This is a genomic window from Prodigiosinella aquatilis (assembly GCA_030388725.1).
GTDB lineage: Bacteria > Pseudomonadota > Gammaproteobacteria > Enterobacterales > Enterobacteriaceae > Prodigiosinella > Prodigiosinella aquatilis.
The window spans coordinates 57,672-519,044 of record CP128857.1 but is presented as its reverse complement, the minus strand read 5'-3'; the positions used below and the strand labels follow the sequence as shown (position 1 = coordinate 519,044).

The window sequence follows — 461,373 nt, the reverse complement described above, 5'->3', positions numbered from 1 at the left end:
GCGGCTGTCGTGTTTGTCGCCGGGATCCTGGAGCCGCACGGTGTCAGTTACCTGATGCTGTTGGGCATTTGTATTCCCACCACGCTGGCCGCCGTCTTGCTGACCGCCATCGTCACCAACTTTTTGGGTAAAGAGCTGAAAGATGATGAGGTTTATCTGGAACGGTTGAAAAAGCACGAAGTGACGCTACGCAGCACAAGCACGCAGGAGATACAACCTGGGGCAAAACTGTCTGTACTGTTATTCTTGCTCGGCATTGTCGCCGTTGTGTTTTATGCCACGGCGATCAGCGATACCGTCAAGCTGATTGCTCATCCTGTATTACCACGGAATGAAGCAATCGTAGTGTTCATGCTGACGATCGCCACGCTTATCTGCATCACCTGTAAAATTGATACCAGCAGAGTGCTGTCAGCCAGTACATTCAAATCAGGGATGAGTGCGTGTGTCTGCGTGATGGGTGTAGCCTGGTTGGGTGATACCTTCGTCAAAGCGCATATCACCGACATTCAGGAAACAGCGGGAACGCTCTTGCAAAGCTACCCGTGGATGCTGGCTATTGTATTGTTCTTTGCCTCCATGCTGCTCTATTCACAGGCTGCAACAGCCAAAGCATTGATGCCTGCCGCATTGTTGCTCGGCGTCTCTCCTGTAACAGCGGTCGCGTCATTCGCTGCGGTATCTGCTCTGTTCGTCTTACCAACCTACCCGACCTTGCTGGCCGCCGTAGAAATGGATGACACAGGATCAACCCGCATCGGGAAATATGTGTTTAATCACTCGTTCATTATTCCGGGCGTGCTGACAATTACGCTCTCTGTCATCTTTGGGTTTATTCTCGGCAATATTCTGCTGTAGCCCGTGGAGGAATAATCACTAGATACCTGTTGCATTGATTAAGTTCGCTTTCAACGCGCTAAAGACGTCGCATGAAAAGCCAGAAAATAAACTGGCTTTTCATGTCGACAGAAAACATTAAGACAAGCTTTCTGCTCCGCTCAGTTGCCAATTACACCCCCTAAAACCAAGACAATCACAGCTTTAGTAAATAAATTTAATCACGGTAAAATAGATTCAAAATAATCCGCCCAATGACATCCGGCCGGATAACCAATGGCCAATATCGTGCATAAAGCGCCACACCTCAGTAATAAAAAATAGTACGTCTGACAAAGTATCCGGACCATCCATTTTCACGTGTCAAACGCTATTGAATAGTTACGTTTCTCATTATATTCATAATAAGATATAGGAGTTTTTAATTATTATATTGCTTACTATATTCATAGTAATTATCTGAAATTATTATATTTAATATTATGTCACCCTGAAAGGATCTGCCATTACTTAAGCCATTATCTTGATAATATTATGATTATTTATAGTATTTACTCTGACTGTGATTATACAGACTGAACAGGATCTCATATGCCAACATAACTCATTAACCTAACCAAGACTGATGGTTTATTTAACGGTATTAAATTAAAAAACAGAACAATATTCCATAATATCAAAAAAACAGGTTCAGGTTAAAAAAATAGACATTTTTATATAAACAAACCTAGAATCCAAAACAAACATAAACTATAAATAAACTTGCCATTAAAGAAGTAACAAATAGACCACGTGAATTTATTTCAGCGCTTATACGACAGAGTGTATAGAGAGACAGATAATCTATCTATGTCGAAAACAATCCATTAAATTAAGGAATAAACACTATGAAAAGAAATATAGGGCGATGGAATCGCCGCTTGTGTTATACCGCGACCTTATTTCTAGCCATGGCTGGGGCTGCTCATGCAAGTACCGTAAATATTAATACCGATGTCGGATATCAAGTTGTTCGAGGCTTTGGCGGTATGAATGGATCGGGTTGGATTAATGACCTAACAACAGCACAAGTTAACACTGCATTCGGTAATAATTCCGGCCAAATGGGATTATCCATTATGCGGATGCGAATTGATCCAGACTCCAGCCACTGGAACTTACAGGTTGCTAGTGCAAGTAAAGCTTACGCTCTTGGTGCAACGCTGATGGCAACGCCCTGGAGCCCGCCAGCCTATATGAAAAGTAATAACAGTCTGATCAATGGAGGAACGTTACTTCCTTCCTATTATTATGGTTACACCACTCATCTACTCAATTTTGCAAGTTATATGAAAACCAATGGTGCGCCACTATATGCCATTTCAATACAGAATGAGCCTGACTGGCAACCAGCTTATGAATCCTGTGAATGGAGCGGTGGTGATTTTAAAAATTATATCAAATCACAAGGTTCAAGATTTGGCTCTCTCAAAGTCATTATTGCGGAATCGCTAAATTTTAATCATTCACTAACCGATCCAGTATTAAACGATAGTACGGCGTCTCAGTATGTGTCGATTATAGGGGGACATCTCTATGGTACGACGCCAACAGCCTATCCCTTAGCTCGTAACGCCGGTAAACAAGTGTGGATGACTGAGCATTTGATTGACGAAAAGCAATCTGGCAATGACTGGACATCTGCACTAAATGTCGCAAACGAACTGCATAACAGTATGGTTGCCAACTTTAATGCTTATGTTTGGTGGTACATTCGCCGTTCTTATGGTCTGATGACTGAAGATGGCAATATAAGTAAACGTGGTTATGTCATGTCACAATATGCCAAGTTTGTTCGTCCTGGATTTCAGCGTATTCAGGCGACCGAAAATCCACAATCCAATATTCATTTGACAGCTTATAAGGGAGCATCTAACGATAAATTGGTTATCGTTGCTGTCAACACCAACGACTCAAACCAAAGCCTAACGCTGAATATTACAAACTCAAATGTAAGTGCGCTCAAAAAATATAGCACTTCAGCAACACTCAATGTCGGCTATGGCGGTAATACCCAGTTAAGTAGCGGTAAAGCCACATTATGGTTGAACCCCAAAAGCGTCACAACGTTTGTCAGTGATTAACATGTTGGCGTTAACGTGAAGACGCGAAAAGTGGGCTGTTGATAGGCGTTCACCAACATGGTCAACACTGAGCAAGCGTTTCAGGTAACACAACGCTTTTGCAAATTACCGACATTTCAAACATTGCCGCCGATATGATGATTGACTGGCGGCACATAAATTAAGGATTCAGTAGCGAACGGCTCATGCGGGAAATGCGCGGGCCACTAACTACGGCCGCCAGCGCAGCAAAGGTACCTGCGGCAATCAGCGAAATGTGAGTGCCTTGCCCGCCAAACTGGTTGAACATTAACGCCACCAGAGCCGCCCCCATCGTTTGTCCGACCAGCCGTGCGGTGCCCAACATGCCGCTGGCACCGCCGCTACGATGGCGGGGAGCGGCACTGATAATAGTGTGGTTATTCGGCGACTGAAACAATCCGAAGCCAACGCCGCACAATATCATACGCAAACAGATATCCAGATAACCTGGTGCGGCAGGCAACCAAGCCAGCGAAAAGAGCCCCAGCGAGAACAACGTCAGGCCGATGGTACACAATATTCCAGCATTGACACGCTCCAGCAACCTGCCCGCCAACGGCGCCGTCACCATAATCGCCAGTGGCCAGGGCGTCAGCAATAAACCGGTTTCAATTTCACTCAGTCCCAGCGTATTCTGAAAATAGAATGGAATCGACACCATCGCCAGCATCTGCGCACAAAAAGAGCTGATTGAGGTACCCATCGACAGCGCAAACACCGGGATCCGTAGCAGGTCCACCGGCAACAGCGGGTACGTCTGGCTCAACTGACGTCGGAAGAAATAAAGCCCGACCAACAGTGTCAGCATCAGTTCTCCCAGCACCAACCACAGATTCTGATTATGAGCAAAGCCCCCCAACGCGATAAAGAATAGGCCAAAAGTCAACGCGTTAAGCAGTGCGCTCGGTGTGTCGAAACGCGACGATCGCCGCCCTTCATTGCACGGCAGAAAACGCCACCCTAATATCAGAGCTACGATGCCGAACGGCACGTTAATAGCAAACAGCCACTGCCACGACGCCATGCCCAAAATACCTGCCGCAATGGTCGGCCCAGCAGCACTGGCCACCGCCACCACCAGAGAATTGATCGCGATGCCTCGCCCTAAGCGGTCCTTGGGGTAAATCAGCCGGACCAGCGCGATATTGACACTCATCAGTGCCGCCGCCGCCAGACCTTGCAGGATTCGCGCCAGCGTCAGCGTCGTCAGTGAATCCGACAGTGAACACACCAGCGACATCAGGGTAAACAACACCAGCCCTACCATATAGATACGGCGATAACCAATGATATCGCCGAGCGATGAAAACGGCAGCAACGTCATGGTGATTGCCAGTTGATAGGCATTAATCACCCAGATCGAAGACGCTGGGCTGGCATTAAAATCAGCGGCGATGGTGGGCAACGCTACGTTGACGATCGCCCCGTCCAGCACCGCCATGGTGATACCGAAAGCAATAGTGAGAATGGCGCCAATCCGCATTGGCATCGGTAATCCGTCGCCGACGGACACCGTCACCTGACTGGAAAAAACAGATTTCAAGATAAGATCCGAATACGAAAGGAGTGAAGTACGAGCCCGGTTATTCGCCGTGCGTTTTTATCTTTGTTACCCTACTGTGTTTAACTGGGAAGCGCAATCATCCGCATGTGGGGGATAATCAATAAGCACGCAGGGCTAATCATACGGTTGGTGCCAGTTAACCATCCACCAGTGTCGTACTGTGACTTCATCAGTGATCAATCCGCACAACATCCTACTGGCTAGCCCGGCGCGAGACCTTCCGGCATAATGACCGAGGTTTAGCGTTCTTCGGAATCTTAGCTCCGGTTATGCGTCGCCCCGTTAAAACTGCCTATATTCTATTTTCTACTTAAAACTCATTGAAATACTCTTATCGCTTTCTTTATGCCCCGCTGAATAACAATTACTGGCCGCTGAGTAGAATGGAATAAGCGTTACCGCCTTGATCTTTTTTTTGCGGGAACAGCCCCAGGAATTGCTGATGTTGTATTCACACATATAGCGCTTATGTGCCAACACAGTTTTTTGACCTGATCATACACACTACATCAGCCTCGGCGATATGTCTGAAATGTGGTGGATTAAGGGCCTATTGCTTGTTTAAGTAACGTGTTGTGGAGGGGAATATGAGGAAAAATACCGGACTTGCTATTTTCGCTGCCGGAGCGCTGTTTGCAGCAGGATTCAGTGCATCAGCTTTCGCCGGGCCACCTGGCCCAGGCCCTGGTCCGTGGCTAGGGCCTGGTTGGTGGGGACCGATGTGGTATCCGGGACCTGTCGTCGTCGTCAGGCCGGACCCAAGGCCGAGAGTGATTTATGCTCCGCCGCCGCAACCTCAGGTATGGGTTGAAAAAACACCGACGTACCATTATTACTGTCGCCACCCAACCGGGTATTACCCAAAAATCGCTCGTTGCCCCAGTGGGTGGATGAAAGTGGTGTCTGATAAACCGTAATACCAATGAAGTCTCATCAGGAAGGGGGAAGGACTAGCGAATGAAAAAGAATTGTGCAGTAGTCGGCATCGTGCTACTTGCGAGCGCCGAACTAACGGGGTGCGTATCCACACCTACAGCACCAACAGTGATATCCCTGCCCGGTAATGGTAAAAGTTATGAGCAATTCCAGGCCGACGACGCCGTCTGTAAGAATACGGCCTATCGTTCGCTCAATGGTGAGGCAAACACCGCCAACAATCAAAGTATAGGCACTGCCGCCGCTGGCGCAGCTATTGGTACTGCAGCAGGAACGCTATTGGGAGCAGCAAGCGGAGCACCGAGAGGTACAGCCAATGGTGTGGCAGTAGGCGCAGCCAGTGGCTTGCTGATAGGATCAGCGATCGCCAGTGGTAACGGTGAGCGTACCCAAAGCACCTTGCAAGACCAGTTTGATGCTATCTATATGCAATGTATGTACGCGAAGGGAGAAAAAATTCCGCAAGCGTATTCCTGGGATCAACCTTCCAACACATCAGACGTGCCACCAGACTATAACAGTAGTGGGTATGACAATAACGCCTCAGCGGTACCGCCAGATTATCCTCCACAGTAGTATTCACGTATGAACGCAGCTAAGAACATGGGCGTATTCTCATCTCATTCAGGGGTATGACGCGATTAAAGCAGCAACACAGGCCACCGGCTGATTATTCATCATTCTGGCAAAGGTCAGGACAAAGGGACCCGGGGCTCCAGCGTCTTCCGTGCCTCGCTGGACGTGGAATTTAACGTCAGACGTGAAGGTGATGGCGGCGCGTTGATCCTCAGTCGCACCAAGATGAAGGAAGTGGAATAACTGCCGCGTCGCGCCTATGACCTGAATGCTGCCGATCTGTACGTGGACGATGATGACGACCAAATCACTTCGCTGGCGCTGAACGATGAAGGCCGTGAAGTCAGAGAGGATGAGGCTGCCAGCGATCCCGATTTAGCCGGTATCCCTCGGCTGACGGAAAACCATTTTGCCCTCTGGCAGGCTATTCGCTCACGCACGGCCAACGGCGAAGGCTGTACTCGTTCATTGGTGCGTGACGACATGCGGGCAATGGGCTTTGATGTGAACAAGAAGTTCACCCGCTGGCTGGACAAACTGGAAAAAGATGGCCTGATCGCCTTTGAGGGGGAACGGATCACGCCGTTATCGCAACGGAATAAGATGGGGGATTAAACGGGGGAAAGTGGGGGCGAACGGATAACGTGTCCCTCTATCTGGCATTTTCCCCCACTTCCCACGCATATATAGACGCGAAGTGGGGGAATAACTTAACTCAATAATAAATAAACATTTTTAACAGAGTCATAAAAATCAGGTGGGGGAAGCCGTGATCCCTGAGTAAGTGGGGGAAAGGTGGGAGATGGTTTGCTAATGTTTTACTCTGCCGACACACTCTAAATATAACATTTGAGTTATTATAACCTATGAGTTATATTCCCCATTAAGAAGGGGACTGACATGTATGAATTGATTTTTCACCCCGAAGCTGCAAACGAAATTTATGGCCTCGAACCTGTTATGCAGGCAAAAGCGCTTAAAGGGCTTGAAAAACTTGAAGCTAAAGGGCCCGAGCTAAGATATCCAGACACGGATATCATTGAAGCTGGATTATTTGAGCTACGGGTTGGTAGAAAAGACATAAGCAGAACGTTTTTTGCTTACGCAAAAGGACGTAAGATCTATATTTTAAGGACATTCGTAAAGAAAACCCCTAAGACCCCGAAAGCTGAAATAGCGCTAGCAAAGTCAAGATGGGAGGAACTGAAAGATGGCAGTTAAAGGTATCAACTTCTCTGAAGTTAAAGCGAAAGCGCTTTCTAATCATGAAGTTAAAAAAGCGTATGAGGACGAAACTCAAGAAGAAGCGCTTCGCGCTGTTCTGATCGAAATGAAGTCCAAATCAGGTCTAACAAGTACAGAGATCGCAGCTCGCATGGGTGTAAGCCAACCGGCGGTGAGCCGCCTTGAGAGAAATGTTTCCAGTGCCAGTATCTCAACCTTACAACGATATGCCGCTGCTTGCGGGATGCAACTTAAGCTGTCACTGGGTTAAGATTAGCGCGGTATCCACACGCCGGATTTTGAGCAGGCCTGCCGGTTAGCATCGGTGCTACACGTTCCGACTTGCTACTTCTTCTATACATTGGAAAACGATCTGGTAAAAATGATACTTGGGTATGATGAGTAGCTGGAAAATCATCCACATAAGAAAGATGAGCGCCAGCCCCTCCCAAAAAAGGGGCTGGCGCGGCGCTTAATGCATAGGCTTTAGATACAGGATACGCCCCCGTATTTCTATCGATTATGCTTGCTTCAGTCTGGCGATAAACACCTGCATATCAAAGTGATTAACAACACGCCCAGCATCAACATCGGCAAGTCCCTGTAAGACCCTCTGATGACGCTGTTCTTCTTTAATCAGAGAAGTGAGCGCTACTGTTGGTTTTTCCGTTTTTTTCATAGCTAACCCCCTAATGAATCAGATATTTTTAAACTCATACGGCACCACATACTCATCCCGATTGGCATCCAGATAGTCCGCCCACCATTGCAGCATTAGCCTACGCTCATCCAGATGTTCCGCCTTGTGGATGTAAGCCGCACGTACCGAGTTACGTTCCATATGGCTCATCTGCCGCTCTACCGCATCCCTAGACCACAATCCTGATTCAATCAAAGAGCTACAAGCCATAGTACGAAAACCGTGGCCGCAGACTTCAACCTTAGTATCATACCCCATTACCCGCAGCGCGTTATTCACCGTGTTTCCGCTCATGGGCTTACGCGGATTGTGATCGCCAATAAAGATCAGTTCATGGTCACCGCTAACTTGCTGTATTTGCTTGAGGATAACCAACGCCTGCCGGGAAAGTGGCACCAAGTGCGGAGTACGCATTTTAGAACCGCGATGGGAATGTTTCACACCTTCGATGGGTTCACGCTCAGGGGGAATGGTCCACATTGAAGTTTCAAAATCGATCTCCGACCAACGAGCAAAACGCAGTTCGCTGGAGCGGATAAAAACGCACAGCGTAAGTTTTAAGGCCAGTCTGATTAACGCTCGCCCTTTGTAGCGTTCAATCCGTGCTAGAAAGTCAGGCAGTTTATCAAGCTTCAAGGCTGGCCGATATGTCGCCTTTGGCGCGGCTATCGCGCCGAAGAGGTCTTGCGCGGGGTTGCGCTCTATCAGGTCGTTCTGCACCGCGTAACGCATGATATCGGTGACGCGCTGGCGCAGCCGTGACGCCAAATCAAGATGACCGTTCTGTTCGACGATTTTCAGCGGTTCAAGCAGGTCTTTAGTTTTCAGGTCAGCAATGTGGCGCTGGCCTATGGCAGGCAGAATATTACGCTCCATATCACGCCATACCCGTCCGGCGTGCGTTTCTGACCAGCGGTTTTGGCTAATGTTCCGGTGCCAATCCTTTGCCACCTTTTCAAAGGTGTTCAGCGCATCCTGTGCCTGTTCTTTCTCTTCTTCCCGCTTTTCCGTTGGGTGGATGCCTTCTGACAGCAGTAATCGCACCTCGTCGCGTTTCTCCCTAGCCTTCGCCAGCGAGACCAGCGGATAGGCACCGAACGCAATCCGGCTTTCCTTACCTTCAAAGCGATATTTGAGATACCAGCGCTTAGAGCCGTTAGGACTCACCAAAAGATACAGGCCATGCACGTCCGCTAGTTTATAGGCTTTCTCGCGTGGCCTGGCGGTACGGGCAACGACGTCAGTCAGGGCCATAATTGGGGGTCAACTCATAATCGAAGCGAATTGACCCTTATCTTGACCCCCAAATAATCTGGATTACAACGGATGCAAAAAGACTGCTGTGGAAAAAACACACAATCCGCCCAGACAATAAAATCAGATTAAATCGTTATTTAACAATGATGTATGGAAGTCAGTGGACGATAGCGGACATGAAAAAAGCCCCCTAAGGTGACTTAATTTTCATACGATGGTGCGAAGGCCGGACTCGAACATCGCAACTATCCTTATGATTTAAAATGTGTAATGTAAAACATAATATCAATGATACCATCACTGATACCATCAGTCCCGATTGGTGATAATCGAACATTGCTAATTAAGGGCTTATCCTTATATGAAAGATGTAGCAGATTTCAATCTAATCCTAAACCCAACTTGTTGTGTTAGCTCTCACGACGTACTAACAAACCTATTATGGGCAAAAACCACCTCTCTTACCAACTGATAATCGTCAAAAGTCTAATAACATAATCAACTGATAATAAATAATTTTATGCTCTGTCTTGATTCTATGGCACACCTACATATATTTGATCTAAATCATATTTTTATTCGTATTAAAGAGCTTTCCATTGATTCTTGGAGTTATGTAGCCATAAAGAGATAAGAACTGGAGGCGACAAGTTCCACTTATGGGAACATTGTATTGACATTCAGAATCACCACACTTATTCTGGTTCCCAAATGGAGAACATCAATGCGACTAATCGGCAAGCAAAGGCTTCAAGTGCTAAGTGGTACTAACCCTGAAACGGATGTTTGGCTTTCCGCTTGGGTTGCAGAGCTCACTAACGCTTACTGGAAAGATGCTAAGGGAGTTTTAGATGCTTTCCCCAGAGCACAACAGATTGATAATTTGTGCTATGTGTTCTTTGTTCGAGGCATTAAATCGCAGGGCATAAAAGTAACATTTCAGTTTGAAAGGAGCATTGCGGTGATTAACCAGGTGGTATCTAAATGAGTAAACTTACTGAAGTTCGGGTTATTCGAACTGAAGAACAATATCATGCGGCCCTTTCAGAAGTTGAGAGATTACTCAGATTGGATCTTCCTGCAGGATCTGAAGAATCAGAACGTCTTGATTTACTTACAGTTGTTATTGAAAATTATGAAAATGCTAACTATCCAGTAACACCGGTAGATCCAATCGAGGCAATCAAATTCCGAATGGACGAACAGGGCTTACGCCAAGCGGATCTGACCCCATATTTTGGAACAAAAAGTCGTGTATCAGAGGTGTTATCGGGAAAACGTCCTTTAACCGTTGCTATGATCAAAGCCTTATCAATAGGTTTAGGTATGTCTTCTCAAACGTTATTGGGCTTAGAAACAGAAACTGGATATGCAAATCGTTCTCCAGTTGAGGAGGTTAATTGGTCAAAATTTCCTATAAAGGAAATGCTTTCCAAAGGTTGGATAGAAAATGTTGTCTCGCAAACAAAGACGACAACAGAAGAAAAAGTCAAAAATTTCATTGAGGGTTTGGGAGCGAATTTTTCTACAGCAGCCTTCAAGCGAACACTTAACGGAGAGTCTTACTCACCTACAACTGTTTATAAATTACATGCATGGATTGCAAGAGTTGTCCAGAAAGCCAGGGAAAAAAACCTCGCGACTAAATTTAAGCATAATTGCATAACTAAAGATTTTTTAAAAGAGATCGCACATTTAAGTTGGTCCGAATATGGGCCTCTATTAGCGGTGGAGTTCTTAGAAAAAAATGGGATTTGTGTGATCATTGAACCTTGTCTGACTGGTACTGCTGTTGATGGGGCTGCTCTGAGGGATATTGACGGTAGACCAATTATTGCACTCACTTTAAGACAAGATCGTTTGGATAATTTCTGGTTTACACTTTTACATGAGTTAGTCCATATCTGGAAACATGCAGATTCTACTAACACATTTATCGATGACATTGAAACACTCAAGAATAGTACAGACAAAATGGAAGCAGAGGCTAATCGGATAGCCAGAGATACTCTCATTCCTCGCGTCATTTGGAAACGGAGTTCAGCTTACTTAAATCCCAGCACAATCACGATAGATGAGCTTTCAAGAGAATTAAGAATTCATCCTGCAATAATAGCAGGAAGAATTAGAAGAGAAACTGGAAAATACAATCAATTTTCTGATTTAGTTGGTCAAGGTGAAGTAAGAAAGCATTTCCCTAATCATATTTGGTAGACGAGGTGTCTATATGTACCCTAAATATATGCCGATTTTAAAAGCAAAGAAAGGTGAGTTAGATGCCATTAAGTCTATGCTTCCTTATCCCCACGTTATGAGGGACATGCTTCCGATTTTTGAAATCCCATATCTGTCGAAAAAACAGAGGACAAATAAAAAATATTCTAATATAGGTAATCCAGTTGAGTTTTTTCTAAACAATACAATTAAAACATTATCCGATAGGATGCAAAAGTTCCCTATGGGGATTGATATAAGCAGATGGCCTCCAAACTCTTCTCTTGAAACAGGAGAGCATATTTTGAGTCATCTCACCAGTGCCTTAAGAAATGCTGGGTGCAATATCATTCCTGTCGTCGGTTACGACCGATGGGAAGATGATGAGTATGCAACTACTTTGCAACAATTAGGTACAAGCTATACTAACTTTGTAATTCGGTTAAACTCCTTTGCTTTTGAAGATATGATCGAAGAGGAACCTTTTATTGAAACAATAGAAGGCATTTTAACCTCGCTGGGTGCAATGCCAGAAAATTGCTCGGTAATGATAGATTTAGAAGATATAACTAAAACATCAATAGTTGATCTAAATGAAACAGTACAGAGAGCACTGGATTCATTATACAAGTATAATTTTAAATTTATTTCAATTGCGGGAAGTTCAATAACAAGTGATATTAATGGAATGGTTCCTACCCACAATTCAGAAGGTATAGTTATCCGTAAAGAGGCTAAGGTATGGAAAGCATTTAAAAAATTCCAACCTGATTTAAATTTAGTATTTGGAGATTATGGTATCGTTAATCCCTCTATCGGAGATGACATCATTGCACCTGATGCTAACGGTAAGATTAGATACACTATAGACGATAGCCTTTTCGTTGTAAGAGGCTATTCTCGTGCTACCGGTAAAAAGGGAGCACAAATGCAAGATTTGTGTAAGGTACTGGTTTCATCTCCACATTATAAAGGTGAGAAATTTAGCTGGGGTGATAAAAAGATTTATGAATGTGCCAATGAAGAATTTGTTGGTAATACTACGAATTGGGTATCAATAGATACTACACATCATGTAACTCATGTAGTTGCAGAAGTTAGAGAATTCGAATTGATTCTTCAACATCAAAGAGACTACCAAAAGCAAAAACAGAACTAACTGCAAAGCAAATTTTCAATCATAATTAATTCACTGAAGTAATTTTAGCAGCAAAAATTCAGTGAATTAATTTATGATTCTAGGATTTCTTAGAAATACATACTGTTCCATTAAGGATATGCTTTCATTATTTACAGTAATAGAACTGAAGAACATTTTCAACTTTCGAAAAGCTGAGTCCAGAAAGCACTATCAATTAAATATATTACAATTTAATTGTCTTATACCTAATTAGGCAAGAGAATAGATATTATCTAACAATAGGAAAAAAATATGTCATACACTATCAATAACACTATTTATACTACTAAGAAAGATATAATCAGTCAGGCACAAAGCATTCTAAACAAAACCAAAGACAATCAAGAAGTGAGCATCAGTGATTATAATTTTCTGATCGAATTATTTAAAAATCACGATGAGTGGGAAGAAAAAAGTAAGAATGAATGTATAGGAATCACAGCAGGTAGATCACTACATGGCACCAGATGTTTTTATTTGAGAACAAAAGCAGGCTTAGAGGATATTTCTTTTCATTATGCGATTAAATGCCTCAAAAAATAACCAATATGTACATTTTTGGTCAGATCAGTCGTAGTCCACCAAAAGCTGATCATTTGATATACTTCTTTGCATTATTAGCAATGCGAATGTCTTTCGTTGAGTTCCTAAGATGAATTTCCACCTCTTCTTTTGAAGAAAGATGTTCTGGCATAATCATTATGTCATTAAATTGCAAATTTAGTTGTGGCATACAAAAGAAGAAATGAAATAAAAACTCTGGAATTAAAAATATATAATGGTAACAATTATCAGAATCAATTTTGAATGGAGTTGTTGCAATGGGAAAAAAATCACTGTCGTTGACATGAATGATTAATGGCACAGAATAATCAGATTCGCGTAGAAGATATTTTCTAATCTTAATTAACTCTTTTCTTACTATGCGAGGCACTCTCTCGCACACTATATTCCTAAATAAATTTAACATAGCAAAATATTTAATTACAGAGACTCTTTCATCTGTAAAATAAAGAATGTCTTGACCATTTAATTTGCTACAAAATTCCTTTTGGTATGCTAATACCTTTTTCTGCCTCACATCTGTTCTTTGCAGTTCACGAATAATTCTCGCCATCGCAGTTTCTTTTTCAGAAAATAACTCTTCACATGCAGAACAAAGGAGAATTTGTTTTTCTTGACGTGTTGATTTCTGTAGAAGACCTAAACGGCTATCAACAATCATTGGAGAACAATCGTTTATTTTCTCATATGGCTGACATTCGCGAATAATTTTATAAACAAACTTAGAAATCAAATGGCTCTGGACAAGTTCTTTATTTTTACGGCAAAGTGGACATTTGTTAATTTTTAACATTAATTACACCAAACGGATAATAAAAAATCTAATACATGTTAGTATGCACATGTACTACGGACAAAGCGCGATCAGACAACTTTCTGGCTTAAAGAGTTATGACTATATGCTAGGCAACTGACATAAAGAAGAATAATAATGTATGTTAGATATACTGTAATACGTCAACAGTAACACATTAAAGCACATAAAATCAACAATTTATGGTGAGATATGGAGATTAATGAATTCATAGCAAAGTATCGAAATCATCCAGTGCTCTTCATCGGAACTGGGTTTAGCTTGCGATATCTCTCTAATTCCTATGATTGGAATGGTTTACTCTCACATATTTGTTTCGAACTCACTGGTGATAAAGAAACATATCTTGATATTGTCCACTCCCCGTTATCTGAGGCACTCCTGATTAGAGTTTTCTAACTGTTTCCGGTATACGGTAAATGTCAAGGTAGTTGTCACCCCTGGTTAATTTAAGCTACCTGTTTTTCCCGCTCCGGATTCAGTGTTACCGGACCTTCCGGCTGCCAGTTTCTCGTTCTGCCTGACCAGCGCTCAGGATGGGCTTTCTGTGCCATCCGGTACAGGTCATCACGCTGCTTCAGCAGGGCATTATCTTCGCCACGGTGACGCTGCCCCGGCGTCACATACCGTATCCCGCTGTGACGGTGCTCTTCGTTGTACCAGCGGGTAAATTTCTCCACCCACTGACGGGCCTCACCCAGCGTTCTGAACCCCGACGACGGCCACTGTGGCACATATTTCAGCGTACGGAACAGCGACTCTGCATACGCGTTATCGTTACTCACCCGTGGCCTGCTGTGGGACGGCGTGATATTCAGTTCATACAGTTCACCCAGTGTCAGCTACCGTGTTAAGTCAAGAAAAAATAGATTCAACTTTTGGTGAATCGCACCCTGTGCACTGAGGGACCGTCAGCAAACTGCCTGCGCTATCTTTTGATTTATCGTAGGCACCTATCTAATCGGCTACCACTGATTTACGTTAATGAATCCAGTGCCACATGGAACCATCGCATCATGTCACTTTGCATGCATCGTGCTCATCAGAAAAGCGGTATTCTGCATCGAACGGTTTTTGTGTTTTCAGTACACCATAGCACCAGTGAACAAGTTTTCGCATCAGGGCACCAATGGCACACATTTTTGCCTTACCACGCTGGCATAATCGCTCATACATTGCCTTCATCGCCGGGTTAAATCTCATGCCGCACAACGAAGCCAGATAGAGTTTTGCACGGATCTCCGGCGGCCCGATTTTTGACAACCGTCCCCGTCCTCTGACTGAAGTACCTGAGTTCTTTTCAACAGGCACTACACCGAGAAAGGCAGCGACCTGTTGCGCTGTTTCGAAGTGATGGCTACCCAGGATAACCAGCATATTCAGACCCAACAGAAAACCTACGGATTTTATTGATGTCAGCAGGTCAAAATTCTTTTTTAATTCAGGATCCTGATCGAGATGACTTTGTATGAGAGCGTCCAGGTGCTTCAGTTCTGCACCTAAACTTCGGAGCATGTTTTCTATAGATACAGTAATAACAGCGGGGGTATCAGTTGCCCTTGCATTTTCCAGCCTGTTTTTTTCGCGGATACTGTCTGCGACAAGAGCATCGCGACGATGCAAAAGCGCACTGAGATGGAGGATGTTGTCCGGCGGCGGGCTCCACGCTTCAGGTGCTTTAAGCGCGCCGTAACAGGCAAGCATATAAGCATCAACCCTGTCATTTTTCGTCAGGATCCCCATACCACGGGCAAATTCTCTACTGCGGTATGGATTGGCAAGCGATATCATCGCACCGGCCTTGTGAAGGCCATATGCTAATGATTCGTGATAAACGCCCGTGGCTTCCATAATGATATGAACATTTTTCAACCCGACGTTCTGTTTGCAGAGCCAACTAATTACAGCAATGACCGCATTAAAATCGTTTTTAAGCTTGCGCGTTTTCACCTTGCCTTTTACGCCATCACACAGCAGACACAAATCCAGGGTTTTCTTGCTGACGTCAACACCTAACTGAAACATAGCCGTTTCTCCTTTCACAGAACCATCACGCCTATTACCCTTGTACATGCAGAGTCATCGCTCTTGGCAACCGTTCAATGTTAATGCTGGCGTGAAAGGTGAAGCGGAGGGTTTTAGCTGACACCGAAGGTCGTAGCCTTAAGGATAGTTACTGACTCACTCCGCCTCATGTGCTGGTAGCTAACCACCACATTGTTATTACATACAAGGATAGTTGTCACCCCCTCTGAAAAATAATTCTGAGGATAACGGAGTGACAAATGAAACGAATTTCCCCTGAGCGTAAAGCGTCAGTGCTGGCAAAACTGCTGCCCCCTTACAACATGACCGTGGCCGCTGTTGCACAGATGGATGGAATATCTGAAGCTACTCTGTATAACTGGCGAAATCAGGCTAAAGCAGAGGGGAAACCGGTGCCCGGTGCAGACAAAAACGGTGAACAGTGGTCAGCAGAAGCGCGCTTTGCCACCATCGTGGAAACCGCCACGCTTTCTGAGGCTGAAGTCGCAGAGTACTGCCGTAAAAAAGGCCTTTATCCGGAACAACTGACGCAGTGGAAGCAGGCCTTTTTACAGACCTCTGCGCCGGATGATAAAGCCGCGCTGAAACAGAGCCAGAAAGAGAATAAACAGCTGAAGAGAGAGCTGGCCCGTAAGGAGAAGGCACTGGCGGAGGCGGCTGCGATACTGGTACTACGAAAAAAGCTCAGGGATTATTACGGGGAAACGGACGGGGAAGACTGACGCCTGAAGATGAGCGCCGGCAGTTCATCCTGTGGATTAATGAAGCCGTGGCATCCGGAGCCCGACGTGTTATCGCCTGCCGGGAAGTCAGTCTGAGTCTGCGTACCTGGCGGCGGTGGCAAAAGTGTCGGGAGGATGGTCGTCCGGGGGCCGTAAGGCCCACCCCGGGAAATCGCCTCAGCACAGAGGAAGAGCAACAGATACGGGATATCTGCCACCGGCCGGAGTATGCGAGCCTGCCTCCGACCCAAATTGTGCCACGACTGGCAGATAAAGGTATTTATCTGGCGAGCGAATCAACCTTTTATCGGGTGCTGCGCCGTTATGGAGAAGTTCATCGGCGGGGACGTCAGTTACGGCCACAGCGGGTGCCGGTGCCGACAACCTTCACCGCCAGTGAGCCCTGCCAGGTGTGGTCATGGGACATCACCTGGTTACCCTCAGTGGTGCGCGGTCGCTGGTTTTACCTGTATATGATAATCGACCTGTACAGCCGGAAAATCACGGGTTACGAAGTGCATGAAACGGAAAGTGGCGAACAGGCCGCGGCCTTAATGCAGCGCAGTGTGATGCGTGAGGGATGCTGGCGTCAGCCCCTGGTGCTGCATGCGGATAACGGGGCCGCAATGAAATCACAGACCCTGCAGATGAAACTCGGTAGCTGTCAACGAAGTTGACACCCTTATTCGTTTTTACGCTGCAGATTTTAGCCCGGTTTCTGGCTTGTCTGGATTCAACATTACTACATCTACCCGCTGCCACTGACGGCATGAGGCTGACCACCGTTCCGGTCGGGCTTTTTTAGCCATGTCATACAAGGCTTTTCGTTTTGCCAGCAGGCTTATATCTTCTCCCTGATGCCGTTGTTCTGGTGTGACATAACTGATCGCGCCATGCCGATGCTCCTTGTTATACCACCGGCTAAAGCCCTCCACCCAACGCCGGGCTTCAGCCAGATCCAGGAAGCCTGATGACGGCCACGACGGAGCATATTTTAGCGTTCTGAACAGCGACTCCACATACGGATTATCGTTGCTGACTCGTGGTCGGCTGTGCGAACCCGTGATGTTCAGTTCTTCCAGTTTCGCTTTCAGCGTCTGGGATTTCATCGGCGCACCATTGTCGGCATGTAACACTAACGGATGGCGGTAACACCGTTCACGTAACACGGTGCGGTGCAGCAGCGCGGCCGCTCGCTCGCCGCTTTCCTCTTCGTGAACCTCGTAACCGACGATTTTACGGCTAAAAATATCTTCTATCAGATACAGATAAAAATAGCGGCCGCGAACCCTGGAGGCCAGCCAGGTGACGTCCCACGTCCACACTTGGCATGGCCCAACAGCCTGATAGCGGGTCGGTTTATTCACCTTCAGCGGTGCGCGGCTACGGCCACGGTGATGTACTTGACCCTGCCGCCGCAGTACCCGGTAAAACGTCGATTCACTGGCCAGATAGAGGCCCTTGTCCGCCAGCCGTGGCACGATCTGCGCCGGCGGCAGGCTGGCATATTCCGGCTCATTACATACCGTGACTATCTGATGCTCTTCTTCGGCGGTCAGTTTATTGGCTGGTACCGGACGCTCTGCCGTGGGACGACGGTCTTCAGCCTGGTGATTCCAGCGCCGCCAGGTGCTCAGGCTTAACCCTGCTTCCCGACAAGCGGGGATCAGACGTGCACCGGCGCTCATGGCTTCACGTATCCATCGGATCAGTCGCACGCATTCGTGAGCGGGGGTCAGTCGTCCTCGTCCGCCTCGCCGTAATACTGATTCAGCTTTTTTCTCAGGACCAGCAGGGCTGCCGCCTCCGCCAGGGCCTTTTCTTTGCGCGCCAATTCACGCTCCAGCCCTTTGATTTTCTTTTGGGCCTGTTTTTGCGACTGCCGGGTATCGACTTGTGGCGTCTGGAGAAAATCCTGTTTCCACTGCGCTATTTGTTCAGGATAAAGCCCTTTGCGACGGCAGTATTCGCTCAGTTCGGCTTCACTGAGTGTGGCGGTTTCAACGATGACGGCAAAACGGGCTTCTGTCGACCAAAGGTCTGTGGTTTTGTTGGCACCGGGCACTGGTTTTCCCTCCAGTTTGGCTTGGACCCGCCAATTATAAAGGGTAGCTTCCGATATCCCTTCCTGTTGTGCAAGTGCGGTGACGGTCATGTTGTAAGGAGGAAGTAATTTAGCTAATACAGCGGCCTTACGCTCTGGTGAATAACGTTTCATAACAGGCTCCGTTGCCCCATAGAGATTTTCAGTTTGGGGTGTCAACTATCCTGCCAGAGGGGGAGAGCACGACACTCAAGACTCAGATCGGCAAACATCTGTTTGAGACGACGATTTTCGTCCTCCAGATCTTTCATCTTTTTGATATCCGAAGCTTCCATACCGCCAAACTTCGCTTTCCAGTTAATGGGATGGACTACCTCCCCCCTCTGCGGTTAACTGTACGAAATATGCTCAGCAGGAGAGTCACCATGAATATCGTATTTCTGGGTATTGATCTGGCTAAAAATGTTTTCCAGCTTTGTGGATTAAACCAGGCTGGCAAACCGGTTTATACAAAACGTACCGGTCGAAAAGAATTACTCCAGACGGTGGCAAATATTCCTGCCTGTCTGATTGGTGTCGAAGCATCCACAGGCGCATTTTACTGGCAGCGTGAGTTTGAGAAATTGGGTCATAACGTAAAAGTCATCAGCCCACAGCATGTAAAACCTTTTGTCCGTGGGCAAAAAAATGACGGTAACGATGCGCAGGCGATAGCTGTGGCTCTGATGCAACCTACGATGCAGTTTGTTCCACCGAAAAGCTCTGAACAGCAGGATATTCAGGCTCTACACCGTGCAAGACAGCGTATTGTCAATCATCGTACTGCTACAGTCTGTCAAATCCGAGGGCTACTGCTTGATCGGGGAATAACAATCGGTGCGGCAGTCTCAAGAGTTCGTCGTGCCGTTCCGCTTATCCTTGAAGATGCAGAAAATGGTCTCAGTACCCGAATGCGCAGAACGATTGCAGAGCTCTATGATCTTTTTAACGATCTCGGACGGCGTATTAGCTTTTTTGATAAAGAAATAGACGTAGTATTCAGGCCATCCGAAGCTTGTCAGCGAATTGCCAAAGTTAAGGGCATAGGGCCAAAAACTGCCACTGCTGTAGTTGCTGCGATAGGTAAAGGAACAGAATTTAAGAATGGCCGTCATTTTGCTGCATGGCTTGGTTTAGTCCCTCGACAGCACTCAAGCGGCGACAGACAGGTACTGATGAATATGACAAAAAAAGGCGACAAGCATCTGCGGACCCTGTTTATTCATGGTGCCCGCGCTGTCGTCAGAGTTGCCACGAATAACAATGATGGTAGCCTGCATCAGTGGGTTAACCAGTTAAAGGAACGGCGCGGGTTTAATAAAACGACCGTGGCGGTCGCTAACAAGAACGCGAGAATAATCTGGTCGATGCTGAGAAACGATACCGAGTATCAGGCAGTTGGAAGTTAGTACCCAGCCAGACGAGTTGCAGTGTACTGAAAAATGGTGACAGGTTGCACCTGCACAATCGGAACCTGACTATTATATTGGCCTCAGAGGCCGTCCAGTTGTTGAGGCGATTGTGTGCGGATTACCCATTTGGGCACAGGTTAGTTTTCCTGATGCCGGATAGATGTAAGCAACAACCCAAAACCAGATTCTGTACTTGCAAAACGGAGGTAGTCCATAGATGTAGTACGAGGCCTCGGATATCCCCGCTTCGCGACAGACATCTTTGACGGTACGTCCAGCTTCGACGGACTTCAGCACGGCGATAATCTGGTGTTCGGTGAATCGGGCTTTGCGCATGGCGATCTCTTTAAAGGACATAAACAGTATGCCGGAAGATCTCTAAAAATGAATGGGCCGTTTTGCAGGGATACTCACATAGACACCTAATGCCAGAACCTTTTGTTTGCCATCAAAACGGTATTGCAATCGCCAATACTTAGCGCCGTTTGGATTGATTAGCAGGTGCATACCCTGCCCATCCGTGAGTTTGAAGGGTTTATCTGAGGGTTTGGTTGTTCGAACTTTGATATCAGTGAGCGCCATCAGTTGATACCTCCATTGTTGGTATCAAAATCAATCGAACCGAAGATACCACCAGTTATACCATCATTTGTTGGTATATGTGGATAGATGTGAGTGGACGTCAAGAGACATAGAACAGAGGGGAAACAGCGTAACTGCTGGATTTTAGAGACAAAAAAAGACGTCAATAGACGTCGATTTTGTACTATTTGGTGCCGAAGGCCGGACTCGAACCGGCACACCTTGCGGCGGTTGATTTTGAATCAACTGCGTCTACCGATTTCGCCACTTCGGCACTGAAGTAGTATGCGGAAAACGTCGTGGATTATACCGTGGCATTACGCTTGCGCAACCCTAATCCATAAATATCTGACTTGAATGCTGAAAAAATCGTCTCTTTGTACATTATCTCGCAATTATGATGTGTCGCATCAGGTGGTTGCTGATGCATCAGCGGCTTTATCGACGCTTGAGCAATAACAAAATGCTGATAACCAGGAATAGCATACTTGGCAGTAATGCCCCCAGGATCGGCGGAATGTGATACACCAGACTCAACGGTCCGAAGATCTGATCCAGCACATAAAACAGGAAACCGAAGCTAATACCAATCACTATCCTCATACCTGCCGATACACTGCGCAGTGGGCCGAAAATAAAGGATAGTGCCATTAGCATCATCACCGCTACAGAAAAGGGTGAAAACAGCTTGCTCCACATGTTGAGCTGATAGCGATTAGATTCCTGCCCGCTCTGTTTAAGATATTTAATATAATTGTACAAACCATGAATAGAGAGCGCACTGGGGTCAAGGGCTACCGCACTCAATTTGTCTGGTGTCAGATTGGTTTTCCACACGCCACTGAGCATTTGGCTACCACCAATCTGTTTGCTGTTTTGGAGATCAGACTCTTCAACCTGAGACAGCTTCCAGACACCATCATCGAAATTGGCGGAAGCGGCATAACGGACAAAAAGCAATTTATCATTTTTGTCGAAATGGTAAATGTTCACTCCGGCAAGCTCAGTGTCACTCACGACCCGCTGAATATACACAAAATCGGTGCCATCTTTGGCCCACAATCCATTCTGGGAGGAAAGCATGGAACCACCGTACATCATCTGGGAACGATAATCACGCGCCAACTGCTCGCCTTGTGGCGCGCCCCACTCACCGATCATCATCGTCAGCAGTACCAGCGGAATGGCGGTTTTCATTACCGAACCAGCAATTTGTAGACGGGTAAAACCAGAGGCCTGCATCACCACTAATTCACTACGGGTAGCCAGTGTTCCCAGCCCTAACAACGCCCCCAGTAAAGCCGCCATCGGGAAAAATATTTCAATGTCTTTCGGCACACTGAGCAGTGTGTATATACCAGCACCCATCACCGAATAACTGCCCTGCCCTACCTTACGTAACTGATCAACAAACTTGATGATGCCAGACAACGAAACCAACATGAACAAAGTCATCATGATGGTATTAAAAATGGTTTTACCGATATAACGATCTAATACACCAAACATCAGGCCGCCCCTCTCAGATTCAGACGGGCCCGTATTTTACGCGCAGGAACGCTATCCCACAGGTTGAGTCCCACTCCAATAGCGAAATAGACCAGGTTGGTAAACCACATCCATATCATCGGGTCGAGCTTACCTTTGCCAGCATTGGAACGTAACGAGCTCTGTAACAAAAAGAAAATCAGGTAGAGCAACATTGCCGGGAGCATACTCAACACACGCCCCTGACGCGGGTTAACCACACTGAGTGGCACCACCATTATGGCCATCACCAAAACAGAAACGATCAACGTCAAACGCCAATGAAACTCAGCTCTGGCATTAATATCTTTGGAGTGCCACAGCGTTTTCATGCTCATCTGTTCTACATTACTGGGATCAACGGTCACTGCCTGATGACCCACGATAGCCTTATAGTCTTTAAAATCCGTGATGCGAAAATCGCGCAGCATAGCCGTACCTTCATAGCGGGTACCCTTATTCAGCGTGACAATCTGGGAACCATCACTGTTCTGTGAAACATGACCACGGTCTGCCACCACCACAGATGGACGGCTATTATCGCGGGGGCGCAACTGTGCCAAAAATACATGTTCGAACTCCTGGCCGTTGACATTGCTGACAAACAGCACAGAGTTACCATCCTGAGTCGATTGAAACTGCCCTTCCGCCAACGTTGCCATTCCGGGGTTGGCTTTCGCCTCCGCCAACACTTCATCCTGATGACGCGAGGACCAGGGGCTCAGCCATAAGACATTCACCGTCGCCAGTACAACAGTGAATATAGACAACAATAACGCCGCCTTCAGCAGGACATTCTTCCCCATCCCGCAGGCATGCATGACTGTGATTTCACTTTCAGAGTATAAACGGCCATAGGCCATCAATAATCCGAGGAACAGGCTCAACGGCAGAATAAGTTGCGCCATCTCCGGGATACCCAGCCCCAGCAAGGATAAAACCAAATTTGTCGGAATATCGCCATCAACCGCAGCGCCTAATATTCGTACTAATTTTTGACAGAAAAAAATCAGCAGCAGAATAAAAAGAATGGCTACTTGGCTCTTGAAAGTTTCCCGTACCAGATATCGAATGATGATCACGTTCAATTACGCCTGTGAAAACTTGTCTTTTTGCAGGAAAGTCGATAGTTTTTTCGCTAACTCGCCATTTATACTCATTTGTGGCAACCTTCATAGCTACAATAGTATTACGACATCCTGCATTCGGGGTGTTCTATCAGAACCTGCTCATAATCGCCAAAACAGATTCGCTATGTCGTTTAGATTAACACAGGTTATGTTAACGCAACGACGGGAAGTATTACGGAGTATCACATTCTAGCCGTAGTTCCCGTTTTTGTCTTTAAGATTCAGGAGAGTACATGGAGTTCAGCGTAAAAAGCGGTAGCCCGGAAAAACAACGCAGTGCTTGCATTGTCGTCGGCGTGTTTGAACCGCGTCGTCTGTCCCCTATCGCTGAACAACTCGATAAAATCAGTGACGGCTACATCAGCGCGTTACTTCGCCGCGGCGAGCTTGAGGGCAAGGTAGGACAATCATTGCTCCTGCACCATGTACCGAATATTCTTTCCGAACGCATCTTGCTGATCGGTTGCGGAAAAGAACGCGAGCTTGACGAACGCCAATACAAACAGGTAATTCAGAAAACCATCAATGCACTCAACGATACCGGCTCAATGGAAGCCGTATGTTTTCTGACCGAGTTACATGTAAAAAGCCGCAACACTTACTGGAAAGTACGTCAGGCCATCGAAACCGCCAAAGAAACGCTTTATACCTTCGATCAGTTAAAAACCAACAAAGTCGAACCTCGCCGCCCACTGCGTAAAATGGTGTTTAACGTTCCCACTCGCCGTGAACTGACTTCCGGCGAACGCGCCATTCAGCACGGTTTGGCAATTGCTGCTGGTATCAAAGCCGCAAAAGATCTAGGCAACATGCCGCCTAATATCTGTAATGCCGCTTATCTGGCGTCTCAGGCACGTCAGTTGGCTGATACCTACGACCATATCACCACCCGCGTGATTGGCGAACAGCAGATGAAAGAACTGGGAATGAACGCCTATCTGGCTGTTGGCCAGGGCTCACAGCACGAATCACTGATGTCCGTCATCGAATATAAGGGCGATCCGTCAGTTGATACTAAGCCTATCGTGCTAGTGGGCAAAGGATTGACATTCGACTCCGGTGGCATTTCCATCAAACCCGCCGATAGCATGGACGAAATGAAATACGATATGTGCGGCGCTGCTGCGGTCTATGGCGTAATGCGCATGGCCGCTGAACTGTCTTTGCCACTGAATATCATTGGCGTGCTGGCCGGCTGTGAAAACATGGTGGACGGTCGTGCTTACCGTCCTGGCGACGTACTAACCACGATGTCTGGGCAAACGGTGGAAGTGCTCAACACCGACGCCGAAGGCCGTTTGGTATTATGTGATGCTCTTACCTATGTAGAGCGCTTCGATCCTGACGTCGTCATTGATGTCGCCACGCTGACCGGCGCGTGCGTGATAGCACTTGGCCACCATATCACCGGACTGATGTCGAACCACAATCCGCTGGCACATGAATTGCTGGGTGCATCGGAACAGGCAGGCGATCGCGCCTGGCGGTTACCATTAGCAGATGAGTATCAGGAACAACTGGAATCCAACTTTGCCGATATGGCCAATATCGGTGGACGTCCAGGCGGTGCTATTACCGCAGGCTGCTTTCTGTCGCGCTTTACCCGCAAATACAGCTGGGCGCATCTGGATGTTGCCGGGACAGCCTGGCGCTCCGGCAAAGCCAAAGGAGCGACTGGTCGGCCGGTGGCGCTATTGTCGCAGTTTCTGCTTAGTCGCGCAGGTTTCAACGACGCAGAATAAACTGACGGGCGGTATCAGCTAAGGCAGTACGTTACAATGGTTATGTGTCCCTATGAATGTCTGCCCATTTACGGCAATCCCCGCGCAAGCGGGGATTCATCATTACTATTAATGTATTTATTTTAAATGGATTGATTCCTGCGTAAGACATCGTCACCGCCCGGAGAAAATAGAAGCGCGCGACAGTCTTCGATGGAAACACACAGGAAACTATGAAAAACACAACGTTCTATCTTCTTGAACACGACAGTAAAAGCGGCGAACTGAGCGCCTGCGAGGCACTGGCTTGTGAACTGGCAGCGGAACGTTGGCGTGCGGGAAAGCGCATACTGATTGCCTGTGAAGATGAACAGCAGGCCATACGACTGGACGAAGCATTGTGGCAACGAGATCCTCACGCCTTTGTACCGCATAACCTGGCGGGAGAAGGCCCACGACAAGGCGCACCAGTAGAACTTTCCTGGCCTCAGCGCCGTGGTAATGCACCACGTGATCTGCTGATTAATTTGCAAGGGCAATTCGCAGATTTTGCCACCGCTTTCCATGAAGTGATAGACTTCGTCCCTTATGAAGAATCTCTGAAACAGTTGGCGCGCGATCGCTACAAAGCCTATCGCAGCGTCGGCTTCCAATTGACCACGGCAACACCGCCAACCCACTGAATTTTGAGCATAATGGAAACGAAATACAACCCGCAAGATATCGAGCAGCCACTCTACGAACACTGGGAAAAACAAGGGTACTTCAAGCCTAACGGCGATACCGGCACAGAAAGCTTCAGCATTATGATTCCGCCGCCCAATGTCACCGGCAGCCTGCATATGGGTCATGCTTTCCAGCAAACCATCATGGACACCATGATCCGCTATCAGCGGATGCAAGGTAAAAACACCTTGTGGCAGGCAGGAACAGATCATGCTGGTATCGCAACTCAGATGGTGGTCGAGCGTAAAATCGCCGCAGAAGAGGGCAAAACCCGTCATGATTATGGTCGTGAAGCTTTTATCGACAAAATCTGGCAGTGGAAATCCGAATCCGGCGGTACCATCACTCGCCAGATGCGTCGTCTGGGTAACTCTGTGGATTGGGAGCGTGAACGTTTCACAATGGATGACGGCCTTTCCAATGCGGTGAAAGAGGTGTTCGTCCGTTTATATAAAGAAGACCTGATTTACCGGGGCAAACGCCTGGTGAACTGGGACCCGAAACTGCGTACCGCCATTTCTGATCTGGAAGTGGAAAACCGCGATGTGAAAGGTTCCATGTGGCATTTGCGCTATCCGCTGGCCGACGGTGTGAAAACCGCTGATGGCAAAGATTACCTGGTCGTAGCCACAACCCGACCGGAAACCGTGCTCGGCGATACCGGCGTGGCGGTTAATCCAGAGGATCCTCGCTATAACGATCTGATTGGCAAAGAAGTAATCTTACCGCTGATTGGCCGCCGTATTCCAATTCTTGGCGATGAACACGCCGACATGGAAAAAGGAACCGGCTGTGTGAAAATCACCCCGGCGCATGATTTCAACGACTATGAAGTCGGCAAACGTCATGCACTGCCAATGATCAACGTCCTGACATTTGATGGCGATATCCGTCAGGAAGCTGAAATTTTTGATACCAACGGTGAAAGCAGCACGGTTTACAGTGATGAAATTCCGGCGCAGTTGCGAGGGTTAGAGCGTTTTGCCGCCCGCAAAGCCGTCGTTGCGGCCTTTGATGAACTCGGATTGTTGGAAGAGATCAAAATACACGACTACACCGTTCCTTATGGCGATCGCGGTGGTGTGGTGATTGAACCCATGCTGACTGACCAATGGTACGTGCGCACAGCACCACTGGCAAAAGTCGCCGTAGAAGCAGTTGAAGACGGCCAGATTCAGTTTGTACCGAAGCAATACGAAAATATGTACTTCGGTTGGATGCGCGATATCCAGGACTGGTGTATTTCCCGCCAACTGTGGTGGGGTCACCGTATTCCCGCCTGGTACGATGCCGAAGGCAAAATTTATGTAGGCCGTGATGAAGCGGAAGTGCGCCGTGAAAACCACATCACCGATGACACGGTACTGAGGCAGGATGAAGACGTACTGGACACCTGGTTCTCCTCCGGATTGTGGACATTCTCCACCCTCGGTTGGCCGGAACAGACGCCAGAACTGAAAGCCTTCCACCCCAGCAGTGTGATGGTGAGCGGCTTTGATATTATTTTCTTCTGGATTGCCCGCATGATCATGCTGACCATGCACTTCATCAAAGATGAGAATGGCAAACCACAGGTTCCGTTCCATACTGTTTATATGACCGGTCTGATTCGTGATGAAGAAGGCCAGAAAATGTCCAAATCCAAAGGTAACGTCATTGACCCGTTGGATATGGTGGACGGTATTTCACTGGCAGCATTGCTGGAAAAACGTACCGGTAACATGATGCAGCCACAGTTGGCAGAGAAAATCCGGAAACGTACCGAGAAACAGTTCCCGAATGGTATTGAACCCCACGGTACTGATGCCTTGCGGTTCACGCTGGCGGCGTTGGCGTCCACCGGCCGCGATATCAACTGGGACATGAAGCGTCTGGAAGGATATCGAAACTTCTGTAACAAACTGTGGAACGCCAGCCGTTTTGTACTGATGAACACAGAAGGTCAGGATTGTGGTGCGCAGGGCGGCGATAAAGTGTTGTCGCTGGCAGATCGCTGGATTCTGGCGGAATTCAACCGCACGGTGAAAGCCTACCGTGAAGCACTGGATAGCTATCGCTTTGATCTGGCTGCCAATGTGTTGTACGAATTTACCTGGAACCAGTTCTGTGACTGGTATCTGGAACTGACCAAACCGGTGATGAATGGTGGCAGTGATGCTGAACTGCGCGGCACCCGTCATACATTGGTACAGGTACTGGAAGCATTGTTGCGTCTGGCGCATCCGATTATTCCGTTCATCACAGAAACCATCTGGCAGAGAGTGAAAGTGTTGAAGGGAATTACGGCCGACACAATTATGCTACAGCCGTTCCCGACATTTGATGCCGCACAGGAAGATACTCAGGCACTGAACGATCTGGAATGGATCAAGCAGGCCATCATCGCGATACGTAACATTCGCGCTGAAATGAACATCGCACCCGGCAAGCCATTGGATGTGCTATTGCGTGATACCAGTGCTGAAGCCCGGCGTCGTGTGGAACAGAACCGTAGCTTCCTGCAAACGCTGGCTCGTCTGGAGAGCATCACTATTCTGCCAGCCGGAGATAAAGGTCCGGTGTCTGTCACCAAACTGGTGGACGGTACGGAACTGCTGATACCAATGGCGGGTTTGATCGATAAAGCCGCAGAACTGGATCGTCTGGTGAAAGAAGTTGCCAGAATCGACGCTGAAATCGGCCGTATCGAAAGCAAGCTGTCCAATGAAGGCTTTGTGGCTCGTGCGCCGGCGGCTGTCGTCGCTAAAGAACGTGAAAAACTGGATAGTTATGCCGCAGACAAGGCTAAACTACAGGAACAACAGGCGATCATTGCTGCGCTGTAAATGCTATAAGCCCCGCGATGCGGGGCTTATTACGCCGGCCGGATAAGTACCTCTTCCATCATCGCCTCTGATACTCGATTTTCTTGACTGAACGGCATAACACCATAATGACGGACATTTTGCCGGTTCAGTATCAATAACGTCGTTTAAGCGCAGATGACTGCGATTAAACCATCGGAAAAGGAGAGTGACATGACGATGCACCCGATGATCAAGCTGGCCGACGGAAACCTTATGCCGCAATTGGGGCTAGGTGTCTGGCGGGCCAGTAATGAAGAGGCCATCACTGCGGTTACTGAAGCCCTGAAAACCGGTTATCGGGCGATTGATACCGCCGCCATCTACAAGAATGAAGAGGGTGTCGGTCAGGCCTTAAAGGCGGCAAATCTCCCCCGGGAACAGGTGTTTATTACCACCAAACTGTGGAATGCTGATCAGAAACATACACAGAAAGCGTTGGAAGAGAGTCTGCGCAAACTACAGCTGGATTACGTCGATCTTTATCTGATTCACTGGCCGTTACCTCAGCAGGATAGCTACGCTGACGCCTGGCGAGGGCTCATCAAACTACAAGAACAGGGACTGACCAAAAGCATTGGCGTCAGTAACTTCCATCCCCACCACTTGCAACGACTGAAAGATGAAACAGGCATTTTTCCGGTTATCAACCAGATAGAATTGCACCCGCTGATGCAACAACGCCCCCTCAATACCTGGAATGCCACTCATCATATCCAGACCGAATCCTGGAGTCCGCTGGCTCAGGGTGGTGAAGGGGTTTTTGATCAGCCGATTATTCGTGCGCTGGCCATAAAATATGGCAAAACACCAGCGCAGATTGTCATCCGCTGGCACCTGGATAATGGCTTTGTCGTTATTCCAAAATCAGTCACACCTACCCGTATCCAGGAAAATTTCGATGTATTCGATTTCCGTCTGGATAAAGAGGAGCTGAGTGAAATTGCCAAGCTGGACTGCGGTAAACGATTAGGCCCTGATCCTGATGCACCACGTCAATAACATCTGCTATCAAAACCAGACATCCACCGGCCATGTCGCTGGTGGATGGAGTTTATTCTGACACCTGAAACTCGTAGATATCACTACGGCAATAAATTTCACAGTATTCCAACAGATCACCATGAGCGTTATAAGTATGCTGACGGCTTAACAGCAGTGGCGTGCCTGCCAAAACGCCCAGGTGTTCGGCAATCTCGGGCATGCAGCTCACTGCTCGCAGCCGATAGCGTTTGTTTTGTGGGAAAATATTGCGATCCGCCCAATATTGATACAGTGAAAGTTCCACTTCCTCGGGGTGCGGTAACCACTCTTGCGGGATCCATACCGTCTCTAACGATATGGGTTCGTCATTGAGCAGACGCACCCGGCGTAGCTTGGTTACCATCGCACCAGCCGACAGTTTCATTTCTGCTATCAACGCTGAAGGGATGGGCAATTGGGTACGCTCCAGCCAGATATTACCGGCGATACCACCGCGTTGCTGTATCTGCGCAGTAAATCCCACGTCCTCTTTATTCAGTGCATAATCTAATTGCTGAGTAATACGAGTGCCCACTCCCTGCTGCCGCACAATCAGCCCTTTTTCTTCCAGTAGTGCCAGCGAACGGGAAACCGTTACACGTGAAAGCCCCAGTGACTGGACAATCTGTCGCTCCGGCGGCAAAAACTGCCCGGAAAGATTATTGTATTGGCCAATGCATAGCTCCAGAGCAGCAGCCAACTGCATATAACGGGGAGCCGACGATGGCTGCTCCAATATTCCCCGTACTTTGGTCAAAAGCGCTTGCATAGTTGCCTTATAGTTATCGTAGTAAATCCGACATCATTATTTATTGTGAATCACAACCCATCGAATGTGCCAGTAGACAATAACAAAGCCCTTAGGCTTTATATTGGCATTATAAAGGCATTAAATTGGACTTGCTATTGTCGAGTGCTTTTTGTACATTTAAAAATAGGAATCAGGTATCAGAGCCAACACCAGGTGTCATTTCATGACCGCAAAGAGAAATCCTCACGACGCCATCCTCGGCTGCTTGTATGGGCAAGCTGTGGGTGACGCGATGGGGATGCCATCAGAACTATGGCCGCAGGAAAAGGTCCGCCACTATTTTGGCTGGATTAGCGATTTCTTGCCCGGTCCTGATGAAAACATCGCCGCGAAGGGATTTATTGCCGGCGAATATACAGACGATACACAGCAAGCCATTGCGTTATTAAATGCTGTTATTGAAGCCAATGGTGAAGTTGAGCCCGAGCGTATTGCCAAACATATTTTGTCTTGGGCCGACCACATCAATGCGTTTGAAAAAAATGTGCTGGGTCCCAGCTCCAAGGCCGCATTAAACGCTATCCGAACGGGTATTTCCGTTCATGACATCGTTGCCAATGGTGTAACCAATGGTGCGGCCATGCGTATCGCGCCAGTAGGCTGCCTGATGGCAACCACCGATAAAATGGCATTTATTGACGCGGTACGGCAGGCATCCAGCCCTACCCATAAATCAGATATCGCTGTTGCAGGTGCTTTTGCCATTGCCTGGGCAATCAGCCGCGCTATTGAAGGTGCCAGTTGGGAAGAGATAAAGGCTGAATTACCTGTACTCACGGAAGAAGTTCAGCAGCAACATATCACCACTTTTTGCCCGCAATTGGGCCGCCGAATTATGCAGGCACTCACGTTTGTAGAGAACCTTCGAGACTTACCCGATCCCCTGGCACTATCAGAGCTTTATGATACGCTGGGTGCAGGTATGGATACTCTGGAATCAGTGCCAATGGCACTGGCCATTGTCGAACTCGCCGCAACCATCCCCCAGCGCTGTGCCATATTAGCCGCCAATCTTGGTGGTGATACGGATACGATAGGTGCCATGGCAACCGCTATTTGTGGCGCGTTGCACGGTATCAGTGCTTTTCCTGCGGCATGGATCTCTACAATCAATCAGGCCAACTCGGTTGATTTCATCCCCCTTGCCGCTATTCTCTCTGAGCTCAGGCTGAAAAGGAGTACGCCGACATGGGTGAAATCCAGCAACAAGATACATACCAGCAAAACAAAACATGGAAAGTAGAAAATACCGGTATTGACCTGGTGCCGGAAGCAGAACGCACCGGCAACCCAATGCAACTTTTCTGGATCTGGTGCGCGGCTAACATCGGCATCCTCGGTATTGTTTATGGTGCTATTATCGTCTCGTTTGGCTTGTCCTTTATTCAATCAGTACTGGCGGCAGTGGTCGGCGTTGCCAGTTTTTCCCTGGTGGGTTACACCTCTTTTGCCGGCCAAACCGGTCGTACTTCTACCCTGACGCTCTCACGAACCATTTTTGGTCTGCAAGGCAACATCGCTCCCACCGCCTTTAGCTGGTTTAACCTTATCGGTTGGGAAGCGGTGAATGTCATTACCGGTACCATGACACTGGCGGCACTCTTTGAAGCGTTAGGATTTAGCGCCAGTACGACGCTGACTGCCGTATGCCTGCTGCTGTTTGCCGGTCTGACGATTATCGTCAGCCTGCTAGGCCAGAATACGCTGTTCATGATGCAAAGCTGGTTCAGCAAGATCTTTGGCACCATGACCTTGATTGTGGCGGTTTATATTTTATTCGATACCCCCTGGGCTCAGGTGTTGAGTATGCCTTCCGGCAATTGGCTGACCGGTTTTTTACCAGCAGTTTCGGTGATTGCCGCTGGCACAGGTATAGGTTGGACCATCGCTGGTGCCGACTACAGCCGCTATCAAAGTCCCACTACCTCACGCAATCACCTCTTTTATGCCGTGGTAGGTGGGGCCTGTCTGCCACTGGTAGTTCTGATGCTGGCCGGTATCCTGTTGTCCTCACAGTTGCCGGATCTGGCCAGTTCTGCGAATCCCATCGCGTTGATTGGTACCGTGCTGCCACCCTGGATGTCCGTTCCCTATCTGCTGGCTGCCACAGCCGGGATTGTGACCATTGCGGTACTGAGCCTTTACTCCGCCAGTCTCAACCTGCTGACGATTGGTATCAAAGTACCTCAGTCCATCGCCGTAGCAATAGACGCCATCCTGATGTTGGGTGTGTCTATTTACGTCCTGTTTGTTTCCGGCGACTTTCTGACACCATTCATCTCGTTTCTGATTTTTTGCGGCGTCTTTCTGGCAGCCTGGGCGGCGATGTTCATTCTGGATTACCTCTGGTTGCGTCAGCACCACGGCTATAACACTGCGGCACTGTTCGGTTTGGACGGTAAAAATCAGGGCGTCCGCTGGGTACCGCTGTTCTGCTGGGCGTTAGGCGCCCTGAGCGGATTAATGGTCACCAAAACCGGATTCATTGATGGCCCACTGGCAAAAGGCATTTTTGCCAGCTCCAGTCTCGGCATTTTTATCTCTTTTGGTATCAGCCTGGTGACTTACGCGTTATTTCTGATGATTAAGCCACAGGAAAAACAGCTATGAGTATTTTTCATGCCAAAGTGCCCGTGGTGGCTATCGGTGGTGCCGTATGCGACATGGTGTTATCGGTGGAACGTCTGCCGTTCAGTGGCGAGGATATTGAAGCCGAAGATGGTGGACGACAAGTCGGTGGCTGTGCGTTTAACGTTGCCAGAGCTCTCTGTCAGTTACAGGTTCCCGTGATTAACGGTATGCCTGTCGGCAACGGCCACTGGGGACAGATGGTCGAGCAGGCCATGACTAAACTCGGCCTTCCCGTTTTATTACGCAATCAGGAAAGAGACAACGGCTGGTGCCTGGCACTGGCGGAGCGGGATGGTAATGACCGCACGTTTGTGTCCATTACCGGTTGCGAGTCCATCTGGACACCAGAATTATTGCAACGGCTCTCACCGCCAGAAAATGCGCTGATCTATGCCAGCGGCTATGAACTTGCCGGAGAAACTGGTGCTGCCCTGCGTGAATGGCTGTTGAACCAACCGCAACGCAAACTGCTCGATCCTGGCCCACGGATTGCGGATATTCCGGCCACATTCTTTCAGGCATTACCCGGCACAAATACGATGTTGACGTTAAACCGGGATGAAACTCGCTACCTGTGTGGCGGGGGTGATACTGTCGCACAGGCATCCCATTATGCGAAACAAAACGGACTATGGCTGATTTGCCGGTTGGATAAGGCCGGAGCCTGGATTTGTCCTCCCGACGCTGCCGCGCAGGAAGTGCCAGCCTATAAAGTTGATGTAGTCGATACCATTGGTGCAGGCGATGCCCACTGTGGTGGCTTGCTCGCTGGCCTGGCAGCCGACTGGTCATTACATGATGCGGTTGATTTGGCAAATCGTGTCGCGGCCTGTGTGGTTGCCAGCCAGGGGGCCGCAGGAGCGCCAGATTGGAAAGAATTACAGCAGCGTTTCCCTGACGTTCACACTAACCCTGGCAGATAACAACGGATCGCGATGACTCTCCCCGCGAAAACGAGGAGAGTCATCCCCCACTTATGCAGGGATGACGTCAGCCTGCCTCTCGGGTACAGCGGCAATAAACGCCGGTAGCACGGTGCAGTGCTGATAAATCCGCTGGCAGTACGAATAAGCAGACAGGTCGCATCCCATGCGTTTGGCATTGGCCCACTGTGGAATCAGGCAACAGTCAGCCAGTGTAACGCGCCCACCAACGCAGTAGTCGCCAGCATCTCCCCGCTCCAGTAAGCGTTCCACCGCTCCGAGCCCTTGTTTGACCCAGTGGGCATACCAACGTTTTTTCTCCGTTTCAGACACATCCAGCTCGTCGCCCAGGTAGTGCAGGATGCGCATGTTGTTGACCGGATGGATATCGCAAGCAATGGCGAAGGCAATCTCCAACACCTGCGCCCGTTGCTGTTCATCATCCGGTATCAAACGCGGCTCCGGATAACGGCGATCGAGGTAGTCAATGATAGCCAGTGACTGGCCTATCTGCTGCCCGCTATCGGTAATCAAGACTGGCACAACGCCCATTGGATTTAGCGCCAGATAATCATCATGATACTGTTCGCCATTACGGATGTTAACACCCACAGCATCGTAGCGAATGCCTTTTAACGCCAGCGCAATGCGGACGCGGTAAGATGCCGAGCTGTTGAAAAAGGTGAATAACTTCATGATTTCATCCTTTTATGTGCCTTTAGCGAATAGCCACAGTCAGTTCGGTCAACCCTTCAACGCCACAAGTGATTGTGTCGCCTTTGACCACCGGCCCTACACCTTCCGGCGTGCCGGTGTAAATCAAGTCACCTGGTTGCAGTTCAAAAAAAGCAGACAGATAGCTGATGGTTTCCGCTACCGACCAGATCAGGAAGTTCACACCGCTGCGTTGCCGATCTTCGCCATTGACTTGCAACCAGATCGCCGCCTGCTCGATGTTTGGGCAACCCGCCACCGGATGCACCGGCCCGATGGGAGCGGAACGGTCAAATGCTTTGCCAATTTCCCAAGGGCGGCCCATCTTGCGCATATCCATCTGACGATCGCGACGGGTCATGTCCAGCCCAGTGGCGTAGCCGTAAACATGGCTCAGCGCTTCTGTTATCGGGATGTCTTTTCCACCTTTACCAATGGCTACCACCAGCTCGATTTCGTAGTGGTAATTGTCGGTCTGCGCCGGGTAATCCAGCATCAGCGTTTCGCCCTCCAAGACCGGGACGACCGCATCGGACGGTTTGCAGAAAAAGAATGGCGGTTCACGATCAGGATCGAACCCCATCTCCCGGGCATGTGCGGCGTAGTTACGCCCGACGCAGTAGACCCTGTGCACTGGAAACAGGGTATTGCTGCCGACAACGGGGATAGCAACCTGTGGAGCAGGCGGAAAAACATACTGACTCATAACGAACTCCTTAAAAAAATATCAATTATTCAAATAAATGCACGTAAATAGCGCATCAGCCACGTTTTTCACGAAATAGCCCCAGGGCTTCCTGTACCGGGCGATCGGAAAAACTGAACAGCACGGTATCCGCCAGACTTTCAATACTGAGGGGTATCCAGGAAGGCACCACGAAGATATCTTTCGGCGCGAAAATGAATTGCTCCTGGCCGATGGTGACCCGGCCTTCCCCCTCCACCACGTGATAAATGGTGCTATCGGTGGCGCGGATAGGCTGTGTCGTCAGCCCGTGCGGCAACAGTTGCATAAAGGTCGCCATAGTCGGCATCGGATGGCCGCCGTTGGCGGGGTTGATATAACGTAGCTTAAAACCTTCGCATTCGTCCGGGTCTCCATTGCGGCTGAGTTGCTCCAGCACATCGCGGCTGCGGTCATAGCGATAGTTGAAAATGGGTGATGAATTTCCTGACTGATAGCGTACCGGCAACATGTTGGCGGCATAGCGCGGTAGGTAGTCCCCCATCGGGCGGATTACCGGCTGCTGGTCTTCTGGATAATTTTCGGCGAAACCGCAACCCAGGAAATTGACCAGCGGCAAATCGAGACCATCGAGCCACACCACCGGTTCGTTGCCGGGATTACCATGGTCGTGCCAACACCACTGCGGGGTCAGGATAAAATCACCTGGATGCATCATGGTGCGCTCACCGTCCACGGCGGTAAAAGCCCCTTGGCCTTCCACGATAAAACGCAGTGCAGACTGGGTATGGCGGTGACTCGGCGCGACTTCGCCCGGCATAATCAACTGCAACCCGGCGTACAAGGATGAGGTGATCGATGACTTGCCTCGCAGCGCCGGGTTTTCCAGAACCAGCACTCGGCGAACCGCTTCTTTCGCGCCAATGAGCTCGCCGCTTTTCATCAGGAAAGGACGTACCTGCTGATAGTTCCACAAAGCAGGCACCGAGGATGTATGTGGCGTTTGCGGTACCAGTCGATGCAGCGATTCCCAGAGCGGTGACAGGTTCAGCCCGGAGATTCCCTGATAAAAATGTTCCCGACGATCAGTGGCTGTAGTATTAATTTCGTACATGTCAGACTCCTTATGATTTACTGAGCGCGGAGACTTGCGCGGTGTTAACAGCGAACGCTGTGCGTCGTCCGTACATCCACAACATGATCAGGGCGATAGCGGCCGTTAGGGCTGGTAGGGCCATCACCAAGAGCATCACGTGGAAAGAAATCTGCCAGGCCAGCAACATTCCACCGCTGAGCGATCCAATGATGGCACCACAACGTCCCATAGCGTTCGACCAACTCACACCAGTAGCGCGGCAGTGAGTGGGGTACAGCGACGCGGATAACGCGTTCAGCCCAACCTGCGATCCACTGATGCCGATACCGGTGCCCAGTACCGCCAGAGACATTGCCCACAGCGATCCTTCACTGGTGCTGATCAGGACAATGAATCCCGCTCCCAGGGCGTAACTGATCGCCAGTGTCCAGTAAGGATTGAAGCGATCCATTAGCTGGCCGATCAACAAAGCGCCTGCGGTGCCGCCAATCTGAAATGCAGTGGTCACCCAGGCTGCATGCTGGAGATCAATACCGCCGCTATTCAGCATGGTCGGTAGCCAGCTCGACAGGGAGTAAATGATCAGCATGCTCATAAAAAACACACACCACAGCAAGAGCGTGACTGGGAGAATGCCCAGCGCGAACAGCGCGGTGACGGCGTTTTTTCCGCTGTGTGTTACGGCCTTGTTTTCGTCCAGCCGAAATGTCACGTCGTGGTAGTCTTTTCCCGTGATGTTATGTAGCACCTCAGCCACTTTCTCCGGCTGTTTGCCGCGTAACACGCGATAACGCGGCGACTCCGGAAGGAGCCACAGCAACACCAGGCTCAGCGCCAGCGGTAAGGCGCCGCCGAGAATCAAAATACCCTGCCAGCCAAGCACCGGGATCCACTGGGCGCTAACCACGCCGCCGAGTGCCGAACCAAGCGTAAAACCGCAGAACATGAGCGTAACCAACCCGGCACGACGGCGGGCAGGCACAAATTCCGAGGTCAACGTAATGGCGTTGGGCATGGCGCCCCCCAGTCCAAGCCCGGTGAGAAAGCGCAGCAACGTTAGTGTGGTCATGTCTGGCGCAAAGGCGGAAAGCACACCCATCAGGCCAAAAAACGCCACACTCAGCCACATGACGTTCTTGCGGCCAAAGCGGTCCGCCAATGGCCCGAACAGTAGTGCGCCCAACATCAGGCCGAATAGCCCTGCACCGAAGAGTGGCGCCAGGCGCGCCGCATCAAGCTGCCATTCCTGCCGAATGGCTGGTGCGATAAAACCGATGGCTGCGGTGTCGAATCCGTCCAGAGTGACAACCAGAAAGCAACAGACCAGTACCCGCCACTGAAAGGCGGACACAGGTGCCGCATCAATGACTTCCTGAATTGTCATGCTACGCGGTTTATTCATCTTTTAGCCTCGCGATTGTAGGGTTGAGGATGTGTTTATTGTTGTTTTTGTGAGTTATGTTGCGAAATTGTGAATAGTATGCTGCGTGGTGATGTGAAAAGATAATGGTATTTCAGCCCGACCTATAACCTGGAGGTTATATCTGTGAGTGACTGGACCCAAAAGTTGAAAGTGCACCATCTGCGGCTGCTGGTGTGCATCGGCGATCAAGGCAACCTCTCGCAGGTCGCCACGATGATGAATATCACTCAGCCGGCCTTATCAAAATGGCTCAGCGCATTAGAGGAGGAGATCGGCCTGACATTGTTCGAACGCCACAGTAAAGGGCTGCGCCCCTCCTCAGGCGGGCGGCTGATGCTGGAACACGCGCGGCGTATCCTCAATGATCTGGAACGCTCTCGTGTCGATATTGAGCAGTTTAAACAGGGGTCGCAGGGCAGCCTGATCGTCGGTTGCTCCCCAGTGGCGACAGATTGCGTCGCCATGGCGCTTTTGCCACTAACGGCTGACTACCCGACGTTACGGCTACATGTAGTGGAGAACGTGATGACACCGCTGCTGCAAAGTCTGCTTTCCGGCAAGATCGATGTTGCAGTGGGACGTGTTGGCGGCCGGGCACTGGAGTTGCCGCTGAATTATCGGGTGCTGTATACCGAACCCATCTGCTTCGTCAGTGGGCGGAATCATCCGTTGGTGCAGCGAAGCAGCATCAGTTGGCACGAATTACTTAACTATCGATGGATTGTCTGGCCGACGGGTACGCCTATCCGGGTGAGTATCGACAATGCGTTGGTGGAGCATGGCGCCATGTTGCCGGATGATTACCTGGAGTGTTCATCCATGAGCGTCACCCTCAACATGGTACAGGCCAGTGAAATGGTATCGATCCTCTCCTGGCGGCTGGCACGACGTTACGAGGCACAAGGGCAACTGGCGATTTTACCTCTGCCACGCATTGAGCAGAAAGGCAGCGTCGGAGTGTTCTGGCGCAAACGCGAAACGCCTTCCGGCGTGCTGCAACGATTTCTGACACACCTGCTCGCCACCGCTGGTGATGACCGTAATTAAGACAGTTAACTTCAGCCTAATGTCCCCGGTGCTCATGACGATACGATGAGGAAACCATGTTGGAGCCAGAACCACCATATCCACGAACAGACCGGAATCCTGGCGATTAGGCTGTTGATTTAAAAACCGGCCTCATTTCCCAAACGAGGCCGGCCGGGTATGTCAGTTATCCCGTACCACCAGTTGTCCGGTGGAACCACGATCAGCCATTTCAAGTATCTGGCTGTAATAGAGAAACGGGAATTGCGCTGATGAATCCTGGTTGAAATAGACCAGCAGTTCGACATCCGTATCCACCCACACTGTATCCTTCCAGCCATTGTCTTCCGGCGGAACTCTGCCGCCATTAACACTGCGGACCTGAAACATAACACCTTGAATATGAAACGGCTGCGGTTTGTCGGCATGGACCAGCCAGCGTTCACATAGCCCTACTTGAGTCTGAACATCCACACGAGTCATATCCCACATGGCACCATTGATGCCCGGTAGGGTGTCACCTAAACTGAACTCACGGGTACGACTGATATTCCCTTCAACCAAATTATCAGCTATCAGATGCAATGGCAGGTTATCTGCCACCAACGACAGTAGCCCCGTCGGTTTCAATGTTAAAATCTGATTGGAAATCAAAATATTGGATGGTTCAAACAATCCATGCAAGCGATCCATAATCCCGGCGGATTCTCCGGTAATCAGTGTCACTTCCTCACCTTGAGACAGATCAATCAGGATTTCCCGCCGTTCGCCAGGAGCCAATGAGATCTGGTTTAACGTGACAGGTATGGGTAAAAACCCCTGATCATTAGCGACAAGGTGCATTGGACGACCATCGCTCATACGCATCACATAGCGACGAGCATTCGACGCATTCAGCAGTCGCAAACGCACCCAACCACGGGAAACCTCGATAAACGGATTCTGAACCCCATTGACGAGCAAAATATCACCGAGAAATCCGCCATGACGGGGTGAGTCATAAATCGGCGCACCAAAGTTATCCAGCCGCTTATCCTGAATAATCAGCGGGAAATCATCCAGGCCGTAATGATTGGGAATCGGCAACGCCTTGCTGTAGCGGTCTTCCACCAGCCAGAGTCCCGCCAGACCGTTGTAAACATGCGGAGCCATCCGATTCGGTGTGTCGGCGTGATACCAGCAGCTTGACGCTGCCTGACGAATGGGCATCACCGGGTACCAATTCATACCAGGCGGAATGATACGCGCTGCTCCGCCCATCAGTGAACCGGGTACCTGTAAACCACTGACGGTCATGGCTACCGGTTCTGGCAGATGGTTAGTGTATATCAGCTTCACATCGTCATTACTGAATACCCGGACTGTTGGCCCCAGATATCTGCCATTGATTCCCCATACCAAGGCTTTCCTGCCGCCGCTAAATGACCAGTGCGCCTGCTGCAGCGTCAAAAATACTGGTTGTCCTCGCCGGGATTCAATCAATGGCGGAATAGGTAATGCGTTTTGTGTACTATTGGCTCTGGCCGCTAATGACACGGTCCCAGCGCAAAATGCGATACCTGAAGCCTGCAAAAATCGACGCCGGCTCAATGACATAGTGACTCCGAAAACCTATTAACCGTATGCAAATGCATCACTTCCCTAAGGAAGAAAATAGTGACAACACTACCTCCATGACATAACAAATGTCATGGCTAAAAAAGTGACAATATTATTCAGATTTAACGTTTCTCTGCTGCTTCTCGTTCTGCCACTTCGGCATCCAGTTGTACCAGTTTCGCTGCCATCAAATCATGGCAATAGACTGCCAGTTTGCGCGCTTGATCTTTAGTATAAGTGCTAGTATCAACCGGTGGCAGTATTTCAACGATCACATGGCCATTGTTCCAGCGATTGAGTTTGATCTTATTGCTGGTAGTGGAAATACAAATCGGCACCACTGGCACCCCGGCGGCAATTGCCGCATGAAAAGCGCCGGTTTTAAACGGCAGCAAACCACGACCTCGGCTGCGAGTACCTTCCGGGAACATCCAGATAGAAATATTGTGCTCTTTGATATGTTTGACCACCTGGGTGATCGTGCCGTGGGCTTTAGTCCGGTTTTCCCGTTCAATTAACAGGTTACCGGACAGCCAGTAAAGCGGCCCAAAAAAAGGTATCCACAGTAGACTTTTCTTACCAACGGTTACAGTACGTGGCTGCACCACACTCGCCGCCGTGACCATATCGTAATTATTCTGATGATTGGCAATGTAAATGCATTTACCATAATGCGCTGCCGCTTCTGGCACCCTCAGTTCCACTTTCAGGCCTAAAACCACAGACAATCGCCCGAAAAGACGGCCGAATGTTGATACATGACGGGGATTTCTAGGGCTGAACAGGCAGTAAACAGAACCAAAAACACTGACCAATATGGAAAAAACCATCACCACCAGGAACCGGAAAATGAATAACATAACAACCTCATTAGCCAACTGCCACCGCTAATACAGCGGTTTCACGATAAAAAACACAGTGATCCTTCGACCTAAAACACCTTATCTTCCAGCCGGAAAATCAGGAGAAAGACACCAAAGGAAGAAACCGAAGAGGTGATAAAACACGACTTTATTTCACCCACCTGACTCCGTGTTGACGGTACAATCACTCTTCACTGTTGCCGTCACTGGGCGTTTCAGGCGTATCGACGTCTATCCGATCCACCCGCTGCAATCCACGTGGTAACAGCGTTCCCTTGCAACCCCGGCTGGCGTGATATTTCTGCAAATCTTCCGGATGCAGGTTGAGCTTACGTTTACCGACATACATTGTAACGGATGACTGCGGTGTAAGGATAAACAACCAGTTGATTTTATCCACACCACTGGCCGCCTGCGCGGCCGGGATAGCAATGATCTTGTTGCCCTTTCCTTTCGACAATTGCGGCAAATCAGATACCGGGAACAATAACATCCGTCCTGCTTCAGTAATGGTCAGCAGCAGATCATCATCACGATGAGTTTCCAACGGTGACAATACCTTCGCGTTTTCCGGCAGCGCCAACACCGCTTTACCCACACGATTACGCGCGACCAGATCATTAAAGGTACAAACAAAACCATAGCCGGCATCCGAAGCCAATAACATCCGCTGATCGTCAGCCGCCATCAATACCTGTTCGATGGAGGCACCTGGTGGCAACATCAGCTTGCCAGTCAGCGGTTCGCCTTGTCCACGTGCCGATGGCATCGTCAGTGGGTCGAGAGCATAACTGCGCCCGGTGGAATCAATAAAGACCACCGGCTGGTTGCTCTTGCCGCGCGCGGCGGCACGGAAACTGTCTCCAGCCTTGTAGCTCAGCCCGGAAGGATCGATATCATGTCCTTTGGCGCTGCGTACCCACCCCATTTCGGAAAGCACAATCGTTACCGGCTCTGAAGGGGTCAGGTCATGCTCGCTCATCGCCTTGGCTTCACCGCGCTTACACAGTGGTGAACGGCGTTCGTCGCCATAAGCCAGAGCATCAGACTGAATCTCTTTTTTCAGCAGGTTATTCAATTTCCGTTCAGACGCCAGTAGCGCCTGTAGATGATCGCGTTCCTTGGCCAGATCGCTTTGTTCACCACGGATTTTCATCTCTTCCAGCTTGGCCAGGTGACGCAATTTCAATTCCAGTATCGCTTCAGCCTGTATTTCACTCAGACTGAACTGGCGCATCAATACCGGCTTCGGTTCATCTTCAGTACGGACGATATGAATAACATCATCAATATTTAAGAACGCAATCAGCAAACCTTCCAGAATATGCAGGCGCTTCAGCACCTTTTCCAGCCGGTAATCAAGACGACGGCGCACAGTTTCACGACGGAAAGTCAACCACTCGGTCAGGATTTCCAGCAGCCCTTTCACACTGGGCCGGCTATCCAGACCAATCATATTCATATTGATACGGTAGCTTTTTTCCAAATCGGTGGTAGCGAACAGATGATTCATCACCTGTTCCAGGTCGACACGGTTGGAACGCGGCACCAGCACCAGACGCGTCGGGTTTTCATGGTCAGATTCATCGCGCAAATCGTCGACCATCGGCAACTTTTTAGCCCGCATCTGGCTGGCGATCTGCTCTAGCACCTTGGCCCCGGACACCTGATGCGGTAAGGCAGTAATGACTACACTGTTGTCCTCTTGTTTCCAGACCGCACGCATCCGTACCGAACCACGCCCGGTTTCATACATTTTGCACAGTTCGTCACGTGGCGTAATGATTTCCGCCTCAGTCGGGAAATCCGGCCCCTGGACATGCTGCAACAGTACATCCAGCGTGGCGTGCGGATTATCAATCAACGCTACGGAGGCAGCGGCAATCTCGCGGATGTTATGCGGGGGAATATCAGTTGCCATACCCACCGCAATACCCGTCGTGCCATTCAGCAGAATATTCGGCAGACGAGCCGGTAACATTCTGGGCTCCTGCAGGGTGCCGTCAAAGTTCGGGGAATAATCGACGGTGCCTTGTCCCAGCTCGCCCAGTAGCACTTCGGCATATTTGGACAACCGGGATTCGGTATAACGCATGGCGGCAAAAGACTTTGGATCGTCCGGCGCACCCCAGTTTCCCTGCCCATCCACTAACGGATAACGGTAAGAGAACGGTTGAGCCATTAATACCATCGCCTCATAACAGGCGCTGTCGCCATGCGGATGGTATTTACCCAATACATCCCCCACCGTACGGGCGGACTTTTTGAATTTGGCACTGGCATTCAGGCCCAGTTCCGACATAGCGTAGACGATACGGCGCTGTACAGGTTTCAAACCATCGCCGATAAAGGGTAATGCCCGGTCCATGATGACGTACATGGAGTAGTTCAGATACGCATTTTCAGTAAACGTATGCAGCGCAAGGCTTTCTACGCCGTCATGAGTTATCTCACTCATTTATCTTATTTTCCTCACATCGCGGCGTGATTATTGAACTTTCCGACACGCCACACAGCGGTATGTTTGGAGAGGATAGTACCTTATCTGGTGATGTTGTGTCACAGGGAACAGGACACTGGCGATGGAAAACAAGTCTGTCATTCGCTCAATAGCAGCAACATGCCTATTTACTCGTCATTATGTAAGTAATAATTAATATGTGGATAAGGTCACAATTATTTATTTTGGCGAATAATGTGATCACGTTCTCAATTAATGGATGCTGGAAGCAATGTTTTAATTTTGTCTCATCTTATGGACAGCATTTAGTATTGTCGTGATTTACTATCGCAACTAGATTAATCATTACAGAATTACCTGAAATAATACCGACTAAAAATAATCGTAAAGGAAATAAGTTAAAGAAACTAATCGACTATAAGCATCAGAAAATCTGAAACTCAACATAAGGGTAATATGATGCAGCCACTTACCTCGCGCCAGAACCGATTATTGAAATATCTGTTACAGCATCAAGAGTATGTAACAGTTAAAAATATTGCACATTACCTGGATGTGTCAGAAAAGACTGTCTATCGTGATATGCAATTTGTTGAAACCTTCCTTTCTGCCTGGAATATTCATCCAGACAAAAAGGTCGGTGCAGGAATAATGCTGACTTCCGATGATGATCGGGGTTTAACATTGCTGGAACAGCAGATTGTTGTAGATGATGGCGATACCGACGCGTTGATTAACAACGCCAGACGGATAAAAATCGCATCACAACTGCTGAGCGACACCCCCCATGAGACGTCGATCAATAAACTCTCAGAACGTTATTTTATCAGCAGTGCGTCGATCGTTAACGATCTCAAAATCATCGAAAGCTGGTTACAACCGTTAGGATTAACACTGGTTCGCAGTCAGAGCGGCACGCATATTGAAGGCAGTGAAAGCAGTGTGCGACAAGCGATGGTCTCGTTAATCAACGATGTCATGCAGCACAAAGAACCCGGCCACCTTAACCATTCTCGCCTCGATCCCGGCAGCTATAAAGCACTGACAAACTATTTCGGTGAAGACGATGTCGGTTTTGTGCAAGCACTATTGCAGGAAATGGAGCAACAGCTTTCCTATACGCTTGGTGAACCTTATTACATCAATATCTTCACCCATACCTTGATCATGATGCACCGTATCGCGCAGGGAAAAGCGTTAATGATGGATGAAGATAATATTCATCAGCAGGTTGACAATCGTATATTTTCTATTGCAAAAGAAATGGTGAGCAAGATAGAACAGCGCGTCAATAACCGTTTACCTTCCGATGAAGTCTGGTTTATTTATCAATATATCATTTCTTCCGGCATTGTTATGGAAGAGCGGGAGGATAATCAGCTTTTTCGTTACCAATTCTCCAACGAAGAATCACGTCAGATAACTGGCACACTTATTCATGAATTTTCTAACCTGGTCCACTTTGATTTACGTGACGACAATATATTGCATGAAGGGCTGCTTATTCATATTAAGCCGTTACTTAACCGATTAAAATATCACATTCATATCCGAAACCCTTTATTAGACGATATCAAAAATGAATTTCAGGATATTTACCAAATTACTCGTCAAGCGATGAATGAAGTTTGTAATAAATTCCAGTTGGCACCCATTACCGAAGATGAAATTGGTTATCTGACAATCCACTTTCAGGCTACGTTAGAACAGAAAATTGCCCATAAGCGTATCCTGGTGGTCTGTTCCAGCGGAGTCGGCACATCGCATCTGCTGAAGAGCCGTATTCTAAGAGCATTTCCTGACTGGATTATTGTCGGTGTTGTTTCGGCCAGTAATATGGTGACCTTTTGCCAGCAGGAAAATATTGAACTGATTATTTCCACCATTCACCTGGAAGAACAGCAGATACCCATTGTCTATGTATCCGCCTTTTTTAATGACGATGATATTAAACGTGTAACAAAAAAAGTCATCGCCAATAAATTGCATCAGACCGTTCATCAATCTCCCACGGCCGATCATTCATTTTCTTAATTTTATTTATGAGGTGTGATTAATGGATATCAACAAAATACTCAATGCCAATCGTGTAAAGTTGGCCATGACCGCAACGAATAAAGATGAAGTTATTAATGAATTAACTGATCTGTTATATGCCGATGGCGCCATAAGCAGTAAACAGGATTTTATTCATGATGTCTGGTTACGTGAGGCTGAAGGTTCCACTGGTTTTGAAAATCATATTGCTATTCCGCATGGAAAATCAGCGGCGGTGAAACAAACCACGTTAGCCATTGGTCGTACACTTCAGGATATTCCCTGGGAAACACTGGATGGCAGCCACGTCCGCTGCATCATCCTCTTCGCCGTGCGTCTGGAAGATCAGAACACGACACACATTCGCCTGCTGTCTCAGGTTGCCAGTGCGCTGGCCGACGATGAGGTGATTGCTCAACTGTTAGACGAGTCCGATCCCCATAAAATTATCCAACTGTTCAGTCAGTATGCAGAAACAGACCTTGTAAACCCTACATAAGACGAGGCTCAAAATGAATATTGTTTGTGTTGCCGCTTGTACGGCAGGTATCGCGCATACCTATATCGCGCGTGAGAAACTTATTAAAGGCGCCAAAGCCTTGAATTACGCTATCAGAGTAGAAACACAAGGCACTATTGGTACAGAAAATGAATTAACGCCGGATGAAATAGCCGCAGCCGATGTCGTTATTCTGGCTGTTGATATCAAAATAAAAGGGGAAGAAAGATTTAAAGGGAAACCTATCGTCCGGGTAAAAACGGAAATTGTCATTAAATCTCCAGTCAAGTTTCTGGAAAAAGTCGCCGGCTCTTTAGCACGTGCCTGAATAACCATTTTTCGGGGAAAATATTATGAACGGCAAAAATAATACACTTGGCCAGGAAATAAAACGGCATCTCCTTACTGGTATTTCCTGGATGATTCCACTGATTGTCGCCGCCGGAATCTGCATCGCCCTCGGGCAGGTGATTGGCGGCCCCAGTGTCGCAGAGAAAACAGGCAGCATTGCCTGGATGTTAAACCAGATTGGCGGCTGGGGTATGGGTTTGATCGTTCCGCTGATAAGCGCTGCGATTGCCTATTCGATCGCTGACCGACCAGGCTTCGCTCCCGGCCTGATTGTGGGTTTCATCTGCGGTCAGATTCAAACTGGCTTTATTGGCGGTATTCTCGGCGGTTTTTTGGTCGGTTACGTGGTGCTGCTACTGCGTCGCTATATCAAACTTCCAGCCTCTATGCAGGGGCTGATGCCCATCATGATCCTGCCGCTGCTCAGTACCATTATCGCGGGCTTACTGATGATGACATTTATCGGTCAACCTATCGTCTGGCTACAGAAAGCGCTGATTCATTTGCTTGAATCTATGCAAGGCGGCTCGAAGTTCCTGATGGGGGCTATTCTGGGAGCCATGGCGACTTTCGACTTCGGTGGGCCGGTGAACAAAACCATGTCACTGTTCGCCGACGGCATGCTGGTGGATGGTGTTTATGGCCCGGAAGCCGTCAAGTTTGTCGGTTCCATTATCCCGCCATTTGGCATCACGCTCTCCTTCCTGCTGACCCGTTATAAATACACCCGAGCAGAGAAAGAGGCGCTAAAAGCCGCGTTCCCCATGGGTATCTGCATGATCACTGAAGGCGTGATCCCGATTGCTGCCCGCGATTTGTTCCGGGTCGTTGCCAGTTGCGTGGTTGCTTCGGCGGTTGCTGGTGGGCTGATCATGGTCTGGGGCGTAGAAGCGCCGGTGCCGCACGGCGGTATGTTCGTCGTCCCGCTATTTACCAAACCGCTGATGTTTTGCCTGGCATTAGGCATCGGTACGGTCATTTGCGGCGTGATGCTATCCCTGCTCAAGAAACGCGTCACTCAGGAAGATGAAGAGTTCGACGATGTTGAAGATACCAGCGTCCGTGATGAAGACATTAAATTCACCCTCGAGTAAACAGGAGCCGCCATGTATGCCCCAATGAAAGCCATCATTGATGACGCGTATCAACGGCAGTATGCCGTGCTCGCCATCAACTGTTTCAACTTTGAGACCGCCCGGGCCGCTATTGCTGCCGCCGAACAGCAACAGGCTCCGCTGATTCTCAATGTCTACCAAGGACACTGCCAGCATTTCCCACCGCATCTTGCCGTGCCGCTGGTTCGTGCACTGGCGCAGCAAGCTGCCGTTCCGATCGCGCTGAGTCTGGATCACGGTACAGCGTTCGATCTGATCGGCCAGTCATTTCGAGCCGGGTTTACTGGCCTGATGATCGATGCATCCAGCCATCCGCTGGCGGAAAATATTCGTCAGACGCATCAGGTCGTGCAAATGGCGATTACCGCCGGGGTCTGCGTAGAAGGGGAACTCGGACATATCGCCGACGCACCAGTGTATGACCGGGATGATGCCGCCGTGAAGATGACGCAGGTGGAAGATGTCATCCCCTTTATCCGTCAGACCGGCATTGATCTGCTCGCCGTATCGGTAGGCACCGCCCATGGAATTTATCCCCCCGGCGTGACACCACAGATTGACTTTGAACGCCTTGAAGCCCTGCATCAGGCATCGACAGTGCCACTGGCGTTGCACGGCGGCAGCGGCACCAAGGCGGATGATATCCGCCGGGTGAGTCGCCATGGCGTTGCCAAAATCAATGTTGGTGCGGCGGTCTTTGAAGCAGGGAAAACGATGCTACAGCAGACATTACAACAGCATCCTGAAACCGAACTGGTTGATGTGCTGACCAGGATGGAATCCGCCTGCCGAGACGTGGTTTGTGAGTATCTCAGTTGGTCCGGCGCTTCGAATAAAGCATAACGCCTGACCATACCCGTTTTATGTAAGACACATCAGTGATGCCTCACTGATGCGGAAAAGCTTTACCTATCATCCAACACAGGGAGACAAAACATGTTGATTTCTATGCACGAAATATTGAAACCCACCCGCGAACATCGCTTTGCCATTGGCGCATTCAACGTCGCCGATAGCTGCTTTATCCGTGCCGTGGTGGAAGAAGCCGAATCAACCAATACACCCGCCATTATTTCCATTCATCCCAGTGAACTGGAATTTGTTACCGATGCGTTCTTCGCCTATGTACGGGAAAGAACCTTACGCAGCCCAGTGCCTTTTGTGATTCACCTCGACCACGGTGCCTCCATTGCGCATGTACAGCGGGCTATTCAGTGTGGGTTTACCTCCGTCATGATCGACGGTTCGCTACTGCCTTATGAAGAGAACGTGGCGCTGACCACCGAAGTGGTCAAACTGGCGCATGCCGTCGGCGTTTCCGTTGAGGGAGAGTTGGGGACGATTGGCGATACCGGCACCACAATAGAAGGCGGCGTCAGTAAAGTCATCTATACCGAACCTGAACAGGCGGAGGATTTCGTCAACCGAACAGGTGTTGATACGCTGGCAGTGGCGATCGGCACGGCGCACGGCATTTACCCGAAAGACCTGAAGCCAGAGCTACAAATGCACATCCTGCGGGATATTTCGCAACGCGTGTCAATCCCGCTGGTATTACATGGCGGCTCCGCCAATCCGGATGAGGAGATCGCTGAAGCCGTGACACTCGGCGTGGGTAAGATAAACATCTCCAGCGATATGAAATATGCCTATTTTAAAAAAGCGCGTGAAATCCTCAGCCGTGAAACCTGGTGGGATCCCAATGCCATTTATCCGGAACCCATCAAGGCGGCCAAAGAGGTCATTCGCTATAAAATGGCGCTGTTCGGTTCTACCGGTAAAGCCAGTTTATATTGATACGACAAACAGATAGTCACAATACAGACAGGGAGTGACAACACTCCCTGTCACTATAATCCAACTGACATACATCGACGCTGAAAGCTTACTATTTGATTAGTCAGCAGTTTGTATAACTGGCGCGTTTATCCGTTTTTACATTATTGTCATTTAGTCAACAGTGTTGTGCGCAATCGCACATTTTTCTCACCTATCATGTTAAGTAGACTACGCCCATCTTCAATATCAACCTTGATTACCGGCGAGATAATCTGTCATGCATAACATTCTATTGATTAACGCGGGCAAAGCGTTTGCCCACTCCAAAGGCGCACTCAATAATACCCTGACCGATACGGCGGCAACGTTCCTGCGCGACAGAGGTCATAACGTTCGGATCACAACCGTCGATAACGGTTACGATATTCAACAGGAAGTTCAGAATTACCTGTGGGCTAATACCGTGATTTATCAGATGCCAGCCTGGTGGATGGGCGAGCCCTGGATCATGAAAAAATATATTGATGAAGTCTTCACGGCAGGCCACGGTTCGCTCTACGCCAGCGATGGACGAACCCGCTCCGACGATGGCAAAAAGTACGGTTCTGGGGGGTTGTTACAGGGGAAACACTACATGCTTTCCCTGACCTGGAATGCCCCGTTGGAAGCGTTTACCGACCCAGATCAGTTCTTTCACGGTGTAGGGGTTGACGGCGTTTACTTACCGTTCCATAAAGCCAATCAGTTCATCGGCATGTCACCACTGCCCACCTTTATCTGTAATGATGTGATGAAACAGCCTGATGTTGCTGGCGATGTCATCCGTTACCGTCAACACCTCGGACAGATTCTGGCCTAACGCTCCGCGCGCAACCCTGCCCTGTGTCTATAGTGGGTGTTGCGCGATTTTTTCACTGAGGAAATCCAGAAAGCAGGCGATCCGCACCGCCAACTGGGTATTACGGTAATACACGGCATTCACCGGCAAACGCATATCCACCGTTTCATCCTCAAGGATCTGAACCAGATGTCCCGCAGCGATATCCTCCCGCGTCATAAAATCCGAGAGCCGCACGATACCTTCACCACGCAGCGCCAGCAGGCGCAGCATCTCACCACTGGACGCAGCCAGTGCAGGTCTGATCGGGTAAACATCACCAGAAGCGCTACGTAACGGCCAGTGATTGAGCGATTCAATTTGTGTAAACCCCAACAGAGTATGGCTAGCCAACGCATCCACACTCATTGGCACACCACAGCGACGCAGATATTCAGGGCTTGCCAGCACTCGCAACCGACTGGCACCCAACGCGCGCGCATGAATGCTGGAGTCTCGCAGCGTACCAATGCGAATAGCGATATCGGTGTGCTGTTCCAGCAGATCGATAATCACATCATCGGTATTCAGTTCCAGCACAATTTGGGGGTAACGGCGACGAAACTCAGGAATCAACGGCACAATGACATGCTGCATAAACGAGGAGGCCGCATTAATTCGCAGCCGCCCACTGGGTTGTTCACGACGCAGTGCCATTTGTTCTTCGGCATATTCTACCGCCTGGATAACATCACGGGCCTGCTGTAAAAACAATTGCCCCTCTTCAGACAGAGAAAGCCGCCGGGTGGTACGGTGGATCAATGTGATATCCAGTTTGTGTTCCAGACGGCTCAAGGCACGGCTGATGCCGGACGTCGTTTGCCCTAACTGTTCAGCCCCCGCCGTGATGGAACCACTATCCACCACCACGACAAAAGCCTGCATCTCTTCCAGCGTGATTTTCATCATAGGGTTACACCTCGATGTCGACCTTATCGCCTTTCTCCTGCAACCAGTTACGGCGATCTTCAGAGCGTTTTTTCGCCAGCAACATATCCATCATCGCCAGGGTTTGTTCTATATCACCTGCGTTAATCGTGAGCTGCACCAGACGCCGGGTATTAGGAGCGAGAGTCGTTTCACGCAATTGTAGAGGATTCATTTCCCCCAACCCTTTGAACCGTTGTACATTTGGTTTGCCTTTTTTACGCTTCAGTTGTTCCAGAATGCCCGCTTTTTCTTCTTCATCCAGCGCGTAATAGACTTCTTTACCCAGATCAATACGATACAACGGCGGCATCGCCACATAGACATGGCCGTCCTGAACCAAAGCGCGGAAATGGCGGACAAACAGTGCGCACAACAACGTGGCGATGTGCAGCCCATCAGAGTCCGCATCTGCCAGAATACAAATCTTGCCATAACGGAGCTGACTCAGGTCGTCACTGTCTGGATCGATACCTATTGCTACCGAAATATCATGTACTTCCTGTGATGCCAGCACTTCATCCGAGGACACTTCCCAGGTATTGAGGATTTTTCCCTTCAACGGCATGATAGCCTGAAACTCACGCTCACGTGCCTGTTTAGCGGAGCCGCCAGCAGAATCCCCTTCCACCAGAAACAATTCAGTGCGATTCAGATCCTGTGAGGTGCAATCCGCCAACTTACCGGGTAATGCAGGACCACTGGTAAGTTTCTTACGCACCACTTTCTTGGCGGCACGCATACGCCGCTGAGCACTGGAAATCGCCAATTCAGCCAGTTGTTCCGCTTCCTGGACGTTCTGGTTCAGCCACAAACTGAAGGCATCTTTCACCACGCCGGATACAAATGCGGCGCATTGACGGGAAGAAAGGCGTTCTTTGGTCTGTCCGGCAAACTGGGGGTCCTGCATTTTTACTGACAGCACATAGGCACAGCGATCCCATAGGTCTTCTGCGCTGAGTTTTACCCCGCGTGGCAGAATATTGCGGAATTCACAAAACTCCCGCATCGCATCCAGCAGCCCTTGACGCAGACCGTTAACATGCGTACCACCTTGCATAGTCGGAATCAGGTTGACATAACTTTCAGTCAACAGCTCGCCACCTTCCGGCAGCCAGAGCAGCGCCCATTCCACCGCTTCGGTATCACCGAGAATGGAACCAGTGAACGGTTTTTCCGGTAGCGTGGGCAGGCCGTTAACCGCTTCGCACAGGTAGTCGTTCAAGCCATCCTGATAACACCAGCGTTGTTCGGTATTGTTAATCAGATCTTTGAAGACCATTTCCACACCGGGGCACAACACGGCTTTGGCTTTCAGCAGATGCGTCAGGCGTGATATTGAAAAGCGCGGGCTATCAAAGAATTTTTCATCCGGCCAGAAACGCAGCCGAGTACCTGTGTTGCGACGACCGCAAGTACCCGACACCGTCAGGTCCTGTACTTTGTCGCCGTTTTCAAATGCAATGTCATAGACTTGTCCATTCCGGCGTACTGAGACTTCAACCCGGAGAGACAATGCGTTGACGACTGAAATCCCGACGCCATGCAGGCCACCGGAAAACTGATAGTTTTTATTGGAGAATTTGCCGCCGGCATGCAGACGACACATGATAAGTTCAATAGCCGGAACACCCTCTTCAGGGTGGATATCCACCGGCATACCGCGACCGTCATCAATCACCTCCAGTGATTGATCGGGGTGCAGAATGACATCGATACGATGGGCATATCCTGCCAATGCTTCATCGACGCTATTATCAATAACCTCTTGTCCCATATGGTTGGGACGCGTGGTATCCGTGTACATTCCCGGGCGACGGCGAACCGGCTCCAGTCCACTGAGTACTTCAATCGCATCAGCGTTATAACTTGATTGAGTCATGATTTGAATGAGTTAAGTCGTTGTTTGAAATGTAATGACGGCGTGTAACTTACACATGGATGACAGGCAAATTTTCGTTTTTACTCTGACACTATCACCGCAGTCTACGCCATGATGGTCAATTAGTCGTTAGCCCCAGAAAATCGATAATGGGTGCAAAAAAATGCTCAAACCCCATAAAGGCATGGTTGCCACCCGATTCTACTGTCTGACGACATGCTGTGTAATAGGCCACTGCCTGCCGGTAATCTAACACCTCATCGCCACTCTGTAGCAGACACCACAATAAATCCGGAGACTCCAGCGGTTCCACTTGCATGACCTTGAGATCATAAATGTGCCGAGACTCTAGCACATATTGCTCTCCGGTGTAGGGGTTCCGCTGTTCACCCAGATGACCGAGCAGTAGTTCAAACGGTCTCACCGCCGGATTAACCACCACCGCCGGTAACATAAAACACTGGGAAAGCCAGGTAGCATAATACCCACCCAACGAGGAACCAACAATGCCAAGCGGACGACCGGCCCGCTCCATCACCAGGTTCTCCATCATTTCAGCAGCATCTGCTGAATAAGGCGGTAATTGAGGTATCAACATCTCGATTTCAGGATGCTGCTGCGCAAGCCACGCCTTGAATGCTGTGGCTTTAGCCGAGAGGGGGGAACTGTTAAAACCGTGAAGATAAAGCAAGGTAGGCATCAGTAACCATCCGAATCCATATCAGGCCGGAATTCATCACCTTCCAAGCGGAACACCTGGGTTTCCATCCTTCCATCCGGCAATAACTCAAGATAACGCCAGCCAGGGGACACATTGTCAATGGTAAAGCTGGTGCAATGCGGTTTGAACTGCACACAGGTAGACGGCGTTGCCAGCAGACGCCGACCATTCCAGTCAAGATCCAGCTCTTGATGGATATGTCCACATAATACGGTATTAACCTGTGGATAGCGCACTAGCACAGCATTCAAACTATGAGCATTACGCAGGCTGTGCTGATCCAACCATGAGCAACCAGAAGGTAGCGGATGATGATGTAACATCAGCAGAGTAAAACGATGTGGGCCGGCAGCAAGACAACGCTCCAGCCATTCGATCTGATAGTCGCTCAATTCACCATAAGGTACGCCAAACACCTGGCTATCCAGCAGGATCACCTGCCAGTCATCGCCAAGTAAGACGTGTTTGGACGGTGCAATACCCGCGTCAGCCAGCGCATCCACCATCGCAGGCTGAAAATCGTGATTGCCCGGTAACCACACACAGGGAACAGCAAAACGGCGTATACCACAGGCAAAATGCTGATACGCTTCCAGTGAATGATCCTGCGCCAAATCGCCAGTCGCCGTAATCAGATCAAATTCATATCCCTGTGCCTCAATAGCATCCAGCACCGCGCGGTAGCTGCGGTAAGTATTAACGCCAAGCAATGTTTCCTTCTCGCTGAGAAACAAGTGGGTATCTGTTATTTGTAAAATCCTGACTTTGGCCCCACGCGCCACAGGAAGTGTTAACAGGCTTTCCAAATAATGTCCTTTGTCTCTGAAATCTGTCTAACAAACCGGAACCGACATCGAACCATACGCCAAACAATATTTTAGCCAATCAGCAAGGAACTGATTAATTTGATGCTTTTCGTCACGTTGATGTAACTTCTTGTTCGGATAATCATAACGTGCTTTAAAGCGGAAGATCTGCTGACTGGCACACACTTCCGCAACCATCGCATCATGGTATAGCCGAACCACGAGTGTTGGCAGGCTCCAGTAACTTACCGCCGGGGCAATTTGCTGAATTTTCACCAGCGAAGTGTAGCGTGTAGACTCAAGAATAGTTAAACGATAGCTGGCATTATGGATGTGATAAACCACCCTTTCGCCAACCTCATCATTACGGGGCAACAAACGGCGTAATTGTGCAAAATTGGTATCACACAGCCGCATCATTTCCGGGAAATCCGGGGTATAACGCCTCATAAATTCAGTCCACCCACTCGTTTCTCAGTGTTTCATGGTGCAACGCCAACCATTGCAAGGCAATGACAGAAGCTGCGTTATCAATAATCCCTTCTTCTACCCATTGGTAACTCTGCTCACGGCTCACCACATGGACGCGAATGTCCTCATGTTCTTCCGCCAGCCCATGGATCCCGTCCGCAGTACGGCTATCCACTTCCCCCACCATAATATCCAGACGTTCGCTGGTACCGCCAGGGCTGGAGAGATAACTTAACACTGGGTTACATCGCCCCACCACCAAACCGGCTTCTTCTCGTGTTTCACGTCGTGCTACATCTTCCATACTTTCGCCAGGTTCAATCATGCCAGCAACCAGTTCAAACAACCACGGGGAAGGACTGGTATCGTAGGCGGCTATACGAATCTGTTCAATCAGAACGACCTCATCACGCACCGGATCATAAGGCAGCAAGACAACAGCGTTGCCACGCTCGAAAATTTCACGGCTCACTTCACCACTCATTTCCCCATTGAACATGCGATGGCGGAAACGATAGCGTTCTAATGAGAAAAACCCCTTATAAAGCGTTTCACGTGCAATAATTTCTACATCGTCTTTGTTAAAAGTCGCCAGATTCCTGTCTGAGGACGCCATAATTCAACTCCCGTTAACAAATAGCTGTGAAGCCAGTATTGAGTGATAAGAAATGATGGATGATACTCACTGTGTCTGTATGATATTGACGTGAACTTAGTCGTCCATTTTGCAGGCATAATGATTACAGGCAGTCTGCATGTGAACAACGTGTAAACCCCGGAACGTACACGGATGATATACGGCACGGAAGTGCGCCCAACATGTCATAAGCTGTCAGAATGGCAAAATACCATCGCCGTTCTGAAATAGCACTGGAATACGATGGCACATTCGGCTACCTAATCCTATTGGCTGATTCTGATAGAATTCGCCACTAATCGTCTCTAGATGGCGCTACCATAGCAACTTTGCGGCACAACAAGGAATGCAAATGAAGAAATTGCTCTCTCTTCTTATCGGTCTGAGCCTAAGCGGCTTTAGCGTTGTAAGCCAGGCAGAAGATTTATTACAAGTTTACCAGCAAGCCAGAGAAACCAACCCTGACTTGCGCAGCGCAGCGGCAACCCGTGATTCCGCCTTTGAGAAAATCAATGAAGCGCGTTCTTCATTGCTACCTCAGTTAGGCCTAGGTGCGGATTATACTTACACCAACGGTTTCCGTGATCGTAATGACGTTAACAGTAATGTGAAGAGTGCTTCATTGCAGTTAACTCAAACACTGTTTGATATGTCAAAATGGCGGGCATTAACCCTACAGGAAAAGCAGGCTGGTATCTCAGATGTAACTTACCAAACTGCCCAGCAGACTCTGCTTCTCAATACCGCGACGGCCTATTTTAACGTACTGCGCGCCATTGACTCTCTGTCTTACTATAATGCGCAAAAACAATCCATTTATCGTGAACTGGATCAGACCACGCAACGTTTCAATGTAGGATTGGTTGCCATTACCGACGTTCAGAACGCTCGGGCACAATATGACAGTGTGCTGGCAAGTGAAGTTTCCGCACGTAATGCATTGGATAATGCGCTTGAAAGTCTGCGTCAAATTACTGGCAATTTTTATCCACAATTATCTGGTCTGAATATCAGCAATTTTAATACTCAGCAACCTGAACCGATTAATGTTCTGTTGAAAAAAGCTGAGAATCACAACCTTACCTTGCTCTCTGCCCGTCTAAATCAGGATCTTTCTCGCGAGCAGATTCGTTACGCGGAAAGTGGCCATTTACCAACACTTAATCTGACTGCATCTACCGGATTGAGTAATACTAAATATTCTGGTTCCAGGGCCACAGGCAGCAGTTATGTTGATAACAATATAGGTCAGAACCAAATAGGCTTGAACTTCAATCTGCCGTTATACAGTGGTGGATCGACCAGTTCTCAAGTTAAGCAAGCCCAGGATAACTATGTGGCCAGTAGCGAAGATCTGGAAAGTTCTCATCGCACTGTTATTCAGACAGTACGTTCTTCCTATAACAACGTTTCTGCATCCATCAGCAGTATCAATGCCTACAAACAGTCTGTGATTTCTGCTCAAAGTTCGCTAGATGCGATGGAAGCTGGTTATCAGGTAGGGACACGTACCATTGTCGATGTATTGGATGCCACTACCACGTTGTATAATGCCAAACAGCAGTTATCCAGCGCGCGTTATAATTATTTGATTAACCAACTGAATATTAAAGACGCGCTAGGGACCCTGAACGAAAACGACCTGCGAATACTAAACGCGACACTGGGGAAACCTGTGTCCACAACACCAGTATTCGTTGATAATAAGCCCATTGTTGCCATTTCACCGACAACGGCCAGTAAATCCCGCCCGTAATGTTTATACCCAATAGATTCCAAGATGCAGGAAGGCGGCAAGAGAGAGTCCCGATGAGCTTACTCAGGTAAGTGATTCGGGTAAACGAACGCAGCCAACACACCTGCAACTTGAAAGATGACGGGTATAGTAGTGGGGAGCAACACTGGCTCCCCCACCATTCCTTCACAATTCTGTTTCCCGATCTTGTCCTCAACTAATTGTATAGCTGCGTAAATAGCCTTTCGGGACAGTTCACATTACTTTAAATCTTTTTGGTGTTCCCTTATTCTTACAACTGCTTACAATCATTAGATTAATGTTGGGCAAGGAGCCCTTTCTCTGGGACAACATAATGAAAAGAACACAAAATATCAGTCACAACCACTTCCGCAAAGAGTGGCGAAACTATCATATAGCACCGATCGCCCTGGCGGTGAGCTCGGTTTTTCTGCTGGTCGGATGTGAAAAAGCTGACGAAACCGTCTCGCTGTACCAAAATGCCGACGACTGTACGCGTGCTAATCCATCGATGAAAGAGCAGTGTTCGGCGTCTTATAACAACGCGCTGAAAGAAGCAGAAAAAACCGCGCCCAAATATGCCACAAGAGAAGATTGTGTCGCTGAATTTGGCGAAGCGCAGTGTACCCAGGTTCCTGCTCAGGCCGGAATGGCAGCACAGTCGCAGCAAAGCGGTAGTTTCTGGATGCCGCTAATGGCAGGTTATATGATGGGTCGATTAATGGGTGGAGGGAGTTACGCACAACAACCTTTGTTTACATCCAGGGCACCGAACAGTCCCGCCAATGGCAAATTTTTTGACGCTTCCGGTAAAGATTACGGTAAAGCAACAACCGGTAGAACAATAACGGTACCTAAAACCGCACTGGCTCCTAAACTCCCTACCACCACAACCATCACCCGTGGCGGATTCGGCGAGCGGATTACTAAACAAAACACGCTGCGACGCACTAGCAGCAGCACTAAAATGTACCGCTCTATGGGTGGCTGAGGTTCATAAACATGAAACGGATTGCCATCACAGAACGGCCTGACTGGCGCGAAAAAGCAGCGGAATTCGGCTTCCAGTTTCACACTATGTACGGTGAACCTTACTGGTGTGAAGATGCCTATTACCAGTTTACACTGCCCCAGATCGAAGAGTTGGAGGATACCACGGCCGAACTACACCAAATGTGCCTTCAACTGGTCGATAAAGTGGTGAACAGTGAGGAACTGCTGACCAAATTCCACATTCCCAAACATACTTGGGAGTTTGTACGACACTCATGGTTGACCCATCAACCGTCGCTCTACTCGCGTCTTGATTTGGCTTACGACGGAAAAAGCCCGGCAAAATTATTGGAAAATAATGCCGACACGCCAACGTCGTTATATGAATCTGCATTCTTCCAATGGATTTGGCTTGAGGATCAGATGAATGCGGGGAAACTGCCGAAGAGTGCCGATCAGTACAACAGTATTCAGGAAAAACTGATTGCGCGGTTTGAAAATTTTCATATCAATCATGGTTTTAACTTGTTGCATTTTACTTGTTGTCAAGACTCGCAAGAGGATCGGGGAACGGTACAATATCTACAGGACTGTGCATTAGAAGCCGGACTGGCTAATGACTTCCTGTTTGTTGAAGAGATAGGTCTGGGTGAAAAAGGGCAATTTACTGACCTACAGGATCACGTCATCAGCAATCTCTTCAAGCTATACCCATGGGAGTTTATGTTGCGTGAAACCTTTTCCACCAAGCTGGCAGATGCCGGAGTACGCTGGCTGGAGCCCGGTTGGAAAAGCATCATATCCAACAAAGCGTTATTACCACTACTATGGGAAATGTTCCCCAATCATCCCAATCTGCTGCCTGCCTACTTTGCACAGGACAATCACCCGGCAATGGAAAACTATGTCATTAAACCGTTGTTTTCCCGTGAAGGAGCAAATATACAGATCATCCAAAATGGTCAACAGATTGCGTCAGTGGATGGCCCCTACGGTGAAGAGGGCAAGATTGTGCAACAATATCATCCGCTGCCCAAATTCAATGACAGCTATACACTCATCGGCAGTTGGCTGGTGGATGATGTCCCTTGCGGCATCGGTTTACGTGAAGATCGTGAGCTGATCACTCAGGATCTGTCACGGTTTTACCCACATATTATTCTGGACTGAACAAAAGACACCGCTTCAGGTGTCTTTTGTTTGTATAGCTAGCCGATCTGCGCCGACAACATGCTTAGTGATCCCATCTCAATACCATCCACCAGCACTGAAATCGGCTCTTCACCATCCCAACTTCCCAGCACATATAGCAATGGCAGGAAATGTTCCGGCGTCGGGTTGGAAAACGCCGCATCCTCATGCTGTGTAAAATTCACCAGTGGATGTTGTTTGCCTCGATAGGTCAGGTTTTCACGCACAAAAGCATTAAATGCCACCGCCCAAGAATAAGGAGCCATATCTCCCTGCCACTTTACCATTCGCAAATTATGTACAACATTGCCACTGGCAACGATCATAACTCCTTGATTTCGCAGCGTAGCCAGCTTGCGGCCCAATTCATAATGATATTCTGCCGTCTGCGATCCATCCACACTCAGTTGTACAACCGGGATATTCGCGTCGGGGTACATTTTTATCAATACGCCCCAGGTCCCGTGATCCAACCCCCAGTCACCGTGATCGGCGGATACCGCAATCGGTGCCAATAATTGTTGGATTTTATAAGCCAATTCTGGTGCACCAGGAGCAGGATATTGAGTATCGAATAGCGCCTGTGGAAAACCGCCAAAATCATGGATAGTACGTGGTTTTTCCATCGCGGTGACAGCTGTACCACGGGTATACCAGTGTGCGGATATTGCCAGAATCGCCTTTGGCCGTGGTAGTGTTTCTCCCAGCCGACTCCAGACACGGGTATAGTTATTGTCTTCCAGCACGTTCATCGGACTACCATGTCCGAGGAACAGTGCGGGCATCCGGGAAGTGCTCATAAGCGTATCCTTAATTAACATTGGTAACGATATGGACACTACTTTACGCACATGTTTTTCAAAATGCTGTCAGATAAACGTGATAAAGACAGTCAATAAATTTGACGGTAACTTGTTATCAATTATGAAAAATGAAGGTTGGCACTTTGAGGAGTGGCAGTCATTGCATTGTGTCTACATAAAAAAGCGGCACATAGTCTATTACTATGTGCCGCTTTAAAAGATGGTGGAGTTGACCGGTAAGCCGGGTTCTGTCGTGGACAGCCATTCATCTAGGCCAGCACTCGCGTACTGGCTCAAGCAGCCTACCCGGGTTCAGTACGGGCCGTACCATGTGAACCCCTATTTGGCCTTGCTCCGGGTGGAGTTTACCGTGCCACGAACTGTTACCAGTCGCGCGGTGCGCTCTTACCGCACCCTTTCACCCTTACCTGATCCCGCTTGCACGGGCCATCGGCGGTTTACTCTCTGTTGCACTGGTCGTAGACTTTCGTCTCCCAGGCGTTACCTGGCACCCTGCCCTATGGAGCCCGGACTTTCCTCCCCTCCATCTGTCTCCCCCGAAAGGGACGGCAATGAAGCGGCGACTGTCTGGTCAACTCCGGCGCGGATGATAGGGCATATTGACGCTATTGTCATCCTTGTTTATTCGCTTTTTCCATCTTGTTCCAAAGCATACCGGTACAAAGCATTTTTCTTCACACTGTGAATTTCCGCCGCCAACGCCGCCGCCTTTTTCAAAGGCAACGCTTCCCGCAGCAACGCCATCGTCCTTAACGCTTCAGCTGGCAACGCATCTTCATCCGGCTGATGACCCTCAACAATCAGCACCATCTCACCTTTACGCCGGTTTTCATCTTCCAGTACCCAGTTCAGCAGCTCACCTACCGGCGCACCATGGATTGACTCCCAGGTTTTGGTCAGCTCACGCGCCAACACGATATAACGCTGTGGCCCCAAAACCTCACAGATATCCTGCAGGCTCTCCAATAATCGATGTGTTGATTCGTAAAAAATCAGCGTTCTCGGTTCTTCCTGCAGCTCACGTAATGTGTCTTTACGCGCTTTGGTTTTGGCAGGCAAAAAACCTTCATAACAGAAACGATTCGATGCGATACCTGCTGCAGAAAGCGCAGTGATAGCCGCGCAGGGGCCAGGCAAGGGCACGATACGGATCCCGGCTTCACGGCAACGTCTGACCAAGTGATAACCAGGATCGTTAATCAGCGGCGTTCCGGCATCCGATACCAACGCGATGCTCATCCCTTCCTGTAAGCGGGTTAGCAATTGTTCTGTTTTCTGCTGCTCATTATGGTCATGCAGTGCGAACAGTCGCGCATTAATTGCGAAATGTTGTAACAATAAACCAGTATGCCGGGTATCCTCTGCCGCAATAAGATCGACATGTTTTAATACGGCCAGTGCCCGTTGGGTAATATCGCCAAGATTACCAATGGGTGTCGGCACAATGTACAGGGTGGAGACAGAAATCTCTGCTTGTTGGTCTTGATTCATTGTTTCATCCGGGTTGCCGATTTAATATTGAGCATCTCTAAAACATTACTGGATACAGTATGCTTCCCTTAAATTATTTTCATACCCATACAGGCCGTTTAATACCTGTCATGTTAGCGGTACTGTTTCTCGCAGGTTGCCCAAGCCAGGTGCCACAGGGTCCGTCTACCCAACAGGTAGAGGGTAAAGCCGGGGCGACATCTGATTATTATCTGCAACAAATGCAGCAAAGCAGTGATAATAACAAGGCTGCCTGGCAATTACTTGCTATTCGTTCCCTGTTCCAGGAAGGCAAGCTGCCTCAGGCCAGTGCCCAGTTGAACGCACTGCCAACCCAATTAAGTGATAGCCAGCGCCAAGAACAACACCTGTTAACCGCAGAAATCACCGCTGCTCAGAACGATGCGGCAGTGGCCAACACCGCACTGGGGCAACTAAATGTAGCGTCACTCTCCAAGTCGCAATTAGCGCGTTATTATCAAGTACAAATCAGCATCAATCAGGGGCATCCATCCCTGACGCTGATTCGTGCCTATATCGCTCAAGAGCCGCTTCTGCAAGGAGATGCCCATCAGAAAAATATCGATCTCACCTGGAGCGCATTGACAAAACTCAGTGCTCAGGACCTGATGTCGATAGCCATTAAAGCTGACGAAAACACCTTGCAAGGCTGGCTTGATTTACTGACTGCCTACCAAGGCGCGATAAAATCACCGGCAGATTTAAAAACGGCGATTGAGTATTGGCAGAAACGCTATCCACACCACCCAGCGGCCAAGACCCTGCCAACCGCACTAATCCAGGCACAGAGTCTACAGCCATCCGCGGTTAACAACATTGCTTTACTGCTACCGTTAAACGGACAGGCACAGGTATTTGCCAATGCCATCCAACAGGGCTTTAATGCAGCCAGAAGCGGCCAGGTCAGCATCAACACTCCAGTAGTACCTACGCCGTCGGCACCAGCATTGACCACACCAGATCAGACCACAACCACACCACAGACGCAGACACAGACACAGACACAGACACAGACACAGACACAGACACAGACACAGAATGATACTCTGTCGACGCCACCTTCATCTGCCGAATACAGCGCCGCTTCAGCGCCTACTCCGTCACCAACGGCTTTGCCAGCCAATACGGTGAAAGTTTACGATACGTCTACCCAACCGCTGGCCAATGTCATCGCTCAGGCCCAGCAAGATGGCGCTTCACTTATTGTTGGTCCACTACTGAAAAACGAAGTGGACCAGTTGCCAGGCATGAACTCAACACTGAATATCCTCGCGCTTAACCAACCCGAGCACATTCAAAACCGTCCGAACATCTGTTATTTCGCGCTGTCGCCAGAAGATGAAGCACGCGATGCAGCGCAGTTCATTCACAGTCAGGGTAAACAGCATCCGTTAATCCTGGCACCTCGCGGCAATCTGGGTGATCGCGTCGTAATGGCATTTGCCAATGCCTGGCAGCAGTTGGGAGGCACAACAGCGCTGCAACAACGTATTGGTGGTGTTGATGAGTTAAAGCAGGCGATGAACAGGGGAGCCGGTTTGACACTCACCGGTCAACCAGTTATGACATCTACCGCTCAGAGCTTACCGTCAACCACCGGGGCTGGGTTGACTATTCCAGCGCAAGTGCAACCAGTAGCCAGTGTGTCAACGAACGGAAATGTAGATGCGGTTTACATCATTGCCACACCAGACGAATTGTCATTGATTAAACCGATGATCGACATGCGAACTCAGTCGCAGAACCGCCCGGCACTGTATGCCAGTTCACGCAGCTACCAGGCAGACCTGGGACCAGACTTCCGCTTAGAGATGGAGGGATTACAATTCAGTGATATTCCTCTATTGGCTGGTAGTAATCCGACGCTGCTGCAGCAGGTTAGTCATCAGTTTAAAAATGACTATTCTCTGGTACGCCTGTATGCCATGGGAATGGACGCCTGGTCGTTAGCCAGCCATTTCACACAGATGCGACAACTGCCCGGCTATCAGATTGCAGGTGCGACAGGTACACTTAGTGCGACACCAGACTGCGTAATTAACCGCAAATTGACCTGGCTACAATTCCGTCAGGGACAGCTGGTACCGGCATCCTGAACCCGCGTGCCACCGGAACTCAATTTGAGCAACAGGCCCGGCGTTATCTGGAACATGCCGGGTTGGTTTTCGTGGCAGCCAATGTGACATTGCGTGGTGGCGAGCTGGATTTAATCATGCAAGACCGTCAGACTCTGGTCTTTGTCGAGGTTCGTTACCGGCGTAATGCCAATTTTGGTGATGCTGCTGCTAGCGTTACCTGGCAGAAACAGCGACGGTTACTTCATGCGGCAGCGGTCTGGTTATCTCGCCAGGGGGGCAGTCTGGATACTATTGACTGCCGCTTTGATGTGCTGGCAATTACCGGCAATCAGATAGACTGGATTCCCAATGCGTTTGCCGCACACACATAATTTTTCTGATTTCTAACCCTGAAAAGTAGGTTAACCAAACGTGCTGGATAGAATTAAAGTCTGTTTTACCGAGAGTATTCAAACTCAGATTGCTGCTGCAGAAGCACTGCCTGACGCCATTTCTCGAGCAGCGGTCGCCATGGTTCAATCATTACTTAATGGTAACAAAATTCTGTGCTGTGGTAATGGTACGTCAGCTGCCAACGCACAGCATTTTGCCGCCAGTATGATTAATCGTTTTGAGACAGAACGGCCCAGCTTACCGGCTATTGCACTTAGTGCAGATAATGTGGTCTTAACAGCGATTGCCAATGATCGATTACACGAGGAAGTCTATGCCAAACAGGTTCGCGCATTAGGACAGACCGGGGACGTGTTGCTGGCAATCTCAACCCGCGGAAACAGCCGTGATATTGTGAAAGCGGTCGAAGCAGCAGTGACAAGGGATATGACCATTGTGGCATTAACCGGTTATGATGGCGGCGAGTTGGCGGGTCTGCTTGGTCAACAAGACGTGGAAATCCGCATCCCTTCCCACCGTAGTGCCCGTATACAAGAAATGCACATGCTGACAGTCAACTGTCTGTGCGATTTAATTGATAACACGCTTTTTCCACACCAAAACGACTAAGGAGCACCTCATGAGGATATATTCTTGCATTGCCGTGCTATCTGCAGCCCTGCTGCTACAAGGCTGTCTCGGGGTTGTGGCTGTCGGCAGCGCCGTTGCAACAAAGTCCGCGACTGATCCGCGAACAATAGGAACCCAGGTAGATGACGGAACGCTGGAATTGCGCGTATCCAATGCATTAAGCAAAGATGCTCAAATAAGTAAAGAAGCACGTGTGGTGGCTACTGCCTATCAAGGCAAAGTGCTGCTGACCGGCCAGTCTCCAAATACGGAACTGTCTAATCGGGCGAAACAGATCGCTATGGGCGTGGAAGGGGCTACGGAAGTTTATAACGAAATCCGTAAAGGTAAACCGATATCATTAGGCACTGCCTCCATGGATACCTGGCTCACAACCAAGATACGCTCTCAGTTACTGGCTAGTGACACAGTGAAATCATCCGATGTCAAAGTTACCACGGAAAACAGCGAAGTATTCCTGCTCGGAATAGTAACTCATCGTGAAGGTGCGGCGGCGGCAGAAATCGCCAGTAAAGTCAGTGGTGTAAAACATGTAACTACCGCTTTCACCTATCTGGATTAGACCCACTGTTATGGCAAAACCGTCAGGCTGCTGACAAACTTGCATGAGCACCAATGGCCCATTCTTGAACAAGCAAGACTGGGCCATTTTGAATCAAACCGTTAAATATCATCGTAGCGTTTCATTACCAAGAATGCCGATGTCAGCAAGCTATTTTCTGGCCGGCGGTGATAACAACCAAATATTCCGCCTGGTTTCGACACTGATGTTTTTGGCACTTTTATCTGCGTCAGAGTCCTCTGCTCCCGTTAGTAACGAGGCATATCCTGCACGAATAATCTGCTGTTGGTAACGGGGTTGGGCAAGGGCCGTATCTGCCTGCAGCATTAATGGAATCAACCGACTGCTTTGGCGGTCCAGCGTTTTATGCGGCCATAGCTTGTTCTCGTCCAGATAAGGAGCCATAAAATCCAGCATCGCTATCAGTCCGCTCCCTTTTGCTGTTCGATACTTCCAGAGATTTTCACCGACTTTATCTGCCAGAATAGCCATGGACGTCACCGCTTGCAGATTAAAATAGCTATAGTGAAAAGAGCGAGTGCGAACCAGCTCTTCTGGCTGTGAGCCATCTGCCGCAAGCTGGTGATCAAGCTTCTGGCGCTGGAGTTCTACCATCGCTTTTACCAGTGCAGGTTGCTTCAGATACCAGGCAATACCTGCAACCTGAACCGCATACCAACTGCCATGATTATTCTTCGCTGTAGCCTCTTTCTTACCATTCCTGCTAGTTTGCAGCCAGGTGAGATACTCATTCATCCACTGATGCATCTTTTGCTCATCCTGCGCGGTCCATTTCGGGGACTGACGCAGCATAACCAATGAATCAACAATACGAGTCGAAAAGTAACGGCCATCAAGAACGCCAGCGCCACGTCCGGCATCAATACCCGGAATCCCTTGCGCGTAATTGAGGTTTGGATTCATACGGGTAGCTGGTTCAATAAACCAGGTACGGATCATTGAAATAGCTTTATTGGCGTATTCAGGCTTGTCCGAAAAATACCAGGCCAATGTCAGCGCCTGAACATGTTCTGTGAAAGCCGCCAGCCGAACACCATCACTTTGCTCATTTTTACTGGCAGGATTGACCTGTCCATCTCGCCGAATCCAGGGGAGTCCATCTTCCTTTTCCGGGTCAGGCCACCAATAGGCGCTCAGACTCATATAATCGTGGCGGGAACCGCTGGGAGGTGTTGAAAGTTTTTGAGTAACCGAGGGGTTAGGAGCCTGAAGTACTTTGTTCGCTTCCGATAAAAGTTGGCGATAGGCCAACCGGGTTTGAGGTGTTGCTACCTGTTGCTTAAGCTGCTGTTTAACCGTTTGTAGCTGGGTTGGATCCCAAAATACATAAGCATGCCTGTTGTTTTCAGCACTTGCGCTTCCTATTATACTAAAGCCGCTCCATAACGAGAGCGCCAACAGCAGCAAATAACTCGGGTACATATTCGCCCTTTAGAATAAATCATCTATCACAACTTACTTATATTAATACTCTTTTTACTATAATCCATTCGTTTTCAGAAATGCCTCTCCGCCAATCTGGTGCATCTGTCTCAAAATCCATTGCTGTCTACGTATGACATAGACTGATGGGGCATTGGCATGGTAGTGAATAGGGTTAGGTAATACAGCAGCCAACATTGCCGCCTCGCTGGCAGTCAGACGGCTGGCTGGCTTCTTGAAATAATATCTGGCCGCACGCTCGACGCCAAACACGCCTGGTCCAAATTCAGCGATATTAAGATATACCGTCAGAATACGGCGTTTGGTCCAGACTAGCTCGATGGCGACCGTTAACCCGGCCTCCAGACCTTTGCGAAACCAACTACGGCTATCCCACAACATCAAATTTTTCACTGTTTGTTGTGACAAGGTCGATGCGCCTCGAATACGTCCTTCGTAGCGTTCATTGTGTCTGAGAGCCGCATTGATCGCTGCAAAATCAAACCCCCAATGATATGGGAACTTCTGATCCTCTGCCGCAATGACAGCTAATGGCATCGTCGGTGCGATCTCATCCATCGAGACCCAATCGGAGTGGGCCACATAAGAAAAATTCCCATTAAACCAAGCCGTTAGTTGTCTATCAACCATCACAGTCGAAAAAGGTACTGGCAAGAAAGCAAACAATAATATTTCCAGCAGCCAGAACCCCAACACCACCAGTATCGCCCGGGAAATCCAACGTTTTGTCGTCACGAAAAGACGAGTGCGGTAACGCCCCGGCCTCATTCAGTCAAAGCCAGTACACGAGAAACCAACTTCTCAATACCTGTAGCAGCTTCACTAATGGAATTCGCTAACATATAGGCTGGCGTAGTCACAATCTTGTTATCAATGTCGACCACAATATCATTCACTGGACAAACGACATGGGTACCGCCCATCTCCTCAATGGTTTCTGCTGTTTCAATATCATTGCCAATGGTAAGGCGGACAGGAGTTTTAAGCAGTTTTGGTAAAATGGCTGGAGAGATGCAAATAAAACCAATTGGTTTGTTCTGCTTATAAATTTCATTTGTTAGTATTTTCAGGTCTTCATCAACTTGGCACGCTGCACCACGGATGGCAAAATCACTCAAATTTTTTGCAGCACCAAACCCACCAGGAACAATGAGTGCGTCAATCTGCCGTGCGTCCGCCGCAGACAAAGGCTGGATTTTCCCCCTGGCGATACGTGCGGACTCCGCTAAAACATTGCGTTTCTCGCTGGTTACTTCCCCGGTCAGATGATTCACTACATGCAGTTGCTCCTTATCTGGAGCGAAGCAAACAGCTTGAGCACCGGCCCGATCAATTGCAAGCAGAGTCAAGACAGCTTCGTGAATCTCTGAACCATCAAAAACTCCACACCCACTAAGTACGACGCCGACTTTTTTCATCATATAAACCTCATTTCATTACATCAACTAATTGATTTTTTGATTGACAAACACTAATCTACATCACACATTTTAATGATTCTTGTAACAAACGGCGCTATATTTGCTATGGTGTTTGTTGCCAGAAGATGTAATTCCACACACACCTGCGAACTAACAACTTTGAGAGCAGATTGCAGGTGTACAAGTTTCCCTGGTGTTGGCGCATAATTCGCGCACCCCGGCTTCGGTCGGGGTCATTTTTTTTCAGCTTCCGAAACCCAATCCTTCAGCATTTGAACATCATGACGCCAATCATGCTTTAATTCGTCAATCCACTCCTGAACGTTATCCCACCAAGCCGGCAATGTTGTGGTCTGAATCTGCTGGGCTACCTGCTGCAAATGCCGTAACCCTACCGTTCCGGCCGCACCTTTGATTTTGTGTCCTTCTTCCGCGATACCTTTCTGATCACGTGCCGTCATATTGGAATCCAGTATTGCCAGATAGCCCGGCATCATTTGCTCGAACATCGCCAGACTTTGATGAATCAGTTTCGGACCAATCAAATCGAGATATTGTTCCAGCATGGCGATATCCAACGTGTTTTCCTGAACCGACTCAGGAATATCTTCCGACACGACAGGAACGTCGCCTTCATGATGATCCCAGTACTGTTTGATGACGGCAGTCAGTGCCGGCACGGAGAGTGGTTTGCTCAGCACATCGTCCATACCTGCATCCAGATATTCTTTTTTGTCCTTGAGTACATTGGCCGTCAACGCAACCAGCGGCGGCAGATCTCGATGGACATAACGCTCACGCAGCTTACGAGCCACATCCAAACCCGTCATATCCGGCAACTGGATATCCAGCAGCACCAGGTCAAACTCGTCAGGATCAAACATATCCAGCGCCGCCTGACCGGTCATTGCCACATCGACGCTACTGCCCAGTTTTTCCAGTACCGAGCGGGCCACCACCACATTCAGCTCAATATCTTCCACCAGCAAGACATTCAGTGCCGGCAATGGCATTCCTTCCTCATCTTCGGCATCTGCGCTCTCTCCTTCCACCGCTGGTGCCACGACTGTCAAAGTGAAACAAGAACCTTTACCCAGTTCACTGGTAACAAGAATGTCGCCTCCCATGTTCTGCGCCAAACGTTTCGATACTGCCAGACCGATGCCGGTTCCGGTGGCCGGTTTGCCGCCATTCTGATCCTTCACCTGATAGTACATGGAGAAGATTTTTTCTAACTCATCAACTGGAATGCCCATACCGGAGTCTTCAACTTCAAAGCGCAGCTGATCACCTGGTCCATACTCCACTCGCACCACAATATTTCCCTGCTGGGTAAACTTCACAGCATTACTCAGCAGGTTCCACAGAATTTGACGTAACCGGGTACCATCCGTAATGACGCTCTTCGGCAAGGGTTGATGCAGTTCCATTTTTAATCGCAGCCCTTTCGGTTGCGCCAGCAATCCACCCAGGTTTTCCAGATCGGCTACAAAGCCCTCAAAATCTATCGGCTGATTATCCAGTTGAACCTTGCGACGTTCCTGCTTATCCATTTCAATGACATCGTTGAAAATATTGCCCAGCGTGATAGCGCTGACATGGATGGTCTTCAGGTATTTCTGCTGTTCCGTATCCAGATGTGTATCGAGCAGAATACGGCTTAAACCGACAATGCCATTAAGCGGCGTACGAAGCTCGTGGCTGATTGTTGAGATGAAAGTAGTCTTTTCCCTACTCGCATTCTCTAACGCGTCCTGGTAACGCTTACGCTCCGTTATATCGCGTCCAAACCCCATCAACCCATGTCGTTTTCCCATTCGGTCATAAAACGGTACTTTTCGTAGTTCAAAACAGGCCTTGCGCCCATCGGGGTATACCAGCCACTGCTCATAGGTCAGGGAAACGTTATGACGGAAAACTTTTTCATCAGTTTCCATCACTTTTTCTGCAATTTCTGGCGTGTAAACATCAATTGGTGTCAGACCAATCAGCTGCTTCTGGCTTTTGCCAAGCAACAATTCCATCGCGCGGTTGCAACCAGAGAACTCTTTATTTTCATTACGGTAATAAACCAGGTCTGGTGAAGCATCGAGAAAGGAACGCAACAAGGCTGATTGTTGCTCTAGCTCAACCTGCGCCTGTTCCCGACGAGACATCTCCTCTCGCAATTTACTCACCATCAGCAGACGAGCGTCTTCGGCTTTGATACGATCCGCAATTTCCTGATTAAGTTGAACAATATTATCTTGTAATTGTTCATTCAGTTGCTGGTCGCGATGACGCATTTCCTCTAACTTGGCTACCAGCTTGGCAAGCCGCTGACGCGACTCTTCCAGTTGTTCCACCACGACAGAAAGGAAATAAACCGCCCAGGGAGTGATCACCAGGCCAAAAAAGATGGATCGCACAACATCAATACTGGTGACTTCACCACTGAGCAATAGTGTTACCGCCATCTGCACCACCAGTGCCAACAACACCAGCACCGAAGCCAGTAGCAGAGAAAAACGGACCAGACCCAGCTTTACCATTAAATCAACGTAATACTGGGCCAATAGCCGGATTTGCTTCATAGTGTTTTTCCTTAGTCGTGGACCCGCAAATCATACTGTAAAATAATAATGAGCGCGGTAAATGTGCCGTTAATTTGCGAACCGCCACAAATATCGGTCTTCAGGCAGGATGATACTGATAGGGGTGGCCTAATGCAGAGCCTTGCACACCATGTTCCAGCAAATAGTTGTTGAGTCCAACCATGCCGGTCCAGCGATTTTCACACCACAGTGGGGCCAGTAATGTGGGTCGGCGGGCACTGGCAGAAATCCGGTGAAAAACAATTTCCGGTGGCGTATACCGAATCATTTCCCCGGCGATTGCTACATAATTTTCCAGTGTCAGTTCCGACAACCGCCCGGCTCGCCATGCTTTAGCCATAATACTGCCATCCACAATGTGTAGCGGGTGTAGCTTTATCCCCTCAACACCTGTATCAACAACCTGTTGCAGCGTTGACAGACAACATTTGGCATCTTCTCCAGGCAGACCGACAATAAGATGACAGCAAACCTTTAGGCCACGAATATGGGCACGATAAACCGTTTCCTGGTAGCAGGAAAAATCATGCCCACGGTTAATGCGATGCAACGTTTTATCACTCGCGCTTTGCAATCCCAGTTCCAACCATACCTCATAACCTTGATCCCGATACCCGGCCAGTAAATCCAACACAGCGTCCGGGACGCAATCAGGCCGGGTTCCCACACATAATCCAACCATCTCCGCCTGTTTCAGTGCCTGGCAATACATGGACTCCAATACCTGAACTTCGGCGTAAGTACTAGTATAAGCTTGAAAGTAAGCCAGATAGCGCTTAGCACGATTTACCTTTACTGCCTGCGCCTCCAGCTGCTGGGTGATACTAATCTGTTGCATGTGCTCATCCGCAAATGACGCCACATTACAAAACGTACAACCGCCACGACCCAGCGTGCCGTCCCGGTTTGGGCAATTAAACCCACCGTGCAGCGTAAGCTTATGGATCTTTTCTCCATAACGACGCTGAAGGTCTCCACCAAACATATTGATTATTTTTTGTAATTGCATATTCTGTTCTTCCCCCCGCAAGAACAGCAGCCTACTCTTTCATCTGTTTTACCGCGATGACTACGATCAATCCCGCTCCGGCGCATTAAAGTGCATGGTTATTCATTTTTATTGAAAATAAAATCATATCTTAGCCGATTAATTTTTCTTATCCTCCCAGCCGATTTCATTAAAAGATGACGTGAAGATAAAAAACAGTGACATAAAGTAAAAAATTAGATTCAAACAGAATAAGATGCCGATAAGAGAAGATATAGCAGCATGTCGCGGTCATAATTCGTCATTAGCATAGTGATACAGCTCACATTTAAATGACTCCCCGCATCTTGCCAACACCTTCTTTTAATTGTAAAAATGCTTATCTTTCATATAAATAAGTAAATATTATCCCTAAAAGTCAGGTTTGATATTGATATTTGACCTGAACAGGGTTTCTCGCTAATTTGGGAATCCGCTGGAAGCTTTCCTGACGAGATGATGTCTCGTCATATTTATGCAGTAAGAAGAAGACTCCCTCATCAAGCAAGTTATTACCACTTGTGAGATCGTCACGATAGACCGGAAAAGAGAGCGGCAAAACCCACTGACGCTATATTTACGTCAGTTGGATATCGCTCGCGCAAAGGTGCCCGCTGACTGGTGGGAGAGAGTCATATAGAGCCTGGGGAGGTTCACTGAATATGTTGTACGATGCATCCCAAGAGAGAGACAACTGTGGTTTCGGATTAATCGCCCATATAGAAGGTGAGCCGAGCCATAAAGTAGTGCGTACTGCCATTCACGCGCTTGCCCGTATGCAGCACCGTGGCGCGATTCTTGCTGACGGCAAGACCGGTGACGGCTGTGGTTTATTGCTTCAGAAACCTGACCGCTTCTTCCGCTTGGTCGCCGAAGAGCATGGTTGGAGGCTGGCGAAAAATTATGCCGTCGGCATGATGTTCCTTAATAAGGATGAAGAGAAGGCCCGTGCCGCCCGCAAGATTGTAGAAGAAGAGTTGCAGAATGAAACCCTTTCTGTGGTTGGTTGGCGCGAAGTGCCCACCAATCCGGATGTCTTGGGTGAAATCGCGTTGTCCTCACTGCCGCGTATTGAACAGATCTTTGTGAATGCTCCGGCAGGTTGGCGTCAACGTGATATGGAACGCCGCTTATTCATGGCACGCCGCCGTATTGAAAAACGCGTACAAGATAACGATTTCTACGTGTGCAGCTTCTCCAATGTAGTGAACATCTACAAGGGCCTGTGTATGCCGACGGATCTGCCGCGCTTTTATCTGGATCTGGCAGACCTGCGTATGGAATCAGCCATTTGTCTGTTCCACCAACGCTTTTCCACCAATACCGTACCACGCTGGCGTCTGGCCCAGCCGTTCCGCTATCTGGCGCACAACGGTGAGATCAACACCATTACGGGGAACCGTCAGTGGGCCCGCGCTCGTGCCTACAAATTCAAAACGCCGCTGATCCCGGATCTGCAAGATGCGGCCCCATTTGTCGACGAAACTGGCTCGGACTCCACCTCGCTGGATAATATGCTGGAACTGTTTCTGGCTGGTGGGATGGATATCGTGCGCGCCATGCGACTGCTAGTACCACCGGCATGGCAGAACAACCCGGATATGGATCCGGAACTACGTGCTTTCTTCGACTTTAACTCTATGCACATGGAGCCATGGGATGGTCCGGCAGGTCTGGTACTGTCTGATGGGCGTTATGCTGCCTGTAACCTGGACCGTAACGGTCTGCGTCCAGCACGTTATGTCATCACTAAAGACAAACTGATTACTTGTGCGTCTGAAATTGGCATCTGGGATTATCAACCGGACGAAGTGATCGAAAAAGGGCGCGTCGGTCCAGGTGAACTGATGGTTATCGATACCCGTAACGGCCGCATCCTGCACTCAGCAGAAACCGATGATGATCTGAAAAGCCGCCATCCCTACAAAGAGTGGATGGAAAAGAACGTTAAGCGTCTCGTGCCGTTTGAAGAGTTACCTGATGAACAAGTGGGTAGCCGCGAGCTGGACGATACAATGCTGGAAACCTATCAGAAGCAATTTGGTTATAGCAAAGAAGAACTGGATCAAATCCTGCGCGTGCTGGGTGAGAACGGTCAGGAAGCCACGGGTTCCATGGGTGATGACACACCTTTTGCCGTGCTCTCCAGTCGCCCGCGTATTATTTATGACTATTTCCGCCAACAGTTTGCTCAGGTAACGAATCCGCCTATCGACCCACTGCGCGAAGCACATGTTATGTCGCTATCAACCTGTATCGGTCGGGAAATGAACGTATTCTGTGAAGCGGAAGGTCAGGCCCATCGTCTGAGCTTTAAATCACCGATTTTGCTCTACTCCGATTTCAACCAGTTGATCAATCAGGATCAGCAATATTACCGTGCAGACAGGATCGATCTGACGTTCGACCCAAAACAGCAAACACTACAGGAGACGGTTGAAAAACTGTGCGACGAAGCGGAAAACAAAGTCCGCGACGGCGCAGTATTACTGGTACTTTCCGACCGGAGCATCACGCAGGATCACCTGCCAGTACCGGCACCAATGGCGGTAGGCGCTATTCAGCGCCGTCTGGTGGAAAAGAGCCTGCGTTGCGATGCCAACATCATCGTTGAAACCGCCAGCGCCCGTGATCCACACCATTTTGCGGTACTGCTAGGCTTTGGTGCTACTGCCATTTACCCTTATCTGGCCTATGAAACACTGGCCCGGATGGTAGATAATCGCACCATCGAGAAACCATACCGTACCGTGATGCTGAACTACCGTAACGGCATCAACAAAGGTCTGTACAAGATCATGTCAAAGATGGGCATTTCAACGGTGGCGTCCTACCGCTGTTCCAAACTGTTTGAAGCCGTCGGTTTGCACCAGGACATTTCATCCCTCTGTTTTCAGGGTGTAGTCAGTCGGATCAGCGGGGCCAACTTCAGTGATTTTGAGCAAGATCTGCTTAATTTGTCAAAACGTGCCTGGTTGAAACGTCATACATTGGACCAGGGAGGTTTGCTGAAATTCGTTTACGATGGTGAATACCACACCTACAACCCGGACGTAGTAAAAACGCTACAGGCAGCAGTTCACAGTGGTAAATACAGTGACTATTTGCAATATGCCAACCTGGTAAACCACCGTCCGGTGGCAACGCTGCGCGATCTCCTGGCGCTACAACCACAGGAAGGAACGGCCATCGCGCTGGACCAGGTGGAACCAGCGACAGAGCTGTTCAAACGTTTTGATACGGCTGCCATGTCTATCGGTGCGCTCAGCCCAGAAGCCCATGAATCACTGGCTGAAGCCATGAATAGTCTGGGTGGTTTTTCCAATTCCGGTGAAGGTGGCGAAGACCCAGCGCGTTATGGCACCAATAAAGTATCCCGCATCAAGCAGGTTGCCTCCGGTCGATTTGGCGTTACACCCGCTTATCTGGTCAATGCTGATGTTATCCAGATCAAGGTCGCACAGGGAGCCAAACCAGGTGAAGGCGGCCAGTTACCGGGGGATAAAGTAACCCCATATATTGCCAGACTGCGCTATTCAGTGCCCGGCGTTACTCTGATTTCACCACCGCCACATCATGATATTTACTCTATCGAAGATTTGGCTCAGTTGATTTTCGACCTGAAACAGATCAACCCAAAAGCCATGATTTCGGTCAAACTGGTTTCTGAACCGGGTGTAGGTACTATCGCCACTGGTGTGGCTAAAGCTTATGCCGATCTGATCACTATTGCCGGCTATGATGGCGGCACCGGCGCCAGCCCGTTAACATCAGTGAAATATGCTGGTTGTCCGTGGGAGCTTGGTCTGGCAGAAACCCAGCAGGCACTGGTGTCTAACGGTTTACGTCACAAAATCCGTCTGCAGGTGGATGGTGGTCTGAAAACCGGTCTGGATATTATCAAAGCGACCATTCTGGGTGCGGAAAGCTTCGGCTTTGGTACTGGCCCAATGGTAGCTCTCGGCTGTAAATACCTGCGTATCTGTCACCTGAATAACTGTGCTACAGGTGTTGCCACCCAGGATGAAAAACTGCGTCGCGATCACTATCACGGTCTGCCAGAACGCGTAGTTAACTACTTCAATTTTATCGCACAGGAAACCCGTCTGCTGATGGCCGAGCTAGGTGTAAGTCGTCTGGTCGATTTGATAGGCCGCACTGACCTGCTACTTGAACTGGATGGTTTCACTGCCAAACAAAACAAGCTGGATCTGTCACCATTACTGCATACTGCACAACCTCATCCAGGTAAGGCGCTGTACTGTACCGAGAATAATCCGTCATTCGACAAAGGATTACTCAACAAAGCGCTGGTGGAGCAGGCTCAGTCACATGTCGAATCCAGGCAAGGCAAAGCACTCTATTTCGATATTCGTAATACCGACCGCTCTGTAGGCGCCACCTTGTCCGGTGTGATTGCTGCACGGCATGGCGACCAGGGACTGGCGAGTGACCCGATCAAAGCTTACTTTAACGGTACAGCCGGGCAAAGCTTTGGTGTCTGGAACGCTGGTGGTGTTGAGCTGGCTCTGACCGGTGACGCCAACGACTACGTAGGTAAAGGCATGGCGGGCGGTATTATCTCTGTGCGCCCGCCCGTCGGCTCCGCGTTTCGCAGTCATGAAGCCAGCATTGTCGGCAATACCTGTCTGTATGGTGCCACTGGCGGTAAGCTGTTTGCCGCAGGTCGTGCCGGAGAACGCTTTGCCGTACGTAACTCCGGTGCGATTACCGTAGTGGAAGGTATCGGCGATAACGGCTGTGAATACATGACTGGAGGCATTGTCTGTATTCTGGGCCGCACCGGCGTCAACTTCGGTGCAGGTATGACTGGCGGTTTCTCGTATGTTCTGGACGAAGACGGTGAGTTTCGTAAACGCGTCAACCCAGAACTTGTGGAAGTGCTGGACGTAGAGAATCTGGCGATTCATGAAGAGCACCTGCGTGGACTAATTACCGAGCATGTTCATCATACCGGATCCCAGCATGGCGAAGAGATTCTGGCCAACTGGCCGGTATGGGTATCAAAATTTGCTCTGGTTAAGCCAAAGTCAAGTGATGTGAAAGCGTTGTTGGGTCATCGTAGTCGTTCCGCAGCTGAGCTGCGGGTACAGGCGCAGTAAGAGGTCATCATGAGTCAGAATGTTTATCAATTTATCGACTTACAGCGCGTTGATCCGCCCAAAAAACCGCTGAAAATTCGTAAAATTGAATTTGTTGAGATTTACGAGCCGTTCTCGGAAGGCCAGTCAAAAGCCCAGGCAGATCGCTGCCTGGCATGCGGTAACCCTTATTGTGAATGGAAATGCCCGGTGCATAACTACATTCCGAACTGGCTGAAACTGGCTAACGAAGGGCGCATTATTGAAGCGGCAGAGCTGTCACATCAAACCAATAGCCTGCCAGAAGTTTGTGGCCGCGTCTGCCCTCAGGATCGGTTATGTGAAGGTTCCTGTACACTGAATGATGAATTCGGTGCGGTTACCATCGGAAACATAGAACGATATATCAATGATAAAGCCATAGAAATGGGCTGGAAGCCGAACGTAGCCGACATTCAACCTACCGGCAAGCGTGTGGCGATTATTGGTGCCGGGCCCGCAGGACTGGGCTGTGCCGATGTGCTAACCCGTAACGGCGTGAAAGCCGTAGTGTATGATCGCCATCCTGAAATCGGTGGGCTGCTGACTTTTGGTATTCCATCGTTCAAGCTGGGAAAAGAAGTGATGATTAAGCGCCGCGAAATCTTCACCGAAATGGGTATCGAATTCCAGTTAAATACCGAAGTGGGTAAAGACATCCAATTAAGCGACCTGCTGGAAGAATATGATTCCGTATTCCTGGGTGTCGGGACTTATCAATCCATGCGTGGTGGGTTGGAAAATGAGGATGCGCTGGGCGTTTATGATGCACTGCCATACCTGATTGCCAATACCAAGCAACTGATGGGGTTTGCCACCACAGAAGATGAGCCTTATGTTTCCATGCAAGGTAAACGTGTGGTCGTTCTAGGTGGTGGTGATACCGCAATGGACTGCGTACGGACGTCAATCCGTCAAGGCGCTACGCATGTCACTTGCGCCTACCGCCGTGATGAAGAAAACATGCCTGGATCCAAGCGTGAAGTGAAAAATGCACGAGAAGAAGGTGTAGAATTCAAATTCAACCTGCAACCGATGAGTGTGGAAATCAACGACTCGGGTAAAGTGTGTGGGGTGCGTATGGTGCGCACTGAGCTCGGTGCACCGGATGACAATGGACGCCGCCGTCCGGAGATTGTCGAAGGTTCAGAGCATGTACTGGAAGCAGATACCATTATCATGGCATTCGGCTTCCGCCCGCATAAAATGGACTGGCTGGCCAAACATGATGTGAAACTGGATAGCCAGGGCCGCATTATTGCGCCAGAAAACAGTAACAGTGCATTCCAGACCAGTAATCCAAAAATCTTTGCCGGTGGTGATGCTGTCCGAGGTTCGGACCTGGTTGTTACTGCCATTGCTGAAGGCCGTAAAGCCGCAGAGGGTATCCTCAACTTCCTTGAAGTGTAACCACGACAATCCAGACAAAAGGCAGCTCAAGCAGTTGCCTTTTACTTTTTTTGTACACCCGCAACATGTCCTTCATTCAGATTTTCACGATGCGGACTGCTCAATGACATCCTGTTCTGTCAGCATCGGTGTTTGCTGTACAAAATCGTAATAATCGGGTTTGTTATCAATATAGATTTGAGAAATCATCTGCTTTTCCCCGTCAGGGAACAGGCCAGCAGAGAACTCATAAGTTTCTGGTTCAAGCAGCTTATAAAACAAATGTGTTCCACACTTACTACAGAAGGCGCGCTCAGCCCAGTCAGAAGAATGATAGGATGTAATATTCTCTTCTCCCTCAATCGTCACGCCATCTGGACACTCAATCGCCATCAGTGGCCCGCTGCCCCACTTTCGGCATACGCCACAATGACAAACACTGACCTCGTGAGTGTATTGCTCAGGAATAGTTATCGTCACTGCGCCACATAAACAGCTACCTTTGCTGGTTTGCATCACATGTACCTCTAGCAATGTTAGTAATGGATAAAATTTTACCAACCAGTGTATTTCTTTTATTTTTCAATTCACTGGATAATAAAAAAGGGCACTATCGTGTGCCCTGTTTTATCATTAGAGACTGTTATTTGACAACCCGCAATGCCGGCCTTCCGCCCCGAGGGGGCTGTGGTGGGTCATCATTGGGATTACCATCGTCATCTGTTGCTGACGGTTCGTTATCCACCACAGATATCAAAGCCGTTTTATTCTCATCCTGATCTTCAAGCTCATCAGTAATAGCTTCATAGGCAGGTTCCGGTTCAAACATGGTACCCGCCCCATTTTCGCGGGCATAAACCGCCATGACCGCCGCCATCGGGACAAAAACCTGACGTGGCACACCACCAAAACGTGCGTTGAAGTGAACGCTATCATCAGCCAGTTCGAGATTACCTACAGCACGAGGGGCGATATTCAAAACAATCTGCCCATCGCGGGCAAACTCCATCGGCACCTCTACACCCGGGATGCTGACATCTACGACCAGATGTGGTGTCAGTTGGTTATCCAGCAGCCAGTCATAAAAAGCCCGCAGTAAATACGGACGACGTGGAGATAACTGAGACAACGCCATGTAGTTTAACCTCTGGTTTGTAAACGGATTTCACGTTCAGCTTCTGTGAGGGAAGCCAGAAACGCATCACGTTCAAAAACACGCGTCATGTAGCCTTTCAGCTCTTTCGCACCAGACCCTACCAGTTCAATGCCCAACAGTGGCAAACGCCATAACAGTGGAGCCAGATAACAGTCAACCAGACTGAACTCTTCGCTCATAAAATAAGGTGTTTCATTAAATACCGGAGCAATGGCCAGTAGCTCTTCACGAAGCTGTTTACGCGCTACATCCGCTTCCTGTGCGTTACCCTTCATAACCGTGTTCATCAGGGAATACCAGTCAAGCTCAATACGGTGCATCATTAGACGACTGTGGCCACGTGCTACCGGATATACCGGCATTAAAGGTGGGTGTGGGAAACGCTCATCAAGATATTCCATGATAATGCGCGATTCATATAATGTGAGCTCACGGTCAACCAGTGTTGGCACTGAACCGTAAGGATTGAGGTCAATAAGATCCTGCGGCAGATTGTCCATGTCTACCTGCTCAATTTCGACACTAACCCCTTTTTCTGCCAGCACAATGCGAACCTGATGGCTAAAAATGTCGGATGGACCGGAAAACAGCGTCATTACCGAACGTTTGTTGGCAGCGACAGCCATGAAAACCTCCAAGTTTATCGAAAAAATACGGCGAAGAACCGATCGAATATTATCCTGCAGGCCTTGTCGCGTTTAAATTTCCTACGGACTGCGGGAAACCGCTGACGACATCTGTCATTTTCTCAAAAATCACCAGCTGGCAAACAGGCACAAAATCGGCAAATAGTGTATCAGATTTTGTTCGTTTTGTGGGGATATAAGCACGCTTTCATAGTTAACCCCTAATAAATAAAGGTTATTTTTTAGACATTACATATATCAGGTGAAAAAAACCCGGTGACCAGCACCGGGTTCTTGGCATTAATTCCGCTGCAAAGCAGCCAAAAATTAACGCTTGGAGAACTGAGGACGACGGCGTGCTTTACGCAGACCGACTTTCTTACGTTCAACCTTACGAGCATCACGAGTGACAAAGCCAGCTTTACGCAGCTCAGCACGCAGAGACTCATCATATACCATCAACGCACGGGTAATCCCGTGGCGAATTGCGCCTGCTTGACCAGAGATACCACCACCTTTAACGGTGATGAACAGGTCAAATTTTCCAACCATGTCGACCAGTTCCAGCGGTTGGCGAACTACCATACGTGCAGTTTCGCGACCGAAGTACTGTTCCAGACTACGCTGGTTGATAACGATGTTGCCACTGCCCGGTTTGATGAATACACGAGCGGCAGAACTTTTGCGGCGACCAGTGCCGTAATATTGATTTTCAGCCATTGCCATTAATCCCGATTAAATGTCCAGAACTTGCGGTTGCTGTGCCGCGTGATTGTGCTCATTACCCGCGTAAACTTTCAGTTTACGGTACATAGCACGACCCAGCGGACCCTTCGGCAGCATGCCTTTAACCGCGATTTCAATCACACGCTCAGGATGGCGGGCAATCATCTCTTCAAAGGTCGCTTCTTTAATACCACCGATGTAACCGGTGTGATGATAATACATTTTGTCAGAACGTTTGTTGCCAGTTACAGCAACTTTCTCAGCGTTCAGAACAATAATGTAATCGCCAGTATCAACGTGCGGAGTGTATTCCGCTTTATGCTTGCCGCGCAGACGACGAGCCAGTTCAGTAGCGAGGCGACCTAAAGTCTTACCGCTCGCATCAACAACATACCAGTCGCGTTTTACGGTTTCTGGTTTAGCTGTAAAAGTTTTCATTAAAAGCTTACCCAATTTAAGTTACACGTTGGCGAACACCCAAACGCTTCAATAAATAGTGTTGAGGTTCACACGGCTATCTAGTCCAGCAAACCTACCCCTTCGAATAGCTATTGCCAGCACGATAAAGTTTCGGGAAAAAAACTTTGTTGTAACGTGGGGTCGCAAGATTATAGAGAAGTCGGTATCAAAGGTCGACCCTTTTTCTATCGTTTTCCGTAGAAAAAGGGATCTATTTCTATGCAAGGTGGAGCTGGTTCTATGCAAGGTGGGGCTGGCGCAAATACTCCTCGCTTTGCATCTCCTGCAGACGGGACAAACAGCGTTGATATTCAAACTTCAGATGTTCGCCCTGATAGAGGTCAAACATCGGTACCTGGGCAGAAATGATGAGCTTCACCCGTCGCTCATAAAACTCATCCACCAGCGCCAGAAAACGTCTGGCAGTATTTTCTTCTTTTGTTCCCATCACCGTGACGTTATGCAACAACACACTATGATACAAGCGGGAAAGCGCAATATAGTCATTCTGGCTACGAGCCTCGATACACAGTGTAGAGAAATCCACCGCCACTACACCGTCTCCGGCGCTCAGCGTTGCCAACGGACGATGATTGATTTCCAGTACCGGTCCGGCAGTTGTAATTTTCTGCCCGGACAGTCGGCTGAATATCTGGCGCATCGTCGTTTCCGTCGAGGCATTCAATGGTGTCAAATACAGATGCGCCTGGGTCAACGTGCGTAGACGATAATCAATCCCCGCATCCACATTTAATATGTCACAGTGTTGCTTAATCAGGTCAATTGCAGGTAAAAAACGTGAGCGCTGTAACCCGTTACGATAAAGCTCATCCGGCGGGATGTTGGATGTTGCAACCAGTGTAATCCCCCGTAAAAACAAGGCGCTAAGTAATTCTGCCAACAGCATTGCGTCAGTAATATCCGATACAAAAAATTCGTCAAAACAGAGCACATCCGTTTCGGACTTAAAGCCATCAGCAACTTTTTCCAGCGGATTCTCCTGCCCTTGCAATTGGTTCAGTTCCTCATGCACGCGCAGCATAAAACGATGAAAATGCAGACGTAATTTTCGTTTTGACGGCAAACCATGGAAAAACAGATCCATCAACCAGGTTTTCCCTCGGCCTACACCACCCCACATGTAAAGCCCTTGTACCGGTGTCGTTGTTTCTTCCCGTCCCCCCAACCATGAACGCCACTTCCCCAGCAGCCCTGTGGGTGGAGTCTGAATGTCCTGCACATGTTTAACCAATTCCTGATGAATATTATCCAGCCGAATCACTGTCTGGTATTGTACTTCATCCGGCTGATACTCCTGCGCTGACAAAGCCTGCTGATAAAGCGTCAAAGGGGTTACTCTCTGCATAGCTCCAAAATCCCTGAGAAAAAAGTTAGTTATATTTTATCGCGTGTTAACGTCGATTTGGCCCGTAATCGTAGCAGTTAACCACCTTGCAGCCGTAAGCAATATCATAATACCTTACGACATCGCGCTTCGGGGCTCCACTCAGGCAAGGTTAGCGGTTATAGTGGCTATTATTAAGTGGAAAAACCCTACGGGACAACTAAGTCAAAATAGGAGTCATTATGACCTGGGAGTACGCGCTGATTGGACTAGTTATCGGTGTCATAATTGGTGCTGTCGCTATGCGTTTTGGCAATCGTAAACTGCGTCAGCAACAGGTATTGCAAAATGAACTGGAGAAAAGCAAAACGGAATTGGAACAATATCGCCAGGAGTTGGTTGGGCATTTTGCCCGTAGCGCAGAGCTACTGGACAACATGGCAAATGATTATCGTCAGTTGTACCAGCATATGGCGAAAAGCTCCAACAACCTATTACCCAATTTACCCACGCAGGATAATCCGTTCAGATATAGCCTGACGGAAGCCGAAGCGGATAACGATCAGGCACCAGTAGGCATGCCACCCCGTGATTATTCTGACGGCGCTTCAGGTTTACTGCGCGGCGAACGCCCTGCCAGCAAGTAAACACAAGATACCACTCTCTACCTGTGAGGCCTCTTCGGCCTCATCATGTTCTTTTGTCTTCAACTGTAAATTTACATGAATTATGGTTACATTCTACTGAAGAAAGGTCAGTGAACTTTACGTCATAATCCCCGGTCTGACTCTTCATCATGGGTTTGGGTTTATATATCATCGTTTTATTCATACGCAGGTCGTGAGAGAGTTAACAATCAATGAAAAAAACATCGTTGTTATGTAGCGCATTGGCAATAAGCATAGCTTTATCCTTATCATCTCTACCTGCGGCATACGCTGCGTTACCAGCAGTGGTACAAGGTCAGCAACTCCCCAGCCTGGCGCCTATGCTGGAAAAAGTCTTACCTGCTGTGGTCAGCGTACATGTTGAGGGTACGCGAATTCAGCGTCAGCAGATTCCTGAAGAGTTTAAGTTTTTCTTCGGACCTAACACACCATCTGAAGAACAGAGCTCTCGTCCATTTGAAGGCTTGGGATCCGGCGTAATCATTAATGCAGCCAAAGGATATGTGTTAACCAACAACCATGTCATCAACAATGCTGACAAAATCCGTGTACAACTTAATGATGGCCGTGAATATGACGCAAAATTGATTGGTCGCGATGAGCAGACCGATATTGCGCTGTTGCAGTTAAACGATGCCAAAAACCTGACTGAAATTAAAATAGCGGACTCAGACCAGCTTCGCGTCGGTGATTTTGCCGTAGCAGTGGGCAACCCTTTTGGCCTGGGGCAAACTGCCACATCCGGGATTATTTCCGCTCTGGGCCGTAGTGGCCTGAATCTGGAAGGGCTGGAAAACTTCATTCAAACTGACGCGTCAATCAACCGCGGTAACTCTGGTGGCGCACTGGTTAATCTTAACGGTGAACTTATTGGGATTAACACCGCCATTCTGGCTCCAGGGGGCGGAAATATCGGCATCGGCTTTGCCATCCCCAGCAATATGGCTCAGACCTTGTCTCAACAATTGATAGAATTTGGTGAGGTAAAACGCGGGTTGCTGGGTATCAGAGGCAGTGAAATGACCTCTGAAATAGCTAAAGCTTTCAAAGTAGATGTACAACGCGGTGCATTTGTTAGTGAAGTATTACCAAAATCAGCTGCGGCAAAAGCAGGGATTAAAGCAGGTGATGTACTAACTTCACTGAATGGTAAAACCATCAGTAGCTTTGCCGAATTGAGAGCGAAGATTGGCACTACGGCACCAGGTAAAATCATTCGAGTCGGTCTGTGGCGTGATGGCAAACAACAGGAAGTTTCTGTAATCCTGGGCAATAGCGCCAACACTGCCACCAGAGCTGAGTCTCTATCGCCGGCTCTGCAGGGAGCATCACTAAGCGATGGTCAGTTGAAGGATGGTAGCAAAGGTGTAATTATCGATAGCGTGACCAAGGATACACCGGCCGCCAAGATTGGATTACAAAAAGGCGATATTATTGTCGGTATCAACCGGGAGCGTGTGGAAAACATCTCCCAACTGGGTAAAATTCTGAAAAGTAAACCTTCGGTTATAGCGCTGAACATAATGCGTGGTGACCAAAGCATTTATTTGTTGTTACGCTAAGCCAGTAAAAATTAGACACCACGCGGTGTGGTGTCTAACTATCTCATGATATTCTGCAGTTAATCTTCTACTTATACCAGATGCTTATGCTAACCAAACTTATACGTTCGGCGCTGATTGGTGTCATCGTTTCAGGTATTCTGTTACTGGCACTTCCCATGCTGCGTTCAAACAACGGGCTATTCAAACCAGACGATAGCGCCGAAAGCGAAACACCTGTCAGCTATTATCAAGGGGTACGACGCGCCGCGCCCGCAGTCGTCAACGTATATAACCGGGCATCCAACCCAAATGAGAAGGATCAACTCAATATTCGCACCCTGGGTTCCGGCGTTATCATGAACAGCAAAGGTTATATCCTCACCAATAAGCACGTTATCAATAATGCAGACCAAATTATAGTAACCCTACAGGACGGACGTGTGTTTGAGGCTCTGCTGGTCGGTTCCGACAGCCTTACCGATCTGGCAGTGTTGAAAATTGAGGGAACCAATTTGCCGGAAATACCCATCAATACCAAACGAGTAGCTCATGTGGGTGATGTGGTGATGGCTATCGGGAATCCTTACAATCTGGGGCAAACCATTACTCAAGGTATTATCAGTGCCACGGGGCGAGTTGGTTTAAGTCCATCAGGGCGCCAGAACTTCCTGCAGACCGATGCGTCTATCAATCGTGGTAATTCAGGCGGAGCATTGGTTAACACGTTGGGAGAACTGGTTGGCATCAATACGTTATCCTTTGACAAAAGCAATGATGGAGCTACCCCAGAAGGTTTAAGCTTTGCCATTCCTGTGGCACTGGCTATCAAAGTGATGGGCAAACTGATTCGCGATGGTCGGGTTATCCGCGGTTACATTGGCATCAATGGGGCACAAATTGAAAATCAGGACCAGAATATATCGATAGATAACAGATTACGGGGCGTATTTGTCAAAAAGGTGGAACCAGGCGGACCTGCGGATAAAGCCGGTATCAAAGAAGGGGATCGGTTGTTAAAAGTGAATAATAAACCCGTTCGATCCGTAATTGAAACCATGGATCAGGTAGCTGAAATCCGTCCTGGCTCAGTCATCCCAGTTGTGATTTCCCGGAACAATAAAGAAATAACGCTGAATGTAACCATTCAGGAATTTCCAGCTAGCTGACTGCTTTATTTATAAAAAAGATTTATAAAAAGATGGAAAATCGGGTGGGTTAACCCACCCGATTCAGAGCGGGACGTTATTCGCCTTCCTTGACTCTTTCAATATTTGCACCAAGTGCCCGTAACTTATGCTCAATACGCTCATAACCGCGATCAATGTGATAGATACGATCCACCATAGTGACACCTTCTGCAATACAACCAGCCAGTACCAGACTTGCTGAAGCGCGTAAGTCCGTTGCCATCACCTGAGCGCCAGATAATGTCTCTACGCCATGGCAGATAACAGTATTACTCTCAATCTCTGCCTGCGCGCCCATGCGGATCAATTCCGGAATATGCATAAAGCGGTTTTCAAAAATAGTCTCAGTAATGACCCCTGCACCTTCAGCGACCAGATTTAGCAAACTAAACTGAGCCTGCATATCAGTAGGGAATCCGGGATGTGGAGCAGTACGCAGGTTAACCGCTTTAGGACGGCAGCCATGCATATCCAGGCTGACCCAATCTTCACCGATCGCAATATCCGCACCCGCTTCACGCAGTTTGGCCAATACGGCATCCAATGTATCTGGGCGTGTATTACGACACATCACTTTACCGCCAGACACAGCGGCAGCCACAAGAAAAGTCCCCGTTTCAATGCGATCTGGCAGAACACGGTAAACCCCGCCACCCAACCGGGCTACACCTTCAATAACAATCTTATCGCTACCAGCACCACTGATCCTGGCACCTAGCGTGTTGAGGAAATTGGCCGTATCCACAATTTCCGGCTCACGGGCCGCATTTTCTATAATGGTTTTACCTTCAGCCAATGTCGCCGCACTCATGATAGTTACCGTGGCACCTACGCTAACTTTATCCATCACAATATGAGCGCCTTTTAGGCGGCCATCGACCGTTGCCTTCACATACCCCTCTTCCAGGGTAATTTCTGCGCCTAATTGCTCCAACCCATTGATATGTAAATCAACCGGACGAGCACCAATGGCACAACCGCCAGGCAAAGAAACCTGGCCTTGACCAAAACGGGCTACCAGCGGCCCCAGTGCCCAAATAGAGGCACGCATGGTTTTTACCAGTTCGTACGGTGCGCAAAAGACATTTACCGAGCTGGCATCAACGTGTACGGAACCATTTCGCTCGACACGGGCCCCTAACTGGCTCAGCAGTTTCATGGTTGTGTCGATATCCCGAAGTTTGGGAACATTCTGAATCTCTACCGGCTCTTCAGCGAGTAAAGCGGCAAACAGGATAGGCAGGGCCGCATTTTTAGCCCCGGAGATAGTAACTTCACCAGTGAGCCGAGTAGGCCCCTGCACACGAAATTTATCCATAGTAACGATTTCTCAATATTCAAATTCAATAGTGCGGCATCAAGTCCAATCACTCAAAAACCGTTGAGTTTACGATCGCGCTGCCACTCATCTGGCGTATAAGCCTTAATGGATAGCGCATGAATACGGTTATCGGCAATATACTCCATCAACGGGGCATACACCGTCTGCTGTTGTTTTACGCGGCTCATACCACTAAACAACTCACCCACAACAATCACCTGAAAGTAACTGCCATCGCCGGATACATGGACGTCCTGTAGTGCCAATGCATTCATCAGCACATCTTTAATTTCGTTATTTTCCATCGCTCTCGATTCTGCGTCAGGGGGATGATAAACAGCTTGGTATCTTAGATGAATCTACCTTCATCTTAAACAAAAGAAATCCCCCTTTGCATAAAAGCAAAAGGGGATTTAGAGATAGCATGAAGGTTTTTTCAGCTAATCAGCTGGATGGGTATAATCTTGTCCAGGCTATAGAGCTCAATCAATGTTTTGAGTCGGTCACTGACGCCCGTAATTTGCAACGCCACACCGTTCTGCTGTTGCTGATGATAAAAATGAACCAGCAATGCCAGTCCAGAAGAATCCACCCGATTTACCTGACTCATATCCAGCACAGTCGTTCCTTGCAGCAGAGTTTCACGCTGCTGCCACAGCGGCAATAGTGTTTCACGATCTAAATCGCCGTCCAACACCAGAGTGGATGCATCAGACTTCCAGTTAAGCGTTGTACTAACCATTTCGTTGCTGATCCAACGTGATTGGCTGTTGTGCGGCAATACGAAGTTGCTGAGTCAAACCATCAATCCCTTTTTGACGCAACGTTGCAGCCCATTCATTCTGTTTGGTCGTGATCATGCTCACGCCCTCCGCGATCATGTCATACGCTTGCCAGTGGCCCGTTATACTGTTCTTACGCCACTGAAAATCCAGACGAACTGGCGGGCGCCCGCCGTTATCAATGATAGTCACGCGGATTGAAACAATAGTGGCATCACCAAGTGGTTGTTCAGGCGCAATTTGGTAAGTCTGGTCATGATACAGCGCCAGAGCCTGACCATATGCCTGCTCCAGATAAGCAGTAAATGCTTTGAAATAGGTTTCACGTTGTGCTGGTGTGGCGTTTTTGTAGTACGGCCCCAACACTAATGCTCCAGCGTATTTCACCTGAATATAAGGTAATAGTTCTTCCCGCACCACAACACGCAGATAGTTGGGATCTTTCATGATTTGGGGCTGATCATCCTTAAGACGGGTAAAAACTTTCTTCGCCGCATCATTCATCAGACTATACGGATTAGTCTGATCCGCTGCACTGGCAAACGACGACACTGCCAGTAACGCTACCACCAATAAACGTTTTAACATGCAAGAGCCCTCTTATGGATGCGGTGTAACAGAATTGGACTGGGGCTCTGGAGCCGCTACCGAATCAGTGCTGTTTTGGCTGGTATTCTGAGTGTTGCCACTACCACCCTTATATAGGAATTGACCGATAAGATCCTCCAATATCATGGCTGATTTAGTATCTTGAATAACGCCGCCATTTTTCAGAATTGAGGTTCCCATGGACGGATCTTCAAACCCTATATTCAACGCCAGATATTGCTCTCCCAGCAGACCAGAAGTTCTCACCGACAATGAACTGGTATCAGGAATATGGTTATAACGCTGTTCGATATCCATCGCGACACGCGGCAGGTAGGTTTTTTGATCTAACGAAATATCTTCCACTCGCCCAATCACGACTCCGCCTACTTTTACTGGTGAACGTACTTTCAGGCCGCCAATATTGTCAAAAGTCGCATACAAACGGTAAGTCTGTTGATGACCAAGTGATTTCAAGTCCGCCACTTTCAGACATAGAAAGATAATGGCGCCCAGCGCAATCAGCATAAATATGCCAACCCAGATTTCATATTTCTTAGTTTGCATCGACTCATTTCCCAAACATCAGTGCTGTCAGCACAAAATCCAATCCCAACACCGCCAGCGATGAATGCACTACGGTACGGGTCGTCGCACGGCTTATCCCTTCTGACGTCGGAATCGCGTCATAGCCATTAAATAACGCAATCCAGGTGATGGTAATGGAAAACACTACGCTTTTTATTACACAGTTAAGCAAATCGTGCCGCCATTCCACCGCGCCTTGCATGGCCGACCAGAAAAAACCAGAATCGATTCCTTTCCAGTCAACCCCTACTAACGCACCACCCCAAATGCCCACCGCCACAAAGATGACAGTCAGCAATGGCATACTGACCAAGCCAGCCCAGAAACGGGGAGCCACAACACGCCGTAACGGATCAACCGCCATCATCTCCATACTGGAAAGTTGTTCAGTGGCTTTCATCAGACCAATCTCTGCCGTCAGCGCCGAACCGGCACGTCCGGCAAACAACAGCGCCGTCACCACAGGCCCTAGTTCACGCAGTAACGACAAAGCGACCATCATACCCAGACTGGCTTCCGCACCGTAAGTTGTCAGGACAAGATAACCCTGCAACCCCAGTACCATGCCGATGAATATGCCGGATACAATGATAATCAGCAGTGACTGAACCCCTACACTGTAGAGTTGTTTGCAGAACAACGGCCACTGTTTCGCCAGCTCGGGTTTCCCCACTAGCGCATTGAAAAGCACCAGCCCCGCGCGACCAAAAGAAGCGCATACGCTGATACCGAGGCGTCCTAACGACGCTACTGCCTGAAGTAGCATGAATTATTTAACTCCCAGAGCCTAGTAACTCAAGTTGGTAATCACCAGCCGGGTAACGGAACGGTACCGGCCCGTCAGCGATGCCATCCAAGAACTGGCGCACACGAGGATCTGTATTTACTTGCAACTCCTCCGGTGTGCCTTTAGCGATTACGCGCTGGTCGGCGATAATATAAGCGTAATCAGCAATACTCAGTACCTCATGGACATCGTGAGATACCACGATAAAGGTCGCACCTAGCGCATGGTTTAACTCACTAATGAGCTTGACTAAAACCCCCATGGTTATAGGGTCCTGACCACCAAAAGGCTCATCAAACATGATCAGTTGAGGATCCAGGGCAATTGAGCGTGCTAACGCAGCACGTCGCGCCATCCCCCCGGAAAGCTCCGAAGGCATAAGTTGTGCGGCACCACGCAATCCCACCGCTTCCAACTTCATCATTACCGTACTGTGAAGCAATGGTTCCGGTAACCGGCTGTGCTCACGCAACGGCCAGGCAACATTATCAAACACGTTCAGATCGGTAAACAATGCCCCAGACTGAAATAACATGCTCATTTTCTTACGGGATTCATATAATCCAGAACGAGAAAGCGTCGGAATATTTTCCCCATCAAACCAGATGTCCCCGCTGTCTGGCTGAAGTTGACCACCAATCAACCGCAGCAACGTCGTTTTCCCAATCCCCGACGGCCCCATAATGGCCGTCACTTTTCTTTTCGGTACATCCAGCGAGATGTCAGTAAATATCGAACGCTCTCCACGTCGGAAATTGAGCCCGCGAATTTCAACCAGGTTAATCGCCTCATGGTTCATTATTTATTTCCTTCCCGACCGCCAGTAAGGGCGTTGTCATTAATATTAACGTGTACTTATGCCATTTTGTTCGCACTTAAGGTAAGCACAAATGACAATCTCGGTACTGTGACAAAAACACGTCGTCAATTCGTGACCAAAGTTGCCATTGGTTTTACTTTTTCGCCCTACACAGTCAGAATTAGCACCAATGGTAAAAACACGATTTTCTGTTCACTATTCGTCCAAAAATACTGGTTTGTCTATCAATGAACCAGTGATTATACCTGAATAAAGGACGCTGCATGCTTTTTGCAACAGTACTCTTGATCATTGGTTTGATTTTACTGGTTTATGGTGCCGACCGCCTGGTATACGGAGCTGCCGTTCTGGCCCGCTCTTTTGGCATCCCCCCCATAATAATTGGGATAGTCATTGTCGGTATGGGGACATCGCTACCGGAACTCACGGTTTCGGTGACTGCGGCTTTGAATAATCAAATAGATATGGCAGTGGGGAATGTACTGGGCTCCAATATCACCAATATCTTGCTAATTCTGGGCAGCGCGGCACTTATCCGGCCGCTGACGTTTCAATCTGTTCTATCGCGTCGTGAGATCCCTCTAATGCTGTTGGTCACGCTGCTTTGTGGTTTTCTGTTGCATGATAGCTTTCTGAGTCGGATGGATGGAATAATCCTGCTGCTGATTGCTGTTCTGTGCATTCTGCTGATGCTGAAAATGGCCCATAACACCCAGCGACAAGAAATGGATAGCTTCACTCGTGAACAGATAGCCGAATTACCCCAAGAGAGTAATTACACTGTGGCACTGCTATGGTTGATACTGGGGTTGATTATCCTGCCGATGGCGGCCCGGATGGTGATTGATAATGCCACAGTCATCGCCCGCTATTATAACATCAGTGAACTTACCATCGGCCTGACGGTATTGGCTATCGGTACCAGCCTGCCAGAACTGGCGACGGCTATCGTCGGAACATTAAAAAAAGAAGATGACATCGCATTGGGTAACCTGATCGGCTCCAATATCTTTAATATTGTGATTGTCCTGGGGGTACCCGCGTTACTTTCACCTGGTGCACTTAACCCGCTCGCGTTTGAGCGCGACTACTGGATCATGTTAGGGGTCAGTGTATTACTGGCGGCGCTCTGTCTCCGCCGGAAACAGTGCATCGGTCAAGGCGCGGGGGCACTCTTGCTGTGTGCCTTCATCGCTTATATCTCGGTGCTGTTCTTTCTTCCATAATCAGAGTATCAGCAACGCAGGATTTTTACCGCATGTTACATTATGAGCTACAACCCGGTTTCGATTTCCAAAAAGCAGGCAAGCAGGTTCTGAACATTGAACGAGAAAGTCTGGCCCAGTTAGGTCAATACATTGATGACAACTTTTCCCGTGCCTGTGAGAGGATTTTTCATTGCCAAGGCAAAGTTGTGGTGATGGGTATGGGCAAGTCCGGACATATCGGTTGTAAAATGGCAGCGACCTTTGCCAGCACCGGTACGCCCGCATTCTTTGTCCATCCCGGTGAAGCCAGCCACGGTGATTTGGGGATGATTACCACGCAGGATGTAATAGTCGCCATCTCCAACTCCGGTGAATCCCATGAAATTCTGTCACTGATTCCAGTGCTGAAGCGCCTACAGATCTGCCTTATATGTATGACGGGCAACCCGGAAAGCACAATGGGCAAGGCCGCCGATATTCATCTGTGTGTACACGTTCCACAAGAGGCCTGTCCGCTTGGCCTGGCACCGACGTCCAGCACGACTGCGACACTGGTTATGGGGGATGCGATAGCCGTAGCGTTATTACAGGCCCGTGGTTTCACCGCCGAAGATTTTGCCTTGTCACACCCGGGAGGGGCTCTGGGCCGCAAACTTTTACTGCGTGTTAACGATATTATGCATTCTGGTGATGAAGTGCCGTGTGTGAACCGTGATGCTTCCCTACGAGATGCGCTATTGGAAATTACCCGTAAAAATCTTGGCATGACAGTAATTTGCAGCGATGGCTGGAAAATTGAAGGGATCTTTACTGATGGTGACCTGCGCCGTATTTTTGATATGAACATTGATTTGAACAGTGCTCGTATCGCGGATGTCATGACTCGTGGCGGAATACGGGTCACGCCCCAAATGCTGGCCGTAGATGCCCTTAACCTGATGCAATCACGCCATATAACTTCACTACTGGTGGCAGATGATGACCGTCTGCTCGGAATCGTTCATATGCACGACATGCTGCGGGCTGGTGTGGTTTAATCTGTCGACACTGCGGTCATGATATTGCATAACCATAAGCCTCTGCTAAAACCAAGGATAAGCGTGAATGAGTGAAACCGGGACGCAAACCGACACTTGCTACGGGCCTGTCGACTCGCGGGTACTGGCCAAGGCCCGAGATATTCGTTTGTTAATCTGCGATGTCGACGGTGTACTCTCCGATGGCCTGATCTACATGGGGAACCAGGGAGAAGAACTTAAGGCATTTCATGTGAGAGATGGCTATGGCATCCGCTGTCTGCTGACTTCCGGCATAGATATTGCGATTATTACAGGTCGTTCAGCACAACTACTGGTAGATCGCTGTATAACATTAGGGATTACTCACCTTTATCAGGGCCAGTCTGATAAGCTTTTAGCCTTCCAAAAGCTGTTGGATGAGCTGTCTTTGACAGCGGACCAGGTTGCTTATATCGGCGATGATTTAATCGACTGGCCGGTGATGGCCCAAGTAGGGCTGAGTGTAGCCGTTGCAGACGCCCATCCATTATTGCTGCCAATGGCGGATTACATTACACGTATTTCTGGAGGCCATGGTGCTGTGCGTGAAATTTGCGATCTTATTCTGTTGGCTCAAGATAAGCTGGAGCATGCCAAAGGGCTGTCGATATGAGTAAAACGAAAGGTTGGCTGACTATTCTGCTGGCATTGATCGCACTGATCCTGATCGGTTTGAATTTAACCAATAACAAGACAACATCGAACCCAGTGGTCACAACAAGTAACGCCCCCGATTATACGACCAAAGAAACAGTGACCGTAGTTTATGACCCAGCAGGGAAATTAAATTACAAACTGGTAGCAAGTGAAGCCGAATTTTTCAATACCGATCAGGTGAGTTGGTTTACCCTGCCCGTTGCCACCTTGTTTAATGAGCAGGGCGTGGCCACCTGGTCAGTGCGCTCTGATCGCGCCAAACTGACAAAAGATAAAATGCTCTATTTGTATGGTCATGTTGAAGTAAACAGCCTTACCGCAGAGTCGCAACTGAAGCGCATTAAAACGGACAATGCCCAGATAAACCTGATAACTCAAGATGTCTCATCAGATGATGAAGTCACACTGTACGGTACCGGCTTTACTTCCAACGGATTAAGAATGCGCGGCAATCTGCGCGACAAAACTGCCGAGTTGATCGAAAAGGTAAAAACCTCCTATGAAATCCCACAAAACAAATAATCTGATACGTAGTACCTTGCTCGCCAGCTCTCTGTTTGCCGTTAGCATTCCGGCACTGGCATTAACCAGCGATACCGAGCAACCAATACATATCGATTCAGACCAGCAATCCCTTGATATGCAGAGTAATGTTGCCACTTTTACTGGCAACGTTATCGTCACCCAAGGCTCCATCATAGTTCATGCAGATAAAGTCGTGGTTACCCGCCCTCAGGGGAAACAAGGCCATGAAATTATTGAAGGCTATGGTAATCCCGCCACATTTTATCAGATGCAGGACAATGGCAAACCTGTAAAAGGTCATGCGCAGAAATTGCGCTATGAGCTGGATAAGGATTTTGTCATCCTGACGGGCAACGCCTATCTGGAACAGTTGGACAGCAACATAAAAGGCGACCGTATTACCTATCTGGTAAAACAACAACAGATGGAAGCGTTCAGTGACAAAGGAAAACGAGTAACTACGGTATTGGTGCCCTCTCAACTTCAGGATAAAGGCGACCAAAGTAAATCGCAGAGCAAGTCACCCAAAACGCAACAGCGAGTGGCACAGTAACCTATGGCTACATTAATTGCAGAAAATCTGGCCAAAGCATACAAAGGCCGCAAAGTAGTGGAAGATGTCAGTCTCACCGTCAACTCCGGTGAAATTGTTGGTCTGCTCGGTCCCAATGGCGCAGGTAAAACTACGACGTTTTATATGGTGGTAGGAATAGTGCAGTGCGACGAAGGCCGTATCATTATTGATGATAATGACATCACTTTACTGCCTTTGCATGACCGTGCGCACCGCGGTATTGGTTACCTGCCTCAGGAAGCATCCATTTTTCGTCGTTTGAGTGTCTATGACAACCTGATGGCTGTGCTGCAAATCCGCAAGGATCTGACGACAGAACAGCAGGAAGATCGCGCAAATGAGCTAATGGAGGAGTTTCATATTGTTCACTTGCGCGATAGTCTGGGACAATCGCTCTCGGGTGGTGAACGTCGACGGGTAGAGATAGCCCGGGCGCTGGCTGCCAACCCGAAGTTCATCCTGCTGGATGAACCTTTCGCCGGGGTAGATCCTATTTCGGTGATTGATATTAAAAAGATCATTGAACACCTGCGCGACAGTGGCTTAGGCGTACTGATCACCGATCATAACGTTCGTGAAACGTTAGACGTTTGTGAACGCGCTTACATCGTTAGCCAGGGTCACCTTATTGCCCACGGCTCACCGATGGATATACTGGCCAACGAGCAAGTAAAACGAGTCTATTTGGGTGAAGGATTTCGACTCTAATAACGTCGTTTTTTAATTATATAAGGAAGTTAGCGCTATTTATGAAGCAAGGTTTGCAACTCAGGCTTAGCCAACAATTGGCCATGACACCACAACTGCAACAGGCAATTCGTCTGCTGCAGTTGTCCACGCTTGAACTCCAGCAAGAGATCCAACAGGCGCTGGAAAGCAATCCATTGTTAGAACAGGCTGATACGCATGAAGAAGTAGACACCATAGAAAACACCGACAGCGAAGCATTAGATACACGGGAAGCGCTGGAACAGAAAGATATGCCAGATGAACTGCCGCTGGATGCCGCCTGGGATGAAATTTATACTGCCGGAACCCCTTCAGGTACCAGCACCGACTACCGCGATGACGAACTGCCAGTCTACCAGGGAGAAACCACCCAAACCTTGCAGGACTACCTGATGTGGCAAGTGGAATTGACACCGTTTTCTGATACTGATGCGGCTATTGCCACATCAATAGTGGATGCGGTTGACAACACCGGCTATCTGACCGTATCGCTGGATGAAATCCGTGAGGGCATCGGTGACGATAATGTCACGATGGAAGAAGTGGAAGCAGTACTCAAGCGGGTACAGCATTTTGACCCGATTGGTGTTGCCGCTCGCGATCTGCGAGACTGTCTGCTAGTACAACTGTCTCAATTTGCGCCGGATACGCCCTGGCTGTCAGAAGCTAAACTGATTGTCAGTGAGTTTCTGGATCTGCTGGCAAACCATGATTTCCGTGCCTTGATTCGTTCCAGTCGTCTGAAAGAAGATGTACTGAAAGAAGCTCTGGCATTAATTCAATCCCTTGACCCGCGCCCTGGTCAATCAATTAACACTGGTGAATCAGAATATGTGATTCCCGATGTTCTGACTCATAAGGTACAAGATCGCTGGATAGTAGAACTGAACACAGACAGTGTTCCCAGGTTACAGATCAACCAGCAATATGCGGCGATGAGCAACAGTGTGCGTAGTGACAGTGACGGCCAGTTTATCCGTAGTCACCTGCAGGAAGCCCGCTGGCTAATCAAAAGTCTGGAGAGTCGCAACGAAACCTTGTTAAAGGTCACTCGCTGTATCGTCGAGCAGCAACTGGCATTTTTTGAACAGGGCGAAGAGTTTATGAAACCCATGGTGCTGGCGGATATCGCCCAGGCTGTGGATATGCATGAGTCCACTATTTCCCGCGTGACTACGCAAAAATTTCTGCATAGCCCACGAGGTATTTTCGAACTGAAATATTTCTTCTCCAGCCACGTGAATACAGACAGTGGTGGTGAAGCGTCATCCACCGCTATTCGGGCGTTGGTCAAGAAACTGATCGCTGCGGAAAACCCCGCGAAACCACTGAGTGACAGTAAACTAACCACTTTGCTCTCTGAACAGGGAATCATTGTGGCTCGGAGAACTGTTGCAAAGTACCGAGAGTCTCTATCTATCCCGCCGTCAAATCAGCGTAAGCAGCTGGTCTGACCCTAATTGAGAAGGAAGACGATATGCAGCTCAACATTACCGGACACCACGTCGAAATAACCGATGCCTTGCGCGATTTTGTCAATACAAAATTCGCAAAACTTGAACAATACTTTGATCGTATAAATCAGGTGTACGTGGTACTTAAAGTGGAAAAGATCCAGCAGATTGCGGATGCTACAATCCACGTTAACGGCGGTGAGCTGCACGCTACATCAGAAGCGGATGATATGTATGCTGCCATCGATCTTTTGATCGATAAACTGGCGCGACAGTTAAACAAACATAAGGATAAACTGAAACAACACTGATTTTTTCATCGCCTTCAGGCGCAGGGACAGCAATCAGCCTGCTGTTAAACAGTAGGCTGATTATCTGAGGCACAAGTGTCGTTAAGTGAAAACGAAATGAACAACGATCCCGTTATGCAACTCAGCGCAGTGCTCCGTAAAGAGTGCACCCGTAGTGCTGTCCACTGTCAGAGTAAGAAACGTGCCCTGGAAATCATCAGTGAACTGGCGGCTCAACAGCTCAATTTGCCCTCGCAGATTATCTTCGAAGCGATCCTGACACGGGAGCGCATGGGCAGTACGGGTATCGGCAACGGCATTGCAATTCCCCACGGGAAACTGGAAGATGAAAATACACTGGGTGCAGTTGGTGTATTTATCCAGCTAGAGCAGCCCATTGCCTTTGATGCCATAGATAACCAACCTGTAGATTTACTTTTTGCCTTGCTGGTTCCCGCAGAACAATGTAAAACCCATTTACATACGTTATCCCTCATTGCCAAACGGCTCGCCGATAAAACAATATGTCGGCGTCTGCGTGCGGCACAAAGTGATGATGAGCTGTACCAGATTATGACCGAGGCCGAATAATGTGGCACAGTTACTGGCAACACCGTGGCGCAAATCGATAGACATACCATAAAAATTCAACGGTGTCAGACCCTTGCCTGACAACAGCCCGGGGTTGCGAAATTAACCATAGATTCCGGCGTCGCCGGGCTACTAACGGAAACTAACTGTGGCGGTGGATCTTCATCATCTGCTGCCAAGGGGGAATCTTCAGATGGTGCTGATGATTGTCAGTGGTCGGTCAGGTTCGGGAAAATCTGTAGCCCTGCGTGCACTGGAAGACATGGGCTTCTACTGCGTAGATAACCTACCGGTGGTTCTACTACCGGACCTCGCCAACACGTTGGCAGAGCGTAACATCTCTGCTGCCGTCAGCATTGATGTGCGCAACATGCCTGAATCGCCGGAAGTACTGGAACAAGCCATCACGCAGTTGCCAAAAAGTTTTTCGCCTCAATTACTGTTTCTGGATGCTGATCGCAACACGCTGATCCGCCGTTACAGTGATACTCGTCGTCTTCATCCACTCTCCAGCAAGAATCTGTCCCTGGAAAGCGCCATTGATGAGGAAAACGATTTGCTCGAACCTCTGCGTTCCCGCGCCGACCTTATCATTGACACGTCAGAAATGTCGGTACATGAACTGGCCGAGATGTTACGTACCCGTTTGCTGGGTAAACGGGAACGTGAGCTGACAATGGTATTTGAATCATTCGGTTATAAACACGGTATTCCTATTGATGCCGACTATGTTTTTGACGTTCGTTTTTTGCCTAATCCCCACTGGGATCCAAAACTACGCCCAATGACCGGGTTAGATAAACCGGTAGCCGCATTTTTGGATCGTCATACTGAAGTTCATAACTTCATCTATCAAACCCGTAGCTACCTGGAGTTATGGTTGCCGATGCTGGAGACCAATAATCGTAGCTATCTAACTGTGGCGATTGGTTGTACGGGTGGTAAGCATCGCTCTGTCTACATTGCGGAACAATTGGCAGACTATTTTCGTTCCCGTGGTAAAAATGTACAGTCACGTCATCGTACGTTGGAAAAACGAAAATCATGACCGTAAAACAAACCGTTGAAGTCAAAAATCGTCTTGGAATGCATGCTCGACCAGCCATGAAATTATTTGAACTGGTACAAAGCTTTGAGGCTGAAGTTCTTTTACGTAATGATAGTGGTGTAGAGGCTGAAGCCAGCAGCGTCATTGCCATGCTGATGTTGGATTCAGCCAAAGGACGCTATATTGAGATTGAAGTCAGCGGTTCGGATGAAGAACAGGCTTTGGCATCGGTTATTGAGCTGTTTGAAGCCGGATTTGACGAGGATTAATTTATCCTCCATCAGGATCATCATCCATCGCTATCTTCGTGATCCCGATCTCTTCCTTTCACTACCATAAGAACCTACTATCATTTAAAGCATGCCTTTTTTATACACCCCCGCCCCTCTTGGCGCGGGGGTGTTGCTTTTATGTTGTAATCATATGAAAACCGGAGAGGAGTATGACAAAACCAAACCTGACAATCAGCGAACTGGATGCCGAACGCCTCGACACATTGCTGGAGAACCCCGCTTTCGCGAACACAGCTACGGCTCTGGCACTGAACGAAGAGTTAGATCGTGCGGAAATCCTGCCGCAAACAGAGATACCCGCAGATGTGGTAACCATGAATAGCCGGATCCGATTTCGCGATCTGAAGACACAAGAAGAACATATACGGACATTGGTTTATCCGTCAGCAGTAAAAGATAGTCAAGAGCAGCTTTCCGTCATGGCACCACTAGGCGCAGCCTTACTCGGCATGCATGTGGGCAGCACCATAGACTGGAAATTGCCAAATGGAGAAGAGGCGCACATTACCGTGCTGGAACTGTTGTATCAACCAGAAGCGGCTAGCGAATATCATCGCTAACAATTCAAGTTAGTATTGGATGGACGATCCCCGCACTATGGGGATCGTCAGGCGTCGTCGTTTATGCTCCGGCAATTTTCATGGCGGGCAACAACACTGAGCCACATTGGATATTACTGCGGTTTTCTATATCATCACCCGTAGTAACGATGTTACGCAGCATATCTTTCAGGTTCCCGGCAATAGTAATTTCACTCACCGGATACTGGATTTCTCCATTTTCGATCCAGAAACCTGCCGCACCACGGGAATAGTCGCCAGTGACCGCACTGACGCCATGTCCCATCAACTCAGTCACCAACAGACCTTTACCCATTTGTTTGAGCATACCGTTGAAATCCAGCCCTTGTCCGGCAATATGCCAGTTATGAATACCACCAGCGTGTCCGGTACTCTTCATACCCAGTTTACGAGCGGAATAACTGGTTAACAGCCAGGTCTGCAGGACGCCATCCTTCACAATTTCCCGTTGCTGGGTACGAACACCTTCACCATCAAACGGTGAAGACGCCAGCCCCTTACGCAGGTGTGGGAACTCTTCGATAGTCAGCCACTCAGGCAGAATTTGCTGCCCAAGTTTATCCAGCAGGAAGGTTGACTTACGGTATACACTGCCACCGCTGATAGCCCCCACCAAATGACCAAATAGTCCGGTAGCCACCTCGGCGGCAAACATCACTGGTGCTTCCATGGTTGGTAATTTATGCGGATCCAACCGCGCCAATGTGCGTCTGGCGCACTCTTCACCCACCCACTCAGGTGTCTTTAAATCATCCAGAGAACGCCCAATGGTATAAGCGTAATCACGCTCCATATCACCATTATGCTCAGCAATGACACAGCTGGACATCGAATGCCGGCTTGAGCAGTAACTTTGCAACATACCGTGGCTGTTGCCGAACACCTTGATACCATAATGGCTGTTGAAGCTACCGCCTTCCGTATTCGTGATACGTTTGTCGGCTTTCAGTGCCACCTGCTCAGCACGAGCTGCCAGCTCAATACCACGCTCAGCATCCAATTCTGCCGGGTGAAACAAATCCAGATCCGGAGCATCAAACGCCAACAAATCTTTATCCGCCGGGCCAGTGCAGGGATCGACCGAGGTATAACGGGCAATATCCAACGCCGCTTTTACTGTGCGAGCGATAGCATCCAGACTAAGATCCGTGGATGAGGCACTGCCTTTACGCTGCTGGTAATACACGGTAATACCCAATGCTCCATCGCTGTTGAATTCGACATTTTCAACTTCACCATAACGGGTACTAACACCGATTCCTGTTGTTTTTGTCACCGCGACTTCTGCCGCATCAGAGCCAACACACGCCAACTCCAACGCCTGTGCCACCGCTTGTTCCAACGTTTTCCGTTGTTCTGCAACCTGAGTGATTATTGTCATCGATCTGCCATAATGAGTGAGAAAATATTCAGATAAATGATGCTACGAATTCCGTGTGAACGCTATTCGTCACCACACATCCGCATAAAAAGATGTAGCATAATGCTTTTGAGTCTAACAGGATCTGCAGACAATTTCGCAGAAAGCCCATAACCTGATAGGATCAGCCTCTTTTTTAGGGAGTCAACCATGAACAAACATCCCGAAGACTGGCTGGATGACGTTCCAGACAACAGCCAAGACGACGATGATGATGAAATTATCTGGGTCAGTAAAAGCGAAATAAAGCGTGATGCCGAAGCCTTGAAAGATCTGGGTGCCGAATTGGTAGAACTGGGTAAAAACGCGCTGGACCGCATTCCGCTTGATGAAGATCTGCGAGCAGCGATTGAACTCGCGCAACGGATAAAAAAAGAAGGCCGCCGTCGCCAGCTCCAGTTGATCGGTAAAATGCTGCGTGCCCGTGATCCAGAGCCGATCAAAGCCGCCCTGGATAAACTGAAAAACCGTCATAATCAGCAGATTGTGCTATTTCATAAGCTGGAACAACTACGTGATAGACTAATAGAGAATGGAGACGATGCTATTCCAGATATTCTGACACGCTATCCACAAGCCGACCGTCAGCAATTACGTTCTCTGGCAAGGAACGCGCAAAAAGAGAAAACTGATAACAAGCCGCCAAAATCAGCCCGCCAGATTTTTCAGTACCTGCGTGAACTGGCTGAATCAAACGAATAACAATGCCAGTAATGAGAAAATTATTCCTGATATAGCTGACTCAGCCCCGAAACCGGGGCTGTTGTCCGACATCAATCTGGCCAACCAGCATTACGGACGAGCAACGAACCCAACAGCTTCGTATACCTTCGTCAGCGTTTCCTGTGCACGGATACTCGCTTTTTGCGCACCGTCACGCATTACCTGTTGCAGAAAAACCTCATCATTGCGAAAACGATGATAGCGTTCCTGTAATTCACTTAACATTCCTGAGACAGCATCAGCTACAGCACCTTTCAGGTGGCCATACATCTGGCCTTCAAATTCCGTCTCCAGTTCAGGGAGCGATTTACCCGTTACCGCAGACAGAATATCCAGCAGATTGGAAACCCCAGGTTTGTTCTCCAGATCGTAGCGCACCACTGGCGGCTCGTCGGAATCAGTCACCGCTCGTTTGATTTTCTTCACCACTGATTTTGGATCTTCCAGCAGTCCAATCACATTATTGCGGTTCTCATCCGACTTAGACATCTTCCTGGTCGGCTCCAGCAGTGACATCACGCGGGCACCAGATTTAGGGATGAATGGCTCCGGTACGCTAAAGATATCGCCATACAGCGTATTAAACCGCTGGGCAATATCGCGACTCAGTTCCAGATGCTGTTTCTGGTCTTCCCCAACGGGTACCTGATTGGTTTGATACAGGAGAATATCCGCCGCCATTAGTACCGGATAGTCAAACAGGCCGGCATTAATGTTTTCAGCATAACGGGCAGATTTATCCTTAAACTGCGTCATCCGGCTCAACTCACCAAAATAGGTATAACAGTTGAGCACCCAGCTTAACTGAGTATGTTCCGGTACATGAGACTGAACAAAAATGGTGCTCTTCTGTGGGTCAATACCGCAGGCCAGATAAAGTGCCAGTGTATCCAGCGTTGCTTTCCTCAGTTGCTGTGTATCCTGTCGTACCGTAATGGCGTGCAGATCCACAATGCAGTAAACGCAGTCAAAATCATCTTGCATGTTGACCCACTGGCGTAACGCACCCATGTAGTTACCAATGGTCAACTCACCAGACGGCTGTGCGCCGCTAAATACAATGGGCTTACTCATGCTAATGCTTCCTGATTTTTTAAAGATGACGGCCCGACAAGGGTCAATAAATCAGCAAAACGATCCAGAACCACATCAGGGTGGCTAAGTGCTATCGCTTCACCATAGTTATATCCATAGGTCATACCGACACACGGGCAACCGGCAGCCTGGGATGCTTGTATATCATTGCGTGAATCACCGACAAACAACAACTCATTTACCCGTAACCCCAATTTCCCCAATACCAGATATAACGGTGCAGGATGCGGTTTCTTCTGTACCACATCATCACCACCGATAATCAATGGGAAATAGTCACCAATACCGAGAGAATCCAACAGCGGGGCCACAAAAGGCGTAGGTTTATTCGTGACTACCGCCATCGGGAAACCTCGCGCCACCAACTGGGCCAATGTCTCTTTGACGTGTGGGAATAGCGTACTGCCGCTGTCTATCGTTTGGGCATAATACTTATCGAATAACATCCGTGTGTCACGAATCTGTTGCGGTAACGGCGCGACACCAGCCCAACGTAGTGCACGTTCAACAAGGACATCCGCACCATTGCCAATCCAGGTGGACACACGTGTTTCACCCGCCACAGGTAATGATTGTTCCTGCAATGCCAGATCAATGGCCTGAGCCAGTCCCGGAGCACTGTTTACCAACGTACCATCAAGATCAAACGCCAGCCCGCGGATAGAGGTAAGCTCAATCATGCGCGACCTTTGCCAGTTCCTTACGCATCTGATCAATAACCACACGGTAGTCAGGCTGATTGAATATTGCCGAACCAGCAACAAACATATCTGCGCCCGCTGCTGCAATTTCACCAATCTTGTCCGCTTTGACGCCGCCATCGACCTCCAGGCGAATATCATAGCCACTGTCATCGATCAGTTTGCGTACCTGACGCAATTTATCCAGTGTCGCAGGGATGAACGACTGGCCGCCAAAACCGGGGTTAACGGACATCAGCAGGATGACATCCAGCTTATCCATTACATAATCCAGGTAGCTAAGTGACGTAGCAGGATTAAAAACCAGACCGGCTTTACAGCCATGCTCCTTAATCAATTGCAGGGTACGATCGATATGTTCAGAAGCTTCAGGATGGAAAGTGATAAAACTGGCCCCCGCTTCGGCAAAGTCCGGAATCAGCCGATCAACGGGCTTTACCATTAGATGAACATCAATCGGTGCGGTAATCCCGTAACTACGCAGCGATTTAAGCACCATCGGGCCAATCGTCAGATTGGGAACATAGTGGTTATCCATCACATCAAAGTGAACCACATCTGCTCCTGCCGACAGTACCTTCGCAGTATCTTCACCTAGCCTGGCAAAGTCAGCCGATAATATAGACGGGGCGATTAAAAACGGTTTCATTCGCTTCTCCAAACCATCAAGTCTGTATTCTACTGCCGGGACTAATCACGTAACGATCTTTCCGGTCAGCTACTGTGCGGAAACAAGACTCTTTTCCGGTCAATCACATCTTCAATACTACTACGACCGACTCAGCGATATAAAGCCAGTAACTCGTTAACCTTGCTGCGTCCTGAAATATTGCGGCTGATAGTACGACGAGCCATAACCACATACAACGATGATGCCCCTTGATACCATTCTCGTGTAAGTAATGTGTCATGGTTGGATATCAGCACTGGTATATTGTTTTCCACAGATAGTTGATAAGCCAACTGCGCCAGATTCTGCTGATCATTATTATTAAAATTACTGGTGTGGTAGGCCGTGAAATTTGCCGTTGCCGACAAAGGTGCATAAGGTGGATCGCAATATACAACCGAACCACGCTCAGCTTGAGTCAAGGTCTGATGATAATGTTCACAGACAAAGATGGCATTTTTTGCCTTTTGTGCAAACCAGTGTAATTCTTCTTCTGGGAAATAAGGCTTTTTATAACGGCCAAACGGCACGTTAAATTCACCACGCATGTTGTAACGGCATAACCCGTTGTAACAATGACGATTAAGATAGAGAAACAATAATGCTCGTCGATAGGCATCCGTACAGAGATTGAACTCACTTCGCAGTACGTAAAATACCTCGGAAGTATTCATTTCATCAGTAAATAATTTGCGAGAATCTCGGATAAAATCATCAGTATTGGTTTTAACGATATTATAGAGATTAATGAGATCACTATTAATATCTGCCAGTATATAATTATCGTACTCCGTATTGAGAAATACCGAACCTGCACCAACAAAAGGCTCAATTAAGCGATCTCCCGCTGGTAGATATCGGCGAATTTCCTCTACCAGCGGATATTTCCCACCAGCCCATTTTAAGAAAGCGCGGTTTTTCTTCATGCCGTCGTTAGCTACTCATACGTTACAGAGCCACGGATTGTACTCTGTTTCAGACCGCACATCAGGGCTTAATTAGTATTACTTACTCAAGTCTTGCTTCACCTGACGGATCGGCTTAACCCATGGTTTTTTTGCCTGGACATCTGCTGGCAAAGACACAACAGCACGCCTGGCATCGCCAGAAGATGCATAAACACCATTGACCAACACATACCAAGGCTGTCCATCACGCTTGGTTTTATACACCCAATAGTTAGTCAACTTCTGCGCTCTGGCGTAGGCTTTCAACGAATTCTCGTGGGAAGCGCCACTCAGTTGCAGTGTAAAATAACTAGCTGGTGCATTTTTGATGGCGACGCCCAGACTGCCGACAGTCGAAGCGGAACCTCTGGAACTTGTTGCCACTTTACTGGAAGGCGCCGGTGCCACTGCCGTCGTCGGTGTTTTTGGCCTACTGTACGTACTTTTTACCGGTACCTGATGCTCCGGTGAAACCCTCTTCGACGAAGAGTTCGACATTTTTTCACTCGGAGAACGAGTTCCGGGCGGCGGCGTCACGGTCGCTGGAGTAGTAGGTAACGTTGATAAACCTGCATGATTACCCATGTCCTCCTGAGTAAATGCATTAATTCGATCCTGTTTCTGTGGTTGAGAAAGCGTATCAGCAATATTACCCGGCAATTCAATTCGTTGTTGATTTGCATTCTGCGGTTGCAACGGCGCCTGCGTTGGTGTGTCGGAAATCGGAGGAGCACTCAACGTCTGTGGCGTAATAGCATTGACATTATTCCCGACGACAGGTGCCGGAGTACCTTGTGCTGTAGAAGATGACGACGACAGATCAATATTCTTCGCTATGGTTGCTGGCTGCTGGGAGGCCTGTTGAGGCGGTGGCGCCTGTAGTGCGGAACCAATACCTATGATCAATAGCAGTAGTACCAGAATACCAATGCCAATCATCACGTATTGTCTGGACAACGCCACGCTGGAAATGGCAAACCCATTACGTTTTTTTTGCTGGCGTGGTGGCCGATGATCGCTGGCATCCGGCTTAAGGTCATCTTCCGGATTGAACTCACCCATTTAAACCCCTCCCCCTACTGAAAGGCTAATGTCTGCGGATATCGGCTACCCGCGCGTCACTAAATTACAATGCCTTGTATTTTAACAAAGTATCGGGAACTCGCCAGTTCTGGTTAACCAGAAAAATGCCTTCCTCAGGGAAGACAATCTGCAATTGACGCCAGAACAAGCTCATGGGGAACACCGCTGCACACTTCAGATTGACCAATAGCGGTTGGCAACACCAAACGCAGTTCCCCCGCCAGTACTTTTTTATCCCGCATCATATGTGGCAAATAAGATTCAGGGGCCATTTGCTGAGGGCCATGAACCGGCAACCCGGCACGTGACAATAACAATTTGACACGCTCTACGTCAGAGGAAGAAAACTGCCCAAGACGTCTGGCAGTATGAGCTGCCATCATGATTCCTGCCGCGACTGCCTCACCATGCAGCCAGTTGCCATAACCCATTTCCGCTTCAATGGCATGTCCATAAGTATGGCCTAAATTCAATAAGGCACGCAGACCTGTTTCACGTTCATCTGCAGCTACCACTTCTGCCTTCAGCTCACAGCAGCGACGAATACAATAAGCCAGTGATGCATCCTGAAGCTTGCACACTGTCTCAATATTCAGCTCCAGCCACTCAAAGAACGCATAATCAAGGATAATGCCATATTTGATCACTTCGGCCAGACCGGAAGAAAGCTCCCGCGCAGGTAACGTTTTCAGACAGTTGAGGTCTATCACCACCGAAGCTGGCTGATAAAAGGCCCCGATCATATTCTTCCCCAGCGGGTGATTAACAGCTGTTTTACCGCCCACAGAAGAGTCAACCTGAGATAGTAATGTGGTAGGGACCTGGATAAAGCGTACGCCACGTTGATAGCTGGCAGCGGCAAAACCGGTAAGGTCACCAATTACGCCGCCACCCAGTGCGATCAACGTAGTATCCCGGCCATGAGGTTTAGCCAGTAGCGCTGAGAAAACCTGGTCCAGTATCGCCAGTGATTTGTACTGCTCACCGTCTGGCAAAATAACCTGGTCAACCCGTATACTATTCTTTACCAACACATCACGCACAGTATCAAGGTATAACGGTGCCAACGTTTCATTGGTCACCAACATTACTTGATCGCCCGCTTTCAGCGGCAGAAAAGAAGCAGGGTCATTAAACAACCCAGCGGCTATCGTAATCGGGTAGCTACGCTCCCCCAGCGTTACGGTAATTCTTTCCATGCGTGTACTATTGACCTGTCAGAAACCTGCGTTATGCAAGCAATGTTCAAACTCAGTTGTTTTCCAGCATACTAATAATCTGGTTAGCAACTACCTTAGCGCTTTGTTCATCGGTGCGAATAGTGACATCAGCGATTTCTTCATACAAAGGATTACGTTCTTTCGCCAACATTTCCAACACTTCTCGCGGTTGTGTCTCGACATGAAGCAACGGCCGTTTTTTATCGCGCTGTGTGCGAGCCAGTTGCTTCTCAATGGTTGTTTCTAGATAAACGACGACGCCCCGCGCAGAAAGCCGATTGCGAGTCTCGCGCGACTTTATTGAGCCCCCGCCTGTCGCCAGGACGATCCCTTGCTTTTCCGTCAATTCATTAATGACTTTCTCTTCACGATCACGGAAGCCTTCTTCGCCTTCCAAATCGAATACCCAACCCACATCAGCCCCAGTGCGTCGCTCAATTTCTTGATCGGAGTCGAAGAACTCCATATTGAGTTGCTGAGCTAACTGACGGCCAATAGTGCTTTTGCCGGCACCCATAGGCCCAACCAGAAAGATATTGCGTTTCTCTGCCATGTTTTTTGGTATTACTAAGACAATTCGTTAATGATAACCCGCCCCGCCAATGGAACCTGCGGCGGAACCTAAACTGAAACCTCATGAGCGATAGTGCGAGAATCAGACAAAAAATTATCTCAATACTCAGGGTAGTTTGGCAACCGAATAAACGCGAGACTTACCGCATAAGGGTAAATAGTACGTTTTATCGACATCTCCGGTGGAACAACACTTTAGTGCTCAATTCGCTAATCCTTGTATGCTAAAACCGTCGCAGCGTCAAACTGAGAACACAATAATTGACGAAAATAGTGACTCATTGTTAAAAATTCATCTTATTTTTATTATTAATTGCAACCTTCGCTACTTGTTGCATCGACTGAATGAGGGTCGGTGTGATAAAAATAACCAATTCCCGTCTGGTGTTCTGCAGGTTACTACTTTTAAACAGATTACCTACCCAAGGCAACCCCCCCCAGACCCGGTATCTGGTTACTATCCTTATTTTTTTGTTGTTGAAAAATCCCCCCCCAGCACAATGGTTTCGCCATCAGCTACTGTTACCTGTGTTTGAATCTCCTGTTTATCAATAGCTAATGCCTCACCTTCCCCCTGCTTGATTGTCCTTCCTGGCATGTTTTGACTGATTAGCAAATTGAGTGTAATTAACCCGCCATGCAGAATTTTCGGCGTAACCTGCATACCCAGTACTGCCTCCTTGAATTCGATAGAGGTGGAGCCACTAGCTCCGCTGGAAACCTGATAAGGAATTTCAGTCCCTTGCTTAATGCTCGCAGTCTGTTGATGAGCGGTAATCAGACGAGGACTGGCAATGATTTCCACTTCATTTTCCTGTTCCAGCGCCATCAACTCCAAATCCAGCAACCTTCCATTAAGACGTGCCAAATGGAATCCTGCATTGATTGTCGGTGTTTCCACCGGTAGGTTGATGTTAAAATTATTCAGACGCAGAGCCTGACTGGTCGCGCCCTCCTCCCCCAACCCCCAATTGACACCCAATGCCTGTAAATTCTCACTACTGATAGTAACAATGTGCGCGGCCAGTTGGACCTGTGCCAATGGCTTATCCAGCGCCTTAATCCAGGGTTCCATCTGGGCCAGAGCATGAGCAGTATCTCTCACTAATAGTGTATTGGTCCTTTTGTCCACAGTTACTCTGCCTCGTTCAGTAAGTAACGTACCTCGCTGTCCCTGGAGACTGGATACCACCTCCGTGGCATCAGCATACTGCAATGCTACTGACAGGCTGTGCAAGGGTTGTTGCTGCTGTTGCTGTGCCTCTCGCTCTTTCTGTTGTTGTTGTACCTCTTTAAGATGATCCGCCGGGTAAACCATCAGCACATTTCCTTCCCGTTCCAAGGTCAGCTTTCCCAAACGTAGAATGATGTCTAGCGCCTGTTGCCAAGGGACGCCATTCAGATTCACGCTGATCGATCCCTCAACCCCTGGAGCGACCACCAGATTCAACTGCCGATGTTCAGCCAATACCTGCAAAACCTTTTGTACCGGTGAATTATCAAATGCCAGTGAAACTGGACTGTCTTTCGTTCCAGCTACAGCAGACAAGCTGAAAAACAGTAGTGCTAACATCATTACTATCTGGTATCCCATCGCTTTTCGATGGGTACTCACCCTCGTGTCACCCATGCTTCGATTCCTTGTTAGCAAAGGGTGAAGCCAGCATGATTTCAGTCTCTCCACAATGCGCCTGCGCTTCGTTGACACGGAATACCACACCTGTTTTATCTAACCTTACAACCTGGAGACCTTCTGGCTGGATAAGGTCTCCATACTTGATACGCAACCACGGTTTTTCTGGTCGCTCCAGCCATCCCACCCATTGTGTTGCATCGCCAACAAGCCCTCTCAACGTCCATAAAGACGATGGACTTACCTCATTACAGCTGACTTTGACTGCTGGCAAGAAAGGATCTCGCCCACTGATATCTGACGCATTGCCATTCCCCATGCCAAGCCATGCGACCATCACTACCCACCGCGTATATCCGTTCATGACGAGCTCCCTTGTTGAAAGGGCAGAGACAGGGAAAGCTCTACCCGTAACCCGTTAATCTCTTTTTTGATCACGAGTTGACTAATACGCAGCACAGCAGGTAACGCATTGAAACTTTTCAAAAAAGACATCAGACCTGAATAATCGGTATTAAGCATCAATCGCCAGTTAGGGGAAAACGGTTCCGCAGCCTCAGTCGACGAGGGCTGCCAGGAAATCAGCCTGGCATCAGACTGATTTAACGGTATTGCCAGTAATGTCGCGATGTTGTCAGAAGATAAGGTTGTATCAGGCAACCGGCGAGCTGCCAGTTGTTGTTGCAGTTGGGAAAGCGTAGGTAGCCTGGCTAACTGCTGTATGAGTTGCCCAGTATATTGCCGACTTTCAATTAGCTGTTGTCGTGTCTGATCCAGATACTGACGTTTATTGATGATAACACTCCCGCCAACCAGCGCGGTAAGGCTCACCACCACACCAAATTGTGCAGCAAGCAATACCCGGAAAGGCGTATTCATCCATATTGCCGCATACTTCACTGGCGCTCTCCTTTCTGCTTATCGTGGCTACGCCATTCAAGCCGCAATATAAAACTGAGCAGCGTATCGTCCTGTGCTGAACGCTGAGTCTGATGTAACACAACCTGCTGGATAAACGGCTCACGAGCCAGTGCATCCGTAAAATCGATAATAGCGTCATACTGACTGCTGACACCTGAAAGATGTAACGCATTACCGGTATCACTCAATGCGGTCAACCATAGGGAATCCGGCATGAAAGTAGGCAGACGCATCAATAATTCCTCATAACGCTGATTGCTACGGCGCCCCTGTTCCTCGTTGGCTAACCGAGCCTGATATTTCTCCATCTCACGCCACGCCTGTCGTGTTTGTCGGTATAGCGTTTCATACGCTGCCTGCTTTACTTGCACTTCTCTGAGTGTGGTGCCTATTGCATCCTGCTGCCGTTGTTGGATAAGGACAACGACTGTCATTACCAGAAGCGCGATGGCAATCTGCAGTAAAAGTAATATCAGCCATTGCCATATACGCCATTTGATATGTCGTTTACGCCAAGGTAAAAGATTAACCTGCAACATCAGTAAGTATCTCCAGGCCGTAATGCCAGCCCGCCCGCGATGACAAATGCTGAAGGCATTGGGGGTAACGGAGGATGCTGCTGGTGAAATGCGACTAGCGGCGACCAGGAGATCAGCATTTCTGACATACCGGATAAATCATCAGCAATGGATGAACTGCAATAAATGGGCTCTTCAGTAGCCATTTGATAGCAGGTACTCAGATGTGAAATTAACGCTTGTTTATCAGTTATATCTTCAGGTTGAAATGTGCCGAAATGCAGGGGATGATCCAGCGGCGAGGTCCAGAGCCAGTGATCGTCGAAACGATGCAACAGCAGGCGTTCAGATAACAGCCCAGCTTGCTGCGCCATACAACGTAACGCACAGGGTGTAATATCCATCACTTCAGGCTTCAGACCAGACTGGCTGAAACAGTCCTGCCAAGCGACCAGCTCTGCGTTTCTAGCTGCAGTTACCAATAACGTATCCGCTATTTGTGGATCAGTACGATAATCAAGTGCCAGCATGTCACGGCTAACCGGAAGTTTCCGTAGCGCCATTTTTTCAATATATTCGCCACGCGCCGGCTCACGCAGACGTTTGTCTGGTTGGGGTAGACGTTGTTGCAATATCTGTGATGCAGGAAATCCGACCCGCAGCGAAATGAAACGAGGCAGTTCTCTGCGCCACTGACGCAAAATTTCACAAAGCCCGTCAGCATGGTATAGGCTCCCTGAACGTAACGTATCGCCCGGCAAAGGAAATTGCCACCAATGGCGGAGCTGCCAGCCATGACGGCAGCGCTGAACGGCCAAAGCGCGCATGCAGCCATTTTGTATATCTACGCCAACCTGCCAGATGTGGTAAGCCATATTCAATTGATCTCCCTATCGTCCGTTAAAAGAACGTATCCACCGTGATGGCTTACCTTTATACTAGCGTGCGAATGTTTATCGACTCTTAAACCGCTACCGAATGGAAAATCCCAGGTGAAGTTCGTAAAGTATTTTTTCATCCTTGCAGTGACTTGCATCCTGTTGGGAGCTGCCTCGCTATATGGTCTTTATCGCTATATCGAGCCACAATTACCCGATGTCACCACACTGAAAGATATCCGGTTGCAGACACCAATGCAGGTTTACAGTGCTGACGGAGAACTGATTGCCCAGTTCGGTGAAAAACGCCGTCTTCCCCTGAAGCTGGACCAGATACCGCCTATGCTGATCCACGCATTTATTGCCACTGAAGACAGTCGGTTCTACGAACACCATGGTGTAGACCCTCAAGGTATTATCCGGGCCGCATCGGTTGCCCTGATATCTGGCCATGCTTCGCAAGGGGCCAGTACCATTACCCAACAGTTGGCCCGTAACTTCTTCCTGAGCCCGGAACGCACACTGCTGCGTAAAATCAAAGAAGCGTTTCTGGCTATCCGCATCGAGCAATTGCTGAGCAAGGATGAAATCCTTGAGCTATATCTCAACAAAATTTATCTCGGTTATCGCGCCTATGGTGTCGGGGCTGCGGCACAGGTTTATTTCGGCCGCCCCGTAGACCAGCTGACGCTGGGAGAAATGGCGATGATTGCCGGTCTACCTAAAGCGCCTTCTACTTTCAATCCGCTTTACTCTTATGACCGTGCCGTCGCCCGTCGAAATGTGGTTCTGTCTCGCATGCTGGATGAAAACTACATCACTCAGGCACAGTATGATCAGGCTCGTAACGAAAAACCGATTGCGGATTACCACGCACCGAAGATTTCGTTTTCTGCTTCTTACATAGCGGAGATGGTGCGTCAGGAAATGGTCAAACGCTATGGTGAAGATGCATACAGCGATGGCTATAAGGTCTACACCACCATTACAAAAAAACTCCAGCTGGCTGCGGAAGAGTCATTACGTAACAACGTGCTAGCCTATGATATGCGTCACGGTTATCGTGGTGCGAGCCAGAGGTTATGGTCAGCAGGAATGCCAGCCTGGTCGCAAGAAAAAATCGTCGATGCACTAAAAAAACTGCCGGTCTACGGCCCATTATTTCCTGCCGTCGTGACCGAAGCCCAGGCAGATAAGGCCTTGACCCTGATGGCCGATGGGAACCAGATCGAATTACCGATGGCCGGTATACGCTGGGCTCGGGCCTATAGATCTGATCTCTCTCAAGGCGCGACGCCGAAGCGAGTCACCGATGTGATCCAGGCAGGTCAGCAGATTTGGGTAAGAAAAGTGGATAACGACTGGTGGCTGGCACAGATACCGGAAGTAAACTCAGCACTGGTTTCACTCAATCCGAATAATGGCGCTATTCTGGCATTGGTGGGTGGTTTTGACTTTAACCTGAGCAAATTCAACCGTGCCACTCAGGCACTGCGCCAAGTTGGCTCAAACATCAAACCGTTCTTATACACGGCCGCGATGGATAAAGGGTTGACGCTGGCTACCATCCTGAACGACGCTCCCGTCACCCGTTGGGATCCTGGCGCAGGTTCAGACTGGAGCCCCAAAAACTCGCCACCGGTTTATCAAGGCCCTATTCGATTACGTCAGGGACTTGGTCAATCTAAAAACGTTGTCATGGTGCGAGCCATGCGTGCCATGGGTGTCGATTATGCAGCGAAGTACCTGCAACGTTTCGGCTTCCCAGCACAGAACATCATCCATACCGAATCGCTGGCATTGGGTGCCGCGTCCTTCACACCATTGCAAGTTGTCAGAGGTTACGCCGTGATGGACAACGGTGGCTATCTGGTTGACCCTTACTTTATCAGTAAGATAGAAAATGAAACCGGAAATACATTATACAAAGCTACACCGAAGATAGTGTGTAATAGCTGCGACCTACCGGTGATTTATGGTGATACTCCGCGTTCGGCCATATTGTCTGATGACAATATGGAGAATATAGCAACATCGAAGGAACCCCCCGTTCCCGGGAGTTCACCCGTTTTGCAGCCGGATCCCATTACACCACCGGAAGCTGCCATGCAAGAAGCCAATGATTATGCGCCCCATGTTATCAGTACACCGCTAGCGTTTTTGATTAAAGACGCATTGAACAGTAACATTTTTGGCGGGCCAGGCTGGATGGGAACGGGGTGGCGTGCCGGCAAGGTTCTGAAACGCCATGATATTGGAGGCAAAACGGGTACGACCAATAGCTCGAAAGATGCCTGGTTCTCCGGCTATGGTCCGAATATTGTTGCTTCAGTCTGGATAGGGTTTGACGACCATCGTCGCGACCTCGGCCGAAGTACCTTTTCCGGTGCCATCCACGATCAAATTTCCGGTTATGAAGGTGGTGCCAAGAGCGCACAACCAGCGTGGGATGATTTTATGAAAGCCGCACTGGCAGGCGTCCCTGAACAGAAGACACCCGTACCACCGGGGATTGTCAGCGTGCTCATTGATCGTAGCAGCGGCAAGTTGTCAAACGGTGGCAGTAACAGTCGACTGGAATACTTCATTGATGGTACCCAACCATTGGATTATGGCGTTCATGAAGCAGGGACGACATTAATGGACAATGGCCAATCAAAAGAACTGTTTTAGGTGACATAGCCGTTTCAATAGCCGACAAAAAGGCGCGATTCCCGCGCCTTTTCTCTATTCTGCACAACTGTTATTGCTGATTTAACCAATTCTGAGCAAGAAACAGAGCACTAACGTTACGTGCCTCACGGAAATCCGGTTCGTTAAGCAATGCCATCATATTTTGCAATGGCCAGCGAACTTGCGGCATCGGTTCAGGTTCATCACCTGGAAGACTTTTTAGATAAAGGCCATGGGCAATCACAATGCTCATTTGACTGGAAAAATAAGACGGCGCCATCGTCAATGTTGCCAGCAAATCGATACGCTCTGCACCAAACCCCACTTCTTCCATCAACTCTCTATTTGCCGCTTCAAAGACAGTTTCGCCAGGATCAATCAATCCTTTTGGGAAGCCCAGTTCATACTGTTCAATACCGACAGCGTATTCATGAATCAGCAGCAAATTATCGTCAATGACGGGCACAATCATGACCGCTTCCCGACCGGAGGGGCGCATACGTTCATAAACACGACGTGCGCCATTGCTGAACTCCAAATCCACCGATTCCACATCAAACAGACGTGAGCGGGCAACGGTCTCAACCTTAAGGATTTTGGGTTTTTGCAGGTTACTATTCATCATGGCCCCATAAGGAACGGACTACCGAAACGACGCTTTGATCTACAATCAGAAAAGGCAACCGATGCCCTAGCCAAAAGAGATGTGTCGCCGAACGAAAAACATTCATTCAAAATAAGTTTGGTGTATCACGTTTTGCCTTAACAGTGACACTGCCCACAATTTTACCATAGTGTTTTTACGTTTTCACAACATGCAACACACATTACTTTTGTTAAAGTAAAAAATAAAAGTCAATAGGTTAGATAAAATTCAGATTATCCTCATTTAAGCTACTCATCTTGATTGTTAACATAATCTATTACATAAGTAATATTGGGTAACTTCAATTAATAAAGGCAGCTAACGAAATAACATGGGTTAACATTATCGATGTAATTTTGTTAGTATCCGAAAAAACAAAGAGAACCCTAGGCTGTTAGATGGAGATAATATGAGCGCAATACTCATCATATTGGCTGTATTGTTTACCAGTCTGATCACCGTCGGGGGTTTCATTGGCTATCATATGTATCGTCGTTTTCTTTTTGTCAAACACTTGCCGGTCGTGCCTTCAGGACATCGTCATCTGACATCGTCAGAGCGTGTCGCTGTGGAACACTACCTGACGCTGAACGCCCTTGATAAAACGATACTCCTGCCGCTGACGATGTCCTTACCTTTGCTTCCACAACTGCTGCCCGGTAGCCGGGTTTATCCCATTACACATAGCATTACCCGCTACGGCATCAGTACCGATGCACCCAATAAATGGCGTTACTACATTGATACCCAGGAAATTCATCTCCCCGCGATTTGGGAACAATACATAACGCAGAATAATGAAATCGAGCTGATCAAGACTCGTTCCATTCCACTGGTTATCTCCTTCAACGGCCACTCCCTGACGGAGTTTGTTAACAACCCGGAGACCCTGTCAGGAACAGAAATCCCCATCGAAAAAGCTTTTATACGAAAAGAAGAAAACGAACCTACCGAACTGGTGACAATTCGCAAGGAAACTCGTGAAGAGCATGCCATTCATCGCTCCCGTGGGATCAAAGAAGCCGGGCTCCTCAGTCTGGCTTTTTTCATGCTGGTATTCAGTCTGAACAGCCCACTGGCGCTACTACCTTGGCTAGCTGGTATTGCGTGTCTGATAGCATTATGGTGCTGTTGGGAATGGTTCCGTCCCGCAAGCGAGAAAGAACGGCTGGAAGTCCATTGTCTGAATGGAACACCACAGTGTCTGGGATTGTTTGGTGAGTCCAATCAAGGTCAGTTCGGTAATATTTCACTCGGTAATATCGACCTCATCTATCCTTCCCACTGGCAACCTTACGTCAATTATGATCTGGGTAGAAAAACCGATATTGATATTTATTTAAATCGGCAGGTTATCCGGCAAGGACAGTACCTGTCATTACACAATGAGGTGAAATACTTTCCGCTACAACGCTGGGGGAGAAATCTGTTACTGGCCTGTGGTTCGTTAGTCAGCCTGGTGCTATTAGTCAGTTCTGTTCCGCTGGATTTGCCACTCAAACTCAGCATGGCCTGGATGCAAGGGGTGGAAAATATCAAAGTGACTCAAGTCGGTGAGCTTGAAAACAAGTCGCTGCACATCGGTGATACTCTAGAAGTTAAAGGTACGGGTATGTGCTACGTCCCACCTATCAATTCAAATGATACTGCGCCCAAAAAGAACCCTTTCACACCATTTGACTGCTCAGCTATCTACTGGAATAAAGCAGAACCACTACCGGCTCCCGAATCAGACATTGTTGAGAAAGCCTCAGCACTGTTAAAAACCGTGAATGAACAGTTGCATCCGCAAGACACCAATGACGGTAGGCTCAGTTCGCCGTTAGCCAGCACTATTCAAAAGTCAGGCATGATTTTACTGAGCAATTTTTCCGACATCATACTGAAAACCGAAGATCTGTGTGAAAAAGATGACAACTGTGTCCGACTGAAAAACGCCTTAACCAACCTGGGTAATGCAAAAAGTTGGAACCTGCTGGTCAAACGTGCCCGTTCTGGCGCATTGAACGGGATGAACGTTGTATTACGGCCTGTCAGTGCCGAAACACTGGAATCTCTGGTGAACAACGCCGCTGACTACTTCTATTATCAGGAAATCACCAACGCCGCCAACTCGTTGAATAGCCCACCGCCCGGCGGTTTTCTGATTCGCAGCGACGAAGGTCAGCAGTTTGTCTCATATCCGTTGCCCGCCACACCGATACAGAATTATCCTCCGGCAGAACAATGGCTGGAGCTTCAGCGCCTATCGTCCATGCTGCTGCATACACCGTTTAAGGCCAGCGGCGTCATTACCCAGATCAGCATTGATGCCAACGGTACCCGCCATATCTCACTACATAGCGAACCCGATGCCGTCACATTGTGGCGTTATCTTGGTTCCTGTCTGCTATTCTTGCTGTTCTCCGTCATTCTGGTGGTGAATATCGTGTTATTCGCTGTCAAACACCGCCACAGTCGACAGAGAATTGCCAATATCCAGCAATACTATGACCGTCATCTGGTGCCATCAACACCCACTTTTCCTCTCATCCGCTAATGTTTTCCATCGGTAAACAGCGCTGGATCCGTCGGTAGGTATGCTACGCTGATAGCATCTTTTGACGCGATATCCACCACCAGATATCACGGTGTTTCATCTGGAGCGTTTATGAGTCCCACATTTAACTGGAATGAGATTGATACCGTCTTGCTGGATATGGACGGCACCCTGCTTGATCTGGCCTTTGACAGTTACTTTTGGCTGCAACTGGTGCCGCAGTCCCTAAGTGCCCAACGCGGGATAAGCCTTGAACAGGCAAAACAGCTCATCACCACGGAATACCGGGCTGTACAGCATACGCTTGACTGGTACTGTTTCGACTACTGGAGTGAACGGCTGAGGTTGGATATTCGCCAAATGACCAGTGATATCGGCCCGCGGGCTCGTTTGCGTGACGATACCGCGCCATTCCTGGCAGCACTGAGAGAAAGCGGCCGGAGAACTATCCTGCTGACCAATGCGCATCCCCACAGTCTGGCGATAAAAGTCACCCATACCGGCCTTGATCAGCACCTTGATTTATTACTTTCTACCCATACTTATGGGTATCCAAAGGAAGATCAACGTTTATGGCATGCGGTGCAGGCGCATACGGGATTCAACCCGACCAGAACCTTGTTTGTGGACGACAGCGAACCCATTCTGGATGCGGCCAAAGCATTTGGTATCCGCTACTGTCTCGGGGTCAGTAATCCTGACTCCGGCCAGCAGGAAAAAAGTTTCACGCAACACCCAGCCATGAACAATTATCTGTCGCTATTACCGGCTATCTATCAATCGGATTCCAACCACCATCAGGAGCACTCATGAGCAAAGAAACCCAACGTGATGATGATGATAGCGTTCGGCTGGATAAATGGCTTTGGGCTGCCCGGTTTTATAAAACCCGAGCCATCGCGCGGGAAATGGTGGAAGGCGGCAAGATTCATTATAACGGCCAGCGTAGTAAACCAAGCAAGTTGGTGGAACTTAATGCCGAAATCAAACTGCGCCAGGGAAACGACGAGCGCGTCGTTGTCGTTTGTGCGCTTAGTGCTCAACGGCGCTCTGCGACACAAGCACAGGCCATGTATCAGGAAACGCCGGAAAGCATCGAAAAACGTGAAAAACTGGCACAAGCCAGAAAAATGAACACCCTGTCCATGCCACATCCGGATCGGCGCCCGGATAAAAAAGAGCGACGGGATTTGATTAAATTTAAATACAGTGACACGGAATAATCCGCAGTCATCAAGAGAGACAATTATGGCCCATCATGACCAACTACATCGCTATCTGTTTGAAAATCACGCCGTTCGTGGCGAGTTAGTAACGGTAAGCGACACATTTCAGCGCATGCTGGCAAATTATGACTATCCAGTGCCGGTCCAGAGACTGCTGGGTGAAATGCTGGTTGCTACCAGTTTGCTAACCGCCACACTAAAATTCAGCGGCGATATTACCGTACAGTTGCAAGGTGATGGCCCATTAAAACTAGCGGTGATTAATGGCAATCATCAGCAGAAAATGCGTGGTGTCGCCCGTCTGCAGGGAGAAATTGCCGAAGGCAGCACACTGCGGGAAATGGTCGGCAACGGTTATCTGGTGATTACCATTACACCAACCGAAGGTGAACGTTATCAGGGTGTCGTGGGGCTTGATGGAGAAGATGTCGCCGCCTGCCTGGAAAACTACTTCCTGCAGTCCGAACAGTTGCCGACTCGTCTGTTTATCCGCACCGGAAAACATGAAAACAACATGTCTGCTGCTGGTATGTTACTGCAAGTACTACCCACTCAGGGCGGCAACCGTGATGATTTCGAGCATCTGTCTCAGTTGACCGACACCGTAAAAAGTGAAGAATTGTTCTCTCTGCCAGCCAACGATGTACTTTACCGCCTGTATCATCAGGAAAACGTCACGCTGTATGAACCACAACCTATCACTTTTAGTTGCCAATGCTCCCGCGAGCGTTGTGCTGATGCACTAATGACGCTGCCAGAAACTGAAGTCGACGACATGCTGGCGCAGGATGGTGAAATTGACATGCACTGTGACTACTGTGGTAGCCATTACATTTTCAGCGCTGCCGATATACAAGACATTCGGCACGCCTCTGTTGGTAACACGCTACACTAACCCTTGCATTCTCATGATGGGCACGCTAGTGCCCTTTTCTCTGCTTTTTCACTAAAAAATACCTCATCTGCCTGATTTCCCTACGAATGTACAAGCAAAGTTATTAATAAATTTATTTAATTTTATGATTGTTATCGCTGTTAAAATACACTTTTTCTCTACAATTCATTAATAGTATGACTATAACAATTGAGGAGTAGCAAGATGCAGATAAAAGGTATTACACCAGAAGCTCTAGCGGCATATGGTATCCGTGATGTCAGCGAAATTGTCTACAATCCGAGCTATGATTTACTGTTCCAAGAAGAGATATCTCCTACCCTGCAAGGCTATGAACGTGGCATCGAAACCCAACTGGGTGCTGTTTCAGTTGACACGGGCATTTTTACCGGGCGCTCTCCCAAGGATAAATACATCGTTCGCGATGATGTAACTCGAGATACCGTCTGGTGGTCCGATCAAGGAAAGGGCAAAAACGATAACCATCCGCTTAGTCAGGAACTCTGGCAGCATCTGAAACAGTTAGTTGCCCAGCAGTTATCCGACAAACGCTTGTTCATTGTAGATTCCTTCTGTGGTGCCAATGCTGATAGCCGGCTGAAAGTCCGATTCATCACCGAAGTGGCCTGGCAGGCGCACTTTGTGAAGAACATGTTTATCCGTCCCAGTGATGAAGATCTACAGGATTTCGAACCTGACTTTGTGGTAATGAATGGCGCAAAATGCACCAATCCACAATGGAAGGAGCAGGGATTAAACTCTGAAAATTTCGTTGCCTTCAACCTCACTGAACGTATCCAGTTGATTGGCGGTACCTGGTATGGTGGCGAAATGAAGAAAGGCATCTTCTCCATCATGAACTACCTGTTGCCACTGAAAGGTATTGCCGCCATGCACTGTTCGGCCAACGTGGGCGAAAAAGGTGATGTTGCGATATTTTTCGGCCTCTCCGGTACGGGGAAAACCACCTTGTCTACTGATCCCAAACGTCAGTTGATTGGTGATGACGAACATGGCTGGGATGATGACGGCGTTTTCAACTTTGAAGGTGGCTGCTACGCGAAAACCATCAAACTATCCAAAGAAGCTGAGCCAGATATCTATGGTGCCATCAAACGCGATGCGCTGTTGGAAAACGTCACAGTATTGGCGGACGGTAAGGTCGATTTCAATGATAATTCAAAGACCGAAAATACCCGCGTCTCCTACCCTATCTACCACATCCACAACATTGTGAAGCCTGTGTCCAAAGCCGGACACGCCACCAAGGTGATCTTTCTAACGGCAGATGCATTTGGCGTATTACCGCCGGTATCAATGCTGACATCCGATCAGACACAGTATCACTTCTTATCTGGCTTCACCGCCAAACTGGCTGGCACCGAGCGTGGCGTAACGGAACCGATCCCTACCTTCTCGGCCTGTTTTGGCGCTGCATTCCTGACACTGCACCCAACACAATACGCCGAAGTGCTGGTAAAACGCATGAAAGCGGCAGGAGCACGGGCCTATCTGGTTAATACCGGTTGGAACGGATCGGGTAAACGTATTTCTATCAAAGATACCCGTGGCATTATTGATGCCATTCTGAGTGGCAGTATTGATGATGCAGATATGCAGACATTGCCTATCTTCGATCTGGCCATCCCGAAAACCTTGCCAGGCGTGGATCCATCTATTCTCGATCCGCGGGATACCTATGCAAACAAGGCTCAATGGCAGGAGAAAGCCGAAGATCTGGCTCGGCGCTTTATGACTAACTTTGATAAGTACACCGATACACCCGCCGGTGCTGCATTGGTCAAAGCCGGACCGACGCTGTAATCAGGTAATGTAAAAAAACGAGATACTCAAGACGATCACCACGTTTGACGTCCCTACAGGAACCAAACGTGGTGATTTCCCCGAAAACTTGCAGACACGATAATCAGGAAACCAGGCGTTTTAATCTGAATCCCGAGTCAACGCCAATGGATGATCCGTCTTCGGCGGCTCAAAGGTCAATGGCAAATAGGCTCGTACACTCAATCCACCACGGTCACTGGTACCGACATCCAGTCCTCCGTTATGGGCGTCTATAATCCGCTGAACAATCGCCAATCCCAGTCCAGTACCACTCGTACTACGGGCGCTGTCACCACGAACAAACGGCTGAAATAGATGCTTTAGCTGCGCGGGTTCAATACCAGGGCCATCATCTTCTACCTGGAACCATGCGCGCTGTAATTCACGCCCGCTGCTGACCCGAATCCAGCCATTGCCATAACGAGCGGCATTCACCACCAGATTCAGCGCTGCACGCTTAATGGATAAAGGACTGGCTCTGACCAACAATTCCCCTTCTGAGAAATGGCTGTCAATTTCACGCTCGTAACCACTTTCAGACGCAACCACTTCACCCAGAATAGTGTTCAGATCGGCAACCTCCATCTGCATTTCCTGGCCAGTACGCAGATAGTCGATAAACTGCTCAATAATGGCATTACACTCTTCAATGTCTTTATTAATCGACTCCGCCAGGTAATCGTCATCCTTGCTCATCATTTCCGTCGCCAGACGAATACGCGTCAACGGCGTGCGTAAATCATGACTCACCCCGGCCATCAGCAAGGTGCGATCATCAGCCAACAATTTCACCCCAGAAGCCATCTGATTAAAAGCACGGGTAACCGAACGCACCTCGGACGCGCCATATTCTCGCAAAGGGGGGGGAATAATGCCTTTACCTACCTGGATGGCAGCGTGTTCCAGCTCCACCAGCGGACGGTTCTGCACCCGGATAAACAGCCAGGCGCCACCTATCACCAACAACATAATGGCCAACGTATAACGGAACAGAGGGGAGAAATCGCCTTGATGAATTTCCGTGAGTGGCACCCGCACCCAGATATCCGGTGAAAGCCAGGTTTTCAGCCATACTACCGGCGTATTTTTACTGACCTCCACCCGCACATCGGTTGGCCCGCCCAACTGTTGTGCCATCTGATCACTCAAGAATTTGTAGTGCTGAGCCCAGCGCAGGCCGCTGTCCTCCGCCGCTGCGTTGGTATACAGAGAAATGCCCAGTTCCCGATAAATCTCACGTCGGAACGCCGGAGGCACTTCCAGCGACGTCCCATCTTCCAATTGCAATTTATCGGTCATCAACATTCTGACTTCATAAGCCAACACTTTATTAAACTGCTGAAGGCTGGGAAGAATCGCAAAGTTGAGCACCACCAAATAGGTGGTGACCAGACTGACAAACAATAGGGTAACTATTAGCAACAGCGTTCGTGCAAAGGAGCTACGTGGAGAAAAATACCATCGCCTCATGCTTTACTGCCATCCGGAACAAAGACGTAACCTAACCCCCATACTGTCTGGATGTAGCGTGGATGTGCCGGATCTTCCTCCACCATACGGCGCAGGCGTGAAATCTGAACGTCGATTGAACGCTCCATCGCACTGTATTCACGACCACGGGCCAGATTCATCAGTTTGTCACGCGACAGCGGTTCCCGAGGATGGCTGACCAATGCTTTCAACACAGCGAATTCCCCACTGGTCAACGGCATAGGCTCATCATCACGGAACATTTCACGCGTTCCCAGATTCAGCTTGAACTTGCCGAATGCGATGACCGCCTCTTCCTGAGACGGCGCGCCCGGCAGTTCGTTAGCCTGACGGCGCAGTACCGCCCGGATACGAGCCAGCAGTTCACGCGGGTTGAAAGGTTTAGGAATATAATCATCCGCGCCGATTTCCAACCCGACGATGCGATCCACTTCTTCCCCCTTTGCCGTCACCATGATGATAGGCATAGGATTACTTTGGCTACGTAGACGACGGCAGATAGACAAACCATCTTCACCCGGTAGCATCAGGTCCAGCACCATCAAGTGAAAGGACTCGCGCGTCAACAAACGATCCATCTGTTCAGCATTGGCTACACTACGTACCTGAAAACCCTGTTCGGTCAGATAACGCTCTAACAGCGCTCGCAAGCGCATGTCGTCATCCACTACCAGAATTTTATAATTTTCTTGCATTCTAATTCTCCAAAGACGTAATAGCCGCCGGGCTCAATATTGTTCAAAAACGTACACCATACTGACAATTGTTTCTGGTATACATTCTAAGCGAAATTGTTACAAGGAATATAAAAATACGTTGTAATCAAACGTTTCCTTTGTCTGCGTGCGCTAACCATGCCATAAATAACAACTTATTCGCGATTAACGTCATCGCAAGCGTCCATACACCACAGATTTCAACATGCAGACAACAACTGAATGAATCCCAGACACTGACGCAAGCCAAAAACTGGAGGTCGAAAACAGACAGCGCATCTACAGCTTGAAAGATGATGGGTATATAACACTATAGTAATAATTTTTACATTCCAGCGAAGCATATGAAAACCGATCTTATCACCCGAGAAGGCTATGAAGCTCTACAGCAGGAGCTGAACTATCTGTGGAAAGAACGTCGCCCGGAAATTACGGAAAAAGTAGCCTGGGCGGCCAGCCTGGGTGATCGCAGTGAAAACGCAGACTACCAATACAATAAACGCTTGTTGCGTGAGATAGATCGACGTGTACGTTATTTACGTAAACGCCTACAGGTAGTACGGGTGGTAGATTACTCTCCCCAACAAGATGGCAAAGTCTTTTTCGGTGCCTGGGTCGAGGTGGAGAATGAAACCGGTGAAATCAAGCGCTTTCGTATTGTCGGTCCAGATGAAATCTATGGCCGCAAAGATTATATTTCCATCGATTCACCGATGGCCCGAGCTTTGTTGAAAAAATCGGTAGATGAAGAAGCGTCGGTTACCACGCCAACCGGTAATAAAATCTGGTATATCAATAAAATAGAATATAAAAATCCAATTTGTTGAGCCCAAAAACGAACAACTGTCATATTTTTCTGAATTCGAGATGTTTTACCCGGACTTTCCCTGCCGAAGTAGCGTAGCATCTTTCCCCTTGTCTACATTTAACACAATGGAAAATACATGTATCAACAGCGTTCACGTGTTCTGCTCAAAACGCTTTGGCTGCAACTTGTTCTACTTACTCTGCTCTTGCTTGCTGCCCGTTTTATCATGTTCCACACGTTTGCGGATCAACAGCAGTTGGCAGGGCACGGCAATGCCATTAGCCGAATGTGGCTGACCGGGTTACGCTATGATTTACGCGCCGTCTCTATTTTACTGTCACCTTTACTAGTATTCGGTCTACTGATGAGTTTACACGCCACCAGCTGGCGTTGGCTGAGCCGTCTGGCCCCGATTTATCTTGGGCTGATCACCGTCATCACCATCACTATCGCCATCAGTAACTACTTCTATTACCAGACCTATCACACCTATATTGATATTTTCGCTTTCGGGCTGATTGACGATGATACCGACGCTATATTAGTGAATATCTGGCAGGATTATCCCGTCGTCATCGCACTCCTGACGATTGTGCTGTTTTGTCTGCTGTCGGTGCGGTTGGGCAAGAGAGCATTCGCTCCAGAGGCGCGCGCCCCACAGCCTTTTTCCCGACTCGTATTTATCGGCTATCTACTGATCAGCCTGATGCTGTTTTTTGCCATGATTCGTGGCAGCATGAATACCTTCCCACTACGTCGTAATGACTCACAAATTTCCTCTATTACCATTCTCAACAAACTGGTTCCCAATGGGTTAATGGCATCAGCCTGGGCGATGGGCGACCGTGATGAGGATGTCAGCTTCAACGCTGTCTCGCATCAGGACGGCGCAGCGTTGCTGCGACAGACTGGGCTGGCGTCGCTGGATGCACGTACCCCAGCCAATCCCTGGCTGGTGCAACACAAGCCTAATGTGGTCGTTGCTTTGATGGAGAGCATGGGAAGCAACATGCTGGCCTTCGACCATTTACCGGATAACGACATGCTGGGAGCCTTGCGCCCACACTTCACCAGCGATTTTGTTTTCCGCCGTTTCGTTTCCGAAGGGAACGGCACCGCACCGTCTTTCGCGGGGCTGTTTTTCCACAGTCCGGTGCAGAATATCAGTCACTCATCCGCCCAGTATGTGGCGTTGAATGACACACCGTATGCCACATACAAAAAAGCGGGCTACAAGATTATTTTCATCACGTCCGGCAGCCGGATGTGGCGCAATTTTGGTAACTATCTGCCGCGCCTGGGCGTTGATCAGATCTATGATCAAAGCTCACTGATGGAAACTTATCCTGAATCCGCTAAGTCTTTAACCGACTGGGGCGTACCAGACGAATATGCCTTCCGCATGGCGGAGAAACTGCTATCTGAGGCCAAACAACCGTTATTTATCAGCATACTGACTATCACCAACCATCCCCCGTACAAAGTGCCGACGACATATCGCCCGAATCCAGTACATGCTGGGCCGGACATGATGGCCCATGCCGAAGTCAGCCAGGAGGAACAGGAGGAAATCAGCCGGACTTACCAGTATGCGACTAATGCGCTGGGTGAATTTGTTTCGGCAGTAAAAGCCTCAGGCTGCGGTGAGAATACGCTGATTGCGGCCAGCGGCGATCATCAGATGCGTCGGTTAAAAGCACTCTCTCCGCACGAACTCTTTCTGGATCGCGCGGTTCCCTTTTATCTTTATATTCCCAAGACAATACTGGAGCACAGCGCCTGGCGTTTTGATCCCACCCGTCCCGGATCACATAAGGACATTATGCCGACACTGTATGCCTACAGCTTGTCCGACACGCCTTATCAGGCACTGGGTGGCCGTAATATGCTCGCTCCGCAAGACGACCCTGGCCGGGCGTTTGGTTACAATCAGGTACTGTGGATCGATGCACAGGGCGCGATGCCTATTGGCAGTACAGTTCGTTACCCCTGGAGTGCAACCAACCCAATGATGGTAGAAAGTGAAAGTCGGACCACGCCCCCGGAAATTCGACAAAAGAGCACAGCTTACCCTGCACTACTACGCTGGCAAATTAATGCTCAGGAGAAAGGCTTTACGGATTGAATGTCCGGTCTGTGTAGTTTCTCCTAGCCAGACATGCTGTTGATATTATTTCCACGCCAACAGCGTTCCATTCTGAGCTTACTCTCTGATTAACAAGGCTTCTCTTCCCTGCCGGGAAGAGCGGCGTTGTTAATTGCTTACTATCGGTAAAAATTATTTGTACTTTGACATAAAGATGTCATTTCCATCACTTAGCGTGTCGTCAGTCGGTTATGGAGAGCTATTTATGTTCAGTCTAGATGCCATACTGCAAGACGTCGCACCTCATCGCCACACGCCACCTTGGCAACGCTCGGTTTTACGCACACTGTTATTCGAAAATGAAATGCAAGAGTTTGCCCAACGTTATCCACATCTGAAAGGATTGGATCTGGTTGAGCAGATACTGGATCACTTACATCTTGATTGCGAGATGATCGATGGTGATCTGGAAAACATCCCCAGTCAGGGCCCTGTGGTACTGGTCGCCAACCATCCAATCGGATCACTCGACGGTCTGGCGCTACTGCGCACCGTCGCCAGTGTCCGACCGGATGTGCGTATTGTTGCCAGCCAACTATTATCTTATGTAGAAGCGCTGAAACAGTTGTTTTTCTCGGTGGATAACTTTAGCAACCGTACTAAACGCCATCAAATTGCCGCAATTCAGGAGCACCTGAGCAACGACGGTGCCATCATTTTGTTCCCGGCTGGCGAAGTTTCCCGTATCAGTCTGAAAGGGATCCGTGACGGTCACTGGCACAGCGGCTTTATTCGCATGGCTGCCAAAGCGCGGGCGCCAATAGTGCCGGTTCATATTAGCGGTCGCAATAGTGGCCTGTTCTATCTCTCCTCGCTGATATATCGACCACTGTCCACGCTGCTGTTGGTGCGGGAAATGTTTCTCCAGCAGGGTAATAAACTGCGGATCAAGATTGGCGCCCGTATTCCTTACACCATCTGGAGTCAGGGCGACTTTCAACCTAACGATCTGGCCGCCCGTTTTCGACGTCATGTTTACCGTCTGGGGCAGGGAAAGCCAGGTTGTTTTTCTGGTGAGAAGCCCATCGCGCTGGCAGAAGATCGCATATTGCTCAAGCGAGCGCTGGCGAATTGCGAAACATTGGGTACCACACCGGATGGCAAAACTGTCTATCTGTACCGGCGTGGTAATGAAGATTATGTCCCACTCCTGAGAGAACTGGGCCGACTGCGCGAAATCGCCTTTCGGGCCGTGGGTGAAGGCTCCGGTAAACGACGAGATCTGGATAGTTTTGACGATGACTATCTGCACCTGATTTTGTGGGATGAAAGTGATCTGGAAATTGTTGGCGCTTATCGTTTTACACCTACGGCACAGTTAATTGCCGAAAAAGGCGAAAACGGTCTCTATAGCCATAGTTTGTTCCATTATGGCGAAGAGATGAATCCGGTACTTGCTAGTGGCATAGAGCTCGGTCGCAGCTTCATCCAACCTAAATACTGGGGTAAACGCGGTCTGGAGTACCTATGGCTGGGTATTGGTGCTTATTTGGCCCACTATCCTCAGTATCGTTATCTGTTTGGCCCGGTTTCGCTGTCTAGCACATTACCGCCGCCCGCCCGAGATTTGCTAATTGCCTTTTACCGACTACATTTTGCACCAGACCAGTTGCTGGCCCGGTCACGGCGACCCTATCCAGCATCATTACCCGATGTGCTGAAACAATTTGAAGGTATTGATTATCAACAGGATCTGGCCCGCCTGAAAAATATTCTCGGTAATATGGGCTGTTCTATCCCTACTCTCTATAAGCAATATTCCGAATTGTGTGAACCTGGTGGCGTTCGATTTATCGATTTTGGTGTTGATCCCGACTTCAACAACTGCATTGATGGACTGGTGCTGGTGGATCTTCAGAAACTCAAAGAGTCTCGCTATCAACGTTATATTGCGCCATTTTGTACGCCATAACCCATACCTGATAATCATTCCGGCCCTGCAATAACGCAGGGCGCTTCTTTGATCGTTCACAAAAAACCACCTCGCCATACAACTGGCATTTTGTGCCATCAATACGTATAACTGTCCCCCAGCGTTTTATCCTTAAATCAACGACTCACTACCCGACAACATTATGAATAACGTATTAAACAAGATTATTGCTGGCGAATTGCAGGCACGTACCGAACAGGTCAGCGCGGCCATTCAGTTGCTGGATGAAGGCAACACCGTTCCCTTTATCGCCCGCTACCGTAAAGAAGTTACCGGTGGACTGGACGATACTCAACTACGTCAGTTAGAAACTCGTCTCGTCTATCTGCGCGAGCTGGAAGAACGCCGGCAAACCATCCTGAAGTCGATTGATGAACAAGGCAAATTGACCGAACCACTGGCAGCCGCCATCAAGACGACGCTTAACAAAACGGAACTGGAAGATCTCTATCTCCCATATAAACCCAAACGCCGCACCCGGGGGCAGATTGCCCTTGAAGCCGGACTGGAACCACTAGCTGACAGCCTGTGGAATGACCCGAGCCAGACACCGGAACAGATCGCCGAAGCCTACATTAATGTCGACAACGGTGTGGCGGATGTCAAAGCGGCGCTGGACGGCGCACGCTACATCCTGATGGAACGCTTTGCCGAAGATGCGGCCTTGTTAGCCAAAGTGCGTAACTACCTATGGAAAAACGCGCATCTGGTTTCCGGTGTGGTGGAAGGCAAAGAGGAATCCGGTGCCAAATTCCGCGACTATTTCTCACACCACGAACCGATTGCCCAGGTTCCTTCTCACCGAGCGCTGGCCATGTTCCGTGGTCGTAATGAAGGCGTGTTGCAATTATCACTGAATGCCGATCCACAATTTGATGAACCGCCCCGTGAAAGCCATTGCGAACAGATAATCATCGACCACCTGGGATTGCGTCTCAATAACGCCCCGGCAGATGATTGGCGGCGTGCGGTAGTGAACTGGACCTGGCGTATTAAAGTGCTACTCCATCTGGAAACTGAATTGATGAGCAGCGTGCGTGAAAAAGCGGAAGATGAAGCCATTAACGTCTTCGCCCGTAATATGCACGATTTGCTGATGGCGGCACCAGCCGGGATGCGAGCCACTATGGGACTGGATCCCGGTCTGCGTACTGGTGTAAAAGTGGCGGTGGTGGATGCCACTGGCAAATTGGTCGCCACCGACACTATTTATCCGCACACCGGTCAGACTGCCAAAGCCGCATCCTCCGTCGCCGCATTGTGCATCAAGCATCAGGTTGAGTTGGTAGCGATTGGTAACGGCACCGCCTCGCGTGAAACCGAACGTTTCTTTCTGGATACCCAAAAACAGTTCCCGGATATCAAGGCACAGAAAGTGATCGTCAGTGAAGCAGGTGCGTCAGTCTATTCGGCTTCTGAACTAGCGGCGCTGGAATTCCCCGATTTGGATGTTTCCTTGCGTGGGGCGGTATCTATCGCCCGTCGCTTGCAAGACCCGCTCGCCGAACTGGTCAAAATCGATCCGAAATCCATCGGTGTCGGCCAGTATCAGCATGATGTCAGCCAAAGCCTGTTGGCGAAAAAACTGGATGCTGTGGTAGAGGACTGCGTAAATGCTGTCGGTGTCGATCTGAATACCGCGTCAGTACCACTACTGACCCGTGTAGCCGGGCTCACCCGCATGATGGCGCAAAATGTGGTGGCCTGGCGTGATGAAAATGGGCGCTTCCGCAATCGCGATCAACTGTTAAAGGTCAGCCGCTTGGGCCCGAAAGCCTTTGAACAGTGCGCGGGGTTCCTGCGCATCAACCACGGTGACAACCCACTGGATGCCTCTACCGTTCATCCGGAAGCCTATCCGCTGGTAGAGCGTATTCTGGCGGCAACCGAGCAAAAATTGCAGGCTATCATGGGTAACGCCAATGCATTGCGCAGCCTTAAACCGACGAATTTCACTGACGAACGTTTCGGCCTGCCAACCGTTACCGATATTCTGAAAGAACTGGAAAAACCAGGGCGCGACCCACGGCCCGAGTTCAAGACCGCCAGCTTCGCCGAAGGCGTGGAAACGATGAATGATCTGATGCCGGGCATGATTCTGGAAGGTGCGGTCACTAACGTGACCAATTTCGGCGCTTTCGTAGATATTGGGGTGCATCAGGACGGCTTGGTACATATTTCGTCGCTAGCCGACCGTTATGTGGACGACCCGCACAAAGTCGTGAAGGCCGGTGACATCGTGAAAGTAAAAGTGCTGGAAGTGGATCTGCAACGTAAGCGCATCGCGCTCACCATGCGCCTGGATGAGCAGCCGGGAGAAGCCACCAGCCGTCGGAGCAGTGAGGCTCGGGACAATACACCACCGCGACAGCCTGGCAGTAAAAACCGGCCCCGCAGTGGGGACAACCCACCGGCAGGTAACAGCGTCATGGGTGACGCACTGGCCGCTGCATTTAAGAAACGCTGATAACCAAACGGGAATGGCACCACCATTCCCGTTGTTTCGATTGCAAGCCAGATATAACCACATCCAGAGGATCAGTGAAACCTGCACCCACTAGCGTCTAACATAACGAATGGGTAAACGACAACAACTGCTCAATAAAGATGTCTGGGTGCGAAATAAATGGCGCATGGGCGGCTTTAGGTATCACAACTGATGTCGATTGTGGTAACTGTGCATCCAGCAAACCCGCCACTTTCCGCGGCACTAATCCGTCCAACCCGCCATAAACACGCAAAAAAGGCCGTTGCAGCGCGGCCAGAGGCTGACGTAAATCCACATGGCGTAGCATCTCCAGTCCGCCAATCAGCACCTCAGCACTGGGAGCCGGTTGTCCGGTTACCACTGATTTCAACAACCGGGCATCTTGTTTCGCGCTATCAGTACCTAGCGTTTGCAACGCCAGAAAACGTTCTATCGTGTGCTGGAAATCGTCGCTGAGCTGCTGTTGAAAACCCGCCAACACTTCCGGTTTGATACCCGGCCAGTCCGTCCCGGCACTGAAGCAAGGAGATGATGCCAACGTAATCAACGCGCTAACCCGCTCCGGTGCCATCAAAGCGATTTGACTGGCGACCAATCCTCCCAGTGACCACCCCAACCACACGGCTCGCTGCGGTGCCTGCGCCAAGACATGCGCGGCCATCTCCGCTAACGGCATCGGGCCATATCCCTGACTTTGTCCATATCCCGGCAGATCCACCTGATGCAGGCGAAAATGCGGCGACAATCGCGTTACTATGCCATTCCATACCTGGGCATTCAGTCCCCATCCGTGCAGCAGCACAAGTTCGCAATCTCCCGAACCTTCCGTATTCCAATACAATGTCTCCATGCGTTATTGTCCACTCCGAAAATGTTGTGCGATGTTATCTTCATCAAGGAAGAGGTTATGTTCACTTTCATGGCGCGATGCTGGTTGTGTCAGCAACCGATCTATCATAGCCATCATGGTATTTGCAGTCACTGTCTGCGTCACCTGCCAACACCACCGACCTGTTGCCCACGCTGCGGTCTGCCGGCCAGTTCTTCATCTCTTGTTTGTGGTCGTTGTCTGCAAAAACCCCCCCCATGGCATGCCCTGCTGTTCGTCAGCGACTATCAGCCACCCGTGAACACGCTACTCAAGCAGTTCAAGTTCCAGCGACGTATCGAGCTGGCGCCTGCACTGGCCAGGCTGATCCTGCTACAGTGGCAGAAGCGTTACCGGCACGACTTTCTGAGCATGCCAGACACTTTTTTCAGGCCGGATATGTTGTTTACCGTACCGCTACACAAGCAACGCCACTGGTGGCGAGGATTTAATCAGACAGAACTGCTCGCGACGACGTTAGCCCACTGGCTAGGCTGTGATTATTCCCCCCATGCCTTGACGCGCACCCGCAAAACGCGACCACAGCAAGAGCTGGATGCCACCACCCGGCGCAGGAATTTACGCAATGCGTTTGACTGTAACGTATCACTGGTGGGGAAGCGGGTTGTTTTGCTGGATGATGTGGTTACGACCGGCAGTACCGCCGCCGAAATCAGCCGAGTATTGCTGACTCAAGGTGCGTCCTGCGTGCAGATTTGGTGTTTATGCCGCACCTTGTAGTTCCGGGCAGGATGGGCGTATTATAACCCACTAGCATAGTCAACTATTGAGTTAATATTATGATCCATATTACTGACGCAGCTCAGGAGCATTTTGTCAAACTGTTGGCAAAACAAGAAGAAGGCTCGCAGATTCGTGTCTTCGTTATCAATCCCGGCACACCCAATGCGGAATGCGGTGTGTCCTACTGCCCACCCGATGCCGTTGAAGCTAGTGATACCGAGCTGAAATTCGAAAAACTGTCCGCCTATGTGGATGAACTCAGTGCGCCTTATCTGGAAGATGCCGAGATCGATTTTGTTACCGACCAACTGGGTTCCCAACTGACGCTAAAGGCGCCTAACGCCAAAATGCGTAAAGTGGGCGATGATGCCCCACTGATGGAGCGCGTAGAATACGTGCTGCAATCTCAGATTAACCCGCAATTGGCCGGTCATGGTGGTCGCGTTACACTGATGGAAATTACCGATGACAATTTGGCCATCCTGCAATTCGGCGGCGGCTGTAACGGCTGTTCCATGGTGGATTACACGCTGAAAGAAGGTATTGAGAAAGAGTTACTACAGAAATTCCCAGAGCTGAAAGGCGTCCGGGATCTCACTGAACACCAGCGCGGCGAACACTCCTACTACTGATTTTTTTGTATAAATGTTCCCGCTCAGCAATCTGTCCTTAACCTGGGACAGATTGCTGCTGGTAATATCGGGATTATTATCCTGGCGAAAAGGTATCTTTCTAAACTACAACATATTGATTAACATTATTTTTTAGTTCATCGGCTGTAGCGGCAATGTAATATTCGCAGGATTGACGCTAGCCAATTACCGATTCACTGGCTTTCTGATTTCTTTTTACGTTTATTCGCTGATCGGGGCATAGATTCACCGCGACGCAGATCAATATCGCGGATCAAACGTTCCAGATAGCGGTCATCAAACACAGAATCCAGCGTCCTGCTCAGCTTACGCCGCCAGTTCGGATATTCCCCTCGCCCGGTTCCCGGTACGTTCACCGGGGTTGCCATATCCAGCCAGTCTTCAATTTGCAGACCCAATAACGCACTATTGCTGTCAGCCAGATAACGCTGTACACCACGATTAAGCTGAGCGCTCATGGTTGTTAGCGAGGCATTGCGCCCTACCCGTTGCGGCAACAATCCATGTGCGTGCAAGGCATCCAATAGCCCTTGTTTCGCTTTTTCACGCGCCTTTATCTGTTCCTGCAAGATCTCGGGGCTCGGGTACAAACCGAGATCTTTGCCAAGTGTCAAATCCACACCCTGCCAGTAACCACGCAGTGTCGCCAGATCGTGAGTAGTAATGGTGGCCATCGCCCGGCGGGGATAGTCCTCCGGCGCACGAAAACGATTCTGCTTATCTTTTTCAAAAAACAGCACTTTATAGGAGTAGATCTTGCTGTCATGCAGCTTGCCAACAATCTCGTCTGGAACCGTACCCAGATCCTCACCAATCACCAGACAGCGTTGCCGCTGACTCTCCAGTGCCAATACGGCCAGCAAATCATCAACCGGATAAAAGACATAAGCGCCATTCACAGCCGGTTCTGAATGCGGAATCCACCATAAACGCAGCAGCGCCATGACGTGATCGATACGCAATGCGCCACTATGGGCCATGTTGCTGCGAATCACATCAATAAAGGGCTGGTAACCATATCGCTGTAACTGTTGTGGACTCATCGGCGTAAGTTGCCAATTCTGACCCATCGGGCCCAGCGCATCCGGTGGTGCACCGATACTGGCCTCCAGACAGTAAGTTTGCCGGTCATGCCAGGTATCGACTCCGCCCCGCGCGACACCGACAGCCAGGTCTCGATACAGACCGATAGGCATCCCCAGTTGCTTGCTATGAGCAAAACATTCCGCCAGTTGTTCATGCGCCAACCACTGTAGCCAACTATAAAAGGCAATATCGTCAGCATGCTTTAGCCGAAACGCGCTAACCGCCGCCCCTTGTACATCCCGATAACCTTCAGGCCAGTGCAACCAGTCAATAAAGTTTTCACCCTGATGATTCAAATAAGCTTGCAGTACATCATAGGTCGCTTGCTGCTCCAGGCTTTTACCACCATCTTTCACAAACTGCTGGAATGCAATAATGTGCGGATCCAGCTGGCTACGATGATTAAAATGCTGAAATGACAGACGCAGTGCGGTGAGTTTCAATGTGGTCACAACATCATAATCGACCCAGCGGTTGGCACGAGCAGCAGACAGCGTGCGTTGTGTTTCTTCTTCCTGCCACCATTGTTGAGCACTCACGCTCTGATGGAAATCATCAACCTGATTCACATCGATATAGACGATATTCAGCCAGTTACGGGATGAAGGGCTATAAGGACTGGCCGCCTCTGGATCTGCCGGATAGAGTGAATGCAGAGGATTAAGTCCCACAAAGGCCCCGCCCCGCCTGGCGATCTGTTCTACCAAAACTTTCAGATCGCCAAAATCACCAATACCCCAGTTATTCTGAGAACGCAGGGTGTAAAGCTGGATGGTTACCCCCCACCAGCGTTTCCCCTGCGCCAGGGGTTCAGGCTCATAACAACATAGCGGAGCGATAATCAAGCGGCATGACCATTGCTGATTATTCTGCATCAATGTCAGTTGGTGATATCCCAGAGGAAGATTGTCAGGCAGTACCAACTTTGTACCACCGGTGATCTGACCTTCGATCATGCCGCCTTTTTCATAACTGAACGCCCAATGGTATTCGCCTTGACCTGCCAGCGGCACCACTGTCTGCTCCCCCTGCCGAAACACTTTCACTGGCGGCACCGGTGCCTGCTTATCGTTACTATCACCCAGTATTTGCAGTAGTTTTTCTTTAATCTCTCTGGCTATCACCTGTTCATTGCCGTAAGCATCGGTATAAGTCTCCGCAATTCCCACTTGCTGGGATACGGCCTTTTTCGCCTTTAGTACCATTTTATTTATTCCTTAACAACGCATTTGCCAAATGCGTTTCTGGTAATCATGAATCGCCCGATCAGCACTGAATATCCCCATTCTGGCGGTATTCAGTACACAACGATGCGTCCATTCATCCGGTTCACGATAGAGCGTATCCACACGCTGCTGTATTTGACAGTAAGGAGCGAAATCAGCCAGGACAAGGTAGGGATCGCCATTCTCCAGCAAGCTATTCAGCAAAGGCGCAAAGGCGTCTTTATTGCCCTGGCTGAAAGCACCACTGGCAAGCTCATCTAGTATGTCTTTTAACAATGCATTATCGGCGATGTAACGTGACGGTTCATACCCCTGATTTACCAATGCTTTAACCTGATCAACGGTATGGCCGAAAATAAATAGATTTTCTTCTCCTATCTGCTGCGACATTTCCACATTGGCCCCATCAAGAGTACCAACCGTCAGTGCTCCATTGAGCGCCAACTTCATATTCCCAGTACCTGAGGCTTCTTTGCCTGCCGTCGAAATCTGTTCAGATACATCAGCGGCAGGAATAATACGTTCTGCCATCGATACTCGATAATCTGGTAGAAATACGACTTTCAGACGGTCATTACACCGTGTGTCACGATTGATTTTATCTGCCACACAATTGATGGCATAGATGATATTTTTCGCCAATACATAGCCCGGTGCCGCCTTGGCGCCGAACAGAAAAAGGCGCGGCACGATATCCAGTTGTGGATTATCTCTTAATTGTCGGTACAGACCGAGAATGTGCAATAAATTCAAATGCTGACGTTTATATTCATGTAAACGTTTAATCTGCACATCGAACAGCGCATTCGGATCAATAATCAGCCCCTGTTCCCGGGTCAGAAACGTCGCCAGTCGCAACTTGTTATCCTGTTTTATCTGCCGGTAACGCTGACGAAACCCTGCATCATCCGCAAAGGGAACCAAGCCCTCCAGTGCTGGTAAATGATTCACCCATTCGGCGCCCAGCGTTTCATCAATCAGCGCCGACAACGACGGGTTACACTGTTTAAGCCAGCGGCGCGGCGTGATCCCGTTAGTCACATTATGGAATTTCCCCGGCCAGAGCTGATGGTATTCGGGAAAGAGGTCTTTTATCACCAGTTCGGAGTGCAGTTCCGCCACGCCATTAACCGCAAAACAAGCCACCACACACAGATTTGCCATGCGGATCTGGCGGTGATGCAACACCGCCAGGCGCGCCCAGACGTTTCGATCTCCCGGCCAGCGCTGATCAACCAGGATCTTAAAGCGCACGTTGATTTCCCTGATGATAGCGAAATGACGTGGCAGCAGCCGACGAAACAGCCTTTCGTCCCAGTGCTCCAGCGCTTCCGGCATCAACGTGTGGTTAGTATAAGCGAACAAACGACAGGTAATCTGCCAGGCGTCATCCCAGCACATCTGGTGGTCATCCATCAACAGACGCATGGTTTCCGGGATCGCCAGTGTCGGATGGGTATCGTTTAGTTGCACGACTTCATAGTCAGGCAGCGACGTCAATTCCAGACCGGCTTGCACATGTCGGCGCAGGATATCCGCCATTGCACAAGCACACTGAAAATATTGCTGCATAAGACGCAAACGTTTACCTGCCTGATGATTGTCATTCGGGTATAACACCTTGGTCAGACTGGCGGCTGCGATCCCTTTTTGCTCGGCTTTCAAATAATGACCAGCATTGAACAAGGAGAGATCAAACGGATCCGGATCAGTCGCCTGCCATAGCCGCAACGGCTGTACGATACCATTACGATACCCAATAACCGGAATATCCCAGGCTTCTCCTGTTAGCCTCAGCGCTGGCAACCAACACTCACTGCCATCGGGCTGCCGTTCCACATGGCCGCCGAAACCGACTGCCGTGGACAGTTCCGGACGCGGGTGTGCCCACGGATAATCGTTTCGCTGCCAGTCATCCGGTGTTTCACACTGAAATCCATCTTCAAAGTGCTGGCGAAACAGGCCATATTGATAATTCAAGCCATAACCGATGGCGGGTTGCTCAACCGTCGCCATCGCATCCAGATAACAGGACGCCAAACGCCCCAACCCGCCATTACCCAACGCCGGATCGATTTCTTGTTCCAGAACATCGCTTAATACCAATTGATGCTCTGTCAGTGCATTAGCGACATCGTCATACCAGCCAAGGCTTAACAGATTATTCCCGGTCAGACGCCCAGGCAAAAACTCCATTGACAGATAATTGACATGACGCAGCACCGGTTTATCGATAGAGGATACCGTCTTGCCAGAAGCTGATGGCAGCGGTTTAGGAGAAAACGTCAACGCCATCAGTTGCTCTGAAAGTGCAGCACTTATCACCCGCCAGCACAGGCGAGGAGATAACTCGCCAAGGGCTGAAACACCGTAAGCCTGCTGCTGGCGCAACAGGGTGGACGCGAACTGTAACGGATTAAATGAAGACGAAGACATCGCGCCTCTCTCCTCTGTCTGTGTGATGGAAAAAGGCACGTCGGGATTAGCACAACTCCAACTGTACCTTATGCTGCTCGATAATTTTCAGCACACTGGATGGTGGTAATTGATCGGTAAAAAGGTAGTCGATCAAGTCCATATTACCCAAATTGACCATAGCATTTCGGCCAAACTTAGAGTGGTCGGTCACCAGCATCACACAACGGGAGTTTTCGATAATCGCCCGTTTGGTGCGGACTTCGTGGTAATCAAACTCTAGCAATGACCCATCCATGTCAATGCCGCTAATTCCCAAAATGCCGAAATCCAGCCGGAACTGGGAAATAAAATCCAGCGTGGCTTCCCCCATAATTCCGCCATCACGACTACGGACCTCTCCGCCAGCCAGGATAAGACGAAAATCCTCTTTGGCCGTCAGCAACGTTGCCACATTCAAGTTGTTGGTAACCACACGCAAGTCATTATGATTCATGAGCGCATGGGCAACCGCTTCCGGCGTGGTACCGATATCAATAAAAAGTGTGGCGCCATCGGGAATCTGACTGGCAACCTTCCTGGCAATACGGTTTTTTTCATCCGACCACATCATTTTACGATCATGATAAGCGGTATTTACTGAACTGGAAGGCAACGCCGCGCCACCGTGATGGCGATGAATTTTATTCTGTTCAGCCAAATCATTAAGATCACGGCGAATAGTTTGCGGACTGACAGCGAAATGTTCCACCAACTCTTCGGTACTGACGTACCCTTGCCGACGCACCAGTTCAATAATCTCATCATGCCGTTGTGTTTGCTTCACATTCATCCCTCTCAAACATTTGATTTTACCGCTGCCTGTTACGTGTATCCCAAAAAGCCATCAGTAGCCCGATGACCAGACCCGCTACGTGTGCCCCATTGGCAATGGACATGCCTAAGATATTGAAATACCCGGCAACCAACCACAATAGCGCAAATACCATCAAACCACGCTGCAAATGCAAGTGACCATGTGGTTCTCGCTCACCCCTCAGCCAGACATAACCCATCAGGGCATAAACCACTCCAGACAAGCCACCAAAATAAATACCACTGAACCATGATTGTACCCAGCCGCTGGCGACCGACGACAGTAACAGGATGACAAACAACTTACGGGTACCCAGCGTTTTCTCTACTGGACCGCCCAGATACCACCACCACAACAGATTAAACAGAATGTGCAGCGGTGAGAAATGCAACAGGATATGGCTAAACCAACGCCAAAGCTGGAACCCCTGTCCTGGGCCAGGGAAGGACAGCAGAGGCATAATGCGGTTCACACCATAGATTTGCATCAATAGATAAACGGCGATGGTCACCACCATCACAGACAATGTAAGCAAACCGGCGCCTTGACACACGATTTGCAGATAAGAAAACGACTGATAACGGAGTCCTGATTTGGTAGAGCCGGTTTCCCAACTGGCCGCCTGATAGCGCTTGTGGTGAGGTTCACGTAAAAATTGTTCCAATTCCTGTTGTACCCGCACCAGTTGCTTTTCATCAGGCAATAACAACTCGGCCTCGTTCCCGTTCATATGCATCACAAGTTTGACTTTCTGCGTATGCATATAATCAACAAACGCCTGAGCCAAGCGGGGATTCGATAACGCAATAATTCGGATCATAGCTGCTGCAACATCCTCGTTTATCGATCTCAATAAAACTGACATTAAAACACGTATACCCACTAAATTTCAGATGCAGGAAAGCAGCAACCGAATGAATCCCCAGGAGCTTACGCAAGTCTGGAACCGGGTGGCAAGCCTGCCAGGAATATATTTGAACGTGGCTTGTCGTGGCCCTAAAAGTGCGAGATTCAGGGATGGACCGAGCAACTGAGGGCAGGCGAAGCACCGACAATGTGAAAGATGGCGGGTATATCACTATCAATTCAGCATAATGGTCAACTATAGCTATTACACTTTACCCTGTATGCGTGATGCTCGTCACATCTCTCCATCCTTCTATTTTATTTCCCATAACAACCTGTTCACGCATTGACATATTTTGTGCTGATTTTTGTTTACTTCCGTTTAGTCCGACAACCTATGATCACAGTCACTTTTTAGCCAATACCGCTCACTTAATCTCAATAGGGAGGCGTGAATATTATGTTTCTTGAAGAACGGCGAAATAAGATTCTAGAATATCTGGATAAATATGATCGTGCCAGTGTGAAATATTTAGCACACCTTTTTGACGTTACTAAAGAAACCATACGCAGTGATTTAAATGTGTTAGCTAGCCGGAATTTAATTCAACGTTGCCATGGCGGCGCCATGGTTATACGACGGCACTTGCAATCAGAACTAATTACTGAGACCGGGAAAGATTTTGAAGTTTTATTAAAAAGCATAAAAACTCGGAAAGAAATACTGCCATAAAAAATAAAGGAAATACGATGAATGGTAAAGTTTGTATTCTTGGTTCTTTTAATGTGGATATCATTGCCAGAGTCGAACGATTCCCCAAAGGAGGGGAATCACTATTGGCTCAGGGAAGCGCATTAGGACCGGGAGGTAAAGGCGCTAATCAAGCGATAGCTGCCAGTCGTGCTGGTGCAAAAGTGCATTTCGTCTCAAAAGTAGGAAAAGATCAATTCAGTCATTTTGCTTATGAACATCTTTCCAAATCGGAAATACATTCCTTTAAACTTTATCAGTCTGATACCGAGCCCACAGGGAACGCCATTATTTATGTTTCCCAACAGAATGGCGAAAATATGATTGCCATCTATCCCGGCGCAAATAAAACCATTACCGACGAAGAAATTGCAGAGATCATGCCTGAGCTTGAAAACTCAGACGTATTGCTACTGCAACTGGAGAATAATTTTTCATCCCTATTAAGTGTCATGAAATTAGCCAAGGCGCTAAATACAAAAATCATTCTCAATCCAGCACCTTATTCAAGTGATGTACTTTCCTGCCTGGATTACGTTGATGTCATCACGCCTAATGAAACAGAAGCGTCGTTACTCTCCAACATTGAAGTCAACGATTTAAGCAGTGCCAAAGCGGCCGCACAGAAAATCCATGCTCTCGGAGTTCCCCGCGTCATCATTACCATGGGTTCACAGGGAGCATTAATTTTCGACGGACAGCAATTTCAGCATATTCCAGCTTTCCCTGCCGTCAGCATTGATACCACTGGTGCCGGAGATGCCTTTAACGGTGCCTTTGCCGCCGCGTTGTCTGCTGGCCAAAGCGTTGTACAAGCCGCCACTTACGCCAACGCTTTTGCTTCATTATCCGTTGAACGAGAAGGCGCATCCAACATGCCGACCCATCAACAGGTCGCGGCCCGTCTTTCCCAGCACTGAGTATATGTTGTCCTTAAATTTCCCATTCTGAATCTGTTAGCCGTAAGGAGTAAAAATGAACGTTATCGAAGGTATTGTCCCCGTCATGCTGACCCCATTTAACGCGGGCAACGGTATTGATTATCCCGGTTTGGAAAGACTTATCGAGTGGTATCTGGAAAAGGACGTCGATGCCTTGTTTGCCGTATGCCAATCCAGTGAAATGCTGTTTCTGAGCTTGCAAGAACGAGTAGATCTGGCACGTTTTGTGGTTGAAAAAGTCGCGGGGCGCTGTCCGGTTATCGCCTCTGGTCACATCAGCGATAACATCAACGACCAGATAAACGAACTGACCGCCATGGCAGAAACCGGTATTGACGCACTAGTGCTGGTTACTAACCATCTTGACCCCATGCATCAGGGCAGTGATACCTTTTTCAGCACATTGCACACGCTACTGGAAGCGCTACCAGCAACGCTGCCGCTTGGTCTGTATGAATGCCCAGCGCCTTATCGTCGCTTGCTGACCGACGAAGAGCTAGTCCATTGCGCGCAAACCGGTCGCTTTGTGGTATTGAAGGATGTCAGTTGCGATCTGCCAACCGTGGCGCGCCGGGTAAAACTGACAGCTGACACCCCACTGAATATTATTAACGCCAACGCCGCCATTGCTTTTCCTGCCATGCAGGCCGGGTCGAAAGGATTCAGCGGCGTATTTACCAATTTCCATCCCGAGCTCTATAAATGGCTCTATTCCCATCGTCAGGATTCATCGCCATTCACCCAAGAGTTAGCAACATTCTTATCCCTCGCCGCGGTGACAGAGACATTGGGTTATCCCAAGAATGCCAAAATTTATCACCAGCGTTTAGGTACATTTCATCATGAATTCTGCCGTTCGAATAAAGATGACGTGCTGGAAAAATATTGGGCACTGAGCGTTATCCTCGACCAGATACATCAAGGTACAGCGCATTATCAGGAAAAGATTCGCCAGGGAATGAACAATTGAATCCTTAATATATGGCACATCTTTTATTCGCAGAATAGTAACTGAAACTCACAGAATCCTTTTTATGGATGGCTGACCATCATGAATAACGCGACCTCTACTACCCTTGAAAATAGTACCATAGTAAAAAATTCCCCAGTGACACGCTTACGCTGGGGAATTATATTTATCCTTCTCATGTCCGCCGTGATTAATTATCTCGATAGAGCCAATTTAAGTATTGCAAATACCACTATTGCTAAAGAATTTGGTTTCAGTGCAACACAAATGGGCATGCTGCTATCTGCATTTCTGTGGCCATATGCCATCGCTAATCTTCCTGCCGGCTGGCTGGTAGATAAATTTGGGCCCAGAAAAATGTTTTCCTGGGCTGCAGGGTTATGGTCCGCTGTTACTATCATGGCCGGGGTTATTAATGGTTATTCCATGTTTTATGGATTACGCATGTTACTAGGAGTATCCGAATCACCTTTTTTTACATCCGGTATAAAAATTACCCATCGCTGGTTTTCAGATCAGGAACGCGGGCTACCCACCGCGATTATTAATACCGGTTCACAGATCGCCAATGCTGTCGCCCCCCCTATATTGACCATATTGCTATTAACCCTAGGATGGCGCGGCATGTTTATCGCCATTGGCTTGACGGGAATTCCCTTGTTGTTGTCCTGGTTGAAGTTTTACCGTGAACCTACCCCGGCAGAAGAGAAAGAGATTCATACTCCATCCAACACCTTTATTCAGGCAACAGAGGAACCACAGGACAATAAACGCAGTTGGAGTAACTTGTTCAGGCACAAAACCACTTGGTTTATGATTCTGGGCAACTTCTCAATCATGTTTACCATTTGGGTCTATCTAACCTGGTTGCCCAGCTACCTGGAAAAATCGCTGGGTTTCAGCCTGAAACAGACTGGCTGGATTGCGTCAATCCCCTTCTTTGCTGGCATCGTCGGCGTCTTGTGTGGTGGTGTAATCTCGGATCGCTTGATACGGCACGGCATAAGTGCCATTACTTCTCGCAAAATCCCCATCGTGCTGGGAGCGGCCCTGGCTGCCTGTTTTGTCGCACCAATCCCGTTTGTGCACAACAACACGTTCACCATTTTACTGCTCTCTCTAGGGTATTTTTGCTCTCAACTGCCCTCTGGCGTAATTTGGACACTGGCAACCGATATCGCACCCAAAGACCAGGTGGCATCGTTAGGAGCGATTCAGAATTTTGGTGGTTTCCTGGGGGCTGCCAGTGCGCCGATCATCACCGGTATCATTCTTGATACCACCGGTATGTTTACCGACGTTTTTTTCCTCGGCGCGGGACTACTCATGCTGGGGGCATTAAGCTACGGTTTGTTTGTCAGAAAACCGATTCAGGAATAAGTACGTGACGGACGGGTATGGCGTGGCTGACACGCCATACCTAGGTGATTATCAGGCTCCCACCACGTCCTGTGGGAAGCGGCGCTGCCAGGCATCAAACCCACCGTCAATGCTATACACAGATTCAAACCCCAGGCTCAGCAGATACTGCGCGGTGTTACGACTGCTGATACCGTGATAGCACATCACCATGACGGGTTGCTCAATATCGGCCTGACGAACAAAATCGGCCAGCGTTTCATTGGTCAGGTGAGTTGCACCAGGCACATGGGCAGCACCAAAACTTTGTGGATCACGAATGTCTACCAACACGTCCCCTTGCTGCCAACGCTGATAGGCTCGTTCTATATCGATCGCTTCAAATTGTTCCATCACCCAACCTCATTGTTACCAGACTGTGACCATTCTAACTCACCTACCGTGGCAGGAAACCCAGTTGAATGCGAGGTTATACCAAAATGACGTCAACTTTCTGGTCACGCAGTTGCTGCACGATGTTCGGATTCGCCTGTTTGCCCGTGATAACCACGTCAATCTGGTCGGCACGACTGAACAGCATACCCGCTCGTTCGCCGACCTTGCTGCTGTCCACCACCACTACCAGTTTGCCGACAAAATTCAACATCTTTTGCTCAGCCATTGCCGTCAGCATATCGGTTTTATACAACCCTTCGGCCGTCAGCCCTTTACCACTGGTAAACATCCAGTGTCCGGCATAAAGGCTGGCGTCTCCGTCCTGCGGGGCAAGGGTGATGGACTGACTTTTATTATACTGCCCGCCCATGATCACCACACTGTCGTGTTCCTGGTCAATCAGGTAATTTGCCAGGGGCAGATAATTCGTGATGACCTGAATATCCTTGCCACAAATCTCCTGCCCCAGCAGAAAAGCGGTGGAGCCACAGTTAATCACCACGCTTTGCCCTGGGCGGCAAAGTTCGGCCGCCGCTCTGGCGATACGCATTTTTTCATCTACATTCTGCGCCTGATAAATATTCAGTGGCGTCCATGTCGGGCGCGGCAGGCTTACGGCTTCTGCACCATTACGTACCTTGCGCAATTTACCTAACTCGTTGAGCTTGTTGATATCCCGTCTCGCCGTGGCCGGAGAAATAGCGAACTGTTCAATAATATCGGCAACGGTGAACTGCCCTTGCCGCTGCAAAAAATCAATAATGGCATTATGACGCTGTGATTCAGTCATGCTGGCTCCGCCCAAATTATGCTTATCTGCCAATTATAATGAGCACTTGCGATAATTTGAATCATAACTTGTCAAAACATACGCATTGGGTTGTCGTAAAATGAAAAAGCCATCTTATGGATTAATGCCCACCCGTTAAAAAACCGGGATACCGGGGCGACCACCACGTTCGGCTTTTCCGCCGGGAACCCAACGTGATGATGCCCCTAAAACAGGCCGAAGTGGACAGCCTCAAGCCTTATGGCTACACCCATTACAGGAATGACGTGAAGGGAAGATCCGGCTCTATAGTAAAACAATCATCAAACCCTCGTGGGTAGTGATACTCCAGCTTGTCCTTGTCCAGTGGCCAGGTAAATTTACCGCCAACCTGCCAGATGAAAGGTTTAAAACCGTATTGCAGACGATCTTTTTTCATCTCCCACAGCACGCGAATTTCCCGTGGATCGGCCTGAAAATTCGACCAGATATCATGGTGAAACGGTATCACGACTTGGGTATGTAACGCTTCGGCCATCCGCAGAATATCGGCGCTAGTCATCTTGTCCGTAATGCCACGGGGGTTTTCACCATAGGAACCCAGCGCAACATCGACCTGATACTCATTACCATGTTTGGCGTAGTAGTTGGAGTAATGTGAATCACCGCTGTGATACAGATTTCCGCCGGGGGTTTTGAAGAGGTAGTTGATGGCACGCTTGTTCATGCCATCCGGCAATACACCCTGTGCTTTCTGCTCAGCGGGCAACGTGATCAGTGCCGTCCGGTCGAAAGCATCTAGCGCATGTATTTCAATATCTTTGATTTTTATCACGTCCAAAGGTTTCATCACAATACAGCGATCCCGTGGAACACCCCATTCGACCCACAGATTGACGCAGGTTTCCGGCCCGATAAACGGCACGCTGCTGTCACAGTTTTTCATCACCGCTGCCGCTACGTTCACATCAATATGGTCATTGTGATCATGGGTAGAAACCACTGCATCAATCTGCCGGATAGCGAAGGGATCGAGCACGAAAGGCGTGGTGCGCAAGTTCGGCTGAAGCTTCTTCACACCTGCCATGCGCTGCATCTGATGGCCATTTTTCATCAATGGGTTACCGTGACTCTGCTTACCGGTACCACACCATAAATCCACACAGATATGGGTATCCCCTTCAGATTTAAGCCAGATGCCGGTACACCCCAGCCACCACATAGCAAAGGTGCCTGGCGCAACTTGTTCCTGTTCAATTTCCTCGTTCAGCCAGGTTCCCCATTCAGGAAACGTATTCAAAATCCATGAATCACGGGTGATGCTTTCGATCTTACTCATAGTCTGAACCTCATCGTTACTCGGCTTGATGTGCTTGCACAGTGATTATAAATCACAGTAAATCATTAAAAGATTACTTATGATTGGATAATTAAAATCTATCACTGTTTAATCATGCTGACAATTCACAGACTACACACAAAAAATGCAATATCTGCTCCTTTAAATTTGTGATCCAAGCAACAAATAAAGTTTAACTAAATGATATTTATCAAAATAAAAATAAAGCAATGCAATAAATAAGAATCAATTTTATCTTGAATAATAATTTGCGATGTTTCTCACAAATAATCACCAATAGCCTTTTTGTGATTATTTGTGATTGCTACAGTACGTCTGTCCCAACAAAAAAATGCCTGACCGCGCCAGAGTGAAGCAGGTGTGCCCAATAAATTTCAAGATGACGGGTATATGACGCGTAACAGGATTACCAAAAGCCGAACGGAGTGCTTATGGAAACCCTCTACAATATCTTTACTGTTTTTTTTAATCAGGTCATGACCAATGCCCCGCTACTGTTGGGGATCGTCACACTTATTGGTTATCTGCTGTTGCGCAAAAGCGCCACGGTTATCATTAAAGGCACCATCAAAACCATTATCGGTTTTATGCTGCTACAGGCAGGTTCTGGCATTCTGACCAGCACCTTTAAACCTGTCGTCGCGAAAATGTCGACTGTTTTTGGTATCAATGGTGCGATTTCAGACACATACGCCGCCATGATGGCAACGGTTGAACGTATGGGGGACGCCTACAGTTGGGTCGGTTATGCCGTATTACTGGCACTGGCGCTGAATATTCTCTATGTCTTGATGCGCCGGGTGACCGGAATTCGCACCATCATGTTGACCGGGCACATCATGTTCCAGCAAGCAGGCTTGCTGGCCGTATTCTTCTATATTCTAGGTTACCCAATGTGGACCACTATTCTCTGCACTGCGGTGCTGGTGTCGCTCTATTGGGGTATCACCTCCAACATGATGTATAAACCCACGCAGGAAGTGACGGATGGCTGTGGATTCTCCATCGGCCACCAGCAGCAGTTCGCTTCTTGGCTCGCTTACAAACTGGCCCCTTACCTGGGTAACAAAGAAGAAAGTGTTGAAGACCTGAAATTACCAGGTTGGCTGAATATTTTTCACGATAACATCGTCTCGACCGCGCTTGTGATGACGGTATTTTTTGGCGCCATTCTACTTTCTTTCGGTTTAGACACTCTGCAAAAGATGGCAGGCAAAACCCACTGGACCATCTATATCCTGCAAACCGGCTTCCAGTTTGCCGTAGCGATTTTCATCATCGTACAGGGTGTACGCATGTTCGTGGCCGAGTTGTCCGAAGCATTCAATGGTATCTCCCAACGCTTGATTCCAGGCGCGGTGCTGGCCATTGACTGCGCTGCCATCTACAGCTTTGCCCCCAACGCTGTGGTGTGGGGTTTTATGTGGGGAACCGTCGGTCAGTTAATTGCCGTCGCCACTCTGATTGGCATTGGTTCTCCCATCCTGATCATCCCCGGCTTCATTCCCATGTTCTTCTCCAATGCCACCATCGGTGTATTTGCCAACCATTTTGGCGGTTGGCGCGCTGCGCTGAAGATCTGCCTGGTGATGGGAATGATTGAAATCTTCGGCTGTGTCTGGGCCGTCAAACTTACTTCTCTCAGTGCCTGGATGGGTATGGCCGACTGGTCGATTCTGGCCCCACCGCTTATGCAGGGCTTAACACTCGGTCTATGGTTTATGTCCGTCGTGATTGTCATTGCACTGATCTATATGTTCTTCGCCAGCCGCTCACTGCGTGCTGAAGAAGATGCTGAAAAGAAACTCGCTGAATCAACAGCGAACTAATTCTGGAGACATCATCATGACAGTTCGAATTCTGGCGGTATGTGGCTGTGGTCAAGGCAGCTCCATGATTATGAAAATGAAAGTCGGACAGTTTCTGACCCAGCAAGGCGTCAACCACACGATGAACAGTTGCGCAGTGGGAGAATACAAAGCTGAACTCAGCGGCGCAGATATCATCATCGCCTCTACACAGATGGCGGACGAAATTACGGTCAGTGGGAACAAATATGTGGTCGGTGTACGCAACATGCTTTCCGCTACAGAATTTGGCCCCAAGCTGATGGACGTGATAAGCGCCCATTTCCCTGCCGATCTCAAACAGTAGGAGACGCCATGAAATTACGAGACTCACTGGTTGAGAACCGCTCAATACGTCTGCAAGTAGAAGCGGCAACCTGGCAGGAGGCCGTGAAGGTCGGCGTAGATCTGCTGGTGGATGCCGATGTGGTAGAACCGCGCTATTACCAGGCCATTCTGGACGGCGTGAAGCGTTTCGGCCCTTATTTCGTTATTGCTCCCGGTCTGGCCATGCCGCATGGCCGCCCGGAAGAGGGAGTAAAAAAAACCGGTTTTGCTCTGGTAACACTGAAAACACCGCTAATTTTCAATCATGAAGACAATGACCCGGTCGACATTCTGATTACGCTGGCAGCGGTTGATGCCAATACCCATCAAGAAGTGGGCATCATGCAAATCGTCAATCTATTTGAAGATGAAGCTAATTTTGACCGCCTGCGCGCCTGCCGTACCGAGCAGGACGTGCTGGATTTAATTGATCAAACCGCTGCGGCGGCAACCTGTTAAGGATAGAACCATGTCTCAGTTACCGATGTTACAGGTGGCGCTGGATAACCAGACGCTGGCTCACGCTTACCAGACTACCCGGCTGATTGCCGAAGAAGTGGATATTATCGAAGTCGGCACCATCCTGTGTGTTGCCGAAGGTGTCCGTGCCGTACGGGATCTAAAAGCACTCTACCCGCACAAAATTGTGCTGGCAGACGCCAAAATCGCCGATGCGGGAAAGATACTCGCCCGGATGTGTTTTGAAGCCAATGCGGATTGGGTCACGGTGATCTGCTGTGCAGACATCAATACAGCAACTGGCGCACTGGAAGTGGCCCGCGAGTTCAAAGGGGATGTACAGATTGAACTGACAGGTTTCTGGACCTGGGAACAGGCACAAGCCTGGCGTTCAGCCGGTATCCAGCAAGTGGTTTATCACCGTAGCCGAGACGCGCAAGCGGCGGGTATCGCCTGGAGCGATACCGACATCACAGCCATCCGGCGGCTGGCGGATATGGGCTTCAAAGTGACCGTTACCGGTGGGCTGGCGCTGACAGACTTACCATTATTCCGCGGTATCCCGATTCATGTATTTATTGCCGGACGAAGTATCCGCGATGCCGCCGATCCAGTGCAGGCTGCGCGCGAATTCAAACGCAGTATTGCCCAGCTCTGGGGTTAAGGGGAAAACCATGCTCACGAAAACCGTACCGCTCGGAATCTACGAAAAGGCATTGCCACCCGGTGAAGACTGGTTGGCCCGGTTACAGTTGGTCGGCGAACTGGGCTTCGATTTTGTTGAAATGTCCGTGGATGAAAGTGATAGTCGATTGGCACGACTTGACTGGAATCGTGAGCAGCGCCTGCAACTGGTCAACGCTATTGCAGCGACTGGTATACGAGTGCCATCCATGTGCCTGAGCGCGCACCGCCGTTTTCCCTTGGGGTCCGAAGATAACGCTACTCGCAATCATGGGCTGGAGATTATGAGCAAAGCTATTGCTCTTGCACAGGATGTGGGTATCCGCGTCATTCAATTGGCAGGATATGATGTGTATTACCATCAAGCCAACAACATCACCCGTGAACGTTTCCGCGACGGACTGCAACAGGCGGTAGGAATGGCCAGCCGGGCTCAGGTTACTCTGGCCATGGAAATTATGGACTACCCGCTGATGAACTCCATCAGTAAGGCTTTGGGATACGCCAACTATCTGAATAATCCGTGGTTTCAGCTCTATCCGGATATCGGCAATCTGTCTGCCTGGGATAACGATGTGCAAATGGAGTTGCAGGCGGGTAAAGGTCATATTGTTGCGGTACATGTCAAAGACACCCGTCCCGGCATATTTAAAAATGTCCCATTCGGTAGCGGTGTGGTGGATTTCGAACGTTGCTTCAGAACGCTAAGGGAATCCGGTTACTGTGGCCCTTACCTGATTGAAATGTGGAGCGAAATAGCATCGGATCCCATCAAAGAGATAAAAGCGGCCCGTGATTGGGTAAAACAGCAGATGAGCCAGGCTGGTCTGTTAGTAGAGGAGACCGCCTGATGGAGAAACATGTTAGCCTCAAGCATGGTCCCTAGGCATAACGGGCAATGTTAACCTCTGACCTCCCCCTGCCTCAGATAACTCGCCGCTATCACATTGAGTGACTGCGGCTTTTCATATCGTACCCACTGAAATATCCCTGAGATTTATAAAGGAATAGCTAACAAATTGTTATTCCCATCACGCTTAAATGTTTTTATCTGGTTAACGCTTGGCTATCATGTTTGTTTTCGATTACTATCATGAGCGAAAACGAACATTTATTATTACGGCGGAGGAAACAACGTGGAAACCAAAGATCTGATCGTGATCGGCGGAGGAATTAACGGTGCAGGCATTGCAGCAGACGCCGCCGGACGCGGGCTGTCTGTTCTGCTGCTGGAAGCGCAAGATCTAGCCAGCGCTACCTCATCCGCCAGTTCCAAACTGATTCATGGTGGCTTGCGCTATCTGGAACATTACGAGTTCCGCCTGGTAGGAGAAGCCCTTTCTGAACGTGAAGTATTACTGAAAATGGCACCACACATCATCTTTCCGATGCGTTTTCGCCTGCCTCATCAACCACATCTGCGCCCGGCCTGGATGATTCGTGCCGGCTTGTTTATGTATGACCATTTAGGTAAACGTGTCAGTTTGCCTTCCAGTAACAGCCTGCGTTTTGGCCCAGAGTCAGTTCTGAAACCTGAACTGACGCGCGGTTTCGAATATTCAGATTGCTGGGTGGATGATGCCCGACTGGTCGTGCTGAACGCTCAGGAAACAGTACGTCACGGTGGTGAAGTCCGTAATCACATGAAAGTCACTCGCGCCCGCCGTGAACAAGGGCTATGGATAGTCGATGCCATCGATACCCTTAATGGCGAAACTCATCACTGGCAAACAAAAGGGTTGGTTAACGCCACTGGTCCCTGGGTCAGACAATTCTTTGACGAAGGGCTGGAATTGCCTTCCCCGTATGGTATCCGTCTGATTAAAGGCAGCCATATTGTCGTGCCCCGGGTTCATGATGGGGAACAGGCTTACATTCTGCAAAATAAAGATCACCGTATCGTTTTCGTGATCCCGTGGCAGGATGAATTCTCAATTATTGGTACTACCGATGTGGAATACCACGGTGATCCCCGGCAGGTTCATATTGATGACCATGAAATCAACTACTTGTTGGATGTTTATAATGATCACTTCAAGAAACCGCTGACACGTGAAGACATAGTATGGAGCTACTCCGGTGTGCGTCCTCTGTGTGACGATGAATCCGACTCACCGCAAGCCATAACCCGTGACTATACATTGTCCGTGTCGGACGATCATGGACAGGCACCGCTGCTGTCGGTCTTCGGTGGTAAACTCACCACCTACCGCAAGCTGGCAGAACATGCGATGGACAAACTGGCAAAATATTATCCACATGCCGCCAGCGCCTGGACGAAAAATGCCACACTGCCGGGCGGTGATATCAACGGTAGCCGTGATGAATATGCGGCTAAACTGCGCCGTCGCCACAATCTGCCGGAAAGTCTGGCACGCCGCTACAGCCGAACTTACGGCAGCAATAGCGAAAAAATCCTGGGCAATGCCAGCAGCCTTGGTGAATTAGGTGAACATTTCGGTCATAACCTGTATGAAGCCGAACTGCGCTATCTGGTAGATAATGAATGGGTTATTACGATGGAGGATGCGTTATGGCGGCGTACCAAACTGGGCATGTGGCTGGATGAATCCCAGCGACAACGCGTTAGCGCCTGGCTGGAGTCTTATCGAAGCCAGATCGCACAAGCTAGTTGACTAGCCCAACGATGACTGTCTGCCATCACACGATGGTGGACCGTTATCCACATCAGGATTCAACCGCTCAGAGCATGTTTATAACGATGTAGCATAGCGGTAAGACGCCCTACCGATAATGTCACATTTTCGTCCACCTGATGTTCACGCAACATTTGCTGATAGTCGGCCATTTCGTCCAGTAACTGCGAGAAATAGCGACTGCGCAAAGTATCGCGGGAAGAATCCATCACCCGTTCCGCCGTGGCCCGCATCTGGCGATGACTGGCAGATAGCCTTTCACTGACCGGGATGTCCAGTTTCCGAAATCGCTGGTGCATAATGATCAACGACAACGCTAAACGATATTTGGCAATATCGCCAGGAAACATATTCAGCAACAAAAGCAAATACTGGTACAACGCTGGCAGATAGTTTTCTTTGCGTCGGGTTTTGTTGGTTGTTAGCGCCAGAACCGCACCATAAACAAAACGGTTAAGCAACATTCGTCCGGTGCGTATCTGGGTATTATCACGGATCAGCAGAATCACCATCCATGCTAGAAAACAGCCAATGATTTGGCCGATGGCATTATCCAGAAACTGAGAAAGATTAAAGGTCATCGGATTGTCGAGCACCAGAATATTGATCGTGCTGGCCAGCGCCCCCAATGATCCCAATCGCCGTTTCTGTACTTCAATGCCAATGATAAATGCCATACCGCCAAGACTGAGACACAGCAGGAACAGGCTCTGCTGGGTGGATGGCAGCACCAACATAAACATTAGCGCCCCCAGAGGGAGAGCAAACAACGTGCCAAACATAAAGTCCTTCGCCACCATCCGGGGATTCGGCAATCGCATCGCCAATGACGTCACCACAGCAATCATCACCATACAAACACTACCGGACGTCCAACCGGTGCTCAGCCAGAACAGACAGCCCAGGGCCGTTGCCACACTGGTACGCAAACCATTAATCATTGCGTGGTGAGTCTCTGCCGAGGTCACCTTAATCGCAGCGTCCTCTTCCAGCAACTCGGCTTCCACCCGACTGATACGCGTATTAGCCTGTACTCCCTTTGCCAGTAGTTGATAACGGGTCGCCGCCCCCACCCACCCCGCCAGTGTTGACGGTAGGCTGTCACTATGACTGGCGACCACCAGATGACGGAGCTGCTTGAGATATTTATGAACATCAGCCGGAGACGACGCTGATTGTTCCAGTATTATAGTAAGGCCGCCTTTCACTGGCATTGTGCTATCTTGCAAAACCACATAGGTTTCACAAGCATGGGTGATCATCATCCAGGATTGGGTCAGCATCGTTTTAAGACGGCGGTTACTGCTTTGCCAGCGAGAGGACTCTAGCATCAGATGGCTGCGCATCCCGTTCAGGGTATGGGTTTTACGCACCAGCGCGCTCCAGTCGGCATCCAGATCTTCTTTAGACACGCCATTAACGCAGCGCTGCATCAATCGATATTGATCCACTAACAAATCACCCACCACACGATCAAGATCTTGCTTGATGGATCGCGGAGAAAACAGCAGATCCGCCAGAATTGCACAGACAATCCCCAGCACGATCTCACTACAACGTTCCACGGCAAACTGCGGTGTTTCCAACGGGATATTTTGTGTCGTGACAATGATAATCAGCGCGGTATAACCCGCCAGTCCGTACACATAGGCGTTTCCCACCTTGACCAACGAAGAGATCCAAACACAGACACCGGTCCACAAACAACAGAGTATCAGCATCACCAGCGGGGCACGAACAGTAGCAATAATGATGACAACTGCGGCAATACAACCGAGAAATGTGCCGAGAATACGCAATATTCCACGATGACGAATCGAACCGGAGAAAGGCTCGCCCCCGGCGGCAAATGCCGGGCCAGCCGCCACGATAGCCGCAGTAAGCACTGCCCAGCGTGGCGTTTCCAACTGCAAATAAAAACCGAGCAGCAGCGATAGCACAATGGAAAAGCTAAGTTTAAAGGCAAAGCGAAATCGGGGGAAAACGGGACTTTTCATTATCATATCGCTTAACCGAATTCACGTAGTCGATGCATCAGCTTCAGCAAAGGTGACATTGATTTAGTATTTCGTGTTTGGTCACCGGTCACCACCACCGTGGCAGTCGTCCCCGCCGGATAAAGATTGCCCATTTGTTGGTCAAGTTTGATTCTTACCGGTACGCGCTGTGCCAGACGAACCCATTCCAGATTGGAATCCACCGTCGCCAGACCTTTTGTATCGATATTACTGCTACTGCTGTTGACCCCCGCCGCCACACTGTCTACCGTACCGTAGAGAATACGGTTACTCCCCAGCGGGGTAATTTCTACCCGAAAACCGGGACGAACCCCTTCCAGCTTGGTTTCTTCCAGATAGGCCAGCAAATAGAAAGAATTCTTTTTCACCAACGCTACTGCAGTCGACCCACGGGTAATATATTCTCCCTCCTGCACATTGAGATTGGTTACCCAACCATCTGCCGGGGCACGCACGACAGCCCGGTCCAGATCGAGCTTTGCCAGCGCCAGCTCCGCTTCTGACTTCGCCAATTGATGCGTGACGGTTTCCAATTCATTAGAAGATTGGTCGATCGCTTCCTGTGACATCGCTTGCACGCCAAGATGCAGACGCCGGTTCGCCTCCCGTTTTTTCTCTGCCACCAATGCCTGATAGTAAGCGACATCCGCATCAGCCTCTGCCACCGCCTCTTGATAACGGAGCGGATCGATGACAAACAGTACATCACCTCGCTTCACTAGCTGATTATCGTGAACCTTCACTTCTTTCAGTAACCCGCTGACATCAGGCGCAATTGCCACAACATCAGCAGTGAATTTTGCATCACGCGTCCAGGGTGATTCCGTATAGAACGCCCACAGACGAACCAGCGCGACTACCGCAAGTAGCACGAAAGCCAGCGTTATCGCCACGCGACCGAATTTTTTGATAATGATGGTTATAGCGGGTGTTTTCACAGCGACCTCAAAGACCGAAACGGCATAACAGATAGAACAGACAGCAAAACAGGGCGGTATTGAATAGTGCGGGATGCCAGACAACGTCATAGATACCGGTAGGCTGCAACAACCGAATGCTGACAAAGAACAATGCCAGTGATACCAGAAGTACAAAAAAAACCGGCGGAAAAGACAAACCAAACAGCACCATGACCGGGAGTGAACCCATCCTCTTTTTCCTTATTTATTCTGCTGATCAATGCACTCTGTCGGCTAAAACAAAGAGCGATCCTCCGCAGGCATGACAACCCACAGACCCGGTGCGGAGTAAACCAACAATGGTGATTACAGGTGCCGACTTAATGAATATTCCCATCATTTCTTCAAGTTGCAGTTACGCTAAATTACTCGCCCTATCCTTGAGCCTAGCGCCTTTGGGGCCGCGGCAAGCCGCGTCCCTGCAACGCGAAATATATCGGGTATACTTAATGCGATGTTAAATCAGCGTTTAGTCTATCGAGATAACAACAGTCGGGAGGAAGTCTGTTAATACCGGCTCATCATTGTTAGACAATCCATATTATGGAGACTTATTATTGTCTTATCTACGTAGTGTGATCTAAATCACTTTTAAGCCAGGGTTAACAATGGAACGACTAAAAAGCATGTCGGTGTTCGCCAAGGTAGTGGAGTTCGGCTCTTTTACCGCCGCCGCCCGCCAGTTGGAAATGAGTGTTTCAGCCGTGAGCCAGGCAGTGACCAAACTGGAAGATGAGCTACAGATCAAACTATTGAATCGCAGCACGCGGAGTATCGGGCTGACGGAAGGAGGAAAGATTTACTATCATGGATGCCGCAAGATGCTGCACGAAGCGCGTGAAGTGCACGAACAACTTTATGCCTTTAACAACACCCCCATCGGTACACTGCGTATTGGCAGCTCTTCCACCATGGCACAAAATGTATTGGCCACGATGACGGCGGAAATGTTGAAAGAATATCCAGGGCTCTCCGTTAATTTGGTCACCGGTATTCCCGCTCCCGACCTGATTGCCGATGGTCTGGATATCGTCATTCGTGTCGGTGCCCTACAGGACTCGAGCCTGTTTTCCACTCGGCTGGGTACCATGCCGATGGTAGTTTGTGCCGCCAGAAGCTATCTGGCGCAACATGGTATACCGGAAAAACCTGCCGACATCGCTAACTTTTCCTGGTTGGAATACAGTGTGCGACCAGACAGCGAATTTGAGCTGATTGCGCCGGAAGGCATTACTACCCGGTTGGCGCCGCAGGGGCGTTTCGTCACCAATGACTCCCAAACCTTGATCCGCTGGCTGAAAACCGGCGCAGGTATCGCCTATACGCCTCTGATGTGGGTCCTTGACGATATTAAACGGGGGGACGTGGAAATTCTGTTTACCCGTTATCATTCCGATCCGCGTCCGGTATATGCACTGTATACACGCAAAGACAATCTGCCACTTAAGGTGCAGGTATGTATTAACTATCTGACGGAATACTTCAAGAAAGTCGCCCTGGTATATCAGGGCTATCGGCAGAAGAACCCGCTATCTGATCAACCAGCGAAATAACTGTTGGCATGCTCTGCCCAGTAAAAAAGCCGCGTTAAGCGGCTTTTAACATCTTTCTGTCATGGCGGTTAACGCCAATCAGGCCGTGCCGCCGACGGTCAGGCTATCCAGTTTCAGCGTCGGTTGTCCAACCCCGACTGGCAAGCTCTGCCCCTCTTTACCACACACGCCGACACCGTTATCCAGCGCCAAATCGTTACCGACCATAGAAACCTGCTGCATGGCCTCAATACCAGAGCCAATCAGCGTCGCACCTTTTACCGGTTTGGTAATACGGCCTTTTTCTATCAGATAAGCTTCTGAGGTAGAGAACACAAATTTGCCGGATGTGATATCCACCTGACCGCCGCCAAAGTTCGGTGCATACAGGCCATATTCCACACTGGAGATAATATCTTCCGCTGTGGATTTGCCCGCCAGCATGTACGTATTGGTCATCCGCGGCATTGGTAGATGAGCATAAGACTCACGACGCCCGTTACCGGTTGGCGTTACGCCCATCAACCGGGCATTCAGCTTGTCCTGCATATAACCTTTCAGTACACCGTTCTCAATCAGTACATTGTACTGGCCGGGAACACCTTCATCATCCATCGCTAATGAACCACGACGCCCATCCATCGTGCCATCATCCACGATCGTACAGAGTTCTGAAGCCACCAGATTCCCCATCTGACCGCTAAATACCGAAGTACCCCGACGGTTAAAGTCACCTTCCAGACCATGACCGACGGCCTCATGCAACAGCACACCCGGCCAGCCGGCACCCAGTACCACCGGCATTGACCCCGCTGGTGCCGCCACGGCGGAAAGATTAACCAACGCCATGCGCACCGCTTCTTTCGCCCAGGCTTCCACCCGGATCTCGCCATCCGTCTGTTGCCAGAAATAATCATACCCGGTACGGGCACCACCACCACTGGCACCGCGTTCACGCTTACCATTTTCCTCAACCAATACACTGACTGACAAACGCACCAGCGGGCGGACATCCGCCGCCAGCGTACCGTCCGTCGCCGCCACCAGCACTAACTCATACACACCGGTTAAACTGGCACTGACTTCTTGTACGCGTGGGTCCGCCGCACGAGCCGTTGCATCTGCCCGGTGCAACAAGGTAATCTTCTCTTCCCGTGTCAGACTGTCCAGCGGGTTCATGTCGGAATAAAGCCCGCGATGCGGCACATCGCCCAAGGTACGGACAGTGCCGGTACCCTGCTCTCGAACAATACTGCGAGCCGCCTGTGCGCTCTGTTGCAAGGCATTAAGAGTGATCTGGTCGGCATAGGCAAACCCAGTTTTCTCTCCGCTTACCGCGCGAATACCGACCCCTTGATCGATATGGTAAGACCCTTCTTTAATAATACGGTCCTCTAATACCCAGGATTCATGGTAACTCGACTGGAAATAGAGGTCGGCATAATCCAGACGACGTTCATTTAACGATGCCAGAATCGTGCTTAAATCGTGATAACTCAACTTGTTGGTTGTGAGTAATTGCTCACTGACAAACGTCAGACTCATAGGATGTCACTCTTATTGTCGATGTAATCGGATGAACATACCGCAGTTAGCGGACCGCTGCTTCAGCAGGCTTTGTTTTTTGCGGCTCGCGCAGTACTTCCTGAATCTTCGGCTGATCAAGGCTACCGGAAATCTGGTAACGAATCAGAGAAATTTTATTCCATAGTGGCGCCAACGCTTTACTGGCAGCAAAAACAGCAGCACCGATTAGCGGATTAACCGCAAAGGCGGTTGCAACGCCAACAGTTGCAGAAATTTCTGGCGCGACCACCGCCTCCATGGCAATTTGGTGTTTTACCAGATCGACATCGCCCTTCATGGCGATATCCGCTGCCAGACCATCCACCAGCAGATTGTCCGTATGCAGTACACCCTCTTTTATCCATGCAGTGCTATTAATGGAATCAAAGTAGAAACCTTCGCTGAACGTATCACGGAAATCAAACTGTAGCTTACGCAGCAACGCGTCAAAACTGACCAAACGTAATAACTGCCCCGCCTGACCGGTGCTCACATTGGTAATTTCCCCTTTGCCAATATGCGTTTTCAGGATCCCGCTCAAGCTGGGAATATCCGGTTCCCAGGGTGCGCCACGCCAGTACAGATCATAATCCACGCTGAATTCGCCAGCGCGCAAAGGCGTTTTCACACCGAACCAAGCGGTATTTTTTGTAAGACTGTCACCAGATAAACGACCTTTCACCGCCGTCCGCACACCTTCACTGCTTTCCTGCCAACTACCATTAATCGTCAAACGGGATTTACCCGTATCAATCACACCGTCACTAAGCAACAGTTTATTCCGTTCCGGCTGTAGTGCTCCCTGGATTCGGCCCATGTTCTGCCCAAGTATCCAACATTCCCGGCAGTTCACCTGGATGGCTGGCCAGTCTTCAAGTTTGATGGCTGGATCATTCAACGGGGACTTTTTCTCCGCCAGCGCTATCGGGTTGGTAGCGTCGTCGCTTTTCCATTGAGGATTATAATAAAGATAACGAATATCGCTCTGCCACGCGCCGCGATTGGGAATATCTATTTTGCCGTCAATTTCCTGCCCTTTTATCCCGACTTCCTCACTACTAATTCGGTTTTCTTTGGTAAGTACCAGATCGTGCCACCTCTGACCAAGGATGTTCAATTCCGGGGTTTTCAGAATCACTAATGCCGGCCAATGGAAATTGCTGCTATTACTGGTGCCACTGAGCGATGCATGAATGGCAGGCAACAATCTCAACCAACTCTCACCATCCAGCGCTGGTACATCCAGCATCAGTGACGCCTCTTTCGGTAACCGTGGAACGACTTTAGCGTTACTCAGCCAGGCTCCCCGCATCAGTGTCAGCGCACTGTCATGCAACTGCCATTGACTGATAAAGCGTTGCGCCTTACCTAGGCTACCGTTGAACATAAACCCGCTGACATCACCTTTGGCCGTGACATGAAGCGGTAGAGCCGTTCCAGCAGTCTTATTCAGAGGTGGTGGTAAGTGACTACTTACTCCATTAAGATTCGCATTTAAATCAACATCATAACTAGCCTCACCCTTGTAAGGCAGGCTAACAGCTACCGTACTTTGCCAATGGGCACTACCTGCCAACGCTGACACCAACGGCGTGGGCATCCCCGATAAACGGGAAGCCTGCCAGTCACCTTGCAAACCCACGTTAATCTGAAAAGCCTTTGCCTGCTCCTCAGTAGTGAAATTCACTGATATAGGTTGTCCCAGCCAGTTGGCCTGCAAATTATTACTGTCAAGAGCACCGTTGTTATAGTGGAACCGTCCGGTCAAATTCTCCAATGTGGTATCTAATGGCTTAATCAATAACGTATTGTCATTCAATACCACATCACCACTAGCCTGAACATCTCCAACATCTAACGGAATATCCAGATGTAGAGAACCATTAACCATACCGCCAATCTGTAGTTCGTCCAGTGCCGAACCCAATGAGGACTTCAGCGGCGTCTGGTTGAAGTAATGCCTCACTTCTTCCCCTGGCCCATGAAGATCGCCATTAATCAATAATTGCTCTTTAGCGTAATCGGGAATAATAGCGCTTATATTCTTCCCTTCTACCTTGCCCAACCAGGCATGCGGCGCGGACATCCATAGGCCATTATTGAGAAAGTTCAGCGTAATATCCTGCTCGGTAAGTGCAGGCCAGCCCGGTTGAAATTCAAAGATGGCGTTTTTTACCGGAACCCAGACCTGGAACTGTCCTTCATGATGTTCAAATGGGAAATCCTGGGGATTACCAGCAAAAATCAGCGTACCGTTATCCACCCGCCCAGCTTTCAGAGCACTGCTCAAATAATCCACCAGCGATTTCCCCATAAAGGGTTCGGGATAATAACGCCAGGCGTCGGCAGCGTCGGTCAGGCGCAACCCAGACAGAATATCCAGACGAGGTTTACCCTTTGCTGGATGACGATAGTGAAAATCGCCGTTAGCCCATAGTGATTTAGCCCGCACATCCAGCGCTTGGGCCCACAGCTCCCAGCCCTGATCATCATCGCGCCAGTTGATGGTGCCACTAGCCTGATCAATTTCCAGCGGAGCGCGGAACATATTGGGATAAGGAAGTACACTTTGTTTAAGTGATAGCCCCACTTGCCCACGCGCAACGCTACCGCTGGCTGAACCGGAGAAATGATTCACGCCGGGGATCAATTGCCAGTTCTGCCAGCTAACATCCTGCCATTTCACCTGAAAACGGGTTTTTTCCGGTTGCAGCAGCGGAATATCCAACGCCAACGCGGTCAACCGACCCTTTGGCTGTAATGCCAGCCAACGTTGTTCCAGCGTTGGTGTGGCGGTTGCGAGCAGTGGCAAAAGAGGCGAAAACCGTTCCAGATCAAGATTGCTGGCCCGGATACGCAGTTCCGACTGATGATCAGGCCCCAGCGTAGCATCGCTCTTCGGTAACCACAGCGCGGAAAGTCTCCCCTTCGGCCAAAGCATCCCATCAGTGGACATCGTCAAGACAGGGACTTCAACCTGCCAACCGTTTTCACGGCGACTGGCATGTACCGTCATATTATCGATACTCAGGCGATGAGCATTTTCCCCTTCTCGCCAACTGGCTGTCCCTTTATTCAGAAGTAGATCTCCAGAATAAATACTCCCTTCCCGCACATTCAACCAGGCTGCCAGGCTGAAATCCGCGCTTTCCAGACCAGTATTACTGCGTATCCAGCGACCAAGCCAAGGTTTCATATCAATATTGTCGGCTTGCAGATAAACTGTACCGTTATCCAACCACCCTTGATTGTCACGCAGATCCATACGCATCTGCACCACGCCATGCTGCCCATTAAAGCTCGAGAGGCTGATTAACCCCTCTGCGCGGTGACGGTTGTTACGATTGAGCCAGGTCAATTGAGGAATGCTCAGTTCAGCATGTGTACCTGAAGGCGTCAGGAACGTGATATGGCTATCGCGCAAATCGAAGTGGTCGAACTGACGAAGGAAAAGATCGCTTAGTCTGCCTGGCTCCAACAGATTGCCCTGATGTTGAGTATTCAGTGGTGTTTTCACATCAAGATGCATGTGATAAAAGGTGAGATCACGAAACTGCCAGCGCAAATGCAACAAGGACTGCCAGACATCCAGTGCCAATGTGATGCGCTCTGACTGCCAGTCAGCATCCGGGCCGTTGGCACTGAAATTCTGAATTTCAAGCGTCGGCCCGAAGGTCTCCCAACTGCCCCGCAACGCCCCTACTTCCAATGGAATACCCGTGACAGACTGCGCCCATGCCACCACCTGTGGTCGGAAATAATCTAACTGTGGCAGTACTACTCTCAGGCCGCTGACGACCAGTGCACACAACACAATTAAAGTAGCACCCGTGGCTAATAATATTCCGGGCAGTCGCCTCACGCATCTCTCCTTGTTTTTCGTCGCGGATAACGCACGAAAACCATATAGTCCAGGCTCCGGCCGTCGTGATGATGACCGCGCAGAAGCCATTTCCTCCCACGGACTGACATCCACAGGATAATTCAGTCAGTGTCACATCATGACAACATCAAACTGTTCCTGACTATACAAGGGTTCAATCTGCACTTTGACCTGTTTGCCCACGAAAATTTCCACTTCTGCCAAAGCATGAGATTCTTCGCTTTTCAGTGCATCACAAACCAAGGGTGAGGCATACACCAGGAAGCGGTCAGAGTCATAGGCATGATGGACACGAACAATTTCACGCATGATTTCATAGCAGACGGTTTCCACCGTTTTCACTCTGCCCCGACCATGGCAGGTGGGACATTCATTACACAATACATGCTCTATACTTTCACGGGTACGTTTGCGCGTCATCTCTACTAATCCTAGTTGAGAGAAACCACTAATACTGGTTTTCACCCGATCTTTACTCAATGCCAGCTCTAATGAATTTAGTACGCGCCGGCGGTGATCCTCATTATTCATGTCAATGAAATCAATAATGATAATCCCACCAAGGTTACGCAACCGTAGCTGGCGGGCAATGGCCTGGGTTGCTTCTATATTGGTATTGAAAATGGTTTCATCCAGATTGCGATGGCCCACAAACGCGCCGGTATTAATATCAATAGTGGTCATTGCTTCCGTTTGGTCAATAATCAGATAACCACCTGACTTCAACTCTACTTTCCGATCCAGCGCTCGCTGAATTTCGTTCTCCACATCATAGAGGTCAAAGATAGGTTGTTTACCGACGTAATGCTCCAGCTTGCTGGTCATTTCCGGAATATACTCTGCGGTGAACACCAGTAGAGAATCATAGGTCAACCGGGAATCGACGCGAATACGATCCAGCGCAGCACCGGCAAAATCACGCAGAATACGCTGTGCCAGAGCCAGTTCGCCATAGAGTCTGTACTTGGTCTGGTTGCGTTTTTTACGCTCCATCACCTTGCTCCACAAACGCTTAAGGAACGCGGCATCCTGCATCAATTCCTCTTCACCAACGCCTTCCGCTGCGGTGCGAATAATAAACCCGCCCTGCTCATCACAATATTCTGCTACTGTTTTTTTCAGACGCTCACGCTCTGTTTCACTTTCAATTCGCTGTGAAACACCCACATGGGAGGCTCCCGGCATAAAAACCAGATAGCGTGAAGGTAGCGTAATATCCGTCGTTAAACGGGCTCCTTTGGTACCCAGCGGATCCTTGACCACCTGCACCATCAGATCCTGTCCCTGACGTACCAACTCAGCGATATCCCGGACATGGAAATTTTTCTGTTCATCCCCGGCGACACACTCTGTGTGGGGCATAATATCGGAAGCATGGAGAAACGCCGCTTTATCCAGACCAATATCCACAAAAGCAGCCTGCATGCCTGGCAATACACGGCTCACACGCCCTTTATAAATATTGCCGACAATATCGCGCTTGGCTTCCCGTTCAATATGAATTTCCTGCAGAATGCCGCCGTCAATGTAAGCCACTCGCATTTCTGAAGGTGTAATGTTTACCAACAACTCAGCGGTCATGGGTTCCTCTTACTTTACGCAATGCAGAAAAATGATTAAACAATTCAATAGTTTCTACCAATGGCAATCCTACCACGGAGTGGTAGCTCCCGACGATCGATCTGACAAAGCACCCACCTTTCCCCTGGATGCCATAAGCGCCTGCTTTATCCATGGGTTCACCACTGGCAACATAGTGTGCAATATCCTGATCAGATAGTTCACGAAACACAACATCGACGATAACGCACTGGCTTACGATTGCTTGCCGGTCGGCCAGCGCCAGCGCTGTCATCACCTGATGGTGCCGACCAGAGAGTGCCGCCAGCATGTCTGACGCCTGCGCTTCATCACGCGGTTTTTCCAGTATCTGACCATCCAGCACCACAATGGTATCGGCACCCAGCACCGGCAAATCCAGCGGTGCTACAGCAACGCCTGCAATGGCTTTTTCCCGCGCCAGACGGTTAACATAACTTTCTGCTGTTTCGTTGGGCTGCCGCTGCTCAACAACATCAATGGAAAGTGTTGCAAATGGGATATCCAACATCCCAAGCAGTTCTCGGCGGCGGGGTGACGACGAAGCCAAATACAGTTCGACCATTAAGTTGCCTCACTGCACCGCAAAGTGACGGCGGATTTTCCGCATCAGCAAGAACAACCACGGCCAGAGCACACCGTCCACCACACTATTCCAGAAAATTTCTGGACGAAAAGAGACATTGATCACCAGAAATTCGGCCCAGAACACCAACAGATCTAGCACAAATGACAACAGCATGACGATTAACGCTTGCTGCCACAGAGCCATATTGCGAAACAGTTGGAATTTAAACGCCACCAGATAAGCAATAATGCTCATCCCCAACGCCCGAACGCCCAGCGTGGACCCTAAAATCAGATCCATAATTATCCCCAAAACAAATCCCGTCCCCACATTTACCCGGTGCGGCAACGCCATGACCCAGTAAATAAGGATCAACATCAACCAGGAAGGGCGATAAATATAGATTTCATTCGGCCAAGGCATAATCTGCAACACCATCGCCACTAGAAACGAGGTCCAGATAATCCAGTATCCATGCCGGCGATAGAGATTCATGGATGTTCTCCCGATGAATTCCCTTTCGCTGGGGTATTGTTAGTGGGTGGCGTGGGTGGCGCAGGTGGCCCCATCTCACTGGGTGGGGACAAAACATGTGGCATCATCTGCATTAGACGTTCGTTCGCAATACGGTGCACTTCCTGTGGAGTCATCACGGTCTTGGTACTATTCCTGCCGCCCCACAACAACAACAGATAGCGTAAACGCTGTAATTCTGCAGTAGGGTGCGCCTGAATAATGGTATAAGCGCGCTGCGTATCCACCTTGACCGAAGAGACCACCGCGACTGGGTAACCTTCGGGGAAACGCCCCCCCAACCCAGACGTTACCAGCACATCACCAACACGAATATCAGTATTATTGGGCAGATGTTCCAGTTGTAAATCATCGGTGCAGCCATTACCCGCCGCAATCACCCGGATGTCATTACGCAACACCTGAATCGGCAAAGCATGGGAAGCATCACAGATTAACAGCACACGACTGGTTAACTGACCAACCGCAACGACCTGTCCCACGACACCTTTATCACTGATTACCGGTTGACCTTCATAAACCCCATTAACCGCGCCTTTATCGATAACCACCTGATCGCTGTATGGGTCTGTACCGGAAGAAATAACCTGCGTCACCATTTTCTGCTCATCCTGACGCAACGGCGACCCCAGCAGTTCACGCAGACGGGCGTTCTCCTGCTTGAGTTGACCCAATAAAAGCAGATCGCTGTTTTTCAGCAATAATTCCTGACGTAACGCAGTGTTTTCCAGTTGGTACTGTTTCCGGGTAGTTAAGGTTGCAGACACGTTGTCCAGCACTTCACGTGGCCCATTCGCCAGAAAATAGAAAGGACTAATGGCCGTATCCATGTACGTTCTGATTTTTACAAACATCCCCAACTGACTGTCAGCAATAATGATCGCAATGGCAGTAACGACAGCAAGAAAAAGTCGCAGTTGCAGGGAAGGGCCCCGGCTAAAAATCGGCTTCATAAAATTGCATATTCCTCGACAATAAAAAGGGGGCTACCACGTGGGATGAAAAAAAGACTTCATCCATACGGTCCCCCCTCTTTTTTCTGGCCGAATTATTCTTCGCTAAACAAATCGCCGCCATGCATGTCGATCATTTCCAACGCTTTACCACCACCACGCGCCACGCAGGTCAGAGGATCTTCAGCCACTACCACCGGAATGCCGGTTTCTTCCATCAGTAACCGATCCAGATTACGCAGCAGCGCGCCGCCACCGGTCAGCACCATACCGCGCTCTGAAATGTCAGATGCCAGTTCCGGCGGGCATTGCTCCAACGCCACCATCACGGCACTCACGATCCCTGTCAACGGTTCCTGCAAGGCTTCCAGAATCTCATTGGAATTCAGTGTGAACCCTCGAGGTACACCTTCGGCCAGGTTACGACCACGAACTTCAATTTCAAGGACTTCATCACCTGGATAGGCAGAACCGATTTCATGTTTGATACGTTCGGCAGTGGCTTCACCGATCAATGAACCATAATTACGACGGACATAATTAATGATAGCTTCATCGAAACGGTCACCACCAATACGGACTGACGAGGAGTAGACCACGCCGTTGAGCGAAATAACGGCGACTTCTGTTGTACCACCACCGATATCCACCACCATAGAACCGGTGGCTTCAGAAACCGGTAAACCCGCACCAATAGCGGCCGCCATCGGCTCTTCAATCAGAAAAACCTCACGGGCGCCAGCGCCTTGAGCGGACTCGCGGATAGCACGACGCTCCACCTGTGTCGCACCCACTGGCACACACACAAGAACGCGGGGACTCGGGCGCATAAAGCTGTTGCTATGCACCTGTTTAATAAAGTGTTGAAGCATCTTTTCGGTCACAAAAAAGTCGGCAATGACGCCGTCTTTCATCGGCCGGATAGCAGCGATATTGCCTGGAGTACGGCCTAACATCTGTTTAGCCTCATGCCCAACGGCGGCCACACTTTTTGGAGAGCCGGCACGATCCTGACGAATAGCCACTACAGAAGGCTCATTCAGTACAATGCCCTGTCCTTTTACATAAATAAGGGTATTGGCGGTACCCAAGTCGATGGACAAGTCGTTAGAAAACATGCCACGAAATTTCTTAAACATAACTAAGGGATAATCCTGCAAGCTGGGGGCGGAAATGAAATCCGCCTACTTTACCAACCACACGCAGCAGCGACAAGGCTCGAACACGCTCTGCTACGGTGAAAAAGTGTATATTGCACAAACTGCCATGATCCGGGAAACCCACAGTATGGCATTTCTTCAAATGGCGGAAGGCATTATTACGCACTTCCCCTAAAAACTGCGCTAACAACAGACATAAAACCTAACATTTTAGTGATTCACTACTCACATAAAGCAGATACCACTCACATCAAAGCAGACGTTATTCTACGCCAATTCGCACAGGACTTTTACATTAAACATAAGCACGAGATGAATATTTTTTCAGCGCGTTACCGACCGGCTCAGATGAAGCAAAAAAATCTCCCTGCCCACCACAAACACCTTTATCCAGCAACGTTTGCCACTCCGATTTGGTTCGAACGCCAACGGCAAAAACTTTGACGTGAGTACCTTTACAAGCCTCGGTCAAGCTCTGAACAAACAGCTGGTTCTCCAGTCTTTTTTCCAGGCTGCGCACCAATCCCGGGTGCAATTTGATAATTTCAATCTGTAGCGATTTAATGTACGTCGTGCTAACCAGCGTCAAACCGGCCTGCGTGACCGCCAACCGACACCCCAATCCGGAAATCAGACTGAGTATCGGACGTAAACGGCCGATATATTGACACACATCTGCCTCTGCAAGTTCAAAGAAAATACGTTGCCGTTGCTTTTTCGGACATTGTAGCAACGTTTCCCGCAGCCAATGTAAAAATGGACGCTGTAAAAGTGAGTCCACTGTGATGGGTAGCGCCAGCACAGCCTCCGGCCAGCTTACGGTCAGTGCAATGCTGCGGGTTATCAGTTGACGATCATAACTGGCGGTTAAGCCCAGTTGTCGTACCAACGGCATATATTCCGCCGCCAACAGCTCTTGCGAACCATCATAAATACGGCTGATTAATTCTCGATGATGCACTTCGCCTTCCCGCGTGATAGCCGGTTTTTGATATAATCGCGGCCCGCCACGCGACAACGTGTGCTCCAGTAGCGTGCGCCACTTGACGCTCCCCCGGCCTTTATCTGGAACCTGGCGGTCATACACACACCAGCCATTCCCTCCTTGTAATACCGCATTACGGGTAGCATCTTCTGCACTCTCCATGACCTGTTCGGCACTCTGGCCGCTATGATAGGCACAGATGCCGATATGCAGAATGTCTGCTCTCTCAATCAACGGCGTCACCGGCAGGATATCAATTGCTTTCACCAGTTGGGCCGCAATCGTATCCGCTTCTTTTAACGTCCGATGTGGTAGCAGTACGGCAAAATCGCTGTGATAATAGCGCGCTAGCAAGGCCGAAGGATAACGCAGTACAAATGTTGAAAGCAGGTTAATCAATGTATAGCGATATTCTTCAATGACACCACCGTAGCCATGTGTCTCCTCCAGAGTTTCGAAATCTGGCAGACGAATCATCATCACCACGCCATGCGTGCCCACATCTTCTGCATCTTCCAGCTGAGTGGTGAGCTGACTGTCAAAAAAGAGCCGATTATTGAGCCCGGTTTCCGCATCCTGCGCCGCAAAAGCGCGAATCAATGTATCCACCCGTCCACGCTCCTCCCGCGCTTCCACCAAATCCGCCAGGAGTTGATCCAACGCCCCGCTAGCATTTACTGGCCATTCATGCACAGAACCATGCATGACAGTTTCACGCTCACCGTACAGGATAAGTTTGGCCCGTGTTTCCAACTGTTCCTGACCTGCCGTTTGCCTGCGAAGCCAGCGAATAGAGAAAAATACCGCCGTCGCTATGATGGCGATAGCCAATAGAACAGAAAGCATCGGCATCAAATAACGAGGTATACCAATCAGCGGATCGATATACGTGACGCTCACCGACATATCAATATGATGCAACAACGGCAGTTGAACATAGCGATAAATAAATGCCGGCCCGCCACTATCATTAACCTGTGTTTCCGGCAATCGCTGAAAATAAATACGCTTATGCCCGTCGCGTATTTCCAGCTCAACAATCCCAGCAGTTTTCATTACTGCCGGGAGCCAAAACTGGATGTTATCAGGAGATTGCACGAGTAAAGCCTGGTCAATACTGGCCGCGAGAGTACGTAATTGGTACTCCATTCGCTGGTGGCTGTAATTGATAAAACTAAAAACACCACTCGACAACATTAAAAAAATAGCCAATGTTGTTAGCAATGTTATCAGCATGGAAATTTTTGCAGTAAATCCCATCCCTGCGTTTTAACCCCCGCTTTTCGAATATTTCAATAATGCTTAATTATGTACTCTATCTGTATTCTTTGCGGCTTATCAGTTCTAATATTACCTGTTACAAATATAGTCATTAAATTATTTCGCTCTAATTTTTGTCTCTCTGATGGAGGATTTTCATGCAGGCCTTGGTTCTCGAACAACAAAATGGGCGTCTCCTGTCCAATATTCAGGATATCAGCCAGGAACAACTCCCTGACGGTAACGTAACGGTAGATGTGGAATGGTCTGGAATTAACTATAAGGACGCGCTGGCTATTACCGGCAAAGGGAAAGTCATTCGCCAATTTCCGATGGTCCCCGGCATCGATTTCGCCGGGACAGTGAGCCAGAGTGAAACGCCGGATATTATAGTAGGCCAGCCCGTCATTCTGACAGGCTGGGGTGTGGGTGAAAACCATTGGGGCGGTCTGGCAGAACAAGCCCGGGTGAAAGGAGACTGGCTGGTCACGCTGCCAGAAGGATTAACATCTCGTCAGGCAATGATTATCGGTACCGCTGGCTTGACGGCAATGCTTTGCATCATGGCATTAGAAGATGGCGGTATTACACCAGAATGTGGAGAGGTCGTGGTAACCGGCGCCAGCGGTGGTGTAGGCAGTACCGCGGTGGCGTTACTGGCCGCTCTGGGTTACCAGGTTACAGCGATCAGCGGCCGCGCCGATAATACCGACTATCTGCACCGATTAGGAGCGAAACAGGTGCTGGATCGCAACGAATTTACTGGTGATGCCCGTCCGCTGGAAAAACAGCGCTGGGCGGGGGCGATTGATACGGTTGGGAATAAAGTTCTGGCCACCCTTCTGGCACAAATGGATTATAACGCTACCATTGCCGCCTGTGGTCTGGCTGGCGGTATAGCCTTGCCCACCACGGTGATGCCTTTTATTTTGCGTAACGTCCGTCTACAAGGCGTGGATTCTGTCATGGCTCCGCTACCTCGTCGTCAGCAAGCCTGGCAACGATTGGCCACGCTGTTACCAGCCTCATTTTATGAACAGGTTACGCAGGAAATCACATTAGAACAGGTATCAGAAACCGCATCCGCCTTGTTGGAGAACCGGGTTACCGGCCGAATAGTGGTCCGGATAGGAAAACCGTGATCACTCATGATGACCGTTGACCGCTTTTAGCTAGATTTTTGCTAATATCAGGCTGGTTAATCCAGCTTGATATGTCATTCACAGCAGATAATAACAACGCCAAACCCACCGTAATATCCAGTAAAAAAGATGATTTTCCCTACCGCACTTTTTCCCGCATACTTGAATGAATAATAAGCTGAATTACCCTGCATTAAATGAAAAAACCGGGAGTTCGCCATGCATAAACATCGCAAATTAACAGAAGCCGACGTTACCCCTGAGTCACTTTTTCTCCAGCGTCGTACCGTACTGAAAGCCCTTGGTATTACTGCCGCGACACTAAGCCTTCCACTCAGTGCCAAAGCCGATCTGTTGTCCTGGTTTAAAGGTAAAGATCAACCACCAGCACCACCCAGGAAACCATTGTCATTCAGCCAACCAGCCAAATGGCATCCTCAATTGACACTTACGCCAGAAGATAAGGTCACCGGCTATAATAACTTTTATGAATTTGGCATGGATAAAGCAGACCCGGTCGCCAAGGCTGGCGGATTAAAAACCGAAGGCTGGAAAGTACAGATTGATGGTGAAGTCGCAAAACCGATAACACTAGATGTTGACGACATCCTTCGGCGTTTTGCTTTGGAGGAACGGATTTACCGCTTCCGCTGCGTTGAGGCCTGGTCGATGGTCATCCCTTGGGTCGGTTTTGAACTGTCAAAGTTGATTAAGCTTGCAGAACCGACCAGCAGCGCCCGCTATGTCGCCTTCCAGACACTATATGATCCCGATCAAATGCCCGGACAGAAAGATCGTTTCGTCGGTGGTGGACTGGATTATCCGTATGTGGAAGGGTTACGGCTGGATGAAGCTATGCATCCACTGACGCTACTGTCCGTCGGTGTTTATGGTAAAACACTCCCGCCACAAAACGGAGCACCAATACGATTGGTTACCCCGTGGAAATATGGCTTTAAAAACATTAAATCCATTGTGCACATCCGCTTAACGAAGGAACAGCCACCCAATACCTGGAATCTGGCTGCACCGAATGAATATGGTTTTTACGCCAATGTGAACCCGCATGTCGACCATCCACGCTGGTCACAGGCAACCGAGCGAGTTATTGGATCAGGCGGACTACTGGATGTACAGCGGCAACCTACCCTGTTATTTAACGGCTACGCTGACCAGGTGGCATCTTTATATCAGGGGCTAGATCTCCGGAGAAACTTTTAAATGCGCTTAACCGCAAAGCAGATTCGCTTATTAAAAGTTGTACTTCATCTGGCAGCGTTTTTGCCGCTCATATGGCTGATTATCGCTGTCAATCAAGGCGCGTTCAGCGCTGATCCGGCAAAAGATATCCAGCATTTTACGGGTAGGATGGCGCTGAAACTATTACTGGCTACGCTGGTGGTGACCCCACTGGCCCGTTACGCCAAACAACCGTTACTGATACGCTGCCGTCGCTTACTAGGATTATGGTGTTTTGCCTGGGCAACATTCCATTTACTCAGTTACGCTTTATTCGAATTGGGAATAACTCATCTGAATTTACTGGGAAATGAGATTATTTCGCGACCTTATCTTACCTTGGGCATGGTGAGTTGGCTGGTGCTGTTTGCATTAACGTTGACCTCCACTCAATCATCACAGAGAAAACTGGGATCGCGCTGGCAAAAATTGCACAACTTCATTTATTTGGTCGCCATCCTGGCACCAATTCACTATCTTTGGTCAGTAAAATCTCTGTCACCGCAGCCAATAATTTATGCCTTCATTGCGGTCATTTTATTGCTTTTTCGCTACAAAAAGCTCCAGAAATGGGGGCGTTAATCATACATAATGCACCAATTTCCAAACTGATATCCCCGCATCCTGCTGAGCCGTTGTGTGGTAACAGGTCTGATATCTCCGCAGATAAGACCAGTATTTAGCTGCCAATTGCTACGATATGGCTATAATGTCCACCTTTACTTCGTTAAACCTAACCTTTTACTTCACCAAAGGGTGACAAACGGATAGCTTCGCGTTATTTTGTGCGACACTGAGATAATCGCGGGAGATAGCAGCACAATGGCAGACAAGTTCCACATTTTGCTTTTGAACGGTCCAAACCTGAACCTGCTGGGCACCCGCGAGCCAGATAAGTACGGGCATACAACGTTAGCGGAAATCGTTAACCAACTAGGAAAGGAAGCACTGGCACTGGACGCTCAACTTTCTCATCTGCAATCCAATGCAGAACATGAGTTGATTGACCGTATTCATCAGGCCAGAGGGAAAACGGATTTCATTCTGATCAACCCGGCAGCCTTTACTCACACCAGTGTAGCGCTGCGGGATGCATTGTTAGCGGTAGCTATCCCGTTTATTGAAATTCATCTGACCAACGTGCATGCATGTGAATCTTTCCGCCATCACTCCTACCTTTCTGATATTGCTGTAGGCGTGATATGTGGTCTTGGGGCAGATGGTTATAGCTATGCTTTACAGACAGCGGTAAAACGCTTGTCAACCTCCAATTAACAAGAGTACGGAACCACATTCATGGATATTCGTAAAATCAAAAAACTGATCGAACTGGTTGAAGAATCTGGCATCTCCGAGCTGGAAATTTCCGAAGGTGAAGAGTCAGTGCGCATCAGTCGTATCCCAGCAACATCCAGCTTCCCGGTAATGCAACAGGCATATGCTCCCATGCTGCAACAGCAGCCAGCCGCCATTGCAGCACCTGCGCTCGAAGCGGCCGCCGCGGCTCCCGCTACGATTGCCGGACACATCGTACGCTCACCGATGGTAGGTACCTTCTACCGTACACCAAGCCCAGATGCCAAACCGTTTGTAGAAATTGGCCAGCAAGTGAATGTCGGTGACACACTGTGCATCGTTGAAGCCATGAAAATGATGAATCCCATCGAAGCTGATAAAGCAGGTGTGGTGAAAGCCATCCTGATCGATAACGGCCAACCGGTTGAATTTGACGAGCCACTGGTTGTCATCGAATAACGAGGCTTACCATGCTAGATAAAATCGTTATCGCTAACCGCGGAGAGATCGCGTTGCGTATCTTACGCGCCTGTAAAGAGTTGGGCATCAAAACTGTTGCCGTTCACTCCACCGCGGATCGCGACTTGAAACATGTATTACTGGCGGACGAAAGCGTATGTATCGGCCCCGCTCCGTCCAATAAAAGTTACCTGAATATCCCGGCGATCATTTCTGCGGCCGAGATTACCGGCGCGGTGGCAATCCACCCCGGTTATGGATTTTTATCGGAAAATGCCAATTTTGCCGAACAAGTTGAACGTTCTGGTTTTATTTTCATCGGCCCACGCGCTGATACCATCCGTCTGATGGGGGATAAGGTTTCAGCGATCAGTGCCATGAAGAAAGCAGGCGTACCTTGTGTGCCCGGCTCTGACGGCCCGCTGGGTGACGATATGGATAAAAACCGTGCGGTGGCAAAACGCATTGGCTATCCAGTCATCATCAAAGCCTCTGGCGGCGGTGGCGGCCGTGGGATGCGCGTGGTTCGCAGCGACAAAGACCTGGCTCAGTCCATATCCATGACTCGTGCCGAAGCAAAAGCGGCGTTCAACAACGATATAGTTTATATGGAGAAATATCTGGAAAACCCACGACACGTGGAAATTCAGGTATTGGCTGATGGTCAGGGTAGCGCCATCTATCTGGCAGAACGTGATTGCTCCATGCAGCGCCGTCACCAGAAAGTGGTGGAAGAAGCACCGGCACCAGGCATCACCAATGACTTGCGCCGTTACATTGGCGAACGCTGCTCCAAAGCCTGTGTCGATATCAACTACCGTGGTGCAGGTACATTTGAGTTCCTGTATGAAAACGGTGAGTTCTACTTTATCGAAATGAACACCCGTATTCAGGTAGAACATCCGGTAACTGAAATGATTACCGGCGTAGACCTGATCAAAGAGCAGTTACGTATTGCCGCAGGTCAACCCCTCTCTATCAAGCAAGAAGAAGTAACCGTGCGCGGTCATGCGATAGAATGCCGTATCAACGCCGAAGACCCGATAACGTTCCTGCCAAGTCCTGGGCAAATCACTCGTTTTCATGCGCCGGGTGGCTTTGGGGTACGTTGGGAATCGCACATTTATGCCGGTTATACCGTACCGCCGTATTACGATTCCATGATTGGCAAACTGATCACTTACGGTGAGAATCGCGATGTGGCGCTGGCTCGTATGCGTAACGCACTGGCTGAACTGATCATTGATGGCATTAAAACCAACATCGACCTACAGATGAAAATCATGAGTGACGAAAACTTCCAGCATGGTGGTACCAACATCCACTATCTGGAGAAAAAACTCGGCCTGCAATGATTTTTTGTCTCGAGTAATCAAAACGGCCTCTAACATCGGGGTAATAGTCGTTCATGCTGGCGAAAGCCAGGATCCCTGGACAATTAATACCTTAATTCAAAATGGGTTCTCGTATCTGCGAGAGCCCATTTTAATATCGATAACATTTTGTCGATCATCAAAAAACGATGAAATGAACACTCACTGAAACCAGCCTTTTTATTTTTAGTGCTAGGCAATTGGCCCACATACCGTAAAATCCTCTGTTTTGTGACATCTATACTGCCTACTGGCTTTGGGGAAAAAATGGATAAACGTTTTCTTCAGGCACACCGGGAAGCCCGCTGGGCGCTGGGCCTAACGCTGGCATATTTGCTCGCCTGGATTTTAACTGCCTATCTGCCTGATAACGCCCCTGGGATCACCGGATTACCCCACTGGTTTGAGCTGGCTTGTCTGTGGTTACCTCTCCTTTTTATCGTATTGTGCTGGTTAATGGTTCACTTTGTCTTTCGTGATATAGCATTGGAGGATCATGATGCAGAGTGAAGTTATCCTGCCGCTGATCACTTATTTACTGTTGGTTTTTGGTTTGTCGGTTTACGCCTACCGCCGTCGCCAGCAAGGCAGTTTCCTGACCGAATATTTTCTCGGCAACCGATCCATGGGCGGTTTCGTGCTGGCCATGACATTGACGGCCACTTATGTCAGTGCCAGTTCTTTTATAGGTGGTCCCGGCGCTGCCTATAAATACGGGCTGGGTTGGGTGCTGCTGTCGATGATCCAATTGCCTGCGATATGGCTGTCATTAGGCATTCTGGGCAAGAAATTCGCTATTCTGGCCCGGCGCTATAATGCGGTTACTCTCAACGACATGTTGTATGCCCGCTATCAGAGCCGATTGCTGGTGTGGATAGCCAGCTTAAGTCTGCTGGTGGCGTTCATCGGTGCCATGACGGTACAGTTTATCGGTGGAGCACGTTTGCTGGAAACGGCTGCCGGGATCCCTTACGACACCGGGTTGTTGATTTTCGGCATCACGATTGCCCTCTACACCGCCTTTGGCGGATTTCGCGCCAGTGTACTAAATGATGCGATGCAAGGGTTGGTAATGCTTGTGGGTACTTTCCTGCTGCTCGCGGCAGTGATTAAAGCCGCCGGAGGACTTGGCCAGGCAGTTGAAACACTCCGGCATATCAATCCAGAACTGGTTACACCTCAAGGGGTGAATCATATTCTGACGCCAACATTCATGACGTCCTTCTGGGTACTGGTCTGCTTCGGTATTGTTGGCCTTCCTCATACTGCCGTGCGTTGTATTTCCTATAAGGATAGTAAAGCGGTACACCGTGGTATTGTGCTAGGCACGATTATTGTCGCCATACTGATGCTGGGCATGCATCTGGCTGGCGTGTTGGGCCGGGCAATTCTGCCGGACCTGAAAATTCCGGATCAAGTCATCCCAACACTGATGATTACCATATTACCCCCGTTTGCGGCCGGGATTTTTCTGGCCGCACCAATGGCGGCAATCATGTCCACCATCAACGCACAGCTTTTGCAATCCTCCGCGACAATCATCAAAGATCTTTATCTGGGCCTGTACCCGCATCAACTCAGCAACGAACGGTTACTCAAGCGGATATCCAGTCTGGTGACGGCAGTTCTTGGCCTGCTGCTGCTGCTGGCGGCCTGGCATCCACCAGAGATGATTATCTGGCTGAACCTGCTGGCTTTCGGTGGGCTGGAAGCCGTATTCCTGTGGCCGCTGGTACTGGGTTTATACTGGGAACGAGCCAACTCAGCTGGCGCACTGAGCTCCATGATATGCGGTGCAAGCTGCTACACCTTGCTTGCCAGCCTTGGCATTCAGTTGGCAGGATTCCACCCTATCGTGCCTGCGCTACTGCTAAGCCTGGTGGCATTTCTTATTGGTAACCGGTTTGGGCATGACCATACAGCGCCGGTTATTGCTTCATCATCACTTTAAGGTTATAGAGGCTGCTATGCCGTGGATTCAACTGAAAATTAATACCTCCGGTGCACATGCGGAGCAACTTGGCGATGCATTGGTAGAAAGCGGTGCCGTCTCCGTTACATTCCAGGATACACACGATACCCCCGTGTTCGAACCACTACCGGGCGAAACCCGCCTGTGGGGCGATACTGACGTTACCGGTTTGTATGATGCCGAAACCGATATGAGCGAAGTTATCACTATCCTGGAACAGGAACCGCTGCTGGGTACGGGATTTCAACATAAAATCGAGCAACTGGAAGACAAGGATTGGGAGCGCGAGTGGATGGATAATTTCCACCCGATGCAGTTCGGCAAACGGCTGTGGATTTGCCCCAGTTGGCGGGAAATTCCCGATCCTACCGCCGTTAACGTGATGCTCGATCCCGGGTTGGCATTTGGTACGGGAACGCATCCCACCACGTCACTATGTCTGCAATGGCTAGACGGGTTAGATTTGCAGGGCAAGACTGTTATCGATTTCGGCTGTGGTTCCGGCATCCTGGCTATCGCTGCGCTAAAACTGGGCGCCGCACGTGCCATCGGCATTGATATCGATCCGCAGGCCATTCAGGCCAGTAGGGATAATGCACAACGTAATGGCGTCTCCGAACGTCTGGAGTTGTACTTACCACAAAATCAACCCACAGATTTGTCTGCTGACGTAGTCGTTGCCAACATTCTGGCAGGCCCGTTGCGCGAACTGGCCCCGCTGATTAGTGAGTTGCCAAAGACTGGAGGATACCTCGGTCTTTCCGGCATATTGGCCACACAGGCCGTTAATGTCGCAGCGGCCTATCAGGATAAATTTCAACTTGACCCAGTGGTAGAAAAAGAAGAATGGTGCCGAATTACCGGGGTTAAAAAAACCGCATAAATCGGGCAACCTGACTGAATTGATAGCTATTCGTGATAGCCTTGCCGATGAATGATTAGCGGCCAAATCGCCTCATGATCGAGTCTCTATCAGGCCCAGGCGCGGATTCATGGCAGATGTTTTATTTACTTTAGTTGTTCAATAAAACAACGATGTATGTATAACTAATTGTAATGGAAAGGGAAATAAAAAATAGCGGAACAAAAAGATTCGTTTCATTGATCTATTCCACTTAATTGCTCAAAGTTTGGCCTTTCATATCGCGTAAAAAATGCGTAATATACGCGCCCTTGCAGGCACAGTATGGTCACTCTTTTGTCTATGCACATTGGACAATTTCAGCTTCCCAATCGGTTGATAGCCGCCCCAATGGCCGGTATTAGCGATCGCCCATTCAGAGCACTTTGTCATGCGATGGGCGCTGGAATGACAGTCTCCGAAATGCTCTCTTCCAATCCGGAAGTCTGGCGTTCGGACAAGTCACGTTTACGCATGGTACATAGTGATGAACCCGGTATACGGGCTGTGCAGATGGCTGGCTGTGATCCGCAGGAAATGGCATCAGCAGCCAGAATCAATGCAGAAAATGGTGCACAGATTATTGACATCAATATGGGATGTCCGGCCAAGAAGGTAAACCGCAAGATGGCAGGATCTGCATTATTGCAGTATCCGAGTCTGGTTAAACAGATTCTGAATGCGGTAGTGAAAGCGGTAGACGTACCGGTAACACTAAAAATCCGTACCGGCTGGGCGCCAGAGCACCGCAATTGTGTAGAGATTGCCAAATTGGCTGAAGATTGTGGTATCCAGGCCCTCACCATTCATGGACGCACACGAGTATGTCTATTCAATGGCGAGGCGGAATACGACAGTATTCGGACAGTTAAGCAGGCCGTTTCCATTCCCATTATTGCGAATGGCGACATTACTGACCCGCATAAAGCCAGAGCAGTTCTTGATTACACCGGGGCTGACGCCCTGATGATAGGACGGGCTGCTCAGGGAAGACCTTGGATCTTTCGGGAAATCCAGCATTATCTGGACACAGGGGAGCTGCTGCCACCCATGCCATTGGCAGAGGTCAAGCACTTGTTGATCGAGCATATACGGGAATTGCACGACTTTTATGGTCCAGGCAAGGGATTCCGTATAGCACGTAAACACGTATCCTGGTATATCCAGGAGCATGCCCCAAACGACCAGTTTAGGCGCACATTCAACGCCATTGAGGATGCCAGCAAGCAGCTGGAGGCGTTGGAGGCATATTTTGAAAATCTTGCGTAAACAGAAAAAGAGCTGACAGAACTATGTTCGAACAACGCGTGAATTCTGACGTACTGACTGTTTCCACCGTAAACTCTCAGGCTCAGGTAACCCAAAAACCCCTGCGCGACTCGGTTAAACAGGCACTGAAGAACTATTTTGCTCAATTAAACGGTCAGGATGTCAATGACCTGTATGAGCTGGTACTGGCTGAAGTTGAACAGCCACTGTTGGACATGGTGATGCAATACACCCGCGGCAACCAGACCCGCGCGGCCCTGATGATGGGCATCAACCGTGGAACATTGCGTAAGAAATTGAAAAAATACGGCATGAACTGATACTAATCAGTTGAACCAATTTATTAAAAGCGCTTTACCAGAAATGGGAAGCGCTTTTTAATAAGCATTATTCACATCCAAATGTTGTGGATTAAGCCAGCCGACCAAGCTGAACAAGGCCCATTCCTTGTCAGTCAATATCCACATCCACCCATAACGCAGCATGGTCCGAAGCACCTGTATCCCAGGATGTCACCTCAGGAAACGGTTCAACGGGTTCTGCTCCCTCTTGTGCTGCAATCTTGTCGATGTCATAAATACCACGACGCTCTACGCCCCAGGTAGTCATGGCCTGATACAATGGCGTGGACAAAAAAATGTAATCAAGCTGATTGAGTCTCTCCCCTTTTTTGCCCCCGGCATAATAATAGGTATAACGTTCTGACTCTGGCCATGCAGGATCGATGACCGGATGTAAATCTGGCAGACTAAATAACGCTTCCAGGCTTTTCCAGGCGTTGGAAGAATCTTCATTAAGATCCCCCATGACAGCAACGTAGTCCTGTTTCAAGTCATAGGTCTGTGTGAGTATTTCAACAACTTTTACCGCCTGATCACGGCGTTTTTCTGCTGATCTCCTCCGTTCTTCTTCCGTTCGTCCATTTTGACTTTTAAAATGATTACACAGCACCGATATCGGCTGTTTAAGCCCGATATCAATCATGACTTCCAGACAGTCGCGGCTGAACACCGGATCAAACTGCTTGCCGGCATCAAAGACATGAGTACGCAATTGAATAATATGATGGCGAGTCAGACAGGCGACATCGATACCGCGAGGATCATTCGGGCTATCAATCATCACAAACTGGTTAAACTTTTGTTTGCCAAGAATCTGACTATTGAAATTCTTCAGCACTCCCATATTTTCCACTTCAACGGCACAAAGGATATCAGCATTGAGTGTCGCAATAACTTTCCCGGTATTTTTTCGCTGTTGATCACTGAAATTTTGTGATTTAAAGGTTATTTCGCCGATCCAATCACCACGCCCACGACAGCTTTTGTTAATCCTGAATCCGGTTTTACCCGCGTTTTTCTTCCAGCCCCCTAGTGAGCCAGCATCCTTACGGATATCAATATAAGGTTGAAGAACAACCGTCAGGTTAAAAACACTGTCTTTCAGGGTATCGTCATAGGTGGGCATGTCCAACAGCATCTGGAGCTGGCGAACTTTATCCAGTAATTCATTAATTTTTTGTGAATCAGGCAAATTCAGGATGAGAGTGCGGTGGAACAGATTCTCAACGTTATAACTGGCAATTCTAAGCTTCATCGTTTCCCTCTCCAGTTAATGGCAACCAAGGCAATGACGAGATGCTGTTATAAAAGTAGAGTTGTTACCACGAGGTGGTATGTTACCAACATCATGATGTACTAATGTTACAAGTGTAGTTCGCCTTACCGATAAGCCAACTTGATACCATGGTAAAAAAAGAGGTGAACACCATATTCATTGTTGATATAACCCATTGCTTTATGTGATTGGTAAAACAACATCACATCACATAGATTCGTAGTCTTTCCAGCTAACAACGGCAGATGCCATTTTTGTAGGAATTCACATGAAAAAAATAAGCTTTGCGTTACTGACCAGTGCGTTATTTGCCACTAGTTTTCTGGCTCAGGCTCAGGATGATCTTAGTGCCATCAAGGCGGCTGGCGTAATCAAATTTGGTACCGAAGGTACTTACGCACCTTATACTTATCATGAGCAGTCAGGAAAACTGGTTGGTTTTGATGTAGACATTGGTCGCGCGGTAGCTAAAAAACTGGGTGTCAAAGCAGAATTTATTGAAGGACGCTGGGATGGTTTGATTGCTGGGGTGAATGCCAAACGCTACGATGCAGTCATCAATGAGGTCGGGATCACGAAAGAACGCCAGGCAAAATTTGATTTCTCCAAACCTTATATTGACGCCAAATCCGTATTGATTGTCCGTGGTGACAATACCAGTATTAAGGCTTTCTCTGATCTGAAAGGCCGCAAATCAGCCCAAAGCCTGACCAGTAACTACTCCAAGCTGGCCAGCAGTTACGGCGCAAACGTTGTCCCGACCGATGGTTTTAACCAGTCACTGGAGCTGGTACTCACTGGCCGTGCAGACGCAACTCTGAATGATAATCTGTCATTCCTGGACTTCAAAAAACATAAACCGGATGCCAATGTCAAAGTGGTTGCCACAGCAGAAACTGGCGATCCATCGGCAATTTTAGTACGTAAAGACCAGCCGCAATTAGTAAAAGCGCTGAACAAGGCACTAGATGAAATTAAAGCTGACGGCACCTATAAGATGATTTCTGTGCGATACTTCGGGCAAGACATTTCCAGGTAATTGCATTGATATTGGAGCTATTTTAGATGCCATCATGGCTACAACTCATGGCAAACTCCTTTTGGAGTTTGCTGTCTGCCGGACTTAAATTTACTGTCCCTCTTGCTATTTTCTCTTTCATCTTAGGATTGGCGCTGGGAATCACTCTCGCCCTAGTCCGTTTGTATGGCCCTAAACCACTGAAGTTAATAGGCGACTTCTACGTCTGGGTGATCCGTGGGACACCATTGTTAGTACAGCTATTCCTGATCTTCTATGGGCTACCGAGTGCCGGTATCACTCTGGATGCTTTTCCGGCAGCGTTGATTGGATTTAGCCTTAGTGTAGGTGCCTATAGTTCAGAAATTGTGCGCGGGGCAATCTTGTCAGTACCAAAAGGCCAGTGGAATGCAGCGTATTCATTGGGGATGAGTGGTTCACAGGCGGTTCGTTGGGTGATATTTCCACAATCGGTGTTTGTCTCGCTACCACCGCTATCCAATACCTTTATCTCCTTGATTAAGGACACGTCCCTCGCGGCAGTCATCACCGTGCCTGAAATGTTTCTGTCCGCACAACGGATTGTCTCAGTTACCTATGAGCCACTGATTCTGTATATCGAAGCGGCGCTGATTTATCTGATGTTCAGTACCGTTTTAAGCCAGTTACAGGTGCGGCTTGAAAAATATTATCAACGCCATATCGTCCACTGAGTTGTTTGATGGTAACCGGCGTCTCTGACATCCCCATTCACGGGGATGTTATTACCATTATCTTCAACCATTCTGCTAACACACTTCATCGCGACAAACCGATTTTCTTGCTGTAGCATTCTTTTTTACCAGCCGGAGATTGTTATGAAACACAATATTAAAATCGCGCTGATAGGTGACTATAATGTGGCAGTCACCGCCCATCGAGCTATCCCATCAGCACTCGAACTGGCCGCACGCTATCTCAACCTCACTGTCAAATACCAATGGCTAAGCAGTGAAACCCTCTCATCTACTACGCTGTTAAAGCGATTTGATGCGGTATGGTGCATTCCTGCCAGCCCATATCGTAACGATGACAATATCCTCGCCGCGATCCGCTTTGCTCGGGAATCGCAGATGCCCTTCCTTGGCACCTGTGGCGGCTGCCAATACGCCCTGCTGGAATATGCGCGTAATGTGCTCCAATGGCAGGATGCCAATAATGCTGAGGTAACACAGGAAGGCCGCCTGGTGATCACACCGTTACAATGCGAACTGGTTGAAAAACAGGGTGATATCCATCTCGATCCCAAGTCACTCATCGGCAGAGCTTATGGTGTGATTGATATTACAGAAGGCTACCGTTGTCGTTATGGTATTAACGAAGACTTTCGTGCCGAATTTCAGATGGCTACCCTGAAAATTTCCGGTATAGATGACGAAGGCGATATCCGCGCCATTGAGTTATCCGATCATCCATTCTTTGTGGGTACTTTGTTCCAGCCGGAACGTGCCGCACTAAAAGGGATAGTACCGCCTGTAGCAATCGCCCTCGTTGAGGCAGCATTGGTACACTAAAAATCAATATTTATCGTTACAGCACCAGAGTGGGGCGTTTATATAACAATGTTCTGTTTTGGTGCATTCCATACCTTTGATTTATCCCTCCATACCTATTATTTATGCCTTCCAAGTGCTGATACGATTTAGTTCCCCCGCCCATGAAACAATAATAACGACTTGGCATTATTTTTGCTTTTCTAGTGATGACGGCACAATGTCTATAGAACATAGAGCCGACAGACAGGGTAGGCGAAGTAAAACTGCGCCAAAAAAAACACAACAACACATAACTATTAACTAGGCTCATACGATGATTATGAAAAAAGTGATTATGTCTACACTGGTTGCCAGTGCTTCACTGTTTGCCTTCATCAATCAGGCACATGCTGGCGCAACGCTGGATGCGATTCATAAAAAGGGGTTCGTACAGTGTGGCATAAGTGATGGACTTCCCGGTTTCTCGTATGCCGATGCCAAAGGCAAATATACCGGTATTGATGTTGATATCTGCCGAGGTGTTGCTGCCGCTGTTTTCGGTGATGCCACCAAGGTCAAATACACACCTCTGACAGCAAAAGAGCGCTTCACCGCGCTGCAATCCGGTGAGGTGGATATCCTTTCCCGTAATACCACCTGGACCTCATCCCGTGACGGTGGAATGGGTTTCCTGTTTGCTGGTGTTAACTACTATGACGGTATCGGTTTCCTTACCCACAGCAAAGCCGACCTGAAAAGCGCCACGGAGCTGGATGGCGCCACTGTTTGTATTCAGGCGGGCACTGACACCGAGTTAAACGTGGCGGATTACTTCAAAGAGCACCACATGAAGTATACGCCAGTGACGTTTGATCGTTCCGACGAAAGTGCCAAAGCGCTGGAGTCCGGCCGTTGCGACACACTTGCTTCCGACCAGTCACAGTTGTATGCCTTGCGTATCAAGCTGAGCAAACCAGCAGAATATGTTGTACTGCCAGAGGTTATCTCCAAAGAGCCTCTGGGACCGGTCGTTCGTCGTGGCGATGATGACTGGTTCTCCATCGTACGCTGGACACTATTTGCCATGCTCGACGCAGAAGAAATGGGTATAACGTCCAAGAATGTCGATCAATTGGCCGCTAAGCCGACTACCCCAGACATGGCGCACCTGCTGGGTGCAGAAGGCGACTTCGGTAAAGATCTGAAACTCCCGAAAAACTGGGCGTATAACATCGTTAAACAAGTGGGCAACTACGGTGAAGTATTCGAACGTAACGTAGGCCAGGGCAGTCCTCTGAAAATCAAACGTGGCCTGAACAGATTGTGGAACCAAGGTGGCATTCAGTATGCTCCGCCAGTTCGTTAATCCTTCCTGCTAAAAAAAACCAGGTACGGCTGCATAGCCAGCCGTACCTCTGTTTTATCGTTACTGAGGCTCCGACATGCTGCAACGCCCAACTGTGAAAGGTGATATTTCACTAACTAATCCAGCGGTGCGCGCCTGGTTGTACCAAATCATTATTGTTATTGCCATTTTGTTTATAGTGATCTACTTGCTGCATAATGCCGTGACCAATCTGGACCGGAGTGGTATTAGATCAGGTTTTGCTTTTCTGCATGACAACGCCGGTTTTGGCATTATTCAGCATCTGATTGACTATCAGGAAGGCGATACCTATGGCCGCGTATTTTTTATCGGCCTGCTCAACACCTTGTTGGTATCTGTCATCTGTATCATTTTCGCATCGCTACTGGGATTCGTAGTAGGGTTATCCCGTCTTTCTGACAACTGGTTGCTGCGTAAACTCTCCACTATCTACATCGAGACGTTTCGTAATATTCCACCGCTGTTGCAGATTTTCTTTTGGTATTTTGCGGTACTACGCAATCTGCCAGGGCCGCGTCAGGCATTCAGTGCTATGGACGCATTTTTTCTGAGCAACCGTGGTCTGTATATTCCAGCCCCCGGCCCTGGTCCCGGCGCATTACCGGCAGCCTTGGCGCTTATTATCGTGTTGGTACTGACTATTGTCATAAGCCGCTATAACAACCGCTATCACGCACTGACAGGGCAACATCGCAGAACCTGGCCAATCCCACTGGTTGTATTGTTCATCCTGCTGGGTTTGTCTCATCTGGCTTTTGGTCATGCGATCCACTGGGATTTCCCGGCATTAAAAGGCTTTAACTATCGGGGAGGAATAGTACTGATTCCAGAATTGGCCGCACTGGCACTGGCGCTTTCGGTATATACCTCATCATTTATTGCCGAGATTATTCGTTCCGGTATTCAGTCTGTCTCTCATGGGCAGCATGAAGCCGCGCTGTCACTGGGTATTCCCAAACCAGTTACATTGCGTAAAGTCATTCTTCCCCAGGCATTACGCGTCATCATTCCACCACTAACCAGCCAATATCTAAATGTGGTGAAAAACTCCTCATTAGCCGCAGCAATTGGCTATCCAGACATGGTGTCTCTGTTTGCTGGTACCGTACTTAACCAGACTGGACAAGCAATTGAAACCATTGCCATGACGATGTCGGTATACCTGATTATCAGCCTGCTGATTTCGTTACTGATGAATATCTACAACCAGAAAATCGCCTTAATTGAGCGCTAGGAATAGGGTGATTATGATTACGAACACACCATCCAATCCAACACCTATCCACAGTGCTATCGCCTGGAGCCGGCGCAATCTGTTTTCCAACGTGACCAACAGCCTGCTGACACTGTTTTGTCTGTGGCTGCTATGGCAACTGATTCCACCGCTGCTGAACTGGACGATCTTCAATGCCAACTGGGTTGGGACATCACGTTCCGACTGTACCCGAGACGGGGCCTGCTGGGTGTTTATTCATGCCCGGTTTGGTCACTTCATGTATGGGTTGTATCCGACAAAAGAGATCTGGCGCATCAATTTCGCACTAACACTCGCACTGATCAGTATTCTGCCAATGTTCTGGAGTAATCTGCCCCGTCGTGGACGCTATATCGCTTGCTGGTGCGTCATTTATCCCGTGCTGGCATGGTGGCTGTTACACGGTGGAGTCGGTGGCCTGCCTCTCGTTGAAACCCGTCAGTGGGGTGGGCTTACACTGACAATAATTATCGCTGCCATAGGGATTGCTGGTGCTTTACCACTGGGAATACTTCTGGCATTGGGACGCCGTTCCCACATGCCAGTGATACGGATACTCTGTGTTGTCTTCATTGAGTTCTGGCGCGGTGTGCCGTTAATTACCGTGCTGTTCATGTCATCAGTCATGCTGCCATTGTTCTTAACAGAAGGCACCAGCATAGACAAACTATTACGTGCGCTGGTTGGTGTCATTCTGTTCCAGTCAGCCTATGTAGCAGAAGTGGTTCGCGGTGGCTTGCAGGCACTCCCCAAAGGCCAATACGAAGCGGCACAATCTTTGGCTCTGGGCTACTGGCGTATGCAGGGGCTGGTTATTCTGCCACAAGCACTGAAAATGGTTATTCCCAGTCTGGTGAATACCATTATTTCATTGTTCAAAGATACCAGTCTGGTCATCATCATCGGGCTGTTTGATTTGTTCAGCAGTATCCAACAGGCGACGGTCGATCCAGCCTGGCTAGGGATGTCAACGGAGGGCTATGTCTTTGCTGCCATGATCTATTGGATCTTCTGTTTCAGTATGTCGCGTTATAGCCAATATTTAGAAAAACGTTTTAATACCGAACACACGTCTCATTGAGGTCATCCATGAACCAGGATTCTTTAACATCGTTTTCCGATTGCATGATCGCACTGGAAAATGTGAATAAGTGGTATGGGCAATTCCACGTACTGAAAGATATTAGCCTGCGGGTAAAACAGGGCGAGCGTATCGTTCTGTGTGGGCCATCCGGCTCTGGAAAATCAACGACAATACGCTGCATCAACCATCTGGAAGATCATCAACAGGGTCGCATCATTGTTGATGGCATTGAGTTGAACGGCGACAGCCGTAATGTCGAAAAAATCAGAACAGAAGTCGGCATGGTGTTCCAGCATTTCAACCTGTTCCCCCACCTGAGCGTATTACAAAACTGTACATTAGCCCCATGCTGGGTACGCCATATGCCAAAAAAGGAGGCGGAAGAACTGGCAATGCATTATCTGGAACGAGTTCACATTGCAGCACATGCTCATAAATTTCCAGGACAGCTTTCGGGTGGCCAACAGCAGCGCGTGGCGATCGCCCGTTCATTGTGTATGAAACCTAAAATCATGCTATTTGATGAACCCACTTCTGCACTGGATCCAGAAATGGTGAAAGAGGTATTGGATACCATGCTCGGTCTGGCAGAAGATGGCATGACCATGTTGTGTGTAACTCATGAAATGGGCTTTGCTCGCACAGTTGCCAATCGCGTTATCTTTATGGATCAAGGTGAGATTGTCGAACAGGCGCCGCCGGATATTTTCTTCTCTAATCCACGCTCAGAACGGACCCAAACGTTCCTGTCACAGATACTACATTAAACTACCCGAACCGGCCGGCTATGTCATCACTCATGCCTGCCGGTTCGATTGTCGAACATTATTTCAGCAGAACCTCATATTGAGGATTGAATTCATCGAATATCGGCAAGGCTGCCGCGCCCAACGCTACAGTACCGGTACCGGTCATCCCGATCCTGAGCCGCTGGTCGTCGCGATATTTACTACGCACCGAGCGCAATAACGGATGTAACCGGTCGACAATTTTTTTCACCAGCGGTTGCGGCATCTGGCCGCCGATAATCACCGCTTCCGCGTCAAAGATACATTCAATGATATTGATTCCCTGACGGGCGGCAGGCAATGCCGACTCAACCCAGCGGTCGAAGCGGTTCTCGTCCACCCCCAGCAGATCTTCCGGCATGGCGGTCATCGGATCGAGTCCACAGGCTTCGTAGGCCGACTGCAACGAAAGATAGCGCTCCAGGCAACCATGGTTACCACAGGCGCAGGCGCGACCAGACGGCTGCACCACCATATGGCCGATCTCGCCAGCATTGTGGGCATGGCCAGTATAAATATGACCGTCGGTAAAAATGCCGGCACCCAGCCCGGTTCCGATATAAAGATAAATAAAGGAATCCAACTTTTTGGCCACGCCGTGAAAACGCTCACCGATAGCCGCCACAGTGGCGTCATTCTCCAGAGTGATCGGTAAACCAGTAGCCGCCGACAATTCCGCTACCTGGTCCCCCGATAAGGTGTGATCATTGAATGACAAATTGCAACAGGCTATCACCCTCAATGCAAAAAACCACCTCCTGGGAGATGGTTTAAGCCGATAATGAAAAAGCCCTCTGCTTTCACAGAGGGCTTCGTCTACTAGTTGAATGCCTGGCAGTTCCCTACTCTCACATGGGGAGACCCCACACTACCATCGGCGCTACGGCGTTTCACTGCTGAGTTCGGCATGGGGTCAGGTGGGACCACCGCGCTATCGCCGCCAGGCAAATTCTGTTTCGTTCCAACCGTCACACTTCCGCGTCACCATCAGAACCAATACCGGAACATCACTGAAAATAGCTCGTCTCTCATTCCAAAACACCTTGGGTGTTGTAAGGTTAAGCCTCTCGGGTCATTAGTACTGGTCAGCTCAACGCATCACTGCGCTTACACACCCAGCCTATCAACGTCTTCGTCTCAAACGTCCCTTCAGGGGCCTTGAAGGCCCAGGGAAGACTCATCTCGGGGCAAGTTTCCCGCTTAGATGCTTTCAGCGGTTATCTCTTCCGCACGTAGCTACCGGGCAATGCAATTGGCATCACAACCCGTACACCAGTGGTGCGTTCACTCCGGTCCTCTCGTACTAGGAGCAACCCCCTCAATCTTCCAACGCCCACGGCAGATAGGGACCGAACTGTCTCACGACGTTCTAAACCCAGCTCGCGTACCACTTTAAATGGCGAACAGCCATACCCTTGGGACCTACTTCAGCCCCAGGATGTGATGAGCCGACATCGAGGTGCCAAACACCGCCGTCGATATGAACTCTTGGGCGGTATCAGCCTGTTATCCCCGGAGTACCTTTTATCCGTTGAGCGATGGCCCTTCCATTCAGAACCACCGGATCACTAAGACCTGCTTTCGCACCTGCTCGAGCCGTCACTCTCGCAGTCAAGCTAGCTTATGCCTTTGCACTAACCTCCTGATGTCCGACCAGGATTAGCTAACCTTCGTACTCCTCCGTTACTCTTTGGGAGGAGACCGCCCCAGTCAAACTACCCACCAGACACTGTCCGCAACCCGGTTCACGGGCCCACGTTAGAACATCAAACATCAAAGGGTGGTATTTCAAGGTTGGCTCCACGCAGACTGGCGTCCACGCTTCGAAGCCTCCCACCTATCCTACACATCAAGGCTCAAGGTTCAGTGTCAAGCTATAGTAAAGGTTCACGGGGTCTTTCCGTCTTGCCGCGGGTACACTGCATCTTCACAGCGAGTTCAATTTCACTGAGTCTCGGGTGGAGACAGCCTGGCCATCATTACGCCATTCGTGCAGGTCGGAACTTACCCGACAAGGAATTTCGCTACCTTAGGACCGTTATAGTTACGGCCGCCGTTTACCGGGGCTTCGATCAAGAGCTTCGCCTTGCGGCTTACCCCATCAATTAACCTTCCGGCACCGGGCAGGCGTCACACCGTATACGTCCACTTTCGTGTTTGCACAGTGCTGTGTTTTTAGTAAACAGTTGCAGCCAGCTGGTATCTGCGACTGCGCAATGCTCCGTCCGCAAGGGACTTCACCTCGCACAGCGTGCCTTCTCCCGAAGTTACGGCACCATTTTGCCTAGTTCCTTCACCCGAGTTCTCTCAAGCGCCTGAGTATTCTCTACCTGACCACCTGTGTCGGTTTGGGGTACGATTCGATGTTACCTGATGCTTAGGGGCTTTTCCTGGAAGCGTGGCATTTGTCACTTCGACACCGTAGTGCCTCGTCATCACGCCTCGGTGTTGACAGCGCTCCGGATTTGCCTGGAGCACCCACCTACACGCTTAAACCGGGACAACCGTCGCCCGGCCAACATAGCCTTCTCCGTCCCCCCTTCGCAGTAACACCCAGTACAGGAATATTAACCTGTTTCCCATCGACTACGCCTTTCGGCCTCGCCTTAGGGGTCGACTCACCCTGCCCCGATTAACGTTGGACAGGAACCCTTGGTCTTCCGGCGTGCGGGTTTTTCACCCGCATTATCGTTACTTATGTCAGCATTCGCACTTCTGATACCTCCAGCAATCCTCACAGACCACCTTCAACGGCTTACAGAACGCTCCCCTACCCAACAACGCCTAAGCGTCGCTGCCGCAGCTTCGGTGCATGGTTTAGCCCCGTTACATCTTCCGCGCAGGCCGACTCGACCAGTGAGCTATTACGCTTTCTTTAAATGATGGCTGCTTCTAAGCCAACATCCTGGCTGTCTGGGCCTTCCCACATCGTTTCCCACTTAACCATGACTTTGGGACCTTAGCTGGCGGTCTGGGTTGTTTCCCTCTTCACGACGGACGTTAGCACCCGCCGTGTGTCTCCCGTGATAACATTCTTCGGTATTCGCAGTTTGCATCGAGTTGGTAAGCCGGGATGGCCCCCTAGTCGAAACAGTGCTCTACCCCCGAAGATGACTTCACGAGGCGCTACCTAAATAGCTTTCGGGGAGAACCAGCTATCTCCCGGTTTGATTGGCCTTTCACCCCCAGCCACAGGTCATCCGCTAATTTTTCAACATTAGTCGGTTCGGTCCTCCAGTTAGTGTTACCCAACCTTCAACCTGCCCATGGCTAGATCACCGGGTTTCGGGTCTATACCTTGCAACTTGACGCCCAGTTAAGACTCGGTTTCCCTGCGGCTCCCCTATTCGGTTAACCTTGCTACAAAATATAAGTCGCTGACCCATTATACAAAAGGTACGCAGTCACCCCACCCCAAAGCACTCACCGCTTGTTTTGTGTGTTGGGCGTCGCAAAAGACGCGCCGCCACCGCGATGCTGCTGTTGCGGTGCCTTCATCACCAGAGAATGCTTTGGTGGTGGGGCTCCCACTGCTTGTACGTACACGGTTTCAGGTTCTGTTTCACTCCCCTCGCCGGGGTTCTTTTCGCCTTTCCCTCACGGTACTGGTTCACTATCGGTCAGTCAGGAGTATTTAGCCTTGGAGGATGGTCCCCCCATCTTCAGACAGGATATCTCGTGTCCCGCCCTACTCGTCGAACTCACAGCACGTGCATTTTCGTGTACGGGACTGTCACCCTGTACCGTGCGACTTTCCAGACGCTTCCACTGATGCACAAACTGATTCAGGTTCTGGGCTCTTCCCCGTTCGCTCGCCGCTACTGGGGGAATCTCGGTTGATTTCTTTTCCTCGGGGTACTGAGATGTTTCAGTTCCCCCGGTTCGCCTCATGCCACTATGTATTCATGACATGATAGTGTGTCGAAACACACTGGGTTTCCCCATTCGGGTATCGTCGGCTATAACGGTTCATATCACCTTGCCGACGCTTTTCGCAGATTAGCACGCCCTTCATCGCCTCTGACTGCCTAGGCATCCACCGTGTACGCTTAGTCGCTTAACCTCACAACCCGAAGGTGTCTTTTTCATGAAGAGCAAGACCACCTCGCGCTGCAATTATTTGAGAGACTCTGATACAGCCAACTCCCGCCATACAAGGCAGGTTTCGCTGTATCGTTTCAATTTTCAGCTTGTTCCAGATTGTTAAAGAGCAAATAACATAAACCTGACTATCGCTAATCAGCTTTAGGTTATCGTTGACCGTGCCTTTCACCCACTGTCATTTTTGGCGTCCCCTAGGGGATTCGAACCCCTGTTACCGCCGTGAAAGGGCGGTGTCCTAGGCCTCTAGACGAAGGGGACACATCATGTCGGCTTCGCAGACGCGCGCTCTGTTTTCATCAGACAATCTGTGTGAGCACTTCACACAACGGCTATCTTTGGTAAGGAGGTGATCCAACCGCAGGTTCCCCTACGGTTACCTTGTTACGACTTCACCCCAGTCATGAATCACAAAGTGGTAAGCGCCCTCCCGAAGGTTAAGCTACCTACTTCTTTTGCAACCCACTCCCATGGTGTGACGGGCGGTGTGTACAAGGCCCGGGAACGTATTCACCGTAGCATTCTGATCTACGATTACTAGCGATTCCGACTTCATGGAGTCGAGTTGCAGACTCCAATCCGGACTACGACGCACTTTATGAGGTCCGCTTGCCCTCGCGAGTTCGCTTCTCTTTGTATGCGCCATTGTAGCACGTGTGTAGCCCTACTCGTAAGGGCCATGATGACTTGACGTCATCCCCACCTTCCTCCGGTTTATCACCGGCAGTCTCCCTTGAGTTCCCGCCATTACGCGCTGGCAACAAAGGATAAGGGTTGCGCTCGTTGCGGGACTTAACCCAACATTTCACAACACGAGCTGACGACAGCCATGCAGCACCTGTCTCTCAGTTCCCGAAGGCACGAGTCTGTCTCCAGTCTCTTCTGAGGATGTCAAGAGTAGGTAAGGTTCTTCGCGTTGCATCGAATTAAACCACATGCTCCACCGCTTGTGCGGGCCCCCGTCAATTCATTTGAGTTTTAACCTTGCGGCCGTACTCCCCAGGCGGTCGACTTAACGCGTTAGCTCCGAAAGCCACGGCTCAAGGCCACAACCTTCAAGTCGACATCGTTTACAGCGTGGACTACCAGGGTATCTAATCCTGTTTGCTCCCCACGCTTTCGCACCTGAGCGTCAGTCTTCGTCCAGGGGGCCGCCTTCGCCACCGGTATTCCTCCAGATCTCTACGCATTTCACCGCTACACCTGGAATTCTACCCCCCTCTACGAGACTCTAGTCTGTCAGTTTTGAATGCAGTTCCCAGGTTAAGCCCGGGGATTTCACATCCAACTTAACAGACCGCCTGCGTGCGCTTTACGCCCAGTCATTCCGATTAACGCTTGCACCCTCCGTATTACCGCGGCTGCTGGCACGGAGTTAGCCGGTGCTTCTTCTGCGGGTAACGTCAATGAAACACTCTATTAAAGTGCTCCCCTTCCTCCCCGCTGAAAGTACTTTACAACCCGAAGGCCTTCTTCATACACGCGGCATGGCTGCATCAGGGTTTCCCCCATTGTGCAATATTCCCCACTGCTGCCTCCCGTAGGAGTCTGGACCGTGTCTCAGTTCCAGTGTGGCTGGTCATCCTCTCAGACCAGCTAGAGATCGTCGCCTAGGTGAGCCATTACCTCACCTACCAGCTAATCCCATCTGGGTTCATCCAATGGCGTGAGGCCCGAAGGTCCCCCACTTTGGTCTTGCGACGTTATGCGGTATTAGCTACCGTTTCCAGTAGTTATCCCCCTCCATCAGGCAGATCCCCAGACATTACTCACCCGTCCGCCGCTCGCCGGCGGGGAAGCAAGCTTCCCCCCGCTGCCGCTCGACTTGCATGTGTTAGGCCTGCCGCCAGCGTTCAATCTGAGCCATGATCAAACTCTTCAATTTAAGATTTGTTTGATGTGCTTCCGAAGAAGCGATGCTCAAAGAATTTATAACTGTTTATTCGTAATGAATTTACTGTCAGTCACTCTTCAAGTCTTTTCGTATTGATTACGATAGGGTCCTGTGAGTGCCCACACAGATTGTCTGATTATATTGTTAAAGAGCGTTCGTCGCGGCACTGCCGCTGACGTGAGGTCGCGTATACTACGCTATCCTCTTGCAGAGTCAACGAATAATTCGTTTTTCCCCGCCTGACTCGGCGTTGTGTTGTTCACCAGCACCGGGTCAGTGGAGGCGCATTATAGGGACTTCCTGACAGGCCGCAATAGGTATTTATCACAAAAATGATCGTTTGCTGCATTCCACAGCAAAATGCCGTTTTATACCCTTTTTCGCACAGAGTTATCCACAATACTTTCCAGAACTGAAATTTGACGAGCGTCACGCAAACGTTTTCGCTACAATTCGTCCCCTGATAAAATAGGTGCCCAATATCGAGCGTTACCTGAATATTTATCTAGAAGCCCCCACTTTTGCTTTCTACATACGCAATATTCACGTGGCGCTCTTTACATTACGAACCTAAGCCAAGGGATCAAACCATCATGCAACAATGTCGTCCTATCCACCGCGCTCTGCTCAGTGTTTCAGACAAAGCCGGCATCGTCGAATTTGCTCAGGCACTCTCACAACGAGGTATTGAGCTACTCTCTACTGGTGGTACCGCACATTTACTGGCTAACGCCGGTCTGCCTGTCACCGAAGTATCGGATTACACCGGATTCCCGGAAATGATGGATGGACGGGTCAAAACACTGCATCCCAAGGTACACGGCGGCATTTTGGGTCGACGCGGTCAGGATGATGGAATTATGGAACAACACGGTATCAAGCCGATCGACATGGTAGTGGTAAACCTTTATCCGTTTGCCCAGACAGTTGCCAGGGAGAATTGCTCACTGGAAGATGCCGTGGAAAACATTGATATCGGTGGCCCAACGATGGTGCGTTCCGCCGCCAAGAACCATAATGACGTGGCCATTGTGGTGAAAAGCAGCGATTACAACACCATTATTCAGGAAATGGATGCCAATCAGGGTTCCCTGACCTATAAAACCCGTTTTGATTTGGCGATTAAAGCCTTTGAACATACCGCTGCGTACGACAGTATGATCGCCAACTATTTTGGCAGCATGGTACCGGCTTACTATGGTGATACTACTCAGCCATCTGGCCATTTCCCCAGAACGCTGAATCTGAACTTCATCAAAAAGCAGGATATGCGCTATGGCGAAAACAGCCACCAACAAGCAGCGTTCTATATAGAAGATAAAATCTCCGAAGCCTCTGTGGCCACCGCTCAACAGCTACAGGGCAAAGCGCTCTCCTACAACAATATTGCAGATACCGATGCAGCGCTAGAATGCGTGAAAGAATTCGACGAACCTGCCTGTGTTATCGTCAAACATGCCAACCCTTGTGGCGTCGCCATCAGTACTTCCATTTTGGATGCTTACGAACGCGCCTATAAAACCGACCCAACCTCAGCCTTTGGCGGCATTATTGCGTTCAACCGTGAGTTGGATGCCGACACCGCTAAAGCCATTATCAGCCGCCAGTTCGTGGAAGTGATCATTGCACCCTCTGCCAGTGAAGAAGCGTTGCAGGTAACCGCCACGAAGCAGAACGTCCGTGTTCTGACCTGCGGGCAATGGCAGCAGAACGTACCCAGTCTGGATTTCAAACGCGTTAATGGCGGCCTGCTGGTGCAAGATCGTGATCTGGGAATGGTGGATGCATCGCAACTACGCGTAGTGACCAAACGTCAGCCAACCGACGCTGAACTGCGTGATGCGTTGTTCTGCTGGAAAGTCGCCAAATTTGTCAAATCCAACGCAATTGTCTATGCCCGCGACAATATGACCATCGGTATTGGCGCTGGCCAGATGAGCCGTGTTTACTCCGCCAAAATCGCTGGCATCAAAGCCAGTGACGAAGGGCTGGAAGTCAAAGGTTCCGTGATGGCATCTGATGCGTTCTTCCCGTTCCGCGACGGTATTGATGCCGCTGCCGCAGTGGGTATCTCTTGTGTAATTCAACCAGGAGGCTCTATTCGTGATGATGAAGTCATTGCATCTGCCAACGAGCACGGAATTGCTATGCTGTTTACCGATATGCGCCACTTCCGTCATTAATCCGGGATTATAACCATGAATATTTTAATTATTGGCAATGGTGGGCGTGAACACGCGCTGGCCTGGAAAGCCGCTCAGTCATCGCTGTCTGACAAAGTCTATGTGGCTCCGGGTAACGCCGGTACCGCGCTGGAACCAACACTGGAGAACATCAGTATTGCCGCGACGGATATTCCCGCATTGGTGTCTTTCGCCCAGCAAAACGCTATCGGCCTGACCATCGTTGGTCCAGAAGCACCATTGGTGATTGGCATAGTGGATGCTTTCCGTGCTGCGGGATTGAAAATCTTCGGACCGACGCAGGCAGCTGCACAACTGGAGGGATCCAAGGCATTCACCAAAGATTTTCTGGCACGCCATCATATTCCGACAGCAGAGTATCAAAACTTTACCGAAGTTCAGCCAGCACTGGAGTATATCCGCCAAAAGGGTGCACCTATCGTAATCAAAGCAGACGGTTTGGCCGCGGGTAAAGGTGTTATTGTCGCTATGACTCTGGAGGATGCGGAAAATGCTGTAACCGACATGTTGGCAGGCAATGCGTTTGGTGATGCAGGTCACCGTATCGTGGTAGAAGAGTTTCTGGACGGTGAGGAAGCCAGCTTTATCGTTATGGTAGATGGCGAGCATGTGCTACCGATGGCGACCAGTCAGGATCATAAGCGAGTTGGTGATAAGGATACTGGCCCTAATACCGGTGGTATGGGAGCTTACTCTCCAGCACCGGTGGTCACAGATGAAATTCACCAGCGCGTCATGGAGCAGGTGATTTGGCCAACCGTGCGTGGTATGGCCGCCGAAGGAAATGTGTATACCGGTTTTCTGTATGCCGGCTTGATGATCTCCGCCGATGGTCAACCAAAGGTAATTGAATTTAACTGTCGTTTTGGCGATCCGGAAACCCAGCCAATCATGTTGCGCCTGCGTTCTGATTTGGTCGCATTATGCCTGGCCGCCTGTGAAGGCAAGTTAGATAAAACAAGCTCTGATTGGGACGAACGTCCATCTTTAGGGGTGGTACTGGCGGCGGGAGGTTATCCAGCGGATTACCGCACCGGTGACGTGATTAACGGCCTCCCCTCTCAGGAAGTAGCGGATGGGAAAGTCTTTCATGCTGGTACCGTGTTAAACGGTAAAAATGTGGTAACCAATGGTGGTCGAGTCTTATGCGTTACTGCTCTGGGTAATAGCGTGGCAGCTGCACAGCAACGAGCCTACGAGCTGGCGAAAGATATTCATTGGGATGGCTGCTTCTGCCGTCAGGATATCGGTTATCGTGCTATCGACCGCGAAAAAGCCTGATTTATCTTCCAGGTGGGCCCTCTGGGCTCACCTCTCCACCCCACCTCGCGAGCTTCCCATCGCCGCCAAATTTACATCACATTAATTTTACCAGGGATGTCACTATCTCCGGCTTGGAGATTAATAACGTACATCACTCCCACATGTCTATGGTTTTGGCAGTAGGTTCCCAACGGCAAAAATCGGTGTTCACCACTAACAACAATTGCGAACCTTCAGGGGACTCCAGCCAGGCAATACTGAGCACACCGGTCGAGTGCTGACGGCGTTGGGCAATCCACGACAAAGATGATCGATCCAGATCCGGGCGTACCAGTTGTCCATTACAGGTCATTACTTGATTATTCTGCCATATACCCTGTTTGAGCTGTATATTACCTACCCGCAATGCATCACTTAACTCCAGCATACGTTTGGCATCAAACTGATACAGCGCTATCTCATCCTCAGACAAAGACTCTCGATGCTCAGAAAATTGACGTTGCATATAGCTAACAGTGCCATTGGCATCAAAACGTAAACGGGTTTCTTCTTTTGGCGGTCCAGATTTACTTTGTTGAATTTCGCGCACACTACCCTGCTGGAACAGATAATGGGTAATTTGCGTATTCTGGCCCTGATGCGGACTATAAACCGTCATCAGCGTCGTGACATGTTGCTGAACATCATCTTTACGCCATAAACGCACGACACCGCGATCAGCAAGATATCCTCCCGCATAGAAGTCTGATGGAGGCGAATGGGAACTACAGGCGGTCATCAGCATGACTCCCACCCCAATACAGATGCTGCGAAAGAAAAACAAAAGGGGCGTATTCGCCCCTCTGTTTAAACCTTTTCCCAACATACCGTTATTTTACAGCGTCTTTCAATGCTTTACCGGATACAAAAGCAGGCACATTGGCAGCAGCAATTTTGATTTCTTTACCCGTTTGCGGATTGCGGCCAGTGCGCTCATTACGATGATTGACTTTGAAAGTACCAAAACCGACTAATTGTACTGCATCACCTTCTTTCAGAGACTCAGTAATCGCCGCCAGAGTCGCTTCCAACGCTGCTTTGGCGTGAGCCTTAGAAAGGTCAGCTTTATCAGCAATTACATCAATCAGTTGAGTCTTATTCATAAGTTATCCTTACAGTGTGTTTATCACTTGCTAAGCATCGAGTGCGCCGGAAATGCCATAATAGCGATCTCCTGCATACACGCACCGACAGCCACTTTTTTTTCGCTCCCCAAATGTAGACCAGACAGGGTGCGGATGTGAAGTCTCACAGGCTATTTCAGGCCTTAAATCACGTTTTACCGTGTTATTGGTATAAATTTATCCCAATATTACTGCTGCCGTCCTCACGCAAGTCTGCACGCAGTCCTTTTATCAATTCTATATCACGCTCTTCGCAGGCTGCCAACAAACGAAAAATCTCCCATTGAATGTCCCATTCCTGTTCAATAGCGGGCAGAATTTTCAGTTCTTCGTCTGTCATTTCCCGACCCGCCTGTGTCATTTCCAGCATGGCCACTGTACGAATGGAAGTTTCACTGATAGCAATGGTATGTTCCAGTGTTTCACCGCTCAGACGGGAGTGAATAAGTTCTCCCAAAGCAATACAGGCATCAATCGCGGGGTAAACGCCGTAAATATCATAATTTTCAGCAGACGGGACCGCATCCTCAAGTTTTTCCAACTGATTATCAAAGTTGACTTTGACATCCTTGACCACCAGCGTTTCCCAAACCAGGTCGAGAATACGCCGGTAGACCTGAGCATCACCGAAGCCGGTTTGCTGGCAAAATTCATGATAATTAGGGTACATCCGCTCACAAAGGCATGCCATAAAAGTGACATGTTGCCAACTTTCCAGTTTTTCCAAACGCAAATGAATAGGGTTACGTAACATCGGTCATCTCACATAAATTATGGGCGGGAGTGTACCTGAAATCAGGCCAATGCCCTATTCCTGAATTCCTAAAGTGCGTTTATCAGTATTATTCACCATCACTGCTGCTGCCAGCGCTGGAAGGCCTTCCGATTTGATGCCACGGCATCCGCCCAACGGGTCGGCTCAGGTAAACGGTAGCCACGAACACAGCGCGTTACCCATGCTAACGCGGTATTGATACTGACGCGATGTCCAGGGGAAACAAACAGCGGATTACAACGTACCTTGCTTCTCCACACCCACCCGATCTGCTCACCATGATCAAGCAGCGGCTGCTGGCTGCCCATAGGTTCTTCCAGCGGAGAAAACTGACCGCATAGTCGGCGCTTCGCCACGCCAATGGTAGGTATATTTACCAGCAGGCCAAAATGACTGGCCACACCAAAACGACGGGGATGGGAAATACCGTGACCATCCACAAACAGTAAATCAGGTCGATGTTGCAATTTTTCCCACGCTGCCAGCAGCGCTGGATATTCGCGGAAAGAAAGGAAGCCTGGGATGTAAGGCATGATCGTAGGGATACGGGCAATCTGATATTCCACCGGCATCAGAGACGGATATTCCAGTACCACAATCGCTGCTCGTGTCACCGCGCCTTGCTGCTCGAATCCTACATCAGCACCAGCGATATAAGCAGGTTGCTCAAACGGCAAATTATCATAGCAAATGACCTGTGATGCCTTGTCGAGTTGCTCTTCGCGCAGTGCCTGAATATCCATCATGCCATCCGATGATAAGGAGCCGATAACCGATGCACCGCATCAACAAAAATGCCTGGATTTTCAGGCCGCACATCCTGATGAATACCGTGTCCCAGATTGAATACATGGCCACTGCCGGAGCCGAATCCATTCAGTATTGTCGCCACTTCCTGCTCGATCCTGGACGGAGAAGCATACAGCATGGAAGGATCCATATTCCCTTGCAGAGCGACACGGTTTCCCACCCGATGTCGGGCCTCGGCAATATCGGTGGTCCAATCCAGTCCCAGCGCGTCACAACCAGTACCGGCCATGGCTTCCAGCCATTGACCGCCACCTTTGGTAAACAGGGTGACCGGTACTCGTCGTCCCTCATGTTCACGCAGCAGTCCATCAACAATTTTATGCATATAATGCAAGGAAAACTCGCGGTAATCTGCACAACTCAGCGCGCCACCCCAGGTATCAAAAATCATCACAGCCTGCGCACCGGCCTTAATCTGGGCATTCAGATACAATGTGACGCTATCCGCCAGCTTATCCAGTAACAGATGCAATGTATCCGGTGAGGTAAACATCATTTTCTTAATAACGGTGAAAACTTTACTGCTACCGCCTTCTACCATGTAGGTTGCCAGCGTCCACGGGCTACCGGAAAAACCAATCAGCGGCACTGCTCCCGCCAGATTTTTACGGATAGTACGTACCGCATTCATCACGTAGCCCAGTTCCAGTTCAGGATCCGGTATCGGCAATTTTTCCACATCCGCATGACAAGTGACTGGCGACGTGAATCTCGGCCCTTCACCGGTTTCAAAATAGAGCCCCAGCCCCATGGCATCGGGAACCGTGAGAATATCCGAAAATAGAATGGCCGCATCCAGGTTATAACGACGCAGCGGTTGCAGCGTCACCTCACAAGCCAGATCGGCATCCTTGCACAGTGACATAAAATCTCCGGCCTGTTCCCGTATAGCACGATATTCAGGCAGATAACGGCCAGCCTGACGCATCATCCATACTGGGGTCACATCCACTGGCTGACGTAACAGCGCACGCAAATAGCGATCGTTTTTCAGATCAGTCATATTTTTTCCTTTAGTATCAACTCACTGGCATCGTTATTATTGGCAACCATCTACAACCAAACCGTGTGACCACGAAATTCAGCGCCACCTGGTGTTCCAAACCCGTTCAATCGTCAACCTCACGGCACAGCACTACGGTATCTTCAATCAGACGACGAGCCACCGTACCCGGTGGCGGTAATTCCGGCAACCGATCATAACGGAACCAGGCTGCATCCCGCAGTTCTGAAGGGTCTGCTTGCAGTTCTCCTCCCGCATATTCCGCCATGAAGGCCATCATCAATGAATGAGGGAACGGCCAAGGTTGAGAGCATACATAGCGCAGGTTTTTGACATGGACATGACTCTCTTCCATGACTTCTCGCGCCACCGCCTGCTCCAGCGTTTCACCCACCTCTACAAAACCCGCCAACGTGGTATACATATTGCCGCGATGGCGCAAATGCTGGGCCAGCAGAATTTTATCCTGATGCTGGATAGCCACGATCACACAAGGAGCAATCTGTGGGTAATAACGTTCCTTACAGTGTGAACACAAGCAGGCCAGCTCTGTAGTACTGGTGTGCATTTCATGTCCGCAGTAGCCACAAAAGCGATGCGAACGATAGAACTCAGCCAACTGTACGCCCCGTCCTGCCAGATGGAACAGACCGGCATCCTGACTCAGCAACTGACGCACGGATCCCATGCTGTCCGTCATAGAACGTGACACTAGCCATACCAGCACGCCCTGCCACTCACCGATCTGGCGGGCACGAAAATTCTGCAAATCCCATTGCGCGGCGGTTCCCTGCGGCAATTCGCCCTGTGGTAACCAGATCTGATTACCATGGCTGACGACCCACCAGCCGCTTTCATCACCTTTTAGTATCAGTTCCATACTTTTAATGCCTCACTCATTACCAGATTGACATCTTACAGCTATGTTTAATAGATAATTACACTGCTAACAGTCATCATTGATGTATGAAGGGAGTCAATAATGCTAAAGCAACTACAAAGTTTGACTGAGTATGTTGGCGGCAATAATGCGTTAATCGATCAGTGGCTACAAGCGCGTAAACAGTTACTGATCACTTACTATCACTTGGTCGGCATGAAGCCAAATAAAGAAACCCATACCCGTCTGGATGAAAAAGCGCTGGATGATTTCTGCCATAATCTGGTCGACTATCTTTCAGCTGGCCATTTCCACATTTACGAACGAATGCTACAAGAAGTTGCCCCATTGAATGAAAAAAAGCGAGCGCTCGCCGCACAGCTCGATTCGATATTACAAGGCAACACACAGCAAATCATGGACTTTTATGATAGTCATCTGGTTGCCGCCATCGATCAAGATAACTGTTTCGAATTTCAGCAAACATTATCAAGCGTGGGGGAATCCTTGGCAATGCGCTTTACCCTGGAAGACCACATGATCCGGCTGGTATTTGAACAGTAAATCAGACTGAACTATCGATAGTGCAGGGCGCCTTTTCACCTGATGTAACTTTTTGACACCAGGCCGGGCTCGGCATAAAGTGGTAACGTTTTATCCGCTCCAGCGTTTTGGAGCTATATCTTGTCGGAGTGCCCCGCACATATCATCGTGCACGGGCTGAGACCGTTAATTCGGGATCCGCGGAACCTGATCAGGCTAATACCTGCGAAGGGAACAAGAGTAATTCATTCTGTTGAACCCCAGCGCCATAGGCATTTATCCGGGTTCACACCCTGTCATTACTCCCTCCGAACTCCAGACAAGCAATCTTCCCGTTCAGTATTTATAGGAACTTGCTATGTCTACAGAAAAGAAAGCACCTGGTCGTCGTGAGCAACGCGCCGCCGCCCAACAGTTTATTGACACCCTTCGGGGTACCGCATTCCCGAATTCACAGCGAATTTACATTTCTGGCTCACGCGAAGATATCCGTGTTCCCATGCGGGAAATTCAGCTCAGCCCCACCTTGACTGGTGGTAGCCGGGAGAATCCCTGCCATGAACCCAACGAGCCCGTCCCCGTCTATGATACGGCTGGCCCATATGGCGATCCTGCCGCTACACCAGACGTTCACCTCGGCCTGGAAAAAGTCCGGGCCGCCTGGATAGCCGAGCGCAACGATACACAAGCGCTTTCTCAGGTCAGTTCTGGTTTTACCCAGCAACGCTTGGCCGATGCAGGATTGGATCATCTGCGGTTTGAACAATTGCCGCAACCGCAGTGTGCCAAAACCGGCAAGCGGGTAACGCAACTGCATTATGCTCGTCAGGGGATCGTCACACCTGAAATGGAATTCATTGCCATCCGTGAAAATATGGGGCGTGAACGTATCCGCAGTAAGGTGCTGCGCCAGCAACACCCTGGCCAAAGCTTCGGTGCCAACTTGCCCGACAGTATCACCCCGGAATTTGTACGTCAGGAAGTTGCCGCCGGACGCGCCATTATTCCCGCCAATATCAATCATCCCGAGTCAGAACCGATGATTATCGGCCGTAATTTTCTGGTGAAGGTCAATGCCAATATCGGTAACTCCGCCGTGACATCGTCCATCGAAGAAGAAGTGGAAAAGCTGGTGTGGTCAACGCGCTGGGGTGCGGATACCGTGATGGATTTGTCCACCGGACGTTATATTCATGAAACCCGCGAGTGGATACTACGTAACAGCCCGGTTCCCATTGGTACGGTACCTATTTATCAAGCTCTGGAAAAAGTTAATGGCGTTGCGGAAAATCTGACCTGGGAAATGTTCCGCGACACATTGCTGGAACAGGCAGAACAAGGCGTTGACTATTTCACCATCCATGCTGGGGTGCTGCTGCGCTACGTGCCGATGACCGCCAAACGCCTGACGGGCATTGTCTCTCGCGGTGGCTCCATCATGGCGAAATGGTGTCTTTCTCATCATAAAGAAAATTTCCTGTATCAGCACTTTCGTGAAATTTGTGAACTCTGTGCAGCCTATGATGTATCCCTGTCATTGGGTGATGGTCTTCGCCCTGGCTCTATTCAGGACGCCAACGATGAAGCCCAGTTCGCCGAGCTCCACACGCTGGGTGAGCTGACCAAAATCGCCTGGGAATATGACGTTCAGGTCATGATTGAAGGCCCCGGTCATGTGCCGATGCAAATGATCCGCCGCAACATGACTGAAGAGCTGGAGCATTGCCATGAAGCGCCGTTCTACACGCTCGGCCCACTCACCACCGATATTGCACCGGGCTATGATCATTTCACCTCCGGTATTGGTGCGGCCATGATTGGCTGGTTCGGTTGCGCCATGCTGTGTTATGTCACGCCAAAAGAGCATTTGGGATTGCCAAACAAGGATGATGTCAAGCAAGGGCTGATTACCTACAAAATCGCCGCCCACGCTGCCGACCTGGCCAAAGGCCACCCTGGCGCACAGATCCGCGACAACGCCATGTCAAAAGCACGCTTTGAATTTCGCTGGGACGATCAGTTTAATCTGGCGCTCGATCCGCAAACCGCACGCGCTTATCACGACGAAACCCTGCCGCAGGAATCCGGCAAAGTGGCCCATTTCTGCTCCATGTGCGGCCCCAAATTCTGCTCGATGAAGATTTCCCAGGAAGTACGTGATTACGCCGCGCAGCAGGAAGCCGTGGCCCAGCCCATTGATGTCGGGATGGCGCAGATGTCAGCAGAATTCCGTGCCCGCGGCAGCGAGCTATACCACACTGCCACCAGTCTGCCACAGGAGGAATCCTGATGAGCCGCGTCTTTCCCTCCACTGCGAAACAGCTCGGGCTCTATCCTGTGGTGGACAGCGTGTTGTGGATCAACCGCCTGCTGAACGCAGGTGTGAAAACCATTCAGTTGCGGATCAAAGACCTGCCGGACGATCAGGTAGAGCCAGAGGTGATTCAGGCAATAAACCTGGGGCGACAATTTCAGGCACGGCTGTTCATCAATGACTATTGGCGACTGGCGATCAAACATCAAGCTTATGGCGTCCATCTGGGACAGGAAGATCTGGATACTGCTGATCTCGCCGCCATTCATCAGGCCGGTCTGCGGTTGGGTGTTTCCACCCATGATGATACCGAGCTGGAACGCGCTGTTGCCGTCAATCCTTCCTACATCGCATTAGGGCACATCTTCCCAACGCAAACCAAAGTCATGCCGTCATCACCACAGGGTCTGCCTGAACTAACCCGGCACATCAGTGCGCTCCAGGGGCATTTTCCCACGGTTGCCATTGGCGGTATCAGTGTCGATAAGGTTCCTGCCGTACTGGCGACCGGCGTTGGCAGCATCGCGGTAGTCAGTGCTATTACCCAGGCACCGGACTGGCGTCAGGCAACCACCACACTACTTCGGATGATTGAAGGGCGGGAGAAATAACGTGTTAAACGATCAGGAATTTATGCGTTATAGCCGCCAGTTACTGCTAGAGGACGTCGGCGCTGAAGGTCAAAAAAAGCTCGCGACCGCCTGCGTGTTGCTGGTAGGTATGGGTGGCCTCGGTTCACCTGCGGCGCTGTATCTGGCCGCTGCAGGGGTGGGTAAGCTACTGCTGGCGGATAGTGACGAGCTGCATATTTCCAATCTTCAACGACAAATTCTCTACCGTACTCGTGATATTTCTCAACCCAAAGCCATGCTGGCTCAGCGCCAGCTGCAGGCGCTGAATCCCACGATTACCTGTGTAGCGCTTAACCGACGGTTGGAAAATGGTGCCCTACAACAGGCGGTAGCGAAAGCCGATCTGGTACTGGACTGTAGTGACAACATGAGCACTCGCCATGCTGTCAATGCCGCTTGCGTTGCAGCAGAGAAAACCCTGATCAGTGCCAGTGCGGTAGGACTAAGCGGTCAACTACTGGTGCTGGCGCCGCCTTATGCTCACGGTTGCTATGCCTGTCTATATCCAGATGCCAGCGAACCGCAGCGTAACTGCCGTACCGCCGGGGTATTAGGTCCGGTGGTTGGCGTAATGGGCACATTACAGGCGCTGGAGGCTATCAAACTACTGTGTGGCCTGCCCTCTCCACTCAACGGCAAACTGCGCTTATTCGATGCCCGGCAGCATAGCTGGAGCACATTACAACTAACGCCTTCTCCAACGTGTCCGATATGCGGAGACCATCCATGAAAATCCGACTCAATGAAGAAACGTTGGAACTGGAAAAACCCGTGAACATTGAACAGTTGCTCAATCGGTTGAACCGCCTCCAGCCCGGTACAGCACTGGCTATCAATCAGGTCATCATTCCACGCAGTGCCTGGCATCAGCGTCAGGTACAGGAAGGGGATGACATTTTGCTTTTTCAGGCGATAGCAGGAGGATGAAATGCTACATATTGCCGATACAACATTTTCATCCCGGTTACTGACCGGTACCGGGAAATTTGCCAGCGCGGAACTGATGCTGGAAGCGTTGCAGGCTTCTGGATCGCAATTGGTGACAATGGCGATGAAACGCGTGGATCTGAAAGGCGGTAACGACGCTATTTTGGCCCCTTTACGACAGTTGGGCGTGAGACTGCTTCCCAATACGTCCGGAGCCAAAACCGCAGACGAAGCCATATTTGCCGCTCATTTGGCACGTGAAGCGTTGGGTACTCACTGGGTGAAGCTGGAGATTCATCCAGATATGAGGTACCTGTTACCCGACCCGATAGAAACCCTGAAGGCAGCAGAACAGCTAGTCAAAGAAGGGTTTGTGGTACTCCCATACTGCGCTGCCGATCCGGTGCTATGTAAGCGTCTGGAGGAGGCGGGCTGTGCCGCCGTCATGCCGCTGGGTGCGCCGATCGGTTCGAACCAGGGTCTACAGACCCGTGATTTTCTACGCATCATCATCGAACAGGCACGAGTGCCGGTAGTAGTGGATGCTGGCATTGGTGCCCCCAGTCATGCCGCAGAAGCTATCGAGATCGGCGCCGATGCGGTGCTGGTGAATACCGCCATCGCGGTAGCCCGCGACCCGGTAAACATGGCGCAGGCGTTTCGGTTGGCGATAGAAGCCGGAACGTTGGCACGGCAAGCAGGTTTGGGCCGCCGTCAACAGGTTGCCAGCGCTACCAGTCCGTTGACCCATTTTCTGCAACAGACAACAGAGGCAGTTGGCTAATGGAAACCCATTTTCAACAGCGTTGGCAACAGTTGCACTGGGATGACCTGACACTGCGGATTAACAGCCAAACAGCCGCCGATGTGGAACGAGCATTGACAGCGGACCAACTCAGCCGCGATGACTTTATGGCACTGATCTCTCCAGCCGCCAGGCACTATCTCGAACCATTGGCACAGCGTGCCCAACAGTTAACTCGCCAGCGATTCGGCAATACCGTCAGCTTTTATGTACCACTGTATCTCTCTAATCTGTGCTCCAATGATTGTACTTACTGCGGCTTTTCCATGAGCAACCACCTCAAGCGCAAAACGCTGAATGAAGAAGAAATTCTGCGTGAATGTTTGGCAATCAAAGAAATGGGGTTCAATCACCTGCTGCTGGTAACGGGCGAACATCAGCGGAAGGTGGGAATGGATTATTTTCGCCAGGTATTTCCGATCATCCGCCCGCATTTCAGTTCACTGATGATGGAAGTGCAACCGTTGAATCAGGCTGAATATGCGGAACTGAAAATGCTGGGGCTGGATGGCGTCATGGTGTATCAGGAAACTTATCATCCATCGACTTACGCCCAGCATCATCTGCACGGCCAGAAACAAGACTTCAGTTGGCGGCTGGATACACCGGATCGACTGGGTAACGCCGGGATCGACAAGATCGGATTAGGCGCGTTGATCGGTCTTTCCGATAGCTGGCGTACCGACTGCTATATGGTGGCCGAACACCTGCTGTATTTGCAGCAAACCTACTGGCGGAGCCGCTATTCAATCTCCTTCCCGCGTTTACGCCCTTGTGCCGGAGGTATTGAGCCTGCGTCAATTATGAATGAAGCTCAATTAATGCAGGTCATCTGTGCGTTTCGCCTACTTTCTCCAGATATTGAGCTCTCCCTCTCAACCCGGGAATCATCGTTCTTCCGTGACCACATGGTTCCAATCGCCATCAACAACGTCAGCGCCTTCTCCAAAACCCAACCGGGTGGCTATGCGGACAATCATCCAGAGCTGGAGCAGTTTACGCCCCATGATGGTCGACGCCCCGAAGAGGTAGCTACCGCCATTGTCAAGGCGGGTTTACAACCGGTCTGGAAAGACTGGGACGGGTATCTGGGCCGACCGGCCACACACCAGTAATGCCAGAACGGTAATGTTACGGGGCGCTGACGCCCCGTATTACCCTACGGTTATCACAGGATTGTTCATCATTTCGGCAATCACGTTCCCCAGCCTGACGATACCCTCCTCACGCTCTGGCGTGAGCGGCATGGCATAGCTCAACCGCAGGCAATGACGATACTTGCCAGCCACAGAAAACAGTGACCCTTCATAAACCCTGATTTTCTCGCTGACCAGCCGTTGGTTCAGCCGCACGCCATCAAACGTTTCCGGAAACTCAATCCACAGCACAAATCCACCTTGTGGTCGACTGATACAGACCTTCTCCGGAAACGTGTGCCTCACCCGGTTGACAAAACTTCCCAGGTTACGTTGATAAAGCGCACGCATGCGGCGCAAATGCGGCATGTAATGCCCTTGCCGAATAAACTCTGCCACGGCCTGTTGAGGACAAATGGCAACAGACCCGGTACTGGTGTATTTCATGTGTAGCGCTCGATCCAGATAGCGCCCCGGAACTATCCATCCCACTCGCAGACCAGGCGCCAACATTTTTGAAAACGAGCTGCACAACAGGACTCGCCCCTCATAATCCAAAGATTTCAGGGTGATCGGGCGCGGGTAGTCATATGCCAGTTCACCATACACATCATCCTCAATGATGGCGATATCATAGCGCTGCGCCAACATCATCAATGCCCGCTTGCGGTGTTCCGGCATAATAAATCCCAGCGGATTATTACAATTCGGTACCGTCAGCACCGCTTTCACCGGCCATTGCTCCAGCGCCAACTCCAATGCTTCAAGGCTCATCCCTTGAGAAAAATCAGTAGGAATTTCAATAACCTTAATACCAAAACCACACAGTATCTGCATGATGCCATGAAATACCGGCGACTCAATAGCCACAATATCACCGGGGTTACACACGGACCGAACCGCTATGGACAGCGCTTGCGTACAACCATTGGTGATAACAATATCCTGTTCAGACAACTGACAGCCACTATCAATCATCAACCGGGCAATCTGTTCACGCAGCCGCGGTAATCCATACAGACTGTCGTAGTTCAGCATGGAGATATCCTGTTTTTGCCCAATACGGCTAATATTCTTCCATAACGGCTTAAGTGTGGTCGGCGTGAGGTCGGGAATGCTGCCGCCCAATTGCAGAATATCGGGATCAGAACGGGAACAGATCTGTTCCAGTACCGAATCCCACGTAGTGATTTCCACCGGACGCTGTACCGGTCTCGTCATGGCAGGAATGGGGGCCACCGCCATACGTGGCTTCACAAAGTAGCCAGAACGCGGCAGTGGCACGATTAATTGCTTCTCTTCCAGCAAATGGTACGCCTGCTGGACGGTACTAATACTGACACCATGCTCCTGACTCAGTGAGCGCACTGACGGCAAACGTTCACCACACTGATACAACCCTTGTTCAATTCGCTGTATCAATATGGTGGCCAGAAATTGATATCGCGTCATCTGTATCCTCCGAATAAATAGAAATAAGAAAAAACAATACAGATAAGCTCCCAAACAACCGTTCAGATACGGTATCGCGCATTTTGTATCATAAATAAAGTAAATTTCTGAATCTGTATCAATTCCAATCTCTCCTGCATGATGGCAGTCAACCAGCGACAGGGGAGAAAAACCATGACAAAACGACTTATTACCCGGCTACGTATACACTTGAGCCTGCGCATGCTTTATCAGCTCTGGCGGCACCGAAAGGCACAAGCTGAATCAAAAAAACTACTGTTGAGCATGAATGATGACCGTCTAAAAGATATTGGTTTAACACGCGCAGATATACACAACCTGTTTTCGTCAAGAAAAGACCGTTAAATCGTGCTGACTGTATGCAGTTACAGATTTACAAGCTACAAGACAGCTGGCAGGGAGAAGATCGAACTGACAAGACAGGAAGTTGTTCGACGGTGATAATCTGATACAAACGGTAGTTATGTTCTTGCACAAAGGAAACGTCCAGCTTGTGCGGCGTAACGCAACACGCTGAAATATTTTCAGGCAATCGGTTTTTCTGTACAGCACGATATGCAAGGCAACAAACAGCATCTCGCACCACACCGTGCTCATGGCTACAGTGGGCACGCTGGTAAAACGTGCACCAGCCGGGGCGAGCAGTCCAGGCGTCCCGCTCACCAGACCGCCGATACAGGTTCGCCTGTATCGGCCCTTCCCGTCCATAATCAGACAGAGCTACTCAATAGGATAGCCGGGCATAGCCCAGACAGAGGGCCAGTCTCCCGGTTGCCCGCCATTGCATTCAGGCTGATAGTTATAAGCGACCAGTTGGAAGTTTTTACCGTCAAACACCCACTGCGCACTCTCACCACAATCCGCAATACCGCGCCCTTTGGCGGAGTAGTACAGCATGCCGATTTCCGGATCGTACTCCGCTTCAGTGAACCAGCGAATTTTGTCATCCTGACTGTCCGCTATTTTTATAGGTCGCGACAATACCAGTAATTGCGCACCCTGCGGATTATTGCGTGGTGTGACAAACAGCATGCTGGAAGATTGATAAGCGCCCATACCACAGTTCAGCATGACCAACGCCAACTCATTGGTCAGCGGTTCTGCTTCACTCAATGCACGAGCCTCTTTGCTCAAACCACAACCTTCTTCTTCCAGAACGGATCTTTTGGCCGCGACTACCGCATCGATAAGCTCGTCAGTTTTCACCAACGGTGGCGGTTGAATATAAGCAGGGTTGATATCCTGACTCACCGGCACAGCGGGAACGGATGAAACGTCACCGTCTCCCACTTGCAGTAATGCACTACGGTTATTTAACCGTCCTTGTCGTTCATCCACCAGCAATAATGCGGCATTTAAACCAGCCAGGGAGATTGCTTCTTCTTCACTGGTGCTACCTGCAGACAACGTTAACCATTTGGCATTTTTAGTCGCCTGAACAAAGCGTTGAATGGCATCAAGTTGCTCGGTATGTACATAGAAGGCTCCCTCTTCTTCATCTGGCTGCCACGCAGGTTGAGTCAATGGGAACCGCACACCATCCATAAAAAGCGCCTGCCGTTTGTCCGCCAAATCAAAATCCAGGGAGATTTTTCCCTGTGGGCCTGATTCACGCTTGAGTGTAACGCGTAGGTAAGCATCACTATTCCTGACATCACAATCATTCAGGTTATTGCAGGTCACCTGCCAATGTTTGAACATCTTTTGTATTGGCTTTACCCCTTGCCAGGGAGACGGAGATGTCGTGACGTTCTGGGCGTTAACCGGGCTGATAATCAACTGAGTCAGTAATATGACAAAAAGTATTGTTTTTAATCGCATTGAACATGCCTTTTTGATGCGTCCATCAGAATGTTATAGCGCAATAATCAAATGTTCTGTGCATAAAAAACGCCGGAAGTGTTTTTAAACGCTGTGTAGCAACGGACCAAAGCAGGGTCGGCGGCAGATAGACGCCATAAAAAAACCGCTCCTTACTGCTAAGGAGCGGTTTTTATCAAGCCTGACTAACGATTACTTGTCGTCGTTGTTACCCAGACCAGCATTCAACAACTCTGCCAAATTGGCCGTAGCTTCTTCAGCGCTAACCTGAGGCGTAACCGGGGTATCAACCACCTGACGACGGCGCATACGCTCCTGGTGGTACGAATAACCAGTCCCAGCCGGGATCAAACGACCCACGATCACGTTTTCTTTCAAACCGCGCAGCTCATCACGTTTACCCGCAACCGCAGCTTCAGTAAGCACACGAGTAGTTTCCTGGAATGATGCCGCAGAGATGAAGGACTCGGTAGCCAGAGAAGCCTTGGTGATACCCAGCAAATCTCGGGCATACGTTGCCGAGATCTTGCCGTTTGCTTCCAATTGGCGGTTGGCAATCTTAACGCGGGAAATTTCCGCCTGTTCGCCTTCCAAGAACTCCGAGCTACCTGAACTCGCGATGGTACATTTACGCAGCATCTGACGAACGATAACTTCAATGTGTTTATCGTTAATCTTAACACCTTGCAGACGGTAAACGTCCTGAACCTCGTTGGTGATATAGCGCGTAACAGCATGGACACCACGCAGACGCAGAATATCATGCGGAGATTCCGGGCCATCGGAGATAACATCTCCGCGTTCTACGAGTTCACCTTCAAACACGTTGAGCTGACGCCACTTCGGAATCATCTCTTCATACGGTTCACTGCCATCTATTGGTGTAATCACCAGACGACGTTTACCTTTGGTTTCTTTACCGAAGGAAACGACACCGCTGATTTCGGCCAGAATAGCCGGTTCTTTCGGACGACGGGCTTCGAACAGATCCGCAACACGTGGCAAACCACCGGTAATATCCTTGGTACCGCCGGATTCCTGCGGGATACGTGCCAGTGTGTCACCTGCATTGATTTGTACACCATCTTCCAACTGGACAATGGCTTTACCCGGCAAGAAGTATTGAGCAGGCATATCCGTACCCGGAATCAATACATCATTGCCATTGGCATCTACAATTTTCAACGCCGGGCGTAGTTCTTTACCACCACCGGTACGTTCCGCACTATCCAGTATCACGATAGAGGACAACCCAGTCAGTTCGTCAGTTTGACGAGTGATGGTCTGGGTGTCGATCATATCAGTGAAGCGAATGTTACCGCTCACTTCAGTGATAACCGGCATGGTATGCGGATCCCAATTAGCAACAGTTTCGCCGCCGACAACATCAGCACTATCGCCCTTCGCCATGACCGCGCCATAAGGCACTTTATAGCTTTCTTTGGTGCGACCGAATTCATCAATCAGCTTCAATTCGGTATTACGCGATGTAATCACCAGTTTACCCACGTTGTTCATAACGAACTTCGCGTTAAACAGTTTCAGGCTACCTTTGTTCTTCACCTGAATACTGGATTCGGCTGCCGCACGAGACGCCGCACCACCGATGTGGAACGTACGCATGGTCAGCTGCGTACCTGGTTCACCGATGGACTGTGCCGCGATAACCCCGACTGCTTCACCCTTGTTGATGATGTGCCCACGCGCCAGGTCACGTCCATAACACTTGGCGCAAACGCCAAAGTCAGTTTCGCAACTTACGACAGAACGGACTTTAACCGCATCGACAGAGTTTTCTTCCAGCAGGTCACACCATTTCTCGTTCAGCAACGTATTACGTGGAACCAGAATATCAGCTGTACCCGGTTTGATAACGTCTTCAGCCGTCACACGACCAAGCACACGCTCACGCAACGGCTCTTTAACGTCACCGCCCTCGATAACCGGGGTCATCATGATACCTTCGTGAGTACCACAATCATCTTCAGTGACTACCAGATCCTGCGCCACATCAACCAAACGGCGTGTCAGATAACCGGAGTTTGCGGTTTTCAGTGCCGTATCCGCCAGACCTTTACGCGCACCGTGAGTAGAGATGAAGTACTGGAGTACGTTCAGACCTTCACGGAAGTTTGCGGTAATAGGTGTTTCGATGATGGAGCCATCCGGCTTCGCCATCAGACCACGCATACCCGCCAACTGACGAATCTGTGCCGCAGAACCACGCGCACCGGAGTCAGCCATCATAAAGATACTGTTAAAAGAAACCTGTTGCTCAACTTCGCCATCACGATTAACCACATCTTCAACAGACAGGTTTTCCATCATCGCCTTGGCAACGCGTTCATTTGCCGCCGCCCAGATATCGATAACCTTATTGTAGCGTTCACCAGCAGTTACTAGACCAGACTGGAACTGTTCCTGGATCTCTGCAACTTCGGTTTCTGCTTCTTCGATAATCCCCGCTTTCTTCTCTGGGATCACCATATCATCAATACCTACGGATACACCTGAACGGGCAGCGTAAGCAAAACCGGTGTACATGATCTGGTCAGCGAAGATAACCGTCGGCTTCAGGCCCAAAATGCGATAACAGGTGTTCAGCATTTTAGAAATAGCTTTTTTACCTAACGGCTGGTTAACGATAGAGAACGGCAGACCTTGCGGAACGATCATCCACAGGATCGCACGGCCTACAGTTGTATCGATAATAGACGTCCGGTGTATCGACTCGCCTTCGGTATTCCTGATCTCTTCGGTGATACGCACTTTGACACGCGCATGCAGGGAAGCCAGACCGGCGCGATAAATACGCTCAGCTTCTTTCGGCCCCGTCAACACCATGCCTTCGCCTTTGGCGTTAACACAGTCACGGGTCATGTAGTACAGACCCAACACCACGTCCTGGGAAGGAACGATGATTGGCTCACCATTCGCCGGTGATAGAATGTTGTTGGTAGACATCATCAACGCACGCGCTTCCAACTGGGCTTCCAGTGTCAGCGGTACGTGAACAGCCATCTGGTCACCATCGAAGTCGGCGTTGTATGCCGCACAAACCAGCGGATGCAGCTGGATGGCTTTACCTTCGATCAGTACCGGTTCAAACGCCTGAATACCCAAACGGTGCAGAGTTGGCGCACGGTTCAGCAGTACCGGGTGTTCGCGAATGACTTCGTCGAGGATATCCCAAACGACAGCTTCTTCACGCTCAACCATTTTCTTCGCAGCTTTGATGGTGGTAGCGAGACCACGCAGTTCCAGCTTGCCGTAGATGAACGGTTTGAACAGTTCCAACGCCATTTTCTTCGGCAGACCGCACTGATGCAGACGCAGGTATGGACCCACGGTAATAACGGAACGACCGGAGTAGTCAACACGCTTACCGAGCAGGTTCTGACGGAAACGACCCTGTTTACCTTTGATCATGTCAGCCAAAGATTTCAGAGGACGTTTGTTAGAACCGGTGATTGCACGACCGCGACGACCGTTATCCAGCAGGGCATCAACCGCTTCCTGCAGCATACGTTTTTCGTTACGTACGATGATGTCCGGCGCAGCCAGATCCAGCAGACGTTTCAGACGGTTGTTACGGTTGATAACGCGACGATACAGATCGTTCAGATCTGATGTTGCGAAACGACCGCCATCCAGCGGAACCAGCGGACGCAGATCTGGCGGCAGAACCGGCAGAACGGTCAGGATCATCCACTCCGGCTTGTTGCCAGACTGTATGAAGGCTTCCAGCAACTTGACGCGCTTGGTCAGCTTCTTGCGTTTGGTTTCAGAGTTGGTTTCATTCAATTCTTCACGCAGTTGTTCGCATTCCTGCTCCAGATCCATGCTTTTCAACAAGGCCTGAATAGCTTCGGCACCCATTTTGGCATCGAACTCATCACCAAACTCTTCCAGCGCATCCAGATACTGCTCTTCAGTCAGGATCTGTCGGCGCTCCAGGTTGGTCATACCGCCTTCAACCACTACATAGGATTCAAAGTACAGTACGCGTTCGATATCACGCAGCGGCATATCCAGCAGTAAACCGATGCGGGATGGCAACGATTTCAGGAACCAGATGTGTGCCGTTGGAGAAGCCAGTTCGATGTGTCCCATACGTTCACGACGTACTTTGGTCTGGGTCACTTCAACGCCGCACTTCTCACAAATAACACCACGGTGTTTCAAGCGCTTGTACTTACCGCACAAGCACTCGTAATCTTTTACTGGCCCAAAGATACGAGCACAGAAAAGGCCATCACGTTCAGGTTTGAACGTACGATAGTTAATAGTCTCTGGCTTTTTAACTTCACCAAAAGACCAGGAACGGATCATGTCTGGCGAAGCCAGAGCAATTTTGATCGCGTCAAACTCTTCGGTTTTAGTTTGCGCTTTCAGAAACTTCAATAAGTCTTTCACGGATTGGCTCCTGTCGGAGTTAGACCTGTTAGACACCTGAACCGAAATTCAGGTGTCTCTGTAACGAATGCCAGCAACGCGATCGGGCTTTAATTAATCTTCTTCCAGCTCGATGTTGATACCCAGCGAACGGATTTCTTTCAACAACACATTGAAGGACTCCGGCATGCCTGGTTCCATCCGGTGATCACCATCCACGATGTTTTTATACATCTTGGTACGGCCATTCACGTCATCAGATTTCACCGTCAGCATTTCCTGCAGAGTATAGGCTGCACCGTAAGCTTCCAGCGCCCACACTTCCATCTCACCGAAGCGCTGACCACCGAACTGCGCCTTACCACCCAACGGCTGCTGAGTAACCAGACTATAAGAGCCGGTAGAACGGGCATGCATCTTGTCATCCACCAAATGGTTCAGTTTCAGCATGTACATGTAGCCCACAGTAACCGAGCGCTCGAATTGCTCACCAGTTCGACCATCGAACAACGTAATCTGACCGGAAGTCGGCAGATCACCCAGTTTCAGCAATTCTTTAATCTCGCTTTCTTTGGCACCGTCAAATACCGGTGTGGCGATAGGCATACCTTTTTTCAGGTTTTCCGCCAGCCTCAGTACTTCTTCATCGGTAAAGGTGTTCAAGTCAACTTTCTGGCGAACGTCATTACCCAGATCATAGGCTTTCTGGATAAATTCACGCAATTTGGATACTTCTTCCTGCTGCTTCAGCATGGCATTAATCTTGTCACCAATACCTTTCGCAGCCATACCCAAATGGGTTTCCAGAATCTGACCGATGTTCATACGTGATGGTACGCCCAGCGGGTTAAGTACGATATCTACCGGCGTGCCGTTTTCATCGTAAGGCATATCTTCGATCGGGTTGATCTTGGAGATAACACCCTTGTTACCGTGGCGACCAGCCATCTTGTCGCCTGGCTGAATCTGACGTTTAACCGCCAGGTACACCTTAACGATCTTCAGTACGCCCGGAGCCAAATCATCACCTTGAGTGATCTTGCGACGTTTAGCTTCGAGTTTTTTCTCGAACTCGTGCTTCAATTCGTCATACTGCTCCGCCAACTGTTCTAACTGATTTTGCTTCTCTTCATCAGTCAAACCCAGTTCCAGCCAACGCTCACGCGGCAGTTTGTCCAATTTCTCTGCTTCAATGCCACCGGCAACCAGCACGTAGTGAATACGGGCAAACAGGCCGGCTTCCAGAATCTGCAGCTCTTCCGTCAGGTCTTTTTTGGCCTGCTTCAACTGCATTTCTTCGATTTCCAGCGCACGTTTGTCTTTTTCCACGCCATCGCGGGTAAAGACCTGAACATCGATAACCGTGCCGGAAACACCGTTTGGCACACGCAGTGACGAATCTTTAACGTCAGACGCTTTTTCACCAAAGATGGCTCGCAGCAGCTTCTCTTCCGGCGTCAGTTGAGTTTCGCCTTTCGGCGTTACTTTACCCACCAGAATATCACCACCGGTCACTTCAGCACCGATATAAACAATGCCGGACTCATCCAGTTTGGAGAGCGCTGCTTCACCCACATTCGGGATATCCGCAGTAATCTCTTCAGGCCCTAACTTGGTATCACGGGATACACATGCCAGTTCCTGAATATGGATAGTCGTGAAGCGATCTTCCTGCACTACACGCTCGGATACGAGAATGGAGTCTTCGAAGTTGTAACCATTCCACGGCATGAACGCCACGCGCATGTTTTGACCCAGAGCCAATTCACCCAGGTCGGTAGACGGGCCGTCAGCCAACACATCACCGCGTTCAACCGGCTCACCCAGTGATACGCAAGGCATCTGGTTGATACAAGTGTTCTGGTTGGAACGGGTATATTTAGTCAGGTTATAGATATCAATGCCGGCTTCGCCCGGATACATTTCATCTTCGTTAACCTTGATCACAATACGGGAAGCATCTACGTACTGAACGGTACCACCACGTTTGGCAACGGAAGTTACACCAGAGTCCACCGCTACCGCACGCTCCATGCCAGTGCCTACCAGCGGCTTATCAGCACGCAGAGTCGGTACCGCCTGACGTTGCATGTTCGCACCCATCAATGCACGGTTGGCGTCATCGTGTTCCAGGAACGGAATCAGTGATGCACCGACAGAAACCACCTGCTGGGTGGAAACGTCCATATAGTCAACTTGATCGCGGCTAAACAGGCTGGATTCGCCTTTGTTACGACAAGTAACCAATTCATCTATGAAATGGCCTTCTTCGTCCAGATTGGTGTTCGCCTGGGCAATAACGTAATTGCCTTCTTCAATCGCGGACAGGTAATGAATTTCATCTGTCACCACATCATCACGAACACGACGATACGGGGTTTCCAGGAAACCATATTCGTTAGTCTGTGCATATACAGACAACGAGTTAATCAGACCGATGTTAGGACCTTCAGGTGTCTCGATAGGACATACACGACCATAGTGTGTCGGATGTACGTCTCGAACTTCAAAGCCCGCACGTTCACGGGTCAGACCGCCAGGGCCCAAAGCAGAAATACGACGCTTATGCGTAATTTCAGACAGTGGGTTGTTCTGATCCATAAATTGAGACAACTGACTGGAACCGAAGAACTCTTTTACTGCAGCAGAAATCGGCTTGGCATTGATCATATCCTGCGGCATTAATGTGTCCAGATCGCCCAATGACAGGCGTTCTTTCACCGCACGCTCAACACGCACCAGACCCACACGGAACTGGTTTTCAGCCATTTCACCAACAGAACGGATACGACGGTTACCCAGGTGGTCGATATCATCCACCTCACCTTTACCGTTACGGATATCGATGAGCTTCTTCATCACTTCGATGATGTCTTCTTTGCTCAGGATACCGGAGCCTTCGATCTCCTCACGCAGCAAAGAACGGTTGAACTTCATACGACCAACCGCCGACAGATCATAACGATCTTCAGAGAAGAACAGGTTTTCAAACAGCGTTTCAGCCGCTTCACGTGTCGGTGGCTCACCCGGACGCATCATGCGGTAAATTTCAACCAATGCACTCAAACGATCACTGGTTGGGTCGACACGCAGTGTCTCAGACATATACGGGCCATGATCAAGATCATTGGTAAACAGCGTTTCGATATGTTTGTGGCCTGCCTGGCTCAGTTTAGCCAGCAAATCCAGCGACAGTTCCATGTTCGCCATAGCGATCACTTCACCCGTGCCGACATCAATATAATCTTTAGCCAATACTTTACCGGCAATGTATTCCACCGGTACTTCAATACGCTCAATGCCATCTTTTTCTAACAGACGGATATGGCGAGCCGTGATACGACGGCCTTTTTCAATGTAGACCTTGCCATTCGCTTCAATATCAAAAGAAGCAGTTTCGCCACGTAAGCGCTCTGGCACCAGTTCCATCTGCAACTTATTGTTGTCGATTTCATAGGCTACTTTGTCGAAGAACAAATTCAGAATTTCTTCGGTAGAGTAACTCAATGCACGCAGAATGATGGTCGCAGGCAATTTACGGCGACGGTCGATACGGACAAACAGATTGTCTTTCGGGTCGAATTCAAAATCCAGCCAGGAACCACGGTAAGGAATAATACGTGCGTTATACAGCACCTTACCGGAAGAGTGGGTTTTACCCTTGTCGCTGTCAAAGAACACACCTGGACTACGGTGCAACTGAGATACGATAACGCGCTCAGTACCGTTAATGACAAAGGTGCCGTTTTCTGTCATGAGCGGAATTTCGCCCATGTAAACTTCTTGTTCTTTAATATCTTTAACGGTGCCTTCCGGCGCTTCGCGCTCGTAGATCACCAGACGCAACTTCACACGCAGCGGGGCAGAAAACGTTACACCACGGATTTGACACTCTTTAACGTCAAACACCGGCTCGCCTAAGCGATAGCTAACGTATTGCAGCTCTGAATTGCCGCTGTAACTCTTAATTGGGAAAACAGAACGGAATGCTGCTTCCAATCCGTACTGACCTTCCGGATCTTGCTCGATGAACTTCTGGAACGAGTCAAGCTGGATAGAAAGGAGATAAGGTATGTCCAACACTTGCGGACGTTTACCAAAATCCTTACGAATACGTTTTTTCTCGGTATAGGAGTAAACCATAGGGTTCCTCAACTCGCTGAAAAGTCGAACCACTCTGTCCGTCCTAAATAAAAAGGACAGTTCATACAACACCGTTTATATCGATCGGAAAATGGAACACTTTCCGCAATATTTATTTCTATCACTCTTAAATCATTTCATTACACCGTGTACAGAGAAAAGCTCTAACAAGAAGTGCAATATATTAAGTCGTCGATAGAAAAAAATATTGTGGGCTAATCAGTGGTCAAACAGTGTGGAACACCACTGACTCCCTACAGCGCAAAAAGGCTGGTGACCCAAAAGTCACCAGCCGCCAGCCTGATTAAGTCAGGCTGCAACCTGGAAGTTAAACTTATTTAACTTCAACAGAAGCACCAGCTTCTTCCAGGGATTTTTTCAGAGCTTCAGCGTCATCTTTGCTGATAGCTTCTTTAACAACAGCCGGTGCAGATTCAACCAGATCTTTGGCTTCTTTCAGGCCCAGGCCACTTGCGCTACGAACGGCTTTGATAACCGCAACTTTGTTAGCACCGATAGCAGACAGGATAACATCGAACTCAGTTTTTTCTTCAGCAGCTTCAGCCGGACCCGCAGCAGCAACAGCTACAGCAGCCGCAGCAGAAACGCCGAATTTTTCTTCCATTGCAGAAACCAGATCAACAACGTCCATAACAGACATCGCTGCTACTGCTTCCAGAATTTGGTCTTTAGTGATAGACATAACAATTGTTCCTAAGAATCAGAAATAGTTTATACGTTAGCAAATCCGATACAGAAAAAGTGCAATTAAGCAGCTTCTTTCTGGTCGCGAACAGCAGCCAGAGTGCGGACCAGTTTGCCGGCAGCGGCTTCTTTCATGGTCGACATCAGACGTGCCAGTGCTTCTTCGTAAGTCGGCAGCGTTGCCAGACGGTCAATTTGAGCCGCCGGAATCAACTCACCTTCAAAGGCTGCAGCTTTAACCTCAAATTTTGCATTCGCTTTGGCGAACTCTTTGAACAAACGGGCAGCAGCACCCGGGTGTTCCATAGAATATGCAATCAAGGTTGGACCAACAAACGTGTCTTTCAGGCATTCAAATTGAGTGCCTTCAACGATGCGACGCAGCAGGGTGTTGCGAACAACACGCATGTATACGCCAGCGTCACGACCTGCTTTACGCAGTTCGGTCATTTTATCTACGGTAACGCCACGAGAATCCGCAACAACCGCAGACTGCGCGCCTTTGGCCACTTCACTGACTTCAGCAACAATCGCTTGTTTGTCTTGAAGATTTAATGCCATTAGCTTTTGCTCCTGGATTTAGCCGGAGAAATTCTCCGGAACTCACTTCACCTGACACCAAAATAGCGAACAGGCGTTAAAACACGGTGAGCAGAATCCAGCAAAGACTATTTCTATAAAAATAAAGAAAAAATGTTCTTTAGGCTCTGTCACCGTCTACGCAGGAAGATTAAGTTTCTTACGAAACACCTGCGGTCTTGGACGGAGGCCTGGATTAGGCCAGGCTCCAACCGAAAATTCGTTTTTGTTCCTTAATGGAACAACGGGCGTAAGATTATAAAGAAATCTCACGTCCCGGTAAAGAAAAACAAACGCTATCAGCCTGCAACAGCGTTCAGGCCACTCTGATCGATGGCAACACCAGCACCCATCGTGGTCGACAGGCTGACTTTCTTGATGTACACGCCTTTCGCCTGAGCTGGTTTCGCTTTTTTCAGCGCAATCAACAGAGACTCCAGGTTTTCTTTCAGTTTGTCAGAATCGAAATCAACCTTACCTATCGTAGTATGGATGATACCGTTCTTGTCGTTACGGTAACGAACCTGACCGGCTTTAGCATTTTTAACTGCTTCAGCAACGTTAGGCGTCACAGTACCCACTTTCGGGTTTGGCATCAGACCACGTGGTCCCAGAATCTGGCCTAATTGGCCGACAACGCGCATTGCATCCGGAGAAGCGATAACTACGTCAAAATTCATTTCGCCTTTTTTGATCTGATCAGCCAGATCGTCCATACCTATCAGGTCAGCGCCAGCAGCTTTAGCCGCTTCAGCGTTTGCACCTTGAGCAAACACAGCGACACGTACAGTACGTCCAGTGCCATGCGGCAGAACAGTTGCACCACGTACGTTCTGATCAGATTTACGTGCATCGATGCCGAGATTAACAGCAACATCCACACTTTCGACAAATTTAGCGGTGGCCAGCTCTTTGAGCAGAGCAACAGCTTCGTTGATGTCATATTGTTTGGTCACATCAACTTTTTCACGGATCACGCGCATGCGCTTGGTCAGCTTAGCCATTTATTAATCCTCCACTACCAGGCCCATGGAACGAGCAGTACCTTCAATGGAGCGCGACATGGCCTCCACGTCAGCACCAGTCATGTCCGCAGCTTTGGTTTCTGCGATTTCACGTACCTGAGCACGGGTTACTTTACCGACTTTGTCTTTGTTCGGTTTACCGGAACCAGACTTGATACCAGCCGCTTTTTTCAACAGCACTGCAGCTGGCGGCGTTTTGGTAACGAAGGTGAAGGAACGGTCAGAATAAACAGTGATAACAACCGGAATCGGCAGGCCTTTTTCAACGCTGTCAGTCTTAGCATTGAATGCCTTACAGAATTCCATGATATTAACACCCTGCTGACCCAAAGCCGGACCGACTGGCGGGCTCGGGTTAGCCATACCAGCTGCAACCTGCAGCTTAACGTAGGCTTGAACTTTCTTGGCCATTTAACTTTCCTCGAATGGGTAATAGCGCTTTAAAAATAAAGCTCCCCGCAGTTATAGACAGTTTATATTATGTGCCTGCTGGCACATAAAACAAAGGCGCGAAATTGTAGGTCAATTTCGCGCCAGATACAAGCAGCAATTTTTATTCAACGAAGGCGTTACTAGCCTTTCTCAACCTGGCCAAAGTCCAACTCTACCGGCGTTGCACGACCAAAGATAGAAACAGATACTTTCAGGCGGCTTTTCTCGTAATCAACTTCTTCGACCACACCGTTAAAATCGGCAAACGGACCATCATTAACACGAACCATTTCACCCGGCTCAAATAACGTTTTCGGACGCGGTTTATCACCAACCTGTTGCAGGCGATTCATAATGGCATCGACTTCTTTGTCACTAATAGGTGCCGGACGGTCAGATGTTCCGCCAATGAATCCCATGACACGCGGCACGCTACGTACCAAATGCCAGCTAGCGTCATCCATTGTCATCTGCACCAACACATAACCGGGGAAAAATTTGCGCTCACTTTTACGGCGCTGTCCACCACGGATTTCCACCACTTCTTCTGTTGGGACCATCACTTCACCAAAATGATCTTCCATGTTCTGAAGTTTAATGTGTTCACGCAATGATTGGGCAACACGACTTTCAAAACCAGAAAACGCCTGAACGACGTACCAACGTTTCTTTGGAGCTTCAGACATTTTAGAACCTCAGGCCAGTAATCAACGACACCAGACGGACCAAGATACCGTCCAATCCCCAGAGAATCAGTGACATAACGGCAGTAACTGCAGCAACAATCAGCGTAGTGTGTAGCGTTTCCTGGCGTGTTGGCCATATGACCTTACGTACCTCGGTACGAGCTTCACGAGCAAACAGGACTGTTGCCTTACCTTTGGTAGTAAGTAACGCTATACCACCAGCAATAGCAATTAGGATGACAACAACCAATGCACGTAGCGGTAAACTGAACTCTCGGTAGTAATAGTTACCTACAATAGCAGCGACCAGTAAAACAGCTACTACCAGCCATTTAAACATCTCCAGGCCACGCCCGCTGCCCTGCGCTTCAGTATTCGCACTCATAAACCAACCTGTCACAATAATTCAGACAAATAATCTTTGCCCTGCAATCTAGGGCAAACCAGACCGAAAACTGTTCTTGAATAAAACAATTCGGGATTTACGCCGTTTCTACAGAGCCTATCTCACCAATGATTATACTTCACAATCGCTGATGAGATAGGTTCTACCATGACAGCGTAGAAAAAGGGCATCAAATGATGCCCTTTTACCGCATGTCGCGTCAAATTTTATCAGCAATTAAGCGATAACTTTAGCAACAACGCCAGCACCTACTGTACGGCCGCCTTCACGGATAGCAAAACGCAAACCGTCATCCATTGCGATTGGCGCAATCAGGTTTACTACCATCTTGATGTTGTCGCCCGGCATTACCATCTCTACGCCTTCTGGCAGTTCAATCGTTCCCGTAACATCCGTCGTACGGAAATAGAACTGTGGACGATAGCCTTTGAAGAACGGCGTATGACGGCCACCTTCATCTTTGCTCAGAATATAAACTTCTGATTCAAACTGCGTATGCGGCTTGATTGAACCCGGTTTAGCCAGTACCTGACCACGTTCCACTTCATCACGCTTCGTACCGCGCAGCAGAACACCAACGTTCTCACCCGCACGGCCTTCGTCCAGCAATTTACGGAACATTTCAACACCAGTACACGTGGTTTTCGTGGTGTCTTTGATACCCACGATTTCAACTTCTTCACCCACTTTGATGACGCCGCGTTCTACACGACCCGTCACTACCGTACCACGACCAGAGATGGAGAATACATCTTCGATCGGCAGCAGGAACGGTCTGTCAATCGCACGTTCAGGTTCTGGAATATAGGAATCCAGGGCTTCCGCCAGCTCAATGATTTTGGCTTCCCACTCAGCGTCGCCTTCCAGTGCTTTCAGCGCAGAACCGCGAATTACCGGAGTGTCATCACCTGGGAAATCGTACTGAGACAGCAGCTCACGCACTTCCATCTCTACCAGTTCCAGCAGTTCTTCGTCATCAACCATGTCACATTTGTTCAGGAACACGATGATATACGGAACACCAACCTGACGAGCCAGCAGGATGTGCTCACGAGTCTGAGGCATCGGGCCGTCAGTCGCGGCAACCACCAGGATCGCGCCATCCATCTGGGCAGCACCGGTGATCATGTTTTTCACATAGTCAGCATGTCCTGGGCAGTCAACGTGTGCGTAGTGACGAGTCGGGGTATCATATTCAACATGAGAAGTGTTGATGGTGATACCACGTGCTTTTTCTTCCGGCGCGTTGTCGATTTGGTCGAATGCACGAGCCTGGCCACCGTAGGTTTTAGCCAGAACACTTGTGATAGCAGCGGTCAGCGTTGTTTTACCATGGTCAACGTGGCCGATAGTACCGACGTTAAGGTGCGGTTTTGTACGTTCAAATTTTTCTTTAGACATCGATTGTCCCTCTAAGACACGGATAAATCGGTGGTATCACCACATTAACCAAGTAATCACTTGTTAAGTTTTTAACAGAAAAAAATCAGGAGGAAAATAAAGGAGTGGTGCTGATAGGCAGATTCGAACTGCCGACCTCACCCTTACCAAGGGTGCGCTCTACCAACTGAGCTATATCAGCACATTATGGAGCGGGCAGTGGGAATCGAACCCACATCATCAGCTTGGAAGGCTGAGGTAATAGCCATTATACGATGCCCGCATCCTAGAACTCGGCTACCTGACTTCTCCGTAAACTCTACAAAAGCAAAGTACAACTTATACTCTACTTTTTCGATTCGGCTTTTGAATATATACCGTATCGATTTTATCCTATTACCGGATTGGATTTGGTGGTGGGGGAAGGATTCGAACCTTCGAAGTCTGTGACGGCAGATTTACAGTCTGCTCCCTTTGGCCGCTCGGGAACCCCACCTGATTACTATACTTGATGGTGCCGGCTGCCGGAATCGAACTGGCGACCTACTGATTACAAGTCAGTTGCTCTACCTACTGAGCTAAGCCGGCATCAAGTGCTGCGCATTCTAGGTAGACAGAACCGCCTATGCAACAAAAAAATTGCGGAAAATGCACTATCGATTATATTTTGCACAAAAATGAACGTTGTTTCACATTGCCGCCAATGATTTGTGCAAATAAGCGACAAGAGAGAATTCGATACAGAAAAATACCGCATTCATATCAAAACCGAAAACCAGTCATGCCCCATTGCATATATCTTCCCCGCACCAAAAGGAGGCAACTGCACACCCTGATACAATGCTCTCTGGCATAGTGTAGGGAATTTCCCTGTCATTTACCTAACTACATACTGGAACGATTATTGCTTATTAGAAGTAATTCAGTGAATCATTAACCCTTAATCCAGGAGAGACTCCATGAAGATAGTATTACTTAATGTCGCGACTCTCCCGGTTTACCGTTATGAGTTAGCCAACTTATTGGTGAATGCTGTCACAGAAGGAGCTTCGGTAGGATACGAAACCCCATTTTCTCATGAAGAGGCGGAAAGATATGTACATGGTTTAAGGCCTTCAGTTGCAGAGGGAGAACGCCTTCTATGGATAGCGCGTAACGCTGATGGTATGGTGGGTAGTATACAGCTTGAACTGTGTCAGAAATCAAATGGGCAAAACCGCGCTGAAATTCAAAAGTTACTTGTGCATAGCCATGCTCGCAGGCAAGGAATAGGTAAGCAATTACTCTCCACTCTTGAAAAGGCCGCGCTACAATACCGGCGTGGATTACTTTATCTGGACACTCAGGCAGGCTCCCCAGCCGAGTCTTTTTACCGTTCACAAAGGTATCGCTATCTGGGAGAACTTCCTGACTATGCCAGCTCGCCAAATGGCTATTACCATCCGACAGCCATTTATTATAAGCGTCTATTTGCCGTTAATCGTATGGAACGATCGCTAGCGAGCTAGCATTAACCGGTACCTTAAGGAAATAAGGTACCGATCTTCCCACTGATTTCTGCTTCTTTTTTTTACCCTCCTGATGGTAACCTGCCTGTCATGCACTTAATTACTTAAAGAAAGGTTACAATGACATCCATTTAGCCAGCGAAACAGAGAGCCTTATCTCAACGTACTGGCTGATAGATCCCCTTTCTTAATCTGTACTGGCAGGCAGAAGCACATTTATGAGAAATAGAAAGCAATCTTTGGCAACGCCTTATCTGCAATTTGATCGTCAGCAATGGGCTACCTTACGTGATTCCGTGCCATTGACACTAACGGAAGAGGATATAGTTAAACTTAAAGGTATTAATGAAGATCTATCCTTGGATGAAGTTGCTGAGATTTACCTGCCATTATCTCGTTTACTGAATTTCTATATCAGTTCTAACCTGCGCCGTCAGGCGGTTCTGGAACAATTTCTGGGTACTGATGGACAGAAAATCCCCTATATCATTGGTATTGCCGGGAGTGTGGCGGTTGGTAAAAGTACGACTGCCCGTGTATTACAAGCATTATTGAGTCGTTGGCCAGAACATCGCAGTGTCGAATTAATTACTACTGATGGTTTTCTACATCCTAACAAAGTGCTCAAAGAAAAAGATCTAATGAAAAAGAAAGGATTTCCCCAATCCTATGATATGCATAGTTTGGTGAGATTCGTTTCAGATATTAAATCCGGGTATTCTCGTGTCACCGCACCTGCTTATTCCCATCTGACTTATGATATTGTACCTGGATGTTATAAAATCATAGAACAACCTGACATTCTCATTCTTGAAGGGCTGAATGTTCTACAAAGTGGGATGAACTATCCTCATGATCCACATCGCGTTTTTGTATCCGATTTTGTTGATTTTTCTATTTACGTCGATGCACCAGAAATATTGTTAAAAAGTTGGTATATCAATCGCTTTCTGAAATTCAGGCAAGGAGCTTTTACTAACCCTGATTCTTATTTCCATAATTATGCAAAATTAACAGAAAAAGAAGCGGTAGAAATTGCTTCACAACTTTGGCAAGAGATTAATGGTCTTAATCTTAAACAGAATATTCTTCCCACACGAGAAAGAGCCAGTTTAATAATGACGAAAAGCGAAAATCATGCCGTCAAATATGTTAGTCTGCGTAAATAATATAAGAGGGGCTATCAATCCCCTTTATATAATTACATTCCTCTCAGAGAAATCTCACCGCCTATATAAGGCGTCATTACTTCATTCTGCTCGAGGAGTAAGGCACCCTGACTATTAATCCCTCTATCAATACCCTTTATTTCACGATTACCGACAATCAGCTTAACTGGACGATTATAGAAATTATCTAGAAATTTCCAACGATGAATAAAAGGGTCAAGCCCTTTTTGTTCAAATAATATTAATGCCGCACGTAATTCCGTTATAAGTCTAGCGGAAAGAGTGTTCCTGTCGATATTAACGCCAACCTCCTGCAAATTAATCCACCCTTGATTAATCACATCTAAATCTGGCTCACGCATGCATAGATTAATCCCTGCACCGATGACCAAATGGGCCACATCACCCGTACGACCATTGAGTTCGACTAAAATTCCGGCTAATTTGCGATCCTTTAAATAAAGATCATTAGGCCATTTTACACGGACACCGTCAGCACCCAAACTGTGTAACACTTCCGCCATAATAATGCCGATAACCAAACTCACTCCTATTGCCGCAGCGGGTCCTTGCTCCAGACGCCAATACATAGACAAATAAAGATTGGCACCAAACGGTGAAAACCATCTTCTGCCACGACGCCCACGTCCCGCCTGTTGATATTCGGCAACACACGCATCACCTGATGAGAGTGAGTCAAAGCGATCTAGCAGATACTGATTTGTAGAGTCGATCACAGGCAAAACGGTTACTCGGCCTTCATTTAGTGAATTCAGGATTTTCTCTTCACTAAGTAGTTGCATCTTCGTAGGGAAACAATAACCTTTACCTGTAACAGTAAATACGTCGATACCCCATTCACGGATAGTTTGAATATGTTTGTTAATTGCAGCTCGGCTCATCCCCAGCAATTCACCCAAATATTCTCCTGAGTAAAACTCTCCATCAGATAAAATGGAAATAATCTTAAGCGGAACAGTATTATCTCTCATGATAGAACCTCCATGGCATTAACTTCACCATCATGGGCAATAAACCTCACCTCTGGTTCCAACCATATATCAAATTTCTCAGCAACCTGAAGTAAAACATGATGTGCCAGCTTGATAATATCCTGACTCGTTGCTTCATTTCGATTAATCAATACCAGAGCCTGCTGATTATGTACAGCAGCACCACCAATCTGAAATCCTTTCAGATGACATTGGTCTATGAGCCATCCGGCTGCAATTTTAACATCACCACCAGATTGAGGATAATGGGGAGCCAGAGGATATTTCTTTAATAACTCGATTGCCTGTTGCCCACTAATTACTGGATTTTTGAAAAAGCTTCCTGCATTTCCAATAATAGCAGGATCAGGTAATTTACTACGCCGCATGTTACACACAGCGTCAAAAATTTGCTTCGGTGTTATAGTCTGAGTATCGAGGCCAGTCAAAGTGCCATATTCCAATACCGGTTCCCATGCTTTTTTCAAACTTAATCCTACAGCAGTAATTGCAAATCCATTACGATACTGATGCTTAAAGATACTCTCACGGTAACCAAACTGACACTCGTTTGCAGTCAGCCGATTTGTTATACCAGAATTAAGATCTAACAGATCCACATATGAGCAAAATTTTTTTAATTCAACGCCATAGGCTCCAATATTCTGAATAGGTGCTGAACCTACACAACCAGGAATTAATGCAAGATTCTCCAGACCGGCGATATTGCGGTTCAGAGTATATTCAACCAAATGATGCCAGTTTTCCCCAGCCCCTATATGTAGATCCCAGGCTATATCCTTTTCTTCTATTTCAATATGTTTAATTCTATTCAGGATCACGCTACCTGAAAAATCTTCCAGAAAAAGGACATTGCTTCCCTCCCCTAAGATTAGGGCTGGTTGCTGAAGTGTTTTTGCTCGATTCCAGGCAAAAATCAACTGTTCCCGAGTTTTGGCAACGACTACATCTGCAGCACAGACAGGCAGAGAGAAAGAATTGAGCTGTTTTAAAGATGTGGCAGAGTTCATGATAATATTCAACACCCAGCAATTCAGATATCCATAGTCTACCTGATTCAGATAAATTATTTTGAGGAAGAATAATAACTCTACGAAAAAGCGAAAAACCGCGGTATCCACTGAAGGTTTACCGTTATTTGATACTGGCCCGGCGGCGACATGCTGGGCAGATATCCCTCCGTGCCTGCCGGCTGTATCAACACGACAGACGTGAAAAAGCCCTCTGCTTTCACAGAGGGCTTCGTCTACTAGTTGAATGCCTGGCAGTTCCCTACTCTCACATGGGGAGACCCCACACTACCATCGGCGCTACGGCGTTTCACTGCTGAGTTCGGCATGGGGTCAGGTGGGACCACCGCGCTATCGCCGCCAGGCAAATTCTGTTTCATCCCGACCGTCACACTTCCGCGCAACCATCAGAACCAATACCGGAACATCACTGAAAATATCTCGTCTCTCATTCCAAAACACCTTGGGTGTTGTAAGGTTAAGCCTCTCGGGTCATTAGTACTGGTCAGCTCAACGCATCACTGCGCTTACACACCCAGCCTATCAACGTCTTCGTCTTAAACGTCCCTTCAGGGGCCTTGAAGGCCCAGGGAAGACTCATCTCGGGGCAAGTTTCCCGCTTAGATGCTTTCAGCGGTTATCTCTTCCGCACGTAGCTACCGGGCAATGCAATTGGCATCACAACCCGTACACCAGTGGTGCGTTCACTCCGGTCCTCTCGTACTAGGAGCAACCCCCTCAATCTTCCAACGCCCACGGCAGATAGGGACCGAACTGTCTCACGACGTTCTAAACCCAGCTCGCGTACCACTTTAAATGGCGAACAGCCATACCCTTGGGACCTACTTCAGCCCCAGGATGTGATGAGCCGACATCGAGGTGCCAAACACCGCCGTCGATATGAACTCTTGGGCGGTATCAGCCTGTTATCCCCGGAGTACCTTTTATCCGTTGAGCGATGGCCCTTCCATTCAGAACCACCGGATCACTAAGACCTGCTTTCGCACCTGCTCGAGCCGTCACTCTCGCAGTCAAGCTAGCTTATGCCTTTGCACTAACCTCCTGATGTCCGACCAGGATTAGCTAACCTTCGTACTCCTCCGTTACTCTTTGGGAGGAGACCGCCCCAGTCAAACTACCCACCAGACACTGTCCGCAACCCGGTTCACGGGCCCACGTTAGAACATCAAACATCAAAGGGTGGTATTTCAAGGTTGGCTCCACGCAGACTGGCGTCCACGCTTCAAAGCCTCCCACCTATCCTACACATCAAGGCTCAAGGTTCAGTGTCAAGCTATAGTAAAGGTTCACGGGGTCTTTCCGTCTTGCCGCGGGTACACTGCATCTTCACAGCGAGTTCAATTTCACTGAGTCTCGGGTGGAGACAGCCTGGCCATCATTACGCCATTCGTGCAGGTCGGAACTTACCCGACAAGGAATTTCGCTACCTTAGGACCGTTATAGTTACGGCCGCCGTTTACCGGGGCTTCGATCAAGAGCTTCGCCTTGCGGCTTACCCCATCAATTAACCTTCCGGCACCGGGCAGGCGTCACACCGTATACGTCCACTTTCGTGTTTGCACAGTGCTGTGTTTTTAGTAAACAGTTGCAGCCAGCTGGTATCTGCGACTGCGCAACGCTCCGTCCGCCAGGGACTTCACCTCGCACAGCGTGCCTTCTCCCGAAGTTACGGCACCATTTTGCCTAGTTCCTTCACCCGAGTTCTCTCAAGCGCCTGAGTATTCTCTACCTGACCACCTGTGTCGGTTTGGGGTACGATTCGATGTTACCTGGAGCTTAGGGGCTTTTCCTGGAAGCGTGGCATTTGTCACTTCGACACCGTAGTGCCTCGTCATCACGCCTCGGCGTTAATAGCACTCCGGATTTGCCTGGAGCACCCACCTACACGCTTAAACCGGGACAACCGTCGCCCGGCCAACATAGCCTTCTCCGTCCCCCCTTCGCAGTAACACCCAGTACAGGAATATTAACCTGTTTCCCATCGACTACGCCTTTCGGCCTCGCCTTAGGGGTCGACTCACCCTGCCCCGATTAACGTTGGACAGGAACCCTTGGTCTTCCGGCGTGCGGGTTTTTCACCCGCATTATCGTTACTTATGTCAGCATTCGCACTTCTGATACCTCCAGCAATCCTCACAGACCACCTTCAACGGCTTACAGAACGCTCCCCTACCCAACGAACGTATCCCTAAGCCAACTCGACGTTGTGAACGCGTTGACGTCGCTTCGCTCCGTCAATCGTCATGCAACTCCGCAAAGTTGTCTTGGGTGATACGTTCGCTGCCGCAGCTTCGGTGCATGGTTTAGCCCCGTTACATCTTCCGCGCAGGCCGACTCGACCAGTGAGCTATTACGCTTTCTTTAAATGATGGCTGCTTCTAAGCCAACATCCTGGCTGTCTGGGCCTTCCCACATCGTTTCCCACTTAACCATGACTTTGGGACCTTAGCTGGCGGTCTGGGTTGTTTCCCTCTTCACGACGGACGTTAGCACCCGCCGTGTGTCTCCCGTGATAACATTCTTCGGTATTCGCAGTTTGCATCGAGTTGGTAAGCCGGGATGGCCCCCTAGTCGAAACAGTGCTCTACCCCCGAAGATGACTTCACGAGGCGCTACCTAAATAGCTTTCGGGGAGAACCAGCTATCTCCCGGTTTGATTGGCCTTTCACCCCCAGCCACAAGTCATCCGCTAATTTTTCAACATTAGTCGGTTCGGTCCTCCAGTTAGTGTTACCCAACCTTCAACCTGCCCATGGCTAGATCACCGGGTTTCGGGTCTATACCTTGCAACTTGACGCCCAGTTAAGACTCGGTTTCCCTGCGGCTCCCCTATTCGGTTAACCTTGCTACAAAATATAAGTCGCTGACCCATTATACAAAAGGTACGCAGTCACCCCACCCCAAAGCACTCACCGCCTGTTTTGTGTGTTGGGCGTCGCAAAAGACGCGCCGCCACCGCGATGCTGCTGTTGCGGTGCCTTCATCACCAGAGAATGCTTTGGTGGTGGGGCTCCCACTGCTTGTACGTACACGGTTTCAGGTTCTGTTTCACTCCCCTCGCCGGGGTTCTTTTCGCCTTTCCCTCACGGTACTGGTTCACTATCGGTCAGTCAGGAGTATTTAGCCTTGGAGGATGGTCCCCCCATCTTCAGACAGGATATCTCGTGTCCCGCCCTACTCGTCGAACTCACAGCACATGCATTTTCGTGTACGGGACTGTCACCCTGTACCGTGCGACTTTCCAGACGCTTCCACTGACGCACAAACTGATTCAGGTTCTGGGCTCTTCCCCGTTCGCTCGCCGCTACTGGGGGAATCTCGGTTGATTTCTTTTCCTCGGGGTACTGAGATGTTTCAGTTCCCCCGGTTCGCCTCATGCCACTATGTATTCATGACATGATAGTGTGTCGAAACACACTGGGTTTCCCCATTCGGGTATCGTCGGCTATGACGGTTCATATCACCTTGCCGACGCTTTTCGCAGATTAGCACGCCCTTCATCGCCTCTGACTGCCTAGGCATCCACCGTGTACGCTTAGTCGCTTAACCTCACAACCCGAAGGTGTCTTTTTCATGAAGAGCAAGACCACCTCGCGCTGCGATTATTTGAGAGACTCTGATACAGCCAACTCCCGCCATCAAGGCCAGGTTTCGCTGTATCGTTTCAATTTTCAGCTTGTTCCAGATTGTTAAAGAGCAAAATACTTCGCAGCATACTGTTGCCAATATACTCTGAAGTCTTTTTTTGTATGGTGGAGCTATGCGGGATCGAACCGCAGACCTCCTGCGTGCAAAGCAGGCGCTCTCCCAGCTGAGCTATAGCCCCATCGCATGAAAACCTTTACACAAATTTCCGTCAGGCAAGGCCTCATTCTCGACACAGACTCTCGTCCGTGACAAAAACACAACACAGCATGGAAAGAAATTGGTAGGCCTGAGTGGACTTGAACCACCGACCTCACCCTTATCAGGGGTGCGCTCTAACCACCTGAGCTACAAGCCTATAAAGGTATTTCTGCTCGTACTTCATCAGACAATCTGTGTGGACACTTCACATAACCGCTATCTTTTGGTAAGGAGGTGATCCAACCGCAGGTTCCCCTACGGTTACCTTGTTACGACTTCACCCCAGTCATGAATCACAAAGTGGTAAGCGCCCTCCCGAAGGTTAAGCTACCTACTTCTTTTGCAACCCACTCCCATGGTGTGACGGGCGGTGTGTACAAGGCCCGGGAACGTATTCACCGTAGCATTCTGATCTACGATTACTAGCGATTCCGACTTCATGGAGTCGAGTTGCAGACTCCAATCCGGACTACGACGCACTTTATGAGGTCCGCTTGCCCTCGCGAGTTCGCTTCTCTTTGTATGCGCCATTGTAGCACGTGTGTAGCCCTACTCGTAAGGGCCATGATGACTTGACGTCATCCCCACCTTCCTCCGGTTTATCACCGGCAGTCTCCCTTGAGTTCCCGCCATTACGCGCTGGCAACAAAGGATAAGGGTTGCGCTCGTTGCGGGACTTAACCCAACATTTCACAACACGAGCTGACGACAGCCATGCAGCACCTGTCTCTCAGTTCCCGAAGGCACAAGACTGTCTCCAGTCTCTTCTGAGGATGTCAAGAGTAGGTAAGGTTCTTCGCGTTGCATCGAATTAAACCACATGCTCCACCGCTTGTGCGGGCCCCCGTCAATTCATTTGAGTTTTAACCTTGCGGCCGTACTCCCCAGGCGGTCGACTTAACGCGTTAGCTCCGAAAGCCACGGCTCAAGGCCACAACCTTCAAGTCGACATCGTTTACAGCGTGGACTACCAGGGTATCTAATCCTGTTTGCTCCCCACGCTTTCGCACCTGAGCGTCAGTCTTCGTCCAGGGGGCCGCCTTCGCCACCGGTATTCCTCCAGATCTCTACGCATTTCACCGCTACACCTGGAATTCTACCCCCCTCTACGAGACTCTAGTCTGTCAGTTTTGAATGCAGTTCCCAGGTTAAGCCCGGGGATTTCACATCCAACTTAACAGACCGCCTGCGTGCGCTTTACGCCCAGTCATTCCGATTAACGCTTGCACCCTCCGTATTACCGCGGCTGCTGGCACGGAGTTAGCCGGTGCTTCTTCTGCGGGTAACGTCAATGAAACACTCTGTTAAAGTGCTCCCCTTCCTCCCCGCTGAAAGTACTTTACAACCCGAAGGCCTTCTTCATACACGCGGCATGGCTGCATCAGGGTTTCCCCCATTGTGCAATATTCCCCACTGCTGCCTCCCGTAGGAGTCTGGACCGTGTCTCAGTTCCAGTGTGGCTGGTCATCCTCTCAGACCAGCTAGAGATCGTCGCCTAGGTGAGCCATTACCTCACCTACCAGCTAATCCCATCTGGGTTCATCCAATGGCGTGAGGCCCGAAGGTCCCCCACTTTGGTCTTGCGACGTCATGCGGTATTAGCTACCGTTTCCAGTAGTTATCCCCCTCCATCAGGCAGATCCCCAGACATTACTCACCCGTCCGCCGCTCGCCGGCGGGGAAGCAAGCTTCCCCCCGCTGCCGCTCGACTTGCATGTGTTAGGCCTGCCGCCAGCGTTCAATCTGAGCCATGATCAAACTCTTCAATTTAAGATTTGTTTGATGTGCTTCCGAAGAAGCGATGCTCAAAGAATTTATAACTGTTTATTCGTAATGAATTTACTGTCAGTCACTCTTCAAGTCTTTTCGTATTGATTACGATAGGGTCCTGTGAGTGCCCACACAGATTGTCTGATTATATTGTTAAAGAGCGTTCGTCGCGGCACTGCCGCTGACGTGAGGTCGCGTATGCTACGCCATCCTCTTGCAGAGTCAACGAATAATTCGTTTTTCCCCACCTGACTCGGCGTTGTGTTGTTCACCAGCACCGGGTCAGTGGAGGCGCATTATAGGCACTTCTCCTGGCCTGACAAGGGGTAATTGCAAAAAAAATCACAAGTGCGTTTTTTTTCACCGATACGCGGGAATAAACCACGTTATGCTGATCTTTTCAGTGCTATTTGTCCAAATTCTTGAGCAAATCGCGCAACCTGTTCCCAATCAGTATATTCGATTTCTTTTGTACTATCCGTTTCTCCCCCGGTCATGTGCATGATCAGTTGAATCATCACGCGGTCAAACCAACGGTAGTTCGGATAACGTAATGCACCAGCGAAGACAGCTCCCAAGTCAGGTTGCCAAGGCGAACGTAGCAGAAACTTACGTGTATAAGCATTAGTTTGTAGTGATCTTTTTTCAGGTTTGCGGGCAGTTAAATTGACTGAAAAAAAAGCACTCGGTTTTTGCTGCAATAAGGAGAGATGCTGATGAATAAACTTTTTCAGTGAAGGATGAAAATGGCCGTACCGTATCGAAGCGCCAATCATGATTTGATCATATTTCCCGATATCGACTTCATGAGTATTGAGGATATTAACGACATCACACTCCAACGTACCTTTTAATATGGTAGCAATATAAGAGGCTATCGATCTCGTTTGCCCATCTCTACTAGAAAACAATATTAACGCTTTCATTGTACCGGGTCCTCTTCCGTTATTCCCGCCAAAAAGTAGGAGTAAATAGTACCAGCAGTGTGAATACTTCCAGACGGCCAAACAACATTGTTACGATCAAAATCCACTTTGCAGCGTCATTCATGGAAGTAAAATTATCAGCTACCGCACCCAGCCCAGGCCCGAGGTTATTCAATGTCGCCGCTACAGCAGCAAAAGCGGAAAAATCATCGACGCCAGTCGCAATAATAGCCAGCATACTGACAATAAATACCAGCGTATAAGCTGAAAAAAAGCCCCATACGGCTTCGAGTATACGCTCAGGTAACGCTCGATAACCAAGCTTAATGGTATAAACCGCATTCGGATGCACTAAGCGTTTCAGTTCTCGGGAGCCTTGTAAAAACAGCAGCAAAATACGAATAACTTTCAGACCACCACCAGTAGAACCGGCACAGCCACCGATGAACGCCGAGCATAGTAACAGAACAGGCAAAAACAGTGGCCAGTTTGAAAAACTTCCAGTAGTGAAGCCCGCCGTCGTTGCCATCGATACTACCTGGAAAAAAGCCTGATTGAGTGTTTCGATACCGCTTTTATACACATCATGGAACCACAGTATTAGCGTACAGATAACCACCAGTGATATCTGTACGCTAATAAACATACGGAACTCGGAATCACGCCAATAGACTTTAAGGCTTCGACCACTGAGTACAGCAAAATGCAGACTGAAATTACAACCTGAAATCAAAAGGAATACGGCAATGATCGTGTTAATGGTCGGACTGTTGAAATACCCAATACTGGCATCATGAGTAGAAAATCCACCAATAGAGATGGTTGAAAAGCTATGACTGATAGCATCAAACACCGACATCCCGGCCAGCCAGAGTGATATCGCGCAGATGATGGTCAGCAAGACGTAAATCAACCACAGTGTTTTAGCCGTTTCAGCAATGCGCGGACGTATCTTGTTGTCTTTCAATGGTCCTGGCATTTCGGCACGATAAAGCTGCATCCCCCCGACACCGAGGATTGGCAGAATAGCCACTGCCAGCACAATGATTCCCATCCCCCCCATCCATTGCAGCATTTGCCGATAAAACAGGATGGCTTTCGGCATCGAATCCAGCCCCACCAACGTGGTTGCACCTGTCGTTGTCAGACCGGAAAAAGACTCAAAGAAAGCATCCGTTACCGTCATACTGGGATGTTCGGCGAAGAGAAAAGGCAATGCGCCTACGCTACCCAATACCGTCCAGATAAGCACCACTATCAAAAATCCCTCGCGGGTTTTGAGTTCATGCTTTTGCTTGCGATTGGGCAACCACAGGATAAGACCGATGATCAGGGCGACGATAAATGTCTGAGTAAAAGCCCGACCGGCACCATCACGATAAATCAGGGCGACCAACCCGGGAATAAACATCGTTCCGGAAAAAAGTATGACCAGCAGGCCAACAATGCGGGTTATGGCACGCAAGTGCATTACAGATGTCTTCCTTATGGTTCAATAAACAACGCTGGAATTATTGTGAAATTGACAGTAAATGTAACACCCCACGGCTAATATCACGCAACCTCATCTCAGCTTCATCTACAGTATGGACAGGGAGAGCCAGCCGGATCCTAACGTCCGCACCATACTCACTTGATACTATTTTCCCCCCCAGATAATGCACTATTGATTCAACCTGAGGTAGTAGTGAATATTCGCACTGCAGGTGATACTCTTGCAGCAATATCTTCTGTTTTAGTACCAACAGCTTTAATGCCTGCTGGACACCACCGCCATAAGCCTTTACCAAACCTCCGGTTCCCAACTTCACCCCACCATAATAGCGCACGACAACAGCGGTAATTTCACCGACACCGCTGCCCATCAGTTGCGCCAATATAGGTTTACCGGCTGTACCGGCAGGCTCACCATCATCAGAAAATCCAAGCTGCTGGGAATCATTAGGCGCACCCGCGATAAATGCCCAGCAGTGATGAGCAGCTGCCGGATGATGCTTCCTGATGTCTTGAATAAAGGCCTTAGCCGCATCAATACCGTCAGTAGCGCTTAATTCTGTGATAAAACGGCTTTTTTTAACTTCTTCACTATAGCTGACTGCAGAGACAGGAACTGGATAAACAAGCATCAGTTCAGGTTCAACGCCCGAGTTATATTCTCAACGCGATTCTCATGCATCACTATATTATCTTCGATGCGAATACCGCCAAATAGCTGCAATGCATCAATTTTCTGCCAATTAAAATGCTGGCGGAAATTACCGTGACGCCATGGTTCCAACAGCGAATTGATAAAATAAAGCCCCGGCTCAATTGTCAGAACCATACGGGGTTCAAGAACCCGGGTACAACGCAGGTACGGATGCTGAGTGGGTGCCGCCAGGGATGTACCGGTATCGTCCTGCATAAAACCGGCGACATCATGCACCTGTAATCCTAACGGATGCCCCAACCCATGTGGCAGGAACGGGCTGGTTATTCCGGCATCAACTATGGCTTCTTCACTCATATCACTCACCAATTGATGTTTTTTCAATAAACTGGCGATACGGTGATGCATCTGAAGATGGTAATCAGTGTAACGGACACCCACCTTCATGGTTTCAATCAATGCTTGCTGCTCATGGTTTAAATCCTTCACCAAGGCAGCAAAATCATTGTCACTCTGAGCAGAATAAGTGCGGGTGATATCCGCCGCATAACCGTTGTACTCTGCACCGGCATCAATCAGGAAACTACGGATTTTCGCAGGTGCCCGATGTTCCAGTTGAGTGTAATGCAATACAGCGGCATGTTCATTTAATGCAACGATATTACTGTAAGGCACATCGGTGTCACGGTGGCCGGTGGCCGCCAGATAGGCCAGATTAATATCGAACTCACTCATACCAGACTGAAAAGCATCATATGCAGCACGATGACCTGCAACCACCGTTTTCTGCGCTTCACGCATGCAGGCAAGTTCATAATCGGTTTTATAGGCACGATAGTAATGCAGATAATCCAGCACACCTTGCGGATTAATATTTTCCGGATTAAAACCAAGAGTGAGTGCACGTTGTGGAACATAGCCGATATAGGCGACTCGCTGGAGTGGTGTCGGCAACAATTGACCGATATCATCAACGCGACGCAATACAGTCATATCAATGTCATTAGTCCAGAAACTTTCCGGCATCGGTGCAACGTTATGCCAGTAATCAACCGGAGAGTAAAACCACAGCTTTGGTGGGTTAACACCGTCCACCCATAACCAGCAATTAGGTACTTGTGTCACCGGCAACCAAGCTTTGAACTGTGGGTTAACCTTAAACGGGTAATCATGATCATCCAGAAACACCGTCAACAGTTCTCCGGAATGAATCAGTAAAGCATCAAGATTATGACGCGCCAAAACGGCCTGCGTACGTTGCTGCAAGGTCACCAAATGTTGCTGATACAGAGAAGTCATCGTTTCCATCAGAATCTCCATTGATAACAGTGAATTCTTCATTTTAACACAGTGGCACAATGACGGCATTGCCCGACGCTTTGTGATCTTTTCGGCAAAAAATTAATCACTTATTTGCATTTTATTAACATCAAATCCACAATTTTAGTGTTTGGTCATACCAGCCAACTTGCTTAATCTGGAGACAGAGATGCTTTATCAAGGCGAAAACCTCTACGTTAACTGGCTTGAAGATAGCATTGCTGAGCTGGTATTTTCTGCTACAGGGTCAGTTAATAAACTCGATATACAGACAGTTAGTAGCCTCGGTGCTGCTCTGGATATACTGGCACTACAGCATGATCTAAAAGGTTTGGTACTGCGTTCGGACAAACCCGCGTTTATTGTCGGGGCAGATATTACCGAATTCCTCTCTTTATTTGCGGCCCCTAAAGAAAAACTGCACCAATGGCTGACGGATGCAAATGACATTTTCAGCCGCCTGGAGGATTTGCCAGTACCGACGATTTCTGCCATCAAAGGTTATGCTCTGGGTGGCGGCTGCGAATGCGTGCTGGCAACTGATTTCCGCATTGCTACTGCGGATATACGAATCGGCTTACCGGAAGTGAAGTTGGGGATCATGCCCGGCTTTGGCGGTACGGTTCGACTGCCTCGTTTGCTGGGTGCGGATAGCGCACTGGATATTATCGCCGCAGGTAAAGATATCGGTGCTGAAGCAGCACTGAAAGTTGGCCTGGTTGATGCCGTCGTCGCAGACGATAAACTGGTTGCGGCGGCGTTACTCATGTTGCATCAGGCAATTGCAGGAAAGTTGAACTGGCGTGCTTATCGCGCGCCCAAACTGGTACCGCTAAAACTCGGTAAAGTTGAAGCCACCATGAGTTTTGCTACTACCAAAGCCATGGTGATGCAAACCGCTGGAAAACATTATCCCGCCCCGATCACTGCGGTAAAAACCATTGAAGCGGCAGCGGGTTTGCCGCGTGATGCCGCCCTGCGCGTTGAAACAGATAACTTTGTCGCCCTCACACAAACTGATGCTGCCCATACTCTGGTGGGAGTATTTCTGAATGATCAGTATGTTAAGGGAACAGCGAAAAAACAGGTGGGGAGTACTTCCGCCCCCGAGGAGGCCGCCGTCGTAGGTGCAGGGATCATGGGTGGCGGTATCGCCTACCAATCGGCATTAAAAGGCGTTCCTATCCTGATGAAAGATATTAATGAAACCGCGCTGACACTTGGTATGAATGAGGCAGCCAAACTACTGAATAAGCAACTGGAACGCGGAAAGCTCAATGCCGTAAAAATGGCGGGTATTTTTTCCAGTATTCATCCCACCTTAAATTACGCCGGTTTTGAACGTGCCGATGTGGTCGTCGAAGCCGTGGTAGAAAACCCCAAAGTGAAGGCCAGCGTATTGGCTGAAACTGAATCCCACGTCCATGAAGATACAGTGATAGTGTCCAACACCTCGACCATTCCGATTGTGAAACTGGCCCAGGCACTGACGCGGCCACAGAACTTCTGCGGTATGCATTTTTTTAATCCGGTTCACCGGATGCCGTTGGTAGAAATCATTCGGGGTCCGCAAACTGACGAAAAAACCATTTCCCGTGTTATCGCTTATGCGCTCCACATGGGGAAAACCCCTATCGTGGTGAATGATTGCCCGGGATTTTTCGTTAACCGTGTCCTGTTTCCCTACCTTGCCGCTTTCAGTCTACTGATGCGTGACGGCGCGGATTTTCGTGAAATTGATAACGTGATGGAACGACAATTTGGCTGGCCAATGGGACCGGCATACCTGCTGGATGTCGTGGGAATCGATACAGCCCACCATGCCCAATCCGTTATGGCAGAAGGCTTTCCCTCACGTATGGACAAAAATTACCGCGACGTTATTGACGTGTTATTTGAACATCAGCGGTTTGGTCAAAAAAATGGAGTGGGCTTTTATCGTTATCAGACCGACAACAAGGGCAAACCACACAAAGAATTCGATGAAAATATTGATGAGCTGCTGGCCACAGTTTGTCAGGCACGTCGTCGCTTCAGTGCCGAAGAGATCGTCTCCCGCCTGATGATCCCGATGATTAACGAAGTGGCGCTCTGTCTGGAAGAAAACGTGATCGCCAGTCCGGCTGAAGCAGATATGGCACTGATCTATGGCCTGGGATTTCCAGCGTTCCACGGTGGAGCCTGCCGCTATTTCGACACCCTGGGCAGCGCGCGTTATCTGGAGATGGCTCAGCCACTGTCACACATGGGGCCGCTCTATCAAATTCCTGAAAGCGTGCGGCAAAAAGCCAGAAATAAAGAAGGTTATTATCCGACTGTCGCGCCTCACGCCGACATCTCCCATCGTCAACCAGCATAAGGTCTATATTTATGGAAAAAGTAGTGATTGTTGACGCTGTGAGAACCCCAATGGGGCGATCCAAAGCGGGAGCATTCCGTCAGGTACGATCTGAGGATCTATCTGCACATCTGATGCGCAGTCTGTTAAGCCGAAATCCTGCGCTGAAAGCGGATAGTATCGACGACATTTACTGGGGCTGTGTGCAACAAACACTGGAGCAGGGATTTAATATCGCCCGTAATGCGGCTCTGCTGGCAGAAATTCCTCATACCGTACCCGCCGTGACGGTTAACCGTTTATGTGGTTCTTCCATGCAGGCGCTACACGACGCAGCGCGGGCCATTATGGTAGGCGATGCCCAGGTTTGCCTGATTGGTGGTGTTGAACATATGGGCCATGTGCCTATGAGCCACGGTGTGGATTTTCATCCTGGTCTGAGCAAAACGGTGGCAAAAGCCGCTGCCATGATGGGGCTGACAGCAGAGATGCTGGCACGAGTACACCATATCAGCCGTGAAATGCAGGATGCATTTTCCGCCCGCTCCCATCAGCGTGCCTATGCTGCCACACAGTCCGGTGCGTTCCACAAAGAAATCATTCCCACTACCGGCCACAATGCCGATGGGGTTTTACTGTGTTTTGAAGATGATGAAGTCATCCGTCCTGATACCGACATTGCCACTCTGGCAGCACTTAAACCCGTATTTGACCCGATAAACGGTACCGTAACTGCAGGTAGTTCATCCGCGCTTTCCGATGGCGCAGCAGCCATATTGATGATGAGTGAATCCCGCGCCAGCGCACTGGAATTAGCGCCAAGAGCATACATTCGTGCGATGGCCGTTGTGGGTTGCGAACCCTCTATTATGGGATATGGACCCGTGCCAGCCACACAGTTGGCACTGAAACGCGCCGGGCTGAGCATTAGTGATATCGGACTGTTTGAGCTGAATGAAGCCTTTGCTGCACAAACGTTACCGTGCATAAAAGATCTGGGTTTACTGGATGTGATGGACGAAAAGGTAAACCTCAACGGTGGAGCCATCGCGCTTGGTCATCCACTGGGATGCTCTGGAGCGCGTATCTCTACTACACTAATTAATCTGATGGAACGGCATGATGTCCAATTTGGCATAGCCACCATGTGTATTGGTTTCGGCCAAGGTATCGCCACCGTTTTTGAACGTATCTGATGGTGTAAACGCTACACTTTGTAGCCCATTATGAGAAACATGGGGATGAGGTTCACGAAGGACACCTCCCCCAACGCCAGATATCTCGGTTGAATAACCGATCCACATTACGCCAAGATATTTTTCCGTCAGAAAAACGGGGATTCAGATAAAAGCAAAGGCATCACTGAACATATGCGCCACCAGCGCTCCGCGCTCATTGCAGAAACGTTCACGGGCAATCTTTGCCATCTCAAATCGACCGGCAATATAGATATCATACTCGGCCAATGAGCCAAAATCCTGTAGTACAGCGCTTAAAACCGTACCCGCTCGGCCATGCCAATGCTCGTCCGGTTGCTCAACAACCGGAATCACCTTCAAATTGGTATGCTGAGATGCCAGCGATTCCAACTCAGCCAAATCATACAGGTACTTGCGCTCACGACCGCCCCAATAAAAAGAGATTGAACGCTCCGGCTGCTGCGCCAGCGCCGTTAACAAAATGGAACGCGTATAAGAAAATCCAGTCCCACCGGCAATCAGTATCAATGGGCGATCACTCTCCTCACGGAACCAGGCATCCCCATAAGGAATATCAACTATCAGGGATTTCTCTTTCAGGATGCGCTCCATTACCGCCATCGCATACAGATTCAGTTCAGAGGCCCCGATGTGCAGTTCAATAAAATTCTTTTCCATTGGTATGGAAGCCATTGAGAATGGGCGTTTATCCCGTTCATCCATAACTACCATTAAATACTGACCAGCACGGAAGGAAAAAGGGGCTGAAGGCAATAAACGCACCCGGAAAACCGTATCAGTTATTGCTTCGACCGAAGTCACTTTACAGCTCAATGTTGTCATGCGTTCCCTCTATCGGGTCATCAAAACAAAATGGGGAACAGGGCAATGGCGAATTAACGTCGTTTACCGCTGTCACTAAAAATGGCCAAATCATCCCAGATAGCATCAACACGGGCACATACCTGAGGATCTTTTATAATTGGATGTCCCCATTCACGTTGTGTTTCGCCTGGCCATTTATTGGTAGCATCCAGCCCCATTTTGGAGCCTAATCCAGAAAACGGTGAAGCAAAATCCAGATAATCAATGGGTGTATTTTCAACCAGAAGCGTATCACGAGCGGGATCCATGCGCGTGGTTATCGCCCAGATAACATCTTTCCAGTCGCGGGCATTGATATCATCGTCACAAACAATAACAAACTTGGTATACATAAATTGCCGCAGGAAAGACCAAACACCCATCATTACCCGTTTAGCATGTCCGGCATACTGCTTCTTCATAGTAACCACCGCCAGACGGTAAGAACAACCCTCTGGAGGAAGATAGAAATCAACAATTTCTGGAAACTGCTTTTGCAGAATCGGGACAAAAACTTCGTTCAATGCCACGCCCATCACAGCCGGTTCATCCGGTGGACGCCCAGTATAGGTTGAATGGTAAATCGCGTCCCGCCGTTGAGTGATATGTGTGACGGTAAACACCGGAAAGTTATCCACCTCGTTATAGTAACCGGTATGATCGCCATACGGACCTTCAAGCGCCAACTCTCCGGGTTCAATATAACCTTCAAGCACAATTTCAGCATTGGCGGGAACATCCAAATCATTGGACAGACATTTCACGACTTCAGTTTTGTAACCACGCAGTAAGCCCGCGAAAGCGTACTCTGAAAGAGTATCCGGTACAGGTGTCACCGCCGCCAGGATCATCGCCGGGTCAGCACCTAACGCCACGGCAACCGGGAAACGTTTCCCCGGATGTTCCTGACACCACTCCTGATAATCCAGCGCACCGCCACGATGAGATAACCAGCGCATAATAAGCTTGTTTTTTCCTAATACCTGTTGACGGTAAATAGCCAGATTCAGCCGATCCTTAAACGGACCGCGGGTGACCGTCAATCCCCAGGTGATCAGCGGAGCAGCATCCCCTGGCCAGCAGTGCATCACCGGAATACGGCTCAAGTCCACGTCATCCCCTTGCCATACAATCTCCTGACAAGGTGCCTCAGATAAACGTTTTGTCGGCATATTAAGCACTTGACGAAACGTAGGCAGTTTATCCACCAAATCTCGAAAACCGTGTGGTGGCTCCGGTTCTTTCAAAAAAGCCAGTAACTTGCCAACATCACGCAATGCGCTGACATCTTCCTTCCCCATTCCCATTGCAACACGTTTAGGTGTACCAAACAGGTTGCAAAGCACCGGCATATTATAACCTTTGGGTTTTTCAAACAGCAGCGCAGGGCCTTCAGCCCGCAGGGTACGATCAGCAATTTCAGTCATCTCCAAATAAGGATCAATAGGCTGATTAATGCGTTTTAATTCGCCCCTCTCTTCAAGCAAGGAGAGAAACTCACGTAAGTCACGGTATTTCATGCTGATCATCTGAGTAGTCGAAGGTGCCTCTATTATAAAGTCTCTTCGACATGCTGTCGCTCCTGGTGCCGCTATTTATCCCGGCTTTCTTTTGCTATCCTCCTCAGAATAACGCAACAGAATAGTGAAATTATGGAAGTCTGGTATCTGCTTTATTGTAAACGCGGTCAATTGTTACGCGCGAGATCGCACCTGGAGCGCCAGGAAGTAACGTGCCTAAGCCCAATGATTACGCTGGAAAAAATGGTGCGAGGGAAGCGTATTGAAGTCAGCGAACCGCTATTCCCCAACTATTTGTTTGTGGAGTTCGATCCCGAACGGATTCACACCACAACCATCAGCGCGACACGTGGTGTAAGCCATTTTGTTCGTTTTGGTGCATTGCCGGCCACTATTCCGCAGAATGTGATCGACGAACTGTCTCAATATCAAATCCAGATTTTGACTGACCCTAAAACACCGCAACCCGGCGATCAGGTAATGATTATGGAGGGCATATTCAGTGGGCTGCAGGCTATCTATACCGAACCTGATGGAGAAGCACGTTCTATGCTACTGCTTAATCTGCTGAACAAACAGGTCAAGCAGAGCATTGATAACCGGCAATTCAAAAAGATTTAGGCCGCCAGAGGCACGTTGGCTCTGACGGTACATCAAACAATTAGCGTTCCAGATGCTGATCATGTAACCACTGTGCCACTCGCTTGGCAAAGTAAGTCAATACACCGTCCGCGCCTGCCCGTTTAAAACACAACAGTGATTCCATTACCAACGGCTGCTCCTGCAGCCACCCATTCTGGATCGCTGCCATCTGCATGGCATATTCCCCTGAAACCTGATAAGCAAATGTGGGAACACCAAACGTATCTTTCACACGGCGGACCACATCCAGATAAGGCATACCCGGTTTTACCATTACCATATCGGCCCCTTCCTGCAGATCCTGGGCGATCTCCTGCAATGCTTCATCACTGTTAGCCGGATCCATCTGGTAGGTTTTTTTATTGCTACCTTTCAGATTACCTGAGGAACCCAATGCATCACGAAAAGGCCCGTAGTAACAGGAAGCATATTTAGCGGAATACGCCATAATCTGGGTGTTAAACAACCCTCGTGTTTCCAGGGTTTCACGAATAGCACCGATACGCCCATCCATCATATCGCTGGGCGCCACAATTTCGGCACCCGCTTCAGCATGGGATAATGCCTGACGAACTAGTATCTCTTTGGTGATGTCATTGACCACATAACCCTGTTCGTCAATGACGCCATCCTGACCGTGAGTGGTGTAAGGATCGAGTGCCACATCAGTCAGTAGACCTAATTCAGGAACCGCATCTTTGAGGGCGCGCACCGCGCGTTGAACCAACCCATTAGGGTTATATGATTCCTCGGCGTGAAGTGATTTTTTATCCGCCTCAATCACCGGAAATAACGACAGAACAGGGATACCCAGTTTGGAGATGATTTCGGCTTCTTTCACAACTTCATCTATTGTCAGCCGATAGACTCCCGGCATGGAAGGGACTTCCTGTCGGTCATGATTTCCCTCCATGACAAACACGGGATAGATCAGATCATTCACGGTTACCTGATGTTCAGCCACCAGGCGACGGCTGAAATCATGACGACGAATACGGCGCATCCGCCGTCCGGGAAACGTACCGGGAAAAGCATTGCTCATATATTATTCTCCTGAATCAGGCCAGCCGGAAAACCCGGCGGGCGTTTTCATCTACTCTCTCCCCCAGCAGGTTGGCATCCTGACTGCGCCAGATCGCCACCTGACGGACAATATGTGGGAGAAAGCAGGGTTCGTTACGGCGGGATGCAGGTTTAGGATGTAAATCCCGGGGTAACAAATACGGTGCATCGGTTTCAAGTAATAGCCGATCATCGGGGATATATTCCAGCAAAGCACGCAGTTCCAGGCCACGACGTTCATCACAGACCCAACCCGTGATCCCCACCATCAATCCAGCATTCAGACAATCGTCCAGTTCATGACGAGTACCCGTAAAGCAATGCACAATGGCCGCAGGAAGCTTATCCAACCAGGGAGTCAACAGACTGATAAAGCGGGAATGGGCATCGCGGCAATGTAAAAACACTGGCAATGATCGTTCCGCCGCGATTGCCAGTTGAGCGGTAAAAGCACGCTCCTGCTGTGATGGAGTAGAGAAGTTACGATTAAAGTCCAAACCACTTTCTCCTACTGCCACAACCTTGTCACGCAGTGTCAAACTGTAAATCTGTTCTGCCACCCCATCTGTCCAGGTGCTCGCCTCATGGGGATGAACACCCGACGTAGACCAGCAATAATCAGGAAAAATAGTCGTCAGCGCGGCGGCATGTTCACTGTCTGATGCATTACTCCCAGTCACTAACAACCCGGTAACGCCGGCCTGTCGGGCCCGAATAATGACTTGTTCTCGGTCCAGGGCAAACTGAGAACTGGTAAGGTTGACACCAATATCGAACATCCTCTCCACCTCGTTTCTGTTCCCAAAAAATCAGGGATGATGAAAAAAACGAAACCTCTCATTGAGAGGTGTGCTGACGAGAACGATGTTTGCGGTCTTAAAATAGGGCAACATGATTAATCAGTCAGGCAAGGCCCGGTAAGATAAATTACCGGGCTGGTAAAATTACTGTGAAGAGTCTTCTGTGGTGGCGTTATCCTGACGGCGTCCCTTACCAACATAAAACCGGGAGCAAAATATACCGACTTCAAACAACAGATACATGGGGATCGCCAATAGTGTCTGGGATAAAACATCTGGTGGAGTCAGCAACATGCCGACAACAAAAACCCCTACCAGCACATAAGGACGTTTCTTCTTCAGGTCCTGAGGCGTAATCACACCACTCCAGCACAACAGAACTATCGCCACCGGAACTTCAAATGACACACCAAATGCCATGAATAATGCCATGACAAAATCGAGGTAGTTATTAATGTCGGTTGCAATCATTACCCCTTTCGGTGCCGTATGGGCGAAAAAACTGAACGCCAGTGGGAATACCACAAAGTACGCAAATGCCATACCCAGATAAAACAACAAACTGCTGGAAACCAACAGTGGAACCATCAGACGACGTTCATGCTTATACAACGCCGGTGCGACAAATGCCCACACTTGATACAACACTAACGGAGCCGCCACGAATACCGAAATAATCATGGTAAGTTTTATCGGCGTAAAGAAAGGCGATGCCACATCAGTAGCAATCATGCTCGCGCCAGCAGGAAGCTGTTTGATCAATGGAGCAGAGACAATCTGATAAATGTCATTAGCAAAATAGATCAGCGCCAAGAACACGACCAGCACACAGATAATGCTATTTATTAACCGCTTTCTCAGCTCGATCAGATGGCTAATCAGCGGTTGTGTTTCATCAACGGCCATACACTAATGATCATCACCTAGTTGAGAAGTGGGAACCGCAGCAATTTGCTCAGGTTTTATTTTTTTATCGGACTCAGGTACTACTGTATCTGGCATGTTTTCCAATGGCGGAGTTATCACAGGAGTAACCGGTGTCTCTTCCTGTTCTACAACCCCGTCATAGATGACTTCAGGATCGTTCAGCTGCTCCACAGGAACCGTATGCTCAGGTTTGGCAACATAGCTGCGTTTCATGGCTTCGGCGGCTTCTTTCAGTTCATCCATGGAAGCTTTAAGCTCTGGAGATAAATTACTCAGGCTACTGGCCTGCTCTACTTTTTTCAGGCTGTCCTGCAATTCCTGCAACTTCAATTCCTGTGATAACTCATTTTGTACGGTAGAAGCCAATGAGCGCAGTGTTCTGATCCAACCGGCAACCGTTCTTACTGCGATAGGCAATCTCTCCGGCCCCAAGACTACCAGGCCGATTATCATCACCAGCAGCAGTTCACTAAACCCGATATCAAACACAGATTACACCTGTTCTTTATTCTTGCTCTTCTCTTCCTGCTTGGCTTCCGGCTTTTGATCCGCAATGGATTTAGTCGCAAAGTCAGCATCTTGCTGTGTTTTTTCGTCGTCGGCAGATGACGGCTCTTCACTGATAGCTTTTTTAAAGCCCTTAATGGAAGCACCGAGATCTGATCCCAACGTTCTCAGCTTATTGGTGCCAAACAACAACACCACGATGACCGCGATGATCAACAAACTAGGAATACTAATACCGCCCATAACGCTTTACCTCTTTATACAAGGGATAACTATCAAGATCACCACTATTATAAACGGTAATCATGCTACTGATTATGATCTTATTCAACGAGTACAACGCCAACCAATCAACCAGGCAACAACACCTGCGGCTATCAAACCTGCAGGTACAATATCCGCTTCAACATGACTGGCTAACAGCAATGTCCCACTGATTAACAGTGCTGCCCCCACACCTAGCAAATAACGGGACTGACCATGACGAACCCGTTGGACATGTAGTTCATTGGCAAGTTGCTCCATACTCTGCCGCAACATCTTATGTTGCCTTAATCCGTCATAAAACAATTCCGGAATTTCAGGCAATTTTTCCGCCCAAAATGGTGCTTTTTCTTTAAATGCACGCAACATCGCAGGTAATCCGACCTGATCTTTCAGCCAGGTTTCCAGAAAAGGCTTGGCGGTTTTCCATAAATCTAACTGAGGATAAAGCTGGCGTCCTATCCCTTCAATATAAAGTAATGTTTTCTGGAGCAATACCAGTTGCGGCTGCACTTCCATATTGAAGCGGCGCGCCGTATTAAAGAGGTTCAATAATACATGGCCGAAGGAAATTTCCGCCAACGGCTTTTCAAAAATGGGTTCACAAACAGTACGAATAGCGAACTCAAACTCTTCCACATTGGTATCTGCAGGAACCCAGCCAGAGTCCACATGCAGTTCAGCAACCCGACGATAGTCTCGGTTGAAAAAGGCAATGAAGTTTTCCGCCAGATACCGCTTATCTTCCTTGTTAAGAGAACCGACGATGCCGCAATCAATACCAATATATTGCGGATCTTCAGGATGTTCATAGCTGATAAAGATATTGCCCGGATGCATATCCGCATGGAAGAAACTATCCCGAAAAACCTGAGTGAAAAATACTTGCACACCACGTTCAGCCAGCAAAGGCATGTTAACACCGTGCTTCTTGAGCGCATCCACATCAGAAACCGGAATACCGTAAATACGCTCCATAACCAACACGCGTTCTGTACAGTAATCCGAATAGATCTCCGGTATGTAAAGCATAGGGCTATTGATAAAGTTACGTCGTAGTTGGATGGCATTTGCTGCCTCACGCAGCAGGTTCAGCTCATCCAAAAGCGTTTTTTCATATTCACGTATGACTTCACGTGGTCGCAGACGACGGCCATCCGATAACAAAATTGGCAACCAGCTAGCCAACCGATTCATTAGGCGCATATCGGCTTTAATCACTGGCAGGATGTCCGGGCGAATCACTTTAATCACAATATCTTTGCCCGATGTTTTCAGTTTAGCCGTATGCACCTGAGCAATGGACGCCGAAGCCAATGGGATCGAGTCAAAATCATCAAACCAGGTTTCCAGTGAACCGCCCATTGACGCTTCAATCTGCTTACGAGCCAGAGCACCATCAAAAGGCGCTACCCGATCCTGCAACATTGCCAGTTGATCAGCGATAGCGGGTGGAAACAAATCCCGTCGAGTAGACATCATCTGCCCGAACTTAATCCACACCGGCCCGAGATCCTGTAATGCCAGACGCATACGCTCCCCTAACGGCATATCTTTATGACGGTTAGGCAACCAGAACAGGAAATAACGACCCAAACGAAGAGGGAGCGTCAGGCGTATCCGCGGAATCAATTCATCCAGTCCATAACTCAATAGTACACGGATAATTCGGTAAAGGCGGACCAACTCTCCTGGCGTCATTGAGATCTCTCCAGCTTTGCCAACCTTTCGGTTAATGCACTCACAGATTGCTCCAACGCAGTCACTTCATCCTGGAACCAGAGGCCTTCCAGCTTGCCTGGTACCAGGCGCCACTCTTCTGTGAGCGTTTCAGATAAATAATGCTGCTGACGGCACAGCGTACGAGTCAATGCCCCTACCGTTTTGTGTGCAGCCTGGCTCAATCCTTCTGCCACAACGTCACCAAGATAAGGCGCTAACCATTCTGCAGGATCGAACTCAGCCAGATCCAGCAGCCCGATAAATTGTTGGATGACCTGAATATCACCTTCTACGATCAGTTCATCACTGCGCATCAACGCGGAAAGGTGTTGGCGATCACGCAATTTCATCAAAGCGGATAACCGAGTTTGCAAATGGCAATCAGGAACATCATCCCATTGACTCACGATATCCAGGTGATGCTCAGTAAAAACCAGCACCAGAGGCGTGCCTAGCTCGGCGACGTCAATACGCAGCGTTTTCCCATGCAGACGTTGACGTGCGGCCTTCATACTCCGGTCACGAAACAATAGCTGATTAAACGCCGTTTCCAGCGCAGCGATCAGTACAGGCATTAACAGCATTGGTATTCCCAAACTCAGAATTTAAAACCGCGATGTAATGCAACAACTCCACCGGTCAGATTAAAATAATTGACGTTGTCAAATCCCGCGTCACTCATCATGTTTTTCAGCGTTTCCTGGTCCGGGTGCATCCTGATAGATTCTGCCAGATAACGATAGCTATCGGCATCACTTGCCACCATTTCGCCAATACGAGGCAGTATGTGAAAAGAGTAGGCGTCATAGACCTTACTGAGCATTTTCACTGTCGGTTTGGAAAATTCCAGCACCAGTAAACGGCCCCCAGGTTTCAGCACGCGATACATGGAGCGCAACGCCTTCTCTTTGTCAGTGACATTGCGCAGGCCGAAAGCAATGGTAATACAGTCAAAAAAATCATCTGGGAAAGGCAAAGCCTCTGCATTGGCCTGGACATAATCGACATTGCCGATCACGCCATTATTCCGCAGCTTTTCACGACCGACCTTCAACATTGAAGCATTGATATCCGCCAGTACAACCCCACCGTCATCACCGACCAGACGTGAGAATTTGGCAGTCAAGTCTCCAGTGCCGCCGGCAAGATCCAGCACATGCTGACCGCGCCGCACGCCACTGCACTCAATGGTGAATCTTTTCCAGACACGATGAATACCAAAAGACATCAAGTCATTCATCAAATCATACTTTGTAGCCACAGAATGAAAAACGTCAGCGACCATGCCTTCTTTTTCTTCTTTCGCTACGGTGCGAAAACCAAAATGTGTAGTTTTCTCTGAATTGTCTACCATGTTATCCGCCTACCATTCAGTCAAAATTTGGATCTACCTACTAATGGGGAGAGTGTAACAGACCCAAGTTAAAAGCTACCGTCCTTATTTACCGATATACCGAGAGAAGTAGAACGCCATATACCTACTACATAAAGGATGCTGGAACAGTTTATACCAGTACGGCAGCGACTTACGCTGGTTTTTCATCAACGGGCTCGTCGTCCCCGACAATCGGGTGATACTCCACATTGACTGACTCGGCATCGTCAATCAACGATGCGTTAATAGGCCGTTTTATTTCTACACCCAATGCCCGGAAACCTTCCGCCTGATTAATCAGATTTCCGCGACCTGAAGAGAGCTTCTTCATGGCCTGACGATAACTTCCCTGTGCTTTTTCCAGGCTTTGCCCCAGTGATGACATATCGTCGACGAATAGGCGCAGCTTATCGTACAACCGGGAAGCTCGCTCGGCGATCTGCTGTGCGTTGCGGCTTTGTTGCTCGTAACGCCATAAATTATTAATCGTCCGCAACGCTACCAGTAAGGTAGTAGGACTGACCAGCATAATATTATGTTTAAGCGCTTCGGTGATAACATCTGGCTGGCGATTAATTGCGACCAGGAATGCGGGCTCCACCGGAATGAACATCAACACATAATCCAGCGAGCGCAATCCCGGTAATTGTTGATAATCTTTGTTACCCAAAAGACGGATATGACTGCGGATTGACACCAAATGCTCATTGAGTGCGGCGGACCGTTCGATCTCATCGTCGCTGTTAAAGTAACGTTCATAGGCCACCAACGACATCTTGGCGTCAATGACCACATCTTTACCATGTGGCAGGCGCACGATGACATCCGGCTGTAAACGTGAATTAGTGTCGGTCTGCACACTGACCTGAATTTGATATTCGTGCCCTTCGCGCAGCCCGGAACTCTCCAGTACCCGGCTCAACACCACTTCACCCCAATTTCCTTGCGTTTTGTTGTCACCTTTCAGTGCGTTGGTCAGGTTAACCGCTTCCTGTGTCATCCGGGCATTAAGCTGTTGCAGATTACGAATCTCATGCGCCAGCGTATGGCGTTCCCGGGCTTCAGAACCAAAGCTTTCCTGCACCTGACGACGAAACCCATCCAGTTGCTCCCGCAATGGTGTCAGCAAACGATCCAGACTCTGCTGATTCTGCTGATCGACCTTACGGCCACTGTGCTCAAAAATTCGGTTGGCGAGGTTTTCAAATTGAGTGGAGAGACGCTGCTCACTGTTGGTCAGCAAGCGCTGTTTTTCTTCAGCCGCCAGACGCGTCTCTTCCAGGCGGATAGTCACTTCCCGTAATTCAGCTTCTTGTGCGCCATTGGCCTCCCGAAGCGCCCGCAGTTCCTGATTAAGCAGCTCACATTCCTGGCGTAGTTCCACCAGTTGCTGCAACTTCTCCTGACTGGCTGCCAGTTGCGCATGCAGTGTTCGCAATTCCATTTCCTGCTGACCAAGTCGCTGCTGATCCTGTTGCCTGGCCTGCTGACTCTCATTTAAAGACTGACGGGCCTGTTCCAACGCTTGTGCCAACAAACGCTGCTCTGTTTCAGATCGCGCCTGCCGCTGTTGCTGAAGCAAACCCGCAATGAGCAAACCGAGTAACAAGCCTACTGCTACGCCACCAATACCATAAAATAGAGAGATATCCACACGGCCTCCGCTTTACCTCGCTGCTGCCCGTCAAGGTAAATTGATACTGTATGGATGTCCAGAAAGAATTGGACAGATACGTTAAGCGGTGGGAGGCGGCTTCAGTAATCCACTGCATAAAGACGTTCGCGTTGCAGTCAGTCTCCGGTTATTGCACAACACATTATCAGACCACGCTATGCACGGTTAATCGTCAGCGCTCGTATATCACGACTCGACTACGATTAAGCAGTAACTGCAGTTGATCACCATCCAGATAGAGACCAAACCGCTTCTCCCACGGGCCATCCTGCGCGATGGCAAGTCCCCGGCCTTGACCGAGGGATTTGAGTGTGGCGGTAATCGCTGCCGGGCCAATACCCATGACCAATTGGTCGCCATCAATCACCAGTTCACTGCGGGTGTCTGTCAACCGCCAGCATCCCTGAATGTGAGATAGGCTGTCATCAGCCGTCGCCGGGACAAAACGGCGTGATGTATGACCAATTTCACCCTCAATCGCCATACCATTTTGTCGAAGACGCATTGGTAAATGGCTGGAAAGGGATGTTGTCACTTCGGGCTGCCCACTGTGATACAGCGTTTCTGAGGCCCCCAGCCAACAAGCACTTTTCTCGTTGATCTCCAGCCAATCGCCGCCCTGTTCCGCCACGTAAAGACCGGGAGTCAGCGAATGACCTTGCTGCGGCAACGGCTGATCCAGCAGTGCCGCCATAACACGCATCGCACTATCGTAGGTCGTGACATCCTCACGGTTGGCAACCAGTGTGACACCGACTTGTCGCACCGGGTCGAGCAGGAAATAGCTTTTGTAACCCGCATGAGAACCACCGTGCCCGACCAGCAATGCATCGCCGACCCGGCAGTGTGTAATGCCCAGCCCATAACCGGTAATCCGGCCATCGTTCATCCGACGTGGTTGCGTCAAGCGGGACAATACACCGTCGCCGGGACCCGAGTTCATCAGCAGCGATTGCAGCCAGACTGTCAAATCCTGCACACTGCCAGCGACACAACCGGACGACGACAGGTGCAAACCTGCGCTGGCAAGCTGCCAGCCCGTTGTGCTTTGCCAATACCCCGGCATCAGACCGGGTACAATATCAAACCAGGTTTCCGGCGCATGAAGTTGAATACCCAAGGGTTCACACACTTGCTGGCGTAATAGATCAGCAAAGTAAATACCTTTGGCTTTTAGCACTTCCTCTACTAATCGATAACCCGTGTTGGTGTAGGAAATCTCGCTGCCCGCTGGGTAGTTGAGTGAGCCCCATTGTGCCAAAAAATCCAGTAAATCTGCCGCCGAGGTCGCGTTGTAAACGGAAATTCCCAGCAACGACAAGGTTTCCCGCACATCCGGTAGACCGGAGGTCATATCCAGCGCCTGACCTATCGTGACGTTACCGTTATCACCACGCAGTTGTGGCAAATGCTGGTTCAAGGTATCAGTGAGGGAAATAGCATGGCTGGCGGGGCCGGTGACCATGGCGGCAAACAGATGCTTAGTCACGGATGCGAAACGCACCACACTGTGGGGGGTAAACGGCGTCTGCTGCGCCAAATCTGCCAGGCCACCACAACATACGGACTGAATCTGTTTGCCATCAAACAGGGCGATGACACCGCCTGGCTGTACGCCTTGATTCCAGTCGCAGGTCAGCGACTGGGCCACATCGATGGCACGCTGCCAATGCAGTGTCATACTGGCTCCTCCAGTGTCATACTTAAATCATACAGTTCAGCCGTGTGCGGATGCTGAATACGCCGCGCACGTAAGTCGTCGGCACTGAGCTGTTCTACCATTTCGCCGTTCTGCATCACCCCGATACGCTGGCAAAGATGCGAGACTACCGCCAGATTATGACTGACCATAATATAGGTCAGTTTACGTTCCGCTCGCAGGTCGGTAAGCAGATTGAGAATTTCCGCCTGCACCGATACATCCAGCGCGGAAGTCGGCTCATCCAGCAATAATACTTCAGGTTCGGCGATTAACGCCCGGGCAATGGCGACACGTTGGCGCTGTCCACCGGAAAGCTGATGCGGAAAGCGAAAACGTACCGCAGACGGTAATCCGACTTCGTCCAGTGCCTGTGTAATGCGTTGCTCGGCACGATCAACACGATGTATCAACAACGGTTCATGCAAAATACGGTCAATCGTCTGGCGTGGATGCAGAGAACCATACGGGTCCTGAAATACCATCTGCACCTGACGAAAGAACGTCCGGCCGCGATGCGCGGATAACGCCATGCCACCGAAGGTAATGGTGCCGCTCCAGTGGTTATTCAGCCCCGACAACGCCCGCAAAATAGTGGATTTACCGGACCCACTTTCACCAACGATGCCAAAGCTGGCCCCGCTCGCCACCTCAAATGAGACGCCTTTTACCACCGCCACAGCTCCAAATGCGATGCGTAATTTATCTAACTTAATCATGCATCCCTCCAGGCAATATCACGTTTCATCACCGGCAAGCGTTCCCGTGGATGCAAGAGCGAGGGCAAGCACTCCAGCAGGCCACGTGTATACGGATGTTGTGCCTGTTGCAGTTGATTGGCGGCCAACATTTCCACGATCCGCCCGGCATACATCACTGCCACCCGATCACAAAAATGCGACACCAAAGGTAGATCGTGACTGATCAGGATCAGCCCCATCCCCCGTTGTGACACCAGATCGTCGATCAGCCTCAGGATCTCCGCCTGCACCGTGGCATCCAACGCACTAGTAGGTTCGTCGGCAATCAGCAGCTCCGGGTCAGGCGCCAACATCATGGCGATCATCACCCGTTGGCCCATCCCACCGGATACTTCATGCGGGTAACTGGTGGCCACCCGCTCTGGATCACGGATACGCACCTGCGCCAGCAGATCCACCGCTGCGTCCATCGCTGCACGCTTGCTACCACCTTTGTGTTGCCGCCAGGACTCCGCCACCTGCTGACCAATAGTCATCACCGGATTCAGCGAATATTTCGGGTCCTGCAAAATGAAACCCACACGCCTGCCACGAATCTGGCACAGCGTTTTTTCATTGGCGCCACGCAGATCGATGCCATCAAAGCGGAGCTTATCGGCCTGTATCCGCGCATTACCCGGCAGCAATTGCATCAGACTACGGGCCGTCAGCGATTTACCGGAGCCACTTTCTCCAACGATGGCAAACTTTTCTTTGCCGACATTCAGCGATACGCCGCGTACCGCTTCAAAGGTTTCTGCCCGATGGGTAAAGGCGATACGCAGATTTTCAATTTCCACCAGCATTTAGCGCTCCTTGGGATCCAGCACATCGCGCAGACCGTCGCCCAGAAAATTAAACGCCAGCGAGGTCAGAAAAATAGCGATACAAGGCATCAGCGGCACCCACCATTCGGTGAACAGAAAACGACGGGCGGTAGCAATCATCGTGCCCCACTCCGGCGAGGGCGGCTGCGCCCCCATGCCGAGAAAACCAAGACTGGCAGCGGTGATAATAATGGAACTCATATCCAGCGTGATACGCACAATCAGGCTCGGCAAACACAACGGCATGATATGACGCAGAATAATGCGCATCGGTGTTGCTCCAGTCAGGCGGTTGGCAGCGATAAAATCGCTGTAGCGGTACTGCATCGTTTCGGCGCGCGCCAGTCGGGCATAGGGTGGCCAAGCCGTGAGCGCTATCGCCAGAATCGCACTTTCCACACCGGGTTTAAGCGCCGCGACAAATGCCAGTGCCAGCACCAACCGGGGAAATGACAAAAAGATATCCGTCAAACGCATCAGAATCTTATCCAGCCAACCCCCGATGTAACCAGCGATACACCCCACCAGCAACCCAATAGGCGCGGTGATGGTCACAACAGCGATCACCATCCCCAGAGTGGTACGACCGCCATACAAAATACGGCTGTACACATCGCGCCCCAGTTCGTCCGTACCCAACCAATGTTGGATAGAAGGCGCCGCCAGCCTGTTGGACAGGTCCTGAAAGCCGGGGGAATACGGTGTCAGTAACGGCGCAGCCAGCGACAGCAACAACACCGACACGATAATCATCAAACCTACCATCGCCAATGGGTTGGTGCGCAATCCCAGCCATAGCCGATAGCGTTGTCCCCACACCGCCTGACGGCGTGTGGTTGGCGTTTCGTCGAGCAACCAGGCTCGTGAGACAAAAGAAGTCATGTTACGCGGGGATCCAAAAGTCGATAGAGAATATCAGCCAGCAAATTGAGCAGTACGTAGACTGCTCCCACCAACAGCGTGGCACCGACTACCGGATTCATGTCAGCATTCAACAGTGCGGTCGTAAGATACTGGCCCAGACCCGGCCAGGAAAAGACGTTCTCGGTCACCACCGCACCTTCCAGCAGACTGGCATAGGTCAACGCCAGCACCGTCACCAATTGCACCGCCACGGTGGGAAACGCGTGTCGCCAAATCACCCGGCGCGACGACAGCCCTTTTGCGCGCGCCGTAGTGATGAACTCACCGCTGAGCGCATTCAACATAAAAGTACGTGTCATACGCGTGATGTACGCCATGCTGAAGTACGCCAGAATCAATACCGGTTGCACCATATGTGCCAGCGCATCTTTAAAGGCGTCGATATCCCCGGCCAGCAGGGAATCCACGGTCAGCAACCCGGTGACCTGCGGCACCATATCTTGAAAAATAATGTCCTGACGACCCGGTCCCGGCGCAATACCCAGTACGGCATAGAAGATAAGCAGACTGAGCAGCGCCAGTATGAAAACAGGTAATGAATGTCCGGCCAGACAGATGACCCGGATAGTCTGATCCAGCCAACTGCCCTGCCGTACTGCTGCCCATACGCCCAGCGGAATGCCCACCAGGGCCGCAATGATAATGGCGGCGGTCGCCAGCTCAAGCGTGGCGGGAAAGTAACGGAAAATGTCATCCGTAACAGAGTTGGACGTAAGAATGGAACGCCCCAGATCGCCGTGCAATAGTTGGTTGATATAGTGGCCGTATTGCATCCAGATTGGTTGATCCAGCCCCAGCTCCTGACGCGCCCGCTCTACCACGGGTTGCGGGGCGTTATCTCCCAGCATTGCCAGTACCGGATCGGTCGGCATCACCCGACCAATACAGAACGTCAGGATGGAAAGCCCCAACAACGTCAGGGCCAGACTGCCGAGCGTACTGAAAAAACGCATCAGTATCCGCATCAGGCTTTCTTCACCAATTGATAAGGGCTTTTACGTAATACAGACATCTGTATACCACTGACGTTTTTACCGCTGGCGATATTCATCTGTTCCTGCATCATCATCACGAACGGGCTGTGCTCACGGTGTTCACGCTGGATGGTTTCATACAGGGCAATACGCTTGGCCGGATCGGTTTCATGCAATGCCTGTTCCGTCATCTCATTGAATTTTGCATCAGACCAGCCACAACGCCATGCCAACGTACGATTGCGGGCACCATCGCTGTTATCCGTGTTGACACAAAATGCTTCGGTATTGGAATTAGGATCGAAGTAATCCGCTCCCCATACGGTCATCGCCAACTGATGCTGACGGGCGCGCATTTTGGTGAGCACCTGACGGTTTTCCGCCGCAATCAGTTTCACTTTGATGCCAATCGCACCCAGTTGAGTCTGCACCGCCTGCGCAATATCCGGATACGGCTGTGGCGAGTAGTGATCCAGCGTGATTTCAAAACCATCCGGATAACCTGCTTCCGCCAGCAATGCTTTGGCTTTGGTCACATCCAGATGGAATGGCGTATCAGCCAGTGCCGACGGAAAACCGCGTGGCAGGAAGCTTTGATGTACTTTGTGCGTCATCGGCACAATGTTCTGCTGGATACTGTCATAATCCAGCGCCCATTTGATCGCCTGCCACACCTGCGGTTTTTTCAGCAATTCGTTAGTGGTATTGCAGGAAAGAAACATCACGCTGGATACAAGTTGCTGCACCAAATGGTAATGGCTGTCATTGAGGAGCGGGCGGATCTGCTCAGTAGTAAGATTACGGGCGATATCCACATCCCCTTTCTGCAACATCAACAACTGTGCCGAAGGGTCGACGATGTGTTTCATGATGATGCGTTTGATTGGGTTCTTGGACGGGAAATGCGGGTTCTTCTTCAGAATCACGCTCTCACTGGCTTTCCAACTCACCAGTTCAAAGGGACCGGAACCGGCGCTATTAAGCTTCAGCCACTGGTTACCCAAATCGTTGCCCTGCTGGTTAGCCAGCGCGGCCTTTTTCTGCACAATACTGCCAACTGGCGCGGACAGGCAGTACAGCAGGAAGGATTCCGACGCCGGTTGATCCAGATTAATCACCAGCGTATGTGTGTCAGGAGCCGTAACATGCTGCTCAACGTTGTCTTTGGTGAAACCGAACTGATTGATGATAAATGCCGGGCTTTTATCCAGTTTTACTGCACGTTGCAGTGAAAAGGCCGCATCTTCCGCTGTCACCGGGCTACCATCGAAGAACGTCGCTTTGGGATCAATATGAAAGGTAAACGTCTTGCTGTCGTTACTGACTTCCCAATCGGTGGCCAGCTCACCTTGCACCTCCTGCGGATTGCTCGGATTTGGCATCACCAATCGCTGATAGAGATTACCGCTGATTTCAGAACCCGTCGCTTCAAAGCCCTCTTGTGGGTCGAGGCTGGTCATATTATCAAGCTGCATCGCCATCACCAGAATAGAAGGTGGTGTGGCGGCAAAAGCGGAATTGAGGCTAAGGTAAGAGAGAAAAGGCACAGCGGTACATCCGGCAAGAAAACGTCTTCTGGTAACCATGAATCCCCCAAGTGATTGATATATAAATAAAACTAATATATTTAGTATCAAGCTTCGTCTTGACAGCGGCAAACGGCACTGGCTTAAATGAGCACAGCAAAGAGTGATTTTTTCTTTGCCAGGATTGCCCCATGATGGTGCAAAACAGGCTTCATCAGAGCAAAGAGCGTTTTATTTCAAACAAGTACCGGGACTTTCGCCCATGACCGACAAGCTGATTTGTAATACCGAGCGCATCCCCGTTTTTGACGGTCACAACGACGTGCTGTCACAGTTGTGGCGTCAACACCGAGAGCACCCGGTTGAAGCCTTCATCACCGGTCCGGCACAGGGTCAGATCGACCTGCCTCGTATCCGGCAAGGCGGACTGGCTGGCGGATTGTTTGCCACCTATATCCCCTCCCCACAACCGAAAGCAATAACCGTACCAGACGGTGATCCTCTGTTTACCCCGCATGCCACACCGTCAATGCAAGACGCACGTGATATCGCTTTTTTCATGCTCTCCACACTGTTGCGTATTGAGGCCGACTCCGCCGGTCGAGCAAAAATTTGCCGCAGCGTGGCGGACATCCGCCGCTGTATGGCGGAAGGCGTACTGGCGATGGTGATGCATATTGAAGGTGCGGAGATGCTGGATGCGGACCTGAATCTTCTGGATATTCTTTACGCCGCCGGATTACGTAGCCTGGGGCCGCTGTGGAGTCGCCCGAATATTTTCGGTTCCGGCGTCCCGTTTCGCTTTCCATCTTCGCCAGATACCGGAGATGGCCTGACCAAAGCGGGTATCCGGCTGGTACGTGCCTGTAATGCCAAACGCATCATGGTGGATGTCTCGCATATGGATGAGAAAGGTTTCTGGCAGACCACCGACATTTCCGACGCTCCGTTGGTCGCCAGCCACTCCAATGCCCATGCATTGTGCGCGCAATCCCGCAATCTGACTGACCGTCAACTCGCCGCGATCCGTGATAGTCAGGGATTTGTCGGGGTAAATTTTGGCACCGCGTTCCTGCGCGAAGATGGCAGAAAAGACCCGAACGCCACCGTGCAGGAAATTGTTCGCCATGTGGAATATCTACTGGAGAAAGTCGGTGAAAATAGCGTGGGATTTGGCTCCGATTTCGATGGCACCACTACGCCACCAGACCTGAAAGATATCGCCAGTCTCCCCATTTTGGTGCAAGCGCTGGCCGCACAGGGTTATGAACGCTCGTTGCTGGAAAAGATCTGTTACGGTAATTGGCTGCGTGTACTCGATGCTACCTGGGGTGAGTAGCATTCCGTCGAAATAATAAGCAAAAAAGGCAGGAATGGCATAAATATTGCATAAACCTATGGCATGGATAGCTTGGAATGTGAACGCGATCGGTTCATTTGGAGTATCTGTTCATTTGGAATAAATAATAGCTATTCGGGGCAAGATAAATGCGGTTACGTCATATCGAGGTATTTCAGGCAATTGTGCAAGCTGGCACCATCAGTGGTGCTGCACGGTTACTTAACGTCTCCCAGCCTAATGTCAGTCGGGTATTGAGCCACGCTGAACAACAACTTGGTTTTGCCCTGTTTGAACGCCGGGCCCAGGGATTGATTGCCACGGTAGAAGGACAGCGTTTGATCCCCGAAGTCCAGGCGCTCTACAATCATTTGCAGGCCATCAATTCCCTGACCGAACAGATTCGCAAAGGTAAGGGACAAACAGTACGACTGGGTGCCGCCCATGCTTTCGGGCAAATGATCGTCGCTCCGGCGATGGTGGAATATCACCAACAAGCGTTACTGGTAAATGTCGAGTTGGTTACCGAGCATTTCAGTACGCTATGTCAGAATATTCTGCAACATCAGCTTGATTTCGCGCTGGTATTTGGTCAACAGGTGCCGTCAGACTTACTGGCGGAACCGTTGTTCCAGTCCACAATGATGGCATTGTTACCCAAAGACAGCCCACAACAAGGCCCGGTAACACTGGAATGGTTATGTGATAACAACCTGTTGATGATGCAGCAGCAGGATCCCCTCGGTCAGGTGGTTCACCGCGCCCTGCGTGACAAGGGGCTGAAACCGGCCGCGTCGCTGTTTATCAAAACCTATTCGGTGATTGCCGATATGGTGTTGGCAGGTGGTGGTACCGGCATCGTCGATCTCTTTACTGCACGCCGCTATGCTGACCAGTTGAAAATCGTGCCTATCGCCCAGCCATTGCCGTTTGAAGTCATGTTGATCAGTCGCCGGGATACGCCACAGTCACGCGCGGCGTTACAACTCAAACATATGCTGAAAAACAAATGCTGGGAACTGGCCAGCCAATGCAGTTCCATACTCAACGCTGCGTGATATAGCGCGCTTATATCCATCATTTTTCACGTTGCCGATTGCGTTGGCTACGTTCAGTTACTCAGCCCTGCCCCTTTTGGGGGCTGCTGCAAACCCGAGTTCAAAGCTGCTCCCGGAGATTTGTAACCCGAACCACTCACTTAGCTTGTCACCCTCTGCACCTGGAAATCTATTGGATATAGCCACTTGCTCGGGCAATCATCCTCACCGATGGCAAAATTCCCGTTACTGCCGCCAGTCACAACGCTATACTCACTTCATCACTTCTTTAAGGTATGCACCGATGATTCGTAGCATGACCGCTTACGCCCGGCGAGAAATCAAGGGTGACTGGGGCAGTGCAGCCTGGGAGCTGCGCTCCGTAAACCAACGTTATCTGGAAACCTATATTCGTTTACCGGAACAGTTTCGCGGCCTGGAACCGATAATCCGCGAGCGCATCCGTAACCGCCTGACTCGCGGCAAAATTGAATGTAACCTACGTTTTGAGCTCGACCCACGCGCACAAGGCTCGTTGATCCTTAATGAAAAATTGGCCAAACAACTGGTGGAAGCCGCCAATTGGGTCAAAATGCAAAGCGATGAAGGTGAGGTCAACCCATTAGAAGTTCTACGCTGGCCCGGTGTAATGGTCGCCCAGGAACAGGATCTGGACGCCATCAGCGTTGAACTATTGCAAACGCTGGAAAGTACCATGGATGATTTTATCGCCGCCCGCGAAAGCGAAGGCAATGCGCTGAAAACATTGATCGAACAACGTTTAGCGGGTGTCAGCGAAGAAGTTGCCAAAGTCCGCGCTCATATGCCGAATATCCTGCAATGGCAACGTGAGCGGCTGGTAAACAAGCTGGAAGACGCAAATGTACAGTTGGAAAACAACCGTCTGGAACAGGAACTGGTATTGCTGGCCCAACGTGCCGACGTTGCCGAAGAACTGGACCGACTGGAAGCGCACGTTAAGGAAACCTACAAAATCCTCGATAAACAGGAAGCCGTCGGTCGCCGTCTGGATTTCATGATGCAGGAATTCAACCGCGAATCTAACACGCTGGCGTCTAAATCCATCAACGCCGACGTAACGACCTCCGCCATCGAACTGAAAGTACTGATTGAGCAAATGCGGGAGCAGATCCAGAATATCGAATAATTTCCCCTTGCTTTCTCTCACGTTCTTTTTTATTGCAATGCCCTGAGAAATCAGGGCTTTTAATTTTTATGCGATGCGAAATTGTTTCATCTTGGTTCAACTAAGCGGTGAGCTAACGGGTGAGTAATGCCTCGCTATACTTGCACCAAATGGTGAGTATTTGGAGGCTAAATTCATTAAACCACTACAAGCCCTCGTGAGGGGGATTCGGTGAAATGCCCAACAATAATCTTGCGTTTTTTTAATTTTTATCAAGTGTGTTTTAAAAAGTAACCACGTCATACCCATGTCAATAATAAAAGCTAACCACATAATTAATATATAATTTTTTATAATTGAGTCAACATAACACTAAGTGTACAATCTAGATGTACATCTCAGGAGACACATTATGCGTACTTACACCTCAACTCAGGCTCGGGCCAATATTTCAGAGGTATTGGATGCGGCCACTCGTGGCGAACCAATTGAAATCACCCGCCGAGACGGTAGCTCAGCAGTGGTTATCAGTAAGGCTGAATTCGAGACATACCAGAACGCTAAACTGGATGCCGAGTTCGATATGATTATGCAACGCCATGGTCATACTGTAGAGGCACTGACAAACCGATGAAATGGATCAGCGCTCAGGAAGTTATCGCTTTCCACGACCGTATATTGCAACGGCTTCCCGGTGTTGCAGGCATGCCAGATTCCAGCAGGGCCGAAGCACTCATCTATCGGGTGCAAAATCGCACACACTATGAAGGCGTTACAGATGTTTTTGATCTCGCAGCCACCTACTGGGTGGCTATTGCTCGTGGACACATTTTTAATGATGGCAATAAGCGCACTGCGTTTTTTGTTACCATGACGTTTCTCTACCGCAACGGTATCAGGATCCGTGATACCGACAATACACTGGAACACTTAACAGTAGAGGCAGCGACAGGCGAGAAAACCGTTAACCAATTAGCGCAGCATTTACGGGACTTAGTGGACAATTTTATCCAAACTCGTTGAACATCTTCGTTTCCCGTGTACTTAACCGCAAAATAGATTAATAAAAATCAAATAAAATCAATACAAATAAGCCTTCACTCAATATTCAGTCCAACCGTCACTGAACGTCATAATGCTATGTTTTCATGGCATTTTCATACCGCCGATGATGAACTGGCCGAACTGATACTGGCATTTCAGGCCTTATCGCCAGAGGAAAAACCCGAGATTCTGGCGCTGATAAAAAGCCGGGTTGAACAGCGTCGCTAAGGATTGTTTCCCCCATATCCCCATGTATAAGTTGAATACTTTTTATCCGCCTAAAAAGAGTCATACTGGCGCACACCTCGCATCTCGGCGAGAGCACCCTCAATCATGCGCAGAAGACGTTATTCGAACAGAACTTTTTCTCGTTCGATAAGCGCCGGGTCCATGATTTGCGCGGCACCGCCAGAACGATGCTCGGCAAGATGGGGTTTGACGATAGTCTCGCCAAGCGCAGCCTTAATCAGCAAGCAGAAAGATCTACAACCGCTATGCCTATTTCGATGAGCGCAAGGCGGCACATGCCAAGCTCGGTGAGTGGCTAGCTCCTATCGTTAATGGTAGCGAGGCAAATGAGATTGTTGATTTTGATACAGTTTGTAAACCATTATTTTCACGGCAATAATTGACGTGAAATAACAAATTAACAAACTACAAGAAACAAATTGGTTTGCTAAATATCTAACGTCAATAATCAACGTATATTTAATTTTTTTCAAACCACCTTGAGGCCAGCCATGCTGAATACTGAAGCCAGACAGCAGCTACAGAAGGTGCTGCCTTTGGATATGGTCGCTGCCAAATCATGGCTGGAGGCACAAGGGCTCAACCTGCACTTTCTGGACAATGCGGTGCGCAGCCAGACCCTGATCCCTCTCGTAGCCGGTGTTTACGCCAGGCAGAAAGCAAGTCTGTCCTGGAAAGGAATCGTTGCCTCATTGCAACGAATGTCCGGTGAGCCTGTCCATGTTGGAGGTTTGACCACGTTAGAGCTGGAAGGGTTTGGCCATTACCTGTCCAAAGGAAGCAAACCAAGGGTTCAGCTCTATTCCGATATGGCGCTCCCTCGACGGCTGGGCAGAAGATGCTCCGGCACAATTTGAGTGGCACGGCACACGTCGCCTGTGGTCCAAGACGCTGATGCAAGACGATAAGTACCTCCGGCAAGACAATTGGCAGGTATCACTCCCCCCACTGCACTATTCCTGTCCAGAAAAAGCCATTTTGGAGCTCTTGGCAACGGTGCCCAACACCATCAGTTTTGAACATGCCGACCAACTGATGCCGGGGCTGCACAACCTCTCGCCTCGCAAGCTGCGACCCGTTACTGAAAGCCTGTTGCGGTATCAAAGCGAAACGACTCTTTCTCTGGCTGGCAGGGAGACACCAACACGCCTGGCTCAAACACCTGACACCCGATCACTATGCACTGGGCACCGGTAAACGACTGATCGCTAAAGGCGGCAGGCTGGAGCCAACCTGGCAGATCACAGTACCTAAGGAGATGTAAATAAAATGGACAAACAAGGCCACTACTACCGACAAGTGCAGCTACTGCTGCGAATTATTCCCTTTGTTGCCCGGCACGACTGTTTCGCCCTCAAAGGTGGAACCGCTATCAATTTTATAGGTGGGTAGTGGGATTATTCATTGTGTAGCGTACCGGTAATTTCTTACTTTAATCGGTTGGCGATATAGCCATTCTCTCTCACTATTGCTGAGCAAAATTAGCTTTTCTTTATCTTATTGTTAACTACTTTGGTGTTTTTCGGTAGCATACTTTTAATATATTAATAATCAACATGAGAAAAATATTAAGAGGACTTAATTACGCCCATTCAATTAATTATTTAACATATAGTGAATTATTTTTATTAGTTATATATTTAATCAAAAATAAACAAATAATATTATTATGAGGATATTAATATTCATCAAAATACATATATCCACCACCTCTTTGATTTAAAATAATTAATTTATATCTGATTACTCTGAAAGAAAAAAACATAATTAATTTACCACTAATTATTCCTTTGATAACAAAAAAAATATTATTTATCCATTTACAAAAAATAACCTATGATTTAGCCTTATTGGCTTATATATAAATAGAGATTAGACGAACAAATAAAAGGTATGTATTCATGAAAAAGGTTCTGTTGAATATAGAGCTTACGTCGTCATGTCCAGCGTCCTGTAGTATATGTCCAAGACATGTCGTTACCGATAAAGGATTTATGACTGCTGAAATGTTAAAATTAATAATCAGCAAGGTAAATAAAGACGATGTATATGAAATAGATTTTGCGGGGCGAGGTGAGCCAACTGTCCACCCAGATTTTTACGATATGCTGGATATTGCCAGAGATGCTCCTGTTCCTAAAAAATTAACTACAACTGGTGTCACATTCTCTGAGAAGAGATTAAGTTTTCTTGTTAATTCTGTCGACGCGATTCGTTTGTCGGTAAGTTCAATAAACAAAGATATCTTCGAAAAAGTTCATAAAGGTCTCAAATATGAAAGAACTTGGGAGAATATAAAAAATCTGGCAAATGTTGGTGCAGATAAGACCACTATTCATCTGGTCGGTGGCGATATCATTTACAATTCCGTTCCTGAAACCGTCAGTAGACTGCGCGAATTAGGTTATAAGGACATCAATCTTTTCCCGTTATGGAATCGAGGTGGTGATATAAAGGTTGATCCCGTCGAAAACAAAAGAAGTCTGCTAATAAATCAGCTTAATTTAAATGCCATCGAATCTACCTGCAGAGGTGGAGAAAGTAAAATAAGTTACATGTACAACTTCCTCAAAAAATGGGTACATAATTTCAATTACTGTCCGGTCGGAGATAGTAGTATATGTATCTCTCATGACGGCAGTATTCTGACATGTTTCCAGGATTTTGGTAAAAAGCATGTTCTTGGAAATATACGTGATATGAGTATCAAAAAAATAATAGATTCGAGATATAAAAATCTGGGTAATATGAACATGTGTCTGGTATGTAATACCAAAGAACAGGCAAGCAAGAAGAATATATTTTTGAAAAGTGATAAAAGGTGATCTATGAAAGCCACCGTAGCTATATGGATGTATGATAATGACAATGGCAACATTCCTAAGAAAGAACTGATTAGTGAATTACAACGGCAAGATGTAACAGTGATCGATAATTTTGATCTTAATGAATGTTATATCTTAAATGGTGACGTTTTTTTACCTTCAGGGGAAAAACTTAACTGTGTCGATATTTTATATCACATGTATGCTGATCATGAGAGCATCCACCAGCGCGAAATTCTTTGGGCTTTAGAAAATAAAGGCGTTACAGTTATCAATGGTGTAGAAGCCTACCTAAAGTGCCGGGATAAATTTATCGCTAATTTTTTACTGAGGGAGTCAGGAGTCGATGTTCCTGAGTCAGCCCTACTCAACAAGAACGTCAGTCTTGATGTGGTTAAAAGTATTTTTGAGCGATGGAATGCCGTGGTATATAAACCACGAGAAGGGCATGGGGCAATCGGTATCATAAAATTCATCGATGCTGAACAATTCTATGATTTTATCCAGTATTCCAAACCGCGTGAGGAAAATTTCTATATAGAAAAATTCATCAATTTCGGCGATAGAGATTACCGGGTTGAAATTATAGGTGGCAATGTTATTGGAGGATACAGTCGAGTTAAGTCGCACGGCTTCAAAACTAACGTCACATCCGGTGGCGTAGTCAAAGAATGCGAGAGTACAGGAAGTCACATTGATTTAGCGCTTAAAGCCGCCCGAGTGCTCAATATTGATGGCACCATCGTTGATATGGTGAAGTCAATCGAAAATGATCGTTTTTACGTGTTAGAAACCAATTACCTCTTGGGTGTTTTTGTTGAAGCTGCTGTCGCCGCCAGATATGGGCACGGTAAAAATATATTGCCTGATTTTTTCCGGGAATATGACCACAAGAAATTAACTATGTTAGTTGACTATATCATGAAAAAAATTGATGAGAGAAGAAATGAAACCGGTCATAGCAGTATCCTCCTCAAATAGGATGATAGAAGCGATTAATAGTTTTAAATTTAGCAATTGTACTGTTTCCAATAAAATTGTTGATAAAATTTTCGAATTTGGTGCTCAGCCTATTATAATACCTAATTATGAATTTCTGGATGACAGGATATTAGACATTATCGATGGAGTAGTATTAACTCCAGGTCAGGATATTTCTCCCGAATATTATGGTGAAACACTGCATATTAAATATACAGAGAACATTAACGGTTTGGGTCAAAAATACCAAAGGCCGATAGCCTATCGCCCGGATAAATACCGTGATATGACAGAGTTAAAAATATGCAGACAAGCCCAAGAGAGAAATCTACCTATACTCGGAATATGTAGAGGAATGCAAATTATTAACGTCGCCTTTGGAGGCACTCTGTTTCAAGAAATAGAAGAAACTAACATTACACATAATATAGGCTCTGACGGTTGGATTCACTACCATGAGCTATTTATCAAGGAAAATAGTATCTTTTATGCTCTTATGGGACAAGCGAATATTGCCATGTCCTCGGTTCATCACCAAGCTGTCAAAACATTGGGTAAAGGACTAATAGCATCAGCCAGTAGCGAAGATGGTATTATCGAAGTTATAGAATCAGAAAATAAAAATAGCTTTATTTTAGGTATCCAAGGTCATTTCGAATTCTTGGAAAACACCTATAAACAATATATGAATATATGGGCATCCTTTGTGGAAAAATCCAAGGAATATCACTATGAAAGAAAGTGAAATCAGCCTGTTCCGTGATATCCCACTATATAATAAAGTCATTGAGAGTAGAAATAATTTTCATACCGACATGAATAGCCTTCCGTTATTCTCGAAAGAAATGATTGCGCGTAATTTTCCTTTGGGCTTCATGAATAAAAATATGGAAAAGGCGATCAGTGATGGGCAGATAGAATATGCGACTACTTCCGGAACCAGTGGTTTACAGATTAATATCATCCGCAATAAAAATTGGTGGGTGGCGGAATATCAAAGAGCTTATAATAAAAACAGAAAACTGGCCGGTATTACAGAGAAAAACCCAAGAATAGCCTTTTTGACAACCGCGGTATGTTCCTCTGGTGTCTGCTATATTTCCAATCCTTCCTATCAGGAAAGAATCAATGGCAACTTCTTAAGTTTAAATTCGACAGTAGATCCTAACACCTGGACTAAAAAAGACATTAGAAGAATTCACCATGAATTATTGGATTACAACCCTGGTGTATTACAAGTCGATCCATTTTATCTACTGATATTCTTACGAAAATGGGAAACGAATTTTCCGAATGAAGATCTCTTTCAACCCTTAGCGATAGTCTTCTCCTACGAGTATCTATCTCGCGGATGCAAAAAATTCATTAGTGAACATTATGCATGTGACTTGTTTACCGCCTTCGGTTCGACTGAACTCGGATTTTTATTTATAGAAAATGAAAACCATGAAATGGTTCGAGCTACACATCATGAAATAATAGAATTCTTACCTACAAATGATCATATACGAGAAATAGTTGTCACCTCGTGGAAAAACAAATATATGCCATTTATGCGATACTCTACCTGCGATTTGATTGAGGTCGCTCAGGAAAAACTGTCCGCTAATGGGCGTGTAAATACCGATAACCTCGGCAATATTATTTTTCATGGTCGGAAGAAAGATCTTTTTTATGGTACAGAAAAAAGGCCGATATCTATTGCTATGATTGACGATGCAATATTCCATGCCATGCCAAATCTTCTCATGTATAGGATAAAAATCACCTTATCCAATACCTTTATTATTGAAGGGGTCATAAGCGGCAATACCGAAAAGGCAATACTGGACGTGTCTCTTCAAGAAGCCTTGTCAGAACTTGATGCCATGTTCAGTAATGTGATTTTTATGCAAGTACCTAGTATTTCACCCTCCATCTCCGGCAAGTTCTCGTTAATATCACATTAAGGGACTAGAATATGGACATTGATTTTTCAACCCTACGTAAAGACTTCCCTGTACTAACCAAAGGAATCATTTATCTGGATAGTGCCGCAACTTCACTTAAGCCCTATCCCGTCATAGAAAAGATTTCCGAGTTTTATCAAAATTTCAGCGCCAATGTCGGACGCTCCAACCATTTTATAGGGCAGATAGCCACTGAGAAATTTGAAGAGGTACGAAATAAGGTAGCATCTTTTATTGGATGTGATAGCGACGAAATCGTATTTACGATGAATTGTACGGAATCGATTAACACAGTGGCCTCGTCTTTGAATCTCAGCCACGATGATTTTATCATTATTAGCGAATTAGAGCATCACTCCAATACTCTTCCCTGGATGAAATACAGCAAAATTAAAATTGTGCCAACTGATATCCATGGACAAATAAATCTGGATATTCTCGAGGAGATGTTAAGAGAGAACAGGATAAAATTGGTGTCATGTTGCATGGCCTCGAATGTAACAGGAAATATTCAACCGGCTAAGGCTATTACCGCGCTGGCTAAAAAATATGGAGCGCTATGTCTGATTGATGGCGCACAAGCCGTAGGACATGTCGATATTGATGTAAAAGCAATTGGATGTGATTTTTTTGCCTTCTCCGGCCATAAAATGTTGGGGCCTTCTGGAGTGGGCCTGCTATATATAAATAGTCACCTTAACAATAAAGATCTATCCACCTATAAAGTCGGCGGTGGAATGGTGAATAGCATTAGCTTATCTCATGATATTGAATATTATTCTGGACACAAAAAATTTGAAGCGGGCACACCAAATATAGAAGGCGTATTGGGGATGGGGGCGGCGATAGATTATATTGAGAGCATCGGTATCAAAAATATTACCCAATACGAGCAGAAAATTAATGCTTATCTTATTGAATCTGTCAGGAGTGTTCCCGGTGTCAGGTTACCATTTCAATTATCCCCGGAAAGGATCCCGCTGTTAACGCTAAATTTCAATAGCAATATTGATCTTAACTTTGTTGCCAAGATCCTGTCCGCGCAAAGAAAAATTTGCGTCAGTACCGGATATCAGTGCAATCAGCTCATTTACAAGCGAAGTCATCTTCAGGGAGGCATGAGAGTATCGCTCCATTTTTATAACAATAGAGACGATATTGACGCCCTGACTTCATCATTAAACGCTATCTCTTGTCTGGTAAACTAGTGAGGCCGAGCATGAACTTTGACGACTGTGTGAATTTTTTTGTCAGTAACGCCAAAACTGACAGAATGCTGGGATTTGAATATGAAACCATTCCTATTAATATCAACGAGCCGGGTAAACCTGTCACATACTATGGTGAAAAAGGGTTACATACGCTATTGATTGCATTACAGGACTACGGCTATTCATCCATCATTATCAATAAATTTTTAGCTGGCGTGATCAAAGGGAAAATAAAAATTACCCTCGAACCAGGCGGCCAGGTTGAATTCGCCTGCGACCCGGAAAGTAAAGTGGCGGAGATTTCTCACCGCCTTAACACTTCTCTCTCCGACATGCGAGCAGTCTGCGGCGAACAGATATCGCTGCATAGCGTAGGATATCACCCATTTTGTTCGACCGATGAGGTAAGCGTAATACCTTGTCCTCGTTACCAAAATATCACCAGATTATTAAACGGTTGCGATAATCAGAAGCTGACCGCGTCCATGCAATGCTCCCTTGACTACAGCAACAGAACGGATGCAGGCAAACGGATGAAGCTGGCGAGCCTGATTCAACCTTACTTGATCGGATTCTTTGGCAACTCCTTTCTCTACAAAGGCCAGTATTCTGGTTTCGTCAGTTATCGGACAAAATGCTTACGGGCATTTGATAAAGACCGCTCAGGTACACCTGATTTTATCTGGTCCAGTGATTTTTTTAGCAGTGCTTACGAATTGTATACCGAGTGGGCTTTTCAAAAAGAGCTTTTCTACATCATTCGTGATGATGAAGTTAACGGGATGAATACCATTACTTTTCAGGATTATCTTGCGAGGGATGAAAATGATGCTCACCTCGGTGACTGGATTGCGCATCTAAGCACATTGTACCCAGACGCCAGGTTAAAGAACGTCATCGAATTAAGGTCATGCGATTCATGTCCCCCCGATAGAGCCATGATATTCCTCAGTGTGATTAAAGGATTAATGTATTGCGATGACATCCTTGACGAAAGTCTCCACCTGGTCAGAAAAATGACTAAAAAAGATGTAGCGCACAATTATAGCGCCATCGCCAAAAATGGGTTATTCGCCATAGATCATTCAGGCAAACCAGTAAGAAAAATGGTGCAGGAAATAGCAAACCTGGCGATCAGAGGGCTGGAAAATATCGGATGTGAGGATGAAAGAGAATATGTCAAATCAATAGGCAAGAAGATCATATGCTATGATTCCGCTATCGCCGATGAGTCGTGTAAAATAGCATAGCTACTAGCTAGTAGTACCGCAAATACCATGAATAATCTCGCAAAATAGATATTTTTTCCTGATTAACCGGTGCCTATTGTACAACAGCGGGAATGGTCGGTTGCTGTACAGCAGTCAGGCTCCGGTTATTACCGTTGCAAGAAATTTCCTTGCATATATCCCGTCATATTTAAAGTTACAGGTCTGTTGGGCGTCGTTATCTGGGCCTGGTCTCTTCGAGGCCTCAGCAAGCTGCGTGAAAATAGGCTTCAGGTGGAGTTGTCATACCCTCCGAATCCCTTACTCGGTTAAGCTCGTCTGGATTCATGTGGTTGCCGCCTTCTTGTATCTTATGGTTTATTAGATATAATAAAAACAATTAATCACTTAATACATTTAACCCTAATAGTTAATCTGTTAATTCATTTAATATTGATCCGCATTTAATTATTGTGTATAAAATTTACCCCATGTGGTTTTCATTTTAGCATTCATGTTTCATTTCTTCTTGATCGCCAATATGATGTGCTGACAGATATCGTGATTAGCTATTTATCCGTAAGGTTGCGCTATGCTACTACTCTCATTATGATTTTAAAGGATAGAGGAATTATTCCCACACTCATTAGTCAGGATACTAATCCGTTACACGCTAACGTTACTCCATTCCTATGTTAAAGAATATTCGGAGTCTTTGTTAGACAATTGTTTATCTCTCAATAATCGATGTGAAAATAAAAAATGGATACGGAATATAATTTTCAGAATATCGAAAATGAAGCACAAATATATTGGAAAAATAAAAAAAGCTTCCATTGCAAGGAAGATCCTAAAAAAGAAAAATACTATTGTCTTAGCATGTTTCCTTATCCCAGTGGAAAACTGCATGTCGGACATGTGAGAAATTATGCCCTGGGTGATGTCGTAGCGCGATTCCAGCGAATGAAAGGCAAGAATGTCTTACAGCCTATGGGATGGGATTCATTTGGCATGCCGGCGGAAAATGCCGCTATAAAACACAATATCCCTCCAGCAATATGGACCTATGACAACATCAAAGTAATGAGAGCCCAGTTTCAAGCGTTAGGGTTTGCTTATGACTGGGGGCGGGAATTCGCGACCAGCGACCAAGACTATTACCGTTGGGAGCAATGGTTCTTTACCCACCTATACGAGAAGGGTCTCGTTTACAAGAAAAAAGCCTTGGTTAACTGGGATCCGGTAGATCGGACCGTGTTGGCTAACGAACAGGTGATCGACGGGTGCGGATGGCGGTCAGGTGCCAAAGTGGAAAGAAAGGAAATCGCACAATGGTTTTTGCGTATCACTGATTATGCTGAAGAATTACTGGCAGACCTGGATAACCTGGATTGGCCAGAACAGGTTAAGACAATGCAGCGCAACTGGATCGGCAAATCACGCGGACTGGAACTGACGTTTGATGTTGCTGGCAGCCATGAGAACTACCCTCATCTGAAGGTCTTCACCACACGACCGGACACATTAATGGGGGTGACTTGTCTGGCGATTGCCGCTGCACATCCACTGGCAAAAATCGCCGCAGAGGCAGACCCGAATATCGCTGCATTCTGTGAAGAATGCCATTTGGGCGGCACGTCGGAAGCTGATATCGCGACCATGGAAAAACGAGGCATGCCGACAAATTATCTGGCCACTCACCCACTTAGCGGAGAAACCTTACCGATCTACATCGCGAACTTTGTTTTAATGGAATACGGTACTGGTGCAGTTATGTGCGTACCGGCCCACGACAGCAGAGACTGGGAGTTTGCTCAGCAATACCAACTACCAATAAAACCAGTGATTGCCGATTCAGACGGTAACCAACCTGACGTATCTGAAAGCGCCTATACCCAGAATGGCCGCCTGATTAACTCCGGCGAATTTGACGGATTATCGTTTATCGAAGCGTTTGATGCTATCGCCAAACGTCTGGAAACCGCAGGGACCGGACGTGTCACAATCAATTATCGCCTGCGTGATTGGGGCATCGCTCGCCAACGTTATTGGGGTACGCCGATACCGATGAAGTACGGGCCTGGAGGTGAAACGCGGGCATTATCCGATAAAGAATTACCTGTCATCTTGCCGACCGATGTTCGCATCGATGCCAGCGGTTCACCGTTGAAGAAAATGAGCAGTTTTTACTCGTTGGACGACGGTTGGATTCGTGACACTGATACGTTTGACACCTTTATGGAATCTTCTTGGTATTACGCACGCTTTTGCTGTGCTGATAATCAAGAGGCCATGCTCGATAATCGGGTAAATTACTGGCTACCCGTCGATCTATACATTGGCGGTATTGAGCACGCGGTACTCCACCTACTCTATGCACGTTTTTTCCACAAATTACTGCGCGATTTCGGCATGGTCACATGCGACGAACCGTTCAAACGATTGTTAACCCAAGGAATGGTGTTAGCGGAAACGTATTACCGGGACAATACAGAAGGCGGTAAAGACTGGTTCAACCCGGTCGACGTGGAAAGGAAAAAACGTCAGGACGGCAGCGTTGAAACTATCCTGACCGCCGATGGACTACCTGTGAAAACCGGCGGCATTGAGAAAATGTCCAAATCGAAAAACAATGGTGTCGATGCCCAGTATCTGATTGACCGCTACGGTGCCGATACCGTCCGGCTATTCATGATGTTCGCTGCGCCCCCTGAACAATCCCTTGAATGGTCAGACTCCGGAGTAGAAGGCGCGTTCCGTTTTATCAAACGCGTCTGGAAAATGACCACCGAACATCTGGGATCCAACCAGGGGATCGCATTACCTGATATTATTCTTGATAAGCTGACCAACGCGCAACGCGAGTTATACCGGAAAACACATGAAACCATCAGAAAAACCACGGACGACATCGAGCGACGGTTGACCTTCAATACCGCTATCGCTGCGGTGATGGAGCTGGTCAATGCTACCCTGCGTTTTAATGATCACTCGGAGCAAGGCCTGGCGGTCAGCCGTAATGCCATCGAAACGAGCATTCTATTACTTTCCCCTATTATTCCTCATGTTACACACGCCTTATGGTTAAAACTGGGACATACCTTGCCCGTTGTGGATGAAACATGGCCGACCATTGATGAGCGCGCGCTGGCCCGCGATTCAATGAGTATTGTTATCCAGGTTAACGGTAAACGACGAGCGCAAGTAGAACTCCCCATCACTCTTGATGAAGGGAAAGTTAAGCACGAAGCGTTAAATGAGCAGAACGTCAAACGCTATCTGGCAGATAAAGCGATACGCAATATCATCGTAGTCAAAGGCAAACTGGTCAATATTGTCACCGCTTAATAAGCGTGGAAACAGTGCCGGTGTCATTTACCGTACCGTCATGAGCAGTAAAAGTCGGGGAAGACTATCTTTGGTAAGTCACTCTCATTTGGGAGTGACGGAAAACGCATGGTAATCCCCACCGAAAAAACAGCGTGTTCATCAGTAGAATTTTCTCGTACTCCAAACACTGGAGATTCTCTATGGCCCAAAGGGTTGCGAAACTCATAAATCACGCGTTACCAACAACCTATCTTCTTCATATGCACGCTGGATCAGCCAGAGTCGATCCACCTTGACGCCACTGCCCGGTTCAGCCTCGCCCACTCCGCGTGGTAGCGACGCACTGACAAAGTATCCCCGCCCCGCCTGCGCCGTAAGAAACCCTTCCGCCACCAACCGACTGTATGCATTGGTCACAGTCATCACACTGACATTGAAAAACCGCGCCTGCTGGCCTGGCAACAGTCAGGTGTACCACTCGGAATGCATTTCCAGACCCGTCAGGCCAATGACGGCGTGTTATTGCAATTGGCGGCACAATTAGAACGTGCGTTGGGGGGATATTTCCTCAAAAATGCACGACCTGCTGTGCAGGTGACTCAATAACGACGCTAACGATAAAACACCATTTGCACCTTAAAACGAGCACTATCGTCATAATGCCCGTTTTAAGGTGCAGCGTGTCAGTAATTCCCTCCCCGAAGAAACAGAGAGTTCATTAAGCTAGCGACGCAACTACTCGCTCGATTGTGATAGTGTCTGCAATGTTTTCAGCAGCTCTTTATTGGTAAAAGGCTTCGCCAGAAAACCGCAGATAATGCCTTCAACGATGGCATGGCGAATAACCGGATCATCGTAATAGTGATAACCGGAAACCAGCACTACGCGCGGCCTTCGCTCTAGCAAGGTACTGGCTCGGCGCGCCACTTCCAGACCGTCCATATCCGGTAACTTGGCATCTAAAAATACAAAGGAAAAATTGCCAGCCATCAGCTTAGTGCAAGCATCTTCCCCACTGTAAGCGGTAATGACATTCATGCCTTGTGATTGAATAATATGGGAAATAGCCCAACACATGTCAGGTTCATCATCAACTATCAGAATGGGTGCGTTCATCATTTTAGAGTATAGGTAAGGTAACAATAATAGTGGAACCTTCACCCAGACAACTCTCTGCCTGAATGGAACCAAGGTGCTGTTGGATAATGCTGTAACAAATGGACAAACCCAAACCAGTACCTTGGCCTACGGGTGAAGACGTGTGGAACGGATCGAAAATTTTATCCAACTCCCCGGCGGGAATGCCTACGCCAGTATCAGAAATACGCACAATAACCCGGTCTTCAAAGGTCTCTGCCGCAATACTTAACACACCGCCTTCCGGCATCGCATTAATGGCATTAAGAAAAATATTCATGAACACCTGTTGCAGTAATCCCGACACACCTGACACCAATATATTTTCTTTTTGCAACGGCAACAGGATCTGAATTTTCTGTACTTTGGCCTGGTTAGCGATCAGGTCGATAGTTTCTTTCAGCACCGTGACCAGATTGACCTCTACCATTTCGGTATCGAGGGAAGAACGGGCAAAACGGAGTAAATTCTCGATGATAGCCGAGGCTTTTTGAATGTTAGTCTGTATTTTTCTTGAACACTCTTTATGAAATTCAACCGTAATCTCGTCTTCCAGCAAAAATTGCGCCGCTGAAGAACAAACAGCAAGAGGATTACGAATTTCATGAGCAATACCGCCCGCCATGACGCCCAACGCGGTCAACTTCTGTGATTGACGTAATTGCAGCTCCAATTTCCGACGTTCAGCCAAATCACGACCGACAACTACGGTGCCCACCGTTTGTCCATAGTCATCCTTCATGGGTGAAAATACCCAGGAAATCAATATGCTGCCACCATTGTTAGGCGTTAATAAATGGAATTCAGTCGTATGTGATTCATTGCTGTTCTTCATACGCATGAAAATCAGACGCACTGCTTCCTTTTGGTTGGTATCGCAGAACTCAAAAAAGTATCGCCCATAGACTTCATGCGTAGGTAAACCCGACAGCTTTTCCGCCGCTGAATTCCACGTCAATATGCATCCTTCGATATCGGTCGAAAGAACAATATCGCTGGCGTTTTCTACGACTGAAGCGAGGTGCCGTTCTACTCGATGGACTTCTTCAGACAGGCGAACCTGCTCGGTGACATCCTCCATGAACAGCATAATCTGGTTGATGGGGATGGGTAGAATAGAATAGTAATAAATCCGAATCGGTACGCCTGGCGCACGGTAGGTCATTTTCTGACCATTAACAGGTAAGCCGCTACGGAATACATCCCGGATATGTGCTTCAAGACCCGTATTTTCCAAAATGACGCTCGGAAAGACGTCCGATAACGGGCGACCAATGGTATCCGGGTTGCCGCGATGACCTTTGATTAAAAAATTCTGATTGACTGAAACCACATGCAGTTTCTCATCCACCATTAACACGGAAGAAGGAATTGCATCCAACAGCATGTTGTAAAGAAGTTCAAAGTGATTTTCTGACTGCTTTTCAAAGGAATTATCTGACATGGTAGCCTGTCGTTAACAAATTAGCTGGCAAAGTTATAGGGAGGCCAAGGCCCACTGATAAACCCTATATCCGTCATGTTGTCGGCCAGAGCATTGAATTGGTCGCGAAACGCCTGTAACTCGGTTCGTGGCACCAGATAGCTCAACAGGTAAGTCCGCTGACCATTAAACATACTGATTTCCGCGCAGTGTCGGCGATACAACCCCGCAAACGCATTATTCAGTAGCGCAGCCTGCCGTTCAGCGTGTTCAGGTACGGCATAAGCGAGTTTTCGACTCCGTAAATAGTCCAGACCACTCGCTTGCGGCGTGGTAACGGCATTATCCTCAGCCGACACCAGGGATAACCGAATACCCATTTCGTCACAATTTTCCAGCTCAACCAATTGCGTTTGATAATGTGCCTCATGGTTGAGTAAATGCTGTGTTACCGCGTATTCATCTGCCAACACACAACCATAGCGAATCGGAATAATCGTGGTCTGTTGATGAACATGCATTATCTGCTGGCCAAAAGCCAACGCTGCCGCGGGCTCACGACTGACGTCTGCTTCACAAGGCTTGACCAGCGCCGCCAACGTTGCCGCTTTAATAAGCTGCATCGGCTCTTCACCGGCGTACGGCGTACCGTCTGGTTCAAGCGTCAGTTGAGTATCCTCGGCAACGATACCGTACAGTAGTAAGCTCATGATTCGTCAGGTTGGCAAAAACTGTAGGCTGCCCACGGGCCTGTCACTCGAAAACTAAAACCGTAAGCTTCATAGCGTTCAACAATGTCAGCAACCTGCTGTTGAAATGCGGCAACGTCCTCCACCGGGAGTAAATACGCCCAATGCAAAATTTTATCGTCCAACAACCGACGTGAACGGAAATCACGTACCAAAGGATGTAATTCATTCTGCATGGCGGTCAAAGCATGTGCCAACCAGTCACTCAACTCAGTGGTTAACCTGCGGCGTAATTTCTGCTCTTCCAAATGGCGGCGGCCTATAGCTTCAGGTAGGCAAAAGCGACCGGAGTCCAGACCTTCGGTGAATAAAACGTCAACGGCCTGTTTACGATCCAGTGTCGCTTCCAGTGCCCATTCCTGACAGCCGGTTATGTGACGTAGCAACACAAACACGTCAGTAGCGCGGTTTTTCATTTCCTGTTCCAACGCGTTCTGACTGGAAAACAGCGTGCCGAAGGGCAAAGGATAGACCGGCCCCTGGGCCATCAGGCTGTCAATAATCTGCGCATGTCGACAAATACGCGGCGTTAGCCAAGTGACATTCTGTACATTGTCTTCACCCTTTTCACCCGTGAAATCGGAGAGTGCCACCGGGCTAATTACCGCATTCAATCCGGCACATTGATGTATATTAATCGGATGTTGATTATCAACGCCCAAAATTGGCGGTGCGGCTAAATCGGGCAACGTCAGGCCATACAGATAAATGGCCTGTTCAGTCTGTACTTCTGTGTTCATCGTCATGCATCATCGCCAAACATTTCGGTAATCACTTCAGCAAAATCATGCTGTTCAATGCGTACTGTCAGCGCCACAGGGGTTTCTCCGACCGTTGACGGACTCAAAACAGCTTCTTCGGACTGCTGAATTGCACGACGTAATGCCGCTAATGCGGCACGATTACACACGGCGGCCAATTCTGCACCACTGGCACCATCACAACGTTCTGCCAAATCGTCGGCACGAATATTGTCACCCAGCGGTTTATTACGTAAATGCACCGCCAGAATCTGCCGACGGGCGTCCTCGTCGGGCAGGCCCAGTTCGATGATTTCATCAAAACGTCCTGGTCGCAGCATCGCGGGATCAATCAAATCCGCACGATTGGTCGCTCCCATAACGAAAACACCTTTGAGTTCTTCCAGCCCATCCATTTCAGATAAGAATTGGCTCAACACCCGTTCTGCGACATGTGAGTCGATAGCACCCTCGTTACGGGCAGGAATCACAGAATCGACTTCATCAAGGAAAATAATGCAGGGCGCAGCCTGACGAGCTTTGAGAAACAACTCCCGGACACCTTTTTCCGAATCACCGACATAACGCGACATCAGTGCCGGACCTTTAACTGAAATGACATTAACGCCACTTTCATTAGCAACGGCTTTGGCGATCAGCGTTTTCCCAACGCCGGGAGGCCCAGCTAACAGCAGACCTTTAGGCGGCTTAACACCCGCTTGTTCATAGAGCTCAGGGTACTTGATAGGCCACTCAACAGATTCGATCAATCGACGGCGTACGTCATCCAAACCGCCGACATCTTCCCAACGCACATCGGGAATATCGACGAATAGCTCACGAATCGCTGACGGTGATACTTCACACAAGGCGGCACGAAAATCATCCATCATCACCGTCAATTCGGCCAGGCGATCATAAGGTAGCTCCGCCGAACTGAAATCGATTTCAGGCAGTAAACGGCGTAACGCACTCATCGCGGCTTCACGGCATAACGCTTCCAGATCGGCACCAACAAAACCGTGAGTGATATCGGCAAGCACGTTCAGATCAACATCAGCATTCAGCGGCATTCCCGTGCTATGAATTTCGATAATCTCGCGGCGACCTTCACGGTCTGGAATAGGAATGCTGATTTCACGGTCAAAGCGTCCCGGACGGCGCAACGCGGGGTCAATCGCATTAGGTAGATTGGTTGCGGCAATGACAATGACTTTGCCTCGATTCTTGAGACCATCCATTAATGCAAGCAGTTGCGCAACGATACGTTTTTCTACATCACCGACGACCTTGTCGCGGTGTGGTGCAATAGAGTCAATTTCATCCAGAAAAATGATACTTGGCCCTTTGCGCCCAGCTTCCTCAAAAATTTTGCGTAAGTGGGCTTCACTTTCACCATAAAACTTATGCACAATTTCCGGGCCGCTGATGGTGAAAAATTGCGCATCGGTTTCTTGCGCAATAATGCGAGCGATGAGGGTTTTACCACATCCCGGGGGACCAGAGAGCAGTACACCTTTGGGGGCATCTATACCTAAACGTTCAAAGACCTCAGGATAGCGTAATGGTAATTCGATCATTTCTCGAATACGCCGCACCTGGTTTTTAAGGCCGCCAACATCCTCATACGACAAACGTTGTGTGCTATGGCTCGAATTCCCGGCAGCATTTGATTTGCCAATCACCAGTGTCGTGGTCGGATCAATCAGTACCGCACCATCGGGTATGGTACTTTCGACTTTAAAATCAGCAGAACGACTGCCAAACAGGTGCGCGCGCAACAGATCGCCTTTCTGTACGGGCAACCCATCGAGCAGGCTACCGATATAATCCAGGTCACGTTGGTTGGGCGTAATCGTGGTGGGAATGAGGATGATCTGTGTGGCGTGTTTGCAGGAAGCGGGTTCAATCTGCACTTTTTCATCTAAACTCAGGCTGGTATTACACCGCGTCAAACCATCCAGTTGTACGATGCCTTTATTCCGCATATCGGGATAAGTCGGCATCAATTTAGCAATCCCGGTGCCTTTTTTACTGGTTAACTGCACTATGTCACCGACAGCCAGATTTAACCTGGCCATATCAGCTGGGTCTAAACGAGCATAACCACGCCCTGCATCCTTTGGCAAAGCTTCAGCGACCTTGAGCTTGAGTTCTTCAGACATGACTGCCTCATTTTCCTAATTTGACTTCCAAAATGCCATTACGGCAAGACCGTTCCATCGCCTTGTCATCGAATGAGCACGGCAACACGATTTCTTTATGATATTTTTTGCTGCCTCTTTCCGAGTGTAACGTCAGAATGTCGCCATCCAATTCGACTTGCACATCTTCATCAGCGACCCCCGGCATTTCTGCCAGTACCAGCACATGATCGCTTTCTTCGATAACATCAACCAACGGTTCAGACACTTCCTGCACTGTAGCTTCCCCGGTTTGCTCATCCCGGCGTATGTTGCCAAAAGGTTCTACCCGATTCTCCTGGTTTCCATCCAAACCCATCTTGATGGAGAAACCATACACGGCTTTGGCATTCTTACCGTTCGTGTCAATATCGAACGCACCGCTACGCTTTATCTGTTCGCCGGTTTCAACCAATTTTTCCACCAGATCGCCCAAACCGCGCAAAATACCTTCAACATTCCCTGTCACATCATTTTTTTTTTACTACTCATGATTGTTTACCTCGGCTGCATTGATCTTTTTGAGTTTGGAGTGCAGCGTTTTATAGTCAATATTCAAACGCCGCGCTGCTTCTGCCTTGTTATTGCCTGTTTTTTCTAATGTGTCTTGAATGATAATTCGCTCTATTTGATCAATATTGAGTTGAGTGATCTCTTTAAGGGACGAACCTTCCAGACAGAAATTCTGTATCGTTCTCAGATACGGATTTTTCGTTGATTGCGGAAAGTGATCTTCTTTGATGACCAGGCCTAAATCATCAACCCCCACTTTCCTGTTGGATACCAAAACAGCACGGCGAATGACAGCACGTAACTCTCGCACGTTACCCGGCCATGGATAACGTAACAGTGTTTCTTTAGCCGCAACGGACAAATCAGGCGGTGTTTTACTCAATTCGACGCTGGTTTCGGCGATAAACCGATTGGACAAAAACAGAATATCCTCATGCCGATTGCGTAACGGCGGAATCCGAATGACATACTCATTCAATCGGTAATAGAGATCTTCGCGAAATTTCCCTTTAACTACCGCGTCCAGTAAATCATCATTGCTGGCAGCCAGGACCCGCACATTGACAGGAATGGGTTTGGTAGCGCCAATACGATAGACAACGTGCTCTTGTAGCACACGCAGTAGCTTGGCCTGTGCGGATAAAGACATGTTGGCGATTTCATCCAGGAACAACGTACCACCGTCAGCCGCTTCAAACTTACCCGCATGAACCTGATCGGCCCCGGTGTACGAGCCTTTTTCATGACCAAATAATTCATTTTCGATCAACGAGTCAGGTATGGAGCCACAATCAATGGGAACAAAAACCCCTGTGGCATGCTGACTGGCTAAATGGATGTTTTTCGCAACCAATTCTTTGCCAGTTCCCGTTTCACCCTGAATGACGACAGAGAAATCCGTATGAGCCACGTTAACGACATCTCTGATCACCGACTGAATCTCGCGGCTATTGCCCATCATGGCAGCAATACGCGTTTTAGTATCCTTGCTGGCTTTACAGTTTGAATCGTAGTTACCCCAACGCATTTGCATCGCACGATTCACCAGATCTAATACTCGTTTGTTATCAAACGGCTTGGGAATGTAATCCCATGCACCAGCTTTGATAGCACCAACCGCGCTAAGAATGCCGACATTGCCAGTGATAATGATAACGGGGAGTTGCGGATACAGAGCATGGGCATTGGCTAACACCTCCATGCCACTGTGTTTAGGGAGAATACTATCAAGTAACAGTACATCCGGTTCACGCTGAGACAACAACTCTATTGCCATGTCGCCATCGTAACCTTGCTGAGTTTCACAACCGGCCTTTTCCAGCAAGTGTGATAGCAGGTCACAAATATCTTTGTCGTCATCAATTATTAAAACATAGCCAGGATCAATACTTTTCATCGACTACATCCAATTGGTTATTTCATTTTTAATAATAGTTAAAAGATACGGGGAAGGAGAGGATAAATCTCCCTTCTATCACGTATATATTTGACGCAAAAAAAGAATTATTAACACTCTAGTTATTTTTTTAACACAACCGCCTAATCATCGCCTAGACGATGCCTAATTTTAATGAATAGCATCCTTAATACTTATAGTACAAATTTAAGATAACACAATTTTCTTTTCGATTTTGTGACAATAATTTAGGCAAGTATTTCTATTTATTAACGAATATTTTAACTACCCGGTCAAATAAGCGAGAGACTTTATTCTGGACATGATAAACATCATCCCATCATCTGTCTACTGATGGCTATCAGCCATATCAAGGGTGACACACCCTTTTTAGTCGATTAGGTCACACTTTTAGTATCAAAAGATCATAGGACTATCGATAAAACTGGCAATAACTAAGAGACATGCATCACATAAATAGCTCGCAAACTACCTCCGGAAGACGTTTACCTATGGCACATCTGGCATCAATTCCACTAAATGCACCATATATTATCTAACAAAATAAAGAATATTAATTGCGATTTCTTTACACAAAAATGAGGACTGAAACAGACAAACTGGAAGGGTGGTATTAACAAAATCATCCCGTGATGGAAATTCCAACCACGGGTTCCATAGTATTTATTTATCACTGCATACGCACTATATTTCTGCTATGCCGATACTTTTACAAACAAACATAGTTGGTTATTATTACGTTTTTCATCAGTCAAAAAAGCGCATAAAAATATAAAAAAAGCAACAAAGAATCATTATTCTGTAGTCTATTCAAATGACATATAAATTATATTTATATCACCTCTAATATTCTCGGTGAATAAATCCACTTCTAATCTTCTAATGCCAACGATAATGCAGAACAAGGAATGCAGTCACTACATACTTTCCCCTCCTGGGGGTTTACCTAACGGTTGAATAAAAACAATATCTGTGGGCAGCTTCGCTTCAATATTGTGCATAAGCCCCAGGAAAAGTATCGCCATCTCGCCATCTTGCAGTGTTTCATCAATGCGCTGAGCAATATAATCATCCCGCCGGTTCAATAATGTTTTTGCTGTTTCCAAGGACGCTTCAGTTTGCTCCGGAGATTGTAACAACTGCGTCATCAGATCGCGCTCTTGCAACAATAGTTCAGGGGACTCTGTTCCCATCAAGATTGCGCCTTTATGTTGCAACGTAAGCAAGAGCTTGTAATTCTGGCTACCAGCGTTAGCAACATCGGTCACTATTTCATTTTCTTTTCCACAAACTGGCAGACCATCCTGATAAAGTTTCAGATGTGTATAGTCCAGCTCTAAACCCTCAATCGTAGTGGTAATCATTGTCCAGAAACCCTCGACAGCAGCAAGATACGCACGCGTTTGAGTTTCGGTTCGCAAATGACTTGCCGCTTCACTCAATGTTCCTAAATCTTTAGGGCTATGAATAATGGGAAAATGAATCAGCGCTCGCATAAAAAAGATAATCCTTATAAATGAGTTTCTTCTATGACGGACGGTGCCGCGTCCAAACGAGCCTCTAGCCGCTGCAGACGTTCTTCCAACTCTGGCGCAGGCGCTGATGATGACACTCTGGCTCTGGAATCAAACGCCGGATTGCCACTCCACCAATCCAGTCCCATTTCTACCGCTTTATCTACAGAACAGATAAGCAGGCGAATTTCCAGTGTCAGCAATTCGACTTCAACCAGTCTGATGCGAATGTCGCCGCTGATGACAACCCCTTTGTCCAGTAATCGCTCTAACAAATCCGCTACGGTGGTCGAATCGGTTGAGTGGGTTAGTTTTTTGTTGCCGCTCATGGTGCAAATCCTTATAGGGTAAACAACCTAAAGACCTCAAATCCTCATCCCCTTCTCTCTAAAATCAAAAGCATATATACCCAATAAATTTCAACACACAGGAAGGCGACAATCGAGTAAATCCCCAAGGCTTACTCCAGTAAGTGACTGGGGTTAGCGTGGGCAGACAACGCACCTGCAACTTGAAAGATGATCTATACCGTACTGATGCTCTTAATTCTTGGATCCAGGGTATCCTGAACATGGATCTCACTGCATAGAAAACACTGCTGGCGATATCGCTTGCGACTTAATATAGGATTCAAACCTGATAAATAGGCCACGTTAATATCCTGACACTTATATGGATGTCGGTGTTATTTCCCCAACACGTTCAAGGAGATCGAGTGACAACCGGAATAACCCATCTCGTTCATAACGTTGTGAAATGGTCAACAGCGCCGTTTGCGCGGTTTTACTCTCCTTGCTGTCAGGATATTGCTCGATTATTTTCAGATAGATATCCACTGCTTGTCGCAGTTCATTTTGTTCAAACCATGCATTGCCCATACGCAGTAGAAGACCACGAGTAGCCGCATTTATGTCATTGGTAGTATTAACCATGGTACACACCCTCTGCCGAAAACAGACTGATAGCATTTATATGGAAACTAAAAAATAATCGTATATTGTTGTTAATCATACAATTTCATTACAGCAATCGGCCTAGCGGGCCTAAGTCCAGGTTCAAATCATCATCCTTGAAGCCAAAAACGTCGCACAAATGTGTCAACTCCTCAGCTTGTCGCATTAGCGCCAAACCCAAACGTTCGACTTCTTCATCACTAAGCGAACCCGAATCCATCCGCCTTATAGCTTGACGCTCCAGTAGTTCGTGCAGCAGTTTAACCAGGGTCAGGACGAGTTGCGCCAAACCATCACGGACGCGTTCTCCATCGATGTCTATTTTATGTCGATTAGCTTCAGTAATTGGCCGTTGTATTGCTGGCGATGTCGGGCCGAACACAGGACTATGGTGCGATAACTGATTGGTTGTCATAGTGTTACTCCCTACCGGGTAAACGGTTTTTCGCTTCTACAGAAGAAACCAAAGCCTGTAGGCTTAAATAAATCAAATCAATATTAGCGACTGAAATGGTGATATCAGCGACAATCACCACACCTTTGTTCAGAACGCGGTCCAAGGCCTCACACAGAGAGACCTGTTGCTGTTCATCCTGATACTGTTTGTTCACTGGCATAATGTGTACGCTCACAGTTTATAAAAACAATGCCGAACCCAATGTCTTTAGCTTGCTCAATCCCGTAGGTTCTGTTTGCCGGAAAATCTGTGCTTGTGGTTGACTGGGGAACATCTCATCTGCGCACTTCAGCTCCAACGATTCTCGACGCGTGATTGCCTGGCACAGTGTGCAATCGCTGGGAGGTGTAATCTGGTTGATAAACAACGCATTTGCCGTTAAACCTAATCGCTGCAATGCGCATGTCATTTCATAGGTCTTCTCGAGTGCCAAATGCGTCGGAACAGTAACTGCATACAACCCCGTTTGTTTGGTATCCTGCAGTAGAACGCGTAAATTTTTTAATTCGCGTGAAAGTTGTACCAAACGTTCCGATAAATGCGGGAAACGCATGACCTTGCGATATTTCAGCAATAACGAGAAAAACTGTTTTAGCCAATCCCGAATCAATTCAGGCAACTCTAATAAACGTAGCAAATGTCCGCTAGGTGCGCCATCCACGATGACCATGTCATAACGACCACTGTCCAGATGATCCATGATCGCAGTCAATGCCATGATTTCATCTAATCCGGGGGGCGCTAGATCGAGCAAATGCTCCAACACTTCACGATCAAAAGTAATATCCAGATTGGGTAACGTATCCAGCAAGAAAGCTTCTAATTCCGCACGATATCCCTGCCGGATTTTGTCAAAATCAGCCTGTGCATTAATTTCCTGAGCATCAATATTAACCGACACTGATATAGGCTGCTGCTGTAGGGTTACACCCAGACAATCACTCAGCGAGTGAGCAGGATCGGCTGAGAACAACAGAATACGCAATTCTGGATATTCACTATTCAGACGCAATGCCGTAGCACAGGCCAGTGTCGTTTTACCCACCCCGCCTTTACCTGCAAAAATCAACAGTCGGAATGTGCTGGCAGGCAGCGAAATGGAACTCTCTACACGCAAAGGCAGTTGATGATGACACGTCGTAGCCATGACCTCGTTTTCATCAAGTAAACGTACCCCGGACCAAAATTCGTGAAGCAACGCCCCACGCGGTTCGATGGCAAGCAAAGGCAACGTCCAGAATACGTGTCCAGGTAAACGTTGGTATCCGTTCTGGAGCGCAAGCATTTGTCTGTTACGCTCAACACAACAGGTTGGACAGTCATTTTCAGGAAATAGTCGATTGACCACTAAATCGGACAGAAACACTCGTTGCTGATTCAACGCGCCAGCGAGATCAATGCTTTCTTCCACACTCATCGCTTCCGCCAGCATCACTAACACAAAACAACAACGCGTGGAATCCGTCACCAGCTCGTGCATGGCTTTAAGTGAATCATTCATGTCCAGCAGAAAATGATCCAGATGATCCAATCGATTATCACCGGCAAAACGTTTCCGGATATAACGCTGTTTGGCAAGCAGGGTATCCAGAGCGGTCAACCACCGATGAATCAAACCCGGCATTTCCAAAAGCCGCAATGTATGACCTGTAGGGGCAGTATCAATAATAATGCGATAGTAAGTATCTTTTTGAATCCATTCAGCTATTTCAAGATAAGCCGCCAATTCATCCATGCCGGGAAGCGCGGTATCCATCAATCCTTGTACGTCGTTTTGATCGAGAACCGTGCCACGATACGCTATCTCTTTCAGAACACCTTCATGCTGCGATTTAAATTCATGCAAGGAGGCGGCGGCATTTAATTCACGTACGTCCAGATTTTTTGGCAATACCAGATCGGAGAGAATATTTTGCAGGGAATGTGCTGGATCGGTAGAAACCAGCAAAAAATGATGCCGCGGCTGTTCTTGCGCCAACCTTAACGCCGCCGACGTCGCACAGGTACTTTTACCTACTCCTCCCTTACCGCCGAAGAAAACCAGTTTCAGCGGCGACTCCAGTAAGAACTTGGGATAAATAGCAGGTTTCATTTCGTCGTACCCTCTGGCTCATCCTCTTCGTCGTCGTCATCATCTTCTTCGTCGTCATCATCTTCTTCGTCGTCATCCTCTTCTTCGTCGTCATCCTCTTCTTCGTCGTCATCCTCTTCTTCGTCGTCGTCGTCTTCTTCGTCGTCTTCTTCTTCGTCATCCCCAGGCTCGTCGCCTAGCATGTCATCTTCTTCATCCAGTGCGTCTAATCTATCCAGCAGTACAGCTTCCTGTTGTTCAAATTCATCTTCGGTAATCTGGCCAGTCTCCAGTAACATATAAAGATCAGTCAAACTTTCACGAATACGATCCGCCTCACCAGCCAATTCGTCTTCCGCCAGTTCGTGAATTTGCCGAAAAATCCACATGACGCCTTTGACAGGAGAAAACAGGATGTCATCGATCAGCAGCATGGCTTAGCCTCAGTCAGAGAGAGTACCAGCGCGGGTCAACGTTTTCTTCTTCGCTGTAGGAGCATGTAAATCCAGAGTAACGAAATTATGCGGTGCCCATGGGCCGGTATAATCGAACAGATAAACGTTATCGAATAACTTTGATGCCTCAAAAACGCCTTTGGCAAATTCATCCATCCGTTCTCTTGCTACCAAACAGGCTAGATTCATTACGTCTTTTTCTTTTTTAACCGGGTTTTCAATAATCTCTTCGCAATAATCCAACAGAACTTCTTTTACTTTTTCCGTCGATTCTTTTCTGTCTCCACTACGCAATGACTCGTACAAATTACCCAGCCGAATCTTCTCTTCACGGTGATTATTGGCATTGGAATTTCCATTCCAGATTTCATCGCGTGTTTCACTTAAGACTGGATATGTAGCAACAAAATATTCATAAATATTAGCAACATCCCAGGAAACACGTAGCCCCATTTCCACACAGCCATCCAAGCGTTCAAAATGTTCTCTGATCGTATCCTGATTAGCGACCAGCAAATTCTTTACTGCTTCAGCATTACGGGCAATAACCCCAAAGCGCATCGGCAATACGGTACCGTCTTCAGTCAACTTATGTAATACAGCCTGATGCGCCGTGATATTACGTCTTTCCGGACGTAACCGGGTACTGAGCGTATCGCTGACCACCGCTCTTAAGCCATCTTGATCAATAGAATAAACCGGTGCTGCTTCCAATCCGCGTATTTTATAATTAGGCGTTGAGTCATCGGAAACACAGAGCGCATAAAGCACCTTGGCACGATGATTTCTGGATTTATCAATACTCATCATGCACTCCTCAATGAAATACGTTTACTTTTGGCGCATTGCACACGGTTCAATCGGCGATATTCTTCTAAATAAATACGTCCGAAATCAGCGAGAATTTGTGACTTCCCCGTCATATTGACGCATGTGCGAAAACTCTTCACCATACGCGGAGTACGGATATGAGCAAGGGTGCGAATTTTGTTCATAATGACAACCTCAATACTTGATTCGCAAACCAGAAGGCTTTTTCTTCTTCTCGGCTGCCTCTGATTTATCATTATTTTCAGCCACAGAACTCGCCGTTGTCGCGTCTGCAAGCAGCGCTGCTTTTTCTTTATCAATATCCGCGATACGCTCATCAATACTGGCAATACGCGATGAGGCGGCCTCACGTTCTCGTGTTCGCCGCCAACGCTCTAATTCCAGCGCACCTATCTGAAAATAATCACGATAGGTTTGATGCTCACCACTCACTCGACCTGAATGAGTTTTTATGTCTGACAGTGTTCTGAGAGGACGAGTACTTATAGCCATGATAATTACTCCACTGCTTTTATTTTTTGTGTGGATGCTTTAACCGTGTCTGAACCTATTGGCGGACAGATTTTACGAATAACGCCATCGACCATTTCACGGTATATAGAACGTCCAGCGTGTTGTATTTTGGCAGCGTCCATACTCAAGACGTCGTAGCAGATAGCATGGAATAATTTGTCACCATAACGTGGTTTTATTCCTTGCTGGTGTAGGATGTGGGCGATGGCAATTCCTGCACGTAACCCATGTTTGGTTTCGTGTTCGTTACCACGCAACTCTCTGATTATATCAACGATATATGCCGCTTCTTTTAATTCCAATTCAGAGCGTGCATGCAGTATCTGTAGTTCGGTATCCCGATCGACAAGACCAATGTTGATAGTAATCATACGATCCATCAGAGCGTCCTGGGTCTTATGCGTACCGGCATACTCTTCTGGATTGGAGGTAAAAATAGCGCGAAATTCTGGGTGTACATCGAGATACCCTTCCCCTACACCACGTAAACCAGGAAGGTTTAAAATCCCTTCGGATAATACGGATAACAGCACATTATTGGTTTCTGCTTTGGAACGATTGAACTCATCATAGATCAGCATGTCACCGTTACGACACGCTGTGGTCAAACGGTTATCCACCCACATGCGGTTCATCTGTTCTTCAGTTTTAAGTACTGAATGAATGTAGTTATCCACCAGGCTGCTTTTACGATAGCCGATGTCTTTCCCCGTCAAATCGGAGCTCACAAATTCTTCGTTACCTTGCAACATGGTAACGGGACGACCCCATAGTGCTGCGAGATGAAATGCCAGGGTTGTTTTCCCTATCCCAGATGGGCCGGCAAAATGCACGGGATAGCCAGCGCGTAAATAAACCAATGCGCGTTCTATAATGTCGTTCACATAAGAAGTCGCTACAAAATGTTCACTCGCTTCCGGAACGACAAGATCATCGTCTACGGTATACTGCGAAACGGTATTTTGCTTAATCATGGAAATACTCCTGTGCCAAACCGTGTACGCCCTAGCCAACACCAGTTCTACGAAATGGCCAAATCAGTGATCGTCTTAGCCGCTAGAATCGGTCGATTTTAGCGGCTTCTTATATTTCGATTTAACTCAGCGATTAATCGAAACTGTATGCCCAATAATGTCACTCCGTGTTTGTGAGCAGACTGTTCATCCACCTCACCCTCCATGGACGACAGAGGCTAATACCGCTATTTACCTTTTTTCGGGCCTAAATACTCACCGAGTTTCTTCTTAGGCTTTTTAGTTTGTTTATCGACTGTATGCTCAGCAACGTTCTTTTTCTCAAGAACCGTCGCTGGTGGCGTGGTTGGCAATGTCGGTGCGGTCGTTTGCACAATTTCAGGTAATGCTGGTTGTTCACTGCCAGGGGCGAATGAACCTTTGCTATCAGGTACTAACGAATCTTCACTGCGGAGGACTACCGGACTTTCACTGCCAGGCGCCGACAAATCTTCACTACTTACCGCCAGAGTATTATCAAGAGGACGAGTGGCTAGACTGTGAGGCTCGTTTTTTTTTTAGCCAGGGTCATGCCGAAAAATACAGCATGGGCAGCCATTCTGTCCTTCTCAGAAGCACTAAGAAAAGCAGCGACATCGTTTGCCACGTTAGCAATGAAATCAGCTCGTTCTTTAGCACAGCGTTCAGCCATACTTTTACGCTCAGCATTAAAACCGTCTAATAAAGCTAGCGTTTTCTTCGACATATCCGTCACGAAAGTGGCACGTTCTTCACTCTGTTGACGACTCATTACCTCGCGGGTATGACAGAAGTCACTCAACATCCGATTAACGCCTCTGACATTATCGGCAACGAATGTCGCGCGTGCGCGTGCGTCTTGAGCAGCGTTTCTAGCCCGAGTTGTAGAAAAACCGGCAATCTGCGCACTCACACTGGAAACCCGCGCATTTTGCTGTGCTATGCGAGATTCATGACTGTCATCAATATTCTTACGCAGCTGCGCCATACCGTCTGTTAAGCATCCCATAGGATTCTCCTTATGTGATAGAGCACTCTTGAAGCGTTGAAAAGTACTCAAGCAGCTGAATGACTCAGCTACTTGGGCACTTTTATTCTGCTTACTTAATTACGCTGGAGTCGCTGCACTGGCGGTAAGGCCAATCGCTTCTGCGTATTTCAAATAAGTTTCAACAGAAGCAATAACAACACGTGCTTCGATGGATAACAGTTCAATACCAACCAATGAGACTTTGACCCAAGCGTCAATCACAATGCCTTTGTCCAGAATACGGTCTACTACTTCAGCCAAGCTGGAAGAGTCTGTTGATTTTTGTACTTTAGCCATGATGGCGTCTCCTAGAAAATGTTCATAAATTACATATGTAATTAGGTTCTACGTACAGACTTGTTACTGCACGCCTATGTAGAATGCAACTCATGCGCCAACCTATAGGCATCAGCTCTCCATTAATGTTAATAAATCCACCGACACAAATTAACATCATGAATAATAAAGTTATTTTTCTATATGATTTATTTTTAATATGCTCATGAAGAAAAATCTTTTCTATCAAAAATAAGGTTACTGACATTAAATACGGGCCGGAATTACCATACGGCTATGGCGTCAACTCCCTAATTCAGGTAAATCATTCCACATTCCGCCAGTCATAATTTAACATATCGATAACATAACTATGTTATTCATTAACAATTCGGCGTGATGTTTTATTTAAACCATAAAGGATCAATTAAAATTCTAGCGTTCAAAAGAAAGCGTAGATGATTGGTCATGATGTCGCCCTTACACACAATAAATTTCGAGTGACAGGAACGCGAGAAGTGAAAGAATTCCAATAGATTACAATTTAAGTGATAATGATTCGTTTACTTTTCCGGCCCGAAAAGATGGCACATAGATTGTCAGCGCTTATTTCATCTATTCTACAATTTCAGACAATAATGCATCATGTCGGCCCGGCATAATGCAGATAAGGGAAAGCTTTCGCTTGGATAAGCGGGTGCAAGATTACAGGGATGTACTCAATCGTAAAGTTCAGGTTGATACGGATATTACCTGAATTTCTAAAACCGGCTGATAAATTAGCTTACAACCAAGGCGTTAACGTAGCTTGTTCATTGATAATGAACATTTCCCAGTTCACTGGTTGTTGAGATACCCCAGAAGGGAAAATGCAATAGCTGAGTGCCACAGAAGGCGTCCCTTCGAGCCATCGTTCATTGAGCTGGCAGTCCACCGGTTGCATTTCATCAACAACGGTGACACCACCAGATAACCCGGTCAGACAGCTAAACGACGTTAGTGACTTAAACAACCCGGTACCCAGTGCCTTGATATAGGCCTCCTTTCTGGTCCATAGCCGGGTAAACGCCGTTATGAATTGTGTTTCCTCTTCATACTGCAACAGCCACTGCAACTCATCAGGGTGAAAAAACCGCTTTGCAACATCCCGCTTTCGCAGAGCCTGTCCCTGCAAGCCTTCCACATCCACGCCGACCCGAGAACCATTGGCAATAACGAAAGCACAGGCGGCGGCGGTATGAGAAATATTAAACTGAACGGCCGGATGATGCGGTAAAAACGGTTTTCCCCACGGCCCTCGGGCAAACTGAAGCTCAACAGCCATTTGATGGCAGTACGGTGCCAACAATAAACGAGCAATACCCTCCGCCAACTGACGAGGCGTCAATACGCTCGGGTTTACCATATTGCAAGCCTGACCAGCCACCGCCTGTAATGCCGGACTCTCCAGCGCCGAACGCCCAACCACGACACAACACGGGTCGGAAGAGAAAACATCCGCCAGCTCACCCAAAGAGTGGGTATGTATTGACGATGTAGCCTTCAGCATCCTTAACTGTTCTCCAAAATCAGGGACTGGACAGCCTCTCGATGAGAGGCTGTGAGTTTGATGACAAAGTCTATATAACGGCGATAATGAGAAGATCGTAAAGATGCTGCAAGTACCTCCCTGTAAGCTCAAGCCGCGCCATCCCTGGCGCGGATACTTTACTCTTCTTCCTCATTATCACCGTTCTGACGCTATACATAAGCTGTCAGTTCAATGCCACTGCATGGTTTTGTTGTAGTGTAAAACGAAGGGGAGACCTGACCAACACACCCCTCACTCTACTACATAGCCCGAATGGGCAGATTTCAAGCAATATACACACGGTATTATAATTATACCGTCGGCCTTAACTGTCCATTCTCACCGTCAGCTACGACCTGCCCATCAAACAGGACAACCATACGCCGGGCACGCCTGGCCGAGTGGGAATCATGCGTCACAATACAAATAGTGGTGCCGTCGTTATGTAACGTATCAAGAATATCCATTACCGCTTCAGCATTGGCGGAATCCAGATTCCCGGTAGGTTCGTCCGCCAACAGGAGCGACGGCCGGCCGACAATGGCCCGGGCTACTGCCACACGCTGCTGCTGACCACCGGACAACTGCGAGGGGTAATAGTGAACACGATGTGACATGTTCACCATCGCCAAAGCCTGCTGTACTCGTTCTTTCTGTTGTGAACGCGAAACATCCCCACGATAGATCAACGGCAATGCGACATTCTCCTCAATCGTCAAGTCACTAATAAGATTAAACGATTGAAAAATAAAACCAATTTCTTTATTGCGTAGCCAAGCCATCTCTCTTTTACTGATATCGTCAATCATCACCCCATTCAACCAGTAGCGACCTTCTGAGGGAACATCCAGCAAGCCCATAATCGACAATAAGGTTGATTTCCCACACCCGGAAGGACCGGCAATTGATACATATTCGCCAGCATGAATGGAAAGGTTAATCTTGCTAAGAGCATGAGTTTCAATTTCATCAGTAAGAAAAACTTTATGCACATTATCAAGCTGAACCAGCACCGTCATGAGAAATCCTCAGTGTATGAATAGGGTCGAAACTGATGGTATCTTACAACTCCAGCCGCGATTCTTTTACCTCTGGTTTCATGCCCACCATCTTTCAGGTTGCCAATGTGGGCATCGTGACTCAGCTCCCCACAAGCGGCTCCTATTTGCTGAACCAGCCGAAAAATGACCTACTCCAGAGTTTCAACATAAAAGTCTCCCAACTGATAATAGCAACTTCCATTACCGTTATTATTTTTCGTCGAGGAATTTAACATTTTCCGCACTAAAAATAGAATAAGAAAATGATATTCGTTGTGAATAATTCAGCGTAGAAATACTATTTCTTCAAATTCAATTACTATGCACAACATTTATTATCATAGGTTGGCTAATACTATTCATTACCAGAAACTCATCACATAATCACCGCTATACTTACCTTCCTTTATTCTCAATGAGATAATCAATACTGAGACAAGGCGTCCCAATATCGCAATAATAAATCCCAGCAATGGGACAATTCATAAAATATCCATTATGTATTCCCATAAAAATCGCTGTTACAAGAATGGCACACTATTTGCGTTAATTTATCTGCAATTGCTGTATTGACAATAATTAACAACTGGATTTCGCCGCTGTTACTGGTATTTGTGATTAACAGGTCCAGATAAAGGAAATTATTTTTTTTGGGATAATGCCATGAATATACTACACGCTTACACACCCGCACTAGATAATGAAAGCTTCAATAACAACCTCATTCAGGATATGTATCGACGCCACCCTAACTTAAGAAAAGCATTGGAGGTGAATAATAAGGCGACTAATCTGGCCAGTATCATTGACTATATTATCGATAATATTGGCAACAATATCACTCTCGATCAGTTAGAAATGGTCAGTGGCAAATCCAAGTTTGATATCTGTAGGCTATTCAACCAAGTCTATAATATTACCCCTATGCGCTGGATATGGCGTGTGCGCATCACTCTGGCAAAGGAAATCATTCACATTTCGCCGAACTGGTCATTAACAGACATTTGTTATGCTTGCGGTTTTTCATCCCTGCCTCATTTTTCCCGCTGCTTTACCAAAACCTATAAAATACCACCGCTAAAATATCGTAAGTCTGTGTTTTCAGACAAAGAACGGCCACGGACAATGAACAACATGAGCTTTGATATTATTTTTGGCAAACAACGTCATATTTTTTCTCGCGCCGTTTTATTGGATAACATTCAAAACCTATGTAATTAATTCATTATATGCTTAGCCTGTTATCAACGGCCCTTTTCAAGGGCTTTTTTATCCCGCTGAAGAGTGACGTCACCCAGTTGCCGCCTTCCTACCTATTGAAACCTATCGTGTTTGGTAACGATTTCCAGCATGTTCTGATATAAATTTTTCCAGGTACTTTGCCAATAAACAGATTTACTTTTTTGTCCTGAATTGCTGAAAGCAGCATAGTATGAAGTTACTATTGTAACAATGAACACTAAAAATTAAAAAAACAAATAAAATCAGTAGGATAAAATCCAGCTTAGACCAATAAAAAGGGCATATTGAAATATGCCCGTGATGATTTTATTCAGTATAACGGCCGGTTATTTCTTCGATTTATCCTGTAGCAGATCGTGATTTTCTACCTGGGGTAAACCTGCGCTACCAGAAGAAATCAGACCGGTTTCCACGTAATTGAGTAGTTTTTCACGCGTATCAGTAATGTCCAGATTACGCATGGTCAATTGGCCGATACGATCATCTGGGGAGAAAACCGACTCACCTTTTTCCATCGTCAGGCGTTCTGGCTGGTAAGTCAGATTGTCAGACACGGTATTCAGGATGGAGTAATCGTTGCCGCGACGCAGTTCAACCGTCACTTCACCCGTAATTTCACTGGCAACCCAACGCTGTAAAGCATCACGCAGCATCAATGCCTGCGGGTCAAACCAGCGCCCCTGATACAATAAACGTCCCAACTGGCGACCATGGGCATGGTACTGCTCAATGGTGTCTTCATTATGGATACCGGTGACCAGACGTTCGTAAGCGATGTGTAGCAGCGCCATTCCCGGGGCCTCGTAAATACCACGGCTCTTCGCTTCAATGATCCGGTTTTCAATCTGATCACTCATACCCAGGCCGTGACGACCACCAATACGGTTGGCTTCCATCATTAACTCAACGTCATCGTTGAACGTTTTACCGTTCAAGGCCACTGGATAGCCACGCTCAAAACGGACCACGACCTCTTCTGCGGACACCTTCACATTCTCGTCCCAGAACTTCACCCCCATAATCGGGTTCACAATCTTCACACTGGAGTTCAGGAATTCCAGATCCTTCGCTTCGTGCGTGGCACCCAGCATATTGGAGTCAGTCGAGTAGGCTTTTTCCGCAGACATCTTGTAATGAAAACCCGCGTTGACCATAAACTCGGACATTTCCTGACGACCACCCAGCTCATCAATAAAATCCGTATCCAGCCATGGTTTGTAGATTTTCAACTCCGCATTGGTCAGCAAACCATAACGGTAGAAGCGCTCAATATCGTTACCTTTATACGTGCTGCCATCACCCCAGATATTCACACCATCTTCTTTCATCGCAGCCACCAGCATAGTACCAGTTACTGCACGCCCCAACGGGGTAGTATTAAAATAGGTGATGCCTGCGGTGGTATTATGAAACGCACCACACTGGATAGCGGCAATTCCCTCGGCCACCAGTTGTTTACGACAATCGATCAACCGGGCATTTTCTGCGCCATACTCCATCGCACGGCGGGGAATAGCCTCGTAATCGTCTTCATCTGGTTGTCCCAGATTCGCCGTATAAGCATAAGGTACTGCGCCTTTCTGACGCATCCAGAGCAATGCCGCACTGGTATCCAGACCACCGGAAAAAGCAATACCGATACGTTCACCAATCGGAAGATGTTTCAGAATCGTCGTCATAACTATTAATCCCTGCTCGAAGTTCGATGGTATTAAGCTTAGCCGCTTCACCACCAGGTTACGCAATACATTAGGAGAAGACGGGGCGGGTTGACAACGTTTTCTATGCTGATCGTCACAACGGATGCCGCACCTTCACAATGCATATTTATGCAAAATTTGTGAGTGATAATTTAAGCATCTTTTCTGCTGAACCGGAAGAGAGGAGTCGCATTTTAAGGAAAAAAATTCATTCCCGTCAGCACGGGTTATCGCGACTACATTTGTGGCTGGCAGGTGGTCAGCGATAATGATGACGATTTACACTTATCTGGGTTCGTGAAAGTTGTTTAACCCTAAACCCGTCAGCATCACGTCCTCAACCGGAAATGGCGACAACGAAAGTTTCGGCAGAACAATGGCCAGCGCGTGAGTATAACGCGATTTTTCCGCCAGTCTAAGTAGCAAAAATCGGTTACGAGACACGTCATACAATAATAAAACCTTGTTTCATTTTATTCGATTTTCTTTGCTATCCTTCGTGTGATGAATTGTTCCCCCTTGCATATTGCTGGAGATGCTATGTCTAAGAAAGTCGCCGTTCTACTGGCCCCGGGGTTTGAAGAGGCAGAAGCGGTTATGGTGATTGATGTGCTGCATCGCATGAAACTGAAGGTTGAGACACTGTCCTGCCAGGACATGTTGGAACTACGCAGCTATCACAATATCCGTATGTTTGCGGATGCGTTGCTGGAAAGAAACATGGACATCCTGTTTGATGCGATAGTTATCCCAGGTGGCCCACAGGGAACCGTCAATCTGGCAGCAAATCCGCTGGTTGTAGAGTTTATTCGCCGCCACGATGCAGCCCAAAAGCTCATCTGCCCGTTATGTTCTGCCGCAGCTCGCGTGCTGGGTGGCAACGACCTGCTGAAAGGGCGCCGTTATGTGTGTTCGGGCGACCTGTGGCAGGATGTTACCGATGGTGTCTATGTAGACCAGAAAGTGGTGGAAGACGGTAACCTGATCAGCGGCAAAGGACTCGGTGTGGCGTTTGATTTCGCCTTTACCATTGCCAGTCGTCTTACAGGCGACAACGCCGACGCCAATTTCCAGGTGGAGCACATTGATTATGATTACTGGCGCGCACCAGCATAATCAATACGTTGCGCGGTCTGAATGACCGCGTATAGCATTATTCTGAGTCAATCACTGTAATCGACTTCCCCGTAACGATCCCGATATTCCTTGGGTGTCACGCTGTAGCCTTTTTTAAAAACCGAATAAAAGTAAGGTAGGGACGGATAACCGCACATTAGAGAGATCTCATTGATCGAAATAGAGGTCGAGATCAAAAGATTACGAGCACGATCCAGCTTTTCTTCGTGAATTACCCCATGAATGGTCTGTTCCATCTCATCCTTGAAGCGCTTTTCCAAATTAGAGCGGGACAATCCTACCGCATCCAGAACCTGCTCGACCTTAATGCCTTTACAGGCATGATAACGAATAAAATGCATTGCTTGAATGACCGCCGGATCGTGTACCGAGCGGTAGTCCGTAGAACGACGTTCAACCACCCTGACTGGCCGTACCAGAGTACGTTGCAATGGCAGGTTATGGTTATTCAACAATTGATGTAGCAATTTTGCCGCCTGGTATCCCATCTGTCGGGTTCCCTGAGCTACAGAGGATAATGCGATACGAGACAGGTAGCGGGTCAGTTCTTCATTATCAATACCAATGACACACAACTTTTCCGGCACAGCGATATTCAAATGTTCACAGACCTGCAACAGATGGCGAGCACGAGAATCAGTAACCGCAATGATGCCGGTTTGCAACGGTAATGTTTGTACCCAGTCGGCCAGACGGTTTTGCGCATACTGCCAGTTGTCAGGTGTTGTTTCCATACCCTGATAAACCACCCCCTGATACCGCTCCGAAGCAACCAACTGACGAAAAGCATACTCACGTTCCTGCGCCCATCCTTTTCCCACCGATGCCGGTAAACCATAAAAGGCGAAACGATTTAATCCCTTATTTTTCAGATGCATAAATGCACTTTCAACCAAGGCATAATTATCGGTGGCAATGTAGTGTACCGACGGGTAATCGGCCAGATTATGATAAGATCCACCTACACCGACCAAGGGGATATTCACTCCCGCTAACAACTCGACGATCTCCTTGTCGTCAAAATCAGCAATAACCCCATCACCAAGCCAATCTTTGATATTGTCTATTCGACAATGAAAATCCTCTTCAATGAAGATATCCCAGTCACATTGAGAGGCCTGGAGGTATTCACCCACACCTTCTACAACCTGCCGGTCATACACTTTATTCGCATTGAACAGCAACGTAATACGATAGCGTTTCTCAAACATGATGATGATTTTCCATCCGGAATTGTGTCATTCTGAATAGCACAGCTACCCGACGACCCAAAATAATTTCCTTATTATTGCGAGTCGCCACGAATTTCCTGCCATTAACACCGTTAAATCAGACACTCCTCTTGGTAGCAGTATCCATCCACACAGCCAGCAATAAAATGCCGCCCTTCACGATATACTGCCAGAATGTTGGGACATCCAGCATGCTCATGCCATTATCCAGTGATGCCATGATAAAGGCCCCCATCACCGCACCAGCAACACTACCCACTCCGCCGGCAAGACTGGTTCCACCAATAACACAGGCCGCGATAGCATCCAGCTCGGCAATATTCCCGGCTGACGGGGAACCGGCACCAAGACGAGAACTGAGTACTAACCCGGCGACCGCCACCATCAGGCCATTAATGGCAAATACGGCCATCTTGTTGCGTTCCACGTTGATCCCAGACAGACGAGCCGCATCCAGATTACCGCCAACTGCATAGATACGACGTCCGAAAGCGGTGCGGGTTGCCATAAAAATCCCGGCCAGCATGATCAAAGTTAATAGCAGAACCGGTGTCGGTACTCCCCGATAATCATTCAGGAGATAAACCGCTCCCAGTACAATCACGGCAGTGAATGCCTGACGAGTGACATCACCCGCAGCAGCGACAACCGGTAAACCAAGATGCATGCGGTGACGACGTTGACGCCATTGCCACAGAACAAACAGTATCAGCCCCAGAGCACCCAGCACGAAACCGATACCCGATGGCAGGTAACTTTGACCAATTTGAGACATCGCCGTACTGATAGGGGCAACGGTCGTACCATTGGTAATCCCAATCAGCGCCCCGCGAAACGCCAGCATCCCCGCCAGCGTGACAATAAAAGAGGGCACTTTACGATAAGCGACCCACCAGCCGTTCCAGGCACCTAACAGCAACCCCAGCAATAGCGTCACGATAATAGTCAAAGGTAACGGCCAGCCAAACCAGACATCAAAGATAGCCGCCACTCCGCCCAATAACCCCATCATCGACCCCACCGACAAATCGATTTCTGCGGAGATAATCACGAATACCATACCCACCGCCAGAATGCCGGTAATTGACGTCTGGCGCAGAAGATTGGAAATATTGCGTGCGCTAAGATAAGACCCCTCGGTCATAAACGTAAAAAAGAGCATGATCACAATGATAGCGGCGATCATGACGTAAACTTGCAGATTGATATGTTTTAGACGATGCAGTACCGATTCCGGTTCTGCGATGGCGTTATGCCGATCAGACAACGACGTTTTCAGCATGATGCTCACTCCTTAATGCAGCTTCCATTACCTGTTCCTGAGTCAAATCATGATTAGGTAAATCAGCTTTGATACGCCCCTGGTGCATAACCAGAACCCGATCACTCAGGCCCAGCACTTCTGGCAGCTCGGAAGATATGACAATGACGGCGATCTGTTGTTTAACCAACTGATTAATAAGTTTATATATTTCGTATTTTGCACCGATATCGATTCCCCGCGTCGGTTCATCGAGAATCAGGATTTTTGGTTCTAACAATAAACACTTCGCCAGTACTGCTTTTTGCTGGTTCCCACCGCTAAGACGGGCAATGGCGAGTTCCGGTGATACCGTTTTGACCTTCAGGTTAGCGATTGACTCTCGTAACGTGTTTTGTTCCTGGGCATCATTCAGTATCGAAAAAGACCCCGTAAACTGATCAAGTGCCGCCAGCGTAATATTCTGCGCTACGCTCATCACCGGAATAATGCCATCTTTTTTACGGTCTTCCGGCACCATGGCGATACCCAGCGCCATTGCTTGACGGCAATGATTGATAGTGACACGTTTCCCCTGAAGATAGATTTCACCCTGCCAATGGCCGGGATAAGAACCAAATAGACACTGGACGGTTTCCGTTCGACCAGAACCCACCAACCCAGCTATCCCCAGAACTTCGCCACGATGCAGGGCAAAAGAAACATCATCAACCCGACGAATATGTCGGTTAACCTGGTGCCAGGCAGTCAGATGTTCAACGCGCAGAATTTCCTCGCCAATAGTGTGCGGCTCATTCGGATACAGCTCCGTCAGTTCCCGCCCCACCATCATGGCAATAATTTGATCTTCACTCAGTTCCGCTGCCGGACGAGTACCGATATGTTTGCCATCACGGATGACACAAATCACATCGGAGATAGCCTTCACTTCATTCAGCTTGTGGGAGATATAAATGCAGGCAATACCGTGGTGACGTAAATCCTGCACAATATCCAGCAAAATAGCGGTTTCCCGCTCAGTCAGAGATGCCGTCGGTTCATCCAGAACCAACAATCGCACCTGCTTATTCAGCGCCTTGGCAATTTCCACCAGTTGCTGCTGGCCTAAGCCCAGTTCTCCAACTTTGGTATGAGGATCGACATCCAGCTTTACCTGTTCCAACATTTTCTGGCAGCGTAAATACATGTTGTCGTAGTCCATGACGCCATAACGTGACCATTCATTACCCAGGAAAATATTTTCCAGTACGGACATTCCCTTCACCAGCGCCAGCTCCTGATGAATAATGGCAATCCCTTTCTGCTCAGTGTCACGAATATGATTTGCCCGCAGCTCATCACCGGCAAACGTAATACTGCCTTCATAACTGCCATACGGATAAACCGCGCACAGCACTTTCATCAGTGTGGATTTGCCGGAGCCGTTTTCGCCACACAGTGACAGTACCTGCCCTGCATCCAACTGCAGGCTGACATTGTCCACCGCCTTCACCACACCGAATGACTTGGTGATATTTTTCATTTCCAACAAACACGGCATAGCAACCTCCATAAAACCAGGTAGGTGCCAAATCTAATGAGAATAGCCCGATCGTTGATGGGACTACGCTACTCCCCTGACTCAGGAAAAACCGGTCAGTAAACATCTACTATCAATCAGTTAACGTGTTGATGGCTCGAGGATGGGAGCACTTCAATGAACCCCATCCCCGAACTCACCCTGCGTATCACGCTTAAGTGATATGCATCAGTTATAGACATCCGATTTTTTCTGGAAGCCATCAGCAATGACGGTACTGTCAATATTCGATTTATCGACAGGAATAGGTGTCAACAGGAAGGAAGGGATATCTTTCAGACCATTGTTGAGTGTGGCATTAGACTTCGGCGTTTTCCCTTGTCCCAGTTCCACGGCAATATCAGCGGCATCTTGTGCCAACTTGCTGATAGGCTTGTAGACCGTCATGGTCTGCGTACCAGCTACAATCCGTTTTATAGCCGCCAAGTCAGCATCCTGGCCTGATATAGCGACCTTGCCCGCCAATCCCTGAGCAGACAGTGCCTGAATCGCACCGCCAGCAGTCGCATCATTGGAGGCGACAACAGCGTCAATTTTGTTGTTATTGGCCGTCAGGGCATTTTCCATAATTTTCAAGGCATTTTCCGGTAACCAGGCATCCACCCACTGGTCCCCGACGATGTGAATTTTCCCACTATCAATCAGCGGTTTTAAGACTTTCATCTGCCCTTGCCGGAAAAGTTTGGCATTGTTATCAACCGGTGATCCTCCCATCAGAAAATAATTACCTTGAGGAACTTTGCTGATCAGATATTTCGCTTGTAACTCACCGACCTTTTCATTATCAAAGGAAATATAAAAATCCACGTCGGCATTATTTATCATACGATCATAAGCCAGAACCTTAATACCTTCTCGTTTGGCTTCTGCAATCACATTACTTAATACCTTACCGTTATAAGGAATAATAACCAGGACATCGACGCCTCGATTGATCATATTTTCTATTTGATCCATCTGAGTCTCTTCATTACCGTTTGCCGATTGAACAAAAACCTTGGCCCCTTGTGCTTCCGCTTTTTGTACAAAGATGTCACGGTCTTTTTGCCAACGTTCGAGACGTAAATCATCAATCGCCATACCTATTTTTACTTCTTTGGCAAACCCGGGTTGAGCGATTATGGCAAGTGCGGCACAAACTGACAGTAAAAAGTGTTTAGCTTTCATCGTAGAGTACCTTTTTTTATATATACCTTAAATAATTTGAGTGGCAGGAAATCAGCAACCAGGTGAACCACCAGAAGCTTACAGAAGTAAGTGACTGAGGTGAGCAAAGGCAGCTAATACACCTGCAACGTGCAATATGACGGGTATAGATGCAGGACACAAAACTTCAATAACCAGCAGGATTGTTCACGTTAATCTGTTTTGCATCAATTACAGATTTTTATCCCTTAATTATGTTTTTTGGTTTAATTGTTATTTTTTGATAGCGGTCATGTTTTATTGTCGTTGCCGAGCCTACTTATTCCAAACTTTGCGAAATGTATTCAGCGTTAATGACGTCCATTTTTTGCGACGCAGTGCACATTTAATAATTATCTCAATTTCAGTGTGAAATAACGTAATTGAGCAAATCACGGCAAGATCAGAATATGAATCATTGTCCCGAACTGTCATATGGGTGGTTTCTAAGGAGTTCACAATGCACGCTTATTTTGATCAAATTGAAAAAGTCCGTTTTGAGGGTACTAACAGTACCAATCCATTCGCTTTTCGTCATTACAATCCCGATCAGGAAATTCTTGGTAAGCGAATGGCCGACCATCTACGTTTTGCCGTTTGCTACTGGCATACTTTCTGTTGGAATGGTTCCGACATGTTTGGTGTCGGCGCGTTCGAACGTCCGTGGCAACAGTCAGGTGACGCCCTGGCTCTGGCAAAACGTAAAGCCGATATCGCCTTTGAGTTTCTCAGCAAGCTGGGTGCCCCTTACTACTGTTTTCATGATGTGGATGTTTCACCGGAAGGCAACTCACTGAAAGAGTATCTGAACAATTTCGCTGAAATGGTGGATATTCTGGCAGCCAAGCAGCAGGAAAGTGGCGTGAAACTTCTATGGGGAACTGCGAACTGTTTTACCCATCCACGTTATGGGGCCGGGGCCGCGACCAATCCCGATCCAGAAGTGTTTGCCTGGGCCGCGACACAGGTGTTCACCGCCATGAACGCCACCAAAACGCTGGGCGGCGAGAATTATGTGTTATGGGGTGGCCGTGAAGGCTATGAGACACTGCTGAATACCGACCTGCGTCAGGAACGTGAACAGATTGGTCGCTTTATGCAGATGGTGGTGGAACACAAACATAAAATAGGTTTCCAGGGGACATTGCTTATTGAACCCAAGCCACAGGAGCCCACAAAACATCAGTATGACTATGACGTCGCCACAGTCTATGGTTTCCTGAAACAGTTTGGACTGGAAAAAGAGATTAAGGTTAACGTCGAGGCGAACCATGCAACATTGGCCGGACACACTTTCCACCATGAAATTGCAACGGCTATTGCACTGGGTATTTTCGGTTCTGTCGATGCCAATCGCGGTGACCCGCAATCAGGTTGGGATACCGATCAATTCCCCAATAGTGTCGAAGAGAATGCCTTGGTAATGCATGAAATCCTCAAAGCCGGAGGGTTTACTACCGGGGGGCTTAATTTCGATGCCAAAGTCCGCCGTCAAAGCACTGACAAATATGACCTGTTCTACGGCCACATTGGTGCAATGGACACAATGGCTCTATCGTTGAAGGTTGCTGCTCGCATGATTGAGGATAACCAGCTTAATCAATTGGTTGCCAAACGCTATGCTGGCTGGAACAGTGAATTGGGACAGCAAATCCTACAAGGTAAAGCGTCACTGGAAATACTCTCGAAATACGCAGAAAGTCATCAGTTGGCGCCACATCACCAGAGTGGACATCAGGAACGCCTGGAAAATCTGGTTAATCACTATCTGTTTGATTAACGCGCTGACTTAACGCTTATATACCCTGAGTAATTCGAATTGCAGGAAGGCGGCAACGCAGCGAATCCCCGGAAGCTTACTCAAGCCAGCCTCTGAGGTGGCTGCGGCCCCAAAGGAGCGAGGCCCAAGAATGGGCCGAGTAACCGAGAAAAGCACACGCACCGACAACGCTAAAGATGACGGGTATATATCAGTCAGCAATGAATAAGTAATAAGGGGAATGAACACCATCCCGTTCCCAATGTGAAAGAAAACGGTCTGACCAGGATAGGACAACAGCACAGCGAGGCACCGCATGTATATCGGTATTGATCTCGGAACATCGGGCGTTAAAGCCATTTTATTGAGTGAAACCGGCGAGGTTATCGCCAGTCACCATGCCACATTGACCGTTTCCCGCCCACATCCATTGTGGTCAGAGCAGGAGCCAGAGCACTGGTGGCAGGCCACTGATGAAGCGATGCGAGCACTGGCAGCACAGCATGATTTACACACAGTAAAGGCCGTGGGGCTCTCTGGACAGATGCACGGTGCCACCTTGCTGGACAAGCAGCAACGCGTGTTGCGACCTGCCATTTTGTGGAACGACGGGCGTAGTGCCGCACAATGCCTGGAACTAGAGCAGTTGGTGCCCCGTTCCCGGCTCATCACCGGCAACCTGATGATGCCGGGCTTTACCGCGCCAAAACTGAAATGGGTACAGGAGTATGAGTCCGATATATTCGATAAAATCGACAAAGTGCTACTCCCAAAAGATTACTTACGCTGGCGGATGACCGGCGACTTCGCCAGCGATATGTCCGATGCCGCGGGTACATTGTGGTTGGATGTTGCCAAACGGGACTGGAGCGATGCGCTACTGCAAGCCTGTTCTCTTACCCGAGACCAGATGCCCACGCTGTATGAAGGCAATCAGATCACGGGTCATTTGCTATCCGATGTCGCAGCACGTTGGGGGATGAAACCCGTTCCGGTCGTCGCTGGCGGAGGAGACAACGCGGCAGGCGCTATCGGTGTGGGGTTATACCAACCCGGTCAAGCCATGTTATCACTGGGAACTTCGGGGGTTTATTTTGCCGTCAGTGACGGTTTCCTCAGCAATCCTCAGCGTGCAGTACACAGTTTCTGCCATGCGCTACCTGATACCTGGCACCTGATGTCCGTGATGCTCAGTGCAGCTTCCTGCCTTGACTGGGCCGCCCGGTTGACCCGTGCTGACAGCGTAGCGGCACTACTGGCAGAAGCGGAACAACAGGTGAATGAAAAAGCGACACCGGTTTGGTTCCTGCCTTATCTATCCGGTGAGCGCACACCCCATAATAATCCTCAGGCAAAGGGGGCATTTTGGGGACTGACACATTCGCATGGCCCGGCGGAATTGGCTCGCGCCGTATTGGAAGGGGTTGGATTCGCGCTGGCGGACGGTATGGATGCCCTGCACATGACGGGCTTACAACCTGAACGAATCACGCTGATTGGTGGCGGTGCCCGCAGCGCGTACTGGCGACAAATACTGGCAGACATCAGCGGGAAAACGTTGGAATACCGTACTGGTGGTGATGTTGGCCCCGCACTGGGGGCAGCCCGTCTGGCACAAATCGCACTCAACCCACAAATACCGCTGGAACAGTTATTGCCACAACTCCCGCTGGAACAAACCCATTATCCCGATCCGCAGCGCCATGCCAGCTATGCGCAACAGCGGGAAACTTTCCAGAAACTTTATCAGCAACTCAGTCCGCTGATGGTGTAATTCACCAAACCTGTATTGTAGCGGCTCGCGCCGCTACATAATTAGTCGTTGTGAATGCAACACATTAGCCACTGTAAATGAAAAAGAAGAACATTTCAGGCAACGTCGTTAAAGCAGGGATCAAGTCGTCCTGATTCAGCCTGGTTATGTCCTGATTTGGCCTTCTTTCCTCTCGATGATTACCGCATTATGGCTGTCACCAACACGATAAGGAGACAGACCATGTCACGCAGTGCGCTATTAATTATTGATGTACAAGAATCTTTTCTTCACCGCCCCTTCTGGCAAGAACAAGATGTACCGGCCTTTCAGAGCGAAATACTGCGACTGATCGATGGCTGTAAACGGCTGGGTGTCTCTCTGGTTGACGTTTTTCATGTTTCCGATACAGGACCGTTTTCTCTGGAATCCGGCTATGTTACCCGGTTGCCATTTTTGACCCATCAACCCGATATTCAGGTACATAAACACGTACACAATGCTCTGACTGAATCAGGATTGAATGAATGGCTACAGCAACAAGGCATAGATCATCTGATTATTTCAGGCTTACGCACTGAACAATGCTGTGAAACCACCGCGCGGGTTGCGTCCGATCTGGGCTATCAGGTAACGTTTGTCACTGACGCTACCATGACATTCCCGATGACTCACCGTGGGCAAACCCTGAGCACCAGCCAACTGAAACACCGGACAGAAACTGTGCTGATTGACCGTTTTGCCGCTATCTGTACTGTGGATGAGTGTCTGGAAAAGCTTAACCACGCGGAGTAATAACATCATGACACGACAAGTCTATTTTCTGCTGTTGCCCGGCGTGTTAACCCTGGATGTCACCGGTCCGGCAGAAACTCTGCGACTTGCGGGTCGGTTTGATTTGCATTACATCAGCCCGGAAACCGATATTATCAGCTCAATCGGACTGACACTGAGTCATTTACAACCCCTACCCCCGACGTTACCACCAGAAAGTATCCTGGTGGTTCCCGGTGTATATGATTCCAACCGTTATTTCTCGACACCACAAGCCGACGTAGCACGACAGTGGCTGATGCAGCTAAAACCCATGCTGCGAGATCAGACAATAACGCTGGTTTGCATCTGTTCCGGTGCGTTGCTGGCGGCACAAGCTACGCTGCTGGATGGATATCAATGCACCACACACCACGATGTAATTGAAGGTTTATCCCGGCAAGCACCGTTGGCGTTGATTAAAGCAAACCGGATTTTTGTCGAAGACCGGGGCGTCTATACCAGTGCCGGTATCACCACCGGAATTGATCTTTCGCTGCATTTGATTAGCCGTTTTCTGGATCCGCAGCAATCGCTCCGCGTTGCCCGCGAGATGGTGATCTATTTCCGACGCTCTGGTAACGATGAACAACTTTCGCCCTGGTTACAGCATCGTAATCACCTTCATCCGGTTATCCACCGGGCACAGGATATATTATCCGCAGAACCTGAAGCAGCATTGTCACTCACGCAGCTTGCCGACAAAGTCCACGTTAGCAGCCGCCACCTGACCCGGCTTTTCCGCGAACATTTAGGTATCAGCGTACGTGAATATCATGAACAGCTACGAGTGGCTGTGGCACAGCAGCGGTTACAGCAGGGGCTAAAACTGGAAAAAGCCGCTTTGATGGCCGGTTTTTCATCCGGACGTCAACTACGCCGGGCGCAACTGCGTATTTTGCAGCAGGAGCCGTGACATCAGCAAATCAGACGACGCTTATCCACTCGCTGTAACAGCATCGAAAACAGTAGACTCACCATTAAGGCGACAGCAAATACATAAATAATATCCAGCACCGGATAATCGGCCAGTTCCAGATCGTGTGTACGCAAAAAATGAATGACCAGTGCATGAACGCCATAGATCGCCAACGAATGGCGTGAAATCAGCGCCAGTCCTGACGGAACATGTACATTCAGATAAGATTTGAAAACAAGTAACAGACTGGTTGCTGCAATAAACACCAACGGACTACAGTAGATATAGAAAGTCTGGGCGAAATCACCGTTAGATTCTGTTTGCTGCCGGGTTCCCACGGCGATCAACACCACACACAGTACAAATACCCCGACCGCAGCTCTCGCGACGTTCCGTGGTATATCCATCATCCCTAATGCCCTTCCTGTTACGGCATATAACAGATAGTAAAATGTGTCACCAAACACATAGAGATTCACCGGAAACCATTTGCGGCCATCGACCAGCCAGTCACCAGCGTTTGGATTCGCGATTACCGCCAGCACGACAATCACCGCCATCAAATAGCTGACTGATGTCAACCGCACACAAATCAAGGGCGACAGCAGGTAAATCACGACGATGGCATAGAAAAACCACAGGTGATAAAACACCGGTTTCTGTAGTATATGGCTGATTGCGCGGAGTGAATTCATCGGAGTTAATGTGGACATGTAGAGCAGTGCAACGACGCTGTAAAACAGAATGCATAAACCAATGCGCAGAAAATGTTTCCCTCGCGCCTGACGTTCCCCAAAAAATAGATAGCCTGAAATCATAAAGAACAGCGGTACACAAACCCGTGAAGCAGAATTCAGTATATTTGCCACTTCCCAATAATTGTCACCCGGCTCACCACCTGTCGTAACATACCAAGAGGTACTGTGGATAAGAATAACCATCATGCAGGCCACTGCCCGCAGGTTATCAATCCACTTGATCTTATCTGTCATGCACAACTCCGCGACATGCTGTATTGACTCATCAATACAGAGATGACGCCAATGGGATCAGTGCAGCTTATCGGTTGCATTGCATAACCTCAACGTCGCAACATCAGATTTGAGCTGAGGTAGAGAGGGGAAGAGAAATATCAGGGCCACCGAAGTAGCCCTGAAAAGGAGAAACCGCGTTAGAACAGACCCATCGGCTGCTCGGAGTAACTTACCAGCAAACATTTGGTTTGCTGATAATGATCCAGCATCATCTTGTGGTTTTCACGCCCCATACCTGACTGCTTGTACCCGCCAAACGCCGCATGTGCCGGATAGGCATGATAGCAGTTGGTCCACACACGACCGGCTTGAATACCACGCCCCATACGATAGGCAATGTTGCCATTACGGCTCCATACCCCCGCACCCAATCCATATACCGTATCATTGGCGATTTCCAGCGCATCATCCATGGTTTTGAAGGTCGTCACGGCCAACACTGGACCAAATATTTCTTCCTGGAACACTCGCATGCTGTTGTCCCCAAAAAGAATGGTAGGTTCCAGATAGTAACCCTGTGTTAAATCGCCAGGCAGTGTCTTACGATTTCCCCCGTCAACACTCGCGCACCTTCTTTCTTGCCAATATCAATATAGTTAAGGATGGTATCCAACTGACCGGCAGAAACCTGCGCCCCCATCATGGTTTGGCTATCGAGCGGGTTGCCAACGCGGATAGCCTCCACTCGCTTGATGGCTCGCTCCATAAAGCGTTCATAAATGGATTCCTGCACCAGCGCACGGCTCGGACAGGTACAGACTTCCCCCTGATTAAAGGCAAACAGGGCAAACCCTTCCAGAACCTTGTCAAAGAAACTATCTTCTTTATCCATAACGTCAGCAAAGAAGATATTGGGAGACTTGCCCCCCAGTTCCAACGTTACCGGGATGACATTCTGCGCCGCGTAACCCATGATCTGCTGACCCACTTCTGTCGAGCCGGTAAACGCCACTTTAGCAATACGGGGCGATGTCGCCAGATACTCGCCAATCTCACTACCGGAACCGTTCACCACATTAAGCACACCTGGAGGTAACAGATCCTGAATCAGCTCCATCAGCATCAGCACGGAGAGTGGTGTCAGTTTCGCGGGTTTCAGCACGATACAGTTACCCGCGGCCAGCGCCGGAGCCATCTTCCAGCAGGCCATCAGCAGTGGGAAGTTCCAGGGAATAATTTGCCCCACCACACCCAGCGGCTCATGGAAGTGATAAGCCACCGTGTCTTTGTCGATTTCACTGATGGCACCTTCCTGTGCGCGAATACAGGCGGCAAAGTAGCGGAAATGGTCAATACCGAGCGGAACATCCGCATTAGTGGTTTCACGAATCGGTTTACCATTATCCCAGGTTTCCGCACTCGCCAGCAGATCGATATTCTGTTCCATACGATCAGCAATGCGATTCAAGATCGTTGCCCGCTCTGCGGCCGACATGGCTCCCCATTCCGCCTTGGCTTTATGCGCAGCATCAAGCGCATAATCCACATCTTTATTACTGGAGCTGGCAACTTCACATAGTGGCTGACCGGTTATCGGAGTCAGATTAACGTAGTATTCTCCGCTAGCCGGTGGAACCCAGGCGCCACCAATAAAATTGTCATAGCGTTTTTTCAGAGTAAGAGCATATCCATATTCGCCGGACATAAGCCGGCTTCCTGACGTGTCATGTGCCATTTCTGTCTCCTTTGGGCTGCACTATTTTTTATTACGCATTTACGCGTTATGCGGCGATGCCGCAGTGAAAATAGAATGGGTACATCATTGGTAAAACAGAAATTACTGAATAAATTGTATGCAATGTTATCCGCTTGTGATAACGACAACACGATGAAAAAGATAACTCTTCGATTCAGCACACAATTTATCTTCACGCTGTTGCATGCTATTGCTGATCATGCGGATACGCTCACTGTTGTGGGATAAAAACTCGCATCCCCATGCAGGCAATGAAATAATGCCACGATGACGTCACGGTTATCAGAAATGGGTAGCACAGGTGAATAACGATAATTTTTCAGCTGAAAGTGGACAAATGGCACCTGCGGGAGCGTGTCAGCAAACAATATGGCATCAGGGCTCGCTAGAGCAGTCACAGCAGGATTGGCTGGCAGAAGAAGTGCCGGTGGCACTGGTTTATAACGGCATCTCGCATGTTGTTATGATGGCGTCGCCAAAAGATCTGGAACTGTTTGCTCTGGGATTTTCGTTATCTGAAGGCATCATCCAGTCGCCGCAGGATGTCTATGGTATTGATGTTGTACCAGTGTGTAACGGTATCGAAGTGCAAATTGAACTGTCCAGCCGCCGGTTTGCCGGTTTGAAAGCACAAAGACGGGCAATGGATGGACGTACCGGTTGTGGTGTGTGTGGTGTGGAGCAACTGGCGGAAATCGGCAAACCGGTAGTACCACTCCCGTTTAGCCAGACATTCTCGTTACATCAGTTGGATACGGCACTGGGACAGCTGAAGAGTGTACAACAAATAGGGCAGTTGACCGGTTGTACTCACGCCGCTGCCTGGATTTCACCGGATGGAAACCTGCAAGGCGGCTGTGAAGACGTAGGTCGACACGTCGCGCTGGATAAATTGCTGGGGATGCGTGCCAGAAATCTCTGGCAACAAGGCGCCGTGCTGGTTTCCAGCCGTGCCAGTTACGAAATGGTACAAAAGTCAGCCATGTGCGGTGTTGAAATTCTGTTTGCCGTTTCTGCTGCAACCTCGCTGGCCGTTGAAGTTGCCAATCGTTGTAATCTTACACTGGTGGGCTTCAGTCGCCCCGGACGTTCGACCATTTACACCTATCCGCGACGGTTGCGTGAATAGTTGTGCTTTCCCCCTGTCCTTAGACCAATTTGTTGCTAATTAGTACCATCACGGCATAAGAGCTTGTAATACAGGGATAAAAAAAGATAACTCACTAGCCAGAACTGCGAATAATCATTTTCAATATCATTTAATTAACTATAATGAACCTATTACTTACGCGACGCTAACAAATACAGTGCCGCACCATAATAATTACGCCCGACAACAAATTGGAGACGCAAAACATGAGTTATTCCTGCCCACCCTTGCCTTATGCTTATGACGCACTGGAACCCCATTTCGATAAGCAAACGATGGAAATCCATCACACCAAACACCACCAGACCTATGTCAATAATACAAATGCAGCACTGGAATCCTGTCCTGAATTTGCCAGTTTGTCTGTTGAAGAACTGATCACCAAACTGGACCAGGTGCCCGCTGAGAAGAAAACCGCGCTGCGCAACAATGCAGGTGGACATGCCAACCACTGCCTGTTTTGGAAAGGTCTGAAACTTGGCACTACCCTGACGGGTGATCTGAAAGCCACTATCGAACGTGACTTTGGTAGTGTTGATGCTTTCAAAGAAAAATTTGAACAGGCTGCAGCTACCCGTTTTGGTTCTGGCTGGGCATGGCTGATACTGAAAGCTGATGGTAAATTGACCATTGCGTCTACCGCTAATCAGGATAGTCCTCTGATGGGTGAAGCCATTTCAGGTACCTCTGGCTACCCCATATTGGCACTGGACGTGTGGGAACACGCCTACTACCTGAAGTTCCAGAACCGTCGCCCAGACTATATCAAGTCATTCTGGAACGTGGTCAACTGGGACGAAGCAGCCAAACGATTCGCTGAAGCCAGCAAATAATCCGGCTATCCTCCGCTAAGGGATTCACTGTTAAAAAGCCCGAAGTAACATTTTGTTATTTCTGGCTTTTTTTGTTGGCCTAAAACTGTGATTTAACCCGTCAGATTGATATAAAGTTTTTTCTCAGTGCGCCGATAAGACTTCTGTGCCCTTTCTCAACTAGATTTCGTACAGGCTGCATCTGTTATGCGGATAATACGACATTTCATAAGACACATCCTGCTGGCGATTCCGGGTATTAAGGCATCCATACTTTACCTTAACAACCTAGCTCATTAATTATGGACGAAAATAAATGACGATGAAATTTGAAAATATTAAAGTCGGCAAGAAGTTAGGATTCGGGTTCCTATTAATACTACTGTTAACTATCATCATTGCCAGTGTAAGTATAAAGTATGTAGAAACGTTAAGAGATCGTTTCGAAAAAATTACTTTAAACAATCAAATTAATGAAGCGATTAACCAGGCTCGTTATTATCGGGCATTATATATGTCCAATTATAACCCTGATGATATTAAGAGAAATGCTGAAAGCATTGATCATATTGTCAATATTCTGGCGATTATCCAGACAAAATCCTGGAGTAAAGATTACGATGACAGACTTCAGAAAATTTCACAGTTAATTAATGAATATAAAGAAAAACAGAAAGTCTACCTTGCAGCAGTAGCCAAAAAGGATGATGTCAGAAAAAGCTGGAACATTTCTGGTACGACACAACCGCTCAACGAGCTGGAACAACAGATAAAAAGTGAAAATAACCCTGAGTTACTGCTACAACTGACCAAGCTGAATCAGAAACTCATCACTGTCCGTTATTATGTACGCGGGCTGCTCCTTTCTCGCAACAGCGAAGCAGAAAAGCCGTTAATTGCCGCACTGGTTGATGCCCAAAACAGTCTCAGTCAGCTTTATCAGGCGCTAAACAAAGACCAACAGACATTGATTGATCCTGTTGTTTCGACACTAAGTCACTACAAGACACAAATCCAAGCTTATCTCCCGGCGTATCAGGAAGAGTTAAATCAGGCCAAAAACATAGCGGATACCGCACAAGCGCTATCGAATATGGTCGTTAACATGGTTAATGAAGAGATACAGATCTCAGGGCACGATATCAAAAATGCAGAGCTACAGATAGCCATTACCGCGCTGATTACATTGATTCTGGGTATCATCATCGCCTTGCTTATATCCCGCCAGATTACCCATCCGCTCAATCAAACTGTCACCATTGCCGAAGGTATTGCTACCGGTGACCTCACCATGCCCATTACCACCACCCGTCGCGATGAGCTGGGTATGCTGTTTGGTTCAATGGCAAAAATGAAAGCCAATCTGCATACCATGATTGACGAAATTCGCTTGGGTGTCAGCCAAATCACCACTGCCGCCAGCGAGATTGTTACTGGTAACAACGACTTGTCAGCACGGACTGAAGCACAGGCTGCCGCTGTCGAGCAAACTGCAGCGAGTATGGAACAACTGACGGCCACCGTGAAACAAAATGCGGATAATGCCCATCACGCCAATAAACTGGTAGTAGATGCCACTCAAACCGCCAAAGAGGGCGGTAAGCTGGTAGAAAATGTGGTGCACACGATGTCCGAAATTGAAGGCAGTTCCAAACGTATCGCGGAAATTACCTCCGTTATTAACGGTATCGCTTTCCAGACCAATATTCTGGCTTTGAACGCTGCGGTGGAAGCCGCCCGTGCCGGTGAGCAAGGACGAGGATTCGCGGTAGTCGCCAATGAAGTCCGTAATTTGGCGCAGCGTAGTGCTCAGGCAGCCAAAGAGATTGAAAGTTTAATCGCTACCTCAGTCGAACAAGTCACACACGGTGCCAAACTGGTCAATCATACTGGCAAGACCATGACAGACATCGTCACTGCCGTTACGCACGTTCACGATATTATGAGTGAGATAACGGTGGCGTCTGACGAACAGAGCCGCGGCATCGCACAAGTGAATCAAGCGATTGTCGATATGGACAGCACGACCCAACAAAACGCCGCCCTGGTTCAAGAGTCTTCCGCCGCCGCCAGCTCGTTGGAAGACCAGGCCATGATGTTGTCCAATGCGGTTTCCGTCTTCCGTTTGTCTTCTTCACAGGAACTGGAACCGATAACTCACGGTATTCCATTTACCCGTACAACACAGCAACTGCCATATAAAAAATAATGAGTTTGCTTTAATTCAGCGTAGTCTCCAGGCTACGCTGTTTTTCTGTCACCAAGCCATATACTAAATAATGAGCACTACAGGAAGGCACAGTGAAAGAATCACGATGATCTTACTGAGACAAGTAATTCGAGTAACTGAAGCAACTTGAAGTCTGACGAGTACATCGCCTTACAGCATATTATGCAGATTTTTTACACATAATCAGTCACGCGGATAAAATCACGTCGGTATATTCCTTCAAAAAAAACGCTACTGAATAAAATAAATCGTGGGGAATTTTGGTTTATTCCACCGATAATTATTTGTACAGCGCCACTAATGCAATAAGAAAACATAGAAATCAAATCTGAAAAGATGATTAAAAGCCCATGGAATAATACTCGAACATAATGATAACTATCAGGATTAATATATTTATCACTCACTGATTTTGAGAAACCATCAAGATTACTACATTTTATACCCAATAGATTTCAAGATGCAGAAAGGCGGCAAGAGAGAGTCCCGATGAGCTTACTCAGGTAAGTGATTCGGGTGACAAATCTACCGGGAGCAGATTTGAACGCTGTTTGCAGCGGCCCCAAAGGGGAGAGGCCCAAGGATGGGCGGAGTAATCGAACGCAGCCAACATACCTGCAACTAGAAAGATGACCGGTGTAAATGGGAAGGGTATGGCTGACGCTTGACCAAGCGTCAGAAGATACATTAATCAATAAAGTTAATACCACCGAAGTGTATATACTCGCCATCCGTCAGTTAAAAAACGGCAATCCATTTCTCATCCCAGTGTGAATTATGTCGATACTCCCCCCATTTTCGTGGACGGGGTGGAATGAACAGACGCCCAGATCGTCAGTGGCAAACGATTGACCCGACATTAAAACGATTTCGGCGCATACCCCGTCATTTCTTTCAGACCCATTTCACGACCCAGGGCGGTCATGGGATGTACCACCACCAATCCACGGACCGTTTTTTTCAACGTCCCCATATCAGCCTGCTCTTTTTTGGTTATCGTCCGGTGAAAAGGTAAACCAGTCAGTTTTTGTGCTTCTTTGCTGAGTTTCTGATCGCAGACACTGCGCAACCGTTCGATCTCCGCTGCCAGTTTCTCACAAGCTACCTGATTCTCCGTAATCGCGTCTGCTTCACCTTGCTGAATTAAGTGAGCCTGTTTGAGCGTTAACGCATGCAGTTGATCGCTCAAGCGTTTAATTTCGGCCTTTTCCTGCTTTTTCATCACTAAACCTGTTTTTTTATCAAAATAATGGTCATAAGCATACACCAAACCCCAGTGTATGCAGAAACGAAGGGAATCATTTAAACAAGCCATGGCAAATGGAGGCACACACGTTAATGCTAACGCGAGGGAAAGGGTTAGAACGCCTTTTTCAGACTGATTTGCGAGATAAGTTCGGTCAGCGATAGTACCAGTGTAGAACGAACCATTTGCTGATAACGCTGCTGCTGCATGGCAATCAGCATATTGTCGTCAGGATCACCACTTGCTGGCAGCGCGGGCGGCGACGGCAGGTTGACAACACAGTGAAGTTCACTGACAGGGCCAAAAATCTCATCGTCAGTGAAACGATAGTCGTGGACATCATGGGTCAGTTCTTCCCCCAGTGCCATCAACAGTTCAGCATCTTCATACTCTTTACGGCTGATCATGCCCAGACCGTAAATCAGCTTCAACCGTACTGACAACTCACCAAGCGGCCCGGTACCAGATAACAACGGTTCGACGGCATATTTCACGGCATAATCATCTTTGCGAAATACCTGTAACATCAGAATACTGACAGCTTCCGCCAGCAACTGAACGGCCGTCAGCATAAAGGTTCGCACCGTTTTACCACTATTTAGCGATTCCAATACCCGGTTTTCAAATGCCTGAGTTTCATCCATCGTCACTTCTCGTACTTTAACCTCGCACACAGCCTTGCCCTTGCTATGCAAAACACGTTTTTTCACGGGCACACACTATTCATTATTCAAACGCACCCGATAGAGAAAGCAAGGGCAAAACCTGACTTGAGCCGAGACGCGCCGATCATTGCATGGCGTTATACACACTCACTGCCTGTCCGACAACCTTACTGTCAGCATCCAAGCCGGAAATTTGTGCCAATGCGGCCTGTGGTCCCAATTTCTGCAGCAAATCCGCCAGTTCATTTGCTTGTGGATCCTGTTCGCTGCGGTAGTGCATCGCCGCCGCAATACCGATGACCAGATTATCGTGCGGCAACCCATATTCCAGCGTTCCCAGCAACGGTTTGATCAGACGATCACCCGCACTCAGCTTACGTAATGGCTGGCGTCCGACACGCTCCACATCATCATGCAGATACGGGTTTTCAAAACGGCTAAGGATTTTCTGGATGTAAGCCTGATGTTTATCGGCATCAAAACCATAACGGTTGATCAGCACCGCACCACTCTCTTCCATTGCGCCTTGCACCACACGGCGGATTTCCGGGTCGAGAATAGCATCACGGATAGTTTTATGTCCGGTTCGCTGCCCCAGATATGCAGTAATGGCATGACCGGTATTCAGCGTAAACAGCTTACGCTCCACAAACGCCATCAGATTATTGGTCAACTCCATACCGGTAATAGCTGGGGGCTGACCGTTAAACTGCGTTTCATCCACAATCCATTCACTGAAAGTTTCCACCGTCACAGCCAACGGGTCTTCGCTACCAGTTTCTGACGGTGGCACAATCCGGTCCACGGCGGAATCAACAAAACCAACATGTTCTGACACCCACGCCAAAGACGATTCCGGCAGATGCTTTAGCACCTGTTGTTTTAACTGGCTGGTGCCACGCACCATATTTTCACAGGCAATAATGTTCAGCGCTTGCTGGTTGCCGTTGTCATGGCGTTTCACCAGACCCTGAGCAATGGTGCCGGCAATCTTCTCCAGAATTTGCGGGCCAACCGCCGTCGTCACCATATCAACGTCGGCAATCAGATCGATGGCTTGCTGGCTACCACTGTGTACCGCACTGACATTATTAACGGTGTCCACCTGCATTTGTTCGCCAACGATATGAACCTGATAGCTTTTTCGCTGATTGATGGCATCCAGCAACGGCTGGTTCACATCAGCAAATATCAGGGTGATACCGGCATCGGCCAGCAGCTTACCAATAAATCCGCGGCCGATATTACCGGCACCAAAATGTAATGCTTTCATCATGCGTTAACCTTTCAAGACAAAACATAAAAAGAGGCCGCCCGAAGGCGGCGCTGCTCGTCAGGCACTCTTTTTACCGGACAACAGGTCGAGAACATCCTGTACATCATGAGTCTGCGCCAGGCGTTCAATCACGAATTCGTCATCCAGCGCATTGGTCAGGTTGGTGATAACCTGAATATGCTCGTTATTACGGGCGGCGATACCAATCACCAGGCGAGCGACTTCATCCTCTTCGGCACCAAAACGCACCCCTTGCGGATACTGACAGAACACCACACCGGTTTTAATCACCCGATCTTTCGCTTCAATTGTCCCGTGCGGCACCGCGATAGACTCACCCAGATAGGTGGAGGTCATTTTTTCACGCTCCAGCATGGCATCCACGTATTCCGGTTCAACATAACCACGTTTCACCAACTGTTCACCCGCAAAGCGGATCGCCTGCTCTTTATCGCTGGCCTGCTGATTCAGGAACACGTCTGCGGCAGTTAGTTGAAACAACGCCGGCTGACTGGTTTCACTTTCCGATACCACAGAGATAACGTCTGGTGAACCATGTTGTTCTGACTGTGCGGCCTGCAAACGGGCGACCAGATCGCTGTACAACTGGCTATCCAGGAAATTCGTCAGCGAAATATGTTGTGCCTGCGGCGCATGGCGCATGGCGCGCTCCGTTAAATCACGGTGCGTAATAACCAGGTCGACATCATCCGGCAGATTATTGATGGCATTGTTGGTGACACTAATATTTTTCAGACCGGCATTTTGTACCTTCTTGCGCAACACACCAGCCCCCATGGCGCTGGAACCCATACCGGCATCACAGGCGACGATGATTTTGCGCACCGTACTCAGATCACCACTCACACCGGTCGCGGCCTGGCCTTTTGAGCCGGATTTCATTTCCTGCATGCGGCGGGTCGCCAGTTCCAGATCATCGCCTTCCTTGATTTTGGTGCTTTTCAGCAAAATCGAGGAGACTACGAAAGACACGGCAAATGCAGCAGTAACGGCCATAATGTTAGCGAAATAAGCACCTTTGGGCGTCATCGCCAGTACGGCCAGAATGGATCCCGGCGACGCCGGAGAAACCAGACCACCATGGAGTACACCCAGCGTGAACACACCCGTCATACCACCCAGGATGACCGCGAGAATCAGACGCGGATTCATCAACACATAAGGGAAGTAGATTTCATGAATCCCCCCCAGGAAGTGGATGATAGCGGCACCCGGTGCTGATTGTTTGGCATTGCCCCGGCCAAAAAACATATAGGCCATGAGTACGCCCATCCCCGGCCCTGGGTTGGCTTCAATCAGGAAGAAAATGGACTTGCCGGTTTCAGCAGCCTGCTGGATGCCCAGCGGTGAGAAAATCCCGTGGTTAATGGCATTGTTGAGGAACAGGATCTTTGCCGGTTCAACGAATATTGATGCCAACGGTAGTAGATTGTGTTGCACCATCAGATGCACACCGGAAGACAGGAACTGCGACAAGATTTCTACCAGCGGCCCAATCGCCAGAAAGGCCAGAATCGCCAGCAGCATACCGATAATACCGGCAGAAAAGTTGTTGACCAGCATTTCAAAACCACTTCTGATTTTGCCGTCAACCATCTTGTCAAAGCGCTTGATCGTCCAGCCACCCAGCGGACCAACAATCATGGCACCGAGGAACATTGGAATGTCTTCACCGACAATGACCCCCATGGTAGTAATCGCACCGACCACACCACCACGTTCTCCTCCGATCAGACGACCACCGGTATACCCGATCAGCAACGGCAGCAGGTACTTAATCATCGGGCCAACTAACTTGGCCAATGTTTCGTTGGGAATCCATCCAGTCGGGATAAACAGCGCAGTAATAATACCCCAGGCGATGAAGGCACCAATATTCGGCATCACCATATTGCTCAGAAAGCGGCCAAAATTCTGTATTTTGACCCTAGTATCTGGTGAGAGCATAAAAATACACCCCTATTATATAAAACACGCCGAGGAAAATGCGCGTGAGAATTATCGTGAGACGGCGTGAAATGTCCCGTCAGTGTTACTGTACGCAGCGCGACTCTAACACGCTATTTTCATACCGCAACTCCATGGGGTGAATGTGACAAAAATCACACATTCACCCTACAACACCGATACAAATAGGTGATTAACTTCACAAAATTACAATAAAAAGGCCATTTTGTATGAAATTCATTCAATTCGAGAGAGCCAAAAAGTGATATATGTCACATTTTTGAATTGGGGGTTTGTTCTTATTATGTGACTTAAATCACAAATAACTTTTTGTTCTGACGGGTTCGGCGGATGACGAACCGACACATTGGGCCCTTGCAAGCAAACGGCCTCACATAACACGATCGAGGTAAGTCAATATCAGGAACACCAGAGGAGCACCATACCCTGGGACTCCTCTGGCATCCCGGTTAACCAATCGGCATTATTCGTCTAATGGCTCGCTACCAGATTTTGCCCCTTCAAGGCGTTAACCAGATTCTGTTGCTGTGTCGCCAGGTCCGACATCATACCGTTGTACTGATCCACTTGCTGCTGCGTGTGAAACTGCACATTGGAATCGTTGAAAACCACTTGATTACCCTGCGATTGTAAATAATCCCCCACCTTAATCAGGCTTTGGATAAACGATACACTGTCTGGCACGATGGATATCATCGCCGTAGCCGGCTTAACGACCACGCGGTTATAGAGTTTGTCATAGACCAACTTCAGATCTTCAGGCTGCTTCAGTGCCTGTCTGGCATTATCGGCCTGCGTTTTCGCGTTCAGTGACTGTTGCCCCAGCAAATTCAACGCACCAATCAGTTGACGCAGGTTATTGCGCTGAGAAATATAATCCTGTGGCACACGAATATGAGAAACTTGCTCCAGCATGGGTTTCAGGCTGCCAGCGACGACTTGTTGCAGTTGCCGGTTAAAAGTGGTCAAGACAGCGTAATCCTGAACGTAATGTCCGAAAGACTGCTTCTGCTGTTCAGTCAGCACAGGGAGCTGCCGTTCTTCCTGTGGTTGAATACTCTGCAAGAAGGCAGTAAACGCCTGACGCTGCTCCTTATCTTTGTCGCCACAGGCTGTAAGTTGTAATGCCATAAAAAACATAATCACTGGCAACAGCCAGCGTGAACGGTAATCCGCCAACATGTCTACTACTCCCGTTTTATCACTCCGCAGTGTTTAAATACGATACTTTTCACTCACTACGCTAAGCATAGACGACCCCACTTATCCGCAGGGCGAAAAACACGTATTTTGAACAGATGTCGCACCTCACCAACGGTGACGCCTGTTCATTCTACGCTTTATTTGTCAAATTCCATGCACCGAATCATGCACCGAATAGATAGTTTCCTGCACAGTTACAGTGCAGAAACACCCCCCCAACGGGCGAGTGACACCACAAAAGACCAGGTTAGCCAGCGCGAGACCGTGTCCATAAAAAATGGGTCGACAAGGCATTCTTGCCCGTGGATAACCAGGACAACACCCGGCCATTCAGACCTTGATTCAAGGTTGAACACAAGCTGGCAAGATTATTGCTTACCTTTGATATGGCAGGAGCGATAGCGGGCAACCGGTGTCGTCAGACAATTTGGTAATGGGTTACTAGGGTTCCGGTTTAACGACGCAGGTCCGAGAGTAACCGACCGCCCTCTGGCGGTTACACGGCGGGATAAAAGCCCGGGAGGATACAGCGAGATAGATGCTCGCCGCCCTCCTGCTTTTTATTGCTGCCCAACGTCAGAGGAATCGTCATTATGAAAACAATTCAACGCTTATTGCTTCTTTGCGCTTTTGTACTATTCAGTACCACTGCCCTCGCAGCCAAACCCAGCTTTAAACTTTGCTGGTCTATTTATGCTGGCTGGATGCCTTGGGATTACGCCCAGCAACAGGGTATCGTCAAGAAATGGGCCGACAAATATGGCATTAATATCCAGTTTGTTCAGGTCAACGACTACATCGAATCGGTTAACCAATACACCGCCGGTGGTTTTGACGGCTGTACCATGACCAACATGGACGCGTTGACGATCCCGGCTGCTGGTGGTGTTGACAGTACCGCGCTGATTGTCGGCGACTATTCCAATGGTAACGACGGCATCCTGATCAAAGGTGCCAACAACCTCCATGCCCTGAAAGGCAAACCCATCAATTTGGTACAGTTCTCCGTGTCGCACTATTTATTGGCTCGGGCACTGGAAAAAAGCGGCATGACGGAAAAAGACGTTAAGGTGGTGAACACGGCGGATGCCGACCTGGTAGCCGCTTTCGGAACCAAAGACGTACAGTCCATCGTTACCTGGAACCCGCTACTGGCCGAAGCTGAAAAACAACCAGACAGTCACCTGGTATTTTCTTCCGCCCAGATTCCCGGTGAAATCCTCGATTTATTGGTCGTGAATACCAAAACCCTGAAAAAACATCCGGAACTGGGTAAGGCACTGACCGGCGCCTGGTATGAAACGCTGCGGACGATGTCCGGCGACTCAGCCAAGGCCCGCAGCGCTCGTACTTTTATGGGGCAGGACTCCGGCACTGATCTGGCCGGTTTCGACGCTCAATTGGCGGCAACGCATCTCTTCACCACACCACAACTGACGCTGGATTTCGTAGGCAGTCCTCAGTTGAAAACCACCATGCAGTCGGTCGCTGAATTTTCATTCCGTCACGGTCTGTTGGGCGATGGTGCACCCAGTGCCGACGTGGTGGGCGTTTCTACACCAGCCGGACTGTGGGGCAATACAGGTAATGTCAAATTGCGCTTCAGCGACGAATTTCTGAAGCTGGCGGTGGCCAACAAGCTGTAATCCGGGAGACGCCAGATGCGCAAACTAATCAACTACCAGCCAGTGCCGCTAACACGCGGGATGATGGGGTTTCTGCCGCTGCTGGCGCTGTTACTGCTCTATCTGATGGCCTCCGACGCCCGGCTAGCCGTCAACGCGGCCGACAAATTGCTGCCCAGTCTCAGCACCATGGCAGACGCTATCCACCGTATGGCGTTTGAACCCAATGATCGCACTGGTCAGTATTTGCTCTGGGTGGACACCGCCGCCAGCCTGCTACGCCTGCTCACCGGAGTAGCGCTGAGCGCGATGCTGGCGCTGGTGTTCGGCCTGTTCTGCGGCGCACTGCCATCGGTGCGGGCGGTACTGTCACCACTGATTACGTTGTTTGCGCTGATCCCACCATTGGCCGTGCTACCGATTCTGTTTATCTGCTTCGGACTGGGGGAAGTCTCCAAAGTGGTGTTGATCGTGGTGGGCATTACGCCGTTCATCATCCGCGATTTGCAGTTGCATGTACAAAGCATCCCACGGGAACAATTGGTGAAAGCGCAAACCCTCGGTGGCAATAGCGCACAGATTTTATGGCGCGTGATCCTGCCGCAACTGATGCCGCGCCTGCTGGATGCAGTGCGCCTGTCATTAAGTTCAGCCTGGTTGTTCCTGATTGCCGCGGAAGCCATCTCCGCCACCGATGGGCTGGGTTACCGTATTTTCCTGATGCGCCGTTATCTGGCAATGGATGTCATCCTGCCATATGTGGCGTGGATCACGCTGTTGGCCTTTGCGCTGGACTACCTGTTGCGGGTCATCAGCCGTCGTGGCTGGCCATGGTATTACGCCAAATAACCCGGAGTCGTCATGGCATTGTTAACGCTTAAAAATCTCAGAAAACACTATGACGGACAGGTGGTGCTCGAACAGCTCAACGTGTCTGTAGAAGAGGGTGAATTTGTCTCTATTGTTGGTGCTTCCGGCTGTGGAAAAACCACATTTCTGAATATGCTGCTGGGAACGGAGAGTCCCAGCAGCGGAGAACTGTTACTGGACGGCGCGCCCATCCCGCAGGAACCAGATGAACACCGCGGCGTGGTATTCCAGCGCTATTCCGTCTTTCCCCATCTCAGTGTGCTGGAAAATGTGATGCTTGGCGCCGAATTTACTGCGGCCCGCTGGTTGGGCCGCGTGTGGGGAAAACGTCGCCTGGTCATCCGCACGCAGGCACAGGCTATGCTTAAGCAGGTCGGTCTGGAGCAGGCACAGCACAAGTACCCGCATCAGCTCTCCGGTGGAATGCAACAGCGATTGGCGCTGGCTCAGGCACTGATTAAACATCCGCGGATCCTGCTGCTGGACGAACCGTTTGGCGCCCTGGATCCGGGTATCCGCAGTGAAATGCATCAGTTGATTACCCAATTGTGGCGGGAATACCGTCTGACCATTTTCATGATCACCCACGATCTGAAGGAGGGATTCTCTCTCGGATCGCGGCTGTGGGTTTTCGACAAAATCCGCCACGACCCGCAGGCTCCCGAAGCCTGGGGCGCGAGCATTACTTACGATATCCCACTGGATCGCGCCCCAGCTGGCGTGCGCGACTCCGTAGGGGAACTGATGGAAGGGCGACGCGTCGCCTGAACGGAGGAAAAACCATGAATGAACGTTACCAAACCGAGCTACCCGCCGGGTCGCACTGGTCGCTGATCATGCGCCGGGGCACCGCGCTGCGGATTACCGATACCGAAGGTGGCGCCAATCTCGGTATGCTGTTTTACAACCCGGAAAACCTGCTGGAACGCTATAACGCGCCGGATACACTGAAGTGCCAGCACACTTTCCGTCTCACGGCCGGGCATTGTCTCTATTCCGACATGGGGCGCATTTTCTGTGGTATTGAAGCTGACAGTTTCGGCTGGCACGAAACCGTGTGCGGTGCCGCGAATAGCGCACACATTGCCAAACAGTTCGGCACGCTGGACTATCAGCAGGCCCGCAACGAACGGCATCAAAACGGCTATGACAGCTTTCTGGTGGAACTGGCGAAATATGGTCTTGGCAAACGGGATATGGCCGCCTGTGTCAACTTTTTCGCCCGCGTCAGCGCCGCCGAAGACGGTACACTGCAACTGGAACAGCAAGGCCAGGCCGGAGCCAGTGTAATACTGCGTTTTGCCATGGATACCCTGGTTATCATGCATACCTGCCCACATCCGCTCAGTCAGGAAAGCGACTATCCACACCATCCGGTGGCATTGACCATCGATCATGAACGAGCGCCATTGCCGGCATTGTGTCTCGAACGTGCAGAAAACCGCCGCGGGTTGCGCAATAACACGCTTTATTATCTGGCCGAACTGCCACAAGGAGTCTGATGATGATCCAGACCAGCAACCGAGATATCCACACCGCCGGTTATCGTCGCACCATTAACGCCGGTGATTATTGGCTGTACCGCGTAATGGAAGGGCAAACGCTGCGTATTACCGATCTGGAAGGTAATCAAGCGGCCGACACGCTGTTTTTTAACGCTGACGACACCGCCGAGCGTTATAGCGTGACTGACACATTACGCAGCCAGCGGAATGTGTTCCTTTCTACCGGCAGCGTACTGCGTTCCAGTGAAGACCGCCCGATGCTGGAAATTGTGGCGGATACCTGTGGCCGCCACGACACACTCGGCGGCGCCTGCGCTACCGAAAGCAACACCGTGCGTTACGATCTGGAAAAACGCCATATGCACGCCTGCCGCGACAGTTGGATGTTGGCAGTAGCAGAACATCCGGAGTTCAACCTGACCCGGCGCGACATCACCCACAATATCAATTTCTTTATGAATGTCCCGGTGACCAAAGACGGTGGGCTGACGTTCGCTGACGGTATCTCCGCGCCAGGAAAATATGTGGAAATGGTGGCAAAAATGAATGTTCTGGTGTTGATTTCCAACTGCCCGCAACTCAACAATCCGTGTAACGGTTACAACCCTACTCCGATTGACGTTGCCATCTGGTAAGACATAACTTCCGGAACATACTGACGCGTGGGACGACCCACTGTATGCGTCTGTACTCCGCAGGACGACCTGCCCGTAAGAGATTCTGTCATGTTTGAGCGCGTACTGATTGCCAACCGTGGCGCCATTGCCGTGCGTATCATCCGTACCCTGAAAAGAATGGGTGTGCAGTCCATCGCCGTATACGCCGAGGCGGACCGCCATTCCCTGCATGTTCGTCAGGCGGACGAAGCCTGGCCACTGGGCGACGGTCCGGTGCGGGATACCTATCTGAATCAGGAAAAATTACTGGCTATCGCCACCAAAAGCGGGGCGCAGGCGATTCATCCCGGTTACGGCTTTCTGAGTGAAAATGCCGGTTTTGTGAGCCGATGTGAACAGGCGGGCGTGGTGTTTCTCGGTCCGACAGTGGAACAGATATCGGCCTTTGGCCTCAAACATCGGGCACGTGAACTGGCCCGACAAAACGAGGTTCCATTACTGCCCGGCAGCGAGCTGCTCACCTCACTGGCGAGCGCCGGTGAACAGGCACGGATGATTGGCTATCCGGTAATGTTGAAAAGTACCGCCGGTGGTGGTGGCATCGGCATGCAGCGCTGCAACGATGAAGCTGAGTTGGTTGACGCGTTTACCCGTGTAAAACGGCTGGCGGGTAATAATTTCGCCGATGACGGCGTGTTTCTGGAAAAATTCATCGCCCGCGCCCGTCATATCGAAGTACAGGTATTTGGCGACGGTCAAGGCAACGTGATGGCATTAGGGGAGCGCGATTGTTCCGCCCAGCGCCGTAACCAAAAAGTCATCGAAGAAACCCCGGCTCCCGGTCTGAGTGACCAGATACGGCAACAATTGCAGACCACCGCTGTCCGGCTGTGCCAAGCGGTCAACTATCGCAGCGCCGGTACCGTGGAATACGTCTACGATGAAACGCAGAAGCAATTCTGGTTTCTGGAGGTGAATACGCGTTTGCAGGTAGAGCATGGCGTCACCGAACAGGTGTTTGGCGTTGATATCGTGCAATGGATGGTGGAGCTCGGCGCCGGTTGCCTGCCGCCGCTGACCAGCCTACACACCACGCCTCGCGGTCATGCCATTCAGGTACGACTGTATGCGGAAGATCCCGCCAAACAGTTTCAGCCCTGCGCCGGTCTGCTGAGTGAAGTGTGTTTCCCGGATAACCTTCCCGACGCAACACTGCGAATTGACCACTGGTTGGACAATGGCAGCGACGTTTCGCCGCTTTATGACCCGATGCTGGCGAAAGTAATTGTCCATGCCGTTGACCGCGCTGCTGCACTGCATGGTATGGCGCAGGCGCTGGATGCCACCTCGCTGTACGGTATCGAAACCAATCTCGCCTGGCTGCGCCATCTGCTGACACTCCCCGAGATCCAACAAGGTAATATCATTACCGCCACGCTGAGCAATGTGCTATGGCAACCCGCCACGCTGGAGGTAATCAGCGGTGGCACCCTCACCACCCTTCAGGATTCGCCTGGCCGTACCGGCTACTGGCATGTCGGTGTGCCGCCTTCCGGTCCCTTCGACAGCCGTTCATTCCGGCTGGGCAATCAATTATTGGGTAACGCGCCTGATGCCGCTGGGCTGGAAATTACCCTGCGCGGCCCGACGCTATGCTTTAACCATGATTGCGCCTTTATCATCACCGGAGCGAACATCAGTGCGCAATTGGACGGTGAACCGATACTTGGCTGGCAGGTGTGCAATGCCCGTCGTGGCCAGACACTGACTCTCGGTGACATTCGTGGCGCGGGCTGTCGTAGTTACCTGCTGCTGGCCGGCGGCCTGACTTGCCCAACGTATCTCGGCAGCCGCAGCACGTTTACTCTCGGCAAATTCGGCGGCCACGCCGGACGCCCACTACGCGCCGGAGACACACTGCATCTGACAGCACCGCAAACCCAGGAACAACCGGCGAGCGCGGCACGGGAGGACTGGAGTAACCGTTGGCAGTTGCGGGTGATTTACGGGCCACACGGGGCACCGGACTATTTCACATCCGAAGATATCGATAATTTCTTCAGCGCTGACTGGCAGGTGCACTACAACTCCAGCCGTACCGGTGTCCGACTGATTGGCCCTAAACCACAATGGGCGCGCCGTGATGGTGGCGAAGCCGGTATGCATCCGTCAAATATTCACGACAATGCCTACGCTTTTGGTACGGTGGATTTTACCGGTGACATGCCAGTAATTCTGGGGCCGGACGGTCCATCGCTGGGCGGGTTTGTCTGTCCGGCCACAGTGATTGCCGCCGATCTGTGGAAACTCGGGCAACTCAAAGCCGGTGACAACATCCGCTTTGTGCCGGTAACACTGGCACAGGCTGACGCACTGGCGCAGCAGGCGGAAACCGCCATCGCCGCCGGACGGTGCCTGGACGATGAGAGTTTATATCTGGCTGATGAGTGTTTAACTGATGAAACACAACCAGGCCGTCCTTCACCGGTATTGTTCAGTCAGCCCGCACAAGGTGAGCGCCCCGGCGTTATGTGTCTGGCCGCGGGTGACCGTTTCGTGCTCCTGGAATACGGCGCACAGCAACTGGATATTGCCCTGCGTTTTCGGGTACATGCGCTGATGCAGTGGCTGGAGCAGCATCCATTGCCGGGACAACAGGAACTGACGCCGGGCATCCGTTCCCTACAGGTGCATTTCGATAGCCTGCAATGCCCGCGAGATCGCCTGCTGGCACACTTACGGCGTGCTGATGACGCGCTCGGCGACCTGCGTGACGCAACCGTGCCATCCCGCACCGTCTGGCTGCCGCTGAGTTGGAATGACGATGCCTGTCAGCAAGCCATCACCCGTTATACACAATCAGTACGACCCGGCGCGCCCTGGTGTCCGAGTAATATCGAATTCATCCGGCGCATCAATGGGCTGAATTCAGTGGATCAGGTCAAAGATATAGTCTTCGACGCCCGCTATCTGGTGATGGGACTGGGTGATGTCTATCTCGGTGCGCCGGTCGCCACGCCGATCGACCCACGCCACCGGCTGGTCACCACCAAATACAACCCGGCACGTACCTGGACGGCAGAAAATTCTGTCGGTATTGGCGGAGCCTATTTGTGTGTATACGGTATGGAAGGCCCTGGCGGCTACCAGTTTGTTGGTCGTACGCTACAAATGTGGAACCGGGATCGCCAAACCGACGCCTTCCGCCAACCGTGGTTGCTGCGTTTCTTCGATCAGATTCGCTTTTATCCGGTGTCGGCGGACGAGCTGCTGACGATCCGTGAACGCTTTCCGTGGGGGGATTATCCGTTACGGACAGAGGAAGGCCGGTTCTGTCTGGCAGATTATCAGCAGAATCTGATCGAACAGCAGGACGGGATTAACGTCTTTCAGCAGCGTCGTCAACAGGCGTTTGATGAAGAGCTGGCGCGCTGGCGCGCCGGCGGCCAGTTCACTTTCGACAGCGGCCTGCACGACACTGACAGCACTGACGAGGTGATTCCGGATGACTGCTGCGGCGTGGAAAGTCAGGTGGCAGGCAGCGTCTGGCAATGGCTGGTAAAACCGGGGGAAAGGGTCAACGCGGGGCAAACGGTGGGCATCCTGGAGTCGATGAAAATGGAAATCCCGATTACCGCGCCAGTAACCGGGACGATTCACACGTTACAACACCAACCCGGTCACCCGGTGCAGGCGGGACAATTGCTGATACTGATTACCCCCAGCGCGGCATGATACTGCCAGGCAAGCATTTCGCCACGCATACCGGGTAATCCGCTAATCAAAAACGCCCGGCTGATCAACCATCGGCCGGTCGCTTTTGAGCCTGAGCAGACAAAAAATCATAAGGGAGAATCAGCAATACCATGTGGCACAATAAATACAATTTATTGATAAATAGAAATAAACAGCAGATGAAATAATAAAACAGGCTATTACTGTGGAATGCATCACATTTTAAACTTGGTTTTGCTTTTGCTTTTTACACTCTCCTTTGATGAACCTCGCAACTCGCCCCTTATCATTCTGTTAACATTCTATTCCAGTTACCGGAGGCAACCATGTTCGTTGAAGAGCGTAGAAAAAAAATCTTTAACACACTACGTAGTCAGGGCCAGGCAACGGTAACCTCTCTTGCCAGGCAGTATGGCGTCACGAAAGAAACGATTCGTAGTGATCTCACTCAGCTCGAAGAAAGTGGCCTGGTTCAACGCTGCCACGGTGGTGCCATGATTGTCGAACATGTGGTCAAACCCTTGTCATGGCAGACAATGGGGTTGAATGTCAGCGCGTTGATGCAAGAGTTAGTGAGTAAAAATCAGGATTTTCTGTACAAAGACAAGGGTCATCCCGTCTCTGGTAAGGTTTGTGTCTTAGGATCCTTCTCTGTGGATATCATTGCTGTTGTTGACCACTTTCCTTTGGAAGGTGAGCTTCTTATGGCAAAGGAAAATCGATTCGGGCCAGGGGGGAAAGGGGCTAATCAGGCATTGGCTGCCAGCCGGGCTGGAGGAAATGTTCATTTTATTGCGAAAGTCGGGTGTGATCATTTCAGTACTTATGCACATGACCACCTGGTAAGTTCAGGTATTGACTCCTTCACGCTTTACCAGTCGTCAACCGTACCCACGGGCAGCGCCATGACCTATTTTTCGCAAGAAACGCACAGTAATATTACTGCCGTTTATCTTGGCGCAAATATTACGATAACGCAGGAAGAGATAGATGCGGTCCTCCTCTATTTACGCGATACAGATATATTACTCATACAGGGCGAGATAAATGTTGAGGCGCAGCTAAAAGCCGTTAAATTTGCTCATTCAGTAGGGACTCAGATCATTTTCAATCCTGCGCCTTACTCAAATGAAGCAAAAATGATTTATCCCTATGTTGATTATATTATACCCAACAAAATTGAAGCTCAAAAATGGTCAGGTATAGAAATAAGCGATTTAGCTTCGGCTAAGAAAGCCATGAAAAATATAGCCGGACCTGAAAAAAAGAAAGTCATTCTTAATTTAGGGAAAAAAGGGTGCCTGGTTTTTGATGGAAGTATATTCCAACATTTGCCGGCACTACCTTCAGTCATGGTTGATGCGATGGGTGCAGGCGATGCATTTAACGGTTCACTGGCGGCTGAATTGGCGAAAGGTTCTCAACTTATTGACGCGGTAAATTATGCATTAGCATTCACGGCGGTATTTGTTGAACACGAAGGGGTATCTAACATGCCAACTCATGAAAAAGTCACTCGTCGTTTAGAAATGCATCATGGCAATTAAATAATTATATAAAAATAGCACCAGTGGAATTTATTAAAATCGTTACCCTACCTGTATAACGAGGATTAGTATGAAAAAATCAATGATTAAGTTATTAACTCTGGCAACAATATTAACATCCAGCTCCGTATTTGCCGCATGGCCCGATAAACCCATTACGATAATTGTCCCCTGGGGCGCGGGAGGAAATACCGATACTGTCGCAAGGTTGGTTGCTCAGGGATTACAGAAAGAACTGGGCGTCAACGTCAACGTAGTTAACCGTACTGGCGGCAGCGGCGTAGTCGGGCATGATGCCCTGAAACGAGCCGCGCCGGATGGTTATACCCTTGGTGTGGTCACGGCAGAAATTGCCTTGATGCATCATCAGAAAATGACTGATCTTACTTACGCCGATTACACACCAATCAGCCGACTGGCCGTTATCTATGGTGGATTGCAAGTAGCGAAAGACTCGCCTTACAAGAATGCCACCCAACTCATCGACTTTATCAAAAAACATCCAGGTAAGTTGAAAGCATCAGGCAGTGGATTAAATTCCATCTGGCACCTTAATCTACTGGGGATGTTGAAAAGCGCCGGTCTGCCCGCCAGTAGCGTGAAATATATTCCGTCTCAGGGATCAAGCGCCGCATTACAGGAATTGGTTTCCGGGGGAATTGATTTCATCACTTCATCGCCAGGCGAAGCGAAAAGTATGGTTGATGCCGGAATGGTTCGCCATCTGGCAATAATGTCACCGGAACCGTCAAAACTCTATGCCAATGTTCCAGTGTTTAAAAAAGCAACCGGCTATAACTGGACATTAACTGCCTGGAATGTATTAGCCGCTCCCAAAGCGTTGCCGAGTGATATAGAGAATAAATTGATTGCGGCGATGAAAAAAGTCTACCAGTCAGGAGAATTACAATCTTTTGCCAATAAGCAAGGATTTGAAGTCAGTGCATTATATGGCAATGATGTAACTCAGTTTATGGCTCAGGAAGACCAGAAATTCGGCGAATTGTTAAAAGCAGAGTAATACACCGGAGAGTGCTACGTAGGTAGCACTTGAAGAAAAATGAAAAAAACACTTATCTCACCTGTAATATTTTTTGCTTTCGGCTGTTTCCTACTGGGTTATAGTCAATATGTCTTAAGGGATATTGGTAATTTTGGCGCTGGATTTATGCCAGCATTCGTGGGTGTCGGTATTATTATATTTTCTCTATTAGAGTTTAGTATAAAAGCAGTGAAAAAATCGCGGTCATTACCCAATAAGACCATGACCATCACTGGCAGTGTTATTGTTATTACACCCATTATTTTCTATCTATTATTTGTCGACTATCTTGGATTTATTATTACCACCAGCATTATATTATTTTCATTGATGTTAAAATTTATCAAAACGCATCGGATATGGATGACAATACTCGCTATTGTATTTTCATCGCTTATCTATCTTTTATTCGCCAAAGTTCTACTGGTAGCATTACCTGCCGGTAAATTATTTTAACCAGGAGCGATGATGGATCTGCTGATTAATGCTTTTTCATATATTAATCTAAGTGCCATACTGGCAATCATTGCTGCCGGATTATTTGGCTTGTTCGTTGGTGCCATTCCCGGACTGACCGCCACAATGGCGGTGGCGCTAATGGTGCCTTTCACCTTCTTTCTTGATCCGATTCCGGCCATTGCATTAATGATCTCCGTCGGCGCGTCATCTATTTATGCTGGCGATATTCCGGGGGCACTATTACATATTCCAGGAACTCCCGCTTCTGCGGCCTATGTTGATGATGCACATGCGCTGGTTTTACAAGGAAAAACCAACCGGGTATTGGGATTAGGTTTAGTCAGTTCAGTTATCGGCGGGGTTATTGGCTCAATCATTCTGGCGGTTGCCGCGCCTGGATTGGCCAAATTTGCCTTGAATTTCAGTTCGTTTGAATACGTATGGCTGGCGTTGCTCGGTCTTAGTTGCGCCACATTAATTGCCGGTCAGGAAATTGTAAAAAGTATGCTGGCGCTATTCCTCGGTCTGGCACTATCAACCATCGGCTATGATGATTTTACCGGCCAGGCTCGTTTTACCTTTGGACAGGTGGCGCTGCTGGAAGGCATCAGTTTTATTCCCGCCATGATAGGTCTGTTTGCTATCGCCGGAGCCATCGAATACTACGCTAATCGTTTCAAAGAGCGCCCACTCAGCGTAAGTCAACTAGATGAAAAGAAAGTGTCTCTGAATATATTCAGTGGGTTGGGCAGCCTGTTGCTAAGACGCAAGTTCAGTATCCTTCGCAGTAGTGTGCTTGGCACACTGATTGGCGCACTCCCCGGTGCCGGAGCAGACATAGCGGCCTGGATCTCCTATGCGTTGTCCAAAAAATTATCCGCCACACCAGAGCAGTACGGGAAAGGCTCAGAGGATGCCATTGCCGATGCCTCATCCAGCAATAATGCCAGTCTGGCGGGTAGTTGGATCCCGTCTCTCGTATTTGGTATTCCAGGTGATTCTGCCGCAGCAATCATCATTGGGGTGTTGTACATGAAGGATATGCAGCCAGGCCCATCACTTTTTCTATTCCAGCCCGAAAAGCTGTATGCGGTATTTATCCTGTTCTTTATCGCCAATCTGATACTCATTCCCCTCGCATTGCTGGTCGTCAGCTTCCTGAAGAAGATTGTGACTGTCAATAAAGACATCGTTTATCCGATCGTGATTATTTTCAGTATTGTGGGCGCATATGCGATCAATAACTCCATGGCATCCATTGTTGTCATGTTGGTCATGGGCATCATTGGTTATCTGTTACAGCGAGACGGTTACCCTATCGCCCCCATTATTCTCGGAATGATTCTGGGCCCGCTGTTGGAAAAGAACCTTCTCTCTTCCCTGTTGAAATCTGACGGTAATCTACTGGCATTTGTCGAACGCCCGGTCGCCGGTGTTTTAGCCTTCTTATTTCTCATCGTCGTGGTTCTGCAAGTCATGGCCTTGATCAGATCCTTTCGAAAAACAGCCTGATTCTGACTATCGGAATAGCGTTTAAAAGGAGTGTGGTATGAAAAAAATAATGAACCATCCCGAACACTATGTTGATGAAATGCTGGAAGGATTATGCCTCGCACATAGTGAGTATTATCAGCAACCCGTTCCCCGGGTGATTACGCGCCGGACACCCGCGCAAAAAGGGAAAGTGGGTATCGTTACGGGCGGTGGCTCCGGACATTTGCCTATTTTTACCGGCTATGTGGGCAAAGGGTTGCTGGATGCCGCCGCCGTCGGCGACGTTTTTTCCTCTCCGTCCTCGATACAGATGGCGCAGGCCATCGGCTATGCCGACCAGGGTAACGGTGTGTTATTACTTTATGGTAACTACGGTGGCGATATCATGAACTTTGATATGGCAGCCGAAACCGTTGACTTTGAAAAGAATATTACCTGCCGCACCGTACTTCTGAGCGATGATGTTGCCTCCGCTCCGCCGCATGAAAAACACAAACGTCGTGGTGTGGCAGGCATGGTTTATGCGTTTAAATTGGCGGGCGCAATGGCTGAGACGTTGGCATCACTGGATGAAGTGGCCCGAGTAGCGCAAAAAGCGGCAGACGCCACGCGTTCTATCGGATGCGCTTTGACCCCCTGTACGGTTCCCGCCGTTGGACAGCCAACGTTTTCTCTGGCAGATGATGAGATCGAGATGGGGATCGGCATACATGGGGAACCGGGCATTTGGCGTGACAAACTGAGATCGGCGGATGAAATCGCCGACGAAATGTTACAACGCCTGCTCGACGACATGCCGCTGGCATCGGGAGATGAAATAACACTGCTCGTCAACTCTCTTGGCGCAACACCGCCAGAAGAGCTCTATATTCTCTATCGCCACTTACACCAACGCTTAAACGCGCTTGACATCACCCTGGTCATGCCACTAGTCGGACACTATGCCACCTCGATGGAAATGACCGGCGCCACGCTGACGATATGTAAGTTGGATGCCGAACTTAAGGCGTTGTTACAGCAACCCGCACAATGCGCATTCTGGACGGTATCAGCATGAACACTCTGACAACCGAACACTTAAAACAGGCCATCGCCCGCATTCAACAAGCCGCACTTGAACAGCAGGCATTTCTTTGCGCAGCAGATGCTCAACTGGGTGATGGTGATTTAGGAGTAACCTTTTCCCGTGGCTGGACACAAGCACGGGAAGATAGTGTAAACCTCGATGAGGACTGGGGAACGGCACTGTTTACTCTATCAAAATCATTTCAACTGGCATGTTCATCCTCTTTTGGCACGCTCATGGCAACAGCCTTTATGGCCGCGGCGAAATCTTGCAAGGGAAAAAAACAGCTCTCCTGTAGTGATATTGCCCCTTTGCTCGCCACCGCAGTGACGGCCATGACACAGCGTGGTAAAGGTGAATTAGGCCAAAAATCAGTCCTGGATATCGTGAACGCCCTGGCTAATGAGCTCACATCGATCAGCACGTTCGATGAAATGAAGCACGCCGCCAGGCTCAGTTGCCAGCAAACACTGGACACATTTCGCCCCCGCCCTAATTTACTGGGCCGCGCCCGTATGTTCCCTGAAAAATCACAAGGTCTGGATGACCCCGGAATGTTAGCGATAAAGGTTCTGATCGATGCCTTGTAAACCCCATTTTGATCACATAATTGCACCTAACAGGATAGAAAAATGACAAAATTATTCGGCGTTACAACCGCCATGGTTACCCCGTTTACTTCTGACGATACTCCTGACATAGACGCCTTGGCTCAGCTAACTGAAATGCTGATCAGCCATGGAGTTAACTGTCTGTATCCCTGTGGCACGACCGGTGAAATGCTGAGAATGACACTGGCAGAAAGAAAAGCCATTGCCGAGACGGTCATTAAGACCGCTAAAAACCGAGTTCCCGTTTTTATCCATGTCGGTTGCATGCGCCAGGACGATACTATCGAACTCGCTCAGCACGCGGTTGCGGCAGGAGCGCAAGGCATTGGTGTGGTAACGCCACAGTTTTTTGGTTGTAACGATACGGAAATGGAGGAGTATTTTGTTGCCGTGGCGAACAGCATTCCCACAACCATGCCCGTTTATCTGTACAACATTCCACAGTGTGCGGCAAACGATCTCAAAACCAGTGTTATCAAAAATATTATGGCGCGCACGACAAACGTGGTCGGTGTGAAATACAGTTTTGCCGATATGGCTCGCACAGTGGAGTATCTCAATATAGCAGAGGGATTCTCCGTGTTGCATGGTGCGGACAAACTCTTTGCCAGCATGTTGACCATGGGCTGCGATGGCACCGTTTCTGGCTGTTCATGTGTATTCCCGGAACCTTATGTGAAGGTTTATCAGGCATTCAAACAGGGCAACCTTGCTGAAGCGCAACGCTGGCAAGCAATTGCGGTACGTTTTGGCGATTTACTGACTAATGGCGCGAATATGGCCGTTTTCAAAGCTGCGCTAAACATCCGCGGGCTCAATGCCGGCCACATGCGTAAACCACAGTTGGATCTGAATGCCGAACAAGTCACTACCCTGCGTCAGGCACTAACTCAACTTTGCCGTGAAAGTGGAGTCAGTCTGACCCTGAATTAATAATCCAAGTCTGGCGCAACGTAATAGCATTATGCGAGTGTTTTAGCACGCATTGAGAGATAGCCAGCAGGTACACCCTAAATAATTCGAGTTGCAAGAAGGCGGTAACGCAGTGAGTCCCCAGGAACATACTCCGGTATGTGACTGGGGGTGAGAGAGGAAAGCCAGCACACCTGTATCTTGGAAGATGAAGGCTATTATAGATGTCGAGACGATAGCCACCTGGTATGCATAGATTCAAATAATCATCCAATGTTATACTTTGTCGAAATAAAAAATATATTGTCACTATGATGTAGACATCAAATAATTATTCTTACTGCATCATGAATTAACATGGCGGTAGGCATTTTAAGGATGATGGATTATGCGTTTGCTGTTTATTTGCCCGAACTGGGCGGATCTGGCTACCCCAATCGTCAAGGAGATGCAAAGACAGGGTCATGACGTTATCCATATTGATCATCGTGATTTATCCACGTTTACCTATTTTGATTCACGCCACTGGTTCATCGCCAAAATCTATAAAATAATCACCGGAAAGAATTACAAACGTCTGTCCCTCGATAACCAGATCACATTGGGCCTGCATAATTTCTTTATCGGCAGAGAACCTTTTGACACCATCATCATGACGGAGCCAAAGCTGTTTAACGAACAACATTTTGCGATACTGCAACAATATAGCCAAAAACTGGTCGCGGTGTTATGGGACAGCCTGAAGAAAGCGCCCAACAACGCATTATATCTCAGCCAGTTTGATCATGTGCTCAGCTACGATCATGTAGACTGTAATCAATATCACTTCACCAAGATAAACAACTATATTGAGCCTGACTGGAAAAGTAATATGCTTTATCAGGACTGTGAATATGATGTCTTTTCCATTATGAGTTTTACTGAAGCAAGGTATAAACAGGCTATCTATTTTCTGGACCAGAACCCTGAACTCACATCAAATATTATTTTCTATGCTGATAATGATAAGAAAAGAAAACAGATAAAGGATACCAGGCTAAAAATAGCCAATAAACCATTGTTGGGTAATGAACTTGCACGTGAAATAGATAACTCTCGTTCTATTCTGGATTTACTACAGGGCCAGCAGGCTGGGTTGTCATTTCGTGTTTATGAGTCCATGGCTTATCAGCGCAAACTGATTACTTCCAATACTCATACTGTGGATTATGATTTTTATAACGATAACAATATTCATATCTTGAATCAGAGTTGGCATATCAATCCCGATTTTATCCACTCACCTTATAAACCGATTCCAGAAGAGATTTACAACCAATATACACTCTCCACCTGGGTGCAGAAGGTGATACAGGAGATATCAAGCGATACAGGCAGCATTCCCGCCTAACCATGTATACCGTACAAACCTATGTAAGACGTCAGAACGGTGACGACGGGAGAGAAGAGGAAAGCCAGCATCCGCACCAAGGATGGCACGGCTTGAGCTTACAGGGAGATACTTGCGGCATCTTTATGATCTCCCCATTATTACCGCTATACCCATTTTGTCATCAAACTCAAACGGGGCCGCAGCCCCGTTTGGTCTTTTCTACTCAATACCGTTACTGCAATACAGAGATATCCGCCACTTTCAGGAACAGGTTACGCAGTTCGTTGAGCAGCGTCAGGCGGTTGATTCGCACCTGCTGATCATCGGCGTTAACCATTACCTTATCGAAGAAGCTATCTATCGGTTCACGCAATTGCGCCAGTTCCACCAGCGCCTCCTGATAACGCCCTTCAGCAAACCACGGTGCCAGCTTACTGGTGAGTGCGGTGACATACGTCGCCAACTGAATTTCTTCTTTCTCTTTCAGTAATGCAGCCTGCACATTGTCGTTCAAGGGTTCTGTGGATTTCGCCAGGATGTTGGATACGCGTTTATTGGCAGCGGCCAACGCGGTCGCCGCATCCAGCGTGCGGAAATGACTCACCGCTTTCATGCGGGCATCAAAATCTGCCGGACGCGTCGGACGACGCGCCAGCACGGCCTGAATGGTATCCACGCTGTGACCTTCTTCCTGATACCAGGCACGGAAACGGCCCAGCATGAATTCGATCACATCGTCCACCACGTTAATGTTAGTTAACTTGTCGCCATACAGACGCACCGCTTCTTCCGTCAACGTTTGCAAATCCAGAGGCAGATGTTTTTCCACGATGATACGCAACGCGCCAAGAGCCGCACGGCGTAAGGCAAACGGGTCTTTATCACCTTTCGGATGCTGACCGATACCGAAAATCCCGGCCAGTGTGTCCATCTTATCGGCAATCGCCAGCGCACAAGCTACCGGGGAAGACGGCAGTTCATCACCAGCAAAGCGCGGTTGATACTGTTCGTTGAGCGCAACGGCTACGTTTTCGTCTTCACCGTCATGACGCGCATAGTGCATACCCATCACACCTTGTGTATCGGTGAATTCGAACACCATGTTAGTCATCAGGTCGCATTTGGACAGCAAACCTGCGCGTTTCGCGTGCTCAACATCAGCCCCAATCTGAGCCGCTACCCAGCCAGACAACACCTGAATACGGTCGGTCTTGTCACGCAACGTACCCAGTTGCTGCTGGAACAGCACAGTTTGCAGACGCGGCAGATGATCTTCCAGACGTCTCTTACGGTCGGTATTGAAAAAAACTCGGCATCAGCCAGACGTGGGCGCACCACTTTCTCGTTACCGGCAATAATCTGTTGCGGATCTTTGGACTCAATATTGGCGACGAAAATGAAATTGGGCAGCAACTTGCCGTTATTGTCATACACTGGAAAATATTTCTGGTCGCCTTTCATGGTGTACACCAGCGCTTCTGCCGGTACCGCCAGGAATTTCTCTTCAAATTTCGCCGTCAGCACCACTGGCCACTCCACCAGCGAGGTAACTTCTTCCAGCAAGCTGTCGCTCAGATCGGCATTACCACCAATCTTGTGGGCCGCCGCTTCGGCATCCGCTTTGATTTTGGCTTTACGAACGTCGTAGTCAGCCATGACCTTACCGCGTTCCAGCAGAATCTGCGGATACTGGTCGGCATTGTCGATAGTGAATTCCGACTCGCCCATAAAACGATGACCGCGAATAGTACGGGCGGAATCAATACCCAACACCGTACCCGGCACCAGTTCGTCACCCAGCAGCATAGTCACGGTATGCACCGGACGCACAAACTGGGTTTCTTTGTCACCCCAACGCATCAGTTTCGGGATCGGCAATTTAGCCAACGCATTGCTGACCATACCCGGTAACAGGGTTTGCGCCGCTGCACCTTTTACCTGCGCACGGAACAGCAGCCATTCGCCTTTGTCGGTTGCCAGGCGTTCAGCCTGTTCAACGGTAATACCACAACCGCGAGCCCACCCTTCAGCCGCTTTGGTCGGCTTACCGTCCGTGCCAAAGGCAGCGGCAATCGCCGGACCACGCTTTTCTACTTCACGATCGGGCTGCGCGGCGCTCATGCCAGTCACTTTCAGTGCTAGCCGGCGCGGGGCGGCGAACCAGTTTACGGTTTGATAAACCAGCCCGGCGGCATCCAGTTCAGCCGTAAAGTTGTCGGCAAAAGATTGCGCTAAATTACGGAGAGCCTTCGGCGGCAGCTCTTCCGTGCCAATTTCCACCAGAAAAGTCTTGTCTGTCATGACGGCCTCTTAGCTCTCTTTTTTATTGCACATCGGGAAGCCCAACGCCTCACGGGAGGCATAATAAGCTTCGGCTACCGCTTTGGTCAGGGCGCGTATACGCAGAATGTAGCGTTGACGTTCGGTAACGGAAATGGCTTTGCGGGCATCCAGCAGGTTAAAGCTGTGAGCCGCTTTCAGAATACGTTCGTAAGCCGGTAACGGCAGTGGATTTTCCAGCGCCAGCAACTGCTGGGCTTCTTTTTCATACTGTTCAAAACAGGTGAACAGGAAATCCACGTCGGCATATTCAAAGTTGTAGGTGGACTGTTCCACTTCGTTCTGATGGAACACGTCGCCGTAGGTGGTTGTACCTAGCGGACCATTGCTCCACACCAGATCGTACACACTGTCTACACCCTGAATGTACATGGCCAGACGTTCCAGACCGTAGGTGATCTCACCGGTAACCGGCTTACATTCCAGACCGCCCACCTGCTGAAAGTAGGTGAACTGCGTAACTTCCATGCCGTTCAGCCACACTTCCCAACCCAGTCCCCAGGCACCCAGCGTCGGGTTTTCCCAGTTATCTTCCACAAAACGGATGTCATGAATAGTCGGGTCCAGCCCCAGTTCTTTCAGTGAACCGAGGTACAGTTCCTGAATGTTGTCCGGTGAGGGTTTAATAATCACCTGGAACTGGTAATAGTGTTGCAACCGGTTTGGGTTTTCACCGTAGCGGCCATCGGTAGGACGACGGGAAGGCTGCACATAAGCTGCGGCAATCGGCTCCGGGCCGATCGCCCGCAGGCAAGTCATAGGATGGGAAGTTCCAGCGCCAACTTCCATGTCCAGCGGTTGGACAATGGTGCAGCCCTGACGCGCCCAGTAATCCTGTAACGTCAGGATCAGGCCCTGGAAGGTCTTGGTATCAAACTTTTGCATGTTGGATTCGCACGCGTACAAGTGGATTTATAATGAAGGCGCCAGTATACCCTCTGAATGCAAGATATACAGCCAGAATGCGGCAACAACTTCATCCTGATGAGGATTTTTAAGGAACCTAGCCACTGAATACGGTTTGCAACATCTTCAGACTGAGCAATACCAGCAACCCGGCGAACACCTTTCTCAAGGTAGCTACCGGCAGGCGATGCGCCAGCCTGGCACCCACTGGGGCGGTAAAAAAGCTGACGGCAGAAATCAATACCACCGCCGGCAGAGAGACATAGCCAAGACTATACGCAGGCAGTCCACTTGCCGACCAGCCGTTGATCATATAACCCAGCGCCCCGGACAGCGCAATCGGCAGCCCGACCGCCGCCGAAGTACCAATTGCCTGCTGAATACGCACGTTGCACCAGGTAAGAAAAGGGACTGTTAATGAACCGCCGCCAATCGCCACCAGGGCGGAAATGCCGCCAATACTCAGACCCGCCAATGAAATACCTGCCATACCGGGTAACTGCCGATTAGGTTTGGGTTTTATGTTCAATACCATCTGCAACGCGACGTAAGCCATAAAACAGGAGAAAAAAATAGCCAGCACCTGTGTTGGAAGTAGTGCTGCCAACCAGGTTGCGGTAAAAGTACCGATTAAAATCGCCGGCGTAATCCGCCATACCACCGGCCACAACACAGCCTGATACTGGTGATGAGTGCGCAGACTGGAAATGGCGGTCACCACGATGGCCGCCATTGAGGTTCCCAGAGCCATATGCACCAGATGCGTTTCCTGCACACCTTGAATGGCAAACAACGCCGTGAGTATCGGCACCATAATGCCACCCCCACCGATCCCGAGTAATCCAGCCATAAATCCGACCACGGCACCCAGTGCCAGATAGGCCAGTATCCACTCCATTCCCATTAGTATCCCCTCCTGTCATTCTTTCAAATCAAAATAAATCAGCATTATGATTGTTGCCGAGGGGGATCAGTTGCATCTGCGTTCAGTTCAAGTAATCATTAATGCACGACTAACCGCTCGGCTGGCAAAACCCACACCGGCCATGATCAATAGCAACATCGTCGCAAAATGGCAACCGCATAACAGGCTAAACAAGCATAAGGAAATTATCGTGAAACGTTGTGGCTGGGTTACGCAGGATACGTTGTATCAGGATTATCATGATCAAGAATGGGGAAAACCCTGTACCGATAGCCTAAAGCTGTTTGAATTGTTATGTCTGGAGGGGCAACAAGCCGGGTTATCCTGGATAACTGTGCTCAAAAAGCGAGAAAACTATCGTCGCTGCTTCTACCAGTTTACTCCCCAGTTGATCGCCCGGATGACACAGGAAGATGTGCAGGAATTGATGCAGAACAGTGGCATTATCCGCAACAGATTGAAAATAGAAGCTGTCATCAGTAACGCCCGCGCCTGGCTGGCGATGGAAACACAGGGCGAGCTTTTTTCCGACTTTATCTGGTCGTTCGTCAACCATCAGCCGATCATCAACCATTACACTACGCTGGCAGAAGTCCCTGCCAAAACCGAACTTTCCGATACCATGTCGAAGGCGCTGAAAAAGCGCGGTTTTAAGTTTATCGGTTCCACAATCTGTTATGCATTCATGCAAGCCGGAGGATTAGTCAACGACCATATGACAGACTGCGTTTTCCGCTAAGGACAGTATTTATGATCAGGAAATATCAACCACAGGATTTAGCCGCGTTGCTGCCACTTTGGCTGGAAAGCACCACGCTGGCCCATCCGTTTATCTCGCCGCATTATTGGCAGGAAAGCCTTGAGTTAGTACGCAATCACTATATTCCCCGGTCACAAACCTGGGTATATGAAGAACAGGAAGGTATCGGGGGCTTTATCAGCGTAATGGATCAACGTTTCATTGGCGCGCTGTTTGTGCATCACCGCTTTTACGGCCAGGGCGTCGGCGCAGCCTTGATGAAACAGGTTCAACAGCACTTTCCCATTCTCAGTCTGGAAGTTTATCAACAAAACCACCGTGCTTGCGCATTCTACCGCAAACACGGATTTGTGATCGTACAGGAAAGTTTTCAACGGGAAACCCAGGCAACCTTGCTGATTCAGCAATGGCATAAAAACTAATTATTCCTATTTTTTGCCACTGCCTCACAATACCGTCTACCCAGTTTTCCCCCTTGTCTGGCATAGGGAATGTTGCCATGAATAGCGCCACCTTCAAACTCACGTTCACACGACCAGAGAACCGGTTTGTCCGTGGAATCCGTCTCGTTGTCCCCCTTCAGAAACCCGGCGGCTCAAGAGAAGAGAAAACAGGATAACAAAAGTGGATTGTCACCCGATGCCATTCTCGCCCACAGACCCACTTGCAGTATCTCGCCAGCGCCCCCATCATGCCTGATATGATTTATCTTTCTGAGCCCCACGGGCATTAGCCTCCGCTGGGACGGGTTCTTAACTACCTCAATCTTTCGGAGTGAATAATGAAACCTGGCGTTATCCTCTACAGAAGCATTCCTGATGATTTACGTGCTCGTCTGGAACAACATTTTACCGTCACCGCCTTTGATGGGTTGCCGCCCACAGATCACCCTGTGTTACAGCAGGCTGAAGGTCTGATCGGTTCGAGCGCCAATGTAACGCGGGAATTTCTGGCCCATCTGCCACGCCTGCGGGCCGTCTCCACCATTTCAGTGGGATACGACAATATTGATGTCACGGCACTGAGTGAAAAAGGCGCGGTACTGATGCATACGCCGACAGTATTGACGGAAACCGTCGCTGATGCCGTGATAACACTGATGCTGATGACGGCGCGCCGAACTGTTGAAGTGGCCGAGCGGGTCAAGGCCGGTGAGTGGCAAGACAGTATTGACAGCAGCTGGTTTGGCGTAGATATGCACCATAAAACCATCGGTATTCTGGGCATGGGACGTATCGGGCTGGCGGTCGCGCAGCGGGCTCATTTTGGCTTCAGCATGCCGGTGTTGTACAACGCCCGCCACCATCATCAGGAAGTGGAAACCCGTTTTAGCGCTCGCTATTGCGAGTTGGATACGCTGCTGGCTGAGTCAGATTTTCTGTGTATCACCCTACCGCTAACTGAACAGACCTATCATCTGATCAACCATGAGAAACTGGCCAAGATGAAGCCCAGTGCGATATTGATCAATATTGGCCGCGGCCCGGTGGTGGATGAACAGGCGCTGATTGAGGCATTGACCAACGGTACACTTCTCGCCGCCGGTCTGGATGTTTTTGAACAGGAACCCTTGCCGACAGATTCACCGTTGCTGAAACTGTCTAACGTGGTGGCATTGCCGCACATCGGTTCGGCGACCCATGAAACCCGCTACGGTATGGCGGCCTGCGCGGTCGATAACCTGATCGCCGCCCTAAGCGGAAACGTGAAAGAGAACTGCGTCAACCCGCAAGTGCTGAAATAAATTCAGCTTCCTCTTGGGCCGGCGTTGACAACCCGATGAACGCTTTACCATCAAACAAAACCTCCCTTTGAACCGGGGAGGCTTCGTTTTTGTGTTCCCGATCAGGGGAAATGTGTGCATTCCTTAGCAGAGAGAAGTCAGCGTATTAATTGCCCATCATTCCACTGCGATCGGTGTTTCCGTCAGGGTAGTCGTGCGATCACCCTGAATCGCTTTCACCTTCTGCTCGGCTTTCTGCACCGCCGCCGGGCTGCTCAGCAAACTATAGGTCAGTTCAAATACTGTACTCTGACCAGGTTGTAGATGTTTTACGCGACCCTGTTTGCGTTCAATGGTCACCGGATAGGCGTAGCTGGTACCCGGTTCAATACCCGTCACATAACCTTGTCTTTTGCCATCCGTGTTTTTCCACAACGTCAACACCGGTAGCTGATGGGTATCAAACGCAATGGATACGCCTTTATCTCCGGCACGATTAACCAGTGCCGCCATGGTTTTACCGTCTTTATCCGCATAAGGCTGGATGTTGAATACCATTTCATCAAAGTCTTTAGTCGGGCCTTTATAAACCTGCCACTCTTTCAGACCCGCTTTGGCGTAATCGTTAAATGGCGAAATATCTTTTACTGGTGCTACAAAACGCGCCCCTTGCTCCAGAATCGGCGAGCTAAAGTTGCTGTGATAGATAATCTGATAGTCGCGGGTGTAATCAGATTTGTTGGTCAACACATCATGAATGGTGAAGGACTCGCTGCCAGGGATATAGCGTAGTTCGGTCCAGGTTTCGAGGTTGGATTTTTTAAAACTGTTTTCTTTCAGCAGACCACGCACCGTAATCTGATGTGGCGCCTTGTCGCTAACATCCACGATCACTGTAGAAGCCGGCGTGTTTCCCGCGCGGCCATGCAGCGTGTAAATCATGCCATCGCTGGTAACCGGGTGACCCGTCCACTCATAGCCACAACGCACCATCATTTCGTTGAAGCCCTCCAGCCAGCCCAATCCGTTACGGCTTTCCAGATTGATAGTATTGGGATTCACCACTTCATCCACCGGTGAATCCCAGCCCAGACGGATTTTTTTGCCAATCACATGCAATATATCCATGCCGCGGGTCGGGCTGAGAGTAATCTGCAACCCATTCGGGCTGGTGATGGTAATGATTTTACTGCCTTCCTGACGTCCGCCGTGCAGGACTGTTTGCTCAATGCTGAAGTGCTGATCCTTAATCTTCATGGCATCACTGTTGATATGCCAGTTGCCCTTTTCCACATTGGTTTTAGTATCCGTCAGCACAAAAGTCTGCGCGGAGAGTTGCCAGGAAACCAATGCCAGAGAAATACCCATTGCCAGTAATTTTTTCATCCCATGCGTCCTTTTTTGCTGAATTGATTTAGCTTGTGGAAACCAAAGACTACAAATCAGCGCACTTTCAGAATGTGATTACTATCACCAGATGAATAACTGCCATTTTTCAAGCTATTATTTCAGATGGTAGTCACAGATTTGTTAAATATATTTAAGTTAATTGCAGCAGAATGGGATATAGATCGGCAAAAGCTGACGCGGATTCAGCTTTTCTATATTCTTCGCCTGATCATGTTTCGCAAGCTATGTAGCTGTTCAGCATTTCATGTCGTTTTTTGTGACAACTTCAGCAAAATGCGGAAGCAGATTATTTTGTCTCCACATTGCACCAATGTGACACAAGCGTTATGGTTGCGGTTTACTCATGTTTCACATTTTATTGACAATCGATGAACTTCTCTCTTTTTGGCAAAAAATTCACCCGTCATTCCGGCATCACTCAGCTGATGGATGATCTGAATGACGGATTGCGCACGCCCGGCGCCATCATGCTTGGCGGCGGGAATCCGGCACATATTCCGGCAATGGATGATTACTTTCAGCACCTCTGCCGCGACTTGCTGGCGGAAGGAAAATTAACTGAAGCCTTATGTAATTACGATGGGCCACAAGGGAAAGATACGCTGCTGAATGCCCTGGCTGACATGCTGCGCGACGAACAAGGTTGGGACATTAAGCCGCAGAATATTGCCCTGACAAATGGCAGTCAAAGCGCATTTTTCTACTTGTTTAATCTGTTTGCCGGACATGATGAAAATGGTGGCCTGCGCAAAGTGCTGTTTCCGCTGGCACCGGAATACATCGGTTATGCAGATTCAGGGCTCGATGAAGACATGTTTGTCTCGGTACGTCCGCAGATTGAACGCCTGCCGGAAGGACTATTCAAATACCACGTTGATTTCGAAAAGTTGCGCATTACCGATGATATTGGCCTGATCTGCGTATCGCGGCCGACCAACCCTACCGGCAACGTGCTGACCGATGACGAATTGCGGCATCTGGATAGCCTGGCCCGACAGCATCAGATTCCACTGCTGATTGATAACGCTTATGGCGTACCGTTCCCCGGTATTATCTTCAGCGACGCCACACCGCTGTGGAATCCAAATATTATCCTGTGCATGAGCCTGTCCAAACTGGGCTTACCCGGCTCCCGTTGCGGCATTGTGATTGCTGCTGAAGCGGTGATTTCCGCCATTGGCAATATGAATGGCATCATCAGTCTGGCGCCCGGTTCGATTGGCCCGACGATTGCCCATGAAATGATTAAACGCGGCGATCTGCTACGTCTGTCTGAAAATGTTATCCGCCCGTTCTATCAGCAACGCGTTCAGCAGACGATTAGCATCATCCGCCGTTATCTGCCCGCCGAGCGTTGCCTGATTCATAAGCCAGAAGGGGCGATCTTTCTGTGGCTATGGTTTAAGGATCTTCCCATCACCACCGAAGTGTTATACCAGCGACTGAAGCGGCGCGGTGTATTGATGGTGCCGGGACACTACTTCTTTCCCGGTCTGGAACAGGAGTGGCCGCATGCTCACCAGTGCCTGCGCATGAACTACGTACCGGAACCGGAAAAAATCGAGCAGGGGATTGCCATTCTGGCGGAGGAAGTAGAGCGGGCGCTGCGGGAAACAGCAGGGTAGTGCCCGAAAACGAAGCCACCCTTCCACGTCTCAGGCCAACGACAAACCCCACGCTGCCTCGCCAGGGCAGAAACGTGGGGTTGCACTATAAGCGATACTTATCCTCTTCCTGCTACGCCCGCTTTTTCCAGTATCGCGTGCAGCAACACATTGGCGCCAGCCGTGACATGTTCCGGTGAGGCGTACTCGATTTCGTTATGGCTGATACCATCCTTGCAGGGGATGAAAATCATGCCGGTGGGTGCCAGCATACTCATATACACCGCATCGTGCCCGGCCCCGGAAACAATATCCTGATGAGAATAGCCTAGCGCCTGTGCCGCGTTGCGCACCGCGTCCTTGCACTCAGCATGAAAAGGTGCCGCCGGATAGTGGGAAACCTGCGTGATGCTGATATCCAGACCGGTTTCTGCCATCAGTTGGCGAGTGAAATGCTTCAATGCCGCATCCATCAGATCAACCTTCTCATCGTTGATATTGCGAAAATCGATAGAGAATTTCACGCTGCCGGGCACCACATTACGGCTGTTGGGGTACACCTGCACCATCCCAACCGTACCGCGGCCGTGTGGCGAAAAACGTTCCGCAATGGCAATCACTTCCTGCATGATGCGGGTAGAAACCTGTAGTGCATCTTTGCGCAACGCCATCGGCGTCGGCCCAGCGTGAGACTCCTGTCCAGTCACCACACAGTCATACCAACGGATACCCAGCACCGCCTGTACTACGCCGATGGTGATATTTTCATCTTCCAGAATCGGTCCCTGTTCAATGTGCGCTTCAAAATAGGCGCCGATCGGATGATCACCCGGCTCGTTTGGCCCGGCATAGCCAATTTTTTCCAGTTCTTCCCGCACGGTTTTGCCTGCGGTATCTGCTGCGGCATAAGCGTGTTCCAACGAGAAAATCCCGGCGAACACACCAGAACCCATCATCACCGGCACAAAACGAGAGCCTTCTTCATTAGTCCAGAACACCATTTCCACCGGCGCTTCGGTTTCAATCTGCTGGTCATTCAGGGTACGAATCACTTCCAGCGCCGACAGCACGCCAAAGTTACCGTCGAATTTCCCGCCGGTCGGCTGGGTATCAATATGACTGCCGGCCACAATCGGCGGCAGCGAATTATTGCGGCCGGGGCGACGCATAAAGACGTTACCGATTTTGTCTATCTCGACAGAAAGCCCAGCCGCCTGGCCCCAACTCACCACCAGATCGCGCCCCTGGCGGTCAAGATCAGTTAACGTCAGGCGGCACACGCCGCCTTTCGGGGTCGCACCAATCACCGCCAGATCCATCAGTGACTGCCAGAGACGCTCGCCATCAATCCTCAAATCCGAAGTGCTCACCTTGCTGGTTGTTGCTGATAGTACGTCGCTACTCATAACAAATTCCTCATCAGTGAAATGAAGCCTGTCGCTGTTCGAACCATTAACGCGGTACACCTTGCGGCGCGTGAGCGCGCTCCCATACCGCCGTCGCGCTGAAATCCGGCCCGAATGCCGGGCGTTTGATGTAACGTCCGGCACCCTCTTTGGCGCGTAGATCGCCATTACCCCATACCACTACGCCCTGACTGACGGTATAGGCGGGAATGCCTTTCACCGTGCGTCCTTCAAACACATTGAAATCGTTTCTGGAGTGATGAGTTTTAGCAGACAGAGTCTTGCTGCCGTCAGGATCCCACAGCACCAGGTCAGCATCCGCGCCAACCGAAACACTGCCTTTGCGCGGATAAATGTTGAACAGCCGCGCCGTATTGGTGGAGGTAATCGCTACAAATTCGCTGGGTGTCAGGCGGCCGCTGTTTACCCCGGCATCCCAAATAACCGCCAGACGCTCTTCCACCCCGCCACAGCCGTTGGGGATCTTGGTGAAGTTGTCGCCGCCCGCCGCTTTCTGGCTGGCGCAGAAGGTACAGTGATCAGTGGCGGTGGTGTGCAACTGACCAGATTGCAGGCCGTGCCACAATGCTTCCTGATGCGCTTTCGGCCGAAACGGCGGGCTCATCACATGCGCCGCCGCCTGGTTGAAATCCGGGTCGCGGTACACACTGTCATCAATCACCAGATGCCCGGCCAATACCTCGCCATACACACGCTGTCCGCGGGAACGGGCGCGGGCGATCGCTTCAGCTGACTTCGTACAGGAAACGTGCACCACATAAATCGGTATACCCATCACATTGGCGATGGCGATGGCGCGGTTGGCGGCTTCGCCTTCCACTTCCGGCGGACGCGACAGCGGGTGTCCTTCTGGCCCGGTGATGCCGCGCTTGAGAATCTCCTGCTGCAACAGGTAGACCATTTCGCCGTTTTCAGCATGCACTGTCGGCATCGCCCCCAGTTCCAGTGAACGACGAAAGCTGTTCATCAGGGTTTCGTCGTCACACATGATGGCGTTTTTGTAAGCCATAAAATGCTTGAAGCTGTTCACTCCTTCTTCCTGCACCAGCGTCCCCATATCCCGATGCACACTATCGCCCCACCAGGTAATAGCCACATGGAAGCTGTAGTCGGACGCGGCCTTTTCCGCCCAGCCGCGCCAGTCACGGTAAGCGTCCATCAGCGGCTGCTGCGGATTGGGAATGACAAAGTCGATAATGGTGGTTGTCCCGCCCGCCAGCGCGGCGGCGGTGCCACTGTAAAAATCATCGACGGTGGTGGTCCCCATAAACGGAAAATTCATGTGCGTGTGTGGATCGATACCGCCCGGCATCACGTACAGACCGCTGGCATCCACCACCTCTGTACCGCTTGGCGCATCCCGACCGGCATCCTCGCCTACGGCCACGATAATGCCATCCACACACAGTACGTCGGCCCGGAACTGACGGTCGGCATTCACTACGATGCCACCTTTAATCAACAGGTTGTGACTCATACTTTTCTCCCTTCTTTATGTGTGAAGACGAGCCTCAAGCGTTGATCGCCGTGGTCGCCATCGGGTTATTGGGATGGGTGGTCCAGTTGGCGTACTCATCGCTCACCACCTTGCCGGTACGCACATCCATTTCACCGGGTGTCAAACTACGCAACGTAATACAGTTCTCCACCGGGCAGATGGAGACGCACAAATTGCAACCCACACAGTCCTCTTCTTTCACCTCGAAATGGCGCTCACCGTGTTTCATGCTGGTGATGGCCTGATGCGAGGTGTCCTCACAAGCCAGATGACAACGGCCACACTTGATGCACAGCGACTGATCAATCACCGCTTTATCAACGTGATTGAGATTGAGATAGCGCCAGTCGGTGACACTGCCGACCGCGCGGCCACGGAAATCCTCCAGTGTGCGGTAGCCTTTCTCATCCATGTAATTGGACAGGCCGCTTATCATGTCGCGCACAATCGGAAAACCATGCACCATCACGGCGGTACACACCTGCACCGTACCGCAGCCCAGCGCGATAAATTCCGCCGCGTCACGCCAGGTTGAAATGCCGCCAATGCCGGATATCGGCAATCCGGCCGTTTCTGCATCACGGGCAATTTCCGCCACCATGTTGAGCGCAATCGGCTTCACTGCCGGGCCGCAATATCCACCGTGAGAACCCTTGCCGCCGGTATTGGGATGAATACTCATCGAATCGAGATCGACGCCCATCACCGAGTTGATGGTGTTAATCAACGACACCGCATCTGCACCGCCGTGTCTGGCGGCTCGCGCCGGATAACGGATATCGTTGACATTTGGCGTCAGCTTGACGATCACCGACAAGCGGCAATACTGCTTGCACCAACGGGTGACCCTCTCGATATATTCCGGCACCTGCCCCACCGCCGCACCCATGCCACGCTCGCTCATGCCATGCGGGCAACCGAAGTTCAGCTCAATACCGTCAGCACCGGTGGCTTCCACCAACGGCAGGATGGTTTTCCACGCCGCTTCCTCACACGGCACCATAATCGACACCACAATGGCACGATCCGGCCAGTTGCGCTTAACGCGGGCAATTTCTTCTAGATTGACGTTCAGCGAACGATCAGTGATCAGCTCGATATTATTCAGGCCCAGCACGCGGCGATCAGCGCCGCGCAAGGTGCTGTAACGTGGACCACTAACGTTGACCACATGCGGATCAAGCCCCAGGGTTTTCCACACTACCCCACCCCAGCCAGCTTCAAATGCCCGAACCACGTTGTACTCTTTGTCGGTGGGCGGCGCGGACGCCAGCCAGAAAGGATTCGGGCTTTTGATGCCCAGAAAATTTGTGCTGAGATCAGCCATGAGAACACTCCTGGTTGGTCAGTGAAGACGTATCATTAGCTGCCACCTGCCCGGTGACTTTCAGTGCTAACTCTATGGATTTGGCGGCAATTTTCCCCTGGCGTACCGCATCCACGGTAAGATCCCGCCCCCCCGCACAGCAGTCGCCTCCGGCCCAAACACCCGGTAACGAGGTGCATCCCTGATCGTCTACCAGAATGCGTCCGCCCTTGAGTGCCATAACTTTGCCTGCTGGTGCAGCGTCATAAGTCTGGCCGATAGCTTTCAACACCATGTCAGCGGGCAATATGAAGGTTTCACCACTCGCCACCAGCACGCCGTTTTGCTGTTGCATCACCATAAAGGAGACGCCGGTAACACAGCCCTCTTCGCCATGAATTTCCTGCGGTGCGGACCAGTAACGCAATGTAACACCACATTTTTTCGCCCACGCTTGCTCATAGGGCGAGGCTTTCATCTCGGTCTCACCCCGGCGATACACTATCGTGACCTCGCGGGCACCGAGTTTTTTCGCCTGTACGGCGGCGTCCACCGCGGTCATGCCACCACCAATCACCACCACATTACGACCAACCGCCACCTGGCTGAAACTATCGGACTGACGCAGTTCGGCGATAAAATCCACCGCGTCACGCACGCCAGCCAGTTCCGGCTCATCGATCCCCAGCCCGTTAACCCCCGCCAACCCCATACCCAGGAACACCGCGTCATAATCAGTACGCAGTTGCTCCAGCGTGAAGTCCTGCCCCAACCGTTGATTGAGCCGCAGTGCAATACCCCCGACTGACAACAGCCAGGCAATCTCTTGCTGGGCAAAATCATGGGGGGTTTTATAGGTCGCCAGACCGTATTCATTCAATCCCCCCGGTTTGGGCCTGGCATCGAACACCACCACGTTATGACCGTTCACTGCCAAATGGTGGGCGACGGTTAATCCGGCAGGCCCGGCCCCCACCACCGCCACAGTTTTGCCGCTGTCCGCCGCACGCACGAATAGCGGCTGGCCGGGATTGGCAAAATAGGTATCGGTGGCATGGCGCTGCAACAAGCCGATCTGCACCGGCTTGCCATCCTGCGCATTATGCACACAAGCTTGTTCACACAGGGTGTCTGTCGGACACACACGGGCGCACATTCCGCCCAGCACGTTCTCCTGCAAGATAGCTTCGGCAGCGCCACGCACATTGTCCTGCGCGATACGGTGAATAAAGCTCGGTACATCAATATCGGCGGGACAGGCGCGGGTGCAGGGGGCGTCAAAGCAGTAGTAGCAACGTTCAGCCTCGATCACCGCCTGAATAGGTGCCAGCGCTACAGTGCTGTCGCTGAAGCTACTCAGATAATCCGCCGGGGCCAGCCGACCGCTGTGTATGCCTGGCGCGTCCACGCCCACGGGAATCTGACCTTTCATCACTCGGCCTCCTCTGACGAGACAAAACCGGAGTAACGGAAGCGAAGTCGTGCCTTGTGGCGGTTAACATCGTCAATGCTGCCTTGTTTTCGATTGCTCATAGGTATCTCCTGAACAGGGCCGGAGCGAGGCGTCACCCTACCGCTCAAAAAATCCTGACCGATTGGTTAAGTTTTCAGGGATAGAGATGCGATTTATGTGCCATTGTTGCCAATGGCACAGATCACACGAAAAACAAGGGATTAGCTGATCATAATTTTTCATGATGGCTGCAAATTCGTATCTTTTTGGTGCATTTCGCACCACCATTGATGCAAATATGTTCAATGGAAGGTAATTCATGGAGATAAACAGAGCTACCTTATGAAACTTTCGGATAAAAAGGAGACTAACAAAAAAATCTTTCCTTAAATGGCAAAAGTAAATTTTGTATTGTGCGAATTCTAAGAATAATGATCATCGAATGTCTATTGTGCAGAAACTTCTACCGGTGATGACTCAAAATCTGTCTTCCTACACCCCTAATCCAAATTATTTAGGGTATATTAAAAAATAAATGTTCCATTTTATTTTATCTTAATTAAAAAAATAAACTTAGAGTTTAATACTTAAAAAATAGCAACAGTAAGATATAAAAAATAAAATAATATTAACATTACAAATAAATTGCATAAACATGAATAATAAATTAAAAATCAATTTACTATTTGTTATTTAAATCAATAAGTTAAATAAACACCATGTCGTTTTATCGTAGACAGATGTTGGGGAATTAATTTGTAACATAATAATGTATAGCCAAACCACATAAAATTAATTAATTATTTAACCTCTAAAGAAAAATGAGAATAAAATGAAAAAGTATGATGTTATCCTCATCGGAGGAGGAATTGCTGGGCTCATGTCAGCATATAAATTATGTGAAATAGGCCTGTCGGTTGCGTTGGTGGAAAACAAAAAAGTGTTTGCTAGCGGCCCTTCAACCCGCAATGAGGGATGGCTACACCGCGGTACATATCATGCAACATCAATTCTGAAAAGAGAGGAAGCGATACAAGTGGCTAAACGCTGCATATATGGCCATGAATATATTCGCCGTTTTGCACCAGAAGCAATAGGAGACGCAGATAAGCGACCACTGGCGCTGATTAAAGATGAGTCGCGTATTAATGAGGTTTTGTCACGTTGGAATGAAGCTGGTGTTTCATATAGCAACCTGACGCGCGCGCAAGCACAAAACCGCATCCCTGATGCAAATTTTAAAGAGACTGCAGCAATATTTGAAGTAGATGATGTCAGTTTAAACACTCGCTTACTGTATAGGAAATTAATACATCTCTCGTTGAAATCTGGCTGCGATTTTTACTTAGGCTATGATGTTGAAAGTATTAACGGGCAGGAAATCCTACTACGAGATACAGATGGCGAATTGCAACATGTTAGTGCAGAAAGAATTGTCTACTCTTCTGGAATAGGAGCAAAAGGACTATTCGAAAAACATCATGGCATCCACCTCCCCATTCGCTACTGGAAAAGTCATTTAATAATAACCCGCAGGTTATCAGACTTTGGTGTTTTTTATTTGGACGCGCATGAAACAGCCTTAATGCATCACGGCAACAACAGCATAATAGGATTCAATGAAGACGCTCTTCTTTCAGAAAGTGCAGATTACAATGTAATTCCAGACAGATCTGAAAATATTCGAAAGGGAATAAAAAAATTATTCCCAGACTGGAATGACCCTGATGCTATTAATATTGCCTGCGTTAAGGTTGACCTGCAAAGACCTGAAAATACTAACCGATCGCTTAATGTGGCAATTTCTGAGCCTGTACCGGGTCATATCCTGATATTACCAGGTAAAATGACCGAGGCTCCGTATCTGACAGATCTTCTTGTCTCTTATTTACATAATGCAATAGACAATAGGGTTGTATCTATGCGTCCTTGTGACAAATCAAATAGCCTGGAGAAAATAACCTAATGTTTCCTGAAATTTTTGACCAACTCCGGATAAATCATGGTTTTCTGACGTTAGCTCAGATAGCTCAACTTTGTGAGAGAGGAAATATTATATTCGACCCATTATCCACACTTATTTCAGTACATGCTAAAATAGGTACAGGTAACATTTTTTATCCTGGGGTAACAATCATAGGGTCAAGTGAATATGTAATGGAGATAGTTGATAATAATACCTTCCACAGCAACACACTCATTGAGTCATCATTAGGTCCAGTGTCTATAGGGTCAGAGAATCAATTTGGTGAAGGAGGAGTGACAATTAAAGCTAACCGAGATGATGCCATAATTAAAATAGGAAATCGGGGACGTTATCTTGGTGGAGTAGCGGTTTTTGGGGCGACGTTTCTAGGAAGCGGAAGTCAGATACTGGGTTCAATTACAGCAGATGGTTGCCGGCTTGAAGAAGGAAAAAGCTGGAGGGAATATGGGCCAAACGAAAGGGGGGGTTTGTTGAAAGGACACGGTCTTGCGAAAAATGTAACTGTCGGAACGGGAATGGTTATTAATGGTACGGGAACATTTACTGAATCTTTAACAGAGCCACAATCCAACTATCACCTGCTTATGAAACCAGCTCAATAGATACGGTTTTAGAGACTCTTTTATATATGTGGATTTATTATGGTATCGCAGCCGGGTTTATTCTCGGCTTTTATGATTTTTGGACAAAAAAAGCGATGGCCGATAATGGCATTTTTCCGGTTGTATTTTTTTCATCATTTTTTGGTGCTCTTTTCTGGGTGCCGGCATTCATCCCATTCACTTATGCTGGTATGCCTAGAATAAATATTGATGGCATTCATTTTCATGAACAGTTAATCATTTTTGTAAAAAGCACCATGATGACATTATCATGGGTTTTCGCTTACTTTTCTGTGAGGGAACTTCCCATGTCCTTTTCAGGTTCTGTCAGAGCTTCCGGCCCTCTCTGGACACTCGCGGGAGGATCATTGATTTTTGGAGAGTTCCTGACACCCATACAGCTCACCGCGGTAGTCCTATCTGTTATTTGTTATTACTTTCTTTCTCAGATAGGGAAAAAAGAAGGCATAAACACTCTCAGAAGCCTCCCAATGACAATGATGCTCCTCGCAACTATTCTTTCTTCGTTCACTACAGTTTATGATAAATTTATCGTTCAACAAATGGGTATGTCAGTTTACACAGTTCAGGCATATAGCGCACTTCATCGTTTTATAATTGCAACAGCATTGCTTGTATTAAGTATCAAATTTAGGCAGGAGAAATATCATTGTAAATGGAGCCTGTATATACCTCTTGTTGGGTTATCATGGGTGATAGCTGAACTAGTCTATTTTTTTGCAATCTCAGATGCCAGTGCGAATGTGACATACTTATCAATTTTTCGAAGAATGAGTTTAGTTGTTGGTTTTATTCTTTCAGCTTTATTTATTGGGGAGAAGTATTTTTTAAAAAAACTTACAATAATCTTGCTTATCGTTTTTTCTGCTGTTCTATTGATATTTAAATTCTAAACTTTAAGGTTAGTGATTCGAAGTTATAGGATCGCTTTTTTAATAAGTAATTTTAAATGACAAAATTTTTCTTAATGATCAATCTCCATAGCCCCATCTAATGATAAATAGATGGGGTGCCGTTAACCGAAAAGACTACCTATTACCCAACTTATACCAACGGAACAACGATGGCCCCAGATCTTCGTTTTCTAACGATTTTTCCAATTTATTTCTCAAACGCTAATTCTTAAACAACTGGTTACCACTATTACCTTGTCGCGCGGCCAGGTTATCAATATTGTTATGTTATAACATTTGATTCACTGTTGTTTTTAATGTATTGATCATTAGGGGTTTTAGATGAAAGGCAAGTTTAGCGCAGCATTAACCGTCATCGTTTTAGCTTCCGTTCACACCGGTGAAGCGATGGCGGCATCAACGCCGGTATTGAATGCAGTCGGGGTAGAAAATGAATACGCCGATGTAATTTCACAAATTGGCGGCAAATTTGTTCACGTCACGGCGATTGAAACCGATCCGAACACCGATCCGCATACGTTTGAAGCCAGTCCGAAAATTGCCGCCGAGATAGCCAATGCCAATCTGGTGGTAAAAAATGGGCTCGGTTATGATTCCTGGACGGATAAGTTTCTCTCCGCGGCACCGAACAAAACGCGTCATGTGATTGACGTGCAACACTTGCTCGGCTTGCCGGATAACACACCGAATCCACACTTGTGGTACAAGCCGATTACCATGCCTGCCGTCGCGCAACAAATCGCTGCCGACCTCAGCGCATCAATGCCTGAACAGAAAGCCTACTTTGAGGCCAACGTTAAAAAATTCGATGCGTCTCTGAAACCCTGGTTCGCCGAGATTGCTGATTTCCAAGCCAAATATAAAGGCAGTGACGTCGCAGTAACCGAGCCGGTCGGCGACTATATGTTACAGGCCGCGGGAGCGCATATCGCGACACCATTTAACCTTGAAGCGGCCATCATGAACGGTACCGATCCGGCACCTCAGGATGTCACCGCGCAAAATAATCTATTCAGCAGTCATAAACTTAAGGCCTTTGTTTATAACCAACAGGTTACCGATCCGCTAACTGCATCCTTTCTGAGTCTGGCCAAGAAAAATCACGTTCCGGTGGTCGGTGTATATGAAACCATGCCAACACCAGGTTATACCTATCAGTCGTGGATGATGGCGGAAACCAAAGCGTTGCGCCGCGCAGTGGCAGACCACGTCTCTACCGAAACCCTGCTGGCAAGTAAATAAGATGATGCACGCAGACGACAGCGTTCTGGCTGTCAATAACATCAGTGTTTCTTTCTCCGCCAAAAACGTGCTGCAACAGGTAACCTTTAACCTTAAGGCCGGAGAATTCTGCGGCCTTATTGGTTCTAATGGCTCAGGTAAAACGACGCTGCTACGTACTATTCTCGGCTTTCAACAAGCCGATGAAGGTAGCGTACATATCGATAATCTGACGGGCAGGCAAGGGATAACCGCTGTCGGTTACGTACCACAGAAGATCTTATTCGATGCCGAAATACCGCTGCGAGCCAGGGATTTAGTGACTCTGGGCCTCAATGGACATCAACTCGGTTTTGGCTTTCCATCCAGAAAGGTCCGGCAAAAAGTCGATGATATGTTGAAAGAGGTGGGTGCCGAGAGCTTTGCTGACCAACGCATCGGAAATCTTTCTGGTGGTCAGCAGCAGCGAGTGTTGATTGCCCACGCCTTGATTCGCTGTCCCCGGCTTTTATTGCTTGATGAACCTTTGGCTAATCTGGACATGCGCAGTGTGTCGGAGATTGTGGCGCTTTTGCGCCATCTTTGCGTCTCTCATCAGGTCACGATACTGCTTTCCGCTCATGATATGAACCCGTTACTTTCCGCCATGGATAGCATCGTCTATTTAGCTAATGGTCGTGCGGCCAGCGGCAAAACTGACGATGTGGTGCGTACCGATGTGCTCAGTGACTTGTATGGTCATCATATTGAAGTGGTCCGCGTTCTTGACCGGGTACTGGTGATTGCCGCTAACGGCGCGGCCCCAACACAGACGGATCAACACTCGGCCGACTGCCATTCGAATGTTTAAATCCTCATGAATTCTTTAATGACCACCATTTTTGAACCGGGCTTTTTTTCCAGCCAACCGGTGCAAACTGCACTGATTATTGGTGGAGGCGCGGCGGTCGTCTCTGGCGTTGTCGGTGTGTTTACCGTGATACGTGGCCAGTCTTTTGCTGGTCACGCACTGGCAGATGTCAGCAGTGCTGGCGGCGCCCTCTCCTTTCTTCTGGGCATTAATCCGTTGGCCGGCCTGCTGGCTATGGCGCTTCTGGCCTCGATGGGGATGGAGCTGGTCGATATGCGGCGCGCTCGCGAACGGGATTTAGTCACCGGTATTGTGCTGGGCGCCGGTCTCGGCCTTTCGGCACTGTTTTTATATTTCGATGTCACCACTCATAGCACGACTGGTGCGGCAATCAGCGTGATGTTTGGTTCTATGTTTGCTATTCCCCCTTCGATTATTCCGCTGGCATTACTGGTGGGTCTTGGTGCGTTGGTTGTTACAGCCATTCTCTATCGCCCGTTGTTGCTGAGTTCTCTCGACGTTGAACTGGCTGAAATTCACGGTATAAAAACCCGGGTTATCGGGCTGCTGTACCTGATCGTTCTCGCGCTGTCGGTGGCGCTTTCCTCAATGACCGTCGGTGCCGTGTTATCAACCGCGTTACTGATAGGTCCTGCGGCTACGGCACTACGGCTGGCAAGACGCCCGGCAACCGCCATTTTGATGGCGATTATTATCGGACTGGCCGCAACCTGGGGCGGAATTCTGTTGGCTTACGATAGTTACTACTGGACGCCAGGACACGGCTGGCCGGTGAGTTTTTTTATTGTGGCGTTGATATTCATCACCTATCTGGCTTGTACACACCTTAAAATCACTAAGGGGAATTAGACATGTTCTCCAGTTTTATGATCAATACCTGGATTGTGGTCACGTTGGTCGCCATTGTGGCCGGGTTTGTCGGCTTTTTTGTGGTGCTTCGCGGCGCCTCTTTTGCCGCCCATGCCTTACCTCTCGGCACGTTTCCCGGTGCCGCGTTAGCCGGCCTGTTGGGAATCAATTCGTTTTTCGGCCTGGTAACTTTCGCCGGGCTTGGCGTGGTCGGCATCAGCCAGTTGTCGAAAAAGGGTCGTCATGAGGTAGCCACCGCACTGTCCCTGGTGATGCTATTGAGTCTGGGAACGTTATTTTTAAGTATGAGCAGCCAATACTCCCAACAGGTTTACTCACTACTTTTTGGTGAAGTGCTTGGCGTAAGCACGGCTGAAATCACCCCCATTGCACTGTTAAGTCTGCTGGTGATCGGAATGACCATAAAATTGTTCTCACCACTAGTGTTAAGCTCAATCTCGCCGGAGTTGGCCGAGGTTAAAGGTGTATCAGCGCGAAAAATGGAAATTTGGTTTTTGGCTATTCTGGCGCTGGCGACAGCGATGTCACTGCCGGTGGTTGGCGCGCTACTGGTTTTTAGCTTAATGATTGCACCGTCGGCAGTAGCGCGATCCCTGACCCATCGTCCGGTTCCAGCGGTCATTCTGTCTGTATCTATTTCGTTAGTGACGGTGTGGTTAGCCATCGCGCTGTCTTACGAAACCAACTGGCCGGTTGGCTTCTTCGTCGGAGGTTTTGGGGCGCTTTTTTATGGATTGTCACGGATATGGCGACGATGGGGTTAATCCCGTTACGCCAGCCCGCAGATCCGAAACACACTGGTCAGCACATGGCGGGTGGCTCGTTCCTGAGCATCAGCCGAACGGGCGGCATCGCCCAGTACAGCGGCAATCTGAATGTCAAAATCGGCGTAGGTCTGGGTCATCGACCAGACTGAAAAAAAGAAATGTGGTGCGTCCAACGGTTGCAACCGCCCATCAGCGATCCAACGATCTAACACGGCGGATTTTTCCACCACCAGTCGCCGCAGCTCGGTTTGCAGTAAATGATGCACCATCGGTGCACCTTGCAGGATTTCATTGGCAAACAATTTGGACGCTTCCGGGCGCTCAAAGCTGAAGCGTATTTTCTGCCGTACATAACGCTCAATCGCGGTTTTCGGATCGGCTTGTGGATGCAAGTCGTCCAATGGAGACAACCAGTCATGCAGAATAGTATCCAGCACCGTGAGATAAAGCGTCTGTTTATTACCGAAGTAGTAATGTAGGTTGGCTTTGGGCAATCCGGCGGCTTCGGCAATCAGCGCCATCGTGGCCCCTTTGAAACCGAAACGGGCAAAAATACGCTCGGCCGCCAACCGGATGATCGCCTCATTATCCTGACGAATACGGCCTTTTTCGACTTCTTCGACACTTTCCGGTAACAACCGGGATGAAACGGGTATCACATCGCGTTCCTCTGGTACTTTGCTTTTCCACATGACGTTTACCTGCCGTTTGTTGATGACTTTCGCCTTCCCTGGCGCTGTGGTTAATGAGGAATCGTGCTCATGTAATAAATTATTTTGCTGCCGCGTCCCACACCACATGACTCATGGCACTGTCGCCTGGGTCTTTCTTGATAACCGGGCTACCGCCGCCGCTGTTCAACAGTACATCCACCGTGCGGCGATAAGCCGCCGGATCAAGATAACCGATTTTAGGTGTGTTGGCATTGGTGATCAATTTAGCGACGTTTTCCATCTGGCGTTGCTGCACCGCTACGGTAGCGGAACCGGAAGCATCTTCCGACACCACAATCTTCGCTGCTTCTTCCGGGTGATTCACCGCCTCATTCCAGCCTTTATAGGACGCTTTGAGGAATTTCGCCATTTTGGCCACGAACGCTTTATCTTTCAGATTCGGCCCCAGCACATACAGGCCGTCTTCCAATGTGGAGACACCCTCATCTTCATACGGGAAAGTAACCAAATCCTCTTTCTTCATGCCAGCGTCAATCAACTGCCAGTATTCGTTATAGTTCATGGTGGAAATACAGGCCGCCTGATTCTGCAATAGCGGATCAACATTAAAGCCCTGTTTCAGCACTTTGATATCGACACCGGGCTTGTAACCCAGCTTGTTCATCCAGTTGAAAAACGGATATTCGTTACCACCAAACCACACCCCGAGAGTTTTACCCTTCAGATCGGCTGGCGTAGTCACACCGCTGGATTTCCTGCACGTCAGCATCATGCCGGAACGGTCAAAAATCTGAGCGATATTCACCAGCGGAACACCCGCTTCACGCGCCGCCAACGCATCAGGCATCCAATCGACAATCACATCCGCCGATTTCCCGGCAATCACTTGCACCGGGGAAATATCGGTCCCTCCTGGTTTAATGGTGACATCCAGTCCTTCGTCTTTGTAATAGCCCTTGGCCTGCGCCACGTAATACCCGGCGAACTGGGCCTGCGGCAACCATTTAAGCTGGAGCGTCACCTTCTCGGCAGCCAACGCCTGAACGGTGAAAGTCAGGGACACTGCGGCCAGCAGCAGTCGTCGGCGAAAAGCAGAGTGTACTGTCATCTAATGACTCCTCGGGTTAACGTGAACACGACAAATTATTTAACACATTGATAATATTGTTTTTTATAGCAAAAACTTCTTACCGTCGTTATGACACGCCTCGTACCGAGGGATGCCAGAAATTCATTCTCTTTTCCAGACGAACCAATAAGGCATACACCAGAGAACCCACTACCGACGCCACGACAATCGCCGCCCATACCACCGACATATGCATACGTGCGGCTTCAGTAGAAATACGGAACCCCAGCCCGGCGGTGGGAGAACCAAAAAATTCCGCCACAATCGCGCTGATCAGTGCCAGTGTGGCGTTAACCTTTAATGCGCTAAAAATAAACGGCATGGCTGCGGGCAGGCGCAGCATTAACAGTGTTCGGCGCGGACTGGCGGCATAGCAGTACATTAGCTCCCGTTCCAGCTTGCCGCTGGCCTGCAACCCCGCCAGCGTACTAACCAACGCCGGGAAGAACGTCACCAGCACAATCACCGCCGCTTTGGACGGCCAGTCAAAACCGAACCACATCACCGCAATCGGCGCCACGCCCACCAACGGAACCGTACTGGTGAGATTGGCCAATGGCAGCAAACCCCGTTGCAGGAATGGCAATCTATCGATCAACAGACCAACGACAATCCCCAGTCCACTGCCCAACAGATAGCCCACCAGTACCGCTTTCAGCACCGTCTGCACCACATCGCCAGCCAGCAACGCCGCACTGTCATACAACGCTTGTATGATATTGAACGGCGTCGGCAACAGTACCTGCGGCACAGCAAACACCGTCACCAGCAATTGCCAGAAATAGACCACCCACAAACCGAACAGGGTTGCCACTACACTGGCGGGCAATCGGAGATTAACTGTCGCCAGGCGCTGTACACTGACCATCGCCAGCAGTACCTGCGCGGCCAGGACTACCCAGTACGTCGCCCCGGTACTATCGACAAACATCAATAATCCGGCACTACTCAGTACCAGCACCATCAACACCACCAGCCGCCATAGCCTCGCAGAGTCAGACAGCGCCACCAGGCAGGCCGCCAACAGCAACGACATTATCGCCAACAACGTCAATGAGGCTGGACCCGGCGCTGATCCCCATTGGCTAAACGCCAGCAGAATCATCAACAATGCGCTGACCAGCATGAAGGTGCCGGAAATCTGTTTTGCTTTCATCACGCCTCCTTACGTCGCCGCATCACCAGTCGCTCGGTCAGACTGACCAAGGCGGTCAGCCCCAGCCCCAGCAACGACGCCATCACCAGTGCTGACCAAATCTGCACGGTGTTACCATAGTAAGAACCGGTCAGCAAACGAGCGCCCAACCCGGCCTGCGCCCCGGTTGGCAGTTCCGCCACCATCGTGCCCACCAGCCCACTGGCAATCGCCACCCGGAACGCCGGAAACAGGTACGGCAGCGAAGAAGGCAGCCGCACCAGCCAGAAAGTATCGATACGGCTGGCTGCATAAGTGTGTACCAGCTCCATTTCCATCTTTTGTGGCGCACGCAATCCCTGTACGGTGGCAATGGTGACCGGGAAAAAACACAGGTACATGGCAATGGTGGCTTTCGGCAATAACCCGGTAATGCCCATACTGCCGAGAAGAATCAATACGATCGGAGCGATAGCCAGCACCGGTACTGTTTGTGACGCCACAATCCACGGCATCAACGCTTTATCCAGCGTGCGGGAATGCACAATGCAGATGGCCAGCCCCAGGCCAAGCAGTACGCCCATGACAAAACCGGTCAGTGCCGCGCTGGCGGTCACCCAGGTGTGTAACAGTAAATTGCGTGGTGACGTGACCGGCCACTGGGTCGTACTGTTCCAGATATCGCTGATAATCTGGTCCGGTGTAGGCAGTACCGGCCGCGGCATGGAAAACGTGGCCATCACCAGATCACGCCAACTCCAGGCACCTTTCGGTGCCAGCGTGCGTTCAATGGCACCGGAGGCATTCAACCCTATCGCCAGCAGATACCAGCACAACAATACCGCCACCACCACCACGCCGATGGGCAACGCGTGATAACGAAATACTTGCATGCGCAGAGACGTATTAGTGTTCATGATGCCCCTCGACCAGTGCCGCCCTCACCTCTTGCGCCAGCCGGATAAACTCCGGCGTATCGCGCAGCGACAGATCCCGCTCATGTGGCAGCGGCGAATCAATAATTTTGACAACCCGACCAGGGCGCGGGGTCATGATGACAATTTTGGTGGAGAGGTAGACCGCTTCCGCAATCGAGTGGGTGACAAACACAATAGTGCGCTGTTCGGTGTACCACAGTTGTTGCAACTGCTGGTTGAGGTTATCCCGCGTCAGTTCATCCAGCGCGCCAAATGGCTCATCCATCATCAGGATTTTCGGTTCAAACCCCAGAGCACGGGCAATAGAGACCCGCTGTTGCATCCCACCCGAGAGTTGCCATGGATATTTCTTCTCAAAACCAGTCAGCCCGACACGCGCCAGTTGTTCACGAGCAATGGCGTCACACAGGCCCGGCGGGCGTCCCTGAATCTGCAACGGCAGCATCACATTGGCCAGTATCGTGCGCCACGGCAGCAACACCGGTGATTGAAAGACATACCCATAAGCACCGGCCTGACGCGCTTCAGACGGCGTCATATCGTTGACCAACAGGTCGCCAGAGGTTATCGGTTCCAGATCGGCGACGGTACGCAGCAGCGTGGTTTTACCGCAACCGGAAGGGCCGATGAAAGAGACGAACTCTCCCTGCCGAACGGTCAGGTTGATATCTTTTAACGCATGTACCGGTTGGTCCGTCGACGGGTAAATCACATTGGCATCGCGCACCACGATCGCGGGTCTGGCAGCCGCAGTTGCAGGTTTAAGCGTCACAATAGAGGGTGCATCGGCATACATTAACTGACTCATTACGGTTATCCCCTTCATGTCATTTTTTGACCGAATGGTTAGGTTTCTTGCTATCACTTATGCCATTTTTGTGCCAACGTTCATTTTTCACCCAAATCCATAAAAATAACGGACGTTAGCCACCATATAATTCTTTTTTATGGCTAAATTGGTGCAATTAACGACAAGTTTGCTTTTACATGGGGCAAGAGGATGAGAGCTATTCCCGTACGAATGGGCTCCATGGATCCGACAGCGTCCAACAGCTGTCGTTCCCCGCCTGCCGCGGGGATGACCACGGGGCTTCTGCCGTATCACTCCCGCAGAACAACGCAGACTACTTATCGATCATCAGGTCCGCCAACGCCGCATCAATGATCCCCAGACCCTGTTGAATTTCAGCGATGGTGACAGTACAGGGCGGGACGACATGCAAGCGGTTTTCCGCCACGAAGCCGAGCAAACCACGATCCAGCAGGCCTTTTTTCAGCTCCGCCATCAACGCCGCTGACAGTGGTGTTTTGCTGACAGGATCAGAAACCAGTTCCAGCGCATGGAAGACGCCTTTTCCCCGTACATCGCCGATGATGGCGTATTTATCAGCCAGCTTCTGCAATCCCTCCGCCAGCACGCCGTCGCCCACCAGTGCGGCATTTTCCACCACATGTTCCCCTTCCATCGCGTCAATAGTGGCCACAATTGCCGCCATTGCCAGTGGATGACCAGAGTAGGTCAGTCCGCCGGGGAACAACTGATCATCAAAAAAGTGGGCAATGCGTTCAGAAATAATCACCCCACCCGCCGGGACATAACCGGAGTTCACCCCTTTGGCAAAAGTAATCAAATCCGGCACCACGCCGTCATGCTGGAAAGTGAACCAGCGACCGGTGCGGCCAAAACCCGCCATCACCTCATCCATAATCAGCATGATGTTGAATTCCCGTGCCAGCGCCTCCACCCCTTGCAGATAACCGGCAGGCGGCACCAGAATTCCTGCGGTCCCCGGAATGGTTTCCAGCAGAATGGCGGCAATGGTGTTTGGTCCTTCACACTCGATAATTCGCCGTAAATAATGTAGCGCCGCCGCACACTCCTGCTGCTCCGTGGTGGCCTGAAATTCACTGCGATACAAATAAGGGGTAAAGAAATGGACATGGCCGCGGGAGTAGTCGTTTGGCAAACGACGCCAGTCGCCAGTGGCACCAATCGCGCTGCCGGTGTTGCCGTGATAGGAACGGTAACCAGAGAGAATTTTTTCTTTACCGGTAAACAACCGGGCCATGCGGATAGCATTCTCATTGGCATCAGCCCCGGCGTTAGTGAAAAACACCTTGCTGAAGTTTTCCGGCGCGTGCGACACAATGCGCTGCGCCGCTTCACCACGTGCCAGATTGGCGGTCGCCGGAGAAATAGTAGTCAGAATATCCGCCTGCGCTTTAATCGCCGCCACCACTTTCGGATGTTGGAAACCGATATTCACATTCACCAATTGACTGCTGAAATCCAGATAAGAACGGCCTTCATAATCCCACACTCGGCATCCTTCCCCACCGGCGATCACCAGCGGATTCAACGCGCCCTGCGCTGACCAGGAGTGGAATACATACTGTCTATCCAGTTGACGTACTTCATCGTTGGATCGTACCTGTTTCAACGCCATCTTCTCGTCCTCCTCGTTATCCCGACACCCATAAATGCAGTGGTTGTCTTGCAGACTAAGAATAAACACGGCAGGAGCGATAGAGCCAGTTAGTGGAGATCATTGGGCCAGATAGGTGTCACAACAATTTCCGCCAACTGGCCCTGTGCGAACGGTAAACCGGTCCGTAAAGTGAATTTCGCCATGAAAACAGCCACTACCGATAACCGGACAGAGACAAAATCGGTATGACGTCTCACAACCGGGAATGTCTGTACAGCACCAAGGGATGAAATTACGACACGGAAAATAACGACAGCCAGTTAACCGCACACGATGAGGAAGTCTTTTTATGCAGAATATTGTGTTTATTACCGGCGCGACGTCTGGGTTTGGTCGCGCCGCAGCGCATCACTTTGCCGCACAGGGTTGGTCATTGATCCTGACCGGACGGCGTGAGGAGCGGCTCAAAGCACTGGCCGATGAACTTTCCACACAGGTGCCGACCCATATTGCCGTACTGGATGTACGCGATGCCCACGCAGTACAGATGCTAGTAGCTGGGCTGCCAGAAACCTTCAAAGCGGTGAAAACACTGGTGAACAACGCCGGGCTGGCACTGTCGCCACAATCCGCGCAGGCGGTGGCGCTGGAAGACTGGCACACCATGATCGATACCAACGTCACCGGGCTGGTCAACGTGACTCACGCGCTGCTGCCAACACTGATTAAAACCGGCAAAGGGGCCAGTATTATTAATATCGGCTCGATTGCCGGACAATGGCCCTATCCTGGCAGCCACGTGTATGGCGCGTCCAAAGCCTTTGTGAAACAGTTCAGCTATAACCTGCGCTGCGATCTGCAAGGCACGGGGGTACGCGTTACCGACCTGGCCCCCGGCATTGCCGAAACCGAGTTCACGCTGGTACGCACCAAAGGCGATCAATCCGCATCGGATCGGTTGTACCGCGGCACCACGCCACTGACGGCGGACGATATCGCTGAACAGATTTTTTATGTCGCCACACTGCCCGACCATATGAACATCAACCGCATTGAAGTAATGCCGGTACGTCAGGCGTGGTCAGCATTCGCCATTGACCGCGATCCGGTGTAACTCACGTATTGATGTGTTATTCCCCGTGCAGACGAAGAACCTTTTAACCCGATAACATCCACATGGAGCATTATCCCTGGTTTCATAGGGATAATGTGCCTTTCTGCGGATATAAACCCAGAACGGCATGCGTTCCGGTACATCTTTTGCTTGTTTTCCTGAAGATGATTCAGCACCAGGAGCGGAAGATGATCGATCATTGTCTGCATATTGATTTTGTGGCCAACCGAAGTCTGCAAGAACAGTTGCGTGAAACGCTGATTGCCTCGATTCTGACTGGCGTATTCCCCGCCGATGAAGCACTGCCGTCGTGTCGTAAGTTGTCCTGTCAGTTGACGATTTCCCGCAATACCGTGGCGCTGGTATATGAAAGCCTGCTCAACGATGGCTATCTGATCAGCCGCCCCCGCAGCGGTTATTACCTGCATCCGGATTACCACCAACCGGAAAATTCTGCCGAAGCCTACGCACGTCAGGCGGCGACCAACGACACCCGGCAGGCACCAGAATGGGGCAAACGCCTGAATGTCAGCCCCAGCAACTTCCTGGCCATCATGAAACCGGCGCGATGGATGGAGTATCCGTATCCCTTTATCTACGGTCAGCCCAATACTCAACTGTTTCCTATCGAACAGTGGCGTGACACGACTCGCCGGGTTACCGGCACCCACCGCGATCACCATTGGCTGTACGACAATATCGATCAGGACGTTTCACTGCTGGTCGAACAGATACGCAAACGCATTTTGCCTAAGCGCGGCATTATCGCCCGTGGTGACGAAATTCTGATTACACTCGGTTCGCAGAACGCGCTCTGTCTATTGTCGCAACTGTTATTTAACCGTAACACCCGCGTCGCGGTAGAAAATCCGGTATTTCGCGAAGCGATAAACACCTTTTCCTTACAGGGCGCACAGATTATTCCTCATACGCTGGATAGCGAAGGACTCTGCTTACATGAGATGTCCCGCAACTGCGACTATTTTTACGTGACGCCCAGCCATCAGGCGCCCACCGGTATCCGCATGAGCAACGAACGCCGTACTGCGCTGTTGGAACATGCCAGCCGCTACGATCAGATCATTATCGAGGATGATTACGACTCGGAAACCAGCTTTGATCCCTATCCGCGCGCCGCACTCAAGGCCAGCGATGTGCATAATCGGGTTATTTATGTCAGTAGTCTGTCGAAATCGCTGTCGCCCGGCCTGCGGCTCGGTTATCTGGTGGCGCCATCAGAATTGATTGATGAACTGCGGGCACTGCGACGGTTGATGTATCGCCATCCACCCACCAACATCCAGCATCAGATGGCGCACTTTCTGGCCCAGGGATATTACGAAGCCTATCTACATCGCTACCAGGAAGACTCCGCCCGCCGTTGGGACAGCCTGAATAACGCGCTAAATCACTGTCTACCGGAATGCCGCCGCATTGAAGGCAGTGAACATGCCAATGCTTTCTGGATTCGAGCCCCGGAAGGTATCAACACTCAACAGTTGGCCTGGCGCGCCGCACATGCCGGTGTACTGATTGAACCGGGACAGGCGCATTTTCTTGGCTCACCGATGCCGGGGAACTATTTCCGGCTCGGCTTTCACGCCATCGATATGAAACAAATCGAACCCGGTATCGCCCGGTTGGCACAAGCCTTTCACCAGACGGCATCATCCCGCGGACGATGACAGAAGAGAAACGCTTGCACACACGTTTGTTATCAACCGTGCGTACAGGATGCGGAAGAACGCCCGTTGCAGGTTATCGCCATTTTACAGCGTATAACCCATCACTTGTCGCAGATAGGCACCGGCCCCCAACAGTCCCGGCTGCGGATGCGTGATCATAAATACCGGAATAGCCGCCAGATACGCTTTAAAGCGCCCTTTATCTTCAAATGCCACGCGGAAACCGGAGTTCTGAAAGAAGTCCATAAAGCGCGGCACAATACCTCCGGCGATATAAACTCCGCCAAAAGCACCCAGCGTTAAGGCCAGATTGCCGCCAAACCGCCCCAGCAAGACGCAGAATAGTGACAACACGCGACGACAATCCACGCTGCTGTTTTCCAACGCCCGCTCAACAATGATTTTTGGCGTCAGCGCTTCCGGCGTGCGGCCATCGATTTTGACAATAGCGCGATAGAGGTTCACCAGACCCGGTCCGGACAACACCCGCTCAGCCGAGACATGCCCCAGATCTTGCCGCAGGATACACAGAATGGCATCCTCCTCCTCACTATTGGGTGCGAAATCCGTATGCCCACCTTCACCGGGCAAGCTAATCCATTGCCCATTAACCGGCAACAGATGCGCCACCCCCAACCCCGTCCCGGCACCGTACACCGCCACCGGCTTACCGGGCAGCGCCGCGTCGCCGCCCATTTGCAATACATCATCCTCGCCCAGCATCGGAATCGCCATGCTGACGGCAGTAAAATCATTGATGACATCCAGACAGTCAAAATCCAGATGTTGCTTCATTTCTGCAATGGAAAAAGCCCAGTTGTGGTTAGTCATTTCCACCCAATCCCCGACCACCGGGCAGGCGATAGCGATACAACCGCTTTTAACCATGAGATCGCCATGCTCATCCAGAAAAAGCCGGATAACCGCCTCCAGGCTATCGTGATCCTGAACCGCATATTGCTTACTGTGAGAAATTTTGCCGTTAGCCAATTCACACAGGGCAAAACGCGCATTAGTTCCACCGACATCACCCACCAGCGCATACTGATACATAAATTACCCTCTCCGATTAAAGTGCCACCCTGCCGATTCAGACACGTTTTCAATGATATCCAGAATATCGACATGGCTGGTGACGTCAAACATCAGGAAGCGATTTTGCAGAGTGCCCCATGATCGCCCGTTAAATGCTCAAGAGTGACACGCTCGTGATATGGCAAAATCTTTTACCATACGCGCCAATCCAGTCTGTTGATCCACCGATCACCGTGCCGCTTGAATGAGAAAAAATCAATGTTCCTTTGCCCTTATCCTGCGTATCTTCATGACAGACTGGGTGAATGACAGCCAGAAAGAAAGACAATTAATCTGATTTCAAAAGGAGAAATGCGTGGAGATAACGATACCAGCCGAACTGATTCCTTCCGACCCTCGTTTCGGCTGTGGTCCCTCACTGATTCAGCTTGATGATTTAACCGTGCTGAAAGAAAAAGGCCCGCACCTGCTAGGCACCAGCCATCGTAAAGAGCCGGTTCGGGCGCTATGCCGGGAAATCCAGCAAGGTCTGCGGGATTACCTGTCGGTGCCTGATGATTACAGTGTCGTATTGGGTAACGGTGGCGCGACGGTGCTGTTCGATATGGTCGGGTTGGGGCTGGTCAAATCACGCATTATTCACCACGTTTGCGGCGAGTTCTCTGACAAATGGTTCAAAGCTTCCCATCGCATTCCGTGGATTCAAGCGCAAGCACTTCGGGTGGATTACGGTCACGCCCATAGCCAGTTTGCTACTGATGGGGCTGATGTGGTGGCTTGCACTCTGAACGAAACCTCTACCGGCGTGATGAACACCGCACTACCACACGTAAACGAACAGTGCCTGCTGGCCGTGGACGCCACCAGCGGCGCTGGCCAAATCTCCTGTGATCTGTCGAAGGTCGACGTGTTCTTTTTCTCGCCACAAAAAGTGTTTGCCAGCGAAGGCGGATTGTTTGTTGCCATTCTTTCGCCGAAAGCCAAAGCGCGGATCGCCGAGATCGCCGCCGATCCACAACGCTATATCCCGGTCTTTGCCGACTGGCGTAATGCCCTCAGCAACAGTGAACAGCAACAGACCTACAACACACCGGCGGTAGTGACGCTGTTTCTGTTTGCCGAACAGCTGAAGCGTATGAACGCCATCGGTTTTACGGCGGTTCAACGTCAGGCCGCAGAAAAAGCGGAACATTTGTATCAGTGGGCAGCAAGCCGTGATTATTTATCCGCTTACGTCGCAGAGCCGGCTAACCGCTCCACCACCGTCGCCGCGATTGATGTAGCAGACCACATCTCAGTGGATAAACTGACCCGCTATCTCGATGCTCAGGGGCTGGTGCATGGTATTGAAGGCTATCGTGCCTTGGGTCGTAATCAGTTACGCATCGCCCTTTTCCACAACATCACGCTCGATGATGTGAAAAAGCTCACCGCACTGATCGATTTTCTGATTGAGAGCGGAGAGTTTGAGCACGTGCAACAATAATCCAACACCGTCCGGGTGGGTTTTATTTACCATGACCCCCGGTCGGTGATATCAACGTTTACCGGTGCTGGCTCTGATGATCAATTGAGCCGGCAATTCATGGTACGGCTCAACGTCATCACCTTGCAGCACCGCCAACAGTTGTTCCCCTGCCCGTTTTCCCATCTCTTCATAAGGTAGCGCGATAGTCGTTAGCGGCGGCGAACACACCGCGGAAAGATTGCCGCCGCCAATGCTGGCAATCGCCAGTTGACTGGGAATGGCGATACCGCCGGCATGGCAGGCCATCATGCTGCCGCAGGCCACTTCATCGGTAGTGCAGATCAACACGTCAAGCTCCGGCCAGGTCATGCGAATCTCTGGCAGCAACTGATGTCCGGTGCTGAACGTTGGCGGATGGGGTGTGGTCACGACCCGGTGCGGTGACTGGTCCATTCCCAACATTCCGCTATGCCAGCCATTCATGATCTGTTTGAAGATAGTGTTACTGATCTGGGTGCATAACAGCCCTATATGACGAAACCCCGTATCAGTCAACATTCGGATTAGCGCTTTGACGGCCTGGGCATAATCCACCCCGACACTGACTCCGATGGTCTCATGGTTGGCACCACCGACTTCCAGCACTGGCAAACCTGAATTGACCAGTAAACGACGAGAATCCTCGGCGTTATCAAAATTGAAATGCACCATTGCCGCCGGATTATAAGAGAGCAGCATCTCAATCAGTTGGCTCTCACCCGCGGAAGAGTGGTTGGCTTCCACCACCATCATGTTATAGCCATACGGCTTTAACACCGCCTGCAACGCTCCCGATACGGCGGCACAACCGGGTATCTCAAACGAGGGAACCACCATGATAATCAACCGAGAGGTTGCTGAAGCCAACCCACTTGCCGCAAGATTAGGAACGTATCCCAGCTCCGCGACGGCCGCTTCGATTTTTTCACGTAACGCGGGCGACACTTTTTCCGGTACCCGTAACGCACGGGATGCCGTCATGGCGCTCACGCCGACCAGACGGGCAATATCGGCCAGGGTACTTTTCCCCGTACTTCGCCGCCGTTTTTCTCTCATCGGTTCTCCTGTGTAAACACCCTGAATAACAGCATGATGAAGCTTAAAGGGATTGCTTGCACGACGCCAACAAAAACCATCGCGGAGGGGCGTGAGCGGCCTCTTGGCACGTTCAACGTGCTGAGCCTATTCATCATTATTGCATTTGTAATATTAGCGTTAACTTATTTTTTAACATTTTACAATGTTAGCGCTAACTTTGAGAAATGAATCACAGAAAAGAGGCTATGTTATCCCCTACATTGGACCCGACAATCAACCGGTTATGAGGTGCTCATGCTTTCCCGCTGGCTTACACCTGAAAAAATCCATGTTGTGGAATCAGTTAACAACTGGCAGGAGGCAATACATCTTGTTGCGGCGCCACTGATGGCAGACAAATGTATTAACCCCGAATACATCGATGCAATTTTCACGTCTCACCAGCAGCAAGGGCCTTATTACGTTCTGGCTCCCGGTTTGGCAATGCCTCACGCCCGGCCAGAGCAAGGCGTATTAAGAAACGGGCTTTCCCTGTTACATATCAATCAGGGAATCAGCTTTGGAGCACCAGACAACGACCCGGTGTATGTCGTGATCATGTTATGTGCCATTTCAGGTAATGAACACATCGCCATGATTACCCAACTCGCTGAATTATTCAGCGATGAAACTCGCCTGCAAACATTAATTACCGCCAATACACCAGAAAGCATTCACACCCTATTGGCAAACTGCGACTGATAATAACGAGGAATAATATGAAAAAGATACTGATTGTCTGTGGTAATGGTCTTGGCAGTAGCTTTATTGTTGAGATGAATGTCAAAAAAATAATTATTGAATTAGGCAAAGAAGCCACTGTCAGCCATACCGATTTAACCTCAGCAAAAACAGAGAACGCCGATATTATTCTGGGTGCGAAAGATATTGTCGAGCAAATACAAATACCCGGTGCAAAAGTATTTGGCCTGACAAACTTATTGGACAATAACAGAATTAAAGAAATACTGTCCGAGCATCTATAACAACACTCATTAAAACAGATACCCGCCATCTTTCAGGTTGCAGGTGCGTTATCTTCGTTACTTGGTTTCCGCCCTCCTGCATCTCAAGATCTATGCGGTATAATGGAGTAACGTATGCTGCAGTTTATTATGATGGATGTTCTCGGAACACCCGCGATACTGGTTGGCCTTTTTTCATTACTGGGGTTAATACTTCAAAAGAAAGCACTCTCCGATGTCATTTCCGGCACCCTCAAAACCGTTATGGGTTTTGTTATTCTCATCGCCGGCGCGAAGTTAATTGCAACCACGCTGAATATTTTCAGTCAATTATTTGAACACTCTTTCAATATGCAGGGTGTCGTGCCAAATAATGACGTCATTGCCGCCCTGGCACAGGATAATTTCGGTACAGAAACCGCCATGATCATGGTTTTTGGCATGGCCGTTAATATCATTCTTGCACGTATTACCCCGCTGAAATACATCTTCCTGACGGGTCACCACACGCTGTATATGGCAGCCTTGCTGGCCGTTATTCTCTCCACCGGAGGCATACATGGCGCGGGGCTAATTATCATTGGGTCACTGATTCTGGGTACCTTAATGGTGGTCAGTCCGGCAATCCTGCAACCGTTTACCCGTAAAATCACCCATTCGGATGATTTGGCACTAGGGCACTTTGGTTCAACCGGGTATCTTCTCGCCGCGCTGGTGGGCAAAGTGGTAGGAAAAGGCAGCCCTTCCATTGAGGAGTTGAAAGTCCCGAAGACACTGAACTTTCTGCGTGACTCCTCCGTTGCCATTTCATTGACGATGATGATTTTGTTTATCGTTCTGGTGATCATCGCCGGAAAAGCGTTCACTGAAACGCAGGTAAGCAGTGGACAAAATTACATTGTCTTTGCCATTATCCAGTCCATTACTTTTGCCGCCGGTGTGTATATTATTCTGGCCGGTGTACGGATGGTGATTTCAGAAATTGTTCCGGCATTCAAAGGGATTGCAGATAAACTGGTTAAAGACGCCAAACCGGCACTGGATTGCCCAACGGTATTTCCCTTCGCGCCTAACGCCGTCATTATTGGCTTTCTGTCCAGCTTTCTGGCTGGGTTAATCAGCATGTTTCTCTGCCCGCTATTTGGGCTTAGCGTCATTGTCCCCGGACTGGTGCCCCACTTCTTCTGTGGCGCCACCGCAGGAGTTTACGGCAATATTACCGGTGGCCGACGTGGGGCGGTTATCGGTGCCTTTGCCCAGGGGTTACTGATCTCTTTCCTGCCCGCCATTTTATTACCCCTGATGGGAGAACTGGGATTTGCTTCCACCACCTTTGGTGATGCCGATTTCGGTATTGTCGGCATTATCCTCGGGAAAACCATTGCCTTTTTTCATTAAGCACCTTTCTCCTTCAGACCATCTCCTTGATCCTATCATGCCTGCGCAAGCAGGCATTCATGATCCTTATATGAGTGATAACCGCTGCAAATAGCCACCAATGCATTAGAAACGTCTCATAAAGCGACAAATAAAATCGATCTTTAGTAAAAACTCGCTCTCTGATTGGTGCTAAGGTAAAAGCGCAATTGAATTATTAAGCGATAAAAATGCAAATATATGCATTTCTTATGGCTGAGTTAAGTCACTTTCAATTTAGTGAGGTTATCTATACCGTGCTAAGAATCCTGCGGACAGTGCCTGACATTAAAAAAAAATCGGCGACGTCCCACACGCTGAAAGATGATATCTACGGTTTGGCGCTGGGTGTGCTATTTATTGCCGTCGGCCTGAATATGCTGAAACTTTCCGGCATGATTACCGGTGGTATCGCTGGTATTGCGTTGTTGATTTCCTATTTTATACCCCTGCCCATTGGTATTATTTTTATTATTGCCAATATTCCGTTCATGATTTTCTGTTATTTTTCCATGGGTAAGGGCTTTACGCTGAAAACCCTGTTCGTCAATATCGCACTCAGTATCCTAACCCAGGCCATTCCTCATCTGATCATCATCAACTATATCCATCCACTGTTTTCCGCGCTGGTCGGCGGAACATTCATCGGGATGGGGATACTGTCTCTCGCCAGGCATAATGCCTCTGTCGGCGGCACAGGCGCGATCACACTCTGGTTATATAAACGCTTCAATATCAATGCCGGTAAAACCCAGATGCTGCTGGATGTGCTGGTATTTCTGGTGTCACTGGCAAAAATGCCCGCGATGCTGCTGTTCTGGTCAGCCATCAGCGCGCTGGCAATGAATGCCATGTTGATGAATTGGCACAAACCGGGACGCTATCAGGGAAGTAGCGAAGCATCGGAACAAACAGGCAATAACCCGTCAGAAAATCGCAGTCAGCGTAAATAAACGATATCAGGCCATGTTATTGCTGGCACTTGCTCCTTCAGAAAGGCATAAAGCTTATCGATGTCAGATCTTTGCCGAAAAGGGCAAACCATGCAAAAAAATAGCGTTTATAATTATGTTAAAAATCGATGTTTTCCTCTTGAATGCAAATATTTAAATATTAAATTTTCATAGTAAATGAGTATAAAAATCACCCATATGAACGCTAGTTAATTTAAAAAACAGTTAAGAAATCAAGAATAGTGTATTTAAATCATTTTATCTTTCAATATATTTAATTTTGATAACACATCAATAATAGGGTTTGAGATAACATACTTAGTATTAGATTTTGTTTTACAAACTTCACAATGCTTAACCGATGTAGGTTCAAGTGCATCTTCATATTTGTCAAAGTGAGGAGTACCACAAACATTACAATATGTAGTCTCTATCCGAAGCTTGAGATAGTTCTGTATACTTAGCATTTTCATATATTCTGGAAGGATTTCCATTTCACCAATAACGATCCTACCGACTGTTGAATCAAATCTGATACGAGTATTGTCGTAACCGTGTACGTGAATCCCATCTTCCTCTATGGAACCACCAGTCCAAACAATTGCTCTACAGCAAGTCATTAAAGAAACACCTCCACAATACTTATCCAAATCAAGGTTCAATACATGTGTTTTTAATTTAAGCGGAGGATATTCGGTTAATGCTGTAATAGAAGTAAAAACATCTTTTAACCTAGTAGAGAATATTTCATTACTTATCCGGTAAGTTGAATTACAATGGTGGCATTCACCTTTATTTTCACCCACTATATGTGGTAGTTCATTTTCGATAGTCGACCCACAATTTTGGCATTTAACTGATGATATTTTCTTACCAAGCAAATTTGCGACTAGAAAGTTTTTAGCCATTGAATAATCCAGAGAGAAAGATTGATTATTACCCTGTTCCAAGGATTTTATATTTACTCTATCGAAAGTATCATCAATAATTTTCATTCCACCTTTCTTATACCGTGCATGAACATGTATACCCGGTTTTAAGTTTGGATCATTTTCTACTTTAACTGTAGAAAATACAGCTGGATAAGCCGGCCAAATTGCGATGCCGCCAGTGTACTCGCTGAACTCAAGGTCTAATTCTTTTACTGACATTTTACTAGCCTTTTTTAAATTATAATTTGTTAGTTAATATAGTTTCATTCTCTATAGATAATTTCGTTGGCATGAGTAATGAAATACAACTGACAATAATGCCAATGAAGCACCCAAAATGAAAACTAACTGGATGATAGTCAAACTGGATAGATAGACTTCCCATAAACTGTCAAGTACACCAATTACACCGACACATAAAACAACAAGAAAGATCAACGCAAACGATTGCTCTTTTATGAAAAAGTTATGGGTATAACCAAGAGGGCTAACAACCTTCAAAAATTCTCTGAGACTGTGTAAGCTGCCAGTTTCAAGGCCGTCAAAACCATCCACTTCTGCAATAAAATTATTTACATTACATCCTATACATTAAAAACAAAAGTCATGATAAACGTGAACAGGACTAACTATTTTTTATATCACTGCCTGTTATGAAATATGACCACTTTCTACCAATGGATAAAATACTTCATTTAAAAATATAGAGCTCAAAGAGATACTATCTATGTTTTTGCTATTTACCCAAAGAACCTCTTCGATTTCATTACATGGTTTTATATCACCAGAATATTTATTAACCCAAAAAATACTCATCGTCAAAATAACACTTTCGTTACCTGCTGCTGGTGCAGTGAAAATACCATAAGGTGAAATATCTCTCTCTGTAATAGTCACCCCTAACTCTTCTCTTAGCTCCCTAATTAATGCAGACTCAATATTTTCGCCCTTTTCAGGTTTACCACCTGGTGCAAAATATATATCTTTACCTCTTGTCCTCAATACAAGAAGTGAATTTTCTTTAATGAAAATCCCAGCTGATTTTTTCATAACGTTACCTGTTAAATTTTTTCGTAAAAAATATTATGAGCTTTGCTGATTAATGTCAACGTAAGTTATAAATTTTAACTTACCTATTTATGCCAGTCCATGCAGGGTGATTTTTCTATTTATTCAATTATTTTTATTCGAAAGTAACTAATTTTAAGTGTAACTGTAAGCACACTCATTTTAGTTCCACGAGTTTTCTTAGATTTCCAGCTATTCAGTCATCAGAGCACTGGCGATGAACTGGCACAAACCGGGACACTATCAGGGAAGTAGCGAAGCATAGGAACAAACAGGCAATAATCCGTCAGAAAATCGCAGTCAGCGTAAATAAATGATATCAGGCCATGTTATGGCTGGCACTTGCTCTTTCAGAAAGGCATAAAGCTTATCGATGTTAGATCTGCGAGGCGTATTTTCTGACCATACCAGATAATAACCATCACCCGTACTAACTGCCTCATTAAAAGGCGCCATCAACACCCCTTGTTTTAGTGCCTGAAGGCTAAGCACAAGGTCACCCACCGATACACCATGTCCGCTGATGGCAGCCATATTTCCTTGCTCCAACGTGTCAAACACCATACCGCGATGAATATTGATCTTAAGTTCATCACCTGCTCTTTTTAACCAACGCCGCCAGTCTCTACGATCGGGCGAGGGATGAATTAATTCGCACTGATGAAGGTCAGATTTACTATTAAGTGTCAGGGTTGGCGAACATACTGGAATCAACAACTCTTCAAATAGTCTGGCACTGATCGTGCCTTCGCCAAAATGCCCATTCCCCAGCAAAATTGCACAATCATAAGGCTCGTTAGAAAAGTTGATCGTATCGAAGTCCATCCAGACACTGGAGATCTGGACATGAATAGATGAGTTTTCCTCACTAAACGCCGGTAAAATACCCAACAACCAGCGCATTGTCAGTGTGGAAGGTGCCTTTAACCGCAGATCACTGCTATTACTACGGAAAATCTCACAAGCCTTCTCTAGCGTATGGAACCCTTCCCGCAGTTGTTGTGCCAATATTCTACCTGCTGTGGTTACTTCTACACGGGGCCCGATCCGTATAAAAAGCTGACAGCCAAAATCTTCTTCCAGTGTTTTGATATGTCGGCTGACTGCACTGGGAGTAATTGATAACACCTGCGCTGCCTGGGTAAAGGAAGAGTACCTTGCTGCCTGTTCGAAAGCCCTTAACGCATAAAGTGGAGGAAGCCTCCTGACCATGACAGACTCCAATAATGAGTTTTACTCACAGTAAACGACACTTTTTCCCGTTTTTCAACTTTATCAGTTCCCCTGATAATTACCCTACATTGATGAATGTCTTACTTAAGGAAAAAGAACGATGGAATTAAAAATTACCGCTGGCAAACTGCATCAACAGTCTGATATTCAGATGATCGCAAGAGATTATCTCCCAGGACAAATGCAAGAAGATTGGTCAATTAAGGCTTATAGTGAATTCAACAATATACTGAATAATGGTCATTTCCCTTGCCTGTTTGGCAGACATGCTTTTAAAAATACATCATTAATATTCACCTTTGTAGCACAACAGAATCCGCAGTCAGACCTGATAAACAGTATCATGAATTATACGAAATTCGTCAGGGACGTTCCGGTTAAACAGCGTTTATATAGTCCTTTGGTATTATTTTTCGAAAAAAAAGATTTTCAGTGTCTGGCTCAAGAACATGCATTTGCATGGTCTCAGCTTCAGATGATTCACGATAACGATCCCGCCAACTGGCCGGATAACATACCATCAGAGCCGGATAATCATCTATGGTCATTTTGTTTTAATGGCATCGAACTCTTTATTAATATAAGTTGTCCACATCATCTAAAACTTAAAAGTCGTAATTTGGGTAATCATATCGTTTTTATTATTAACCCAAGAAAAAACTTCGATATTCTTGCGAGTAACCAAGATGAAAAGGGTATAAAAGTCAGAGAGCGAATCAGAAATCGAGTTTGCAATTATAACAACGGTATTGTGCCTGATGAATTGGGATTCTTTGGTAGTTCCCATAATTATGAATGGAGACAATATCAGTTGAACGAACCCGGTGATACTGTCTTGCAACGTTGCCCTCTCGTCATAAAACCCAAAAAAAAATAACGAGGAGATCGCGTAATGAATATTCCACTACTGACACTGTATGTGATATCAATTTTTTTGCTAATCATTACTCCGGGCCCGGTTGTAGCGCTTATAATTAATACAACTTCTCGTTGTGGTCATCGGCGCGCCATTCTCACCAGCATTGGCACAAACTGGGCTTCTCTACTGTTAATCGCCATCGCAGCAATGGTCATTGCTGGCGTATTTTCAATCAGTAGAACATTTCTTAATATTATCAGCCTGACAGGCTGCTTATTTCTAGCCTACATTGCACTGCAATCTTTGTATCAGGATTTCAGAAAAAATAATACAACCGAAAACGCAATATCAGATTCAATTCCTTCTGAGCAGACCAACACCGGTTTTATTAAAGGATTTTTGGTTGGTATATCTAATCCCAAAGATATTATTTTTTTCATCTCATTTTTTCCACAGTTCACCGGTATCACTCGCTCTTTCAGTATCAGTATGGTGGTACTTTCCAGTGTGTGGATAGTTATGGATTTCATGATATTACTTTTTTATATTTTCATCACAAAAGGGACGTTTTTCAGCCGAAATAAAAGGAAGGTTTCTATAACTTCATCCATTTTTTTACTATTGGTGGCGATAGCCGGTTTTACTTATACCAGTCATGAGCTGCTCTGCTAAAATGGACAACATTAATTAGCCTCAATATCTTTTCACGGTATCCCTGAGGATGACATTTTTAGTCCTGCTAATTTTTTGAGATCTCCGGTTCTTTTGATCCCGGACTCAATTCAGTGTCACCTTAAATCAGGGTGCTTCGTCAGAACTGCAATTTCACCCGTCGTAAAAAAGGTCAGGATACCGAAGTACCTGACCTGATAATTGAAACTTCCAGATTTTGATCGCTATATAGATAGCTTTCTACACCATCACCTCATAGTAACGAACTCTTCCGATGCCGTCGGGTGAATCGCTACAGTGTTATCGAAATCCTGTTTGGTAGCGCCCATTTTCACCGCCACCGCAAAACCTTGCAGCATTTCATCCATGCCAAAGCCGATACCGTGTATGCCGACAATCTTCTCTTCCGGCCCCACACATACCAGTTTCATACGACATGGCTGACGGTGTTGGGTCACGGCGGTATACATCGCCGTAAACGATGATTTGTACACCTTTACCTGATCGCCATACTGCTGGCGCGCCTGCGGTTCGGTCAGGCCTACGGTGCCAATCGGCGGATGACTGAACACTACAGTCGGAACATTAGTGTAATCCAGATGCTCGTTCGGTTTGTTGTTAAACAGACGCTCAGAGAGACGACGACCTGCGGCAACAGCCACTGGCGTCAGTTCCACCGCGCCAGTATTGTCACCTACGGCATAAATGTTCTGCACATTGGTGTTCTGGAACTTATCCACCGTGATGTAGCCCTGTTCATTCAGCGCAACACCCGCCGCCGTCAGATTCAGGTTATCGGTAGCTGGCTCACGGCCAATCGCCCAGATCAGGCAATCCACTGTATGTTCTGCGCCATTTTCCAGCTGTAGCGTCAGGCTATCATCCGCATTTTTCACCACCGCTTTGGGAATTGATTCGGTATACAGCGTCGGGCCTTCGGTGTTCATCACTTCCAGTAATGTATCAACAATCAGCGGATCAAACTGACGCAACGGCGCGTGCTTACGCACAAACAGGTGTGTTTCTGCACCCAGTGCATTCAGCACACCAGCAATTTCTACCGCGATATAACCAGCACCCACCACCGCTACGCGTTTCGGCAGCGCTTGTAGCTCAAAGAATCCATCCGAATCGATACCATATTCCACGCCGGGAATATTCGGATGGGTAGGACGTCCACCGGTCGCGATTAAAATATGCTCGGCGGTGATGCGCTCACCATTTACTTCTACGGTGTGTGCATCCACAAAGCGGGCGAACCCCTGAATCACATCAACGCTATTTTTACCCAGCACATTGTCGTAAGACTGATGAATACGGTCGATGTAGGCACTACGATTTTTAAGCAACATGTCCCAGTTGAAATGATTCACTGTCACGTCAAAACCGTAATCCGGGCCATACTGATGAATCGCTTCTGCTATCTGCGCAGCATGCCACATGATTTTCTTCGGCACACACCCGACATTAACGCAGGTGCCGCCCAGATACTTCGCTTCAATCAACGCACACTTCTTCCCATACATGGCCGCACGGTTAATCGAAGCAATACCGCCACTGCCGCCGCCAATGGAAAGGTAGTCGTAATGTTTAGTCATCAAGAGATCCATGCCTATGCAAATAAAAAGTTGCTTAGAGTGTAACGCCAGTGATCGCCTTCTCGCAAAGGCCACTTTTGTTATTGCTGAAATAGGGCCATGCTATCCGCTCCGATATTGAACACTGACAGACGACGAATCTATGGTCATTTATTCAGGCACTACCCATTCCACCCGCGTATGACCCGTACCGGCCGGCACCAACACCTGATGCAACCACGGCAGCACACTTTTCATTTGCGCTTCCAGTTTCCATGGCGGATTAATCACGATCATACCGGAGGCTGTCATACCGTGCCGATCGCTATCTGGCAGCACCGCCAGTTCAATTTGCAGGATGTTACGGATACCGCTGGCTTCCAGATCTTTCAGTAGCCGTTTGATATGCTGGCGCAGCACCACCGGATACCACAGCGCATATGTGCCAGTGGCGAAGCGTTTGTGCCCTTCTTTAATCCCTTCCACCACAGCCTGGTAATCGGTTTTCAGCTCATATGGCGGATCAATCAGAATAAAACCACGGCGCGACAGCGGCGGCAGTTGGGAGCGCAGTTGCTGATAACCATCAGCCTTGATGACACGGGCGCGGGAATCTTTCTGGAACTCATTGCGTAACAGCGGAAAATCACTGGAATGCAGTTCGGTGAGATGAATTTTGTCCTGCTCACGCAGTAACTGACGTGCAATCAGTGGTGAACCGGGGTAATAACGCAACTGGCCGCTCGGATTATAAGTACGCACCACGTGCATATAGGGATCGAGCTCGGCGGGAATATCGTCACGCTGCCAGATTTTGGCAATTCCTTCCAGATATTCACCGGTGCGCTCGGCATGTTCGCTTTTCAACTGGTAGCGTCCAGCACCCGCATGCGTATCCAGATACAGGAAGGGTTTTTCTTTTTCCTTCAGCGCAGTGATGATCAGGCTCTGAACGGTATGCTTCACGACATCGGCATGATTGCCAGCGTGAAAACTGTGACGGTAACTTAACATAGTGGTAATGGCTTTCCGATGACTTGATATAAACAAAACAGAGCCTGCGCGGTCCAGACTGCTGGCGAACTCACGAACATACGCACCCATCATTCTGATAAAACAAAAAATTCATTTTGAATCAATGCATTAACTACTAAGACAGAAGAGCGTTATTGGCACAGTATAAACTGTCAGGTGCACAAAATAACCCGCAAATACCGATATACAGCGCTTTTCCTGAAGTTTTGCGCATTTCCCCGCATTCTAAGGTAAAAACCACCAAAAACATGTGCGGTGTTTCGTCACATGATGGAAGATGCTTTCGGGGTGGCCTTTCAGCCATTGATTTTCACAATCTTTGACCGCATCTTAGTGGTTAATCCGCAAGTTATGTCAGCCTTGTCAGTGATAGGACAAGGAATCATCAACGCTATTCAGGACTGCGCCATGACCAATCCATTACTTACCTCGTTTACCCTGCCGCCTTTCTCCCGGATAAAAACGGAAGATATTGTGCCTGCCATACAGGCCGCACTGGATGACTGCCGTCAGGCGGTGGAGCAGGTTGTCGCACAGTCAGGACCTTTTACCTGGGAAACCCTGTGCCAGCCACTGACTGCAAGTGATGACCGACTGGGACGCCTCTTTTCGCCGGTCAGTCACCTGAACTCGGTCAAAAACAGCCCCGAACTGCGCACTGCCTATGAACAGTGTCTGCCGTTACTCTCTGAATACAGTACCTGGGTAGGCCAGCACGCCGGATTGTACCGTGCTTACCGCGACCTACGTGACGGTACACACTACGCGGCACTTAGTGTGGCACAGAAAAAAACCGTGGATAACGCGCTACGCGACTTCGAACTGTCCGGTATCGCCCTGCCCGCCGACCAACAAAAGCGCTACGGTGAAATCACCGCACGCCTGTCCGAATTGGGGTCGCTCTACAGCAACAATGTGCTGGACGCCACTATGGGTTGGTCCAAATTGATCACCGATGTCAGCGAGCTGGAAGGCTTGCCGGAAAGCGCACTGGCAGCAGCCAAAGCGCTAGCAGAGAGCAAAGAACAGAATGGCTGGCTGCTAACGCTGGATATCCCCAGCTATCAGCCCATTATGATGTACTGCGCTAATCAGGCATTGCGTGAGGAGATGTACCGCGCTTACGCCACCCGTGCTTCCGATCAGGGCCCACATGCCGGTAAGTGGGATAACAGCGAGGTCATGGCCGAAGAACTGGCGCTACGTCACGAACTGGCGCAACTGCTAGGTTTCGAGAGTTTTGCCCATAAATCCCTGGCCACAAAAATGGCGGAAACACCACAGCAGGTTATCGACTTCCTGACCGACCTGGCCAAACGTGCCCGTCCCCAGGGGGAACAGGAATTGGCGCAACTGCTCGCTTTCGCCAAAGAACATTATGGCGTGGAAGAATTGCAGGCCTGGGACATTGCCTACTACAGCGAGCATCAAAAACAGCACCTTTATTCCATCAGTGACGAGCAACTACGCCCTTACTTTCCTGAATCACGCGTACTGAAAGGGTTGTTTGAAGTCGTCAACCGCCTGTATGGCATCCGTGCCGAAGAGCGCACGGACGTCGACGTATGGCACCCGGAAGTCCGCTTTTTCGATCTGTTTGACGAAAATGGTGAACTGCGTGGCAGCTTCTATCTCGACCTGTATGCCCGCGAAAACAAACGCGGTGGTGCCTGGATGGATGACTGTGTCGGTCGTCTGCGCAAGGACAACGGCGACATCCAGAAACCGGTGGCATACCTGACCTGCAACTTCAACCGCCCGGTTAACGGTAAACCAGCGCTGTTCACCCATAATGAAGTGACGACACTATTCCATGAATTCGGCCACGGGCTGCACCATATGCTGACTCAAATCGATACCGCTGGTGTCGCTGGCATCAACGGTGTGCCATGGGATGCGGTCGAGTTACCGAGTCAATTTATGGAAAACTGGTGCTGGGAACCTGACGCGTTGGCGTTCATCTCTGGTCATTACGAAACCGGAGAACCTCTGCCACAAGCGATGCTGGATAAAATGCTGGCGGCCAAAAACTATCAGGCCGCACTATTTATCCTGCGTCAGTTGGAATTCGGCCTGTTTGATTTCCGTCTGCATACAGAATACGACCCGGCCAAAGGTGCCCGTATCCTGCCGACACTGGCAGAAATCAAGGCGCAGGTCGCCGTCGTACCCAGCCCAAGCTGGGGCCGTTTTCCACACGCGTTCAGCCACGTGTTTGCCGGTGGTTATGCTGCTGGTTATTACAGCTATCTGTGGGCGGATGTGCTGGCGGCGGATGCCTATTCCCGTTTTGAAGAGGAAGGTATTTTCAACCGCGCTACCGGCCAATCATTCCTGGATAACATCCTGTCTCGTGGTGGTTCGGAAGAACCGATGGAACTGTTTAAACGCTTCCGCGGTCGTGAACCGAAACTGGATGCCATGCTGCACCATTACGGCATTAAAGAATGAAGATAGGCTTGCTGACCGAAGAGGGTGCCGACAGCGGCACCCTCAACGCATTAGCCGAGCGCTGGGGATTAGTTGTCGATCCAAACGCCACAATAGCACTGGTGTTAACGCCACAACGGCTAGAGTTGCGCAAACTGGATGAACCGAAGCTTGGGGCGATTTATGTCGATTTCGCCTCGGGAGCCATGACGCACCGCCGCCGCTTTGGCGGTGGCCGCGGCGAAGCAGTTGCCAAAGCGGTAGGGATCAAAAAGAATTATCTGCCGGATGTGGTGGACGCCACCGCCGGACTGGGGCGTGACGCGTTTATATTGGCATCACTGGGTTGCCGTGTGCGCATGGTCGAGCGTAACCCAATCGTCGCCGCATTGCTGAATGATGGTTTACAGCGCGGTTATCAGCACCCTGAGATTGGTGGTTGGTTACGTGAACGCCTGACGCTGATCCATGCCTCCAGCGTGACCGCACTGGCCGCTATCACCCCACCGCCTGACGTGGTGTATCTAGACCCAATGTTTCCTCACCGACAAAAAAGCGCGCTGGTGAAAAAAGAGATGCGAGTGTTCCAGACACTGGTCGGCACCGATGACGATGCTGATGCGCTACTGGCTCCGGCGCTGGCGCTGGCGAAAAAACGCGTGGTGGTCAAACGCCCCGACTATGCCCCGCCGCTGGCCGGTATCCCGGCACAATCCGCGCTGGAAACCAAAAGCCACCGCTTTGATTTTTATCTGCCACAACCACCTCACCACGAGTGAGGTGACCACATTTGATAACAAACATTCTGATTATAACCCCTCCCCCCTTTTACAAGGGCAGGGGTAACATCATGATCTAAAGTGGGTTAACACCGCCCCTGAAAAAAGGGAGGAGGTCATTTAAATGGCAAAGCAGCTCACTTTGTCAGATATCAGAGCGCATGCCGATAGGTCATAGCGACGAAACCACTGGAGTGACACTCAGTGATGGTAGACCGAGTATCTCGGGCTGAGACGCAACATTATCATCACACTCGTGACGATTATTTGTAGATCCCCACCGTCGGTGTGCCACCCACATAAGCGTAACCGCGGTACATACCTTCACTGTTAAATGGCAAAGCAATATTGCCATAGCGATCAACGGCAATCAGGCCACCGCTACCACCCAGCGCATGTATTTTTTCCATCACTACCCGTTCTGCTGCCTGCGGCAGTGGCATGTTGCCGTATTCCATCAGAGCCGATACGTCATAGGCGGCCACCGTGCGCATAAAGACTTCACCGGTACCAGTACAGGAAACCGCTACAGTCTGGTTGTTAGCATAACAACCCGCGCCGATAATCGGTGAGTCGCCAACACGCCCCACTTGCTTGTTGGTCATGCCGCCAGTCGATGTCGCCGCCGCCAGATTGCCCTCAGCATCCAGCGCCACCGCACCGACAGTGCCGAATTTATGGTTGGGATCGATAGGTTCATCACTGCCTGACGCACTTTGTCCATCATGATCCAGCACGACTTTGCCCGCGCCTTGCTGGGCATTCAGCAGTTGTTGATAGCGCTCTTCGGTAGAAAAGAATGCCTGCTCCACCATCTCCAGCCCTTGCTCACGAGCAAAAGCTTCAGCACCAGCTGCGGTAAACATCACATGCGGACTGCGCTCCAGCACGGCCCGGGCCGCAAGTATCGGATTACGAACATGACTGACACCAGTAATGGCACCAGCATCCAGTGTGCGGCCATCCATCATGCTGGCATCCAGTTCATGCGTCCCCGAATGGGTAAACACCGAACCTTTGCCAGCGTTAAATAACGGACACTCTTCCAGTAGACGAACCGCCTCCGTCACCGCGTCCAGCGCCGTACCACGTTGGGCCAGAATCTCCTGACCACGGCTGATAACCGCCAGCAAAGCCGCACGGTAGCGTTGCTCTTTATCATCACTCATTGATGAGCGGGTCAGCGCCCCTGCGCCACCGTGGATCACAATAACCGGTTTCATTGCATTTCTCTTTTTCAACAGATGAGATTATCGCCAAACGTTAATTCTGCGTGGTGGCCAGATAAGAAAAAGCACACAACAGGCTGATAATACCGGCCATAGTCTGGCTGGTGTAGGTCACCGAAATCGCATCCTGACGCTGTACGCCGGGGATCAGGCAGAACAGATCCGCCAGCACTGGTTTGGCCACCGTCATTTCCAGTTGATACGGTGCCTGTATGCGCGATGTTTTTTCCCGGTGCGCCTTCTGTACCGCTTGTGTGGCGGCGATACGGATAGCCTGGCGGGCCGCTTCCGGGCTGATGGATTCTGCGGCAGTCTGGGAAATAGCCCGTTTCACGCACACATAATCCGCCGCCGGGTAATAATGTGAAATCCAGTGTTGCAGGGTGTCGTCACCACTCACCAGCCACAGTGGGGTATTCAGCTCAGCCCCGGCAGCGGCATAGATATCGCTTTCGCCCATGACTTCGCCATTGATTTTTACCCGGTAGAAAGCACGGCCATTAATGGTGTGCGCCAACACACCGAATTCGCCGGCGGCACTGTGATAACCGATGAACATCAAGCCATCGAACGGCTGCTGTTGCAGCCCTTCCACCATGGATAATCCACGCGGTTTGCCCTGTACCAACCGGGCACGCGTATCGATGTTCTCTGCACGCAGATTGGTCATCGCCCCATGACTGTCGGCGACCACCACTTCGGTGGCACCACCGGCAAACGCGCCGTCAATAGCAGCGTTCACTTCTTGTTCCATCAGCCCGCGAGCGAGCTGATATTCCGGATTGCCGGGGCTGCATTGCTCCGGACGCATCACACCGGCAATACCTTCAATATCCGCTGAAATAAAGACTCTCATGACTCGTTCCTCAATCGGGAAAAACCTGTACCAGACGATCCAGCACCTGCGTCAGTGTGGGTCGATAGTGTCCACGAAAACCCGTCACTGCTTCTGCCTGTAGCATGGCATCCAGCACGGCATGTTCGGTCGCATCGGCGGCGGCACTCAGTAACGGTTCAAGCTGGGCATCGTCCGGTGGTTGTGGTATCAATCGGGTGGAAAAAGCCACCGCGATATCACCGGAACCGTGACCCCAATAGCTACCGAGCCGACCCAGCCCAGCTCCGGCGCGTTTGGCAATGCGGCTGAGCTGACGCGCATCGAGTGGTGCGTCAGTCGCCATAATAATGATGATCGATCCGGCATCCCGCTGCGGTGCCAGCTCTGGCAGCAGTGGCGCGATAACGTCTCCGGCCTGTACACCATCCAGCGTCAAGGCAGAGAGCGTGCCGAAGTTCGCCAGAACCAGCACGCCCAGCGTGGCATCAAGATCCGCAATCAGGCGTGACGCAGTACCGATGCCACCTTTCAGGCCGAAGCAGCTCATACCTCGACCGGCACCGACGCTGCCGCGTGCAAACATTGCAGCGGCATTATTCAATGCGGACTGCGCTATTGATTCCGTCACCGCCAGTGCCTGAATATCGTTCAGCCAACCGTCGTTGCACTCCAGCGCCAGTGGATTAACGGTGGGCAGTTCACGGCCCAGTTCCGGGTTTTTATGAATAGCATCCCGCACCAGCGTGGTAAACAGCGTGCCAACCGACAACGTATTGCCGAGTAGAATGGGAGTTTGCAACTGTCCCAATTCTTCAATCTGTATCAAGCCCACCGGTTTGGCAAAACCGTTGAGCACCGCCGCGCCGCAAGGCAACGGTTGAAGAAACAGATTATCGCCAGGCGGAACAATAGCGGTGACACCAGTCTGAACTCCGCCATCCGCCAACGTAACATGACCAACACGCACCCCGGCAACATCGCTGATACTGTTGCCCGGCCCGCTGATACCTCGCGGGGAACCCAGTCGGCGCGCATCGCGCCAGCGTTGCAGCAGTGGGGCCAGTCGTGCCTGTTGGTAGCAAGTCATGTCGATATCTCAGCTTTTCAGTTTTGGATCCAGCGTATCACGCAGCGCATCACCCAGCAGGTTGAACGCCAACACGGTGAAGAAAATCGCCAGACCGGGGAATACGCTGACATGCCACTGTCCGGCCATCATCGAACTGCGGCTCATGGCCAGAATGTTGCCCCATTCCGGCACATCCGGTTCCGGGCCGAGACCGATAAAACTCAGGCTGGCCGCCGTGATAATGCTGGTGCCGATACGCATGGTGAAATAGACGATCACATTGGACAACGTACCCGGCAAAATATGACGCAGCAGGATAATACGATCCGGCGCACCGGCGCAGCGTACTGCCTCCACATAGGCGGCTTGTTTGAGCGACAATGTGGACGCTCGCACAATACGGGCAAATACCGGTACGCTGAATACCGCCACCGCAATAATTACGTTATTCAGACCTGGCCCGAGGATCGCGACCACCGCAATCGCCAGCAGCATGCCGGGAAAAGCGAATAGCACATCCGAACCACGCATGATCAACATATCCGCCCAACGGCCGTAGTAGCCTGCCAACAGACCGAGCACAATGCCCACCAGCATACCCAGCGTGACAGAGAAAATACCGATATACAGCGAAATTCGTGCACCATAAATGATACGACTCAGCACATCGCGCCCCAGATCATCGGTCCCCATCCAGTGGCTGAAAGACGGTGGTGAGGAGAGCGCCATCCAGTCCGAGTCCATCGGGTTATAAGGTGCCAACCAGGGCGCAAAAATCGCCATCAAGACCAACAGAAGAATAAAACCACCGGAAATCAGCGCCGTCGGATTGCGAATAAAGGCGTGAAAAAAATCGCTCCACGGTGAACGGATAGAGCTTTCGTCAAGAGATACCGCCACAGCGGGCTCAGCAGGAAGATTCATCGCAGCTCCTAACGTAAGCGAATTGCCGGGTTGACCACCGCATACAGCAGGTCTACCAGCAGATTAATAAAAATGAACTCAAACACAAATAACATCACCAGCGCCTGAATAACCGGCTGGTCTTGTGTTTTGATTGATTCGATCAGTAACCAGCCTAGTCCCGGCCAGTTGAATACGCTTTCCACTACAATCGAACCACCGAGCAGAAAACCAAACTGCAACCCCAGCATGGTGATTACCGGAATCAACGCATTACGCATTACGTGTTTCCAGGTCACCAACCGGTTGCGCAACCCTTTAGCCCGGGCAGTACGCACATAGTCTTCTTGTGTTACTTCCAGAAAAGCGGAGCGGGTGAAACGAGCCATCACAGCCGCCACCGAGGCACCCAGCGTCAACGCAGGCAGAATAATATCCGATGGGCGGTTATAACCGCTGACAGAAAACACCCCAAACGGCATGGCAACAAACTGAATCAGCAGCAAGCCGAGCCAGAACGGCGGCATGGAAATCCCACCTACCGCCATACTCATCAGCGACCAATCCTGCCATTTCCCACGTTTAAGGGCGGATACCACACCGATCAGCAGACCAAGCACCACCGACCAGGCGAACCCGGCCAGGGCCAGCCACATCGTGGGCATAAAACTCTTCTCGATCACGCTCAGCACCGGTTGCTGGGTACGATAAGTGACACCCAGATCTCCATGCGCCATACCGCTCAGCCAGTGGATATATTGCTCTGGCAGCGGGTCATTCAGCCCCAGATGTACGCGGGCCGCTTCCACCGCTTCAATCGGCGCATCAGGCCCGGCGTAAGTTCGTGCCGGATCGCCCGGCAACAGTTTTATAAAACCGAACACCAACAGGGAGACCACCAGTAACACCGGGATCATTTCCAGCAAACGTCGGACAAAATAAGCAAACATGGCGTTCTCCCTGCGTGATTACTTGAACTCAGCCTGATCGAAGACCAGCGAACCATCTGCCAGCATGTAAACGCCAGACAGGTTTTTCACTTTACCCACCAGATTGTCCGGTACACCCAGGAATACCATAGGGGCATCTTTCCAGATCAACTTCTGAGCATCGGCGTACGCTGCGGCACGTTTGCTATTATCAGCGGTAGCCAGTCCGGCCATGATGTCTTTATCCACCGCCGGATTGCTGTAGTAAGACACATTGTAGGCTTTCGGCACCCAGGACTCGGTGGCAAACAGCGGACGCAACGCCCAGTCAGCATCACCGGTAGAAGGCGACCAGCCACCGTAATACATATCGAACGCCGCATCCTTCGGATCCTTCACGCCCCACAGTTTCTCGTTACGGGAGCCAGAATCCATCGGCGTGACTGTTACCTTGATCCCTACCTGCGCCAGTTGCTGTTTGAAGAACTGTGCACTACGCACGTAGTCGGTACGGTTAGTGGTCCACAGGTTCAGTTCCAGACCCTTGGCATAACCGGCTTCTTTCAGCAGTTCTTTCGCTTTGGTCGGGTTATAGGTGTAGTTGGGAGTATGCTGGCTGCTGAAGAACTGGACTCGTGGAGCCATCACCGAAGACGCTGGCAACCCCATACCGGCAAAACCGACTTTCAACCAGATGTTACGGTTGATAGCGTAGTTTAATGCCTGGCGTACACGGATATCTTTCAGCGGGGTGTGTTGGGTATTAAGCGCCAGATAGTACAGATAGATGCTGGGATCGCGTTGAATCGCCAGTTTGCTGTCATCACGTACGGCGCTAACCAGATCAGACGGCAGCGGGTAGATCGCATCCGACTGGCCGGATTTCAATGATGCCACACGGGTAGAGTCTTCCGGGCTGGGATAGAAGGTCACGCTGTCTACTTTTGGCCAGCCTTTCTGCCAGTAGTGATTGTACTTCACCAGCTTCACGTCTTTGCCCTGTTGCCATTCTTCAAACTTGAACGGCCCGGTTCCTACCGGATGCACGCGCAGTTGGGCTTCATCCGGATATTGCTTCAGTGACGCCGGGCTATGCATAACGGCAGACGGATGTGCCAACGTGTTGATAAACGCACCGAATGACTGATTGAGATCGATTTTCACCTCGGTAGGAGAAAGCACCGTTACACTTTTAATCATCTTGAACAGGCTGTTGCGCTTCAGACCTTTGGTCTGATCAGCCAGACGATCCAGGTTGACTTTCACCGCCTCGGCGTTAAACGGCGTGCCGTCCTGAAAGGTCACATTTTTACGCAGCGTAATGGTGAACTCGGTAGCATCAGCGTTACCGGTATAGCTCGTTGCCAGGCACGGTATCAGTTTCATCTGGCTATCAAACTGGAACAGCCGCTCGAAAATACCACTTTGCACGGAGTAACTCAGGGTATCGGACGTATCATGTGGGTCGAGTCCGGTGATATCAGCGTACATGGAAATACGAAGATCTTGCGCCTGGGATGCGGCCACCAGACACAATGACAGCCCGAGGGCGACGGCGGATCGGCTAAATAGTAGCTTCATGGTGTCTCTCCTGTAATGTTATGACGTTGTGTTATGCTGTAATGTGTTGTTTTATTTATATAATAACTTGCTTACTTCAACTTACGGTCTCGCTTTCGCTCACCCAGTGGTGCGGGGCAACCTGCCGATAGCGAGTTTTTTCCACCACTTCGCCAATCTTACGCAGCGGTGAGGGGATTTCACTGTCATCCAACTGACGCGCATAGCGCCGGGTAGGATCCGCCACGGGCACGGAAGCCAGCAGGCGACGGGTATATGAATGCTGTGGGTTGTTGAATACCGACTGGCGCGGCCCGATTTCCACAATCTGTCCGAGGTACATCACCGCCACCCGGTTGGCGATACGTTCAACCACCGCCATGTCGTGGGAGATAAAAATCCATGACACACCGGTTTTCTGCTGCAGCTCCATCATCAGATTGACTACCTGGGCTTGAATGGAAACATCCAATGCCGAGACGGCCTCATCAGCGATGATTATCTGTGGTTGTAGCGCCATAGCGCGGGCAATGGCGATGCGCTGACGCTGACCACCGGAGAATTCATGCGGGTAGCGACAAGCATGTTCCGGTTGCAGACCGACACTTTTCAGCAACGCCTGTACCTGAGGCGTGGCTTCCTCCAGTGATTTCACCAGCCCGTGCAGCAATAAGGGTTCGGCAATGGTGAAACCCACCGTCAGACGCGGGTTAAGCGAGGCATACGGGTCCTGAAATACCATCTGCATTTTGCGACGCAACGGCTGGAACGCCCGGTCTTTTATGTCGGCAATTTCCTTCCCCTGGAACAACAAACTTTCGCTCTCGCTGTCTACCAACCGCAGCAATGCCCGACCAGTGGTGGATTTGCCACAGCCACTTTCGCCGACAATCGCCAACGTTTCCCCCGGCCAGACGGTAAAATCGATCTGTTCCACCGCGTGCACCCGATGGGTGACCGTGGACAGAATGCCAGTGCTTACCGGGTAGTAAACTTTCAGTCCGTGAACATCCAGTAGCGGTGGGGTGTCATACTGTGCGGTGATATGATCCTGCTCCGGTTCCGGGTTCTCTTGGCCCAGCAGCGGAAAGCGTCGTGGCCACGCATTGTCTTGCATATCCCCCAGGCGAGGCACCGCAGCCAGCAGCGCCTGAGTATAGGCATGCTGTGGGCGCTTAAAAACGGCTTCCACACTTCCCTGCTCAACCACTTTCCCCTGATACATCACCACCACCCGGTCGGCAATTTCTGCCACCACGCCCATATCGTGGGTGATAAACAGCACAGACATGTCGCCCTGCTGTTGCAGATCGCGCAGGATTTGCAGAATGCGGGCCTGTACGGTGACATCCAGTGCTGTGGTGGGTTCGTCGGCAATCAATAACTGCGGATCGCAAACCAGCGCCTGCGCAATCATCACTCGCTGACGCATACCACCGGAGAGTGAGTGCGGATAGCTGTCCATCACCCGGTCAACATCCGCAATGCGGACTTTGTGCAATAACTCGCGGGCTTTTTTATCCGCACTGACGGCATCACACATCTGGTGGTCAAGTAGCGCTTCGGTGATCTGATCGCCCACTTTCAGCACCGGATTGAGTGAGGTCATCGGCTCCTGAAAAATCATTGACATTTCCCGTCCGCGCAACTGGCGACGAGACTCGCTACTCAGATTCAGCAGCGCATGCCGCTGATTGTCGCGGGCGGTAAAGTGAATATCGCCATGCTCAATCCTGGCAGCCTCAGCCAGCAGTCCCATCACTGTCAGGGAGGTGACAGATTTGCCCGAACCGCTTTCACCCACGACCGCGACCACTTCACCTTTGTTAACGGTAAAAGAGACATCTTTTAGTGCCAGGTGCTTACCGGAACGGCCACTGAAGCTGACGCTCAGGTTTTTGATTTCCAGCACCGGGCGAGGTGCATTACCGGATGCTGTGGCGGCTACCGGTTCAGTTTGCGTGATATCCGTCATCGTCACTCCGGTTGTGTTGCTCATAGCCAGATACGGCCAAGGTTATAGGTTAGGTATGGCGAACTGTCGGCCGCCAGCCAGATAGGGCCATCCAGATCCACGTGTTCAGCGCAAATCGCCACGGGTAACGCCGCTTCCATCGCCAGCGATGAACCTAACATGCAGCCCATCATCAAACGCAGACCGTGCTGTTTCGCTTCTTCCACCATAGACAGCGCTTCCGTCAGACCACCGCACTTATCCAGCTTGATGTTGATCATGTCATAGCGGCCACGCAGCCCGGCAATATCGCCCCGGTGATGGCAGCTTTCATCGGCGCATACGGGGATGGCGTGAGCGAAATCCGCCAGTGCGGCATCGTTACCGGCAGGCAGGGGTTGTTCCACCATCGCTACATGGTAAGCCGCCAGCGATTTCAGTAATGAATCGAGATCCAAACCGCTCCAGGCCTCATTGGCATCGACAATCAGCGTGACATTGGGTGCCACCTGCCGAATCGCCGCCACTTTTTCGAGAATCAGATCACGATCAAGTTTGATTTTCAGCAGCAGCGCACCGCAGGATACCGCATCCTGCGCCATATTCGCCATGTTTGATAGCGTATCGAGACTTAAGGTTTCGGCCGTGATCACTGATTGCGGTGGCTGAATATTCAGGTATTGCCACAATGTCTGTTTGCTCAGTGCCGCATTCAGTCGCCACAAAGCGCAGTCCAGTGCATTACGTGCCGAGCCTGGCGGTAACAGGCGTTGCAGGCCATCGATCGTGATACCGTTCTCCACCGCCTGGTGTACTGCTTGCAGCTGCTGGCTGACGCTCTCGGCGGTTTCCTGGTAATGCGCAGTCGGTGTACATTCACCGCGTCCGATAAAACCACCTTCTTCCAGCGTAACCCGTATTACCGTCACGGCAGTACGAGTACTGCGGGAGATAGAGAAAGGTCGGGCCAGCGGCAGTTCTACCGTTTCAATCTGCATCTGTCGCATCAGCTTATCCTCGGTCTCTCAGCAGTGCGGCGATGTCGTCAATACCAAAACGTATCGGGTCAGTGGCCGGGACACCAAACTGCTGGCTGAGCTGGTCACAGTAATCACGCGCTTCCTGCTCATTGTGGCCGGACGTATTGATGGCAAAACCAGCCAGTTGAACGTCAGGGTTAGTCACCCGTGCAGCCCGCAGGTTGGCTTCTACGCAATCATCCAGACTGACCATCGGCTGATGCGGCAAATGACGCATATGAGGACGGCCCATTTCATGGCACATCACCAGCCAGTGCGGCTGCGCACCGTGAATCAGACCGGTACTGACACCCGCATAAGACGGATGAAACAACGACCCCTGTCCTTCGACGATATCCCAGTGATCATCTTCGTTGGCTGGAGACAAGGCTTCGGCGGCACCGGCAATAAAATCGGCGATCACCGCATCAATAGCGATACCGTCACCCGCGACCAGAACACCCGTCTGACCGGTAGCGCGGAAATCCGCCTTCATGCCTAACGCACGCATGGCCGCTTCCAGTGCCAGTGAGGTATACATTTTGCCGACGGAGCAATCTGTACCGACCGTTAGTACGCGTTTACCGCTGCGTTTTTTACCGCTACCCACGGTAAGCTCCGGCCGCATGTGGCGAATATCAAACAACTGTACCTGATGCTGATCAGCCAATTCCTGCAAACCCGGTACGTCAGTCAGGCGCTGATGCAGACCATTGGCGACATTCATACCGGCAGTGATAGCTTCACATACAGTGACGATCCAGTGTTGTGGAAGAAATCCGCCAGCATTAGCCGTACCCAGGACCAGTGTTTTGGCACCGTGGGCGACAGCGGCCTGAATATTCAGATCGTCCAACCCTAGTGACACAGTGCTGCCCGGCAAACGCAATTGCCCGACACACTGTTCAGGGCGCCAGGAATAAATGCCACGTGCCGTTTTTACCGCTAGCGGATCAGTCACGTCACCAAGGAAAAGCAGGTAAGGTTGAGGAATCAGCATAATGTCTTATCCGTGATCAAATGAGATTGATAAGACTATTCCACGATGCATCTATACTGACGAATACTTGTTTATGAGTGGGGTATAACCTTAGGTTATACCGTGAAAACAACTTAACCCATTGTTAAATAATAATTTAGTGGGATTAAATAACACCAAATAAATGATGGTAATGCCATAACCATACGTTAATGTTATAGCTGTAAAATCGGATTAAAACAGCGATCAAACCAATATACCCACTAGTTTGAAAGATGACGGGTTTACGCAACCCTGATGACTGACATCAATAAAAACCGTATTAAGCCATGGTGATAAGGTGGATGATATTTAGCAATGCTACTAGCAGCGCGGTAGCCACAATGGCTAACGTAAAAAAACGCGCCATGTGAATAGTCAGCCCGGAGCAAGGATGGTTGGTATGCAGGATAAAACGCAATCGCAGTGCGGACCAGATGTACATGACAAGAGTAACCAGTAGCAGCAGTATACCGGCGACCAGCATGACCATCTGATTTTTCATTGATCCGGCTTTCAGCAGCAATACGCTATTCACCAGCATCAGGAATGCGGTGCGGGACCATGCCAGCCCAGTACGTTCAGGCTGTAGACCCGGATCCCGGTGTGAAGTCAGGTTGTTCACCATTCACCTTGCCTTAAATCAGTAAAATGACCAGTGCCAACATCACCGAAATACCGATAATGCAGCTGGCGATCATGATCAACATCCGGGTATAGGGCAGACTTTTTCCGGTACGCATCGCCAATTCATTGGAAACCCAGCGACGATAGGCCATAAATGCCAGCAGTGCCGAGACAAACGAAAGAAAAATAGCCGCACCTTCCCGTACCATTAACGGTGCCAGATTAAGCGCAAACTGATCGATAGCCACTGCGCCAGCCAGAAATGCCATCGCAGTACGGATCCATGCCAGAAAGGTACGTTCATTAGCCAGGGAAAAGCGATAATCCGGCGTACTGCCCTGCTGTTGCCAGGGAATTTTCTTGGGCGATATTCTGGTAGTCTGCGGGGAATCACTCATGGTGTTATCGGCAAGCCTGATAGTAGACGATGCAGGCATTCTACACATCATGAACGCGGCGCTCCACAACCGACAGCCATACCCCATATAACATGGTTGCATAAATTTTCATCTGTCTTGCCGGTAGGCACAGCGCAATGAAGGCCGTATAATGCGCGCCAGTCAATAAACCAGCCGGAGATGAGCCATGCGCCCTGCAGGCCGAAGTGCACAACAAATACGTCCCCTCAAATTAACCCGCAATTACACAAAACATGCCGAAGGTTCGGTGTTGGTGGAATTTGGCGATACCAAAGTCCTGTGTAATGCGACGGTAGAGGAAGGCGTCCCGCGCTTCCTGAAAGGACAGGGACAAGGCTGGGTGACCGCCGAATATGGCATGTTGCCACGCGCAACCCACAGCCGTAATGCCCGTGAAGCAGCAAAAGGCAAACAAGGTGGCCGTACACTGGAAATCCAGCGTCTGATCGCCCGTTCTCTGCGTGCGGCTATCGATCTTAAACTCCTGGGTGAGTACACCATCACGCTGGATTGTGACGTTCTGCAAGCCGATGGCGGTACCCGCACGGCATCCATCACTGGTGCCTGTGTCGCCTTGGCCGATGCCCTCAATGGTCTGGTTGCCAGCGGTCGGCTTAAGAAAAACCCGCTGAAAGGCATGGTCGCCGCCGTATCGGTGGGGATTGTTAACGGCGAAGCGGTGTGCGATCTGGAATACGTGGAAGACTCAGTCGCTGAAACCGATATGAATGTGGTGATGACAGAAGATGGCCGCATGATTGAAGTTCAGGGTACGGCAGAAGGTGAACCTTTCAGCCACGAGGAACTGTTGTCATTGCTGGCGCTGGCGCGAGGCGGAATTGAAACCATCGTCCAGGCGCAGAAAGCGGCATTAGCCTAATCATGTTCTTAAAGCGACCTCGACGGTCGCTTGAGTTTGATGACAAAGTCTATATAGCGACGATAATGAGAAGATCGTAAAGACGCTACAAGCACCTCCCTGTAAGCTCAAGCCGCGCCATCCCTGGCGCGGATGCTTTACTCTTCTTTCTCATTATCGCCGTTCTGACGCTATACGTAGGTTTGTCGACGGTCGCTTTTTTATGGCCCTATAATTTTGCACCATCACAAGGAGATGCATTCATGAAAACCTATCAACACCAGTTTATTGAGTTTGCGCTCAACAAACAGGTATTAAAATTCGGCGAATTTACCCTGAAATCAGGGCGTACCAGCCCCTATTTCTTTAATGCCGGACTATTCAATACCGGTCGTGATCTGGCGTTACTGGGCCGTTTTTATGCTGCTGCGCTGATGGATTCCGGCATTGAGTTTGATGTGCTGTTCGGGCCAGCATACAAAGGTATTCCTATTGCCACCACCACAGCCGTGGCACTGGCTGAACATCATGACCGGGATTTGCCTTACTGTTTTAACCGCAAGGAAGCCAAAGAACACGGCGAAGGGGGCAATTTGGTCGGCAGTCCGTTAACCGGTCGCATCATGTTGGTAGATGACGTGATTACTGCTGGCACCGCCATTCGTGAATCCATGGAGATCATCGCTGCACAGGGCGCTACATTGGCAGGGGTATTGATTGCGCTGGATCGTCAGGAACGTGGCCGCGGTGACATTTCCGCTATTCAGGAAGTGGAACGCGACTATCACTGCAAAGTGATTTCCATCATTACCCTGAAGGAATTAATTGCCTATCTAACGGAAAAACCGGAGATGGCCGACCATCTAACCGCTGTGCAGGCGTATCGCGATCAATACGGCGTATAGCAAGACGAAAGCATATAAGCGATAGTCATCAACGGCGCGATAATCATTGACGACAAGCGCCCGATTCAAACCATTCCAGACATAAAGCTAACACATCTGAGTGGCCAGCAATGGCCAGCGAAGGTCGAATTCCTGTGTGGGAAGGTAGCGAAATTCAGAACGGGTATAACGAGAAAGCATACCTTCACAGAAGGCCAGCAACTGACTGGCCAACAGAGTTTCGTCATGTCTGAAAGACTGTCCACCACGCAATTTATGCTCACGCAAGACCTGTTTTATCTGTGATTCGATACGATCAAACAGCTGGTTAATCCGCCCTTGCAAGCGATCTTGTTCAAACATCAGCGCATGACCAGTAAGAATGCGGGTCAATCCCGGATTTTTTTCTGCAAATCCCAGAATAAGCAGCAATATCAAACGCAGACGGTTAAATGTGTCTTTTTCATCCTGCAGAATCAGGTTGATACGGGTAGTCAGACTGTTTTCAATAAATTCAATCAGGCTGTCAAACATCCGTGTTTTGCTGGGAAAATGCCGGTACAGTGCCGCTTCAGAAACCCCTACATTAGCGGCCAACTTCGCAGTGGTAATACGCTGACTCCCATCACTGGATTCCAGCATTTGCGCCAACACCTGCAAAATTTCCTCGCGACGATTCCCTTTCTTATTTTCTTTCTCTGCCATGTATGAAAGACCCTTGATAAAAAAGTTAACTGACAAACATCAAGTAACGCCACAGTCGCGAAATGCGCTGTGGCTTATATTTTTTGAGAGGTAAAGCGCTGACTACACGTCAGTTTCGGCCAGAATGACCAAAACCACCGTCGCCTCGTTCACTGCTGACAAAATCATCAACCAAGTTAAACTCAGCCTGAACTACCGGTACAAACACCAGTTGTGCAATACGTTCGCCTGGTTCAATGGTGAACAACTGCTTGCCACGGTTCCAGACTGATACCATCAGTTGACCCTGATAATCGGAGTCTATCAGACCCACCAGATTACCCAGTACCACACCGTGCTTATGGCCCAGCCCGGAACGCGGTAGGACAACCGCCGCCAGCGTCGGATCACCGATATGAATAGCCAAACCGGTTGGCACCAGCGTTGTCTCGCCCGCGCCTAGTTCGATAGCGTTGTCCAGACAGGCGCGTAGATCCAGGCCCGCAGACCCTGGCGTCGCATAAGTAGGCAATGGGAACTGTTGCCCAATACGTGCGTCAAGAATTTTTACGTCGATTTTTTTCATCATAACGGCTGACAATCTCGTCAATTAACTGTTGACCCAACAGGCGCTTATTGCACTGCGGCAATGGCTTGTCCCCACCGAGCCAAAAAAGATGTAACGCATTGGTTTCCGTATTAAAACCATGACCGGAAAGAGAAACATCGTTTGCGCAGATGAGGTCCAGATTCTTACGGACCAGTTTCTGCCGCGCGTATTCTTCCACATTACAGGTTTCAGCAGCAAACCCGACAACATAAGGTCGATTTTTATTCATCGCGGCAACATCAGCGATAATATCTGGATTCTTTATCAGGGTAACAGTCATTTCATCACCCTGTTTTTTGATTTTTTCATCCGCCACGGTTTTGGCCCGGTAATCAGCGACCGCCGCGCAACCGATGACAATATGCTGCTGAGGTGCGGCCATCATTACGGCCTGATGCATTTCCAACGCACCGATGACATCAATCCGCCGGACATTGCCGGGGGTTGGTATAGCTACCGGTCCCGCGATCAGCGTAACGTTGGCACCCCGTGCCGCTGCCGCCTGAGCAATGGCAAATCCCATTTTCCCGGAACTGTGGTTGCTGATGAAACGTACCGGATCAAGCGCTTCACGAGTTGGTCCCGCCGTGATCATAATATTGAGGTGTTGCAGATCGTTGACACAAGAAAAAAACTGCTGCGCCCGCGCCACAATATCCAACGTGTCAATCATCCTGCCTGGACCAACATCACCACACGCCTGGCTTCCACTGTCAGGTCCCCACTGTTGGACACCACGTTCTGCCAACTTGCATAGGTTCTCCTGCGTTGGCACAGCACGGTACATCTGTTGATTCATCGCCGGAACCACAACTATCGGTGCTGATGTCGCCAGACATGCGGTGGTTAATAAATCATTAGCCATACCCGCAGCAAGACGTGCAATCAGATCTGCAGAAGCTGGCGCCAGAATCACCAAATCTGCCCATTTTCCCAGCTCGATATGACCCATCGCGGCTTCCGCCCCAGGATCCAGTAAATCATCAGCAACCGGATGACCGGACACGGCTTGCAGGGTTAGCGGTGTAATAAAAGCTTTGGCCGCCGGCGTCATCACCACCCGCACCTCAGCCCCGTTATCACGTAAACGCCGCACCAAATCCGGGCATTTGTAGGCGGCAATTCCCCCACTGATACCCAATACGATATGTTTGCCGGAAAGTCCATGCAGACGGGAAGAATCTGTCATCGTTATATCCGCTTGTCAGCCGAAAGATGCCGTATTTTACCATAAGCATTCCGGGATCTGGCCGTTGTGCTGGATTTTCCCATTATGAGTTTATGTTTGATATGGTGCGAGGCCATATTTACCCCGCACCATACGGATTACCGGCAACGTTCAAAGGCTGGTAAATGGTTATTGTGGGAAGCATCACGCAATTTCTGAAAAACGGCGACGATGTTCTGGTGGGAAGCGACGGCAGGAATTAACGATTTATCATAGAGTTCCCGATTGGCGCTCTCTACATCAACCCCCATTTGACAGGCTTCCCGCAACGTAGCCGGTACCGTGTTTTTCAGGCTGGCATCCCCAAGCAGCGTATTGGGCGGGATCGGAAGATCATAGGTTTGCATGAGATTTTTCAGCATACGCTCATGATTGCGCTCCGCCTTGATAATGTTTCTGAAAGGCATTACCTGACCAAATTTATCGATAACCGCCGCATAAAAGGCTTCGGCGTGATATTCATCGTGTAACGCCGAGAGCAATGCGTCCTGCGCCGGCTTGTCGAGCACGGGTCGTGCCTGAAGTGTTCCGACAGGTAAAGCAGCAGCAAATAACAACATACCGATACAGCAGACTCTTTTCATCATCGCTTTCTCCTGTTGTCAGATCTGAGCCATCATCACCCTAAACACCCGAAGGAGGATGATCTCCATCAAAGCTTAGCCAGCTTTGACATAATCGTAATACAAAACTGCGGGAGGCTTCGCAGCATTGTGATCACGACATCGCCCAGGGCCATCGGGAATGGGATGATAGCGGCGCAATACAGCCAAGGAGAGTGGCAATGGAATGGGATAAAGGAAATGCGCCGCGTGAAAAGCTGGTTAGCTTGGGTGCAGGTGTATTAAGTGATGTTGAGCTGCTGGCGATATTCCTGCGCACCGGCCGACCCGGAATGAACGTGATGCAATTATCGGAAAGTCTGCTGGAACAATTTGGCTCGCTGTATCATCTGATGACGGCAGATCGGGAAAGGTTCTGTTCCGTCCGGGGCGTCGGCATTTCAAAATATACTCAGTTGCAGGCAGTGGCTGAGCTGGCTCGGCGGCTATTTTCCTCACATCTGGCCAGGGAAGATGCCATGCTCAGTTCAGAAGTTACACTGCAATATTTGCAATTGCTGCTGGCGCATCAGGAACGGGAAATTTTCCTGGTCATGTTTTTAGACAATCAGCATCGTGTTATTCGCCATCAGGAAATGTTTGCTGGTACTATTAACGCTGTAGAGGTGCATCCGAGGGAAATTGTGCGCGAAGCGCTGAAGTCCAACGCTGCCGCGCTGATACTGGCGCATAACCATCCTTCGGGAAAAGCCGAGCCTAGTCAGGCTGACCGCGCGATTACCGAACAAATCATCAAAGCGTGTTTGTTATTGGAGATTCGCGTGCTTGATCATCTGATTATTGGCCGTGGAGAACATATCTCTTTTGCCGAGCGCGGGTGGATTTGAAAGATATTTCCACGATCCGAGGGGATCTTTAGCTGTTCGGGACTTGAGCGCTTACGCTTCAAAGCGTATACTACGCCACCTTTGAGAATCTTGGGTGTGGCGTCAAGAGCCTATGTCAGCAGGTTTACCTGATGACAGAGTCTTTTCAGTGAAGTTTGCTGAGATGGGCTCTAAAGCCTGACGAGGCGGCCAACACCCTCTACGAAGCTCGAGCTGATTTGATTTTTGGAGATATAGACATGTCCCGAGTCTGCCAAGTTACTGGCAAGCGTCCGGTGAGCGGTAATAACCGTTCCCACGCACTGAATGCGACCAAACGCCGTTTTCTGCCAAACCTGCACTCACACCGTTTTTGGGTTGAAGATGAGAAGCGTTTTGTAACGCTCCGTGTATCTGCTAAAGGTATGCGTGTTATTGACAAGAAGGGCATTGAAGCGGTTTTGGCCGATCTTCGTGCCCGTGGTGAAAAGTATTAAGGAACTGAATCATGGCTAAAGGTGTTCGCGAGAAGATCAAGCTGGTTTCTTCTGCTGGTACTGGTCACTACTATACCACTACGAAGAACAAGCGTACCAAGCCGGAAAAACTGGAACTGAAGAAGTTTGATCCGGTTATCCGTCAGCACGTTCTCTACAAAGAAGCTAAAATCAAGTAATTTTAGTGGATTACCAAAAACCCGGCTTCGGCCGGGTTTTTTTATATGCATAGCCGGAATGCTTCACGGGGGGAAACATGCCTGAATTGCCAGAGGTTGAAACCAGTCGCCGGGGAATTTCCCCCTATCTTGTCGGTCATACCATTCTCTATGCGGAAGTACGTAATGCCCGCCTGCGCTGGCCCGTTTCCCCGGAAATTCTGTCGCTGAGTGATAAACAGGTACTAAGTGTACAGCGCCGTGCCAAATATCTGCTGATTGAACTCGACAGTGGCTGGATGATCGTGCATCTCGGTATGTCCGGTAGCCTGCGGGTCTTACCAGAATATACCGAGCCCGGTAAGCACGACCATGTTGACCTGGTTATGGATAGCGGTAAGGTATTGCGCTATACGGACCCTCGACGCTTTGGTGCCTGGCTGTGGAGCAATGACCCGGAAAACAGTTCAGTACTGGCACATCTGGGGCCCGAGCCATTAAGCGACGATTTTTCCGGCGATTACCTGCTCACAAAATCCCGCGGGAAGAAAACGCCCGTCAAACTATGGATTATGGATAATAAACAGGTAGTGGGTGTGGGTAATATCTACGCCAATGAATCCCTGTTCAGCGCGGGTATTTTACCTGACAGACCGGTAGGCTCACTGACAGAAAATGAAGCCCATTTGCTGGTAACGATGATCAAGAATGTATTGCAGCGATCCATTGAGCAAGGTGGCACTACGCTGCGGGACTTTCTTCAATCGGATGGTAAGCCGGGCTATTTTGCTCAGGAATTGCAAGTTTACGGCCGCGCCGGAGAGCCTTGCCGACATTGTGGTACGCCGATAGAAACCACCCGACAAGGACAACGCAGCACCTTCTTCTGTCGTCGTTGTCAGCAATAGCACAGTTGGCCGTTATCCCGTGACAGCCTGGAATATGGCCGTGGCACGTTTAAGCCAGTTTCTCACGCAGAGCGTTGTTGATTATATCTGGCAGGAAATGGGAAACATCACCACCGTGCCTGGCAACCTCTTTCACCAGAGAGGAAGAAATAAACGACCACTGTTCTGATGGCATCAGAAAAACGCTTTCCAGGGTTGGCATCAAGTGGGTATTCATCTTGGCCAACTGTAGCTCATATTCGAAATCCGATACCGCCCTCAGACCTCTCACCAAAATGGTAGCTTGTTGCTGTTGTGCAAAGTGCGCCATCAGTTCACTGAAACCGATGACCTCAACATTAGGTAAATGCTGTGTCACCGCTTGCGCCAATGCCACACGTTCATCCAGCGTAAACAGCGTATTTTTGCTCGGACTGGCGGCGATCGCCAAAATCAGGTGGTCAAACATACGTGACGCTCGTGTCAGTAAATCCAGATGACCGTTAGTAAACGGGTCAAACGTTCCGGGATAAATCGCTTTAATCGTCATGATGTTTGTTATGCTGGTTATTCATAGCCCATAAACCAGTATATTTGTTAAACGTGTACTGCGCATTGATTATTGCCAGCAACAATCCCCGCTTGCCATCGAGAAACCCGGCGCGTAGCAACCAGGTTTTCACAAAAGCGCTCAACGTATGGGTAAAAATAGCCATATAACTGCAACGTTTCCCTTGCTGAAAGCGTTCTTTAGCCCAGCTTTCCGCATAACTAAGCTGCTTTTTCTGGAAGACAAAAAAGTCGCGGCACGTCAGATGCTCCAGATCCCCCTGTAGCGATATCACCTGGGCTGAACCATAGTCGAGGGATTCATGTACTGTATTATCGTTATAGCGGTAATGGCTGGGATAAAGCCGGATAACCTCATCGGGATACCAGCCACTGTGACGCATGAAACGTCCCAGAAACAGGTTACGCCGGGCACAACGATAAACCGTTTTATCGTCAGCGGTGGCAAGTACCTTTTCAATCGACTGACGTAAATCCGGCGTAACCCGCTCGTCGGTATCAATCATGAAAATATAGTCGCCACTAGCGTAATTCTGAGCATCCTGACGTTGTTTGCCAAACCCCAGCCACGTATCGTGCTGATAAACATTGGCCCCGTACTGGCGGGCAATCTCAATGGTATTGTCGGTGCTGCCTGAATCCAGTACCACAATTTCATCAACCCACGCTACAGAAGAGAGGCAGTCCGGCAACAAGTCTGCGGCATTGTGGCTGATCAGGACGACAGACAGACGTTTATTGCTCATTATTGGCTCCGCTGAGGCAGGTAAGGCTCAAGAAGCGTAAGGAGACTTCGCAACGCCCCCTGATTTTTGTGCAATACATCTGCGGCATGATGGCCGTAATACATCCGATAATCATCATCCGACAGCAGATTGGTGACTTGTTCTACCAGTGAAGCCGTGTCCTTTACCGTAATCAGCCCATCGGACTGCTGTAAACGAGCGCAAATATCCTTGAAGTTAAAAATATGTGGCCCCATCAGTACAGGAATAGCATGCGCTGCCGGCTCCAGTGGATTATGTCCGCCTCGCTCAACCAGACTCCCACCGACAAACGCGACATCGGCAATACCGTAAAGCAACATCAGCTCTCCCATAGAATCACCAATAACGACATGGGTTGTCGCTGGAGGAATAGCGCCGGTACTGCGCAGGGTGTATTCCAGCCCGGCTTTTTTCACGATACTTTTCGCATCATCAAAACGCTCAGGGTGGCGAGGAACCAAGATCAGCAACAGTCCAGGGAAGGTTTTCAGTAATTCACAATGCGCCTCAATGATGATTTTTTCTTCGCCTTCATGAGTGCTGGCTGCGATCCATACCGGGCGTTGGGAAGCCCACTGACGGCGTAAGGTAACGGCTCTGGCTGCCAGTTCTGGTGTGACGGAAATATCAAATTTCAAGCTACCAGTGACATTCATCTGAGATCGTTTCAGACCCAGGTCTATGAAACGTGCCCCATCTTCTGCATTCTGCACGGCAATTAACGTGATACGTCGCAGCAGCACTCGCATGAATTTACCCAGTTTTTTATAACCCGCCGCTGAACGCGCGGATAAACGGGCATTAGCAATGATCAGAGGAATTTTCCGCTGGTGCAGCGCCGTAATCATATTTGGCCACAGCTCGGTTTCCATCACGATAACCAGTCGGGGTTGTACATGTTTGATAAAACGCGCCATGGCGCCAGGCAGATCATAGGGAAGATAAACGTGGTAAACATCTTTACCAAACGCCGACATCGCGCGTTCGGAACCGGTGGGCGTCATGGTGGTTACGGTAATGGGCAAATCAGGATAACGGTAACGTAGTGCGCGCACCAATGGCACCGCAGCCAGGGTTTCCCCCACTGAAACAGAGTGCAGTAGTATACCCGCCGGTTCTACCTTATCTTTGTAGAAACCGTAACGCTCACCCCAACGTTTACGGTAGGCAGGAATTTTGCGGCCCCGGAGCCAAAGACGTACCCAGATCAACGGCTGGATAAGGTAAAGAAGAAATGTATACAGCGATTGTAACATAATCATCTATATTTATAGTTTGAGATAGCGAATTCTATATATTTACAGCGGCTAAATCTATCATTTTAAACTGTGCTTAAGGTAATAGCGGATTTTACCAAGAAAACAAGTAATTGAAAGCATCGACGATTCAGAATAATAAACATAATTCAGCATGACTGTGGTATGAAGGCATGTCTTTTTACCTCCTAAAAAAGGGCCACATCGATTTCTGAATAAAAGGAAGAATATAATCTTCATATTAAAGTTAATAACATTTCAAATCTATTTAAACTAACTCAACATATTAATTACAGACTGATTGTTATTTCATGCGATACAACAGTATTTTCTTATTTCAGCCAGTAAGGCTAGACAGTTCAGGTTGCCAGTTATCACGAAAAAATAGGTAAACCATCAATAAACAACATTCATAATCCTTGAATCCGAAATGTCGTTGAAAGGGTGATTTGACAACACTTTGTGCAGGATTATTCGATACTGTTCATGTATTATGTGCGCCTTACGATTAAGATTAATCAGATTAAGGTATAAAAGATGTTAGAAACATCTTTAAATATATTACATACCGAGTCCTCATGTGGATGGGGTGGTCAGGAAATCCGTATTCTCACTGAATCGCAGGGAATGATGAAGCGTGGCCATCAAGTCACCATTCTTTGCTGTGTTCATTCCAATATTTACCGCGAGGCACAGAGCCGGGGAATCCCGGTTGTCGGGCTACCGATTGAAAAAAAACGCCTTGTGGCGTTGTTTGCCATACGTCATTGGTTAAAGCGGCACGGTAGTGAATTCGACATCATTAACACCCATAGTTCTACCGATGCCTGGTTGGTGGCGGTAGCGAGCCTGACATTGGGGATGAAACAGACACCCCCAATGGTAAGAACGCGGCATGTTTCCACCGACATCAATAACTCGTTTACTACGCGCTGGCTCTATCTGCGGGCGACCCGTCATATTGCAACGACTGGGGAGCGTTTACGCCAGCAGTTGCGCGCTGATAATCGCTATCCACTGGATCATATGACGTCGGTTCCCACCGGTATCGACCTTGCCTACTATCGCCCTACCGACAAACGCGTCGCCTGTCAGAGTATCGGGGTACCAAACCAACCTACACTGGGCATTCTGGCTACCATGCGTTCATGGAAAGGACACGCTTACCTGTTGGAAGCATGGAAAAAATTGTCTCAAGACTATCCACAGTGGCAGTTATTGATGGTCGGTGATGGTCCCCAACGTGCGGCACTGGAACAGCAGGTAGCACAGATGGGTATGATCGGACGCATTGTTTTTCTCGGTAATCGTGACGACGTGCCTGATTGTCTAAATTGCATGGATTTATTCGTTTTACCCTCTTATGGCAATGAGGGCGTTCCGCAAAGCATCATGCAAGCCATGGCGTGTGGCCTGCCGGTTGTTTCCACCACGGTAGGTGCAATAGATGAAGCGGTGGTCAATGGAGAAACCGGTTTTCTGATCGAGCCCAAAAACGTTGAGCAACTCTATGAAAAACTGGCGCTCCTGATGGGAGATGATGCGTTGCGCACTCGGTTTAGTGAGGCAGCATTGCAACGTGCTGGCTCTTGTTTTGGCGCAGATATCATGCTTGACAGGATGACGACCATTTTTCACGCCAACCTGAAATCACGTAAACACCAATGAGTAAGTTTGCTGCTCGGTTACGTATTTTCCCTCTAGGACTGCTGCAACTGCTTAAAAAGCCGTGGCGCCGCCCGCCGACACAAGTCAGAAGTATTCTCATTGCCCATAATTTATTGTTGGGCGATACCGTGATGCTGACGCCGCTGCTAAGTAAGCTGCGGAAGAACTATCCCGATGCGCGAATTGTTTTACTGTGTAAACGGCCGTTCATGGCGGTTTATCAGTTGAACCCCTATCGGATTGAGGTTCAAGTTTACGATCCTGCATCGGCAGACTCTGTGAGCAAAATTATACAAAGCGGTCCTTATGATCTGGCTATTATCCCAGGGGACAACCGTTATAGTTGGCTGGCTCTGGCGGCGGGAAGCCGCTGGATTGTTGCCCACTCTCCGGCTAAACGTAACGCAAAATCCTGGCCGGTAAATGAGGCGCACCCGTATCCAATAGCACCGATGGCATGGAGTGATGCCGTAGCCGGACTGACAGAGGGTGTCATGCCCGTCCCGTCGTCCTGGCCAATACCTGAGACCGATTTTCCAATACCAACAACACCTTATGTGGTTTTGCATGTCGGTGCCAGCAACCCTACCCGTTTCTGGCCGTCTGAACGTTGGATGGCATTGGCCGACTGGCTGGTTGCACAAGGCTATCTTCCGGTGTGGAGCGGTGGTAAAAACGAGCAGCATATTGTCAACGCTATCGACCCTGATGATCGCTATACAAATTATGTCGGCCAGCTTTCTCTATCGCAGTTACTGGCATTACTGGCAAACTCGCACGGGTTGATTTGTGCCGATACCGGTGTCGCCCACGTAGCGAAATGGATAAATACGCCGACACTGACGCTGTATGGCCCCGGTAATCCCATTGCTTTTGGACCCGGATCGTTTTGGCAAGGAAACATCATCATTGCCACCGGGTTTAATCCTATTGCCTGCCGTGACCAGAAAACCTTGTTTGCCCGACCGTTACCTTGGCTGGAACGTTGCAACCGAAGTGATAATACCTGCAAGAATTTCCAGGATGGTTATTCTGCATGCATGAAAAATATCAGCCTTAATGATGTTCAAACTGCTTTCATCAATTTGTTGAGAAAAAACTAATGTCCCAGTTATCCTTCCACCCACGAAATAGCAGTAATTCTATAATATATTTTTTAATCGCATTCACTATATTCATCAATCCATTACTTGAAGCGCCAAAGAATATTGCCATGGTGCTAACATTACTGGTTGTCATTTATTATGGTATTACTGAGAAAAAGGCCCGTATCTGGTCTGGATGGGATCTGTTTTTTGCGCTGTATGTCATTGCCTATGTGGTTGCGGCTCCTTTTTCGGCCTACCACACTGATCCGACAGCATTAACCGACATTGCACGTTACATGATTTTCGGCTGGATTATTTACCGAGCTGATTTTAATGAACGACAAAAATTAGGGTTAGTATTTTGGGCAGTATTTGGGACATTCATCGGACTGATTTACGGTGCCTGGGATCACTACTATCTGGGCAATGGTCAATACTGGACATTAAATTCAGTCGGCCATGTCAACCACGCCGCCATTTATAATGCCATCATTTGTGGGATGGCACTGACAGTATTATTTACCTACTGGTCTAGATTTACTGCGGGTAAACGTACACTCTGGCTGGCAATGCTGGCACTCAGCCTGGTATACGTGACCTTTGGTGAAAGCCGGGCAACGTTTGGCACAATTATTGCCGTCGTGCTGGCATTAAGCATCGGGTTTGCCAGGAGAGGGAAACGCTTTCTACTCTTACCGATATTCTTCGTTATTGGATTTGTGGGAATTGCGCTATTAAGTAACGCTCGGGTGATCGTTAAACAGGAAAACAATGCCCATGCAGATAATATTCTGAGCTATCGGGCTACTATCTGGCGTTCAGCAATTAACAGTATTGAACAGCACCCACTGTTTGGGGTTGGAAAAGATAATTTTCACTATATTGATATCAAATGGGGTGACAAAACCCCCATATTCAATAATATCTCTCATGCCCATAATCTCTATATTAATGTCCTTGCTGAAAGTGGCATTTGGGGGTTTTTCTGGGTATTTGGATTATTAGGCACAATGGGCATGACATTATTACGCTATTTACCCAAAAAGAATGCACCACTGGCAAGCTGGAATTCCTGGGGAATCACGTGCTCAGCATTAGTAATTACACTGGTCGTCGGGCTGGTAAATACCCCATTTCATCATGAAACCGGAAATTTAACGATGCTATGTTTTGCGTTATGGATTAGTCAATATCGCCAAGATAAACAGCGTTTTATTTAATAAGCATAAAACTCTGCGGAGTGAGCAATACTTGTTAGTCAAGGAACCATGATGTTGGAGGAGACGTGGAATGAGGCAGCCCTATGGGGCCTTATCTCCATGTTTCCTCCAATAATCGGCTTATGTGAACCGTACTACTACCCCAGAATGGTTTTTTATATCAACTGCTGATAGAGATTGAGCATATTTTCACTCAGAAAGTCGAGATCATACTTTCCGACTTGCTCTCTGGCACAATTCCCCATCTCGGAAAAATCACCATCGCAGGACTGAATAACCGCCTGCCGGAGTGCCGCATAATCCAGCGCATCACAGACAAATCCATTTATTCCCGGCTGGATAAACTCTTTGCCACCACACTGCTGAGAGGTTATCACCCCAAGCCCACTGGCCATGGCTTCCAGCACCACATTAGGAAACGGATCGTACAGTGTTGGCAGCAGCAACATATCCGCCGCACCATAGTAAGGACGGGTATCTGGTTGCATACCCATGAAATGTACCCGGTCTGCAACCCGTAACTGTCTGGCAAGCTTCTGATAGTGACGACTGTGCTTATCTTTGCCAACCACGATCAGATGTGGTGAATGTTGGGAAGAAATATTAATGGCATGAATGGCGCCAGCCAATCCTTTACGCTCAAACCCTGAACCGACAAACAGCATAACGGGCACATTATCCGCAATCCCAAGATGCTGACGAACTGCGCGCCGGTAGGTTGCCTTTAATCCCGGTGTAAAAGTCGAGGTATTCACCCCGTTATAAATTAAATGGATTTTTTCAGCCGGGACAGAGAAATAATGGCGAATTTCATCGGCAACCATCTGAGAATTACAAATAACGGCTTTCAGCGCCGGATGCTGGTACATCGCCTGTTCCTGCGCCAGGATGTAACGATGGAAACCAGACCACCACAGAAATTTCCTCTGTATAGGACTAAGTATGCGGGAACGCTGGGTCAGCCAGGATTGATGAACGCCATCCCCTGCCCGGTAAATATGGCAACCGGGAATGCGTTCATGGCTTTGTACCAGATCAAACTCGGCAAAATGTTGCTGGGCGGCGTTGGCAAAAGCGCGTTCACGTTGTATCCGGCCAGTAATCCGCGGGTTACAGATGATAATGTTACGATTAGCCTGTTCACTACCTTCCCAACTGCGGGTAATTACGCTGACATCCAGGACTTTATGGTTGCTCAGCGCATCCAGTGCTCGGGAAACAAAGCGCTCGGCACCACCGTCAGGACGGTATTTCTGCCGCACAATCGCCAGCTTCATCCTTGCGCCTCCAGCAGTGCGGAATCGATGGCAAGCAATACCTGCTGTACGCCAATTTGCTGTAGACAATCGCTGACCTTGCTGCCGCCACAGCCGTCTTTCCCACACGGCCGGCAGGGATGATGATCGGATACCACTACCCGATTAACGGTCATCCAGGGTGCCCATTCAGTGTCACCGCTGGGGCCAAACAACGCGACAACCGGCGTTTGCATGGCTGACGCGATATGCATTGGCACCGAGTCGACACCCAGCAGCAATTGCGCCTTGCCGATCAGGCTGGCGAGTTGCTTGAGGCTGAGTTGGCCGGATAGATCCAGCACCGGATAGGTCAGTTGGGACTTGATATCAGCAATCATCGCCATTTCGTTATCAGCGGGAGATGCGCTGAGTACGATAGTATGCCCCCGTTCACACAAGGTGTTGATGGTTGCCGCCATCGCACTGCTTTTCCAGCATTTAAACAGCCAACGGGACGTGGGATGCACCACAATGAACGATTGCCCTTGCCACTGCTGCGCCCGGAGTTTTTGCTCCAGTTCATGGTCTGCTTCGTCGCCAGGGATGAGTTGCAAACGCCGTTCTTCTCCCTCCGGCTGAATCCCCAGTACCCGCAACGTATCAAGATGGGATTCCACTGTATGACGGCGAGCGACACGGGGTACGCGATACTGAAAGGTTTTCCTCCAGAATGACAATTTGTCGCGACTGGTGTTACGAAAGGTGACGCCCAATGGAATACCCGCTACGCGGGCAATCCAGAAACCACGCATACTTTCCGTCAGATGAATAATCGCGTCATACCGTTGCTGGCGCAGTGTTTTCAGTAATGCCCATTCTTTGGCTATCTGCTTGACCGGACCTAGTTTTTTCCACTTTTTGTCCACCGTGTACAGGTGATCAATATCTGGATGTAACGCCAGCATTTCCGCGGTTTCGGCAAAAACCAGCGCATCAATCTGGGCATCCGGATAACGCTTGCGCAAAATAGAGAACAGTGGCGATGTCAGCAGCACATCACCATGGTGGCGGAATTTGGTAATAAGGATTCGCTTTAATTCAACCTTACTCGATGACGTCACAATAAAACCGCCTCATTCAGTCAGTAAAGATACGCAGTGCTGATAAACATCGGCTGCATGGAGATCCGCCAGATTGCGGCTATTTTCCGGACGGCAGATCTGCTGATTATTACCATAACCACCAATCAACCCGGGGTCAGTCGGACCATACAGCGTGATGTTGGGACGATCCAGCGCAGCCGCCAAGTGGCTCAGCCCTGTATCTACAGAGACGACAACTCGCGCGCCTGCCAGCACCGTCGCCACCTGCTCCAGGCTCAGCCGAGGCAAAACATCCACATACGCGAACCCTTCCGCCAGACTCCGTGCGCGCTGATACTCATGTTCCGCGCCCCACGGCAGTTTGATTCGCAATCCGCTGGGTTGTAGCAACGCTATCAATTCACGCCAGTGTGACTCCGGCCAGTGCTTTTCGTCACGGGTAGTAGCATGCAGGAAAACCAGATACTGGCCAGCATCCGTCGGCAGGGAAGAAAGAAATCGCGAAGCGATAGCATAATCACCAGTTTCTGTCGGTCGACGATAATTCAAACTGACAGCAAACAGCTCACGGATACGCTCTACCGCGTGTTGTTGCCGGTCAATAAAGTGACGATATTGGTAAAACCAGCTGGCAAGCGGTTCCCGGGCACTTTTCCAGTCCAGCCCATGCTTATTACCCCGCGCCAGACGGGTGACCAGCCCCGCGCTTTTAATCAGCCCCTGAGCATCGATCACCGTATCGTAACGTTTTTCTCGCAGTCGCTGCTTAAAATCCGCTCGTTCCTGACGGATAGCGGCACTGAACCAGTTCTTGCGCCAGCGCCGTAGCGCCACCGGGATAACCCGATCAACGGCAGGATGCCAGGTAGGAATCTGGGCAAAACCTTCTTCTACCACCCAGTCAAACTGAATGCCGGGAATCACCTGCATCGCATCCGTTAAGGCCGGCAGCGTATGCAGAACATCCCCCATCGAGGAGGTTTTAACAATTAACACCCTCATGCTTTTTCCCCGAGCGAGGGCAGATAGCGGGCTAATGCTTCCAGCACCCGTTCTGGCTGGATATCAATCAGGCTCTGATGATAACCCTGTTCGGCATCACCTTTGCGTACCCGGTGATACCCGCTAATCAAGCGAATCACCTCCGCCTGATGCGACAACGGCGGAGTAAAATCAGGGCTGCTGGGCCCGTACAACGCCACCAGTGGCCGATTCAGCGCCGCCGCCACGTGCATTAATCCGGAATCATTACTGACGACGGCATGACAGGCGGTAATCAACACCACCGCCTGATCCAGTGACGTTTTCCCAGCCAGGTTAATACAATATTCCTGGGCGGTATCCGCCAGTGACTGACAAATATCTTCACCCGCCTGATGGTCATTGGCAGATCCGAACAACGCCACCTGAAATCCCCGGTCAATCAGCGTTTGCGCCAGCGCACCATAGTGATAATGCGGCCAGCGTTTGGCCGGGCCGAATTCAGCACCAGGGCAAAAACCGACCAACGGACGAACGTCAGGCAGATTAAAGATAGACGTGACCTCCGCAATCTCTTCATCACCAACCCGCAATTGCGGCCACAGTAATGGTTGCGGCACGTCACTGGCAGCGCGGATTCTCTCCCTGTCATAAGCCAACGCCACATAACGTTGAACCATCAGTGGAAAGGCGGCTTTATTCAGCACCCGCAGATCGTTAAGCAGACCATAACGCATCTCTCCGCGCCAGCCGATTCGCCGGGGAATGGCAGCAAAAAAAGGCACCAGTGCGGATTTTAATGAGTTAGGTAACACATAGGCGCGATCGTAGTGGGTATGGCGCAGTGAGGCACCTAAACGGTAGCGCTCACCCAACGCCAACGTCCCATGTCCCAATGGCATCGACAGTGCCTGGTGAACCTCAGGCATCCGCGCCAATAATGGACGGCACCAGTCCGGTGCCATCACGTCGATGATGGCATCCGGATGTTCGGCTTTCAGGGTGCGGTAAAGACTGTGCGACATCATCATGTCGCCGACCCAGGAAGGTCCGATAACCAGAATTTTCATACCGTTGGCAATTCCTTACGGCAAGCGAGATTACGCGCTGCGGTTCAGCCAGGCCATATAGTCGGCTACACCTTCTGCCACCGTTTTGAACGGTTTATCGTAACCGGCCGCACGTAGTTTGGTTAAATCCGCCTGAGTATAAGCCTGATAACGGCCTTTCAATTTTTCCGGGAAGGGAATGTATTCCACGCTACCTTTTTTGTGGAAATCCAGTACCGCATCAGCCACAGCCTGGAAAGATTCGGCACGACCGGTACCACAGTTGAAAATACCGGAAACACCGTGCTGCCAAAACCACAAATTGACCGCCGCGACATCGCCCACATAGACGAAATCGCGTTGAAAGTTTTCACTGCCGGAAAACAACTTCGGGTTCTCACCCTGATTAATCTGGTTGTTCAGATGAAACGCGACACTGGCCATGCTGCCTTTATGCCCTTCACGTGGACCATAAACGTTGAAATAACGGAAACCACAAATCGGGGAATCAGCCTGCGGCAGAATATCGCGCACATACTGGTCAAACAGGAACTTGGAATAGCCATAAACATTCAACGGCTGTTCATACTGGCGCTCTTCAACAAAATGGTCACTGCGTCCACCGTAGGTCGCGGCGGAAGAGGCATACAGAAACGGGATGCCACGTTCCATACAGTAATGCAACACGTCTTTGGAATACTGATAGTTGTTATCCATCATGTATTTACCATCCCACTCGGTGGTGGACGAGCAGGCGCCTTCATGGAAGACGGCATCAATATCACCCAGATCGTCACCCGCCATGATATTGGCGATAAAATCTTCTTTATCCATATAATCGGTGATATCCAGATCAACCAGATTGACGAATTTGGTGCCATCTTTCAGGTTATCGACCACCAGAATATCCCGATGACCAGCGTCATTCAGGGCCTTAACGATATTGCTGCCAATGAAACCGGCACCGCCAGTAACGATAATCATGGGAATTACCCTTGTTAAACTTGCTGGTAGAGCACCACGCCCTACACTGTCTATGATGGCTATAATAGCATTTCATTTTACTGCAAGCAGCCCGGCGTTACTTTCTCTTGCTTTACCTCATACAACGCACTATCTCTCTCTCTCGTGACCCAGTTTGCATTTTTCCAATCCCTCACCCGTCAGAATAGTGTTTTTCCATTACTTTATGACCTAAATGAAAACGGGCTATTCCTGGGAGAATAATTACTTATGCCATCCTCTTTCTATCAACAAATTACCGCGCAATTAATGGCCGCCCGCACCGAAGGGCTGTTCAAAGAAGAACGCATCATCACCTCCGCCCAGCAGGCAAAAATTACCGTGGCAGACAGCGGTGAAGTCATCAACTTTTGCGCTAACAATTATCTGGGTCTTGCCAATCACCCCGCGTTGATTGAGGCAGCGAAAACCGGGTTGGACAGCCACGGCTTTGGTATGGCGTCAGTGCGTTTTATCTGCGGCACACAGGATATCCACAAAACACTGGAGCATCGTCTGGCGACATTTCTGGGTATGGAGGATGCCATCCTCTATTCTTCCTGCTTTGATGCCAATGGCGGATTATTCGAAACACTGATGGGGCCGGAAGATGCCATTGTTTCCGACGCCCTGAACCACGCCTCCATCATCGATGGGATCCGACTGTCCAAAGCTCGCCGTTACCGCTATGCCAACAACGACATGAATCAGTTGGAAGCCCGACTACAACAAGCAAGAGCAGATGGTGCCCGGCATATCATGATTGCCACTGATGGCGTGTTTTCCATGGATGGCGTGATCGCTAATCTGCGCGGTATCTGCGATTTGGCGGATCGCTATGATGCGTTAGTGATGGTAGATGATTCCCATGCGGTCGGGTTTGTGGGGGAACGAGGTCGCGGTACCCATGAATACTGCCAGGTTATGGACCGGGTCGACATTATTACCGGTACTCTGGGGAAAGCCCTCGGGGGTGCATCCGGCGGCTATACGGCTGGACGTCGTGAAGTTATCGAATGGCTACGCCAGCGTTCACGGCCTTATCTATTCTCCAATTCGCTGGCGCCGGCTATTGTCGCAGCATCTATCAAGGTATTGGAACTGCTAGAGGAAGGACAGGAATTGCGCCAGCGTTTGTGGCAGAACGCCAGCCTGTTTCGCCAGAAGATGACTGCCGCTGGCTTTACATTGGCAGGAGCCGATCACGCCATTATTCCGGTGATGCTGGGTGAGGCCCAGTTAGCGCAGGATTTTGCCGCGGCGCTGCAACGCGAAGGTATTTATGTTACCGGCTTCTTCTATCCGGTGGTTCCCAATGGACAGGCTCGCATCCGTACCCAGATGTCTGCGGCCCATACGCCACAACAAATTGAGCAGGCAGTGGATGCGTTTATCCGGGTGGGCACACGTCTGGGTGTGATTAACTGAGAGAATAATCATCATGAAAGCATTGGCGAAACTACAGCCGGAACCGGGAATATGGATGACGGACGTCCCTAAACCGGAACCGGGACATAACGATGTGATGATCAAAATCCGCAAAACCGCCATCTGCGGTACGGATGTGCATATTTATAACTGGGATGAATGGTCGCAGAAAACCATCCCGGTCCCGATGGTGGTAGGTCATGAATATGTCGGCGAAATTGTGGCTATCGGGCAGGAAGTGGATGGTTTTCACATTGGCGATCGAGTCTCCGGAGAGGGACATATCACCTGCGGTTACTGCCGTAACTGCCGGGCCGGACGTCGCCATCTGTGTCGTAACACCATCGGTGTGGGCGTTAATCGTCCGGGTGCATTTGCTGAGTATCTGGTCATTCCGGCGTATAACGCTTTTCGTATTCCAGATAATATTCCCGATGATATTGCCGCCATTTTTGATCCTCTGGGTAACGCGGTACATACCGCACTGTCATTCAACCTGGTGGGAGAAGACGTACTGATTTCCGGTGCCGGACCGATTGGTGTCATGGCCGCCGCGATTTGCCGTCATGTCGGTGCTCGTCATGTGGTAATAACTGATGTGAATGACTACCGACTGGGGCTGGCCCGTCAGATGGGTGTCAGCCGGGCAGTGAATGTCGAACGTGAAAAACTGACTGATGTGATGCAGGAACTGGGTATGTCGGAAGGGTTTGACGTCGGTCTGGAAATGTCTGGTGCACCGACAGCGTTTCGCTCCATGCTATCGGTAATGAACCATGGTGGTCACATCGCCATGCTGGGCATTCCGCCACAGGCCATGTCGGTAGACTGGAGTGACATCATTTTCAAAGGGTTGATGATAAAAGGTGTTTATGGCCGTGAGATGTTTGAAACCTGGTACAAGATGTCCGCGCTGATTCAGTCAGGACTGGATCTCTCACCCATCATTACCCACCGTTTTACCATTGATGAGTTCCAACAAGGCTTTGATGTGATGCGCTCCGGCCAGTCCGGGAAGGTTCTCCTTAACTGGGATTAACGTTGATGAACGCCAACCGGGCTGCTGCACGAAGTAGCCCGGGAAATTTATTCCAGCCAGGTTTGCCAGCGCTGTTTGATATAGGTTCCCACATCACTTTGGCCGATGCCTTCTTCCAGCTGTCTGAAGACTTTTGCCTGCGATACCGGTGATAGCGGCCGTTTGACATAGCATTGTCTCACCGGGTGGAACACCGACTTCGACGCAGTGATAATCGGCATCGGCTCATAATACCGTTCCGATTCGTTCAGCAACTGGCTTGGCCGCACCAGCACGATATCTGCTGGCAATGTTGGCAACATCTGCTGCAAAACACGAATGGTCGCAGGACGCGGATGACCGATGGCAATTGCGGAGCCGCGACGCCGGGCAATATCAATCGCACGCATAAACTGGCGGCGGATATCCGCCTCATTCTGCGTATCATCCAGAAAGACGTTACGTTTAATCACCTTGATGCCCGTACCCTGTGCAGCGCGGCTGGCCTGACTGTTGCCAATGGTCATGCTGTCCAGGAAATAGAGTTGATACGCGGTCATGGCCTGCATCACTTTTTGCATCCCTGACAAGCTGGACGTCATGGCGCTGCCCATATGATTGTTCAAACCAACCGCGTAAGGGACATGGTTAACCGCTTCCCGCAGGATGCGTTGAATCTCTGTACTGCTCATATCGGGACGGAGCGTATCTCGTTCCAAAGGTTGCCGACTTATCGGTTCCATTGGCAGATGAATCAAAACTTCCCGCCCTTGACGGTGAGCTTCGATCGCCATCTTGCGGGCATAAGGCGCATTGGGCAGAATCGCGATAGAAATAGCCGTTGGCATAGCCAGCACCTGGTTTTCGTTATGCGGTCGGTAACCGAAATCATCAATGACGATAGACAGTTTTCCCGCCCAAACGGGCTGAGCCAGCAAACAGATACAAATAAAAGACACAACGCGTGAGGCTAGCGGATTCAAGGCGTTACCTTCCTAACCATGGGAGTGGGTTTACCGCCTGCCCTTGGCGTCGAATTTCAAAATAAAGCGCAGGCTGACTTTGCCCGCCACTGGTACCAACCAGCGCAATCGGCTGACCGGCTTTGACCTGCTCACCCACCTTCACCAACGCACTCTGGTTATAACCGTAAAGGCTCATATCGCCTTTGCCGTGATCAATCACGACAACCAACCCGTATCCCTGCAACCAATCAGCCATCAGCACACTGCCAGCGGCAATAGCTTTTACCTCGGTTCCTTCTGCGGCGGCAATCACCAATCCTTTCCAACGCAACTCACCCCGGAGTGGTTCGCCGAAATGGTGCAACATACTGCCCCGTACCGGCCATATTGCCTGACCCGCCGGTTTACCCAACCCACCGATACGCGCCATAAGAGAACGTTCGCTTTCAGTGGGTTTGTAGCTGGAGCCACTGCGCTTGGCCTGTTGCTCTTTTTCCCTGACACGGGCAGCTTCTCTGGCCTCCCGTTCCTCGCGTGCCTTCGCTTCCCGCGCTGCACGGGCTATCTGGTCGCGCAGACGGATTTCATTCTGCCGAAGTTCAGTTAGCTGCTGCTGGTCTTTTTTCAGAGAAGTTTCCAGACTACCTAACGTTTTTTGACGCTCACTTCTCGCCTGCTCCAGTGTTTTCTGCTGCTGCTGTTGGTTACCAAGAAGATCTTTTTGTTGCAACTGTTTCTGTTCCAACTCCTGCTTTTCGTCCGCCAGTTTCGTCCGCGTCTGTTGCAGGTCAGTAATGGATTGCTGGCGAGCTTTATTCAGATAGTCAAAGTACGCCAGTATGCGTTCACTTCGCTGACTTTCTGCGCCACTGAGAATCAGTTGAAAGGCGCTGTGTTGGCCCTGCCGGAATGCGGCATCCAGTTGTTGCGCCAGGATATGTTCCTGGGTCTTCTGCTGTGCCTGCAATTTGGTAATAGAAGCATTCAGTGCGCTGATATCTTTATTCAGACTTTCCAGCGTATGGCGGGTTTCACGTAATTGACGAGAGCTGTGAGCAATGGACTGTTCCTGCTTTTTCAACTGATCCAGCAGGGCGCTGCGTTGTTGTTGCTGTTGTTTAACGCTTTTCTCTTTTTCGGCAATGTTTTGCTGAATCGACTTGAGCTGTTGTTGATTATCTTTACTCCAGCCACTGCATGGAAATAATAATACGCCAACGCAAAGCGCACTGGCGCAATGGATTAGCAACTTATTACACCCTGTTGCTCGCAACTGTACACAGAACGCTTCTTTACTCATGACGAAAGATTATTCCACGATGAACAGCGGCTTACCAGTTGTCTCGCTCTGGATTTCTATTTCCATACGTGACAAGCCTTTTCCGTAGTCAGGTGCATCCACCAGACTTCAGACACATCAATAATAGATAAATGGGAGGATCTACGCATAAAATGAGCCATCTGGCCGGTTTTATGCCAGTGTTTTTATGTCTTGCGCCGCAGATTCAGTGTGCGATGTTGGCTTACTGGCTGTAATTGCGGTATCGCGCAGGTATACTCAGAAACCTTATATTTGTTGCTTAACTAAATTTCCGGAGTCGTTACACCCCATGCAAGATATTATGCCATTCATTAGCAAGCACTCAATCTTGGTCCTGGCCTGGGTTGGCCTGCTGGTTGCCGTCATTGTGCTTACTGTAAAAAGTAGCCTTTCCAAGGTAAAAGAGGTGGTTCGTGGTGAAGCGATCCAACTGATTAACAAAGAAGATGCGATTGTGGTCGATATTCGCAATCGTGATGACTATCGTCGCGGGCACATTGCCAATGCGATTAACCTGATCCCCAACGACATTAAAAGCGGCAATCTGGGTGAGCTGGAAAAACATAAGTCTCAGCCAATCATTGTGGTCTGCGCCAATGGCTTGTCCTCCCGAGAATCAGCGGAGAACCTGCTCAAGGCGGGTTTTGTACGTGCGATGACGCTCAAGGATGGATTGACCGGCTGGAGTGGTGAAAACCTTCCATTGGTGCGCGGTAAGCAATGATGTATGACGGCCAGGTAAAGGCTATATGCAGGACTAGACTATAATAATGGGTTGGCGTCTACTCTCTGTACCTGTATAGGGTGAAGCACGTCAGGGAAATCTAACAAAGGGTATTATTTAACATGTCTGAACAAAACAACGTCGAAATGAACTTCCAGATCCAGCGTATTTATACCAAGGATATTTCTTTTGAAGCACCAAAAGCGCCTGCTGTATTCCAACAAGAATGGCAACCGGAAGTAAAACTGGATTTGGATACTACTTCAAGCCAATTGGCTGACGATGTTTATGAAGTTGTGCTGCGCGTAACTGTTACCGCCAGCCTTGGCGAAGAAACCGCGTTTCTGTGTGAAGTTCAACAGGGCGGCATTTTCACCGTTGAAGGACTGGAAGGTACTCAACTGGCGCACTGTCTGGGAGCTTACTGCCCGAATCTCTTATTCCCTTACGCACGCGAATGTATCACCAGCCTGGTGTCCCGCGGGACTTTCCCACAACTAAATTTGGCACCGGTCAACTTCGACGCACTGTTCATGAACTATCTGCAACAACAGACAGACGATGAAAGTGCGGCACCGTCTCTGGATGCCTGATGAACGCTGCTGAAGCTTCCATGACCGTGATTGGTGCCGGCTCCTACGGCACCGCTCTGGCTATTACACTGGCTCGTAATGGCCACCGGGTTGTGCTCTGGGGGCACGATCCGGCGCACATTCACGCCTTGCAAACCGCTCGCTGTAATCAGGCGTTTCTGCCAGATGTTCCCTTTCCTGATTCGTTGCAACTGGAAACCGATCTGACTCGTGCCCTGGCGGCCAGCCGCAATATTCTGGTTGTAGTACCGAGCCACGTGTTCGCTGACGTGTTGCGTCAAATTAAGCCACACTTACGTGCCGATGCGCGCGTGGTATGGGCAACGAAAGGACTGGAGGCGGAAACGGGTCGTTTGTTGCAGGATGTTGCACGTGAAGCGCTGGGAAACGATATTCCACTGGCTGTCGTATCCGGGCCAACCTTTGCCAAAGAGCTGGCTGCGGGATTACCGACAGCGATAGCACTGGCGGCAACAGATCGTGAATTTTCTGATGATCTGCAACTGTTGCTGCACTGCGGCAAAAGTTTCCGGGTCTATAGCAATCCTGATTTTATTGGTGTACAGCTGGGGGGCGCGGTAAAAAACGTGATCGCCATCGGTGCCGGAATGTCAGATGGCATGGGGTTTGGTGCCAATGCCCGTACGGCGTTGATTACCCGTGGTTTGGCAGAAATGACCCGATTGGGTGTCGCATTGGGCGCCGATCCTACCACCTTTATGGGAATGGCCGGGCTCGGTGATCTGGTATTGACCTGTACCGATAATCAATCGCGCAACCGCCGCTTTGGCATGATGTTGGGGCAAGGCATGGATGTAGATAGTGCTCAGGCCCAGATAGGTCAGGTAGTTGAAGGTTATCGGAATACCAAAGAAGTGATGGCACTCGCCCAACGTTATAACGTAGAGATGCCGATTACCGAGCAACTCTGGCAAGTTTTATACTGCGGCAAGGACGCTCGTGAAGCCGCACTGAGTTTACTGGGACGAGCCAGTAAAGATGAAAGTCCCCATGTATAACACGACAACACTGATGGGTTTCCGCGAGATGGCCCAATAGTATTTCTACCTGAGCATAAGTAACCGACTAGCGTGGAATGTAGGGTATTTCAGAGGGTTGATGCAATGTCACATGAAGAACTGGAACTGGTCTGGCGAAACATTAAGGATGAAGCCCGCTGTTTAGCTGACTGTGAACCTATGCTGGCAAGCTTTTTTCATGCCACCTTGTTAAAGCATGAAAATCTGGGAAATGCCTTGAGCTATATGCTGGCAAATAAGCTGGCAAACGCTATTATGCCGGCCATTGCCATCCGTGAAGTAGTAGAAGAGGCATACCATGCAAACCCATCAATGATCATGTCCGCAGCCCGGGATATTCAGGCAGTATGTCTGCGTGACCCGGCGGTAGATAAATATTCCACCCCATTGCTGTACCTGAAAGGCTTTCATGCCTTACAAGCCTACCGTATCGGTCATTGGTTATGGAAGCAGGATCGCCAGGCATTAGCCATCTATTTCCAGAATCAGATTTCCGTGTCATTTGGCGTAGATATTCACCCGGCAGCTCATATCGGTTGTGGCATCATGCTGGATCACGCCACCGGCATCGTGATTGGTGAAACGGCTGTGGTGGAAAATGATGTTTCCATTCTTCAGTCCGTTACCCTCGGTGGTACAGGTAAAACCAGCGGTGACCGTCATCCCAAGATCAGAGAAGGTGTCATGATTGGTGCTGGCGCCAAGGTTCTGGGAAATATTGAGGTGGGTCGCGGTGCCAAAATTGGCGCAGGTTCGGTGGTATTACAGCCGGTTCCGCCCCACACCACCGTCGCAGGTGTTCCGGCTCGTATCGTCGGCCGTCCAGACAGCGATAAACCCGCCATGGATATGGACCAGTATTTCAACGGCACCAATCGTAGCTTCGAATACGGTGATGGTATTTAATCCAACGACCGATTAAGTCTGCTTTTCTATCTGACCATCCGAAACCGGGTGGTTTTTATTTTAAAGTTAAAAACCCTTCTAAAAAAACCAGGAGTCAGATCATCTGTCGAATTTCAGTCCTGGAGGCTATTACCTTTGGCGTCAGTAAACGACCAACGACTATCTTTTCAGGCGAAATGCATTCCCGACACTTATCACAACGGCAGTGTGTTTTTTACCTGGCTGTGAGTTTTAACCATTCACACGCCGCTTACCCGAACACAAGTGGACAAGTGGTTTAAATTAATACAAATGTAAACCATGTTGACTGAAATTCATGCGGTAAAGTCTATTACAATAGCGCCTTATACTACGTGTTATTGAGTGAGTCACACTTGTGCCATTACTGATTCTTACTACCATTCTATGGGCTTTTTCATTCAGTCTGATAGGTGAATATCTTGCCGGTCATGTGGATAGCTGGTTCTCCGTGCTGATGCGTGTTGGCCTGGCCGCTCTGGTCTTTCTGCCTTTTCTGCGCTGGCGCGGATATCAGCCTAAAGTCATCGGGTTATATCTGTTAGTGGGCGCATGTCAGCTCGGCATTATGTATCTGTTTGTATTCCAGGCTTATCTCTACCTGTCAGTACCGGAGTTTTTGCTGTTCACCGTGATGACACCTCTTTATGTCACGCTGATTTACGATCTGCTAGGGCATCAGCGTCTGCGCTGGGGCTACGCACTGAGCGCCCTGCTGGCGGTGCTGGGCGCGGCGGTGATCCGCTATGATGGCGTCAATGGACAATTCTGGTGGGGATTGTTGCTGGTACAGGCGGCGAATATCTTTTTTGCAATGGGACAGGTGGGCTACAAACGTCTGATGGAAGTCTACCCCATGCCGCAGCACAGTGCATTTTCCTGGTTTTATCTCGGTGCGCTGGCGGTTTCCGTGGTGGCCTGGTTACTGTTCGGTAATCCCCATAAACTCCCCACCACATCATTGCAGTGGGGTGTGCTGATTTGGTTGGGCATTGGAGCATCTGGCCTGGGATATTTCATGTGGAACTATGGTGCGACACAAGTGGATGCCGGCACGCTCGGCATTATGAATAACTTTCACGTCCCGGCTGGGCTGCTGGTGAACTTTGCCATCTGGCAGGAACAGCCTCACTGGCCGAGATTTATCGTTGGTGCCGCCATTATCATATCTTCGTTATGGGTACACCGGCGCTGGGTCGTGAAGCGTCCCGCACAAACGGTAGATGCTCACAGGCATGCTGACGCGCGGAACGAATAAACGCCTCGATAACCGGTTGGCGCTGCTCGCCATCGCGTACAGCGGCGTACAATCGGCTCCATAAACCTTCTCCCAGGGTTTTGGTTACTATCAAACCCTGGCGTTCAAAACTTTCCACTACCCAGTGTGGTAGCGCAGCAATCCCCATGCGGGCCGACACCATCTGAATCAGCAATAACGTATTATCAACACTTTTCAGCGACGGGCTGACACCAGCCGGTTGCAAGAAATGACGCCAGATATCCAGTCGCTGCCGCTGTACCGGGTAAATCATCAGCGTTTCCTGACTCAAATCTTCCGGCACAATGCGCTCTTTCGCTACCAGCGGATGATCCGGAGCAAGCACCAGACGGACCTCAAAATCAAATAACGGCGCATAGAACAAACCACTGCGCGGCAGAATATCGGAGGTCATCACCAGATCCAGTTCCCCTTGTTGCAGGGCTGGTTGCGGATCAAAGGTCACACCGGATTTGAAATCCATCACCACTTGCGGCCAGCTCTGATGGAAATTTTCCAGCGCCGGGGTTAGCCATTGAATACAACTATGGCATTCAATCGCCAGGCGCAATGTAGTCTGATGCGGCTCATGGCAAGCTTGAAGCGCTTGCTGTATCTGCGGCAGTACCTGCTCGGCCAGTTGTAGCAGAATTTCACCCTGAGGCGTAAACCGTAGCGGCTGACTCTTACGGACGAATAACCGAAATCCTAAACGTTGCTCCAAATCGCTGAACTGATGCGACAGAGCGGATTGCGTTTGATGAAGCTGTGCGGCGGCGGCAGCTAACGATCCCGTATTGTGCAGAGCCTGTAGCGTCCGTAAGTGTTTAAATTCGATCATGAGAGTCCTTCACAGTGACAGTGAATAAATTGCGCTTGTGCTTAATACACTACCTGCGGATTATAGATGTGTAAACATCTGGACGGCTAAATGGGAATCCAAGCATGACAATTTTAAATCACACCCTCGGTTTTCCACGCGTAGGGCTGCGTCGTGAACTGAAAAAAGCGCAAGAAAGCTATTGGGCAGGCAATACCACTCAGGAATCATTACTGGCAGTTGGCCGCGACCTGCGCGCCCGCCATTGGCAACAACAGAAAGACGCCGGTGTCGACCTGCTGCCAGTCGGCGATTTCGCCTGGTACGATCATGTACTGACCACCAGCCTACTGCTGGGTAATGTACCAGCCCGTCATCAGAATGCCGATGGTTCCGTGGATTTGGATACGCTGTTCCGCATTGGCCGGGGCCGTGCACCGACCGGAGAACCCGCCGCCGCCGCAGAAATGACCAAATGGTTCAATACCAACTATCACTACATGGTGCCTGAATTCACCAAAGGGCAGCAGTTCAAACTGACCTGGACACAACTGCTGGATGAAGTAGACGAAGCGCTGGCGCTGGGCCACAAGGTGAAGCCGGTGCTACTGGGGCCGGTCACCTACCTGTGGCTGGGTAAAGTGAAAGGTGAGTCATTTGACCGCCTGACACTGCTGAAAGACATCCTGCCGGTTTACCAACAGGTGCTGGCTGAACTGGCGAAACGCGGTATCGACTGGGTACAGATCGATGAGCCTGCGCTGGTGCTGGAACTGGAAGCCGACTGGCTGGCTGCATTCAAGCCGGCTTACGACACCCTGCAAGGTCAGGTGAAACTGCTGCTGACCACCTACTTTGACAGCATCAGCCAGAATCTGGCGACCATCAAGACACTGCCGGTACAAGGGCTGCATGTCGACCTGGTACATGGCAAAGACGACATCGCCGCACTCAATAACCAGTTACCCGCCGACTGGCTGCTCTCTTTAGGAGTTATCAATGGCCGTAATGTATGGCGAGCCGACCTGAACAACTGGTTTGATCACCTGCAACCGCTGGTGGGTAAACGCGCGCTTTGGCTGGGCAGCTCCTGCTCACTGCTACACAGTCCAATCGACCTCAGCGTGGAAACCCGTCTGGATGATGAAGTGAAAAGCTGGTTCGCGTTTGCCCTGCAAAAATGTCAGGAACTGGCGCTGCTGACCAACGCGTTGAACAGCGGTAACGGTCAGGAACTTGTCGCCTACAGCGCTCCTATTCGCGCCCGCCGCACTTCTCAGCGGGTGAACAATGCAGACGTGGCAAAACGTCTGGCGGCCATCGTGCCACAGGATAGTCAGCGTCTGAGTGCTTATCCGGTACGCGCCAGCGCACAACGTGCTCGCTTCAATTTACCGGCATGGCCAACTACCACCATCGGTTCTTTCCCGCAAACTACGGAAATCCGCAGCCTGCGCCTGGACTTTAAACAAGGTCGTCTGGATAGTCAGAATTACCATATTGGTATTGCAGAACATATCAAGCAGGCGATAGCGGAACAGGAACGTTTGGATCTGGATGTACTGGTGCACGGTGAAGCCGAGCGTAACGATATGGTGGAATACTTCGGCGAGCATCTGGATGGCTTTGTGTTTACCCAGAATGGCTGGGTACAAAGTTATGGTTCCCGTTGTGTGAAACCACCGGTGATTATCGGCGATATCAGCCGCCCTGAACCGATTACCGTTGAGTGGGCGAAGTATGCACAATCGTTGACCGACAAACCGGTGAAGGGAATGTTAACCGGCCCGGTCACTATCCTGTGCTGGTCTTTCCCGCGTGAAGATGTCAGCCGTGAAACCATCGCCAAACAGATTGCATTGGCGCTACGAGATGAAGTGGCGGATTTGGAAAGCGCCGGTATCGGTATCATTCAAATTGATGAACCGGCTCTGCGCGAAGGGTTGCCACTGCATCGCTCTGACTGGAAAGCCTATCTGGAATGGGCGGTAGAAGCCTTCCGTTTAAATGCAGCAGTAGCGAAAGACGACACGCAGATTCACACCCATATGTGTTACTGCGAATTCAACGACATTATGGATTCCATCGCCGCGCTGGATGCGGACGTGATTACCATTGAAACCTCGCGTTCCGATATGGAGTTACTGGAGTCATTTGAAGAATTCGAGTATCCGAACGAAATCGGGCCGGGTGTATATGATATCCACTCGCCGAACGTCCCGAGTGTGGCCTGGATCGAAGCGCTGCTGCGTAAAGCGGCACAGCGTATTCCCGCCGAGCGTTTGTGGGTAAACCCGGACTGTGGCCTGAAAACCCGTGGCTGGCCGGAAACCCGCCAATCACTGGCTAACATGGTGGAGGCAGCTAAACACCTGCGCGAAGCACAGGCCTGATGCTGGATATGAACCGGTGATCATGAATGGGTGCGTCAGGTGCAAAGGAAAGGGAATGCGCGCGGTAGTCACCAAAGGAACCCAGTAGGACAACCGCTCATTACCACCACTGAATAAAACGGGGGAGACAAATGTCTCCCCCGTTTTATTGCCGGAATAGTTCGACGTTAACTGAGACGGTGAAACGCCAGACCGCTACCTCGAATACTGAAATATACCTGTCATCGTTCAACATGCAGGAAAGCGGAATGTATGATTCCGCTTTTCAGAAAGGTATCAAATCACGTTATAACGCGAAAACCATTCCAGCATGCGCTGCCAGCCATCCTGTGCTGATTCGGCATGATAACTGGGGCGGTAGTCAGCATAAAACGCGTGACCCGCATCCGGATAAACGATTATCTCAGCATTCGCATTGGCTGCTCGCAACGCCTGACGCATCGTCTCCACCTGTTCCAGCGGAATACTGTCATCCTGCGCCCCATAAAGGCCGAGCACTGGCGCCGCCAGATCTTTGGCGATATCCACCGGATGATCCGGGTTATTCAGCGTTTTATTACCGGTCATCTTGCCATACCAGGCAACAGCCGCCTTCAACTGTGGATTGTGGGCGGCGTACAGCCAACAGATGCGGCCACCCCAACAAAAACCGGTAATACCCAGTCGGCTGGCGTCACCACCATGTTTAATCGCCCAGTTGGCGGTATGGTCCAGATCAGCCATCACCTGGCTATCTGGCACATTGCTGACCAGACCCGTGATCAATTGCTGAATATCGGTATATTGCTGCGCATCCCCCTGACGAAAATAGAGTTCAGGCGCAATCGCCAGATACCCCTGTTTCGCCAGACGGCGGCATACATCGCGGATATGTTCGTGGACGCCAAAAATCTCCTGTACTACCAGCACCACGGCAAACGGACCCGTTTTGTCAGCCGGTTTGGCGATGTAAGCCGGTAAAGCATCGCCTTGCGAAGGAATAGTGGTTTCCCCGGCAGTGATACCCACGGTATCCGTTATTATCGCGGAAGAAGCCAGCGGTGCGACGGCGGGGGTAAATCCACTCGCTGTCGATGCAGGGATAATCAGTTCATCTGTTTTCATGACACTTTCCTTAAATTAAACCGGGTGATTTCAAGCTTAATACAAATTCTTTCCACGCTTAAAGAATGTACAGCCAAGCGGTGTTGATTCATTATAGGAATAATGCGATTTATCATTCGCTGTCTTACCGGGAAAGTCATGCGGTACTGCTGTAAAAACCATTTACAGCAGTCGGAACCCATTAATAACGTGATTTAAATAACATTACTAGTGCAAATAAAAGGTCGTTACTTTTTAACAAACGACTTATATCACTAAAAACAACAATATCTTGCGCTAGGATCAGATCGGTACCCCGACGTTAATGAATTGCCTGGGAGGCGATGATGTCTGCATCTGATGTGTTTCACCTCGGTTTAACGAAAAATGATTTACAGGGAGCAACGCTGGCGATTGTTCCCGGTGATCCGGGACGGGTGGAAAAAATTGCCCAACTGATGGATAACCCGGTATTCCTGGCGTCACAGCGAGAGTTTACCTCCTGGCGAGCTGAGCTGGCCGGAAAAGCCGTCATTGTGTGCTCCACCGGAATTGGCGGCCCCTCCACATCCATCGCCGTGGAAGAACTGGCTCAATTAGGTATTCGTACCTTTTTACGGGTCGGTACGACCGGCGCCATTCAGCCACATATTGCCGTGGGTGATGTGCTGGTTACCACGGCGGCAGTACGTCTTGATGGTGCCAGCCTGCATTTTGCTCCGCTGGAATTCCCGGCGGTGGCGGATTTCACCTGTACCTCGGCACTGGTGGAGGCGGCTCAAGAGGCAGGAACCACGTTACACATAGGTATCACCGCATCTTCAGATACTTTCTATCCAGGACAAGAGCGCTACGATACGTTTTCAGGCCGTGTAGTACGTCGCTTTCAGGGCTCAATGGCCGAGTGGCAGAGCATGGGCGTGCTGAACTATGAAATGGAGTCCGCCACGTTGTTAACCATGTGTGCCAGTCAGGGGCTGCGTGCGGGTATGGTGGCGGGGGTTATTGTTAACCGCGCTCAACAGGAGATTCCTGATACAGCGACCATGAAACTGGCAGAAACTGCGTCGGTGAATGTGGTACTGGCCGCAGCCAGTAAACTGCTGGCATGATCCGCTACTGATGATACGATAAGCACCGGGCTGGCATAACGCTGGCCTTGATGATCCAATCTCCCTGATTTTCTTACCAACGCCCCGTATTGTGCGTGGCCGTTTTCGATAACGCCAAGGAGAGATATGACTGCACCGACATTGCTCCACCCTTCTTTGCTTCCACTTAAAGGCGGAATCAATTTCCGCGATTTAGGCGGTAATCGTACCGCCGATGGCCGCTACATTCGCCACGGAAAACTATTTCGCTCAGGTTCATTAGATTTACTCAGCGAAAGTGATTGTACACATCTGGCCGGCGTTCCGGTGGCTCACGTTATCGACTACCGCGACCCGGATGAAGCGGCACTCCGACCAGATATCCTATGGTCTGGCGCGACCTATCATCCCGTTCCCGCCAATCCGATATGCCATCAAGTGACCGCCAATCTGGAGTCGCTCGGTCAGGAAACCCTGGCAGCGTTTGATTCCCGTGGATTTATGCTGGAGTTATACCGGCATCTGCCGTTTGATAATCCGGCCTACCATCATTTGGTGAAGCTGCTGCAACAGCCGGAGGAAGGCGCACTGGTACAGCATTGTGCCGTAGGAAAGGATCGCACGGGCATAGGGTCCGCACTGATACTATTCGCTTTGGGGGCTGACGAGCAAACGGTACTGGAAGATTACCTGCTGACCGAAACCACTCTGATGCCATTTCGCCAGCAGTTGTTGGAAGAACTGTCCCAGACAATGAATGAAGAAGCGCTGAAGCAGTTCTCGTTTGTGTTATCGACACAAGAGGAATTTCTGGCTACCGCATTGAATGAAATCCGTGTTCGACATGGCTCAATAGACAGCTGGCTGAAACAGGATTATGGGCTGGATCAGCAAGCACGTGAGGTATTGCAGGATAAGTATCTTATCTAGCATGTGCCCAATCAGATGCTGGCGGTGACATTGAACACCCACAGTGGTGAGTGAAAGTGTAGAAATTCCGCCACATAGCCTGCCGTCAAATACCCGTCATCAGGCAATCAATCGCACCAATGATCTCGGGCGCTCAGATTGGTTACGGGTTCGGTCAGTATTTGGATTGGCACACGCGTCACTTGTTGCGTCAATATCACGACATCATCGCCTTACCACTCATGACCCGTTTTTGACCGCTTAATGAGCACGGATTGCCGCTCACTCATCTTACCTCTTCGTGCTCTTCGGGCCCGTTGTATGTTAGCTCCAGGTAAATCCTGGAGATAATAATTATGCAACATGCGATTACGTTCGTTATTGCGACCCTTTGTATCCTGGTGATTTGTTATCGTCTGTACGGTGTCTTTTTTGTACGTAAGGTGCTGCAAGCGGATGATAATGAGGTCACGCCGTCTCATGTGTTTGAAGATGGTAAGAATTATGTCCCGACAAAAAAATGGGTGAATTTTGGTAGCCACTTCGCCGCCATTGCCGCAGCAGGCCCGTTAGTGGGACCGGTGCTGGCAGCACAGTTCGGCTATCTGCCTGGTTTTTTATGGCTGTTGATTGGCTGTGTGGTAGGCGGTGCCGTACACGATACGGTGGTGTTGTTTGCCTCCATGAAGCATCAGGGGAAATCCCTGTCTGAAGTCGCAAAATCTGAGCTGGGCCCGGTTGCCGGTTGGTGTACTGGTCTGGCAATGCTGTTCATCATCACCATTACCATGGCAGGCTTATCGATGGTGGTGGTACATGCGCTGGAACGTAACCCCTGGGGCACGTTTGCGGTGTTCATGACCATTCCTATTGCCATCGGTGTCGGGCTGTGGGAACGGGTGACTGGCAGCATGAAAGGCGCCACCTGGGTCGGTATCGCGGCCATCATGGCGTGCGTTATCGCTGGCCCCTATATCCAAAACTCGGCATTCGGTGAATGGCTGATGCTGAAATCTGAAACCGTCAGTGTAGTTTTGCCGATATACGCCTTCTTTGCCACGGCGTTGCCCGTGTGGATGTTGTTAACCCCGCGCGGTTATCTCTCCAGCTTTATGAAAATTGGTGTCTTCGGCGCGCTGGTGGTTGGTGTGGTGTTTATTAACCCGGAAATCCAGTTCCCGGCGGTAACCCAGTTTATCCACGGCGGTGGCCCGGTTCTGTCTGGCCCGGTATGGCCGTTTATCTCCATTACCATTGCCTGTGGCGCGATTTCCGGCTTCCATGCTTTTATCGGTTCCGGTACGACACCGAAGCAGATTGATAAATGGAGCGATATCCTACCAGTCGGTTTTGGTGCCATGCTGGCGGAATGCGTGGTCGGAGTCATGGCGTTAATCGCCGCTACCGCCCTGCATCCGGCAGATTATTTTGCCATCAACTCATCGGCGGCATCCTGGCAGGCACTGGGGATGAATGTAGTGAATTTGCCGATGCTGAGTCAGGAAATTGGTCTGGATCTGTATGGCCGTACCGGCGGCGCGGTAACGCTGGCGGTAGGGATGACCGATATTTTCATTCGTGTGCCTTGGTTCAGCCATCTGGCCTCGTATTTCTTCCAGTTTGTGGTGATGTTCGAAGCGGTATTTATCCTGACGGCTGTCGATTCCGGTACCCGTGTCGCCCGTTACCTGTTGCAGGATTTTCTGGGGGATCTGTGGGCACCGCTGAAACGGACTGACTGGCTGCCGGGCGCCATTGGCTGTAGCATCCTGGCCTGTGCACTATGGGGTTACCTACTGAATTCCGGTGATATCAACTCGGTATGGGCACTGTTCGGGGTATCTAACCAGTTAATGGCCTCTGTCGGGTTGATTATCGGTGCCACCATTATCCTGCGTCTGGCAACCAAACGTATCTATATGCTGACCTGTGTGATTCCGCTAGCGTATCTGTTTGTCACCGTAAACTATGCGGGTTACTGGATGGTGAAGTACGTTTACTTCAATCCACAAGCCAAAGGCTACAACCTGTTTAACGGTTCCATCTCTATCATTATGCTGGTACTGGGCATGGTGATTCTGATTTCCGCACTGAAGAAATGGCGCGAACTGCTGAGCCGCCCGCAGACGGAACTGAGCAGCCCGGTCACCGCCAATATGTAAGCCGATCAGAATATCCATCCATAAAAAAAGCCGATCAGAATATCCGATCGGCTTTTTCATATCCGGTCAATTCAGCCGGTTCCCCGGTCTGAATACGTTATAAGTTAACCGGTGTTCCGCATACCGGCAGCCACACCGGCAATAGTAACCATCAGCGCCAGTTCCACTTCCGGCTCCGGCTGTTCCTGCTGACGAGAACGGTGCAACAGCTCTGCCTGAAGTACATTCAGCGGGTCAGTGTAAACATTACGCAACGCAATAGACTCGGCAATCCATGGCAAGTCAGCCATCAGATGATCGTCATTGGCGATAGTCAGCACCACGTTGATATCCGCCGCCAGCTGTTCACGCAGTTTTTTACCCAATGGCCACAGTTTTTCCTCCACCAGGCGCTGGTCGTAGTATTCCGCCAGCCACAAATCCGCTTTGGCAAAGACCATTTCCAGCATACCAATACGGGTGGAGAAGAACGGCCAGTCGCGGCACATGGTTTCCAACTGATCCTGCCCGCCGTCTTCAATCACTTTCTGCAATGCCGCACCGGCGCCAAGCCAGGCAGGCAACATCAGGCGGTTCTGCGTCCAGGCGAAAATCCACGGAATGGCGCGTAAACTTTCAACCCCACCGTCGGGACGACGCTTGGCCGGGCGAGAGCCCAGCGGCAATTTACCTAGCTCCAGTTCCGGTGTCGCCGCCCGGAAATACGGTACAAAATCCGGATTATCCCGTACATAACTACGGTACATATCACAGGAAACGCGGGATAACTCATCCATGACATGGTGCCACTCTTTTTTCGGCTCCGGCGGCGGCAGCAAGTTGGCTTCCAGAATGGCGCCAGTATACAGCGCCAGGCTGCTGATAGTGACTTCCGGCAAACCGAACTTGAAACGGATCATCTCGCCCTGCTCCGTTACTCGCAGGCCCCCTTTCAGGCTTCCTGGCGGTTGAGACAACAACGCCGCATGCGCCGGTGCGCCGCCGCGGCCAATAGAGCCGCCACGACCATGGAACAAGGTCAGCGCTATGCCGACTTTCTCGCAGGTTTTGATCAAGGCGTCCTGTGCACGATACTGCGCCCAGGAGGCAGCCATTCCTCCGGCATCTTTGGCGGAATCGGAATAACCGATCATCACCATCTGTTTGCCCTGGATAAAACCGCGATACCAGTCAATATTCAGCAACTGCGTCATGACACTGTCAGCGTTGTTCAGATCGTCCAACGTTTCAAACAATGGCGCCACCGGCAGAGCAAACGGGCAACCCGCTTCTTTCAACAGCAGATGCACCGCCAGCACATCAGACGGTGTACGCGCCATGGAAATCACATAAGCGGCGATGGAACCTTGCGGGGTTTCCGCGATAACGTTACAGGTTTCCAGCACCTCCTGCGTTTCGGCACTCGGTTTCCACTGATGTGGCAGCAGCGGGCGTTTTGAACTGAGCTCACGAATCAAGAACGCCTGCTTGTCAGACTCGGACCAGCTTTCATAGTCACCCAGTCCCAGATAACGAGTGATTTCCGCCAGCGCATCAGTATGGCGGGTACTTTCCTGACGCACGTCAATCCGCACCAGCGGGACACCAAAACAGCGCACACGGCGTAAAGTATCCAGTAATTGACCGTCGGCGATAATGCCCATGCCACAGGCATGCAGAGACTGGAAACAAGCGTAGAGCGGTTCCCATAACTGGTCATTGGTAACCAACAGGTCCTGCGGTCTTGCCCGTTGTTCACCCCTCAGCCGCGCCTCCAGATAATTAAGCGTATTAGTCAACTGGGTACGCAGATTCTTCATGACCGCCCGGTAAGGTTCCTTCTCACTCTCTCCGCCAGCTAACTGTTGTAGCTCCGGCGTACACTGTGTCATGGATAATTCGGAAACCAGGAACTGGATATCACGCAGAAACAGATCCGCCGCCTTCCAGCGGCTGAGCAACAGTACATGGCGAGTGATTGCTGACGTAACGTTTGGATTGCCATCACGATCACCGCCCATCCATGACGTAAAGCGCACGGGAACGGAATCAACCGGTAAGCGATAACCAAACGACTGTTCCAACTGTTCGTCTAACTCACGCAAAAACGCGGGAACACCTTCCCACAGACTATTTTCCACGACCGCAAAACCCCATTTGGCTTCATCCACCGGTGTAGGGCGAATTTTACGGATTTCATCCGTATGCCAGGATTGGGCAATCAGTTGCCGCAGACGACGCATGATCTGATGGCGCTCATAATCAGCCAGATCATTGTGATCCAGTTGCTTGAGGCAGGTGTTCACTTCTACCAACTTATGAATCAGGGTGCGGCGGGTAATTTCTGTCGGGTGCGCAGTGAGAACCAGCTCAATGGAGAGTGACTCCACCGCATCACGGATATTTTGCTCCGTCAATTTGTCGCAGTCTTTCAGTCGCTGAAAGACTTTTGCCAGATTTTCCGGGTTACTGACCGCTTCACCATGGGGCGAGATACTATGATATTGCTCAGCGGTGTTAGCCAGACTCAAAAACTGGCTAAATGCGCGAGCGACTGGCAACAGTTCGTCATTAGACAGATTTTGCAGTGTCGTCAGCAGTTCTTTCCGATGCTTTTCACTGCCGGCACGGGATGACTTCGATAACTTTCGGATTGTTTCAACACGCTCAAGAATGTTTTCTCCCAATGCATCCTTAATCGTATCTCCGAGCAGTTTGCCAAGCATACTGACATTGCTTCGCATTGCGGAATATTGTTCGTTCATATTTACCCTGACCCATCTCTCGTTATTTTGTAAATTTATTACACTCACAAAAAGTGTGGTTGCTGTCTTTTATCTAGCCACGCCCAGCCGTATTCGTCAATTAACGTTCATTACTCTTACAGTTGTACCTTTTTCTAGGGCATAAAGGCAATTTGTGAAATTTAATTACAAAAGCTTGCATATAAGCGAAGCTTATTATTGTGTGATAGTGATCATGTTTTTGGCCTGCACGGTGGCAGGCCGGAAAGTGGTTCAGTGCTGACAGAAATGTTGAATTAACTGGGTAATCAGCGAACGTGTCGGCTGGATAAACGCGGTATCAAGATATTCATCCGGCTGATGCGCTTGATTGATGGAACCGGGCCCCAGCACTAGCGTTGGACACATCGTTTGAATAAACGGGGCTTCAGTACAATAGTTGACCACTTCGGTCGGCACTCCCAGCAGTTTTTCCACCACTTGCGACAATGGGTGATCAGCGGCACATTCGTAACCTGGAATCGGTGGATGCAGTTCACTGACGGTTAAACGCCCCGGCCAGCGCTCACTCACCGGAGCCAGCGCTTCGGTAACCAGCCCGTTAACATCGTTCAATGCCATACCCGGCAGTGGCCGAATATCCATGTGCAAATCACAGCAGGCGCAAATACGGTTAGAAGCATCACCACCGTGGATATGACCAAAATTCATGGTGGGGTAAGGAATATGGAATGCTGGATTGTGATAGCGCTCCTGCAATGTATTGCGCAACACCATCAGATGGGAAATCGCTTCATGCATCAGTTCAATGGCGTTAACCCCCCGCGACGGATCACTAGAGTGGCCGGATTGCCCCTGAACACGAACAGCTTTGGACATATGGCCTTTATGAGCACGCACCGGCTTCAATGACGTCGGCTCCCCGATAATGGCGCAGTCTGGACGCACCAGGGCAGATTCAGAGAAATACTTTGCTCCTGCCATGGTGGTTTCTTCATCTGCCGTAGCGAGGATATATAAAGGTTTGGTCAGCGTTGCCGGGTCAATATCCCGAATGGTATCCAGAATAAAAGCAAAGAAGCCTTTCATATCTGCCGTACCCAACCCATATAACTTATTATCGTGTTCGGTCAAGGTGAACGGATCTCGCGTCCAACGACCATCATCAAACGGAACGGTGTCGGTATGCCCGGCCAGCAGGAGGCCACCAGAGCCTTCCCCGATACGGGCTAACAGATTAAATTTACCATTCGTACCAGGAACCGGCTGAACGTCAACATGGAACCCCAAATCGGTAAACCAGCCGGCTAGCAAATTGATTAAGGTTTCATTACTTTGATCCAGTGCACGATCGGTCGCGCTGATGGATGGAGTAGCGATCAATGCCCGGTACAGCTCAATAAAAGGGGGTAAATTCATCTTCACTGTTGACAGCCTCTGGTTAGGATAGTATCAATATTCATGCATTTATTTTGAATAAAAATACAATAATGCTGGGTAAAAAGATATCATAAGGTTCGGTGTCGTAAAACGCACCGGACGGGTGATTTACCCGGCTTCGTGGGTGAGCAGCGTGGCTGCGCTGATGAACCCTGCTACCTGTTTCACTGAACAAGCAAGAAGGTATACGGATCCCATGCTGAATACGTTGATAGTTGGTGCAAGTGGTTATACCGGCGCAGAGCTGGCACTGTACCTGAACCGTCACCCACAGATGAACATAACCGCTTTAGCGGTTTCAGCGCAAAGTGTAGATGCAGGAAAATTGATTTCCGATCTTCATCCCCAGCTTAAAGGCATTGTTGACTTGCCCGTGCAACCCCTGATCAACGTTGCCGAGGCAGCCAAAGGTGTCGACGTGGTTTTTCTGGCCACCGACCATAAAGTCAGCCACGATTTGGCACCGCAGTTTCTGGACGCTGGCTGTACGGTCTTTGATCTCTCAGGTGCTTACCGGGTACAGGACGCTGAATTTTACCGCCGTTATTACAGTTTCGAACATCAGCATACCGACTGGCTGGCTAAAGCCGTGTACGGACTGGCGGAATGGCAGGCAGAACATATCAAACTGGCCCAGCTTATCGCCGTACCGGGTTGTTACCCCACCGCCGCCCAATTGGCATTAAAGCCATTGGTGGAAGCACGCCTGCTGAACAGCGATCAATGGCCGGTCATCAATGCTACCAGTGGTGTGAGCGGCGCCGGACGTAAGGCCAGTATGACCAACAGTTTTTGCGAAGTCAGCCTGCATGCTTATGGTATTTTTAACCATCGCCATCACCCGGAAATTGAAAACCATCTGGGGATCCCGGTAATTTTCACACCGCATCTGGGTAATTTCCCGCGCGGGATACTGGAGACGATCACTTGTCGTTTGCAACCGGGCGTGACCGCGCAGGATATCGCCGAGGCCTATCATAATGCCTATCACGACAAGCCGTTGGTTCGCTTGTATGCTCAGGGCGCTCCGGCTCTGAAATCCGTGGTAGGGTTACCTTTCTGTGACATTGGTTTCTCCGTGCAGAATGAACATTTGATTGTTGTTGCGACCGAAGATAACCTGCTGAAAGGCGCGGCAGCACAAGCCGTACAGTGCATGAATATTCGTTTCGGATTCCCGGAAACCCAATCTTTACTCTGATAACCCCTTAGAGGCGCAAAGACCCCATGAACCCGTTAATTATCAAGCTAGGTGGCGTATTACTGGATAGCGAAGAGGCGCTGGAACGCCTGTTCACCGCGCTGGTTCAGTATCGTCAACAACATCAACGTCCGTTGGTTATCGTCCACGGCGGAGGATGTCTGGTTGACGATCTGATGAAAAAATTGTCGTTACCCACGGTGAAGAAAAATGGTCTGCGCGTCACACCCGCCGATCAGATCGATATTATCACCGGCGCACTAGCCGGTTCCGCCAATAAAACCCTACTGGCATGGGCAAAAAAACATGATATTAATGCTGTCGGCCTGTGTCTGGCGGATGGCGGCAGTACCGAGGTAACCCAGTTGGATGAAGTGCTGGGTTATGTGGGTAAAGCCCAGGCTGGTTCTCCCATGCTATTAAACACTCTACTGGCGTCAAGCTATCTGCCGATAGTCAGTTCTATTGGTATTACCGCACAAGGCGACCTGATGAACGTAAACGCTGATCAGGCGGCTACCGCAGTGGCGGAAACACTGGGTGCAGACCTGATATTGCTGTCAGATGTCAGCGGTATTCTGGACGGTAAAGGCCAGCGCATCGCAGAAATGACGGCGCAGAAAGCGGAACAGCTCATCATGCAGGGTATTATTACTGACGGCATGATCGTCAAAGTCAATGCCGCACTGGATGCCGCCCGCACGCTGGGCCGCCCGGTGGATATTGCCAGTTGGCGCCATGCCGATCAGCTACCAGCGCTGTTCAACGGTGAACCTATCGGCACTCGCATTGTGGGGTAATAACGACAGCAGCATCCGTTATCCCGTTGCGGGAAGGGCGGTACAGAAAACGCATTATGGAAGCGGGTCAGATCATCATACGGATGGGATTCTACCCGCATTTATTTGAATACCGGGAGTAATGTTATGGCTTTGTGGGGTGGTCGGTTTAGTCAGGCAGCAGATCAGCGTTTTAAACAGTTCAACGACTCACTGCGGTTTGATTATCGTCTGGCAGAACAAGACATCGTAGGTTCCATCGGCTGGTCCAAAGCGCTGGTTACCGTTAATGTACTGAGTGCGCAAGAACAACAACAGTTGGAACAAGCGCTAAATACACTGCTGAAAGAAGTACAGGCCGATCCGGAAGCGATTCTGCAAAGCGATGCCGAGGATATTCACAGTTGGGTGGAACAGCGCCTGATTGAAAAAGTGGGTAATCTGGGTAAAAAATTGCATACCGGACGTAGCCGTAACGATCAGGTAGCCACCGATCTGAAACTCTGGTGTAAAACGCAAATCGATGAATTGATTCAGACTATTCGCCATCTGCGCCAGGCGTTGGTCGTTACGGCAGACGCTAACCAGGACGCGGTAATGCCCGGTTATACTCACATGCAACGCGCCCAACCGGTAACCTTTACACACTGGTGTCTGGCTTATCATGAAATGCTGGCACGAGATGAAAGTCGGCTGGAAGACACATTGAAACGGCTGGATGTCAGCCCGTTAGGGTGTGGAGCACTGGCGGGAACCGCTTATTCCATCGACCGTGAACAACTGGCTGGCTGGCTGGGCTTTGCGTCCGCGACCCGTAACAGTCTGGACACCGTTTCTGATCGCGATCATGTACTGGAACTGCTGGCCAATGCGTCTATCGGCATGGTGCATCTGTCACGCTTCGCCGAAGACCTGATTTTCTTCAACAGCGGTGAAGCAGCCTTTGTTGAGCTGTCAGACCGCGTCACGTCCGGTTCTTCCCTGATGCCACAGAAGAAAAATCCAGACGCCCTGGAATTGATTCGGGGTAAATGTGGCCGAGTGCAAGGTGCCCTGACCGGCATGATGATGACGCTGAAAGGGCTGCCACTGGCGTACAATAAGGATATGCAGGAAGACAAAGAAGGCCTGTTTGATGCACTGGATACCTGGCATGATTGTCTGATGATGGCGGCACTGGTGCTGGAAGGCATCCAGATCAGGCGCCCACGTTGTCAGGATGCGGCAGAGCAAGGCTACGCCAATGCCACAGAACTGGCCGATTATCTGGTTGCCAAAGGTGTGCCGTTCCGTGAAGCACACCATATTGTTGGCGAAATTGTCGTCGAAGCCATTCGTCAAGGCAACGCGCTGGAAGCACTGTCTCTCACTGATTTACAGAAATTCAGTGCGGTAATTACCGAAGACGTTTATCCCATTTTGTCATTACAATCCTGTCTGGATAAACGTACGGCCCAAGGCGGCGTTTCCCCTCAGCAGGTAGCGAAAGCCATCGCCGAGGCGAAACAGCGTCTGGCCTGAATATTGTAAACACCGTGCGGATAGGGTTTAGATACCGGATTACAAGCGACGAACCCCAGCTTGCGCAAGGATGATAGGAACAGTAAGCGTTGCAGTAACTTCAAGGCATAGCATACGCTATGCCTTTCACCTTTCAACAACCGTAAAACGACACGTTACGCCGTTATTCTTCGTCATCATCCCGCAATGGCACAATCAACATATCGATGTGAACGGTATTGATCAGTTGGCGCGCAGATGACATCAGTTTGCTCCAGAAATCCTGATGGTGACCGCACAACACCAGATCCACACCGTATTTCCGAATAGCATCCACTAATACCTGTCCTAAATCACCGCTACCACTCAGCGTTTCAGTAATCGGATAACCTGCATTCTGAGACAGATCTCGCAGTGCATTCTGCGTCTCTTCAGAAATACGCTGTTGCATATCACCCAAATTGACATCAATCAACCCGGTATAAAGATCGGAGTAATTCACATCTACATGAATTAACGAAACTTTAGCATCATACGGCCTTGCCATTGAAACAGCTTTTTCTACTAACACCTTGCTTTCCGGTGACAGATCAACAGCGATAAGAATGTGTTTGTAAGCCATAATAAGCTCCTTCCATAAAGACTAATTAGTGAGTCAGCAGATATTTATCCTGCCAATCTGATAATTAATGGCGATCTGTAGATTAGCACCCTTGAAGAAGAGGGATATGTTCAGCAGATCACAACGCGGTATATTCCACATCTAACAGGCAAAAATCCAATAACCTCTACTAAATATCTTGAAGTTATGGTCTGTACAAGCCGATAAAAAAGCATCAACGTAAAACTACGCTCTTTCTTTAATGAGTGTAGTTTAAAAGTGGCATTTTTTGTGTCCAAAAATTCGACCCGGGATCACAGAGAATAACGATATTTTTTTTCATCAAATAACGACATCAAGACGACGTTATAGTAAAAAAGTGAATTCCTCTTCTACAATAAAGATTGAGGGAAGGTCTGTCATTCCGGCAAGCCACCTTGAGAAAGGAAAGTAGGGGTGAAGAAGACATAAAGGGCTTTCGTCGCGATATTCCATATCCGACCGCCCGATAAAATCGCACAAATAACGTGTGGCATAAATATTCTCAGATGGCTGTTACCGTGATCCGGCAGCATCCAACACGCTGATGAATAACAAACCGGGAGGGGAAGCATGATGAGTACATTTGCGCTTTTCTGGGCCTTATGTGTCGTCTGTATCATCAATATGGCGCGATATTATTCTTCATTACGCGTACTACTGCTGATACTGCGGGACTGTGATCCACTCCTGTATCAATACGTAGATGGAGGCGGTTTTTTTACCTCTCACGGTCAACCAAGCAAGCAAATTCGGCTGGTACGTTATATCTACACCCAACGCTACATTGAACACCACGACCCAGAATTTATCCGCCGCTGCGAACGGGTCCGCGGCCAGTTTCTGCTGACCACCGCGCTTTGCGGACTGGTGATAGTTAGCTTGATTGCCATGTTAATCTGGTATTGATATTGGCATGTCTGGAGGAGGGAAATGCGGGAGTGTCTTTTTGGTAACCTGAAAGTAAAAGGCGACCTTTACAGGGCCGCCTTTCTTGTTCTTCATGGTAAGCACACGGGTTAAATCAGTTTCAACATCAACCAATAGATCACACCAGAAAGTACCAACGATACCGGCAGCGTGAAGACCCACGCCAGCAGGATATTTTTCACAGTCCTGCTCTGCACTCCGCCACCATCAACAATCATGGTTCCCGCCACGGCGGAAGAAAGAACGTGAGTGGTCGATACCGGCATCCCGGTATAGCTGGCAATACCAATCGACAATGCGGCGGTTACCTGTGCGGCAAGCCCCTGCGCATACGTCATGCCTTTCTTGCCAATCTTCTCACCGATAGTCGTGGCTACACGTTTCCAACCCACCATCGTACCCAGTGACAGCGCCATCGCCACAGCGACAATGATCCAAACCGGTGCATATTCGACCGTTTTCAGCAAATCCTTACGAAAATTGCTCAACAAGTGCTGATCTTCTAACGAAGTTTCCGGCAACTTGATGGTGCGATCAATAGAATCAGAAATACACATCAGCAAACGACGCACTTGAGCACGACTGTCGCCAGAGAGCTCATCGTAGCTTTTCAGATTACCCAGCAGACGCATTGTGTGGTCAATTGCCGTCATCACGCGGGAACTATCACAATGAAACCCCGGCAGACCGTTACCAGGAATGGTTTCATTCGGTGACGGAATCAGCGGTTCCGAGAGAGCAATCACGTGCGCCAACTCAGCCCCATGGGACTGGTAATATTCCTGCAGGTTAAACACTGCATCACGGGTGCGGCTAATGTCATAGCCAGAAGCATTCATATTGACGACGAACCCGGCCGGCGCCACACCAATCAGCACCAACATGATAAGACCAATACCTTTCTGACCATCGTTCGCACCATGGGAAAAACTCACCCCCACGGCAGACAGAATCAGCGCAGTACGAGTCCAGAACGGTGGCTTCCGTTTACCATCCTGTTTTTCGCGTTCGGCAGGCGTCATGTGAATGCGCAGCCGCTTTTTATTGCCACTCCAGTAGCGACGTAACAGATACACCAACAATCCAGCCATCACCAGGCCGACAATCGGAGAAAGGATCAACGACAGGAAAATACTGATCATTTTAGGAATGTTGAGCGCATCCACTACCGAAGTATCCGTCAGCAACGCATTGGTTAAACCAATACCGATGATGGAACCGATCAGTGTATGAGAACTGGAGGCCGGCAGACCGAAATACCAGGTCCCCAAGTTCCAGATAATCGCCGCCAGCAGCATGGAAAATACCATCACCAGACCGTGGACAGAACTGACATTCAGCAACAAATCCGTGGGAAGCAGGTGAACAATCGCATACGCGACGCTAAGCCCACCCAGTAGTACACCAAAGAAGTTAAATACCCCGGCCATCACAACAGCAAGCTGTGCACGCATAGCGCGGGTATAGATAACGGTAGCGACCGCATTGGCTGTATCGTGGAAGCCATTAATCGCTTCATAGATCAATACAAACAACAAAGCCAGTATCAACATCAGACCGGTATGAAAATCAATGCCGGCGAATAAATGTAGCATAAGCGTTAGGCCATTAAGTGGTCATGAACGCGGCGCATTATCGGCGACAAGCAGGGGTATGGAAAAGCGAAATATGACATTATTTTGACTTACGTTACGTTAACCTTTTGCGAGAAAACGATTTAATCAATAAAAATCAATACATTATATGTTATTACCAAATTATGTAATTTATTACACTGGTCAGAGCATGCGGTGAACACTACAATTTGCCGCCCTGAAAGGCCATCAGATTGCAGGCCGGGCCGTTATTTGTTACCGGGAGAACAAGCGTGGAACAGTTTGACGTAGTGGTTATCGGTGCTGGTGCCGCCGGGCTTTTCTGTGCCTCACAGGCCGGTCAACGTGGGCTACGGGTGTTACTGGTGGATAATGGTAAAAAACCCGGACGTAAAATATTAATGTCCGGCGGCGGGCGCTGCAACTTCACCAATGTACACACCGAACCGGCTGCTTACTTGTCCCACAATCCCCATTTCTGCAAATCTGCGCTGGCACGCTACACCCAGTGGGATTTTATCGATCTGGTGAACCGCCACGGCATCGCGTACCACGAGAAAACGCTGGGACAATTGTTCTGCGATGATTCGGCACAGCAGATTGTCGATATGCTGATGAAAGAGTGTGAATATGGCAATGTCACCCTGAGGTTGCGTAGCGAAGTGTTATCGGTAGAGAAACAACAACAGTTTCAGGTTCAGCTCACACAAGAGATGGTGCAGACACCCGCGCTGGTGATTGCCAGCGGTGGACTTTCCATGCCAGGGCTTGGTGCCTCGCCGTTTGGTTATCAGTTGGCCCAGCAGTTTGGCATCAACGTACTCCCCACCCGGGCCGCACTGGTGCCCTTTACGTTGCATAAACCGCTGCTGGAACAGTTGCAAACCCTCTCTGGCGTTTCGGTACCCGCCATCGTGACAGCCGAAAACGGCACCAGCTTTCGCGAGAATATTCTGTTTACTCATCGCGGCCTCTCTGGTCCGGCGATCCTTCAGCTTTCCAGTTACTGGCAAGCGGGAGAATTCGTCACCATCAACCTGCTTCCCAGCATCGATCTGGCGGTGCGTATCAATGCGGAACGACTTGCACACCCCAATCAAAGCCTGAAAAACACGCTGGCACAGTGGCTACCCAAGCGGCTGGTGGAATGCCTGCAAGCGCTGGAACAACTGCCGGAGATCACCCTGAAACAGCTTAATCCTGTCCAGCAGACGCAACTGGAGAACACGCTACAACGTTGGCGGGTTCAACCCAACGGCACCGAGGGTTATCGCACGGCAGAAGTGACGCTGGGTGGTGTGGACACGCGAGAGCTGTCCTCCAAAACCATGGCAGCCAACAAGGTTCCGGGACTTTACTTTATCGGCGAAGTGGTGGACGTCACCGGCTGGCTTGGCGGCTACAACTTCCAGTGGGCCTGGAGTTCTGCCTGGGCCTGCGCGCAGGCGCTGGGGTGATTATGCAAGGACAATACGTTAGATTTTCTGTGGGAACAGAATATTAGTTGTCGACATATTAATTGATCATTTTTTGGCAATCACTTAATAGTAGCAATCGCTATAACTATGGAAAGATAAAAAATAAAAATAGAGAATTAAAAATGCATCAATGATGGACAAAGGTTTGATTTATTCAACAATGCCAATAATACCTTGAGAGATAATGCATTAATCTGTTTAATGTAATTGGGTGAGAATAGATCACGAGTAAAAAAGATGAACGTTAACCAAACTCTCAGCCCCGATCTGGACGAGTGGATCAATGCGCAAAATCCTATCGTTTCTATGTCTAAAGAGTATCCAGCGGGCCACAACATTACCTTGCATCAGCACAGCCGTGGACAACTGGTTTATGGCTGCTCCGGGATGATGGAACTGCGCACCCGAGATGAGTATTGGATGCTTCCTCCCCTTCGTGGCGTCTGGATACCACCACAGGTGGATCATGCTATGGTCGCCCGAACTGCGGTATCTTTGCGTACCCTTTATGTCAATATCAAGGCGTTTTCTATTGCCTTGCCGCTTCATCCGATGGGCATTAATGTGTCACCTCTATTACGAGAGTTGCTCGCTCAGGCCTCAAAATTTCATTTAAATTATCCACCAGAAAGTTTTGAATCACGTTTACTTTCATTAACTTTGGAGGAAATGCAACGTTCCGCCGAGAATGGTCTTCGATTACCCATGGGTCGAGACAAACGGCTACGCAGCATCTGTGATGCGCTTTTTGCGCATCCAGGTGATCCACGTTCCTTATCCGAGTGGGCAAATGAGGTTGGTGCAACAACTCGGACACTCACGCGATTATTTCAAAATGAGACGGGAATGCCATTTGTCCATTGGCGTCAGCAGTTACGTATTGTCGATGCAATTCCAAGGCTCATTGCAGGCGAACGCATTAGCCAAATTGCCGATAGTTTAGGTTACAACTCCCAAGGGGCTTTTACCGTGATGTTTAAGCGAGTGACGGGCAAAGTGCCCAGTGATTATTTTAGTTGATAAGTCCGATTCGACGATAAACCTGTCTCATTCAAAAGAAACTAAAAATAGTTAATCCATATACTGTTCTAATTAATAAAAATTAATTGGGGAACAGATGAAAACATCTCGAGTGGCAACGATAAACCACTATCTTCTATTAGTAATCATATCCACTTTTCTACAAGGTTCCTCTTTCGTAAGCACCAAGATAGTTATGAGCGATGTCCCACCACTCTGGACAGCCGCTGCTCGTTTCTTTGTTGCGGCTCTAACGTTATGCCCTTTTGTCTTTTTACTGATGCGCCGCCAACAACTAAAGTTACGTGATCTACCTTGGGTACAGCTTTTCTTAATTGGATCGTTACAGACAACGGGTGTTATGGCATTCCTGAACATTGGATTACTGTCTACGTCTCCCTCTACTGCTGCGATTTTAATGGCAAGCAATCCCTTATTAGTCGTTCCGCTGGCATGGATTTTTCTGGGTGAGCGGTCATCAATGCTGGCGTTGGTTGGATTACTTATCGCTTTTATAGGCGTGATAATTTGTATCGGTATCAGCCATTCCGGAAATGGTATTAATTATGGTGACGGGCTGGTCATGTTGGCATCAGGGTGTTGGGCATGCTCCACGGTGCTTAATAAAAAGTTTGATTTTACCCTTTCACCATGGATAGTAACATTTTGGCAGATGTTGCTTGGAGCCTTGGTTTTGGCAATTGTTGCCATAGTAAGTAAACAACATCCCACGCTGCCTTCCACACCTTATAAATGGGGAATGTTTTTTTGGTTGGCCATCCCAGCTTCAACAGGAGCAATGGGATTATGGTTCGCGGCCCTGAAAATTGGCGGCTCTGTACAAACCAGCGGTTTTTTGTTCCTGTGTCCATTATTTGCTGCATTAATCGCTTTCGCATTGACACGGCAAACCCCAGCGCTGCACGAAGTTATTGGTGGCGTACTAATTGGCGTTGGACTGTATATTATGTCTCGCTGGCGCTATGCCAGCGAGAAAGAGGGGGCCAAACAGAAAAAAGCATTAGAGGAAATAAACGATTAACAGCGTTCCACAATCATAGCGATACCTTGTCCTACGCCGATACACATCGTACACAGTGCAAATCGGCCACCAATACGATGAAGCTGATTAACAGCCGTTCCAATGAGTCTGGCACCACTCATGCCAAGAGGATGTCCTAATGCAATGGCTCCGCCATTAGGATTGATCCTTGAGTCCTGAACATCCAATTTCAGCTCATTGATGACCGCTAATGCCTGCGCTGCAAATGCCTCGTTTATCTCCAGCACATCCATCTCCTGGAGTGTTAATCCTGCAAGCTTCAAGACTTTGTGAACGGCAGGTACGGGTCCCATTCCCATAATCCGAGGTTCCACGCCGGAACAGGCGCTGGCCACAATGCGTGCACGCGGTTTCAAATTATGCCTGATCAACCCTTCTTGCGAGGTAAGCAGTAATGCAGCGGAACCATCATTTACACCTGACGCATTACCCGCTGTGACAGTGCCATGGCTTTTGCGAAATGGCGCAGCTAAACGTTGCAGGTTTTCTATCGTAGAAACTCGAGGATGCTCATCACTGCTTACTAGCCGGGATTCTTTACGCGAGATTTCGACGTTTACTCCAACGATTTCTTCATCGAAGAAACCCGCAGTAGCGGCAGTGGCATATTTTTTCTGACTACAGAATGCAAAATCATCTTGGGAATCGCGACTAATCCTAAATTTCTCGGCTACATTCTCAGCAGTTTCAGGCATCGCGTCCACACCATACATCAATTTCATTTTAGGATTGATAAAGCGCCAGCCAATCGTCGTATCATATGTTTCTGCTTGACGGGAAAATGCTTTAGTTGCCTTTGGCATTACCAGTGGCGCTCTAGACATTGATTCAACGCCACCTGCAAGCAACAGATGTCCTTCACCGGCCTTGATATACCGAGCAGCCATCGCCAGAGCATCCATGCCAGACCCACAAAGACGATTAATTGTTGTACCCGGAATGCTGAGGTGGAACCCAGCCAGAAGTAGGCTCATACGAGCAACATTACGATTATCTTCCCCGGCCTGATTCGCGCAACCCAAGAGGACATCATCAAGACATTGCCAGTCAATATCTTGATGGCGTGTTCGTAATGTTTCCAATGGAATTGCAGCCAAGTCATCTGTACGGAAAGAAGATAATATCCCAGCATATTTTCCAATAGGCGTGCGCGCATAGTCACAAATATAAGCATCACTCATTATCATTCCCCTTACCTTTATATTGGCATTGACTTCAACCATTCTCTAGCAATGTTTATTTCTTTCTCCGAGACTACATGTTCACGTTGGTCAAATATTTCTACCCTGACATTTGCTCCTAACTTTCTAAAATAATTGGCAGACTCAATAACCCGATAAGCAGGAACCCAGCTATCAGTATTACTTCCTGTGAGAAGAATGGGTACTTTCTCCAGTTCATCATTATCAATGAATGATAAATCGACTTTCGGCCCAAATAGACCACCAGTAAACAATAAGGCCCCACCAATGCTTCGTCTAATATGTGCAAGATATTGACTTCCAATGCACGCTCCCTGTGAAAAACCAACAATCCAAATATTTTTAGAAGAAATATTCCGGTGAATTAAATAATTAATAATTTCATCTATACAGTGAATAGCTTTATCAGCAAAAGGCTGATTATCATTCATATCTCTTAAAAAACCTCTTGGGTACCAGGTTTTTTCTGGTGCAAGTGGTATGATCCAAGCGATATTATCATTGCTTACACGATTTGCTATTTGATAAATATCATCGGAAGATTGGCGACGACCGTGTAATAAAATAATAAATTTAGCAGCACTTTCAGCTGAAGCACCTCTGCATTCAACTGGATATGGTTTATCTTTGAAATATGACTCTAATTTTTTCATATTTTAAATCCCCCACAATCAGTACTCTCTTGCAGCCAATATGCCACTTGCCGAGCGTAGTAACTCACTATCATGTCCGCACCGGCACGCTTAAAACCCATCATTGTTTCCAACACAGTACGTTTTTCATCCAGAGCCCCGGCGAGCGCGGCAAACTTTATTGCCGCATATTCACCACCCACTTGATAAATCGCCAAAGGCAAATCAGTTCTCTGACGGAGGCGGCTTAACACATCCAAATAAGGTGTTCCGGGTTTTACCATTAAAATGTCAGCGCCTTGCTCCTCGTCCAGGCGTGCTTCAACCATTGCTTGCCTTCCATTCGCAATATCCGCCTGATATCCATGCCGATCTCCGGTTAACTCACAATCTACAGCGCTGCGAAATGGACCATAAAATGCTGATGAAAATTTAATTGCATGAGCAAGGATGGCAACGTTAGAAAAGCCAGCGGCGTCAAGTGCCGTTCGAATGGCCCCTACTTGGCCATCCATCATTGATGAAGGCGCTAACATGTCAGCACCCGCCCAAGCTGCAGTGAGTGACTGTTTAACCAAATTCATAACCGTCAGGTCATTATCGACTTCTCCGTCAACGACAACCCCACAGTGGCCGTGTGTTGTGTATTCGCAAAAACAGATATCGGGTATTACAATCATATCTGAACAGTTTTGCTTGATTGTCCGAATCATTCGTGCCAGTAAGCCGTTATCAGACCAGGTATCACTCCCTTGAAAGTCTTTGTGACTCGAAATACCAAATGGCATGACGTAACGGATCCCAAGTTCATAAAGTGCTGCAATTTCTCCAGGTAACGATGCCTCTGGCAACCGCATGATCCCCGGTAACATTTCTATCGGTTGCGCTTTATCAATACTTTCGTCGATGAAAATTGGCTGAATGAGATCACTTAAGTGAATTAAATTTTCTTGTACAAGTTCGCGCAATTGAGGATTACGCCGCAAACGTCTGGGCCGGTAGGTAAGGGATAATGAATTACTCATTTCTTTGTCCTTTTGAATTCAGCCCTAATATTTCTCTTGCCTCCGAGGGAGTGGCTACCTCTCGTCCAATTTCATGAGATAAACGAACAATTCGTTCTACTAATTGAGCACTTCCCGTTGCCAACTCACCTTTATGGTAATAGACGTTATCTTCAAGCCCCGTTCGCACATGTCCACCGAGAAGAATAGTATGTATATTTATAGGCAATTGAGCTTGACCAATTCCAATTGCTGACCATATACTTTCACTTGGTAGATTATCAATTAAATTCAATAAATTCTTACATGTTGCCGTCACGCCGCCGTGAATTCCCATTGCAAAAGCAAATAACATTGGCTTATGTAGAAACCCTTCTTTAAATAGCGTTAATGCTTCATTAATTACGCCAGAATGATAAATTTCTATTTCTGGAGTAACATTATTAATTGTCATGTCATGTGCTAACTTTCTGGCAAGAGAAGGAGGATTAATAAATGGTTTGTCGCCATGATTAACGGAGCCACAATTAAAAGAGGCTATTTCTGGTTTAAGAACCAAATGATTCCATGCCTGTTCAATAGGGGAGGTTTTAGGAAGATTAAGTCCTGACGTGCTTAAATTTATGATGATGTCGCAACGTGAACGAATGCGCTCTACAATATCCTTCCAGATTTTAAATTCATAACTTGGTTTTCCTTCAATATTCCGAGCATGGACATGTGCAACAGAAGCCCCCGCTAGCCAACATTGATAAACCGACTCCGCAATTTCATCGGGAGAATAAGGAACTGAAGGATTTTTGCTGCGGGGCGTTATACCACCATTCACAGCTGCAGTGATGATAAGTTTTTTCATGGTAAAATGACGATTCTGAAATTTGATGGTAGTTACAGCTTTGCATAATTATGTAAAATTTTTTTTATAGAATAGGACATATATTGTTGATATCAGGAAATTTACGTGATGAAAGCCCCATATTTAGGTAAGCATGTTAGTTTTTTGTACAGATTATGTTAATGGCTTAAACGATAACGTCAGGCGCCAGAGCCTGATGATCGGTATGCTCGATCTTATTCCCGGAGAAACAATCCTTTATTCAATTAATAACAGAACAACCATTCTTTATTCATTATCCATGGCGTCACTTTCCTCAGAACATGTGCAGGTCATCGTCCATTCGGACAGAAGAAGTCAATATGCAAATCATCAGTATTGCGACGCACCGAAAGATAACAGTTTACGCTGTTCGATGAACGGGGAAGGCAGCGGTTATGACAATGCGGTAATGGAAAACTCAGTGAACTATAAAATAGCGGCATAATTTAGGTGAAAATAGTTTCAGGGACAGCTCACATTCTGCTTTTGAGCATGTCATACTATGAGTAGCACACAACATTCCAATACCAAACCCAGTCATTTACATCAGTGTTAACAAACTAAATATCGGTAATCGTAGGCTCTCAGGTTCGTTTTGTACTCGCGAAATGAGGCTCACTTCTGCCAGGCCATCGCCGATTCCAGCCCAGATAATAAAAAACTGCGGTGAAGCGGGCCTTATCGGCCCGCATGTAATAACTTACTTTTCTACTTTTGCTAATTCTGTTTCTACCATTTTCTCAAACTGATCATAAGGAACGTAACCTGACAGCATAGTGTCGCCAATCAATATTGCCGGTGTTCCCTGAATCCTCAGTTTATTGGCCAGGGCGAGATTCGTTTTGATGGTTTCCAGACTTCTTTTGCTTGGTTCATTGACCGTCACGCCCACAGTCTTCTCGGCAGCTTTAATACTGGCGTCATCATGATAACCCTTTTTGGCCATTAAGCGGTCGTTAAAGGCAAGGAAGCGATCCGGCTGTGTCTCCCATACGGTAAGCGCATCCCTGGCCGAGGTAAGCGAACTTGCGGCACGAAACGGCAAAAATTTAAACACCACTTCCACCTCCGGATGCGCCTTTATAATCTTCTCCATATACGGATCGAACTGCTTGCAGTACGGGCAGTTATAATCAGTAAATAGCACCAGTGTCAGTTTGGGTTTGCTGGCGCCAATATGTGGAGAGCCAGAATCATTGTAGAGAGCATCTTTATTCTGGCTGATAATCTGCTTCACTTCGTTCTGTTGTTGTTGCTCAGCCTGCTGGTTATAGGCGTCAGCTGCCTGCGCCAAGATGCTCGGGTTCTCTATCAGGGTTTCTTTGATTAGCACTTTGATTCTGGCTTCCTGTGCTGGCGTAAAAGGTGGCGCAGCCCAGAGAGGGGTAGAGATCAGCATTAAAGCAATAGCGAGTTTTTTCATTAACGTGTTCCTTTAGCCGCATTCAGCGTTTTTAATAAATTTTCACTGTCGAGAAGAGGTGGTAGCACAACACCGTCCGGTTTACCCGGACCGTAAATCTGGTTGAAAGGTACCGCTACTCTTCCGCGACGTTTGAGAAAGTCGGTGATTTCTTTAGCAGGTTTTGTCCAGTCTCCACGAAGAGCCACTACGTCATCCTGTTGCAGAGCCTGACGGACATCTTCACGATCCAGCACCCGGAGTTCATTAACTTTACAGGTGATACACCAGTCAGCGGTGACATCGATAAACACACGCTTATGAT

Annotated in this window: 404 protein-coding genes, 8 tRNA genes, 6 rRNA genes, 1 other RNA gene, 13 pseudogenes and 2 riboswitches (2 of these 434 running past the window's edge); of the genes and pseudogenes, 201 read left to right on the top strand and 231 right to left on the bottom strand. The window is 49.2% G+C overall.

Annotated features, from left to right (window positions below; translation table 11 throughout):
- Together PCO85_02410 and PCO85_02405 are read left to right on the top strand one after the other, a co-directional pair.
- Positions 1 to 858, top strand: partial view of an anaerobic C4-dicarboxylate transporter gene (locus PCO85_02410; GenBank protein WJV54349.1) — the 3' portion only. The gene continues 444 nt to the left of window position 1, outside the view; the window shows 858 of its 1,302 coding nt (coding positions 445-1,302); the start codon falls outside the window, past its left edge; the stop codon is at positions 856 to 858.
- A gap of 866 nt (positions 859 to 1,724) precedes the next feature.
- Positions 1,725 to 2,960 (top strand): glycoside hydrolase family 30 beta sandwich domain-containing protein, encoded by a 1,236-nt coding sequence (locus PCO85_02405; GenBank protein ID WJV54348.1) that lies wholly within the window; start codon positions 1,725 to 1,727, stop codon positions 2,958 to 2,960.
- A 160-nt stretch (positions 2,961 to 3,120) separates the two neighbouring features.
- On the opposite strand, the gene PCO85_02400 is transcribed toward PCO85_02405, so the two are convergent.
- Positions 3,121 to 4,524, bottom strand: coding sequence for an MFS transporter (locus PCO85_02400; protein WJV54347.1), 1,404 nt, complete (start codon positions 4,522 to 4,524; stop codon positions 3,121 to 3,123).
- 608 nt (positions 4,525 to 5,132) lie between these two features.
- On the opposite strand from PCO85_02400, the gene PCO85_02395 reads away from it, so the two are divergent.
- The 6 genes and pseudogenes from PCO85_02395 to PCO85_02370 all read left to right on the top strand — a co-directional run bounded on the left by PCO85_02395 (position 5,133) and on the right by PCO85_02370 (position 7,687).
- Positions 5,133 to 5,462, top strand: coding sequence for a hypothetical protein (locus PCO85_02395; GenBank protein ID WJV54346.1), 330 nt, complete (start codon positions 5,133 to 5,135; stop codon positions 5,460 to 5,462).
- 40 nt (positions 5,463 to 5,502) lie between these two features.
- Positions 5,503 to 6,057, top strand: a complete 555-nt coding sequence (locus tag PCO85_02390; GenBank protein WJV54345.1) for a glycine zipper family protein — start codon at positions 5,503 to 5,505, stop codon at positions 6,055 to 6,057.
- Between the two features lie 285 nt (positions 6,058 to 6,342).
- The gene (locus PCO85_02385; protein WJV54344.1) at positions 6,343 to 6,672 is read left to right on the top strand and encodes a Cro/Cl family transcriptional regulator; all 330 of its coding nucleotides are present in this window, start codon (positions 6,343 to 6,345) and stop codon (positions 6,670 to 6,672) included.
- Between the two features lie 285 nt (positions 6,673 to 6,957).
- A complete protein-coding gene (locus PCO85_02380; protein WJV54343.1) occupies positions 6,958 to 7,278 on the top strand; it encodes a type II toxin-antitoxin system RelE/ParE family toxin in 321 nt (106 codons plus the stop codon).
- The gene (locus PCO85_02375; GenBank protein ID WJV54342.1) at positions 7,268 to 7,552 is read left to right on the top strand and encodes a helix-turn-helix transcriptional regulator; all 285 of its coding nucleotides are present in this window, start codon (positions 7,268 to 7,270) and stop codon (positions 7,550 to 7,552) included. Before PCO85_02380 ends, PCO85_02375 begins: the two co-directional genes overlap by 11 nt.
- Positions 7,553 to 7,558: 6 nt before the next feature.
- Positions 7,559 to 7,687 (top strand): annotated as a pseudogene (locus tag PCO85_02370) (transcriptional regulator).
- 114 nt (positions 7,688 to 7,801) lie between these two features.
- On the opposite strand, the pseudogene PCO85_02365 reads toward PCO85_02370, so the two are convergent.
- Positions 7,802 to 7,933 (bottom strand): annotated as a pseudogene (locus PCO85_02365) (CopG family transcriptional regulator).
- 45 nt (positions 7,934 to 7,978) lie between these two features.
- Positions 7,979 to 9,235 carry a tyrosine-type recombinase/integrase gene (locus PCO85_02360; protein WJV54341.1) on the bottom strand — a complete coding sequence of 419 codons (1,257 nt, stop codon included), beginning with the start codon at positions 9,233 to 9,235 and terminating at the stop codon, positions 7,979 to 7,981.
- Between the two features lie 727 nt (positions 9,236 to 9,962).
- On the opposite strand from PCO85_02360, the gene PCO85_02355 reads away from it, so the two are divergent.
- The 4 genes from PCO85_02355 to PCO85_02340 all read left to right on the top strand — a co-directional run bounded on the left by PCO85_02355 (position 9,963) and on the right by PCO85_02340 (position 13,175).
- Complete coding sequence (locus tag PCO85_02355; protein ID WJV54340.1) at positions 9,963 to 10,226, top strand: type II toxin-antitoxin system HigB family toxin; 264 nt, start codon at positions 9,963 to 9,965, stop codon at positions 10,224 to 10,226.
- The gene (locus PCO85_02350) at positions 10,223 to 11,452 is read left to right on the top strand and encodes an ImmA/IrrE family metallo-endopeptidase (GenBank protein WJV54339.1); all 1,230 of its coding nucleotides are present in this window, start codon (positions 10,223 to 10,225) and stop codon (positions 11,450 to 11,452) included. The genes PCO85_02355 and PCO85_02350 overlap by 4 nt, the downstream gene beginning before the upstream one ends.
- 13 nt (positions 11,453 to 11,465) lie before the next feature.
- Complete coding sequence (locus PCO85_02345; protein ID WJV54338.1) at positions 11,466 to 12,611, top strand: beta family protein; 1,146 nt, start codon at positions 11,466 to 11,468, stop codon at positions 12,609 to 12,611.
- Positions 12,612 to 12,884: 273 nt separating this feature from the next.
- On the top strand, positions 12,885 to 13,175 hold the full coding sequence (locus PCO85_02340; GenBank protein WJV54337.1) for a DUF3223 domain-containing protein: 291 nt from the start codon (positions 12,885 to 12,887) through the stop codon (positions 13,173 to 13,175).
- Positions 13,176 to 13,224: 49 nt separating this feature from the next.
- On the opposite strand, the gene PCO85_02335 is transcribed toward PCO85_02340, so the two are convergent.
- The 3 genes and pseudogenes from PCO85_02335 to PCO85_02325 all read right to left on the bottom strand — a co-directional run bounded on the left by PCO85_02335 (position 13,225) and on the right by PCO85_02325 (position 16,035).
- On the bottom strand, positions 13,225 to 13,989 hold the full coding sequence (locus PCO85_02335) for a hypothetical protein (protein WJV54336.1): 765 nt from the start codon (positions 13,987 to 13,989) through the stop codon (positions 13,225 to 13,227).
- Between the two features lie 470 nt (positions 13,990 to 14,459).
- Positions 14,460 to 14,846 (bottom strand): annotated as a pseudogene (locus tag PCO85_02330) (integrase core domain-containing protein).
- 178 nt (positions 14,847 to 15,024) lie between these two features.
- Positions 15,025 to 16,035, bottom strand: coding sequence for an IS110 family transposase (locus PCO85_02325; protein ID WJV54335.1), 1,011 nt, complete (start codon positions 16,033 to 16,035; stop codon positions 15,025 to 15,027).
- Between the two features lie 260 nt (positions 16,036 to 16,295).
- Here PCO85_02325 and PCO85_02320 point away from each other — a divergent pair, with 260 nt between their 5' ends.
- Complete coding sequence (locus PCO85_02320) at positions 16,296 to 16,778, top strand: transposase (protein WJV54334.1); 483 nt, start codon at positions 16,296 to 16,298, stop codon at positions 16,776 to 16,778.
- 47 nt (positions 16,779 to 16,825) lie between these two features.
- Complete coding sequence (locus tag PCO85_02315; protein WJV54333.1) at positions 16,826 to 17,455, top strand: DDE-type integrase/transposase/recombinase; 630 nt, start codon at positions 16,826 to 16,828, stop codon at positions 17,453 to 17,455.
- 15 nt (positions 17,456 to 17,470) lie between these two features.
- On the opposite strand, the gene PCO85_02310 is transcribed toward PCO85_02315, so the two are convergent.
- A protein-coding gene (locus PCO85_02310; protein WJV54332.1) for an IS3 family transposase occupies positions 17,471 to 18,996 on the bottom strand; the annotation gives its coding sequence in 2 pieces (ribosomal slippage) (positions 17,471 to 18,552 and positions 18,552 to 18,996; 1,527 coding nt in all).
- Between the two features lie 62 nt (positions 18,997 to 19,058).
- Positions 19,059 to 19,181, bottom strand: a pseudogene (locus tag PCO85_02305) (transposase).
- 66 nt (positions 19,182 to 19,247) lie between these two features.
- Between PCO85_02305 and PCO85_02300 the strand changes: the two are divergent.
- The gene (locus tag PCO85_02300; protein ID WJV54331.1) at positions 19,248 to 20,270 is read left to right on the top strand and encodes an IS110 family transposase; all 1,023 of its coding nucleotides are present in this window, start codon (positions 19,248 to 19,250) and stop codon (positions 20,268 to 20,270) included.
- 222 nt (positions 20,271 to 20,492) lie between these two features.
- Here PCO85_02300 and PCO85_02295 read toward each other — a convergent pair.
- From PCO85_02295 to lptF, 5 genes and pseudogenes are all read right to left on the bottom strand, one after another.
- Positions 20,493 to 20,609 (bottom strand): annotated as a pseudogene (locus tag PCO85_02295) (transposase).
- A 78-nt stretch (positions 20,610 to 20,687) separates the two neighbouring features.
- Positions 20,688 to 20,855 (bottom strand): annotated as a pseudogene (locus tag PCO85_02290) (Arm DNA-binding domain-containing protein).
- A 189-nt stretch (positions 20,856 to 21,044) separates the two neighbouring features.
- Positions 21,045 to 21,129: transfer RNA gene (locus tag PCO85_02285), tRNA-Leu, on the bottom strand.
- Positions 21,130 to 21,293: 164 nt separating this feature from the next.
- Positions 21,294 to 22,364, bottom strand: coding sequence for an LPS export ABC transporter permease LptG (gene lptG / locus PCO85_02280; protein ID WJV54330.1), 1,071 nt, complete (start codon positions 22,362 to 22,364; stop codon positions 21,294 to 21,296).
- Positions 22,364 to 23,464: an LPS export ABC transporter permease LptF gene (lptF, locus tag PCO85_02275; GenBank protein WJV54329.1), complete on the bottom strand. Its 1,101-nt coding sequence runs from the start codon at positions 23,462 to 23,464 to the stop codon at positions 22,364 to 22,366. The genes lptG and lptF overlap by 1 nt, the downstream gene beginning before the upstream one ends.
- A 281-nt stretch (positions 23,465 to 23,745) precedes the next feature.
- On the opposite strand from lptF, the gene pepA reads away from it, so the two are divergent.
- From pepA to dkgA, 4 genes are all read left to right on the top strand, one after another.
- Positions 23,746 to 25,254 carry a leucyl aminopeptidase gene (gene pepA / locus PCO85_02270; protein WJV54328.1) on the top strand — a complete coding sequence of 503 codons (1,509 nt, stop codon included), beginning with the start codon at positions 23,746 to 23,748 and terminating at the stop codon, positions 25,252 to 25,254.
- A gap of 212 nt (positions 25,255 to 25,466) precedes the next feature.
- Positions 25,467 to 25,916, top strand: coding sequence for a DNA polymerase III subunit chi (locus tag PCO85_02265; GenBank protein WJV54327.1), 450 nt, complete (start codon positions 25,467 to 25,469; stop codon positions 25,914 to 25,916).
- A gap of 12 nt (positions 25,917 to 25,928) precedes the next feature.
- Positions 25,929 to 28,784, top strand: coding sequence for a valine--tRNA ligase (locus PCO85_02260; protein ID WJV54326.1), 2,856 nt, complete (start codon positions 25,929 to 25,931; stop codon positions 28,782 to 28,784).
- Positions 28,785 to 28,976: 192 nt separating this feature from the next.
- Positions 28,977 to 29,804 (top strand): 2,5-didehydrogluconate reductase DkgA, encoded by an 828-nt coding sequence (dkgA, locus tag PCO85_02255; protein WJV54325.1) that lies wholly within the window; start codon positions 28,977 to 28,979, stop codon positions 29,802 to 29,804.
- 52 nt (positions 29,805 to 29,856) lie between these two features.
- Here dkgA and PCO85_02250 read toward each other — a convergent pair whose 3' ends face one another.
- Positions 29,857 to 30,594, bottom strand: a complete 738-nt coding sequence (locus PCO85_02250) for a GntR family transcriptional regulator (GenBank protein ID WJV54324.1) — start codon at positions 30,592 to 30,594, stop codon at positions 29,857 to 29,859.
- Between the two features lie 205 nt (positions 30,595 to 30,799).
- Here PCO85_02250 and PCO85_02245 point away from each other — a divergent pair, with 205 nt between their 5' ends.
- Genes PCO85_02245 through PCO85_02235 form a run of 3 tightly spaced genes read left to right on the top strand, consistent with a single transcriptional unit; the run spans position 30,800 to position 34,190 of the window.
- Entirely contained in the window at positions 30,800 to 31,879 is a 1,080-nt protein-coding gene (locus PCO85_02245; GenBank protein WJV54323.1) for an ADP-ribosylglycohydrolase family protein, read from the top strand.
- Positions 31,825 to 33,246 carry a cytosine permease gene (locus PCO85_02240; GenBank protein WJV54322.1) on the top strand — a complete coding sequence of 474 codons (1,422 nt, stop codon included), beginning with the start codon at positions 31,825 to 31,827 and terminating at the stop codon, positions 33,244 to 33,246. The genes PCO85_02245 and PCO85_02240 overlap by 55 nt, the downstream gene beginning before the upstream one ends.
- Positions 33,243 to 34,190, top strand: coding sequence for a PfkB family carbohydrate kinase (locus PCO85_02235; protein ID WJV54321.1), 948 nt, complete (start codon positions 33,243 to 33,245; stop codon positions 34,188 to 34,190). The genes PCO85_02240 and PCO85_02235 overlap by 4 nt, the downstream gene beginning before the upstream one ends.
- 51 nt (positions 34,191 to 34,241) lie before the next feature.
- On the opposite strand, the gene maiA is transcribed toward PCO85_02235, so the two are convergent.
- The 4 genes from maiA to PCO85_02215 are packed head-to-tail and all read right to left on the bottom strand — an operon-like array spanning position 34,242 to position 38,087.
- Positions 34,242 to 34,886, bottom strand: a complete 645-nt coding sequence (maiA, locus tag PCO85_02230; protein WJV54320.1) for a maleylacetoacetate isomerase — start codon at positions 34,884 to 34,886, stop codon at positions 34,242 to 34,244.
- A gap of 22 nt (positions 34,887 to 34,908) precedes the next feature.
- Positions 34,909 to 35,610, bottom strand: a complete 702-nt coding sequence (locus PCO85_02225; protein ID WJV54319.1) for a fumarylacetoacetate hydrolase family protein — start codon at positions 35,608 to 35,610, stop codon at positions 34,909 to 34,911.
- 55 nt (positions 35,611 to 35,665) lie between these two features.
- Positions 35,666 to 36,703, bottom strand: coding sequence for a gentisate 1,2-dioxygenase (gtdA, locus tag PCO85_02220; protein WJV54318.1), 1,038 nt, complete (start codon positions 36,701 to 36,703; stop codon positions 35,666 to 35,668).
- A gap of 10 nt (positions 36,704 to 36,713) precedes the next feature.
- Entirely contained in the window at positions 36,714 to 38,087 is a 1,374-nt protein-coding gene (locus PCO85_02215) for an aromatic acid/H+ symport family MFS transporter (protein ID WJV54317.1), read from the bottom strand.
- Between the two features lie 144 nt (positions 38,088 to 38,231).
- On the opposite strand from PCO85_02215, the gene PCO85_02210 reads away from it, so the two are divergent.
- The gene (locus PCO85_02210) at positions 38,232 to 39,155 is read left to right on the top strand and encodes a LysR family transcriptional regulator (protein WJV54316.1); all 924 of its coding nucleotides are present in this window, start codon (positions 38,232 to 38,234) and stop codon (positions 39,153 to 39,155) included.
- A 162-nt stretch (positions 39,156 to 39,317) separates the two neighbouring features.
- Here the strand turns inward: PCO85_02210 and ftsP are convergent, their stop codons facing one another.
- The 3 genes from ftsP to parC all read right to left on the bottom strand — a co-directional run bounded on the left by ftsP (position 39,318) and on the right by parC (position 44,054).
- A complete protein-coding gene (gene ftsP / locus PCO85_02205) occupies positions 39,318 to 40,730 on the bottom strand; it encodes a cell division protein FtsP (protein ID WJV54315.1) in 1,413 nt (470 codons plus the stop codon).
- A 125-nt stretch (positions 40,731 to 40,855) separates the two neighbouring features.
- Positions 40,856 to 41,593 carry a 1-acylglycerol-3-phosphate O-acyltransferase gene (locus PCO85_02200; protein ID WJV54314.1) on the bottom strand — a complete coding sequence of 246 codons (738 nt, stop codon included), beginning with the start codon at positions 41,591 to 41,593 and terminating at the stop codon, positions 40,856 to 40,858.
- A gap of 187 nt (positions 41,594 to 41,780) precedes the next feature.
- Entirely contained in the window at positions 41,781 to 44,054 is a 2,274-nt protein-coding gene (gene parC, locus PCO85_02195; protein WJV54313.1) for a DNA topoisomerase IV subunit A, read from the bottom strand.
- A gap of 459 nt (positions 44,055 to 44,513) precedes the next feature.
- On the opposite strand from parC, the gene PCO85_02190 reads away from it, so the two are divergent.
- The 7 genes from PCO85_02190 to PCO85_02160 all read left to right on the top strand — a co-directional run bounded on the left by PCO85_02190 (position 44,514) and on the right by PCO85_02160 (position 50,697).
- Entirely contained in the window at positions 44,514 to 46,091 is a 1,578-nt protein-coding gene (locus PCO85_02190; protein WJV54312.1) for a transcription antiterminator, read from the top strand.
- A 22-nt stretch (positions 46,092 to 46,113) separates the two neighbouring features.
- Complete coding sequence (locus PCO85_02185; protein WJV54311.1) at positions 46,114 to 46,593, top strand: fructose PTS transporter subunit IIA; 480 nt, start codon at positions 46,114 to 46,116, stop codon at positions 46,591 to 46,593.
- A gap of 13 nt (positions 46,594 to 46,606) precedes the next feature.
- Positions 46,607 to 46,921: a fructose PTS transporter subunit IIB gene (locus PCO85_02180; GenBank protein ID WJV54310.1), complete on the top strand. Its 315-nt coding sequence runs from the start codon at positions 46,607 to 46,609 to the stop codon at positions 46,919 to 46,921.
- Between the two features lie 25 nt (positions 46,922 to 46,946).
- On the top strand, positions 46,947 to 48,038 hold the full coding sequence (locus tag PCO85_02175; GenBank protein ID WJV54309.1) for a PTS fructose transporter subunit IIC: 1,092 nt from the start codon (positions 46,947 to 46,949) through the stop codon (positions 48,036 to 48,038).
- 12 nt (positions 48,039 to 48,050) lie between these two features.
- Positions 48,051 to 48,902 (top strand): class II fructose-bisphosphate aldolase family protein, encoded by an 852-nt coding sequence (locus PCO85_02170; GenBank protein WJV54308.1) that lies wholly within the window; start codon positions 48,051 to 48,053, stop codon positions 48,900 to 48,902.
- A gap of 93 nt (positions 48,903 to 48,995) precedes the next feature.
- Entirely contained in the window at positions 48,996 to 49,856 is an 861-nt protein-coding gene (locus tag PCO85_02165; protein WJV54307.1) for a ketose-bisphosphate aldolase, read from the top strand.
- A 259-nt stretch (positions 49,857 to 50,115) separates the two neighbouring features.
- Positions 50,116 to 50,697, top strand: coding sequence for an NAD(P)H-dependent oxidoreductase (locus PCO85_02160; protein WJV54306.1), 582 nt, complete (start codon positions 50,116 to 50,118; stop codon positions 50,695 to 50,697).
- Between the two features lie 27 nt (positions 50,698 to 50,724).
- Here the strand turns inward: PCO85_02160 and PCO85_02155 are convergent, their stop codons facing one another.
- The 6 genes from PCO85_02155 to nudF all read right to left on the bottom strand — a co-directional run bounded on the left by PCO85_02155 (position 50,725) and on the right by nudF (position 56,138).
- On the bottom strand, positions 50,725 to 51,621 hold the full coding sequence (locus tag PCO85_02155; GenBank protein WJV55966.1) for a LysR family transcriptional regulator: 897 nt from the start codon (positions 51,619 to 51,621) through the stop codon (positions 50,725 to 50,727).
- Between the two features lie 7 nt (positions 51,622 to 51,628).
- Entirely contained in the window at positions 51,629 to 53,524 is a 1,896-nt protein-coding gene (gene parE / locus PCO85_02150; protein WJV54305.1) for a DNA topoisomerase IV subunit B, read from the bottom strand.
- A gap of 118 nt (positions 53,525 to 53,642) precedes the next feature.
- Positions 53,643 to 54,224, bottom strand: a complete 582-nt coding sequence (gene yqiA, locus PCO85_02145; GenBank protein WJV54304.1) for an esterase YqiA — start codon at positions 54,222 to 54,224, stop codon at positions 53,643 to 53,645.
- Complete coding sequence (cpdA, locus tag PCO85_02140; GenBank protein WJV54303.1) at positions 54,224 to 55,051, bottom strand: 3',5'-cyclic-AMP phosphodiesterase; 828 nt, start codon at positions 55,049 to 55,051, stop codon at positions 54,224 to 54,226. Before cpdA ends, yqiA begins: the two co-directional genes overlap by 1 nt.
- A gap of 27 nt (positions 55,052 to 55,078) precedes the next feature.
- On the bottom strand, positions 55,079 to 55,501 hold the full coding sequence (locus PCO85_02135) for a DUF1249 family protein (GenBank protein ID WJV54302.1): 423 nt from the start codon (positions 55,499 to 55,501) through the stop codon (positions 55,079 to 55,081).
- A 4-nt stretch (positions 55,502 to 55,505) separates the two neighbouring features.
- Entirely contained in the window at positions 55,506 to 56,138 is a 633-nt protein-coding gene (gene nudF, locus PCO85_02130) for an ADP-ribose diphosphatase (GenBank protein WJV54301.1), read from the bottom strand.
- A 373-nt stretch (positions 56,139 to 56,511) separates the two neighbouring features.
- On the opposite strand from nudF, the gene tolC reads away from it, so the two are divergent.
- From tolC to PCO85_02115, 3 genes are all read left to right on the top strand, one after another.
- Complete coding sequence (tolC, locus tag PCO85_02125; protein ID WJV54300.1) at positions 56,512 to 57,915, top strand: outer membrane channel protein TolC; 1,404 nt, start codon at positions 56,512 to 56,514, stop codon at positions 57,913 to 57,915.
- A gap of 334 nt (positions 57,916 to 58,249) precedes the next feature.
- The gene (locus PCO85_02120; protein WJV54299.1) at positions 58,250 to 58,906 is read left to right on the top strand and encodes a DUF1190 family protein; all 657 of its coding nucleotides are present in this window, start codon (positions 58,250 to 58,252) and stop codon (positions 58,904 to 58,906) included.
- Between the two features lie 11 nt (positions 58,907 to 58,917).
- The gene (locus tag PCO85_02115; GenBank protein ID WJV54298.1) at positions 58,918 to 60,078 is read left to right on the top strand and encodes a glutathionylspermidine synthase family protein; all 1,161 of its coding nucleotides are present in this window, start codon (positions 58,918 to 58,920) and stop codon (positions 60,076 to 60,078) included.
- Between the two features lie 38 nt (positions 60,079 to 60,116).
- Here PCO85_02115 and ygiD read toward each other — a convergent pair whose 3' ends face one another.
- From ygiD to rsmI, 3 genes are all read right to left on the bottom strand, one after another.
- Positions 60,117 to 60,899 (bottom strand): 4,5-DOPA dioxygenase extradiol, encoded by a 783-nt coding sequence (gene ygiD, locus PCO85_02110; protein ID WJV54297.1) that lies wholly within the window; start codon positions 60,897 to 60,899, stop codon positions 60,117 to 60,119.
- Between the two features lie 224 nt (positions 60,900 to 61,123).
- Positions 61,124 to 61,502: RNase P RNA component class A (gene rnpB / locus PCO85_02105), an RNA gene on the bottom strand.
- A gap of 42 nt (positions 61,503 to 61,544) precedes the next feature.
- The gene (gene rsmI / locus PCO85_02100) at positions 61,545 to 62,414 is read right to left on the bottom strand and encodes a 16S rRNA (cytidine(1402)-2'-O)-methyltransferase (protein WJV54296.1); all 870 of its coding nucleotides are present in this window, start codon (positions 62,412 to 62,414) and stop codon (positions 61,545 to 61,547) included.
- A 59-nt stretch (positions 62,415 to 62,473) separates the two neighbouring features.
- Between rsmI and PCO85_02095 the strand changes: the two genes are divergently transcribed.
- From PCO85_02095 to dolP, 4 genes are read left to right on the top strand one after another with little or no spacing between them, the layout of a single operon-like run.
- Positions 62,474 to 64,531, top strand: coding sequence for a penicillin-binding protein activator (locus PCO85_02095; GenBank protein ID WJV54295.1), 2,058 nt, complete (start codon positions 62,474 to 62,476; stop codon positions 64,529 to 64,531).
- A complete protein-coding gene (locus PCO85_02090; GenBank protein ID WJV55965.1) occupies positions 64,528 to 64,884 on the top strand; it encodes a YraN family protein in 357 nt (118 codons plus the stop codon). The genes PCO85_02095 and PCO85_02090 overlap by 4 nt, the downstream gene beginning before the upstream one ends.
- Before the next feature lie 40 nt (positions 64,885 to 64,924).
- Positions 64,925 to 65,515, top strand: coding sequence for a DnaA initiator-associating protein DiaA (gene diaA / locus PCO85_02085; protein WJV54294.1), 591 nt, complete (start codon positions 64,925 to 64,927; stop codon positions 65,513 to 65,515).
- A gap of 10 nt (positions 65,516 to 65,525) precedes the next feature.
- Positions 65,526 to 66,098 carry a division/outer membrane stress-associated lipid-binding lipoprotein gene (gene dolP, locus PCO85_02080; GenBank protein ID WJV54293.1) on the top strand — a complete coding sequence of 191 codons (573 nt, stop codon included), beginning with the start codon at positions 65,526 to 65,528 and terminating at the stop codon, positions 66,096 to 66,098.
- A gap of 150 nt (positions 66,099 to 66,248) precedes the next feature.
- Here dolP and PCO85_02075 read toward each other — a convergent pair whose 3' ends face one another.
- From PCO85_02075 to PCO85_02055, 5 genes are all read right to left on the bottom strand, one after another.
- Positions 66,249 to 67,541 (bottom strand): alginate lyase family protein, encoded by a 1,293-nt coding sequence (locus PCO85_02075; protein ID WJV54292.1) that lies wholly within the window; start codon positions 67,539 to 67,541, stop codon positions 66,249 to 66,251.
- Between the two features lie 57 nt (positions 67,542 to 67,598).
- Positions 67,599 to 68,330 (bottom strand): monofunctional biosynthetic peptidoglycan transglycosylase, encoded by a 732-nt coding sequence (mtgA, locus tag PCO85_02070; GenBank protein WJV54291.1) that lies wholly within the window; start codon positions 68,328 to 68,330, stop codon positions 67,599 to 67,601.
- A complete protein-coding gene (gene elbB, locus PCO85_02065) occupies positions 68,327 to 68,980 on the bottom strand; it encodes an isoprenoid biosynthesis glyoxalase ElbB (GenBank protein WJV55964.1) in 654 nt (217 codons plus the stop codon). Before elbB ends, mtgA begins: the two co-directional genes overlap by 4 nt.
- 236 nt (positions 68,981 to 69,216) lie before the next feature.
- Positions 69,217 to 71,556, bottom strand: coding sequence for an aerobic respiration two-component sensor histidine kinase ArcB (gene arcB / locus PCO85_02060; protein WJV54290.1), 2,340 nt, complete (start codon positions 71,554 to 71,556; stop codon positions 69,217 to 69,219).
- Positions 71,557 to 71,656: 100 nt separating this feature from the next.
- Entirely contained in the window at positions 71,657 to 72,586 is a 930-nt protein-coding gene (locus tag PCO85_02055) for a TIGR01212 family radical SAM protein (protein ID WJV54289.1), read from the bottom strand.
- Positions 72,587 to 73,266: 680 nt separating this feature from the next.
- On the opposite strand from PCO85_02055, the gene gltB reads away from it, so the two are divergent.
- Both gltB and PCO85_02045 read left to right on the top strand, forming a co-directional pair.
- Positions 73,267 to 77,727 carry a glutamate synthase large subunit gene (gene gltB, locus PCO85_02050; protein ID WJV54288.1) on the top strand — a complete coding sequence of 1,487 codons (4,461 nt, stop codon included), beginning with the start codon at positions 73,267 to 73,269 and terminating at the stop codon, positions 77,725 to 77,727.
- A gap of 9 nt (positions 77,728 to 77,736) precedes the next feature.
- Positions 77,737 to 79,155 (top strand): glutamate synthase small subunit, encoded by a 1,419-nt coding sequence (locus tag PCO85_02045; protein ID WJV54287.1) that lies wholly within the window; start codon positions 77,737 to 77,739, stop codon positions 79,153 to 79,155.
- An 84-nt stretch (positions 79,156 to 79,239) separates the two neighbouring features.
- On the opposite strand, the gene PCO85_02040 is transcribed toward PCO85_02045, so the two are convergent.
- The 6 genes from PCO85_02040 to zapE form a co-directional block, all read right to left on the bottom strand.
- The gene (locus PCO85_02040) at positions 79,240 to 79,650 is read right to left on the bottom strand and encodes a GFA family protein (protein WJV54286.1); all 411 of its coding nucleotides are present in this window, start codon (positions 79,648 to 79,650) and stop codon (positions 79,240 to 79,242) included.
- 127 nt (positions 79,651 to 79,777) lie between these two features.
- Positions 79,778 to 80,269 carry a ClpXP protease specificity-enhancing factor gene (gene sspB, locus PCO85_02035; GenBank protein ID WJV54285.1) on the bottom strand — a complete coding sequence of 164 codons (492 nt, stop codon included), beginning with the start codon at positions 80,267 to 80,269 and terminating at the stop codon, positions 79,778 to 79,780.
- 5 nt (positions 80,270 to 80,274) lie between these two features.
- A complete protein-coding gene (sspA, locus tag PCO85_02030; GenBank protein WJV54284.1) occupies positions 80,275 to 80,916 on the bottom strand; it encodes a stringent starvation protein SspA in 642 nt (213 codons plus the stop codon).
- A 327-nt stretch (positions 80,917 to 81,243) separates the two neighbouring features.
- The gene (gene rpsI / locus PCO85_02025) at positions 81,244 to 81,636 is read right to left on the bottom strand and encodes a 30S ribosomal protein S9 (GenBank protein ID WJV54283.1); all 393 of its coding nucleotides are present in this window, start codon (positions 81,634 to 81,636) and stop codon (positions 81,244 to 81,246) included.
- A 15-nt stretch (positions 81,637 to 81,651) separates the two neighbouring features.
- Positions 81,652 to 82,080, bottom strand: coding sequence for a 50S ribosomal protein L13 (rplM, locus tag PCO85_02020; protein ID WJV54282.1), 429 nt, complete (start codon positions 82,078 to 82,080; stop codon positions 81,652 to 81,654).
- Between the two features lie 259 nt (positions 82,081 to 82,339).
- The gene (zapE, locus tag PCO85_02015) at positions 82,340 to 83,467 is read right to left on the bottom strand and encodes a cell division protein ZapE (protein ID WJV54281.1); all 1,128 of its coding nucleotides are present in this window, start codon (positions 83,465 to 83,467) and stop codon (positions 82,340 to 82,342) included.
- Positions 83,468 to 83,688: 221 nt separating this feature from the next.
- On the opposite strand from zapE, the gene zapG reads away from it, so the two are divergent.
- The 3 genes from zapG (at position 83,689) to degS (ending at position 86,824) form a co-directional block, all read left to right on the top strand.
- A complete protein-coding gene (gene zapG / locus PCO85_02010) occupies positions 83,689 to 84,093 on the top strand; it encodes a Z-ring associated protein ZapG (protein ID WJV54280.1) in 405 nt (134 codons plus the stop codon).
- A gap of 212 nt (positions 84,094 to 84,305) precedes the next feature.
- Positions 84,306 to 85,676, top strand: coding sequence for a serine endoprotease DegQ (gene degQ, locus PCO85_02005; protein ID WJV54279.1), 1,371 nt, complete (start codon positions 84,306 to 84,308; stop codon positions 85,674 to 85,676).
- Between the two features lie 86 nt (positions 85,677 to 85,762).
- Positions 85,763 to 86,824, top strand: coding sequence for an outer membrane-stress sensor serine endopeptidase DegS (degS, locus tag PCO85_02000; GenBank protein ID WJV54278.1), 1,062 nt, complete (start codon positions 85,763 to 85,765; stop codon positions 86,822 to 86,824).
- Positions 86,825 to 86,900: 76 nt separating this feature from the next.
- On the opposite strand, the gene murA is transcribed toward degS, so the two are convergent.
- The 7 genes from murA to mlaF all read right to left on the bottom strand — a co-directional run bounded on the left by murA (position 86,901) and on the right by mlaF (position 91,710).
- Positions 86,901 to 88,163, bottom strand: a complete 1,263-nt coding sequence (gene murA / locus PCO85_01995) for a UDP-N-acetylglucosamine 1-carboxyvinyltransferase (GenBank protein WJV54277.1) — start codon at positions 88,161 to 88,163, stop codon at positions 86,901 to 86,903.
- A 53-nt stretch (positions 88,164 to 88,216) separates the two neighbouring features.
- Positions 88,217 to 88,471, bottom strand: a complete 255-nt coding sequence (ibaG, locus tag PCO85_01990) for a BolA family iron metabolism protein IbaG (protein ID WJV54276.1) — start codon at positions 88,469 to 88,471, stop codon at positions 88,217 to 88,219.
- A gap of 131 nt (positions 88,472 to 88,602) precedes the next feature.
- Entirely contained in the window at positions 88,603 to 88,908 is a 306-nt protein-coding gene (mlaB, locus tag PCO85_01985; protein ID WJV54275.1) for a lipid asymmetry maintenance protein MlaB, read from the bottom strand.
- On the bottom strand, positions 88,901 to 89,536 hold the full coding sequence (gene mlaC, locus PCO85_01980) for a phospholipid-binding protein MlaC (GenBank protein WJV54274.1): 636 nt from the start codon (positions 89,534 to 89,536) through the stop codon (positions 88,901 to 88,903). Before mlaC ends, mlaB begins: the two co-directional genes overlap by 8 nt.
- Before the next feature lie 12 nt (positions 89,537 to 89,548).
- Positions 89,549 to 90,103, bottom strand: a complete 555-nt coding sequence (mlaD, locus tag PCO85_01975; GenBank protein WJV54273.1) for an outer membrane lipid asymmetry maintenance protein MlaD — start codon at positions 90,101 to 90,103, stop codon at positions 89,549 to 89,551.
- 4 nt (positions 90,104 to 90,107) lie between these two features.
- Positions 90,108 to 90,890 (bottom strand): lipid asymmetry maintenance ABC transporter permease subunit MlaE, encoded by a 783-nt coding sequence (mlaE, locus tag PCO85_01970; GenBank protein ID WJV54272.1) that lies wholly within the window; start codon positions 90,888 to 90,890, stop codon positions 90,108 to 90,110.
- 7 nt (positions 90,891 to 90,897) lie between these two features.
- Complete coding sequence (mlaF, locus tag PCO85_01965; protein ID WJV54271.1) at positions 90,898 to 91,710, bottom strand: phospholipid ABC transporter ATP-binding protein MlaF; 813 nt, start codon at positions 91,708 to 91,710, stop codon at positions 90,898 to 90,900.
- Between the two features lie 284 nt (positions 91,711 to 91,994).
- Between mlaF and PCO85_01960 the strand changes: the two genes are divergently transcribed.
- From PCO85_01960 to rnk, 12 genes are all read left to right on the top strand, one after another.
- A complete protein-coding gene (locus PCO85_01960; GenBank protein ID WJV54270.1) occupies positions 91,995 to 92,957 on the top strand; it encodes a calcium/sodium antiporter in 963 nt (320 codons plus the stop codon).
- Between the two features lie 32 nt (positions 92,958 to 92,989).
- Positions 92,990 to 93,976: an arabinose-5-phosphate isomerase KdsD gene (gene kdsD / locus PCO85_01955; GenBank protein ID WJV54269.1), complete on the top strand. Its 987-nt coding sequence runs from the start codon at positions 92,990 to 92,992 to the stop codon at positions 93,974 to 93,976.
- 67 nt (positions 93,977 to 94,043) lie between these two features.
- Entirely contained in the window at positions 94,044 to 94,610 is a 567-nt protein-coding gene (gene kdsC, locus PCO85_01950; protein WJV54268.1) for a 3-deoxy-manno-octulosonate-8-phosphatase KdsC, read from the top strand.
- Positions 94,607 to 95,176, top strand: coding sequence for an LPS export ABC transporter periplasmic protein LptC (lptC, locus tag PCO85_01945; protein WJV54267.1), 570 nt, complete (start codon positions 94,607 to 94,609; stop codon positions 95,174 to 95,176). Before kdsC ends, lptC begins: the two co-directional genes overlap by 4 nt.
- Entirely contained in the window at positions 95,154 to 95,732 is a 579-nt protein-coding gene (gene lptA, locus PCO85_01940; GenBank protein WJV54266.1) for a lipopolysaccharide ABC transporter substrate-binding protein LptA, read from the top strand. Before lptC ends, lptA begins: the two co-directional genes overlap by 23 nt.
- A 3-nt stretch (positions 95,733 to 95,735) precedes the next feature.
- Positions 95,736 to 96,461: an LPS export ABC transporter ATP-binding protein gene (gene lptB, locus PCO85_01935; GenBank protein WJV54265.1), complete on the top strand. Its 726-nt coding sequence runs from the start codon at positions 95,736 to 95,738 to the stop codon at positions 96,459 to 96,461.
- Between the two features lie 41 nt (positions 96,462 to 96,502).
- Entirely contained in the window at positions 96,503 to 97,936 is a 1,434-nt protein-coding gene (gene rpoN, locus PCO85_01930; GenBank protein ID WJV54264.1) for an RNA polymerase factor sigma-54, read from the top strand.
- Positions 97,937 to 97,959: 23 nt separating this feature from the next.
- Positions 97,960 to 98,247 (top strand): ribosome hibernation promoting factor, encoded by a 288-nt coding sequence (gene hpf / locus PCO85_01925; protein WJV54263.1) that lies wholly within the window; start codon positions 97,960 to 97,962, stop codon positions 98,245 to 98,247.
- 96 nt (positions 98,248 to 98,343) lie between these two features.
- Entirely contained in the window at positions 98,344 to 98,817 is a 474-nt protein-coding gene (gene ptsN / locus PCO85_01920) for a PTS IIA-like nitrogen regulatory protein PtsN (GenBank protein ID WJV54262.1), read from the top strand.
- A gap of 193 nt (positions 98,818 to 99,010) precedes the next feature.
- Positions 99,011 to 99,865, top strand: a complete 855-nt coding sequence (rapZ, locus tag PCO85_01915) for an RNase adapter RapZ (GenBank protein WJV55963.1) — start codon at positions 99,011 to 99,013, stop codon at positions 99,863 to 99,865.
- Positions 99,862 to 100,134, top strand: coding sequence for a PTS phosphocarrier protein NPr (gene npr / locus PCO85_01910; protein WJV54261.1), 273 nt, complete (start codon positions 99,862 to 99,864; stop codon positions 100,132 to 100,134). The genes rapZ and npr overlap by 4 nt, the downstream gene beginning before the upstream one ends.
- A gap of 173 nt (positions 100,135 to 100,307) precedes the next feature.
- Positions 100,308 to 100,718 carry a nucleoside diphosphate kinase regulator gene (gene rnk / locus PCO85_01905; protein ID WJV54260.1) on the top strand — a complete coding sequence of 137 codons (411 nt, stop codon included), beginning with the start codon at positions 100,308 to 100,310 and terminating at the stop codon, positions 100,716 to 100,718.
- Positions 100,719 to 100,779: 61 nt separating this feature from the next.
- Here the strand turns inward: rnk and pmbA are convergent, their stop codons facing one another.
- Positions 100,780 to 102,120: a metalloprotease PmbA gene (gene pmbA / locus PCO85_01900; protein ID WJV54259.1), complete on the bottom strand. Its 1,341-nt coding sequence runs from the start codon at positions 102,118 to 102,120 to the stop codon at positions 100,780 to 100,782.
- 189 nt (positions 102,121 to 102,309) lie between these two features.
- Here pmbA and yjgA point away from each other — a divergent pair, with 189 nt between their 5' ends.
- A complete protein-coding gene (gene yjgA, locus PCO85_01895; GenBank protein ID WJV54258.1) occupies positions 102,310 to 102,861 on the top strand; it encodes a ribosome biogenesis factor YjgA in 552 nt (183 codons plus the stop codon).
- Between the two features lie 90 nt (positions 102,862 to 102,951).
- On the opposite strand, the gene trpS is transcribed toward yjgA, so the two are convergent.
- From trpS to pilM, 12 genes and pseudogenes are all read right to left on the bottom strand, one after another.
- Positions 102,952 to 103,956, bottom strand: a complete 1,005-nt coding sequence (gene trpS / locus PCO85_01890) for a tryptophan--tRNA ligase (GenBank protein WJV54257.1) — start codon at positions 103,954 to 103,956, stop codon at positions 102,952 to 102,954.
- On the bottom strand, positions 103,953 to 104,657 hold the full coding sequence (locus tag PCO85_01885; GenBank protein ID WJV54256.1) for a phosphoglycolate phosphatase: 705 nt from the start codon (positions 104,655 to 104,657) through the stop codon (positions 103,953 to 103,955). The genes trpS and PCO85_01885 overlap by 4 nt, the downstream gene beginning before the upstream one ends.
- Positions 104,650 to 105,327, bottom strand: coding sequence for a ribulose-phosphate 3-epimerase (gene rpe / locus PCO85_01880; GenBank protein ID WJV54255.1), 678 nt, complete (start codon positions 105,325 to 105,327; stop codon positions 104,650 to 104,652). Before rpe ends, PCO85_01885 begins: the two co-directional genes overlap by 8 nt.
- Before the next feature lie 131 nt (positions 105,328 to 105,458).
- Complete coding sequence (dam, locus tag PCO85_01875; GenBank protein ID WJV54254.1) at positions 105,459 to 106,274, bottom strand: adenine-specific DNA-methyltransferase; 816 nt, start codon at positions 106,272 to 106,274, stop codon at positions 105,459 to 105,461.
- Positions 106,275 to 106,352: 78 nt separating this feature from the next.
- A complete protein-coding gene (locus PCO85_01870; protein ID WJV54253.1) occupies positions 106,353 to 107,357 on the bottom strand; it encodes an SPOR domain-containing protein in 1,005 nt (334 codons plus the stop codon).
- A 134-nt stretch (positions 107,358 to 107,491) separates the two neighbouring features.
- The gene (gene aroB, locus PCO85_01865) at positions 107,492 to 108,577 is read right to left on the bottom strand and encodes a 3-dehydroquinate synthase (protein ID WJV54252.1); all 1,086 of its coding nucleotides are present in this window, start codon (positions 108,575 to 108,577) and stop codon (positions 107,492 to 107,494) included.
- Positions 108,578 to 108,629: 52 nt separating this feature from the next.
- Positions 108,630 to 109,151 (bottom strand): shikimate kinase AroK, encoded by a 522-nt coding sequence (gene aroK / locus PCO85_01860; GenBank protein ID WJV54251.1) that lies wholly within the window; start codon positions 109,149 to 109,151, stop codon positions 108,630 to 108,632.
- A 304-nt stretch (positions 109,152 to 109,455) separates the two neighbouring features.
- Positions 109,456 to 110,765 (bottom strand): annotated as a pseudogene (gene hofQ, locus PCO85_01855) (DNA uptake porin HofQ).
- A 28-nt stretch (positions 110,766 to 110,793) separates the two neighbouring features.
- Positions 110,794 to 111,168 (bottom strand): DUF2531 domain-containing protein, encoded by a 375-nt coding sequence (locus PCO85_01850; protein ID WJV54250.1) that lies wholly within the window; start codon positions 111,166 to 111,168, stop codon positions 110,794 to 110,796.
- Complete coding sequence (locus tag PCO85_01845) at positions 111,165 to 111,704, bottom strand: hypothetical protein (GenBank protein ID WJV54249.1); 540 nt, start codon at positions 111,702 to 111,704, stop codon at positions 111,165 to 111,167. Before PCO85_01845 ends, PCO85_01850 begins: the two co-directional genes overlap by 4 nt.
- Positions 111,701 to 112,264: a PilN domain-containing protein gene (locus PCO85_01840; GenBank protein ID WJV54248.1), complete on the bottom strand. Its 564-nt coding sequence runs from the start codon at positions 112,262 to 112,264 to the stop codon at positions 111,701 to 111,703. Before PCO85_01840 ends, PCO85_01845 begins: the two co-directional genes overlap by 4 nt.
- Entirely contained in the window at positions 112,264 to 113,118 is an 855-nt protein-coding gene (pilM, locus tag PCO85_01835; protein ID WJV54247.1) for a pilus assembly protein PilM, read from the bottom strand. Before pilM ends, PCO85_01840 begins: the two co-directional genes overlap by 1 nt.
- 117 nt (positions 113,119 to 113,235) lie before the next feature.
- Here pilM and mrcA point away from each other — a divergent pair, with 117 nt between their 5' ends.
- On the top strand, positions 113,236 to 115,794 hold the full coding sequence (gene mrcA / locus PCO85_01830; protein WJV54246.1) for a peptidoglycan glycosyltransferase/peptidoglycan DD-transpeptidase MrcA: 2,559 nt from the start codon (positions 113,236 to 113,238) through the stop codon (positions 115,792 to 115,794).
- 70 nt (positions 115,795 to 115,864) lie between these two features.
- On the opposite strand, the gene nudE is transcribed toward mrcA, so the two are convergent.
- Entirely contained in the window at positions 115,865 to 116,416 is a 552-nt protein-coding gene (nudE, locus tag PCO85_01825; protein WJV55962.1) for an ADP compounds hydrolase NudE, read from the bottom strand.
- A 433-nt stretch (positions 116,417 to 116,849) separates the two neighbouring features.
- Here nudE and PCO85_01820 point away from each other — a divergent pair, with 433 nt between their 5' ends.
- The 5 genes from PCO85_01820 (at position 116,850) to pckA (ending at position 122,924) form a co-directional block, all read left to right on the top strand.
- Positions 116,850 to 118,979, top strand: a complete 2,130-nt coding sequence (locus PCO85_01820) for an intracellular growth attenuator family protein (protein WJV54245.1) — start codon at positions 116,850 to 116,852, stop codon at positions 118,977 to 118,979.
- A 111-nt stretch (positions 118,980 to 119,090) separates the two neighbouring features.
- On the top strand, positions 119,091 to 119,792 hold the full coding sequence (yrfG, locus tag PCO85_01815) for a GMP/IMP nucleotidase (GenBank protein ID WJV54244.1): 702 nt from the start codon (positions 119,091 to 119,093) through the stop codon (positions 119,790 to 119,792).
- Positions 119,789 to 120,202, top strand: coding sequence for a ribosome-associated heat shock protein Hsp15 (gene hslR, locus PCO85_01810; GenBank protein WJV54243.1), 414 nt, complete (start codon positions 119,789 to 119,791; stop codon positions 120,200 to 120,202). Before yrfG ends, hslR begins: the two co-directional genes overlap by 4 nt.
- A gap of 25 nt (positions 120,203 to 120,227) precedes the next feature.
- Positions 120,228 to 121,100 carry an Hsp33 family molecular chaperone HslO gene (gene hslO, locus PCO85_01805; protein WJV54242.1) on the top strand — a complete coding sequence of 291 codons (873 nt, stop codon included), beginning with the start codon at positions 120,228 to 120,230 and terminating at the stop codon, positions 121,098 to 121,100.
- 204 nt (positions 121,101 to 121,304) lie between these two features.
- Positions 121,305 to 122,924, top strand: coding sequence for a phosphoenolpyruvate carboxykinase (ATP) (gene pckA, locus PCO85_01800; GenBank protein WJV54241.1), 1,620 nt, complete (start codon positions 121,305 to 121,307; stop codon positions 122,922 to 122,924).
- Between the two features lie 120 nt (positions 122,925 to 123,044).
- Here pckA and envZ read toward each other — a convergent pair whose 3' ends face one another.
- Entirely contained in the window at positions 123,045 to 124,415 is a 1,371-nt protein-coding gene (gene envZ, locus PCO85_01795) for a two-component system sensor histidine kinase EnvZ (protein ID WJV54240.1), read from the bottom strand.
- Positions 124,412 to 125,131, bottom strand: a complete 720-nt coding sequence (ompR, locus tag PCO85_01790) for a two-component system response regulator OmpR (GenBank protein WJV54239.1) — start codon at positions 125,129 to 125,131, stop codon at positions 124,412 to 124,414. Before ompR ends, envZ begins: the two co-directional genes overlap by 4 nt.
- Before the next feature lie 365 nt (positions 125,132 to 125,496).
- On the opposite strand from ompR, the gene greB reads away from it, so the two are divergent.
- The 4 genes from greB (at position 125,497) to PCO85_01770 (ending at position 132,506) form a co-directional block, all read left to right on the top strand.
- On the top strand, positions 125,497 to 125,979 hold the full coding sequence (greB, locus tag PCO85_01785; GenBank protein ID WJV54238.1) for a transcription elongation factor GreB: 483 nt from the start codon (positions 125,497 to 125,499) through the stop codon (positions 125,977 to 125,979).
- A gap of 117 nt (positions 125,980 to 126,096) precedes the next feature.
- Positions 126,097 to 128,085, top strand: a complete 1,989-nt coding sequence (locus PCO85_01780; GenBank protein WJV54237.1) for a sulfatase-like hydrolase/transferase — start codon at positions 126,097 to 126,099, stop codon at positions 128,083 to 128,085.
- Positions 128,086 to 128,311: 226 nt separating this feature from the next.
- Positions 128,312 to 130,018, top strand: coding sequence for a GNAT family N-acyltransferase (locus tag PCO85_01775; protein WJV54236.1), 1,707 nt, complete (start codon positions 128,312 to 128,314; stop codon positions 130,016 to 130,018).
- Positions 130,019 to 130,181: 163 nt separating this feature from the next.
- The gene (locus PCO85_01770; protein ID WJV54235.1) at positions 130,182 to 132,506 is read left to right on the top strand and encodes a Tex family protein; all 2,325 of its coding nucleotides are present in this window, start codon (positions 130,182 to 130,184) and stop codon (positions 132,504 to 132,506) included.
- 97 nt (positions 132,507 to 132,603) lie between these two features.
- On the opposite strand, the gene bioH is transcribed toward PCO85_01770, so the two are convergent.
- Entirely contained in the window at positions 132,604 to 133,377 is a 774-nt protein-coding gene (gene bioH / locus PCO85_01765) for a pimeloyl-ACP methyl ester esterase BioH (GenBank protein ID WJV54234.1), read from the bottom strand.
- A gap of 57 nt (positions 133,378 to 133,434) precedes the next feature.
- Here bioH and gntX point away from each other — a divergent pair, with 57 nt between their 5' ends.
- Together gntX and nfuA are read left to right on the top strand one after the other, a co-directional pair.
- Positions 133,435 to 134,136, top strand: coding sequence for a DNA utilization protein GntX (gene gntX / locus PCO85_01760; protein WJV54233.1), 702 nt, complete (start codon positions 133,435 to 133,437; stop codon positions 134,134 to 134,136).
- Positions 134,137 to 134,195: 59 nt separating this feature from the next.
- Positions 134,196 to 134,771 (top strand): Fe-S biogenesis protein NfuA, encoded by a 576-nt coding sequence (nfuA, locus tag PCO85_01755; protein WJV54232.1) that lies wholly within the window; start codon positions 134,196 to 134,198, stop codon positions 134,769 to 134,771.
- A 194-nt stretch (positions 134,772 to 134,965) separates the two neighbouring features.
- Here nfuA and malQ read toward each other — a convergent pair whose 3' ends face one another.
- From malQ to glpG, 4 genes are read right to left on the bottom strand one after another with little or no spacing between them, the layout of a single operon-like run.
- Positions 134,966 to 137,083, bottom strand: coding sequence for a 4-alpha-glucanotransferase (malQ, locus tag PCO85_01750; protein ID WJV54231.1), 2,118 nt, complete (start codon positions 137,081 to 137,083; stop codon positions 134,966 to 134,968).
- 12 nt (positions 137,084 to 137,095) lie between these two features.
- Positions 137,096 to 139,540 (bottom strand): maltodextrin phosphorylase, encoded by a 2,445-nt coding sequence (gene malP / locus PCO85_01745; protein WJV54230.1) that lies wholly within the window; start codon positions 139,538 to 139,540, stop codon positions 137,096 to 137,098.
- Positions 139,541 to 139,586: 46 nt separating this feature from the next.
- Positions 139,587 to 140,345, bottom strand: coding sequence for a DeoR/GlpR family transcriptional regulator (locus PCO85_01740; protein ID WJV54229.1), 759 nt, complete (start codon positions 140,343 to 140,345; stop codon positions 139,587 to 139,589).
- A gap of 25 nt (positions 140,346 to 140,370) precedes the next feature.
- The gene (gene glpG, locus PCO85_01735; GenBank protein ID WJV54228.1) at positions 140,371 to 141,195 is read right to left on the bottom strand and encodes a rhomboid family intramembrane serine protease GlpG; all 825 of its coding nucleotides are present in this window, start codon (positions 141,193 to 141,195) and stop codon (positions 140,371 to 140,373) included.
- A gap of 486 nt (positions 141,196 to 141,681) precedes the next feature.
- Here glpG and rbsK point away from each other — a divergent pair.
- The 3 genes and pseudogenes from rbsK to PCO85_01720 all read left to right on the top strand — a co-directional run bounded on the left by rbsK (position 141,682) and on the right by PCO85_01720 (position 145,263).
- Positions 141,682 to 142,892: pseudogene (rbsK, locus tag PCO85_01730) on the top strand (ribokinase).
- Positions 142,893 to 142,947: 55 nt separating this feature from the next.
- Positions 142,948 to 143,883 (top strand): dihydrodipicolinate synthase family protein, encoded by a 936-nt coding sequence (locus PCO85_01725; protein ID WJV54227.1) that lies wholly within the window; start codon positions 142,948 to 142,950, stop codon positions 143,881 to 143,883.
- A gap of 81 nt (positions 143,884 to 143,964) precedes the next feature.
- The gene (locus tag PCO85_01720) at positions 143,965 to 145,263 is read left to right on the top strand and encodes an MFS transporter (GenBank protein ID WJV54226.1); all 1,299 of its coding nucleotides are present in this window, start codon (positions 143,965 to 143,967) and stop codon (positions 145,261 to 145,263) included.
- Positions 145,264 to 145,314: 51 nt separating this feature from the next.
- Here PCO85_01720 and glpE read toward each other — a convergent pair whose 3' ends face one another.
- The 3 genes from glpE to ulaG all read right to left on the bottom strand — a co-directional run bounded on the left by glpE (position 145,315) and on the right by ulaG (position 147,785).
- Positions 145,315 to 145,635, bottom strand: coding sequence for a thiosulfate sulfurtransferase GlpE (gene glpE, locus PCO85_01715; GenBank protein ID WJV54225.1), 321 nt, complete (start codon positions 145,633 to 145,635; stop codon positions 145,315 to 145,317).
- A 76-nt stretch (positions 145,636 to 145,711) separates the two neighbouring features.
- Positions 145,712 to 146,467 carry an HTH-type transcriptional regulator UlaR gene (gene ulaR / locus PCO85_01710; protein ID WJV54224.1) on the bottom strand — a complete coding sequence of 252 codons (756 nt, stop codon included), beginning with the start codon at positions 146,465 to 146,467 and terminating at the stop codon, positions 145,712 to 145,714.
- A 253-nt stretch (positions 146,468 to 146,720) separates the two neighbouring features.
- Entirely contained in the window at positions 146,721 to 147,785 is a 1,065-nt protein-coding gene (gene ulaG / locus PCO85_01705; protein WJV54223.1) for an L-ascorbate 6-phosphate lactonase, read from the bottom strand.
- 452 nt (positions 147,786 to 148,237) lie between these two features.
- Between ulaG and ulaA the strand changes: the two genes are divergently transcribed.
- The 6 genes from ulaA to glpD all read left to right on the top strand — a co-directional run bounded on the left by ulaA (position 148,238) and on the right by glpD (position 153,759).
- Complete coding sequence (gene ulaA / locus PCO85_01700) at positions 148,238 to 149,635, top strand: PTS ascorbate transporter subunit IIC (protein ID WJV54222.1); 1,398 nt, start codon at positions 148,238 to 148,240, stop codon at positions 149,633 to 149,635.
- Positions 149,636 to 149,651: 16 nt separating this feature from the next.
- A complete protein-coding gene (gene ulaB / locus PCO85_01695) occupies positions 149,652 to 149,960 on the top strand; it encodes a PTS ascorbate transporter subunit IIB (protein WJV54221.1) in 309 nt (102 codons plus the stop codon).
- An 8-nt stretch (positions 149,961 to 149,968) separates the two neighbouring features.
- Entirely contained in the window at positions 149,969 to 150,439 is a 471-nt protein-coding gene (gene ulaC, locus PCO85_01690; protein WJV54220.1) for a PTS ascorbate transporter subunit IIA, read from the top strand.
- A 10-nt stretch (positions 150,440 to 150,449) separates the two neighbouring features.
- Positions 150,450 to 151,103 carry a 3-keto-L-gulonate-6-phosphate decarboxylase UlaD gene (locus tag PCO85_01685; GenBank protein WJV54219.1) on the top strand — a complete coding sequence of 218 codons (654 nt, stop codon included), beginning with the start codon at positions 150,450 to 150,452 and terminating at the stop codon, positions 151,101 to 151,103.
- 10 nt (positions 151,104 to 151,113) lie between these two features.
- The gene (locus PCO85_01680; protein ID WJV54218.1) at positions 151,114 to 151,974 is read left to right on the top strand and encodes an L-ribulose-5-phosphate 3-epimerase; all 861 of its coding nucleotides are present in this window, start codon (positions 151,114 to 151,116) and stop codon (positions 151,972 to 151,974) included.
- A 285-nt stretch (positions 151,975 to 152,259) separates the two neighbouring features.
- A complete protein-coding gene (glpD, locus tag PCO85_01675) occupies positions 152,260 to 153,759 on the top strand; it encodes a glycerol-3-phosphate dehydrogenase (GenBank protein ID WJV54217.1) in 1,500 nt (499 codons plus the stop codon).
- 59 nt (positions 153,760 to 153,818) lie between these two features.
- On the opposite strand, the gene aaeB is transcribed toward glpD, so the two are convergent.
- The 3 genes from aaeB to aaeX are packed head-to-tail and all read right to left on the bottom strand — an operon-like array spanning position 153,819 to position 156,947.
- Entirely contained in the window at positions 153,819 to 155,777 is a 1,959-nt protein-coding gene (aaeB, locus tag PCO85_01670; protein ID WJV54216.1) for a p-hydroxybenzoic acid efflux pump subunit AaeB, read from the bottom strand.
- Between the two features lie 11 nt (positions 155,778 to 155,788).
- The gene (gene aaeA, locus PCO85_01665; protein WJV54215.1) at positions 155,789 to 156,736 is read right to left on the bottom strand and encodes a p-hydroxybenzoic acid efflux pump subunit AaeA; all 948 of its coding nucleotides are present in this window, start codon (positions 156,734 to 156,736) and stop codon (positions 155,789 to 155,791) included.
- A 7-nt stretch (positions 156,737 to 156,743) separates the two neighbouring features.
- Positions 156,744 to 156,947: a p-hydroxybenzoic acid efflux pump operon protein AaeX gene (gene aaeX, locus PCO85_01660; GenBank protein ID WJV54214.1), complete on the bottom strand. Its 204-nt coding sequence runs from the start codon at positions 156,945 to 156,947 to the stop codon at positions 156,744 to 156,746.
- A 418-nt stretch (positions 156,948 to 157,365) separates the two neighbouring features.
- Between aaeX and aaeR the strand changes: the two genes are divergently transcribed.
- Positions 157,366 to 158,310 (top strand): HTH-type transcriptional activator AaeR, encoded by a 945-nt coding sequence (gene aaeR, locus PCO85_01655; protein ID WJV54213.1) that lies wholly within the window; start codon positions 157,366 to 157,368, stop codon positions 158,308 to 158,310.
- A 78-nt stretch (positions 158,311 to 158,388) separates the two neighbouring features.
- On the opposite strand, the gene tldD is transcribed toward aaeR, so the two are convergent.
- The 7 genes from tldD to mreB form a co-directional block, all read right to left on the bottom strand.
- Complete coding sequence (gene tldD / locus PCO85_01650; GenBank protein WJV54212.1) at positions 158,389 to 159,834, bottom strand: metalloprotease TldD; 1,446 nt, start codon at positions 159,832 to 159,834, stop codon at positions 158,389 to 158,391.
- Positions 159,835 to 159,880: 46 nt separating this feature from the next.
- Positions 159,881 to 163,717, bottom strand: coding sequence for an AsmA2 domain-containing protein YhdP (yhdP, locus tag PCO85_01645; GenBank protein WJV54211.1), 3,837 nt, complete (start codon positions 163,715 to 163,717; stop codon positions 159,881 to 159,883).
- 132 nt (positions 163,718 to 163,849) lie between these two features.
- Entirely contained in the window at positions 163,850 to 165,319 is a 1,470-nt protein-coding gene (gene rng / locus PCO85_01640) for a ribonuclease G (GenBank protein ID WJV54210.1), read from the bottom strand.
- Complete coding sequence (locus PCO85_01635; protein ID WJV54209.1) at positions 165,309 to 165,902, bottom strand: nucleoside triphosphate pyrophosphatase; 594 nt, start codon at positions 165,900 to 165,902, stop codon at positions 165,309 to 165,311. Before PCO85_01635 ends, rng begins: the two co-directional genes overlap by 11 nt.
- A gap of 9 nt (positions 165,903 to 165,911) precedes the next feature.
- On the bottom strand, positions 165,912 to 166,400 hold the full coding sequence (gene mreD / locus PCO85_01630) for a rod shape-determining protein MreD (protein ID WJV54208.1): 489 nt from the start codon (positions 166,398 to 166,400) through the stop codon (positions 165,912 to 165,914).
- Positions 166,397 to 167,392, bottom strand: a complete 996-nt coding sequence (gene mreC / locus PCO85_01625; protein WJV54207.1) for a rod shape-determining protein MreC — start codon at positions 167,390 to 167,392, stop codon at positions 166,397 to 166,399. The genes mreD and mreC overlap by 4 nt, the downstream gene beginning before the upstream one ends.
- Before the next feature lie 95 nt (positions 167,393 to 167,487).
- Positions 167,488 to 168,531, bottom strand: a complete 1,044-nt coding sequence (gene mreB / locus PCO85_01620) for a rod shape-determining protein MreB (GenBank protein WJV54206.1) — start codon at positions 168,529 to 168,531, stop codon at positions 167,488 to 167,490.
- A gap of 34 nt (positions 168,532 to 168,565) precedes the next feature.
- Between mreB and PCO85_01615 the strand changes: the two genes are divergently transcribed.
- Complete coding sequence (locus PCO85_01615) at positions 168,566 to 168,727, top strand: hypothetical protein (protein WJV54205.1); 162 nt, start codon at positions 168,566 to 168,568, stop codon at positions 168,725 to 168,727.
- A gap of 120 nt (positions 168,728 to 168,847) precedes the next feature.
- On the opposite strand, the gene csrD is transcribed toward PCO85_01615, so the two are convergent.
- On the bottom strand, positions 168,848 to 170,797 hold the full coding sequence (gene csrD / locus PCO85_01610) for an RNase E specificity factor CsrD (GenBank protein WJV54204.1): 1,950 nt from the start codon (positions 170,795 to 170,797) through the stop codon (positions 168,848 to 168,850).
- Between the two features lie 158 nt (positions 170,798 to 170,955).
- Between csrD and PCO85_01605 the strand changes: the two genes are divergently transcribed.
- From PCO85_01605 to fis, 11 genes are all read left to right on the top strand, one after another.
- Positions 170,956 to 171,939, top strand: a complete 984-nt coding sequence (locus PCO85_01605; GenBank protein WJV54203.1) for an MDR family oxidoreductase — start codon at positions 170,956 to 170,958, stop codon at positions 171,937 to 171,939.
- 219 nt (positions 171,940 to 172,158) lie between these two features.
- Positions 172,159 to 173,160 (top strand): protein-methionine-sulfoxide reductase catalytic subunit MsrP, encoded by a 1,002-nt coding sequence (gene msrP, locus PCO85_01600; GenBank protein WJV54202.1) that lies wholly within the window; start codon positions 172,159 to 172,161, stop codon positions 173,158 to 173,160.
- Positions 173,161 to 173,760: a protein-methionine-sulfoxide reductase heme-binding subunit MsrQ gene (gene msrQ / locus PCO85_01595; protein ID WJV54201.1), complete on the top strand. Its 600-nt coding sequence runs from the start codon at positions 173,161 to 173,163 to the stop codon at positions 173,758 to 173,760.
- 240 nt (positions 173,761 to 174,000) lie between these two features.
- Entirely contained in the window at positions 174,001 to 174,453 is a 453-nt protein-coding gene (gene aroQ / locus PCO85_01590) for a type II 3-dehydroquinate dehydratase (GenBank protein WJV54200.1), read from the top strand.
- A 21-nt stretch (positions 174,454 to 174,474) separates the two neighbouring features.
- The gene (gene accB / locus PCO85_01585; protein ID WJV54199.1) at positions 174,475 to 174,933 is read left to right on the top strand and encodes an acetyl-CoA carboxylase biotin carboxyl carrier protein; all 459 of its coding nucleotides are present in this window, start codon (positions 174,475 to 174,477) and stop codon (positions 174,931 to 174,933) included.
- Positions 174,934 to 174,944: 11 nt separating this feature from the next.
- Positions 174,945 to 176,288, top strand: coding sequence for an acetyl-CoA carboxylase biotin carboxylase subunit (accC, locus tag PCO85_01580; GenBank protein WJV54198.1), 1,344 nt, complete (start codon positions 174,945 to 174,947; stop codon positions 176,286 to 176,288).
- Between the two features lie 285 nt (positions 176,289 to 176,573).
- Entirely contained in the window at positions 176,574 to 176,816 is a 243-nt protein-coding gene (locus PCO85_01575) for a YhdT family protein (GenBank protein WJV54197.1), read from the top strand.
- Complete coding sequence (panF, locus tag PCO85_01570) at positions 176,806 to 178,257, top strand: sodium/pantothenate symporter (GenBank protein WJV55961.1); 1,452 nt, start codon at positions 176,806 to 176,808, stop codon at positions 178,255 to 178,257. Before PCO85_01575 ends, panF begins: the two co-directional genes overlap by 11 nt.
- 16 nt (positions 178,258 to 178,273) lie before the next feature.
- Positions 178,274 to 179,161: a 50S ribosomal protein L11 methyltransferase gene (gene prmA, locus PCO85_01565; GenBank protein WJV54196.1), complete on the top strand. Its 888-nt coding sequence runs from the start codon at positions 178,274 to 178,276 to the stop codon at positions 179,159 to 179,161.
- 321 nt (positions 179,162 to 179,482) lie between these two features.
- A complete protein-coding gene (dusB, locus tag PCO85_01560) occupies positions 179,483 to 180,448 on the top strand; it encodes a tRNA dihydrouridine synthase DusB (GenBank protein WJV55960.1) in 966 nt (321 codons plus the stop codon).
- A 23-nt stretch (positions 180,449 to 180,471) separates the two neighbouring features.
- Positions 180,472 to 180,768: a DNA-binding transcriptional regulator Fis gene (fis, locus tag PCO85_01555; protein ID WJV54195.1), complete on the top strand. Its 297-nt coding sequence runs from the start codon at positions 180,472 to 180,474 to the stop codon at positions 180,766 to 180,768.
- 130 nt (positions 180,769 to 180,898) lie between these two features.
- On the opposite strand, the gene PCO85_01550 is transcribed toward fis, so the two are convergent.
- A complete protein-coding gene (locus PCO85_01550; protein ID WJV54194.1) occupies positions 180,899 to 182,044 on the bottom strand; it encodes an endonuclease in 1,146 nt (381 codons plus the stop codon).
- A gap of 289 nt (positions 182,045 to 182,333) precedes the next feature.
- On the opposite strand from PCO85_01550, the gene PCO85_01545 reads away from it, so the two are divergent.
- The 7 genes from PCO85_01545 (at position 182,334) to PCO85_01515 (ending at position 189,090) form a co-directional block, all read left to right on the top strand.
- On the top strand, positions 182,334 to 183,104 hold the full coding sequence (locus tag PCO85_01545; GenBank protein ID WJV54193.1) for an amino acid ABC transporter substrate-binding protein: 771 nt from the start codon (positions 182,334 to 182,336) through the stop codon (positions 183,102 to 183,104).
- A 26-nt stretch (positions 183,105 to 183,130) separates the two neighbouring features.
- Positions 183,131 to 183,796 (top strand): amino acid ABC transporter permease, encoded by a 666-nt coding sequence (locus PCO85_01540; protein ID WJV54192.1) that lies wholly within the window; start codon positions 183,131 to 183,133, stop codon positions 183,794 to 183,796.
- 144 nt (positions 183,797 to 183,940) lie between these two features.
- A complete protein-coding gene (locus PCO85_01535) occupies positions 183,941 to 184,636 on the top strand; it encodes a CTP synthase (protein ID WJV54191.1) in 696 nt (231 codons plus the stop codon).
- Positions 184,637 to 184,937: 301 nt separating this feature from the next.
- The gene (locus PCO85_01530; protein ID WJV55959.1) at positions 184,938 to 185,963 is read left to right on the top strand and encodes an amino acid ABC transporter substrate-binding protein; all 1,026 of its coding nucleotides are present in this window, start codon (positions 184,938 to 184,940) and stop codon (positions 185,961 to 185,963) included.
- 76 nt (positions 185,964 to 186,039) lie between these two features.
- Positions 186,040 to 187,218 carry an amino acid ABC transporter permease gene (locus PCO85_01525; GenBank protein WJV54190.1) on the top strand — a complete coding sequence of 393 codons (1,179 nt, stop codon included), beginning with the start codon at positions 186,040 to 186,042 and terminating at the stop codon, positions 187,216 to 187,218.
- 13 nt (positions 187,219 to 187,231) lie between these two features.
- Positions 187,232 to 188,320 (top strand): amino acid ABC transporter permease, encoded by a 1,089-nt coding sequence (locus PCO85_01520; protein WJV54189.1) that lies wholly within the window; start codon positions 187,232 to 187,234, stop codon positions 188,318 to 188,320.
- An 8-nt stretch (positions 188,321 to 188,328) separates the two neighbouring features.
- Entirely contained in the window at positions 188,329 to 189,090 is a 762-nt protein-coding gene (locus tag PCO85_01515; GenBank protein ID WJV54188.1) for an amino acid ABC transporter ATP-binding protein, read from the top strand.
- 58 nt (positions 189,091 to 189,148) lie between these two features.
- On the opposite strand, the pseudogene PCO85_01510 reads toward PCO85_01515, so the two are convergent.
- The 5 genes and pseudogenes from PCO85_01510 to PCO85_01490 form a co-directional block, all read right to left on the bottom strand.
- Positions 189,149 to 189,790: pseudogene (locus PCO85_01510) on the bottom strand (ROK family protein).
- Between the two features lie 150 nt (positions 189,791 to 189,940).
- Positions 189,941 to 190,056: ribosomal RNA gene (rrf, locus tag PCO85_01505) — 5S ribosomal RNA — on the bottom strand.
- Positions 190,057 to 190,165: 109 nt separating this feature from the next.
- A 23S ribosomal RNA gene (locus PCO85_01500) occupies positions 190,166 to 193,174 on the bottom strand.
- A 223-nt stretch (positions 193,175 to 193,397) separates the two neighbouring features.
- Positions 193,398 to 193,473: transfer RNA gene (locus tag PCO85_01495), tRNA-Glu, on the bottom strand.
- 81 nt (positions 193,474 to 193,554) lie between these two features.
- Positions 193,555 to 195,097 (bottom strand): 16S ribosomal RNA (locus PCO85_01490).
- The 16S, 23S and 5S rRNA genes sit together here with 1 tRNA gene alongside, the layout of an rRNA operon.
- 602 nt (positions 195,098 to 195,699) lie before the next feature.
- Here PCO85_01490 and purH point away from each other — a divergent pair.
- Positions 195,700 to 197,289 carry a bifunctional phosphoribosylaminoimidazolecarboxamide formyltransferase/IMP cyclohydrolase gene (gene purH, locus PCO85_01485; GenBank protein WJV54187.1) on the top strand — a complete coding sequence of 530 codons (1,590 nt, stop codon included), beginning with the start codon at positions 195,700 to 195,702 and terminating at the stop codon, positions 197,287 to 197,289.
- Between the two features lie 15 nt (positions 197,290 to 197,304).
- Positions 197,305 to 198,591 (top strand): phosphoribosylamine--glycine ligase, encoded by a 1,287-nt coding sequence (purD, locus tag PCO85_01480; protein WJV54186.1) that lies wholly within the window; start codon positions 197,305 to 197,307, stop codon positions 198,589 to 198,591.
- Positions 198,592 to 198,724: 133 nt separating this feature from the next.
- Here the strand turns inward: purD and PCO85_01475 are convergent, their stop codons facing one another.
- From PCO85_01475 to nudC, 6 genes are all read right to left on the bottom strand, one after another.
- Positions 198,725 to 199,438, bottom strand: coding sequence for a DUF1481 domain-containing protein (locus PCO85_01475; GenBank protein WJV54185.1), 714 nt, complete (start codon positions 199,436 to 199,438; stop codon positions 198,725 to 198,727).
- Positions 199,439 to 199,442: 4 nt separating this feature from the next.
- Positions 199,443 to 199,715 (bottom strand): nucleoid-associated protein HU-alpha, encoded by a 273-nt coding sequence (gene hupA / locus PCO85_01470; protein ID WJV54184.1) that lies wholly within the window; start codon positions 199,713 to 199,715, stop codon positions 199,443 to 199,445.
- A 184-nt stretch (positions 199,716 to 199,899) separates the two neighbouring features.
- Positions 199,900 to 200,490, bottom strand: coding sequence for a YjaG family protein (locus PCO85_01465; protein ID WJV54183.1), 591 nt, complete (start codon positions 200,488 to 200,490; stop codon positions 199,900 to 199,902).
- Positions 200,491 to 200,588: 98 nt separating this feature from the next.
- Positions 200,589 to 201,257, bottom strand: coding sequence for a deoxyribonuclease V (gene nfi, locus PCO85_01460; GenBank protein ID WJV54182.1), 669 nt, complete (start codon positions 201,255 to 201,257; stop codon positions 200,589 to 200,591).
- Positions 201,254 to 202,324 (bottom strand): uroporphyrinogen decarboxylase, encoded by a 1,071-nt coding sequence (gene hemE / locus PCO85_01455; protein WJV54181.1) that lies wholly within the window; start codon positions 202,322 to 202,324, stop codon positions 201,254 to 201,256. The genes nfi and hemE overlap by 4 nt, the downstream gene beginning before the upstream one ends.
- 106 nt (positions 202,325 to 202,430) lie before the next feature.
- Positions 202,431 to 203,204 carry an NAD(+) diphosphatase gene (nudC, locus tag PCO85_01450; GenBank protein WJV54180.1) on the bottom strand — a complete coding sequence of 258 codons (774 nt, stop codon included), beginning with the start codon at positions 203,202 to 203,204 and terminating at the stop codon, positions 202,431 to 202,433.
- A gap of 102 nt (positions 203,205 to 203,306) precedes the next feature.
- On the opposite strand from nudC, the gene PCO85_01445 reads away from it, so the two are divergent.
- The 7 genes from PCO85_01445 (at position 203,307) to thiH (ending at position 209,540) form a co-directional block, all read left to right on the top strand.
- Positions 203,307 to 203,768 carry an Rsd/AlgQ family anti-sigma factor gene (locus tag PCO85_01445; protein ID WJV54179.1) on the top strand — a complete coding sequence of 154 codons (462 nt, stop codon included), beginning with the start codon at positions 203,307 to 203,309 and terminating at the stop codon, positions 203,766 to 203,768.
- Between the two features lie 114 nt (positions 203,769 to 203,882).
- Positions 203,883 to 203,998: riboswitch (TPP riboswitch) on the top strand.
- A 107-nt stretch (positions 203,999 to 204,105) separates the two neighbouring features.
- Entirely contained in the window at positions 204,106 to 206,037 is a 1,932-nt protein-coding gene (gene thiC / locus PCO85_01440; protein ID WJV54178.1) for a phosphomethylpyrimidine synthase ThiC, read from the top strand.
- Positions 206,037 to 206,672, top strand: coding sequence for a thiamine phosphate synthase (gene thiE, locus PCO85_01435; protein ID WJV54177.1), 636 nt, complete (start codon positions 206,037 to 206,039; stop codon positions 206,670 to 206,672). Before thiC ends, thiE begins: the two co-directional genes overlap by 1 nt.
- 1 nt (position 206,673) lies before the next feature.
- Positions 206,674 to 207,423, top strand: a complete 750-nt coding sequence (locus PCO85_01430; GenBank protein ID WJV54176.1) for a HesA/MoeB/ThiF family protein — start codon at positions 206,674 to 206,676, stop codon at positions 207,421 to 207,423.
- Positions 207,420 to 207,620, top strand: coding sequence for a sulfur carrier protein ThiS (gene thiS, locus PCO85_01425; GenBank protein ID WJV54175.1), 201 nt, complete (start codon positions 207,420 to 207,422; stop codon positions 207,618 to 207,620). The genes PCO85_01430 and thiS overlap by 4 nt, the downstream gene beginning before the upstream one ends.
- A gap of 1 nt (position 207,621) precedes the next feature.
- The gene (locus PCO85_01420; protein ID WJV54174.1) at positions 207,622 to 208,404 is read left to right on the top strand and encodes a thiazole synthase; all 783 of its coding nucleotides are present in this window, start codon (positions 207,622 to 207,624) and stop codon (positions 208,402 to 208,404) included.
- A complete protein-coding gene (gene thiH / locus PCO85_01415) occupies positions 208,404 to 209,540 on the top strand; it encodes a 2-iminoacetate synthase ThiH (protein WJV54173.1) in 1,137 nt (378 codons plus the stop codon). Before PCO85_01420 ends, thiH begins: the two co-directional genes overlap by 1 nt.
- A 39-nt stretch (positions 209,541 to 209,579) precedes the next feature.
- On the opposite strand, the gene PCO85_01410 is transcribed toward thiH, so the two are convergent.
- The 15 genes from PCO85_01410 to PCO85_01340 all read right to left on the bottom strand — a co-directional run bounded on the left by PCO85_01410 (position 209,580) and on the right by PCO85_01340 (position 227,194).
- Complete coding sequence (locus tag PCO85_01410) at positions 209,580 to 211,013, bottom strand: PLP-dependent aminotransferase family protein (protein ID WJV54172.1); 1,434 nt, start codon at positions 211,011 to 211,013, stop codon at positions 209,580 to 209,582.
- A gap of 741 nt (positions 211,014 to 211,754) precedes the next feature.
- On the bottom strand, positions 211,755 to 212,855 hold the full coding sequence (locus PCO85_01405) for a DUF1176 domain-containing protein (protein WJV54171.1): 1,101 nt from the start codon (positions 212,853 to 212,855) through the stop codon (positions 211,755 to 211,757).
- Positions 212,856 to 213,047: 192 nt separating this feature from the next.
- Entirely contained in the window at positions 213,048 to 217,271 is a 4,224-nt protein-coding gene (gene rpoC / locus PCO85_01400; GenBank protein ID WJV54170.1) for a DNA-directed RNA polymerase subunit beta', read from the bottom strand.
- A gap of 93 nt (positions 217,272 to 217,364) precedes the next feature.
- Positions 217,365 to 221,393, bottom strand: coding sequence for a DNA-directed RNA polymerase subunit beta (gene rpoB, locus PCO85_01395; GenBank protein WJV54169.1), 4,029 nt, complete (start codon positions 221,391 to 221,393; stop codon positions 217,365 to 217,367).
- Between the two features lie 334 nt (positions 221,394 to 221,727).
- Positions 221,728 to 222,096 (bottom strand): 50S ribosomal protein L7/L12, encoded by a 369-nt coding sequence (rplL, locus tag PCO85_01390; protein WJV54168.1) that lies wholly within the window; start codon positions 222,094 to 222,096, stop codon positions 221,728 to 221,730.
- Positions 222,097 to 222,161: 65 nt separating this feature from the next.
- The gene (gene rplJ / locus PCO85_01385; protein WJV54167.1) at positions 222,162 to 222,659 is read right to left on the bottom strand and encodes a 50S ribosomal protein L10; all 498 of its coding nucleotides are present in this window, start codon (positions 222,657 to 222,659) and stop codon (positions 222,162 to 222,164) included.
- 317 nt (positions 222,660 to 222,976) lie between these two features.
- On the bottom strand, positions 222,977 to 223,681 hold the full coding sequence (gene rplA / locus PCO85_01380) for a 50S ribosomal protein L1 (GenBank protein WJV54166.1): 705 nt from the start codon (positions 223,679 to 223,681) through the stop codon (positions 222,977 to 222,979).
- Between the two features lie 3 nt (positions 223,682 to 223,684).
- A complete protein-coding gene (rplK, locus tag PCO85_01375) occupies positions 223,685 to 224,113 on the bottom strand; it encodes a 50S ribosomal protein L11 (GenBank protein WJV54165.1) in 429 nt (142 codons plus the stop codon).
- Positions 224,114 to 224,274: 161 nt separating this feature from the next.
- On the bottom strand, positions 224,275 to 224,820 hold the full coding sequence (nusG, locus tag PCO85_01370; protein WJV54164.1) for a transcription termination/antitermination protein NusG: 546 nt from the start codon (positions 224,818 to 224,820) through the stop codon (positions 224,275 to 224,277).
- Position 224,821: 1 nt separating this feature from the next.
- Entirely contained in the window at positions 224,822 to 225,205 is a 384-nt protein-coding gene (gene secE / locus PCO85_01365; protein WJV54163.1) for a preprotein translocase subunit SecE, read from the bottom strand.
- A 237-nt stretch (positions 225,206 to 225,442) separates the two neighbouring features.
- The gene (tuf, locus tag PCO85_01360; protein WJV54162.1) at positions 225,443 to 226,627 is read right to left on the bottom strand and encodes an elongation factor Tu; all 1,185 of its coding nucleotides are present in this window, start codon (positions 226,625 to 226,627) and stop codon (positions 225,443 to 225,445) included.
- Positions 226,628 to 226,732: 105 nt separating this feature from the next.
- Positions 226,733 to 226,808, bottom strand: a tRNA-Thr gene (locus PCO85_01355).
- Positions 226,809 to 226,814: 6 nt separating this feature from the next.
- Positions 226,815 to 226,889, bottom strand: a tRNA-Gly gene (locus PCO85_01350).
- A gap of 128 nt (positions 226,890 to 227,017) precedes the next feature.
- Positions 227,018 to 227,102, bottom strand: a tRNA-Tyr gene (locus PCO85_01345).
- 16 nt (positions 227,103 to 227,118) lie between these two features.
- Positions 227,119 to 227,194, bottom strand: a tRNA-Thr gene (locus PCO85_01340).
- Positions 227,195 to 227,565: 371 nt separating this feature from the next.
- Here PCO85_01340 and PCO85_01335 point away from each other — a divergent pair.
- Together PCO85_01335 and coaA are read left to right on the top strand one after the other, a co-directional pair.
- On the top strand, positions 227,566 to 228,114 hold the full coding sequence (locus PCO85_01335; protein WJV54161.1) for a GNAT family N-acetyltransferase: 549 nt from the start codon (positions 227,566 to 227,568) through the stop codon (positions 228,112 to 228,114).
- Positions 228,115 to 228,332: 218 nt separating this feature from the next.
- The gene (coaA, locus tag PCO85_01330; protein ID WJV54160.1) at positions 228,333 to 229,283 is read left to right on the top strand and encodes a type I pantothenate kinase; all 951 of its coding nucleotides are present in this window, start codon (positions 228,333 to 228,335) and stop codon (positions 229,281 to 229,283) included.
- 32 nt (positions 229,284 to 229,315) lie between these two features.
- Here the strand turns inward: coaA and birA are convergent, their stop codons facing one another.
- The 11 genes from birA to pepQ form a co-directional block, all read right to left on the bottom strand.
- A complete protein-coding gene (gene birA, locus PCO85_01325; protein WJV54159.1) occupies positions 229,316 to 230,275 on the bottom strand; it encodes a bifunctional biotin--[acetyl-CoA-carboxylase] ligase/biotin operon repressor BirA in 960 nt (319 codons plus the stop codon).
- On the bottom strand, positions 230,272 to 231,309 hold the full coding sequence (gene murB, locus PCO85_01320; GenBank protein WJV55958.1) for a UDP-N-acetylmuramate dehydrogenase: 1,038 nt from the start codon (positions 231,307 to 231,309) through the stop codon (positions 230,272 to 230,274). Before murB ends, birA begins: the two co-directional genes overlap by 4 nt.
- 246 nt (positions 231,310 to 231,555) lie before the next feature.
- A 5S ribosomal RNA gene (gene rrf / locus PCO85_01315) occupies positions 231,556 to 231,671 on the bottom strand.
- A 109-nt stretch (positions 231,672 to 231,780) separates the two neighbouring features.
- Positions 231,781 to 234,876 (bottom strand): 23S ribosomal RNA (locus PCO85_01310).
- 201 nt (positions 234,877 to 235,077) lie between these two features.
- Positions 235,078 to 235,153 (bottom strand) — tRNA-Ala (locus PCO85_01305).
- Positions 235,154 to 235,253: 100 nt separating this feature from the next.
- Positions 235,254 to 235,330: transfer RNA gene (locus PCO85_01300), tRNA-Ile, on the bottom strand.
- A 70-nt stretch (positions 235,331 to 235,400) separates the two neighbouring features.
- A 16S ribosomal RNA gene (locus PCO85_01295) occupies positions 235,401 to 236,943 on the bottom strand.
- Positions 236,944 to 237,329: 386 nt separating this feature from the next.
- Complete coding sequence (hemG, locus tag PCO85_01290) at positions 237,330 to 237,869, bottom strand: menaquinone-dependent protoporphyrinogen IX dehydrogenase (GenBank protein WJV54158.1); 540 nt, start codon at positions 237,867 to 237,869, stop codon at positions 237,330 to 237,332.
- 19 nt (positions 237,870 to 237,888) lie between these two features.
- Positions 237,889 to 239,340: a Trk system potassium transporter TrkH gene (gene trkH / locus PCO85_01285; protein WJV54157.1), complete on the bottom strand. Its 1,452-nt coding sequence runs from the start codon at positions 239,338 to 239,340 to the stop codon at positions 237,889 to 237,891.
- Positions 239,341 to 239,380: 40 nt separating this feature from the next.
- Positions 239,381 to 239,995, bottom strand: a complete 615-nt coding sequence (locus PCO85_01280; protein ID WJV54156.1) for an IMPACT family protein — start codon at positions 239,993 to 239,995, stop codon at positions 239,381 to 239,383.
- A complete protein-coding gene (pepQ, locus tag PCO85_01275) occupies positions 239,995 to 241,326 on the bottom strand; it encodes a Xaa-Pro dipeptidase (protein WJV54155.1) in 1,332 nt (443 codons plus the stop codon). Before pepQ ends, PCO85_01280 begins: the two co-directional genes overlap by 1 nt.
- Positions 241,327 to 241,507: 181 nt before the next feature.
- On the opposite strand from pepQ, the gene fadB reads away from it, so the two are divergent.
- Both fadB and fadA read left to right on the top strand, forming a co-directional pair.
- Entirely contained in the window at positions 241,508 to 243,697 is a 2,190-nt protein-coding gene (gene fadB / locus PCO85_01270) for a fatty acid oxidation complex subunit alpha FadB (protein WJV54154.1), read from the top strand.
- 11 nt (positions 243,698 to 243,708) lie between these two features.
- Positions 243,709 to 244,872 carry an acetyl-CoA C-acyltransferase FadA gene (gene fadA, locus PCO85_01265; GenBank protein ID WJV54153.1) on the top strand — a complete coding sequence of 388 codons (1,164 nt, stop codon included), beginning with the start codon at positions 243,709 to 243,711 and terminating at the stop codon, positions 244,870 to 244,872.
- A gap of 144 nt (positions 244,873 to 245,016) precedes the next feature.
- On the opposite strand, the gene fre is transcribed toward fadA, so the two are convergent.
- Together fre and ubiD are read right to left on the bottom strand one after the other, a co-directional pair.
- On the bottom strand, positions 245,017 to 245,718 hold the full coding sequence (fre, locus tag PCO85_01260; protein ID WJV54152.1) for an NAD(P)H-flavin reductase: 702 nt from the start codon (positions 245,716 to 245,718) through the stop codon (positions 245,017 to 245,019).
- A gap of 53 nt (positions 245,719 to 245,771) precedes the next feature.
- Positions 245,772 to 247,268 (bottom strand): 4-hydroxy-3-polyprenylbenzoate decarboxylase, encoded by a 1,497-nt coding sequence (gene ubiD, locus PCO85_01255; GenBank protein WJV54151.1) that lies wholly within the window; start codon positions 247,266 to 247,268, stop codon positions 245,772 to 245,774.
- 123 nt (positions 247,269 to 247,391) lie between these two features.
- Here ubiD and rfaH point away from each other — a divergent pair, with 123 nt between their 5' ends.
- Complete coding sequence (rfaH, locus tag PCO85_01250; GenBank protein ID WJV54150.1) at positions 247,392 to 247,880, top strand: transcription/translation regulatory transformer protein RfaH; 489 nt, start codon at positions 247,392 to 247,394, stop codon at positions 247,878 to 247,880.
- A gap of 40 nt (positions 247,881 to 247,920) precedes the next feature.
- On the opposite strand, the gene hemB (PCO85_01245) is transcribed toward rfaH, so the two are convergent.
- The 15 genes from hemB (PCO85_01245) to PCO85_01175 all read right to left on the bottom strand — a co-directional run bounded on the left by hemB (PCO85_01245) (position 247,921) and on the right by PCO85_01175 (position 262,983).
- Positions 247,921 to 248,943: a porphobilinogen synthase gene (hemB, locus tag PCO85_01245; GenBank protein ID WJV54149.1), complete on the bottom strand. Its 1,023-nt coding sequence runs from the start codon at positions 248,941 to 248,943 to the stop codon at positions 247,921 to 247,923.
- 16 nt (positions 248,944 to 248,959) lie between these two features.
- Positions 248,960 to 249,742, bottom strand: coding sequence for a 3'-5' ssDNA/RNA exonuclease TatD (tatD, locus tag PCO85_01240; protein ID WJV54148.1), 783 nt, complete (start codon positions 249,740 to 249,742; stop codon positions 248,960 to 248,962).
- Between the two features lie 165 nt (positions 249,743 to 249,907).
- Complete coding sequence (gene tatC, locus PCO85_01235) at positions 249,908 to 250,669, bottom strand: Sec-independent protein translocase subunit TatC (protein ID WJV54147.1); 762 nt, start codon at positions 250,667 to 250,669, stop codon at positions 249,908 to 249,910.
- Positions 250,670 to 250,672: 3 nt separating this feature from the next.
- Complete coding sequence (gene tatB, locus PCO85_01230) at positions 250,673 to 251,179, bottom strand: Sec-independent protein translocase protein TatB (GenBank protein ID WJV54146.1); 507 nt, start codon at positions 251,177 to 251,179, stop codon at positions 250,673 to 250,675.
- A 3-nt stretch (positions 251,180 to 251,182) separates the two neighbouring features.
- On the bottom strand, positions 251,183 to 251,440 hold the full coding sequence (tatA, locus tag PCO85_01225) for a Sec-independent protein translocase subunit TatA (GenBank protein ID WJV54145.1): 258 nt from the start codon (positions 251,438 to 251,440) through the stop codon (positions 251,183 to 251,185).
- 84 nt (positions 251,441 to 251,524) lie between these two features.
- Complete coding sequence (ubiB, locus tag PCO85_01220; protein ID WJV54144.1) at positions 251,525 to 253,162, bottom strand: ubiquinone biosynthesis regulatory protein kinase UbiB; 1,638 nt, start codon at positions 253,160 to 253,162, stop codon at positions 251,525 to 251,527.
- On the bottom strand, positions 253,159 to 253,767 hold the full coding sequence (locus tag PCO85_01215; protein ID WJV54143.1) for an SCP2 domain-containing protein: 609 nt from the start codon (positions 253,765 to 253,767) through the stop codon (positions 253,159 to 253,161). Before PCO85_01215 ends, ubiB begins: the two co-directional genes overlap by 4 nt.
- A gap of 14 nt (positions 253,768 to 253,781) precedes the next feature.
- Positions 253,782 to 254,537 (bottom strand): bifunctional demethylmenaquinone methyltransferase/2-methoxy-6-polyprenyl-1,4-benzoquinol methylase UbiE, encoded by a 756-nt coding sequence (ubiE, locus tag PCO85_01210; protein WJV54142.1) that lies wholly within the window; start codon positions 254,535 to 254,537, stop codon positions 253,782 to 253,784.
- A gap of 172 nt (positions 254,538 to 254,709) precedes the next feature.
- A complete protein-coding gene (gene rmuC, locus PCO85_01205; GenBank protein ID WJV54141.1) occupies positions 254,710 to 256,212 on the bottom strand; it encodes a DNA recombination protein RmuC in 1,503 nt (500 codons plus the stop codon).
- A 193-nt stretch (positions 256,213 to 256,405) separates the two neighbouring features.
- Complete coding sequence (locus PCO85_01200; GenBank protein ID WJV54140.1) at positions 256,406 to 257,914, bottom strand: serine hydrolase domain-containing protein; 1,509 nt, start codon at positions 257,912 to 257,914, stop codon at positions 256,406 to 256,408.
- Complete coding sequence (locus PCO85_01195; GenBank protein ID WJV54139.1) at positions 257,911 to 258,651, bottom strand: ABC transporter ATP-binding protein; 741 nt, start codon at positions 258,649 to 258,651, stop codon at positions 257,911 to 257,913. The genes PCO85_01200 and PCO85_01195 overlap by 4 nt, the downstream gene beginning before the upstream one ends.
- Complete coding sequence (locus PCO85_01190; GenBank protein WJV54138.1) at positions 258,648 to 259,478, bottom strand: ABC transporter ATP-binding protein; 831 nt, start codon at positions 259,476 to 259,478, stop codon at positions 258,648 to 258,650. The genes PCO85_01195 and PCO85_01190 overlap by 4 nt, the downstream gene beginning before the upstream one ends.
- Positions 259,479 to 260,381, bottom strand: a complete 903-nt coding sequence (locus PCO85_01185; GenBank protein ID WJV54137.1) for an ABC transporter permease — start codon at positions 260,379 to 260,381, stop codon at positions 259,479 to 259,481.
- Positions 260,378 to 261,388, bottom strand: a complete 1,011-nt coding sequence (locus PCO85_01180; GenBank protein ID WJV54136.1) for an ABC transporter permease — start codon at positions 261,386 to 261,388, stop codon at positions 260,378 to 260,380. Before PCO85_01180 ends, PCO85_01185 begins: the two co-directional genes overlap by 4 nt.
- Entirely contained in the window at positions 261,388 to 262,983 is a 1,596-nt protein-coding gene (locus tag PCO85_01175) for an ABC transporter substrate-binding protein (protein WJV54135.1), read from the bottom strand. The genes PCO85_01180 and PCO85_01175 overlap by 1 nt, the downstream gene beginning before the upstream one ends.
- A gap of 202 nt (positions 262,984 to 263,185) precedes the next feature.
- Here PCO85_01175 and PCO85_01170 point away from each other — a divergent pair, with 202 nt between their 5' ends.
- The 6 genes from PCO85_01170 (at position 263,186) to PCO85_01145 (ending at position 267,718) form a co-directional block, all read left to right on the top strand.
- On the top strand, positions 263,186 to 264,262 hold the full coding sequence (locus PCO85_01170; protein ID WJV54134.1) for a dipeptidase: 1,077 nt from the start codon (positions 263,186 to 263,188) through the stop codon (positions 264,260 to 264,262).
- Positions 264,263 to 264,411: 149 nt separating this feature from the next.
- Positions 264,412 to 265,320, top strand: coding sequence for a LysR family transcriptional regulator (locus PCO85_01165; GenBank protein WJV54133.1), 909 nt, complete (start codon positions 264,412 to 264,414; stop codon positions 265,318 to 265,320).
- A gap of 283 nt (positions 265,321 to 265,603) precedes the next feature.
- Complete coding sequence (locus tag PCO85_01160) at positions 265,604 to 266,467, top strand: YicC/YloC family endoribonuclease (GenBank protein WJV54132.1); 864 nt, start codon at positions 265,604 to 265,606, stop codon at positions 266,465 to 266,467.
- Positions 266,468 to 266,858: 391 nt separating this feature from the next.
- Positions 266,859 to 267,080, top strand: coding sequence for a type II toxin-antitoxin system Phd/YefM family antitoxin (locus tag PCO85_01155; protein WJV54131.1), 222 nt, complete (start codon positions 266,859 to 266,861; stop codon positions 267,078 to 267,080).
- Positions 267,077 to 267,469 (top strand): type II toxin-antitoxin system death-on-curing family toxin, encoded by a 393-nt coding sequence (locus tag PCO85_01150; protein WJV54130.1) that lies wholly within the window; start codon positions 267,077 to 267,079, stop codon positions 267,467 to 267,469. The genes PCO85_01155 and PCO85_01150 overlap by 4 nt, the downstream gene beginning before the upstream one ends.
- A 117-nt stretch (positions 267,470 to 267,586) precedes the next feature.
- Positions 267,587 to 267,718 (top strand): hypothetical protein, encoded by a 132-nt coding sequence (locus tag PCO85_01145; protein ID WJV54129.1) that lies wholly within the window; start codon positions 267,587 to 267,589, stop codon positions 267,716 to 267,718.
- Positions 267,719 to 267,837: 119 nt separating this feature from the next.
- On the opposite strand, the gene PCO85_01140 is transcribed toward PCO85_01145, so the two are convergent.
- Positions 267,838 to 267,963 (bottom strand): hypothetical protein, encoded by a 126-nt coding sequence (locus tag PCO85_01140; protein WJV54128.1) that lies wholly within the window; start codon positions 267,961 to 267,963, stop codon positions 267,838 to 267,840.
- Between the two features lie 267 nt (positions 267,964 to 268,230).
- Here PCO85_01140 and PCO85_01135 point away from each other — a divergent pair, with 267 nt between their 5' ends.
- The 10 genes and pseudogenes from PCO85_01135 (at position 268,231) to leuS (ending at position 279,261) form a co-directional block, all read left to right on the top strand.
- Positions 268,231 to 268,596 carry an AbiEi antitoxin N-terminal domain-containing protein gene (locus PCO85_01135; GenBank protein ID WJV54127.1) on the top strand — a complete coding sequence of 122 codons (366 nt, stop codon included), beginning with the start codon at positions 268,231 to 268,233 and terminating at the stop codon, positions 268,594 to 268,596.
- On the top strand, positions 268,496 to 268,936 hold the full coding sequence (locus PCO85_01130; protein WJV54126.1) for a type IV toxin-antitoxin system AbiEi family antitoxin domain-containing protein: 441 nt from the start codon (positions 268,496 to 268,498) through the stop codon (positions 268,934 to 268,936). Before PCO85_01135 ends, PCO85_01130 begins: the two co-directional genes overlap by 101 nt.
- A 72-nt stretch (positions 268,937 to 269,008) precedes the next feature.
- A pseudogene (locus PCO85_01125) lies at positions 269,009 to 269,116 on the top strand (nucleotidyl transferase AbiEii/AbiGii toxin family protein).
- A 524-nt stretch (positions 269,117 to 269,640) separates the two neighbouring features.
- A complete protein-coding gene (locus tag PCO85_01120) occupies positions 269,641 to 270,564 on the top strand; it encodes a radical SAM protein (protein ID WJV54125.1) in 924 nt (307 codons plus the stop codon).
- A gap of 3 nt (positions 270,565 to 270,567) precedes the next feature.
- On the top strand, positions 270,568 to 271,545 hold the full coding sequence (locus PCO85_01115) for an alpha-L-glutamate ligase (protein ID WJV54124.1): 978 nt from the start codon (positions 270,568 to 270,570) through the stop codon (positions 271,543 to 271,545).
- Positions 271,499 to 272,290 carry a gamma-glutamyl-gamma-aminobutyrate hydrolase family protein gene (locus PCO85_01110; GenBank protein WJV54123.1) on the top strand — a complete coding sequence of 264 codons (792 nt, stop codon included), beginning with the start codon at positions 271,499 to 271,501 and terminating at the stop codon, positions 272,288 to 272,290. Before PCO85_01115 ends, PCO85_01110 begins: the two co-directional genes overlap by 47 nt.
- Positions 272,277 to 273,494 carry a hypothetical protein gene (locus tag PCO85_01105; protein WJV54122.1) on the top strand — a complete coding sequence of 406 codons (1,218 nt, stop codon included), beginning with the start codon at positions 272,277 to 272,279 and terminating at the stop codon, positions 273,492 to 273,494. The genes PCO85_01110 and PCO85_01105 overlap by 14 nt, the downstream gene beginning before the upstream one ends.
- 11 nt (positions 273,495 to 273,505) lie before the next feature.
- Positions 273,506 to 274,702, top strand: a complete 1,197-nt coding sequence (locus PCO85_01100; GenBank protein WJV54121.1) for a cysteine desulfurase — start codon at positions 273,506 to 273,508, stop codon at positions 274,700 to 274,702.
- Between the two features lie 11 nt (positions 274,703 to 274,713).
- Positions 274,714 to 275,955, top strand: coding sequence for a glutamate-cysteine ligase family protein (locus PCO85_01095; GenBank protein ID WJV54120.1), 1,242 nt, complete (start codon positions 274,714 to 274,716; stop codon positions 275,953 to 275,955).
- A gap of 720 nt (positions 275,956 to 276,675) precedes the next feature.
- On the top strand, positions 276,676 to 279,261 hold the full coding sequence (leuS, locus tag PCO85_01090) for a leucine--tRNA ligase (protein WJV54119.1): 2,586 nt from the start codon (positions 276,676 to 276,678) through the stop codon (positions 279,259 to 279,261).
- A 204-nt stretch (positions 279,262 to 279,465) separates the two neighbouring features.
- On the opposite strand, the gene PCO85_01085 is transcribed toward leuS, so the two are convergent.
- Positions 279,466 to 279,660: a hypothetical protein gene (locus PCO85_01085; protein WJV54118.1), complete on the bottom strand. Its 195-nt coding sequence runs from the start codon at positions 279,658 to 279,660 to the stop codon at positions 279,466 to 279,468.
- A gap of 66 nt (positions 279,661 to 279,726) precedes the next feature.
- On the opposite strand from PCO85_01085, the gene PCO85_01080 reads away from it, so the two are divergent.
- Entirely contained in the window at positions 279,727 to 279,849 is a 123-nt protein-coding gene (locus PCO85_01080; GenBank protein WJV54117.1) for a hypothetical protein, read from the top strand.
- A gap of 129 nt (positions 279,850 to 279,978) precedes the next feature.
- Here the strand turns inward: PCO85_01080 and PCO85_01075 are convergent, their stop codons facing one another.
- The 21 genes from PCO85_01075 to PCO85_00975 all read right to left on the bottom strand — a co-directional run bounded on the left by PCO85_01075 (position 279,979) and on the right by PCO85_00975 (position 299,086).
- Positions 279,979 to 280,362, bottom strand: a complete 384-nt coding sequence (locus PCO85_01075; GenBank protein ID WJV54116.1) for a response regulator — start codon at positions 280,360 to 280,362, stop codon at positions 279,979 to 279,981.
- Position 280,363: 1 nt separating this feature from the next.
- Positions 280,364 to 281,824, bottom strand: a complete 1,461-nt coding sequence (locus PCO85_01070; GenBank protein ID WJV54115.1) for an ATP-binding protein — start codon at positions 281,822 to 281,824, stop codon at positions 280,364 to 280,366.
- Between the two features lie 20 nt (positions 281,825 to 281,844).
- Positions 281,845 to 282,513: a GvpL/GvpF family gas vesicle protein gene (locus PCO85_01065; protein ID WJV54114.1), complete on the bottom strand. Its 669-nt coding sequence runs from the start codon at positions 282,511 to 282,513 to the stop codon at positions 281,845 to 281,847.
- Positions 282,510 to 283,298: a GvpL/GvpF family gas vesicle protein gene (locus PCO85_01060; GenBank protein WJV54113.1), complete on the bottom strand. Its 789-nt coding sequence runs from the start codon at positions 283,296 to 283,298 to the stop codon at positions 282,510 to 282,512. Before PCO85_01060 ends, PCO85_01065 begins: the two co-directional genes overlap by 4 nt.
- Positions 283,295 to 285,457 carry a CDC48 family AAA ATPase gene (locus tag PCO85_01055; GenBank protein ID WJV54112.1) on the bottom strand — a complete coding sequence of 721 codons (2,163 nt, stop codon included), beginning with the start codon at positions 285,455 to 285,457 and terminating at the stop codon, positions 283,295 to 283,297. Before PCO85_01055 ends, PCO85_01060 begins: the two co-directional genes overlap by 4 nt.
- Positions 285,458 to 285,464: 7 nt before the next feature.
- Entirely contained in the window at positions 285,465 to 285,944 is a 480-nt protein-coding gene (locus PCO85_01050) for an Hsp20/alpha crystallin family protein (protein WJV54111.1), read from the bottom strand.
- Between the two features lie 15 nt (positions 285,945 to 285,959).
- Positions 285,960 to 287,384 carry a sigma-54 dependent transcriptional regulator gene (locus PCO85_01045; protein WJV54110.1) on the bottom strand — a complete coding sequence of 475 codons (1,425 nt, stop codon included), beginning with the start codon at positions 287,382 to 287,384 and terminating at the stop codon, positions 285,960 to 285,962.
- Between the two features lie 938 nt (positions 287,385 to 288,322).
- On the bottom strand, positions 288,323 to 288,901 hold the full coding sequence (locus PCO85_01040; protein ID WJV54109.1) for a hypothetical protein: 579 nt from the start codon (positions 288,899 to 288,901) through the stop codon (positions 288,323 to 288,325).
- Between the two features lie 14 nt (positions 288,902 to 288,915).
- Positions 288,916 to 289,248, bottom strand: a complete 333-nt coding sequence (locus PCO85_01035; protein WJV54108.1) for a gas vesicle protein — start codon at positions 289,246 to 289,248, stop codon at positions 288,916 to 288,918.
- 339 nt (positions 289,249 to 289,587) lie between these two features.
- Positions 289,588 to 289,851: a tetratricopeptide repeat protein gene (locus PCO85_01030; GenBank protein WJV54107.1), complete on the bottom strand. Its 264-nt coding sequence runs from the start codon at positions 289,849 to 289,851 to the stop codon at positions 289,588 to 289,590.
- Positions 289,852 to 289,939: 88 nt separating this feature from the next.
- A complete protein-coding gene (locus PCO85_01025; GenBank protein ID WJV54106.1) occupies positions 289,940 to 290,287 on the bottom strand; it encodes a gas vesicle protein K in 348 nt (115 codons plus the stop codon).
- A 4-nt stretch (positions 290,288 to 290,291) separates the two neighbouring features.
- Positions 290,292 to 290,489 carry a gas vesicle protein gene (locus tag PCO85_01020; GenBank protein WJV54105.1) on the bottom strand — a complete coding sequence of 66 codons (198 nt, stop codon included), beginning with the start codon at positions 290,487 to 290,489 and terminating at the stop codon, positions 290,292 to 290,294.
- An 18-nt stretch (positions 290,490 to 290,507) separates the two neighbouring features.
- A complete protein-coding gene (locus PCO85_01015) occupies positions 290,508 to 292,421 on the bottom strand; it encodes an ArsA family ATPase (GenBank protein ID WJV54104.1) in 1,914 nt (637 codons plus the stop codon).
- Positions 292,418 to 292,834, bottom strand: a complete 417-nt coding sequence (locus PCO85_01010; GenBank protein ID WJV54103.1) for a gas vesicle protein GvpG — start codon at positions 292,832 to 292,834, stop codon at positions 292,418 to 292,420. The genes PCO85_01015 and PCO85_01010 overlap by 4 nt, the downstream gene beginning before the upstream one ends.
- A 9-nt stretch (positions 292,835 to 292,843) precedes the next feature.
- Positions 292,844 to 293,665 (bottom strand): GvpL/GvpF family gas vesicle protein, encoded by an 822-nt coding sequence (locus PCO85_01005; GenBank protein ID WJV54102.1) that lies wholly within the window; start codon positions 293,663 to 293,665, stop codon positions 292,844 to 292,846.
- A gap of 195 nt (positions 293,666 to 293,860) precedes the next feature.
- A complete protein-coding gene (locus PCO85_01000) occupies positions 293,861 to 294,178 on the bottom strand; it encodes a hypothetical protein (GenBank protein ID WJV54101.1) in 318 nt (105 codons plus the stop codon).
- A 5-nt stretch (positions 294,179 to 294,183) separates the two neighbouring features.
- Entirely contained in the window at positions 294,184 to 295,173 is a 990-nt protein-coding gene (gvpN, locus tag PCO85_00995) for a gas vesicle protein GvpN (protein WJV54100.1), read from the bottom strand.
- Between the two features lie 532 nt (positions 295,174 to 295,705).
- A complete protein-coding gene (locus tag PCO85_00990; protein ID WJV54099.1) occupies positions 295,706 to 296,200 on the bottom strand; it encodes a hypothetical protein in 495 nt (164 codons plus the stop codon).
- 99 nt (positions 296,201 to 296,299) lie between these two features.
- Positions 296,300 to 296,518, bottom strand: a complete 219-nt coding sequence (gvpA, locus tag PCO85_00985; GenBank protein WJV54098.1) for a gas vesicle structural protein GvpA — start codon at positions 296,516 to 296,518, stop codon at positions 296,300 to 296,302.
- Between the two features lie 763 nt (positions 296,519 to 297,281).
- Positions 297,282 to 298,046, bottom strand: a complete 765-nt coding sequence (locus PCO85_00980) for a 4'-phosphopantetheinyl transferase superfamily protein (protein WJV54097.1) — start codon at positions 298,044 to 298,046, stop codon at positions 297,282 to 297,284.
- 332 nt (positions 298,047 to 298,378) lie between these two features.
- Entirely contained in the window at positions 298,379 to 299,086 is a 708-nt protein-coding gene (locus PCO85_00975) for an ABC transporter ATP-binding protein (protein ID WJV54096.1), read from the bottom strand.
- Between the two features lie 684 nt (positions 299,087 to 299,770).
- Between PCO85_00975 and PCO85_00970 the strand changes: the two genes are divergently transcribed.
- Positions 299,771 to 300,328, top strand: coding sequence for an AraC family transcriptional regulator (locus tag PCO85_00970; protein WJV54095.1), 558 nt, complete (start codon positions 299,771 to 299,773; stop codon positions 300,326 to 300,328).
- Positions 300,329 to 300,675: 347 nt separating this feature from the next.
- Here the strand turns inward: PCO85_00970 and argG are convergent, their stop codons facing one another.
- Positions 300,676 to 302,028 (bottom strand): argininosuccinate synthase, encoded by a 1,353-nt coding sequence (argG, locus tag PCO85_00965; protein ID WJV54094.1) that lies wholly within the window; start codon positions 302,026 to 302,028, stop codon positions 300,676 to 300,678.
- Positions 302,029 to 302,589: 561 nt separating this feature from the next.
- Here argG and PCO85_00960 point away from each other — a divergent pair.
- Entirely contained in the window at positions 302,590 to 303,165 is a 576-nt protein-coding gene (locus PCO85_00960) for a DJ-1/PfpI family protein (GenBank protein WJV54093.1), read from the top strand.
- A 47-nt stretch (positions 303,166 to 303,212) separates the two neighbouring features.
- Here PCO85_00960 and PCO85_00955 read toward each other — a convergent pair whose 3' ends face one another.
- The 4 genes from PCO85_00955 to xylF all read right to left on the bottom strand — a co-directional run bounded on the left by PCO85_00955 (position 303,213) and on the right by xylF (position 308,425).
- Positions 303,213 to 304,397, bottom strand: coding sequence for a XylR family transcriptional regulator (locus tag PCO85_00955; protein WJV54092.1), 1,185 nt, complete (start codon positions 304,395 to 304,397; stop codon positions 303,213 to 303,215).
- A gap of 118 nt (positions 304,398 to 304,515) precedes the next feature.
- Complete coding sequence (gguB, locus tag PCO85_00950; GenBank protein ID WJV54091.1) at positions 304,516 to 305,700, bottom strand: sugar ABC transporter permease; 1,185 nt, start codon at positions 305,698 to 305,700, stop codon at positions 304,516 to 304,518.
- Entirely contained in the window at positions 305,678 to 307,219 is a 1,542-nt protein-coding gene (locus PCO85_00945) for a xylose ABC transporter ATP-binding protein (GenBank protein ID WJV54090.1), read from the bottom strand. The genes gguB and PCO85_00945 overlap by 23 nt, the downstream gene beginning before the upstream one ends.
- Before the next feature lie 207 nt (positions 307,220 to 307,426).
- Positions 307,427 to 308,425 carry a D-xylose ABC transporter substrate-binding protein gene (gene xylF, locus PCO85_00940; GenBank protein WJV54089.1) on the bottom strand — a complete coding sequence of 333 codons (999 nt, stop codon included), beginning with the start codon at positions 308,423 to 308,425 and terminating at the stop codon, positions 307,427 to 307,429.
- Between the two features lie 478 nt (positions 308,426 to 308,903).
- Here xylF and xylA point away from each other — a divergent pair, with 478 nt between their 5' ends.
- From xylA to PCO85_00920, 4 genes are all read left to right on the top strand, one after another.
- Positions 308,904 to 310,223, top strand: a complete 1,320-nt coding sequence (xylA, locus tag PCO85_00935) for a xylose isomerase (protein ID WJV54088.1) — start codon at positions 308,904 to 308,906, stop codon at positions 310,221 to 310,223.
- 295 nt (positions 310,224 to 310,518) lie between these two features.
- On the top strand, positions 310,519 to 311,976 hold the full coding sequence (gene xylB / locus PCO85_00930; protein ID WJV54087.1) for a xylulokinase: 1,458 nt from the start codon (positions 310,519 to 310,521) through the stop codon (positions 311,974 to 311,976).
- A 222-nt stretch (positions 311,977 to 312,198) separates the two neighbouring features.
- Complete coding sequence (locus tag PCO85_00925) at positions 312,199 to 312,750, top strand: isochorismatase family protein (GenBank protein ID WJV54086.1); 552 nt, start codon at positions 312,199 to 312,201, stop codon at positions 312,748 to 312,750.
- A 7-nt stretch (positions 312,751 to 312,757) separates the two neighbouring features.
- The gene (locus PCO85_00920) at positions 312,758 to 313,684 is read left to right on the top strand and encodes a helix-turn-helix domain-containing protein (protein WJV54085.1); all 927 of its coding nucleotides are present in this window, start codon (positions 312,758 to 312,760) and stop codon (positions 313,682 to 313,684) included.
- A 2-nt stretch (positions 313,685 to 313,686) separates the two neighbouring features.
- Here the strand turns inward: PCO85_00920 and PCO85_00915 are convergent, their stop codons facing one another.
- Both PCO85_00915 and PCO85_00910 read right to left on the bottom strand, forming a co-directional pair.
- A complete protein-coding gene (locus PCO85_00915) occupies positions 313,687 to 314,679 on the bottom strand; it encodes an acyltransferase (GenBank protein WJV54084.1) in 993 nt (330 codons plus the stop codon).
- A 179-nt stretch (positions 314,680 to 314,858) separates the two neighbouring features.
- Positions 314,859 to 316,396 (bottom strand): annotated as a pseudogene (locus tag PCO85_00910) (aldehyde dehydrogenase family protein).
- Between the two features lie 358 nt (positions 316,397 to 316,754).
- On the opposite strand from PCO85_00910, the gene fdhD reads away from it, so the two are divergent.
- The 3 genes from fdhD (at position 316,755) to PCO85_00895 (ending at position 320,588) form a co-directional block, all read left to right on the top strand.
- Positions 316,755 to 317,546: a formate dehydrogenase accessory sulfurtransferase FdhD gene (gene fdhD / locus PCO85_00905; GenBank protein WJV55957.1), complete on the top strand. Its 792-nt coding sequence runs from the start codon at positions 316,755 to 316,757 to the stop codon at positions 317,544 to 317,546.
- Positions 317,547 to 317,773: 227 nt separating this feature from the next.
- Positions 317,774 to 318,400, top strand: a complete 627-nt coding sequence (gene sodA / locus PCO85_00900; GenBank protein ID WJV54083.1) for a superoxide dismutase [Mn] — start codon at positions 317,774 to 317,776, stop codon at positions 318,398 to 318,400.
- A gap of 295 nt (positions 318,401 to 318,695) precedes the next feature.
- Positions 318,696 to 320,588: a methyl-accepting chemotaxis protein gene (locus PCO85_00895; GenBank protein WJV54082.1), complete on the top strand. Its 1,893-nt coding sequence runs from the start codon at positions 318,696 to 318,698 to the stop codon at positions 320,586 to 320,588.
- Between the two features lie 880 nt (positions 320,589 to 321,468).
- Here PCO85_00895 and PCO85_00890 read toward each other — a convergent pair.
- From PCO85_00890 to PCO85_00870, 5 genes are all read right to left on the bottom strand, one after another.
- A complete protein-coding gene (locus tag PCO85_00890) occupies positions 321,469 to 321,831 on the bottom strand; it encodes a YibL family ribosome-associated protein (GenBank protein ID WJV54081.1) in 363 nt (120 codons plus the stop codon).
- A 137-nt stretch (positions 321,832 to 321,968) separates the two neighbouring features.
- Positions 321,969 to 322,499 (bottom strand): MltR family transcriptional regulator, encoded by a 531-nt coding sequence (locus PCO85_00885; protein WJV55956.1) that lies wholly within the window; start codon positions 322,497 to 322,499, stop codon positions 321,969 to 321,971.
- Between the two features lie 145 nt (positions 322,500 to 322,644).
- The gene (locus tag PCO85_00880) at positions 322,645 to 323,793 is read right to left on the bottom strand and encodes a mannitol-1-phosphate 5-dehydrogenase (protein WJV55955.1); all 1,149 of its coding nucleotides are present in this window, start codon (positions 323,791 to 323,793) and stop codon (positions 322,645 to 322,647) included.
- 60 nt (positions 323,794 to 323,853) lie between these two features.
- Complete coding sequence (locus PCO85_00875) at positions 323,854 to 325,764, bottom strand: PTS mannitol transporter subunit IICBA (protein WJV54080.1); 1,911 nt, start codon at positions 325,762 to 325,764, stop codon at positions 323,854 to 323,856.
- Positions 325,765 to 326,256: 492 nt separating this feature from the next.
- Entirely contained in the window at positions 326,257 to 326,967 is a 711-nt protein-coding gene (locus PCO85_00870; GenBank protein ID WJV54079.1) for a DUF3053 domain-containing protein, read from the bottom strand.
- Positions 326,968 to 327,418: 451 nt separating this feature from the next.
- Positions 327,419 to 327,513, top strand: a riboswitch (guanidine-I (ykkC/yxkD leader).
- A gap of 68 nt (positions 327,514 to 327,581) precedes the next feature.
- Between PCO85_00870 and PCO85_00865 the strand changes: the two genes are divergently transcribed.
- From PCO85_00865 to PCO85_00800, 14 genes are all read left to right on the top strand, one after another.
- Complete coding sequence (locus tag PCO85_00865) at positions 327,582 to 328,634, top strand: putative urea ABC transporter substrate-binding protein (GenBank protein WJV54078.1); 1,053 nt, start codon at positions 327,582 to 327,584, stop codon at positions 328,632 to 328,634.
- Between the two features lie 15 nt (positions 328,635 to 328,649).
- Positions 328,650 to 329,462, top strand: coding sequence for an ABC transporter permease (locus tag PCO85_00860; GenBank protein ID WJV54077.1), 813 nt, complete (start codon positions 328,650 to 328,652; stop codon positions 329,460 to 329,462).
- A 12-nt stretch (positions 329,463 to 329,474) separates the two neighbouring features.
- Positions 329,475 to 330,251, top strand: a complete 777-nt coding sequence (locus PCO85_00855; protein WJV54076.1) for an ABC transporter ATP-binding protein — start codon at positions 329,475 to 329,477, stop codon at positions 330,249 to 330,251.
- 14 nt (positions 330,252 to 330,265) lie between these two features.
- Complete coding sequence (locus tag PCO85_00850; GenBank protein ID WJV54075.1) at positions 330,266 to 330,985, top strand: urea carboxylase-associated family protein; 720 nt, start codon at positions 330,266 to 330,268, stop codon at positions 330,983 to 330,985.
- Between the two features lie 2 nt (positions 330,986 to 330,987).
- Positions 330,988 to 331,623, top strand: a complete 636-nt coding sequence (locus tag PCO85_00845; protein ID WJV55954.1) for a DUF1989 domain-containing protein — start codon at positions 330,988 to 330,990, stop codon at positions 331,621 to 331,623.
- A gap of 90 nt (positions 331,624 to 331,713) precedes the next feature.
- Positions 331,714 to 335,340 (top strand): urea carboxylase, encoded by a 3,627-nt coding sequence (gene uca / locus PCO85_00840; GenBank protein ID WJV54074.1) that lies wholly within the window; start codon positions 331,714 to 331,716, stop codon positions 335,338 to 335,340.
- Positions 335,341 to 335,666: 326 nt separating this feature from the next.
- Positions 335,667 to 336,887 (top strand): PfkB family carbohydrate kinase, encoded by a 1,221-nt coding sequence (locus tag PCO85_00835; GenBank protein ID WJV54073.1) that lies wholly within the window; start codon positions 335,667 to 335,669, stop codon positions 336,885 to 336,887.
- Positions 336,888 to 336,957: 70 nt separating this feature from the next.
- Entirely contained in the window at positions 336,958 to 337,908 is a 951-nt protein-coding gene (locus tag PCO85_00830) for a tripartite tricarboxylate transporter substrate binding protein (protein WJV54072.1), read from the top strand.
- A gap of 39 nt (positions 337,909 to 337,947) precedes the next feature.
- Positions 337,948 to 338,385, top strand: a complete 438-nt coding sequence (locus tag PCO85_00825; protein WJV54071.1) for a tripartite tricarboxylate transporter TctB family protein — start codon at positions 337,948 to 337,950, stop codon at positions 338,383 to 338,385.
- Between the two features lie 9 nt (positions 338,386 to 338,394).
- Complete coding sequence (locus PCO85_00820) at positions 338,395 to 339,900, top strand: tripartite tricarboxylate transporter permease (GenBank protein WJV54070.1); 1,506 nt, start codon at positions 338,395 to 338,397, stop codon at positions 339,898 to 339,900.
- Positions 339,901 to 339,937: 37 nt separating this feature from the next.
- Entirely contained in the window at positions 339,938 to 340,939 is a 1,002-nt protein-coding gene (locus PCO85_00815; protein WJV54069.1) for a dihydroxyacetone kinase subunit DhaK, read from the top strand.
- Positions 340,936 to 341,538 carry a dihydroxyacetone kinase subunit L gene (locus PCO85_00810; GenBank protein WJV54068.1) on the top strand — a complete coding sequence of 201 codons (603 nt, stop codon included), beginning with the start codon at positions 340,936 to 340,938 and terminating at the stop codon, positions 341,536 to 341,538. The genes PCO85_00815 and PCO85_00810 overlap by 4 nt, the downstream gene beginning before the upstream one ends.
- A gap of 42 nt (positions 341,539 to 341,580) precedes the next feature.
- A complete protein-coding gene (locus PCO85_00805; GenBank protein WJV54067.1) occupies positions 341,581 to 342,492 on the top strand; it encodes a dihydrodipicolinate synthase family protein in 912 nt (303 codons plus the stop codon).
- Positions 342,493 to 342,859: 367 nt separating this feature from the next.
- Positions 342,860 to 343,861 (top strand): hypothetical protein, encoded by a 1,002-nt coding sequence (locus PCO85_00800; GenBank protein ID WJV54066.1) that lies wholly within the window; start codon positions 342,860 to 342,862, stop codon positions 343,859 to 343,861.
- 214 nt (positions 343,862 to 344,075) lie between these two features.
- Here PCO85_00800 and glyS read toward each other — a convergent pair.
- The 3 genes and pseudogenes from glyS to PCO85_00785 form a co-directional block, all read right to left on the bottom strand.
- Positions 344,076 to 346,144, bottom strand: a pseudogene (gene glyS, locus PCO85_00795) (glycine--tRNA ligase subunit beta).
- 9 nt (positions 346,145 to 346,153) lie between these two features.
- Positions 346,154 to 347,068: a glycine--tRNA ligase subunit alpha gene (glyQ, locus tag PCO85_00790; protein ID WJV54065.1), complete on the bottom strand. Its 915-nt coding sequence runs from the start codon at positions 347,066 to 347,068 to the stop codon at positions 346,154 to 346,156.
- A gap of 118 nt (positions 347,069 to 347,186) precedes the next feature.
- Complete coding sequence (locus PCO85_00785; GenBank protein WJV54064.1) at positions 347,187 to 347,993, bottom strand: sulfite exporter TauE/SafE family protein; 807 nt, start codon at positions 347,991 to 347,993, stop codon at positions 347,187 to 347,189.
- Between the two features lie 211 nt (positions 347,994 to 348,204).
- On the opposite strand from PCO85_00785, the gene PCO85_00780 reads away from it, so the two are divergent.
- The 3 genes from PCO85_00780 to ghrB all read left to right on the top strand — a co-directional run bounded on the left by PCO85_00780 (position 348,205) and on the right by ghrB (position 350,518).
- Positions 348,205 to 348,753: a DNA-3-methyladenine glycosylase I gene (locus PCO85_00780; protein WJV55953.1), complete on the top strand. Its 549-nt coding sequence runs from the start codon at positions 348,205 to 348,207 to the stop codon at positions 348,751 to 348,753.
- An 11-nt stretch (positions 348,754 to 348,764) separates the two neighbouring features.
- Complete coding sequence (locus tag PCO85_00775) at positions 348,765 to 349,196, top strand: N-acetyltransferase (GenBank protein WJV54063.1); 432 nt, start codon at positions 348,765 to 348,767, stop codon at positions 349,194 to 349,196.
- 359 nt (positions 349,197 to 349,555) lie between these two features.
- Positions 349,556 to 350,518 (top strand): glyoxylate/hydroxypyruvate reductase GhrB, encoded by a 963-nt coding sequence (gene ghrB, locus PCO85_00770; protein WJV54062.1) that lies wholly within the window; start codon positions 349,556 to 349,558, stop codon positions 350,516 to 350,518.
- A 156-nt stretch (positions 350,519 to 350,674) separates the two neighbouring features.
- Here ghrB and PCO85_00765 read toward each other — a convergent pair whose 3' ends face one another.
- Positions 350,675 to 351,883: an aldose 1-epimerase family protein gene (locus PCO85_00765; GenBank protein ID WJV54061.1), complete on the bottom strand. Its 1,209-nt coding sequence runs from the start codon at positions 351,881 to 351,883 to the stop codon at positions 350,675 to 350,677.
- Between the two features lie 392 nt (positions 351,884 to 352,275).
- On the opposite strand from PCO85_00765, the gene PCO85_00760 reads away from it, so the two are divergent.
- Positions 352,276 to 353,532 carry a valine--pyruvate transaminase gene (locus tag PCO85_00760; GenBank protein ID WJV54060.1) on the top strand — a complete coding sequence of 419 codons (1,257 nt, stop codon included), beginning with the start codon at positions 352,276 to 352,278 and terminating at the stop codon, positions 353,530 to 353,532.
- A 98-nt stretch (positions 353,533 to 353,630) separates the two neighbouring features.
- Here PCO85_00760 and PCO85_00755 read toward each other — a convergent pair whose 3' ends face one another.
- Genes PCO85_00755 through PCO85_00740 form a run of 4 tightly spaced genes read right to left on the bottom strand, consistent with a single transcriptional unit; the run spans position 353,631 to position 359,174 of the window.
- Positions 353,631 to 354,917, bottom strand: coding sequence for a Zn-dependent hydrolase (locus PCO85_00755; GenBank protein ID WJV54059.1), 1,287 nt, complete (start codon positions 354,915 to 354,917; stop codon positions 353,631 to 353,633).
- Between the two features lie 46 nt (positions 354,918 to 354,963).
- The gene (gene hydA, locus PCO85_00750) at positions 354,964 to 356,415 is read right to left on the bottom strand and encodes a dihydropyrimidinase (protein WJV54058.1); all 1,452 of its coding nucleotides are present in this window, start codon (positions 356,413 to 356,415) and stop codon (positions 354,964 to 354,966) included.
- Positions 356,416 to 356,449: 34 nt separating this feature from the next.
- The gene (gene preA / locus PCO85_00745; GenBank protein WJV54057.1) at positions 356,450 to 357,763 is read right to left on the bottom strand and encodes an NAD-dependent dihydropyrimidine dehydrogenase subunit PreA; all 1,314 of its coding nucleotides are present in this window, start codon (positions 357,761 to 357,763) and stop codon (positions 356,450 to 356,452) included.
- Positions 357,756 to 359,174 carry an NAD(P)-dependent oxidoreductase gene (locus PCO85_00740; protein WJV54056.1) on the bottom strand — a complete coding sequence of 473 codons (1,419 nt, stop codon included), beginning with the start codon at positions 359,172 to 359,174 and terminating at the stop codon, positions 357,756 to 357,758. Before PCO85_00740 ends, preA begins: the two co-directional genes overlap by 8 nt.
- An 853-nt stretch (positions 359,175 to 360,027) precedes the next feature.
- On the opposite strand from PCO85_00740, the gene PCO85_00735 reads away from it, so the two are divergent.
- From PCO85_00735 to PCO85_00705, 7 genes are all read left to right on the top strand, one after another.
- A complete protein-coding gene (locus tag PCO85_00735) occupies positions 360,028 to 361,161 on the top strand; it encodes an FAD-dependent oxidoreductase (protein ID WJV54055.1) in 1,134 nt (377 codons plus the stop codon).
- Positions 361,161 to 361,784, top strand: coding sequence for a hypothetical protein (locus PCO85_00730; protein WJV54054.1), 624 nt, complete (start codon positions 361,161 to 361,163; stop codon positions 361,782 to 361,784). The genes PCO85_00735 and PCO85_00730 overlap by 1 nt, the downstream gene beginning before the upstream one ends.
- A gap of 26 nt (positions 361,785 to 361,810) precedes the next feature.
- Positions 361,811 to 362,698: an EamA family transporter gene (locus PCO85_00725; protein WJV54053.1), complete on the top strand. Its 888-nt coding sequence runs from the start codon at positions 361,811 to 361,813 to the stop codon at positions 362,696 to 362,698.
- Between the two features lie 342 nt (positions 362,699 to 363,040).
- Positions 363,041 to 363,961: a zinc ABC transporter substrate-binding protein gene (locus PCO85_00720; protein WJV54052.1), complete on the top strand. Its 921-nt coding sequence runs from the start codon at positions 363,041 to 363,043 to the stop codon at positions 363,959 to 363,961.
- A gap of 1 nt (position 363,962) precedes the next feature.
- Positions 363,963 to 364,790: a metal ABC transporter ATP-binding protein gene (locus tag PCO85_00715; GenBank protein ID WJV54051.1), complete on the top strand. Its 828-nt coding sequence runs from the start codon at positions 363,963 to 363,965 to the stop codon at positions 364,788 to 364,790.
- An 18-nt stretch (positions 364,791 to 364,808) separates the two neighbouring features.
- The gene (locus tag PCO85_00710) at positions 364,809 to 365,660 is read left to right on the top strand and encodes a metal ABC transporter permease (protein ID WJV54050.1); all 852 of its coding nucleotides are present in this window, start codon (positions 364,809 to 364,811) and stop codon (positions 365,658 to 365,660) included.
- Positions 365,661 to 365,662: 2 nt separating this feature from the next.
- On the top strand, positions 365,663 to 366,445 hold the full coding sequence (locus PCO85_00705; protein WJV54049.1) for a metal ABC transporter permease: 783 nt from the start codon (positions 365,663 to 365,665) through the stop codon (positions 366,443 to 366,445).
- A gap of 5 nt (positions 366,446 to 366,450) precedes the next feature.
- On the opposite strand, the gene PCO85_00700 is transcribed toward PCO85_00705, so the two are convergent.
- From PCO85_00700 to PCO85_00675, 6 genes are all read right to left on the bottom strand, one after another.
- Complete coding sequence (locus PCO85_00700) at positions 366,451 to 367,140, bottom strand: TetR/AcrR family transcriptional regulator (GenBank protein ID WJV54048.1); 690 nt, start codon at positions 367,138 to 367,140, stop codon at positions 366,451 to 366,453.
- Between the two features lie 79 nt (positions 367,141 to 367,219).
- Entirely contained in the window at positions 367,220 to 368,230 is a 1,011-nt protein-coding gene (locus PCO85_00695; protein WJV54047.1) for an ABC transporter substrate-binding protein, read from the bottom strand.
- Between the two features lie 88 nt (positions 368,231 to 368,318).
- Complete coding sequence (locus tag PCO85_00690; protein ID WJV54046.1) at positions 368,319 to 369,407, bottom strand: ABC transporter permease; 1,089 nt, start codon at positions 369,405 to 369,407, stop codon at positions 368,319 to 368,321.
- Positions 369,407 to 370,303: an ABC transporter permease gene (locus PCO85_00685; GenBank protein ID WJV54045.1), complete on the bottom strand. Its 897-nt coding sequence runs from the start codon at positions 370,301 to 370,303 to the stop codon at positions 369,407 to 369,409. The genes PCO85_00690 and PCO85_00685 overlap by 1 nt, the downstream gene beginning before the upstream one ends.
- Positions 370,293 to 371,132 (bottom strand): ABC transporter ATP-binding protein, encoded by an 840-nt coding sequence (locus PCO85_00680; protein ID WJV54044.1) that lies wholly within the window; start codon positions 371,130 to 371,132, stop codon positions 370,293 to 370,295. Before PCO85_00680 ends, PCO85_00685 begins: the two co-directional genes overlap by 11 nt.
- 316 nt (positions 371,133 to 371,448) lie before the next feature.
- The gene (locus tag PCO85_00675; protein ID WJV54043.1) at positions 371,449 to 372,771 is read right to left on the bottom strand and encodes an aspartate aminotransferase family protein; all 1,323 of its coding nucleotides are present in this window, start codon (positions 372,769 to 372,771) and stop codon (positions 371,449 to 371,451) included.
- Between the two features lie 331 nt (positions 372,772 to 373,102).
- On the opposite strand from PCO85_00675, the gene PCO85_00670 reads away from it, so the two are divergent.
- Complete coding sequence (locus PCO85_00670; protein WJV54042.1) at positions 373,103 to 373,867, top strand: SDR family NAD(P)-dependent oxidoreductase; 765 nt, start codon at positions 373,103 to 373,105, stop codon at positions 373,865 to 373,867.
- 188 nt (positions 373,868 to 374,055) lie between these two features.
- Positions 374,056 to 375,552, top strand: coding sequence for a PLP-dependent aminotransferase family protein (locus PCO85_00665; protein ID WJV54041.1), 1,497 nt, complete (start codon positions 374,056 to 374,058; stop codon positions 375,550 to 375,552).
- A gap of 84 nt (positions 375,553 to 375,636) precedes the next feature.
- Here PCO85_00665 and glk read toward each other — a convergent pair whose 3' ends face one another.
- Complete coding sequence (glk, locus tag PCO85_00660) at positions 375,637 to 376,605, bottom strand: glucokinase (protein ID WJV54040.1); 969 nt, start codon at positions 376,603 to 376,605, stop codon at positions 375,637 to 375,639.
- A 337-nt stretch (positions 376,606 to 376,942) separates the two neighbouring features.
- On the opposite strand from glk, the gene PCO85_00655 reads away from it, so the two are divergent.
- Positions 376,943 to 378,073 (top strand): aminotransferase class V-fold PLP-dependent enzyme, encoded by a 1,131-nt coding sequence (locus tag PCO85_00655; GenBank protein WJV54039.1) that lies wholly within the window; start codon positions 376,943 to 376,945, stop codon positions 378,071 to 378,073.
- 51 nt (positions 378,074 to 378,124) lie between these two features.
- Here PCO85_00655 and PCO85_00650 read toward each other — a convergent pair whose 3' ends face one another.
- Positions 378,125 to 379,150, bottom strand: a complete 1,026-nt coding sequence (locus PCO85_00650) for a LacI family DNA-binding transcriptional regulator (GenBank protein ID WJV54038.1) — start codon at positions 379,148 to 379,150, stop codon at positions 378,125 to 378,127.
- Between the two features lie 276 nt (positions 379,151 to 379,426).
- Here PCO85_00650 and PCO85_00645 point away from each other — a divergent pair, with 276 nt between their 5' ends.
- The 4 genes from PCO85_00645 to PCO85_00630 all read left to right on the top strand — a co-directional run bounded on the left by PCO85_00645 (position 379,427) and on the right by PCO85_00630 (position 382,505).
- On the top strand, positions 379,427 to 379,873 hold the full coding sequence (locus PCO85_00645) for a PTS sugar transporter subunit IIA (GenBank protein ID WJV54037.1): 447 nt from the start codon (positions 379,427 to 379,429) through the stop codon (positions 379,871 to 379,873).
- A 17-nt stretch (positions 379,874 to 379,890) separates the two neighbouring features.
- A complete protein-coding gene (locus PCO85_00640) occupies positions 379,891 to 380,157 on the top strand; it encodes a PTS sugar transporter subunit IIB (GenBank protein ID WJV54036.1) in 267 nt (88 codons plus the stop codon).
- Between the two features lie 114 nt (positions 380,158 to 380,271).
- Positions 380,272 to 381,534 carry a PTS ascorbate transporter subunit IIC gene (locus tag PCO85_00635; protein ID WJV54035.1) on the top strand — a complete coding sequence of 421 codons (1,263 nt, stop codon included), beginning with the start codon at positions 380,272 to 380,274 and terminating at the stop codon, positions 381,532 to 381,534.
- Between the two features lie 275 nt (positions 381,535 to 381,809).
- On the top strand, positions 381,810 to 382,505 hold the full coding sequence (locus PCO85_00630) for a YitT family protein (GenBank protein WJV54034.1): 696 nt from the start codon (positions 381,810 to 381,812) through the stop codon (positions 382,503 to 382,505).
- A gap of 248 nt (positions 382,506 to 382,753) precedes the next feature.
- On the opposite strand, the gene PCO85_00625 is transcribed toward PCO85_00630, so the two are convergent.
- The 3 genes from PCO85_00625 to PCO85_00615 all read right to left on the bottom strand — a co-directional run bounded on the left by PCO85_00625 (position 382,754) and on the right by PCO85_00615 (position 385,717).
- Positions 382,754 to 383,656, bottom strand: coding sequence for a hypothetical protein (locus tag PCO85_00625; GenBank protein ID WJV54033.1), 903 nt, complete (start codon positions 383,654 to 383,656; stop codon positions 382,754 to 382,756).
- 432 nt (positions 383,657 to 384,088) lie between these two features.
- Complete coding sequence (locus PCO85_00620) at positions 384,089 to 384,487, bottom strand: NUDIX domain-containing protein (GenBank protein WJV54032.1); 399 nt, start codon at positions 384,485 to 384,487, stop codon at positions 384,089 to 384,091.
- 318 nt (positions 384,488 to 384,805) lie between these two features.
- Positions 384,806 to 385,717, bottom strand: coding sequence for a LysR substrate-binding domain-containing protein (locus tag PCO85_00615; protein ID WJV54031.1), 912 nt, complete (start codon positions 385,715 to 385,717; stop codon positions 384,806 to 384,808).
- 121 nt (positions 385,718 to 385,838) lie between these two features.
- On the opposite strand from PCO85_00615, the gene PCO85_00610 reads away from it, so the two are divergent.
- Together PCO85_00610 and PCO85_00605 are read left to right on the top strand one after the other, a co-directional pair.
- On the top strand, positions 385,839 to 386,615 hold the full coding sequence (locus tag PCO85_00610; protein ID WJV54030.1) for a YqcI/YcgG family protein: 777 nt from the start codon (positions 385,839 to 385,841) through the stop codon (positions 386,613 to 386,615).
- A gap of 15 nt (positions 386,616 to 386,630) precedes the next feature.
- The gene (locus tag PCO85_00605; protein ID WJV54029.1) at positions 386,631 to 387,269 is read left to right on the top strand and encodes a LysE family translocator; all 639 of its coding nucleotides are present in this window, start codon (positions 386,631 to 386,633) and stop codon (positions 387,267 to 387,269) included.
- 248 nt (positions 387,270 to 387,517) lie between these two features.
- Here the strand turns inward: PCO85_00605 and gorA are convergent, their stop codons facing one another.
- Both gorA and PCO85_00595 read right to left on the bottom strand, forming a co-directional pair.
- Complete coding sequence (gorA, locus tag PCO85_00600; GenBank protein ID WJV54028.1) at positions 387,518 to 388,867, bottom strand: glutathione-disulfide reductase; 1,350 nt, start codon at positions 388,865 to 388,867, stop codon at positions 387,518 to 387,520.
- A gap of 150 nt (positions 388,868 to 389,017) precedes the next feature.
- On the bottom strand, positions 389,018 to 389,860 hold the full coding sequence (locus tag PCO85_00595) for a 23S rRNA (adenine(2030)-N(6))-methyltransferase RlmJ (protein WJV54027.1): 843 nt from the start codon (positions 389,858 to 389,860) through the stop codon (positions 389,018 to 389,020).
- Between the two features lie 429 nt (positions 389,861 to 390,289).
- On the opposite strand from PCO85_00595, the gene prlC reads away from it, so the two are divergent.
- Positions 390,290 to 392,332: an oligopeptidase A gene (gene prlC, locus PCO85_00590; GenBank protein WJV55952.1), complete on the top strand. Its 2,043-nt coding sequence runs from the start codon at positions 390,290 to 390,292 to the stop codon at positions 392,330 to 392,332.
- Positions 392,329 to 393,090 (top strand): 16S rRNA (guanine(1516)-N(2))-methyltransferase RsmJ, encoded by a 762-nt coding sequence (gene rsmJ, locus PCO85_00585; GenBank protein WJV54026.1) that lies wholly within the window; start codon positions 392,329 to 392,331, stop codon positions 393,088 to 393,090. Before prlC ends, rsmJ begins: the two co-directional genes overlap by 4 nt.
- Positions 393,091 to 393,353: 263 nt before the next feature.
- On the opposite strand, the gene PCO85_00580 is transcribed toward rsmJ, so the two are convergent.
- The 11 genes from PCO85_00580 to PCO85_00530 form a co-directional block, all read right to left on the bottom strand.
- On the bottom strand, positions 393,354 to 394,313 hold the full coding sequence (locus tag PCO85_00580; protein ID WJV54025.1) for an isoaspartyl peptidase/L-asparaginase: 960 nt from the start codon (positions 394,311 to 394,313) through the stop codon (positions 393,354 to 393,356).
- A 40-nt stretch (positions 394,314 to 394,353) separates the two neighbouring features.
- The gene (locus PCO85_00575) at positions 394,354 to 395,175 is read right to left on the bottom strand and encodes a M55 family metallopeptidase (protein WJV54024.1); all 822 of its coding nucleotides are present in this window, start codon (positions 395,173 to 395,175) and stop codon (positions 394,354 to 394,356) included.
- Positions 395,176 to 395,185: 10 nt separating this feature from the next.
- Entirely contained in the window at positions 395,186 to 396,244 is a 1,059-nt protein-coding gene (locus PCO85_00570) for a P1 family peptidase (GenBank protein WJV54023.1), read from the bottom strand.
- Between the two features lie 9 nt (positions 396,245 to 396,253).
- A complete protein-coding gene (locus tag PCO85_00565; GenBank protein WJV54022.1) occupies positions 396,254 to 397,150 on the bottom strand; it encodes an ABC transporter permease subunit in 897 nt (298 codons plus the stop codon).
- Between the two features lie 8 nt (positions 397,151 to 397,158).
- Positions 397,159 to 398,079, bottom strand: coding sequence for an ABC transporter permease subunit (locus tag PCO85_00560; GenBank protein ID WJV54021.1), 921 nt, complete (start codon positions 398,077 to 398,079; stop codon positions 397,159 to 397,161).
- A gap of 18 nt (positions 398,080 to 398,097) precedes the next feature.
- A complete protein-coding gene (locus PCO85_00555; protein ID WJV54020.1) occupies positions 398,098 to 399,639 on the bottom strand; it encodes a glutathione ABC transporter substrate-binding protein in 1,542 nt (513 codons plus the stop codon).
- A gap of 76 nt (positions 399,640 to 399,715) precedes the next feature.
- Positions 399,716 to 401,593 (bottom strand): ABC transporter ATP-binding protein, encoded by a 1,878-nt coding sequence (locus PCO85_00550; GenBank protein WJV54019.1) that lies wholly within the window; start codon positions 401,591 to 401,593, stop codon positions 399,716 to 399,718.
- A 20-nt stretch (positions 401,594 to 401,613) separates the two neighbouring features.
- Positions 401,614 to 402,579, bottom strand: a complete 966-nt coding sequence (ycjG, locus tag PCO85_00545) for an L-Ala-D/L-Glu epimerase (GenBank protein ID WJV54018.1) — start codon at positions 402,577 to 402,579, stop codon at positions 401,614 to 401,616.
- Between the two features lie 4 nt (positions 402,580 to 402,583).
- A complete protein-coding gene (locus tag PCO85_00540) occupies positions 402,584 to 403,591 on the bottom strand; it encodes a DUF1611 domain-containing protein (protein WJV54017.1) in 1,008 nt (335 codons plus the stop codon).
- Between the two features lie 301 nt (positions 403,592 to 403,892).
- On the bottom strand, positions 403,893 to 404,237 hold the full coding sequence (locus PCO85_00535) for a DUF202 domain-containing protein (protein ID WJV54016.1): 345 nt from the start codon (positions 404,235 to 404,237) through the stop codon (positions 403,893 to 403,895).
- A 10-nt stretch (positions 404,238 to 404,247) separates the two neighbouring features.
- Positions 404,248 to 404,634, bottom strand: a complete 387-nt coding sequence (locus PCO85_00530; GenBank protein WJV55951.1) for a DUF202 domain-containing protein — start codon at positions 404,632 to 404,634, stop codon at positions 404,248 to 404,250.
- 187 nt (positions 404,635 to 404,821) lie between these two features.
- Here PCO85_00530 and rph point away from each other — a divergent pair, with 187 nt between their 5' ends.
- Both rph and pyrE read left to right on the top strand, forming a co-directional pair.
- The gene (gene rph, locus PCO85_00525) at positions 404,822 to 405,535 is read left to right on the top strand and encodes a ribonuclease PH (protein ID WJV54015.1); all 714 of its coding nucleotides are present in this window, start codon (positions 404,822 to 404,824) and stop codon (positions 405,533 to 405,535) included.
- 242 nt (positions 405,536 to 405,777) lie between these two features.
- Positions 405,778 to 406,419, top strand: a complete 642-nt coding sequence (gene pyrE, locus PCO85_00520; protein WJV54014.1) for an orotate phosphoribosyltransferase — start codon at positions 405,778 to 405,780, stop codon at positions 406,417 to 406,419.
- Positions 406,420 to 406,506: 87 nt separating this feature from the next.
- On the opposite strand, the gene slmA is transcribed toward pyrE, so the two are convergent.
- The 4 genes from slmA to PCO85_00500 all read right to left on the bottom strand — a co-directional run bounded on the left by slmA (position 406,507) and on the right by PCO85_00500 (position 409,507).
- Complete coding sequence (gene slmA / locus PCO85_00515; GenBank protein ID WJV54013.1) at positions 406,507 to 407,103, bottom strand: nucleoid occlusion factor SlmA; 597 nt, start codon at positions 407,101 to 407,103, stop codon at positions 406,507 to 406,509.
- A gap of 109 nt (positions 407,104 to 407,212) precedes the next feature.
- A complete protein-coding gene (gene dut, locus PCO85_00510; protein ID WJV54012.1) occupies positions 407,213 to 407,671 on the bottom strand; it encodes a dUTP diphosphatase in 459 nt (152 codons plus the stop codon).
- On the bottom strand, positions 407,640 to 408,881 hold the full coding sequence (coaBC, locus tag PCO85_00505) for a bifunctional phosphopantothenoylcysteine decarboxylase/phosphopantothenate--cysteine ligase CoaBC (GenBank protein WJV54011.1): 1,242 nt from the start codon (positions 408,879 to 408,881) through the stop codon (positions 407,640 to 407,642). The genes dut and coaBC overlap by 32 nt, the downstream gene beginning before the upstream one ends.
- A gap of 137 nt (positions 408,882 to 409,018) precedes the next feature.
- The gene (locus tag PCO85_00500; GenBank protein ID WJV54010.1) at positions 409,019 to 409,507 is read right to left on the bottom strand and encodes a DUF2202 domain-containing protein; all 489 of its coding nucleotides are present in this window, start codon (positions 409,505 to 409,507) and stop codon (positions 409,019 to 409,021) included.
- A gap of 197 nt (positions 409,508 to 409,704) precedes the next feature.
- On the opposite strand from PCO85_00500, the gene radC reads away from it, so the two are divergent.
- The 4 genes from radC (at position 409,705) to mutM (ending at position 411,912) form a co-directional block, all read left to right on the top strand.
- On the top strand, positions 409,705 to 410,370 hold the full coding sequence (gene radC / locus PCO85_00495; protein ID WJV54009.1) for a DNA repair protein RadC: 666 nt from the start codon (positions 409,705 to 409,707) through the stop codon (positions 410,368 to 410,370).
- Positions 410,371 to 410,609: 239 nt separating this feature from the next.
- A complete protein-coding gene (gene rpmB, locus PCO85_00490) occupies positions 410,610 to 410,846 on the top strand; it encodes a 50S ribosomal protein L28 (GenBank protein WJV54008.1) in 237 nt (78 codons plus the stop codon).
- Positions 410,847 to 410,857: 11 nt separating this feature from the next.
- Positions 410,858 to 411,025 (top strand): 50S ribosomal protein L33, encoded by a 168-nt coding sequence (gene rpmG, locus PCO85_00485; GenBank protein ID WJV54007.1) that lies wholly within the window; start codon positions 410,858 to 410,860, stop codon positions 411,023 to 411,025.
- Positions 411,026 to 411,102: 77 nt separating this feature from the next.
- Entirely contained in the window at positions 411,103 to 411,912 is an 810-nt protein-coding gene (mutM, locus tag PCO85_00480; GenBank protein WJV54006.1) for a bifunctional DNA-formamidopyrimidine glycosylase/DNA-(apurinic or apyrimidinic site) lyase, read from the top strand.
- 49 nt (positions 411,913 to 411,961) lie between these two features.
- Here the strand turns inward: mutM and coaD are convergent, their stop codons facing one another.
- From coaD to waaA, 3 genes are read right to left on the bottom strand one after another with little or no spacing between them, the layout of a single operon-like run.
- Positions 411,962 to 412,441: a pantetheine-phosphate adenylyltransferase gene (gene coaD, locus PCO85_00475; protein WJV54005.1), complete on the bottom strand. Its 480-nt coding sequence runs from the start codon at positions 412,439 to 412,441 to the stop codon at positions 411,962 to 411,964.
- Positions 412,431 to 413,210 carry a glycosyltransferase family 2 protein gene (locus PCO85_00470; GenBank protein WJV55950.1) on the bottom strand — a complete coding sequence of 260 codons (780 nt, stop codon included), beginning with the start codon at positions 413,208 to 413,210 and terminating at the stop codon, positions 412,431 to 412,433. The genes coaD and PCO85_00470 overlap by 11 nt, the downstream gene beginning before the upstream one ends.
- Positions 413,207 to 414,484 (bottom strand): lipid IV(A) 3-deoxy-D-manno-octulosonic acid transferase, encoded by a 1,278-nt coding sequence (waaA, locus tag PCO85_00465; GenBank protein ID WJV54004.1) that lies wholly within the window; start codon positions 414,482 to 414,484, stop codon positions 413,207 to 413,209. The genes PCO85_00470 and waaA overlap by 4 nt, the downstream gene beginning before the upstream one ends.
- A 537-nt stretch (positions 414,485 to 415,021) precedes the next feature.
- Between waaA and PCO85_00460 the strand changes: the two genes are divergently transcribed.
- The 3 genes from PCO85_00460 (at position 415,022) to PCO85_00450 (ending at position 418,460) form a co-directional block, all read left to right on the top strand.
- A complete protein-coding gene (locus PCO85_00460) occupies positions 415,022 to 416,152 on the top strand; it encodes a glycosyltransferase family 4 protein (GenBank protein ID WJV54003.1) in 1,131 nt (376 codons plus the stop codon).
- Positions 416,149 to 417,255, top strand: coding sequence for a glycosyltransferase family 9 protein (locus PCO85_00455; protein ID WJV54002.1), 1,107 nt, complete (start codon positions 416,149 to 416,151; stop codon positions 417,253 to 417,255). Before PCO85_00460 ends, PCO85_00455 begins: the two co-directional genes overlap by 4 nt.
- Before the next feature lie 110 nt (positions 417,256 to 417,365).
- Positions 417,366 to 418,460: an O-antigen ligase family protein gene (locus PCO85_00450; protein ID WJV54001.1), complete on the top strand. Its 1,095-nt coding sequence runs from the start codon at positions 417,366 to 417,368 to the stop codon at positions 418,458 to 418,460.
- Positions 418,461 to 418,615: 155 nt separating this feature from the next.
- Here PCO85_00450 and PCO85_00445 read toward each other — a convergent pair whose 3' ends face one another.
- The 5 genes from PCO85_00445 to rfaD are packed head-to-tail and all read right to left on the bottom strand — an operon-like array spanning position 418,616 to position 423,815.
- Positions 418,616 to 419,737 carry a glycosyltransferase family 4 protein gene (locus PCO85_00445; protein ID WJV54000.1) on the bottom strand — a complete coding sequence of 374 codons (1,122 nt, stop codon included), beginning with the start codon at positions 419,735 to 419,737 and terminating at the stop codon, positions 418,616 to 418,618.
- Positions 419,734 to 420,819 carry a putative lipopolysaccharide heptosyltransferase III gene (gene rfaQ, locus PCO85_00440; GenBank protein ID WJV53999.1) on the bottom strand — a complete coding sequence of 362 codons (1,086 nt, stop codon included), beginning with the start codon at positions 420,817 to 420,819 and terminating at the stop codon, positions 419,734 to 419,736. Before rfaQ ends, PCO85_00445 begins: the two co-directional genes overlap by 4 nt.
- A 12-nt stretch (positions 420,820 to 420,831) precedes the next feature.
- Complete coding sequence (rfaC, locus tag PCO85_00435) at positions 420,832 to 421,803, bottom strand: lipopolysaccharide heptosyltransferase RfaC (protein ID WJV53998.1); 972 nt, start codon at positions 421,801 to 421,803, stop codon at positions 420,832 to 420,834.
- On the bottom strand, positions 421,800 to 422,852 hold the full coding sequence (rfaF, locus tag PCO85_00430; GenBank protein ID WJV53997.1) for an ADP-heptose--LPS heptosyltransferase RfaF: 1,053 nt from the start codon (positions 422,850 to 422,852) through the stop codon (positions 421,800 to 421,802). Before rfaF ends, rfaC begins: the two co-directional genes overlap by 4 nt.
- 30 nt (positions 422,853 to 422,882) lie before the next feature.
- Positions 422,883 to 423,815, bottom strand: a complete 933-nt coding sequence (gene rfaD / locus PCO85_00425; GenBank protein ID WJV53996.1) for an ADP-glyceromanno-heptose 6-epimerase — start codon at positions 423,813 to 423,815, stop codon at positions 422,883 to 422,885.
- 249 nt (positions 423,816 to 424,064) lie between these two features.
- Between rfaD and PCO85_00420 the strand changes: the two genes are divergently transcribed.
- Positions 424,065 to 425,261 carry a glycine C-acetyltransferase gene (locus PCO85_00420; GenBank protein ID WJV53995.1) on the top strand — a complete coding sequence of 399 codons (1,197 nt, stop codon included), beginning with the start codon at positions 424,065 to 424,067 and terminating at the stop codon, positions 425,259 to 425,261.
- 13 nt (positions 425,262 to 425,274) lie between these two features.
- Entirely contained in the window at positions 425,275 to 426,300 is a 1,026-nt protein-coding gene (tdh, locus tag PCO85_00415) for an L-threonine 3-dehydrogenase (GenBank protein WJV53994.1), read from the top strand.
- Positions 426,301 to 426,347: 47 nt separating this feature from the next.
- On the opposite strand, the gene PCO85_00410 is transcribed toward tdh, so the two are convergent.
- Together PCO85_00410 and envC are read right to left on the bottom strand one after the other, a co-directional pair.
- Positions 426,348 to 427,238 (bottom strand): divergent polysaccharide deacetylase family protein, encoded by an 891-nt coding sequence (locus PCO85_00410; protein WJV55949.1) that lies wholly within the window; start codon positions 427,236 to 427,238, stop codon positions 426,348 to 426,350.
- A 28-nt stretch (positions 427,239 to 427,266) separates the two neighbouring features.
- On the bottom strand, positions 427,267 to 428,544 hold the full coding sequence (envC, locus tag PCO85_00405; protein ID WJV53993.1) for a murein hydrolase activator EnvC: 1,278 nt from the start codon (positions 428,542 to 428,544) through the stop codon (positions 427,267 to 427,269).
- Between the two features lie 310 nt (positions 428,545 to 428,854).
- On the opposite strand from envC, the gene PCO85_00400 reads away from it, so the two are divergent.
- The 6 genes and pseudogenes from PCO85_00400 to PCO85_00375 all read left to right on the top strand — a co-directional run bounded on the left by PCO85_00400 (position 428,855) and on the right by PCO85_00375 (position 433,104).
- Entirely contained in the window at positions 428,855 to 429,289 is a 435-nt protein-coding gene (locus PCO85_00400) for a rhodanese-like domain-containing protein (GenBank protein ID WJV53992.1), read from the top strand.
- A 122-nt stretch (positions 429,290 to 429,411) separates the two neighbouring features.
- The gene (gene secB, locus PCO85_00395) at positions 429,412 to 429,882 is read left to right on the top strand and encodes a protein-export chaperone SecB (GenBank protein WJV53991.1); all 471 of its coding nucleotides are present in this window, start codon (positions 429,412 to 429,414) and stop codon (positions 429,880 to 429,882) included.
- Positions 429,882 to 430,901, top strand: coding sequence for an NAD(P)H-dependent glycerol-3-phosphate dehydrogenase (gene gpsA, locus PCO85_00390; protein WJV53990.1), 1,020 nt, complete (start codon positions 429,882 to 429,884; stop codon positions 430,899 to 430,901). Before secB ends, gpsA begins: the two co-directional genes overlap by 1 nt.
- Before the next feature lie 105 nt (positions 430,902 to 431,006).
- Positions 431,007 to 431,828: a serine O-acetyltransferase gene (cysE, locus tag PCO85_00385; GenBank protein ID WJV53989.1), complete on the top strand. Its 822-nt coding sequence runs from the start codon at positions 431,007 to 431,009 to the stop codon at positions 431,826 to 431,828.
- Between the two features lie 126 nt (positions 431,829 to 431,954).
- Positions 431,955 to 432,056, top strand: a pseudogene (locus PCO85_00380) (phospholipid:lipid A palmitoyltransferase).
- Between the two features lie 148 nt (positions 432,057 to 432,204).
- Positions 432,205 to 433,104: a carboxylate/amino acid/amine transporter gene (locus PCO85_00375; GenBank protein ID WJV53988.1), complete on the top strand. Its 900-nt coding sequence runs from the start codon at positions 432,205 to 432,207 to the stop codon at positions 433,102 to 433,104.
- Here the strand turns inward: PCO85_00375 and metR are convergent.
- The gene (metR, locus tag PCO85_00370; GenBank protein ID WJV53987.1) at positions 433,010 to 433,945 is read right to left on the bottom strand and encodes an HTH-type transcriptional regulator MetR; all 936 of its coding nucleotides are present in this window, start codon (positions 433,943 to 433,945) and stop codon (positions 433,010 to 433,012) included. The genes PCO85_00375 and metR overlap by 95 nt on opposite strands.
- A gap of 104 nt (positions 433,946 to 434,049) precedes the next feature.
- Here metR and metE point away from each other — a divergent pair, with 104 nt between their 5' ends.
- A complete protein-coding gene (gene metE, locus PCO85_00365; protein WJV53986.1) occupies positions 434,050 to 436,317 on the top strand; it encodes a 5-methyltetrahydropteroyltriglutamate--homocysteine S-methyltransferase in 2,268 nt (755 codons plus the stop codon).
- 276 nt (positions 436,318 to 436,593) lie between these two features.
- Here metE and PCO85_00360 read toward each other — a convergent pair whose 3' ends face one another.
- Entirely contained in the window at positions 436,594 to 437,421 is an 828-nt protein-coding gene (locus tag PCO85_00360; protein ID WJV53985.1) for a dienelactone hydrolase family protein, read from the bottom strand.
- A gap of 326 nt (positions 437,422 to 437,747) precedes the next feature.
- On the opposite strand from PCO85_00360, the gene udp reads away from it, so the two are divergent.
- The 3 genes from udp to PCO85_00345 all read left to right on the top strand — a co-directional run bounded on the left by udp (position 437,748) and on the right by PCO85_00345 (position 441,562).
- Positions 437,748 to 438,512, top strand: a complete 765-nt coding sequence (gene udp / locus PCO85_00355; GenBank protein WJV55948.1) for a uridine phosphorylase — start codon at positions 437,748 to 437,750, stop codon at positions 438,510 to 438,512.
- Between the two features lie 126 nt (positions 438,513 to 438,638).
- Complete coding sequence (locus tag PCO85_00350) at positions 438,639 to 439,421, top strand: tyrosine-protein phosphatase (protein ID WJV53984.1); 783 nt, start codon at positions 438,639 to 438,641, stop codon at positions 439,419 to 439,421.
- 335 nt (positions 439,422 to 439,756) lie between these two features.
- Positions 439,757 to 441,562, top strand: coding sequence for a carbon starvation protein A (locus PCO85_00345; GenBank protein ID WJV53983.1), 1,806 nt, complete (start codon positions 439,757 to 439,759; stop codon positions 441,560 to 441,562).
- A gap of 104 nt (positions 441,563 to 441,666) precedes the next feature.
- Here the strand turns inward: PCO85_00345 and ppc are convergent, their stop codons facing one another.
- Positions 441,667 to 444,306 (bottom strand): phosphoenolpyruvate carboxylase, encoded by a 2,640-nt coding sequence (ppc, locus tag PCO85_00340; protein WJV53982.1) that lies wholly within the window; start codon positions 444,304 to 444,306, stop codon positions 441,667 to 441,669.
- Between the two features lie 252 nt (positions 444,307 to 444,558).
- Complete coding sequence (gene argE, locus PCO85_00335; protein WJV53981.1) at positions 444,559 to 445,710, bottom strand: acetylornithine deacetylase; 1,152 nt, start codon at positions 445,708 to 445,710, stop codon at positions 444,559 to 444,561.
- Between the two features lie 211 nt (positions 445,711 to 445,921).
- Here argE and argC point away from each other — a divergent pair, with 211 nt between their 5' ends.
- The 3 genes from argC to argH all read left to right on the top strand — a co-directional run bounded on the left by argC (position 445,922) and on the right by argH (position 449,226).
- The gene (gene argC / locus PCO85_00330) at positions 445,922 to 446,926 is read left to right on the top strand and encodes an N-acetyl-gamma-glutamyl-phosphate reductase (GenBank protein WJV53980.1); all 1,005 of its coding nucleotides are present in this window, start codon (positions 445,922 to 445,924) and stop codon (positions 446,924 to 446,926) included.
- Positions 446,927 to 446,952: 26 nt separating this feature from the next.
- Positions 446,953 to 447,726, top strand: coding sequence for an acetylglutamate kinase (argB, locus tag PCO85_00325; protein WJV53979.1), 774 nt, complete (start codon positions 446,953 to 446,955; stop codon positions 447,724 to 447,726).
- Between the two features lie 126 nt (positions 447,727 to 447,852).
- A complete protein-coding gene (gene argH, locus PCO85_00320) occupies positions 447,853 to 449,226 on the top strand; it encodes an argininosuccinate lyase (GenBank protein ID WJV53978.1) in 1,374 nt (457 codons plus the stop codon).
- A gap of 163 nt (positions 449,227 to 449,389) precedes the next feature.
- Here argH and uspA read toward each other — a convergent pair whose 3' ends face one another.
- Positions 449,390 to 449,827, bottom strand: a complete 438-nt coding sequence (gene uspA, locus PCO85_00315) for a universal stress protein UspA (protein WJV53977.1) — start codon at positions 449,825 to 449,827, stop codon at positions 449,390 to 449,392.
- 591 nt (positions 449,828 to 450,418) lie between these two features.
- On the opposite strand from uspA, the gene uspB reads away from it, so the two are divergent.
- Positions 450,419 to 450,754 (top strand): universal stress protein UspB, encoded by a 336-nt coding sequence (uspB, locus tag PCO85_00310; GenBank protein WJV53976.1) that lies wholly within the window; start codon positions 450,419 to 450,421, stop codon positions 450,752 to 450,754.
- Between the two features lie 110 nt (positions 450,755 to 450,864).
- On the opposite strand, the gene pitA is transcribed toward uspB, so the two are convergent.
- Entirely contained in the window at positions 450,865 to 452,370 is a 1,506-nt protein-coding gene (gene pitA, locus PCO85_00305; protein ID WJV53975.1) for an inorganic phosphate transporter PitA, read from the bottom strand.
- A 272-nt stretch (positions 452,371 to 452,642) separates the two neighbouring features.
- Here pitA and PCO85_00300 point away from each other — a divergent pair, with 272 nt between their 5' ends.
- The 3 genes from PCO85_00300 (at position 452,643) to PCO85_00290 (ending at position 455,910) form a co-directional block, all read left to right on the top strand.
- Positions 452,643 to 453,827: an NAD(P)/FAD-dependent oxidoreductase gene (locus tag PCO85_00300; protein WJV53974.1), complete on the top strand. Its 1,185-nt coding sequence runs from the start codon at positions 452,643 to 452,645 to the stop codon at positions 453,825 to 453,827.
- Between the two features lie 258 nt (positions 453,828 to 454,085).
- Positions 454,086 to 454,868 carry a helix-turn-helix transcriptional regulator gene (locus tag PCO85_00295; GenBank protein WJV53973.1) on the top strand — a complete coding sequence of 261 codons (783 nt, stop codon included), beginning with the start codon at positions 454,086 to 454,088 and terminating at the stop codon, positions 454,866 to 454,868.
- A 97-nt stretch (positions 454,869 to 454,965) separates the two neighbouring features.
- Positions 454,966 to 455,910: a DMT family transporter gene (locus PCO85_00290; protein ID WJV53972.1), complete on the top strand. Its 945-nt coding sequence runs from the start codon at positions 454,966 to 454,968 to the stop codon at positions 455,908 to 455,910.
- Here PCO85_00290 and pcaF read toward each other — a convergent pair.
- The 4 genes from pcaF to PCO85_00270 are packed head-to-tail and all read right to left on the bottom strand — an operon-like array spanning position 455,907 to position 459,625.
- Positions 455,907 to 457,112 (bottom strand): 3-oxoadipyl-CoA thiolase, encoded by a 1,206-nt coding sequence (gene pcaF / locus PCO85_00285; protein ID WJV53971.1) that lies wholly within the window; start codon positions 457,110 to 457,112, stop codon positions 455,907 to 455,909. The genes PCO85_00290 and pcaF overlap by 4 nt on opposite strands.
- Positions 457,113 to 457,129: 17 nt before the next feature.
- Positions 457,130 to 457,786, bottom strand: coding sequence for a dienelactone hydrolase family protein (locus PCO85_00280; GenBank protein ID WJV53970.1), 657 nt, complete (start codon positions 457,784 to 457,786; stop codon positions 457,130 to 457,132).
- On the bottom strand, positions 457,783 to 458,790 hold the full coding sequence (gene hemB, locus PCO85_00275; protein WJV53969.1) for a porphobilinogen synthase: 1,008 nt from the start codon (positions 458,788 to 458,790) through the stop codon (positions 457,783 to 457,785). Before hemB (PCO85_00275) ends, PCO85_00280 begins: the two co-directional genes overlap by 4 nt.
- Complete coding sequence (locus PCO85_00270; GenBank protein WJV53968.1) at positions 458,783 to 459,625, bottom strand: 3-keto-5-aminohexanoate cleavage protein; 843 nt, start codon at positions 459,623 to 459,625, stop codon at positions 458,783 to 458,785. Before PCO85_00270 ends, hemB (PCO85_00275) begins: the two co-directional genes overlap by 8 nt.
- A 196-nt stretch (positions 459,626 to 459,821) precedes the next feature.
- On the opposite strand from PCO85_00270, the gene PCO85_00265 reads away from it, so the two are divergent.
- The gene (locus PCO85_00265; GenBank protein WJV53967.1) at positions 459,822 to 460,091 is read left to right on the top strand and encodes a hypothetical protein; all 270 of its coding nucleotides are present in this window, start codon (positions 459,822 to 459,824) and stop codon (positions 460,089 to 460,091) included.
- A 255-nt stretch (positions 460,092 to 460,346) separates the two neighbouring features.
- On the opposite strand, the gene PCO85_00260 is transcribed toward PCO85_00265, so the two are convergent.
- Both PCO85_00260 and PCO85_00255 read right to left on the bottom strand, forming a co-directional pair.
- Complete coding sequence (locus PCO85_00260) at positions 460,347 to 461,069, bottom strand: DsbA family protein (protein WJV53966.1); 723 nt, start codon at positions 461,067 to 461,069, stop codon at positions 460,347 to 460,349.
- Positions 461,069 to 461,373: the 3' end of a protein-disulfide reductase DsbD family protein gene (locus PCO85_00255; protein WJV53965.1), read on the bottom strand. The gene runs 1,720 nt beyond the window's last position; only the last 305 of its 2,025 coding nucleotides appear in the window; the start codon falls outside the window, past its right edge — the gene reads right to left on this strand; it ends in the stop codon at positions 461,069 to 461,071. Before PCO85_00255 ends, PCO85_00260 begins: the two co-directional genes overlap by 1 nt.

Coding starts and splice junctions, on each gene's coding strand:
- PCO85_01170 (WJV54134.1), top strand. CDS start 263,186: ATGACCGACAAGCTGATTTGTAATACCGAGCGCATCCCCGTTTTTGAC.
- pitA (WJV53975.1), bottom strand. CDS start 452,370: ATGCTACATTTATTCGCCGGCATTGATTTTCATACCGGTCTGATGTTG.
- PCO85_00260 (WJV53966.1), bottom strand. CDS start 461,069: ATGAAAAAACTCGCTATTGCTTTAATGCTGATCTCTACCCCTCTCTGG.
- PCO85_01180 (WJV54136.1), bottom strand. CDS start 261,388: ATGCGGATACTGATGCGTTTTTTCAGTACGCTCGGCAGTCTGGCCCTG.
- elbB (WJV55964.1), bottom strand. CDS start 68,980: ATGAAAAAAGTCGGCGTCGTACTTAGTGGGTGTGGAGTTTTTGATGGT.
- npr (WJV54261.1), top strand. CDS start 99,862: ATGACCGTAAAACAAACCGTTGAAGTCAAAAATCGTCTTGGAATGCAT.
- rapZ (WJV55963.1), top strand. CDS start 99,011: ATGGTGCTGATGATTGTCAGTGGTCGGTCAGGTTCGGGAAAATCTGTA.
- PCO85_00870 (WJV54079.1), bottom strand. CDS start 326,967: ATGTTGGCGGATTACCGTTCACGCTGGCTGTTGCCAGTGATTATGTTT.
- ghrB (WJV54062.1), top strand. CDS start 349,556: ATGAAACCTGGCGTTATCCTCTACAGAAGCATTCCTGATGATTTACGT.
- mlaC (WJV54274.1), bottom strand. CDS start 89,536: ATGTTAAAACGTTTATTGGTGGTAGCGTTACTGGCAGTGTCGTCGTTT.
- PCO85_00665 (WJV54041.1), top strand. CDS start 374,056: ATGATCGATCATTGTCTGCATATTGATTTTGTGGCCAACCGAAGTCTG.
- PCO85_01075 (WJV54116.1), bottom strand. CDS start 280,362: ATGATGAACGCACCCATTCTGATAGTTGATGATGAACCTGACATGTGT.
- PCO85_00670 (WJV54042.1), top strand. CDS start 373,103: ATGCAGAATATTGTGTTTATTACCGGCGCGACGTCTGGGTTTGGTCGC.
- lptB (WJV54265.1), top strand. CDS start 95,736: ATGGCTACATTAATTGCAGAAAATCTGGCCAAAGCATACAAAGGCCGC.
- PCO85_01420 (WJV54174.1), top strand. CDS start 207,622: ATGCTACATATTGCCGATACAACATTTTCATCCCGGTTACTGACCGGT.
- PCO85_02265 (WJV54327.1), top strand. CDS start 25,467: ATGAAAAACACAACGTTCTATCTTCTTGAACACGACAGTAAAAGCGGC.
- nudE (WJV55962.1), bottom strand. CDS start 116,416: ATGAATAGTAACCTGCAAAAACCCAAAATCCTTAAGGTTGAGACCGTT.
- PCO85_00835 (WJV54073.1), top strand. CDS start 335,667: ATGTTCGTTGAAGAGCGTAGAAAAAAAATCTTTAACACACTACGTAGT.
- PCO85_01030 (WJV54107.1), bottom strand. CDS start 289,851: ATGGTTAATACTACCAATGACATAAATGCGGCTACTCGTGGTCTTCTA.
- PCO85_01035 (WJV54108.1), bottom strand. CDS start 289,248: ATGAGCGGCAACAAAAAACTAACCCACTCAACCGATTCGACCACCGTA.
- rpsI (WJV54283.1), bottom strand. CDS start 81,636: ATGGCTGAAAATCAATATTACGGCACTGGTCGCCGCAAAAGTTCTGCC.
- pepA (WJV54328.1), top strand. CDS start 23,746: ATGGAGTTCAGCGTAAAAAGCGGTAGCCCGGAAAAACAACGCAGTGCT.
- PCO85_00265 (WJV53967.1), top strand. CDS start 459,822: ATGATCGGTATGCTCGATCTTATTCCCGGAGAAACAATCCTTTATTCA.
- ulaA (WJV54222.1), top strand. CDS start 148,238: ATGGAAACCCTCTACAATATCTTTACTGTTTTTTTTAATCAGGTCATG.
- PCO85_01070 (WJV54115.1), bottom strand. CDS start 281,824: ATGTCAGATAATTCCTTTGAAAAGCAGTCAGAAAATCACTTTGAACTT.
- sspA (WJV54284.1), bottom strand. CDS start 80,916: ATGGCTGTCGCTGCCAACAAACGTTCGGTAATGACGCTGTTTTCCGGT.
- metE (WJV53986.1), top strand. CDS start 434,050: ATGACAATTTTAAATCACACCCTCGGTTTTCCACGCGTAGGGCTGCGT.
- envZ (WJV54240.1), bottom strand. CDS start 124,415: ATGAGGCGATGGTATTTTTCTCCACGTAGCTCCTTTGCACGAACGCTG.
- leuS (WJV54119.1), top strand. CDS start 276,676: ATGGATACGGAATATAATTTTCAGAATATCGAAAATGAAGCACAAATA.
- PCO85_00645 (WJV54037.1), top strand. CDS start 379,427: ATGCTTTCCCGCTGGCTTACACCTGAAAAAATCCATGTTGTGGAATCA.
- PCO85_00695 (WJV54047.1), bottom strand. CDS start 368,230: ATGACAGTACACTCTGCTTTTCGCCGACGACTGCTGCTGGCCGCAGTG.
- ibaG (WJV54276.1), bottom strand. CDS start 88,471: ATGGAAAATAACGAAATTAAAGATGTGCTGATGAATGCATTGGCACTA.
- maiA (WJV54320.1), bottom strand. CDS start 34,886: ATGAAGTTATTCACCTTTTTCAACAGCTCGGCATCTTACCGCGTCCGC.
- PCO85_02235 (WJV54321.1), top strand. CDS start 33,243: ATGAGTATTTTTCATGCCAAAGTGCCCGTGGTGGCTATCGGTGGTGCC.
- PCO85_00865 (WJV54078.1), top strand. CDS start 327,582: ATGAAAACAATTCAACGCTTATTGCTTCTTTGCGCTTTTGTACTATTC.
- PCO85_00880 (WJV55955.1), bottom strand. CDS start 323,793: ATGAAAGCATTACATTTTGGTGCCGGTAATATCGGCCGCGGATTTATT.
- rph (WJV54015.1), top strand. CDS start 404,822: ATGCGCCCTGCAGGCCGAAGTGCACAACAAATACGTCCCCTCAAATTA.
- thiE (WJV54177.1), top strand. CDS start 206,037: ATGAGCCGCGTCTTTCCCTCCACTGCGAAACAGCTCGGGCTCTATCCT.
- pmbA (WJV54259.1), bottom strand. CDS start 102,120: ATGACAATAATCACTCAGGTTGCAGAACAACGGAAAACGTTGGAACAA.
- PCO85_02260 (WJV54326.1), top strand. CDS start 25,929: ATGGAAACGAAATACAACCCGCAAGATATCGAGCAGCCACTCTACGAA.
- kdsC (WJV54268.1), top strand. CDS start 94,044: ATGAGTGAAACCGGGACGCAAACCGACACTTGCTACGGGCCTGTCGAC.
- lptC (WJV54267.1), top strand. CDS start 94,607: ATGAGTAAAACGAAAGGTTGGCTGACTATTCTGCTGGCATTGATCGCA.
- mreC (WJV54207.1), bottom strand. CDS start 167,392: ATGAAGCCGATTTTTAGCCGGGGCCCTTCCCTGCAACTGCGACTTTTT.
- mreD (WJV54208.1), bottom strand. CDS start 166,400: ATGAATCTCTATCGCCGGCATGGATACTGGATTATCTGGACCTCGTTT.
- PCO85_01045 (WJV54110.1), bottom strand. CDS start 287,384: ATGAAAAGTATTGATCCTGGCTATGTTTTAATAATTGATGACGACAAA.
- PCO85_02390 (WJV54345.1), top strand. CDS start 5,503: ATGAAAAAGAATTGTGCAGTAGTCGGCATCGTGCTACTTGCGAGCGCC.
- PCO85_02135 (WJV54302.1), bottom strand. CDS start 55,501: ATGAGGCGTTATACCCCGGATTTCCCGGAAATGATGCGGCTGTGTGAT.
- rpoN (WJV54264.1), top strand. CDS start 96,503: ATGAAGCAAGGTTTGCAACTCAGGCTTAGCCAACAATTGGCCATGACA.
- PCO85_01850 (WJV54250.1), bottom strand. CDS start 111,168: ATGAACGGATATACGCGGTGGGTAGTGATGGTCGCATGGCTTGGCATG.
- PCO85_00650 (WJV54038.1), bottom strand. CDS start 379,150: ATGAGAGAAAAACGGCGGCGAAGTACGGGGAAAAGTACCCTGGCCGAT.
- prlC (WJV55952.1), top strand. CDS start 390,290: ATGACCAATCCATTACTTACCTCGTTTACCCTGCCGCCTTTCTCCCGG.
- PCO85_00915 (WJV54084.1), bottom strand. CDS start 314,679: ATGACAGATAAGATCAAGTGGATTGATAACCTGCGGGCAGTGGCCTGC.
- PCO85_00420 (WJV53995.1), top strand. CDS start 424,065: ATGCCATCCTCTTTCTATCAACAAATTACCGCGCAATTAATGGCCGCC.
- parE (WJV54305.1), bottom strand. CDS start 53,524: ATGACTCAATCAAGTTATAACGCTGATGCGATTGAAGTACTCAGTGGA.
- lptA (WJV54266.1), top strand. CDS start 95,154: ATGAAATCCCACAAAACAAATAATCTGATACGTAGTACCTTGCTCGCC.
- PCO85_00350 (WJV53984.1), top strand. CDS start 438,639: ATGACTGCACCGACATTGCTCCACCCTTCTTTGCTTCCACTTAAAGGC.
- PCO85_02335 (WJV54336.1), bottom strand. CDS start 13,989: ATGTTAAAAATTAACAAATGTCCACTTTGCCGTAAAAATAAAGAACTT.
- PCO85_01150 (WJV54130.1), top strand. CDS start 267,077: ATGAAATGGATCAGCGCTCAGGAAGTTATCGCTTTCCACGACCGTATA.
- hemG (WJV54158.1), bottom strand. CDS start 237,869: ATGAAAGCGTTAATATTGTTTTCTAGTAGAGATGGGCAAACGAGATCG.
- PCO85_01885 (WJV54256.1), bottom strand. CDS start 104,657: ATGATTGAGCTTACCTCTATCCGCGGGCTGGCGTTTGATCTTGATGGT.
- glpG (WJV54228.1), bottom strand. CDS start 141,195: ATGATCCGAATTATTGCGTTATCGAATCCCCGCTTGGCTCAGGCGTTT.
- pcaF (WJV53971.1), bottom strand. CDS start 457,112: ATGAGTGATGCTTATATTTGTGACTATGCGCGCACGCCTATTGGAAAA.
- PCO85_01105 (WJV54122.1), top strand. CDS start 272,277: ATGAAAGAAAGTGAAATCAGCCTGTTCCGTGATATCCCACTATATAAT.
- PCO85_01410 (WJV54172.1), bottom strand. CDS start 211,013: ATGACGCGATATCAATTTCTGGCCACCATATTGATACAGCGAATTGAA.
- PCO85_01520 (WJV54189.1), top strand. CDS start 187,232: ATGATTACGAACACACCATCCAATCCAACACCTATCCACAGTGCTATC.
- PCO85_01155 (WJV54131.1), top strand. CDS start 266,859: ATGCGTACTTACACCTCAACTCAGGCTCGGGCCAATATTTCAGAGGTA.
- PCO85_01190 (WJV54138.1), bottom strand. CDS start 259,478: ATGCTGGTGGAAATTGAAAATCTGCGTATCGCCTTTACCCATCGGGCA.
- PCO85_01280 (WJV54156.1), bottom strand. CDS start 239,995: ATGCTTGTTTATCCAGTTCCTGTCTCTGCAGTCAGCTATAGTGAAGAA.
- argG (WJV54094.1), bottom strand. CDS start 302,028: ATGACGACGATTCTGAAACATCTTCCGATTGGTGAACGTATCGGTATT.
- mutM (WJV54006.1), top strand. CDS start 411,103: ATGCCTGAATTGCCAGAGGTTGAAACCAGTCGCCGGGGAATTTCCCCC.
- thiH (WJV54173.1), top strand. CDS start 208,404: ATGGAAACCCATTTTCAACAGCGTTGGCAACAGTTGCACTGGGATGAC.
- PCO85_02055 (WJV54289.1), bottom strand. CDS start 72,586: ATGCAATTACAAAAAATAATCAATATGTTTGGTGGAGACCTTCAGCGT.
- malQ (WJV54231.1), bottom strand. CDS start 137,083: ATGGTACTAAAGGCGAAAAAGGCCGTATCCCAGCAAGTGGGAATTGCG.
- PCO85_01040 (WJV54109.1), bottom strand. CDS start 288,901: ATGCGAGCGCTGATTCATTTTCCCATTATTCATAGCCCTAAAGATTTA.
- PCO85_02045 (WJV54287.1), top strand. CDS start 77,737: ATGAGTCAGAATGTTTATCAATTTATCGACTTACAGCGCGTTGATCCG.
- gntX (WJV54233.1), top strand. CDS start 133,435: ATGTTCACTTTCATGGCGCGATGCTGGTTGTGTCAGCAACCGATCTAT.
- murA (WJV54277.1), bottom strand. CDS start 88,163: ATGGATAAATTTCGTGTGCAGGGGCCTACTCGGCTCACTGGTGAAGTT.
- PCO85_00730 (WJV54054.1), top strand. CDS start 361,161: ATGTTTCCTGAAATTTTTGACCAACTCCGGATAAATCATGGTTTTCTG.
- aaeR (WJV54213.1), top strand. CDS start 157,366: ATGGAACGACTAAAAAGCATGTCGGTGTTCGCCAAGGTAGTGGAGTTC.
- rsmI (WJV54296.1), bottom strand. CDS start 62,414: ATGAATCAAGACCAACAAGCAGAGATTTCTGTCTCCACCCTGTACATT.
- xylF (WJV54089.1), bottom strand. CDS start 308,425: ATGAAAGCTAAACACTTTTTACTGTCAGTTTGTGCCGCACTTGCCATA.
- PCO85_02340 (WJV54337.1), top strand. CDS start 12,885: ATGTCATACACTATCAATAACACTATTTATACTACTAAGAAAGATATA.
- PCO85_02075 (WJV54292.1), bottom strand. CDS start 67,541: ATGTACCCGAGTTATTTGCTGCTGTTGGCGCTCTCGTTATGGAGCGGC.
- PCO85_00295 (WJV53973.1), top strand. CDS start 454,086: ATGAACGTTAACCAAACTCTCAGCCCCGATCTGGACGAGTGGATCAAT.
- PCO85_02155 (WJV55966.1), bottom strand. CDS start 51,621: ATGAAAATCACGCTGGAAGAGATGCAGGCTTTTGTCGTGGTGGTGGAT.
- hemB (WJV54149.1), bottom strand. CDS start 248,943: ATGAGCAATGCTTTTCCCGGTACGTTTCCCGGACGGCGGATGCGCCGT.
- PCO85_00785 (WJV54064.1), bottom strand. CDS start 347,993: ATGGGAATGGAGTGGATACTGGCCTATCTGGCACTGGGTGCCGTGGTC.
- PCO85_02040 (WJV54286.1), bottom strand. CDS start 79,650: ATGCAAACCAGCAAAGGTAGCTGTTTATGTGGCGCAGTGACGATAACT.
- PCO85_01780 (WJV54237.1), top strand. CDS start 126,097: ATGTATCAACAGCGTTCACGTGTTCTGCTCAAAACGCTTTGGCTGCAA.
- PCO85_01530 (WJV55959.1), top strand. CDS start 184,938: ATGAAAAAAGTGATTATGTCTACACTGGTTGCCAGTGCTTCACTGTTT.
- panF (WJV55961.1), top strand. CDS start 176,806: ATGCAGAGTGAAGTTATCCTGCCGCTGATCACTTATTTACTGTTGGTT.
- PCO85_00610 (WJV54030.1), top strand. CDS start 385,839: ATGGAATTAAAAATTACCGCTGGCAAACTGCATCAACAGTCTGATATT.
- PCO85_01025 (WJV54106.1), bottom strand. CDS start 290,287: ATGACAACCAATCAGTTATCGCACCATAGTCCTGTGTTCGGCCCGACA.
- bioH (WJV54234.1), bottom strand. CDS start 133,377: ATGGAGACATTGTATTGGAATACGGAAGGTTCGGGAGATTGCGAACTT.
- PCO85_00700 (WJV54048.1), bottom strand. CDS start 367,140: ATGTGGAAAAGCAAAGTACCAGAGGAACGCGATGTGATACCCGTTTCA.
- PCO85_00815 (WJV54069.1), top strand. CDS start 339,938: ATGAAAAAAATAATGAACCATCCCGAACACTATGTTGATGAAATGCTG.
- purD (WJV54186.1), top strand. CDS start 197,305: ATGAATATTTTAATTATTGGCAATGGTGGGCGTGAACACGCGCTGGCC.
- rplJ (WJV54167.1), bottom strand. CDS start 222,659: ATGGCATTAAATCTTCAAGACAAACAAGCGATTGTTGCTGAAGTCAGT.
- PCO85_01110 (WJV54123.1), top strand. CDS start 271,499: ATGAGAGAAGAAATGAAACCGGTCATAGCAGTATCCTCCTCAAATAGG.
- parC (WJV54313.1), bottom strand. CDS start 44,054: ATGAGTGAGATAACTCATGACGGCGTAGAAAGCCTTGCGCTGCATACG.
- PCO85_00450 (WJV54001.1), top strand. CDS start 417,366: ATGGTGCTAACATTACTGGTTGTCATTTATTATGGTATTACTGAGAAA.
- PCO85_00740 (WJV54056.1), bottom strand. CDS start 359,174: ATGAAAGGTCAGATTCCCGTGGGCGTGGACGCGCCAGGCATACACAGC.
- mreB (WJV54206.1), bottom strand. CDS start 168,531: ATGTTTAAGAAATTTCGTGGCATGTTTTCTAACGACTTGTCCATCGAC.
- sspB (WJV54285.1), bottom strand. CDS start 80,269: ATGGCGTTGTCTCAGTTATCTCCACGTCGTCCGTATTTACTGCGGGCT.
- prmA (WJV54196.1), top strand. CDS start 178,274: ATGCCGTGGATTCAACTGAAAATTAATACCTCCGGTGCACATGCGGAG.
- PCO85_01840 (WJV54248.1), bottom strand. CDS start 112,264: ATGTTGCAGGTTAATCTTTTACCTTGGCGTAAACGACATATCAAATGG.
- PCO85_02170 (WJV54308.1), top strand. CDS start 48,051: ATGTATGCCCCAATGAAAGCCATCATTGATGACGCGTATCAACGGCAG.
- PCO85_00290 (WJV53972.1), top strand. CDS start 454,966: ATGAAAACATCTCGAGTGGCAACGATAAACCACTATCTTCTATTAGTA.
- pyrE (WJV54014.1), top strand. CDS start 405,778: ATGAAAACCTATCAACACCAGTTTATTGAGTTTGCGCTCAACAAACAG.
- PCO85_01215 (WJV54143.1), bottom strand. CDS start 253,767: ATGCTGTTAATGCCTGTACTGATCGCTGCGCTGGAAACGGCGTTTAAT.
- PCO85_02175 (WJV54309.1), top strand. CDS start 46,947: ATGAACGGCAAAAATAATACACTTGGCCAGGAAATAAAACGGCATCTC.
- PCO85_01605 (WJV54203.1), top strand. CDS start 170,956: ATGCAGGCCTTGGTTCTCGAACAACAAAATGGGCGTCTCCTGTCCAAT.
- PCO85_01020 (WJV54105.1), bottom strand. CDS start 290,489: ATGCCAGTGAACAAACAGTATCAGGATGAACAGCAACAGGTCTCTCTG.
- ompR (WJV54239.1), bottom strand. CDS start 125,131: ATGCAAGAAAATTATAAAATTCTGGTAGTGGATGACGACATGCGCTTG.
- PCO85_02215 (WJV54317.1), bottom strand. CDS start 38,087: ATGAATAAACCGCGTAGCATGACAATTCAGGAAGTCATTGATGCGGCA.
- coaBC (WJV54011.1), bottom strand. CDS start 408,881: ATGACAGATTCTTCCCGTCTGCATGGACTTTCCGGCAAACATATCGTA.
- PCO85_01000 (WJV54101.1), bottom strand. CDS start 294,178: ATGGCTATAAGTACTCGTCCTCTCAGAACACTGTCAGACATAAAAACT.
- radC (WJV54009.1), top strand. CDS start 409,705: ATGGAATGGGATAAAGGAAATGCGCCGCGTGAAAAGCTGGTTAGCTTG.
- PCO85_00500 (WJV54010.1), bottom strand. CDS start 409,507: ATGATGAAAAGAGTCTGCTGTATCGGTATGTTGTTATTTGCTGCTGCT.
- PCO85_01145 (WJV54129.1), top strand. CDS start 267,587: ATGTTTTCATGGCATTTTCATACCGCCGATGATGAACTGGCCGAACTG.
- PCO85_01175 (WJV54135.1), bottom strand. CDS start 262,983: ATGGTTACCAGAAGACGTTTTCTTGCCGGATGTACCGCTGTGCCTTTT.
- mlaF (WJV54271.1), bottom strand. CDS start 91,710: ATGAACCATGAGGCGATTAACCTGGTTGAAATTCGCGGGCTCAATTTC.
- PCO85_00595 (WJV54027.1), bottom strand. CDS start 389,860: ATGTTAAGTTACCGTCACAGTTTTCACGCTGGCAATCATGCCGATGTC.
- aroK (WJV54251.1), bottom strand. CDS start 109,151: ATGGCAGAGAAACGCAATATCTTTCTGGTTGGGCCTATGGGTGCCGGC.
- PCO85_01535 (WJV54191.1), top strand. CDS start 183,941: ATGAAACACAATATTAAAATCGCGCTGATAGGTGACTATAATGTGGCA.
- PCO85_00765 (WJV54061.1), bottom strand. CDS start 351,883: ATGAAAAAATTACTGGCAATGGGTATTTCTCTGGCATTGGTTTCCTGG.
- PCO85_01185 (WJV54137.1), bottom strand. CDS start 260,381: ATGACTTCTTTTGTCTCACGAGCCTGGTTGCTCGACGAAACGCCAACC.
- yrfG (WJV54244.1), top strand. CDS start 119,091: ATGAGTCCCACATTTAACTGGAATGAGATTGATACCGTCTTGCTGGAT.
- aroB (WJV54252.1), bottom strand. CDS start 108,577: ATGGAAAGAATTACCGTAACGCTGGGGGAGCGTAGCTACCCGATTACG.
- uca (WJV54074.1), top strand. CDS start 331,714: ATGTTTGAGCGCGTACTGATTGCCAACCGTGGCGCCATTGCCGTGCGT.
- PCO85_01770 (WJV54235.1), top strand. CDS start 130,182: ATGAATAACGTATTAAACAAGATTATTGCTGGCGAATTGCAGGCACGT.
- PCO85_01870 (WJV54253.1), bottom strand. CDS start 107,357: ATGGGTGAGTTCAATCCGGAAGATGACCTTAAGCCGGATGCCAGCGAT.
- pepQ (WJV54155.1), bottom strand. CDS start 241,326: ATGGAAACGATGACTTCTCTGTATCAGCAACATTTGGTGACCTTGCAG.
- PCO85_01010 (WJV54103.1), bottom strand. CDS start 292,834: ATGCTGCTGATCGATGACATCCTGTTTTCTCCTGTCAAAGGCGTCATG.
- hemB (WJV53969.1), bottom strand. CDS start 458,790: ATGAGTAATTCATTATCCCTTACCTACCGGCCCAGACGTTTGCGGCGT.
- rsmJ (WJV54026.1), top strand. CDS start 392,329: ATGAAGATAGGCTTGCTGACCGAAGAGGGTGCCGACAGCGGCACCCTC.
- PCO85_00445 (WJV54000.1), bottom strand. CDS start 419,737: ATGAAGCTGGCGATTGTGCGGCAGAAATACCGTCCTGACGGTGGTGCC.
- PCO85_00715 (WJV54051.1), top strand. CDS start 363,963: ATGATGCACGCAGACGACAGCGTTCTGGCTGTCAATAACATCAGTGTT.
- PCO85_00625 (WJV54033.1), bottom strand. CDS start 383,656: ATGTCAGTAAAAGAATTAGACCTTGAGTTCAGCGAGTACACTGGCGGC.
- PCO85_01335 (WJV54161.1), top strand. CDS start 227,566: ATGAAGATAGTATTACTTAATGTCGCGACTCTCCCGGTTTACCGTTAT.
- PCO85_00760 (WJV54060.1), top strand. CDS start 352,276: ATGAACTTCTCTCTTTTTGGCAAAAAATTCACCCGTCATTCCGGCATC.
- PCO85_01195 (WJV54139.1), bottom strand. CDS start 258,651: ATGATTAAGTTAGATAAATTACGCATCGCATTTGGAGCTGTGGCGGTG.
- PCO85_00955 (WJV54092.1), bottom strand. CDS start 304,397: ATGTTTGAGAAACGCTATCGTATTACGTTGCTGTTCAATGCGAATAAA.
- PCO85_02345 (WJV54338.1), top strand. CDS start 11,466: ATGTACCCTAAATATATGCCGATTTTAAAAGCAAAGAAAGGTGAGTTA.
- PCO85_02320 (WJV54334.1), top strand. CDS start 16,296: ATGAAACGAATTTCCCCTGAGCGTAAAGCGTCAGTGCTGGCAAAACTG.
- rnk (WJV54260.1), top strand. CDS start 100,308: ATGACAAAACCAAACCTGACAATCAGCGAACTGGATGCCGAACGCCTC.
- PCO85_00690 (WJV54046.1), bottom strand. CDS start 369,407: ATGAAAGCAAAACAGATTTCCGGCACCTTCATGCTGGTCAGCGCATTG.
- PCO85_00640 (WJV54036.1), top strand. CDS start 379,891: ATGAAAAAGATACTGATTGTCTGTGGTAATGGTCTTGGCAGTAGCTTT.
- rng (WJV54210.1), bottom strand. CDS start 165,319: ATGACCGCTGAGTTGTTGGTAAACATTACACCTTCAGAAATGCGAGTG.
- PCO85_00550 (WJV54019.1), bottom strand. CDS start 401,593: ATGACGGATATCACGCAAACTGAACCGGTAGCCGCCACAGCATCCGGT.
- PCO85_00890 (WJV54081.1), bottom strand. CDS start 321,831: ATGAAAAAGCAGGAAAAGGCCGAAATTAAACGCTTGAGCGATCAACTG.
- PCO85_00970 (WJV54095.1), top strand. CDS start 299,771: ATGAATATACTACACGCTTACACACCCGCACTAGATAATGAAAGCTTC.
- tatA (WJV54145.1), bottom strand. CDS start 251,440: ATGGGCGGTATTAGTATTCCTAGTTTGTTGATCATCGCGGTCATCGTG.
- gltB (WJV54288.1), top strand. CDS start 73,267: ATGTTGTACGATGCATCCCAAGAGAGAGACAACTGTGGTTTCGGATTA.
- nudC (WJV54180.1), bottom strand. CDS start 203,204: ATGGAACTGATACTAAAAGGTGATGAAAGCGGCTGGTGGGTCGTCAGC.
- mlaE (WJV54272.1), bottom strand. CDS start 90,890: ATGCTACTTCAGGCAGTAGCGTCGTTAGGACGCCTCGGTATCAGCGTA.
- tatC (WJV54147.1), bottom strand. CDS start 250,669: ATGGCCGTTGATGAAACACAACCGCTGATTAGCCATCTGATCGAGCTG.
- thiC (WJV54178.1), top strand. CDS start 204,106: ATGTCTACAGAAAAGAAAGCACCTGGTCGTCGTGAGCAACGCGCCGCC.
- tdh (WJV53994.1), top strand. CDS start 425,275: ATGAAAGCATTGGCGAAACTACAGCCGGAACCGGGAATATGGATGACG.
- ulaB (WJV54221.1), top strand. CDS start 149,652: ATGACAGTTCGAATTCTGGCGGTATGTGGCTGTGGTCAAGGCAGCTCC.
- ppc (WJV53982.1), bottom strand. CDS start 444,306: ATGAACGAACAATATTCCGCAATGCGAAGCAATGTCAGTATGCTTGGC.
- PCO85_01680 (WJV54218.1), top strand. CDS start 151,114: ATGCTCACGAAAACCGTACCGCTCGGAATCTACGAAAAGGCATTGCCA.
- PCO85_02120 (WJV54299.1), top strand. CDS start 58,250: ATGAAAAGAACACAAAATATCAGTCACAACCACTTCCGCAAAGAGTGG.
- glpE (WJV54225.1), bottom strand. CDS start 145,635: ATGGAACAATTTGAAGCGATCGATATAGAACGAGCCTATCAGCGTTGG.
- zapG (WJV54280.1), top strand. CDS start 83,689: ATGACCTGGGAGTACGCGCTGATTGGACTAGTTATCGGTGTCATAATT.
- mtgA (WJV54291.1), bottom strand. CDS start 68,330: ATGAGGCCGGGGCGTTACCGCACTCGTCTTTTCGTGACGACAAAACGT.
- PCO85_00980 (WJV54097.1), bottom strand. CDS start 298,046: ATGCTGAAGGCTACATCGTCAATACATACCCACTCTTTGGGTGAGCTG.
- rfaH (WJV54150.1), top strand. CDS start 247,392: ATGGAAGTCTGGTATCTGCTTTATTGTAAACGCGGTCAATTGTTACGC.
- rplA (WJV54166.1), bottom strand. CDS start 223,681: ATGGCTAAGCTGACCAAGCGCATGCGCGTGATCCGTGAAAAAGTTGAT.
- secB (WJV53991.1), top strand. CDS start 429,412: ATGTCTGAACAAAACAACGTCGAAATGAACTTCCAGATCCAGCGTATT.
- PCO85_01960 (WJV54270.1), top strand. CDS start 91,995: ATGCTTTTTGCAACAGTACTCTTGATCATTGGTTTGATTTTACTGGTT.
- PCO85_00990 (WJV54099.1), bottom strand. CDS start 296,200: ATGGGATGCTTAACAGACGGTATGGCGCAGCTGCGTAAGAATATTGAT.
- PCO85_02165 (WJV54307.1), top strand. CDS start 48,996: ATGTTGATTTCTATGCACGAAATATTGAAACCCACCCGCGAACATCGC.
- PCO85_02115 (WJV54298.1), top strand. CDS start 58,918: ATGAAACGGATTGCCATCACAGAACGGCCTGACTGGCGCGAAAAAGCA.
- mlaD (WJV54273.1), bottom strand. CDS start 90,103: ATGCAAACTAAGAAATATGAAATCTGGGTTGGCATATTTATGCTGATT.
- uspB (WJV53976.1), top strand. CDS start 450,419: ATGATGAGTACATTTGCGCTTTTCTGGGCCTTATGTGTCGTCTGTATC.
- coaA (WJV54160.1), top strand. CDS start 228,333: ATGAGAAATAGAAAGCAATCTTTGGCAACGCCTTATCTGCAATTTGAT.
- slmA (WJV54013.1), bottom strand. CDS start 407,103: ATGGCAGAGAAAGAAAATAAGAAAGGGAATCGTCGCGAGGAAATTTTG.
- arcB (WJV54290.1), bottom strand. CDS start 71,556: ATGAAGCAAATCCGGCTATTGGCCCAGTATTACGTTGATTTAATGGTA.
- PCO85_02180 (WJV54310.1), top strand. CDS start 46,607: ATGAATATTGTTTGTGTTGCCGCTTGTACGGCAGGTATCGCGCATACC.
- fre (WJV54152.1), bottom strand. CDS start 245,718: ATGACAACATTGAGCTGTAAAGTGACTTCGGTCGAAGCAATAACTGAT.
- hpf (WJV54263.1), top strand. CDS start 97,960: ATGCAGCTCAACATTACCGGACACCACGTCGAAATAACCGATGCCTTG.
- fadB (WJV54154.1), top strand. CDS start 241,508: ATGCTTTATCAAGGCGAAAACCTCTACGTTAACTGGCTTGAAGATAGC.
- PCO85_01065 (WJV54114.1), bottom strand. CDS start 282,513: ATGAGCTTACTACTGTACGGTATCGTTGCCGAGGATACTCAACTGACG.
- PCO85_00345 (WJV53983.1), top strand. CDS start 439,757: ATGCAACATGCGATTACGTTCGTTATTGCGACCCTTTGTATCCTGGTG.
- PCO85_02405 (WJV54348.1), top strand. CDS start 1,725: ATGAAAAGAAATATAGGGCGATGGAATCGCCGCTTGTGTTATACCGCG.
- PCO85_00850 (WJV54075.1), top strand. CDS start 330,266: ATGAATGAACGTTACCAAACCGAGCTACCCGCCGGGTCGCACTGGTCG.
- PCO85_01725 (WJV54227.1), top strand. CDS start 142,948: ATGAACGTTATCGAAGGTATTGTCCCCGTCATGCTGACCCCATTTAAC.
- PCO85_02095 (WJV54295.1), top strand. CDS start 62,474: ATGCTTCCCTTAAATTATTTTCATACCCATACAGGCCGTTTAATACCT.
- PCO85_01615 (WJV54205.1), top strand. CDS start 168,566: ATGAAATCCGCCTACTTTACCAACCACACGCAGCAGCGACAAGGCTCG.
- dkgA (WJV54325.1), top strand. CDS start 28,977: ATGACGATGCACCCGATGATCAAGCTGGCCGACGGAAACCTTATGCCG.
- pckA (WJV54241.1), top strand. CDS start 121,305: ATGCAGATAAAAGGTATTACACCAGAAGCTCTAGCGGCATATGGTATC.
- PCO85_00530 (WJV55951.1), bottom strand. CDS start 404,634: ATGAGTGATTCCCCGCAGACTACCAGAATATCGCCCAAGAAAATTCCC.
- dam (WJV54254.1), bottom strand. CDS start 106,274: ATGAAGAAAAACCGCGCTTTCTTAAAATGGGCTGGTGGGAAATATCCG.
- PCO85_01015 (WJV54104.1), bottom strand. CDS start 292,421: ATGAAACCTGCTATTTATCCCAAGTTCTTACTGGAGTCGCCGCTGAAA.
- dut (WJV54012.1), bottom strand. CDS start 407,671: ATGATGAAAAAAATCGACGTAAAAATTCTTGACGCACGTATTGGGCAA.
- xylB (WJV54087.1), top strand. CDS start 310,519: ATGTATATCGGTATTGATCTCGGAACATCGGGCGTTAAAGCCATTTTA.
- PCO85_02190 (WJV54312.1), top strand. CDS start 44,514: ATGATGCAGCCACTTACCTCGCGCCAGAACCGATTATTGAAATATCTG.
- rpoB (WJV54169.1), bottom strand. CDS start 221,393: ATGGTTTACTCCTATACCGAGAAAAAACGTATTCGTAAGGATTTTGGT.
- PCO85_00535 (WJV54016.1), bottom strand. CDS start 404,237: ATGGTGAACAACCTGACTTCACACCGGGATCCGGGTCTACAGCCTGAA.
- trpS (WJV54257.1), bottom strand. CDS start 103,956: ATGAGTAAGCCCATTGTATTTAGCGGCGCACAGCCGTCTGGTGAGTTG.
- tolC (WJV54300.1), top strand. CDS start 56,512: ATGAAGAAATTGCTCTCTCTTCTTATCGGTCTGAGCCTAAGCGGCTTT.
- purH (WJV54187.1), top strand. CDS start 195,700: ATGCAACAATGTCGTCCTATCCACCGCGCTCTGCTCAGTGTTTCAGAC.
- PCO85_00570 (WJV54023.1), bottom strand. CDS start 396,244: ATGACTTGCTACCAACAGGCACGACTGGCCCCACTGCTGCAACGCTGG.
- fdhD (WJV55957.1), top strand. CDS start 316,755: ATGGCACCTGCGGGAGCGTGTCAGCAAACAATATGGCATCAGGGCTCG.
- PCO85_00810 (WJV54068.1), top strand. CDS start 340,936: ATGAACACTCTGACAACCGAACACTTAAAACAGGCCATCGCCCGCATT.
- hslO (WJV54242.1), top strand. CDS start 120,228: ATGGCCCATCATGACCAACTACATCGCTATCTGTTTGAAAATCACGCC.
- kdsD (WJV54269.1), top strand. CDS start 92,990: ATGTTACATTATGAGCTACAACCCGGTTTCGATTTCCAAAAAGCAGGC.
- xylA (WJV54088.1), top strand. CDS start 308,904: ATGCACGCTTATTTTGATCAAATTGAAAAAGTCCGTTTTGAGGGTACT.
- PCO85_00400 (WJV53992.1), top strand. CDS start 428,855: ATGCAAGATATTATGCCATTCATTAGCAAGCACTCAATCTTGGTCCTG.
- PCO85_02225 (WJV54319.1), bottom strand. CDS start 35,610: ATGAGTCAGTATGTTTTTCCGCCTGCTCCACAGGTTGCTATCCCCGTT.
- PCO85_01060 (WJV54113.1), bottom strand. CDS start 283,298: ATGACGATGAACACAGAAGTACAGACTGAACAGGCCATTTATCTGTAT.
- PCO85_00885 (WJV55956.1), bottom strand. CDS start 322,499: ATGGATGAAACTCAGGCATTTGAAAACCGGGTATTGGAATCGCTAAAT.
- PCO85_01115 (WJV54124.1), top strand. CDS start 270,568: ATGAAAGCCACCGTAGCTATATGGATGTATGATAATGACAATGGCAAC.
- dusB (WJV55960.1), top strand. CDS start 179,483: ATGCACATTGGACAATTTCAGCTTCCCAATCGGTTGATAGCCGCCCCA.
- ygiD (WJV54297.1), bottom strand. CDS start 60,899: ATGAGCACTTCCCGGATGCCCGCACTGTTCCTCGGACATGGTAGTCCG.
- mlaB (WJV54275.1), bottom strand. CDS start 88,908: ATGGTTAGTACAACGCTTAACTGGAAGTCTGATGCATCCACTCTGGTG.
- PCO85_00805 (WJV54067.1), top strand. CDS start 341,581: ATGACAAAATTATTCGGCGTTACAACCGCCATGGTTACCCCGTTTACT.
- cysE (WJV53989.1), top strand. CDS start 431,007: ATGTCACATGAAGAACTGGAACTGGTCTGGCGAAACATTAAGGATGAA.
- PCO85_01685 (WJV54219.1), top strand. CDS start 150,450: ATGTCTCAGTTACCGATGTTACAGGTGGCGCTGGATAACCAGACGCTG.
- PCO85_00855 (WJV54076.1), top strand. CDS start 329,475: ATGGCATTGTTAACGCTTAAAAATCTCAGAAAACACTATGACGGACAG.
- PCO85_01465 (WJV54183.1), bottom strand. CDS start 200,490: ATGTTACGTAACCCTATTCATTTGCGTTTGGAAAAACTGGAAAGTTGG.
- PCO85_00455 (WJV54002.1), top strand. CDS start 416,149: ATGAGTAAGTTTGCTGCTCGGTTACGTATTTTCCCTCTAGGACTGCTG.
- pilM (WJV54247.1), bottom strand. CDS start 113,118: ATGGCTTACCACATCTGGCAGGTTGGCGTAGATATACAAAATGGCTGC.
- secE (WJV54163.1), bottom strand. CDS start 225,205: ATGAGTGCGAATACTGAAGCGCAGGGCAGCGGGCGTGGCCTGGAGATG.
- PCO85_00280 (WJV53970.1), bottom strand. CDS start 457,786: ATGAAAAAATTAGAGTCATATTTCAAAGATAAACCATATCCAGTTGAA.
- glk (WJV54040.1), bottom strand. CDS start 376,605: ATGTATCAGTATGCGCTGGTGGGTGATGTCGGTGGAACTAATGCGCGT.
- PCO85_02250 (WJV54324.1), bottom strand. CDS start 30,594: ATGCAAGCGCTTTTGACCAAAGTACGGGGAATATTGGAGCAGCCATCG.
- trkH (WJV54157.1), bottom strand. CDS start 239,340: ATGCACTTGCGTGCCATAACCCGCATTGTTGGCCTGCTGGTCATACTT.
- nusG (WJV54164.1), bottom strand. CDS start 224,820: ATGTCTGAAGCTCCAAAGAAACGTTGGTACGTCGTTCAGGCGTTTTCT.
- hemE (WJV54181.1), bottom strand. CDS start 202,324: ATGACTGATCTGAAAAACGATCGCTATTTGCGTGCGCTGTTACGTCAG.
- PCO85_02325 (WJV54335.1), bottom strand. CDS start 16,035: ATGTTTCAGTTAGGTGTTGACGTCAGCAAGAAAACCCTGGATTTGTGT.
- thiS (WJV54175.1), top strand. CDS start 207,420: ATGAAAATCCGACTCAATGAAGAAACGTTGGAACTGGAAAAACCCGTG.
- PCO85_02300 (WJV54331.1), top strand. CDS start 19,248: ATGAATATCGTATTTCTGGGTATTGATCTGGCTAAAAATGTTTTCCAG.
- malP (WJV54230.1), bottom strand. CDS start 139,540: ATGTCTTCGTCTTCATTTAATCCGTTACAGTTCGCGTCCACCCTGTTG.
- degS (WJV54278.1), top strand. CDS start 85,763: ATGCTAACCAAACTTATACGTTCGGCGCTGATTGGTGTCATCGTTTCA.
- uspA (WJV53977.1), bottom strand. CDS start 449,827: ATGGCTTACAAACACATTCTTATCGCTGTTGATCTGTCACCGGAAAGC.
- PCO85_01080 (WJV54117.1), top strand. CDS start 279,727: ATGCATTTCCAGACCCGTCAGGCCAATGACGGCGTGTTATTGCAATTG.
- rfaD (WJV53996.1), bottom strand. CDS start 423,815: ATGATTATCGTTACTGGCGGTGCCGGTTTCATTGGCAGCAATATCGTT.
- gtdA (WJV54318.1), bottom strand. CDS start 36,703: ATGTACGAAATTAATACTACAGCCACTGATCGTCGGGAACATTTTTAT.
- coaD (WJV54005.1), bottom strand. CDS start 412,441: ATGACGATTAAAGCGATTTATCCCGGAACGTTTGACCCGTTTACTAAC.
- PCO85_00360 (WJV53985.1), bottom strand. CDS start 437,421: ATGAAAACAGATGAACTGATTATCCCTGCATCGACAGCGAGTGGATTT.
- ubiB (WJV54144.1), bottom strand. CDS start 253,162: ATGACGCCAGGAGAGTTGGTCCGCCTTTACCGAATTATCCGTGTACTA.
- rpmG (WJV54007.1), top strand. CDS start 410,858: ATGGCTAAAGGTGTTCGCGAGAAGATCAAGCTGGTTTCTTCTGCTGGT.
- PCO85_00565 (WJV54022.1), bottom strand. CDS start 397,150: ATGAATCTTCCTGCTGAGCCCGCTGTGGCGGTATCTCTTGACGAAAGC.
- rpe (WJV54255.1), bottom strand. CDS start 105,327: ATGAAACCGTTTTTAATCGCCCCGTCTATATTATCGGCTGACTTTGCC.
- rplL (WJV54168.1), bottom strand. CDS start 222,096: ATGTCTATCACTAAAGACCAAATTCTGGAAGCAGTAGCAGCGATGTCT.
- PCO85_01575 (WJV54197.1), top strand. CDS start 176,574: ATGGATAAACGTTTTCTTCAGGCACACCGGGAAGCCCGCTGGGCGCTG.
- greB (WJV54238.1), top strand. CDS start 125,497: ATGAAAACCGATCTTATCACCCGAGAAGGCTATGAAGCTCTACAGCAG.
- PCO85_01775 (WJV54236.1), top strand. CDS start 128,312: ATGTTCAGTCTAGATGCCATACTGCAAGACGTCGCACCTCATCGCCAC.
- PCO85_00975 (WJV54096.1), bottom strand. CDS start 299,086: ATGACGGTGCTGGTTCAGCTTGATAATGTGCATAAAGTTTTTCTTACT.
- PCO85_00825 (WJV54071.1), top strand. CDS start 337,948: ATGAAAAAAACACTTATCTCACCTGTAATATTTTTTGCTTTCGGCTGT.
- PCO85_00775 (WJV54063.1), top strand. CDS start 348,765: ATGATCAGGAAATATCAACCACAGGATTTAGCCGCGTTGCTGCCACTT.
- PCO85_00895 (WJV54082.1), top strand. CDS start 318,696: ATGACGATGAAATTTGAAAATATTAAAGTCGGCAAGAAGTTAGGATTC.
- PCO85_00960 (WJV54093.1), top strand. CDS start 302,590: ATGTCTAAGAAAGTCGCCGTTCTACTGGCCCCGGGGTTTGAAGAGGCA.
- PCO85_02375 (WJV54342.1), top strand. CDS start 7,268: ATGGCAGTTAAAGGTATCAACTTCTCTGAAGTTAAAGCGAAAGCGCTT.
- nfi (WJV54182.1), bottom strand. CDS start 201,257: ATGATGGATATTCAGGCACTGCGCGAAGAGCAACTCGACAAGGCATCA.
- PCO85_01165 (WJV54133.1), top strand. CDS start 264,412: ATGCGGTTACGTCATATCGAGGTATTTCAGGCAATTGTGCAAGCTGGC.
- PCO85_02185 (WJV54311.1), top strand. CDS start 46,114: ATGGATATCAACAAAATACTCAATGCCAATCGTGTAAAGTTGGCCATG.
- rplM (WJV54282.1), bottom strand. CDS start 82,080: ATGAAAACTTTTACAGCTAAACCAGAAACCGTAAAACGCGACTGGTAT.
- ycjG (WJV54018.1), bottom strand. CDS start 402,579: ATGCGACAGATGCAGATTGAAACGGTAGAACTGCCGCTGGCCCGACCT.
- PCO85_00710 (WJV54050.1), top strand. CDS start 364,809: ATGACCACCATTTTTGAACCGGGCTTTTTTTCCAGCCAACCGGTGCAA.
- PCO85_00560 (WJV54021.1), bottom strand. CDS start 398,079: ATGTTTGCTTATTTTGTCCGACGTTTGCTGGAAATGATCCCGGTGTTA.
- degQ (WJV54279.1), top strand. CDS start 84,306: ATGAAAAAAACATCGTTGTTATGTAGCGCATTGGCAATAAGCATAGCT.
- PCO85_02355 (WJV54340.1), top strand. CDS start 9,963: ATGCGACTAATCGGCAAGCAAAGGCTTCAAGTGCTAAGTGGTACTAAC.
- hydA (WJV54058.1), bottom strand. CDS start 356,415: ATGAGTCACAACCTGTTGATTAAAGGTGGCATCGTAGTGAATGCCGAC.
- lptG (WJV54330.1), bottom strand. CDS start 22,364: ATGTTTGGTGTATTAGATCGTTATATCGGTAAAACCATTTTTAATACC.
- envC (WJV53993.1), bottom strand. CDS start 428,544: ATGAGTAAAGAAGCGTTCTGTGTACAGTTGCGAGCAACAGGGTGTAAT.
- nudF (WJV54301.1), bottom strand. CDS start 56,138: ATGGCGTCCTCAGACAGGAATCTGGCGACTTTTAACAAAGACGATGTA.
- PCO85_02240 (WJV54322.1), top strand. CDS start 31,825: ATGGGTGAAATCCAGCAACAAGATACATACCAGCAAAACAAAACATGG.
- accB (WJV54199.1), top strand. CDS start 174,475: ATGGATATTCGTAAAATCAAAAAACTGATCGAACTGGTTGAAGAATCT.
- PCO85_00605 (WJV54029.1), top strand. CDS start 386,631: ATGAATATTCCACTACTGACACTGTATGTGATATCAATTTTTTTGCTA.
- fadA (WJV54153.1), top strand. CDS start 243,709: ATGGAAAAAGTAGTGATTGTTGACGCTGTGAGAACCCCAATGGGGCGA.
- PCO85_00685 (WJV54045.1), bottom strand. CDS start 370,303: ATGAACACTAATACGTCTCTGCGCATGCAAGTATTTCGTTATCACGCG.
- rfaF (WJV53997.1), bottom strand. CDS start 422,852: ATGAAAATTCTGGTTATCGGACCTTCCTGGGTCGGCGACATGATGATG.
- PCO85_00925 (WJV54086.1), top strand. CDS start 312,199: ATGTCACGCAGTGCGCTATTAATTATTGATGTACAAGAATCTTTTCTT.
- PCO85_00675 (WJV54043.1), bottom strand. CDS start 372,771: ATGGCGTTGAAACAGGTACGATCCAACGATGAAGTACGTCAACTGGAT.
- udp (WJV55948.1), top strand. CDS start 437,748: ATGTCTGCATCTGATGTGTTTCACCTCGGTTTAACGAAAAATGATTTA.
- accC (WJV54198.1), top strand. CDS start 174,945: ATGCTAGATAAAATCGTTATCGCTAACCGCGGAGAGATCGCGTTGCGT.
- argH (WJV53978.1), top strand. CDS start 447,853: ATGGCTTTGTGGGGTGGTCGGTTTAGTCAGGCAGCAGATCAGCGTTTT.
- dolP (WJV54293.1), top strand. CDS start 65,526: ATGAGGATATATTCTTGCATTGCCGTGCTATCTGCAGCCCTGCTGCTA.
- ulaG (WJV54223.1), bottom strand. CDS start 147,785: ATGAGTAAGATCGAAAGCATCACCCGTGATTCATGGATTTTGAATACG.
- PCO85_00860 (WJV54077.1), top strand. CDS start 328,650: ATGCGCAAACTAATCAACTACCAGCCAGTGCCGCTAACACGCGGGATG.
- PCO85_02360 (WJV54341.1), bottom strand. CDS start 9,235: ATGGCCCTGACTGACGTCGTTGCCCGTACCGCCAGGCCACGCGAGAAA.
- PCO85_02245 (WJV54323.1), top strand. CDS start 30,800: ATGACCGCAAAGAGAAATCCTCACGACGCCATCCTCGGCTGCTTGTAT.
- gguB (WJV54091.1), bottom strand. CDS start 305,700: ATGCTGAAAACGTCGTTGTCTGATCGGCATAACGCCATCGCAGAACCG.
- ubiE (WJV54142.1), bottom strand. CDS start 254,537: ATGGTAGACAATTCAGAGAAAACTACACATTTTGGTTTTCGCACCGTA.
- PCO85_02160 (WJV54306.1), top strand. CDS start 50,116: ATGCATAACATTCTATTGATTAACGCGGGCAAAGCGTTTGCCCACTCC.
- glyQ (WJV54065.1), bottom strand. CDS start 347,068: ATGCAAAAGTTTGATACCAAGACCTTCCAGGGCCTGATCCTGACGTTA.
- nfuA (WJV54232.1), top strand. CDS start 134,196: ATGATCCATATTACTGACGCAGCTCAGGAGCATTTTGTCAAACTGTTG.
- zapE (WJV54281.1), bottom strand. CDS start 83,467: ATGCAGAGAGTAACCCCTTTGACGCTTTATCAGCAGGCTTTGTCAGCG.
- PCO85_01550 (WJV54194.1), bottom strand. CDS start 182,044: ATGAAGCTTAGAATTGCCAGTTATAACGTTGAGAATCTGTTCCACCGC.
- PCO85_01100 (WJV54121.1), top strand. CDS start 273,506: ATGGACATTGATTTTTCAACCCTACGTAAAGACTTCCCTGTACTAACC.
- PCO85_00460 (WJV54003.1), top strand. CDS start 415,022: ATGTTAGAAACATCTTTAAATATATTACATACCGAGTCCTCATGTGGA.
- birA (WJV54159.1), bottom strand. CDS start 230,275: ATGAGAGATAATACTGTTCCGCTTAAGATTATTTCCATTTTATCTGAT.
- PCO85_01055 (WJV54112.1), bottom strand. CDS start 285,457: ATGTCTGAAGAACTCAAGCTCAAGGTCGCTGAAGCTTTGCCAAAGGAT.
- PCO85_01540 (WJV54192.1), top strand. CDS start 183,131: ATGCCATCATGGCTACAACTCATGGCAAACTCCTTTTGGAGTTTGCTG.
- PCO85_00755 (WJV54059.1), bottom strand. CDS start 354,917: ATGAGTAGCGACGTACTATCAGCAACAACCAGCAAGGTGAGCACTTCG.
- PCO85_00830 (WJV54072.1), top strand. CDS start 336,958: ATGAAAAAATCAATGATTAAGTTATTAACTCTGGCAACAATATTAACA.
- gvpA (WJV54098.1), bottom strand. CDS start 296,518: ATGGCTAAAGTACAAAAATCAACAGACTCTTCCAGCTTGGCTGAAGTA.
- PCO85_00615 (WJV54031.1), bottom strand. CDS start 385,717: ATGGTCAGGAGGCTTCCTCCACTTTATGCGTTAAGGGCTTTCGAACAG.
- argC (WJV53980.1), top strand. CDS start 445,922: ATGCTGAATACGTTGATAGTTGGTGCAAGTGGTTATACCGGCGCAGAG.
- PCO85_01005 (WJV54102.1), bottom strand. CDS start 293,665: ATGATGAGTATTGATAAATCCAGAAATCATCGTGCCAAGGTGCTTTAT.
- PCO85_01475 (WJV54185.1), bottom strand. CDS start 199,438: ATGTTGGGAAAAGGTTTAAACAGAGGGGCGAATACGCCCCTTTTGTTT.
- PCO85_00575 (WJV54024.1), bottom strand. CDS start 395,175: ATGAGAGTCTTTATTTCAGCGGATATTGAAGGTATTGCCGGTGTGATG.
- PCO85_00635 (WJV54035.1), top strand. CDS start 380,272: ATGCTGCAGTTTATTATGATGGATGTTCTCGGAACACCCGCGATACTG.
- PCO85_01515 (WJV54188.1), top strand. CDS start 188,329: ATGAACCAGGATTCTTTAACATCGTTTTCCGATTGCATGATCGCACTG.
- rpmB (WJV54008.1), top strand. CDS start 410,610: ATGTCCCGAGTCTGCCAAGTTACTGGCAAGCGTCCGGTGAGCGGTAAT.
- aroQ (WJV54200.1), top strand. CDS start 174,001: ATGGCAGACAAGTTCCACATTTTGCTTTTGAACGGTCCAAACCTGAAC.
- msrP (WJV54202.1), top strand. CDS start 172,159: ATGCATAAACATCGCAAATTAACAGAAGCCGACGTTACCCCTGAGTCA.
- ptsN (WJV54262.1), top strand. CDS start 98,344: ATGAACAACGATCCCGTTATGCAACTCAGCGCAGTGCTCCGTAAAGAG.
- ftsP (WJV54315.1), bottom strand. CDS start 40,730: ATGTCATTGAGCCGGCGTCGATTTTTGCAGGCTTCAGGTATCGCATTT.
- ulaC (WJV54220.1), top strand. CDS start 149,969: ATGAAATTACGAGACTCACTGGTTGAGAACCGCTCAATACGTCTGCAA.
- PCO85_01720 (WJV54226.1), top strand. CDS start 143,965: ATGAATAACGCGACCTCTACTACCCTTGAAAATAGTACCATAGTAAAA.
- yqiA (WJV54304.1), bottom strand. CDS start 54,224: ATGCCTACCTTGCTTTATCTTCACGGTTTTAACAGTTCCCCCCTCTCG.
- PCO85_02395 (WJV54346.1), top strand. CDS start 5,133: ATGAGGAAAAATACCGGACTTGCTATTTTCGCTGCCGGAGCGCTGTTT.
- yjgA (WJV54258.1), top strand. CDS start 102,310: ATGAACAAACATCCCGAAGACTGGCTGGATGACGTTCCAGACAACAGC.
- csrD (WJV54204.1), bottom strand. CDS start 170,797: ATGGGATTTACTGCAAAAATTTCCATGCTGATAACATTGCTAACAACA.
- PCO85_00540 (WJV54017.1), bottom strand. CDS start 403,591: ATGCTGATTCCTCAACCTTACCTGCTTTTCCTTGGTGACGTGACTGAT.
- aaeX (WJV54214.1), bottom strand. CDS start 156,947: ATGGGTTCACTCCCGGTCATGGTGCTGTTTGGTTTGTCTTTTCCGCCG.
- PCO85_00705 (WJV54049.1), top strand. CDS start 365,663: ATGTTCTCCAGTTTTATGATCAATACCTGGATTGTGGTCACGTTGGTC.
- PCO85_00725 (WJV54053.1), top strand. CDS start 361,811: ATGTGGATTTATTATGGTATCGCAGCCGGGTTTATTCTCGGCTTTTAT.
- PCO85_01200 (WJV54140.1), bottom strand. CDS start 257,914: ATGACACTGCATTGGCAGCGTGCCATCGATGTGGCCCAGTCGCTGACC.
- metR (WJV53987.1), bottom strand. CDS start 433,945: ATGATCGAATTTAAACACTTACGGACGCTACAGGCTCTGCACAATACG.
- rfaC (WJV53998.1), bottom strand. CDS start 421,803: ATGAGGGTGTTAATTGTTAAAACCTCCTCGATGGGGGATGTTCTGCAT.
- PCO85_00720 (WJV54052.1), top strand. CDS start 363,041: ATGAAAGGCAAGTTTAGCGCAGCATTAACCGTCATCGTTTTAGCTTCC.
- hupA (WJV54184.1), bottom strand. CDS start 199,715: ATGAATAAGACTCAACTGATTGATGTAATTGCTGATAAAGCTGACCTT.
- gvpN (WJV54100.1), bottom strand. CDS start 295,173: ATGATTAAGCAAAATACCGTTTCGCAGTATACCGTAGACGATGATCTT.
- ubiD (WJV54151.1), bottom strand. CDS start 247,268: ATGATCAGCATGAAATACCGTGACTTACGTGAGTTTCTCTCCTTGCTT.
- PCO85_01820 (WJV54245.1), top strand. CDS start 116,850: ATGAGCGCAATACTCATCATATTGGCTGTATTGTTTACCAGTCTGATC.
- argB (WJV53979.1), top strand. CDS start 446,953: ATGAACCCGTTAATTATCAAGCTAGGTGGCGTATTACTGGATAGCGAA.
- gorA (WJV54028.1), bottom strand. CDS start 388,867: ATGACTAAACATTACGACTACCTTTCCATTGGCGGCGGCAGTGGCGGT.
- PCO85_00680 (WJV54044.1), bottom strand. CDS start 371,132: ATGAGTCAGTTAATGTATGCCGATGCACCCTCTATTGTGACGCTTAAA.
- PCO85_00555 (WJV54020.1), bottom strand. CDS start 399,639: ATGAAGCTACTATTTAGCCGATCCGCCGTCGCCCTCGGGCTGTCATTG.
- PCO85_00845 (WJV55954.1), top strand. CDS start 330,988: ATGATCCAGACCAGCAACCGAGATATCCACACCGCCGGTTATCGTCGC.
- PCO85_01120 (WJV54125.1), top strand. CDS start 269,641: ATGAAAAAGGTTCTGTTGAATATAGAGCTTACGTCGTCATGTCCAGCG.
- tatD (WJV54148.1), bottom strand. CDS start 249,742: ATGTTCGATATTGGTGTCAACCTTACCAGTTCTCAGTTTGCCCTGGAC.
- PCO85_02350 (WJV54339.1), top strand. CDS start 10,223: ATGAGTAAACTTACTGAAGTTCGGGTTATTCGAACTGAAGAACAATAT.
- fis (WJV54195.1), top strand. CDS start 180,472: ATGTTCGAACAACGCGTGAATTCTGACGTACTGACTGTTTCCACCGTA.
- PCO85_00620 (WJV54032.1), bottom strand. CDS start 384,487: ATGAAAAAATCAGCTGGGATTTTCATTAAAGAAAATTCACTTCTTGTA.
- ulaR (WJV54224.1), bottom strand. CDS start 146,467: ATGACTGAATCACAGCGTCATAATGCCATTATTGATTTTTTGCAGCGG.
- PCO85_02380 (WJV54343.1), top strand. CDS start 6,958: ATGTATGAATTGATTTTTCACCCCGAAGCTGCAAACGAAATTTATGGC.
- PCO85_01095 (WJV54120.1), top strand. CDS start 274,714: ATGAACTTTGACGACTGTGTGAATTTTTTTGTCAGTAACGCCAAAACT.
- rplK (WJV54165.1), bottom strand. CDS start 224,113: ATGGCCAAGAAAGTTCAAGCCTACGTTAAGCTGCAGGTTGCAGCTGGT.
- PCO85_00920 (WJV54085.1), top strand. CDS start 312,758: ATGACACGACAAGTCTATTTTCTGCTGTTGCCCGGCGTGTTAACCCTG.
- waaA (WJV54004.1), bottom strand. CDS start 414,484: ATGTTACAATCGCTGTATACATTTCTTCTTTACCTTATCCAGCCGTTG.
- PCO85_02200 (WJV54314.1), bottom strand. CDS start 41,593: ATGTTATTCATTTTCCGGTTCCTGGTGGTGATGGTTTTTTCCATATTG.
- PCO85_01525 (WJV54190.1), top strand. CDS start 186,040: ATGCTGCAACGCCCAACTGTGAAAGGTGATATTTCACTAACTAATCCA.
- PCO85_00580 (WJV54025.1), bottom strand. CDS start 394,313: ATGAAACCGGTTATTGTGATCCACGGTGGCGCAGGGGCGCTGACCCGC.
- aaeB (WJV54216.1), bottom strand. CDS start 155,777: ATGAAAAGTCCCGTTTTCCCCCGATTTCGCTTTGCCTTTAAACTTAGC.
- hslR (WJV54243.1), top strand. CDS start 119,789: ATGAGCAAAGAAACCCAACGTGATGATGATGATAGCGTTCGGCTGGAT.
- PCO85_01405 (WJV54171.1), bottom strand. CDS start 212,855: ATGCGATTAAAAACAATACTTTTTGTCATATTACTGACTCAGTTGATT.
- tuf (WJV54162.1), bottom strand. CDS start 226,627: ATGTCTAAAGAAAAATTTGAACGTACAAAACCGCACCTTAACGTCGGT.
- PCO85_01135 (WJV54127.1), top strand. CDS start 268,231: ATGCTGAATACTGAAGCCAGACAGCAGCTACAGAAGGTGCTGCCTTTG.
- PCO85_00270 (WJV53968.1), bottom strand. CDS start 459,625: ATGAAAAAACTTATCATCACTGCAGCTGTGAATGGTGGTATAACGCCC.
- PCO85_01160 (WJV54132.1), top strand. CDS start 265,604: ATGATTCGTAGCATGACCGCTTACGCCCGGCGAGAAATCAAGGGTGAC.
- tldD (WJV54212.1), bottom strand. CDS start 159,834: ATGAGTCTGACGTTTGTCAGTGAGCAATTACTCACAACCAACAAGTTG.
- msrQ (WJV54201.1), top strand. CDS start 173,161: ATGCGCTTAACCGCAAAGCAGATTCGCTTATTAAAAGTTGTACTTCAT.
- PCO85_00735 (WJV54055.1), top strand. CDS start 360,028: ATGAAAAAGTATGATGTTATCCTCATCGGAGGAGGAATTGCTGGGCTC.
- PCO85_00800 (WJV54066.1), top strand. CDS start 342,860: ATGCGTTTGCTGTTTATTTGCCCGAACTGGGCGGATCTGGCTACCCCA.
- preA (WJV54057.1), bottom strand. CDS start 357,763: ATGGCTGATCTCAGCACAAATTTTCTGGGCATCAAAAGCCCGAATCCT.
- PCO85_00875 (WJV54080.1), bottom strand. CDS start 325,764: ATGCTCTCACCAGATACTAGGGTCAAAATACAGAATTTTGGCCGCTTT.
- gpsA (WJV53990.1), top strand. CDS start 429,882: ATGAACGCTGCTGAAGCTTCCATGACCGTGATTGGTGCCGGCTCCTAC.
- PCO85_01545 (WJV54193.1), top strand. CDS start 182,334: ATGAAAAAAATAAGCTTTGCGTTACTGACCAGTGCGTTATTTGCCACT.
- PCO85_00945 (WJV54090.1), bottom strand. CDS start 307,219: ATGCCGTGTTTGTTGGAAATGAAAAATATCACCAAGTCATTCGGTGTG.
- PCO85_01635 (WJV54209.1), bottom strand. CDS start 165,902: ATGGTCGAACTGTATTTGGCTTCGTCGTCACCCCGCCGCCGAGAACTG.
- PCO85_01445 (WJV54179.1), top strand. CDS start 203,307: ATGCTAAAGCAACTACAAAGTTTGACTGAGTATGTTGGCGGCAATAAT.
- sodA (WJV54083.1), top strand. CDS start 317,774: ATGAGTTATTCCTGCCCACCCTTGCCTTATGCTTATGACGCACTGGAA.
- PCO85_00820 (WJV54070.1), top strand. CDS start 338,395: ATGATGGATCTGCTGATTAATGCTTTTTCATATATTAATCTAAGTGCC.